Below are 335495 nucleotides of genomic sequence, written 5' to 3'. Positions count from 1 at the left end.
TCCCGCGGAGATGAAGCCGTCGATCTGCGAGAACTGCTTGTTCAGGTCGTAGTCGGCCGACAGCGCCGTGACCTTGGCATTGGGGTTGTACTGCTTGGCCTTGGCCTCCGCACCCTTGGCGAGCGAGACGAAGAAGGGATTGCCCATCGAGCCGAGCGTGATGCCCACGTTCTTGAACTCCTTCTGCTGGGCGTGCGCCACGGGCAGGGTGAGGGCAGCGGCAATGGCGGCGAGGGTGAAGAGTTGCTTGGTGCGCATGAGAGAGTCTCCGGGTGGTGGGGTTGACGAGCAGGGTGAGTCAGGTTCTTGCCGAGTCTTTGCGGCGATAGCGGTCGAGTGCCACGGCGCCGATGATCACCAGGCCCTTGACGATGTACTGCCAGATGTCGGAGACACCCATCAGGATCAGGCCATTGGTGAGCACCGCGATGATCAGCGCGCCGATCAGCGTGCCGAGGATCGATCCGGTGCCGCCGACGAAGCTGGTTCCGCCCAGGATCACGGCCGCGATGGCGTCGAGTTCATAGGAGGCGCCGAGCTGCAATCCGTTCGCCGCATAGAGCCGTGCCGATGCCATCACGCCGCCGAGCCCTGAGAGCAGCCCCGAGGTGCAGTACACGAACAGCAGCACCGCCCACACCTTGATGCCCGCGAGCCGCGCGGCCTCCGGGTTGCCGCCGACCGAGTAGATGTTCAGGCCGAGCACCGTGCGCCGCAGGATGAACCACGACAGCGCGATCACCGCGAAAGCGATGATCACGAGCCAAGGCACACCCAGGACGTCGCCGTTGCCGATGAAGGCGAAGGGCAGTTGCGGGTTGAACACCGTCGTGTCGTTGCCGATCAGCCGCGCGATGCCTCGCACCGCAGTGAGCGAACCGAGCGTGACGATGAAGGGAGGCAGCTTGACGAAGGCGATCAGGATGCCGTTGATCAGCCCGAACAGCAGTCCGCATGCCAGCCCGCCGGCGATGCCGAGCATGCCGAACTGGGGAAAGTTCGACACCAGCATCGCCACGACGGCCGAGGCGGCGAGGATGGAGCCGACCGACAGGTCGATGCCCCCCGTGAGGATGACGAAAGTCATCCCGGCCGCGAGCACGATGTTGATCGAGGCCTGCTGCGTCATGATCGAGAGGTTCTGCAGGCTGAAGAAGTTCTCGCTCGCGAAGCTGAAGCCGATGCATAGCAGGATGAGCACCGGCAACATGCCGAGTGCGCGAATGATTTCCTTGCCCGTTGCGCCGCGCAGCGCGGAGGGCAGGGCGGGGTTCTCCGTCGTCGGGATGGCGGGCGATGCTTGCTTGTTCATTGCATGTCTCCTGGGGGCGTCTCAGTGAAGCGTCGGTGTGTGGGTGGGAACTGCGCCCGTGGCGAGCGCGACGATGTTTTCCTCGGTGATGGCCTGTCCGCTGCCGCCGCCGACCTCGCCGGCGAGATGGCCTTCGCGCATCACGATCACGCGGTTGCAGATGCCGATCAGAGAGTCATGCATTGGCAATCTCCAGGTTGGCGGGGTGAGGACGACCACGCAGCACGTCGGCGCGTGGCGAGAAGTTGAAGAACATGGGCAGGCTCGCCGCGCCGATGGCGCCGGCGTCCGCGCGGAAAGTGCCGCGCAAGATGCGAGGGGTCTGGCGCGACTCGGGGGCGATCAGCCGCAAGCCGGCGTCGACGCGTTTCATCAATTCGCTGACGATGCCGTTGTCGATGTCGCAGTCGATCACCACCGCGGGCAGGTCGAGCACGGCGAGCGATGCGCGGATCGAGGGCACCAGCGCATCCACGCAGTCGTCGAGCCACTCGCGCACTTCGGCGCTGCTGGACTGCACGCAGGTTTCCAGGTCCGCATGGTCCCGCACCGCGATGCCGTGGTGCCGCAGATGGCGTGCGAGCGAATTGAGCGATGCGCGCGAGAGCAGGATGTCCCAGCGTCGGTCCGCCGCCGGCGCCGAAGCCAGCTTGCTGGGCGGCACCGGCATGAGGCCAAGGTCGGCCGCGTTGCCGCTGCTTCCACGAAGGCTCTCGCCGCCGATCACCGCGCCGGCGCCGAGCGCTGCGCCGATGAAGACATAGAGGAAGTCGCTTTCCTCGCGCCCGACGCCGAAGAACATCTCGGCGATCGCTGCCGCGTTGCCGTCGTTTTCCTTGAAGACAGGCTGTTCGACGGCTTGGGCGAGCAGGGCGCCGAAGTCCACTTCGTCCCATATGCGGAAGTCGGCCTTCAAGTCGAGTTCGCGCAGCCAGCTCCCGAGGTTGTAGGGTTGGGCCAGGCCGACACCCATGAAACGGCGGCGTTGCGCGGGGTCGAGCACCGTCAGCATCCGGCCGACGTCCTTGCGCACCAGCGCGAGCGCCTGATCGGGGTGGGGGAGCAGCAAGTCGTGCGCCTCGCGCGCCAGGATCTTGCCGCCCAGATCGATCAACACCGTCTCGATGCTCGTGCGGTCGAGGCGCACGCCGATGCCATAGGCACCTTCGGGGTTGATGCGGTACAGCCCGGCGGGCTGGCCGCGCTGGCCTTCCTGCCGCCGGCCCGCGGGCTCGATCAGCCTCGACTCCTCGAGGGACTGCACGATGCTGCCGACGGCCGTGTTCGTGAGTTGAGCCCAGCGCGCCAGGTCGGCCTTCGATGCCTCGCCCGCACGGCGCAGCCGCTGCAGCAGCGTGCGCTCGTTGTAGAGGCGCAGGTTGACCGAATTCGTGCCACGCCCGGGACCGGCTGATTTCACTGAGTGTCTCCTTGCCACCCCGGCAATACCGGTGTGCCATTAATTAATTCAAGTTGAATAAATGGTAGAAGCGAGGCGGTGAGAGGCCTTGGGGGTTAACCCGGAAAAATGCAAGAAAGTATGTATCTGGGCCTGCCACGTCCTCCGAGCGGCGGCTCCGCGTCATCACGGTATCGGTGCTCACTTCGTGATGCACCGAAGGGCTACCGCCAGTGACGCGCGGCGCGCATACTGTCGCGCGACCAGGCTGCGGCCGAGCGGTCACGTCGAAAATTCTGGAGGAGCCCGCCATGCTCGAATCTCTGCGAACCGACCCCACTTTCCACCCCTCGCCGCGCCTCGCGATGGAAGCCGAGCCCGAGCGCATTGCGTACACCGCACTGCTCTCGCCGGACGCGTCCCGTCCCGATGCCTTGGCGGTCGTGGATGTCGATCCTTCCTCCAAGACCTACGGCACGGTGCTGCATCGCCTCGACATGCCGAATCGGGGTGACGAGTTCCATCACTTCGGCTGGAACGCCTGCAGCTCGGCGCTGTCGCCGATGTCAGGCCACGCCTTCCTGAAGCGGCGCTACCTGATCATCCCGGGCATACGCTCGTCGCGGGTCTATGTCGTCGACACGCAGCCCGATCCGACGCGCCCGACGATCGTGCGCGTGATCGAGCCCGAGGAGGTCGTTCGCAAGACGGGCTACTCGCGTCCGCATACGGTGCATTGCGGGCCGGAGGGTCTCTACATCAGCACGCTCGGTGGTGCCGGCGCGGATGGCACGGAGGGGCCGCCCGGCGTGTTCCTGATGGATTGCGAGAGCTTCGAGATCCTTGGCAAGTGGGAAATCGAACGCGGCCCGCAGAAGCTCCACTACGACTTCTGGTGGAACCTGCCGCGCGACTACATGGTGTCGAGCGAATGGGGCCTGCCTCCGCAGTTCGAGAACGGCATCGTGGCCGAAGACCTGTTGGGCAATCGCTATGGTCACCAGCTCCATTTCTGGGACTTGCGCGCTCGTCGACACGTGCAGGCCATCGACCTGGGCGCCAACCATCAGATGGCGCTGGAGATTCGTCCTGCGCATGATCCGACGCGCGAATACGGCTTCGTCGGCGTGGTGGTCGACACCACCAACCTCGAAGGCTCGATCTGGACCTGGTGGCGCGAGGGCGGCAAGTTCCACGCGAAGAAGACGGCGGTCATTCCGCCAGAGCCCGCCGATGCATCGCTGCTGCCGGACCTCCTCAAGGGATTCGGTGCCGTGCCGCCTCTGATCAGCGACATCGATCTCTCACTGGACGATCGGTTCCTCTACGTGGCGTGCTGGGGTACCGGCGAGTTGCGCCAGTACGACGTGACCGACCCGATGAATCCGCGCCTGGCAGGCAGTGTCCGCATCGGCGGCATCGCCAAGCACACCGCGCATCCGAATGGCTCGGCCTTTGGCGGCGGGCCGCAAATGACCGAGATCAGCCGGGACGGCAAGCGCGTCTATTTCACCAACTCGCTCTACAGCCGCTGGGACGCGCAGTTCTATCCCGAAGGCATACCGGGGCGGCAAGTGATGTGCAATGTCGGCAAGGACGGCGGCATGGAACTGGACAAGCGTTTCATGGTCGATTTCGGGCCGGACTACGGCGCGCACCAGATCCGCCTGCAGGGCGGCGACTGCTCGACCGATTCGTTCTGCTATCCGTCGGCCTGAGGCGGCCGAGCCGATGCCGGGTCCATCGTGAACGCGGCGGCAACGGCGTCCCTCTGGGCCGGCGTGGTGGCGATCGGGGTCTACCACGGCCTGAACCCCGCCATGGGTTGGCCGCTCGCGGTGGCCAATGGCTTGGGCGAGAAGCGCAATACCGCGGTGTTCGCCACCTGGGTCCCCTTGGGCATCGGCCATCTGCTGGCGATGACGCTCGTGCTGGTGCCCTTCGCGATGCTCACGTGGATGCTGCAGTGGGGCCAGGAGATCCGCATCGGCGTTGGTGCCCTGGTGATGCTGTTCGGCGTGTCGCGGCTGGTGTTGCCGCATCGTCATCGCTGGTCCGGACGCATCCGGCCGACGCAACTGGCGCTATGGTCCTTCCTCATGGCGACGGCGCACGGCGCCGCGCTGATGCTGCTGCCAATTCTCCTCGGGCTGTGCGAGCCGCTTCCTGCAGGCAGGACGGAGGCTGCAGCGTCCTTCAGCAGCCTCGACCATGAATCCATGATGTCGCTGATGCGTTCAAGCGTGGGGACGGCAATCACGGTTTCGCTGGTCCACAGCATCGCGATGATCGTCTCGGGGCTGGGGATCGCCTGGGTGGTCTATCGCTACCTCGGCCTGCGTGCGCTCCGCACGGCATGGCTCGATTTCGATGCGGTCTGGGCAGTGGCGCTGATTGCCTCGGGCGCTGCTGCGGTGGTGACTGCCGTCTGGGCCTGACCGGCGCTGGCCCCCCGGATGCCGCCAGGATCCCGCAGGCCTGGGACAAACCCTGACTGTGTGCGAACAGTGAACAGTCGCGATCGATGATCGATCGGCGGATGATGCCGCCGCGTTGTGCAGATGACGGCGGCGCCTCACAGTCGCGTCCTCAGTCCAAGGTATCGCCAATCGACTGAACCCTGCCCCGATTGCTTGCAGACCCATTCGAAACCCACCCTATCGGAGAGACAAATGAGCACCGCCACGGATCATGAGCCGCAAGGCCGACACCAGTCGAAGAAGGCAGCCGCCAGCGGCTGGATCGGCTCCGCGCTGGAGTACTACGACTTCTTCATCTACGCCACCGCGGCGTCGCTGATCTTCCCGCAGATCTTCTTTCCCTCAGGCAACCCGAAGATCGCCATCATCGCGTCGCTGGCCACTTATGGTGTCGGCTACATCGCGCGACCCATCGGTGCATTCGTGCTCGGCCACTGGGGGGACACCCGCGGCCGCAAGCACGTGCTGATCGTGTGCATGTTCCTGATGGGCTTCTCGACCATCGCGGTCGGCCTGCTACCGACCTACAGCCAGGTCGGCCTGCTCGCTCCGGCCTTGCTGGTCGCGCTGCGCCTGATCCAGGGCTTTGCCGTGGCCGGCGAGATCTCCGGTGCGAGCTCGATGATCCTCGAGCATGCGCCTTTCGGCCGCCGCGGCTTCTTCGCCAGCTTCAGCCTGCAGGGCGTGCAGGCCGGCCAGATCCTGGCCGCCGCAGTGTTCCTGCCGCTGGCGCACTACATGCCCCAGGAGGCGTTCCTCTCATGGGGCTGGCGCATTCCTTTCCTGCTGAGCTTCGTAGTGATCATCGCGGGCTACATCATTCGCCGCGAAGTGGATGAGACGCCTGCGTTCGCCGAGGAAGTACGCCAGGGCGAAGTGCAGAAGGCGCCGATCGTCGAGGCACTGACGAACAACTGGCGCGACATGCTCCGCGTGATTTGCGCTGCTTTGATGAACGTGATTCCCGTCGTCGCGACCGTCTTCGGCGCTGCGTACGCCGTGCAGCCCGCCTACGGGATCGGCTTCGAGAAGGACATCTACCTCTGGATCCCGGTGCTTGGCAATATCCTCGCCGTGCTCGTCATTCCCTACGTTGGCAACCTGTCCGACAAGATCGGCCGCAAGCCGCCCATCATCATCGGCGCGCTCGGTTCGGGGCTGCTGTCCTTCGGCTATCTCTATGCGATCAGCATCCACAACGTGCCGATGGCGATCGTCATGTCGCTGCTCATGTGGGGCATCGTGTACCAGGGCTACAACGCCGTGTTCCCGAGCTTCTATCCGGAACTGTTCCCGACGCGTTCGCGCTGCTCGGCCATGGCCATCTCGCAGAACCTCGGCACTGCCGTCACGGCCCTGTTGCCCGCGCTCTTCGTCGCCGTGGCGCCTCCCGGCGCGACCAACATCCCGCTCATGATCGGCGCGCTCACCTTCGGTATCACCATCATCTCCGCCCTGGCCGTGCTGAGCGCACGCGAAACCTATCGCATCCACATGAAGGACCTCGGCAACCCGAACGCGGTGCCGGTGCCCAAGCAGGAGTACGAGCGCTTGCGCGAGCAGACCCTCGCCGATGCGAGGATGGTGAAGGCAGTCGCGTAAGTTCAAGCACTCCAACAGCCGCCGCGCTCCAGTGCAAAGCTGCTGTGCCAAAGTCCAGGATCCCCGCGGAACCGGCTCGGCCGGGCCACGGGGGATGTCTCCGGCAGGAGGGCGGCGACCCCGCGAAGTGGGCAAGCCTGGGGGCGAGCTAGATCAGATTCCTCATGGCCTGCGCGGTTTCGCGCAACACGGGCAAGACGCGGGCAACCGCGTCTTCGCTGCTTTCATGACCCATTGGCATGGTCACATTGAGCGCACCCACCAGGTCGCCATGCCGGTCGCGCAGGGGTACCGCGATACCGCGGGAGTTCAAGTCCAACTGCTGCTCCGACAGCGCCCAGCCTTGAGCCTGGATGCGGGCAAGTTCCAGTTTCATGCGCTCCTTGCTCGAAATGGTGTGCGACGTGAAGACGGCCAGTTCGCGCGCGGCGAGCCATGCCGTTCGCTCTTCGTCGCTGCGCATTGCGAGCATCAGCATGCCGGCCGCCGTCACCTGCGCCGGAACGCGCGCTCCCAGGACGTAGCCGGTGCTCATGCTTCGATTCGGCCCGTTGCGTGCGATGTAGACCACCTCGTCGCCGTCCATCACGCTGAGGTAGGCGATCTCGTGCGTGCCGGCCGCCACGCGCTGCAGGAAGGGCTGCACGATGCGCGGCAGGCGCGCCGATTCCAGGTACGACTGTCCCAGGCGGAGCACGCGCGGAGTGAGCCAGAAGAGCTTGCCGTCGCTCGCCACATAGCCCATGTGCTGCAAGGTGAGCAGATAACGGCGCGCGGCGGTGCGCGTCATTCCCGTGCGCTGGCCTGCCTCGCTGGCGGTCATGCGGGGGTGCGCGTCATCGAAAGCTTCGATGATCGATACGCCGCGTTCCAGGCCTGCGATCCAGTCGCGCTTGTCGAGGCCGGGTGGGACAGGGGACAGGTCTGTGCTCATGAAGGTGATTGGGGAGAAACCCTGAAATCGTCCGATTGTCGAACCAATGAGTTCGATGATCGCATTTTTTACGCCTCTCGGGGCGATGGCTAGACTCGCCAGCTACTACATTAGCTGCGCTTCTTCCGGAATCGCGCGATAGTCGAACAAAACTTCAAGCGAGGCACGATCCATGTTCCCTCCCATCGTCGGCAGCACTGCTCTCTATCTGCTCCCTGGTGATCCAGTGAAGAATGTGCGCCTGCCGCGCATGTTCAACGCCGTGTTCGAGCGCTTCGGCATCGACGCAGTGATGGCGCCGGTGCAGGTGCCGCGCCGTGATCTGGCGGTGTTCGTCAAGGCAGCCTTTCTCGCGAAGAACGTGCACGGCATGGCGATCGCGCCGCCGCACAAGCCCCTTCTGGTCGACCTGCTCGACGGCTGCGGCCTCTTCGGCCGTGTGGCGGGCTCGGTCAACGTGGTGCGCCGCATCGACAACGGCGAACTCGAGGGCGACCTGTTCGACGGCGAGGGCTTGCTCGGCGCGCTGGACCGCTACAACATTCCCTTCCGCGGCAAGCGCGTGCTCATCCTCGGCGCCGGAGTCAGCGCGGCGGCCATCGGCGTCGCGCTGGCCGAAGGCGGCACTGTCAACGGTGCCGACCACATCGCCTTCTACGACACGGCGGCCGGCAAGGCGGCAGGTGTCGCGGCCAAGCTCGACTCCTTCTTCGATGCGAACACGGTGGCCGTTGACAGCAACGACCCGGCGGGCTTCGACCTGGTCGTCAATGCGACGTCGCTGGGCCTGTCGCCCGACGACGTGCTGCCCGTCGACGTGGCCCGCATGGAGCCGCACGCCGCGCTGTTCGACATCCTGCTGCGCAACCAGCCCACGCCACTGGTACGCGCCGCGCGCGAGCGAGGGCTCAACGCGCAGGCCGGGTTCGAGATGCTGATCCAGCAGATGCCGCACTACCTCGATTTCTTCGGCCACAAGGACGCGGCGAATGGCGTGCGCCACGATGCGAACTTCCTGCGCGAACTCATCTATCCGGCCGCGATGGCCGATGAAATCCACCATCCGTTGCGATACCACTCGGCCAGCGTGGCCTGACGCATCCCTGCAACACTGCCCTTCACGACAAAGAACACCCCTCATGGCCATCGCCCTCGACCGCTTCGGCTTCAACACCGTCACCATGGGCGGAGAACTCGGCCACAAGCTGGAGTGCATGAAGGCGGCCGGCTTCGCCGGTGTCGAGTTGTGGGCGCGGGACCTGATCAATCACCCGACCGGCGTCGAGAAGGCCGCGCAGCTGGTGAAGCAGAGCGGCCTGAAGGTCACCGACTTCCAGCCGCTGCGCGACTTCGAATGTGCGCCCGACGCCATGCGACCGCACCGGCTCGAAATGGCGCGCGAACAATTGCGGCAGATGGCGCTGGTCGGCACCGACATGCTGCTGTGCTGCTCGACCACGTCGCCGCTCGCCATCGACGATCCCGACCGTGCAGCCGAAGACCTGCGCACGCTGGCCACCCTGGCCACGCCGCTCGGCATCCGCATCTGCTACGAGGCGCTCTCGTGGGGCCGCCACACCAACCGCTGGCACCAGGCCTGGGACATCGTGCGCCGGTGCGACCGCGAGAACGTCGGTCTCAACCTCGACTTCTTCCACATGTCGGTGCACGGCGACGACACGGCCGAGACGCTCTCGCAACTGGCCGACGTGCCGGTGGAAAAGATCTTCCTGGTGCAACTGGCCGACTACTTCTTCGAATACAGTGACCGCCAGGCGGACATGATCGAACTCGCGCGCCACCAGCGCCTGTTTCCGGGCGAAGGCCTGCACGATGTGCGCGACATGGTGCAACTGCTCGAGGACAAGGGTTATCGCGGCTATTACACCTTCGAGGTGTTCAATGACGACTACGTGAACTCCGATCCCGTGGTCATCGGCCAGCGTGCCATGAAGAGCGCGCGCTGGATCAGCGAATCGCATGTGGCCGGCGGTGTGCTGGCGTGCGCCAACCAAGGAAGCTCATGATCTCCGGCAAAACCACCCTCATCGCCCACCTGGGCTACCCCACCGAGAGCTTCAAGGCTCCCATGATCTACAACCCCTGGTTCGACAAGCAGGGCATCGACGCAGTCGTCATGCCAATGGGCGTCAAGGCCGAGGATTACCCCGAGGTGCTGGCCTCGGTGTTCCGCCTCACCAACATCCGGGGCGCGCTGGTGACGATGCCGCACAAGATCACGACGATGTCGCTGGTCAACGAGGTCACGCCCACCGCGACGATCGCCGGCGCCTGCAACGCGATCCTCAAGCGGCCCGACGGCACGCTGCTGGGCGACCAGTTCGACGGCGCGGGCTTCGTGCGCGGCGTGCTGCGCAAGGGGCGCGTGCTTGAAGGCGCGCGCGTGCTGGTCTCGGGCAGCGGCGGCGTGGGCTCGGCCATCGCGGCATCCCTGGCTGCGGCCGGCGTCGCCGAGATGGCGCTTTTCGACGCCAATACCGCTTCGTCCGAAGCGCTCGCGGGGCGGCTGCGCACGCACTACCCCAAGCTCAAGGTCACCACCGGCTCCAGCGATCCGGCCGGCTACGACGTGATCGTGAACGCCACGCCGCTCGGCATGAAGGAGGACGATCCGCTGCCCTTCGACGTCGGCCGCATCGCGCCGTCCACCTTCGTGGGCGAAGTCGTGATGAAGAGCGAGTACACGCCGCTCCTGCGCGCCGCGCGCGACAAGGGCTGCATGGTGCAGGTCGGCACCGACATGCTGTTCGAGATGATCCCGGCCTATCTTGAATTCTTCGGCTATGGCACTGCCACGCCGGAAGAGTTGCGGGCCGTGGCAACGCTCGCCTACTGACGATCATCCCCATGAGTATTTTCGAAGGCTTCCTCTCCACGTCCGAAACGCTGGCCGCGTTCAGCGACCGCAATTTCGTCGACGCCATGCTGCGTTTCGAGGCCGCGCTCGCGCGTGCGCAGGCGCAGGTCGGCCTGATTCCCGAATCTGCCGCGCATTCCATCGTCGGAAGCTGCAAGGTCGAGCTGTTCGATGTCGCCAAGATCGTGCGGGAGAGCGGCCGGGCGGGCAGTGTCGCGATTCCGCTGGTCAAGGGCCTGAAGGAAGCGGTGGGCCTGTTCAACGCCGAGGCGGTGCGATTCGTGCATTTCGGCAGCACCAGTCAGGACGTGATTGATACGGCGATGGCCCTCGTCACGCGCGAGGCTGTCGCGCTGGTCGAGGCGGATCTTTCCAAGGCCGCGCAGGCGCTGCTGCAGCACGCGCAGCGGTACGCCACCACGCCGATCCTGGCTCGCACGCTGATGCAGCCTGCGTCGGTGACCAGCTTCGGATTCAAGTGCACGGGCTGGGCGGCACCGCTCGTGCGCAGCAAGGTGCGGCTCGCCGAGGCAGCCAGGCGTGCCCTCAATGTGCAGCTCGGCGGTGCCGTCGGCACGCTTTCGCAAATGAAAGGGCAGGGGCCCGAGGTTCGTCGCCACATGGCTCAGGCGCTGGGCCTGGGAGACCCCGGCGCGACCTGGCACACGCAGCGCGACGAATGGATCGCGCTCGGCTGTGAACTGGGTCTCATGGTCGGCAGCCTCGGAAAGATCGCGAAGGACATCGCGCTGATGGGCCAGTACGAAGTCGGCGAACTGGCCGAGCCCAGCGAGCCGGGGCGTGGCGGCTCGTCGGCGATGCCTCACAAGCGCAATCCGGTGGCGTCCATGGTCGCGCTGGCCGCTGCGCAGCGCGCGCCCCAGCGCGTGGCGGCATTGCTGGCCGCGATGCCGCAGGAGCATGAGCGCGCGCTCGGCGCCTGGCAGGCCGAGCTGGCCGAGTGGCCGCAACTTCTGATGTCCGCGCACGGCAGCGTGCGCGCGCTGGCGGCAGCGTTGCCGGGCCTGCAGGTGGACGCTGTACGGATGCGTTCCAATATCGACCGCCTGCGCGCCGAACTGCCGCGCGATGCCGCGGACGAATGGTTCGATCCGGCATTGGCCGAGCCGGCCGGGGCGATCGCGCTGGCTCAGGCATTGACTCTGCAGGCTCAACTCAACACACCGGATTCCGCACGATGACTTCCCCCGAAACCCCGCCCAACGCCTCCCCGGATACGTACGAAAGCGGCCTCGTCAACCGCCGCCGAGTGCTCGGAGATGCCTGGGTCGACCGATCCCTCGCCAACCGCAACGCCTTCAACAGCGAGTTCCAGGAACTCATCACGCGCCATGCGTGGAACGACATCTGGGGCCGACCCGCGCTTGGCGACAAGACGCGCCGCTTCATGGTGCTGTCGATGATGCTCGGCATCCACGCATACGAGGAGTTCGCGATGCACGTGCGCGCCGCGCTCGACGGTCCGCCGGAATCGCGCCTCACGCCCGACGACATCAAGGAAGTGATCATGATGGCCGCGATCTACTGCGGCGTGCCGGTCGCCAACCATGCGTTCGGCATCGCGACAGGCATCCTGCGCGAGAAGGGCCTGCTCGCGGACGCACCGAAGTGACCGGGGCTGCCGCGCGCAGCGGCGCCTCCTTCGCTTTGCTGCTGCCGCTGCTGCTCGCCGCACAGCCGGTGGCGACCGACAGCTACCTCCCGGCGCTGCCGGCCATTGCCCGGGACCTGGGGTCCGCCAGCGCCAGCCTCACGGTCTTCGTGCTCGCGTTCGGAATTGGGCAATTGCCCTGTGGTCCGCTGTCGGACCGCTTCGGACGCCGCCCCGTGCTCCTGACCGGTCTTGCCTGCTACGCGCTGGCCGCGCTGGGCTGTGCGCTGGCGACGGGCATCCCCATGCTGGTGACTTGCCGCGCCTTGCAGGGCTTCTCGATGGCCGCGATCCTGGTCTGCGCGAGGGCTGCGGTTCGTGATCTCTACCCGGCGCACGAGGGGCCGCACGTCATGGCTCGCGGCCTGACCGGGCTCGGCGTGGTGGCGCTCGTCGCTCCGGTGCTGGGCGCCTATGCCGTGCACGCCACGGACTGGCGCTGGGTGCTCGGCGGCATGGCCGTGTATGCCCTCGTGCTTTGGGCGTTGTGCTTTCGAGGGTTCAGCGAAACGCGGATCAAGGCCTCCGATCCGTCGGCGTCGAAGGGCAGCGTTCGCGAGGTGTTTGCCACCCAGAGTTTTCGCGCCTGGGCCTCAGTCTCCGCGGTGACTTACGGCGGCCTGTTCTGCTTCCTGCTGTTCTCTCCGATGGTCTACATCAGCTATCTTGGGCTCTCGCCGGGCTGGTACGGCTGGATTCCGGCGGGCGGATCGCTGGTCTACATTTTCAGCACCACGCTGTGCCGGCGCCTCCTTACCCGCCACGGCGCGGTCCGCACGGTGCAGATGGGCTCGGTGGTGAGCCTCTCAGGCCCGCTGGTGCAGGCGGTGGGCTGCTGGCTGCTGCCGATGTCGGCCTGGCCGCTGCTGCTGGGGCATGCGATCTACTGCATCGGCCACGGCATTCACCAGCCTTGCGGGCAAGCCGGCGCCGTGGGCGACCTGCCGCATCTCGCGGGGCGTGCCGTTTCATGGTCGGGCTTTGCGATGATGGCGGTTGCGTTCGTCGTCGGGCAGATCGCAGCGATCTTCGTCAATCCACAATTCAGCAACGGCGCCTGGCCCATGGTGGTGCCGATGGCGCTGGCCGGTGTCACGCTGGTGCTGATCGCTTATTTCTGGCTGCCGCACCTGCCACTCTCCCATCCACGAAAGGAAACACCATGATCCGTTTGAACGTTGTGCGCGAGGGCAATGGCCCGATCGTCGTGCTGAGCCACGCGCTGGGCTGCGACCTCCACATGTGGGACGGTGTCGCCGCCTTGCTGGCGCGCGCGCACACGGTGCTGCGCTACGACCACCGCAACCACGGCGCATCCGAAACGATCGCCGGCCCGCTGACGCTGCAGATGCTGGCCGATGATGCGGCCGAACTGATCGATCGCGAGGCGCAGGGCGAGCCGGTGCATTTCGTCGGCCTGTCGATGGGCGGCATGACCGCGCAGGCGCTGGCGCCCAAGCATCCGAAGCTGCTCAAGAGCGTGGTGATCGCCAATTCGTCGGCGCACTATCCCGACGCCGCGCCGTGGCGCACGCGCGTGGAGACGGTGCAGGCGCAAGGCGTGGCGGCGATCGCTCAGGGCGCCGTGGCGCGCTGGCTCACGCCGGAATACGTCGCCACCCCGGAAGGCGCCGCCGCCGCACGCTCGCTGCACGACACCCTGGTGAGCACCGATGCGGCCGGCTACATCGCAAGCTGCGACGCCGTGGCCGCGATCGATTTCCGCGAGAGCAACCGCCGCATCGCCGTTCCCACGCTGGTGATCGCCGGCACCCGCGACGAGGCCACGCCCCCCTCGATGTCAGAGACGATGGTGGCGGCCATTCCGGGCTCGCGTCTTGTCACCATCGAAGCCGCCCACCTGAGCGCGGTCGAACGGCCGGTCGAGTTCACTCAACTGCTCGTGGATTTCTGGCGCAGCCTGTGAGGCATCGCAGCCAGGCCGCTCAGCTGCCGCGATAGGTCGAGCAGCTCCACGGCGTGCACAGCATCGGCACGTGGTAGTGCTGTTGCGTGTCGAAGATCGCGAAGCGCACCGGCACCGTGTCGAGGAAGGGCGTGTCGTTTCCGGCGCCCGGCTGTCGCCGGAAGTAGTCACCGACGTGAAACAGCAGTTCGTACTGCCCCGTGCGGGCTGCGTCGGGCGCCAGCACCGGCTGGTCGGTGCGGCCGTCGGCGTTGGTGGTGATGCGCTTGATGAGCTTCCAGCTGTCGCCGTCGCGTACCGAGAAGTCAATGCGCATGCCTGCGCCGGGACGCCCGGTGCCGCTGTTGAGTACGTGGGTGGAAATACCGGCCATGTTTGTTGTCTCCTTGTGCGGGTCATGAGCCGCGGTAGTACGAGTAGCCCCACGGCGTGAACAGGATCGCGAGGTGGATGCGCTCATCCGGATTGGCGATCAGGAAGCGCACGGGCACCTGGGCGAGGAAATTCGGCGTCGGCAGCACCGTGCCGCGCGCCGCGAAATAGTCTTCGACCTGGAGCAGCAGTTCGTAGCGGCCCGGCTGGTAGCTTTGGTCGACCAGCAGCGGCTCGTCGGTGCGACCGCCGCGGTTGGTCTCGAAGCGGCGCAACACGCGGTAGTCGGTGCCGTCATGCATCGAGAGCTGCACCTTCATTCCAGCGCCGGGCGATCCGTGGTGGGTGTCGATTGCATGCATGGTGAGGCGCGGGCTCAGATTGAGCTGCGAGACCGGCGCCGTCGTCAGGCCGGCCGGCGCGTTCTGCGCGACTGCCGTGCCGGCGGCCAGGCTGCCGAGGGCGAGCCCTGCGGGCAGGAAGGCGCGGCGGGTGAGGGTGGGGGAGGCCATGCTGTCTTGTCTCCTGTCTCTGCTTGTTCTCGGCGGCTACATCACGGGCGACGCGAGCAGCCGCCCAAGCCGCAGCCGCGTGATGATGGCGATCTGCTCCAGTGCGGCTTCGAGTTCGGTGTCGGTGTCGCGGGCAGTGCGGGCGCGTAGCGCCTCGAAGATCTGGGCCCGGGTGTTGGCGAGCACGGCGATCACGAAGGGAAATCCGTGCTTCGCGGCGTAGGCCGCGTTGAGTCCGCGCAGCGTCTGCAACTGATCCCGGCTGAGGGCATTGAGGCCGGCCTGTTCGGTGGTCGAATGGCCGGTCATGGTGCCTGCCTGGGCTTCCTTGCCCGCCAGCTCCGGGTGCATGCGCAGGAAGTCGATGCGCACCTCGCGGGACGTTGCGCGGACCACGTCCATCATGGTCCGGTGCAGGTGGTCGATGCTCGCGAACGGGCGCTCGGCCCAGGCGCCGGTCGCCACCCATGGCGAGTGCTCGAATACGCCGCCCAGTGCAGCGACGAAGCGCACGCGGTCGAGTTGGTTGATGCCCGCCAGCGTCAAGTCCGGCGATTCGAAAGCGAGTACCGCGCTCATGCAGCCACCGCCTTCTTCACGAAGCGCGGGACGAACGCGATGATGAGAATCGCGGCGCAGATCTCGACTGCAGCCACGATGTAGAGGCCCGGCGAGAGCAGGCCGGTCGAGGCTTTGATCGCGCCCAGCATCGACGGTGCGCCGAAGCCGGCGAGATTGGCGATGGAGTTGATCAGCGCCACGCCGCCCGCCGCGGCGGCCCCGGCGAGGAAGCGGCCCGGCAACTGCCAGAAGACTGGAATCGCGCTCATGGTGCCGACGATGGCGAGGGTCTGTGCTGCCAGCGCGAGCATCGGGCTCTGCTTCATGAAGAGGGCCGTGAGAGCGAGGCCGACCGCGCCGAGCGCTGCCGCGAAGGCGCAGTGCAGGCGGCTTTCCTGGTGGCGGTCGGAATGCAGGCCGTTGTAGATCATGCCGGCCGCGCCGCAGAGGTAGGAGAAGGCCATGATCCAGCCCACGGTGGCGGGGTTGGTGAAGCCCACTTCCTTGACCACCGACGGGCCGAAGAAGGTCAGCGAGGAGTTGGCCGCGATGATGCAGAAGAAGATCAGAATGAGCAGCCACATGCGGCCATCCTTCAGCGATGCGATGAGGCTCTCTTCACGATGGCCGAGCGCCTTGCCGTCGCGCGCCAGATCCTCGTGCACCAGGCGGCGCTGTTCGGCCGTGAGCCACTTTGCCTGCTCGGGGCGATCGGTCAGGTAGAACCAGGTCACGAAGCCGGCGATGACGGAGGGCACGCCTTCGATGAGGAACACCCACTGCCAGCCCGACCAGCCGTTCAGGCCGTGCAGGTTGTTCATGATGCTGCCGGCCAGCGGCCCGCCGAGAACGCCCGCGATGGCCGACGCCGACATGAAGATGCCGAAGGCCTTGGCGCGCCGCTCGCTCGGGTACCAGTAGGTCAGGTACAAGATGATGCCGGGATAGAAGCCGGCCTCGAACACGCCCATGAGGAAGCGCAGGAAATAGAACATCGCCGGCGTCTTCACGAACATCGTCGCTACACAGACGATGCCCCAGCCGATGGTGATGCGCATGATGGTCTTGCGTGCGCCGATCTTCTGCAGCAGCAGATTCGACGGCACTTCGAAGAAGAAGTAGCCGAGGAAGAAGATGCCGGCGCCCAGGCCGTAGACCGCTTCGCTCCAGCCCAGTTCGTCGAGCATGGTGAGCTTGACGAAGCCGACGTTGACGCGGTCGATCCACGCCAGCACCCAGAGCGCGAAGATGAAGGGAATGATGCGCCAGGTGATGCGGCTGTATGCCGCGTCGAGCGCGCTGGGCGGCGCCGTGGGCGCTGCGTGTTGCGGGACTTCCAGGGTGGTCATGAACAAACTCCTTGGCGGATCAATGAGGACATCGAATGGGGTCTGCGGATTGGGCCAGCCGACACCCCGACCTGTCGATACCGCGGCGGCATGCGAATCGCTATAGACTGCATCGGACATATCGATAGACGAGGGTCCCAACAGCCATGCAACGCGGCGTCGATCTGCTCGACGGTCACCTGCTGCGGGTGCTTGCCACGGTCGTGGAGGAGCGCAGCGTGTCGCGGGCCGCTGCGCGGCTGCACCAGACGCAGCCGGCCGTGAGCGGCTCGCTCAAGCGCCTGCGTGAGATCTTCGGGGACGCACTGCTGGTGCGCGACGGCACTGCGATGGTGCCGACCGCCCGCGCCGCGGGCCTGGCCAGCCAGGCGCGGCGGGCGCTGGGCGAACTGGAGGCGCTGCTGGTCGAGCCCGATGAGTTCGTCGCCGCGGACGCAGAGCAGCGCTTCCGGATCGCCTCGCCCGACTACATCTCGCCCTCATGGATCGCCCGGTTGGCGCAGCACGTCAGCATCGAGGCGCCGCACTGCCGCATCGAGCTTCGTGCGCTGGGCCCTACCTTCGACTTCGAACGCGCGCTGGGGGACGACGAACTCGACCTCGTCATCGGCAACTGGCCCGCGCCGCCCGAGCACCTGCACATCTCGCTGCTGCTCGAGGATGATCTGGTTTGCCTGATGGCGCGCGAACATCCTTTGGCACAGGGCGCCTCGCAGATCAGCGAGGCCGACTACCTGGCTGCGGGTCATGTCGTACCGGTGCCCTATGCCATGGCGCAGCGCGGCGTGGTCGAGACCTACCTGGGCGAGCGCCGCCTGGGGCGCGATGCGCGGGTGCAGGTACCGTATTTCGGCCTTGCGCCATCGATCGCGGCCAGCACGCAATTGATCTTCACCACCGCGCGCCATTTCGCCGAATACCACGCGCGCTTGTTGCCGCTGGCGCTGTTGAAGGCGCCGGAGGGGTTTCCGCGCATGCGCTTCTACCAGCTCTGGCACGACCGGGTGCACCATTCGCCGGCGCATCGCTGGTTGAGAGGCCTCGTGGCGCAGTTCGGGCGCGAACTGGTGGCGCGCGAAGACGCAAAGCCAGTGGGGTGATCGGCGCCCGGGTCGTTGAAAGTGGCGCGGGCGGCCTCATCATCCGTGCCATGCCTACCCAACTCCACATCGATTTCGTCTCCGACATCTCTTGCCCATGGTGCGCCGTCGGCCTGGGCGCGCTTGAAGCCGCCCTCCAGAACGTCGCTCCGGACGTGACCGCCGAATTGCGCTTTCAACCCTTCGAACTGAACCCGCAGATGCCCCGTGAAGGGCAGGATGCTTTCGAGCACTTGAACCAGAAGTACGGCACCTCGCGAGAGCAGCAGGCGCAGGCGCGCGAAGCGATCCGCGCGCGTGGCGCGGCCGTCGGCTTCGAGTTCAGGCGGGAAGGGCGTGCCCGCGTCTACAACACGTTCGATGCGCATCGCCTCTTGCACTGGGCCGAACTGGAAGACGCGGCGAAGCAGGTCGCGTTGAAGAAGGCGCTGCTCAAGGCCTGCCACACCGACGGCGAGAACCCGTCGGACCCGGAGGTGCTGGTGCGCCTCGCGACTGAATCCGGCCTCGATGCGCAAAGGGCACGGGCCATCCTCGAAAGCGACGAATTCGCGGCCGCGACCCGTGAACGCGAGCGGCTCTACACCGATGCCGGCATCCATTCCGTGCCGGCCATCATCATCAACAACCAACACCTGATTTCGGGCGGCCAGCCGGTGGAAATCTTTGAGCGCGCCTTGCGGCAGATTGCCGGTGCTGCGCCATCTGGTGTGGCCGTGGCTTGATTTCGTAGACGCAACGCGTCGGGGTTGGGGCCGGCAGGAAAAACTCAACCCTTCCCCAGCATCTCGATCAATCGAGCAAGCGCCACCGAAGGCGTCCCCTGCCACACCAGGTGCGTCCGATTGGCACGCATGCGCTCCGGCAACGCATGCTGGCAAACATCCGCGGTAGCACGCAACGCCTTGAGGACCGACACGGGCACGATCGCGAAACCGGTGCCTGCGGCAACGCAAGCGATCATGGCCTGGTAGGAAGAGAATTCCAGCGATCGCGATGGCGCCACGCCACCCTTGCCCAGCCATTGTTCAAGCAGCCTTCGATAAGAGCACCCTTGGGCGAAGGCGATGAGCGTCGCGTTCGTCAGATCGCCCGGCTTGGTGACAGAAGCAATGCTGCGCGCCGTGATCAGCACCAGTTCTTCTTCGAACACGGCCATCGTTTCGAGGCCGGATGCGGTGAAGGGCTCCGACACAAAGGCCGCTTCGATTTCGAACGCGCTCACCCGCTTCAACAGCGCACCGGTCGTGCCCGTCACCAACTCGACGATCACCCCCGGATAGAGCTTGTGAAAGCGCGACAGCACCGGTGCCAAGCGGCTGCCCGCCGTGCTTTCGAGCGAACCGAGCCGGAACGTGCCGAGCGGGAGATCGCTACGCAATTCACTTTCGGCTTCGTCCGCCAAACGCAGCAGGCGGTCAGCGTAGGGCAGCAACTTGTGCCCGGCCGGCGCCAGCGCCAGCGTCCGGCCTTGCCGATGGAATAGCTTCTGGCCCAGTCGCTCCTCCAACTGCTGGATGCGGGTCGTGACGTTCGACTGCACGCGGTTGAGCTTGTCCGCCGCGCGGATCACTCCCCCCTCCGCCACGACGGTGCGGAAAATCTCGAGGGAATCCAGATCAATGGTTCTCATAAAGCGAATGATTGTTCTGAATAATTCATTTGTGGCGCATCCGCATTTTGCGTCTAATGACTGCCCATGTCGAACCCTTCCATCGCCATAGCGCGTCCTTCCTTCTTCGCCGTTTGCGCAGCGGGCTTGCTGGCCCTGGCCATCGCGATGGGTATCGGGCGTTTTGCCTTCACGCCGATGCTGCCGCTGATGATCCGTGCCGGCAGTGCCGACGTCGCTGCTGGAGGTTGGCTGGCAGCGGCCAACTACGCGGGCTATCTGCTGGGTGCGATCACGGCGGCGCGCATTCGGCTCACGCCGCAGCGCATCGGGCTGGTGTCGCTTCTGGCCATCGTGGTTTCGACCACGGCAATGGGCTGGACCGGATCAGTGGCCATCTGGTTGGTGCTGCGCTTCGTGGCGGGCGTGGCGAGTGCCTGGGCGCTCGTGAGCACGAGCGTCTGGTGCCTGGCTTGGCTGGCGCGCCTGGGGCGACCGGCCGGTGCCGGCATCCTGTATGCCGGTGTCGGGGTCGGCATCGCGCTGGCCGGGCTGTATTGCTGGCGTGCCGGTGCGGCCGGCGTGCAGCCCGACAAGCTGTGGTTGCAACTCGGCGCGCTGGCGTTGCTCGGCCTGGTCGTTGTCGCGGCGCTGATGCCGCGGGACGCGGGCGCGTCCCAGGCAGCCGGCCGCGAAACCGCGACGACGACCCGCCAGGCGTCGTCCGGTGGCGCACCGTGGAGCCTGGTGCTCTGCTACGGCGTGCTCGGCTTCGGCTACATCTTGCCTGCGACCTTTCTCCCCGTGCTGGCCCGTGCGGTGGTCGACGATCCTTCCGTCTTCGGCGCCGCCTGGCCCGTGTTCGGCGCAGCGGCAGCGGCATCCACGCTGGTTGCCGGCGCGGTGCTGGGGCATGTCTCCCGGCGCCGGGTGCTGGCGGGAAGCCATGTGCTGATGGCGCTCGGCTGCCTGTTGCCGGTGCTCCATTTGTCCGCCTCGACCGTGCTCGCTGCGGCTCTGCTGGTCGGCGGAACCTTCATGGTCGCGACCATGGCAGGCATGCAGGAGGCCAAGGCGACTGCCATCGGAGACCCGACGCGAGCGCTCGGTCGCATGACCGCCGCCTTTGCCATCGGCCAGATGGCCGGGCCCGTGCTGTCCTCCGCATTGAGCGGGACTGCGCAGGGCTTCGGCGGTCTCTTTGCCGCCCTGGTCATCGGTGCAGTGGCGCTGTTGGGCAGTGCCGCGTGGCTGGCCCGCGAGCCGTCCCGAAGCTGAATCAACGAAAGGAATCCCATCATGTTTCAACAAGGTCATACCGCCCCGTGGTCCGAGCGCCTGCCGATGCCCGCCGCCGAGGCGATGTCGGACGCGCAGCGCGCCGCGGCGCAAGCGCTGATCGACGGGCCGCGCAAGGCGGTCTTCGGTCCGTTCATTCCACTGCTGCAGAGCCCGGTGCTGATGGAGCGCATCGGCAGCCTCGGCGAGTACCTGCGCTTCGACAGCAAGCTCGACGCACGCGTGCGTGAACTCGTCACCTGCGCGGTCGCGCGCCATGTCGGCAATCAATTCGAATGGGTGCTGCATGCGGCGGCAGCGGTTAAGGCCGGCGTCAGCGCCGAGGCGATCGAAGCCCTGCGGCTCGGACGCCGCGCTGCACCGCTGGTCGACGACGAGCAGCTCGCGCTCGACTTCGCGCTCGAACTCCTGCAGCACCACGGCGTGAGCGAGCCGACCTACGCCGCCGCCGTGGCGCGCCTTGGAGCGAGCACCGTGGTCGAGCTCAGCGCGCTCGTCGGTTACTTCACGATGGTCTGCTGGGTCATGAACGTGGCGCACACGCCGGTGCAAGGGGCAGAGGGGCAGCGCGGGCTCGAAGCGTTCCCGCTGTAGCACGCCGCCCGGATGGGGCGGCAGGTCAGGTAGAGGTCCGTTGGCGCAGGCAGAATGGCGCGCCGCGGACAGGGTCCGTGAACCGACCCTTTGCTTCCGCCGATGCTCGACAAACGCTTCTTCCCCCGCCTGGCCGTCGCGTCCGGCGGCAATCGTTGGGACTGGGCCTTGTTGCCGCTGGTGCTGGCGACGCTGTTCGCGCTCGCCTATGGCGGCGCGCAGATGGCACGGCCGTACGAACTCGGCCAACCGATGCCGATCAGCCTCGACCCGTGGATGCTGCCGTACTACCTCCTGCGCACCACCCTTCGAATGTTTCTGGCGCTGGGTGCCTCATTGGTGTTCAGCTGCATTTTCGCAGTGCTGGCGACACGCTACCGGGCGGCCGAGAAGGTGCTGGTGCCGATGCTCGACGTGCTGCAGTCGATCCCGATCCTGGGCTTCCTGTCGATCACCGTCACGGGCTTCATCGCCTTGTTTCCGGGCAACTCGCTCGGCGTCGAGTGCGCGGCGATCTTCGCCATCTTCACTTCGCAGGCGTGGAACATGGCGTTCAGCCTGTATCAATCCCTGCGCACCGTGCCCTCGGAGTTGCGTGAGGCGGCGTCGGTGTTCCAGCTTTCGGCTTGGCATCGATTCTGGCGGCTGGAGTTGCCCTTCGCGATGCCGGGCCTGCTGTGGAACATGATGATGTCGATGTCCGGCGGCTGGTTCTTCGTGGTTGCTTCCGAAGCGATCTCGGTGTCCAACCAGAACATCAAATTGCCTGGTGTCGGCTCGTACATCGCGACGGCCATCGAGGCGCGCGACCTCGGTGCGATTGGCTGGGCCATCGGCGGGATGCTCATCGGCATCACGCTCTATGACCAGTTGTTCTTCAGGCCTCTGATCGCCTGGGCCGACAAGTTCCGCTTCGAAGAGGGCAGCAGCGAAGATGCCCCACGCTCGTGGCTGCTCACCTGGTTGCGCCGCACCGATCGACTCAAGCGCTTCGTGGTCGGCGCGGCCAGGCTGCTCGAGCGATCACTGGTGCTGTTTCGCCGCGATCACGACGGCACCTCGATCAAGGCGCGACCGCGCCAGTCCAACCCGGCGGTGGCGCGCGTGTGGGATGCGGTCCTGGCGGCGTCCGTGTTTCTCGCCGTTGCATGGCTGGCGCGATTCATCCACACGGAAGTCGGCTGGGGGGAGGTCGGCCACGTCTTCGTCCTGGGCCTCTACACGATGCTGCGCGTGCTGGTGCTGATCGCACTTGCCGCCCTGGTCTGGGTGCCGGTCGGCGTATGGATCGGAATGAATCCGCGCTGGGCCGGGAGACTGCAAGGCGTGGCGCAGTTCATGGCGGCTTTCCCTGCGAACCTGATGTTCCCGGTGGCGGTGTTGTTCATCGTGCGCTGGCGTCTCGATCCGAACATCTGGCTGGCGCCACTCATGGTGCTGGGCACGCAGTGGTATCTGCTCTTCAACGTGATTGCCGGCGCATCCAGCGTACCGACCGAGCTGCGCCTTGCCGCGCGGAATCTCGGCCTCGCCGGTTGGCTGCGTTGGCGGCGCTACCTGCTGCCGGCCGTGTTCCCGAGCTTTGTCACGGGTGCGATCACGGCCAGCGGCGGTTCGTGGAACGCGAGCATCGTCGCCGAATACGTGACCTGGGGCGACACGACGCTGCAGGCCGCGGGGCTGGGCAGCTACATCGCACACATGACGGCCATCGGCGACTTCCCGCGTATTGCGCTGGGTATCGGCGTGATGTGCGTGTTCGTGATGGCCATGAACCAATTCGTCTGGCGCCGGCTCTATGAGCTGGCCGAGAACAGGATGCATTTCTGATGAACGCGCGAAGGAGCGCCATGGCCGAAGCCATCGTTGAACTCAAGGGCGTGGGCAAGTCCTTCCGCTCCGCCGACGGCACCGCGCGCTCGGTTCTGGAAGGCGTGGACTTCCGCCTTGCCGAAGGCGAGATCGTGGCACTGCTCGGGCCGTCGGGCTCCGGCAAGTCGACGCTGCTGCGCATCCTTGCAGGGTTGATCAGCGCCGACGCCGGGAGCGTGGGATATCGCGGCCAGCCTCTCTATGGGCCGGTGCGCGGCATTGCGATGGTCTTCCAGTCCTTTGCGCTTTTCCCGTGGCTCACGGTCCAGCAGAACGTCGAGCTCGGTCTGGAAGCGCGTGGCGTTGCCCCGCCCGAGCGTGCGCGACGTGCCGGTGCCGCCATCGAGCTCATCGGCCTCGCGGGCTTCGAAGGCGCCTTGCCGCGCGAGCTGTCGGGCGGCATGCGGCAGCGCGTGGGCATCGCGCGTGCGCTGGTGGTCGAGCCGGAAGTGCTGCTGATGGACGAAGCCTTCTCGGCGCTCGACGTGCTGACCGGCGAGCGGTTGCGTGACGACATCCTCCAGCTGTGGGGCGGCGGGGCGATGCCGACGAAGGCGATGCTCATCGTCTCGCACAACATCGAGGAAGCGGTGCTCATGGCGGATCGCGTGTTGATCTTCGCTGCCGACCCAGGCCGCGTGCGTGCCGAACTGCCGATCCGCTTGCCGCGTCCGCGGGACGTCGACAGCCTGGAGGTGAGGGCGTTGATCGACGAAGCCTACGCACTCATGACCGCCGGCGCAGCGGCGACCGGCCGCACGCCGGAGGAGCCGGTGCGCATGCACCTCGGTGACCGTCTGCCGGACGCCGACATCGGCCGCATGGAAGCCCTGCTGGAGATGCTGGTCGACGACGGACGGGAAGGCCGCGCGGACTTGCCCCAGCTCGCGGAAGAGGCCGAGCTGACCGACCACGATCTGTTGCCGCTGGCGCAGGCGCTTGCGCTGCTGGGCCTTGCGCAACTGGTGGATGCCGACTTGCATCTCACCGAACTGGGTCGTCACTATGTTGCGGGCGCGCATACCCTGCGCCAGCAGTTGCTCGGCCAGCAGTTGCTGGCGCGCGTGCCGCTCGCCGCGCACATGCGCCACAGCCTGGAACAGGCGCCGGCGGGCGAACTGCCTCAGGAGCCCTTCCTGGAGCTCCTGAAGGAAAGCCTGGACGAACCGACGGCCGAGCGGGTGCTGCGCACGGCGATCGAGTGGGGCCGCTACGGCGAAGTGTTCGAGTACGACCTGCGCACTGGCCTCATTCATTTGCCGGCGGGCGACGACGAGAGCCAGGAGCCACGGGGCCACGAGTAACTGCGCCGGTACCGGCATCCAACTCAAGCACAGCGTCGGCCAAGGCCTCGATACCCTGCTCCGTCAGGTCGTTTGCCTCGATGCGCGAGCGATCGGACCAGGCCATGAAGTGACGCGCCTGCGAGCGGGCGTAGTGCGGGTCGTAGTGCTGCGTCATCAGTTCGGCGAACAGCGGCCTCAGTTCTCGCGCGCGTGCCCAGGCTTGCCAACGCTGCACCGTTTCCTTGCCCTGCAGTTCCTTGAGCAATCCCAGCTGCGTGGCGAGCGCCTCGCCGTCGTCGCCCAGGTAGGCATAGTCGCGCAGCAGGTAGTCCAGTCGCGCTTGCGGGGTTGCAACGATCTCGATGCAGGGGCTGGCACGCATTCGCGTGACCAGCGACACGGGCAGTGCGATGCGGCCGATGCGGGGGCTTTCACCCTCGACGTACAAGGGCTGGCGCAGATCGACGGCTTCGAGCACCTGAGTGATGCGCGTCTCGAAGTGCTTCTGCGACGGCTGGGACACGCCCGGCAGTGCACCGAGCAGCGAGCCCTTGTGCTTCGCGCAGTCTTCCAGATCGAGCACCTGCGCGCCTCGCAGGGCCAGCGCCTGAAGCACCCGGGTCTTCGCACTGCCCGTTGCACCGCAGAGGATGCGCAAGGGCAACCGGGGGCACAGCGCCTCCAGCCGTTCGATCACATGATGGCGAAAGCTCTTGTAGCCGCCGGCCAGTTGCTGGGCGTCCCAACCGACCAGCCGCAGCCAGGTGACCATCGAGCCGCTGCGCAAGCCGCCGCGCCAGCAATAGACGAGCGGCTTCCAGTCGGCGGGCTGATCGGCAAACCGCTCGCGCAAGTGCCTGGCGAGATTGGCAGCCACCATGGCGCCGCCGACGCGTCTGGCCTCGAATGCACCGCGCTGCTTGTAGAGCGTGCCGACGATTCGACGCTCCTCGTCGTCGAGCACCGGGCAATTGATGGCGCCGGGGATGTGGTCCAGCGCGAACTCGGAAGGCGAGCGTGCGTCGATCAGGGTGTCGAAGGCGTGCAGGTCGGACGCCCGGATTGGATTGCGTTGCATGATCGCTTCAGGAGCGCGTCGGGGCGCTCGTGGCTGGCACAATGCCGATCGACTCTCTCAGCTTTGATGTCTTCATCATGGAACCGATTGCTCTCACACGGTTTTCACACGGCGGCGGGTGCGGCTGCAAGATCGCCCCGGGCCTTCTGGCGGAGATTCTGGCACGCGCCCCTCAAGGCATCCTGCCACCCGAGTTGCTGGTCGGCATCGAGACCAGCGACGATGCCGCGGTCTACCGCCTCAACGACACGCAGGCCCTGGTCGCGACCACCGATTTCTTCACGCCGATCGTGGACGACCCCTACGACTTCGGCCGCATTGCCGCGACCAATGCGCTATCGGACATCTACGCGATGGGCGGCACGCCGATCATGGCGCTGGCGCTCGTCGGCATGCCCATCGACAAGCTGCCACCGGAGGTCATCGGCCGCGTGCTGGAAGGCGGCGCGAGCATCTGCCGCGAAGCTGGCATACCGATCGCGGGCGGCCACAGCATCGATGTGCTCGAGCCGATCTACGGCCTCGTGGGCTTAGGCCTGGTCCACCCCGACCGCGTGCGCCGCAACGCAGATGCGCTGCCGGGTGACGTCCTCGTGCTCGGCAAGCCGCTGGGTGTGGGCATCCTGTCGGCGGCGCTCAAGAAGGGATTGCTCGACGAAGCCGGCTACGCGCAGATGCTGCGCCATACGACGCAGCTCAATCGCGTGGGCATCCAACTCGCCGCGCTCGACGGCGTGCATGCGATGACCGATGTCACGGGCTTCGGGCTCGCGGGTCACCTGCTTGAAATGTGCCGGGGTGCGAAGCTGCGTGCGCGCGTGCGACTCGGCGCATTGCCGACGATCGATGCCGCGGTCATGTTCGCCAAGGACGGTATCGTGACAGGTGCCTCCGGACGCAACTGGAATGGCTACGGCTCGCAGGTCGACTGGCCTTCGCATGCGCAGGCGTGGCAGCGCGCACTGGTCGCCGACCCACAGACCAGCGGTGGACTGCTCGTCAGTTGCCACGCCGATGCCGTGAATGCCGTGCTTGCGGCCTTCGGTGCTGCCGGCTTCGAGCAGGCAGCGCGCATCGGGACCCTTCACGCGCTGGACACCCGGGCGCCACCGGGCATCGAGTTCGACACCTAGGGCCCGAGCGCGCTGTCCGAATGGGAGGAAACGGTGATGAAACCTTGCATCCGTGCCTTGATGACCAGCGTCGTGATGACCTTGCCATCCCTGCCCACCTTCGCTGACCAGGCGCAGTCGCAGGATCTATCCGACAAGGGCTACTGGGAACTCCTGGTGGGTCCCTTTGCAGTGCACTGGAGCCGCGACGAAGCGCACAAGAACGTCTTTCTCCTGGGGCTGGAGCGCGGCCAGCCCGACGGCACGCTGTGGGGCGTCGCGGCCTTCCAGAATTCGTTCGGCCAGGCTTGCGCCTATGCGTACTACGGTTACCGATGGGACGATGTGTTCGGGTATGCGGGCGTCTACGCCAAGATTTCCGGCGGCATCCTCTATGGATACAAGGAGCCGTACGAAGACAAGATACCGGTCAACCACAACGGTTGGGGCCTCGCGATCATTCCCGCGGTCGGCTATCGCATTACGCCCAAGGATGCAGTGGAGGTCGGCATGCTCGGCACGGCCGGTCTCATGTTCATGTACAGCCGGCGGTTCTGACGACTGGCGCCTGAGGACGAAAATCTTTGAGGCTCGGCCAAAGAGGCCCGTTCATGCCTCTATAATTCGAAGCTCGAAAAATGCGGGAATAGCTCAGTTGGTAGAGCGCAACCTTGCCAAGGTTGAGGTCGAGAGTTCGAGACTCTTTTCCCGCTCCAGTTTCGCCCTTGCGGATCCATCGCCGTCACAGGGCATCCGTACCGGCAACTCTTCAGCCGGTACGTAGCGCGGGTTCCTCGCGCAGATCTTCAGGGCGACTCATCTCCAGTCAAACGCCCATGGACATCGTCGTCAACGAAGAACTCAAAGCCTATATCGACCCGCTCACCGCGGAGGAAGACGAGGCGCTCGAACGCAGCATCCTGGCCGAAGGCTGCCGCGACGCGCTCGTGCTGTGGGGCGACGTGCTCGTCGATGGCCACAACCGTTATCGCATCTGCCAGAAGCATGGGCTGCCCTTTCAGACTGTGCAGCACACTCGCTTCCATTCGATGGAGGACGTGCACCTGTGGATGATCGACCAGCACCTGGGTCGCCGCAGCATCTCCGACTTTCAGCGCGGGGTGCTGGCATTGCGCAAGCGAGAGATCGTGGCCGAACGTCGCTCTCGCACCGCCGCTGCGCCAGGCCCGGCAACGGTTGCCGACGCACCTGCAGATGGCCCGACTGCGCAAGCCGTTGGCGACCTGCCTGCGGGCCCTCCGCTCAACAGCCGCGAGGCCATCGCCAAGGCCGCACGCCTGAGCAGCAGCCAAGTCGTGATGATCGAGAAAATCAGGAAGCAGGCGGCGCCCGAACTGGTCGCTGCGGTCAAGTCCGGAACGATCTCGCTCAATGCGGCGGCGGCCGTGGCGACCCTGCCTGCAGAGGAGCAGATCGCTGCAGCCAATGCCGGAAAGGATGAACTGAAGCAGGCCGCCAAGCGAGTTCGCGAAGCGAAGCGAAAACCTCGTGACGAGCGCGATGATCGCGATGGATCGGCTGTGTCGGAATCATCCGAAGAGGCCGCGGCGCCTGATGAGCTGCAGGCACTGCGTCGACGCGTGGCCGAACTGACGGCGGAGAACGATGCACTGCGCAGGCAGCTTGCAGAGCTGCAGTTGCAGTAGGGGGATCAGCGCAGCGGCGCGCCTCGAATCGTGTCCGCAGACTTCTTGAGCTGGTCGGCCATGTCGCGGTGAATGCGCGAGGTGCCGCGTTGGTGGAGCACGTCGATCACCCAGCCGCCTGCGACCAGCAATGCCAGTGCAACCATGGTGAAAATCTCAGAATCCATGACGATCTCCCGGACCTTTGACACCTTGCACTTTGATGCGCTCGACTCTGTTTGGGAATCGGCCAAATAGCATGTGTTGCTATCCGCGCCGGCCGTGAAATTGTTCCTTTTTTCGGGTTGTCGGCAGGCTCATGCCGAGAAGCGCATCACCCCATCGTCCACCGCGCCGAACCGCAAGGTCATCAGGTCGGCGAGGTAGTTCTGGTTCAGTTTCCAAGGCTTCTTCAGGCCCTGCTTCGGCAACTGGTCCATCGCGCGCTGGAAGTAGCCCGAAGAAAAATCGACCCAGGGCTGGAGCGACATCGACCCGTCGTCCGCCCGCGGCACGCATTGGCGCACGCCGGCTTGTTGCATGTGGTTGAGCAAGCGGCAGACGAAGAGGCTGGCGAGGTCGGCCTTCAGGGTCCATGAAGCGTTCGTGTAGCCGAAGACCGATGCGAAGTTCGGCACGCCACTGAACATGATGCCCTTGTAGTTGACGAGTTCGGAGGACTGGAGGAGGCGGCCGTCGACGCCGAGTTCCATGCCGCCGATCAGCTTCAGCTTCAGGCCGGTGGCGGTGACCACGAGGTCCGCAGGCAACTCCGCGCCGCTCGCGAGCTTCAGGCCGCCTTCGGTGAAGGACTCGATCCGGTCGGTCACCACGCTCACGCGCTTTTCGCGGATGGCCTTGAAAAGGTCGCCATCGGGCACGAAGCACAGGCGTTGTTCCCAAGGGTTGTACTTGGGAGTGAAATGGGTATCGACGTCGAAATCCGGCCCGACTTGCCGTCGGACCAGCTTGAGCATGGTGTCTCGCGCGAATTTGGGCTTGCGACGGCAGAGCGCGAAGACGCCCATGGCCAGCATCAGATTCCGCCAGCGGGTGATGCCATGGGCGGACGAAGGACCCATGTGGCGCAGCAGCCAGCCGGCCATGCGGTCGACGGACGGCACCGTGAGCACGTAACTGGGCGAGCGTTGCAGCATCGTCACGTGCGCTGCATGCTTGGCCAGTTCCGGCACCAGCGTGACCGCCGTCGCACCGCTGCCGATCACGACAACGCGCTTTCCGGTGTAGTCGATGTCTTCGGTCCATTGCTGCGGATGGACGATGCGACCGGCAAATTGCTCGCGGCCCGGAAAGGCTGGGGTGTAGCCCTCGGTGTAGTCGTAGTAGCCGCTGCATGCCAGCAGGAAGTTGCAGCGGATGGATGCGGCCTCGCCGGAGTCGCGCTCGAAGTCGACGGTCCATTGCGCCTCGTCGGACGACCACATGGCGCGCCGAACGCGATGCCCGAAGCGGATCAGTCTTTCGATGCCTTGTTCGCGCGCGGTGTCACGCAGGTACTGGAGGATGGAGGGGCCGTCGGCAATGGACTTCGTCCCCGTCCACGGCCGGAACGAGTAGCCCAGCGTGTACATGTCCGAGTCGGAGCGGATTCCGGGATAGCGGAAAAGATCCCAGGTGCCGCCCAGCGACTGGCGCGCTTCCAGGATCGCTACGCTCCGACCGGGGCAAAGCCGCTGCAAATGGGATGCGGCGCCGATGCCGGAGAGGCCCGCCCCCACGATCAGGACATCGACGAATTCATCAGCCATCGTTTCGGGATCTCCTCACGCACGCGCCGACGCTCTGACGCGGCGCGCAATCCTTGATTCTGGCTGGAGTGTCGCGGGGTGCTCCTCCCCCGGAATGAGGATGCGCAGGCGGGTTCGCGCAGGCACCTCGGGCGATTCAGCCTTTGGCTTGTCCTTCCAGCCGTCGATTGGCGTCCAGCGCGTAGACGACGGGCTTCTCATCCGCGCTCTTGTGCGAAGCCGCCGCGCCTTCGCCCAAGGGAAGGTGCGACGATCCGTAGACCTCGCGCTCGAGCCGCTTGGCGCGTTCGGCGTACATGCGGGCAAGAGCACCATGGTGCTCTGCGGCCGCCTGGTGCTCGATGCGCGCCAGATGGGCCTCTTCGAGCAGCGTCATGACGCGTCGCAAATGGCCGTTTCGATTGGGTTGGAAAAAACTGAACATCAGATCCTCCATCGGGGTCGCCGCTGATAGATCTGTGTTTTAACTTCAATCGAGGCGCAGTGCTTGTAAGGCAGCGCCTACCTTAGGAATAGACCGCACGGCCGATCACCCTGGGCAGCGCAACGCAGTAGATTGCCGAGTTGCCGCGATCGTGGCTCGAGCGCGACGAATCGCGGGGTCTACATTTCATCGATCGACGTGCTCCGGGTCTCACCCTGGGCCGCCAGGGAGTAGCGTTCGCGCGTCTTCACATAGAAGCTCGCGCCGAAGCGCCCGACCGGAAAGTAGTGTTGCAGCCGGACGCGCCAGGTTTCGGTGTCGATCAGCTCGTCCCGTGCATGCATCCAGCGCACCTGCCCAATGAAAATCTGCCGGCTTTCGGTTTCGAGCGTCTCCCACAGGGTGCATTCGAATGCGACGGGTGCTTCGGCGATGCGGGGCGGCTTGACCGCGCTGCTGGGCAAGGCTGTGAAACCGACGATGTCGAGTTCGCTCACGTGCGGTGGGTGGCGGTCGCCGCAGCGGTGCATCTGCTCGGCAATGTCCTCGTCTGCCAGGTGCACGACGAATTCGCCGGTCCGCACGATATTGGCCGCCGTATCCTTGAGTACGCCGTCCTGCAGGCGGTTGACGCTGATCATCACGATCGGTGGCTCCTCGCCGAGCATGTTGAACATGCTGAAGGGCGCGGCGTTGACGATGCCGTCGGGGCCGAGGGTGGTGACGAGCGCGATCGGACGAGGCACGATCAGGCTGGCCATGAGCTTGTAGCGCTGGTGCTCGGTCAGGGCGGCGAAGTCGATGTTCATAGGGGTTCCAGGGCGGTCACAGGGCGTTACGGCAGGAAGCGCCGCGTGGTTTCAAATGGATCGGGCGCATCCGCCCGCAGATGAAAAGGACGATTCCACCATGCCCGAACGGGACTCAGCAGAATTCAGGCCAGCACGCGAATCTTCGGTGTGGACCCTGGTGATTGTCGTCGTGGTGATCCTCGCGGCCGCATTCGCGTGGTGGCGCTGGTCGCTGCAGAAGGAGGCGCCGCCGCAGGAGCCGCCCGCCGCGACCGCGCCCCAGCCCACACCCCCCGACGCGCCGCCCGCGCCCGTGGCGCAGGGTCCGCAGAACCCGGTCGATGCCCTGGCCGAGCCCGACCCCGCATTGCCCGCTCTGAACGATGCCGACGGCCGTGTCACCGCTGCGCTCAATGAATTGCTCGGCAGGAAGTCTGTCGTTTCCTTCCTCCAGGTCGATGGCTTCGTGCGGCGTGTGGTCGCGACCGTCGACAACCTGCCGCGCGCGCAAGCGACCTCGCGCATGTGGCCGACGCATCCCGCACCGCAGCGCTTCACCGTGCAGGGCAACGGCGAGGTGAAGACGATCAGCGCGGACAACGGCAGCCGCTACACCCCCTTGGTGCTTTTTGCGGAGTCGGTCGACAGCGCCCGCGCGGTGGCGCTTTACGCAAAGCTGTATCCCCTGTTCCAGCAGGCGTACGAGGAGCTCGGCTACCCGGGGCGCTACTTCAACGACCGCCTGGTGGCGGTCATCGACCATTTGCTGCAGGCGCCCGTTCCTGCGGGGCCGGTGCAAGTGAAGCTCACGGAGGTCAAGGGCGAGATGCAGTCGGAACGCCCTTGGGTGCGCTACGAATTCGTCGATCCGGAGCTCGAATCGCTGTCGGCCGGCCAGAAGATCCTGGTGCGCATGGGGCCGGTCAACGAGCGGAGGATGAAGGCGAAGCTGGCCGAGTTGCGCCGCCAGATCGCGACTGGCGCAATGGCGAAGAAATAGCGCGAACCTCGCTCAATCGACGCCCGGCCCGGCCGCGCTGCCCGCGCATGCAAGGGCGCGCATCAGGAGCAGCTTGCGCTCTCGCGCGTTGCGCGTGAGTTCGGCGGCGCGCTTGAATTCCAAGTAGGCCTCGCTCTTGCGGCCCAGCTTGGCGAGCAGGTCGCCGCGTACGCTGGGCAGCAGGTGATAGCCCTGCAATAGCGGTTCCGAGCGCAGCGCATCGACGAGTTCGAGGCCCACCGCGGGCCCGAAGGCCATCGAAAGCGCGACCGCGCGATTCAGTTCCACGATGGGCGAGGGCGCGAGTTGCGCGAGTGCTTCATAGAGTGCGGCGATCCGCTGCCAGTCGGTGTCCGCTCCGGTGCGAGCGCGCGCGTGGCATGCGGCGATCGCGGCCTGCAGGGCATAGGGCCCCAGCGCGCCGCCGAGCTTTTCAGCGCGCTCCAGCGCGGTGAGGCCGCGCCGGATCAGGATCTGGTTCCAGCGTCCGCGGTTCTGCTCGAGCAACAGGATCGGGTCGCCGTTGGCATCCACACGTGCCGCGGCGCGCGAAGCCTGGATCTCCATCAGCGCGACCAAGCCATGGACTTCCGGCTCGCCAGGCATGAGTTCTGCCAGGATACGACCGAGCCGCAACGCTTCCTCGCACAGTGCGGGCCGCATCCAGTCATGGCCGGCGGTGGCCGAATAACCTTCGTTGAAGACCAGGTAGATAACTTCCAGCACCGACGCGAGACGCGCGGCCAGTTCGTTCGCGCGCGGCGCCTCGAAGGGTACGCGTGCAGCCGCCAGTGTTCGCTTGGCGCGCACGATGCGCTGCGCGATCGTCGGTTCGGGCACGAGGAAGGAGCGCGCGATCTCGTCGGTGGTCAGGCCTCCGAGCAGGCGCAAGGTCAGCGCGACCCGGCCGTCGGGCGAAAGCACCGGATGGCAGGCCGTGAACACCAGGCGAAGGATGTCGTCGCCCACTTCGTCGTCGAGCGCGGCGTCCACCGCTTCGGAGAAGTCTGCCGCGGCCATGGCGTGCTGGGCATCCAGTTCACGGCCGACCTCTTCTGCCTTGCTGGCGTGCAGCGTTCTCTTGCGAAGCAGGTCGACCGCGCGGTGCTTCGCGGCGGTAGTGAGCCAGGCGCCGGGGTTGCCAGGAATGCCCTCGCGCGGCCATCGTTCGAGCGCGGCGACCAGGGCGTCCTGCGCGAGTTCTTCCGCAACGCCGACGTCGCGCACCATTCGCGCCACCGCACCGATGATCCTGGCGGATTCGATGCGCCAGACAGCATTGATGGTGCGGTGCGTGTCGCCTGCCGTCACGACAATCCCCCGACAGGCGGCGGCAGGGCCTCAGTCCCGCGCGAGGACGCGGCCGGTCCAGGCCGCCGCAGCAGGGGCTTGCGCGCGTTGGAGGGTGGTTTCCATGTCGGTTCCTCAGCCCGATGCATTGGTGTCGCGCGCCGTCGCGCTGCCGCGCAGGAGCTCTTCCTGCTTGCGGATCTCGGGTGTGAACTCGGCGCCGAAATCCTCGGCCTCGTAGATCTGCCGGAGTTCGAGCTCGACGTTGCCGTCGCCGTCGATAGCGGGCCAGCGCTTGACCCATTCGAGCGCCTCTTCCCGGGACTTGACCTGGATCAGGGTGATACCGGCGATCAGCTCCTTCGCCTCGGCGAAGGGGCCGTCGATCACCGACGGCTTGCCGTCCCTGAACCGGATGCGCGCACCCTTCGCGCTGGGCTGCAGGCCCATGCCGTCGAACATCACGCCCGCCTTGATCATTTCTTCGTTGTACTTGAGCATGTCGGTCACGAGTTGCTCGGTGGGCATCATGCCGGCCTCGGTGTCCTTGTCGGCCTTGCGAATGATCATGAATCTCATCATGCCTCCTTCGTCTATTCGGTCAGGCCTTCCTGGCGGCAATTTCGGCCGCCAGCCGCTTTTCCTGCTCCCGGAGTTCCGGCGTGAGTTCGGCGCCGAAGTCCTCCATCTCGAAGACCTGGCGCAACTCGACCTCTTCGCCGTCGTCGAAAGGCGCGCGCTTGAGCCATTCGATGGCTTCTTCCTTCGAGCGCACCTGCCAGAGCCAGAAGCCAGCGACCAGTTCCTTGGTCTCGCTGAAAGGCCCGTCGATCACCGTCCGCTGCTTGCCTGAAAAGCGAATCCGCGCGCCCTTCGAACTGGCCTGCAGGCCTTCGCCCGCCAGCATGACGCCGGCCTTGACCAGCTCTTCGTTGTACTTGCCCATTGCGGTCAGCATGGCCTCGCTGGGCATGACGCCGGCCTCGGAGTCCTTGCTGGCCTTGACTATCACCATGAATCGCATGTCGTTGCTCCTTCGGTTGGGAGCCCGGAATCCGGTCTGCGGGACCGGGCCATTCCCGGGGCTCTACTTCAACGTCGAAGCAGGCCTGGCGAAATCGACAGGGTCGGCGCCGTCGTTGTAAAAAAATGTTAACGAACCTCAACCCTTCGCGTACTCGCCCACTGGCACGCAACTGCAGAACAGGTTGCGGTCGCCGTAGACGTTGTCGACGCGACCGATCGGCGGCCAGTACTTCGCCTGCTTGAGCGTGGCGAGCGGAAAGGCGCCGAGCTCGCGCGAGTAGGGCCGGGTCCACTCGCTGCCGAGCAGGCTGGCCGCGGTGTGGGGTGCGTTCTTGAGCGGGTTGTCGTCCTTCGGCCAGACGCCTTCCTCGATCCGGCGGATCTCGCCACGGATCGCGATCATGGCGTCGATGAAGCGGTCGAGTTCGGCCAGCGGCTCGCTCTCGGTCGGCTCGACCATCAGTGTGCCGGGGACCGGGAAGCTCAGCGTCGGTGCATGGAAGCCGTAGTCGATCAGCCGCTTGGCGACGTCCTCGGCGGTCACGCCGCTGGCGTCCTTGAGGGGGCGCAGGTCGAGGATGCATTCGTGCGCGACGTGGCCATTCGGGCTTGCGTACAGCGTGGGGTAGTGCTCCTTCAGCCGGGCGCTGATGTAGTTGGCGCTGAGGATGGCGATCTCGGTCGCGGCCTTCAGGCCCGTCGCTCCCATCATCCGGCAATACATCCAGCTGATCGGGAGCACGGCCGCGTTGCCTAGAGGTGCCGCCGACACGGCACCCACGCCGTGGGATGCGATGCCGCCGGTCGCATGTCCGGGCAGGTAGGGAACGAGGTCCTCGACGACGCACACCGGCCCCACACCCGGGCCGCCGCCGCCGTGCGGGATGCAGAAGGTCTTGTGCAGATTCAGGTGGCTCACGTCGCCGCCGAATTCGCCCGGTGCGGCCACGCCGACCAGCGCATTCATGTTGGCGCCGTCCACGTACACGCGGCCGCCGTAGGCGTGCACGATCTCGCAGAGTTCCTTCACGCGGGTCTCGAATACGCCATGCGTGCTGGGGTAGGTGATCATCACCGCCGCGAGCTTGTCGCCGTGCGTTCCGCAGGCGCGCTTGAGGTCGTCGATGTCGACGTTGCCGTCGGCATCGCAGGCCGTCACCACCACCTGCATGCCCACCATCTGCGCGCTGGCCGGATTGGTGCCATGCGCCGAGGACGGAATCAGGCACACATTGCGATGGCCCTCGCCCTTGGCCTCGTGGAAGGCCTTGATCGCCAGCAGGCCCGCGTACTCGCCCTGCGAGCCGGCGTTGGGTTGCAGGCTGATGCCGGCATAGCCCGTCGCCTCGCAGAGCCAGGCGCGCAACTGCTTGTCGAGCTGGGCATAGCCTTGCAGTTGCTCGGCCGGCGCGAAGGGATGGATGTTCGCGAACTCGGGCCAGGTGATCGGGATCATCTCGCTCGTCGCGTTCAGCTTCATCGTGCAGCTGCCGAGCGGGATCATGCTGCGATCGAGCGCCAGGTCCTTGTCGCTCAGGCTGCGGATGTAGCGCAGCATCGCGGTTTCGCTCTTGTGGGTGTTGAACACCGGGTGCGTGAGGAAATCGCTGGTGCGGCGCAGGTCCTCGGGAATGCGAGGCGTGATGCGGTGGGTCAGATCCTCGAAGCGCGGCATCGGCTTGCCCGCGGGCACGAACAAGGCCCAGAGCGTCTCGATGTCGGCACGCGTCGTGGTCTCGTCGAGCGAGACACCCAGGTGGTTCTGAACGCCTTGGCGCAGGTTGAAGCTGGCGGCCTCGGCGCGTTCCAGGATCTTCGCCGTGTCGTCGCCGGTCTTGACGGTGATGGAGTCGAAGGCGGTGGCGTTGACCAGCTCGCGGCCCATCTGCTCCAGGCCTTGCGCCAGCACCGCCGTGAGGCCGGCGACACGCTGCGCAATGCGGCGCAGCCCCTGCGGCCCGTGATAGACCGCATACATGCTTGCCACCACCGCCGGCAGCACCTGTGCCGTACAGATGTTGGACGTGGCCTTCTCGCGGCGGATGTGCTGCTCGCGCGTCTGCAGCGCCAGGCGGTAGGCGGGTGCGCCCTGCGTGTCAACGCTCACGCCGACGATGCGTCCAGGCAGCGAGCGCTTGTATTCGTCACGGCATGCCAGGTAGGCGGCGTGCGGCCCGCCGTTGCACATCGGCATGCCGAAGCGCTGCGTGGTGCCGCAGACGATGTCCGCGTCCCATTCCCCCGGAGGCGCCAGCAGCGTGAGCGCCAGCAGGTCGGCCGCCACGCAGAAGGCGGCGCCGAACTGATGGGCGTGGCCGGCGAGGGGGCGCAGGTCGTGCACATGCCCGGTCGTGGCCGGGTACTGTGCCAGCACGCCGAAGAACTCGCTGCTTGCCATCAGGTGCGGCAGGGTTTCGGACACGGTGCTGACCTTGACTTCGATGCCCAGCGGTGCGGCGCGCGTCTTGATCACCTCGATGGTCTGTGGGTGGCAATCACCCGACACCAGGAAGACGTTGCTTTTGCTCTTGACGCCGCGCTTGGCCAGCGTCATTGCCTCGGCGGCGGCCGTGGCCTCGTCGAGCATCGACGCATTGGCGATCGCCATGCCCGTGAGATCGCAGACCATGGTCTGGAAGTTCACCAGGGCCTCCATGCGCCCCTGAGAAATCTCGGCCTGGTAGGGCGTGTAGGCCGTGTACCAGGCGGGGTTCTCGAGCACGTTGCGCAGAATCACACCCGGCGTGAGCGTGCCGTAGTAGCCCTGGCCGATGAAGCTGCGCGCCACCTTGTTCTTTGCTGCGATGGCCTTCAGCTCGGCCAGCGCGTCTGCCTCCGTGGTCGGCGCAGGGAGACGCATCGGCCGGCTGCGGCGGATGGCTGGCGGCACGATGCCGTCGATCAGCTCGGCGCGCGTCGTCGAGCCGATGGCGGACAGCATGCGCGTCTCGTCTTCCGTTTCGATGCCGATGTGGCGCGCGATGAATTCGTCGGCGTTCTCGAGTTGGCCGAGCGTGGGGAGAGTGGGCAGGACGGGCGTCGACATGGAGGTCAGGTCTGGAGAAAGGAAAGGAAAGGATCACGACCGCCGCCGGGCCGCCCCAAGACGGGCCGTGCCACTCCCTCGGGGGGTGGCGAAGTACGCGAAGCGACAAGCCGGGGGGCGGACATCATTCGGAAGAGAACTTCTCGTAGGCTGTCTCGTCGAGCAGTGCTTCGAGTTGGGTCGCATCGCTGATGCGGACCTTGAAGAACCAGCCCGCATCCATCGGCGCGCTGTTGGCAAGCGAAGGATCGGCGCGCAACGCCTCGTTGACTTCGGTGATTTCCCCCGAGACCGGCATGAACACATCGGCCGCGGCCTTGACCGACTCGACCACACCCGCGACCTCGCCCTGGTTGAAAGTCTTGCCGACTTCAGGCAGGTCGACGAACACCACGTCGCCCAGCGCGTCCTGGGCATGCACCGTGATACCGACGGTCACGAGCGTGGCGTCTGAGTGCTGCTGAACCCACTCGTGGTCCTTGGTGTATTTGATGGTCATGGAAAACTCCTGGAAAAAGAAACGTTGAACAGTGCAGCCGATTCGGGGAATTCGGGGAATACCGCGGAACCGGCTTTGCCGGGCCGCAGGTATTGCCCCCTGCAAGGGGGTGTGCGGCCACACGAAGTGGGCAAGCCTGGGGGTGTGCTCATGTCCTCAACCCCGGTAGTAGCGGGCGGGCACGAAAGGCATGGTGCTCACTTCCATCGGGACGGGCTTGCCGCGCACGATGGCCTGGATGCGCGTGCCCGGTTCACCGTAGGCCAGCGCGACGTAGCCCATGGCGACCGGCCGGTCGACCGTGGGGCCGAGCAATCCGCTGGTGACGTGGCCGATGGCATGGCCTTCGAAGGATTCAAGGAGCGTGCCATCGCGCACGGGCACCCGTTCCAGTGCCACAAGGCCGACGCGCTTGCGCTTCAGCGTGTCGTGGTCGAGGTGGCCCGCGGTGCCGCTGGCCGCCGTGAGTTGCGCCAGGATCCGGGCCGCGCCGGGAAATCCGCCTTCGCGTTCGCCGCCGGTGCGCCGCACCTTCTGCATCGCCCAGCCGAGCGACGCCTCGACTGGCGTGGTGGTTTCGTCGATGTCGTTGCCGTAGAGGCAGAGCCCGGCTTCGAGCCGCAGCGAATTGCGCGCGCCCAGGCCGATGGGCTTGACCTCCGGCTGGGCGAGAAGCAGGCGGGCCAGCGCCTCGGCGTCTTTGGTGGCGACCGAGATCTCGAAGCCGTCCTCGCCCGTGTAGCCGCTGCGCGTGACAAGGGCCGGCAGGCCGCCGATCTGCACGACGCCACCCGTCATGAAGACGAAGCGCTCGACGCCTGGCGAGAGGCGCGCGAGCGTCGCCGCCGCTTGCGGCCCCTGGAGCGCCAGCAGCGCATGGTCGGGCATGGGCAGGACCTGGCAACGCTGGCCGATCTTCGCCGTGATGTGAGCGATGTCCGCCTGCTTGCAGGCGCCGTTCACGATCACGAAGATCGAATCGTGGCCTTCGTTGAAGAACATCAAGTCGTCGAGGATGCCTCCCTCGTCGTTGAGCAGCAGGCCGTAGCGCTGCTTGCCCGGCGCCAGGCCGATCACGTCGACGGGCATGAGGGTCTCGAAAGCCGCCGCCGCATCCGGGCCGACCAGCCGCAATTGACCCATATGGGAAATGTCGAACAGGCCCGCGGCTTCGCGCGTGTGCTTGTGCTCGGCCATCAGGCCGGCGGGGTACTGCACCGGCATCGAGTAGCCCGCGAAGGGAACCATGCGGGCGCCCAACTCCACATGCAGGGCGTGAAGCGGGGTCTTCAGAAGATCGTCGGTCGATGTGGAGGCCAAGGCACTCTCCAAAGGGGCAGTCCAGATCCATGACCAAAGCCATGGGCCACCCCTGCTGTCCGCTTTACCTGAGAGATTCACCCCACGATCGGGGTTTGCTCCTTCGGTGGACGGCCTTCCGACGTGGTAACGGCCGTCTCTCTCCAGCAAGGAAACGCCCGTGAAGGGCGCCTCGTCAGTCCTTTTGCCTGAGCGTTCGGGCCCTTGTTTCGAGGGGACCTGCGCCTTCGGCGGCCCCGCTGCTGCGGAGCTCTCTCCTGACCGGGCGAGTGTAAGGGATTGGCGGATCGCCGGCCGGCGAATTCAGTGCACGAGCGGTGCCGGCAGCAACTTGTCGATGCGCTCGCGGATCGAATCGGCACGCTCCGCGCCTGCGGACTTGGCGATCTCGTCGAGCATGGCGCCGGCCACGGCCAGCATGCCGTCCCGGTCGCGGGATTCGCGCAGCTTCTCTCGGAACTGCTCGGCCAGGATCGGGTTGCGCCGCACGAACATGCGTTCGCAGAGGTCAAAAAGAAACATGCGCGTGGTGGCGAGGGAGCGCTTGCCGTCGAAGGCGTCGGCAGCGGCCGGCGCGATCTCGGCAGGACCCGGCGCGGCGTCGACGGGCGGCTGGCGCTGCTGCGTGTGGGCGTCCAGCAGGTAACCCTGCCGCACCAGGTGCAGTGCCACCTTCCCGGCTTCGTCGCGGCTGCTGAAGAGTTGGCCGAAATCGGTCACCGAGCGCCGGCCGTCGGCCATCAGCAGCAGGGCGCGTTCGCGTTGGCCCAGCGTGCGGCGGCCGGGCTGGAGTTCGTGGCGCGCCTTGTCGGTCTTGATGAGGAACATGGAAGATGCTGCGGCGTTCTTGGGCGAGCGCCGCAGCATCGCGGATCAGCGTGACACTTTCGTGAAAAGCGCTGGCGCTACTTGAAGCCCCACAGGCGCGGCAGCCACGTGCTGATCGCCGGCATGAAGGTGAGCAACAGCAGCACCGCGCCATGCGCCCACAGGAAGGGCGCCAACTCGCGCACCAGTTGCGACATCGGCACACGCGACACGTTGCAGGTCACGAAGAGCAGGCCACCCACCGGCGGCGTGATCATGCCGAGCGTGAGGTTGTAGATCACGATCATCGCGAAGTGGATGGGGTCGATGCCCAGCTTGACCGCCACCGGCGCGAGGATCGGCGCCAGCACCATCACGCCCGGAAGCGGCTCGATGAAGATGCCGAAGAGCAGCAGGAAGACGTTCACGATGATGAGGAACATCCACGGCGACAGGTTCATCCCCGCCAGCCATTCAGCCAGCGTCTGAGGCACGTTCTCGATGGTCAGGATCCACGCGAACGAGGCCGACAGGCCGATGATGATGAGCACCGAGGCCGACAGCAGGGCGGAGCGGGAGAGGATGTCGGGCAGCGCCTTCCACTCGAGCGTGCGGTAGACGAACTTGCCGCACACCAGCGCATAGAACACCGCGACCACCGATGCCTCGGTCGGCGTGAACCAGCCAGCGCGCATGCCCCCAAGGATGACCACCGGCAGCAGGATCGCCGGGATCGCCTTCCACGTCGTCAGCAGCACTTCGCGCCAGGGCGGCATGCCGCCGTCGCCCTTGTAATTGCGCTTCTTCGAGACGTAGAAGTTGACCACGCACATCGCCACCGCGATCAACAGGCCCGGAATGAGGCCCGCCACGAACAGGCTGCCGACCGACACGTTGTCGTCCTGCAGCGCGTAGATGATCATGATGATCGAAGGCGGGATGATCGGCCCGACAATGGCGGTCGAGGCGGTGAGCGCGGCGGCATACGAGCGGTCGTAGCCGGCCTTGTCCATCATCTTGATGAGCATGGAACCCGGCCCGGCCGCGTCGGCCAGTGCCGAACCCGAGATGCCCGAGAAGAAGGTCAGCGACACCACGTTGGTGTAGCCCAGCCCACCGCGCCGGTGGCCGACGAACTGCCCTGCAAAGCGCAGCAGCACCTCGGTCAGCGAGCCGCCGCTCATGAGCTCTGCTGCAAGGATGAAGAAGGGCACCGCCATCAGCGGGAAGCTGTCGATGCCGGTGAAGGTCTCCTTCAGCAGCACCATCAGCGGATAGGACTCGGCGAGGATCAGCGTGGCGGCGGTGGCAAGGCCCAGCGCGAATGCGACCGGCACGCCGATCGCGAGAAACACGCACACCGAAAAGATGAGGACGAGGCTGGCGTTCATAGCGAAGCGCTCGCAGCCGCATCGAAATGCGCGTCGGAAGCAAACTCGCGCCGCAGCACGTAGCCGCGCACGATCAGCAGCCAGTGCACGATCAGAAGCAGCCCGCCGAACATCATGGCGCTGTAGATATAGGCAAAGGGAATCTGCGTGACAGCGGTCAGCTGGAACATCGTGCGTTCCATGTAGAGCCAGCCATACCAGACCATGAAGCCGAAGAAGGCGAAGAGCAGCGCAGCGACCATCGCGCGCATCGCGATGGCGGCCTTGGGCGGCAGCGCGTCCTGCAGGTTCTCGACCGCGATGTGCCCGCCGTAGCGCAGCACCGGGCCCGCCCCGAGGAAGGTGAGCCAGATCATCATGTGGCGCGAGACCTCTTCGGCCCATTCGAGCGAGTTGCTCGTCAGGTAGCGCATCGCCACGTTGATGAAGATGATGACCGACATCGAGGCGAGCAGAAGAATCAGTACCCACCGATTCGCGGCCAGGAAGTAGTGTTCGAAGGTTTTCACGACGACTGTTGTTGTGGGATCTGTGCAAAGAGAACCGCCCGGTGCCATGGCTGGCTCACCGGGCGGCGGTGCCGGAGGCGGCGCGTGGCCGCGCTTACTGGACGTCCGAGATCTTCTTGATGTTGTCGGCGCCGAATTCCTTGGCGTAGCCGGCGTAGGCAGGCTTGAGCGCGTCGCGGAAGGCGGCGCCGTCGACCTTGCGGATCACCTTCATGCCGTCCTTCTCGAGTTGGGCGATGCCGTTGTTCTCGTCTTCGTTCACCTTCTTGCGCTGGGCGGCGCCGGCCTTCCGGGCGGCTTCGACGAACACTTTCTTGTCGGCATCCGACAGCTTGTTCCAGACCCGGGGCGACAGCAGCAGCAGCGCCGGCGAGTAGACGTGGGCCGTCAGCGAGAGGTGGTTCTGCACTTGCGCGAACTTGGCGGACAGGATCACGGGGATCGGGTTCTCCTGGCCGTCCACGGTGCCTTGCTGGAGGGCGCCGAACAGCTCGGGGAAAGCCATCGGCGTCGGCAGGATGCCGAAGGTACGGTAGCCATCCATGTGCACCTTGTTTTCCATCGTGCGCATCTTCAGGCCGGCGGCGTCGGAGGGCTTGACGATGTCGCGCTTGCTGTTCGTCATGTGCCGGAAGCCGTTCTCGGTCCAGGCGAGCGCGATGATGCCCTTGCTCGGGAACTTGGCGAGGATGTCCTGGCCGATCGGGCCATCCATCACCTTGCGCGCGTGGTCGTAGTCGCGGAAGAGGAAGGGGATGTCGACGATCTTGACTTCAGGAACGAAGTTGCCGACCGGGCCCGTGGACGTGTTGACCAGGTCCTGCGTGCCGAGCTGCACCGCCTCGATCTGCTCACGCTCGCCGCCGAGCGCGGAGTTGGGGAAATGCTGGCACTTGTAGCGGCCTTGCGTACCCTTCTCGACCTCGTCGCAGAACACAGTGGAGCCGACGCCATAGTGCGATTCCTTCGTCGTGGCGTAGCCGATCTTGAGCGTGGTGGTCTGTGCGAAGGCGCTGGCGCCGAGGGCGAGCGAAAGGCAGGCGGCGAGGGTGCCGAGTTTCATGTTGTCTCCGGGGAGGTTGCGGGAAGGATGCGCAACCGACTATGCCTGAAGACGGAGCTTGACCTCGTCGGGATTTTCACGGACGTATTCGCGTACCACTTCTTCGAAGCTCGCATCCGACTCCAGGCCCAGCGCGCGGGCGCGCACCGTTTCGAAGCGCCCCGGCCAGCTCTTCACGATGCGGCGGATCATCGGATCGGGCGTGCGGTCGAGCAGTTCCGTGGCGGCGGTGCCGGCGACGCGGCCGAGCGCCGCGGCCATTTCCCCGACGGTGGTGGACAGCGAGGGCAGATTGAGCGCAGTGCGCGGCCCCCATTGCGCATCGCTCGCTTCGGCGGCGCGGATCAGCCCTTCGATGGTGCGTGTTGGCGACGAGATCGCAACCGGCGTTTCGTCCGCGACCGGGCAGGCGGCGCGAACGCCCGCGAGCGGCTCGCGGATCATGCCGCTGAAGAAGCCCGACGCTGCGCCGTTGGGTCGGCCCGGGCGCACGCTCACCGTCATGAGCCGCACGCTGCGGCCATTGATGAAGCCCTTGCGTGTGTAGTCGGCCACGAGTTGCTCTGCGATGAACTTCTGGATGCCGTAGCTGGTCTGCGGGGTGGGCAGCGTGTTGTCGGTGATCACTTCGGGCAACGGTTGCTCGGGCGAGTTGCCGAACACGGCCAGCGAACTCGAGAACACGAGTGTCGGCACCGTACCGAGCTTTCGGCAGGCTTCGAGCAGCGCGTTGGTGGCGGCGAAGTTGCTACGCATGCCAAGGTCGAAGTCGGCCTCGCATTCGCCACTGACCGCGGCGGCGAGGTGGAAGACCAGTGAGGTCTTCGGGAGCACGACCCGCGCGGGTTCGTTGGCGAGCCGCTCGTTGAGATCTCCCACGACGGCGCTCACGCGCGGGTCCTGCGCGAGATCGCTCGGTGGCGGCACGCGGTCGACGAGGGTGATGGTGTCGATCAATGCTGGCGCTTCGCCCGCCAGGGAGAGTTGTTGACGCGCAAGGAGGGTGCGGGCGAGCCGCGCGCCGACGAAGCCGGCACCGCCGGTAATCACGATGTTCATGTGCAAGGTGTCCTTGTGTCCCCGGAAGAGGCGAGTCTATGTTCGTCCACTGCGCACCAAACTCCAGAAGACCACCCGGTTGAAACCGACGGGATTCTCGACGGGCGCGCCGTGTCCCGCGCCCGCGATCACTTCCTGTTGCGAATGGGGCAATGCCAGCGCCAACTCGTGCATCACTGTTCGATGCAGATCGCTGGCCCGATCGCCGTTCAAGAGGAGGATGGGCATCTTCAGCGCCGCCACTTCCGAGCGCGGCAGGTCAGGAAACGGCTCCGCCGACCGTGTGAGCGCTTTCATCGTGCCCACGTTGCGCGTCACGGCATGCATCCGTTCGGGCGGCAACCTGTCGAACAGAGGCTCGCCGCAGATACCGTCGACCAGCAGGCGCAACGCCGCGCGGTCGTCACCTCGTTCGAAGGCCAGGGTGGCGGGGCGCCAGACATCCGCCTCGAATGCCTCGAACAGCGCTCGCCCCTCGGGCGTGCGACATGCCCATGGATGCAAAGGCGGTTCGTTCAAGGTCAGGCTCAGCACCTGGTCGGGATGCTGAAGCGCGAACATCAGTGCAATCAATGCGCCGAAGGACGTTCCGACCAGATGCGCAGGTTCGCAGCCCAAGTGCGCTTGAAGTGCCCCGAGGTCGTCCACGTCGGTCTGCGGTGTGTAGCCTGCAGGCGCGGAGGGGCTTCTGCTCGGGCTGCTGAATCGCCGGCTGTAGGCGATCACGCGAAATCGTGCCGCAAAGGCTTGCATCTGCGGCGCCCACGAATGGCAATCGCCCAAACCGCCGTGCAACAGGATGAGCGGCGATCCGCGTCCGTGCTCTGTGTAGTGCAGCTCTGCCCCATCCGCCAGCGACAGGCGCGTGGGCAGCTCGCATCGATTCATCGTTGGCTCCTCCGAAGCCGCGCGTTGGCGCGGCAGCGACTGATGAGCCTAGTCCGGCTGGTTCGTCGTCGCAATCGGGTGATGCCAGTCTTCACCCCCGACGCCGGCGCATGACGAACTCGATGGTTTCGAACAGTGCCTCGCTCATGAGGGCCAGCACGGCGGCCGGGACGGCGCCGGCGACCAGCAATTCGCGGTCGTTGAGGGCGAGCCCGGTCACGATGCGTTCGCCGAAGCCGCCGGCGCCGATGAAGGCCGCGATGGTCGCGGTGCCGATGGCGATGGTCGTTGCAGTTCGCACACCGGCCAGCAGGGTGGGCAGTGCCAGCGGGAGCGTCACCACCCGCAGGCTTTGCGCGCCGGTCATGCCGAGCGCGGTGCCCGCCTGTCGCAAGCCTGCGGGAACCTCGGCCAGTCCGGTGACCGTGTTGCGCATGATCGGCAGCAGCGAGTAAAGCGTGAGCGCGACCAGCGCAGGCAGCGTGCCGATCGCGCCGATGAGCGAGATCAACACCGCGAGCATCGCCAGCGAGGGAATGGTCTGCAACAGGCCCGTCAGGCCGAGCACCAGCGCGCGCATCCGCAGATGCGGAAACACCAGGATCCCGAGCGGCACCGCGACGAGGATCGCAAGCCCGACGGACACCGCGACGAGCATCAGGTGCTGCCGCGCCAGCCGGCCCAGGTCGGGGCCGAGGAGCTTGGCGACGAAACCGCGCGATGCCGAATCCGAGGAGCCGGCCGAGCCCGCCTGCACGCCGGGCTGGCCTTTTTGCGCCAGGAAGTCGCGGGCGATCACGTCGAAGGCCACACCCTGCAACTCGGCGCGCGCGTTCATGGCGATCATGGCGCGCTCGTCGATGCGGCCCTCGAGCTTCTGCAGCGCCGCCCATGCCTTCGGCCAGCGCGTGGGTACGTCGAGCCGGTACAGCACCACGGCGTCGTAGCGCGGGAAGTAGGCGCGGTCATCCTGGAGCACGCGGAGGCCGAGATGGTCGATCTTGGCGTCGGTGGTGTAGATGTCGATCACGTCGATCTGCTTCGCCGCGATGGCGTCGTAGGCAAGGCCGTGGTCCAGCCCGGTCGGCGACTGCCTGAATCGGTAGCGCGCGGCGAGACCCTGCCAGCCATCGGCACGGCCGATGAACTCGTTCGACAGGCCCAGCTTCAGTTCGGGGTGGCTCGCCAGGTCGCTCAGGTTGCTTACGCCGAGACGATCCGCATCGGCTGCGCGCATCGCCAGTGCATAGCCATCGTTGAATCCCAGTGGGACCGCGACGCCCAGCCCGAGCGGCGCAAGGGCCGCGTTCATGGCTTCTCGCGTCATCGACTGGGATCCCTTGAGGATCTCCAGCGCGATCGTGCCGGTGTACTCGGCATAGAGATCGATGCCGCCGGAGCGCAGGGCTTCGTAGACGATCGCGGTGTTGCCCAGGCCTTGGCGGATCACCGGCGGCGTCGCCGTCTGCGGCGAAGCCGTCTGCGCCATGACCTCCGCCAGGATGTAGGACTCCGTGAAGCGTTTGGACCCGATGCGCAGGCCCTGTTCCTGTGCGTGCGATGCGTGCCAGAACGCGGCGGCGCAGAGGAGTCCCAGGCAGGTCAGGGCGATGAGCCACGGTCGGCGCAACGAAAGCATCGATCCAGTGTATCGGCGCGGGCGAGGGGCGGGCAGGCTCGTTCTCCTACAGCCGATCGTGCGGCAGGCTGATGCTGCAGCGCACTATGTGAACGCAAAGTGAACGCGTGCTGATCAACTATGTCCGACGCGGTGAAGGGAAGCCCTTGTTGCTCGTACATGGACTTGGCAGCAACTGGCGCTCGTGGCACACCGTCCTGAACCCGCTGGCTGCCGAGCGCGCCGTGGTGGCGATCGACCTTCCGGGCTTCGGCAAGAGCCCGCCGCTGGCGGGAGAGGTGTCCTTGCGGACCCTGTCCAACGCGGTCGCGCAATTCCTGCGGGAACACGACCTTCTCGGGACAGATGCGGTCGGCAGTTCCCTGGGCGCCAGACTGGTCCTCGAGTTGGCACGGCGGGGCGGCGTCCTGGGCTCGGTCGTCTCACTGGGGCCGGGCGGCTTCTGGGGCGGCTGGGAGCGATACCTCTACCAAAGTTCGATCTGCTTCTCACGAAGGGTGGTGCGGAGCCTGCAATTTGCAATGCCTGCCATCACCGGACACGAATGGTCACGAAAACTGTTGCTGGCGCAGTTCTCCGCACAGGCGGCGCGGCTATCGCCATCGCTGGTGCTGGAGGAGATGCGCAGCTACGCTTCGGCGGAATCCTTCAGCCTGATCCTTCGCGATCTGGTACGCGGCCCGCCTCAGGAAGGGCTGGCCATTGGCAGGATGGCCAAACCGCTGGTGATCGGCTGGGGGCGACTCGACCGCGTGTGTCTTCCGCGGCAGGCGGTGCGCGCGCAGCAGCTTTTTCCGGATGCACGCCTGCACTGGTTCGAGCGCTGCGGCCACTTCCCGCACTGGGATGCGCCGGAGGAAACTGCACGCCTGATCCTGGAGACCACCGCCGACTGACCTCCTTCACGAAAGACGCAATGGCATCCGAGAAGAAAGAATCCCACCCCCTCCCCGATGTGCACGGCGCACGTGAACTGCCTTCGGTCATCGTCGATGGCTACAGCCTTCAGTTGCGCGACAAGGATGGCTTCATCGGCGACCAGGCCAGCCAGACCGCGTTCAGGACGCTGCTGGAGCGCTGGCGCCAGAAACGCCGCCGCAAGGGCAAGGATCCGCTTGGCGGCCGCCATTCCAAGGACCTCAGCAAGGCGGCGCTGGACGAGGCGCTTGGGGCCAAGGAGGCGTCCGAAGCAGGCGACGTGGTGCACGCAGCGATCGAGGAGTTCGCCGAGGAACTCGCCTGGGTCATCGAACGCTTCATGCGGCAGCCGTCCTGGAAGGGCGTCGAACGCATCGTGATCGGCGGCGGCTTTCCGGAAAGCGATGTCGGCGAACGTGCCATCCTGCAGGCCGCGGCGATCCTCCAGGACATGAAGGTATCGGTGGAGCTCGCCCGCATTTGCCACGAGACCGACGATGCCGGACTGTTGGGCTGGGTGCACCTGGTGCCGCCGCCGCTGCTCGCACACCACGACGCCATCCTCGCGCTCGACATCGGCGGCACCAACGTGCGCTGTGGCATCGTCAAGATGCGGATGAAGCGCGCCAAGGACATGTCCAAAGCGAAGGTGCTGCGCCGCGAAAAGTGGAGGCACAAGGACGACAAACCCAACCGCAAGGCGCTGATCGACCGCCTGGCCGAGATGCTCGAAGCGCAGATCCGCTATTGCAAGAAGAAGGGCATCCGGCTCGCGCCGTACATAGGCATCGCGTGTCCGGGGCTGATCGCCAAGGACGGCTCGATTTCGCGCGGCGCGCAGAACCTGCCTGGCCACTGGGAAAGCGACAACTTTCACCTGCCCAGTGAGCTGTGCAAGCGGATTCCGACCATCCACGGCGCACCCACCATGGCGTTGATGCACAACGACGCGGTCGTGCAAGGCTTGAGCGAGCTGCCTTTCATGCAGGACGTGACGCGCTGGGCCATCCTGACCATCGGCACGGGGTTGGGGAATGCGAGCTACACCAACAAGCAGGTGGAAGCCGGATGAACAAGGTCCTGATCCTGGGGGGAACGGGCTTCGTGGGACGCAGCCTGTGTGCGCTGATCGCCGGCTCGGACAGCGCAACCGAGATCACGGTACCCAGCCGCCGGCCGGTGCAGGCAAGGCAATGGGGGTTGCCGCCGTCCGCGAGGATCGTGGGTGCAGACGTCCACGACGCGGCACAACTCGCCGGCCTGGTCGATGGCCAGGACGCCGTGGTCAATCTCATTGCGATCCTGCACGGGAGCGACGCCGATTTCGTCCGAACGCACGTCGCCTTGCCCCGAACGCTGGTCGGTGCCTGCCGTTCGAAAGGCGTCCGGCGGATCGTGCATGTCAGCGCGCTCGGTGTCGACAGCGCACAGCCGAGCTGCTATTTGCGGTCCAAGGCAGAAGGCGAGGCGGTGTTGCAGGGCGCGGATCTCGATGTGACCCTCCTTCGCCCGTCCGTGATCTACGGCCGGCACGATCGCTTCATGAATTTGTTCGCGCGCCTGTCGAGGTTCGCCCCAGTGCTTCCATTGGCCTCCGCGGATGCCCGTTTCCAGCCCGTGTGGGTCGAAGATGTCGCCCGCGCGATCCTTGTCTGCCTCGAGCGACCGGGAACTGCAGGCCAGATCTTCGAATGCACGGGGCCGGAGATCTTCACGCTGAGGGAGCTTGTCAAGCTTGCGGGTCGGTGGTCGGGCCATGAGCGATCCGTGATTGCGCTCCCACCTGCTCTCGGAATGCTGCAGGCGGCCGTGATGGAGCGCATGCCGGGCGAGACGCTGATGTCGGGCGACAACCTGCAGTCCATGAAGACGCCGAACGTGGCCAGCGGCACGCTTCCGTCGCTGGAGGATCTGGGCATTCGCGCTGCCGCGCTCGACACGGTCGCTCCGAAATACCTCGGTGCCGGCCACGCTCAGAGCTGAAACGCAATCGTGAGCAGCAGCCCTTCGGCGACATCGCGCACCAGCCCCGGTCGGCGCGCGCGATAGGTTTCGCCGGCTGAGGCGGCCGTCTCGATCCACTGGGCGAGCCACTCGACTTCGCCTTGGCCGTAGAACACCACGGCTGCTTCGTGATTCAGCAGCAGGCTGCGCATGTCGAGGTTGATCGAGCCGCAGAGGGCCAGGTTGTCGTCCACCACCACCGCTTTCGCGTGGGCCATGAATGGCAGCATGCGAAAGATGACGCCGGCGCGTGCGAGGTCGCGCATGGCGCGGGCACGGACGAAGTCGGCCAGCCGGTGGTTCGACTGCGCGGGCATCGCGATCGTGACCTGCACTCCGCGCCGTGCGGCGAGCCGCAATGCATCGCGCAGGCCGTCGCCGGGCACGAAGTAGGGGGTGATCGCCAGCAGGCGGTGCTCGGCGCGGAAGCATGCGTCGATCAGCAGCGCATGCGCGGTGTCCTCGGTCTGGTCAGGGCCGCTGGGCAGGAACTGGGCGAGGCCGTCGCCGGAAGGCCTGTCTTCGGCCGAGATCGCGCGCGGCTTGCGTTTGCGCACCGACGACCAGTCGTGGTCGAACTGCCGGGCCGCGGCGGCCGCCACGCTACCCCGGAGGTCGAAGGACAAATCGTGCCAGGGCACGGGATGGTCGTCGTTGCCGGTGAAGTATTCGCCCGCCAGATTGCGGCCGCCGGACCAGAGCCAGCCGTCGTCCGCGATCGTCAGTTTGCGGTGGTTGCGAAGGTTGCGCGGGCCGGTGCGTCGCAGGCTGAAGATGGGGCGGAACACTGCCACTTCGGCCCCGGCTTCGCGCAGCGAATCGAAATGCGAGCGCGGCAGCGAGAGGGCGCCAAAGCCGTCGAGCAGCACCCGCACCTTGACGCCTTCGCGCGCGCGGCGCGACAAGCGGTTGATGACCTCATGCCCGAGCGCGTCGTCGCCGATGATGAAGGTGCACACGTCGATGCGGCGGCGTGCGCCCTCGATCACCTCGAAGAGCGCGTCGCGCGCGCCGCCGCCGTCTGAATGAAAGCGCGGCGAGCAACGGCCGGGCGAAGCAAGGCCGAAGCTCTCGATCAGGTCTGCCGCCCAGTGCCCCGCGGGCGAGGATCTCGGCGGGCGGGGCGAGCCGGTCGGCCGCAGCTTTCGCTGGCCGAACATCAAGTACATCGGGAGGATGACGTACGGCACGAGCACGAGGCCCATGACCCACGCGATGGCCGTGGTGGGCGCGCGCTGCTCGCGCCGTGCGCGCGTGCTCAACACGTAGACCAGCAGCGCGAAGGTGACGACCAGCAAATGCTGCGACGGCGATGGCAGCCAGTCGAGCAGGTCGTCGAGCCGGTTCACGTGCGGAGGTGCTGCTGCAGGAAGGCAGGCACCGGTCGGCCCTCCGAGGCAAGGAAACCCATCATCGCGCCGACCACTTCGCGCACGGCATCCCGTGCGCCGATGCGATCTCGCCATGCCACCAGCCGCGGGGTGGCCTCGGTCATGCCTGCGCCCTTGCGGTCGGCGAACACGTGCGCCATATAGAAGGCGATGTCGGCGTAGGAATAGGAGCCCGCGAGGTAGTCCCGATCGCTCAGCAGGCGATCCAGGTCTTCATGAAAGCGGGCGCAGGCACCGCAGGCAGCAAGCGCCGCCGGGTTTTGCATGTCGTGCTGGAGCCCGAAGAGCTTCACGACCTGGGGGAAGTAGACCTCGTCCGACTTGAGCTCCAGCTGCCGGGCACGCGCCCGCGCCGCGGCGCCCGCGGGCCAGAGCGGGGGAGTGGGCGCGCGGTCTTCGAGGTATTCGAAGATCTGCGTCGAGTCGAACAGCTCGACTTCACCGTCGATCAGCACCGGCACCTGCCGCTTCGGGTTGACCCGCAGCACCTCGGGGTGCCTGGGCTCGTAGTTGTCGTCGCGGTCGAAGGGCACCATGACGCATTCGGACGCGAGCCCTTTTTCGAGCAATGCGATCTGCGCCTTGGCGCCGAACATGCTGAGGGGACCGGTGAAGAGCTTCATGCCCGGAGCCTACTTCAACGCAGGGCGAATACAAACCGTCCAACGAAGCAGGCGCCTTCGCGCGGGTCCTTTCCCGCAGGTCCCTTCACGGAACACCGCGGAACCGGCTTTGCCGGGCCGCCGGTGTTGCCCCCGGCAGGGGGGTGGCGAAGCGACACGAAGTGCGCGAAGCCTGGGGGCGAGCTTCAGCTCCCCCAGACTTCCTGTGCGACTTCCACCACGAGGCGCAGCTTGGCGCGCTGTGCTTCGACGGCGATGTTGTTGCCGTGCACCGTGCTGGAGAATCCGCACTGCGGAGACAGCGCGAGTTGATCGAGCGACACGTACTTGGCGGCGGCTTCGATGCGGCTCTTGAGTTCGTCCTTGTCTTCCATCTCCCCGAACTTGGTGGTCACCAGGCCCAGCACCACCGTCTTGCCCTTGGGCAGGAAACGCAGGGGGCGGAAGTCGCCGGAGCGGGCATCGTCGTACTCGAGGAAGTAGGCGTCGAGGTCCATCTCCTTGAGCAACGCCTCGGCCACCGGCTCATAGTTGCCGGCCGCGGCGTGGGTGCTCTTGAAGTTGCCGCGGCACAGGTGCATCGCGAGCGTCATGCCGGCGGGCTTCTGCGCCACCACCTTGTTGATGAAGGCGGCGTAGCGGTGCGGCAGCTCGTTGGGGTCGTCGCCACGCTGGCGGGCGGCTTCGCGCATCCTCTCGTCGCAGAGGTAGGCGAGGTTGGTGTCATCCATCTGGACGTAGGTGCACCCGGCTTCTGCCAGCGAGCGAAGCTCGTCCCCGTAGGCCTTGGCGACGTCGTCGTAGAAGGTCGGGTCGAGCTCGGGGTACGCCTCCTTGCTGATGCCCGCGCGGCCGCCGCGGAAGTGCAGCATCGTGGGCGAGGGGATGGTGACCTTGGGCGTATTGCCTGCCGACACCTGGCTCTTGAGGTACTGGAAATCGGCGAGCTGGATGTTCTTCGCGTGGCGCACCTTGTCGATCACGCGCATGACGGGCGGCGCCAGCTCTTCGGTGCCGTCGGGCTTGCGGATGGTGACCGGGATGTCGGTCTTCACGCCCCCGAGCTGCTCGAGGAAGTCGATGTGGAAGTAGGTGCGGCGGAATTCGCCGTCGGTGATGCTCTTCAGCCCCACGTCTTCCTGGAACTTGACGATCTCGGTGATGGCCGTGTCTTCGACCTTGCGAAGCTGCTCGGGCGTGATCTCGCCCTTGGACTGTTGCTCGCGGGCTTCGAGCAGGTACTTGGGACGCAAAAAGCTGCCGACGTGGTCGTAGCGGGCAGGCAGGGCGGCGTGCTGGGACATGGGATGGCTCCGTCGAATCTGGAAAAGAACGGTCGATCGTATCCGTTCAGGATGCCCCTGAAGTGGATACAGAGAAGCTGGTGTTTACCCTGAATATAGGCAGAAAGACTGGATTTTATGGAGTTTATGTATACATTGCGTATCCATGAATGCTTCCACGAGCCCCTTTCCGCTGAACGCCTGGTACGCGGCCGCGTACGACGTCGAAGTCAAGCACGCACTCCTGGCGCGCACGATCTGCAACCAGAAACTGGTGCTCTACCGACGTACGGATGGAGAGGTTGCGGCACTGGAAGACGCCTGCTGGCACCGCCTGATGCCCTTGTCGCTCGGTCGGCTGGAAGGCGATGAACTCGTCTGTGGCTACCACGGCCTCGTCTACAACAGCCAGGGCCGCTGCACTTTCATGCCGAGCCAGGAGACGCTGAACCCTTCGGCCTGCGTGCGCTCCTACCCGGTGGTCGAGAAGCACCGCTTCGTCTGGGTGTGGCCAGGCGATCCTGCCAAGGCCGACCCGGCGCTGGTGCCCGACATGCACTGGAACGACGACCCCGAATGGGCCGGCGATGGAAAGATGATCCGCGTGGCCTGCGACTATCGGCTGGTTGTCGACAATCTGATGGACCTGACGCACGAGACCTTCGTGCACGGTTCGTCGATCGGCAACCGTGCCGTGGCCGAGGCGCCCTTCGTCGCGACGCACGGCGACCGCTCGGCCACCGTCACGCGCTGGATGGAAGACATCGATCCACCGCCGTTCTGGGCTGCGCAGATCCACCACGCGCATGGCTATCGGGGCAAGGTCGATCGCTGGCAGATCATCCGCTTCGAGGGGCCAGGCACGGTCAACATCGACGTCGGCGTGGCGGAGGCGGGCAGCGGCGCGGTGCCACGGAACGGTTCGGCGGGCGATCGCAGCAAGGGCGTCAACGGCTTCGTGCTCAACACGATCACGCCGGAAACCGACAAGACCTGCCTCTATTTCTGGGCCTTCGCGCGCAACTACTGCATTGGCGAGCAGCGCCTCACCCACGAGTTGCGCGAGGGCGTTGCCGGCATCTTCCGCGAGGACGAGGTGGTACTCGAAGCTCAGCAGCGCGCCATCGACGAGCGACCCGACTACAGCTTCTACAACCTCAACATCGACGCGGGCGCGATGTGGGCTCGTCGGCTCATCGATCAGATGGTTGCGCGTGAGAGGCCGCGCTCGCCGACCATCCCGATCCAGCCCGCCGCCGTGACGGAGCGGACGTGAGCGCCGCCCGGCCGCGCAAAGGCGCTCGCATCGGCGTGCGAAGCACGGAGGTTGGTCGATGAGCACGGTCACGACGCCTACCGCGAGCGAGCCCGTCGAGTCGGGGGGCTCCCAGTCGGTCAAGGCTCAACTTCGGCTGCGCGAGATGGTGCTGGCCGGCGAGCTGCCCGGCGGCGCGCGCATTGCCGAGGTCGCGATCTCCGAGTTGCTGGGCGTCTCCCGAACGCCGGTTCGCAGCGCGCTCATGCGGCTCGAGCAGGAAGGGCTGCTCGAAGCCTTGCCCAATGGCGGCTATGCCGTTCGCACCTTTTCCGAACGCGATGTGGCCGATGCGATCGAACTGCGCGGCACGCTCGAAGGCCTGTCGGCCCGGCTCGCGGCCGAGCGGGGCGCGCCGCCGGTGGTGCTGCGCGAGGCGCGCGCATGTCTCAAGCGCATCGATGAACTGCTGCGCGACCCTGCGCTCGACGATGCGGCGTTCTCGCGCTACGTCGCCTTCAACGAAGAGTTCCACCGGCTGCTGTCCGAAATGGCAGGGAGCCCGCTGATCGCGCAGCAGTTGGAACGCGTGATCAACCTGCCGTTCGCGTCGCCCTCGGGCTTCGTCGTCGTGCAGGCCAACTCGCCTGCTGCGCGCGACATGCTCCTCATTGCGCAGGACCAGCACGGACAGGTGCTCGACGCGATCGAGAACCGTGAAGGCTCGCGCGCCGAGGCGCTGATGCGCGAGCACAGCCGCATCGCACAGCGCAATCTGCGCGAGGCGCTGCATGGTGCGCCGAACCACCCCTTGCCCGGCGTGCAACTCATTCGCCGCCGGGCCTGAAGACACCCCAAGATGAAAAGCGATATCCACTGGATGCCTGCGCGCATCACGGCCTGCCGCGACCTCACTGCAACGGTGCGCGAGTTCGAGATCACGCCCGAGTCGGGCATTGCCGCCGGCCACGAACCCGGCGCCCACCTCCAGGTCCAGGTGCTGGTCGGCGAGCCAGGTTCCGGGCGCATGCAGACCCGCTCGTACTCAGTGGTGGGCGCCCCTGACGGGCGTGCCTGGCGCATCGCCGTGAAGCGGCTGGACGACGGCCGCGGCGGATCGCTCGCGATGTGGCGCCTGGCACCCGGCGACCGCCTGCTGGTGAGCGAGCCGCAGAGCCACTTCGGCCTTGATCTCACCGCGCCGGGCTATCTGCTGGTGGCGGGCGGGATCGGCATCACGCCGCTGGTCTACATGGCGCAGCGGCTGGCGGACCTGGCGCAGCGCCGTGGCGTAGGCGTGCGCATGCTTTACGGCGCTCGCAGCGAAGAGGAACTCGCGTATCTGGCGGTCCTCCAGGAAGCGCTGGGCCAGTCCGCGAAGACCAGCGTCCAGGCCTTTGCCGGGAGCGCGCCCATCGACTTCGCCTCGGAGATCGCGAATCTGCCGCCCGCGGGACAGCTTTACACCTGTGGACCGGTGCCGATGCTCGAAGCCGTCAAGCGCGCGTGGGCGGCGGCGAACCGGCCGCAGGCGGACCTCCGCTTCGAGACCTTCGGCAGCAGCGGCCGTCTCGCGGCGCAGGCCTTCGAAGTGCGTATCCCGCGTCATGACCTGGCGATCACCGTCCCCGCCGGCAGCACGCTGCTCGAAGCGCTCGAAGGCGCCGGTGTGCAGACGCTCTGGGACTGCCGCCGCGGCGAGTGTGGGCTGTGTGCCATGGACGTCCTGGCCGTCGACGGCGAGATCGATCACCGCGACGTCTTCCTGAGCGAGCACGAGAAGCAGTCGTGCCACAAGATCTGCGCCTGCGTCTCGCGCGCGGTCGGCACCCTCACCCTCGATTCGGCGTGGCGACCCGAAAGTCCATGAGCTGTTGCAAGCATTGCGCGATGATCGCGCAGCGAATTTGCTGATCGCGCAGAAATCCTCTGCGCGATCGGGACGCTAGGTGTTTGCCGACGTCCAGGCTCGCTTGCATCTGGTCACAATATCCCCCGTTCCAGCATCCATCCAAGAAGGAGAGCTTTATGCTTCGTCGCCATCTCGTCCAGGCTGCCAGCCTGACCGCCATTGCGCTGGCCATTCCCCTGGCTCACGCCGCCGACACGTTCAAGATCGGCCTGATCCTGCCAATGACCGGTCAGCAGGCTTCCACCGGACGCCAGATCGAAGCGGCGGCACGCCTCTACATGGCGCAGAACGGCGACACCGTTGCAGGCAAGAAGATTGAGCTGATCGTCAAGGACGACACCGCACTGCCCGACGTCACCAAGCGCCTGGCGCAAGAACTCGTGGTCAACGACAAGGTCAATGTGCTCGCCGGCTTCGGCGTGACGCCGGCTGCGCTGGCGGCCGCACCGATCGCCACGCAGTCGAAGACGCCGCTGGTCGTGATGGCCGCAGCCACTTCGAGCATCACGCAGGCCTCGCCGTACATCGTCCGCTCCAGCTTCACGTTGCCACAGGTGTCGGTCGCGATGGGCGACTGGGCGCCGAAGAACGGCATCAAGTCGGTCGTGACGCTGGTCAGCGACTACGGCCCCGGCAACGATGCGGAAAAGTTCTTCAAGGAGCGCTTCGAACTCAACGGCGGCAAGGTCATCGAGTCGCTGCGCGTGCCGCTGCGCAATCCGGACTTCGCACCTTTCCTGCAGAAGGTGCGAGACGCCAAGCCTGATGCGTTGTTCGTCTTCGTGCCCTCCGGCGCGGGCGCTGCGGTGATGAAGCAGTTCCTGGAGCGCGGCATGGACAAGGCCGGCATCAAGATGATCGCCACCGGCGATGTGACGGATGACGACCAGCTCAACGACATGGGCGACGGCGCGCTCGGCGTGGTGACTTCGCACCACTACTCGGCAGCGCATCCGTCGGCGGCGAACAAGAAGTTCGTGGAAGCCTTCCAGAAGGCCAACAAGGGCATGCGCCCGAACTTCATGGCCGTCGGCGGATACGACGGCATGCGCGTGATCTACGAAGCCCTCAAGGCCACCAAGGGCCAGGGCGGCGGCGACGCTTTGCTTGCGGCGATGAAGGGCCAAGTCTTCGAAAGCCCGCGCGGTGAGGTGCTGATCGATGCGCAGACGCGCGACATCACGCAGGACGTGTACCTCCGAAAGGTCGAGAAGAAGGACGGCCAGCTCTACAACGTCGAGTTCGACGTCATCAAGGCCGTGAAAGACCCGGGCAAGGCAAAGCCCTGACCCAATAGCTGACGAAACCTCTGCACCCATGTACCCGCCCTGCGCCCGTCGGGGAACACCGCGGAACCGGCTTCGCCGGGCCGCTGGTGTTGCCCCCGGCAGGCGGTGGGCGCCCGACACGAAGTGCGGGCAACCTGGGCGCGAGCCAGAACTATGTTGACGATCCTTTTTGACGGCATTGCCTACGGCATGCTGCTGTTCGTGCTGGCGGTGGGGCTGGCCGTGACGCTGGGGCTGATGAATTTCATCAACCTCGCGCATGGCGCGTTCGCGATGGCGGGCGGCTACCTGACGGTGTTCGCGATGCAGAAGCTCGGCGTGCCGTTCCTCGTCTGCCTGCCGCTCGCGTTCATCCTGGTCGGTCTGCTGGGGGCGCTGCTCGAACGCACCTTGTACCGGCCGATGTACGGCAAGCCCCATCTGGACCAGGTGCTGTTCTCGATCGGGCTGGCGTTCATGGCGGTGGCCGGCGTCGACTACTTCGTCGGATCGTCGCAGCAGAACATCCATTTGCCTGAATGGCTGCGCGGGCGCACCGAGATCGGCGACGGTGCGTTCCTGCTGGGCATGGGGCACTACCGGATCTTCATCATCGTGCTGTGCGCCCTGCTGACGGTGGTGCTGCAACTCATTCTGTCGAAGACGCGTTTCGGCAGCCGGCTGCGCGCGGCGGTCGACGATCCGCGCGTGGCGGCGGGGCTGGGCATCAACGTGAACGTTGTGTTCCTGCTGACCTTCGCGGTCGGCTCGGGACTCGCGGGCCTGGGCGGCGCGCTGGGCGCCGAAATCCTGGGGCTCGATCCGACCTTCCCGCTGAAGTACATGATCTATTTCCTCATCGTGGTGTCCGTTGGAGGCACCTCGTCGATCACCGGGCCGCTCCTGGCCGCGCTGCTGCTCGGCATCGCCGACGTGGCTGGCAAATACTTCATTCCGAAGATGGGCGCGTTCACGGTGTACTTGCTGATGATCCTGATCCTGATGTGGCGGCCGCAAGGGCTGTTCACGCGCAAGGGAGGGAAGTGATGGACTTTCAGCAACCTTTGCTGCGCAAGGCGCGCTGGCGTCCGTGGGAGTTCGGCGTCTGGGCGGTGGCTTTCGTGCTGCCGCTCCTGATGCCGTCGCACGCCTTGATGATCAACGAGATCGCGATCGTCGCGCTGTTCGCGATGTCGCTCGACCTCATCCTCGGCTACACGGGCATCGTCTCCCTCGGGCATGCGGCCTTCTTCGGTTTCGGCGCCTACACGGCGGCGCTCTTCGCGAAGCTGGTGATGCCGGACCCGACGGTCGGCCTCGTGGTGGCCATCGTGCTGTGTGCCGTGCTGGGCGCGATTGCGAGCGTCACGATCCTGCGCGGCACGGACCTGACACGGCTCATGGTCACGCTCGGGACGGCGCTGCTGCTGCTTGAACTGGCGAACAAGATCGATTGGCTCACCGGCGGCGCGGATGGCCTGCAAGGTGTGGTGATGGGGCCGGTGCTCGGTCTCTTCGACTTCGACCTGTACGGGCGCACGGCGGCCTGGTATTCGCTCTCCGTGGTGCTGCTGCTGTTCCTGCTGATGCGGCGACTGGTGCACTCGCCTTTCGGCGCGACGCTCAAGGCAGTGCGTGACAACCGCCTGCGCGCGATGGCGATCGGCATTCCGGTCGTGTCGAGGCTGGCCGTGATCTACACGGTGGCCGCTGCGATCGCCGGCGCGGCGGGCGCGCTGCTCGCGCAGACCACCGGTTTTGCATCGCTCGATGTGCTGGCATTCGACCGTTCGGCCGACGTGCTGCTGATGCTGGTCATCGGCGGGGTGGGTTGGCTCTATGGCGGCATTGCGGGCGCCATCGTGTTCAAGCTGCTGCAGGACACGCTCTCGACCGTCACTCCGCAATACTGGATGTTCTGGATCGGCCTGATCCTGGTGCTGCTGGTACTGGTCGGGCGCGATCGGCTGCTTCGACCCTGGACCTGGTTCGGCCAGCGTGGGAGCGCCAAGCCGTGAGCGATACCGTGAACGACATCGTCCTGTCGGCGGCCGGCCTCGTGATGCGCTTCGGCGGCATCGCGGCCACCAACAACGTCTCGCTGAACCTGCGGCGCGGCGCGCGCCATGCGCTGATTGGTCCGAACGGCGCCGGCAAGACCACGCTGATCAATCTGTTGACGGGCGTGCTCACACCCTCCGAAGGCCGCATCGTGCTCGAAGGCGAGGACATCACCCGCCTCGCGCCACATCGGCGGGTGTCGCGCGGCATGGTCCGTACCTTCCAGATCAATCAGCTCTTCGATTCGATGACGCCGCTGGAAACCCTGACGCTGGTCGTCTCGCAGCACACGGGCCTGGGCGGGCAGTGGTGGAAGCCGCTCGGTTCGTCCAGGCAGGTCGCCGAGCGCGCGGGGCAGTTGCTCGAACAGTTCCGGCTCGCGGACGTCGCGCAACAGCAGACACGGCAGCTCGCCTACGGCAAGCGCCGCCTGCTGGAGATCGCCATCGCGCTGGCCTGCGAGCCGCGCGTGCTGCTGCTCGACGAACCCGTCGCAGGCGTGCCGGCCGGCGAGCGCGAGGAGTTGCTGGAGACCGTCGCCGCACTGCCGGCCGACGTGTCCGTGCTCCTGATCGAACACGACATGGACCTGGTGTTCAGCTTTGCCGACCGCATGACCGTGCTGGTCAACGGCACGCTGCTGACCGAGGGCGACCCCGACACGATCGCCAACGACCCGAAAGTGAGAGAGGTCTACCTGGGCCATGGAGCCGCGCATGCCTGAACTGTTGCGCATCGAACACCTGAGTGCCGGCTATGGCGAGGCTGTGGTTCTGCACGACATCTCGCTCGCGCTCGGGCAGGGTCAGACCCTGGCGCTGCTGGGCCGTAACGGCACCGGCAAGACGACCCTCATCAACACGCTGGCCGGCGCGACGCGCCAGCACGGCGGCACCATCACGCTGGGTGGCTTGGCGCTGCACAGGCTGTCGCCGCACCAGCGCGCCGCGGCGGGCATCGGCTGGGTGCCGCAGGAGCGCAATATCTTCAAGTCGCTCACCGTGCACGAGAACCTCACGGCGGTGGAACGCCCCGGCAAATGGAATCCGCAGAGGGTCTACGAGATGTTCCCGCGACTTGCGGAGCGCAAGGGCAACCTGGGCACGCAGTTGTCGGGCGGGGAACAGCAGATGCTGGCCGTCGGGCGCGCGTTGGTGGTGAATCCGACCCTGCTGCTGCTGGACGAGCCGCTCGAAGGCCTGGCGCCGATCATCGTCGAAGAACTGCTGCGCGCCATCCGGCGCATCACTCGTGACGAAGGGCTCGCTGCCATCGTCGTCGAGCAGCACCCGCAAGCGATCCTCGCGATCTCGGACGAAGCCGTCGTGCTGGACCACGGCACCGTCGTGCATGCCGACCGGGCGGCGAAGCTGGGCGCGCAGCCGGAAGTGCTGGAGCGTCTGCTGGGCGTCAAGCGCTGAGGCTACCCCCAGGACTTGTTCACGCCTAAACTGGCCCGCTGGCCTGAAAGGAGTGAAGACCATGGCGTCCATTCGACAGGAAATCCGGGTGGCGGCAAGCGCCGAGCACATCTGGGATGCTGTTCGCGATGTCGGCGAGATCCACCACCGGCTGGTGCCCGGCTTCGTGACCGACTGCAAGCTCGAAGGCGACGCGCGCATCGTCACCTTTGCCAACGGCCTGGTGGCGCGCGAGGTCATCGTCGATGTCGACGATGAGGCGCGGCGCGTGGCGTGGTCTGCGACCGGCGAGCGGCTAGCGCATCACAACGCGTCGCTGCAGGTGTTTGCCGAAGACGCTGGCCACAGCCAACTCGTCTGGATCGCCGATCTGCTGCCCAACCATATGAAGCAGCCCATCAGCGCCATGATCGAGCAGGGCATGCTCGCGATGAAGAAGACCCTGGAAAAATAGGCCACGGGCGCTGGGAGTCCGGAGATTCCGTGCAACCGGCTTGGCCGGTCAGCAGCATTGCCCCCTCGAGGGGGTGGGCGCCCACGAAGTGGGCAGCCTGGGATGCTTCAATACCCGACTGTGAAGCGCTGACGCGGGTGCTTCGGCGCTTCGATCTCGTCGGCCAGCGCGATTGCATAGTCCTCCATCGAGATCCAGCTCTTGCCGTTCGCGTCGCTGAGCAGGCTGTCGCCGCCGACCCGGAACTTGCCGGTGCGCTCGCCGGGTACGAAGAGGGCGGAAGGCGAGAGGAAGGTCCAGTCGAGTTCTTTCTCGGCGCGCAGCGCCTTGAGCATCTCGCGACCGGCCTGCGCTTCCGGCTTGTAGGCTTCGGGGAATTCGGGCGTGTCGAGCAGGGCCTTGCCCGGCGCGATTTCGAGACTCCCGGCACCGCCGACGATCAGCAGTCGCGGCACTCCGGCCTGCTTGGCAGCCGTGACAAGGGTGTCGGCGTTCGCTCCACCAGCGAAGCGGGTCGCGCTGATCACGGCGTCGTGGCCGCGAAGTACCGGAGCCAATGCGTCGACGGACGTCGAGTCGGCGGTTTCCAGCGTCAGGCCGGGGCGCGATTCGGCGCCTTCGATCTTGCGTGCGATGCCCGTGATGGTGTGGCCGCGCTGCAGCAGTTCATTGGCGATGCGGGATCCGGCGCGGCCGGTGATACCGAGGATGGCGATCTTGCTCATGGAGTTTTCCTTGCGATGAGTGTGTGAATGAAGCGCGCCGCGCTGCGAGGCGAGATTCGATGTCGTCAGGTCGGTGATCGTATGTTTCTTGATCCGATCGAAAAACACCGTAGCATGCAAATGTTTGTTGCTTGAATCGATCGAATATGGACCGTATCACCGCCGCCGAAGTGTTCGTCTGTATCGCTGAGCGTGCGAGCATGACGAGCGCCGCCGAAGCCCTCGATATGTCGCGCGCCATGGTCACGCGCTACCTCGCGCAGATGGAGCAATGGGCCGGGGCGAGGCTGCTGCACCGAACGACGCGGCGCCTGAGCCTGACCGAGGCGGGCGAGGAGACGCTGGCCCGGTGTCGACGCATGCTCGAAGTGGCCGGGGACATGGCCGTGACGATCGGTGGCGAAGCGGATGTGCCGCGCGGCCTGCTGCGCGTGGCTTGCGCGCAGTCGCTCGCGCAGGACGTACTGGCCCCGGCAGTTGCGGAATACCTCCGGCGCCACCCGCTGGCGGCGATCGACCTGCATATCGACTCGCGGCCCGTGAACCTCGTCGAGGAGCGGATCGACCTCGCCATCCGCATCACGAACGACCTCGACCCGAACCTGATCGCGCGGCCGCTGGGCCATTGCGCGTCGGTTGTCTGCGCTTCGCCGGCCTACCTGCAGGCCCACGGCACGCCGCGGAGCGTGCACGACCTCGCGACGCACAACTGCCTGACCTATTCGTACTTCGGCAAGAGCCTGTGGCAGTTCGACCGGGAGGGCGAGCGCATTGCGGTCCCAGTCAGCGGCACTCTCAGCGCCAACGAATCGCAGGTGTTGCTGGCAGCCGCCATCGAGGGCGCTGGCATCGCGATGCAGCCGGCCTATTCGGCGGGCGCGCCGATCGCGGACGGTCGCCTTGTGGCGCTGTTGCCCGGGGTCGTGCCGCTGGGACTGGGCGTGTACGGGCTCTACGGCTCGCGGAGGCAGATGCCGGCGTCCCTGCGCGTGCTGCTCGACTTCCTGGTGGAGCGATTTGCCGATGCGCGGCACTGGCCGGACGGCGTTGCCGCAGCGAAGGGCCTCAAGTCTCCGGCTCGGCCGCGCGATAGAGCGCGCGCACGAAATCGGACTGCGTGATCATTCCCGTGAGCCGCCGCTCGCCATCGATGATGGGGATGTGGTGGTGCCCGCCCTCGGAAAAGAGCGGCACCAGGTCGACCATGGGCCGGTCTTCGCTGGCCACCCGCACCTGGCGCGTCATGATCTGGCCGACGACCTCGGGCTTGCTCGACATCACGGTGCGCGTCGCGCGGATGAAGTCGCGCAGCCGGCCGCCCAGGCCCTCGTGATGCTGCAGGTCGATGTGCCGGAAGAAGTCGGCCTGGGTGACGATGCCGACCACGCGCCGGGTTCGATCGGTCACAGGCAGCGCCTTGATGCGCCGGTCGTGCATGAGGGCCCAGGCTTCCTGCAGCGGCGTACCGAATTCGACCGTCACCGGATCGCCCGACATGATGTCGACGCACCGCACCGTGCCCAGTCGGCGGTGCCATGACTCCATCTCGGTCTGCCGGATCAGCGACTCCAGGTCGTCGCGGCTGATGTCGAGCACCTGGTTGTAGCGCGCCAGCACTGCATCGATATCGGCCGAACTGAATCGTGCGTCTCCTGCGGGCTGGCGCTGCGCGATCTGGACGTGCGGGTAGCGCCGGCCCGTGAGGCTGTTGTAGAGCACCCCGGCGATCACCAGCAGAAGTGAATCGGTCAGCACCGGGGAGATGGCGAAGGGGAACTCCCGGGCGTGCGTCAGCACGGTCAGCAACGCCACCGCGCCCCCTGGCGGGTGCAGGCAACGCAGGGAAAACATGAGCCCGATGGCCAACGCGGTCGCAACCGCGCCGAGCCACCACGCATCAGGTAGCCACCGGGCGCATGCCACCCCGACCAGGGCAGCGAGCGTATTGCCGCCGATCACTGGCCAGGGTTGCGCCAGCGGGCTCGCCGGCAGCGCGAACACCAGGACCGCGCTGGCGCCCAGCGGCGCGATCAGCCAGTTGCCGCTGACCGATGGGCCCGCCAGGAGCTCGCAGATCAATGCCGTGAAAAGCAGGCCCACGGCGGCACCGGCAACAGCGCGCAGGCGTTCCCGGCCGTCGACGACGGTGGGGCCGGGAATCCAGGCGCGCGCGAAGGTCGTGAGAGTGTCGAACCGCATCGTCGTCAGGCCGCTTCGCCGGCGACCAGGCGCCCGATCTCGGGCCAGCGCCCGTGGAGCCAGACCCAGGCGACCAGGCCGATGCTCAGCATCAGGATGGAGGTGGCCGCCAGCGCCAGCGTCGAATGCATCACCAGCGGCGCGATCACGCCGGCGACGACGCCGTTGGCCGTCGAGCCGATCACCGCCTGCAGCGACGAGGCCATGCCGCGACGCTCGGGATGCAGGTCGAGCACGAGCAAGGTCACCACCGGCACCATCAGCGCCCAGCCGAAGGCGAACACGGCCAGCGGCCACAGCGCCCACGCGGCGTGAGGCGTGAAGAGGGCGTTAGCTACCACGTTGACGAGCGAGGTCGCCAGCATGATCACGAAGCCGTCTCGAATCTGCCGCTTCGGCGCGACCTTGCCAGCCATGCGCCCGCTCGCCCAGGCGCCGGCCATGATGCCGCCGATGGTCAGCAGGAAGAACCAGAAGAACTGAGTCGGCGCCAGCGCGAGGTGCTCACCCAGAAAGGCGGGCGCGGCCAGCACGTAGAGGAACATTCCGTTGAAGGGCACGCCGCTCGCCAGTGCGAGCAGCAGAAAGCGCGGGTCGGAGCACAGGTCCCAGTAACCGCGCATCAGGTGCCGCACCTCGAAGGGTTGGCGCTGGTCGCGGTGCAGCGTCTCGGGCAGAAGCTTGTAGTTGGCCGCGAACAGCACCACACCCACCGCCACGAGAAACCAGAAGATGCTGTGCCAGCCCAGATGCACGAAGAGAAAGCCGCCCACGATCGGTGCGATCGCAGGTGCAATGCCGAAGTAGATCGTGACCTGGCTCATCACCTTCTGCGCCTCGGCCGGCGGGAACATGTCGCGGATCACGGCACGAGAGACCACGATGCCGGCGCCGGTCGACAGGCCTTGCAGCGCGCGGAAGAGCACGAGTTGCCCGATGGTCTGCGACAGCGCGCAGCCCAGGGAGGCGATGGTGAAAACCGCGAGGCCCCACAGCACGACGGGCCTGCGGCCGAAGCTGTCCGACAGTGCGCCGTGGAACAGGTTCATGAAGGCAAACCCGAACAGGTAGGCCGAGAGCGTCTGCTGCATCTCGACCGGCGTGGCGCCGATCGACTGCGCGATTCCGGAAAACGCCGGGATATAGGTGTCGATGGAGAAGGGCCCGAGCATGCCCAGCACCGCCAGCAGCACGGCCAGCGCCCAGCGCGGGGCCAGCCAGAGTTTGTCGGCATCCGGGTTCATGCAGCTTCTCCTGTCTCCAATAAAAAGAGCGCCTCTCGGGCGCCCTTTGTGTTTTTTCCCCTTGCGGGAAACACCGCGGATCCGGCTTCGCCGGTCCGCAGATGTTGCCCCCTGCAAGGGGGTGCCCGAGCCACACGAAGTGGGCGAGGCTGGGGTGTGCTTACAGTGTATCGATGAAGCTGCGCAGCTTGTCAGACCGGCTCGGGTGCTTCAGCTTGCGCAGCGCCTTCGCTTCGATCTGGCGGATGCGCTCACGCGTCACGTCGAACTGCTTGCCGACTTCTTCCAGCGTGTGGTCGGTCGACATCTCGATACCGAAGCGCATGCGCAGCACCTTGGCTTCGCGCGGCGTGAGGCTGTCGAGGATGTCCTTGACCACGTCGCGCAGGCCGGCCTGCATCGCGGCCTCGATCGGGGCCGTGTTGCTGCTGTCCTCGATGAAGTCGCCCAGGTGCGAATCGTCGTCGTCGCCGATGGGGGTTTCCATCGAGATCGGCTCCTTCGCGATCTTCATGATCTTGCGGATCTTGTCTTCCGGGATCTCCATCTTCGCGGCCAGGATGCCGGCGTCGGGCTCGAAACCGAACTCCTGCAGATGCTGGCGGCTGATGCGGTTCATCTTGTTGATGGTCTCGATCATGTGCACCGGGATGCGGATGGTGCGCGCCTGGTCGGCGATCGAGCGGGTGATCGCCTGGCGGATCCACCACGTCGCGTAGGTCGAGAACTTGTAGCCGCGGCGGTATTCGAACTTGTCGACCGCCTTCATCAGGCCGATGTTGCCTTCCTGGATCAGGTCGAGGAACTGCAGGCCGCGGTTGGTGTACTTCTTGGCGATGGAGATCACGAGGCGCAGGTTGGCCTCGATCATTTCCTTCTTGGCGTCACGCGAAGACGATTCGCCTTCGTTCATGCGCTTGTTGATGTCCTTGAGCTCGGCGAGCGGCACCACCACGCGCGACTGGATGTCGGCAAGGCGCTGCTGCAGTTCCTGCACCGGCGGAATGTTGCGGGCGAGCACGGCGCTCCAGGGCTTGCCGGCGGCGGCCTGCTTCTCGACCCACTTGAGGTTGAGCAGGTTGGACGCGACGCGGTTGCCGTTCTTGTCGTAGCCGCTGAAGTCGCGGATGAACTCTTCCTGCGGGAAGCCGCACTTGTCCACGATGATGCGGCGCAGCTCGCGCTCCTTCTTGCGGACGTCGTCGACCTGCGTGCGCACCAGGTCGCACAGCTTCTCGATCGTGCGGGCCGTGAAGCGGATGGTCATCAGCTCTTCGGAAAGGGAGTGCTGGGCCTTCTGGTAGCCCGGCGTGCCGTAGCCTTCCTTGTCGTAGATCTTGTGGACCTTCTCGAACATCACGGCGATGCGGTCGAAGCGCTCGAGCGCGTCGCGCTTGAGTTCCTCGAGCTTCTTGGTCAGCGCCTTGGAGCCGCCCTTGCCGTCGTCGTCGTCTTCCTCGTCGAATTCGTCGAAGTCTTCCTCGGCCACGTAGTCGTCGGCCTCGTTCGGGTTCGAGAAGCCGTCGACGATGGTCGAGATCACGACCTTGCCTTCACGGATTTCCTGGCCGAGGCGCAGGATCTCGGCGATGGTGGCCGGCGAAGCCGAGATGGCTTCCATCATGGCCATCAGGCCGCCTTCGATGCGTTTGGCGATTTCGATTTCGCCTTCGCGCGTCAGCAACTCGACCGTGCCCATTTCGCGCATGTACATGCGCACGGGGTCGGTGGTGCGGCCGAATTCGCTGTCCACCGTGGAGAGTGCGGCTTCCGCTTCTTCCTCGGCTTCCTCGACCGTGGTGGCGGTCGGGGCGGTGTTGTTCAGCAGCAGAGTTTCCGCGTCCGGGGTCTGCTCGTAGACGGCCACGCCCATGTCGTTGAGCATGGTGACCACGACTTCCATGGTCTCGGCATCGACCAGCTTGTCGGGCAAGTGATCGGAAATTTCGCCGTGCGTCAGGTAGCCGCGGGTCTTGCCCAGCGTGATCAGGGTCTTCAGGCGCGAGCGGCGCTTTGCCAGGTCTTCTTCGGAGAGGACGGTCTCGTCCAGGCCGAATTCCTTCATCAAGGCGCGTTCCTTCGCCTTGCTGATCTTCATGCGCAGCGGCTTGACCTTTTCCTCGGTCGTCGTCGCGGCCGGTTCATCACCGACCAGTTCGTCTTCGATGTCCGACAGGTCGACGTCGCTCGAAGCGGCCTCGTTGCCGGCCTTGGGTTTGCGGCCGCGCTTGGCGCCTCCGGCTGCGGCGGGCGCACCGGCTGCTTTGGGAGGACGGCCTACCTTCTTGGCGGCGGGTTTCAGGGTTTCGTCGGCGGTGGTCGATTTCGTGGGCACGGTTTTCACTTTCGTTGCGGCGGACGCCTTGGACGCGGCGGCACCCGTCTTGGTTGCCGGCAGGGCGGCGACCTTGGACGGTTTCTTGACTGCAGCAGGCTTCTTGGCAGCGGACACGGCAGGCTTCTTTGAACTGGGCATACGACCTCAATACAACAAGATGGACCAAGCGGAATCACACGCGCCACAAACCCGGCGCAGGCAGGAGCACAAACACTGAGGCCAAGAGGACACAAGTCCTCGAAGAGCCGTCAAAAGGCAAGATGTCGGGCGAACATTTGGTGTGCAGTCCTTGCGGTGTATTGACCCGTTTCCCTTTGGGAAGTGCATTGCGCATGGGGTCGGCCCGGAGGTGCTGCTGTCGCTCTTGCCTGTTTTCGCGTCTAGCGAAGCCTTACATTATAGCGCGCTGCGTATTTTTCAAGCAGGGTTTGAGCTGGGATTGAGGCGATTACGCAACTCCAGGCGCCGAGCTTCGAGTGCCTTGTAGCGCTCCAGGGCGCGCGGATCGCTCCCCACGGCCGCGATCGCCTCGCTCTGCTGGACCTTGAGCAGGTCGTCCAGCATGTAGTCGAGCAGGTTGCGCAGTTCCCGGGCCGAGTCCGCCGCCTGATCGCCTTCGGCGTCGCCGATGGGGCCGCCGTCGGGTCCTGTCATCACGCGCAGGGCCAGCGCCTCGAAGGGCATGCCCCGCAGGCCTTCGCGCAGGGCAGCCCAGGGTTGCACCCCGTGCTCGTGCGATTGGCTGTCGAGCCAGGCGAAGAACTGGCCGTGTTCGCCGGGCAGGTCGCACAGCAGGGCGTGCAGTTCGTGGGAGAGGCGTTCCCATTCCGCCATGTTCGACAGGATCAGCCTCACAGCCACGTCGGGGCGGCTGGTCGGCAGCTTCCGGCCACCGGGTGGCGGGAGCGGAGGGGAAGGTTTGCGCCAGGACTTGAAACGCCGCTTCTCGGACGAAGACGAAGAGGAAGGGCGAGGAAATTCGTCGACCCATTCGACCCGCTCGCTCCGGTCATTCCAGTCGTTCCAGTCACTCTCGGAGCGCGATGGGGCCGAAGGAGGAGGCGCCGGGGCGCGGGGCGCGGCCGGGGCCCATAGCTCGCCCAGTTCCTGGCTGCTCAGCTGGACCAGGGTGGCGATTTCGCTCAGGAGCTGCCGCTTGAGCGCGCCCTCCGGCAGGGCGCTCCACAGCGGGCGAGCGTTGCTGGCCATGTGGGCGCGGCCTTCCGCGGCGCCGAGGTCGCAGCCGTCGCGGGCCGCCTCGATCATGAAGCGGCTGAGCGGCGTCGCCTCGTTGACGAAGCGCGCGAACGCGTCGGCTCCGAATTCGCGGATGAAGCTGTCCGGGTCGTGCTCGGACGGCAGGAACAGGAACTTGATGCTTCGTACGTCGGTGGCATAGGGCAGGGCGCCGTCGAGCGCCTTGCGCGCGGCGCGCCGGCCGGCGGCGTCGCCGTCGAAGCTGAAGACGACGGATTCGGTGAAGCGGAACAGCTTCTGGACGTGCTCCGGCGTGCAGGCGGTGCCCAGCGTCGCAACGGCGTTCGGGAAGCCCAGCTGCGCCAGCGCCACCACGTCCATGTAGCCCTCGGTCACCAGGGCATAGCCGCGATCGCGAAAGGCGGCTCGCGCCTCGTAGAGTCCGTAGAGTTCGCGCCCCTTGCTGAAGACCGGGGTCTCGGGCGAGTTGAGGTACTTGGGTTTCTCATCCCCCAGCACCCGTCCGCCGAAGCCGATGCACTCGCCCTTGACGTTGCGAATCGGAAACATCACCCGGTCCCGGAAGCGGTCGTAGCGCTTGCCGTCCCCGTTGTCGTCGGCCTCGCCGACGATCACCAGCCCGCTTTCCGCCAGCAGGGGATCGTCGTAGTCGGGAAACACGCTTGCCAGCGCGCGCCAGCCCGCAGGAGCGTAGCCAATGCCGAACTGGCGGGCAATTTCACCCGAGACGCCACGTCGCTTCAGGTAGCCGATGGCGCCCTGCGACTGGCGAAGGTGCTTCCGGTAGGCCTCGCCGGCCTTTTCCAGAACCTCGGAAAGCGTGGCCTGCTTCTGGCGCTGGCCGGCCGCGCGGGCGCGTTCCTCGGGCGAGGCGTCGTCCTCGGGCACCTGCATGCCGTACTGGCCGGCCAGGTCGTGCACGGCCTCGACAAAGCCCATGCCGGCGTGCTCCATCAGGAAGCCGATCGCATTCCCATGCACGCCGCAGCCGAAGCAGTGATAGAACTGCTTGGTCGGGCTGACCGAGAACGAGGGTGACTTCTCCCCATGGAATGGGCACAGGCCCATGAAATTGGCGCCCGCTTTCTTGAGCTGAACGTAGCGGCCGACGATTTCCACCACGTCGGCACGTGCGATCAGTTCCTGGATGAATGAAGCGGGGATGGTCATGGAGGCGGAGAGCGGCAGATGATACGCAAGCCATCAACACACCGCCGGCCGGCGGCATACTCGCCTTCCCGAAACGGACGCATGATTCGCCGAAACATCACACACGCAGTGCCTCTTCTGCGCCATCCGCTGAGATTCATGTGGGAGGCGCTCAAGGGCTTCAGGGCCAATCAGGGCCTGCTGCTCGCCGGCGCGGTCGCCTATTACGCGCTGCTGTCGATCGTGCCGCTGCTGATCGTGAGCGTGATCGCGCTCTCGCGCTTCATCGAGCAGGCGGCGCTCCTGCGCGCGGTTGGCCGCTATCTGGAATGGCTGCTGCCGGGGCAGTCGCGGGCGATCATCGCCGAGCTTTCGAACTTCCTCACCCATGCGGACGTGCTGGGCCCGGTGCTGCTGGTCACGATGATCTTCTTCAGCTCGCTCGCCTTCACGGTTCTCGAAAGCGCGATGGCGGTGATCTTTCACCACCGCAAGGCGGATCACTCGCGCCATTTCCTGATTTCCGTGGTGATGCCGTACATCTACATCCTGTGCCTGTGCATCGGCCTGTTGCTGGTCACGCTGGTGTCGGGTGCGCTACAGGTGATCGGGGAGGAAAGCATCGACCTCCTCGGCCGCAGTTGGTCGCTGTCCGGTGTATCGGGCGTCCTGCTGTACCTGCTCGGACTGGCCGGCGAGATCTTCATGCTGACCTCGCTCTATTTGGTGATGCCCGTCGGGCGGCTCCGCCTGCGCCATGCGCTGCTGGGAGGGGTGACCGCGGCGCTGCTGTGGGAAGTCACGCGCCGGGTGCTGGTGCTCTACTTTGCGACGCTGTCGCAGGTCAACGTGGTCTACGGGTCGCTGACGACTGCCATCGTCGTGCTGCTCAGCCTGGAGATCGCCGCCACGCTCGTGCTGTTCGGTGCCCAGGTGATCGCCCAGTACGAGCGCCTGGAGCGAACCGGCAGCGTGACCCCGCTGGACGACACCGAGGGGGCCCTCGGAAGCGTCAGCGTGGCGCCAGCCGAATCGCGCCGTCGAGTCGGATCACCTCGCCGTTGAGCATGTCGTTCTCGATGATGTGCCTTGCCAGCTTGGCGTAGTCCTCCGGCGTGCCGAGGCGCGACGGAAAAGGCACGCTCGCGGCCAGCGCATCCTGCACCTCCTGGGGCATGCCGAACAGCATCGGCGTGCCGAAGATGCCCGGCGCGATCGTCATGTTTCGAATGCCGCTACGCGCCAGGTCGCGTGCGATCGGCAGCGTCATCCCGACGACGCCACCCTTCGAGGCGCTGTACGCGGCCTGCCCGATCTGGCCGTCATAGGCCGCCACCGAAGCGGTCGAGATCAGCACCCCGCGCTCCCCGGTCGCCTCGGGCTCGTTCTTGCTCATCGCGTCTGCCGCGAGACGAATCATGTTGAAGCTGCCAATCAGATTCACGGTGACCGTCTTGCTGAACGCCGCCAGCGCATGCGGCCCCGTCTTCCCGACCGTCTTCTCGGCCGGCGCGATGCCTGCGCAATTGACCAGCCCCACCAACTTCCCCAGTTTCAGCGCTGCGGCCACGGCAGCTTGACCATCCGCCTCCTGGCTCACGTCGCACTTGACGAAAACGCCGCCAATCTCCTTGGCGACTGCCTCGCCCTTGTCGGCCTGCATGTCGGCAACGACCACCTTGCCGCCATTCGCCGCGAGCATCCGCGCCGTCCCCTCACCGAGCCCTGAAGCGCCGCCGGTGACGATGAAAACCTTGCCGTCGATCTGCATGAATAGTCTCCTGAACGATGTAAACACCGGATTATTCCCGGCATCCGTCCACCGGCCGGCGAAGCCAGGCCAGTTCGCGGAACACTGCTGCTCCGGCTCCGCCAGTCCGCCCGTGTTGTCCCCGGTCAGGGACCCGGCGAAGTGACACGAACGAAGTGAGCGCAGCCTGGGCGGGAGCCCAAAAAAAAGGCCCAGTCTGAAAGACTGGGCCCCTGGAATTGGATCCCGAAGGACCCAAGGAGACAATCATCGCCCGCTGAATGCGGGCTTGAAGTTGGATCAGCGCTTGCGCGTGGCGGTTTGAGCGGTGCTCTTGGCAGCGTTCACAGCCGTGGTCGACACAGCCTGGAAGTTGGCTTCGGCGACGTCGGAAGCTTGCTTGACGGCCTTTTGCACCGATTCGAAAGCGTTGTTGGCGGCAGCCACTGCGCTCTTCATCACGGCAACGGCGGTTTCCGAACCGGCGGGTGCGTTCTTGGCGGCGCTGTCGACCAGGCCGACGAAGGCTTGCTGGGCTTCAGCGGCCTTGACTTCGAAAGCCTTGGTGAATTCGGCACCGGTGCCTTGGGCGATGTCATACAGGTGACGGCTGTAGGCAGCGGTCTTTTCGGCCAGGGGCTGGTACAGGCTGGCTTGCAGCGCGAGCAGTTCTTGTGCGTCCTTGACGCTCAGCAGGGCTTGCGTCGTGCCGGCGGCTTCGGTCAGTGCGGCCTTGGAGGCGGTCACGTTCAGTTCGACGAGCTTTTCAACGCCTTCGAAAGCCTTGGTCGTCAGGCCGAACAGGGTTTCGAGGTTGGCTTTTTGAGCAGAAATCAGTTGGTCGGCGGTCAGGGCCATGAGGGAACTCCAGTTGAAAGAAAGGGGGATTCACATTGAGCTGCCCCTGAACTTTTGTTGCGGTGCAGCATGGCCTCAAGTATAGGCAGCTTCATTTTCAAAACAAGAATTTTCTGGTGCAGTGCAGCAATTTAGAACGTGCTTTCTAAATGGGCCCTGACAATGTTTCCGATGCGTGCGTTTTATTCCGGCCAATTCGTTCTGCCTCTCCCGACGGGTCATCGTTTCCCCACGGGACGCTACGTCTTGCTCCGCGATCAGCTCGAACGGCACTTGCCTCAAGTCCATATGTTCGAGGCCCCGCGGGCCAGCGATGGCGAATTGGCGCTGGCGCATACCCCGCAATGGATCGCGTGCATCAGCGACGGCAGCGTGAGCCCCGAGGCCATGCGCGAGATCGGCTTTCCATGGAGCGAGGCAATGGTCGAGCGCTCGCGCCGGTCCACGGGCGCCACCATTGCTGCCTGCCGCACGGCACTGATGGAAGGCGTATCGGCCAACATGGCCGGCGGCACCCACCACGCCAGCGCCGGGAAGGGAGGCGGCTTCTGCGTCTTCAATGACGCCGCGGTCGCCGCCAGGTTGATGCAGGCCGAACAGGGCCGGCGAGGGCGCACTCCCCTGGGCGTCGCCGTGATCGACCTGGACGTACACCAGGGCAATGGCACCGCCAGCATCTTCCGCAACGATCCCAGCGTGTTCACGCTGTCGATGCACGGCCAGAAGAACTTCCCGTTCCGCAAGGAAGCCAGTGACCTTGACGTCGAGTTGCCCGACGGCTGCGGCGACGACGACTACCTGGCCGCTCTCGAACAAGCGCTCGACGAATTGGACCGGCGGTTCACCCCTGGCCTGGTGATCTATCTCGCGGGCGCCGACCCCTTCGAGCGCGATCGTCTGGGCCGCCTCAAACTGAGCTTCGACGGGCTGGAAGCACGTGACCGGCGCGTTTTTGATTTCGCTTGGCAAAGGCGCATTCCCTTGGCCTTCGCCATGGCCGGTGGCTATGCGAGCGACATTGCCGAGACGGTGCAGGTCCAATTGGGCACCTTCAAGGTCGCCGTCGAATACTGGCGGCGCTGGCAAAATGCCGCGCCATGAGCGCCCGACCATCCCCCGAACTCCGCAGCAGCTACCGCGCCTTTCGCAGCATTCCCACGCGCTGGGCGGACAACGACATGTACGGGCATGTCAACAACGTCGTCTACTACGGTTGGTTCGACACCGCGGTGAACGCGCTGCTGATCGAGCGCGGCGCGTTGGACATCCATCACGGCACGACGATCGGTTTCGTCGTGGAGACACAGTGCAACTACTTCGCGCCTCTGGCGTTCCCGCAGACCGTGGAGGCGGGCATCCGGGTGGCGCATGCCGGCAGTTCCAGCGTGCGCTATGAGATCGCCCTGTTTGCCGAGGGCGCCGAGACGGCTGCGGCGCAAGGTCATTTCGTCCATGTCTATGTCGACAGGGCGACGCAGCGGCCGGTGAAATTGCCGGCCGCTCTGCAGGCCGTGGTCGACGACCTGGGTGGCCGGCGCGCATGAAAAAGGCGCCCGAAGGCGCCGTTGGCAATGGCTGGCCGGCCCCGGGGGCCGACGGGACCCATCAGCCCTTGGTCTTCATCGCCTTGATTTCGGCCTTGCCCTTGGCTTCGTCGGCCTTGGCTTGCTTCTCGCAGGCGTTCTTGGCATCGCCCTTCAGGTCGTCGCACTTTTCCTTGGCGACCTCGTAGGCGGCCTTCACCTGTTCTTCCTTCACGTTGCGAGCGTGGCTTTCGCTGGGCTTGTATTGCTGTTCGAGTTCGGCCTTGGCAACGTTTTCCTTGCCCTTGGCTTCCTTGTCGCAGACGTCCTTGGCGTTGTCCTTCAACGTGTCGCACTTCGCCTTGTCGACCTTGTAGTCGGCCTCGATCTTTTCCTTGGCGACCTTGTACTCGTCACTGGTCATCGCACTGGCCTGGCCCGCGATCAGGCAGGTGGACGCGATGGCGATCATGAGCAGATGTTTTTTCATGGCTTTTCCCTCTGGAGTTATGAAATCGGTTGTTCGGGTGGATGAATCGTTTCGACGTCGGATCAAACGCGTTCCATCCAGATGGCGGCAGGCGTGCGGCCGTCGCGGGTTTCCCAGTCGGCGACCTGCTTCTCCGCTTCGTCGCGGCTGATGCCGTGGCGTTCCTGGATGCGGCCGAGAAGCTGGTCGCGCTTGCCGGCGATGACGTCGAAGTCGTCGTCGGTGAGCTTGCCCCATTGCTCCTTGATCTTGCCCTTGAACTGTTTCCAGTTGCCTTCGACGGTGTCCTTGTTCATGACGTATCTCCTTCAGATCAGGTTTCGTCGCCGGCCTGAACTTGTGCTGGCCGGCGTGGACACACTGTCGCGTCAAGGCATTGGCCACACGGTAGGACGCCCAGGGAACGGGTCGTAGGCACATGCCGACGCAGCCCGTGATAATCGAACGCACATCGAACCCGGAGACAGCGTCCCGCACCATGATCATTCACAGCCTGCTCGATACCGACCTCTACAAGTTCACGATGATGCAGGTGGTGCTGCATCACTTTCCGGGCGCGCGCGTCGAGTACCGCTTCAAGTGCCGCAATCCCGGTATCGACCTGGCGCAGTTTGCCGGCCAGATCCGCGAAGAGGTGCGCCATCTCTGCTCGTTGCAATTCAAGGACCCGGAGCTGAGCTACCTGCGCACGATGCGTTTCATCAAGAGCGACTTCGTCGATTTCCTCGGCCTGTTCCGCCTCAACGAGAAGTACATCAACATCATCCCGAAAGCCTCCGGCGAACTCGAGATCCGCATCGAGGGGCCGTGGCTGCACACCATCCTGTTCGAGATCCCGGTGCTGGCGATCGTCAACGAGGTCTACTTTCGCAACACCCAGCCGAATCCGGATCTCGCCGAAGGCCGCCGACGGCTTGACACCAAGATCGTGCAGTTGCAGGACGGGGGTCTCGCCGACCTCAAGATCGCCGACTACGGCACGCGCCGCCGCTTCTCCAAGGACTGGCACGAAGAGGTGCTGCGCACGCTCGCCACGCGCCTTGGCGCGGTGGCCGCGCCCAACCAGCCGAATGTGTCGGGAAAGCTGCCGCAATTCGCGGGCACCAGCAACGTGCTGTATGCCATGAAGCTCGGATTGATCCCGCTGGGCACCATGGCACACGAGTACCTCCAGGCCTGCCAGGCGCTGGGCCCGCGGCTGCGCGACAGCCAGATCTTCGGCTTCGAGTCATGGGCGAGGGAATACCGAGGCGACCTCGGCATCGCCCTGTCGGACGTCTACGGCATGACGGCCTTCCTGCGCGACTTCGACCTGTACTTCTGCAAGCTGTTCGACGGAGCGCGCCATGACAGTGGCGACCCTTTCCAGTGGGGCGAGCGGATGCTGGCCCATTACATTGCGAACCGGGTCGATCCCAGGACCAAGACGCTGATCTTCAGCGACAGTCTCACCGTGCCCCGCACCATCGAGCTCTACCAGCAGTTCCGCGGACGCTGCCAGCTGGCGTTCGGCATCGGAACCAACCTCACGAACGACCTGGGTTACGAGCCGCTGCAGATCGTGATCAAGATGATCCGCTGCAATGACCAGCCGGTAGCCAAGCTGTCGGACACACCCTCCAAGAACATGTGTGAAGACGAAAGGTATCTGGCCTACCTGCGCCAGGTGTTCGAGATCGCCCAGCCTGTCGCATGACGGTCGGGCTTTCGATGAGCAAGACCGCGCGCGCGCTGGCGGCCGGCGCGTTGGCGATGGCGGCGCCGGAGATGTCCGTGGCGGCCGATATCGACGGGAGCCGCCTTTCGCCCCTGTGGGGCGTGCCATTTGCAGGCCTCCTGCTGTCGATCGCGCTGATGCCGCTGCTCGCGCCGTCCTTCTGGCACCACCATTTCGGCAAGGTTGCCGCCGCCTGGGCGCTGGCCTTCCTGCTGCCCTTTGGGGTGATCCACGGCGTCCCGCTGGCGGGCGCCCAGCTCGTGCATGCGCTGGTGGCGGAATTCATTCCTTTCATCGTTCTGCTGGGGGCTCTCTTCGCGGTGGCTGGGGGCATCCATATTCGCGGCAACCTGCGCGGGTCGCCCAGGCTCAACACCGCGCTCCTGGCGATCGGCGCCGTGCTCGCGAGCCTCATGGGGACGACGGGCGCGTCGATGCTGCTCATCCGGCCGCTGATCCGGGCGAACGACAACCGCAAGCACAAGGTGCACGTGGTCGTGTTCTTCATCTTCATCGTGTCCAACGTCGGCGGGTCGCTCACGCCGCTGGGCGATCCGCCGCTCTTTCTGGGCTTCCTGAAAGGCGTCGAGTTCTTCTGGACTGCGAAGCACATCCTGCCCGAGACCCTGTTCATCGTCGGCGTGCTGCTGGCCCTTTTCTACGCGCTCGATGCCTTCTACTATCGCAACGAGGGCGTGCAGCGCTTCGATCCGACGCCCGATACCGGCACGATCGGCTTCGATGGCGCCGTCAACTTCTGGCTGCTGGGCGGCATCCTGTTCTTCGTGCTGATGAGCGGCATCTGGCATTCGCCGGTGAGCTTCGACATCCACGGCACCAGGGTCGGCTTGCCTGGCATCGTGCGCGACGTGGCGCTGGTCGTGATCACGCTCGTCTCGCTCAGGATCACATCGCCCAAGGTCCACGAAGCCAACCAGTTCGGCTGGGCGCCGATGGAGGAGGTTGCCAAGCTGTTTGCGGGCATCTTCCTGACCATCGTTCCGGTGATCGCCATGCTCAAGGCGGGCGAGCAGGGGCCGTTCGGCGTCGTCGTCTCGGCGGTGACGCGCCCCGACGGCCAGCCCGATCCGGCCATGTACTTCTGGGCCACCGGAATCCTGAGCTCCTTCCTTGACAATGCACCGACCTACCTGGTGTTCTTCAATACCGCCGGCGGCGACCCGAAGGCGTTGATGACCACCTACGCGACGACGCTGGCGGCAATTTCGGCCGGCGCCGTGTTCATGGGCGCGAACACCTACATCGGCAACGCGCCCAACCTGATGGTCAAGGCCATCGCTGAAAGCCGCGGCGTGCGCATGCCGAGCTTCTTCGGCTTCATGCTGTGGTCGGGCGTCATCCTGATGCCGCTGTTCATCATTGCCACTTTCATCTTCTTCCGCTGATCATGAGCAAACCCAAAATCCTCGTTGCCCGTTCGATCTTTCCCGAGACCATAGCCCGTCTTGAAGAACATTTCGAAGTCGAATCCAACCCGAACGACGAAAGCTGGAGCAAAGCCAGGCTGATCGAAAAACTCCAGGGCAGGCAGGGCGTCTTCACCACCGGCAGCGAGCGCATCGACGCCGAACTGCTCGATGCCTGCCCCGACCTGAAGATCTGCGCCAACATGGCCGTGGGCTACAACAACTTCGACATCGACGCGATGACGGCGCACGGCGTGCTCGGCACCAATGCGCCGGACGTGCTGACCGAAACCACAGCCGACTTCGGTTTTGCGTTGCTGATGGCGACGGCGCGGCGCATCGCCGAGAGCGAACATTTCCTGCGCGCAGGCAAGTGGGAAAAGTGGAGCTACGACATGTTCTCGGGCTCGGACATCCACGGGTCCACGCTCGGCATCATCGGCATGGGCCGCATCGGGCAGGGCATCGCGAAGCGGGGCGCACACGGGTTCGGCATGAAAGTGATCTATCACAACCGTTCCCGGCTCGATGCGGCGCTCGAAGCCGAATGCAAGGCCAGCTACGCCGGCAAGGACGAGTTGCTGAAGACCGCCGATCACGTCGTGCTCGTGGTGCCCTATACGCCGGCGTCCCATCACACCATCGGCGCGGCGGAACTGGCGCTGATGAAGCCGACCGCCACGCTCGTCAACATCGCACGCGGCGGCATCGTCGACGACGCGGCGCTCGCGGCGGCGCTGCGCGACAAGCGCATCGCAGCGGCGGGCCTCGACGTGTTCGAAGGCGAACCGAAGGTGCATCCGGACCTGCTCACCGTGCCCAACGTCGTGCTCACGCCCCACATTGCGAGCGCCACGGTGCCCACTCGCCGCGCCATGGCCGACCTGGCGGTCGACAACCTCGTCGGCTACCTCGTGAGCAACAAGCCGGTCACGCCCCTCAATCCCGCAGTGCTTGCGGCCAAGTAAGAAGACAACGACCCCCGTGATCGAAACCTGGATCCTGCTGGCCCTCGCGGCCCTGAATTTCATCCTCATCCTGTGGTTGCTGCTGCGCAAGCAGCCCGCGCCCGACCATTCGGCGCTGGTGGCGACACTGGGCGCCGGCAACGAGCGCATCGAGCGCGAACTGCGCCACGAGATCGGCGAGTCCTCGCGCGGCGCCCGGCAGGAAACCGCGCAGGCCTTTGCCAGCTTCCAGCAGGCGCTGGTGCAGCAGGGTGCGGAGGCCACGCGGACGCAGAACGCGCAGATCGACGCCTTTGCGCAGCAGCTCACGCTGCTGCAGAAGACGCTGGGCGACACGCTCAACACCCAACTCCAGGGGCTGAGCGAATCCAACGCGCGCCGGCTCGCCGAAGTGCGCGCCACGATGGAAACCCAGCTCGCACAGCTCCAGCAGAACAACAGCGCCAAGCTGGACGAGATGCGCAAGACGGTCGACGAGAAGCTTCAGAGCACGCTCGAAGCCCGGCTGGGCGAAAGCTTCAAGCAGGTGGCGGACCGGCTGGAGCAGGTGCACAAGGGCCTGGGCGAGATGCAGACGCTCGCCGTCGGCGTGGGCAGCCTGCAGCGCGTGCTGACCAACGTGAAGACCCGCGGCGTCTTCGGCGAAGTGCAACTCGAGGCGCTGCTTGAACAGGTGCTGACGACCGACCAGTACGCCAAGCAGGTCGAGACCAAGCCTCGCAGCGGCCAGCGCGTCGACTTCGCGATCCGTTTCCCGGGACGGGGTGGCGACGGGGCGCCGGTCTGGTTGCCCATCGACGCCAAGTTTCCGCGCGATGACTACGAGCGTCTGCTCGACGCGCACGAGCGTGCCGATCCCGGCGCTGCCGAAACTGCCGCCAAGGCCTTGGAAACGCGCATTCGCACCGAAGCCAAGTCGATCTCCGAAAACTACCTGGCCGCGCCGCACACCACGGATTTCGCGATCCTCTTCCTGCCGGTCGAAAGCCTCTATGCCGAAGTGCTGCGCCGCCCCGGCCTGATGGATGCGATCCAGCGTCAGCATCGCGTGACTCTCGCCGGGCCGACGACGTTGCTGGCGATGCTCAACAGCCTGCACATGGGCTTTCGCACGCTGGCGTTGGAGCAACAGGCTTCCGAAGTGTGGAAGGTGCTGGGTGCGGTCAAGACGGAGTTCGAGCGCTACGGCGAATGGGTTTCGCGCATCAAGGAACAGGTGGCGAAGGCTTCCGACACCCTCGACAAGGCTGACACGCGCGCCAAGCAGATGCGGCTCGCGTTGCGCAAGGTGGAGGCGCTGCCCGAGGCGCAATCCCAGGCGCTGTTGCCGTCCGCCGACGGCGAGGACGATCTCCAGACGTGAATGCCGGCCTGCTTCGCCTGATCCTCGCGCAGGTCTGCCTGCATGCGGCGATGACGGGCACCCGGCTGGCGGCCCCGCTGCTGGCGCTGCGAGAGGGTTACAGCGCGGCTGCCGTCGGGGTCCTGCTGGCCCTGTTCGCGCTGACGCAGGTGTTCCTGGCGCTGCCTGCCGGGCGCTTCGCGGATCGGCATGGTTTGCGGCGGCCGTTGACCATCGCCGTCGTTTCAGCCTCAGCCGGGGCCGCCATGGCCGCGGTGCTGCCCGTATTTCCAGTGCTCTGCCTCGCGGCGTTGCTGACGGGCGGCGCCACCGGCATCGCTGTGATCGCGTTGCAGCGTCACGTCGGCCGCGCGGCGAGCAATCCGACCCAGCTCAAGCAGGTGTTCAGCTGGCTTGCGATCGCGCCGGCCGCCGCCAACTTCGTCGGGCCGTTTGTCACGGGCTTGCTGATTGACCACGCCGGTCCCACGCCGGGCGATTTGCTTGGCTATCGGGTGGCATTCGCCTTGCTCGCGCTGCTGCCGGTCGCCTGCTGGATGCTCGCGCGCGGAACGGCCGAACTCCCCCCGGTGCGCCTGCCGCCAGGAGCGCCCAAGCCGCGCGCCTGGGATCTGCTGAGTCAGCCCATGTTCCGGCGTCTCCTGTTCGTGAACTGGTTGCAATCCGCGTCATGGGACGTGCACACCTTCGTATTGCCGATCCTGGGCCACGAGCGCGGGCTGAGCGCTTCGATGATCGGCTCGATCCTTGGCGCCTTCGCGGTGGCGGCGGCCGGCATTCGCGTCGTTTTGCCGCTGGTGGCGTCCCGCTTCAGCGAACGCGGCGTGATCACCGCGTCGAACGTGGTTACGGCCCTGGTCTTCGCGGCCTATCCGTTCATGACTTCGGCGCTGGGCATGGGCGCCTGCTCTGTGGTGCTCGGCGTGGCGCTCGGCGCGGTGCAGCCCATGGTGATGAGCATGCTGCACCAGATCACGCCGCACGCGCGGCACGGCGAAGCGCTCGGCCTGCGCGTGATGACGCTCAACGCCTCCAGTGTCGCCATGCCCATGCTCTTCGGCGCAGCCGGGGCCCTGATCGGAGTCGCAGGCGTGTTCTGGATCGTAGGTGGTGTCGTGGCGCTGGGCACCCGCTCGGTCTGGGGCCTCCAGGCCCCTGCCGCCGCCTCCCACGAGTAGGGCTCGCGAAGCCCGAGCCTGAGGGCAAGCTAGAGCTTGTAAAAGGTCTTGATGTAGTCCCAGGCGTCCTGCGGCGCGTCCACGTACTCGATCAGCTTCACGTCGTTGGGCGAGATGACGCCTTCCTCGGCCAGGAACTCGAAGTTGATGAGCTGCTTCCAGTAGTCCGAGCCGAACAGTACGATTGGCACGGGCTTGGCCTTGCGGGTCTGGACCAGCGTGATGACCTCGAACAGCTCGTCCAGGGTGCCGAAGCCGCCCGGAAAGGCCACCAGCGCCTTCGCCCGCATCATGAAATGCATCTTGCGGATCGCGAAATAGTGGAACTTGAAGCTCAGCGCCGGCGTGACGTAGGGGTTGGCTTCTTCTTCCATCGGCAGCGCGATCGCCAGGCCCACCGACAGGCCGCCGCCTTCATAGGCGCCGCGGTTGGCCGCCTGCATGATGCCAGGGCCGCCGCCGGTGCACACGAAGAGCTTGTCCTGAGGCTCCTTGTCGTTGCTGTATTGCGCGACGAGCTTGCCGAAGGCACGCGCCTTCTCGTAATAGTGGGAGCTGCGCGCGAGCTTGCGCCAGCGGTCGGCTGCGATGGTGTCGCCCGATGCCTCGGCCTGGGCGATCAATGCGCCCGATTCCTCTTCGCTTCGAAATCGCGCGCTGCCGAAAACCACCACCGTGTTCTCGATGCCGTGGGCGCGCATCTCGAGGTCGGGCTTCATGAGTTCGAGTTGCATCCGCAGTCCGCGCGTTTCGCGGCGCAGCAGGAATTCCGGGTCGGCGAAAGCCAGGCGGGAGGGATCCGTATGCAGCGGAAGTCCCTTGTCCGCATGGGCCTGCAGTGTGGCCCAGGCGTCGGCGAGGCGTTTGTCGTGGAGGTCGTGTGTGCTGTTGGGCATGGTCTTGCGAGGAAAGCGAAGCTGAATTGTGCGCCTTGCAGATTTCGGGCCCGTTCGGTCGGAGCGCACGCAAAAAAGGCTCCCGAGGGAGCCTTTTTCGAGGTGAGCGGGCGCTTAGACGCGTTTGCGGTATTCGCCGGTGCGGGTGTCGATTTCGATGCGGTCGCCTTGCGCAACGAAGAGCGGCACGCCAATTTCGAAACCGGTGGAAATCTTGGCCGGCTTCATGACCTTGCCCGAGGTGTCGCCCTTGACGGCCGGCTCGGTCCAGGTGATTTCGCGCTCGACGCTGGTCGGCAGTTCGACCGAGATGGCCTTGCCGTCGTAGAACACGACTTCGACCGGCATGCCGTCTTCGAGGTAGTTGAGCGAGTCGCCCATGTTCTCGGCTTCGACCTCATACTGGTTGTATTCGGTGTCCATGCAGACGTACATTGGGTCGGCGAAGTAGGAATAGGTGCATTCCTTCTTGTCGAGCACGATCTGCTCCATCTTGTCGTCGGCCTTGAAGACCACTTCGGTGTTGAAGTTGGCAATCAGGCTCTTGAGCTTCATGCGCACGGTGGCGGAATTGCGGCCGCCACGGCTGTATTCGGTCTTGAGGACGACCATGGGGTCCTTGCCGTGCATGATCACGTTGCCAGCGCGGATTTCTTGAGCGATTTTCATAAACAGAGTCTCTGGATGTTGGCCGCTCGGTGCGTCGTCGGGCCCTGTGGCCCTCTGACGCATTCACCGCGGCGGGTTCAGCGGATGCTGCGGCAATCGGGACAGGCCCCGGCCGGAAATCCGCAAAGCCCGCAATTTTAGCTTTTTTGGACGACGCAACGTCGAAGGCGCGTCAAAAGGTCGTCCTGTCCGAGCAGGCATGCACGTGCCGCGAGCGCGGTCGAACCCCAGGATTCGAGCGTCGCCGGGGTCAGATCCGGCAGTGCGTTCCGTGCCATGCCGTTCCAGAGGTGGTGGAAGCTGCGCAAGGAGGGCGGGGCAGTCAACCAGTCCAGCAAGGCTTCCAGCTTGGTGTGGTGAGCGTCGTCATCCTGAGGGTAGATCTGCCAGATGAACGGGGCGCCGGCCCAGATCGCCCGAACCAGGGAATCTTCGCCGCGGACGAAATTCAGATCGCAAGCCCACAGGAGGTGATCGAACTCCGCTTGCTGCAGATAGGGCAGCCACGAGATCGAAAGCGCGCCGCGCTGTGCGGGGCCGGGTGGCAAGGCGGCAGTGGCGCGTCCCGCGGTGACCAGCAGCCGCGTCGGTTGGCCGGCGCGTTCGAACTGGGCGAGCAGGGCTTCGAGCGCCGGCGGTTCGTAGCAAAACAGCGAAACGAGCAGCTCGCCTTGCCAGGGGATGCCGTGTCGCGAGAGCCAGGAGCCCCGATCGAAGCGCTCGCGCCGCGCCATCAGGTCGGGCTCGCGCAAGAGGCCGCCTGTCGCGGTGGTGAATCCTGGGTAGAAGAAGTGCTTGGTCAGCCCGGCGCCCGGTTCCCTGAAAACCGGGGAGGGCAGGCCGTGCAGGCGCTCGACATAGGGCTCGGCCGACAGGTACTCCAGGTTGATCCACCGGTGACTGGACCCGCTTCTGGGCGCCTGCTGCGCGAACACTGCGACGATTTCGGGCGCGGGATCGCAGCCGAAGGCCTCGACCAGCACGTCGGGCGAAGGCGCGTTCGCGGCCTGGATCGCCGCCGTGTCTTTTGTCCAGGCGATGACGGAAACCCCTTTGCACCCCCCGGGCGCCATCCAGGCCAGCGCGGAGGGATCGTCGATCCACAAGCGCACCGTCTCGCCGTGGCCTGCAAGCGCGGCGGCCAGCCGCCAGCAGACGCCGGCATCGCCATGGTTGTCTATGACCTTGCAGAAAATGTCCCAGCGCATCGCGGGATACTCTACAGCCCTCTCATGGAGACACCGGAGACAACTTCCATGTCACAACACTCCGCCGACATCCTCTGGCAACGCGATGGCCAGGACTTCGTCGGCAATCGCTACAGCCGCCGCCACACGATCCGCTTCGACGGCGGAGCGGAATGGTCCGGCTCGTCCTCGCCGCATGTCGTGCCGCTGCCGATGTCGGACGCCACGGCCGTGGACCCGGAAGAACTCTTTGTCGCCTCGCTGTCGAGCTGTCACATGCTGTGGTTCCTTTCGATCGCGGCGTCACGCGGTTTTTGCGTGGAGCGCTACGCCGACAGCGCGAGCGGGCGGATGGGGCGCAACGCTGCCGGCAAGACGGCGATGACCGTCGTCACGCTGCGGCCGCAGGTGCAGTTCTCGGGCGAGCGCCTGCCAACGCGCGAGCAGATCGAAGCCATGCATCACGCGGCACACGAAGAGTGCTTCATCGCCAATTCGGTCCGCGCGGACGTCCGCTGCGAACCGGTGATGGAAGACGGGGCCCCGCGGTAAGGTCAATGGCTGACACGCATTCCGATCAATTGCTCAGCGAAGTGGCGGCATTGCCGCAACTGCCGGGCGTCTATCGCTATTTCGACGCGGCAGGCGCGGTGCTGTACGTGGGCAAGGCGCGCAATCTCAAGAGGCGCGTGGCGAACTACTTCCAGAAGAACCACGCCGGCACGCGCATCGGCCACATGATCTCCAAGATCGCCCGCATGGAGACCACGGTGGTGCGCTCCGAGGCCGAGGCGCTGCTGCTCGAGAACAACCTGATCAAGACGCTCAAGCCGCGCTACAACATCCTGTTTCGCGACGACAAGAGCTACCCGTACCTCAAGATCGCCTCGCACGCCTTCCCCCGGCTGGCGTACTACCGCGGATCGGTCGATCGCAAGCACCGTTATTTCGGGCCATATCCCAGCGCGTGGGCGGTCAAGGAATCGATCCAGTTGCTGCAGAAGGTGTTCAAGCTCCGCACCTGCGAAGACACTGTCTACGGAAATCGCACGCGGCCCTGCCTGCTCTACCAGATCAAGCGCTGCAGCGGCCCCTGCGTGGGCTACATCGCACCGGAGGACTACGCGCAGGACGTGGCCAATGCGGAGGCCTTCCTCATGGGTGACACGCAAGCTGTCCTCACGCAGCTCGAGGCGCGGATGATGTCCCACGCCGAGAAGCTGGAGTTCGAGCAGGCGGCCGAACTGCGCAACCAGATGTCGGCGCTGTCGCGCGTGCTGCACCAGCAGTCGGTCGAGATCGCATCCGACAAGGACGTGGACATCCTCGCCGTCAAGGTCCAGGGCGGCAAGGCCTGCGTGAACCTCGCGATGGTGCGCGGCGGGCGGCACCTGGGCGACCGCGCCTACTTCCCGGTGCATGTGGAAGATGCCACCCAGATCCAGCACGGTGAACGGGACATCGAGGGCGACGACGAACCGCCTGCGTCCGACGCGGTCGAGGTGCAGGTGCTCGAGGCGTTCATTGCGCAGCACTACATCGACGTGCCCGTGCCGGCGACGCTGGTGCTGAGCGAACTGGTGGGCCGCGAACTGATCGAGGCGATCTCGCAGCAGGCGGGCACGCGGGTGACGGCCGTATTCCAGCCGCGCGAGCAGCGTCGTCACTGGCTTGAAATGGCGTGCAAGAACGCATCGCTCCAGCTCGCGCGCCTGCTCGCCGAGGAGGGCTCCCAGCAGGCACGCACGCGCGCGCTGGTCGATTCGCTCGAACTGGCGCCGGACGATCTCGACAATTTCCGCGTCGAGTGTTTCGACATCTCGCACACGGCGGGCGAAGCGACCCAGGCTTCGTGCGTCGTGTTCGAGCATCACGCCATGCAGAACCGCGAATACCGGCGCTACAACATCGAAGGCATCACGCCGGGCGACGACTACGCCGCGATGCGGCAGGTGCTGCATCGCCGCTATGGCAAGTTGGCCGAGGCCATGGCGGCGGAAACCGATGCGCCCCCGGCCGGCGATGCCGCAGGCGCGGGGACCGATGCGCGGCCTGGCACGCGTACCGCGCGCATGCCGGACCTGGTGTTGGTCGATGGCGGCAAGGGGCAGGTGTCGATGGCGCGCGAAGTGTTCAGCGAGCTGGGGCTCCCCCTGTCGTTGATCGTCGGCGTGGAAAAGGGTGAAGGGCGCAAGGTCGGCCTGGAGGAACTCGTGTTCGCCGACGGACGCGAGAAGGTATACCTCGGCCGCGATTCGGCAGCATTGATGCTGGTCGCGCAGATTCGCGACGAGGCGCACCGATTCGCGATCACCGGCATGCGCGCCAAGCGGGCAAAGATCCGCGTCGGGGGCAGCCAACTCGAAGATATTCCGGGGATCGGACCGAAGCGCCGCGCGCGCCTGTTGCAGCGATTCGGCGGAATTCGGGGTGTCGCGGCGGCCAGCGTCGAAGACATTGCGTCAGTCGAGGGCATTGCTTTCGACCTCGCCGAAGAAATCTACCGCGCGTTGCACTAGGGTGAGATCGGCAGGCCCCGGGTCGGGCCATATACTCGTTCGAATGTTCTGGACCCTGCCTACGATCATGACCTGGACGCGCATCGTCGCGATTCCCTTGATCGTGGGTGTGTTCTACCTGCCGCTGTCGGAACCGATGCGCAATCTCATCGCGACGGTGATGTTCATCGTCTTCGCGGCGACCGACTGGCTCGATGGCTTCCTGGCACGCCGGCTCAACCAGACTTCGGCGTTCGGCGCCTTCCTCGATCCGGTTGCCGACAAGTTCCTCGTGTGCGCTTCGCTGCTCGTGCTGGTTCACCTCAATCGTGCCGACGTGTTCGTGGCGCTGATCATCATCGGCCGCGAGATCGCGATCTCCGCGTTGCGCGAATGGATGGCGCAGATCGGCGCCGGAAAGAGCGTCGCGGTCCACATGGTCGGCAAGGTCAAGACCGTGGTGCAGATGGTGGCCATCCCCTTCCTGCTCTTCAACGGCGTGCTTTTCGGCGTGATCGACACTGGCGCTTGGGGACATTGGCTGATCTGGATCTCCGCGGTTCTCACCGTGTGGTCGATGGTCTATTACCTCCAGAAGGCCATACCCGAGATTCGGGCCCGGGCGAAATGACGGACACGGCCCGCTCTGCGGGCTGGCTGCGCGCGATGCCGGCGGTCTTCGTGCTGATCTGGAGCACCGGCTTCATCGTGGCGCGGTTTGGCATGCCCTACGCACCGCCGCTCAAGTTCCTCGCGGTTCGCTATGCACTCTCTGTGGTCTGCTTCCTCGTCTGGGTCAGGGTGGCGCGCGTCGCCTGGCCGCGAGACCGGGTGCAGTGGGGCCACCTCGCCGTCACCGGCGTGCTGATGCAGGCGGGCTACCTGGGGGGTGTCTGGGCGGCCGTCAGGGCCGGAATGTGGTCCGGGCTCATTGCGTTGCTGGTCGGAATCCAGCCCGTCTTGACCGCCGTCTGGATGTCGATGAGCGGCGGCACGATCACGCGTCGTCAATGGGCCGGGTTGTTCCTCGGATTCCTGGGGCTGGTGATGGTCGTGTCACGCAAGCTTGGGCAGGGTGGGGAAGTCAGTGGGCTGAGCATGGGGCTGGCATTGATGGCGCTCCTGTCGATCACCGCCGGTACGCTGTACCAGAAGCGCTTTGTCGCCCCTTGCGACGTGCGCAGCGCGAACGCGGTCCAGCTTGCGGCGGCGCTGCTGGTCACCTTGCCCTTCGCTGCGCTGGAGAGCGACGGCATCCAGTGGAACCTGGCGTCGGGTGGCGCGATGGCCTGGTCCGTCCTGGCCCTCTCGCTGGGAGGCAGCTCGCTTCTCTACATACTGATCCAGCGCGGTACCGCCACGGCCGTCACGAGCCTGCTCTATCTCGTGCCGCCGTGCACCGCGGTGATGGCGTGGTTGCTATTTGCGGAGCCGATCACCGTGGTAACGCTGGCAGGCATCGCAACGACGGCCATCGGCGTGAGCCTGGTGGTCCGCGGCGAGCGCTGAGCCTGCTCAGCGCGGCCGCGCGTGGTCGACCCTCCACGGCTCGCCGCGAAAGCGCTCCACCAGGAAGTCGATGAGCACCCGTACGCGTCGAGGCGTCTTGGGTCGCCATGGCGCGACCCATTGAATATCCGCGTCCGGCATCGCGAACTGCGGCAGTACGCGCACCAGTTCGCCTGTTGCGAGGAGGGGTGCGATGTCCCAGAGGCTGCGCAGCATGATGCCGCGCCCGGCCAGGCACCAATCGCGCACCATCTCGCCCGAATTGCTCGACAGCGGACCACGCACATGGACGCGAACCGTCGTGCCGTCCTTGACGTGACGCAGCGTCCAAAGCGCGAATTCGCGCTCGCTGGCTTCACTGTTCTCGCGCGCCACGAGGCAGTCGTGCGCCGCGAGCGCGGCAGCGTCGGTGGGGACCCCATGTTGCTCGAGATAGGCGGGCGCGGCCGCCAGCACGCGCTGGTTGCGGGCAATACGGCGTGTAACCCAGTCGCCCGCTCGGCGATGTTCCGGCTGCCACAACCAGACCGCGCCGTCGTGCCCCTCAGCGCCCAGGTCCGGCAGTTTCTCAGCCAGCGTGAGCTGGATCTGCAGCCCGGGATGTTGCTCGTTGAACACCGCGAGCGCCGGCCCGAGCCAGTGCCTGCCGAAGCCGAAGGTGGCGACGAGCCGGATCGTTCCGCTCAGTTCGCTCTGGCGTTCGCCGAGTTCGTTCTCGAGCGCGGCGAAGCCGTCGAGCAGGGCCTTGGCATGCAGGCACACTGCCTCACCCTCCACCGTGGCGCTGAGTCTGCGCGTGGTTCGGTCGAACAGCCGCTGGCCCAGTCGCGCCTCCAGCGCGCCGAGCCGCTTGGTCACGACGGAGGGCACGACGTTCAGCGCGAGCGCGGCGCCGGCAAGGCTGCCGCGCGCGCGGATCGCCATCACGAGTTCCAGATCGCTGCGTTCCATTCTTGCCGTTTCGGAAAGTATCAATTGGCTTATTGTTGCTTGATGGCGAGAGGTGCGCAACGCACAATTCATCGCATGTTGGCTTCGTTCTCCACCTTCGATCTGTCCCGCGACGGGGTTCGGCTGCACGGCCGTGTTGGGGGCAGCGGCGCGCCTCTGCTGCTGCTCCATGGACATCCGCAGACGCATGTCATCTGGCATCGCATCGCGCCTGTGCTGGCCGAGCACTTCACCTTGGTCATGCTCGATCTGCGCGGCTACGGAGATTCCGGCCGTCCGGTGGCCGATGCGGCCCATTCGCGCTACAGCAAGCGCGAGATGGCGCTTGACGCGCTGGCCGCCATGCGGCATCACGGCTTCGAGCGCTTCGGCGTGCTGGCGCATGACCGGGGTGCGCGCGTGGCCCATCGGCTTGCGGCAGACCATCCGGGGACGGTGGAGCGCCTCATGCTGCTCGACATCGCTCCGACGCTCGGGATGTACGAGGAAACGTCCGAAGCTTTTGCGAAGGCCTATTGGCACTGGTTCTTCCTGATCCAGCCGCCGCCGTTGCCCGAAGCGCTCATCGAATCGGATCCGGTGCGCTATGTGCGCAGCGTCATGGGCAGCCGCCACGCGGGTCTTGCGCCCTTTGCGCGGGAAGCGCTCGCCGAGTACGAACGCTGCGCGTCGATCGACGGCACTGCGAAAGCCATCTGCGAGGACTATCGGGCCTCGGCGACCATCGACCTGGAACACGATCGCGCCGACATCGCAGCTGGGCGCAAGCTCACGCAGCCGCTGCGCGTGCTGTGGGGCGAGCACGGTGCCGTCGGACGCTGCTTCGATGTGTTGGCGCTGTGGCGCGAGCGCGCCGACGACGTGTCGGGCGAAGCCCTGTCCTGCGGCCACTACATTCCCGAAGAAGCGCCCCGAGATTTGCTGGCGCAGGCGCTTCCCTTTTTCAACGCGACCCACAAGGATTGAGACATGAGCACCCAACGAATTGCAGTCATCGCCGGCGACGGCATCGGCAAGGAAACGATGCCCGAGGGCCTGCGGGTGCTCGATGCCGCAGCGCGCAAGTTCGGTATCGACCTGAAATTCGACCATTTCGACTTTTCGAGCTGGGACTACTACGAGAAGCACGGCAAGATGCTGCCCGACAACTGGAAGGATCAGATCGGTGGGCATGACGCCATCTATTTCGGCGCGGTCGGCTGGCCCGAGAAGATCGCGGACCACGTCTCGCTCTGGGGCTCGTTGCTGCTCTTTCGCCGCGAGTTCGACCAGTACGTCAACCTGCGCCCCGCGCGGCTGATGCCGGGCATCGTGGCGCCCGTGGTTCGCCGCGACGGCACGCCGCGGCAGCCGGGCGAGATCGACATGTACATCGTGCGCGAGAACACCGAGGGCGAATACTCGAGCATCGGCGGCCGCATGTACGAAGGCACCTCGCGCGAGATCGTCGTCCAGGAGACCGTGATGTCGCGCGTCGGCGTCGACCGCGTGCTGAAATTCGCGTTCGACCTGGCGCAGTCGCGCCCGAAGAAGCATCTCACCAGTGCCACCAAGTCCAATGGCATCTCGATCACCATGCCCTACTGGGACGAGCGTGTGGCTGCGATGGCGCAAAGCTACCCGGACATCAAGCTCGACAAGTTCCACATCGATATCCTGACCGCGCATTTCGTACAGCGCCCGGACTTCTTCGATGTGGTGGTGGCGAGCAACCTCTTCGGCGACATCCTGTCGGACCTGGGGCCTGCCTGCACCGGCACGATCGGTATCGCGCCCAGTGCCAACCTGAACCCCGAGCGGACCATGCCATCGCTGTTCGAGCCCGTGCACGGTTCCGCGCCGGACATCGCCGGCAAGGGCATTGCCAACCCGATCGGCCAGATCTGGTGCGGCGCGATGATGCTGGAGTTTCTCGGCCACAAGTCCGCGCACGACGCGATCCTGTCGACGATCGAGAAGGTTCTGGCGCCAGGAAGCGGCGCGCCGCGCACGCCCGACATCGGCGGAACCGCAAGCACGAGTGACCTCGGCAAGGCCATCGCCGAGGCACTTTGAAAAAGACTTGTCAAAACGCCACTAAAATCGCGCTCCTCGCTGGGTTCTAGCGGGGAGTGTCGTATTGACACCCTGTAGACCAGTGGTTGTAATCCTTGTCGGCAGCGCGCTGCCGGCGCGTCAGAACTGCCACCCTTTTTCCTGCACTTCGCCCCCGTGGCCATCGTCACGGGGCTGGCATCGCTTCTGACGACTGATCAACAATTTTCCTGCAAGGGGCCCTTGTGAACAAAACCGAACTCATTGAGCACATCGCAAAGAACGCCGATATTTCCAAAGCTGCTGCCACCCGCGCACTCGAATCCACCATCGGCGCCATTCGTACCACGCTCAAGAAGGGCGGCTCCGTTTCGCTCGTCGGTTTCGGGACATTTGCAGTAGGCAAGCGCGCCGCCCGGACCGGCCGTAATCCACGTACCGGCGACGCGATTAAAATCAAGGCCGCCAAGATTCCGAAGTTCCGTCCCGGCAAGGCGCTGAAAGACGCGCTGAACTGAGACACTGTTTTCAGGTGGGGTGCTTAGCTCAGCTGGTAGAGCGGCGCCCTTACAAGGCGTAGGTCGGGGGTTCGAACCCCTCAGCACCCACCACCCGAAGCAAAGGCGAACAGTGTGTTCGCCTTTTTTGTTGCCGTCCCGCAATTCGTCACAGAGAGTGCCCCAGCATGTTTGATTCCTTCCGCAAGTACAACAAGATCATCATGGTGTTCTTGTTCTTGCTGATCATTCCTTCGTTCGTGCTCTTCGGCGTCGATCGGTATCAGGGAGATGGCCAAGGCGAAAAAGTGGCGCGAGTTGCTGGCCATGACATCACCCGCCCCGAATGGGATGCGCAGCACCGCAACGAGGTCGACCGGATCCGCCGGCAGGCGCCCAACATCGAGCCGGCCCTGCTCGACTCCGATGCGGCGCGTTACGCCACCCTGGAGCGCATGGTGCGTGATCGCGTCCTCGCAGCAGCGGCGTCCAAGTCGAACATGACCGTGTCCGAGGAGCGGCTCGCACGGCTGTTTGCCGCGGACCCCGGCCTCGCGTCGTTCCGCACGGCCGATGGCAAATTCGACCGCGAGAGCTTCATGCGCGCAACGGGCCGCACGCCGGAGCAGTACGAAGCCTCGGTCCGCGCGGACCTGGCGACGCAACAGGTGTCTCTGGGCGTTTCGGGCACGACCTTCGCGACCGCCGCGCAAGCCGCCGCGGCGCTGAACGCCTTCTACGCTCGCCGCGAAATTCAGGTGGCACTGTTCAAGCCTGCCGACTTCGCGTCGAAGGTCAGCGTCAGCGATGCTGATCTCCAGGCTTTCTACAAGGACCACACGGCGCAGTTCCAGGTGCCCGAACAGGCCAGCGTCGAATACCTGGTCCTGGACCTCGAAGCCGCGAAGAAGAACATTTCGGTCAGCGAAGCTGATCTGCGGAGCTACTACGACCAGAACAGCGCGCGCTTCGGCAGCAAGGAAGAACGTCGTGCAAGTCACATCCTGATTGCCGCGCCGGCAAGCGCACCGGCCGCCGACCGCGAGAAGGCGCGCGCCAAGGCCGAGCAATTGCTGGCCGATCTCAGGAAGGCGCCCAACACTTTTGCCGATGTGGCACGCAAGAATTCGCAGGACCCCGGCTCGGCGGAGAAGGGCGGTGATCTCGATTTCGTGACGCGCGGCGCGATGGTCAAGCCTTTCGAGGATGTGATGTTCGCGCTCAAGAAGGGCGAGATCAGCAACGTCGTCGAGACCGAGTTCGGCTATCACATCGTCCAGCTCAACGACATCAAGCCCGCCGTGGTGCCAACCTTCGACAAAGTGCGCGCCACCATCGAGAACGAAGTGCGCAGCCAGCAGGCCACGCAGGAGTTCGCGAAGGCCGCCGAGATCTTTACCGACATCGTCTACCAACAGCCCGACAGCCTGAAGCCGGCCGCGGAGAAGCTGAAGCTGACGATCCAGACGGCCAGCAACATCGGGCGCACGCCAGCGCCGGGTGCTGCCGGCGCGTTGGCCAGCCGCAATTTCCTGAACGCGCTTTTTGCTCCCGATACGCTTGAGCGCAAGCACAACACCGAAGCCATCGAGATCGGGCCCAACCAGCTCGCATCGGGCCGCGTCACGCAGCACAGCCCGGCGCGCGCGCTGCCGTTCGAAGAGGTCAAGGACAAGGTTCGCACCCAACTCATTGCCGAACGTGCGGCCGCCCTTGCCAAGGCCGAGGGCGAAGCCAAGCTGGCCGCCTGGCAGGCCGATCCCGCGGGAGCAACTTTCGGTGCGCCTGTGACAGTTTCGCGGCTGGAAACGCAGTCGCAGCCGCCGACAGTCATCGAGGCCGCTTTGCGGGCCAATACCAGCAAGCTGCCGGCGCTCGTCGGAACGGATCTTGGCGCGCAGGGCTTTGCGGTCGTGCGGGTCATCAAGGCCGTGCCCCGCACGCCGCCCGCTGCGGAGCTGGCGAAACAGGAGAACGAGCAGTTCGCGCAGGCGGTGGGCTCGGCGGAGAACGCCGCCTACTATGACCTGCTGAAGAGCCGCTTCAAGGCTGAAATTTCGGTTCCAAGGCCCCAGGATTCGACGCCGGGCGTCGAACGCTAGTTTTTTCACGCTACAATCGCAGGCTGCGGTGGCTGTAGCTCAGCTGGTAGAGTCCCAGATTGTGATTCTGGTCGTCGTGGGTTCGAGTCCCATCAGCCACCCCAAACTTCAATAGAAAAAGCGCCGACCCAATGGTCGGCGCTTTTTTTTGTGCGTTCTGTACTTGCGGTAATTGACTTTTGAATTAAAATTTTCGCTTTCTAATTCGAGGATTAGCACCGATGGCCTCATCCCTTGCCGACATCAATTCCCAGATCAAGAAGCACGACGAGCAGATTGCGCAATTGCGCAAGCAAGCCGAAGAGCTGAGAAATCAGGAGCGCTCTGGAGTGATCGAGGAGCTGCGCAAGAAGATCGCTGAATACGGTTTGACCGCAGCCGATCTCAAACTCACGGCACGCGTTGGCAAGCGCAGCGCAGGGGTTGCTGCGACCAAAACCGCTGCAAAGTATCGCAGCCCCACCGGCGAGACCTGGTCTGGCGGCCGTGGCCGCAAGCCGCGCTGGATCACTGAGGCACTTGCAGCCGGTAAATCGCTGTCGGACTTCGAGATCAAGTAAGGCCTTCGTCTCGGTCAAGGTAAAAAGCCCGCTCATGCGGGCTTTTTTTATGGGCTTCGTGAGAGTGCTCAGTTGACCAGGACAAGCTTGCCCTTGACCCCGCGCGAGCCCATGTGGGCGTAGGCGGCCTTGAGTTCCGCCATGGGCATGGCGCGATCGATCACGGGCTTGATCTTGCCCTGGCCGTACCACTTCGCCAATTCGGCCATCATCTGCGCGTTGGCCTTGGGCTCGCGCTTCGCAAAATCGCCCCAGAACACGCCGACCAGCGATGCGCCTTTGAGCAGCATCAAATTCAACGGCAGCGAAGGAATGGGGCCTGCGGCGAAACCCACGACCAGATAGCGGCCACGCCAGCCAATGGAACGGAACGCCGGTTCGGCAAATTCGCCGCCGACCGGGTCGTAAATGACGTCGGGTCCCTTGCCGTCCGTTGCCGCTTTGACTGCATCGCGAAAACCATTGGGAAGCGCATGCGTCGTGTAGTTGATCGTGATGTCCGCGCCGATGGATTTGCACAGCTCGCATTTTTCGTCGGTCGACGCGGCTGCGATGACCTTGGCTCCCGCGGCTTTTGCAATCTGAATCGCCGCGGTCCCGACACCACCGGCCGCGCCGAGCACCAGCACCGTATCGCCGGCCTTCAATTGCGCTCGGTCCATCAATGCGTGCCAGGACGTCGCATAAATCATGATGAACGCGGCGGCGTCGACATAGCCAAAGCCTTCTGGAAGCGGCATGCAAAGCGCCGCAGGCGCGAGCGTATGCGTTCCGAAGCCGCCCGTGCCGGACAGGCATGCAACGTTCTGCCCGACCTTGAGATGCGTGACGCCTTCGCCAACGGCGGTGATAACGCCGGCATATTCGGAGCCCGGCACGAAAGGCAATGGCGGTTTGATCTGGTATTTGTTCTGCACGATCAGCAGATCGGGAAAATTCAGGCTCGCCGCCTTGATCTCGACCAGCACCTGTCCGGCGCCGGGGGTCGGCGTTGGCAGTTCTTTCCACGTGAGCGCGTCGACGCCGGTGGGGTTTTCGCAAAGCCATGCGTGCATGCTCGTGTCTCCTATCTATGAGTCTGGGGGCAATGAATGCGGGCCATGATAGGTGGGGTGCGCCGCACGTGTTGTCCCAGCCGTGACGCACCCGCCGCCTACAATCGCGCGCACTGATAGACGCCATGAAGATACTTATTTCGAACGACGACGGTTTCCAGGCTCCGGGCATCGTCGCGCTGCACGACGCGCTGAAGGACATAGCCGAGGTCGAGGTGGTCGCTCCGGAGCACAACAACAGCGCCAAGTCGAACGCGCTCACGCTGGCCGCGCCGCTCTACGTGCACACCGCCCACAACGGGTTCCGCTACGTCACCGGAACGCCGGCTGATTGCGTTCACATCGCGCTGAAGGGCTTGCTCGACTACCGGCCCGACCTCGTCGTGTCCGGCATCAACAACGGCGCCAACATGGGCGACGACACGATCTATTCAGGCACTGTCGGGGCCGCGATGGAGGCCTACCTGTTCGGCATACCGGCGATCGCCTTCTCCCAGATCGAAAAGGGCTGGGCCCACATCGACGCGGCGGCCCGTGCGGCGCGGCGACTGGTCGAGCAGATCGAGCGGGAACAGATGCTCGGCGGCAGTGCATTCCTGCTGAACGTCAATGTGCCGAACCTTCCCTTCGATGAATTGAAGTCCGTTCAGGTGTGCCGGTTGGGGCGCCGCCATGCCGCCGAGAAAGTCATCACGCAGGACAGCCCTCGGGGCGAAACGATGTACTGGATTGCCGGTGCGGGCGGAGCGAAAGACAGCGGCGAGGGCACCGACTTCCACGCGACCGCTGGCGGCCACGTTGCGCTGACTCCGTTGCAGATCGACCTGACCGATCACGCCAACCTGGGGCAATGGCGCGACACGGTGGCTCGCCTCGGCGAGCGCGCCTGACATGGCAAGCCAACGCCCGGGATTTCCCGTGCGGCTGACGCCTACGGCTTCTGCGGCGACGCGTGGGCGTCTGCCCGCGGTCCCCGCCAAGCCGACGGTCCACAGCACTCCGTCGATGGCGTCGGATGCGGTGCGTGCGCGAATGGTCCAGCGTCTGGCCGCGCAAGGCATTGCCGATGCGCGCGTACTGCGCGCGATGGGCACGGTCGAGCGTCACCTGTTCGTCGACAGCGCGCTCGTCAACCAGGCGTATGAAGACACCAGCCTGCCGATCGGACTGGGCCAGACCATCTCCAAGCCCAATGTGGTCGCCCGCATGATCGAACTGCTGCTCGGAGCGCCCGCATTGGCGGGCAAGCCCGGCGATCGCTTGGGGCGCGTGCTCGAGATCGGTACGGGCTGCGGCTATCAGGCCGCGGTTCTCAGCCACGTTGCGGCAGAGGTCTACAGCATCGAGCGCTTGAGAGGGTTGCATGAGCGCGCGCGTTCGAACCTTCGCCCCTTCAGATTGGCGACGGTTCACCTGCTGCTTGGTGACGGCATGATCGGCTATGCGAAGGGGGCGCCCTATGCCGGAATCATCGCCGCGGCGGGCGGCGAGGCCGTGCCGGAAGCGTGGATCGCGCAACTCGCGGTGGGCGGAAGAATCGTCGCGCCGACGCAGTCGGCAATGGGCGGACAAGCCTTGGTTGTCATTGATAAAACCGCACGCGGCGTCGAGCGTCGCATTCTTGAGGCGGTTCACTTTGTCCCCCTAAAATCGGGAATTGCTTGAAGGAAGAACACATGCAGGGTATTGGCAATCGGGGCTGGCTTGCCGGCGTGACGCTGGTGGTTTCGCTCGTGATTGCGGGTTGTGGTGCACCGCGTGGCCCGGTGCCGGTCGAGGATCGCGGCACCATGACTCGTACGCCGGCTGCACCCACCAACGGAACCGCTGTTCCCGGGGTGCCGCCGATCACCGTCGATGCCAACGGCAAGCCGCTGGCTGGCATCGAGAACTACGGCAAGCCAGGTTACTACGCGGTGCGTCCGGGCGACACGATCCGTCGCATCGGCACGGAAACCGGTCAGAGCTGGCAGAACATTGCGCGCTGGAACAATCTCGACAATCCTGACCTCATCGAAGTGGGCCAGGTGCTGCGCGTGATTCCGCCCGTTGGCGGAACTGCAACGGCCACGGCATCGACTGCGCCCGCGACCACCGACGCGTCCGGTGTCACCACTCGACCGGTGACGCAACCGATCGTCGCACCCGCCACTGCCGCCACAGCGGCTACGGCTGCGGCTGCAACTGCTGCATCTCCTGGTGCGGCGCCGAGCGCTGCAACCAAGCCGACTCCGCCGGTTACCGCTTCGCCGACGCCTCCGGCTGCCTCGGCATCGGGAGATGAAGACGTGGGCTGGATCTGGCCCGCCCAGGGCTCGTTGATCGCGGGCTTTGACGAAGCCAAGAACAAGGGACTCGACATCAGCGGCAAGGCGGGTGACTCAGTCCTCGCGGCTGCCGATGGTCGCGTCGTCTACGCAGGCGCGGGACTTCGCGGCTATGGCAACCTCATCATCCTGAAGCACAACAACACCTACCTGACCGCATACGCGCACAACCGTACGCTGTTGGTCAAGGAAGACCAGTCGGTGCAGAAGGGGCAGAAGATTGCCGAGATGGGCAACAGCGATGCAGACCGCGTCAAGCTGCACTTCGAAATTCGCCGTCAGGGCAAGCCGGTCGATCCGGCGCGGTACCTGCCAGCGCGCTAGCGTCATGGCCGCCTCTCGCCTTCATCGCACCCCGGTCGTGCGACGAGTGGCGGGCAACGGCGGCACTTCGGACATCGAGGCGCCGCGCGCTCCGGAGCCTTCCATCCCGCTGCGCGGTGCCATGGACCGCGTTGCGGGCGAGGGCCTGATAGAGAATCCCCGTGAAGCCCTGTCGACCGATCTCGGCGGCGATGGCGCTGACGGCGGTGATTCGTTGACGATCTACCTGCGCGAGATCCGGCGCACGCAGTTGTTCACGCCTGAAGAAGAATACCGAACCGCCTGCGCCGCGCGCGGCGGTGACTTCGCAGCGCGGCAATCGATGATCGAGCACAACCTGCGGCTGGTCGTCAACATTGCCAAGTCCTACCTCGGGCGCGGCGTGCCGATGGCGGACCTGATCGAAGAAGGCAACCTCGGTCTCATGCATGCGATCAACAAGTTCGAACCGGAGCGGGGCTTCCGTTTCTCGACCTATGCGACCTGGTGGATCCGGCAATCGATCGAACGCGCGGCGATGATGCAGGCGCGCGCCATCCGCTTGCCGGTGCATGTGGTGCGCGAGTTGCAGCAGGTGATGCGTGCACGTCGCGCATTGGAAGGCGACCCCGAATTCATCGCCCGTCGGCCAGACGGTGTGCGCGTCGAAGATGTCGCGGCGCTGCTCGGCCGCGAAGTGCAGGAAGTGGCGGACCTGATGGCGCTTGCCGAAGCGCCGCGTTCACTCGACGCCGGCGGTGAGCGCGGCGACGAAAGCTTCACCTTGGCAGATACCGTGGCGTCGGATGACGAAGGCGCCGACCCAACGGGCGTCACACAGACCCACGAAGTCGAGAAGCTGCTCGATCAATGGATCCTGGTTTTGACCGAGCGTGAACGCGAAGTGCTCGAAGGCCGCTATGGCCTGCATGACCGCGACCCGGAGACGCTGGAAGTCTTGAGCGTTCGGCTCGGATTGACCCGCGAGCGTGTCCGGCAGATCCAGAACGAGGCGCTGGCCAAGATGCGCCGCCAACTGGCGCGCGCAGGCGTGCAGCGCGACGCGCTCCTGTAGTCGCAGGGATCGCGCTTCGTGCGGCCTGAGACAATCCGGGCATGACGGAAACGAAAGAAAAGAAGGAAGCGCAGCGCCCCCGCGACGAATGGCTGCAGGTGGAGTCGCTCGATCTCGACGCGCAGGGCGTGGCGCACAAGGCCGACGGCATGGTGGTGTTCATCGAAGGTGCATTGCCTTTCGAAGAGGTCCAGTTCAACGTGCATCGGAAGAAGAACAACTGGGAGCAGGGTACGTTGACGGCGATCGCACGAGAGTCGTCGCAGCGCGTGCGACCGGGGTGCCCTCACTTCGGGCTGCATGCCGGTGCCTGCGGCGGCTGCAAGATGCAGCACCTCGACGCGGCTGCACAGGTCGCGGTGAAGCAGCGCTCGCTCGAGGACAACCTCTGGCACCTCGGCAAGGTGCGGCCCGAGAACGTGCTGCGGCCGCTCGAAGGACCCGCCTGGCACTATCGCTATCGTGCGCGGCTTTCCGTGCGCCACGTGGTGAAGAAGGGCACGGTCCTCATCGGCTTTCATGAACGCAAGAGCCGCTATCTGGCGGACATGAAGGTGTGCCCCGTCCTGCCGGCGCAGGTCAGCGACATGCTCATGCCTTTGCGCGAACTGATCGGCTCGATGGACGCGCGCGAGACCTGTCCCCAGATCGAACTGGCCTGCGGCGATTCGCCCGATGGCACGGGACGCTTGGGCGTTATTGCCCTGGTGCTGAGGCACCTGGAGCCGCTGTCCGATGCCGACGTGGCTCGGCTCAAGGCTTTCGCATCAAGGAACGAAGGGGTCCAGTGGTGGTTGCAGGCCAAGGGGCCGGAGACCGTCAAGTTGCTGGAGGAGGGTGGAGAGCCGCTGGCTTACGGGCTCCCCGAGTTCGGCGTGACGATGCCCTTCAAACCGACCGATTTCACGCAGGTCAACCCGCACATCAATCGCGTGCTGGTCGGCCGCGCGTTGCGGCTGCTCGATGTGCAGTCCGATGAGCGGGTGATCGACTGGTTCTGCGGACTGGGCAACTTCACGTTGCCATTGGCGAGCCGGGCGCGCGAGGTGTTGGGCATCGAAGGCAGCGATACGCTGGTGGCGCGCGCCACGGACAACTACGAGCGCAATCGTCCCGCGGTGCCGGGGCGGCGCGCGCTCGCCACGACGAGCTTCGTTGCGCGCAATCTGTTCGAGATGACGCCGGCGATGCTCGTGGCGGACGGCGCTGCGGAGAAATGGCTGGTCGATCCGCCTCGCGAAGGCGCGTTTGCGCTGGCCAAGGCGCTCGCCGACCTCCACCAGCAGGTCGAACTGCACCGTGGTGGCTGGGCTCCGCCCAGGCGGATCGTCTATGTGAGCTGCAACCCCTCGACGCTGGCGCGCGATGCGGGCCTGCTGGTTCATCAGGCGGGCTACCGATGCACCTTCGCGGGGGTGGTCAACATGTTCCCCCACACCGCGCACGTGGAGTCGATCGCCGTGTTCGATCTGGCATGAAAAAAGGGCCCCAAGAGGCCCTTTCTCGCCGAGGTGAAGAACTCTCTCAGTCGCGCTCGCCGCCGAAGATGCCGAGCAAGGCCAGGAGGCTCTGGAAGACGTTGAACAGATCGAGGTACAGCGCCAGCGTTGCGCTGATGTAGTTGGTTTCGCCACCGTCCATGATCTGCTTCAGGTCGTACAGCATGAAGGCCGAGAAGATGCCGATCGCGGCGACCGAGATCGCCATCATGCCGGCGCTCGAACCCACGAAGACGTTGATGATGGCACCGACCATCAAGACCATCGCACCGACGAAAAGCCACTTGCCCATGCCGGAGAGGTCGCGCTTGATCACCGTGGCCAACGACGCCATCACGAAGAACACGCCGGCCGTGCCGCCAAAGGCGGTCATGATCAGTTCCGAGCCGTTCTTGAAGCCCAGCACCATCGCGATCAGTCGCGACAGCATCAGGCCCATGAAGAAGGTGAAGGCCAGCAGCACGGGCACGCCCGCCGCGGAATTCTTGGTCTTCTCGATCGCGAACATGAAGCCGAACGCACCGCCCAGGAACACGATGAGTCCGAGCCCGCCGCCGAGAGACCGGGTGATGCCCGTGGCGACGCCAAACCACGCGCCGAGCACGGTGGGCAGCAGGCTCAGGGCGAGCAGCCAGTAGGTATTGCGCAGGACGCGCTGACGGTCTGCCTGCGGCAGCGTCTGGCCGTAGCCGACGGAAGTGTCGAGGGTGTTGACGCGGTCGTTCATTGCTGAAACTCCAGGGGTTTGCTGCAAAACTGCAGTTGGGGCGCATTCTAGGACCCTGCAAGGGCCAGCGTTCAGAAAGACCTGAGTTCGGATATTCCTACCGCCAACAAGGGCTCTTCCGGGGCCAACGCTATGCTCGAGGGTTACGCAACTTTCCTTGAAGACCATGAAGACCAAGTCATTTCTCGAACTCGCCGATGTCAAGGCCATCGCCGCGGCAGCCGAAGCCGAGGCCCTCAAGAACAACTGGGCCGTCACCATCGCCATCGCCGACGACGCGGGCAACTTGTTGTGGCTGCAGCGCCTGGATGGCGCCGCCGCGCTGTCGTCCCACATCGCACCTGCCAAGGCCCATACGGCTGCGATGGGGCGCCGCGAGAGCAAGACTTACGAAGACATGATCAATGGCGGTCGCACTTCGTTCCTGACGGCGCCCGGCGTGATGGGCTTGCTCGAAGGCGGAGTGCCGATCGTCAAGGACGGCCATGTGATCGGCGCGGTGGGCGTCAGCGGCGTCAAGTCGAACGAGGACGCCCAGATCGCCAAGGCGGGCATCGCGGCCATCGGTCTCTGAGCGCTCTCCTCTAAAAAGCAGAACGCCGACTGCGAGGTCGGCGTTTTTCATGGCGGTCCAAGGTGGGAAAAAAAGCTTGGCTAGTCGGCGAACCGTTGGCTAGCAAAAAACGACCCTTTGGAGATGAATCTCCTCGAGTCGCCCCACGATGAAACTTGCGCGAGGGGCGGGCTGAACCTTATTTGGTCAGGATCAGCTTGCCGAGTTTGGTGGCTTGCAACCGATAGAGGGAACCGTTGTGCAGGATGCCGACTGTCTTGCTGCCCTTCAGGAGTTCAGCGCTTTCGAGCAGCGGTGCCGGCCGGGCAGGCTCGCTGGAAACGCGTCCGCCGCCTGAATGATCAAGCGAGGGATGGCTCAAGACGGTGAAGGCGCTGGGCGTGGCTTGCATTGGAAATCCCCTTATCGAAGCGATGAGCAAATGATAATGATTCTCAATAAAAAGTCAATCGCCGCCATCGATTTTTTTGCCTTGCGAGGCTGCTTTACTTGGGATCGGGTTCAGTGATGAAGCCGATCTTGCGCACGCCGGCTTCACGTGCAGCCGACATGGCTTGCGCGACGCGCTCATAGCGGACCGCCTTGTCGCCGCGGATGTGCAGTTCGGGCTGCGGCTCCTTCGCAGCTTCTGTTGCCAGCCGCGATTTGAGGTCTGCGTCCTCGATCTTCTGCTCGTTCCAGTAGTAGCTGCCATCGGCGGCCACCGTGAACAGGATGTTCTGCGGCTTGGTCTGCTCCGGCTCGCTGCTGGCGCGGGGAAGGTCGATGTTCACCGCGTGCTTCATCACGGGCACCGTGATGATGAAGATGATGAGCAGCACCAGCATGACGTCGACCAGCGGCGTCATGTTGATCTCGTTCATCACCTCATCAGGTTCGTCCTGGGTACCGAAAGCCATGGCGCTCAGCCTTTCTTCAGCGGAACGACGGTGGCCTCGACCCCGCCGCTTTGAACGCGTGCACCGGTCACGAAGTAGGCGTGCAGATCGTGCGCAAAACTGTTGAGCTTGGTCAGCACGAACTTGTTGCCGCGCACGAGGGCGTTGTAGCCAAGCACGGCGGGAATGGCGACCGCGAGGCCCAGCGCCGTCATGATCAGTGCCTCGCCGATCGGGCCGGCGACCTTGTCAATGGTTGCCTGACCGGCCGTGCCGATGCTCATCAGCGCGTGATAGATGCCCCACACGGTGCCGAACAGTCCGATGAACGGCGCGGTCGATCCGACGGAGGCCAGGATGGCGAGACCGGTTTGCAGCCGCGCCGTGAACTCGTCGATCCCGTTGCGCAACGCACGCGTGATCCAGTCGCTGACGTCGAGCGCGTCATGCAGATGGGCCTTGGTGTTGCGATGGTGGGCGGCCGCTTCACGACCTTCGAGTGCGAGTGCTCGGAAAGGGTTGCTGTCGTCCTTGCCCAGCTTGTTGAGTGCCGTGGCGAAATCTTCGCTATGCCAGAAGTCTTGCGAATGGGACGCCTGACGCTTGTACTTGATGACGTCGATCGCCTTGATCAGGATCACGATCCATGATGCAAGCGACATGCCGATCAAGAGCAGCGCGACGGCCTTGGTGACGAAGTCGCCCTGATGCCACACGTTCATCAGGCCAAATTGGGAATCCATACGAAGCTACTCCAGAAAAATTAATTGAGAACCCAGTTGATCGGCACGTTGAACTCCATCGGTTCAACGACCCCATTGCGTTTGCCCGGTACGTAGCGCCAGCTCTTCACGGCGGCGAGTGCGGCCTCGTCCAGCCGTTCGTAGCCGCTCGACGTTCGAATGCTCGCCTGCTTGGGAAGGCCGTCGACGCCGATCAGTACGCGCACGATCGTCTTGCCTTGCTCGCCGAGGCGCTTGCTCATGGCCGGGTAGACCGGCTTCGGGTTCTGCAGATAGTCGGCATTGCTGGACGGCAACTGCACCGAAGGTGGTGCCGGCGCAGCGGGCGGGGGGGCCGGCGGCTCGGGCGGCGCCGGCGGTGCAATGGGCGCCGGCGGGGGCGGCGGTTCGATGCTGCCGGTCGGCGCGTTCGGCGCTGGTGTCGGCTTCGGTTCGCGAATCGCCTGCGGCCGCGGCGGAGGCGGTGTCTTGGTTATCTGCCGCTTGGGTTCGGGTGGCGGCGGAGGAGGGGGGGGCGGCGGCTCGACCGGCTTGGGCGGCTCCACGAACTCGCTCAGGATCGCGACCGGTATGACGACCTCGGCGGCGCGGCGCAGCAGCCCGCTTTGCAGCGCCCAGAGCGCGGCGACGTGAAAGAGCACCACGCTGCCTGCGATGACGGCATTGCGAGAGAGGCCAAGGGCCGTTGGAGGGGGCGGAGAAAAGCGGCTAGACACAATCAACCATTCGAGTTCGGGCACCGTCAAAGGTGCCCTGGTGCAGCAGAACCGCTAACGCCAATTACTACTTGCGGAAAATCCACCAGACCGAGCTGGCGACGAAGATCAGGCTGCCGCCGAGGGCCGCGAAGAGTTCCATGCGTTGCTTTCCTTGATGGAATTGGCAAGCTGGATCGCCACCGGCCCCGTTTCGCGATGGAGCGCGGCGACCGGATGCGAGATGCTGCACTGCGCGACCACTTCGCGCGCGCAACCTTCGCACTGGCCGCACTGGGTGGCCACGCCGAGTTCAAACTGCACTTCGTCGAAAGTCATGCCGGCCCGCACGTGGCGTGCGATTTCTCGGTCGGAGACTCGGCGACATACGCAAACGATCATGGCGGTGAGAGCGACTGTTGGCTGGCTGTTTGAAGAGGACTCGATTATAAATACGAATTCTTCGCATTTGCAATAACTATCGTGTCCGCAGGGTCGGTCGAAAACCGGCCCCTCAGATTTCAGACCACATGCGCAGCAGGTTGTGGTACTGGCCGGTGAGGGCAATGGATTCCTCGCATTCCCCGAGGCGGGCGCGGAGTTTCTGGATCACCTGGTCCATTTCGAAGAGCATGGCGCGCTGGCGCTCGTCGCGCACCATGCTTTGCAGCCAGAAAAACGAGCAGACACGCGCTCCGGCGGTGACCGGGTGGACGCGGTGCAAGCTGCTGGACGGGTACAGGATCAGATCACCCGCCGGCAGCTTGACTTCGTGCGTGCCATAGGTGTCGACCACTTCGAGCTCTCCGCCCTCGTATTCCTCCGGGTCGCACAGGAACAGCGTGCACGACAGGTCGGTACGCAATTGCTCGCCGCTGCCTGGTACCGAGCGTACCGAGCCGTCGACGTGCAGGCCGTAGTGCTCGCCGCCCTCATAGCGATTGAACAACGGCGGCACGAAGCGCAGGGGCAGGGCCGCAGCGAAGAACAGGGCATGACGGGCCAAGGCGCCCAGAATCGTCCTGCCCAGCTCGCGGCCGACCGGGGATTGCTCGGGCAACTGGCGGTTGCGCTTGACACGCGCTCCCTGGTCGCCAACCGTCTCGCGGCCATCCACCCAGTCGGTGGCGTCCAGGCTGGCGCGAATCTCGCGGACCTGTTCCGCGCTGAGAACTTCGGGCACATGCAGCATCATCTTGCGGATTCCTCAAGGAAAAATCACCGGCCATGGGGCCGTGGTCGAGTGTCGCACCGCGGGTAGGCGACAGTGGACCGCGGTGGCGACTTCGTGAGTCAGTAAACGTCGCGGCAATACCTTCCGCTGGACAAGAGCTCGCCCATGGCGGTGTCCCCGACGATCTGGCGCAGCGCCGCATCGACACCGCCTGCCATGCCTTGCAGGCTGCCGCACACATAGATTGCAGCATCGCGCTCCATCCAGGCACGCACCTCCTCGTGGAGTTGCAGCACCCGATGCTGCACGTAGAGCCGCTCGGGCTGATCGCGCGAGAACACCATGTCGACGCGCTGAAGAACCCCGCTGCGCTGCCAGGCTTCGATTTCATCGCGGCAGAGGAAGTCGTGCTGCGCGTTGCGCTCGCCGAACACAAGCCAGTTGTCGTGCTGACCCATGGCCGCACGGGCGCGCAGATGGCTCCGGAGACCGGCCAGGCCGGTGCCGTTGCCGATCAGGAGCAGGGGCCGGCGCGCGTTCTCGCCGAGGCGAAAACTGCGGTGCGTGCGCAGGCGCAACTGGATCGTGTCGCCCAGGCTCAGCGACGAGGTCAGCAACCCGGAGGCCGCCCCGAGGGTGCCGTCCTGATGTTGCTCCTGGCGCACCAGGAACTGCAGTTCGCCATCGGCCGCGATGGAGGCGATCGAGTAGTCGCGTGGCCGACCCGGATCGCTCGCGAGCGCCAGTTGCGCGATGTCGCCGGATTGCCACTCGGGTGCCGGTGCGGCCGTCGGGGCGAATGCCAGCAAATAGACGGGGGCGCCCGCGCTGCCGCCGTTCAGCAGGCGGCGCGAGGCGAGGCGCCAGGATGTTTCGCGCGTCTCCGGTGCCTCGGCCGTGGAGTTGTTGGCGGGTCTGCCGCCGAATTGCGCCTGCCATGCAGCCAGTGTGGTTGGGTCTGCGTTGTCGACCTCTATGCGCTCGAATGCGCGCGTCGCGCCGGCTGCATGCAGCCAATCGTCGAGTTGGCGCCCGAAGCGGCAGAAATTGGCGTATTGCCGGTCGCCGAGCGCCAGCACCGCATAGCGCAGCGATGACAGCTCCGCCTTGACACCCATCACCCGCTCTGCGAATACGCTGGCACCGTCAGGCGCGTCGCCTTCGCCGTACGTGCTGGCGATGAACAATGCCCTCGGCGCGCTGCGAAGCATGGACGTGTCGACATCGTTGAGCGACAGCACGCGGGCGGGCGTGCCGGCCTCGTGCAGCCAGCGGCCGGTCTGCCAGGCCAGGGCCTCGGCCTGACCGGTCTGGCTGGCAAAAAGTACCAAGGTGGCGGCGCTGGGCTGGTTGCCGGCCAACGTCGCTGCCTGACGCGCGGTGGCGTCGCGCAGTTGCTGCTGGCGCCAGTAGATGGCTGCGCACAGCGAGATGTAGGCGAGCGCGATGAGGCTCGCGGCCAACGCTCGCAGTGTGGGCTCGGTCATGGTGCAGATCGGGGCCAGCGGTCGCTGGCGAATCGCTGCGGCCCGTCGACGCCGCGGCAGACGAACAGCGCGGCAATTCCGTGCCGCTGGGCGAAGTCGAGGCCCTCTTGCGGACCGAGCACAGTCAGTGCCGTCGCCAGCGCGTCGGCCTGCATGCAGGCCTGGTGCAGCACCGTCACCGAGGACAGGTCAGGACTGCTCGGTTCGCCCGTACGTGGATCGAGCGTGTGCGACCAGCGCCGGCCCTGGTGCTCGCGCACATGCCAGCGGTCGCCGGAGGTCGCGATCGCCATGTCTTGGAGTGGCATCCGAAGGGCAGCCCCCGATGACGCCTCGACCAGCACCTGCCAGGGTTGACCGCCCGGCCGCCGCCCTGCGGCACGCAATTCACCACCCACTTCGAGCAGGAAGTCGGACAGCCCGAGGGCCCGCAGTCCGGCGGCGCCGTGGTCGACCGCGAAGCCCTTGGCGATGCCCGACAGGTCGAGCGAGACGCCGCCGGGCTGCACGAGGCTCCGCGTGGCAACGTCGAACGCCAGGCGCTGCCAGCCTGATTGGGCGCGGGCTTGCGCCAGTGCGGTCGGGGAGGGTGGGGCGATGGTTGAGGCGCCGGCGTGCGCGCCGAATCCCCACAGTGCCACCAACGGGCCGATACTCGGGTCGATCGCGCCACCGCTGGCCGCCGCCCAGTCGAGAGCGCAGGCCAGCACTTCGGCGAATTCCGGTTCGAGCACGTGCCGAGTGCCGGCCTCGGAACGGTTGAAGCGGCTGATGTCGGATTCGGGCTCCCACGTGCTCATCTGCGCGACCACGCGGTCGAGCGCGCCTTGTACGCTGTCGCGCACTTCATCGAGCCCGATCATGCGCGGGTTGTCGACGCGGAGCGACCAGGTCGTACCCATGCTGCGGCCCGCGAGGGACTGCAGCGTCGGAGGATCGGCTCGGCGCGGCTGCGGCGTGTTGGCGTAGCCGCCAGCGCGCCAGGTCGCGAACGAGGGGCGTTGCGCGGCCGGATGGTGGCTGGGACTCAGGGCATCACTTCCAGGGTGGCGGCGTAGCTCAGGCGTCGTTCCTTGGCTTTCGGCACCGAGGTCTTCTGGTCCGTCGTGTTGACGTCGAGCCAGTACATGCCCGCTTCCGGCCAAGTCACGCTGAACTGGCCCTTGGCATCGGTCTTGATCTTGAGTTCGTCGAGCTTGTCGCGGTAGCGCGTGTTGCCCAGCGTGACCGTGACTTCCAGATCCTTGGTCGGCTGGCCGTCCAGCTGCAGCGTGAAGCTCGACTTCTCCCCCTTGACGAGGTCAGTCGGGTTGGCCGAGATCAGTTCGAGACCCTTGCCAGTCGGGCGCAGCGCACTGGGCTTGCCGACGGTGATGAAGGTTTCGTTGCGACCTGCTGATTGGGTGATCTCGACCTCTTGCGCATCGGGCGGAATCTGGCTCGCGATGTTCTCGGCGGTCCCGCGCGCACGCTTGGCCTGGCCGGTCGCCTTGTCCTTCCAGCGCGCGAAGATGCCGTCATTGACGAGTGCCACTCGGTAGGTGCCGGGCTGCGTGAGGTTCAGGTCGAACACGCTGCGCAGCTTGCCCTTGAACATGTTCTCAGGCTTGACCGTGCTGCCGTCGGGCGCGGTGACGGCCAGGCTGTCCAGGTTCAGCGGGTTGTGATTGAAGAAGAAAAGGTCGTTCGACACCGCCGCGTCGATCGTGACCCAATCGGCCTTCGACAGCACGGTGCTCGAAGGCATCAGCCAGGCGTTGTGGGCCTGGACCGCGGCGGTGCCGGCGCAGAGGGCCAGCCCGAGAGCAAAGGTGCGAAGAGAGAGCTTCATGATGAGGTTCCTGTGAGAGGGAAGGAAGAAGAACTCAGGGCTTGAGCTCGAGCGAGATTGCGCCGAGTTCGCTGTTGCCCGCGGCTTGCGATTGCTCGGCCTTCGTCGGTGGCCACTGGAAAGGAATGCTCACGATCTCGCGGCCGCCGACCTCGCGCGCGGCCTCCACGTACAGCTTGTAGGCCCCCGGCACCAGCTTCGGCAGCGCCACCGAGCCTTCGGAAAACGCGATCTGGTGCTTGCCGGCGGGGCGGGTGGCGCTGCTTACGCCGTCGACCGGCATATCCAGTTCGCGGCCGGTACGCCGCCACCACTGGCGCATGTCCTTGAGCCACTTGGTGCCTTCGCCTTCGGCATTGCCGCCCTTGTTCTTGACGTCGTACCAGACCGCCAGCGTACTGGCCACCGACTTGTCGGGCCGCTCGATCCAGGCGGCCACGTAGGGACGGTGGTACTCGGACACATTGAGCCGCGGCACTTCGATGTTGACCGTGAGCCCCGCAGCGAAGGCTGGCGCGCCGAACAGCGCGGCGAGTGCGAGGGAATAGCGAACTTGCACGAAAACCTCTTTCCTGGATCAGTGGATGAACAGCAGCGCGAGCAGCACCGGGACCACCAGGCCCATCCCGACCATCGGCCAGGTGAAAGGCCGGTTGCCGGCGTGCATCTTGAGAATGAAAAGTCCGGTGATCGAGAACACCAGCGTGGCCGCGGCGAAGATGTCGATGAACCAGCTCCAGGCCGCGCCGCTGTTGCGGCCCTTGTGCAGGTCATTGAAGTAGGACAGCCATCCCCGGTCCGTGCGCTCGTACTCGGCCTCGCCGTCAGCCAGGTTGACCCGCAGCCAGGCATCGCCGCCAGGACGTGGCAGGGAGAGGTAGATCTCGTCGTCAGACCATTCGGCCTCGCGTCCCGCAGTGTCGACCGACCACTGCTTCCGGATCCACTGCTGCAGGTCGGCAGGCAGCTCTGCCTTGCCCTTGTGCGCCTTGGCCTCGGGCAGGTGCTTCAGCAGTGCTGCGCGCAGGACATCGTCGACCGTGGCGGTCCGGCTCGTCACCTTGGGCTTGGCTTCGATGCTGGCCGCGTGGTTGAGCGTGAAGCCCGTGATGCCAAACAGCAGCAGGCCGATCAGGCAGAGCGCTGAACTCACCCAATGCCATTCGTGCAAGGTTTTGAGCCAGTAGGCGCGTCGGCGGTTGTCGGTGGAAGCGGCGTTCATCGAAGGCGACGATTCTAGCCTTACAGATGCGAATGAATGTTATTTGCGTGATGGAGGGCGCATGGACGGAGAGGGGGCGAGGGCGCTTGAACACCGCGTCGCCGCGACGTCGAACGCTCCGAAATCCATAGCGGTGAAGTTTCGTAAAGGCAAAAAAAAGCGGGGCCGAGCCCCGCTTGGATGTGGCGCGCTACGCGTCTATTCGATCTCGCCCATCTGCGACTGCAGGTAGTTCTGCAGGCCGACCCTGCCGATCAGGTCGATCTGCGTCTCGAGGAAGTCGATGTGCTCCTCGGTGTCGTCGAGGATTCCCTGGAGCAGGTCACGCGAGACGTAGTCGCGTACCGATTCGCAGTGAGCGATGCCGGCCTTGATGGTGGCTTGCGCGCCAGTCTCGGCCTTCAGGTCGCATTCGAGTATCTCCGGCACGTCCTCTCCGACGTTGAGCTTGGCCAGATCCTGGAGGTTGGGCAGGCCATCCAGCATGAAGATGCGGTCCATGAGCTTGTCGGCATGCTTCATTTCGCCGATCGACTCGTCATATTCCTTTTTCGCGAGCTTGTCCAAACCCCAGTGCTTGAGCATCCGGTAGTGGAGGAAGTATTGGTTGATGGCAGTGAGCTCGTTCTTGAGCTGCGCCTGCAAATGATCGATGACTTGTGGGTCGCCCTTCATGGTTTTTCCTTGTTCTTAAATGGTCGATTGTGAGAGCCACTCGTGCGGCGTTGCAAGTAAACCCATGCTTTCGCGCTCTGCATGCGTGTGAGGGTGATAGGCGTTCGCATTCATAGGGGTGGGCAATGCATTTAATAGTTCGCGACTATTAAAAAGCGTTAATTGGTAGTTATACTAATGACTCGCTTTTTTCATCAGCCACCTAGGAATCCAACACATGTCCCTGATCAATACCGAAATCATCCCGTTCAAGGCCACCGCTTATCACAATGGCAAGTTCGTGCCTGTCAGCAACGAGAGCTTCAAGGGCAAGTGGTCTGTCGTCGTGTTCTACCCGGCTGACTTCACTTTCGTGTGCCCGACCGAACTCGGCGACCTTGCCGACCACTACGCAGAATTCCAGAAGCTGGGTGTCGAGGTGTATGGCGTGTCGACCGACACCCACTTCACGCACAAGGCATGGCACGACACCTCGGACACCATCGGCAAGGTCAAGTACCCGCTGATCGGCGACCCGAGCCAACAACTGGCACGCGCGTTCCAGGTCCTGATCGAAGAAGGTGAAGATGCAGGCCTCGCTTACCGCGGCACCTTCGTGATCGACCCCGAAGGCAAGATCAAGACCATCGAAGTGCACGACAACGGCATCGGCCGCGATGCCGCCGAACTGCTCCGCCGCGTGAAGGCTGCCCAGTACGTGGCTGCGCACCCGGGCGAAGTCTGCCCCGCCAAGTGGACCGAAGGCGCTGAAACGCTGAAGCCTTCGTTCGACCTGGTCGGCAAGATCTAAGCCGCCTCGTTCGCGCCACAGCCCGGGCGCCGTGAGCTCCCGGGCTTTTTTATTTCCATCGCATTCAAGAAGAGAGTTCACCATGCTCGACGCTGGCACCAAGACACAACTCAAAAGCTATCTCGACCGCATCACGCAGCCGATCGAGATCGTCGCGTCGCTCGACGACAGCAAGGCGTCGGGCGAGTTGCAGGCGCTGCTGAAGGATGTGGCCGAAACGTCGACGCTGGTCAAAGTCACCGAGAGCCGCGGCGACAACCATCGCAAGCCGTCGTTTTCGATCAATCGCCCGAGCGAAAACCATGGCCCGCGCTTCGCGGGCCTGCCGATGGGTCACGAGTTCACCTCGCTGGTGCTGGCGCTCTTGCAGGTCGGTGGCTACCCGCCCAAGGTCGACGAGGCGGTGCTGCAGCAGATCCGCTCGCTCGATGGCGATTTCGAGTTCGAGATCTACATCTCCCTGACCTGCCACAACTGCCCGGACGTCGTCCAGGCGCTGAACCTGATGGCGGTGCAGAACCCGCGCATCAAGACGACCATGATCGATGGTTCGCTGTTCCAGGACGAAATCAAGGAACGCCAGATCATGGCCGTGCCCACCGTGTTTCTGAACGGAACCGAGTTCGGCCAAGGCCGCATGAGCCTGGAGGAAATCCTCGCGAAGATCGATACCAGCGGAGTCGAGCGTGAGGCCAGGAAGATCGCCGGCAAGGATCCGTTCGACGTGCTCATCGTGGGCGGCGGACCTGCGGGTGCGGCGGCTGCCGTGTATGCCGCGCGCAAGGGCATCCGCACCGGCGTCGCATCGGAGCGCTTCGGCGGCCAGGTGCTCGACACCTTGGGCATCGAGAACTTCATCTCGATCAAGGAAACCGAAGGACCCAAGTTCGCGCTTGCGCTCGAGGAGCATGTGCGCGACTACGAGGTCGACATCATGAATCTGCAACGCGCCGCCGCGCTCGTGCCGGGCAAGGAGTTCATCGAGATCAAGCTGGAAAGCGGCGCCTCGCTGAAGAGCCGTTCGGTGGTGATCTCCACTGGCGCACGCTGGCGCAACATCAACGTGCCCGGCGAGCACGAGTACAAGAACAAGGGCGTGGCCTATTGCCCGCATTGCGATGGTCCGCTGTTCAAGGGCAAGCGCGTGGCGGTCATCGGCGGCGGCAACTCCGGCGTGGAGGCCGCGATCGATCTGGCAGGCATCGTGGGCCACGTGACCCTGATCGAGTACGACACGCAACTGCGCGCGGACGCCGTGCTGCAGCGCAAGCTGCACAGCTTGTCGAACGTCAAGGTCATCACCAATGCGCAGACAACGGAGATCACCGGGGACAAGCAGAAGGTCAACGGCCTGGTCTACAAGGACCGCGCAAGCGGCGAGAGCCAGACGGTTCCGCTCGAAGGCGTGTTCGTGCAGATCGGCCTGGTGCCCAACACCGACTGGCTCAAGGGCACGGTCGAGTTGTCGAAGCACGGCGAGATCATGGTCGATGCGAAGGGGCAGACCTCGGTGCCCGGCGTGTTCGCGGCTGGCGACGCGACGACGGCGCCGTTCAAGCAGATCATCATCGCGGCCGGCGACGGCGCGAAGGCCGCGCTGAGCGCCTTCGATCATCTGATCCGCACCTCGGCGCCGGCGGAAGAGACCGCCTGATTGTTGATCGCCCCCAACCCTTGCGGACCGGCGGAGCCGGTTCTACGGGGGGGGGGTGGGGGTCTGCGGTCTGCCAGTCCTTGAATTTTGTTGGCCTTGATCATCGAGGCGCTGGCCCAGCGTCGCGCACTGATGCCGCACGAGAGCGCGGTGGCCTTCGACTTCACCGCGCAGGAAATCGTCGCGCTGGGCCGTTTTCCGCATCGATGGACGCCGAGCCGCAACGAAGACGCGATCATCGAAGCCGCCATGGCGCTGACCGACGTGTCGGCGCTAGCGCCGCGCGTGCTCAACACCCTGTCGGGTGGCGAGAAGTCGCGCGTGCAGATGGCGCGCGCACAGGCGCAACTGTGGGAGGCCAGGCCCGATGGCAGCGCCCGTCGGCTCCTGCTGGACGAGCCGACCGCCGCGCTCGACCTGGCGCACCGACACGCCGCGATGCGTCTGTTGCGAGACTGGGCAGGGCAGGGCGTTGGCGTGATCGCGGTGCTGCACGACCTCAACCTGGCGCGCCGTTACGCCGACGACGTGGTGGTGCTGTGCGGCGGCGGAGCAGTCCACCAGGGCTCGTCGGCGCAGGTCCTGCAGCCAGCATTGATCGAGCGCGTCTGATCCATGCCCTGCCAGCCCGTGACAGCAGCCGACGGCACAACCCAATACCTCTTCGCATAGTCGAGCCACCAGTGCGGCGCAGTCAGGCCCTTTCGCAAAACACCGCGGAACCGCTTCGCCGGCCCGCCGGTGTTGCCCCCGGCACGGGGAAGCGGCTACACGCAGTGAGCAAGCCTGGGGGCGAGCTCAGAAACACCGCGGAACCGGCTTCGCCGGGCCGCCGGTGTTGCCCCCGGCAGGGGGTGGGCGGCTACACGCAGTGAGCAAGCCTGGGGGCGAGCTCAATACGTCAGCCTTTCGGGCCGAAGCTCCTGCAGGATCGTCGTCGCAATCTCCTCGATCGACTTGGTCGTCGTCGACAGCCAGCGGATGCCGGCGCGACGCATCATCGCCTCGGCTTCGCTGACCTCGTGGCGGCAGTTTTCGAGGCTCGCGTAGCGCGAGTCCGGCCGCCGTTCGTTACGGATTTCGCTCAGGCGCTCCGGCTGGATCGTGAGTCCGAAGATCTTCTTGCGATGCGGCATCAGCGCCGGCGGCAGTTGGCGGCGGTCGAAATCCTCGGGAATCAACGGATAGTTCGCCGCCTTCAGGCCGTGTTGCATCGCGAGGTACAGCGAGGTCGGCGTCTTCCCGCTGCGGCTCACGCCGACCAGGATCACGTCCGCGCCATCGAGATCGCGATTGCTCTGGCCATCGTCGTGCGCCAGGCTGAAATCGATGGCCTGGATCCGGGCGTTGTATTCCTTGCTCTTGCTGACATCGCTGAAACGGCCGATGCGATGGTTGGACTTCATCGCCAGCTCGATTTCCAGCGGTCGCACGAAAGTGCCGAACATGTCCAGCAGCATGCCCTTGCAGCCGGTTTCGATCACCTCCAGGACTTCCATGTTCGCCAGCGTCGTGAAGACGATAGGGCGCAGCCCCTCGATTTCTGCCGTGTGATTGATCCGTCGGACCGCCTGGTGGGCCTTGTCGACCGTGTCGGTGAAAGGCAGCCGTACGTGGCGGGGCTTCATTTCGAATTGGGCGAGAACGGCGTTACCGAAGGTTTCGGCGGTGATACCCGTTCCGTCGGAGACGAAGAAAACAGTGCGCGTGTGCATGATGTGGCGGCCTTGTCCTGCGGCACGCCGAACCGGGGCGCGCCTACAATTCGGCCCATTATCGGGAATGCCATCCGCCATATCCCGCCCCAATCTTTCCATGCACCTCCCGCCAACGCCCAGAACAAGAAGAATGATCGCGTTGCGCCGCCTGCATGAAGCATCGGTTTCAACTTCTGGAGCTTTCCCATGTCTGCACTCTTCGAAGCGACCGCCCTGGTCGTACCGTTCGAAAACCTGAGGATGACCGACGTCGAGTCGGTCGGCGGCAAGAACGCCAGCCTCGGCGAGATGATTTCCCAGTTGCCCGAGGGCGTACGCGTTCCCACGGGATTCGCGACCACGGCCCACGCGTTCCGGCAGTTCCTCGCCCATGACGGTCTGGCCGACAAGATCAGCGCCAGGCTCGCGAAGCTCGACACGGAGGACGTTCGAGCCCTCGCAGCCGCTGGCGCCGAGATTCGCGCGATGGTCGAGGCGCAGCCCTTCCCGGACGATCTCCAAAAGGCGATCCAGCGCGCCTTTGCAACGCTTTCGGCAGGCAATCCCCAGGCCAGCTTTGCGGTTCGTTCTTCGGCCACTGCGGAGGACTTGCCGGACGCATCCTTCGCAGGGCAGCAGGAAACCTTCCTCAACGTCGTCGGTATCGACGACGTGCTGCACAAGATGAAAGAGGTGTTCGCCTCGCTCTATAACGACCGCGCCATCAGCTACCGCGTCCACAAGGGCTTCGCGCACGACGTGGTGGCTCTGTCGGCCGGCGTCCAGCGCATGGTGCGCAGTGACCTCGGCGCAGCCGGCGTGATGTTCACCATCGACACCGAGTCGGGTTTCGAGGACGTGGTTTTCATCACGTCGAGCTACGGCCTGGGCGAAACGGTGGTCCAGGGCGCGGTGAACCCCGACGAGTTCTACGTGCACAAGCCGACGCTCAAGGCCGGCAAGCGCGCCGTGATCCGCCGCAATCTCGGCTCCAAGCTGATCCAGATGGAGTTCGCGACGGCCGAGGAAAAGGCTGCGAGCGGCAAGCTCGTCAAGACCACCGACGTTCCGACCGAACACCGCAACCGCTATTCGCTGAGCGACGCCGATGTCGAGCAGCTTGCCAAGTACGCGCTCGTGATCGAGGAGCACTACGGCCGTCCGATGGACATCGAATGGGGCAAGGACGGCACCGACGGTCAGCTCTACATCCTGCAGGCGCGCCCCGAAACGGTGAAGAGCCAGCAGCAGGGCAAGGCCGAGCAGCGCTACAAGCTGCTCGGCAAGGGCGCAGTGCTGGCAGAGGGCCGTGCGATCGGGCAGAAGATCGGGACCGGACCCGTGCGCCTCGTCCACAGCATCAGCGAAATGGACAAGGTGCAGGCAGGCGACGTGCTTGTGACCGACATGACCGACCCGAACTGGGAGCCGGTAATGAAGCGCGCAGCAGCCATCGTCACCAACCGCGGCGGGCGCACCTGCCACGCGGCGATCATCGCCCGCGAGCTGGGCATTCCGGCGGTCGTGGGCTGCGGGGATGCGACGGATCTGCTCAAGGACGGCACGCTCGTGACCGTGAGCTGCGCCGAAGGCGACACCGGCTTCATCTACGACGGCTTGCTCGAGACGGAAGTGACGGAAGTCACGCGAGGCGAGATGCCCGAGATCGACCTCAAGGTCATGATGAACGTGGGCAACCCCCAGCTCGCCTTCGACTTTGCCCAGCTACCGAACCACGGCGTGGGTCTCGCGCGCCTGGAGTTCATCATCAACAACAACATCGGCGTCCACCCGAAGGCGATCCTCGACTACCCCAATGTCGACGCGGACCTGAAGAAGGCAGTGGAGTCGGTTGCGCGCGGCCACGCGTCCCCGAGAGCGTTCTATGTCGACAAGGTGGCCGAGGGCATCGCGACGATCGGTGCGGCCTTCTGGCCCAAGGCGGTGATCGTGCGCCTGTCCGACTTCAAGTCGAATGAGTACCGCAAGCTGATCGGCGGCAGCCGCTACGAGCCCGAGGAAGAAAACCCGATGCTCGGCTTCCGCGGTGCGGCGCGCTACCTCAGCAAGGATTTCGGCGAGGCGTTTGCCATGGAGTGCGAAGCGCTCAAGCGCGTACGCAACGAGATGGGCCTGACCAACGTGCAGATCATGGTGCCTTTCGTGCGCACGCTGGGGCAAGCCGAGCGCGTGACGAGCCTGCTCGGCGAGCACGGCCTGAAGCGCGGCGAAAACGAGCTCAAGCTGATCATGATGTGCGAGGTGCCGAGCAACGCGATCCTGCCCGAGGAGTTCCTGAAGTACTTCGACGGCTTCTCGATCGGCTCCAACGACCTGACCCAGCTCACGCTGGGACTGGACCGCGATTCCGGCCTTGAACTGCTCGCCGCGGATTTCGACGAGCGCGATCCGGCCGTCAAGGCGCTTCTTGCGCGCGTGATCAAGGCCTGCAAGGAGCAAGGCAAATACGTGGGCATTTGCGGGCAGGGTCCCAGCGATCATCCGGACTTCGCACTCTGGCTGGCCGAGCAGGGCATCGAATCAATCTCCCTCAATCCGGACAGCGTGATCGACACCTGGCAGCAGCTCGCGAAGCGATGATGCGAGGGGCGCGGCGGAGCCTTGTCACCGCCGCGCAACGACTTTGTTCACGCCCGAGGCCGTAATCCCCGTGTCAGCTTGGTGTATTTGCAACCAAATGAATCTTTGGTGTCAAACTCGCCAACTACAGGGGGACGCAACCTCGAGAGCGTGCACATTGGTCGCACGCCAGCCTCGAAGGCGCTCTGGACGTCCGCGTCGAGGAACACATGATTCTTGTCAAGACAGAAGCAGGGCATCTGGCCCTCAAGGAGCGATCCGTGCGGTTGACGCCGCGGCAACGCTCGGCATTCATCCTGTTCGACGGAAAACGCTCGGTACACGACGTGCTTGAAGCCGGCATGGGCATTGCGCGCGAGGACATCGAGCAGATGGTCGAGCTTGGTTTGCTCGGGCAAGTGGGCGGATCGGCCGACGCAGCCAACGCGGCGGCGGTCGCAAGGCCGCCCGCGCCGGACACGCCCGTGAATGCGCCGTCAACGGCGCCTACGCCGCCACAACCCGTTTCCCAGCCATTGAATTCAGGGCGTCCGAGCCAGCAGCGCTACAAGGACGCCTACCCGCTAGCCACGCAACTGACCGGGGGCCTCGGATTGCGGGGCTTCAGGCTCAATCTGTCGGTCGAAGGAACCTCGACATACGAGGAACTCGTCGAACTCCTCCCCAAGATTCGGGCTGCGGTTGGTCCGGAGAAGGTGGCCGCCCTGGAACTCGCCCTGCTCGGCTGATCCGCAGCGCGCGAACATTCGCCTTCTGCCTGCTATAATTTCCGGCTTTGCCTTGCCACACCGCGCCGACGCTGCGGGTGGCTTATCCCTTCCACGGAAGATCCACAAGGAGTGCCATGCGTCACTACGAAATCATTTTGCTGATCCACCCGGATCAGAGCGAGCAAGTTCCGGCCATGCTGGAGCGCTACAAGGGCCTGATCACGGCCGGCGGCGGCAAGGTCCACCGTGTCGAAGACTGGGGTCGCCGTCAACTGGCTTACCAGATCAACAAGCTCAACAAGGCGCACTACCTGTGCGTGAACATCGAGGCTGAACAAGCCGTGATGGCCGAGCTCGAGCATGCCTTCAAGTTCAACGACGCCGTTCTGCGCCACCTCACCGTGGTCAAGAAGAAGGCTGACACCGGTCCTTCGTCGATGATGAAGACGGTCGAGCGCGAAGAGGCCCGCAAGGCTCAGCAGGCCGAATACGCCGCCAACAACAACTGATGGTGTGAGTGCTGCCGCAGCCAATCAGCTCGTGCTGACTGCCTGCGTCGCCGAACTCGGAGCCCTGCGTTTCACACCTGCCGGATTGCCCGCCGTCGACCTGAGACTCGAACACGAGTCGACAGTCTCCGAGGCGGGACAGCCCAGGCAGATCAAGGCGGCCGTCAAGGCCGTGGCGTTCGGCGCAGTGGCCGAGCGACTCGCAAGGCAGGCGTTGGGAAGTCTCTGGCGTTTCCAGGGATTCCTTGCCACCCCGGGCAACGGCAAGCATCCGGTTCTGCACATCCAGGATTTTCAGCAAGATTAATTTTCGACAAGAGGTCCCCCAATGGCCACGTTCAAGAAATTCAACAAAGACAAGCGCCCGAAGCGCAATACCCAGTCGCTGCTGTTCAAGCGCAAGCGCTTCTGCCGCTTCACCGTCGCCGGCGTCGAAGAAATCGACTACAAGGACATCGACACCCTGCGCGATTTCATCAGCGAAAACGGCAAGATCATTCCCGCACGCCTGACCGGCACGCGCGCGATCTATCAGCGCCAGCTCAACACCGCGATCAAGCGTGCACGCTTCCTCGCGATGGTGCCGTACAGCGACCAACACCGCGTCTAAGGAGCCAGACACCATGCAAGTCATTCTTCTGGACAAAGTCGTCAACCTCGGCGTGCTCGGCGAGATCGTCAAGGTCAAAGACGGCTACGCACGCAATTTCCTGATTCCGTCGGGTCGCGCACGCCGCGCCACCGAAGCCAACAAGGCCGAATTCGAAGCCAAGCGCGTCGAACTCGAAAAGGCTGCGGCCGCCAAGCTGGCCGAATCGCAAGCCCAGGGCGAAAAGCTCGGCGGCACGACCGTCAAGCTGACGCAGAAGGCCGGCGTCGATGGCCGTCTGTTCGGCTCGGTTACCAACCACGACATCGCCGAAGAGCTGAACAAGCAAGGCTACAAGGTTGCGAAGTCTCAGGTGCGCATGCCCAACGGCCCGATCAAGGTCGTCGGCGACAGCACCGTCAGCGTTGCACTGCACACCGACGTGGTGGTTGAAATCACCGTGACGGTGTACGGCGAAAGCGCCTGATCACCCAGCGCGCTTCGTGCGCGTCAGAAAAGCCGCCTTCGGGCGGCTTTTGTTTTTTTGGCCAGCCGGTTGTCCCGCGTGATGCACCGGAAGATCACCGTTTATTCACAGCCTTGTCCACGTGACGTCGCACGTCGCGCGGCTTAGCATGCAAGGTTGCAAGGAGCTTCATGTCCGCCGTCTTTTCCTACGCCGATAACGACCCGTCCGCTGATCGCCAGATCGCGCAGTTGCGCATCCCCCCACATTCGATCGAAGCCGAATCGAGCGTTCTCGGCGGTCTTCTGCTCGACAACGGTGCCTGGGACCGCATGGGCGATGTGGTGGTGGACAGCGATTTCTATCGCCACGAACACAAGCTGATCTATGCGGCTATCGGCACGCTGGTCAACGCCAGCAAGCCCGCGGACGTGATCACGGTGTACGAGCAATTGCAGAACCTCGGCAAAGCCGAGGAGATCGGCGGCCTCGCCTATCTGAACTCGCTGGCGCAGTACGTGCCGAGCGCGAGCAATATCCGGCGCTACGCGGAAATCGTGCGCGAACGTTCGATCCTGCGCAAGCTCGTGAGTGCGAGCGACGAGATCGCCACCAATGCCTTCAATACGCAGGGCAAGGCGGTCGACAAGATCCTCGACGAGGCAGAGCAGAAGATCTTCAACATCGGTGAAGAAGGCACCCGGATGAAGCAGGGCTTCCAGGGCATGGATTCCCTGGTGGTGGAATTGCTGGACCGGGTGACGGAGATGGCGGAGAACCCCAACGACATCACCGGGGTGCGCACGGGCTTCTACGAATTCGACAAGATGACTTCGGGCCTGCAGCCGGGCGACATGATCGTGCTGGCTGCGCGTCCGTCGATGGGAAAGACCTCGCTGGCGATCAATATCGCCGAGCACGTCGCCCTCAACGAAGGTTTGCCGGTCGCCGTGTTCTCGATGGAAATGGGTGCGTCGCAACTTGCGGTGCGTATCGTGGGCTCGATCGGGCGCATCGACCAGGGGCATCTGCGGACCGGCAAGCTGACCGACGAGGAATGGCCGCGCCTGACCGAGGCGATCGAGAAGTTGCGCAACGTGTCGCTGCACATCGACGAGACGCCCGGCCTCACCACGAGCGAGCTGCGTGCGAATTCCCGACGTTTGGCCCGGCAGTACGGGAAACTCGGCCTGATCGTGGTCGACTATCTCCAGCTGATGAGCACGTCGTCCAGCATGAACGACGAGAACCGCGCCACGGCCGTGGGCGAAATCTCTCGCGGATTGAAGATGCTCGCCAAGGAACTCAAGTGCCCGGTGATCGCGCTGTCGCAGCTCAGCCGTGGAGTGGAAAGCCGCACCGACAAGCGCCCCATGATGAGCGACTTGCGCGAATCCGGCGCCATCGAGCAGGATGCCGACATCATCATGTTCATCTACCGCGACGACTACTACGACAAGAACAGCAAGGAACCGGGCGTGGCTGAAGTGATCATCAGCAAGCATCGCAATGGCCCGACGGGCACGGTCAAGCTGGCGTTTCTCAAGCCGCTCACCAAGTTCGAGAATCTCGCTGGTGGCGGCTCCGATTTCTGACCTATGACTTCTGCGGAGAATCGTATTGCCGCGATTCTTCCTGCAAGCGCCGAAGCAGCTCGGCCAGCGTCTTGCCGGGTTCGTCCCGGAAGCGCTCGGGCAGGACTTCGATCTGGTCGACGCGGTCGATCCTGAAGCCGCGAAAGTCCTGCCGCAGTTCGCACCACGCGGAAAAGGTCCAGACCTTTCCCCAATAGAAGCAGCCGAGCGGCCGGACGACGCGCCGGCTCTGGGCGCCGTTGACGTCGCGATAGTCCATGCGCAGCTTCTGGCGTGATTGCACGGCTTCGCGCAAGGTCTGCAGGCGGGCGCGCGTTCCGTCGTCGAGCGCGTAGGCCGGAGCGTAGAGCGCCAGGCTCTCCGCCGAAACCCGAGCCGCTGGCGACAGCACCGACAGGATCTTGCACAGCGCAGTCTCGATGTCCCGCGCCATCGCGGGATCGACCCAGCTTTGCGCCATGCGCGCCGACGCCACCAACGCCGCCGCCTCATCCTGCGTGAACATCAGTGGCGGTACGTCAAAGCCCGCGCCGATTCGATAGCCCACGCCGGCCTCGCCCTCGATGGGCACGCCCTGGCGCTGGAGGTCCGCCACGTCGCGGTACACCGTTCGATCCGATACCTCCAGGCGCTGCGCCAGGAAAGTGGCGGTCGTGAGCCGCCTCCCGCGAATGAGCTGGACGATCTGGAACAAGCGGTCTGCGCGGCGCATGAGGGGAGATTAGCGCCCAATGAGCTTCTTCTCGAAGTCCTCGACGAAAAAGCGCCGTCCGCGTTGGACCACGGTGTGCCCTTCGGATTCGAGCCGTTGCATGAGTTCATCGAGGCCGCCTGGGTACTTGAGGTTGAGCTCGCCATCGGCCTTCAGGGTGCGCCAGTAAGGCGTGATGTTCGAGTGGCCGGCCTGCCGATCTTCGGCGGCGGCTTGGGCTGCCATGCTCGCGAAGATGGCCGTGGTCACCGTGCAGCCGATCGTGGTGCCGTGCTGTCGGGCCAGTTGCTGTCCGATGCCGAAGACCGTGACCAGCCGTCCCTCCGGCACGCGCTTCATGGCTTCGTCGACTTCGCGAGGGGAGGGCGTCACGATCGTTCCCGGACCGTGGCGCTGCCGCATGCGCTCCGGAATCTGCTTGATCTCGGGCAGCCTCGGATAGCCAGCGAGCCTCTCTCGCCAGCTTTTGGCATTCTTCGCGATAGCCGAACCCATGTCAGTCCAATTCGACTCCGATGTGGATGGCGACCTGCTCCGGACCGCTGTAGGCCTCGAAGTCGCTCCGGTAGCGGCGCTTGATGTCGGGGCGCGCCTCGAAATACTGCCAGATCGCCTTCCACACGGCGAGCACCATCTGCGGCATTTCGCCTTGCCCGGTGAAGACCAGGTAGTCGCCGCCCTCGATCCTGATGGCCGACGGCCCGTCCGATACCGCGACGCCGGTCGTGATATCGAATGCGCCGTGCGCGTCTGCCTCGTAGGCGGAGTACACACCAAAGAGCCGCATGTCGTTGATCCTATGCGGCGTTTTTTCATAGACGCGCTCGTCGAAAAAGCGATCCCACAGCGCCCCGATCTGTGCAGCATCCGGATCGCTCTCGTGGCGCTGGGTCGTCCGCGCGGTGACGCCGGAGACGTTGAAGGCATCGAGGCGTCGAAGCTGGGGCTGTGATTCAGTTTGCATGTTTCGCTCCATTTGAAATCAGAGGGCGAGGGCCTGGGAATCGGCATTCATCGCGCCAGCGATCAGGCGGATGTCGTGCTCGTTGACTTCGAACAAGCCGAATCGGAACTTGTAGCCCCACCGCTTGGGGTCCTCGACGAAGTCGAATCGGTCGATCAGGGGAAGGATCGGCGCCTCGGTCGCGACCGCATAGCGCACATCGCGGCGCCATGGGACAAAGCCATTGCCCATGTCCGCTTCGTAAGGCTCGTCGCCGTGCACGACGCCGATCGAGACGAAGCTTTGGAGTTTGTCCCGCCCGCCCAGTGCAGTGGCGGGTGCGTAGTAAGCCACGCGGTCGCCCTCGGCAATCCGCTTCAAGGGTGCGGGCTTGCCGTGGCCGACCTGCATGAAGCCACCCTCCGGGTTGTCACGCCCACGACGGGCATGTTCGGCGCTGGCGACTGCGATCCAATTTCTGCGGTTCATGCCCGCATGCTGCGCGAGGCCTACTGACAACGTCCTGTCAGCAGCCTGCGGCTGATCCCGAAATGGCGCGGCAAAGCGCAGCGAACGTCCGTTCGTGAGCTGCCGCGGAAAAACCTCGCGGGGAGGCTAAAGCACTTCGCTGGCGAAGTCCGCCAGGCGTGAGCGTTCGCCGCGCGCCAGCGTGATGTGACCGCTGTGCGGCCAACCCTTGAACTTGTCGACCGCGAAAGTGAGGCCGGAAGAGCCTTCCGTCAGGTAGGGCGTATCGATCTGTGCCAGGTTGCCCATGCAGATGATCTTGGTGCCCGGACCTGCGCGGGTGACCAGCGTCTTCATTTGCTTGGGCGTCAGGTTCTGCGCTTCGTCGATGATCACGTACTTGTTAAGGAAGGTACGCCCGCGCATGAAGTTCATGCTCTTGATCTTGATCTTGCTGCGGATCAGCTCGTTGGTCGCCGCGCGCCCCCATTCGCCTGCGCCGCCGCTGTCGCCCTTGGCGAGGAACTCGAGGTTGTCGTCGAGAGCGCCCATCCACGGGCCCATTTTTTCCTCTTCCGTGCCGGGCAGGAACCCGATGTCCTCACCCACGCTCACGGTGGCGCGGGTCATGATGATTTCGGTGTAGCGACGGTCGTCGAGCACCTGCGTCAGGCCGGAAGCCAGCGCCATCAGCGTCTTGCCGGTGCCGGCGGTCCCAGTCAAGGTGACGAAGTCGACATCCGGATCCATGAGCAGGTTCATCGCAAAGTTCTGCTCCCGGTTGCGGGTGTTCACACCCCACACGGCATTCTTCACCGAGCCGTAGTCCTTCAGCGTCTTGAGAACGGCCGTCTTGTCGCGGATTTCGGTCACGCGTGCATACATGCTCGGCTCGCCGGGTGCCTCGAAATAGACGAATTGATTGATGTAGAGGTTGGGCACGATCGGACCGCTGATCCGGTAGAAGGTGCTGCTGCCGCTCTGCCAGCTTTCGACCGTCTTGCTCTGGCGCGTCCAGAAGTCGGCGGGCAGGGCGAGCGAGCCAGAGTAGAGGAGGTCGCCATCCTCGAGCGTCTTGTCGTTCTGGTAGTCGTCGGCGGCCAGGCCCAGTGCGCGCGCCTTGACGCGCATGTTGATGTCTTTCGACACCAGCACCACTTCCTGCTTCGCGCGGCCGGGCGCGTCCGTCGCGTAGAGATCTCGCAGGGCCTGGACGACGCCCAGGATCTGGTTGTCGGCCTTGCCTTGCGGCAGGCTGGTGGGCAGCGTGTAGTCCAGCGGCGCAGTCTGGAAGAACAACTTGCCGCCGGCCTCGCGATGACCGGTGGTATCGAGCTTCAGCCCCTTGCCGATGTCGGCGCCTTGGGCCGCTGCGAGTGCATCGAGCGTTCGGCTGGTCTGGCGGCCGTTTCGCGCGACTTCCGTCGTGCCCTTTTTGTGGCCATCGAGTTCTTCCAGCACGATCATCGGCAGGAAGATGTCGTGCTCCTCGAAGCGGAACAGGCACATCGGGTCGTGCAGCAGCACGTTCGTGTCAAGGACGAAAAGCTTGGCCGGGCCGTTGGATTTGCTGCGTTTGGCGCGCGGCTGGCTTTGCGGCGCTGCTGCCGGAGCGCTCACGCGGGCCTCGCGACGGACGGGCGGCGCCTCGGGCACCGCTGGCGCCGGTGCTTTTGCCTTCGGCGCAACCGGCGCCTCGACAGCGCCGCCGGCTTCCGCGGCATGGCGGTCGAACAATTCGAGCGGTCGGGTCCCGTTCGACCCGGCGTCTTCGGTTCTGCGATCAGACGAGCGTCGGCCGCTTCTTCCGTGCGAAGAACGGGCGGGCGCGTCGTGCGCGTCCGGCGAAAGCAATGCGGCGCGTTTCGTGGGGGCGGGAGGCAAGGGCATGGATCGGTTCGCTCGCAAAAAGAAAGGGGCCAGAAAGCGAAAAAGCCGCCTGAAGACCAGGGCGGCTTTGTTCGGTGGATGCGGTCGTGGAGCTCAACGGCATTGGGCCATTATGCACATCAGGTGTGTCGCATCCGGTGTTCGTTGCGCGTCACCAACGGGATTGCGCAAAACCTCACACACTTCACAGTTCAAGCGGCTTTCTTGAGCGCCTTGACTGCCTTCAGCACGTCGTCCACATGGCCGGGCACCTTCAGGCCGCGCCATTCAGCCTTCAGCACGCCATCGGCGCCGATCAGGAAGGTGCTGCGCTCGATGCCCTTGACCTTCTTGCCGTACATGATCTTGTTCTTGACCACGCCGAACATGTGGCACATCTTTTCTTCGGTGTCGGCGATCAGTTCGAAGGGGAGTTCGAGCTTGGCCTTGAATTCATCGTGCGACTTCATGTTGTCGCGAGAAACGCCGAAGACGGTGGCGCCAGCCTTTTCGAAGTCCTTGTAGCGGTCTCGAAACTGCATCGCTTCCGTGGTGCAACCTGGCGTGTTGTCCTTGGGGTAGAAGTACATGACCAGCACGTGGCCAAGATGCGAGGTGTTCGAAACCTTGAGACCGCCGGTGGCATTGGCGTCGAATTCGGGAATGGGTTTGTTGACAACGATCGCCATGAAACTTGTTTTCTCCGTTTGATTCCATGCCCGATCCGGTCGGGTTCATGAAGGATTGGTCGTTGCTAACTGAGGGCGGGCCGCCGGTTTGCAACCCGCGATTTTACCCCGAAATGACTCTTACTGCCCAGCAACCGGGCTCTCGATGAGAAGCGCGGCCACCACGTGACGGCCTTCGCTCGCGAGGATGTTGTAGGTGCGGCACGCCGCGGGCGTGTCCATCGTCTCGACACCGGTGCGTTGCGCCATCAAAAGCTGAAGCCAGGCCGGTTGCGGAAAACGGATGCGCGCGCCGCTGCCGAAGATGATCAGTTCGGCCCCCAGCGAGGCGAGTCGCGCGAAATGCTCGGCGCCGATGTCGTCGAAGCGGGAGCAATTCCACTCGAAGCGCTCGCCGCGCGAGCCGACCACCACGCTCGATTCGACCCGTTCGTTGTTGATGGCCACCCAGCCGGGGCCGTGTGCAGTGAGTGTCTGGACGTCGGATTTGTCGGGCTGGAGCTTCATCTGGAGGGGGTGGGAACTGTGGTCAAATTATAGGTTTTCCCCCTGCGCAGACCCCCTTGGAGGGACTTTGAAACCGCTCAAGAAATCGGCCAAGCTGGCCAACGTGCTCTACGACATCCGCGGCCCGATCATGGACGCCGCGAAGCAGATGGAGGAAGAGGGCCAGAAGATCATCAAGCTCAACATCGGCAATCTCGCCGTGTTCGGCTTCGATGCACCGGAAGAGGTCCAGCAGGACATGATCCGCAACTTGCCGGCGTCGGCGGGCTATTCGGACAGCAAGGGCATCTTCGCGGCACGGAAGGCGGTGATGCACGAGACCCAGAAGCAGGGCATCGCGGGTGTCACGCTCGACGACATCTACCTCGGCAACGGCGCCAGCGAACTGATCGCGATGGCCACGAACGCGCTGCTCAACGACGGCGACGAACTGCTGCTGCCAGCACCCGACTACCCGCTGTGGACGGCGGTGGCGAGCCTCTCCGGCGGCAGGCCGGTGCACTACCTGTGCGACGAGGACAACGGATGGATGCCGAACCTCGACGACATTCGCTCCAAGATCTCTCCCCGCACCAAGGGCATCGTCGTCATCAATCCCAACAACCCGACGGGCGCGCTGTATTCGGACGAACTGCTGAAGGGCATCGTTGCGATCGCACGCGAGCACGGACTGGTGATCTTCGCCGACGAGGTCTATGACAAGGTGCTGTACGACGGCGTCAGGCACACCGCGATCGCCAGCCTCTCGAAGGACGTGCTCACGCTCACCTTCAACTCGCTGTCGAAGAGCTACCGCTCGTGCGGCTATCGCGCCGGCTGGCTCGTCGTGTCGGGCGACAAGAAGATGGCGCGGGACTACATCGAGGGTCTGAACATGCTCTCGAACATGCGCCTGTGCGCCAACGTGCCGGGCCAGTGGGCGATCCAGACCGCGCTGGGCGGCTACCAGAGCATCAATGACCTTGTGGGGCCTGGCGGTCGCCTGCGCAGGCAGCGTGACCTGGCCTACGAACTCATCACCGCGATTCCGGGCGTGAGCTGCGTCAAGCCCAGTGCAGCGCTCTACATGTTCCCGAAGCTCGACCCCAAGGTCTACCCCATCGACGACGACCGTCAGTTCTTCCTCGAATTGCTCAAGGAGACGAAGGTGATGCTGGTGCAGGGCACCGGCTTCAACTGGGCGACGCCGGACCACTTCCGCATCGTGTTCCTTCCCCATGAAGAAGACCTGCGCGAGGCGGTTGCGCGCATCGCCGGCTTCCTCGAACGCTACCGAAACCGTATCGCCTGAGCCCGCGTGGCCTTCAGGATCCATTGCTCTAGAAGACGAATCCCATGAAACCCATCCAAGTTGGCCTGCTCGGCATCGGCACGGTCGGTAGCGGCACTTTCAAGGTGCTCCAGCGCAACCAGGAAGAAATCAAGCGCCGCGCGGGCCGCGGCATCGAGATCACGATGGTCGCCGACCTCGATACGGCGCGCGCGAGGGAAGTGGTCGGCGACGGCGTCCAGGTCGTCGACGACGCACGCGCCGTCATCGCCAATCCGGACATCGACATCGTGGTCGAACTGATCGGCGGCTATGGCATCGCCAAGCAACTGGTGCTCGAGGCTATTGCGGCCGGCAAGCACGTGGTCACCGCCAACAAGGCGCTGCTTGCGGTGCATGGCACCGAAATCTTCGCGGCCGCGCATGCCAAAGGCGTGATGGTGGCGTTCGAGGCCGCAGTCGCAGGTGGCATCCCGATCATCAAGGCGCTGCGCGAAGGCCTCACGGCCAACAGCATCCAGTGGATCGCGGGCATCATCAACGGCACCACCAACTTCATCCTGTCGGAGATGCGGGACAAGGGCCTGGATTTCGACACCGTGCTGAAAGAAGCGCAACGCCTGGGCTACGCCGAAGCCGACCCGACCTTCGACATCGAAGGCGTCGACGCCGCGCACAAGGTCACGCTGATGAGCGCCATCGCATTCGGCATCCCGGTGCAGTTCGACAAGGCGCATGTCGAGGGCATCACCAAGCTCGCGGCGCAGGACATCAAGTATGCCGAGCAACTCGGCTACCGCATCAAGCTGCTGGGCGTGACCAAGCGCAAGGCGCAGGGTATCGAGCTGCGCGTGCATCCCTCGCTGGTCCCGTCCAAGCGGTTGCTCGCGAATGTCGAAGGCGCGATGAACGCAGTGGTGGTCAATGGCGATGCCGTTGGCACCACGCTGTACTACGGCAAGGGCGCCGGAAGCGAGCCGACCGCCAGCGCGGTGATCGCCGACCTGGTCGATATCGCCCGCCTGCACACCGCCGATGCGGCGCACCGCGTTCCGCACCTGGCCTTCCATCCCGACGCCATGAGCGACCTGAAGGTCCTGCCGATGGCCGAGGTGGTGACCAGCTATTACCTGCGCCTGCGCGTGGCCGACGAGGCCGGGGTGCTGGCCAAGGTGACGGGCCTGCTCGCCAGCGCCGGCATCAGCATCGATGCAGTGCTGCAGCGCGAAGCCGACGAAGTGGGCGGCGAAGGCTCGACGCAGACCGACCTGATCATCCTCACGCACGACACGCGCGAAGGCACGCTGGACGACGCGCTCGCCCAACTGCAGGCTTTGCCCACGGTGCTGGCGCCGATCGTGCGTCTTCGCAAGGAAGAGCTGTCCTGATGCGCTACCTTTCCACGCGCGGCCACCCGGACCGCCGCCGCTTCTGCGAGATCCTGCTGGAAGGCCTTGCGCCCGACGGCGGCCTGTACCTGCCCGTGCAATACCCCCAGATCGACGCGGCCACGCTGGCGAAGTGGCGCGGGCTTTCCTACGCCGAGTTGGCGTTCGAGATCCTCTCGCTCTACATCGACGACATCCCGCCTGCCGACCTGAAGGCAATCTGCGCCAAGACGTACACCGCCGAGGTGTTCGGCACTTCCGAGATCGTGCCGCTGCGCGAGCTGGAAGATGGTGTCTATCTTCAAGCGCTGTCCAACGGCCCGACGCTCGCTTTCAAGGACATGGCGATGCAGTTGCTCGGCAACCTGTTCGAGTACGAACTGGCCCGCCGTGGCGAAGAACTCAACATCCTCGGCGCGACCAGCGGCGACACCGGCAGCGCCGCCGAGTACGCGATGCGCGGCAAAAAGGGCGTGCGCGTCTTCATGACCTCGCCGGACGGACGCATGAGCCCGTTCCAGCAGGCGCAGATGTTCAGCCTGCAGGACGCGAATATCCACAACATCGCGATCGCCGGTGTGTTCGACGATTGCCAGGACATCGTGAAGGCGGTGTCGAACGACCTGACCTTCAAGCGCAAGTACAAGATCGGCACGGTCAACTCGATCAACTGGGCGCGCCTGCTGGCGCAGGTCGTCTACTACTTCGCCGGCTACTTTCAAGCCACCGGCAGCGACGACAAGCAGGTGAGCTTCACCGTGCCTTCCGGCAATTTCGGCAACGTCTGCGCCGGCCATGTGGCGCGCATGATGGGCCTGCCGATTCGCACGCTGGTGGTCGCCACCAACGAGAACGACGTGCTCGATGAGTTCTTTCGCACTGGCGTCTACCGGGTGCGCTCCTCGGCCGACACGCACGAGACGTCGAGCCCGTCAATGGACATTTCCAAGGCGAGCAATTTCGAACGCTTCGTGTTCGACCTGGTCGGCCGCGACGCCGCGAAGGCGCGTGGACTGTTCGAGGATGAACTCGGCCGCGAGGGCCGATTCGACCTGAGCAAGGATCCGGTCTTCGTGCAGGCTGCGACGCACTTCGGCTTCGCCAGCAGCAGCAGCACGCATGCCGACCGGCTCGCCACCATCCGGGATACCGACAAGCGTTTTGCGACCTTGATCGATACCCACACCGCCGACGGCCTGAAGGCCGCACGCGAGCATCTGGTGTCGGGCGTGCCCATGATCGTCCTGGAAACCGCGCTGCCCATCAAGTTCGCCGAGACGATCGTCGAGGCGCTGGGCCACGAGCCGGAACGTCCCGCGCGCTTCGAGGGCATCGAAGCGCTCCCCAAGCGCGTCGTCAAGCTGCCGGCCGATGCCGAAGCGGTCAAGGCCTACATTGCGCAGCACTGCGACTGATACGGTAGGCGGCGCATGAAAGTCATCGGCTTCGCCGGTTACTCGGGTGCGGGAAAGACGACGCTGGTCGAGCGGCTGATTCCCGCGCTCAAGCTTCACGGGCTGCGCGTCTCGGTGGTCAAGCACGCGCACCACAAGTTCGACATCGACCATCCCGGCAAGGACACCTACCGCCACCGCGAGGCAGGCGCCTTCGAAGTGGTGGTCGCATCGGACAAACGGCTCGCGCTGATCCGCGAGTTCGAGCGGCCGACGCACCTCGACGTGCACCAACTCGTCGCCGAACTCGATGCCGGCGTCGACTGGGTCCTGGTCGAGGGCTTCAAGCACAGCGATTTGCGCAAGATCGAGATCTGGCGTGCGGCCGCGGAAGGCGAGGCGCCCCGACCTGCGCGCTATGTCGACGACAAATTCATCGATGCCATCGCAACAGACGAACCGCGCAGCCTGCCGTTGCCGACCGACCTGCCGATCTTTGACCTCGACGACGTCGATGGCATCGTCGCCTGGCTGCTGCTGAATGCCGAACGTTTCGACTACAAGGTGAAGCACCATGGCTAGCACTTCCCCGCGTCCTCCCCTGATGGCTCTCGATGAGGCGTTGTCTCGATTGCTCGCCGCCGCAACGCCGAAGGTTGGCGTCGAAAGCGTATCCACTTTCGAGGCGGACGGCCGCGTGCTGGCCCAGGACGTCGTGTCGGTGCTCACCGTGCCGCCGCGCGACAACAGCTCGATGGATGGCTATGCAGTCCGGGTCGCCGATTGTGGCGCGCCGGGCGCGGTGCTCCGGGTGACGCAGCGCATCCCGGCCGGCACCGTGGGCACGCCGCTCGCAGCCGGCACTGCAGCCCGCATCTTTACCGGCGCGCAAATCCCCGAAGGCGCCGATGCGGTCGTGATGCAGGAAGACACGAGCGCACTGCCCGAGGAAGGCAACCTGGGCAGCGTGCGCATCGACATCGCGCCCGCCATGGGCCAGTGGATTCGCCGTGCCGGCGAAGACGTTGCCGCTGGCGACATCGTGCTGTCGACGGGCGAGCGTCTCACTCCCGCCGGGTTGGGCCTGGCTGCCAGTGTCGGCCTGGCCCAGCTTCAGGTTTCGAAGCGGCCTCGCGTTGCACTGCTGTCGACCGGCGACGAGCTCGTGATGCCCGGCGAAGTGGCGCCGGAGGCGATGAAGCCGGGCTCGATCTACAACTCCAACCGCTTCTTCATGCGCGCATTGCTCCAGCGGCTCGGATGCGAGGTCAACGATCTCGGCATCGTGCCGGACCGGCGCGACGCCACGATCGAGGCATTGCGCGCCGCCTCCCTGAGCAACGACCTGATCATCACCACGGGCGGAGTTTCGGTCGGCGAGGAAGACCACATCAAGGCTGCCGTCGAGCACCTGGGGCAACTCGATTTGTGGTCTCTGTCGATGAAGCCGGGCAAGCCCTTTGCCTACGGCCGGATCGGCGACGCGCATCTCACCGGCCTGCCCGGGAACCCCGTGTCGAGCTTCCTGACCTTCCTGCTGCTCGTGCGACCGTTCCTGCTCACTTTGCAGGGCGCAGCGCGCGTGGCGCCGCAAGCGATACCGATGCGCGCCGATTTCGACTGGCCGCGCGCCGATCGCCGTCGCGAGTTCCTGCGCGCACGGCGCAATGCGGCGGGCGGGCTCGATGTGTTCGCCAACCAAAGCTCCGGCGTGTTGACGTCCACGGTCTGGGGCGATGGTGTGATCGACACGCCCGCCGGCCAGCCGTTCAAGGCCGGCGACACCGTGCAGTTCATTCCTTTTGCCTTGCTGCTGGCCTGAGCATGAAGATCAACGTCCGCTACTTTGCCTCGGTGCGCGAAGCCCTCGGGACGGGCGGTGAAGCGGTGGAAACCGCCGCCGCCGACCTCGGCGCACTGCGCGATGAATTGATCGCACGTGGCGAACCGCACGCCAGCGTGCTGGCGCGCGGCCGGGCCGTGCGCATGGCGCTCGACCAGGTGATGAGCAGCGAAGGCGCCGTGCTGCGCGATGGCAGCGAGGTCGCCTTCTTTCCGCCCGTCACGGGCGGCTGAGCCCGGCCTGGATTCGCAGCAAGCGCTCGCGGAGCTCATCTGAGGCGCGCGTCATCGGCGCTCGCAATTCGTCCTGCATCAAGCCGTCATTGGCAAGAACGGCCTTCAGTGGACCGGGGTTGGCGTCGCCAAAAAGCGCTTCGATCAGAGGCAGCAAGGGTTGCCACTGCGCACGGGCCTCCCCCAGCCTGCCTTCCTGAAGCAACCGCAGGATGGTCACGAATCGCTCGGTCTGCAGGTGCGCACTGGCCGCGATGGCGCCGGCGCCGCCTTCGGCCACCGTGCTGAACATCTGCGCGTCTTCGCCTGCCAGCACCTGGAGTCGACCGTCTGTGATCAGCGCTCGGGTCTTGGCCATGTCGCCGCCGCAGTCCTTGATGGCGCGGATGCGCGGGTGGCCTGCGAGCGCGAGCAGTGTTTCGCGCGCCATGGAACTGCCGGTGCGGTAGGGAATGTCGTAGATCAGCAGCGGCACTGCGCTGGCGTCGGCGATCTCGCGGAACCAATCGACGAGCCCCGCCTGCGACGGCCGAATGTAGCTGGGTGCGGGCACGAGCAGCGCGGCCAACTCGTGATTGCCCAGCACGCGCACCCACTCGAGCGTCTTGCCGAGGTGATAGCCCGAGATGCCCAGGATGCGCGGCAACGACGGCGCGGCCCTGGCGACGGTATCGAGCACCGCCAATTGCTCGTCGCTGTCGAGCGCGGCTGCTTCGCCCGTCGAACCGCAGGCGACGAAGCCTGTGATGCCGGTAGGCGCGAGTCGCTCGACCAGCCGGGCGAGGGCAGGATGGTCGACCGCTCCGTCACGAAAGGGCGTCACGAGCGGAATCCAGAGGCCCGAGAAGTCGGGGGAGGGGGAGTGTGTGTCTTGCACGCGGATTTCCTTTCAGGAATCGACCGATGGAAGTACCACCGTCGCATGCGCGCGCAACCAGCTTCGACCCGGGCCTTGCAGTTCCGTCGCTCATCCGACGACGGAACCGAAGCTCCGGTCAGACGAGCTTGGGTTTTTTGGCCTTGCCCAGCAGGCGCGGGCAGGCCGATTCTTCGCGAGAAGAAAGTGGGCGTTGCAGGGCACTGGCAGGCATCGGCGCAGTCTATCGCAGTGCCACAATCCCGGAATGACTGGTGCACGCGTTTCGATCCAAACTGAAGACTTCGACCTGCAGGAAGAGGTCGCCGCGTTGCGCGCTGGCGACGCGCGCGTGGGTGCGGTCTGCAGTTTCATCGGCACGGTGCGTGACCGCAACGACGGAAGCGCGATCGCCTCGATGGAACTAGAGCACTACCCCGGCATGACCGAGAAGGCGATCGAGGCCATGATCGACGAAGCGCATCGCCGCTTCGACATCCTCGGCGCCCGCGTGATCCATCGTGTGGGGCTGTTGCAGCCCCTGGACCAGATCATGATGGTGGCCGTCGTATCGGCGCATCGCGGCGAGAGCTTCCAGGCCTGCGAATTCCTGATGGACTACCTGAAGACCCAGGCGCCGTTCTGGAAGAAGGAACAGACGCCCGAGGGTGCGCGCTGGGTCGACGCCCGCGTCGACGACGACACGGCACTGGCTCGCTGGGGCATCACCACCGGCAACGCCTGAACCGCTCCTATTGGGGCTGGAAGCCGCTGGCCTTGATGATCTGTTCCCAGGTCTGGGTGTAGCTGCGCACGCGGCCGGCGAATTGGCCCTGTGGCATGAAGCCGACAGACAAGCCCATCGCCACCAGGCGCTCGCGCACATCGGGCATGGCAAGCACCTTCGACAGCGCCTCACCGAAGCGATCGATCACCGGCTGCGGCGTGCCTACCGGCGCGAAGATGCCGTAGTAGGGAAGGTCTTCCAGTCCCGACAAACCCAGTTCGGCAAAGGTAGGCACCTGCGGCAGCACGGCCTGGCGCTTGGCGCCGATCACGGCGACAACGCGAATCTTGCCGGCCTTCTGGTTTTCGATGAAGTCGGGAACGGAGCCGATGCCCGCGCTGATCTGGTTGCCCAGCATGTCCGCCATCATCGGCGCGCTGCCGCGGTAAGGGGCGGCCTGCAGATCGAGCTTGTACTTGGTGCCGATCAACTTGACCAGGAACTCGGGGATCGAGGCCGGCGCGGGCACGCCGATGGTGTCCTTGCCGCCGCGCTGGTTCCTGACCCACGCCACGTACTCGTTGACCGACTTGGCTGGCGTTCCGCCTGACACGGCGAGCGCGTTGGCAAAGGTCGCGAAGCCGGCGACGGGCACGAAATCGCGCGCCGGATCGAAGCCCGGATTCTTCACCACCAGCGGCAGGATGGAGATCGAGTGGTCATGCGTCAGGAACAGCGTGTGGCCGTCGGCCGGCGAGGCCTTGAGCGCCTGGGCGGCGATCTGGCCGCCCGCGCCTGCGCGATTCTCGACCACGACGGGGGTGCCCAGCTGGTCCTTGAGCTTCTCGGCCAGCGTGCGGGCGATGACGTCGGTGCCCCCGCCGGCCGGGAACCCGACCAATAGCCGGATCGGCGCGCCGGCGGGCTGCGCGAGCGCCATTCCCCCGGCGGCCAGCAGGCCTGCCGCGAAAACACCGCGCATCAGGCGCGTCACGCCACCCCATGTTGACTTGAGCATCTATCGACTCCAATGATTGCTTGTGGAAAAAAGTCCGGGCGGTCTTGATATCGCCTCGGAACGGCCCTATTTTGAATGCAGGAATCAAGCCATGCGTCAAGACAAACTCACCACCAAATTCCAGGAAGCCCTCGCCGACGCCCAGTCGCTCGCCTTGGGCAATGACAACGCTTACATCGAACCCGTCCACCTCCTGGTCGCCATGCTGCGCCAGGACGACGGTCCGCGGGCGCTGCTGGAGCGTGCCGGTGCCAATGTGCCCGGCCTGCTGCAAGCTGCCGAAGCGGCCATCAAGAAGCTGCCGCAGGTGCACGGCCATGACCAGGTGCAGGTCGGCCCTGAACTCGGCAAGCTGCTGCAGGCAACCGAGAAGGAATCCATCAAGCGCAATGATCAGTTCATTGCCAGCGAACTGTTCCTGCTCGCGCTGGCGGACAGCAAGGCCGACATTGGCAACCTGGCGCGCAGCAATGGCGTCACGCGCAAGTCGCTCGAAGCCGCGATCGATGCGGTTCGCGGCGGCCAGGGCGTGAACAGTGCCGATGCCGAAGGCCAGCGCGAAGCCCTCAAGAAATACTGCCTCGACCTCACCGAGCGTGCGCGCCTGGGCAAGCTCGACCCTGTGATCGGCCGTGACGAGGAAATCCGCCGCGCCATCCAGGTGCTGCAACGCCGTACCAAGAACAACCCCGTGCTCATCGGCGAACCCGGCGTCGGCAAGACCGCGATCGTCGAAGGCCTCGCGCAGCGCATCGTCGCGGGCGAAGTGCCCGAATCACTCAAGGGCAAGCGGGTGCTGTCGCTCGACATGGCGGCGCTGCTCGCTGGTGCCAAGTACCGCGGCGAGTTCGAAGAGCGCCTGAAGACCGTGCTCAACGAACTCGCGAAGGACGAAGGCCAGACCATCGTCTTCATTGACGAGTTGCACACCATGGTCGGTGCCGGCAAGGCCGAGGGCGCGATGGACGCGGGCAACATGCTCAAGCCGGCGCTGGCGCGCGGCGAACTGCATTGCGTCGGCGCGACCACGCTCGACGAGTACCGCAAGTACATCGAGAAGGACGCCGCGCTGGAGCGCCGCTTCCAGAAGATCCTCGTCGGCGAGCCGAGCGTGGAGGCGACCATCGCCATCCTCCGCGGACTTCAGGAGAAGTACGAGGTCCACCATGGCGTGGACATCACCGACCCGGCGATCGTCGCCGCAGCCGAGCTGTCCGACCGCTATATCACCGACCGCTTCCTGCCCGACAAGGCGATCGACCTGATCGACGAGGCCGCGGCCAAGATCAAGATCGAGATGGACTCCAAGCCCGAGGTCATGGACCGCCTGGACCGTCGCCTGATCCAGCTGCAGATCGAGCGCGAAGCCGTGCGCCGCGAAAAGGACGAATCCTCGCAGAAGCGCTTTGCGCTCATCGAGGAAGAGATCGCCAGGCTGCAGAAGGAAATCGCAGACCTCGACGAGATCTGGCAAGCCGAGAAGGCGCAGGCCCAGGGCAGCGCGCAGATCCGCGAGGAGATCGACAAGATCAAGTTCCAGATCGCGGAGTTCACTACCAAGGGCGATTTCAACAAAGTGGCCGAGCTGCAGTACGGCAAGCTGCCGGGCCTCGAGAAGCGCCTGAAGGAAGCGCAGGAGACTGAAGCCAACAAGGGCAGGTCCAGCGCACCCACCTTGCTGCGCACGCAGGTCGGCGCCGAGGAGATCGCCGAGGTTGTGGCGCGCGCCACCGGCATCCCGGTCTCGAAGCTGATGCAGGGCGAGCGCGACAAGTTGCTCATGATGGAAGAGAAGCTGCACGAGCGCGTGGTTGGCCAGGATGAGGCCATCGGCGCAGTTGCGAACGCGATTCGCCGCTCGCGCTCGGGCCTGTCGGACCCGAATCGCCCGACCGGCTCGTTCCTGTTCCTCGGCCCCACGGGCGTGGGCAAGACCGAGCTGTGCAAGGCGCTCGCGGGCTTCCTGTTCGACAGCGAGGATCACTTGATCCGCGTCGACATGAGCGAGTTCATGGAAAAGCATTCCGTCGCACGCCTGATCGGTGCGCCGCCCGGTTACGTGGGCTACGAGGAGGGCGGCTACCTCACCGAAGCCGTTCGCCGCAAGCCCTACAGCGTGCTGCTGCTCGACGAGGTCGAAAAGGCGCATCCGGATGTCTTCAACGTGCTGCTGCAAGTGCTCGACGACGGCCGCCTGACCGATGGACAGGGCCGTACCGTGAACTTCAAGAACACGGTGATCGTCATGACCAGCAACATCGGCTCGCCGATCATCCAGTCGATGGTCGGCAGGCCGAGCGAAGAGATCAAGGACGCAGTCTGGGATGAGTTGAAGAACTACTTCAGGCCCGAGTTCCTGAACCGCATCGACGAGACCGTCGTGTTCCACGCGCTGGACGCGAAGAACATCGAGGCCATCGCGGCGATCCAGCTCAAGGTGCTGCAGGAGCGACTGGCGAAGATGGACTTGGGTCTCGATGTGTCGCAGGCGGCGCTGGCGGAGATCGCCAAGGTCGGCTTCGATCCGGTGTTCGGTGCGCGGCCGCTCAAGCGAGCGATCCAACAGCGCATCGAGAACCCGTTGTCGAAGCTGCTGCTTGATGGAAGCTTCGGCCCGAAGGACACGATCGTCGTGACCACCGACCCGATCCAGGCGCCCGGGCAGTTCGCGTTCCGCAGGGCCGGGGAACAAAGCGCCGAGGCCGTGGCCTAAACCCGATGCTGAACTTCTTTCTGCGCCTGGTCCTTTTCTTCCTCGGTCTCATCGTGGCGGCCAGCCTGACCGTTGCCGTGCTCCTGCTGGCAATGGTCTGGGGGCTGCGCTACGGATGGGCGCGCCTCACGGGGCAGCCCGTGAAGCCGTGGGTCATGCGCTTCGACCCGCGAGGCGGCTTCGATCGCTTTCGGGCTGCGGGGCGCCCCGCCGAGCCGACGGCCGCAGATGTCGTGGCCGCCCGCGCACGGGGCCAGGAGGCCGACAGCCCGGTACGCTTGCGCGATCCGGGCCAGGTCACCGATGTTCAGGCCCGTCCGGTATCGCGCGACGACTGATCTCTTCCTCAAGCCCTGTAGAGGGCTTCGATGTCGGCCGCATAGGCGGCGTAGATGCTGGCCCGTCGCACCTTCATGGTCGCGGTCACCTCGCCATCGTCATGGTCGAGTTCCTTGCCCAGCAGATGGAATCGCCGCACCTGGGACACCTGGGCCAGCTGGGCGTTTCCGCGCAGGATCTCAGCGTCGATGAGTTCGCGCACGCGCGGTTGCTCCACCAGCGAGCGGAAATGGGTGAACGGGATGCGCTGCGCTTCCGCCCATTTGCCCACTGTCTCGTAGTCGATCTGGACCAGCGCGCTGACGAACTTTCGGCCGTCCGCCACCACGATGCACTCCTTGATGAAAGGACTGCCCTTCATGGTGTTCTCGATCTCCGAGGGTGTGAGGTTCTTGCCGCCGGCCGTGATCATGATGTCCTTGAGCCGGTCGACGATGCGCAGGTGGCCGTGCTCCTCACGCACGACATCGCCTGTGTGCAGCCAGCCGTCACGGATGGAAGCCGCCGTGGCTTCCGCGTTCTTGTAGTAGCCCTCGAACACCATGTCGCCCTGCACCAGCAGTTCGCCGTGGTCGCCGATGCGGTGCGACGCGCCTTCGATCGGCGGACCGACGGTGCCGACCGTGACATCGTCTCGATCATGGCCGGTGATCATGCCGGTCGATTCGGTCAGGCCATAGACTTCCACCAGAGGAACTCCCAGCGTGCGGAAGAAGCGCACGATGTCGGGCGGGATCGGTGCCGCGCCGGTCAGCGCGACCTTGGCGCGGCGCAGGCCGATGAAGTTCTGCAAAGCGCGCAGCACGGTCCAGTAGGAGAGGGCGAAGCGCGCACGCTCGCCGATGGTCCATTCCCTTCGCGGCTTCTCTGCCAGAGTGGCGCAAGCTGCCATTGCGCGTTGGTACAAGGCTTTCTGCAGCCTGCCGGCTTCCTGCATCTTGATGGTGATGCCGGCATGCAGCTTTTCCCAGATGCGAGGCACGCCGAGGAACATGGTGGGAGCCACCTCGCGCAGGTCTTCCTGCACAGTCCGGATCGACTCGCCGAAGTTGACCTGCGAGCCGAGGTATAGCGGCACGAAGGTCGAGAGCATCTGCTCGGCCACATGGCACAGCGGCAGGTACGAGAGATGGGTGGCGTCGCTGTCCAGGCCGAGGCGCTCGATGATGCCGGGCACGATGCCGCGGATGTTTCGATAGGAGATCATTGCGCCCTTGGGCTTGCCGGTGGAGCCCGAGGTGTAGATCATCAGCCCGGTGTCGGCCAGAGTCTGCGCCTGCAGTGCGGCGTCGATCTGCGCGTCGCCGCCCCGGCTCGCTGCTTCCGCACCGGCCCGCTCGACGTCGGCGAAGCGCACGACGCGGTCGTGCAAGGAGATGTCGAGGCTGCGCAGGCCTTTCGTTTCCATGACGATGATCTTCAGCAGGCGTGGCAACCGATCCAGCGCTTCGATGATCTTGTCGGTCTGTTCCTGGTCCTCGCAGACGATCACTTCGATGTCCGCGTGGGCCACCACGTACGCGATCTCGTTGCTCGGGCTGGTCGGATAGACGCCGACCGTCACCGCACCGACCAGCCCCGCGCCCATCTGCGCCAGCACCCACTCGATGCGGTTCTCGGAAATGATGCCGAGGTGGCCGCCCGCGGGCAGTCCCAATGCGCGGAGGCCGAGCCCGAAGTGACTCGCGCGTCGGTAGTAGTCCGCCCAGCTCACCGGATGCCAGATGCCGAAGTCCTTCTGCCGGATCGCGATGACGTCGGGCCGCGTACGCGCCTGCTCGCGCAGCATCTGCGGCAGGGTCGAGGCGGGTAGCACACTGCTCATGACAACCAGCGCTTGCGGCGCTTGTAGTGCTTGAGACCGCGGAAGCTGCGCGCCTCGCCACCGCCGCCCACGCCGAGGTAGAACTCGCGCACGTCGGGGTCGGCCGCGAGCCGCTCGGCGCTGCCGTTGATCACGACCTTTCCGTTCTCCATGATGTAGCCGCTGTGCGCGACGGCCAGCGCGACGCTTGCGTTCTGCTCCACCAACAGCATCGAGACGCCGCGCTCGGCATTGATTCTCGCGATGATGGTGAAGATGTCCTCCACCAGCTTGGGCGAGAGGCCGAGCGAGGGCTCGTCGAGCAGGATCAACTCGGGCTCGGCTACCAGGGCGCGGCCGATCGCGAGCATCTGCTGCTCCCCTCCCGAGAGGTAACCGGCCAAGCCCTTGCGCCGCTCATGCAGGCGAGGGAAGTAGGCATAGACGCTGTCGAAGCTGCGCGGCGGCGCGCCGCGGCCGGTGCGCGCATAGGTGGCGGCAACGAGGTTTTCCTCGACCGTGAGGTCCTCGAAGACGCGGCGGCCCTCCATCACATGGCTCAGGCCGCGTCGCACCAGCTGCTGTGGCGCTATCCGGTCGGTCGACACGCCGTTGAACACGATGCGGCCAGCCTGCAACTCGCCATCCTCCAGCGCGAGCAGGCCCGACACGGCCTTGAGCGTCGTCGACTTGCCAGCGCCGTTGCTTCCCAGCAGCGCCACGATCTGCCCACGCGGCACGGCCAACGACAAACCGCGCAGCACCTGCACGACCTTGTTGTAGACCACCTCGATGTTGTTGACCTCCAGCACCAGGTCCTTGGCCGCCGCGTTGCTCATCGATGCGTCAATCCAGCTTGATCCAGTCCGATGAGGGCACCATCTTCTGTGCCTTCATGTCGGCGGTGTAGACGCGCCCGACCGGGATCGAGTTGCCCTTGATGGTGATCGGCACCCCGATCAGGCCGCCCGTGTCGAAGTCCTTGATGGTGTTGAGCGCCGCCTTCAGGTTCTTGCCGTCCAGCGGCTTGCCCGCATCGAGCGTTCGCTTGGCTGCTTCGGTGAACAGCATCGCCGTCAGGAAGCCCTGCGTGTATGCGGTGCTCTGGTACTCGGGGCGCATCTGCCGGATCTTGTCGAGCATTGGCGACTTGGCGGAGGTGTCGTAGTAGTAGCGGTAGGGCATCACCCCCATGAAACCGTCGCCTGCCTCCCCCATCTTCATGACGGTCGAACTGTCCATGGTCCAGAAGGTGCCCATCCACTTGCTGGTCATTCCCATCTGCTTGCCCTGCTGTACGAACTCCGGAATCGGCGCGAGCACGTAGCCGTGAAAGATCGTGTAGTCGGGATTGGCGCGGCGCAGCTTGATGACCTCCGTCGACACATCGACGCTGCCGGGCGGCGTCATGAGCTTGACCGCCACCGTAAGGCCCAGCTTCTTGGCTGCCGCTTCGCTGGCTTCGATCGGATCGCGACCGAATTCGGAGTCGGAATAGACGAAGGCTACCTTGGCACCCGGCTTTTCCTTTGCGATGTGCTTCAGCAGGATGCCGAACATCTCGGTGTAGTCGGGGCCGACCAGGAACTGGTTCGGGTACTTTGCCGGGTCGTTGAGTTCGGTCGCAAAGGATGCACCCGCCATCAGGATCTGTCCGCTGCGGTCAAGCTCGGGGTTGATGGTCTTCGAGAAGCCTGTGGAGTCGCCGTAGTAGAGGTTGACCTTGTTCTGGCTCGTGATCTTCTTGAATGCGGCCACGGATGCGTCGACCTTGTAGCCGGTGTCCTCCGGCACGTAGCGCAGCTTGCGGCCCTTGATGCCGCCGGCGTCGTTGACGATCTTCACGTAGTCGGCAATGCCGGCATTGATGCCGATGCCGGCGAATGCGAAGACCCCCGTCATGGGGATCGATCCGCCGATCACGATGTCCTCGCCGGCCTGGGCATGGACGGACAGCGGCGCGGCAAGCGCGGCGCCGGCGGCCAATACCAGGCTGCGACGGCGCAGAGAGGGGGATGACTTCTTCTGTGCATTCATGGATGTCTCCGGTTGTGAATGTGACTGGCGGGATTCATGACCTGAAAGGCCAGAGGTGGAAGAAGCGACGCATGCGCCGCCACACTTCCGCGAGGCCATGCGGCTCGAACACGAGGAAGCCGACGATCAACAGGCCGAAGACCAGGGTTCGAACGGGCGAGAGGAACACCGTCATTTCCGTGCCGCCCGGCAACAGGTCGAACACCAGCTTGAGCAGCTCCGGCACCATCGTCATGAAAAGCGCGCCGAGGATGCCGCCGAGAATCGTGCCCATGCCGCCGACGATGATTGCGGCCAGGAAGAAGATCGACATCAGCAGCGGAAAGCTCTCAGGCGTGACGACGCGGAAGAAGTAAGCCCAGAGCCCACCTGCCACGCCCGCGTAGAAGGACGAGAGACCGAAAGACAGAAGCTTGTAGCGAAGCAGGGGAATGCCGAGAACCTCGGCCGAGATGTCGCGGTCGCGAATCGCGATGAAGGCGCGGCCGATGCGCGTGCGGAACAGGTTGGCTGCCCCCAGCACCATCGACAAGGTGACCGGCACGATCACCCAGTACAGCCGGAAGGAAGTGTCGAGCGCGAGCCCGAACAGCTGCGCGGGCGGCAGCGAAAGGCCGGAGGTGCCGCCCGTGAGCTTGAGGTTGGCGAACAGGAAGTGCGCGATGAACGAGGCCGCGATCGTCGCGATCGCGAGGTACAGGCCCTTCACGCGCAGCGAGGGAATGCCGACCACCAGGCCACCGAGCATCGCCACGACGCCGCCCGCGATCAGGTTGAGTAGAAAGGGCGTGCCCAGCCGCGTCTGCATGATGGCGACGGTGTAAGCGCCCAGGCCCATGAATGCGGCCTGGCCGAGGCTGACCAGCCCGGTGTAGCCGGTGAGGATGTTGAGCCCGGTGGCGCTCGCCACGTTGATCGCGACCAGGCAGGCCAGGTACAGCCAGTAGTCGCTGGCCATGAAGGGGAAAAGCAGGAGCAGTGCGGCACCGATGCCGAGCCATGCCTTTTGCGTGCGCGAATCGAACAGCGCGGCGTCGGCGATGTAGCTCTGCTTCAGTGTGCCGATGCGCATCAGAGTCTCTCGATCTCGTGGGTGCCGAAGAGCCCGTAGGGCCGGATCATCAGCACGCCGACCAGCACGACGAAGGTCGCGAGCAGCCTGTATTCGCCGCCGAGGTAGGAGCCCGCCAGCGCCTCGATCAGCCCGATGAAGACGCCGCCGACCAGTGCGCCGAGCACACTGTCGAGACCGCCCACGATCACCACCACCAGCACCGACAGGCCGAACACGCCCATCGACGACGAGATGCCGCCGATCGAGCCGACGATGATGCCGGCGACCGCCGCGATCATGGCCGACGCCACCCACGCCAGCGAGAACACGCGCGGCACGTTGATGCCCATCGAGTAGGCGGCCGCCTGGTCGGAGGCGGTGGCCCGCAGCGCGACCCCGCCGCGCCAGAATCGGAACACCAGCAGCACGAGCACGATCAGCACCAGGGCCACCAGCGAGCCGTACGCCACCTTGGGCGCGAGGAAGGCATCTCCGATCATCACCGGCGTCTTCGGAAGGAATTCGGGCAGGCGGCGCTGGTCGGCGGTCCAGATGATCTCGACCAGCCCGACGAGGATCGATGCAAGCCCGACGGTCACCATGAAGACCGAGATCGGCGGCTCGCCGAGCAGCGGCCGGATCATGGTGCGTTCGACCACCGCGCCGAGCAGGCCGGTGCCCAGAACCGCGCCGAGCACCGCCAGCCAGATCGGCAGCGAGAAACTCGCCGCGAAGGCGAAGAACAGGTAGGCGCCGATCATCAGCATCTCACCGATCGCGATGTTGACGACGCGTGTTGCCTTGTAGACCAGCACGAAAGCGAGCGCGGCGAGTGCGTACAAGCCGCCGCTAGCCACGCCGTTGAGCGCGATCTCGAAGAGGTAGGCCCAATCCATCAGGCAGCCTCCGCGGCGGCCCCGCCGCGCAACTTCTGGCGCAGCGCACCGACATCGCCTGCGCCGAGGTAGGCGCGAATCACTTCGGGGTCCGCCTGCACATGCGCCGGCGCGCCCTGGGCAATCACCTGGCCGAAGTTGAGCACCACGACGTGATCGGACAGGTCCATCACCATGCCCATGTCGTGCTCGACCATCAGTACCGTCACGCCCCATTCGTCGCGAACGTCGAGGATGAAGCGCGCCATGTCCTCGGTCTCTTCGCGGTTCATGCCGGCCACCGGCTCGTCGAGCATCAGCACGCGCGGCTGCATCGCGAGGGCGCGGGCCATCTCGACGCGCTTCTGCAGGCCGTAGGGCAGGGCGGAGACGGGCGCGTGGCGGATGTGGTCGATCTCCAGGAAATCGATGATGCGTTCCTCGACGTCGCGGCGCAACTCTGCCTCTTCGCGTCGTGCGCGCCCTAGATAGAGCAGGGCGTCGAACACGTTCGACTCGAGGTGCGCATGACGTCCGAGCTTGATGTTGTCGAGCACCGTCATGCCGCGGAACAGTGCGATGTTCTGGAAACTCCGCGCCAGGCCCAGGCGGGCTCGCTTCGGCGCGGGCAGGGTGGTGATGTCACGCCCTTCGAACAGCACGCGCCCGGTCGCGGGACGATAGAAACCGGAGATGGTGTTGAACAGCGATGTCTTGCCTGCACCATTGGGGCCGATCACCGCAGTGATGGAGCCCGGCTCGACCTCGAAGCCCACGCCGCTCAGCGCACGCACGCCGCCGAAGGCGAGCGTGAGGGCATCGACCTGTAGCACTGGGCCGGATGGCACGGCGACGTCGGAACTCGGCGAAGCGTCAGGCATGGGGGCGGGTGCGTTTCGGAAAGAAGGGCCGCGGATCGATCAGGGTTTGCATGGGCTGAATGGAGCCTACCGGTGCGTAGAATTTCTACTCACCGGTAATGTCCGATGCGCCACCTGCTGGAAGCATCGGGACTTTCCCGGGCACCCGATCCATGGCCACCAGAACACCCCGAAAAGCCGCCGGCATATCGCCCTGGAAGCCGGCCGGCGCACGCGCGCAACAGCGCGAGGCCAAGCGCAACGCCGTGCTGCAGACGGCCGCACAGCTCTTCAACGAGCGCGGCTTCCATGCCACCTCGCTGGACGACATCGCCGAACGGCTGCACGTCACCAAGCCGACGCTCTACTACTATGTGAAGAGCAAGGACGACATCCTGCTCGAATGTGTTCGCACCGCGCTCGGCATGATGAAGGAGGGCATCGACGAGGTCCGGCGCGCCGGCGGCAGTGCGATCGACCAGCTCGTGGAATGCATGCGGATCTATTCACGCATCGTCACCATGGACTTCGGCATGTGCGTCATCCGCATCGGCGAGGACCCGCTGCCGGCGCCGCGGCGCAAGGAACTGAGGCGCCTCAAGGCCGGCATCGACCTGGAGTTCCGGCGTCTCATCGCTGACGGCATCGCCGAGGGCTCGCTCGCGCCGTGCGATCCGAAGATGGCTGCTTTCGTGCTCGCCGGTGCCTTGAGCTGGATCGGTCGATGGTATCGCCCCGATGGCGACATGACGCCCGAGCAGATTGCCGACGAGAGCATCGCGCTGCTGATGGCGGGCGTGCGCCAGCGGCCGACGCCGGCGAAGAAGGCGGCGACACGCAAGTCAAAATAGCGGATGACTTCGCCGCGCCCACCTGTGCTGATCGATCCGTTGGAGGTCGAGTTCAGCGCGATCCGCGCGCAGGGCGCGGGCGGACAGAACGTCAACAAGGTTTCCAGCGCAGTGCATCTGCGCTACGACATTCCGGCCAGCTCGCTCCCTGACGATGTCAAGGAGCGCCTGCTCGCCTTGCGCGACAGCCGCATCACGCAGGAAGGCGTGCTCGTACTGAAGGCGCAAAAGCACCGCAGCCAGGACATGAATCGCGGCGATGCGCTCGCGCGCCTGCAGGAATTGGTTGACAGCGTTGCCGCACCGCCGCGCGTGCGCCGCGCCACCAAGCCGAGCTACGGCGCGCGGCAGCGCCGGCTCGAGGGCAAGAGCCAGCGCTCGGCCATCAAGAGCCTGCGTGGGCCGGTGAAGGATTGACGTTCTCGCGCGGGCCCGCCGCGCCGCACGCATTGGAGAGTGCCGCCAACGCCTCGGCGTCGGTCCGGTAGCTGAAGAGCATCGGGCCGGGCGCCAGCAATCCGGCGCGGTCGAGCACCTGCTGCGCGGGCAGCTTGAGGCCCGAGATGTGAAAGCGAACGCCCTGCGATTCGAGCAGGCGGCGAATGCTGCCGAAGACTTCGGCGCCCGTGATGTCGACGCGGTTGATCGGCTGCGCGAAGAGGCACACGTCGGTCAGGCCCGGCCGCTGCGCCAGCGCGACGGTGACGGCGCGCTCCAACGTGCTGCCGGATGCGAAGTCGAGTTCCGCGTCCATGCGCAGCGCGTAGAGGTCGGGCGCAAGCGGTGGCAGATGCCACAGGTGACGGTCGCGCAGGCTGCCGTCGGGGTGCAGGCCGACTTCGATGATTCGCGGATGCAGGTGGCGGTACATGTAGTGCGCCAGCGCCGCGAGCAGGCCGCCCAGCACCCCCCAATAGATGGAAGGTGCAGTGGCGATGGTCAGTGCAAAGGTGCCGAGTGCGATGGCCGTCTCGATGCGGGAGATGCGCCACAGGGCGACGAAAGCCGATGGCCGCAGCAGGCCGATGGTCGCCGTGGCCACGATCGACGCAAGCACCGCCTGCGGCACGTGATAGAGCAGCGGCATGGCCCAGAGCAATGCCGCCGCGACCACGGCGACGCTGAAGAGCGTCGCCCACTGTGTCTTGGCGCCCGCATAAAGCGTGATCGCCGAGCGCGAGAACGACGAGCTGGTCGGGAACGAGCCCGTGAGGCCCGAAGCGATCTTGCCCAGCCCCTGGCCGATCAGATCCTGGTTCTCGTTCCACAGCTTGCCGGCGCGCGCGTTGTCCACCTTGGCGCTCGATGCTGTTTCCAGAAAGCTCACGAGCGTGATCAGGAAGGCCGGCAGCAATAGCGTGCCCAATTCGTTCAGTGTGATCCCGCCGGGCCAGTAGAACGAGGGCAGTCCGGAGGGCAGCTTGCCGATCACCGCGCCGCCCTTCAGCGCATAGCCGATCGCAGCGCTCGCAGCCGCAGCGACCGCGACGAGCGCCATGGTCGTCGGGAAGCGCGGCATCATCCTCTTGCCAAGCCACAGCATGGCCATGCCGCCCAGGCCGAACGCGATCGCGATGTAGTCGGGCGGCGGCCCGTGCAACACCTGGGCGAACGAGCGTCCCGTGAAACCCAGCAACGCCGGCAGTTGCGACAGCGTGATCAACACCGCCGCGCCTTGCGTAAAGCCCATCAGCACCGGCGAATTGACCATGCGCAGCAACCAGCCGAAGCGCGCTGCGCCCAGCACCACTTGCATCACTCCCGACAGCAGGGTGAGCCAGACGGCGAAGGCAACCCATTCGCTGCTGCCCGGAATGGCCAGCGGCGCGAGCGAAGCGCCGACCAGGAGGCTCGTCAACGCGGTGGGCCCGACCGACAGCCGCGCCGAGGAGCTGAAGAGCAGTGCGACCAGCGCCGGCAGCAGCGCAGCGTACACGCCGGTCACCAATGGCATTCCGGCCAGCGCCGCGTAGGCCACGCCTTGCGGGATGACCATCAGCGCCACCGTGAGGCCGGCCGCGGCCTCGTTGACGAGCAGGGCCCGGTCGGGGCGCGGCCAGGAAAGGAAGGGGAACCAGCGCTCGAGCTGGTGGCGATTCAAGGCCATGGCCTTGGCGCGCGAAAGGGTGGGAAATGCACCCGGCGATGATACGGAAGCGCCTTGCGCCGCGGCAGGTCAGGACCGTCGCTTGTGCTGGAAAGCCGTCGGCGATTGCCCTGTCGCCGCCTTGAACATGGCGCAGAAAGCGCTGTCGGTTGCATAGCCGCTGGCCGACGCGACCTGGCTGACCGCCATGCCGCGCGCCAGCAGGGGCAGTGCATGCGCGAGCACGGCCTGTTGGCGCCACTGTTGCCAGCTCATGCCGAGTTGGTCGCGAAACAGGCGTGCCACGGTACGCTCGCTGGCGCCGATGGCCTCGGCCCGTTCGGCCAGCGTGGCGCGGTTGGCCGGATTGCGCAGCAACGCCTCGCACAGCTGGCGCAGCCGCTTGTCGGAAGGCAGCGGCACGTCGATGCGGATTTGGGTCGCACGTTCGAGTTCGTCGACCAGGAGCGGTGCGATCCAGCGTTCGCGCTGCGCGGCGTGAGGATCGGCCGGCGGCATGCCGTCCGGCGTCGTGTCGAGCGCCAGCATCAGCGCCCGCAGCAGGGGGCTGATTTCCAGCACCTCGCACTTCTCCCATGTCGGCCCGAGCCAGCTATGGAGATACACGGTCCGCAGTTCGGCATCCTCGATCAGCGTGACGCTGTGCGCCATGTCGGCCGGTACCCACAGGGCCCGCGACGGCGGCACGATGTAGCTGCCGTCCTCCGTGCTGAGGCGGATCACGCCACGCGTCGAGAAAGTCAGCTGGGGCCACGGATGTTTATGCAGGTCGACCAGCGTGTCGGCCTTGAGAAAGTGCTCCTTGGCGCGCAGCGGGCGCAGCGCGTTCGGCTCGTACAGATGAGGCGTGAGGGGTCCCACGCTCGTCGTGACTTCGGAGTGGGGGAGGATGGAGCGCCTGGTGCCCGTGTCGACGGGGGCCAAAGGCGGGGCGGCAGTAGACGGCATGATTTCGACAAATGTTGTCTCTGTATCGCCATTCTGCCGCGACACGCTGGCTTAGGATCGATGTCCATCCAGTTTGTTGTTGCAATCCATGTCTTCCTCCAACGCGACCACCGCCACGACCAGCTTGGGCTCCGATGCCAGGTTGATTGGCCTCGTCGGCCTGGCGCACGCCGTCAGCCATTTCGCCCAGCTCGTGCTTCCGCCGTTGTTTCCGTGGCTCAAGGACGCGTTCAATGTGAGCTACACCGAACTCGGTGCGGTGCTCACCGTGTTCTTCGTCGTGTCGTGCATCGTGCAGGCGGCCTCGGGTTTCATCGTCGACAAGCTGGGCCCGCGGCCCGTGCTGTTCGTCGGGCTCGGGATGCTCGGTCTTGCGGCCTTCGGCTACGCGATGGCGCAGAGCTACTGGATGCTGCTTGGCTGTGCCGTCGTGGCGGGCGTGGGCAACGGCGTGTTCCATCCCGTCGACTACACGCTGTTCAATCGCAAGGTCGCACCGACGCGGCTCGGGCATGCCTACAGCGTGCACGGCATCACAGGCAGCCTCGGCTGGGCGCTGGCTCCGGCCTTCGTGGTGCCGTTGGCAATGGCCTTCTCGTGGCGCGTGGCGCTGGCCTCTGCGGGCGTGGTGGCCGTGGTCGTGCTGCTCATCCTCTGGGCCAACCGCAGCGTGCTGTCGCTGGATGTGAAGGCGGTCCACAAGGCGACCGGCGCCGACGTGGCCACGGGCAGCGAGTTCGCGTTCCTGAAGATCCCTGCAGTCTGGATGTGCTTCGGCTTTTTCTTCTTCTACGCCATGGCGCTGAGTGTCGTGCAGACTTTCGCGCCCGCTGCCGCGGGTCGTTTGCACGCGGTGCCGGTGACGCTGATCGCCATCTGTCTGACCGTCTACATGGTCGCCAGTGCGGCGGGCATGGTGGTCGGCGGTTTCCTGGCGTCCGACCCGTCGCGCTGCGAGCGCGTCGTCGGCGCGGGATTCGGCGTGGCGGCAGCCATCGCGCTCGTGCTCGCGCTGGCTGACTTCGCGCCCTTCCTGGTCCCGGTCATGTTCGGTGCGATGGGTTTTGCGACCGGCATCGCGGGGCCGTCGCGCGACCTGCTGGTCAAGCGCTCGACGCCCGCGAATGCCTCGGGGCGTGTCTATGGCGTGGTCTATGCGGGCCTGGACATCGGGCAGGCCATTGCGCCGCTGATCTTCGGGCGGCTGATGGACCATGGCCTGTACGGGAGCGTGATCGTCGGCCTGGCCGTGGTGCAAGGCGTGCTGATTGCCAGTGCGTTCAATGTGAGGCGTGTCCGTCGCGAAGCGCTGGTGCCAGCGTCCGCCTGAAGCGCTTTCGGTTTTGTCTCTCTATCTGATCGTCGCGCTGGGCGCGGTGGTGGCCGGCTTCGTGCAGGGCCTGTCGGGCTTTGCGTTTTCCATGGTCTCGATGTCGATCTGGGCCTGGACGGTGGACCCCAAGCTCGCGGCCGTGCTGGCGACCTTCGGCGGGCTCACCGGGCAAGTCATCGCGGCTGTGACGACGCGGCGCGGTTTCGACAGGGCGCTGCTGCTGCCTTTCATCCTCGGCGGGCTGGCCGGCCTCCCGGTCGGCGTCTGGCTGCTGCCACGACTCGACGTGCCTCTGTTCAAGGCCTGTCTCGGCGGCTTGCTGGTGATCTGGTGCCCTGCGATGCTGATGGCGCGCAACCTGCCGCGGATCACGCTGGGTGGGCGATTGACCGACGCAGTTGTGGGCCTGCTTGGCGGCGTGTGCGGCGGACTGGGTGGCTTCACCGGTGCGATTCCGACCCTCTGGTGCACGCTGCGCAATCTGGACAAGGACGTGCAGCGTGCCGTGATCCAGAATTTCAATCTATCGATGCTGGCCGTCGCGTTCGCGCTGTACCTGGGCGCAGGCATGGTGAGCGTCGCGATGGTGCCTCTGCTTGGCATCGTCGCGCTGGCCGTGCTGGTGCCCGTGCTGGTCGGCGCAAGACTCTATGCCGGCCTCAGCGAGGCGGCTTTCCGGCAGATCGTGCTCGGGCTGCTCACCTTGTCCGGCGTGGCGCTTCTGGTGTCTTCGCTGCCCGTGCTGTTGGCTCGCACGGGTTGAGGCCCGGCGAAATGCGCTAGGGCTTCGGAAGAATCTCGAGCACCTGCTCGGCAGGCCGGCACAAGCGCGTGCCGATCGGCGTGGCGACGATCGGGCGGTTCATGAGAATCGGGTGCTCGACGATGAACTCCAGCAACTGGTCATCGGTCCACTTCGGGTCGCCGAGACCGAGCTCGTCGTAGGGCGTTCCCTTCTGGCGCAGGATGTCGCGCACCGGGACATCCATCGCCTTCACAAGTTCGCGCAATTGCGCCTTGGTGGGCGGCGTCTTGAGGTACTGGACCACTTCGGGCTCGAAGCCGTTGTCGCGGATCAAGGCCAGCGTGTTGCGCGAGGTGCCGCACGCAGGGTTGTGAAAGATGGTGATCGAGGGAGATTTGGATTGCATCGCGCCATTCTCTTCGTTGCTCAAGTCGCAGACTCAGTGCCTTCCCAACCTGGTGTGAACGGGAAGCGCGCAGCCCAGAAGTCCCCCAGGCGCGGCTCCGCGTCTACCCGGCGAACCATGTCGGCCAGGCGCGGGGCGTCCCGGTAGAAACGCATGCGCCGTGGCGTCCACCGCGACACCACCGTCACGTAGAGATCGAGGACGCTGACCCTGTCGCCCAGCAGATAGGGCGAGCCTTGCGGCACCCCGGCATCCATCAGGCGCCAGCATTCGGAAATGCGCTCGGCGGTGCGTGCGAGGACGACGGCTTCGGCCTTTGCATCGGCGGCGAGCCGCGACGGCACGTCCCGGAGCCAATACATCGAATAGATCGCGGCAGAAACGTAGGCCATCCACCGCAGGTACTGCGCGCGCAGGGGATGGTCGACCCCGGGGGCGAGGCAAGCCTCCGGATGACAGTCGCCGAGCCAGACCAGGATCGCCGCGCTCTCGGTCATCACCTCGCCCGAGGGAAGCACCAGCACGGGTGCCTGCCGCATCGGGTTCACGGGCAAGAGCTTGTCGCGCTCCGCTTCGCTCTTCCACGGCGCTATGTCGACGGTGTCAACCGGTGCGCCGATCAGCGTGAGTGCAGCATGCACGGGTGTCGCGCCCGATCCGGGCGCACCGTAGAGGGTGTAGGGCTTGGCGCTGGCGTCCATCGCCAAAAGCCTACTCCGCTCTACACGGAACTCAAGCGGCGATCAGCGCCTCCACGCGCCGAAGTCCTTCGATGGTCTTGACGCAGGCTTCGGCCGCCTCGGTGCCCTTGACCGCGAAATGGGCGTGAAAATACTTGCGGTGCTCCACGTGCTCGTGGAAGTGGTGCGGCGTGAGCACGGCCGAGAGGATCGGCACGTTGGTCTCGAGCTGTACCGTCATCAGCGAATTCACCACCGTGCTGGCGACGAATTCATGGCGGTAGATGCCGCCGTCGACCACCAGCGCGCAGCCGACGATGGCGGCGTAGCGGCCCGAGGTGGCGAGCCGCTTGGCATGCAACGGGATCTCGAATGCGCCGGGCACGTCGAACACGTCGATGGTGTCGAGCGGCACGCCCTGCCGCTTCATCTCGGCGAGGAAGGCGTCGCGCGCCTGGTGGACGATGTCCGAATGCCATTGCGCCTGAACGAAGGCGATGCGCTGGCCGCGCGGCGCGTCCGATGCAGGAATGGCGGAAAGGGGAAGGTCGTTGATCTGACTCATGGTGTGCCTTTTGAAGGATTTCCTGAATCAGGGCGCACGAACCCGAGGCCGGGCATGCGCACGAACACGCCCGCCCGGCAACGGGATCGCGCTCTCTTTCATCCGGACTATGACCGTCGGCCCCGGGATCTCACCAGGTCTGCTGACCCTCCGGCGCATGGCGCGCCGCAGGCGCTCGCGGGCTCGTGCGGCTCTCGCCGCCATCACCGCCGGTGGGGAGTTGCACCCCGCCCTGAGAACGCTTGCTCCGGCCGCGGCCGGAACGTCGCAGATTCTATGCAACACGTGCCGCTGGCGCTGTCACGCAAGCGGCAAGTCCCTGGCAGTCGGGCGGGGATCGAGCCGGCCGGACAGGAACAGCGTCATGCGCTGCATCTCATCGTCGAGTGCCGCACGGAATGCGGGGCCGCTCGGCTTCTTGCCGGCAAAGCCGAGGACCGGCTGCAGTTGCCCCTGGTGGATCGACACATTCGCCCATCCGATGACGCGGTCGTGCAGCATCAGCGGCAAGGCGTAGTACCCGAATCGCCGTTTCGGCGCCGGTGTGTAGGCCTCGAACTTGTATGTCCAGTTCCACAGGAGTTCGAAGCGCCGGCGATCCCATACCACGGGGTCGAAGGGCGCCAGCAGGCGAAGCGCATCGTCGGGCGCGTGACGTCGCGACGCGGGGTTTTCGTCGGCGGGCCAATGCCATGTGGTGCCGTCGATGCGGCAACTGGCGAGTTCTTCGCGAGCGAGACGCAGCGCCGCCTGTGTTTGCGCGGCCAGATGCGGTGCGCCGTAGCCCAGCAGTCGCACCAGATAGGTCAGGCTTGCGGACGGCAGGGGAGCGTACTTGCCCACCACCAAGGCTACCAACGCGGCAGCGCGTTGCGCGCGGCCGTCAGGGCTGTCGTCAGCGACGGGATGCGTCACCGCTTCGTAGATCCGCGTACCGCCCTCACGCCGCTTCACGCGCAGCATGCCACGGTAGTGCAATCCATCGAGCAATTGGGTACTTGCGTTGCTCGAGCCACCCCAGTAGTTGTTCACCCGTCCATGCGCGAAATGCTGCTCCACCTGCCTCGGATGCACGAGACCGTGCTCGCGCACGTAGGCCAGTACGTCGGCCGCCTTTCGCCGGGTCTCCGCGTCCCAGGCTCGGGAGGCTTCGCGCGGATGCATCAGTGCCAGATGCTCGCGAGGCAGGAAGCCGTAGTTGACCAGGCAGTCCTCCTCAACCGCCAGCCGGGCGTAGCGGCTCTCCAGATCGCCGGCGCGGTAGTCCTTGACGCGATGACGCAGTGTCAAGTCCTGAGCGCGCGCCGGGGAGCGTATGGGGTCCGCCTGCACGAAGCCCAGGCGCCGAATCGCGCCCATCAGGGTGGCGGGCGGAAACAAGGTGCGTGCCACCGCATAGCGGCGCAACGCGTCGATCGTAGGCTCGTGCATTCGCCGGATTGCAGCACAGCGTCGCGGCAGCCGCCTTCGGTACTTCCGCAGACCTCGATCGCCAACGGGTTGGTTGCAGAAAAAAGCCCCCGGTGGCCGTCGGCCAGCCGGAGGCTTCGTCATCCCGCCAGCGCAGGACGGGGCTCAGTGCACTGTCAAGCTGCTTTGCACGAGCAGCGTCACGTCGGCCAGAAGGTCGTTCTGATAGACGGCGAATTCGCCTTCGGTCCGCACCAAGGTCCACTCGTCGGTGAGGGTCACCGAGTCGTTCGCGTCGCCAGTGACCTGCAACGACTGGGTCGACGACATGCCCGAAACCACGTCGCCCGACAGCGTGAGCTTCGTGGTGGCGCCGTCGGCGATGTCGACCTTTTCGAAGTTGCGCAGCGCCCCCGTTGCGAGTGCCGTCAGGTCGAGTTCGGCCACGCCGCTGAACACCAGGGTGTCGATGCCGCCTGCGCCGTCGATGATCTGATCGGGCTCGGGCAGGGCGTTGAAGTCAATTCGGGTGCCGGCGTTGTGCCAGAGATGGTAGGTCCTCGTGAGCTCATCGCCGTTGGATTCGCGCACGACCGCCGTCAAGACCAGCTCAGACGTGGGTTCCGCGCCGAACTCCGAAACGAACGTCACCGCGCGAGGGTTGTCCAGCACATCCTGGCTGAAGTACCAGCGTCCGGTGGCCGGATCCTGCGTGCCGTCCGCAGGCGCGAGCTTGAGGCCTTGAGGCAGTTCGATCGACAGCGACAGCGTCTCGGAACCGTCCCTGTCGGCCGGGCGCGCGTCCACGAAAACCGTCGACAAGCCTACGCGCGCCAGGTTCAAGTCCGGTACGTCGACCACCGGTGCAATGGTGACGGTGGCGAGGCCTTCCGCGCGGCCACCCTTGCCATCCTCCACGACGTACTTCACCGTCTCGGTGCCGGACCAGTTCGGGTCGGGCGTGTACGTGACCGTGCCGTCAGGGTTGACATTCAATGTGCCGTGGGGCATGCCGCCATCCACAGTCACGGATGCCAGAGTCAGTGGATCTCCGTCCGGATCGGTGGCAGTCGCAAGCAGGTTGAGGATCAACGCCTCGTCTTCCGTGCCGGTGAATTCTTGCTCCACGATGGATGGGGAGCGGTTGTCGACTTCGACCACAAGTGTTTTCTTGAGTTCGCTGTCACCATCGCGCACGGTGGCGATCAGTTCCAGCGTGGGTGGAACGACTGCGGCTCCTTCCGTGACGAAGGTCACTTGGCCACGGTCCAGCGCGGCCTGGCTGAAGGTCCAGAGCTTGGTGTCGGGATCCAGGGTGCCATCCGCTGGAGCAAGGCTGACACCCGGAGGCAGTCCGATCGTTACCGAAAGCGTCTCGGAACCATCCGTGTCGGTCAGGGCCGCGTTCAGGAAAAGCGTCTCCAAGGTCGGGAAGCTTGCGCTCAGCGTGGGCTCGTCGGCTACGGGGGCAATGGTGATGGTCGCGGTGCCCTTGACGACGCCGCCCTTGCCATCATCCACCGCGTAGGTAATGGTCTCGGTGCCTGACCAGTTCGAGTTGGGCGTGTACGTGACGGTGCCGTCGGCATCGATTACCGCAGTGCCGTTCTTCGCACCGTCCACGGAGGTCACCTTCATCGTGTCTCCGTCGGGATCGGTGGCGTTCGTGAGCAGGTTCAGATTCAACGCCTGGTCTTCCGTGCCCTCGAACTTCAGTTGCCCAGCCAGTACGGGGTCCTTGTTGATGATCTGGATCTCGAGCCTTTCCCAGTCGATGACCTTGAGGTCCATCGAGCTGAACTGGAACGATTTGCAGCCCTCGCCCGACGCCAGTGCGGCCTGAAAGCGCTTCAGATCCGCCTGTACGTCGGAGCGCGCCAGTTCGGCTTGGGTGAATTGCAGCACCAGCGTGTCGCAGCCGGCGCCGCCGCACATGAAATTCCGGGCGCCCACGGCTTCGCCGAACTTCACGATGCCCCTGTCGTCGCCGGCGCCCGCGTGCAGCGTGTTGTTGCCGGAACCGATCAATACGGTGTCGCACGCAGCGCCGAGATCGATGCAGTCGTTGCCTGCGCCGGCGTCGATGTAATTGGAGTCCCGTGCGGTTCCGTAGGCAGTGATCGTGTCATTGCCGCTGCCGGTATAGATCTGATTGGAACCACCGCCCGCTTTCACACGGTTGTTGCCGTCGCCGGCGTGGATGGTGTCGTTCCCTGCCCCCGTCGTGATGACGTCGTTTCCGGCGCCCATCGAGATGTTTTCGTTAGCCATGTTTCTGCTCCCTGATTTGACTCGGCTCAATGAATAGGCAGTTCGGCCTTGTACGGCGAATTGCAAATCATCGAGACCGGACGAAGAGGGGGATTGCCCAAGGGCGTTTTCCCCGTTTCCATGAACGCAAGATTGCATTCGACGCGAGAACGAATTTCTCGCGCCGTTGCATGGTATGGAATTGGCCCGCGCGGATTGCTTTTTATGCTGGCAGAAACAACTTGTAAGCGAGTGGAAAAATCCGGCCCGCTGGCGCGCTCGGTTCAGACCGCGCTGCGATGCCGCTCGATGCAGGTGTCCAGCGTTTCCGCGCCCGAGCGCTTCCACCAATCGAGCACGGAAAAGATCTCGACCTCGCTGAATCCCTCGAAACCCGCAGACTCGACCCAGCCGCGGATCTTCTTCAGTTCGACGACGCCGTCGCCCATCATCCCTCGGTCGGACAGCAGGTCGCGCGTGGGCGTGAGCCAGTCGCACACGTGGTAGGCGAGCAGGCGTTCCTTGCCGGCGCGGGCGATCTGCTGTTCCAGTTTCGGATCCCACCACACGTGATAGACGTCGAGCGCGACGCCGAGAACGCCGGAGCGCGCCGGGTCGAGCTCGTCGCACAGGTCGAGCGCGTGCTCCAGCGTATTGACGCAGGCGCGGTCCGCGGCCTGCATCGGGTGCAGGGGTTCGATGGCGAGCGGCATGCCGACCTTGCGCGCGTGGTCGAGCGAGGCCGCGATGCCGTCGCGCACCTCACCGCGTGCACGGCCGATGTCCTTGTAGAGCGCCTTGCCTTCCAGCGCACCCGGCAAGGCGCCGACGACGAGCACGAGGCAGGGCGCGCCGAGCGTCTTCGCCTCGTCGATGGCACGGCGGTTGTCGTCCAGCGCCGCTTTCAGCCCAGCCGCATCGGTTGCAGGAAAGAAGCCGCCGCGGCAGTAGCCCGACAGCCCGATCCCGTGCGCCTTGAGCTGCTTCGCGATCTTGTCGAGCCCGACGGCCGCGACCTGATCACGCCATGGGCTGATGGCGCGGATGCCGCGTTCGGCGCACTGGTCGATGATGCGATCGAGTGGCACCTCCGCGCCGAGTTGCTTGCGGATCGTCGCGGTGTTGATCGACAGCCAGTCGTGGTTCCGTGAGAAGTCGCGCATGGTCAGTGCCCGCCCGGCCGCCGGGAGGGGGATAGGGGCCCCCTTGGGGGGCAGTGGGCGAAGTGAACGTGGTGGGGGCTCATTGATCAACCTCCGACGCCGTGGAGCGCGAGCAGTGTCTTCATGCGCTTGACCGCGAGCTCGGGTTGCTCCAGCAGGTTGGCCGCATCGGCCAGCCGGAACAGCTCTGCCAAGTGCTGCAGCGAGCGCGTGCTCTGCTGGCCGCCGACCATCGTGAAGTGGCTCTGGTGGCCGTTGAGCCAGGCCATGAAGACCACGCCCGTCTTGTAGAAGCGCGTCGGCGCCTCGAAGATGTGGCGCGATAGCGGCACCGTCGGGCCGAGGATGGCGTGGAACTGCTCGATGTGGCCTTGCGCCAGTTCGCCCAGGGCGGCACTCGCCGCCGGCGCGATCGCATCGAAAATTCCCAGCAGCGCATCGCTCTTGCCGTGCGTCGGCTCGCTGCCATGGCCGTCGCCGGCGATCAGTTCGGCATAGTTGAAGTCATCGCCGGTGTACATGCGAACGCCGTCCGGGAGACGACGGCGCATTGCGATCTCCTTGTCCTTGTCGAGCAGCGAGATCTTGATGCCGTCGACCTTGTCCGGATGCGCCGCGATGATGCCGAGCGCCGTATCCATGGCGCGGTCGATGTCGGCCGTGCCCCAGTAGCCGGCCAGCGCCGGGTCGAACATGTCACCAAGCCAGTGCAGCACCACAGGCTGTTTCGCCTGGCTCAGGATGCGGTCGTACACGCGCTCGTAGTCGGCAGGACTCTTCGCGACGCGGGCGAGCGCACGGCTCGCCATCACGATCAGCTTGCCACCGAGCGCTTCGATCGCCTCCATCTGCTCTTCGTAGCCGCGGATCACGTCGTCGACGCTCTTGACGCCGTCGAGATTCAGGTGGTCCGTGCCGCAACCGGAGGCGACCAGTGCACCGGGCATGTCCTTCGCGGCGTCGAGCGAGCGCCGGATGAGTTCGAGCGAGGTTGACCAGTCCAGGCCCATGCCGCGCTGGGCAGTGTCCATGGCCTCGGCAACACCGAGACCCAGCGACCAGAGGTGGCGGCGATAGCCGATCGTGGCGTCCCAGTCGACCGCGCACTGCAGCCAGGGATCGATGGCCGCCAGCGGATCGGCGACGACGTGCGCGGCCGAGTAGGCGACGCGATTGAACTTGACGCCCGCAGCCGGCTTCACAGGTGTGGTGCCGCGCAGCGGGTAGGGCGCGAGCGCGCCGCTCGCTGTGGGGAGGGTGAGTGCGATGGCCATGGGACGACTCAGATCTTCAGTTGCGGCACGTCGACCCAGCGACGGTCCTTCCAGCTCTCGAGCGCGGTCTCGACCAGTTGCACGCCCTTGGCGCCTTCAGGCAAGGTCCACTTGTACGGTGCGTTCTCGACCACGTGCCGGATGAAGTGCTCCCATTGAATCTTGAAGCCGTTGTCGTAGACCTGCGAATCCGGAATCTCCTGCCACTGGTCGAAGAAGTTCATGGTCTGCTTCTCGTCCGGATTCCAGACCGGCCGCGGCGTGGCGACGCGAGATTGCGCCCGGCACGACGACAGGCCCGCCACGGCGGAGCCGTCGGTGCCGTCCACATGGAAGGTGACGAGGTCGTCACGGCGCACCCGGGTGACCCAACTCATGTTGATCTGCGCAATGACCGGCTCGCCGTTGTGGCCTTTGAGTTCGCAGGTGGCGTAGGCCGCGTCGTCGGCCGTGGCCTCGTAGGGCTTGCCTTCCTCGTCCCAGCGCTTGGGGATATGCGTCGCGCCGATGCAGGACACCGACTGCACTTCGCCGAAGAGGTTGTCCAGCACATAGCGCCAGTGGCACATCATGTCCAGGATCATGCCGCCGCCGTCTTCCTTGCGATAGTTCCACGAGGGCCGCTGGATCGGCTGCAGGTCGCCTTCGAACACCCAGTAGCCGAACTCCAGGCGCACCGAGAGCATGCGGCCGAAGAAGCCCGCGCGGCGCAGCATGTCGAGTTTGCGCAAGCCTGGCAGGAAGAGCTTGTCCTGCACCGCGCCGTGCTTGAGGCCCGAACCTTCCGCGAGACGGGCGATCTCGACGGCTTCGTTGAGGTTGGTCGCGATCGGCTTTTCGCAGTAGACGTGCTTGCCGGCGCGGATGGCCTTGGCCAGAAGGGTGGGGCGCATTTGCGTGGTGCCGGCGTCGAAGAAGATCGTGTCGTCCTTGTTCTCCAGCGCGAGGTCGAGGTCGGTGCCCCAGCGAGTGATGCCATGGGCCTTGGCCAGCGCCTCGATCTTCTCGGCATTGCGGCCGATGAGGATCGGGTCGGGCATGACCTTGTCTCCGTTCGAGAGCGTCACGCCGCCTTGTGCGCGAATCGCGACGATGGAGCGGATCAGGTGTTGGTTCATGCCCATGCGTCCGGTGACGCCGTGCATGATGATTCCGAGTCGTTGTTGTGCCATGGGGTTCTCCGCTGTAGGTCCGGTGGTGTTCAGTTGACTGGCGAGAGACCGGCGGCCTTCACCAGGGTGGCATTGCTTGCGATTTCGTCCTTGATGTAGGCGTCGAACTGCTCGGGCTTGAGCGTCCAGGCGTCCGCGCCGAGCTTCAGGAAGCGTTCCTTGACTTCGGGGCTGGCCAGTGCCTTCGCAACCTCGTCGTGCAGCCGGTTGACGACGTCGCGCGGCGTCTTGGCCGGCGCCATCATCCCGATCCAGAAGTTGAACTCGGAGCCGGGCACGCCCGCCTCGGCGGTGGTCGGCACGTCGGGCAGGGCAGCCGCGCGCTGCGGCGAGCCGACGGCCAGGGCGAGCAGGTGGCCTTCCTTGATCTGGCCGATGACCGGGGCAATGGGCGAGAAGTAGTAGTCGACACGCCCAGAGAGCACTTCGGTCACCGCATCGGCCGATCCTTTGAACGGAATGTTGGTCGCATCGATCTTCGCGGCCAGCTTGAACTTCTCTGCGTTGAGATGGGTGGCGCTGCCCTGGCCGGCGGACGCGAAGTTGACCGCGCCGGGCTTGGCCTTGGCGGCGGCGACCAGTTCCTTCAGCGTCTTGATGTTCTTGGCCGGCGAGATCACCAGCGCATTCGGCAGCGTTGAAATCGGTGTGACGCCGGCGAAGTCGCTCACGGTGTCGAAGGGCAGTTTCGCGAAGGTCGACGGGCTCACCGTGTGCGACGACGAGTGGATCATGATCGTGTAGCCATCGGGCGCAGCGGTCGCCACGGCCTGCTGGCCGATGGTGCCGCTGGCCCCGCCGCGGTTGTCGATCACCAGCGTCTGGCCCATGCTCGCGCCCATCTTGTCGGCTATGGCGCGCGCAATGATGTCGGTGGTGCTTCCAGCTGCGAACGGGACGATCACGCGGATCGGCTTGTTGGGGTAGCCGTTCTGCGCGGCTGCGCCGAACGAGGCGGTGAGGGCGAGGCTGGCCAGGAGGGCGGCGCGTCGAGTGGTTTGCATGGATGTCTCTCTTTTTGAGTTGAAGGAAAGCGGGGCGGCTACACCAGGGCCGGTGCGTGCGAGAGAGGCTGCAGGCTGTCGAAGTCGGGGTCAGCGCAGTGCGCGAAGCCAGGCCGCCCGAGCGAGGCGATGGCCAAGCGACCATCGCGAATGGACAGGCGCGGCCGGCCCGCGCTTGTTTCGTAGAGGTCGCTGTGCACCGCCGCAAAGCCGGCCTGCTCGGCGGATGGCGCATCGCCGAACCCGTCGACATAGTGATGGCCGTTGCGCTCGCAGTGCGAGAGGCCGAGCAGCGATGCGAGCGCCAGGTCCTGCTGTACTGCGAGCCCGGCCTGGCAGGTCAGGTCCTCGGCGGACATGAAGAAACGGCTGCCATTGGTGCCGCCGGAGAGATTCCAATGATCGCAGCGCGCGCGGTTGATGACGGCCTTGTAGAGGCCCTTGCAGGCCTTGCTCGATACGCCCCGCCAGCCGTGCAGGCGGCCGATGGCGAATGCTTCGAGCGTGCCGTCCGCCTCATCGAGCAGCAGCGGCGCGGGTGCATCCAGCGCGGTGAGCGATGAATCCATGCTCGCATCGCGCGGCAGGGGTTGTTCGAGATAGAGCAGCGCTTCGGGCCGTGCGGCCAGCCGGGGAAGCGAGCGCAAGCCATCGCACAGCGCGCGCAGCGCATGCGAATTGGCGTATTGCTCGTTTCCGTCGAGCGTGAACTGATGGCCGGGCGCCACCGCGTCAAGCGTTGCGAGCACCGCATCGACCCGCGCGAGGTCGGCTTCAGGATGGCCGCCGAGTTTGACCTTGAAGAAGCGGTGGCCATAGCGGCGCACGACGGCCGGCAGGCTGGCGGGCAACCCTGCGGCGTCCGCGACATCACCTTCGAGTACATCGAGCATGCCCACCGTGTGGCGTGCGTACAGGTGGGAGGAAGGCGTGAGCGTGGCGAGCCAGGCGTTCCAGTCCCATCCGGCCAGGTCGTTGGCCAACGGCGTGTCGCCGATGCCGACCAGATTGCGCTGGAATGCCGCGTGGACGGGGATCTGCATCGCGCGGCACAGTGCATCCAATACCGCACGGTCCAGCACCGCCTGTCCAAAGGCGGTGGAGAGTGCGGTCATTCCCAGCGATGCACCGTGCGCCATCAACGCCTCGTAGTGACGTGCAAACAATGCAAAGGCCGGCAGCGGCGCACCAGTCCTGTATGCGTCCGCCACGGCTTCCAATGCCTGCTGGAGATGGCGCACGTTGTCGGCCTGGCTGAAGCCGTCGCGCTTGTCGAACCAGCGCGGCACCATCAGTTCCGCCGCCCAGCCCTCGGCGGCGCCGTGCGTCCCGCAATCGACGGTTGCATGCACGAACACCTGCGGACAGCGCGTGAGCGTGACGGCGCCGAACTTGAACGGCAAGCGCAGCGTCATCGGCCGTACGCCGAATTCGACGGCCAGCACTCGCACGGGGGGCGCGGAGGATGAGGTCACGGGCACAGCGGGAGCCTCAGTGCGCGTCGAGGTTGCCCTGCGCGAAAAAATGCGCGCGCAGGGTGCGGGCATAGAAGGAGAAACGCTCTGTGCCCATCACGTCGAGCGGCCGGGGGCGCGGCAGGTCGATGTCGTAGACGGCGGCGATCGAACCGGGGCGCTCGGTCATGACGATCACGCGGTCCGAGAGGAAGATTGCCTCCGGGATGCTGTGGGTGATGAGCAGCACGGTCTTCTTCGATGCCGACCAGATGCGCTGCAGTTCGAGGTTCATCTTCTCGCGTGTCATCGCGTCGAGCGCGCCGAAGGGCTCGTCCATCAGCAGCACCGAGGGGTCGTGCAAGAGGGCGCGGCAGATCGATGCACGCTGCTGCATGCCGCCGGAGAGCTGCCATGGGTACTTGTTTTCGAAGCCCGTGAGGCCCGCCATCTTCATCAGCTCGCGAGCGCGTTCGCGCGCCGCGGCCTTGGGCAGATGGCGAATCTCGGCCTGCAGCAGGATGTTGTCTTCCACGCTTCGCCACGCCAGCAGCACCGCGCTCTGGAACACGATGCCCACGTCCTTCTGGGGCCCCTTGATCGGCTGGCCGGCCAGGTTCAGCGTGCCGCCGGTGATGGGCAGCAGACCGGCGACCATCTTCAGCAGCGTGCTCTTGCCGCAACCCGAGGGGCCGACCACAGAGACGAACTCGCCTTCGCGAATCGAAAAATCCAGGGGCTTCAGCGATTCGACCGGGCCATCCTTGCTTTGGTAGGTCTTCGAGACGCCGCGCGCTTCGATCAGTTTTTCATGGGCCATGGAAAGCGTGGAAGGTGAAGCGCGCGGCTGCAGGCTCAGTTGGCTGGAAGGAAGTCGAGGGTCACGTAGTCTTCGGGCTTGCCGCGCGTGGCCGCGTCCATGCCGCCGTACTGCACGAGCAGATCCAGCGAATCGTTGACGTTCTTCATCGCCACGCGGAACGGACGCTGGTTGGCCGTGTCCTTTGTGTGATAGAGGGCCACGCTCTGCTTCATGCCGACGATGAGCGTGTCGCGCACACCGGCCTTGGGGTTGGCCTTCAGCATCGCGTCGACGGCCGCGGCGGGGTCTTTCTCGGCGGCTTCTGCGGCGCGCGTGGAGGCGCGCATGAAGCGCTTCACGAGGTCGGGGTTCTCGGTCAGCAGGTTCTTGTTGGTGATGATCCCGGAGCTGATCTGGTTGACGCCGGAGTCGGCAAACCGGATCGGCGTGACGGACTTGCCGGTGGCGTCCTGCAGCTTGATCGCCTGGTCCATCACGTAGCCAAGCAGCAGGTCGGCCTGGCCGTTGGTTACGGCGTTCAGCTTGGTCTGGGCATCGCCCGATACGATCTTCACCTGGTCGGCCTGGATGTTGTTGGCCTTCAGGAACAGCGGCCACATCTGCGACATCGAGTCGCCGGGCGTCGTCGCCACCGTCTTGCCGATGATGTCCTTCGGCGTCTTGATGTTCTTCTCGGTGAAGCCCATCACGGACATCGGGCTGACCTGGAACAGGACGCCCGTCGATTTCAGCGGCGCGCCCTTGGCGGCGGCCTTGATCATGGTCGTGACGTCGATGTAGCCGAAGGTGGCCGACTTGGCGGCGACGGCCTGCGCCGTAACGGCGGAGCCCCGGCCTTCCTGGATGTCGAGGTCGATGCCTTCTTCCGCGTAGTAGCCGCGTTCCTTGCCGAGGAAGAAGGGCGCATGCTCGCTGTAGAGATACCAGTTGAGCATCAGCGTGACCTTGTCCTGCGGCTTGTTCTGCGCGTGCGCGGGCGTCATGGCGAGCGTCAGTGCCGTAGCGGCTGCCGCCAGCAGCGAAGGAAGCAGTTTCTTCATGGTTGTCTCCTGGTTGGAAGTTGTTGCGACGGGACTCACTGGGCGTGGCGCTGCGAGGCGTGCCACGGAATCATCAGCCGCTCGACCAGGTCGACGGCCACGAAGAGGATCACGCCGATGCTGGAGAGCACCACCAGGGCGGCAAACATCAGAGGGAGGTCGAAATTGCCGTTGGCCACTTGCAGCACGTAGCCGATGCCCGAGTTGGAGCCGACGAATTCGCCGACCACCGCGCCGACGACGGCCAGGGTGACCGACACCTTGAGGCCGCTGAAGATCGCGGGCATGGCCTGCGGCAGGCTGATCTTGAAGAAAGTCTGCAGGCGGCTCGCGCCCATGGACCGTGCGAGGTCCAGCATGTCGGGCTCGACCGACTTGAAACCCATCACGGTCGACACCACCACCGGGAAGAACCCGAGCAGGAAGGCCGAGATCACCTTCGGGAAGATGCCGAAGCCGAACCACACCACGAAGAGCGGCGCGATCGCGACCTTCGGAATGCTCTGCGAGAACACGAGGAGCGGATAGACGAAGGACTCCACCACGCGCGAGTACGCGATCACCATCGCCATCGGGATGCCGATGACGATCGTGAGGCCGAAGCCGCCAAGGGTGGCGAGCGTGGTCTTCCAGCTTTCGGACAGGAGGCGGGGCCACTCTGCGATCAGTTGATGCACGACCTGCAGGGGCGGCGGAATGAGATAGGCCGGGATCCTGAAGAGCCGGATCGCGATGTCCCACAGCACCAGCAGCATCAGGATGAGCAGGAAGGGCCGCAATGCAGGCGACAGCAGGACGTTGCGAAGCATCGACTGGACTTTGTTGAACCGTGAGCCGGCGGCTTGGGCGGCGGCGCCGCGCTTTCAATTCACCGGAAAGTGAATTAACGATTCTAGGAACTCCACCGGGTCCGTCAACGGGCGGGTCCTTAGGAGATACCCGTATCAGCGCAGCACGTAGCCGAGCACCAGGTCGGTCATGTGCGACAGGCGCTGCGCCATGGCCTTGGGTGCGCGCAGGTTGCGGCCGAAGACGGCTGACAGTGTGTCGTTGTTCGACAAATAGAAGTAGCAGAGCGAGGCGATCGAGATGTAGAGCTGCACCGGGTCCACGCCGGCGCGAAAGAGGTCGAGACGCTTGCCGCGCTCCAGCACGTTGTCGAGCAGCTGGACCAGCGGTGAGTTCATCTCCTGGATCCGCTCGGAGCGCTTGAGGTGAGCGGCGCGATGCAGGTTCTCGCTATTGAGGAGCGTGATGAATTCCGGGTGCTCGAGGTAGTAGTGCCAGGTGAAGGAGATCAGCCGGCGAATGGCCTCGACCGGTTCGACCTCATCCAAATGCAGGCGTTGCTCGGCTTGGCGGATGTCGGCGTAGGTGCCCTCGAGCACGGCAAGGAAGAGATCGTCCTTGCTGCCGAAATAGTAGTAGATCAAGCGCTTGTTCAAGCCCGCGCGCTCGGCAATGCTGTCCATGCGGGCACCGGCCAGGCCGCGCTGCGCGAATTCGTCGCGAGCCGAGGCGAGGATCGCGAGTTGCGAGCGGTCGGCATCGCGCGATCGCGGCTCGGCGGGCGCCGTGGGTTGGGCTTTCATGGGGGCGAATTTAACCAATTGGGGAATTAAGGCAAGCGGCCGTGAGGCGCGCGGATAATCCGCGCAACCCCAATTGCAGCAGAGAGGCGCAACGCACATGAGCACATCACAACCCGCAGGCCACTTGATCGTCGAATGCCTGGTCGAACAAGGTGTCGAACTGGCCTTCGGGGTGCCGGGGGAAAGTTTCCTCGCGGTGCTCGACGGCTTTCACGCCTACGGCGAGCGCATCCGTTTCGTCGTCAATCGCCAGGAGGGCGGCGCGGCGTTCATGGCCGAGGCGCACGGCAAGCTGACGGGTCGGCCCGGTGTCTGCTTCGTCACGCGCGGGCCCGGCGCGACCAACGCATCGATCGGCGTGCACAACGCCTTCCAGGATTCGACGCCGATGGTGTTGTTCGTCGGGGACGTCGGCAGCGACTTCCGCGATCGCGAGGCTTTCCAGGAAGTCGACTATGGCAGCTTCTTCGGCCCGAGCACCAAGGGATTTGCCAAGCGGGTCGAGCGCATCGATGACGCGAACCGGATTCCCGAATACATCGCTCGCGCATTCGCGACGGCGATGAACGGCCGCCCGGGTCCGGTCGTCGTGGTGCTGCCCGAGGACATGCTGCGCGCCACGACCACGGCGCGGCCGCTGCGCCGCGTAGAGGCGGTGGAGCCGTGGAGCGATCCCGGCGCGCTGCGCACCTTGCGTGAACTGCTGCTGAAGTCGCAGCGCCCTCTGGTCATCGCGGGCGGCGGTGGATGGACGCCGCAGGCTGCGCAAGCCCTGCAGCGTTTTGCGGAGAACTGGAAACTGCCGGTCGCGAATGCCTTTCGCTTTCAGGACACCTTCGACAACCACCATCCGCTCTACGCTGGCGATGTCGGCATCGCGATCAATCCGAAGCTGGCCGAGCGCGTCAGGCAAAGCGACCTGATCCTCGCGATCGGCCCGCGTCTCGGCGAGATGACGACCAGCGGCTACACGCTGCTCGAGGCGCCGAGGCCGAAGCAGGCCCTCGTGCACATCCATGCGAGCGCGGAAGAACTCAACCGCGTCTACCAGGCGGACCTTGCCATCAACGCCGGCATGAGTTCGGCGGCGCGCAGTCTCGAAGTGCTGAGTGCACCGACCGAGCTGCCGTGGGAAGCCTGGAGCGCGGCGGCCCATGCCGACTATCTCGCCAACCTGGAGCCACAGGCGCTGGCCGGGCTCCCGCCGGAGAGCCCGCGAGGCGCGGTCGATATGGTCGAAGTCGTCGGGTTGCTGCAGAAGCACCTGCCGGCGGACGCGGCCATCACCAATGGTGCGGGCAATTTTGCGAGTTGGGTGCATCGCTACTTCCGGTATCACGGCCTGGCGAAAGGACACAAGACGCAACTCGCGCCCACCAGCGGCGCGATGGGCTATGGCGTACCTGCAGGCATCGCGGCCAACATCGCGACGGGTCGCATCGCCTTCACCATTGCCGGCGATGGCGACTTCCTGATGAACGGGCAGGAACTGGCGACGGCTTCGCAGCATGGCGGCAAGAGCATCATCGTGCTGCTCAACAACGGCATGTTCGGCACGATCCGCATGCACCAGGAGCGGGAGTACCCGACCAAGGTGAGCGGCACCGCCTTGCGGAATCCGGACTTCTGCGCCTTGGCCCAGGCCTACGGCTACGCCGCCGAGCGCGTGACCGAGACCGCCCAGTTCGAGGCCGCGCTGCTGCGCGCGCTGGCGGCCGAAACGGGCACCCTGATCGAGATTCCGCTGGATCCCGAGGTGATCACCACGCGCGGCACGCTCAGCACGATCACCAAGGCGGCACAAGCCCGGGGCTGAGCCTCGCCCGTCGTGGGCAAAAAAAAGCCGGCAGCAGCCGGCTTTTTCGATTCGAGCGCGCGAGGCGCCCAAGGGCTCACTTGACGTGCTTGCCGATCAGCGAGGCCAGTTCGAACATCGACACTTGCGGCTTGCCGAAGATTTCCTTCAGCTTGGCGTCGGCGTTGATGTTGCGCTTGTTGGCCTTGTCTTGCAGGTTGTTCTTCTTGATGTAGTCCCACAGCTTGCTCACGACAGCGGTGCGCGGCAGAGGCGTCGAGCCGACCACGGCGGCGAGCGCCGGGCTGGGGGTCAGTGCCTTCATGAACGCAGCGTTGGGAGTGCGCTTCTTTGCGGGAGCCGCCTTCTTCGCAGCAGCCTTCTTAGCCGGAGCGGCCTTCTTGGCGGGTGCTGCCTTCTTTGCAGGAGCTGCCTTCTTTGCCGGTGCTGCAGCCTTCTTGGCCGGAGCGGCTTTCTTTGCGGGAGCTTTCTTGGCCGGAGCCTTCTTTGCAGTTGCCATGGTTGATTTCCTTTTTTGGTTGGACACTTTCACCAATGAAAAGCAGTGTCTCCATCGGCATTGCGGATGCTAAAGGAGAAGAAACGCGTTTCCAAGGGAAAAAGCGGTTTTTTCATTGGGAGTTGTTGTTTTTTCAGAGGGGAGAAGAGGCTCGTTTTCCCTAGGGAGTGCGCTTCGATGGCATCAGGCTCTGCGCGAGGGCCACGTCGCAAGCACCACGCCGACCAGCGCGAGCGCGAATGCAAGCACTTGCGGGGTCGACAGGCGCTCGTCCAGAACGAGCACGCCGACGGCCGCGGCGCTCACCGGCAGCATCACCGTGAAGACGCCGGCCTGCGAAGCGGGCACGCCCTTCAGGCCGGTCATCCAGAGCCAGACGGTCCAGATGCTCGCTGCCAGTGCGTAGACCACGAGCAGGCTCCAGAGGCCGAAGGACACCGCACCGAAGTCGAAGTGCAGCGCGAACCAGATGCCGAAGGGCGTCGACAGCACGAAGCCCCACAGGTTGATGAGCGACGAGATGCGCTTCGGTCCGAGCCGTCCCGTGAGCGACTTGCCAATGACCGCGTACGAGGCCTCGCAGACCACGGCGCAGAAGACCAGCAGGTTGCCGAGCCACGGCATTTGCCCCGACGTTGCATTGCCTGCGTGCGCAGTGGCTTGTCCTGGTGCGAGCGCAAGGAGTCCGATGCCCAGCGCGGCGCACGCGATCGCCAAGCCGACACGCGGTGTGATCCGTTCGCGCAGGAACATCCAACTGCCGATGGCCACGACGGCGGGGATCGACGCCATGATCACGCCGGCCGACACCGCGCTCGTCAGGCTCACGCCGAAGAGCATGCAGATCGAGAACATGAAGTTGCCGAGAAAGGACTCCAGGAAGACCAGTCCGCGTGTGCGCGAGGTCATCAAGGGCTCGTCTGCTGGCCGTCGAAGCCAGTGCGGCATCGCCAGTGCCGCGATGCCGAAGCGCAGCCAGGCAAGCAGCAGAACGGGAAACGCCGCGACCAGTGGCTTGGAAAGAGCGACGTAGCTGCCGACGAGCGACATGCTCAGGGCGAGGCAACCGTAGGCCACCAGGCGGCCCGGTGCGGGGTGTGCGGTGTTCAATAGACTGGGAGCGTTGAGAGGACTGTTTCGATGATGCCCCAATACGCCGCCACGTCTCGCTATGTGTTTGTTTACGGCACGCTGCGCCGCGGCGGCCGCAACGACATCGCTCGGTTCCATCCGAAGCCGGAGCACGTGGCCGACGCGCGCATCGCCGGCACTCTGTACGATCTGGGCGCCTACCCCGGAGCGGTGCTGGGCGGACCTAGCGAGGTGTTCGGCGAGATCTACCGCATTGCGCCTGAGCTCGAGAAGCAGCTCGATGAGTTGGAAGAGGTCAAGCCGGACGACTCGGGCGAGTACATCAAGCGGGAAGTGCTGGTCGAATCGGACGCAGGCGGCGAACGGCTGGCTTGCCTTGTCTATGAAATCCACCCTGATCGCGTCCGTGGTCGCAGCGTCATCTCGGGCGGCGACTGGCTGGGCGCGCGTTGACGATCGGCCGGCCGCGATTTTCACGCACGAAAAGGCTATTGCGCATTACGAAATTCGCGAGTGCTGCGCCGCAATATTTTTTCTCAATACAAGAAAATTTATTTCGCATTGAGAAAAAGTGTTGTAACCCGTTGATTTTGCTCAAGCAAAAATATGTCTTCTATAAGACATAAGAGTCGCGACGCTGCCTTACAGTTACTCCCACGACGCGACAGCGCCCACCTTTCAATCAACCCTCGGAGTGACCATGCCCCAGACCATCACAGAACAACTGAGCCGCGAACAACAGATTGCCGCCCTCGAAAAGGAATGGGCGACCAATCCTCGCTGGAAGGGCATCAAGCGCGGCTACAGCGCGGCCGACGTCGTGCGCCTGCGCGGCTCCTTCCCGATCGAGCACACGCTCGCCCGTCGCGGTGCCGAGAAGCTCTGGGACCTCGTGAACAACGAGCCCTACGTCAACTGCCTCGGCGCCCTGACCGGCGGCCAAGCCATGCAGCAGGTCAAGGCCGGCGTCAAGGCGATCTACCTGTCGGGCTGGCAAGTTGCCGCCGACAACAACAGCTACGCCTCGATGTACCCCGACCAGTCGCTGTACCCGGTCGACTCCGTGCCGACCGTGGTCGAGCGCATCAACAATACCTTCCGCCGCGCGGACGAGATCCAGTGGTCCAAGGGCACGAACCCTGGCGACGAGGGCTACGTCGACTACTTCGCTCCGATCGTGGCCGACGCTGAAGCAGGCTTCGGCGGTGTGCTCAACGGCTTCGAGTTGATGAAGGCCATGATCCGCGCCGGCGCCGGCGGCGTGCACTTCGAAGACCAACTCGCCTCGGTCAAGAAGTGCGGCCACATGGGTGGCAAGGTGCTGGTCCCGACCACCGAAGCGGTGCAGAAGCTGATTGCCGCCCGCATGGCTGCCGACGTCTGCGGCACGCCGACGCTCGTCATCGCTCGCACCGATGCCGAAGCTGCCGACCTGCTGACCAGCGACTACGACGAGAACGACAAGCCCTTCCTGACCGGCGAACGCACGGCCGAAGGCTTCTACAAGACCAAGAAGGGCATCGACCAGGCCATCTCGCGCGCCATCGCCTACGCCCACTACGCCGACCTGGTGTGGTGCGAGACCGGCACGCCCGACCTGGAATTCGCCCGCAAGTTCGCCGAGGCCGTACACAAGGTTCACCCCGGCAAGATGCTGGCTTACAACTGCTCGCCGTCCTTCAACTGGAAGAAGAACCTTGATGACGCAACCATCGCCAAGTTCCAGCGCGAGCTGGGCGCGATGGGCTACAAGTACCAGTTCATCACGCTGGCCGGCATCCATTCGATGTGGTTCAACATGTTCGACCTGGCCCAGGACTACGTGGCCCGCGGCATGTCGGCATACGTCGAGAAGGTCCAGGAGCCCGAATTCGCTGCGCGCGATCGCGGCTACACCTTCGTGTCGCACCAGCAGGAAGTCGGCACCGGCTACTTCGACGAAGTGACCACCGTGATCCAGGGGGGCAAGTCGAGCGTGACGGCCCTCACCGGCTCGACGGAAGAAGAGCAGTTCCACTGATTTCCGCATGCCGGCTTGCCGGCATGAGAGATCAAAGAGCGCCCGCGAGGGCGCTTTTTTTCTTGTTGCCGCTCCGATCAGGTGCTCGCTCGCAAATCGCGCACGCTGCGGCCGATGCGCTGGCGCAGTAGTGAGCGCAGCGTGACGCCATCTGCATAGCCGACCAGTTCGGCGATCTGCTCGAGGCTCCTGTCGCTGGTCTTGAGCATGTGGACAGCCCGCTCGACCCTCAGATCCTGAAAGTACGACAACGGACTCTTGCCCAGGACTTGGTGCATGCGCCGCGCCAGGGTGCGCTTGCTCGTGCCTGCTGCCGCGGCGGCCTCGTCCAGCGAGAAACCATCTGTGAGCCGACCGCGTGCCCAACGTTCGAAGCGCTCGACGGTCGGGTCGGAATGGCTCAGATGGTCCGTGATCACGTAGGCGGACTGCGAAGGCCTCGAATCGACGATCAGGTATTTCGCCACGAGGGCAGCGAGTTCCGGACTGGCCTGGCGCACCAGGAGCAGGGCCATGTCGATATGGCTCAACGCGGCTCCGGCCGTGACGAAGGCTCCTGAACTGACCAGCATGCGCGACTCGTCAAGCCGTACCTCCGGGTAGCGCTGGCGAAAAAGAGAGGCCAGCCACCAGGTGGTGGTCGCTTTCTGGTCGTCGAGCAGGGCGGATTCGGCGAGCACGAAGGTGCCTATGCAGGCCGCCGCGACCCTGCCTCCCCGGCTCGCGTGCTGTCGCAGAGCTTGGGCGGCATCCGCCACGTCGCGTCTTTTCAGTGCGGTCTGCAACGCATCCGGCATCTTGTCTCCGATGGCGGGCACGACCATCCAGTCCGCTGCGCCGCCTTCATCGGCCGAGACGACGGGAACCCGAAGCCCCTGGGAGGTATGCACCTTCCTCCGCATGCCGACGACGGATACGTCGAACCGGGCCACGTCGAGATCCAGCATGCCGGCCAGTTCGTTGGCCGTGCTGAACACGTCCTGCACGGTGGCAAGACCGGTGTCGAATACGCCATCGAGCGCGAGGATGCTGACCTTCATGGCAATAACGATAACAAAGATGTCAAAAATGCCAATAGGTCGATTCGAGAGCGGGGCATAGAGTCAGTTCTGGTCAGCGCAATTTCGCGCACCGTGTTCACCGGAGACTCTCATGATCAAGTACGCATTGTTCGCTCGCCTCGAAGCCAGGCCGGGCAAGGAAGCCGAAGTCCAGCAGTTCCTCAAAGCGGGCCTTGAGATGGCGCGCGACGAAAAAACCACGCCAATCTGGTTCGCCCTGCGCCTGTCGCCCAGCACCTTCGGAATCTTCGATGCGTTCGAGGATGAAGCGGGCCGCCAGGCCCATCTCACCGGCCCGATCGCGCAGGCCCTCATGGCGAAGGCGCCGGACCTGTTTGCCAAGCCGCCGGCCATCGAGCCGATTGAGGTGTTGGGCCTCAAGAACGCTGCGCCCGCGTCCTGAGCCGCAGCGGATAGAATCGCCAGTTCCGACTCAGCAGCAACAAGGGCGAGAAAGGCACTTTGGTTATGACACCGCGAACTACGCCGCAAGGATTCAGCGGTCTTTTCCCCGAAGGAAAAGGCCGGTAGGCCGCGCACGCTGGAATCTTCAGCACACGAACCAAAGCAAAGCGCGGCAACAGACCGCGCTTTTTTGTTTTCTCGTCGAGGTTTTTTCATGATCCAGATCACTCTTCCCGACAACTCGCGCCGCGAGTTTCCCGGCCCGGTTTCGGTGGCCGATGTCGCCAAGTCCATCGGCCCTGGCCTGGCGAAGATGACCGTCGCCGGCAAGGTCGATGGCCGGCTGGTCGATGCCGGCGACGTGATAGACCACGACGCGAAGCTGCAGATCATCACGCCGAAGGATGACGAGGGGCTGGAGATCATTCGCCATTCCACCGCCCACCTGGTGGGGCATGCGGTGAAGCAGCTCTACCCGACGGCCAAGATGGTGATCGGCCCCGTGATCGACGAGGGCTTCTATTACGACATCTCGTACGAGCGCCCCTTCACGCCAGAGGACATGGCGGCCATCGAGGCGCGCATGCGCGAACTGATCGCGCAGGACTACGACGTGATCAAGAAGATGACGCCGCGCGACGAAGTCATCAGCGTGTTCAAGTCCCGCGGCGAGGACTACAAGCTGCGCCTCGTGGAGGACATGCCCGACGAGAAGGCCATGGGCCTGTACTACCACCAGGAGTACGTGGACATGTGCCGCGGGCCGCACGTGCCCAACACGCGTTTCCTCAAGGTTTTCAAACTCACGAAGCTGGCCGGCGCCTACTGGCGCGGTGACGCCAAGAACGAGCAACTGCAGCGCATCTACGGCACGGCGTGGGCCGACAAGAAACAACTGGACGACTACATCCGCCGCATCGAGGAGGCCGAGAAGCGCGATCACCGACGGCTTGGCAAGGAACTCGACCTGTTCCACATCGACGAGGCCGCACCGGGCGTGGTGTTCTGGCATCCCAAGGGCTGGGCGATCTGGCAGCAGGTCGAGCAGTACATGCGCCGCGTCTATCGCGACACGGGCTACCAGGAGGTCAAGGGTCCGCAGATCCTGGACAAGAGCCTGTGGGAGAAGACAGGCCACTGGCAGAACTACCGCGAAAACATGTTCACGACGGAGTCGGAGAAGCGCGAATACGCCCTCAAGCCGATGAACTGTCCCGGCCACGTGCTGATCTTCAAGTCGGATCTGCGCAGCTACCGCGACCTGCCCCTGCGCTATGGCGAGTTCGGGCAGTGCCACCGCAACGAGCCCAGTGGCGCGTTGCACGGCATCATGCGCGTGCGCGGCTTTACGCAGGATGACGGCCACGTCTTCTGTACCGAGGACCAGATCCTCGAGGAATGCGTCGCGTACACGGCGCAACTGCAAAAGGTCTACGCCGACTTCGGCTTCACGGACATCCTCTACAAGGTGGCCACGCGGCCGGACAACCGGGTCGGGTCCGACGAATTGTGGGACAAGGCCGAATTCGCGGTCATGGAAGCGCTGCGCCGTTCCGGCGTGGACTTCGTCATTTCGCCGGGCGAGGGCGCCTTCTACGGCCCGAAGATCGAGTACACGCTGAAGGACGCGATCGGCCGCCAGTGGCAGTGCGGCACGATGCAGGTCGACTTCAACACGGCCGAACGCCTCGGCGGCGAGTACGTGACGGAAACGAGCGGGCGGTCCTACCCGGTCATGCTCCACCGCGCGATCGTCGGCAGCCTCGAGCGATTCATCGGCATGCTGATCGAGCACCATGCAGGTGCGCTGCCCGCGTGGCTCGCGCCCGTGCAGGTGGTGGTGCTGAATATCAGCGAAGGCCAGGCCGACTACGCGGCCCAGGTTGCCAAAACGCTGCAGAATCAAGGGCTTAGAGTCTCGCTCGATCTGCACAACGAAAAGATTACGTATAAAATACGGAAGCATTCGTTGCAAAAGCTTCCCTACATCCTGGTTGTAGGTGACAAGGAGAGGGAAGCCGGTGCCGTCGCAGTGCGCGCCCGAGGCAATCTTGACCTCGGTTCCATGTCGGTGGAGGCGTTCTCTCAAAAGGTCGCCCACGACATCCAACACAAGCTTTGAATTTGAACAAGTTCAAAGGCCGATTTGTCGATCAGGCTGCTTGTGGGCGTGGACTCTACGGTGTTAGCTACAGTTTTTGTAGCAAATTGTTTGAAGGATCCTGACCATCGCTACTGCATTTCGCGACCGCCGCCACCGCGAGGAACGCCAACACCGCCTGAACCGGGAAATCATGGCCCCGGAAGTCCGCCTGATCGGGCCCGATAACGAGCCTTTGGGTGTAGTGAGTCTTGCCGAGGCCTTGCGTCTGGCTGGTGAACAAGACGTGGATCTGGTGGAAGTTGTCGCGGCGGCCAATCCGCCGGTCTGCCGCCTGATCGAGTACGGCAAGTTCAAGTACCACGAGCAGAAGAAGGCGGCCGAAGCGAAATCGAAGCAGAAGGTCATCGAAGTCAAGGAAATCAAGTTCCGCCCGGGCACCGACGACGGTGACTACAACATCAAGATGCGCAACATCCGGCGTTTCTTGGAAGAGGGCGACAAGTGCAAGATCACGCTCCGCTTCCGCGGTCGCGAAATCACGCACCAGGAACTGGGTCTGGCCTTGCTGCAGCGTATTCGCGACGAGCTTGGCGACCTGATCATCGTCGAGCAGTTCCCGAAGCTGGAAGGCCGCCAGATGATCATGATGATCGCTCCAGGCCGCAAGAAGGCGGGCGGAGCTGCAAAGCCGGCGGCAGAAGCCTCGGCAGCGCCGGCGGCAGCGTAAGTCGTCGAGAGTTTTGAAGGGATTTCGCTCCTGCGCGCACTTCATGGTGCACGCAAGGGCGGGATAAAGAAGTGTCTCGGGGCCAACAAGTCCGTGGAGCATCCGCGGCGCCTCACGAGCACAAACTAAAGGAGCATTCACATGCCCAAAATGAAGACCAAGAGCAGCGCGAAAAAGCGTTTCCGCGTTCGTCCCGGTGGCACCGTCAAGCGCGGTCAAGCCTTCAAGCGTCACATCCTGACGAAGAAGACCACCAAGAACAAGCGTCACCTGCGTGGTGCAACGGCAGTGCACGAGACCAACATGGTTTCGATGGCTGCCATGTTGCCCGGTAGCGGCATCTAACCCAGACGAACAAGGAGTACACACATGCCTCGCGTCAAACGTGGTGTAACGGCTCGCGCCCGCCACAAGAAGGTTCTCGCACTCGCCAAGGGTTTCCGCGGTCGTCGCGGCAATGTCTTCCGCATCGCCAAGCAGGCGGTGATGAAGGCAGGCCAATACGCCTACCGTGACCGCCGTACCAAGAAGCGCGTGTTCCGCCAACTGTGGATTGCGCGTATCAACGCCGCCTCGCGTGAACTGGGCCTGACCTACAGCCAGTTCGCCAACGGCATCCGCAAGGCCGGTATCGAAATCGACCGCAAGGTCCTCGCCGATATCGCCGTGCACGACAAGGCCGCTTTTGCCGGCATCGTGGAGCAGGTCAAGGCCAAGCTGGCTGCTTGATTCTGCACAGCAGGTTGCCGTCCTCCGGATGGTTGCCTGCGCCCACGGCACAAGGGCTGGCGCTTGAAAGGGCTCCAGCCCTTTTTTCATCCCGGCGGCAGCCCGCTTTCCTTTTCACCTCGAAGAATTTCCCCATGAACGAGTTGGACTCCCTGGTCGACACCGCACGCGCAGCCTTTGCCGCAGCCTCGGCGCCGGCCGACCTCGAGAACGCCAAGGCTCAGTTTCTCGGCAAGGCTGGTCGCATCACGGAACTGATGAAGGGCATGGCCGCGCTGAGTGTCGAAGAGAAGAAGTCTCGCGGCGCTGCCATCAACGTTGCCAAGCAGGCCATCGAAGCCGCGCTCACCGAGCGCCGGCAGCAACTCGCCGACGACGAACTCGCGGTTCAATTGCGGGCCGAAGCGCTCGACGTCACGCTCCCTGGCCGCCAGCGCGTGCCGGGCGGATTGCACCCGGTGAGCCGCACGATGGAGCGCATCGAGGCGATCTTCTCGAGCATGGGCTTCGATGTGGCCGATGGTCCCGAGATTGAGACCGATTGGCACAGCTTCACCTCGCTCAACAATCCGCCGAATCATCCTGCGCGGTCGATGCAGGACACCTTCTATGTCGACATCGACGGCGAAGACGGCATTCCCTACAACCTGCGTCCACACACCAGCCCGATGCAGGTGCGCTATGCGCATCAGCACATCAAGAAATACGCCGCGCAGTTTGAAGCCGCGGCGGCAGACCCCACCGGCACGGTCAAGGCGCCCGAGATCCGCGTGATCGCGCCCGGCCGCACCTACCGCGTCGACAGCGACGCGACGCATTCGCCGATGTTCCATCAGTGCGAAGGCCTGTGGCTCGGCGAGAACGTGAGCTTCAAGGACCTGAAGGTCGTCTTCACCGACTTCTGCCGGACCTTCTTCGAGAGCGATGACCTGGTGCTGCGTTTCCGTCCCAGCTTCTTCCCGTTTACCGAACCCAGCGCCGAAATCGACATCCAGTTCCAGAGCGGCCCATTGGCCGGCCGCTGGCTCGAAGTTGCGGGCTCCGGGCAGGTGCACCCGAACGTGGTGCGCAACATGGGCCTGGACCCTGAACGCTACATCGGCTTCGCCTTCGGCATGGGGCCAGATCGGCTCACCATGCTGCGTTACGGCGTGAACGACCTGCGCCTGTTCTTCGACGGCGACCTGCGTTTCCTGAGCCAATTCCAGTAAATAGAACGAGAACGACGAGATGCAATTTCCCGAGTCCTGGTTGCGCGAATTCTGCGATCCGCAGCTCAGTAGCGCCGAACTGGCCGAAACGCTCACGATGGGCGGTTTCGAGGTCGAAGAGCGTCGGCCAGTCGCGCCGCCTTTCGCCAAGGTGGTGGTCGGCGAGATCAAGGAGGCCCAGCAGCACCCCAACGCCGATCGCCTGCGCGTGTGCCAGGTCGATGCGGGGCAGGGCGCCCTGCTGAACATTGTGTGCGGCGCGCCCAACGCGCGTGTCGGCATCAAGGTTCCGGTCGCGCTGGTCGGCGCCGAACTGCCGCCGGGCGAAGACGGCAAGCCATTCTTGATCAAGCTTGGCAAGCTTCGCGGCGTCGAAAGCCAGGGCATGCTGTGCTCGGCGCGGGAGCTCAAGCTCAGCGAGGACCACGGCGGCTTGCTCGAACTCGCGGCTGATGCGCCGATTGGCACCGACATTCGCGAGGTGCTCAAGCTCGACGATTCCTTGCTGACGCTCAAGCTCACGCCCAATCTGGCACATGGACTGAGCGTCTACGGCATCGCGCGCGAGCTGGCCGCGCTGACAGGCGCACCGCTCAAGACGCCTGCGAACAGGCCTGTGGAAGCCATCCTGAAAGACAAGCTGCCCGTCAAGGTTGAAGCGCCCGAGCTGTGCGGCCGCTTTTCGGGTCGCGTCGTGCGCGGTGTCGACACCAAGGTCGCGACACCTGCATGGATGGTCGATCGCCTCGCCCGTTGCGGGCAGCGCAGCGTGTCCCCGCTGGTCGACATCTCGAACTACGTGATGTTCGAATACGGACAGCCGTCGCACATCTTCGATCTCGACAAGATCCATGGCGGACTTGCGGTGCGCTGGGGCAGGCCGGGCGAGCAACTGAAGCTGCTCAACGGCAACACGGTCACGGTCGACGAGAAGGTCGGCGTGATCGCCGACGATCGCGAAGTCGAATCGCTCGCCGGCATCATGGGTGGCGACGCGACGGCGGTGTCCGACGACACGCGCAACATCTATGTCGAGGCCGCCTTCTGGTGGCCCGAGAGCATCCAGGGGCGTTCGCGCCGCTTCGATTTCTCGACCGACGCCGGGCACCGTTTCGAGCGTGGCGTCGACCCGAGCCGTACTGTGGCGATCATCGAGCGCATCACCCAGTTGGTCATCGACATCTGCGGCGGAGAGGCGGGGGCCATCGATGACCAGATGCTGCGACTGCCGGAAGCCAGGCCCGTCACCTTGCGCGTCGCACGCGCGGCGCGTGTGATCGGCATGCCGCTCACGCAGGACCAGTGTGCCGACGCGTTGCGCCGTCTTGCTCTGCCGGTCGTGGAGGGCGACGGGATGCTGATCGTGACGCCGCCGCCGCATCGCTTCGATCTGCTGATCGAAGAGGACCTCATCGAAGAGGTCGCAAGGCTCATTGGCTACAACAACCTGCCGACCACCCCGCCGCTGGCGCCGATCACCGCGCGCGTGCGGCCCGAGGCACAGCGCGGCAACGCTGCGGTGCGCCACCGCCTCGCTGCGTTGGGCTACCAGGAAACGATCAACTTCAGCTTCGTCGAAGCCCATTGGGAACAGGATCTTGCCGGCAACGCGAATCCGATCAAGCTGCTGAACCCGATCGCGAGCCAGATGAGCGTGATGCGTTCGTCGCTGATCGGCTCGCTGCTGCAGGTGCTTAAGTTCAACCTGGACCGCAAGGCGCCGCGCGCCCGCGTGTTCGAGCTCGGCCGTGTCTTTTTTCGCGACGACTCGGTCGTCACCACCGACAGCACGGTCAAGGGCATCCACCAGCCCATGCGCGTGGCCGGGCTGGCCTCGGGCGACGCGGACGAGGCACGCTGGGAAGGCAAGGCGCAGCGCACCGATTTCTTCGACATCAAGGGCGATGTCGAGGCGTTACTGGCGCCGCGCATGGCAACTTTCGAGCCCGTGGAGCACCCGGCATTGCATCCGGGGCGCGCCGCGCGCGTGCTGCTCGATGGTCGCGTTGTCGGTGTCGTTGGCGAACTTCATCCGCGCTGGCGCCAGAAGTGGGACTTCGCCCATGCGCCGGTGCTGTTCGAGCTCGAGGTTGATGCCGTCACCGCCCGGCCGGTGCCGGTTGCGCAGCCGGTTCCCAAGCATCAGGCGGTCGAACGCGACATTGCGGTGGTGGTTGGCGAAGCTGTCACGCACGACGCACTCATGCAGGCCATCCGGGCCGCTTCGGACGCGAGCTTGCTGCGCGAAATCGGGCTGTTCGACATCTACAGGCCGACAGTCGGCCGCGATGGGGCAGTGACGGCAGGTGGCCTCGCGCAAGGCGAAAAAAGCATGGCCGTGCGCCTCAGCTTCAACAGCGACGCCGCGACGCTGACCGACGAGCAGGTCGAAGCAGCCGTGCGCGCGATCGTCGAACAGCTTGGTACGCGGCTCGGCGCGCGTATGCGGGCATGAACGCCATGGAATTCACGCTCGAAGCCCTCGAAACGCCGGCGCTCACCAAGGCGCATCTGGCCGATTTGCTGTTCGAGCAGATCGGCCTGAACAAGCGCGAGTCCAAGGACATGGTCGAGGCCTTCTTCGACCTGATCGCCAACAGCCTGATCGAGGGCACGGATGTGAAGATCTCCGGCTTCGGCAACTTCCAGATCCGCGTCAAGGCCCCTCGTCCGGGGCGCAATCCCCGGACCGGCGAGGCCATCCCGATCGGCGAGCGCCGCGTGGCGACTTTCCACGCGAGCGCCAAGCTCAAGGAACAAATCCACGGAAGCATCGCGGAAGAGGCCCCGCAAGAGGTCGAATGGAGCCTTGGCTCCGAATAAGTGCTTGGTGCTGCAGGCGAGGGTGGAGTAACCTCTGAGGTTTCGCTTGCACTGTATTGATTTCAATGGAGAAAACCCTCCCGCCGATCCCTGTCAAACGCTACTTCACGATCGGTGAGGTCGGGGAGCTGTGCGGTGTCAAGCCGCACGTGTTGCGCTACTGGGAGCAGGAGTTCACGCAACTTCGCCCCATGAAGCGACGCGGCAACCGGCGCTACTACCAGCACCACGAGGTGCTCATGATCCGCCGCATCCGCGACCTGCTGTATGACCAGGGGTTCACCATCAGTGGCGCGCGCAACAAGCTGCAGGAGTTGGTTCAGTCCGAACGCGATCGCCGCAAGGCAGGCGATGTGCCGCTCGAAGGGCTGGAGGCCATCGAGATCGACCAGGAAGAGTTCGATGCCGCGCTTCAGGATGACATGGAAACACCGCCACAGCAGGCGGTCCGGGCCGTCGATCTGTCGCAATTGCTCCACCTCCGGCGCGAACTGAAAGAAATTCGTGAGCTGCTCACCACAACTCACTGAGTTCCCGCGGCTATAATCGAGGGCTTCGGTGTGTGGCGCAGCCTGGTAGCGCACTTGCATGGGGTGCAAGGGGTCGAAGGTTCGAATCCTTTCACACCGACCAAAATCATTAGATGGATCAACGGCTTACGCTCACAAGGCGTAGGCCGTTTTTCTTTGGGTTTGAGAAATCGGCGCCACGGTAGCCCCGCCGTCGGACTTCAAGAATGTCTTCGCGTGCCGATAAGAAGAGGCGTGAGCCTTCTCGTCACTGATTCGTGTAGCGCGTAGGTATTCGCAAGTCCCTCTAGTTCACTCTGCTTGCGTCGATGCCTATCATCGGCGTCGAACACCATGATGCGCAGCACGTCCCCATCCCTCGCCGGCGATTGCTGCCGCATCGTTTGAAGAGTCCGATATGCCGACTCTCCTCATGATGACCTCGACCGGCGAGACGCGGCAGGTCCTGCTGCAGCCCCACGACAACAAGATCGGCCGTGGCCCGACCAACGACGTCATCGTGGACTCGAGCCAGGCAAGCCGGGACCACGCGGTCATCGATGTCGAGCAGGCATTCGTGACGATCACGGATCTAGGCAGCCGCAACGGGACTTTCGTCAATGACGTCCGCATCGAGAGCCAGGTGCTGGTCCATGGTGATTCCATCCGCCTCGGCTCGTACGAGATGCGGTTCATTGCAACCGATCAGGAATTCACCCAGGTCGAAGCCTTGCGTATGCTGACCATGCACGGGCTGCTGGTGAATCTCGACCAGGGCAGGGCGTCTGCGGACGCACCCACGGCGCCGGACGTGCCGCGCAGCCAGCGCGGGCCGCTGTAAGCCTCGCGTTCATTGACACGCCCGCAAGGCAGGGCGAAACTGCAGTCATCCTTCCTCCAGCCCCCACGCGTTGAAAGCACGATCCCGCATCGGGTCGTGAACGCATTGGCTTTGCCGGATCGTCGCTGAAGCGACCTAGGGTCGACGAACGTTTTCTCTGTCACGCAATGGAGCTTTACGATGACCTCTCAAAGACAAGTCCTGATCGCCGCATGCGCGGCCCTCGTGCTCGGATCGAGTGCCGGAATGGCCGGCGCGGAGACACCGGCCCACAAGAGGGTGGAACTCGAAGACGCGCGAGGCGGTTCGACCGTGGTGTCGGTGGTTGGGGAGGTCACGGCGATCGATCTCGCCAATCGCATCGTCTCGATCAAGGGACCCAAGGGCAACATCGGTGAGATGAGGGTCGATCCGGCCGTCAAGAACCTGGAACAGGTCAAGGTCGGCGATCGCGTTCGACTCAGCTACAGGGTCGGCGTCGCACTCGCATTGATGAAGGGCGGGGACGGCATCCGCGAGAGGGTGGAGACCGACTCGGCCGCGGTCGCCGCACGTGGCGCGAAGCCGGGCGGCATGGTCATGAAGAGAACCACCATCGTCGCCAACGTCGAGAGCGTCGATGCCAAGCGAGGCGTTGCCACGCTCAGGGGGCCGAGCGGCAATTTCGTGGATGTGAAGGTACGCGATCCGAAGATCTTGCAGGACGTGAAGGCCGGGGATCAGGTCGTCGCGAACGTCACTGAAAGTGTGGCGCTGCGCGTCCAGCCTGCGCCGGCGAAATGACGGCTTGAGCCGCAGGCCTGCGCACGTGCTCGATCAGGGCATCCGCTGCGCGGCCGGGACCATCGATGTCGGCGTAGTGCTGTCGTGCGCGCGCCGCTGCGGTCGCGTACTCAGGGCGTGAGACGATTTCACGCACGGCTTGCGCAACCTTCGCTTCGTTCAGCCGCCGTGGACCGATGGCGATCGCCATGCCTTGACGTATCGCCAGGGCCACGTTGAGTTCCTGTTCCGGATGCAGTGGAAATCCGACGAAGGGTGTGCCGCTGACCATCGCCGTCTGGACGCTGCCCTGTCCGCCCATGATCAGCGCAACGGCCACGCGGGGCATCACGAGATGGCTCGGCAGGATGCCTTCCACCAGGACGTCCGAGCTCTCCAGATCGCGCAACTCGTGGATCGTTGCGCCGACGAGCGCCCGCAGGCCCGCATCCCGGACGCCCGCCACGACGCGGCGATAGAACGCCGGCGTGCTTGATGACAGCGCGACATAGGCAGTGGGCTGCGTGTCGTCGAGGAACGCCTCCACGCGCGCGGGAAGCGGCAGGTCGAGGCGCGCGTAGATCGGCCCGACGTAGCGCAAGCGCGTGGCAGGCCGATAGGCCCCGCTGCCATTGGGCCTCCAGCCGGTCATGTCCGCGTCGGAAATGCCGAGCACCTGCGGAACGTCAGTGACCAGGGTCAGGTCGCCGAGCATCAGCGCCGCGAGGCTGGGTACGGGTTCGACACCGTATTCGGCCGCCATCTCGTTCAGGAAAGCGACCGGCGCCCGCATGCGAGGAGGGCCGAGGTTGGCCATGAATTTCTGCATCGAACCAGGCAGCCAATCGAGCGGCGGAACGGCTGACTGCGACGGAACAGGCGCAAGACCGTGCTCGAACACGGGCGGCACGTACGAACCGCCGTGCGAAGCGGCCAGCGGAATGCCGACGATGCGTGAAGACAGGTAGGCCGTCAGCGTGAACCCGATCACGACCATCCCGGCCGCGTGCGCGCGCAGGAATTCGACCTCGCTGCGCACGCCGGCGCGGATCTCCTCGGCAGGCTGGAGCCGGGTGCCTGGTCTTCCGAGCGCGACGACGCCAGCGAGGTATTCCTCGCATCGCCGGTCGTCCATGACGGGTTCCAGCAAGGTGTAGGGCATGCCTGCGTCTTCGAGGACGCGTGCGTACGGGCCGCCGTGCGTGGCGATCACCACGGGCTCGCCACGCGCCATCAGCGCGCGGGCGATCGCCAGCATGCGCGATGTTTCGGAGAGAAAGCCGCAGTGGGGGAACAGGGCGATCATGGTGCCTCCGTCGCTCGGGCGGTCGTCGCTCGATCGCCTTAAAGGTAATATATTACTTATGGACTCGCGTCGTCAAATTCTCTGTCTTGGCCTGGAGGGCAAGAGGGGTGCTGCGCAGGCTGAACGGGTGATGCTTTTCCGTCTCCTCGTCGCCAACGGCATGGAACTGCGCACTCGCATGGATCGACAGCTTTCAGACAGCGGCCTCACGACCCAGCAGGCGATGTTGCTGCAGGTGCTGCAAGGGCAACCGGAAGAACCCACGCTCAAGCAACTGGCCACGACGCTGGCGATGAGCCACCAGAACCTCAAGCAGATTGCCAGCGCCCTGGAGCGCAAGGGCTTTCTTGAAATCGTCCCTGACGAGCGCGACGGTCGCGTGCGCCGGTTGCGCCTGACGCAGCAGCATCATCAGTTCTGGAAGCGCCGCAACCAGGACGATCATGCGGAGGTCGCGCAATGGACGGCCGCCTTGTCGCTGGCGGAAGTGCGTGTGCTCGTCCGGGGACTGGACAAGCTCCACCAGGCGTTGATGCGATCCCGCAGCGAGCCATAGGTGCAACGGGCCGCTACGATGGGCAGGCGATTTTCGGTCCTGTCCAACCCAAGGATGCTCTTATGGCTGACGCGAAGTTTGATTCCGATTCGCTTCCGGGCGTCGTTTCGACAGCCGCTTCAGATCTGTCGAGCTTGCGGCCCAGCCTCGTCGAGAACGCCCTGACGGAGGCGCTGCCTTTGCCCGACATCATGTTCGGCGGCGCGGTACTTGTGGCGGTGATCATGTTCCATGCCTTCTGGATCCGCATCATCACCAGTTCCTATCTCAAGCGATCGAAATCGCTGAAGTCGCGCGCTTCGTTGTGGCGTGCCGACCTGCTGTTCATCGTGACGATCATGATGCTGCTCGCGCTGCACCTGGCCGAGGTGGTGGTCTGGTCGGCGGCCCTGATGTTTGGAGACATCGTCGAGAACTGGTCGGCGGCCGCGTACTTCGCGGCCAACTGCTACACCGCGCTGGGTGAGCCGTTTTCGTTGCCTCGGGAATGGCGCATCGTGCCGCCGATCATCGGGATGTCGGGCATCTTCGCCTTCGCCTGGACGGCCAGCGTGCTCGTCAATTTCGTCTCTCGCTACAACGACCTGCGCGAGGTCATGATCGGACATCGAGAGGCCGCGCCCGAATCATGAAGCGCAGGCTCAGCCCGTCCTGCACTTGCATAGCGCCGCCGAGAATCGAGAAGGGCACGATGCCGAAGTCGGACTGCTTGAACTCCAGCGTTCCCGCAACGCTCATCTCGCCCTGCATGGTTTCCACTTGCGCCGGCACTTCGAAGCGACGGCTGACCCCATGCAGCGTGATGGCGACGTCGAGCCGAGAACCGGTCGGCGTCTTCTCCATCGTGCTGACGTGAATGAGCGCGAAAGGAAAGCGCTGCGCCTCGAGCACCTTGTCGAGCATGTTCGAACGCGTGCCGGCGATGTCCGATTCGGTGGGTTGCGTATCCAGCCTGCTTTCAGCGCGGAGCACCGGCTCGTCGACCGACAGCCCGGCCAAGGTGACGTACAGATCGGCGGTGCCGTCGTCCGGCGAGACATAGCCCCGGACGCCACGGCTCGCAACGACGTGATCGTGTCCCAGGTGCGCCAGCGATCCTCCGCGACGCACCAGGATGGAAACGAGGGATCGCTCGGGCTCCACGCGATAGACCGGCTTGCCCTGCGCCGCTGCCTCTTCGTAGCGCTTGCCGGGAAATCCCGCTGGCGCGCCTTGGGTCGCGGGCGTCGGCATCGGCGCTGTCGCCCGCATGGGCGGCGCGCATGCCGCGATCGACATCACGAGTGCTATGGCATAGCCAGATCGCAGCATTCACGAGGCCTTGCGCAGTCGCACGCGGAATTTCACCGCGACTTCGGGCCCGATCACATCCGTGGCAGTCCACTCGCCGGTGCCGATACCGAACGGCATCCGCTTGAGGGTGAACTCGCCCTGCATGGTCGCGCCGTCGGGCACTTCACTCCATCTGAATGGCACCTCTACCGACTGCTGCACCCCCTTCAAGGTGAGCACACCGCGGGCGACGTAGCTGCCGGCCTGCCCAGTGCTCGGCCGGATCTCGGTCGAGTGGAACTCCGCCTGCTGGTGGCGAGCAAAGTCGAACCATTCGGCGCCCGCAATGGCCTTGTTGATATCTGCACTGGCCATGTCTGCGCTCGCGACCCGGATCGTGACGTCCAGGCGTCCACCGGCAGGCTTCGCCGGGTCGAAGTCCAACCGCGTGTCGAACTCCTTGAAGACACCTGGAGCCGGTGTCTTCTCGAAGGTGGCGGCGAAATCGAGCCGGCTGTTCGCGGGATCCATCCTCCATTCGGCAGCGCCGGCGAACTGCGGCGCGGCACAGGCCAGCAGCGCAAACACACACGCGAGATTTTTCATGAGCCGGTTCTCCTTGCTCGCAGCATGCGGATCAGCACGCTATTGCGTTTGACAAAGTGATGTCGCAGCGCCGCACCGATGTGAAGCATCAGCAATCCGGCGAGAGCCACGCCAAGCGCGAAGTGCACCAGCGCCGCGATGTCTGCCGTGTGCTTGTCGGGTGCCATCAACGCCGGCAGCGGCACCTGCCAGAAAATGCGGAACGGAATCCCGGCCGCCGAATTGATGACCCAGCCAGTGAGCGGCATCGCGATCATCAGGACGTAGAGCAAGGCGTGGCTCCATCGCGCCGCGATGCGCTCCCAAGCTGGCGTGTCTGGCGGAAGCGCAGGCGTCGGCTTTGTCAGCCGGTTCAGCAGTCGGATGAGAACAAGAGCGAGGATCAGGATGCCGACGGACTTGTGCCAGACGAAGAGATTGATCTTTGTCGGCGACAGCCGCCAGCCGACCGCCAGCCAGCCTAGCGCGAACTGGGTGAATATCAGCGTCGCGACTACCCAATGAAGGAATCTGATCGACGCACTCCACGCGGCATCGGATTCCGCTCCGCCGGGTGGGGTGGGTGTCAGATTGGGTCGCATCGCGCCAAGTGTCGCAGCTTGGCAGCGCCATTCAACTACCTCGGCACGCTGCCTGCGCAGCGGAAGCAGGACCGCAGGCCCGCCCGTCAGGTGCAGGCGAGTTCGGCGAGCGGTATGGCTTGGCTGAAATCGCCGATAGCCAGCGTGACAGCGCTGCGAGGCGACGCACTGTAACGTTCCAGCGCCTTCGGCTCAATCACATCGAAATGGGCTTCGCACGCGTCGAGCAGGCTGATTTCGTCGTTGCTCGCGCCGAAGAGGGTGCGCAGTGCATCGTCGGCGATGTGGGCCATGATGCGAGGTCCGTCGAAGCCGTCGGGATAGATCGCGAACCGCACAGTCTCCGTCTCGAGACAATGGATCGCTTCGCAGTTCATGGTGAGCTCCTTTTTTCTTGGCTCATGGATTTCACGCTTTCGCGATCGCTTTGGTGCGGGTCATACTCGCAATGCGCAGACAGAAGACGCCTACAGAAAGTCATCTACGCATGAGTGACCCCTTCGATCTGCAACGGTTCGTGGACGCCCAGGCTGGCGTGATCGACAGCGCCCTGGCGGAGTTGCGCGCGGGCAGGAAGCGCAGCCATTGGATGTGGTTCGTCTTCCCTCAACTGCAGGGACTGGGGCGCAGTGAGATGGCGCGGCGCTACGCCATCGATTCGCTCGACGAGGCGCACGCCTACCTCGCGCATCAGGTGTTGGGGCAGAGGTTGCGCGAGTGCAGCGAACAGGTCCTTGCGGTGGACGGTCGCACGGTGCACGAGATCTTCGGCGCGCCGGACGATCAGAAATTCTGGTCGTCCATGACGCTGTTCGCGGTGGCGGACCCGACGGCGGCGATCTTTCGGTCGTGCCTGGACAAGTATTTCGCAGGCCGGTCCGATCCGCTGACCTTGTCCTTGATCGGCTAGTTCAACTGTCCGTTGAGATAGGGTTCCGGGTCGACGGGAACGCCTTGCTTGCGGATCTCGAAATGCAGCTTGACGCGTTCGGCGTCGCTGTTGCCCATTTCGGCAATCTTCTGGCCCTGCCGCACCACGTCCTTTTCTTTCACGAGGATGGTTTGCGCATGCGCGTAGGCGGTCAGGAAGGTGTCGTTGTGCTTGACGATGACCATGTTGCCGTAACCGCGCAGTTCGCCACCGACATAGACGACGCGACCGTCGGCCGACGCGACGATCGGGTCGCCCAGGTTGCCGGCGATGTCCAGACCTTTGTTTCGGCTGCCGTCGAAGGTCGAGAGCGTGCGGCCGTTCGCAGGGCGAATGAAGGTCGCTTGCGGTTTCGGTGCGGGGGGTGTCGCCGGCGGCGGCGTGAGCTGCCCCGCGGGCGGCAAGGGATAGAAAGGCTGAGTCGGCCCTTGTGCTTGCTGACGCGGCGGGGTGGTGCAGGCGGCGAGGACGACAGCGGCAAATACCGTGACACCGGCGCGTAGAAGGAAGTTCTGGTCTTGCATGGGTCTTTTTGAAACGAATTCGGCAAAAAGGGTTCCCGCGGTCTCGCAACCGGGCCGTATTTTTAGCACGGCGCCGTGCGTACAGGCGTCATCATCTTCTGCAGCGACGGCTGGCGCGCGAGCACCGCGCTGCGGGCGCCGGCGTCCACGATCTTGCCGGCTTCCATCAGCACGACGGTATCGAATCGATCGAGCAGGCTCAGCCGATGAATCGAAGCAATCACGCAGGCGTCCGGAAATGCCGCGCCGATGCGTTCGAGCACACGCCCCTCGGTGGCGGCATCCAGCGCGCTCGTGGGTTCGTCGAGCAGGAGCAGCGAACTGCCCTGGGCGGCGAGCACGCCGCGCGCCAGGCACAGCCGCTGTCGCTGTCCGCCCGAGAGGTTGAACCCGCGCTCGGACAGCGGCGTGTCCAGTTCCCCATGCGTTGCCTTCAGCACTTCGTCGAAAGTGCTGACGTGCATGGCGGCGCGGAGCTGCTCGTCCTCGAAGGGCTGGCCGAAACTGAGGTTCTCGCGGACGCTCGCTTCGAAGACTTCGGTTTCCTGGGGTATCAGTGTTGCGATTGCGCGCAGCCGTGACCAGGGTTGCGCCTGGCCATCGATGGCCACTGTGCCGCCATGTGGCGCATAGAGGCCTGCCAGCACACGCAACAAAGTGCTCTTGCCCCCGCCGCTGGGGCCGACCAATGCGATGCGCTCGCCCCGTCGCAGCGTGAGCGACACCTCGTGCAAGCCACTGCGTGCGGTCACGCCGGGAGGCTGTGTGCCGCGGGGGTCGTATTTCCACACCAGGCCTTCGACCTGGGCGGTGCTCCAGCGGGCATCGCGATCGATGTGCTCGTCCTCAAGGTTGGCCGCGCGCGCCGGTGCCTGCCAGATTGGCGCCGCGCTGCCGTAGTCCGTGTGCATGCGCGCGAAGAACTGAAAGTTGGCCGCCATCGACGACACCACGCTCGCGGCCTGCTGGGCGTACTGGTAGATCATGAAGACGGAGCCCAGCAGCACCGCCTGCCCTGGCGCACGCGATTGCCAGACGTAGACCACGACCAGTCCCCAGGTCAGCACCAGCCCCATCAGGTCGACGGCGAACCATTTGCCCTCGTTCAGCACGACGGTGCGCTTGAGCGGCTCCGAGATCGCTTCCATGCGCCGCCCCAGCAGCCCTCTCGAGGCGCGCGACAGACGCAGGCCGATCACCGTCGAGGCATTGCCCAGGAAGTCGAGCAGCGCCGCGACATAGCGCCGGTCGGCATCGTTTTCGGCGCGCGCGAGGCGCATCAGCGCGCGATCGAAGCGCACGATGATGATCGCGATCACGACATAGCCGATGATGGCTATTGCACCGCTGGCACGTGACAGGAGCGTCAATGCCACCAGGGGCCCGATGAAGTTGACGATGTTCGTCAGATAGATGAACTGGTTCTGCGCGAAGTCCGACAGCGCGCGGCTCGCTTGATGCACCCGGTGCTGCAGCTCGCCGGAGTGGTGGCCGTCGTGCCAGACCAGCGGCGCGGCCGCGATGCGGGCATAGAGCGCATCGGCCAGCCTCTCGCGGACGCGCAGACCCACGTTGCGCTCGAGGATGCGGCCCGGCCCGTGAATCACCCAGGAAAAGACGTAGATGCCCGCAAGTGCCGCGATCCATTTTCCGGAGCTCTCGACGTCGCTGGTCTGCAGTGCATTGATGGCTTGCGCCGCGAGCCACGGCATGGTGAGGCGCAAGAGCTGCGACCCGGTCAGCAGCGCGGTCGCGGAGAGCATTTGCGGCCGTGCGCCCTCGGCGTAGTGCCAGAGCGCCACGTAGAGCTCACGGACCGCGTTGCCGGGTGTGCTGCTGCTCATACCTGGCCGCCTGCTCTATTTCTGCGGAATCGGCGTCGCGCGATCGATGGGAACCGCTGTCACGCTGTTCTTGGGAGAGCCGTCGATGAGGAGGTCGGAGTAGGTCAGATAGACCAGCGTATTGCGCTTCGCGTCGACCATGCGCACGACGCGCAGCCGCTTGAAGAGGATCGAGAGGCGTTCGCTGTAGACCTCCTCGCGCTTCGGCAAGGGCTGCGTCACGCTGACCGGTCCGACCTGCCGGCAGGCGATCGAGGCCTCGGCCTTGTCCTCGGCCAGGCCGAGCGCGCCCGAGACGCCGCCCGTCTTCGCGCGCGAGACATAGCAGGTGACGCCGTTGACCTTGGGATCGTCATAGGCCTCGACCACGATCTTGTGGTCGGGTCCGATGAACTTGAAGGCCGTGTCCACTTCGCCGACCGGTTCGGCGCGCGCGAGCGCCGCGGTTGCCCCGAAGACGAGGAGCGCCGGGAGCAACGGAAAGGGGCGGAGGCACTTCATGCAATATCCACCGTGTGAACGCGGTCGAAGCTGCCACGACGACGGTCCTCGAAATAGCGCTGCAACGCTTCCTTGACCGTGCGGAACGCGATCTCTTCCCAGGGAATCTCCCCCTCGGTGAAGAGCCGGGCCTCGATGGTTTCATGGCCCGGATCGAACTTGTCGCTGAGCAGTCGCGCCCGATAGAACAGGTGCACCTGCCCCACGCGCACCACGCTCATCACTGCGAAGAGGCCCTCCATTTCGTACTCGGCGCCGGCTTCTTCGTCGGTCTCGCGCGCCGCGCCTTGCTCGGTCGTCTCGTTGAGTTCCATGAAGCCGGCCGGCAAGGTCCACTTGCCCCAGCGGGGCTCGATGTTTCTCTTGCACAGCAGCACGCGATCCCCGAGCACGGGAATGGTGCCGACCACGTTCAGCGGATTCTCGTAGTGGATCGTGTTGCAGGCCGGGCAGACTGCGCGTTCCTTGGTGTCGCCATCATCCGGAAGGCGATAGACGACCGCGGTGCCGCAGTTCTTGCAATGCTTGATCGGGACGCGCAAAAACATGAGGTGTTCAGATGACCTTGACGGTGAGCGTCGGCAGGCCGGTGATCTCGCCGACCAGCGTGTCGCCGGCCACCACCGCGGCGACGCCCTCGGGGGTGCCGGTGAAGATCAGGTCGCCCGGCTGCAATTCCCAAGCCGCCGACAGGTGCTCGATCGTCTCGCCGATGTTCCAGATCAGCTTGCTCACGTTACTGCGCTGGCGGTCTGTGCCTCCAACCTGCACGGAGATCTCGGCCTTCTCGACATCGCCGGCCTGCGCCACCGGGACGATCGGGCCGATCGGCGCACTTTGCTCGAAGCTCTTGCCGATATCCCAGGGGCGGCCTTGCTTCTTCATGTCGTTCTGCAGGTCGCGGCGCGTCATGTCCAGACCGACGGCGTAGCCGTAGATGTGCTTGTGCGCGTCGGCAGCCAGGATGTTCTTGCCGCCCGTTCCGATGGCCGCCACGAGTTCGATCTCGTGATGCAGGTTCTTGGTGAGGGTCGGGTAGGCCATGGTGCCTGTCGTGCCGGCATCCACCACCACCACGGCATCGGCCGGCTTCATGAAGAAGAAGGGCGGCTCGCGGCCGGTGAAGCCCATTTCCTTGGCGTGTTCCTCGTAGTTCCGGCCCACGCAATAGATGCGGTGCACCGGAAAACGCGTGGTTTGGCCGACCACGGGAATCGACACGACAGGGTGGGGGGTGAAAACGTACTCGGAAGCCATGGGAAAACCGTCCTTTTCAGCGAAAACGGCAGTGTGCCAGAGGGCAGGGCCGGACGCCCCGGGGAATGGCCTCAGCCGCCGTGCGAGGCTATGCTTGCCGGATGATGAAGCTGCACAACTATTTCCGATCCTCCGCCTCCTTCCGCGTGCGCATCGCGCTCAATCTCAAGGGGCTCGACTACGAATACGTCCCCGTGCACATCGCGCGCGGCGACCACAAGACCGGCCCGTTCGCCGCCATTTCGCCCGACAAGCTGGTGCCCCTGCTGGAGGACGATGGCGAGCGCCTCACGCAGTCGATGGCGATCATCGAGTACCTCGACGAGCTCTACCCCGAGCCGGCTCTCTTGCCGCACGACCCGGTGGGCCGCGCGCACGTGCGCGCGCTGTCGGAATCCATTGCCTGCGAGATCCATCCGTTGAACAACCTTCGCGTGCTCAAGTACCTGGTGCGCGAACTCAAGCTCGACGACGACGCCAAGAACACCTGGTACCGCCACTGGGTGCGCGAAGGCATGCTGTCCTTCGAGCGCCAGCTCGCGCAATACCCCGAGGGCACCTACTGCTATGGCGACACGCCGACCATGGCCGACTGCTGCCTGGTCCCGCAGGTCTTCAACGGCCAGCGCTTCGATTGCGACTTCAGCGGCCTGCCGCGCACCATGGCGGCGTTCGAGGCCTGCATGCAGCTCGACGCCTTCCAGCGGGCGCAGCCCTCGCGCTGTCCTGACGCCGAAGCGTGATCAACCCGGACTGGCTCCTCCCCGACTGGCCGACGCCGCCCGGCGTCCACGCGCTGTGCACCACGCGAGCGGGTGGGGTGTCGGCCCGCAACTACCAGGGCCTGAACCTTGGTGACCACGTCGGCGACGAGCCTGACCATGTTCGCGCCAATCGGTCCCTGCTGCGCGAGGCTATTGGCGTTCGCCCGGTCTTTCTCAAGCAGGTGCATGGCACGCTGGTGGCGCCGCTGGACCCGTCGAGCGCCGACGGCGCCGCGGCAGACGCCTGCACGTCTGTCGAAAGTGGCGTCGCCTGTACGATCATGGTTGCCGACTGCCTGCCCGTGCTGTTCACCAATGAAACGGGCAGCCGCGTCGCTGCCGCGCATGCCGGATGGCGAGGGCTTGTCTCGGGCGTTCTGGAGCGGACGCTCGAATCCTTCGACGCCGAGGGCGGCGCCCGCCGAACCTTGGCCTGGCTCGGCCCCTGCATCGGACCGGACGCCTTCGAAGTCGGCGACGAAGTTCGGGCCGCGTTCGAGGCCTCTGCGCCGGAGGCTCGCGACTGTTTCAAACCCGCCGGCTCACCGGGCAAGTGGATGGCCGATTTGCCGGGCCTGGCACGCCAGCGCCTGCGCGCGGCGGGATTGATGCGGCTTCACGGCAACGACAGCAGCGAAGCGTGGTGCACCGTGCACAACCCGTTACGTTTTTTCTCGCACCGGCGCGACCGGGTCAGCGGGCGCTTTGCCGCCTGCATCTGGCGCGACTGAATGCACGGCGGCGGCTCGAATGGCGGCGTCGCGTTCGGCTGCCTCGCGCTCCTTGATGGCGCGGCGACGGGCCGGTGTTGCCATCAGGTAAACCACCAGTGCCACCGGCGCCAAGCCGTAGAGTAGAAAGGTGAAGACCGCACCCAGCACCGTGCCGTTGGTGTTGGTGGCCTCTGCGACCGCCATCATCAGGGCAACATAAAGCCAGGCAATCACGACGAGGTGCATAGACGATGTTTTCAGGAAGGTATCGGGAGCCGCGCTGGTGGGGCTTCCGTGAATGCAGCATACTCAAATCCCGTATTGACGAGGCGAGGCACCAGGAGACACCATGAAACAAGAACACGCCACGGCGGCCGATACCTTCGCGCCGTTCCAGGAGGCGCTCACGCAGGGATGGAGCAAGGCGCTCGAATCATTCCAGTCGCTGGGCAAGGGCAACAGACACGACAAGTCCTGGGAAATGCCCAAGTTCTCGCTCTCCACCGAGAAATTGCAGGAGCTGCAGCAGCAGTACCTCAGCGAGGCCACCGAACTCTGGCGCCAGGACGTGGCCCACAGGGCGATCGGCGACAAGCGCTTCGCTGGCGACGCCTGGAGCAACAACCCCGTATCGTCCTTCGCGGCGGCCGTCTATCTGCTCAATGCCCGCACGCTGCTGGGCATGGCGGAGGCGGTCGAGGCCGACGAGAAGACACGCTCCCGCCTTCGCTTTGCCGTCGAGCAGTGGATGGCGGCGTCTTCGCCCAGCAATTACCTGGCCTTCAATGCCGAAGCCCAGAAGAAGGCGCTCGAGACACAGGGCGAAAGCATCGCCAAGGGCATCCAGAACCTGCTTCACGATGTGCAGCAAGGCCACCTGAGCATGACCGACGAGAGCGCCTTCGAGGTGGGACGCAACGTCGGGACTACCGAAGGCGCCGTGGTCTTCGAGAACGATCTCTTCCAACTGCTCGAATACAAGCCGCTCACCGCCAAGGTCTACGAGCGTCCGCTGCTGCTGGTGCCGCCGTGCATCAACAAGTTCTACATCCTCGACCTGCAACCCGAGAACTCGCTGATCCGGTACGCGGTGGAGCAGGGGCACCGCGTCTTCGTGGTGAGTTGGCGCAATCCGGATTCGTCCATGGCCCAGTACACCTGGGACCAGTACATCGAGGATGCAGCGATCAAGGCGATCCACGTCACGCAGGAAATCTCCGGCCAGAACACGAAGGGCGGCAAGATCGACACGCTCGGCTTCTGCGTCGGCGGCACCATCCTGACCACTGCTCTGGCCGTTCTGGCGGCACGAGGCGAGCAACCCGCTTCTTCGGTGACCCTGCTGACCACCTTGCTCGACTTCACCGACACCGGCGTGCTCGACATCTTCATCGACGAAGCCTTCGTGCAGTTCCGCGAGATGCAGATGGGCAAGGGCGGCTTGCTGAAGGGCGGCGAACTCGCGTCGACCTTCAGCTTCCTGCGCCCCAATGATCTTGTCTGGAACTACGTGGTCGGCAACTACCTGAAGGGCGAGACGCCGCCGCCCTTCGACCTGCTGTACTGGAACAGCGACGCGACGAACCTGCCCGGTCCGATGTACTGCTGGTATCTGCGCAACACGTACCATGAAAACAAGCTCGCCGAGCCCGGCGCGCTGACGGTCGCCGGCGAACAGGTAGACCTCCGCAAGATCGAGGCACCGGTCTATATCTACGGCTCGCGCGAAGACCACATCGTGCCCATCGGCGGCGCCTACGCATCGACGCAACTCCTGACCGGCAAGAAGCGCTTCGTGATGGGCGCATCCGGCCACATCGCCGGTGTGATCAATCCGCCCGTCAAGAAAAAGCGCAGCCACTGGATTCGCGACGACGGCAAGCTGCCGAAGACGCAGGAGGAGTGGCTTGACGGGGCGACCGAGCACCCGGGAAGCTGGTGGACCGACTGGTCCAATTGGCTCAAGATGCACGCAGGCAAGCAGATTGCTGCGCCCAAGACCTACGGCAAAGGCAGCGCCTACAAGGCGAGCGAGCCCGCGCCGGGACGTTTCGTCAAGGCGCGAGCCTGACCCTTTTTCCCTGTCATTTCAATCCACGCATCGGAGAGCACACCATGGAAGACATCGTCATCGTTTCAGCCGCACGCACCGCCGTGGGCAAGTTCGGCGGATCACTGGCCAATATCCCGGCAACCGAGTTGGGCGCCATCGTGATCAAGGAGGTGCTCGAGCGCGCCAAGGTCGGCAACGACCAGATCGGCGAAGTCATCATGGGCCAGGTGCTGACCGCGGGCAGCGGACAGAACCCGGCACGGCAGGCACTGCTGAAGAGCGGCATCGTCAACTCGACTCCGGCGCTCACGATCAATGCCGTGTGCGGCTCGGGCCTGAAGGCCGTCATGCTGGCCGCGCAGGCCGTGGCAACGGGCGACAGCGAGATCGTGGTTGCCGGCGGCCAGGAGAGCATGAGCCTCGCGCCGCACGTGCTGCCGAACTCGCGCAACGGCCAGCGCATGGGCGACTGGAAGCTGATCGACTCGATGATCGTCGACGGCCTGTGGGACGTCTACAACCAATACCACATGGGCATCACCGCCGAGAATGTGGCGAAGAAGTACGACATCAGCCGTGCTTCTCAGGATGAACTGGCGCTGGGCAGCCAGACCAAGGCCGCTGCTGCGCAAGACGCCGGCAAGTTCAAGGACGAGATCGTCGCGGTCAACATTCCGCAGAAGAAGGGCGATCCGGTCGTCTTCGACAAGGACGAGTTCATCAATCGCAAGACCAACGCCGAAGGCCTGGCCGGCTTGCGTCCGGCCTTCGACAAGGCCGGTGGCGTGACGGCGGGCAATGCCTCGGGCCTGAACGACGGTGCCGCCGCCGTGCTGGTGATGACCGCCAAGAAAGCGGCTGCCCTGGGGCTCAAGCCGCTCGGCCGCATCGCCAGCTACGCGAGCACCGGCCTCGACCCGGCCTTCATGGGCATGGGCCCGGTGCCGGCTTCGCAGAAGGCTCTGCAGCGCGCGGGCTGGAAGCCGCAGGATCTCGACGTTCTCGAAATCAATGAAGCCTTTGCCGCACAGGCCTGTGCCGTGAATCGCGAGATGGGCTGGGACGTGAACAAGGTCAATGTGAACGGCGGCGCCATCGCGATCGGCCATCCGATCGGCGCGTCCGGCTGCCGGATCCTGGTGACGCTGCTGCACGAGATGCAGCGGCAGAACGCCAAGAAGGGCATTGCCTCGCTGTGCATCGGCGGCGGTATGGGCGTGGCGCTGACGATCGAACGTTGAGCGCAATTGCTGTCACGCGAAAGCCGCGTCCCCGGACGCGGCTTTTTAGTTTCCGGATCGAACTTGAAACCCTGATGGAGACGCGATGAACGACAACGACCTCACCCTGTTCCAGCAAATCCGCGACGAACTCTTCGTGGCGGCCGTCGGCGACGTACTCGACACGATGGGCTACCAGCACCAGTTTCTTCCGCCGGGCATCGCGCCCCTGGAGAAGTCGATGCGCATCGTCGGCCGCGCCATGCCGGTGCTCGAAGCCGACGTGATCAACGACGGCAATCGATCGGCCGGCCCGTTGTCGGGCAAGCCGTTCGGGTTGATGCTGGAGGCGCTGGACGACCTGAAGCCCGGCGAAATCTACATCGCCACCGGCGCCTCGCTGCGCTATGCACTCTGGGGTGGCCTGATGTCGACGCGGGCCCGACATCTCAAGGCGGCTGGCGCGATCCTGGACGGCTACGTGCGCGACGCCGACGAGATCGAGCGCCTCGCATTCAATGTCTTCTGCCGCGGCACCTACGCGCAGGATCAGGGTGTTCGCGGGCAGGTGATCGACTATCGCTGCACGATCGAGATCGAGGGCGTCCGCATCGCGCCGGGCGATCTGCTTTTCGGCGATCGGGAGGGCGTGCTCGTGATCCCGCGAGCGGTCGAGGCCGAGGCGGTGGCGAAGGCATTGGACAAGGTGCGCACCGAGAACAAGGTGGCCGACGCGATCCGTGGCGGCATGAGCGCCTGCCAGGCGCTGGAGACCTTCGGCGTGATGTAGTTCCTGCGGCTTAGGGAAATCAGAAGGCCACCTTCTGTAAACGCTGATTGCGCCTCCGCTGGCCTGCGGCGACCATGAGCGTTCCCTATCGGCCAACAAGGAGACATCTTGAGAATGAAATCGACATGGAAGGCGATCGCCTGGGCATCCCTGGGCGCAAGCCTCCTGGGCATGCAGGCCAACGCCACCGCGCAGGGCGCATGGCCCGAGAAGCCCGTCACGCTGGTGGTGCCTTATTCGGCAGGTGGTCCCACGGACGTGGTGGCGCGCATGCTGGCGATCCCCATGGGCAAGTCACTCGGGCAGACCGTGATCGTCGAGAACACGGTGGGCGCTGGCGGCACGATTGCGCCGGCACGAGTCGCCAAGGCGCCGCCCAACGGCTACACCATCCTGATCCACCACATGGGCATGGCGACCGCGCCGGCGCTCTACAAGAAGCTGTCGTACGACCCGCTCAAGGACTTCGAATACGTCGGACAGGTGCTGGACGTGCCGATGACCCTGCTGTCGCGAAAGGACTTTCCGGCCAGCACCTTCCCGGAGCTGCTCAGCTACGTGAAGGCCAACAAGGACAAGGTGTCGCTCGCCAACGCCGGCGTGGGTGCGGTTTCGCAGCTCTGCGGCCTGTTGTTCATGAGCCAGATCGGCGTCGATCTCACGACCGTGCCCTACAAGGGCGCGGGCCCGGCGCTCAACGACCTCATGGGTGGTCAGGTCGACCTGCTATGCGACCAGACCACGCAGACCGCGCCGGTCATCAAGGAAGGCAACCGCGTCAAGGTCTTCGGCGTGACCACGCCGAAGCGCCTGTCGAGCATGCCGAACACTCCGACGCTCGACGAGCAGGGGCTCAAGGGCTTCGACGTGCGGGTGTGGCATGGGGTCTATGCGCCGAAGGGCACCCCGGCTGCGGTGATCGAGAAGATCAATGTGGCGTTGCGTGCGGCGCTGCAGGACGATGTGGTCAAGCAGCGTCTGGCTGATCTGAGTTCCGAGATCGTGCCCATGGACAAGGTCACGCCCGAAGCGCTGCGCACTCATCTGACGTCCGAGATTGCCAAGTGGGGCAAGGTGATCCGCGCGGCCGGCATCCAAGGCGAGTAAGGGCTCGCCCCCAGGCTTGCTCACCTTGTGCAGCCGCCACCCCCTGCCGGGGAAACACCCGCGGCCCGGCAAAGCCGGTTTCGTGGTGTTTCCGGAAGGGCGGTGGCGATCAATCGCCGAGTTCGACAAGCACGGGTTGGTGGTCGGACGCACGGGTTTGCGGGTCGACTTCGACCTTTCGCACCCTCGGCGCCAGGGCATTGCTCACGAAAACGAAGTCGCAGGCGATCGGGTCGGGGCCGTACTTGCGGTCGAAGAGGCGGAAGGTGGGGTCGTGGGGGCGGTCGGGATGGGCGAGGGGCCAGGCGTCCTGCAGGCGCTTGTCGGGAGTGCCTCCGACGGGGAGCGCCGGGTCGGTAAAGGGCTGCTGGATTTCGTCGAAGGCCGGGTCGGACGTCGCCATGTTGAAGTCGCCGCAGAGGATGGCCTGGGGCGTGTGCAGCTTGGGTTGGAAGGGCGATCCGCGGAGTTCGGGGACCGGGGGCGTCGCGGCTTGCTCGCACGCCTCGACGTGCAGGGCGCGCACAGCCCGGGCCTGGGCCAGGCGCTGGGTGGACGAGTAGTACTCCAGGTGCGTGGTCATCACGCGCAGCGAGCCCAACTCGGGGCTTGTCAGCGTGACGACGGTGCACATGCGCGGCATGCTGCTTACGCTCGGGTCGGCGGGCCAGGGCAGCAGGTGATGCTGGACGCGCGACACGGGAAGCCGCGTGGCGATCAGGTTGCCGAAGCGTTGGCGGCGACCGTCGGCGTCGAATTCATCCACGGCTGCGCCGAAGAAGAGCTGGAATCCGGGCAACAGCGCTTGCAGTTCGGCCGGCTGGTCGCCCGGACGTCCCGGCATCGCGTCGAATCCGGCAGCGATCTCCTGCAGGCACAACACGTCGAAATCGGCCATGGCGCGGGCGCCCTCGACGATGCGTTCGGCGCTGACGACTCCGTCGAGGCCGCAGCACCATTGGGTGTTCCAGGTCACGAGTTTCATTTGATGCCGGCCCTCATGAAGCTCTGCACGAACTGACGCTGAAAGAGAAGGAACGCGATCAGCAGCGGCGCCGAGGTCATCAGGGTCGCGGCGGTGATCACCGACCAGTCGACGCCCTGGTCGACCGACGAGAACACCTGCAGCCCGACCGTCAGCGGCCGCGCGTTGACGCTGTTGGTGATGATCAGCGGCCAGAGGAAATTGTTCCAGTGAAAGCTGACCGACACCAGCGCGAAGGCAGTGTAGACGGGCTTCGCGAGCGGCACGTAGACGCGCCACAGCGTCTGCATGGCGCTCGCGCCTTCGACGCGGGCGGCCTCGTCAAGCTCCCTGGGGATGCCCATGAAGGTCTGTCGCAGCAGGAAGATCGCGAAGGCAGAAGCGAAGTAGGGCAGTCCGATCGCGACCAGGGTGTCGACCAGGCCGAGCCGGGCCATGGTCTTGTAGTTCTCGACCAGCAGGATGTCCGGCATGATCATGAGCTGTACCAGCACGAGGGCGAAGGCGATGCCGCGGCCCTTGAATTCATAGCGCGCAAAGGCGTAGGCCGCAAGCGTACCAAGCACGAGTTGCACGACGAGGACCATCCCGACGAGCAGGGTGGTGTTGAGGAAGTAGCGCGCGAAGGGCGCGGCCTCCCAGGCGCGCTTGAAGTTGTCCAGCGTCAGCGGCGCGGCCAGCGCGAAGCGCGTCGAATACTCGGCCGGATGAAACGCCGTCCAGACCGCATAGGCCAGCGGCAGGATCCACAGCAGCGCCAGCGCCCATGCGGCCAACATATCGAGCCAGGTGGGATCGTTGAAGGCCAGCCGTTGTGCTGGAACGGCAGCGTTCATTTGTAGTGCACTTTCTTGTCGAGCACGAAGAACTGGAAGAGCGCGATGCCAGCGAGGACGACCACCAGCACCACCGTGATCGCCGATGCATAGGCCGTGTCCCAGAAGCTGAATCCGACCTCGTAGAGGTGGTAGAGCAGCAGGATCGAAGCGTTGTCGGGCCCGCCGCGCGTCAGCACGAACAGGTGGTCGACCATGCGGAAGGCATTGATGAAGGCGTTGACCAGCACGAAGAGCGTGGTCGGCATCAGCAGCGGCCACTGCACGCGCCGGAAGAAGTACCACCGGGATGCACCCTCGATCGCCGCGGCCTCGCGCAGGCTTGGATTGAGCGTCTGCAGCGCGGCCAGGTAGAAGATCATGAAGAAGCCGGCTTCCTTCCATATGGCGACGAGCGTGATGGCGCCCAGCGCGGTGGAAGGGCTGCCCAGCCAGTTGTGCGAAGGCAGGCCGAGCGCGCCGGTGATCTGCTCGAGCAGCCCGTATTGAGGCGTGTAGAAGAAGAGCCAGATGTTCGCCACCGCGATCATCGGCAGCACCGTCGGCGTGAAGTAGGCCATGCGCAGGAAAGCTCGCCCCGCGATGCGCTCGTTGACCCACAGCGCCATGACGAGCGCCAGCGCGATCGACAGTGGAATGGTCGCGCCAGCGAACCAGAGGTTGTTGCGCACGGCCTTCCAGAACACCGGGTCGCTGGTCATCACCGCGTAGTTCTCGAGTCCGACCCACACGCCTGGGCGCTTGCCCTTGGGCGTGGAGAAGAAGCTGTCGACCAGCGTCGAGACCGCGGGCCAGTGCGTGAACGCGACCAGCAGCGCCAGCGCAGGCAGCAGCATCAGCCACGCGTGCACCGCGTTGCGCGACGCGGTGCTCCCTGCGGCAATGCCGTGACTGCGCATGGTCTGGCCGGTCCCTACTTGAACGTGCGCAGGATGCGGTCCGCCTCGCGTTGCGCGTCCTGCATGGCTTGCGCGGGCGTCTTGCTGCCGGTCAGCGCGGCCTGAAGGCCGTCGTTCAGCGCCTTGGTCACGCGCTGGTTGTCGTGCGTGGAAAACTCGGCGACCGACACCGGCAACTGGTCGCGCGCGACGAGCGCGGCGGGAAAGTCGCGACCGTACTTCCGCAGCGTGTCGGTCTCGTAGGCGGCCGGCGAGACGGCCACGTAGCCGGTGTCCATGCTCCACTGCGCGGCGCGCTCGGGCTGGGTGACCCACTTGGCGAACTTGAAGGCGGCTTCCTGCTGGGCCGGCGTCGACTTCTTGAAGATGTAGAAGTTGCCGCCGCCGGTCGGCGAGCCCTTGCGCTTGTTGCCGGGGATCATGCCGACGCCAAAGTCGAACTTCGCGTTCGCCTTGATGTTGGTCAGGTTGCCGGTGGTGGTGTAGATGATCGCGGCCTTTTTCTCGAAGAAGTCCTTGGGCGTGGTGCCCCACTCGACCACGCCCGGCGGGTGGATGCCGGCCTTGCCGAGGTCGACCCAGTATTGCAGCGCCTCGATCACCTTCGGATCGTCGAACCGGACGGCGGTGCCGGCCTCGTTCGCGAGGATGGTGTCATTGGGCGTGGTCAGCGTCTGGAACAACCAGTAGGGGAAGCCGCTCGACGGAATCTGCACGCCCCACTGCGTGACCTTGCCACTCGCATCCTTCCTGGTCAGCTTGGTGGCGGCGTCCTTGAGTTCGGCCCAGGTCGTCGGCGGCTTGTTGGGATCGAGACCGGCTTCCTTGAACAACTCCTTGTTCCAGTACATGACGACGGTCGAGCGCTGGAACGGAATTCCCCAGGTCTTGCCGCCGGTCTGGCTGTTCATCATGAAGGCCTTGTAGAAACCGTTCAGCCAGGCCTTGTCCTCGGCTGTCTTCACGAAGTCGTCGAAGGGAACGATCGCGTCTTCGTCGATCAGCGTGAACATGTCGGTCGACAGCAGCACGGAGGTGACCGGCGGCGTCCCCGACTTGTGCGCGGTCAGCGCCTTGACGATGGTTTCCTGGTAGGTGCCCGCATAGATCGGGGTGACCTTGACGTTGGGGTTCTCTTTCATGAAACCGGCTGCGAATCCGTCGATGGTCTTCGCGATCGGGCCGCCGACTGCCACCGGGTAATAGAACTGCAGTTCCACCGGCGTCTGTGCGTGCAGCACTGTCGCGGCGCCGGCGAAGAGGCCGCCGGCGGCCATCAGTTGGACGGCGAGCGTCCGGATGAAAGTCTTGCGTTGCATGGTCTTTTTTTTCCTTTGGGGTGAAGAATCAATCGATCCGTTGTCCGCCGGCGTCGAAGCCGTGCGAGTCCTCGGGCGCCCAGCGCAGGCCGACGCGGTCGCCCGGCTCGGCGCGGTGCTGGCCGGCAGTGCGCACCAGCAGCGTCTGCGATCCGATGCCGCAGCGCAGCACCAGGTCGGCGCCGAGGTATTCCACGCTCTGCACGGTCGCGGGGATGCCTTGCGGATCGAGCGCGATCGCCTCGGGTCGCACGCCGAGCATGGCGGCTTGCACGCCGGTCGCGATGTCGCTGGCGGCGATGCGCCCGTGGTCGTCGAGTGCGACAAGGTTCATCGGCGGCGTGCCGATGAAGCGTCCCGCGAAAGTGGTGGCGGGCCGCGCATAGAGATCGCGCGGCATGCCGGCCTGTTCGACCCGCCCCTGGTTCAGCAGGATGACCTGGTCTGCCATGCTCATCGCCTCGGCCTGGTCGTGCGTGACGTAGACCACGGTGAGCCCGAGTTGGCGCTGGAGATCGCGCAATTCACGCCGCATGTCCTGCCGCAATTGCGCGTCCAGGTTGGACAGTGGTTCATCCATGAGACAAACCTTGGCTTGCGCGACCAAGGCGCGGCCGAGAGCGACTCTTTGCTGCTGGCCGCCGGAGAGCTGCGACGGCTTGCGGTCCAGCAGTGCCCCCAGTCCCAGCAGGGCTGCGGCATCGCTCAGCCGCTTGGCCGATTCGGCCGCTGGCGTCTTGCGCACGGACAGGCCGAAGGTGATGTTGTCGGCCACGCTCAAGTGCGGAAAGAGCGCGTAGTTCTGGAACACCATGGCAATGCCGCGCTGGGCAGGCGGCAAGGTCGTCACGTCGCGCCCGTCGATCAGCACTTTTCCGCTGCTTGCGGTCTCCAGACCTGCAACGATGCGCAACGTCGTCGACTTGCCGCAACCGGAAGGGCCGAGTAAAACGCAGAAGGATCCAGGTTCGATGCGGAGGTTGACCGCGTGCAAGGCAGTACTTTCGCCCCAGGACTTGGCGATATCGATCAACGCAATGGAGGACATCAATCCAGTATATGGAGCGCTTGTGACACCCGGTTGCAAAGAAGGGTCAGTGTTTTCCTGATCGGGTGTTGGTGAGAAACTTCGCTACAGTGAACAGCGCCTGTTAGGGCTTGCACACACCAAGGAACACATATGAGCAAGAAAGTCGCATACGTCACCGGGGGCATGGGGGGCATCGGAACGGCCATTTGCCAACGCCTTCACAAGGACGGGTTCACCGTCATCGCTGGTTGCGGCCCCACGCGGGATCACGCCAAATGGCTGGCGGAACAGAAAGCGGAAGGCTTCGAGTTCCACGCGTCGGTCGGCAATGTGGGCGACTGGGAATCCACCGTCGAGGCTTTCACCAAGGCCAAGGCGGAGCACGGCAGCATCGACGTGCTGGTCAACAACGCGGGCATCACACGGGACCGCATGTTCCTCAAGATGACGCCGGAGGACTGGAGCTCGGTGATCGAAACCAACCTCAACAGCATGTTCAACGTCACCAAGCAGGTGGTGGGCGACATGGTGGAAAAGGGCTGGGGCCGCATCATCAACATCAGTTCGGTCAATGGCGCCAAGGGACAGGCCGGCCAAACCAACTACTCGGCCGCCAAGGCCGGGATGCACGGCTTCACCATGGCGCTGGCGCAGGAACTCGCCAACAAGGGCGTGACGGTGAACACCGTGAGCCCGGGCTACATCGGCACCGACATGGTCAAGGCGATCCGCCAGGAAGTGCTCGACAAGATCGTCGCCACCATTCCCGTCAAGCGCCTGGGCGAACCGAGCGAGATCGCATCGATCATCGCGTGGCTCGCGACCGATGAAGGCGGCTACTCCACGGGGGCCGACTTCTCGGTCAACGGCGGGCTGCACATGCACTGAGGGCCCGCTGCGCAGCACCACAGAAAAGACCCGCCCTCGCGGGTCTTTTTTTGTTTTCAAGGAGTGTTTCCATGACCTCAGCCGCAGCAGCAGTGCCCGCAGCACCCGGAAAGAAGCCCGCGATCTACAAGTCGCTTTATGTGCAGGTGATCACCGCGGTGGTCATCGGGGTGCTGCTCGGGCACTTCTTTCCCTCGGTCGGCGAGACGATGAAGCCGCTGGGCGATGCCTTCATCAAGCTGATCAAGATGATGATCGCGCCGATCATCTTCTGCACGGTCGTGGTCGGCATCGCGGGCATGGAGGACATGAAGAAGGTCGGCAAGACCGGGGGCCTGGCGCTGCTGTACTTCGAGGTCGTGAGCAGCATCGCGCTGGTGGTCGGGCTGGTGCTGGTCAACCTGCTGCAGCCCGGGGCGGGCATGAACGTCGACCCGGCGTCGCTCGACACGCGGGCGCTGGCGGCCTACACCGGCCCGGGCAAGATGGAAGGCACGGTCGACTTCCTGATGCACATCATTCCGAACACGGTGGTCGACGCCTTCGCCAAGGGCGAGATCCTGCAGGTGCTTCTGATCGCGGTGCTCTTCGGCTTTGCTCTGCACCGCTTCGGCGGCCGCGGCACGCTGGTGTTCGACATGATCGAGAAAGGCTCTCACGTGCTTTTCGTGATCATCGGCTACATCATGAAGCTGGCGCCCATCGGCGCCTTCGGCGCGATGGCCTTCACGATCGGTAAGTACGGCGTCGGCTCCCTGTTCCAGCTCGGCAAGCTGATGGGCACCTTCTACCTGACGTGCCTGCTCTTCATCTTCGTGGTGCTGGGGGGCATCGCGCGGTTCCACGGGTTCAGCATCTGGAAGTTCATCAAGTACATCAAGGAGGAACTGCTGATCGTGCTGGGCACCTCCTCTTCCGAGTCGGTGCTGCCGCGCATGATGGAGAAGATGGAGAACCTCGGCGCGCGGAAGACGGTCGTGGGCCTGGTGATTCCGACGGGCTATTCCTTCAATCTCGACGGCACCTCGATCTATCTCACGATGGCGGCGGTGTTCATCGCGCAGGCCACCAACACGCCCATGACCCTCATGCAGGAACTCACGCTGCTGGCGGTGCTGCTGCTGACATCGAAGGGCGCGGCTGGCGTCACCGGCAGCGGCTTCATCGTGCTGGCGGCGACGTTGTCGGCGGTCGGGCACGTGCCGGTGGCGGGTCTGGCGCTGATCCTCGGCATCGACCGCTTCATGTCCGAGGCACGGGCGCTGACCAACCTGATCGGCAACGGTGTCGCAACCATCGTCGTTGCCAAGTGGACGGACGAGCTCGACGTCGAAAGACTGCAGGCCGGGCTGAACAACGAGACATGGATCGAGGCGCAGGAGCCCGAGGAACTGATCAACGCCCGTACGGAAAAGATGGCATCCTGACCCTGCGACGGGCGTCGTTCTTGCAGAATGCAAGACGATGCCCCATAGCGTTTCACTGATTAACACCATCGCGGCTGGCCTCGGCCTCGCGCTCGTCCTCGGCTTTCTTGCGGCGCGATTGCGATTGCCGGCGCTTGTGGGCTATCTGCTGGCCGGCGTGATCATCGGCCCCTTCACCCCCGGCTTCGTCGCGGATGCGGGCATTGCCGCGCAGCTCGCGGAAATCGGCGTGATGCTGCTCATGTTCGGCGTCGGGCTGCACTTCTCGCTCGACGATCTGCTCGCGGTGCGAAAGATCGCGCTGCCCGGGGCCCTGGTTCAGATCGCCGTCGCCACGCTGCTCGGCGGCGCGCTCGCCACGTGGTGGGGCTGGAGCCCGGGCGGGGCGCTGGTGTTCGGGCTGGCCTTGTCGGTGGCAAGCACGGTGGTGCTGCTGCGCGCGCTCGAAAGCCTGGGCATCCTGGAGTCGTTCACCGGCCGTATCGCGGTCGGCTGGCTGGTCGTGGAAGACCTCGCGATGGTGCTCGTGCTGGTGCTGCTGCCGCCCTTGGGTGCGGCGCTGGGCGGCACCGAGAGTGCAGGTGACGGTGCGCCCCTCTGGCAGACCCTGGGGCTCACTCTGCTGCAGGTCGGCGGCTTCGTCGCGTTGATGCTGGTGGTGGGGCGTCGCGTGTTCCCCTGGATTCTCTGGCAGGTCACTCGCACGGGCTCGCGCGAGCTGTTCACCTTGTGCGTGGTGGCTGCGGCGGTGAGCATCGCGTTCGCGTCGGCGGCGCTCTTCGGCGTGTCCTTCGCGCTGGGCGCTTTCTTTGCCGGGATGGTCATGCGCGAGTCCGAGTTCAGTCACCGGGCGGCGCAGGAATCGCTGCCGCTGCGCGACGCTTTCGCCGTGCTGTTCTTCGTCTCGGTCGGCATGCTGTTCGACCCGTCGGTGCTGATCGAGCGCCCGCTGCAGGTGCTGGCCGTGGTGCTGGTGATCGTCGTCGGTAAGTCCGTGGCGGCCTGTGCGCTCGTGCTGCTGTTTCGCTATCCGCTCGGCACCGCGCTCACGGTGAGCGCGAGCCTGGCGCAAATCGGCGAGTTCTCTTTCATCCTGGCCGCGCTGGGTGCCGGGCTGGGTCTGCTGCCGCCCGAGGGCCAGAGCCTGTTGCTGGCCGGGGCGCTCATCTCCATCGCCAGCAACCCGCTGTGGTTCAGCCTCATCGAGCCGCTGCAGAAATGGCTGCACGCCCATTCGTCCTTCGCGCGCGGGCTGGAAGCCCGGGACGATCCGCTGGCCGAACTTCCGATGAGCACCGAGGCGAAGTACCTGTCACGGCAGGTGGTGCTGGTCGGCTACGGCCGCGTCGGGCGACGGATCGCCGCCGCGCTCAAGGCGCACGACATTCCTTTCGTGGTGGCCGAGCAGAACCGCGAGCTCGTGGAGAAGCTGCGCAGTGAAGGCATGGCGGCGGTCTGGGGCGATGCGGCGGACCCCGCGGTGCTCATCCAGGCACACGTTGCCCGCGCGCGCGTGCTCGTGGTCGCCACGGCCGATGCCATGAACGTGCGCCAGATGATCGAGACGGCGCGCACGCTCAATCCGTCGATCGAGACCGTCATCCGCAGCCACAACGAGGACGAGGCCCGCCTGCTCACCCAGGAAGCGGCAGCGACGGTGTTTCTCGGCGAGCACGAACTGGCCCAGGCCATGGCTCGTGCGGTGCTGTTGCGCGCAGCCAGCGTCTGACGGAGTTTGATCAGAGGTCTTCGATCACCAGCGTCCGATATCGCTGCGCGATCGAATAGGGCACCTTGCGCACGTGCACCATCAGGCGCTCCGCCGTCGCCTCGTCCTTGGTCCTGACCATCAGGGCCGTATGGCCCTCCCGGGCAAGCTCGGTGTAGGCGCGGACCGTCGCGGCATCGGTCCCGGCAGAGGGCAGGGGACTGTCCGATTCGTGGATGGTGGGCGTGATCTGTTCGAGCAGGATATGCGGCGGGATCAGGTAGACCTCGTCGCCGCTGAAGCCGTCGTCGATCAACAGGTGTCCGACACGGTTGGCATCCTGCGCGTCCGGAAACATCACCACGGAATGGCCTGTGGGATAGAAGGCGCCGCCGAGGGTCGCGGTCATGTGCTTGTCTAGCGTGAAGTGCTTCATGTCTCCTCCTCGCGGTGGATTGGACGATATGGCTAGCTTAGGCCTGGCACCGACGCAGCGCTAGGGGAAGCTGGTTGGCGCGATCGAAATTGCCCGAAAGGGGGGCTTGCGGAATTTCCGGATTTGCGTATTTAATTACGACTGGTCACATTTGTGACGATTCGTGAAATTGTCGCTAGGCGTTATCCGCAGGGGTGAATAGGATCGTTTTGTCTTATCACTATCCATGGCTCCCCCCGCTAACTCCATGTCGCAATTGCGAAATATCGCGCTCACCGTCCAGGAACTCGAAGAGGGCGAGTTCTATTGGGTATTGATGGAAGCCACCGACTACGACATGGAGGATGCGCTTCCCTACCTGCCGATCGAAGCGGCGAGCGATCCTCATCGCACCTACGCCAATGCCTTGGTCGCGGGTGTTGCGGCGATCCGGAAGATGTTTGGCAAGGACGGTCCGCGCACGACTGAGATGCGCGGACCTTGATTCTGGGGAAACCATGCGGAAATTAGGAGCGGCCATTGCCGCGGGCACCGTGGCGTTGGTTGTCGCAGGCTGGTTCTATCGGCCTTCCACGTCGGGCGAGTGGGCCGCGTGGGTCCAGACCCTGGGCGTGCTGGCGGCCATCCTGTGGGCGGTCCGGCTGCAGATGGCGAGTTCGAAGCAAAGCCTGCTGCAGGCCGGGCAGGTCGCCGCCATGTTCGCGAACAACATGCACTGGGTTTTCCGCGAACTGAACGACGCCTGCGGCAAGCGGAGCTGGGACGACTACACGGTGCACCGGCGCATCCTCCACGAGGTTCTTGCGCAGGGGCGCGAAGTGACGCTGCAGTTGCTCGATGGGCGGTCGCTGGCCATGGTGAGCAGCCTTCGCACCATCGCGGTGGAGGCACTCGAAATGACCGAAGGGCATGGGGAGGACGGCAACTGGGGTCGCCTGCACAACTACTTCGATCGCCGGCTGCCCAGCATTTCTGCCTGGATGTCGGCCACGGGCAATCCACCCGAGAGCAGCGGCCCGACCGACTACGCAGGTCTGCGCACGTCCTTCGGGTAGATCAACCCCAGACCTGGGTCTGGCGCAAGGCGGCGTACAGCGCAATGAAGCGTTCATGGCGCGCTGCGTACATGGCTGTATGCGCCGGGTTCGGCTCGAAGCGCTGCCGCACCTCCGGCTGCCGACAGACATCCGCTTCCGACCCTCCATCTGCCAGCCAGGCAAGCCGCGCCGCGCCCATCGCGCCTCCCGCCTCGCCGCCTTCGCACACCGCGAGCGGCGTTTCGAGGATGTCGGCCAGCAACTGCGCCCACCACGAACTGCGCGCGCCGCCGCCTACGAGAACCAGGTCGCCGCTTGGCTTGACGAGCGTGTCCAGCCCGTCGCGAAGCCCGAAGCTCACGCCTTCCACCACGGTATACGCGACCTCGGGCGGTCCATGCGCGTGCGTCAGTCCGAAGAGCACGCCTTGCGCATTCGCATCGTTGTGCGGCGACCGTTCGCCCGAAAGATAGGGAAGGAACAGCGGGGACTGGCGGCGCGCTTCGGCGTCCAACGTCGCCGCGGCGGCCAGCAACGAGGCCTCGTTGCCGAGGCCGAAGCTGCGCGCGGCCCAACTCACCGAACTCGACGCCGATAGCATCACCGACATCTGGTGCCAGCGTCCCGGCAGCGCGTGGCAGAAAGCGTGCACCGCGCGGCCGGGATCGGGCGCGAAGCGATCACCGCAGACAAAAATCACCCCCGAAGTGCCGAGAGAGACGAAGCCTTGACCGGCCCTCACGAGGCCCATCCCGACGGCGCTCGCCGCGTTGTCGCCGCCGCCGCCCGCGATCGGTATGTCGGCTCGCAGGCCCCACCGGGCCGCCAGTTCCGGCTTCAGCCTGCCGGCCACGGCGCTGCCTTCGACGAGTCCGGGCATCTGCTGGCGACGGAGCCCGCAGGCCGCGAGCAGTTCGTCCGACCAGTCCCGCGCGCCCACGTCGAGCCACAGGGTGCCCGAGGCGTCCGACATGTCGCTCGCAAGCGTGCCACTCAGCCTGTAGCGCAGCCAGTCCTTCGGCAACAGCACGCAGGCCGTTCGCGCGAACAGATCGGGCTCGTTCTCCTGCATCCACAACAGCTTGGGCGCGGTGAAGCCCGGCATGGCGAGGTTGCCGGCGATCGCCCTGAGCCGTGGCACGCGCGCCTCGAGGGCCTCGCATTGCGCGGCGCTTCGGCCGTCGTTCCAGAGGATGGCGGGGCGCAACACCTCGCCGGCCGCGTCGATGGCCACGGCACCATGCATCTGCCCCGAGAGCCCGATGGCCCGGACGGCCGACAACGCGTGCGCACTGCTTCGATGGAGCGCCGCCATGACGGTTTCGAGTGCTTCCCACCATTGCGCGGGCGCCTGCTCCGACCACAACGGCGCGGGCCGGCTGACGGAAAGCGCGGCGCGGGCCAGCGCGACGATCCGATGGTCCTTGTCCAGCAGCAGCGCCTTCAGCTCTGAAGTGCCGAGATCGAGTCCGAGATACACGGCGGTCCTTCAGGCGAGGCTGCCGAAGCGGCTGTCGCTCTGGCGCCGGAACTCCGTCGGCGTCATGCCCTTGATCTCGAGAAAGCGCCGGTTGAAATTCGCGACGTTGTTGAAGCCGACCTGATAGCAGATGTCGGTCACGTAGTGGTCCGTCTGCATCAGGAGATGGCAGGCGCTGTTGATCCGCACGCGGTTCACGAAGTCGGTGAAGCTGTTGCCGGTCGAGCGCTTGAAGAAGCGGCTGAAGCGGCTTTCGCTCATGCCGAGCTCGGCGGCGATGTCCGCCATCACGATCGGTTCGGCGAGGTTGGCCGTGATGCGGTTGACGATGACGTTGATCTGGTCGACCTCGGCGTCGCCTTCCACGCCCTGCATCTGCACGTTGGAGAGCAGGCGGTAGTCGGTGCACTGGGCAAGGTCGGCCAGGTATTCGAGGAAGCGTGCGAGCCGCTGCAGGCCGTGCGCGGCCTTCACGGCATTCCAGTGCGTCATGGCGCGATCCGCGAAGCCGAAGAACTCGATGCCGTGACGCGAGCGTTCGAGCAACTGGAGCGCTTCGCGCAGTTCGGGAATCTCTGCCGCTGCGCGCTCGATGGGATCGTGCCGGAACTGGATCACGCGGTCGCGGCCGGCCGCGCCGCCTTCGGGTGCGTCGAGCGAGATCCAGTTGTGCGGCAGTCGCGGTCCGCACAGAACCAGATGGCCGGGTTGAAAGGGGCCGATCCAGTCGCCGACGAAAGCCTTGCCCGAGGTCTCGGTGATGAGATGCAGCTCGTACTCCTCGTGGAAGTGCCAGCGCACCAGCGGGCTCGGAAAGCCGTGTGCCAGGCAGCGCACGAGGCCCGTTTCCTCGGGCGCCTCATAGCCGAGCGAAGGAGAGCGCGTGATGTCGCGTTCGAGCTCGGGCTCGCGGTGCCGGGGCAGATGTCTTTGGCGTAACGATGTCATGAAAGGATCCTTCTCATGCACCTTCAGCTCATGACATTACCACCGTCGACATTGAGTGTTTGCGCCGTGATGTATCGCGCTGCGTCGCTCGCCAGGAACACGACGGCGCCGGCGATGTCGCCGGGGGTGCCCATTCGGCCAAGGGGGACTTCGAGACCCACCCGGCGCTTCTTCTCGCCCGGTGCGAGGTGCACGTATCTGGCAAACAGCGAATCGACGTGATCCCACATCGGTGTATCGACCACGCCTGGAGAAATGGCGTTCACTCGAATGCCGCGCGGCGCCATGGCGAGCGCGGCGCTCTGGGTGTAGCTGATGACCGCCGCCTTGGTCGCGCAATAGTGCGACACCAGCGCTTCGCCGCGACGGCCGGCCTGCGAGGCCATGTTGATGACCGAGCCGTCCTGCACACCGGCATCCACCATGTGCTGCAGCACGCGCTGCATGACGAAGAACATGCCCTTCACGTTGACGGCGAACAGGCGGTCGTACGAAGCCTCGCTGCTTTCCAGCAGCGGCGCCATGTCGAAGAGGGCGGCGTTGTTGACCAGCGTGTGGATGGCGCCGTGCGATGCTTGCGCGGCGAAGAGCATGCCGCCGACCGAGGGCATGCTGGTGACGTCTGCCGCCACGTAGGCCAATGCATTCGGGTGCCTGCGCCGCAGGGCCTGCACGCCGTCGGACGGATCCTCCGACAGGTCAGCCAGCGTGCAGCGAGCGCCTTCTGCCAGACAGGCTTCAGCAATGGCGAGCCCGATGCCTCCGCCTGCACCGGTGATCAGGACGTGCCGTTCTGCGAGACGGCCTGTCATTTGCCGCTCCGCTGGATGAATGCCTGAACGCGCGCGTCCGCCTTGCGGATCGCTTCGACGAGTCGCGCGTCACCGGCCGTGCCGCCCCACAAGGTCCGGTCCGCGCTCATCGCAGCGACGGGGTCGGCTGCGTCGCAGATGGCATGCGCTGCGGATTCGTCCATGCCCTGGTCGTGGTAGACATAGGGTAGCGCCCCCCTGTGCCAGCGCTGCAGGAAGGCCAGGAACAGGGCCGGCAACATCGCCACGCTGTCGATGCTTTCGCCGCGCGCCAGCCGTTCGCGGACGGTGGGCGCGATGAAGCCCGGGATCTTCGAGAAGCCATCCATCGCCACCCGCTGGTTGGTATCGCGAATCGCGGGGTTGCCGAAGCGTTCGAGCACGACGTCGCGGTAGGCGGGCAGGTCGACCGGGCTGGGTCGCTCGGGTGAGTTCAGGCAGGGAATGACGTCATCCGTCACATAGTCGAAGGCCATGCGGTGGATCGATGCCATGTGCGTCCCTTCGTGGATGTATTGCAGGCCCACCAGCGTGCCAGCCCACGCGATGCAACTGTGGCTCGCGTTGAGGATGCGGATCTTCGCTTCCTCGTAGGGCGAGACCGAATCCACCAGTTGAACTCCGACGCGGCCCCAGTCCGGCCGCCCGTTGACGAAATCGTCCTCGATCACCCACTGGATGAAGCTCTCGCCGGTCACCGGCGCGGCGTCGTCCCAGCCCGTGGCCTCGAACACGCGCTGGCGCAGTTCGGGTGGCGGTCTGGGCGTGATGCGGTCGACCATGGCGTTGGGGCTGGTCGTCTGCGCGCGCACCCAGTCGAGCAGCCCGGATGGCCCGGCGCGCTCGATGAACTCCAGCAGTCCCTTTCGGAAGCGGTCACCGTTGTGGCGCAGGTTGTCGCAGTTCAGCAATGTGACGGGACCGGCATTCGCCGCGCGGCGCGCGCCCAGGATCGCGCAGACCGCGCCGTAGATCGTGCTCCCGGCATGACCCGTTCGCGCCCGGTCGAGGTCGTTCGCGAGATCGGCGACGCTGAAATCGAGGCGATCGTTCGAATCGAGGTAGTAGCCGGCCTCCGTCACCGTGAACGAGATCACCCGGGTGTGCGGGTCGGCGCCCTGGGCGACGACTTCGGTCAGCTTCTCGTCGTAGGGGAGCACTTCGCGGATGGCTTCGATGCGTTGGTAACGGTAGGCGCCGGCGGGCGAAACCGTCTCCAGCGTGTAGCGTCCGCCCTGTGCCCGCAGTGCGTTTTCGACGTCGGCCATGTTGGGCCGCAGGTTGGCGCCGACCAGCGACCAGCGCTGGTCGCCGGTATCGATCAGCGCTTGCAAGTACACCGCCTGGTGCGCGCGATGGAAGGAGCCCAGTCCGAGGTGCAGCACCACGAAGCCGGAAGAAGTGGAATCGGCCATGGCAGTGTCAGGCGGCGACGGTGCGGCCTTCGCGGTTGAAGAAGTGGAGCACCGAAGGGTCGAGCTCGACGTACACGGCGTCGCCCGCCTGCAGGTCCGTGCGATCGTTCTGGCGCGCGACCAGCGCCACGCCGCCGACGTCGATGTGGATCAGGGTGTCGGCGCCCAATGCCTCGATCAGCTCGACGCGGGCGGGCGCGCCGGTCCCTTGTCCGTGGTGCACGCGCAGGCCCTCCGGCCGGACGCCGAGGAAACCGTCGGTCGGCAGCCTGCCGCCCGTCAGCGCCGAGAAGCTCGGTATCGCCTTCGCCTCGACCATGTTCATCGATGGCATCCCGATGAACTGCGCGACAAACTGGTTGGCCGGTCGGTCGTACAGCTCCATCGGCGTGCCGACCTGCTCGATCAGCCCGTCGCGCAGCACGACGACGCGGTCGGCGAGCGTCATGGCCTCGACCTGGTCATGAGTCACGTAGATGCTGGTCGCGCCGAGTGCGCGGTGCAGCTTGTGGATCTCCACGCGCGTATTGCCGCGCAGCGCCGCATCGAGGTTCGAGAGAGGTTCGTCGAAGAGGAACACCTTGGGGGCCCGCACGATCGCTCGACCGATCGCGACGCGCTGCCGCTGGCCGCCGGAGAGTTCCTTCGGCGTCCGGCTCAGATACTGCGTGAGGTTCAGCGTCTTCGCGGCGTGGTCGACCTTGGTCTTGATCACCTCCTTCGACACCTTCGCCAGCTTGAGCGCAAAGGACATGTTGTCGTACACGCTCATGTGCGGGTACAGCGCATAGCTCTGGAACACCATTGCAAGGTCGCGCTTGCCCGAGGGCGTGTGCGTGATGTCCTTGCCGTCGAGCGAGAGCTTGCCGCTGGTGATCGGCTCGAGGCCGGCGATCAGCCGCAGCAGCGTCGACTTGCCGCAGCCCGAGGGACCGACGAACACGATGAACTCGCCCTTGTCGATCTCCAGGTTTACGCCTTTGATGACATGCGTGTCGCCGAAGCTTTTCTGGATGTTGTCGAGTTGGAGATAGGCCATGGAATGTCCCCTGTCTTGCGTGTTCGATTACTTGACGGCGCCGAAGGTGAGGCCCTGCACCAGTTGCTTCTGGCTGAACCATCCGAACACCACGATGGGCGCGATGGCCATGAGCGAGGCGGCGGAAAGCTTGGCCCAGAACAGGCCCTCGGGGCTGGAGTACGAGGCGATCAGCGTCGCGAGCGTGCCGGCCTTGGCGGAACTGAGGTTGAGTGCCCAGAAGGCTTCGTTCCAGCTCAGCACCAGGCACAGCAGGCCGGTGGAGGCGAGCCCGCCGACGGACAGTGGCAGCACCACGTGACGGAACTCGGTCCACAGGCTGGCGCCGTCCATGCGCGCTGCTTCGAGGATCTCGGGCGGGATGTCCTTGTAGCTCGTGTAGAGCATCCACACCATGATCGGCAGGTTGGACAGCGTGAAGACGACGGTCAGCGCCGTGCGCGTATCGAGCAGGCCCGCGGTCTGCGCGATGACGTAGATCGGCACCAGCGCGCCGACAGCCGGCATCATCTTGGTCGAGAGCATCCACATCAGGATGTCGCGCGTGCGCTTCGTGCGGAAGAAGGCCATCGAGTACGCGGCCGGCGCGGCGATGAGCAGGCCGATGACGGTCGAGCCCACGCTCGTGATCAGCGAGTTCTTCGCGAAGAGCAGGTAATCGCTGCGTCGCTGCACTTCCGTGAAGTTCTCCAGCGTCGGCTCGAAGATGAAGAGTGGTGGCACGTGGATGGCCTGCAGCTCGGTCTTGAACGAGGTCAGCACGAGCCAGCCCAGCGGAAAGAAGAGCAGCAGCGACGCGACCCATGCGCCCACGGTGCGCAGGCCCAGGGAGAGGATGTTTTCGGTTTGCATGCCGGTGCCCTCAGTCGAGGTTCTTGCCGATGATCCGGATCAGGAAGGCGGCCACGATGTTGGCCAGCACCACGGCGAAGAGCGCGCCCGCCGAAGCCACGCCGACGTCGAAATTCATCAGCGACTGCTTGAAGATCAGGTAGGTGAGGTTGGTGCTCTCGTTGCCCGGTCCGCCATTGGTCGTCACCGCAATCTCCGCGAACACGGAGAGCAGGAAGATCATCTCGATCATGATCACCACCGCCATCGGACGGCCCAGGTGGGGCAGGGTGAGGTAGCCGAAGCGTTGGAAGGCGGTGGCGCCGTCCATGCGTGCGGCCTCCATCTGCTCGCGATCGAGCGATTGCAGCGAGGTGATGAAGATCAGGCAGGCGAAGGGCAGCCACTGCCAGGCCACCATGATGATCACCGAGAACAACGGCACGTCCGTCAGCCAATCGACCGGCTCCGCGCCGAAGCTGCGCCAGATGTCGGCGAGGATGCCGTAGATGGGGTTCATCATCATGTGCTTCCACAGCAGCGCGTTGACCGTCGGCATGACGAAGAAGGGCGAGATGAGCAGCACGCGCACGATTCCGCGTCCGGGGAAGGGCTCGTTGACCAGCAGGGCCAGCAGCACGCCCAGTACCACGGTGATGATGATGACGCTGCCGATCAGCACCAGCGTGTTCCACACGGCGGGCCAGAAGTCCGGGTCCGTGACGAAGTAGTGGAAGTTCTCCAGCCCGTTGAACGTACGTTCGCCAGGCTGCATGAGGTTGTAGTTGACGAACGAAAAGTAGAGCGTCATCGCCAGCGGCACGAGCATCCACAGGAGGAGCGTGACCACGGCCGGCGCCATCAGCGCGCGAGGCAACAAGCGGTTCATAGATGGTTCCCCATGCTTGGTCAGGAGCTGCCGCGGATCCGGCCGTGCCGGTCCGCCGGCAGCGCCCCCCTCGGGGGGCGGGCGAAGCAACACGCAGTGCGCGCTGCCTGGGCTACTTGTAATAGCCACCCTTCTTCATCTCGCGTTCGGCGGCAGTCTGGGAAGTCTTCAAGGCCTGGTCGACCGTGACCTTCCCCGAGAGGGCCGCGCTCATCTGCTGTCCCACTGCCACGCCGATGGCCTGGAATTCGGGGATGGCCGCGTACTGCACGCCGACGTAGGGCGACTTGGGCAAAGTGCTGTCGTTCGCGTTCGCAGTGTCGATGGCCTTCTTCTCGGCTTCGGCGAAGCGCGCCGCCTTCATGAACTCCGGCGATGCGTAGGTGGACTTGCGTGTGCCGGTCGGCACCGTGCCCCAGCCGTGCTCCTTGGCGACGAGCTTGACGTAGTCTTTAGAGGTCGCCCACTTGACGAAGGTCTGCGCCGCATCGACCTTCTGCGAACTCGCCGGGATCGCCAATGCCCACGCCCGCCCACAGCCAGTTCGCGCCCTTGGGCGTGACGGCCACCGGCGCCTGCGCGAAGGCCACCTTGTCAGCCACCTTCGACTGCTTGGGATCGCTCACGAAGGAAGCCGCGATGGTCGCGTCGACCCACATGCCGCACTTGCCTTCGTTGAAGAGCGCGAGGTTCTCGTTGAAGCTGTTGGCCGAGGCGCCGGGCGGACCGTATGCCTTCATCAGGTCGACGTAGAAGTTGATCGCGTCATGCCAGGGCTTGCTGTCGATCTGCGGCTTCCAGCTCATGTCGAACCACTGGCCGCCGTTGGTATTGACCATGGTCGTGAGTAGCGCCATGTTGTCGCCCCAGCCGGGCTTTCCGCGCAGGCACATTCCGTAGATGCCGGCCTTCGGATCGTGGATCTTGCCGGCCAACTCCTTCACCTGCGTCCAGGTCGGCTGGTCGGGCATCTTGAAGCCCACCTTGTCCGCAAGGTCCTTGCGGTACATGAGCATCGAACTCTCGCCGTAGAAGGGCGAGGCATACAGCTTCCCGTCGGCCGAGAGCCCGTTGCGCATCGCGGGCAGCAAGTCGTCGACGTCGAAGGCGGCGTCGGTCGCGATCGGCAGCAGCCATCCCTTCTTGGCCCAGATCGGCGTCTCGTACATGCCGATGGTCATTACATCGAACTGGCCGCCCTTGGTCGCGATGTCCGTCGTCACGCGCTGGCGCAGCGTGCCTTCCTCGAGCGTCACCCACTTGAGCTTGATGTCGGGATTCGCCTGTTCGAAGAACTTGGTGAGCTTCTGCATTTCGATCATGTGGCCGTTGTTCACGGTGGCGATGACCAGTTCGGTCGCGGCGTGCGCGAGGCCGGTGCCTGCGATCGCGAGCACCAGGCCCGCCTTCAGAAAACGCTTCATGAGTTGTCTCCTTGTGGTCAGCGACAGGCGGTCGCCGTGGGCCGGATTCTGGAGACTCCTGATTGCGGGTTTGGTACTGGTTTCGCCATTTCCAATACTTCAATGCACTGGTTGATCGGTGACTTCCCTAGTTTCGGAAAGCAGGGATGTGGGGGAAGGCGACTCCAATCAGGGTTTACGCAGGTAGGCAGCAAGTCCAAAAAATCTACAATATGGACATTCATCCACAATATGGACAAATCGCAAAATGCCCCTCGATGACTCCGACCCCAACCCGAAGACCCCCTACCAGTACCCGAACCCGCCCGACGCGCTGCCGGAGATCGTGGTGCCTCATGCGATCCCGACGGACGAACGGCTGTGGGTGCCGCAGGCGGAGAACGTGTGGTTTCGCCCGCTGTGCCTGAACGCCAGCCAGGGCTACTGGATGAACCTGCTGCGCGTGCGCAAGTCCGGCGTGCTCAGCCGCCACCGTCATCCGCAGGCGGTGCACGGGTTCGTGCTGAAGGGGCGCTGGCGCTATCTCGAGCACGACTGGGAAGCCACCGAAGGCAGCTATGTGTTCGAACCGCCGGGTGAAACCCACACGCTGTACGTGCCGGAGGATGTGGAGGAAATGATCACGTACTTCCAGGTGAACGGTGTCATGTACTACACCGACCCTTGGGGAAAGGGCATGGGCTACGAGGACGTGTTCACCAAGATCGACATGTGCCGCAAGCACTTCGAGGCGGTGGGCCTGGGCGACGACTTCACCAAGCAGTTCATTCGATGAGCGGGAACTACGGCCGTGCAAGCTACGACTTCGCCAGCGCCGTGGCGGTCGTCACGGGCGGGGCGAGCGGCATCGGCGCCGAGGTCGTCACGCACCTGCGGCGTTGCGGCGCGCGTGTCGCCGTCTGGGACATGGCGGAGCTCGCCGACGATGATGCGTGGCAGGTCGATGTGACCGCCCTCGAGAGCGTCGAGCGCGCCGCGCAGGAAGTCGTGAGGCGATTCGGACGCATCGACTTCGTCGTCAACAGCGCGGGCTTCGCGGGGCCGACGATGCCGGTCGATGCCTACGACCCGCTGATGTGGCGGCGCATCGTCGACGTCAATCTCGTCGGCACCTTCAACGTCTGCCGGGCCGTGGTGCCGCATCTGCGCGCAGCGGGGGCAGGGCGCATCGTCAACATCGCATCGCTGGCCGGCAAGGAGGGCACGCCCGACGCCTCGGCCTACAGCGCGGCCAAGGCGGGCGTGCTCGCGTTGACCAAGTCGCTCGGCAAGGAACTCGCGACGACCGGGATCCTCGTCAATGCCATCGCACCGGCCGCAGTGCGCACGCCGATCCTGGCGCAGATGTCGCCCGCGCACGTACGGACCATGATCGACAAGAGCCCCATGCAGCGTCTCGGGGAAAGCGTCGAAGTGGCCGAGATGGTGGCGTGGCTCTGCTCGGGCTCATGCACCTTCAACACCGCATCTGTCTTTGATCTTTCAGGCGGACGCGCAACCTACTGATTCGCGGCGTCGCGCCCCTGTGTGCAACGTCATCCCTTTTTCCAACACCACCAGAGACATCCCATGATTCGATTCGCTCAAAATCTGCGCCGCCTCGCGGTCCTGTCCATGCTGCCCGCCGCTGCACTGCTCACTGCCGGCCAGGCCTCGGCGCAGGCGCGCGACTTTCCCAGCAAGCCGATCGAATTGGTCGTGCCTTTCCAGCCGGGCGGCGGCACCGATGCGCTGGCGCGCGCCTTCGCCGATGCCACGCGCAAGCACATGCCTCAAAGCATGATCATCGTGAACAAGCCGGGCGCGAGCGGCGCCATCGGCTGGCAGGACGTGATCAACGCCAAGCCGGACGGCTATCGCCTCGCGGTCGTCACGGTCGAGCTGACCACGCTGCCGCACATGGGCCTCGCGAAGTTCACCTACGATGACCTCACGCCCATCGCGCGTCTCAATGCCGACCAGGCCGCGATCACCGTGCGCGCCGATGCACCATGGAACACCATCGAGGAGTTCCTTGCAGCAGCCAAGAAGGACAGCGGCAAGCTCAGCATGGGCAACGCCGGCAACGGATCGATCTGGCACCTGGCAGCGGCCGCCCTCGAAGACAAGACCAGCGTGAAGTTCAACCACACGCCGTTCCAGGGTGCGGGCCCGGCGGTGCTCGCCTTGCTCGGTGGCCACATCGATGCCGTGGCTGTCAGCCCGGCCGAGGTCACGACCTATGTGCAGGCCGGCAAGCTGAAGACGCTGGCCGTGATGGCCGACCAGCGCGTGAAGGGCTTCGACAAGGTGCCGACGCTGAAGGAGCGCGGCATCGACCTGACCATCGGCACCTGGCGCGGCATTGCGGCGCCGAAGAACACGCCGCCGGAAGTCGTCGCGTACCTGAAAGACCTGAGCAAGAAGGCCTCGGACGAAGCCGCTTTCCGCGAAGTACTGGAGAAGCAGAACCTGGGCTTCGCCTACGCGGACGACGTCGCCTTCAAGGCCGTCATGGCCAAGGACAGTGCCTACTTCAAGTCGCTGATGGGCAAGCTCGACATCAAGAACTGATCATTCGCGACATGACTTATCAGGCAGAACTTTTCAAGGGAAAGCGGGCGCTGGTGGCGGGGGCCACGCAGGGCATCGGTGCGGTCATCGCCAACCACCTTGCCGCGCTCGGCGCTGAAGTGACGGCCCTCGGACTGGGTGCCGGCGACGGCACGCTGGACGCGGCGGTCGAGGTCCGGCAGGCCGACGTGACGTCGGTCGACAGCCTCGAGGCGGCACTGTCCGGCATCGAACGGCTCGACATCGTCTTCAACTGCGCGGGCATCATCCAGCGCGGCGCAGAGCACGACCTGGAGGTCTTCCAGAAAGTGCTGAACGTGAACCTCACGGGCACCATGCGCGTTTGCACGATGACACGCGAGCGGCTGAAGGCGAGCCGGGGCTGCATCGTCAATACCGCATCGATGCTCAGCTTCTTCGGCGGCGGGCTGGTGCCCGGCTACGCGGCCAGCAAGGGCGGTGTGGCGCAGCTCACCAAGTCGCTCGCCATCAGCTACGCGGCGGACGGCATCCGGGTCAATGCAGTGGCGCCGGGCTGGATCGCCACGCCGTTGACCAAGCCGCTGCAGGACGACCCTTCGCGCGCCGGCCCGATCCTGGCACGTACGCCGCTTGGGCGCTGGGGCACGCCGGACGACGTGGCGCGCGCGGCGATGTTCCTGTGCACGCCCGCGGCATCGTTCATGACGGGCGTGATCCTGCCGGTGGATGGTGGCTACATGGTGGCCTGAGGACGATGGTGCAAGACGAGCGGCGTGAATCGCACGAGGATAATGACCGGGCCGCTTCGCTCCTTCCCTCACTCGCTGGTCTCAGCGTTCGTTCCATGCCTGCTCCCCGGTCTTCTCCCATCACCCCAACGCCCGTCGAGGAGTCCGTCCAGGCGAAGGTCGCCGGCACCGCGGCGTTCTCGAAATTCATGCGCGTGCTGCAATTGGTGGCGGATGCCGACGAGCCACTGAATGTCGGCGCGCTGATGCGCGCGAGCGGTTATCCGCGCCCGACGGTGCATCGCATCGTTGCGGCGCTGATCGCCGAGCGCCTGCTGGTCGAGAACCAGAGCAGCGCGACCGTGGCGCTCGGCCCACGCCTGATCCAGCTCGCGAGCCGCAGTTGGGGCCGGTCGGAATTGCGCCTGGCCGCCGTCGACGAACTCAAGCGGCTGCGCGACCTGACCGGCGAAACCGTGCACCTCGCCGTGCCCAACGGCACGAGCATGGTCTACATCGAGAAGCTCGAAAGCCCGAGCGCCGTGCGCATGGCCTCGCGAATCGGCACGAGCGTCTCGTTGCACTCGACGGCAGTGGGCAAGGCCTATCTGGCCGCTCTCGATGACAAGACCTGCAAGGGCCTGGTCAAGGGCCTGCCCATGCCTCGGTACACCGACAAGACGATGGTCGAGCCCGCGGCGCTGCGCGCCCAGATCGAACAAACGCGCGAGCGGGGCTGGTCGGTGGACAACGAGGAGAACGAGGCGGGCATCTTCTGCTTCGGCGCCGCGATCCGCGGAGCGGGCGGCGAGCCCGTGGCGGCCATCAGCGTCAGCACCTTGATGTTTCGCCAGAAGGAAGACCCGGAGCAGGCCTACGTGGCGCCGCTGCTCGAAGCATGCCGGGTGATCTCGGAGCGAATCGTGCAGACGCCATCGCTTTCGTCCGGCGACGTTCTGTAGAGCATCGCTCGAATCTCACGCCATTGCACGGGCCGCGCTGCCTGGAACTGGGGGCGATGGCAGCAAGCGTTCAGGCAGCTTGCAGCGATGTCCCGCGTTCGCCGAGGCGGCTGCTCAACGCCGCCAGCGCCAGTGCGCCGAGCGTGATGGCGGCACCGGCCCACGGCAGGTCGGCGAGCGGGGCGCCCGCAGCCAGCATGCCGCTGCCAATCCACGCGCCGGTCGCATTGCCGAGGTTGAACGCGCCCTGGTTCAGCGTCGATGCCAGGTTGGGCGCGGCATCGGCGTGCTGCACGATGAGCGTCTGCAGCAGGGGCACGAGCGCGAAGGAAAGGGTGGTCCACAGCAGCATCAGCACGACGGTGGCGGCCTTCACCGGCAGCACGAAATGCATGAGCGCCAGGACCAGCGCGTTGAGCCCGAGCACCAGCAGCATCGACGGCACCAGGCGCCGGTCGCCGAGGCGCCCGCCGACCGTGCTGCCAATGGTCAGGCCCACGCCCAGCAGGAGCAGGATGGGCGCGACCGCTGCGTCCGAGAAGCCGCTCACCTGCGTGAGCAGCGGCGCGATGTAGGTGAACACGCAGAACAGGCTTGCCGACGTCAGCGCGCTGGTTGCCAGCGCCAGCAGCACCCGGCGATCCGCCAGTACGGTGAATTCGCGCAGGATGTTCCCTTTCTGCATCTCGATGTGCCGCGGCAGCAGCACCACCAGCGACGCGACCGCTGCCAGCGCGATCACCACGATGGATGCAAAGGTCATGCGCCAGCCGTAGTGCTCGCCGACGATGCGGCCGAGCGGCACGCCGAGCACATTGGCCAGCGTGAGGCCGGTGAACATGAGCGCAATCGCCTGCGAGCGCCTGTTGGGTGCCACCAGTCCCGCGGCGACGACCGAGCCGATGCCGAAGAAGGTGCCGTGCGCGAGTGCGGTGATCACACGGGCCGCCATCAGCAAACCGTAGTTGGGCGCCAATGCGCACAGCAGGTTGCCGAGCACGAAAAGCGAGGCCAGGGCGATCAGCGTGGCCTTGCGCGGCAGCCGCGCCGTTGCCACGGCGAACACCGGTGCGCCGACCACCACGCCCATGGCGTAGCCGGTGACCAGCAATCCTGCCTGGGAGAGTGTGACGCCGAGGTCGAGCGCCATGTCAGGCAGCAGCCCCATCACGACGAATTCGCTGGTGCCGATGGCGAACGCGGCGGCCGCGAGGGCCAACAAGGCGACAGGCATGCGCGCCGGCGCTGGGAGTGGCGAATCGTTCGAGGTGGTCATTGGAATATTAGGGTTAACCCTATTATCCCGGACGTCTCGTCTCAAGCGGCTGGCAAAAGGGAATTTCGGCGGAACTCCGTCGCATAAAACAACAGTGCGACGACTGCAAAAGCGCCGCCGAGGAGGCACAAGCCACCCCAGCCGTGGAACGCATAGATCGCCGCGGCAAGGCCGGAAGCCAGGGCCGCACACATGAAGATGAAGGTCAGGAACAGCCCGTTCAGCCGGCCGCGCAGCTCGGGCGCCAGGACATAAAGGCTACGGAGGCTGAGCACGTTGCACAACTGGACCGCGCCGTCGAGCAGGATGCCGGCGGCGACCAGGCCCGCCAGCGAACGGAAATGGACTGCCACGGCGCCCAGCCCGAAGGACAGCAAGGCGGCGACGATCGCCATGCCGGTTGCCGGCCGCGTGAGCCCGCGGTCCGCCAGGCGGCCGGCCCATGGTGCCGCCAGCGCCCCGGCTGCACCGGCCAGCGCAAACAGCGCGATCCCGCCCTGGCCCAGCCCGAATTCATGGGCCAGTGCGAGTGGCACCGCAGTCCAGAACGCCTGGAAGCCCGCGAACATCATCCCCTGGTAGAAGGCGCGGCGACGCAGCAGCGGCGTGCGCCACACGATGCCGGGCAGCGACGCCATGGTGCGCGCATAGCCGGTCGACGCATGCGGCCGGCGCCGCGGCAACGCGCGCCACAGCACCACGGCCAGCGTCGCCATCAAGGCCGCGGAAATGGCGAACACGGCGCGCCATCCGAAGGCCGCCGCGATCAGGCTCGAAAACGGCCGGGCCAGCATGATCCCGGCCAACAGCCCTGCCATGATGTTGCCCACGACCTTGCCGCGCGTCGCTTCCGGCACGAGGTGCGACGCCAGGGGCACCAGCACCTGGGCCGCCACCGCACAAGTCCCGACGACGAACGAAGCCGCGAGGAAGGTCGCCGCCGAATTCGACAGCGCGATGCCGACGAGGCCGATGACCGCACCCGCCATCAGGCAGGTGATCAGCCGCCGGTTTTCCACCACGTCGGCCAGCGGCACCAGCATCAGCAGGCCAGCGCCGTAGCCGAGTTGGGTCAGCGTCATGATCAGTCCGGCCAGGCCTGCATGCAACTGGAGCGTGACGGCGATCGGCCCGATCAGTGGCTGTGCGAAGTAGATGTTGGCGACGCAGAGCCCGCACGCGATGGCGAACAGGATGGTCAACGCGGCGGACAGCCCGGCAGGCGCTACGCCGGGCGTCCCGCTGGGAGCGGAGTCTTGGGGATGGGGCACGGAGAAGTCTCGCAAGGGGCTCCAGGGCTTGCCCTGGATGGAGGGCCGGGACCTTAGCATGTCTCTCACGAACGTGCCGGAGCCGCTCCGAGGCTTGGTGCGCCGCCCTGCAAGTGCCTTGGTGGAAAATGCCTTGCTCCCCCGAAAGACCAAGCGCTTATTCAATGCTGACAACGAACCACGGCGACAGGGTGCTTTCCGTCGCACCCATGATGGACTGGACGGATCGCCACTGCCGGTATTTCCATCGCCTTCTCACGCGGCGCACGCTGCTCTACACCGAGATGGTGACGACTGGCGCGCTCATCCACGGGGACGTGCCCCGTCATCTGCGATTCCATGGCGAGGAGCATCCCGTTGCGCTCCAACTCGGCGGCAGCGAGCCCGTCGATCTGGCGCATTGCGCGAAGCTGGGCGAGGAGTGGGGCTACGACGAGATCAACATCAACTGCGGCTGCCCGAGCGAGCGCGTACAACGCGGTGCCTTCGGCGCCTGTCTGATGAACGAGCCGCAGCTCGTGGCCGACTGCGTCAAGGCGATGGTCGATGTGGTGAATGTGCCCGTCACGGTCAAGCATCGCATCGGCATCGACAAGATCGAGAGCTATGAGTTCGTGCGCGACTTCGTCGGCAAGGTGAGCGAAGCGGGCTGCGGCACATTCATCGTGCACGCGCGCAACGCCTGGCTCAAGGGCCTGTCCCCCAAGCAAAACCGAGAAGTGCCGCCGCTGCGTTACGAGCTGGTGCATCGGCTCAAGCATGACTTCCCGGCGCTGCGCTTCTCCATCAACGGCGGCTTCAGCGACAACGCGCAGATGCATGCGCACCTGCGCCTGCTCGACGGCGTGATGGTCGGCCGCGAGGCCTATCACAACCCCTGGTGGCTGTCCGAATGGGATGCCGTCTTCTACGGCGATGCCCCCTCGACGCTGACGCGGGAAGAGGTCGAGCGCCAGATGTGCGACTACATGGCGCGCGAGGCGGCCGAGCACGGCACGCCATGGTCGAACATCGCACGTCACATGCTGGGCCTGCGCAATGGCCTCCCCGGTGCCCGCCGCTGGCGCCAGGTCTGGAGCGACCACCGCCTCAAGTCCCGCCCCCCGCACGAGGTCATGGCGATCGCACACGAGCCGGCAGAGCAGGCTGCCTGAGGCGACAGCAAGCCAGCCAGTTCCAGAAATACCGCAATATCGGCTTCGCGGGCCGCAGGTATTGCCCCTGGCAGGGTTGAGCGGCCACCCGAAGAGGGCAAGCCGTGGCAAGCCGTGGGGGCGAGCCTAGTTCGCTGCTTCCAGGCCGTTGCTGAAGTGCTGCTGCATGCGCGCCATCGCCTCGGCCGCATCGCGCGACTTGATCGCGGCCATGACGGCCCGATGCTCTTTCAGCGACTCGCCGATGCGGCCAGACTTGAGCAGCGAGTTGTGGCGATTGAGCTTCATCACCTTGCGCAGGTCGGCCACCATCTGGTCCCGCCAGCGGTTGTTCGCAATGGCGAGCAGCCGCATGTGGAAGCGCTCGTTGATCGCGAAGAAATGCACCCGATTCACGTGACCTGGCGCGGCCGCGGCCTCGAGCTCGGCATGGAGGGCATCGAGCTCGGCCAGCTCGGCTTCCGACGCATGTTCGGCAACCACGCCAGCGGCGTCGCTCTCCAGCAGGCTCAGCAGGTGGTAGACGTCCGCCAGATCCTTCTCTGACACCTCGGTCACGTAAGCGCCGCGCCGCACCTTCATCGTGACCAGGCCTTCGGCCGCAAGCACCTTCAGCGCCTCGCGCAAGGGTGTGCGGCTGATGCCGTACTCGTCGGCCAGCTTGAGTTCGTCGATCCAGCTCCCGGGTTCAAGCTCGCGGCTGAAGATGCGCTGGCGCAGCAGTTCGGCCACTTCTTCATAGAGGGCGCGCGGTGTAAGGGTGACAGCAGACATGGGTGGAATGTACCGCAAGTTCGATCTTTGAATTAATAATTACAGATCGGTTAGACTAGCGATCGAATTTGAACTGTGCCGCTCCTGCGCGGACACTCCGACACACTCGCACGACTTGCAAAGCGGCGCTCATGAGCAAATCCGACATTACTTTCTCCACCGCCAGCCTCGAAGCCTGGACCAAGGCCGCCGCCAAATCGGCCCCCGCCGGGGATCTCAAGGCACTGAACTGGATCACCCCCGACGGCATCACCGTCAAGCCGCTCTATACCGCGGCCGACCTCCAGGGCCTGAAGTACACCGACACGCTGCCGGGCTTCGAGCCCTACCTGCGCGGCCCGCAAGCCACGATGTACTCGGTGCGTCCGTGGACCATCCGCCAATACGCGGGCTTCTCGACGGCGGAAGAATCCAATGCCTTCTATCGCAAGGCGCTTGCGGCGGGGGGGCAGGGCGTCAGCGTGGCCTTCGACCTCGCGACCCATCGCGGCTACGACAGCGACCACCCGCGCGTGACCGGCGACGTCGGCAAGGCGGGCGTCGCGATCGATTCGGTCGAGGACATGAAGATCCTGTTCGATCAGATCCCGCTGGACAAGGTGAGCGTCTCGATGACGATGAACGGCGCGGTGCTGCCGGTGCTGGCAGGCTACGTGGTCGCGGCCGAGGAGCAGGGCGTCGCGCAGGACCAGCTGAGCGGGACCATCCAGAACGACATCCTCAAGGAGTTCATGGTCCGCAACACCTACATCTTCCCGCCCCAGCCGTCGATGCGGATCATCGGCGACATCATCGAGTACACGGCGCAGAAGATGCCGAAGTTCAACTCGATCTCGATCAGCGGCTATCACATGCAGGAGGCCGGCGCCAACCAGGCGCTCGAACTGGCCTTCACGCTGGCCGACGGCAAGGAATACGTAAAGACCGCGCTTGCCAAGGGGCTCGACGTCGACGTCTTCGCGGGCCGGCTGAGCTTCTTCTGGGCGATCGGCATGAACTTCTACCTCGAAGTCGCCAAGATGCGCGCCGCGCGCCTGCTGTGGTGCCGGATCATGAAGGAGTTCGACCCGAAGAACCCCAAGAGCCTCATGCTGCGCACACACTGCCAGACCTCGGGCTGGTCGCTGACGGAGCAGGACCCGTACAACAACGTCGTGCGCACCACCATCGAGGCCATGGCCGCGGTGTTCGGCGGCACGCAGAGCCTGCACACCAATGCACTCGACGAGGCCATCGCGCTGCCGACCGAGTTCAGCGCCCGCATCGCGCGCAATACGCAGCTCATCATCCAGGAGGAGACGCACATCACCAACGTGATCGACCCCTGGGCCGGCAGCTACATGATGGAGAAGCTCACGCAGGACATGGCCGATGCGGCCTGGGCCATCATCGAGGAGGTCGAGGCCATGGGTGGCATGACAAAGGCTGTCGACAGCGGCTGGGCCAAGCTCAAGATCGAGGCCGCCGCCGCCGACAAGCAGGCCCGGATCGACTCGGGCAGGGACGTGATCGTGGGCGTCAACAAGTACAAGCTCAAGGAAGAGGAAACGCACGACATCCTGCAGATCGACAACGTCAAGGTGCGCGACGGCCAGATCGCCAAGCTCAGGGCGATTCGCGAGAAGCGCGACAGCGCTGCCGTGCAGGCCGCCCTCGATGCGCTTACTGCCGCTGCGGAGAGCGGCGAGGGCAATCTGCTCGAGCTGAGCATTCAGGGCGTGCGCCTGCGCGCCACCGTCGGCGAGATCAGCGACGCACTTGAAAAAGTCTACGGCCGTCACCGCGCCGACACGCAGAAAGTGACCGGCGTCTACGCCGCCGCCTACGACTCCGCGGAAGGCTGGGAAGCGCTGCAGCACGAAATCGCCGCCTTCGCCGAAGAGCAGGGTCGGCGCCCGCGCGTGATGATTTCCAAGCTGGGGCAGGACGGCCACGATCGCGGCGCGAAAGTTGTTGCGACGGCATTCGCCGACCTGGGCTTCGACGTCGACATGGGGCCCCTGTTCCAGACGCCCGAGGAATGCGCGCGCCAGGCGATCGAGAACGACGTGCACGCCGTGGGCGTCAGCACGCTTGCCGCCGGACACAAGACGCTGGTGCCTGCCATCATCGAGGAGCTCAGGAAGCAGGGCGCCGACGACATCATCGTGTTCGTGGGCGGAGTGATTCCGCGCCAGGACTACGACTTCCTGTACGAGGCTGGCGTGAAGGGCATCTACGGCCCGGGCACTCCGATCCCGGCCAGCGCCAAGGACGTGCTGGAACAGATTCGCGCGGCAGTAGCGGCTTGAACATGCCGGTTAGAACACCGGTCACCGCTGAAGCGCTGGCGACCTCGGATGGTGCTGTGCAACGCCGCGCGATTGCAAAGGCGATCACGCTGCTCGAATCCACCCGCGACGACCACCGTGCGCTGGCCGACGAGCTCCTCACAGGACTGCTGCCGCACACGGGGAAGTCATTCCGGCTGGGGATTTCGGGCGTACCCGGCGTCGGCAAGTCGACCTTCATCGAGGCGCTGGGGCTGTTCCTGATCGAGCGCGGCCACCGCGTGGCGGTGCTCACCGTCGACCCTTCATCCACCGTCTCGGGCGGCTCGATCCTCGGCGACAAGACCCGCATGGAGAAGCTCTCGGTGCACGAGCGCGCCTATATCCGGCCGAGCCCGTCGTCGGGCACGCTGGGGGGCGTCGCCGAGAAGACGCGAGAGGCGATGCTGGTGTGCGAAGCGGCTGGCTATGACATCGTGATCGTCGAGACCGTCGGGGTGGGCCAGAGCGAGACTGCGGTTTCTGGCATGACCGACATGTTCGTGCTGCTCCAGCTACCGAACGCCGGCGACGACCTGCAGGCCATCAAGAAGGGCGTGATGGAACTGGCCGATCTCGTCGTCATCAACAAGGCCGACATCGACAAGGATGCCGCGACCCGCGCGCAAGCGCAGATCACCTCTGCGCTGCGCCTCTTCGGGCACCACGGCAACCCGGCGCACGCGCAGGTGATGCATGCGGCGCACGCCGCGCCGGGTTCGCCGGAATCGGAAGTGCGCTTCTGGCTGCCCAAGGTGATTCAGCTCAGCGCATTGGCAGGCACCGGCATCGATGCCTTCTGGGATGCTGTGCTGCAGTTCAAGGCGCTGCAGTCCGCGAACGGCAAACTCGCCACGCGCCGCGAAAAGCAGGCGCTCTCATGGATGTGGGAGCGCATCGACGCCGGCCTGAAGCAGGCGTTCCGCCATCACCCGCAGGTGCGAGAGCTGTTGCCCCAAGCGATCGCCCAGGTCGCGGCCGGCGCGCTGCCTGCATCGACCGCCGCGCGCAATCTGCTCGCCGCCCAGGCGGGACGGGCGTAGCCTGTCGCCTGTCACCCCCAAAAGATCAACTCTCCCGACGGAACGTCATGAAAGAAATCCTCGAACAACTTGAAAAACGCCGCGAACAGGCGAGGCTTGGTGGCGGCCAGAAGCGCATCGACGCGCAGCATGCCAAGGGCAAGCTGACGGCGCGCGAACGCATCGAACTGCTGCTCGACGACAACACCTTCGAAGAATGGGACATGTTCGTCGAACATCGATCGAGCGATTTCGGCATGGCCGACAACAAGATCCCGGGCGATGGCGTGGTCACCGGCTACGGGATGATCAACGGCCGCCTGGTCTTCATCTTCAGCCAGGACTTCACCGTCTTCGGCGGCGCGCTCAGCGAGGCCCATGCCGAGAAGATCTGCAAGGTGATGGACCAGGCCATGAAGGTCGGCGCGCCGGTCATCGGCCTCAACGATTCGGGCGGCGCCCGCATCCAGGAGGGCGTGGCATCGCTCGGTGGCTATGCCGACGTGTTCCAGCGCAACGTGATGGCCTCGGGCGTGGTGCCGCAGATCAGCATGATCATGGGACCCTGCGCGGGCGGCGCGGTGTATTCGCCCGCCATGACCGACTTCATCTTCATGGTGCGCGACAGCTCGTACATGTTCGTCACCGGCCCCGAAGTCGTGAAGACAGTGACGCACGAGGACGTGACCGCCGAGGAACTGGGCGGCGCGCTGACGCACACCACCAAGAGCGGCGTGGCCGATATGGCCTTCGAGAACGACGTCGAGGCGCTGATGATGCTGCGCCGGCTCTACAACTACCTGCCGCTCAACAACCGCGAGAAGCCTCCTGTGCGCCCCAGCGGCGATCCGGCGGACCGCGCCGACCTCTCGCTCGACACGCTCGTGCCCGACAACCCGAACAAGCCCTACGACATGAAGGAGCTGATCGTGAAGGTGGTCGACGACGGCGACTTCTTCGAACTGCAGCCCGACTACGCGAAGAACATCGTGATCGGCTTCGCACGCATGGAAGGTCAGAGCGTCGGCATCGTGGCGAACCAGCCGCTGGTGCTCGCCGGCTGCCTGGATATCAAGTCGTCGATCAAGGCGGCGCGTTTCGTGCGCTTCTGCGATGCGTTCAACATTCCGGTCGTGACCTTCGTCGACGTTCCCGGATTCATGCCCGGCACCAGCCAGGAGTACGGCGGCATCATCAAGCACGGCGCCAAGCTGCTCTATGCCTATGCCGAATGCACGGTGCCGAAGATCACGGTCATCACGCGCAAGGCCTACGGCGGCGCGTACGACGTGATGGCCTCGAAGCACCTGCGCGGCGACGTCAACCTCGCCTGGCCGCGCGCCGAGATCGCGGTGATGGGCGCCAAGGGCGCGGTGGAGATCATCTTCCGTGAGGACAAGAATGATCCGGAGAAACTCGCGGCGCGCGAGGCCGAGTACAAGGCGCGCTTTGCGAACCCCTATGTGGCCGGAACGCGTGGCTATATCGACGATGTGATCCTGCCGAGCGAGACCCGCAAGCGCATCTGCCGCAGTCTGGTGATGCTGCGCGAGAAGAAGCTCGAGAACCCGTGGCGCAAACACGGCAACATCCCGCTCTGAGCACGGAAAGAAGAACATGTTCAAGAAAATCCTGATCGCCAACCGCGGCGAAATCGCCTGCCGCGTCATCAAGACCGCCAAGAAGATGGGCATCCTCACGGTCGCCGTCTATTCCGATGCCGACAAGGACGCGCGCCATGTCGAACTCGCCGACGAGGCGGTGCATATCGGCGCCTCGCCGAGCCGCGAGAGCTACCTGCAGGCGGACCGCATCATCGCGGCCTGCAAGCAGACAGGCGCCGAGGCGGTGCACCCCGGCTACGGCTTCTTGTCGGAGAACGAGGCGTTCGCCAGGAAGGTCGAAGAAGAGGGCATCATCTTCATCGGCCCCAAGCACTACTCAATTGCCGCAATGGGCGACAAGATCGCCTCGAAGAAGCTCGCGAACGAGGCCAAGGTCAACACCATTCCGGGCTGGAACGACGCCATCGAGACAGCCGAGCGGGCGGTCGAGATCGCCAGGGACGTCGGCTACCCCGTGATGATCAAGGCATCGGCCGGCGGGGGCGGCAAGGGCCTGCGTGTGGCCTACAACGACAAGGACGCCTTCGACGGCTTCACCTCCTGCCGCAACGAGGCGCGAAACAGCTTCGGCGACGACCGGGTATTCATCGAGAAGTTCGTCGAGGAGCCGCGTCACATCGAGATTCAGGTGCTCGGCGATGCGCACGGCAACGTGATCTACCTGAACGAGCGTGAGTGCTCGATCCAGCGCCGGCACCAGAAGGTGATCGAGGAAGCGCCGTCTCCCTTCATCAGCGAGGGCACGCGCAGGGCCATGGGCGAGCAGGCCGTGGCGCTCGCGAAGGCCGTGAAGTACCAGAGCGCCGGCACGGTGGAGTTCGTCGTCGGCAAGGACCAGAGCTTCTACTTCCTCGAGATGAACACGCGGCTGCAGGTAGAGCATCCGGTGACCGAGGCCATCACGGGGCTCGACCTGGTCGAACTGATGATCCGGGTCGCGGCGGGCGAGAAGCTGCCATTGGCGCAGCAGGACGTGAAACGCGACGGATGGGCCATCGAGTGCCGGATCAACGCCGAAGACCCGTTCCGCAACTTCCTGCCTTCGACCGGCCGACTGGTGCGCTTCCAGCCGCCGAAGGAGACCATGTTCTCGGCGGATACCAAGCATCTCTACGGTGTCCGGGTGGACACGGGCGTGTACGACGGCGGCGAGATTCCGATGTTCTATGACTCGATGATCGCCAAGCTGATCGTCCACGGGCGTGATCGCGCGCACGCCATTGCCTTGATGCGCGAGGCCCTCAATGGCTTCGTGATTCGCGGCATCAGCAGCAACATCCCGTTCCAGGCCGCGCTGCTTGCGCATCCGAAGTTCGTGAGCGGCGAGTTCAATACGGGCTTCATCGCCGAACACTATGGCAAGGGCTTCCACGCGGAAGACGTCCCGCACGACGATCCCGATTTCCTTGTTGCGCTGGCCGCCTTCATGCATCGCCGGTATCGCGCGCGCGCATCGGGTATCAGCGGGCAGCTTGAAGGACACGGCGTCAAGGTGGGTGAGCAGTTCGTCGTGGTCGTGATGGATGACAAGGGCGAGCACGCGCACAAGCCGGTGTCGGTCACTGATTTCCATGGACAGTCAGGCTCCAGCGCCGTGGCCGTGGGCGACCGCAACTACAAGATCGACAGCAAGGCGTCGCTCGGCAGCGTCCGGGTGGAAGGCAACGTCAACGGGCGCGCGTTCGTCGCGCAGGTGGAACGGGGCGCGGGCAAGAACCCGCTGTCACTGCGCGTGTCGCACAACGGTACGCAGATCGAGGGGCTGGTGCTGTCGCCTCTTGGCGCGCGGCTGCTGAAGCTGATGCCCTACAAGGCGCCGCCGGACCTGAGCAAGTTCCTGATGTCGCCCATGCCGGGCCTCCTCGTAGAGGTGTCCGTGAAGCCGGGTCAGCAGGTGCAAGCCGGCGAGAAGCTGGCGGTGATCGAGGCGATGAAGATGGAGAACGTGTTGTTCGCGACGCAGGATGGCGTGGTCGCCAGCATCGATGCGGCCAAGGGCGAGTCGCTGTCCGTTGACCAGGTGATCATGGAGTTTGCATGAGCCGCCCATTCAAGGTGCTGGGCATCCAGCAGATCGCGATCGGCGGCCCGGACAAGGGCCGGCTGCAGAAACTCTGGGTCGAGATGCTGGGGCTTGAGGTCACCGGCACGTTCAAGAGCGAGCGTGAAAACGTCGACGAGGACATCTGCGCGATCGGCAGCGGGCCGTTCAAGGTCGAAGTCGATCTGATGCAGCCGCTGGACCCCGAGAAGAAGCCCGCGGTTCACGCCACGCCGTTGAATCATGTCGGCCTTTGGATCGACGATCTCCCGAAGGCGGTCGAATGGCTTGCCGCGCAGGGAGTGCGCTTTGCGCCCGGCGGGATCCGTCAAGGGGCCGCAGGCTTCGACATCTGCTTTCTGCACCCGAAGGCCAACGAGGAGTTCCCGATCGCGGGCGAGGGCGTGCTGATCGAACTGGTACAGGCGCCGCCGGAAGTGATCAAGGCCTTTTCGGCGCTCGCGGCGGGCTAGGGCAGCGACAGGCGCCGTTTGCCGCCCCGGTGACGCCGGCTATTTGATTCCTGTCCTGGCCGCGCTGGCGGCACGTGCACGGGCTAGCGCGGCCTCGACGATGGCGCGCTTGCGGTCTGTCGGGGGCGGCGTTTCCGATGGACTCTCCGGTGCCTTGACGGGCCCTTCGGTTTTCTTGCGCCGCCGGTCGTGCGCTTCATAGCGGCTTCGTGCATGGTCCGCCTGCGCTTGCGACCAGGCGTGCCATCCGCTTCGGCCGGGCGTCGCCACTTCGAGCGAAATGCAGTCGACGGGACAGACCGGGATGCAGAGTTCACACCCCGTGCAATGCGCCTCGATCACGGTGTGCATGCGCTTGTGGATCCCCAGGATCGCGTCGGTCGGGCATGCATCGAGGCACAAGGTGCAGCCGATGCACCAGGCTTCGTCGATCACCGCCATGGCCCGCGGCCCTTCGACGCCGAACTGGGCATCGATCGGCTGGACCGGCTTGCCGGTGATGCGTGAAAGTCGTGCCACCCCTTCGGCGCCGCCCGGCGGGCATTGAAGGATGCTCGCCTCGCCGGCTGCGATTGCTTGTGCGTAACCCGCGCAATCCGGATAGCCGCAGCGTGTGCACTGCGTTTGCGGCAGCGCCTCCAGGAGGCGCGCGGCCAGCGTGTTCACGATCTCATGGGGACTTGCGTGCGGTCGAACGCGACTGGCGCGCCGGCGCCGTCTTCCGCGCAGCGGCAGCACGCTTCTTCGGCGCTGCGGATGGCCTGATGGTGTCTTCCGCCGTCAGCACGGTCGATTTGTCGGCGCGCTTCTGCGGTTTGTCGTGCGCTTCGATGAAGGCCTTCACTTCAGGGTAGACCTGTTCGCGCCAACGGCGCCCGCTGAAGATGCCGTAATGGCCTGCGCCCTTCACCTCGTAGTGGCGCTGTTCATCCGCAGAGACGCCGGTGCACAGTTCGTGCGCAGCGCGGGTCTGGCCGGAGCCGGAAATGTCGTCGAGCTCGCCTTCGACGGTCAGCAGGCCGGTGGAGCGAATGTCCTGCGGACGCACGGGCTCGCGCACGCCCTCGGGGCTCTTGACTTCCCAGGTGCCGTTCACCAAGTCGAAATCCTGGAACACGGTGCGGATCGTGTCGAGGTAGTAGTCCGCGTCCATGTCGAGCACGGCGTTGTACTCGTCGTAGAAGGTGCGGTGCGCCTCCGCGCTTGCGTCGTCGCCCTTGATCAGGTTCTTGAAGTAGTCGTAATGGCTGCTCGCGTGGCGGTCCGGGTTCATCGCGACGAAGCCGGTGTGCTGCAGGAAGCCGGGATACACGCGGCGACCTGCACCCGGGAACCCGTCAGGCACCCGGTAGATCACGTTGTTCTCGAACCACTCGAAGCTCTTGTTCATCGCCAGGTTGTTGACGGCGGTCGGCGACTTGCGCGCGTCGATGGGGCCACCCATCATGGTCATCGACAGCGGCGTCTTCTCGCCGCGGCTGGCCATCAGGGACACGGCCGCCAGTACGGGGACGGTGGGCTGGCAGACGCTGATCACGTGGCAGTTGCCGTATTCGGCCTGCAGGTAGCGAATGAAGTCTTCGACGTAGTTGATGTAGTCGTCGAGGTGAAATTCGCCCTCGGACAGCGGCACCAGGCGCGCATTGACCCAGTCGGTGATGTAGACCTTGTGCCCTTGCAGCATCGTGCGCACGGTGTCGCGCAGCAGCGTCGCGTAGTGGCCTGAAAGCGGCGCCACGATCAGGACGACGGGCTGGCTCTTCAGCTTATGGAGAATGTGCGGCTCGTCCGTGAAGCGCTTGAAGCGGCGCAACTGGCAGAAGGGCTTCTCGATCTCGACGCTTTCGTGGATCACGACGTCGTGGCCGTCCACCTTGACCGTCTTGATGCCGAATTCCGGTTTTTCGTAGTCCTTGCCCAGTCGGTAGAGCAGGTCGTACCCGGCGGCCATGCGCTGGGCGATCGGTGTCTGCCCGAAGACGGCGCCTTGGCCGTAAAGCTTGGAGGCGGCCTGCGCGAAGTCTGCAAACGGCTCCATGAGGGAGCGCTGTGCTTCGTAAAGTTGGTAGAGCATCGGAGGGGCCAGATAGTTATTGCAATGCAATATATCAGTAGCTCGGTGCTCGAAATAGGGGAACCGCCCCACGAAACTGACGCGGCCGCGACATTCGTGAGTTCTCCACGAAACCGCCCGAAAGCGGCGACGCGGTTGCCCGCGCCGCCGTCATGGTTTAGAGCACTTTGGCGATGCTCTGGCAGACGTAGTCGATGTTCTTACTGTTGAGCGCCGCCACGCACATGCGGCCGGTATCGGTGCCGTAGACGCCGAATTCCTCGCGCAGGCGCACCATCTGGTCCTTGGTCAGGCCCGAGTAGCTGAACATGCCGATCTGGGTGGTGATGAAGCTCATGTCCTGCTTCACGCCGGCCGACTTGAGGCCGTCGACAAGCTTCTGGCGCATGGCCTTGATGCGCACGCGCATCTCGGCGAGTTCCTTTTCCCAGACGGCACGGCGCGCCGGGTCGTTGAGCACCGCGGCCACCACCGCACCGCCGTGAATCGGCGGGTTGCTGTAGTTGGTACGGATGGCGATCTTGAGCTGCGACAGCACGCGCGCCGCTTCTTCCTTGCTTTCGCACAGGACAGAGAGGGCACCCACGCGTTCGCCGTACAAGCTGAAGCTCTTGGAAAACGAGGTCGACACGAAGAAGGTCAGGCCGGCTTCGACGAACTTGCCGATCACCGCGCCGTCCTCGGCGATGCCATGGCCGAATCCCTGGTAGGCCATGTCGAGGAAGGGGGTCAGGTTGCCGGCCTTGACGGTTGCGATGACCTGATCCCACTGGGCAGCGGTGATGTCGTAACCCGTCGGGTTGTGGCAACAGGCATGCAGCACGACGATGGTGCCGGCTGGTGCCGCCTTGAGCGCGCCGAGCATGCCTTCGAAGTCGATGCCGCGCTTGGCCGCGTCGTAATACGGGTAGCTTTCGACTTCAAAACCGGCGTTGGTGAACAGCGCGCGGTGGTTTTCCCAGCTCGGATCGCTGATCAGCACCGTGGCGGACGGGTTGAGCTTCTTCAGGAAGTCCGCGCCGACCTTGAGGCCGCCCGTGCCGCCGATGGCCTGGATGGTCGCGACGCGGCCGGAATTCACAGGCTCGCTGTCGGCGCCGAAGACAAGGCCCTTCACCGCGTTGTCGTAGGCGGCGATGCCGTCGATGGGCAGGTAGCCGCGTGCGCTGGGCGCCTTCATCATGTCGGCTTCCGCGGCCTGCACGCACGAGAGCAGGGGCAGCTTGCCGTTGTCGTCGTAGTACACGCCCACGCCGAGGTTGACCTTATTCGGATTGCTATCGGCGGCATATTGCTCGTTGAGTCCCAGGATCGGGTCGCGTGGCGCCATCTCGACGGCGGTGAACATTGACATTGGAAAAGTCCTTTGGGGGTGATCGGTTCGCGTGGACGCCGGACCTGCGTTACGCTGCCCGGTTCGCTTGAATTTTACCGGCCGCGCCATCACCTCCCAGAGTCACGCCATGCCAGAAACCTCCGAAGTCATTCCAGAGCGGCAACACGCCGACCCCGTGGGCCCCGCAAAGCAGGGCGAGTTCATCACGTTTCCGGGGTCGCCGTTCGAGCTGTTCCAGCCCTATCCGCCCGCCGGCGATCAACCGGCGGCGATCGCCGGGCTGGTCGAGGGGGTACAGGACGGCGAAGTGTTCCAGACGCTGCTGGGCGTCACCGGTTCGGGCAAGACCTTCACCATGGCCAACGTGATCGCGCGTCTCGGCCGGCCGGCGATCGTGTTCGCTCCCAACAAGACCCTGGCGGCGCAGCTCTACAGCGAGTTCCGCGAGTTCTTCCCCAAGAACGCGGTCGAGTATTTCGTCAGCTATTACGACTATTACCAGCCCGAGGCCTACGTGCCCCAACGCGACCTGTTCATCGAGAAGGACAGTTCGATCAATGAGCACATCGAGCAGATGCGCCTGTCGGCCACCAAGAGCGTGCTGGAGCGGCGTGATACGGTGATCGTGGCGACCGTGAGCGCGATCTACGGCATCGGCACGCCGGAGGACTACACGCAGATGCGCTTCATCATGCGGGTGGGCGACAAGATCGGCCAGCGCGACGTCATCGGGCGCTTGATCCGCATGCAGTACACGCGCAACGAACAGGACTTCTCGCGCGGCACCTTTCGCGTGCGCGGTGACACGATCGACGTGTTTCCGGCCGAGCACAGCGAGCTGGCGATCCGCATCGAACTCTTTGACGACGAGATCGAGACGCTGCAGTTGTTCGATCCGCTCACGGGGCGCATTCGGCAGAAGATCCCCCGTTTCACGGTCTATCCCTCCAGCCACTACGTCACACCGCGCGACAAGGTGCTTAGCGCGGTCGAAACCATCAAGCTCGAGCTCGACGAGCGGCTCAAGTTCTTTGTCGGGGAAGGCAAGCTGGTCGAGGCGCAGCGCATCGAGCAGCGCACCCGCTTCGACCTCGAGATGCTTGCCGAAATCGGCCACTGCAAGGGCATCGAGAACTACACGCGCCACCTGTCGGGCGCAGCGCCGGGCGAGCCGCCGGCCACGCTGACCGACTACCTGCCGAAGGACGCGCTGATGTTCCTCGACGAGAGCCACCAGATGATCGGCCAGCTCGGCGGCATGTACAACGGCGACCGCGCGCGCAAGACCACGTTGGTCGAGTACGGCTTCCGCCTGCCGTCGGCGCTCGACAACCGGCCGCTGAAGTTCGAGGAGTTCGAGACGCGCATGCGCCAGTGCATCTTCGTCTCGGCCACGCCGGCACAGTACGAGAAAGACAACGCCGGCAACGTGGTGGAACAACTCGTGCGGCCGACCGGCCTGATCGACCCCGAGGTCGAGGTTCGGCCCGCCACCCATCAGGTCGACGATGTCCTGCAGGAGATACGGCTTCGGGTCGACAAGAACGAGCGCGTGCTGATCACCACGCTCACCAAGCGCATGGCCGAGCAGCTGACGGACTACCTGGGCGACAACGGTGTCAGGGTGCGCTATCTGCACAGCGACGTCGATACCGTGGAGCGCGTCGAGATCCTGCGCGATCTGCGGCTTGGCACCTTCGACGTGCTGGTCGGCATCAACCTGCTGCGCGAGGGGCTGGACATTCCCGAGGTTTCGCTGGTGGCGATCCTCGACGCCGACAAGGAAGGTTTCCTGCGTGCCGAGCGCTCGCTCATCCAGACCATCGGCCGGGCGGCGCGAAATCTGAACGGCAAGGCCATCCTTTACGCCGATCGCATGACGGACTCGATGAAGAAGGCCATCGACGAGACCGAGCGCCGCCGCGCAAGGCAGGTTGCTCACAACGAGGCCCACGGCATCACGCCGCGCAGCATCGTGAAACAGGTTCGCGACCTGATCGACGGCGTCTACAGCGAGAAGTCGGGCAAGGAGGCCGCCAAGCGCGACCTCGAACGCGCCAAGGTCGAGGACATGTCCGAAAAGGACATTGCCCGAGAAATCAAGCGGCTCGAGAAGACCATGCTCGAGCACGCGCGCAACCTCGAGTTCGAGAAAGCGGCCCGTGTGCGCGACCAGCTTGCGTCTTTGCGCGAACAGGCTTTCGGCGGGCCCGGCCACGACAACGTCGTCATCCCGCCCGCCTGACGCGACCGCCCAAGTGGCTGCCGGGCTGCAATCGGGTTTACCCCAGCAGGCCGGAGGGCCTTCTGTTATACTTGAGCGAAATACTCAACAACAAAGAAACTTCGCGATGAAGGGCCGACTCCTAATAACTGGTTCACCAGTAAGGCCGGAGTCGGGCAGGGCGGAGACGACGTCACCGAGGCCCCGCGCCGAGGTGTCATTTCAACGGTAAGCACACAAGGAGCTTGCGATGCGTCTCACTACCAAAGGCCGCTTTGCGGTTACAGCCATGATCGACCTGGCACTGCGCCAGAACACCGGTCCGGTCACGCTGGCCGCAATCAGCCAGCGGCAGCAGATTTCGTTGTCGTATCTCGAGCAGTTGTTTGGCAAGCTGCGTCGCCATGAACTGGTCGAGTCGACCCGCGGCCCCGGCGGCGGCTATTCGCTGGGCCGCAAGGCTGCGGATATCACCGTGGCAGACATCATTGTTTCCGTCGATGAGCCCATCGACGCCACCCAGTGCGGCGGCAAGGAAAACTGCCTCGGCGAAGCGGGCCGTTGCATGACCCACGAGCTTTGGGCCTCGCTCAACCAGCGCATGGTGGAGTTTCTCGATTCCGTCACACTGCAGAAGCTGGTCGACGACCAGATCGCCAAGGGCGTGCAGATCGAGAACAAGCCGGCCGTGAAGCGTGCGATCTCCAGCCAGCCGGTGGTCAAGCCGATCCGCGTCAATGCGCCGAATTCCGTTTTTGCGCTGGGCAACGCCTTCGCCAAATCGTGATCCAGCGGCGCCTTCGGGCGCCAATCGAACTGCTTCGAAAAAGATAAACCCCACGCCAGCCTGAGCCAGCCATGGACGTCACTCCTCATTTCCCGATCTACCTCGATTACGGCGCGACAACGCCCGTTGATCCGCGCGTCGTCGACGCGATGATTCCCTGGTTGCGCGAGCATTTCGGCAACCCGGCGTCGCGCAGCCATGCGTGGGGGTGGGAAGCGGAAGAGGCCGTGGAAAAGGCTCGCGTCGACGTGGCCGAACTGATCGGTGCCGATCCGCGCGAAATCGTCTGGACGTCCGGTGCCACCGAATCCAACAACCTCGCTCTCAAGGGCGCGGCCCACTTTTACAAGGGCAAGGGCAAGCACCTGATCACCGTGAAGACCGAGCACAAGGCGGTGCTCGACACCATGCGTGAACTCGAACGCCAAGGTTTCGAAGTGACCTACCTGGACGTCCGGGAGGACGGGTTGCTCGATCTGGAGGCGTTCAAGGGCGCCATTCGCCCGGACACCATCCTGGCGAGCGTGATGTTCGTGAACAACGAAATCGGCGTGATCCAGGATGTCGTCGCGTTGGGCACGATCTGCCGTGAAAAGGGCGTGATTTTCCATGTCGACGCTGCCCAGGCCACCGGCAAGGTCGACATCGACGTCAAGAACCTGCCGATCGACCTGATGAGCCTGGCTTCGCACAAGACCTATGGCCCCAAGGGCATCGGTGCGTTGTACGTTCGCCGCAAGCCCCGTGTCCGGCTGGAGGCCCAGATGCACGGCGGTGGTCACGAGCGCGGCATGCGCTCGGGCACTCTGCCCACGCACCAGATCGTCGGCATGGGCGAGGCCTTCCGTCTCGCCAAGCTCGAAATGAAGGAAGACATCGCCAAGGCCCACGCCCTGCAGCAGCGTCTTCTCAACGGTTTGAAGGATGTGGAGCAGGTCTTCATCAACGGAGATCTCGAGCGCCGTGTTCCGCACAACCTGAACATGAGCTTCAACTACGTCGAGGGCGAGTCCCTGATCATGGGCATCAAGGGCCTGGCCGTTTCCAGCGGCTCCGCGTGCACCTCGGCCAGCCTCGAGCCCAGCTACGTGCTGCGCGCCTTGGGCCGCAGCGACGAGCTTGCGCACAGCAGCCTGCGCATGACGATCGGCCGATTCACGACCGAGGAAGAAATCGACTATGCGATTTCCACCATCAAGCACAACGTCGCCAAGCTCCGTGAACTGAGCCCGCTGTGGGAGATGTTCAAGGACGGCATCGATATCAGCACGATCCAGTGGTCGGCTCACTAAAGCTCAAAGAGGTACCCCATGGCTTACTCATCCAAGGTCATTGACCACTACGAAAATCCCCGCAACGTCGGCTCGTTCGAAAAGGGCGACGACTCGGTGGGCACCGGCATGGTCGGCGCTCCGGCCTGCGGCGACGTCATGAAGCTGCAGATCAAGGTCAACCCGGAAACAGGCGTGATCGAAGACGCGCGCTTCAAGACCTACGGTTGCGGCTCGGCGATCGCCTCGTCCTCGCTCGTGACCGAATGGGTCAAGGGCAAGACGCTCGACGAGGCGGCTGCGCTCAAGAACGCGCAGATCGCCGAAGAGCTCGCGCTGCCGCCCGTCAAGATCCATTGTTCGATCCTTGCGGAAGACGCGATCAAGGCGGCCGTCAGCGACTACAAGGCCAAGCATGGCGCGGGCGCCACGACGACGGAAGCCGTTCACTGACATGGCTGTGACCCTGACCGAATCGGCCGCGCGCCACGTCACACGCTACCTCGGCAAACGAGGCAAGGGCGTGGGCGTGCGGCTGGGCGTCAAGACCACGGGCTGCTCGGGCCTGGCCTACAAGCTCGAGTACGTGGACGAATTCGCGCCCGAAGACGTGGTGTTCGAGGATCATGGCGTGAAGGTCCTGGTCGACCCGAAGAGCCTGGCCTATATCGACGGCACGCAGTTGGACTTCGTTCGCGAGGGCCTCAACGAGGGCTTCAAGTTCAACAATCCGAACGAACGCGACCGTTGCGGCTGCGGCGAAAGCTTTCGCATCTGATCCCCGCCGGCCTTGCGCCCGAGCCGCCACCATGTCATGTGCTGGCGGCTTTTTAACGCCATGAATCTGAACGACACCGACTTCGAACTTTTCGCCGTCCCGGCGACTTTCGCGCAGGATCGCGCTGCGCTGGACGCACGCTGGAAGGAATTGCAGCGAGAGGCCCATCCCGACCGTTTTGCCGCACAGGGTGCCGCGGCGCAGCGAGTGGCCATGCAGTGGTCGGTGCGCATCAACGAGGCGTACCAGCGGCTCAAGAACCCGATCAGGCGCGCCACATACCTGTGCGAGTTGAACGGCTCCCCCATCAACGCGGAGCACAACACCGCGATGCCGTCGGATTTTCTGATGCAGCAGATGGCATGGCGGGAAGAGCTGGACGAGGCGAGCGACGTCGACGCGCTCGACAAGCTTCGGGCCGAAGTGGAAGCCGGTCGGGCCCGGGCGCTGTCGTCGCTGGATTGGCTCATCGATGAAAAAGGCGACTACCCCGCGGCAGCGCGTCAGGTGAGAGCCCTCATGTTCATAGAGCGCTTTGCCGAAGATATCGAAACCAAGTCCGATCAGTGGGGACAATAGCGCCATGGCATTGCTTCAGATTTCAGAACCCGGCCAGGCGCCCGATCCGCACCAACGCCGCATCGCCGTCGGCATCGACCTCGGCACGACCCACTCGCTGGTGGCCGCGGTGCGCAACGGTGTCGCGGAATGCCTTCCCGATGCGGAAGGCCGCGTGGTGCTGCCTTCAGCGGTGCGCTATCTCGACAAGGAGCGGCGCCAGATCGGATTCGACGCGCTGGCCGCGCGTGCCGCCGATCCAGCCAATGTGATCACCTCCGTCAAGCGCCTGATGGGGCGGGGCATCCGAGACATCGCCAATCGCGACGCGATGGCCTATCACCTGAGCGGCGATGACGGCGAAGTCAAGGTGCAGACCGTGGCGGGCGAGAAGTCGCCGATCGAAGTGAGCGCCGAGATCCTCGCGACCTTGCGATACCGCGCCGAAGACACCTTCGACGACGAACTCTACGGCGCCGTGATCACGGTGCCCGCCTACTTCGACGAAGGCCAGCGCCAAGCCACGAAGGATTCTGCTCAGCTCGCCGGCCTCAACGTGCTGCGGCTGATCAGCGAACCGACGGCGGCGGCGATCGCGTACGGGCTGGACAACGCAAGCGAAGGCGTCTACGCCGTCTATGACCTTGGCGGTGGCACCTTCGACATCTCGATCCTCCGACTCACCCAGGGCGTCTTCGAAGTCATCGCCACGGGCGGCGACTCGGCGCTCGGCGGCGACGACTATGACCACGCGTTGGCCGAGTTCGCTCTCTCGCAGACCGGCCGCAAGGCGCAAGGCGATGCCGACAGGGCCGCACTGCTGGTGGCGGCGCGGGCCGCCAAGGAGGCGTTGTCTTCCGCCGAGTCGGCCGAGTTCGTTGCAAGGCTGGTGGCGGGGGAACTCCGTTTCGAGGTCCGGCGCGCTCAATTCGATGCCGCCACGGCGAGCCTCACGGCACGCACGATCACGGCGGTACGCAAGGCGTTGCGCGATGCACGCCTTCAGCCCGCGGATTTGCAGGGCATCGTGCTGGTCGGCGGCGCCACGCGCATGCCGCAGATTCGCCACGCCGTCGGTGATTTCTTCGGGCGCGATCCGCTGACCAATCTCAATCCCGATGAAGTCGTCGCGCTCGGCGCGGCGATCCAGGCCAATCAGTTGGCCGGCAACGGCGGCGCCGATGACCTGCTGCTGCTCGACGTGATTCCGCTCTCCCTCGGTATCGAGACGATGGGTGGCTTGGTCGAGCGCATCGTGCCGCGCAATCAGACCATTCCGACGGCGATGGCCCAGGACTTCACGACATACAAGGACGGCCAGACCGCCCTGGCCCTGCACGTGGTGCAGGGCGAGCGTGACCTCGTCGCGGATTGCCGCAGCCTGGCGCGATTCGAGCTGCGCGGCATTCCGCCGATGGCCGCCGGCGCTGCGCGGATCCGCGTCACCTTTACCGTCGATGCCGACGGCCTCCTCAGCGTGGGCGCCAAGGAGCAGGGCAGCGGCGTGGAAGCGAGTGTCACGGTCAAGCCGTCCTACGGCCTTTCCGATGACCAGATCGCGGCCATGCTTCAGGAGAGCTTCTCGACCGCCCAGCAGGACATGCAGGCGCGTGCGCTGGTCGAGGCGCGCGTGGACGCCGATCGCATGTTGCTGGCCACGCAAAGCGCGCTCGACGCCGATGGCTCGCTCTTGACGCCTGAAGAGCGCGGCGCGATCGGGGCGTTGATGGAAGGGCTGCGCAGTGCGCGATCCGCCAGCGACGCTGCCGTGGTCGAAGCCGCGACGAAGGCGCTGGCGGACGGCACGGAGGCTTTCGCTGCCCAGCGCATGAACGCCGGCATTGCGCGTGCGCTCGCCGGCCGACAGATCGAATCCCTGTAGAACCCTCCATGCCCACGATCAAGATTCTTCCCCACCCAGAGTACTGTCCGCAAGGCGCAGAGATCAGCGCGCCTGCCGGCACCTCTATCTGCGAGGCCATGCTCGAGAACCACATCAACATCGAGCACGCATGCGAGATGAGCTGTGCCTGCACCACCTGCCACGTCATCGTGCGGCAGGGCCTCAGCTCGCTCAATGAAGCCGAAGAGGGCGAGGAGGACCTGCTGGACCGCGCCTGGGGCCTCGAGCCGCAGTCGCGCCTGAGCTGCCAGGCCATCCTGGCGCAGACGGACCTGACCGTCGAGATTCCCAAATACTCGATCAATCACGCGAAAGAAAATCACTGATGACCCGGCAGATCGTTCTCGACACCGAAACCACAGGCCTCTCGGCGGAGAACGGCGACCGCATCATCGAACTGGGATGCGTGGAGCTATACAACCGGAAACTCACCGGAAACGACCTGCACATCTACTTCAACCCCGAGCGCGAAAGTCATGAGGACGCGCTCAAGGTGCACGGCCTGACGACGGATTTCCTGCGAGACAAGCCCAAGTTCGCGACGCTCGGCAACGACATCGTCGAGTACCTGCGTGACGCCGAACTGATCATTCACAACGCGGCCTTCGACGTCGGCTTCCTCAACAAGGAATTCGAGCTCGCCGGCCTGCCGCCGCTGCGGAGTTTCGTTGGCGAGGTGACGGACACGCTCGCGATGGCGAAGACGGTGTACCCCGGCAAGAGGAACTCGCTGGATGCGCTGTGCGACCGCTTCGGCGTCGACCGCTCGAACCGCACCTTTCACGGCGCGAAGCTCGACGCGCAACTGCTGGCCGACGTCTACATCAATCTGACGCGCGGACAGGACGCACTCCTGATCGACGTGGCGACGAACGAGCCGACGCAAGGCATCGTCATCACGGTGGACCTGAGCACGTTCCAGTTGCCGGTGCTCGTCGCGACCGAGCACGAACTTTCGGCGCACGAGGAAGTGCTGGCGCAACTCGACAAGTCGAGCAACGGTAGGACGCTTTTTCGCCAGATCGCTGAAAAAGCTGTGGCATAATCGCAGGCTTCGCACCATACGGCGCGAAGAATTCCAAAAGGCGCATGTCACCTGCATGTGCGCCGCGGGCGGTTAGCTCAGGGGTAGAGCACAGCATTCACACTGCTGGGGTCGGAGGTTCGAAGCCTCCACCGCCCACCAAATTCCCCTTCGTCAAGTTGTTGCGTCGAACTGCATCGACGTGACGCGCGGTCGCGTCCGATGCATTGCGGATCGCTTTCCGTGAAGGATCGTGGGATTCCCCGGTGGCAAGGGAGTACTCATGCACGCAGCGCTGCCATCAGGCCATCTGGCGCGTCGTCCCGACGGAAACAACATCTTGCAGCAACTGCTCTCGACGAAGAGCCGATGAACACCCGGATACTGGATGCGGGCCGCTTCTCGGCGCTTCCCTCGGAATGGCTCGGCCCGGAGGGTCGATCGATCGGTAGCGTCCCTTGTGCCACTGGTTGCAGGTGCGTCAAGGTTCGCGGCAATGCACCGTGCCTGTGTGCCCGATGGTTGCCGTCGCACTGCGGCCTGATGCGGGAGGCGATCGTCCGGGTGAGCGAGGCCGAGCACTGCTCGGCGGCACCCGGTCCCATTGCCTTGCGCGTCACGCCACGGCGCCTGTCGAATTGATGTCGGATGGCATCGGCGTGACTCGGCATCGGAAATGGCATTCAGTTCACGCGTCGAATTGAAGGGCTTTCACTGTCGTGGATCGCGCGCCTATCGAATCACTGGATCAAGAGAAAGTTCGCCGTAAATGATTCGGCATAGCTTCACTCACACGCGCACTGCTGAACGGAGCGACTTCGCAGACATGCTCTATCGCTACGCAGTCTTGTCGTACTCCCACAACGGATTCTCCAAACACGAGGGTTGACTCTGCATGGTTACTGGATGAGTCGGCATGACTGTCCACGCCCAAGAGAACCCCCCCTGATGCAATAGCGACAACTTCCCGCAAGGAGGTTGGCCCGGGGTCCAGTGGGAGCACAAAAGTGCCAGTCACGGTGAGCCCTTCGAACCGGAGCCCTATGTTTAACTTGGAGAAACCTGCAATGAAAAAATCTCTGGTTGCCTTGGCTGCTCTGGCTGTCGCCGGCGCCGCCTCGGCTCAGTCGTCTGTCACGCTGTTTGGTGTGGTTGACGGCGCCGTCAGTGGCTACTCGAACAAGTCGGAAGAGCTTACCGGTCAAAGCGCCACTCTCAGCCAGACTGCCCTCAACAATTCGGGCTACAACGCCAGTCGTCTGGGCTTCCGTGGTGCGGAAGACCTCGGTGGTGGTCTGGCGGCCAGCTTCTGGCTCGAAGCTGGCCTGAACAATGACGAGGGCACTGGCACTGCGACCGGTGGTGGACTCCAGTTCAACCGTCGTTCGACGATCAGCCTGTCGGGCGCATTTGGTGAGTTGCGTGCCGGTCGCGACTACACCCCGACCTACTGGAACGACACCGTGTTCGATCCATTCGGCACCAATGGCGTGGGCACCAACCTGATCTCGACTGCCAGCAAGAGCGGCGACTGGGCCAATGACAACTACACTCGCGCGAGCAACTCGATCGGCTACTTCCTGCCGCCGAACCTGGGTGGCTTTTACGGTCAGGTCATGTACGTGTTCAACGAGAAGCACAAGTACGCTCCGGCCGCGTTCACGCCGAACGAGCCGCGGTACCAACGTACGGGTCGCTACATCGGCGGCCGCATCGGCTATGCGACTGGCCCCGTCGATGTCGCACTGGCCTACGGTGAAAGCACGATTGCCTCTGACTTCAGTGCAGGCTTGAACACCACGCTCAACACGTGGAACCTTGGCGCTTCGTACGACTTGAATGTGGTGAAGCTCTTTGGCGAGTACTCCGACAACAAGGTCAAGTCGAACTCGAGCAATCCGGCGTTTGACCTCAACTTGCCGGAGCCCGGTTTCCGGGGCGGATTGCTCGGCGTGAGCGTCCCCGTCGGTCCAGGTCTGATTCGCGCTTCCTACTCGGCAGTCAGGTATCGGAACACGGTTGATTCAGGCTACGAGCCAAAGGCCGACAAGCTCGCTATCGGCTATGTGCACAACCTCTCCAAGCGCACTGCCTTGTATACGACGGTGGCTCGCGTGAATAACAAGAACGGAGCTGAGCTTGCGGTGGGTGGCCCGGGCTTCATCACCGGTATTGGCAACATTCCATTGACTGCCAAGACCTCTACCGGCTACGACATCGGCATGCGTCACTCGTTCTAATCGGATATCTGGCGGCATTCAACGCCGCTAGATAGTTCCAGCAGGCTGGCCGGCGAAAGTCTGCCGGCCTTTTTTCGCGTTAGTCGCGAGTAGATTGTTTGGGCGAACTCACGGGCTAGCCCAGGGAGAGTATAAAAATGACGACCAACAGTGTCCTGTCGACTCAAACTGCAGAGAAGATGCTGGATCTCAATGATCTCCGCGTTTTCTCGTACGTCGCGTCATTCGCCAGCTTTTCATTGGCAGCTGATGCATTGAACATTCACAAATCGAGTGTGAGTCGAAGTGTTGCGCGACTAGAAACGATGCTCGAAGCGCCCTTGCTACAGCGGACGACGCGAAAGGTTCGCCTCACTCGGCGCGGCAATGCACTGAAAGAGCGCTGTTCCGAAATCCTTTCGCGTATCAACGAGACGATTGGGTATGTAGGCGGTATCGATGTGGAGCCACGGGGGCGTCTCACAGTCTGCATCGGCACGGAGATCGCACTGGCGAATCGGCTCCAGAGCCATTCGTTGCCGCAGTTCCTGGCGCACCATCGCAACGTGCAGGTGGCGATTCGCTACGTGAGCAGCAGGTCCGACATGCGGGCGGAGGACGTGGACATTGCTGTTTACACGGGTTCGCTGGCCCCGCAGCCGGTGAACATCCAATTGGGCGCGATCAAGCGCCATGTGTGCGCGGCACCTGAATATCTTCAGCGGCGAGGCATGCCAGCCGATGCCTTGGATCTGGCGAACCATGACATCATCGTGAGCGATGGCGAGGATGTTGCTGGCTTCGCGCTCGGCAGTGCCGTCGAGTCGTCGCTCTTGTCTGAGATGCGTCCGCGCCTGAGCGCCAACGACCCGTCGGCGGTGCACGAACTGGTGGTTGCCGGTGTCGGAATCGGCTGTCTCCTGGGGCATCTCTGTGCTGACGACATCAAGGCCGGACGCTTGATCGAACTGCTTCCGGAGCTTGCGGTCGCGCCGCTCGCCGTCAAGGTTGCTTTTCCCAGCAAGCGATCGGCTTCGCCGGCGGTCAGGAAGTTCGTGGAACTGCTGAAGTCTTCACTTGCCAACGACGTCCGGTTTCAACACTAGCGAATGAGAGCCCGCCTGTGCAGCGGGCTTCCTGAAATGGAGACCGCGCTGCCGACGCATGGGTCCCCGCCACCGTCAGTGCATGCCGCTTTGCAGGTCCTGTCGCATCTTGCTTGGAGCCATCCGGTACCAGACCTTGAACTTGCGACTGAAGCTTGTCGGGTCCGAGTACCCAAGCTGCGATGCGATGGATTCCATCGACAAGTCGGTGTGCTGTAAATACCAGGCTGCATGCGCCTTGCGCAGTTCATCCTTGATGTCGGAGTAGCTGATGTCCGCTGCCGCGAGCCGCCGAACCAGCGTTCGTGGCGAGATACCCAGGTCCGAGGCCAGAGCGCTGGTATCCGGATTGCTCGTCAGTCTCTCGAAGAGTGCGCGCCGGACGCGTTGCACGAAGTCGCCATGCCCGAGTTCGGACTCCATCTTCTGGCACGCCTGCGAAGCGTCCGCAAACGCCTTGGCATCGGCGGAGGCCGAAGGCGCGCGGAGTAGTTCTGCCGGCAGTTCGAAGGTCAGGTATTCCTGGTCGAACGCCACGCTCCGCACGTAACGCAGACAAGGCACGTCGTTGTCCGCGGGACGGGCGTATGGCAATCCCACCGTGAGTTCGTCGACAGGCCGTCCCACGATGGCCTCCAGCAGGCGCACGTGCGCGCCAAGAATCGACTGCATGACGAACACGTGCGTCTCGCCAAGAGGCAGTAGTGGCTTGACCTTGAGGGTGCTCCATCGAGGGCCGTTTTCTACCTGGAACTCCAGGCTTCCGAAAATCAACTTGGCGTGGCGGGTCATGACCTGGAGGCCCTGGTCCAAGCTGTTGCTGGTCACAGCCGCTATTCCGACGGGGCTGTGGTACGGCTGGAGCATGGATCCCGCCATCAAACCCAGTGCCGGCTCCCCACTGCAGTGAATGGCATGGGCAACAAATCGGCGAAAGACAGCGAAGTCCACCATCTGCCGATCCTCATGGAGATCCTGCCAAGCCAAGCCTGCGTTCGCAAGCACGGTCGAGGGGCGTACGCCACGGCTGTTCAAGCAGTCCAGAATTCTTCGAACGTAGACCGGATGGGCGAACGGGATGGAGATCTCGTCCTTGGGGTTCATGGCTCAGTAATTCGGTTTGACGTGATTCACCCATTGCTGGGACGGGCCTTCGCAAAGGTTGCGAACCGGACCACGCGATGTCGTCTATCGAGGGAGAGCAGCCGGACCAGGGGCGATGGGTAGAGGCTGAAGGAAATGGCGCTCTCGCATGCCGCGATCGAGTGGAACGGCTGTCTTGGTCGAAGCGTTTTCGAATCTTCGACTCTACAGTTCCCCTCGGGAATGGGAGTCTTCAAATCACTGCGAAAACTCACTGAAACTTGTCCGAAACTGAGTCGCCTGGGGCAGGAAGCTTTCGCTGAGGGCAGGGGGATTTCGGTTCAGTGGTCGATTCTTCGTGCGATCTACCGGCAGATTCTCCCGAGAGCCAAGACGATTCGCCGTCTTGCGATTCCATTCGAAGAACGTGTCGGCCCACGCCGACGCAAAATGCTTCCGTGCGCCGTCCACCCGTTTCTCCTGGGCGCATATAACGGCGCAGGAAGGAGCACCCCATGGCCACCAGTCCTGATCTACCGACGCCGATCACGTCCGATCCTCCGGACCTGCCGGAACTCCCTGTGGAGCCCGACAAGGGGCCCGCAACACCTCCGGGAAGCCCGACAGACCCGGAAAGCCCCTTCACGGTGCAGCCGGAATGATCGAGCACGGGCGTCCACCATCCCGCTAAGCTCGCGGGATGGACGAATTTGATTGCGCTGTCATCGGCGCCGGAGTGGTCGGGCTCGCCGTCGCGCGAGCGCTCGCATTGCAGGGGCGCGAGGTCATCGTGCTGGAGGCCGAAGGCGCAATTGGTACCGGCACGAGTTCTCGCAACAGCGAGGTGATCCACGCCGGCATCTACTATCCCCAGGGCTCGCTGAAGGCGCGGCTGTGCGTCGAGGGCAAGCATCTCCTCTATGAATACGCGGGTGAGCGTGGCGTGCCTCATCGGCGCTGCGGCAAGCTCATCGTCGCCACGGCCGAGGCGCAGGTGGCGCAGCTGGACGGCATCATGGCCAAGGCGCGCGGCAACGGCGTGGATGACATGGCGATGTTGACGCGCGAGCAGGCGCGGGCGATGGAACCCCAGCTCGAGTGCCATGCCGCACTGCATTCGCCGGGCACCGGCATCGTCGACAGCCACGCGCTCATGTTGAGCCTGCAAGGCGATCTCGAGAACGCCGGTGGCCTCGTGGCGCTGAAGTCCAAAGTCGAGCGCGCCGAATGCGGCGCTGGCGCGACCGTCCTGTTGACGCAGGATGGGACCGCGCTTCGATGCAACATGGTCGTGAATTCCGCCGGCCTGGCGGCACCTGCGCTGGCCCGCCGGTTTCAGGGCTTGCCCGCTGATGCGGTACCGCCGGCCTTCTTCGCCAAGGGCAACTATTTCACCTTGGCCGGTCGGGCACCTTTCAGCCGCCTCATCTATCCAGTGCCGGAGGCCGCAGGCCTCGGTGTGCATCTGACGCTCGATCTCGGGGGGCAGGCGAAATTCGGTCCGGACGTGCAATGGGTGGCGTCGCCCGACGATCTGGTCGTGGATCCGGCGCGCGGCGACGGGTTCTACGCCGAGGTGCGCAGGTACTGGCCCGCATTGCCCGATGGCGCGCTCATTTCGGGCTACGCAGGCATTCGCCCCAAGATTTCCGGGCCGGGCGACGCAGCGGCCGACTTCAGGATCGAAGGGCCTTCCACACACGGCGTGCCGGGGCTGGTCAACCTGTTCGGGATCGAGTCACCGGGGTTGACCAGCAGCCTTGCCATTGGCCGCCATGTGGCCGAACTGCTGTCGTAGATGTGCGAGGGCATGTACCATGGAACGGCACGCCGCTGTCGGCGTGAAGTCGCCGGCGCGGTGCCGGCGCGACGAGGAGGACCTTTTTCAATGACTGCATCCACCAATCTCGAAGCAGCGGCGAACGCCGTGGCTGAAGATATCGCGAGCGACGTCCGCGGCGTGCTCGCCAGCAAGGATCTCGATTCCGTGCCCCACATCAAGGCACTGCGTCAGCGCATCGACAGCAAGCTGGCGATCGCGCGTGAACTCGCGGCGGAGAAGAGCCGCGTTGCCGCGAAGAAGGCCCGCGAAGCAGCCAATACGGCCAACGCCTACGCTCACGATGAGCCGTGGCAGATCGCCGGCGCCGCGCTGGCGGTGGGCGTGTTGGTGGGCCTGCTGCTTGGCCGCCGCTGAGCGCCGCGCATCCGGCGCCTGCGGAGGCGGCCGATGAGGCTGTCGGCTCTCTTCGGGTTCAAGGGTTACCTACGCCGGCTACGCATCCTGGCGGGTGAAGGTGCACTGGCTGCCGAAGACCGGGCACAGCTTCTGCGGTTCGCGTGGCAGGACGAGAAAAAGCGTCTCCAAAGAATCCTGGGACTGGTGATCGCGGTCATCGGGCTCACGACGATTGCCATCGCGTTGCTGTCCGTGGCGGTCGTCGTGCACTTCTGGGATACGCCGCACCGCATCACTGCGGCCTGGCTGGTGGCCGCGGTTTGGGTTGGACTCTGGCTGGCGGCGGTGATCGCGCTGATGTCCACGCTGGGCAAGTCTTCGGAGGCCTTCGATCCGGCGCGCGAGGCGTTCGAGCGCGACCTGGCATGGGTCCAGGAGAGTCTCGGTCGTCACCCCAGCGACGAGGCGACACGCCAACGGCGACCCGCCACCCGCGAAGAACTGCTCGCGCGCATCGAACGCCAGCGCGAACGCGTCGCGACGCTCCAGGATGCTGCCGCCGGAGCCGGAGAGCCGGCGCCGCCGCCCCGAGCGGACGAATCGGCGAGCGCCACGGCCATGCGTCTGGCGCGCGAGCATCCCATCGCGACCGGCGTGGCGGCTGCAACCGTCGTAGCCGTCGTGGGGCCGCGTCGCCTCGTTCGCTGGGCGGCCGTGATCGTCCCGGTGATCTGGCGGATGCGCTGATCGCGGGTTCAGGCGCGGCGCTTGCGCAGTGCCTGTGCCGACTCGCGCACCAGCGCCGGCCCGCGATAGATCAGTCCCGTGTAGATCTGCACGAGGTCGGCACCGGCTTCGATCTTGGCTTGTGCATCCGAAGCGCTCAGGACGCCGCCCACGCCGATGATCGGATACCTGGAGCCCAGTTCGGTCCGCAACTGGGTGATCACGCGGTTGCTCGCTTCCATGACCGGCGCACCCGAAAGGCCACCGGTTTCATTGGCATGCGGCAGTCCTGCCACGGCGTCCCGTGCGAGCGTGGTGTTGGTGGCGATCACGCCGTCCATCCCATGGCGCCGAAGCGTGGCCGCGATCACCTTGACCTGCGCCTCCTCGAGGTCCGGTGCGATCTTCACGAAGAGTGGGACACGCTTGCCTTGCCGTGCGGCCAACGCCTCGCGCTTGTCCGCGACGGCGCCCAGCAGCGCGTCGAGCGCCTCGTCGCCCTGGAGTGAGCGCAGGTTGGCCGTGTTGGGGCTCGAGATGTTGATGGCCACGTAGTCGGCGTGGGGGTAGACACCGTCCAGGCAGATCAGGTAGTCGTCCACCGCGTGCTCGATCGGGGTGGCCGCGTTCTTGCCGATGTTGAGGCCGAGAAGCATCGGCGCCTTGGCTGTGCCACGGCGAAAACGCGCGCGCTGGACGTTCGCGATGAATGCTTCGAGCCCGTCGTTGTTGAAGCCGAGCCGGTTGATCAGCGCATCGCGTTGCGGCAGACGGAACATGCGCGGTTTCGGATTGCCCGGCTGAGGCTTGGGTGTGACGGTCCCTACCTCCACGAAACCGAAGCCCATCGCGGCAAAGGCATCGATGCAGCGGGCGTTCTTGTCGAGGCCCGCCGCGAGTCCGATGCGGTTCGGAAACTGCAACCCGGCGACGGTGATCCGGTCGTCCACGCGCGGCGCCGCATAGGCGCAGGCCAGGGGCGTGTTCTGCGTGCGCGCCAGCGCGTCGAGCGTCAACTCATGGGCATGCTCGGGGTCGAAACCAAAGAGGAAGGGTCGGGCAAGCCCGTAAAGCGAAGAGGGCAACAGCAGGGGCATCGGATAATTCTCGACTTCAATCAGCCAAGGATTCTCCCCGATGACCTCACCCGCCCCCGCTTCCGCCTTGACCCAGGACGAACTCAAGGCCCAAGTCGGCCGTGCCGCGCTGGATTACGTGGTGAAGGGCGACATCGTCGGCGTCGGCACGGGCTCGACGGTCAACAAGTTCATCGACGCCCTTGCGACGATCAAAGGGGATATCCGGGGCGCGGTGTCGAGTTCGGTGGCGTCGACCGAGCGCCTGCGCGCCTTGGGCATTCCGGTGTTCGACTGCAACGAGGTCGAGGAACTCGCCGTCTATATCGACGGTGCGGACGAGATCGACGGTCGCGGCTACATGATCAAGGGCGGAGGCGCCGCGCTCACGCGGGAGAAGATCGTCGCCGCCCAGTCCAAGCGCTTCGTGTGCATCGCCGATGCATCCAAGCTGGTGAACACGCTGGGCGCCTTCCCGCTGCCGGTCGAAGTCATCCCGATGGCGGCGCAGCGCCTGATTCGCCAGTTCACGCGGCTGGGCGGCCTGGCGCAGGTCCGCAAGAAGGACGGCGTGCCGCTCGTCACCGACAACGGCCAGCACATCATCGACGTGACCGGCCTCAGGATCCCCGATCCGCTCGGCTTCGAGAGCGAGGTGAATCAGTGGCCGGGCGTGGTGACGGTGGGGGTCTTCGCGCACCAGCGCGCCAGCGTGTGCCTGCTGGGCACATCGACGGGCGTTAGGACGATGCGCTTCAACTGAGCGCGGGCCTGCACCGGCGTCAGAACTTGATGCCGGCGGGGTTGCTCGGCGTCGGCCCGTTGGCCGCGGCAGGTGCCGGTGCGGGCCGTGCTGCCGGTGCGGGCGTCGCTTCGGCAGGCTGCGCCGCAGGTTGCAGGGCGACCAAGGGTTGCGCTGGTGAATTACGGTAGCCCGCCGGCAACTGTGCCGCCTTGGGATAGCCCGCCGCATCAAGGTATTGCGACCATTCGGCATCCGAAAAGCCCTTGAGCTGCTGCGTGCCGATCGTAAGCACGGGCAGGGAATTCTGGCTGCTCAGGCGTTGCAGGGCGCTGATGTCCTCATTGGTTCTGACGGTGCGCTCCTCGAAGGGCACGCCGCGCGTGATCAGCAGCGAACGGCCCGCGCCACATGGGCCGCATTCGTCCCCCGTGTAGAGCGTGACCGGATAGCGCTGCACGACTTGCCGCAATTCGTAAGGCAGCCCCGAATTCGTGCCGACCGTGCTACCGGAGCGAGGCGCCGCAGGCTGCGCGTTGGCCGCCGGGGGCTGGTCGGAAAAGGTGACCTTGCCGTTCTTGTCGACATTGCGGTAGACCGCCTGCGCGAGGGTGGCGCAGGAAACCACCAGCAAGGTAAGCCCTGAGAGGGCGGCGTTGAGCTTCATCGATGACTACTCCCGAAATCGGATGTAACGAAGTATCTCAGGGTCTGCCGGCAACGCCGTCGATTCTCAAGCGGCCTGGGTCTCTGCCATCCCCTGGTGTCGCAACAACGCATCGAGTTGGGGTTCGCGGCCTCGGAAAGCCTTGAAGGATTCCATTGCGGTTCGGCTGCCGCCTGCCTCAAGGATGGCCTGGCGGTACTTTCGCCCGGTCTCGATGCTCGGCTCGCCATTGGCGCCGGCGGTTTCCTCGAAGGCGGCGTAGGCGTCGGCGCTCAGGACCTCTGCCCATTTGTAGCTGTAGTAGCCGGCCGCATAGCCGCCCGAGAAGATGTGGCTGAAAGTGTTGGGCGTACGGCTGAACGGTGGCGCAGGCATTACCGCGACCTCGCTGCGCACCTTGCCGAGCAGCGCCAGCACATCACCCGGCTTGGCCGTGGCGGCGTCGTATTCGGTGTGCAGGAGCATGTCGAACAGCGAGAACTCGATCTGGCGCAGCGTCTGCAGGCCGCTCTGGAAGTTCTTGGCCGCCGTCATCTTGTCGAAGAGGGCGCGCGGCAGGGGATTGCCGGTGTCGACGTGCGAGGTCATGTGGGCCAGAACGTCCCACTCCCAGCAGAAGTTCTCCATGAACTGGCTCGGCAGTTCGACCGCATCCCACTCCACCCCGCTGATGCCCGACACGTCGCGCTCGTTGATCTGCGTGAGCATGTGATGCAGACCGTGGCCGAACTCGTGGAAGAGCGTGGTCACGTCGTCGTGCGTGAGCAGAGGCGGCTTGCCGTCGACGCCTTCGGCGAAGTTGCACACCAGTTGCGCGACCGGCGTCTGCAGAGTGCCGGTATCCGGGCGCAGCCAGCGGGCCCGCACGTCGTCCATCCAGGCACCGCCGCGCTTGGCGGCGCGGGCCGATGGGTCGAGGTAGAACTGGCCGACCTTCTCCCCGGCGCGTTCGATGCGGTAGAACTCGACGCTTGGATGCCACACGGGCGCGCTGTCCCGGCGGATCGACACTTCGAACAGCGTCTCGACGATCTTGAAGAGGCCCGCCATGACCTTCGGCGCCGTGAAGTACTGCTTGACCTCCTGTTCGCTGAAGGCGTAGCGGGCTTCCTTGAGCTTCTCGCCGATATAGCTCCAGTCCCAGGGCTGCGGATCGAGGATGCCGAGTTGCTCGTCCGCGAAGGCGCGCAGGTCGGCGAGGTCGCGTTCGCCATAGGGCTTGGCCTTGGTGGCCAGATCGCGCAGGAACTTGATGACCTGGTCGCCCGATTCGGCCATCTTGGGCACGATCGAGAGTTCGCCAAAATTGGGATAGCCCAGCAGCTTCGCTTCTTCCTGCCGCAACGCGAGGATCTCGCGGATCAGGTCGGTGTTGTCAAAGGCCGGATCGCCGAACTCGCTGGCGCGCGTCACGTAGGCGCGGTAAAGCCTCTCGCGCAGCGCGCTGCTCTTGGCGAACTGCATGACCGGCAGGTACGAGGGCATCTTCAGCGTGAGCTTGTAACCGTCCTTGCCTTCGGCTTCAGCGGCCGCACGGGCTGCGCTGATGACGTCTTCGGGCAAGCCTTCGAGTTCATCGGCCTGTGCGTACCAGGCAAAGGCGTCCGTCGCGTCGAGTGCGTTTTCGCTGAACTTCTGGCTCAGTTCCGCCTGGCGCTCCTGGATTTCCGCGAAACGCGACTTGGCGGCGCCTTGCAACTCCGCGCCACCGAGCACGAAGTTGCGAACCGCATTGCGGTGGGCCTGGCGCTGCTCGGTGTTGAGCGTGGCGGGATCGATGGCCTTGTACTTGGCATAGAGCCGCTCGTCGGACCCGAGCCGCGTCCAGAAGGCCGTGACGCGCGGCATCGCCTCGTTGTAGGCGGCGCGCAATTCAGGCGTGTCGGCGACGGCATTGAGATGGCCCACGGCACCCCACGCCCGGCTGAAGCGCTCCGAGGCCACGTCGAGCACCTTGGAGATGGCCATCCAGTCAGCCGGAAACTCCGGCGCCGTCACGGTCTGCAGCGCGATCTCGGCGTCGGCGAGCAAGGTGTCGACTGCGGGCGCGACATGCTCGGGCGTGATGCGGTCAAACAGCGGGAGGTCGGTGAAGTCGAGGAGCGGATTGGTCATATGAAATGTTTCCAGGGCGAGCATCGCGAAGCTCCTCGAGGGGGAGGCGGCTACACGAAGTAAGCAAGCAGCGGGGTGATTCCTAGTTTGCGGCGTGTTCGGCCGCTTCAAGGGTATTGGCGAGCAGCATGGCACGGGTCATCGGGCCGACGCCGCCGGGGACGGGGGTGATCCAGCCCGCGACTTCCTTCACGCCGTCGAAGTCCACGTCGCCGGCGAGCTTGCCGTCGTCCTTGCGGTTCATGCCGACGTCGATGACCACGGCGCCGGGCTTCACCATATCCGCGGTCAGGATGTTTCGCTTGCCGACCGCGGCGACGACCACGTCGGCCTGGCGGGTCAGGGCGGCGAGATCCTTCGTCGCGCTGTGGCAGATGGTCACGGTGGCGTTCTTCGCCAGCAGCATCATGGCCATCGGCTTGCCGACGATGTTGCTCCGGCCGATCACCACCGCATGCTTGCCGCGCAGGTCGTAGCCGATCCAATCGAGCATCTTCATGCAGCCGTGCGGCGTGCAGGGCCAGAAGCCCGGTTGCCCGACCATCAACGCGCCTGCGCTGGCGACATGGAAGCCGTCCACGTCCTTGGCCGGTGAAATCGCCTCGATGACCCGGTGGCTGTCCATGTGCGGTGGGAGCGGAAGCTGTACCAGGATGCCGTGAACCTTGGGGTCCTCGTTCAGGGCGTGAATGCGCGCCAGCAGATCGGCCTCGGTCATGGAGGCGGGGTAGCGCTCGAGATTGGCGGTCAGACCGGTCTCGCCGCTGTCGTTGACCTTGTGCTTGACGTAGACCTGGCTGGCAGGATCGTCGCCGACCAGGACGATCGCGAGCGTCGGCTCGATTCCCAGGGCCTTGAGTGCGTCAATGCGGCCCGACACTTCGGCGCGGATTTTTCGGGACAGCGCATTGCCGTCGATCAGTTGGGCGGTCATCGGTCTTTTGGATTTCCAAGTAAAAACGCCCGCTTGCGCAGGCGTGGAAGGCTGGTGGTGTCTTGTCGCTCGAACGGCAGCTAGGCCTTGGCCGGGGCTGCCTGCCCGAGCGCGATCTTGAGCAGGTCAGCCACCGTGTTGGCGTTGAGCTTCTCCATGATGTTGGCGCGGTGCGCCTCCACGGTCTTGATGCTGATGCCGAGGTCGTCGGCGATCTGCTTGTTCAGTCGCCCGGCCACGATGCGTTCGAGCACCTGTGCCTCGCGGCCGGTGAGCTTCGACAGCAGCGCGTCGCGGCTGGCGGACTGCTGGTGCTGCGCAAAAGCGCCGCGCGCGTGCTCGAGCATGCGTTCGACCAGCGCCACGAGGGCCTCGTCGTTGAAGGGCTTCTGGATGAAATCCATGGCACCCTTCTTCATGCTGTCGACGGCCATCGGCACGTCGCCGTGCCCGGTGATCACGACGATCGGCAGGGGCGATCGGCGCTCGATCAGGCGGTCCTGCAACTCGATGCCCGACATGCCGCCCATGCGGATGTCGACGATCAGGCAGGCGACTTCGCGCGGGTCATAGCGGGAGAGAAACGACTCGGCGGAGTCGAAGCAGCGGACCCGGTAGTCCTTGCCTTCGAGCAGCCATTGCAGCGAATCGCGAACCGCTTCGTCGTCGTCGACGACATAGACGGTGCCCTTCTTCGGAATCAAACTCATGCAGGTACTTTCGCCTCGTTGCTTGCTACGGAATCGATAGCGTCTAACACCGGTAACCAGAAGGAAAAACGGCATCCGACCACATCCGGCCCATTGTAGATGTTCTCCGCCTGCATCCGGCCGCGATGCGACTCGACGATGGTGCGGCAGAGATTGAGCCCGATGCCCATGCCTTCGGGCTTGGTGGAGAAGAAGGCTTCGTACAGCCGGTCCATCACCTCGGGGGCCAAGCCCATGCCGGTGTCCTGCACCGAGAACTCGACGGCGTTGTGCCCGTCGATGATCTTTGGCAGCACGCGCAGTTCCACGCTGCGCCGCGCCAGCGGCCGGTTCGCCAGGTCGATGGATTCGGCGGCGTTCTTCAGCAGGTTGACCATCACCTGCTCGATCAGGATGGGGTCGACGCGCAGGATCGGCAGGCGCGCCGCCACATAGTGGTTGAGGCGCACGTTGCGTCGCCGCAACTCGATTCCGGCCAGTTCGACCGCCTCGCTCACCATGGTCGAGACCTCGGCCGGTGTGCGGTTCGGCTCGCTGCGCTTCACGAAAGAGCGGATGCGCTGGATGATCTGGCCCGCGCGTTGCGCCTGCTTCGACGTCTTGTCGAGCGCCGCGAGCAGGGCGTCGGAATCGATCTGCTGGCCCTTGATGCGCGACATCATCCCGTTGCAGTAGTTGGTGATGGCGGTGAGCGGCTGGTTGAGTTCGTGCGCGACACTGGACGCCATCTCGCCCATGGTGATCAGCCGGCTGGCGGCCTGCGCCCGATCCGCTTGTGCCGCAGACAGGTCTTCGGCGTCGCGTCGTGGTGTGATGTCGGTCGCGATGACCAACTGCGCGAGCCGGCCGTCCACCCAGGTGAGGTAGCGCGAACGCACTTCGAGCCACTTGCCGAGTTCGGGAACGAAGATCTCGTTGTTGGCCGGCTGCGCCGCGGTCAACTGGTCGACCGGCAGGCCGGCGAACGGGTCGACGTCGTCGAGGGCATCGTCGTGCGCATGCGAAGCGGGCACGCCGGCCTGCGCCACCATGCCCAGGTGCCCCACGGTGTTGGAGCCGAACCAGAGGCGGTAGAGCTTGTTGGCGAACAGCAGCTCTTCGCTGCCCAGCGGTGCGACCGACACCGAGGCATCCAGTGCCTCGAGCACGGTGGTGAAGCGCTCGTACGAGGCCGACAGTTGCTCGCGGATCCGCGTCGGCTCCGTGATGTCGGTCATCGAGGTCATCCAGCCGGTCTGATGCCCGCGGGCGTCGATCAGCGGCGACACATAGAGACGTGCGTTGAACACGCTGCCGTTCTTGCGCTTCACCCGTACCTGGAAACCTCCCGGCAAGGCGCGGCCGTGGAGTTCTTCCTCGAGCCGCTCGTTCATGACCTCTCGGTCGGATTCGAGCCAGTACGGGAAGGGCGGCGTCTGGCCGACGAGTTCGTTTTCGCTCCACCCCGTCATCGCGCAGAAGGCGGCGTTCACGTAGGTGATGCGGCCTTCCAGGTCGAGCACCCGCATGCCGGTGAGCATCGAGTTTTCCATTGCGCGACGGAAATTGGTTTCGGCCACCAGCGCCTGTTGTGCCTGCAGTCGGCGCCGCGTGTGGCGCCAGGTGCCAATCAGCATCCAGCTCGTCAGCACGCTGAGCGCGCCGACCAACCAGAAAAGCCCATTGCCGACGACGCCCTGCGAGGTGCGATATGCCTGCGCCCGCAACACCAGGGCGTTGCCGACTGGCGAGACCGGCACTTCGTATTCGTTGGTCCGCACCGTCCAGGGCAGCAGCCGCGTGCCGGCCCCGCGCGGGCTCGCGACGGTATTGCCGGCGAGGAGACCGCCTTTCGCGTCGAGCAGCGAAACGGCGTAGCGCGCCGAGACTTCCGCGGGCATGCCGTAGCGCAAGAGCCCGTCGATGGAGAACTCTCCCAGCAGCATCCCCGCGAACAGGCCCTGGTCGAACAGGGGAATATGGAGTTGCAGCATGGGTTGCGGCTCACCGCCGGCGAGGGGTTGCGAGAACACCGGTTGCCGCAGTTCGCGCGCGAGGGCGTAGTTGCTCTCCGTATCGCCGGGCCGAAGCACGTCGCCGATCGCGTGCTGCTGGGCCGGGTGGACGCTGGGTGCCGCGTATCCCGCCTTGAAGCGACGGCGATCGTCGATCCAACTGACTGCCTGCAGTTCGGGGAACTGGCTCACCAGCGACTCGGCGCGGCTGGTGAACTCAGTGGCGTCGATCTCGCGATTGGACGCATCGCGCGCCAGACGCATGAGCTGCTCCTGCCGCTCCAGAAGCCGAAGCCGCACGCGCTGCTGCGCATATTCCACATCGCGCTTCACCGACTCCTGGACGCGCTCCATTTCCTCCGCACGCAGGTACCAGAACGCCGAGACGATGGCCGCGAGAAACAGCAGCACGGCAGCCAAAGGCGCAAGCATCGCGACAGCGTCCTGCAGCATGGGCGTCTGGCGGCGCCACCAGCGGCGCCACCATGACAGGGGCGACCCATGCACCGCGTTGCGGGCGACGGCGATCGGGGAGGAAAGGGGCATCGGGCAAGTTTAGGTGAAGGCTCTTGCATGGGCACGGCCGCGCTGACGCCGTCTCGTCATGCTTTTCAGAGGTAATTTCACAATAAGAAATCACTACGCACTATTTGAAATTTCGATATTTCTGTGAGAAACTCCGCGCGCTGCCGGTTACGGCACTAAATTACAGCCCACCCCCCTCAAAAGGAGACAAGCATGTCGGCAAATCCCGAGAGCCAGTTCGGCTCGGCCGCGAATGACCCTGACTCGCAGGAGACGCGTGAGTGGATGGACGCTCTTTCAGCGGTCATCGAAACCGAGGGGCGCGAGCGAGCGCACTTCCTGCTCGAACAGTTGCTCGAGCACGCTCGGCAGAACAGCATCGACAAGCCGTTCTCGGCCAACACCGCCTACGTAAACACCATCGAGGCTGACCAGGAAGAACGCTCCCCCGGCAACCTCGAGATCGAAGAACGCTTGCGTTCCTACATGCGCTGGAACGCGATGGCGATGGTCGTGAAGGCCAACCGCCACCACCCGCCCGAAGGCGGCGACCTGGGCGGCCACATCGGTTCCTTCGCATCGCTGGCCAGCATGTTCGGCGCGGGCTTCAACCACTTCTGGCACGCCGAAAGCGAAAACCACGGTGGCGATTGCCTCTACATCCAGGGCCACGTTTCGCCCGGCATCTACGCCCGCGCCTACCTGGAAGGGCGCCTGACCGAAGAGCAACTGCTCAACTTCCGCCAGGAAGTCGACGGCAAGGGGCTGTCGAGCTATCCGCACCCCAAGCTGATGCCCGAGTTCTGGCAGTTCCCGACTGTCTCGATGGGCCTCGGCCCCCTGATGGCGATCTATCAGGCCCGATTCCTCAAGTACCTGCATGCGCGCGGCATCGCCAACACCGAGAACCGGAAAGTCTGGGTCTTCTGCGGCGACGGCGAAATGGACGAGGTGGAGTCGCTCGGCGCCATCAGCCTCGCGGCGCGCGAGAACCTCGACAACCTGATCTTCGTCATCAATTGCAACCTGCAGCGCCTCGACGGCCCGGTGCGCGGCAACGGCAAGATCATCCAGGAGCTGGAAGGTGAATTCCGCGGCTCGGGCTGGAACGTCATCAAGCTGATCTGGGGCAGCAACTGGGATCCGCTGCTGGCGCGCGACAAGGAAGGCGCGCTGCGCAAGATCATGATGGAGACGAACGACGGCGACTACCAGTCGTTCAAGGCCAACGACGGCGCCTACGTGCGCAAGCAGTTCTTCGGCCGCGATCCGCGCACGCTGGAGATGGTCGCCAAGATGAGCGACGACGAAATCTGGAACCTGCGCCGGGGCGGCCATGATTCGCAGAAGGTCTACGCGGCCTTCCATTCGGCGGTGCAACACAAGGGCCAGCCCACCGTGCTGCTGATCAAGACTGTCAAGGGCTTCGGCATGGGCAAGATCGGTGAAGGCAAGAACACCGTCCACCAGACCAAGAAGCTGGGCGAAGAGGACATCAAGGCCTTCCGCGACCGCTTCAACATCCCGATCCCGGACAGCCAACTCGCCGACCTGCCTTTCTACAAGCCGGCCGACGACACGCCAGAGATGAAGTACCTGCACGAGCGCCGCAAGGCCCTCGGCGGCTACTTGCCGCATCGCCGCGTGAAGGCCGACGAGAGCTTCACCGTGCCATCGCTCGAAACCTTCAAGGCCGTGCTGGAGCCGACTGCCGAAGGGCGCGAGATCTCGACCACGCAAGCCTATGTGCGCTTTCTGACGCAGTTGCTGCGCGACCAGGCGCTGGGCCCGCGCGTGGTGCCGATCCTGGTCGACGAGGCGCGCACCTTCGGCATGGAAGGCCTCTTCCGCCAGGTCGGCATCTACAACCCCGCGGGTCAGCAGTACACGCCGGTCGACAAGGACCAGGTCATGTACTACAAGGAAGACAAGTCCGGCCAGATCCTGCAGGAAGGCATCAACGAGGCCGGCGGCATGTCGAGCTGGATTGCCGCGGCCACGTCGTACAGCACGAACAACCGGATCATGGTGCCGTTCTACGTGTACTACTCGATGTTCGGATTCCAGCGCATTGGCGACCTGGCCTGGGCGGCCGGCGACATGCAGGCCCGCGGCTTCCTGCTGGGCGGTACCTCGGGGCGCACCACGCTGAACGGCGAAGGCCTGCAGCACGAGGACGGCCACAGCCACATCCTGGCGAACACCATCCCGAACTGCGTGAGCTACGACCCGACCTTCGCGCACGAAGTCGGCGTCATCCTGCACCATGGCCTGAAGCGCATGGTGGAGAAGCAGGACAACGTGTACTACTACCTGACGCTGCTCAACGAGAACTACCCGATGCCCGGCCTCCAGCCCGGCACCGAGGAGCAGATCATCAAGGGCATGTACCTGTGCAAGCAGGGTCCGGCCCTCAAGGCCAAGGCACCCACCGTGCAGTTGCTGGGCAGCGGAACCATCCTGCGCGAAAGCATCGCCGCGCAGGAACTGCTGGAGAAGGACTGGGGCGTGAGCGCCTCGGTCTGGAGCTGCCCGAGCTTCAACGAACTGACCCGCGACGGCCAGGAGGCGGAACGCTGGAACCTGCTGCATCCGACGGACGAGCCTCGCGTCTCCTTCGTAGCGAAACAGCTCGGCGCGTCGACGGGTCCGGTGGTGGCTTCGACTGACTACATGAAGGCCTACGCCGAGCAGATTCGTCCCTTCATCCCGAAGGGCCGCAATTACAAGGTGCTTGGCACCGACGGCTTCGGCCGCAGCGACTTCCGCAACAAGCTACGGGAGCATTTCGAGATCAACCGTCACTACATCGTCGTCGCGGCGCTCAAGGCGCTGGCCGAGGATGGCACCCTGCCTGCGCAGAAGGTGGCTGACGCGATCAAGAAGTACGGCATCAACGCTGACAAGATCAACCCGCTCTACGCATAAAACAATCAACTGCGCCTCAAGGGCGGGAGACACGATATGGCAACAGTGGAAATCAAGGTGCCGGACATCGGCGACTTCGACGAAGTCGCGGTGATCGAAGTTCTGGTGAAGGTGGGCGACACGGTGAAGGCCGAGCAGTCGCTGATCACGGTGGAGTCGGACAAGGCCTCGATGGAGATTCCGTCGAGCCAGGCCGGCGTCGTGAAGGAACTCAAGGTCGAGGTCGGCAGCAAGGTCAAGGAAGGTTCGGTCGTGCTGGTGCTGGAGGGTGAGGGCGCGGCCGCCGCAGCAGCACCGGCGGCGGCTCCGGCCCCCGCAGCGGCGGCGCCCGCAGCGGCACCTGCGCCGGCGGCCGCAGCTGCCGCACCCGCCGCAGCTGCCGGCCCGATCGAAGTCAAGGTGCCGGACATCGGAGACTTCAAGGACGTCGCGGTGATCGAGGTGCTCGTGAAACCCGGCGACACGATCAAGCAGGAGCAGTCGCTGATCACCGTCGAGTCGGACAAGGCATCGATGGAGATCCCGTCGTCCGCTGCCGGCGTGCTCAAGGAACTCAAGGTCAAGGTCGGTGACACGGTCAACATCGGAGATTTGATCGCGGTGATCGAAGGGGTCGGCGGCGGCGCCGCGGCACCCGCCGCTGCGCCGGCACCGGCTCAGGCCGCCGCGGCTCCCGCATCGGCTAGCGCCGCTGCGCCCGCCCAGGCCTCCGCACCGGCTGCGGCGGTGCCCGCGCACGACCCGACGGTTGCCCCCTCGGGCAAGCTGCCGCATGCGTCGCCTTCGGTGCGCAAGTTCGCTCGTGATCTCGGCGTGCCGCTCGAGGAAGTGAAGGGCAGCGGCCCCAAGGGCCGCATCACGCAGGAAGACGTCCAGAACTTCACCAAGGCCGTGATGAGCGGCGCGGCCAGCACCAAGGCTTCGGGCGCCAAGGCACCCGCAGGCGGTGGCGGCGGCGAGGCGCTGGGGCTTTTGCCATGGCCGAAGGTCGACTTCACGAAGTTCGGTACGGTCGAGCGCAAGGACCTCTCGCGCATCAAGAAGATCAGCGGTGCGAACCTGCATCGCAACTGGGTGATGATCCCGCACGTCACGAACAACGACGAAGCGGACATCACCGAGCTCGAAGCCTTCCGCGTGTCCACCAACAAGGAGAACGAGAAGTCGGGCATCAAGGTCACGATGCTGGCTTTCGTGATCAAGGCGGTGGTCTCGGCGCTCAAGAAGTTCCCCGAGTTCAACACCAGCCTGGACGGCGACCAGCTCGTCTACAAGCAGTACTTCCACATCGGCTTCGCGGCCGACACGCCCAATGGGCTCGTGGTCCCGGTCCTGAAGGATGCCGACAAGAAGGGCGTGCTCCAGATCAGCCAGGAAATGGGAGAGCTCGCCAAGAAGGCGCGCGACGGCAAGCTGGGATCGGCGGACATGCAGGGCGGCTGCTTCTCGATCAGTTCGCTCGGCGGCATCGGCGGCACGCACTTCACGCCGATCATCAACGCGCCCGAGGTGGCGATCCTGGGTCTGTCCAAGGGTGCGACGAAGCCCGTGTGGGACGGCAAGGCCTTCCAGCCGCGCCTGATGCTGCCGCTGTCGCTGTCATACGACCATCGTGTGATCGACGGCGCGTCCGCGGCCCGGTTCAATGCCTACCTGGGTCAGGTCCTCGCCGACTTCCGCCGCGTTCTTCTATGACAACCGTCGTGGCCGTCCGAAAAGGCGGCCAAGTCGTGATGGCAGCTGATTCCCTGGTGACGTTCGGCGACACGCGCTTGTCGCATCGTGCCGAGAACAACCAGAAGCTGTTCATGGTCAACGACGCAGCGGGCCAGAGCATCTTTGCCGTAGCCGGCGCGGCGGCGCACTTCCTGGTGCTGCAGCACGCGCTGGCGGCGCAGCCGGCCGAGGCCCTGCGCTTCGGCAGCAAGGACGAGATCTTTCGCACTTTCACGCTGCTGCATCCGGTGCTGAAGGACTCGTTCTTCCTGCAGACCAAGGAAGACGAGCATGAGCCCTACGAGTCGAGCCAGTTCACGATGCTGCTGGCCAACGCGAGCGGCATCTATGGCATCTACAGCTACCGCGAAGTCTTCGAGTTCAAGCAGTTCTGGAGCATCGGCTCCGGCCGCAGCTTTGCCCTCGGCGCGATGCATGCGGCGTACGACAAGGCACGCTCGGCGCGCGACGTGGCCGAAGCCGGCGTGGCCGCGGCCTGCGAATTCGATCGAAACTCGGCCGGACCGGTCGACGTTCTCACACTCAAACTGAAGGTGTCCAAATGAGCGAAGTACAAGTCAAAGTGCCGGACATCGGCGATTTCGATGAAGTCGCGGTGATCGAGGTCCTGGTGAAGCCCGGCGACACGGTGAAGGCGGAGCAGTCGCTGATCACGGTGGAATCGGACAAGGCATCGATGGAGATTCCTTCATCGCATGCGGGCGTGGTCAAGTCGGTGGCCGTGAAGGTCGGCGACAAGGTCAGCGAAGGTTCAGTGGTGCTGACGCTGGATGCAGCCGAAGGCACCGCCGCTGCACCAGCCCCGGCGCCGGCCGCTGCTCCATCTGCCGCACCGGCACCCCAACAAGCCTCGGCGCCGGCTGCACCGGCACCGGTGCCCGCCGTGGCGTCGACCTACTCGGGGTCAGTAGACGTCGAATGCGATTTGCTCGTGCTCGGCGCCGGCCCTGGCGGCTACTCCGCCGCCTTCCGCGCGGCCGACCTGGGGCTCAACGTCGTGCTCGTCGAGCGCTACGCGACGCTGGGCGGCGTCTGCCTCAACGTCGGGTGCATTCCCTCGAAGGCGCTGCTGCACGTCGCGGCGGTGATCGACGAGGTCAAGCACTTCGCCGACCTCGGGGTCAGCTACGGCGAGCCGCAAGTGGACCGTGCCAAGCTGCTCGGCCGCAAGAACAAGGTGGTCGGCAAGCTGACGGGGGGGCTGGCCGCCATGGCGAAGATGCGCAAGGTGACGACGGTCCGCGGCGTCGGCGAGTTCGTCGATCCGTACCACGTCAAGGTGCAGGAGACCACCGGCGACGGCAAGGATGTGACGGGCAAGGCGCAGACCGTCAAGTTCCGCCACTGCGTGATCGCGGCCGGTTCGCAGGCGGTGCATCTGCCCTTCATGCCGAAGGATGATCCTCGCGTGGTCGATTCCACCGGCGCGCTGGAACTCGGCGTCGACCCGAAGCGCATGCTGATTCTCGGCGGCGGCATCATCGGGCTCGAAATGGGCTCGGTGTATTCGACGCTGGGCGCGAGGCTGGACGTGGTCGAGATGCTCGACGGACTGATGCAGGGGGCGGACCGCGACCTCGTCAAGGTCTGGCAGAAGCTCAACGCGCCGCGCTTCGACAACATCATGCTGAAGACCAAGACCGTCGGCGCCGAAGCCACGAAGGAAGGCATCCGCGTGACCTTCGAAGGCGAGCAGGCGCCCAAGGAACCCCAGGTCTACGACCTGGTGCTGCAGGCGGTTGGCCGCAGCCCCAACGGCAAGAAGATCGGCGCCGAGAAGGCGGGTGTGAACGTGAGCGATCGCGGCTTCATTCCCGTCGACATCCAGATGCGCACCAATGTGCCGCACATCTTCGCGGTCGGCGACATCGTCGGCCAGCCGATGCTGGAGCACAAGGCCGTGCACGAGGCGCACGTGGCCGCCGAGGTGATTGCCGGCGAGCAGAAGGGCGACAAGGAACTCGCCAGCGCGGCCTTCAATGCCCGCGTGATTCCAAGCGTGGCCTACACCGACCCGGAAGTGGCATGGGTCGGCCTCACGGAGGACCAGGCCAAGGCCGAGGGCGTGAAGATCCACAAGGGCCTGTTCCCGTGGACGGCTTCGGGCCGCGCCATTGCGAACGGCCGCGACGAGGGCTTCACCAAGCTCCTGTTCGACGAGGCCACGCATCGCATCGTCGGCGGCGGCATTGTCGGCACGCACGCGGGCGACATGATCGGTGAGATCGCGCTCGCCATCGAGATGGGGGCCGACGCCATCGACATCGGCAAGACGATCCATCCGCACCCGACCTTGGGCGAGAGCATCGGCCTCGCGGCGGAAGCGGCCCACGGCAGCTGCACGGACTTGCCGCCAGTCAAGAAGCGCTGAGGCCAAGAACGAAAAAAATCCCGCCGGCGGCGGGATTTTTCAATGGGTCGGCCGAATCAGTCGCCGGAGGTCTTGAGGAGGTCGTCCTGGGTCGAGACCACGCGGCGTGCGCCGCTGAAGCGACGCTGCCAGTAGCTGCCGCTCATGTCTTCCACGCGCACTTGAGCGCCGGGCTTGGGGGAGTGGATGAACTTGCCTTCGCCGACGTAGATGCCGACGTGGCTGAACGCGCGGCGCATGGTATTGAAGAACACGAGATCGCCGGGCTTCAGATCGTTGCGGTCGATCTTCTGCGTGGCGGCGGCTTGTTCCTCGGCCCGTCGGGGGAGCAGGTGGCCGATCGTCTGGTCGTACATCGCGCGGACGAAGCCACTGCAGTCGAAGCCGGTCTCGGCAGTGTTGCCCCCGCGGCGGTACGGAACGCCCAGGAAGCCGATCGCCGTGACAACGAGGTTGGAGGTACGGTCCACCACGGTCTGCCGGACTTGCTGGAGTTGGCCCTTCAGGCCCTTTTCGACAACCAGCATCTCGCCATGGTCGTCGGCCCGATCGAGTTGCGGCGCGGCATGGGCGGCGGTCGCAAGCAGGAGGGCGGCGGTGAGCATCAAAAATCGCATGGCGCGTAGGATATGGACGACACAAAGATGTGTCAACTTCAAGCGAGTTCGGGATTTTGCACGTAACTGCTTGTCATTGCTGGATTTTTCTCATCTTCTCATAATCAAAAATGTAAAGGTTTCGATTATTGGCAATAAGTTCTTTCGTTCATGTAATGCAAAAGTCTTTGAATTTCGGTTGAATGACCAAACGATTGCAAATCCTGGGCCATTGAAGGAAACGAATGACACTGTCTGTAACTACTCGCCGACGTTTGCTGTGTCTGGCGCTTGCAGGCGCCGGAATCGCAACGGCGGCGCCGCGGCCGGAGGTCGTTGCTTCCGGCCTTGAAAACCCGTGGGGCGTCAGCTTTCTTCCGGGCGGCCGCTTCCTGGTGACTGAAAAGGCCGGTCGGATGCGAGTCGTCGAGGCCGATGGCAAGGTGGGGGCGCCCGTGGCCGGCCTGCCCGCCGTTGCCGCGAGCGGTCAGGGCGGTTTGCTGGACGTGATGGCAGATCCTGCCTTCGAGGCCAATCGCACCTTCTATTTCTGCTACTCCGAACCCGATGCGGTCGGGATGGGCAACGGCACTGCGTTGGCGCGTGCCCGATTGTCGGCAGATGGCAGCCGCGTCGAAGGCCTGAAGGTGATTTTCAGCCAGAGGCCGAAGGTGGCGAGCCGCAACCATTTCGGCTGCCGCATCGTCGAGGCCAATGACGGCACTCTGTTCCTCACGCTGGGCGACCGCTTCAGCCGCAAGGAGGATGCCCAGAAACTCGACAACCACCTCGGCAAGATCGTGCGGATCGGCAAGGATGGCTCGGTCCCGCAGGACAACCCCTTCGTCGGCAAGGAAGGTGCGCTGCCCGAAATCTGGAGCTACGGGCATCGCAACGGCCAGGGCGCCACGCTGGCGCCGGACGGCAAGCTATGGATGCACGAGCACGGCCCGCAAGGTGGTGACGAGATCAACATCCCGCAGGCTGGTCACAACTATGGCTGGCCAGTCATCACCTACGGTGAGAACTACGGTGGCGGCAAGATCGGCGATGGCATCACGCAAAAGGAAGGCATGGAGCAGCCTCTGCACTACTGGGTGCCTTCGATCGCGCCGTCGGGGATGGTCTTCCTGACGAGCGATCGCTACGGTGCTGGTTGGAAGGGCAACCTGTTCGTGGGGTCGCTCAAGTTCGGCTATCTCGACCGGATCGAGCTCAAGGACGGCAAGGTCGTGGCTGAGCACAAGCTGCTGGAAGACGGCCGTGCGCGCATCCGCGACGTGAAGCAGGGGCCGGACGGTCTGCTGTATGTGCTGACGGACGAGTCCAACGGCAAGCTGCTTCGTCTCTTGCCTGAATGAAGATCTCCCGGGGGCTCGCTCACTTCGTGTAGCCGCCCGGCCTCGACCTGAGGGCAACCCCGACTGACGGCGAAGCGTCCGGGCGTTTCACGTCCGGACCCTCCTTTGCGGCCGGCGTCTTATCGGTGGTACGGTCTGCCCTCATCTCTCTCTTTGTTTTTCGCGAAAGACGCTTTCCCATGCTGCTCGATGCATCGCAATCCCAATTGGTTCTGGTCGACTATCAGGCACGCCTGATCCCCTCGATCTTCGAGGCCGACACCGTGGCGAAGAACGCGGTGCGCCTCGGCAAGATCGCCAAATTGATGCAGGTGCCGATCTGGGGCACTGAGGAAAACCCTTCGAAGCTGGGCGAGAACCTGCCCGACATCCGCGCCCTGTGCCAGCGCACGCTCGCCAAGATGCATTTCAGCGCTGCGGAAGAAGGCCTGGGCGAATGGCTGCGCGCGCCGGCCAAGGCGCCTCAGGGCAATGCCCGCAGTCTCCCCAAGCACCTGCAGAAGCCGGCAGCGGCCGAAGAGCGAAACTCGATCGTCATCGCCGGGTGCGAGACACACGTGTGCCTGATGCAGACCGCGCTCGACCTGCTCGAGGATGAGTTCGAAGTCTGGGTCGTCACCGATGCCTGCAGCTCGCGCACCGAGCGCAACCGGGATGCGGCCTTCGACCGGCTGGCCGGCGCCGGTGCGGAACTCGTGACCACCGAGATGGTGGGTTTCGAATGGCTGCGCACGGCGGAGCATGCGCGCTTCGCCGAAGTGCTGTCCTTGATCAAGTAGCCGCTGCGGTGCGTGAGAAGAGGCCCGTCGGCCTATTTCTGCAGCCGGCGGTAGGCGCTGAAGTGACGAATCGCCTCGCGCCGATGACCCAGGTGGTCATGCAACCGGGCGGCGTTGAAATGCGCATCGCCGACCGTTGAATCGATCCGAAGGCATCGCTCGTAACTCTCGAGAGCTTCAGGGAGGCGTCCCAGGTCTTCCAGTGCCACCGCGCGATTGAAATGCAGCAGCGCCACATCCGGTCGATGGCTCAATGCAACGTCATAAAGGGCCGCGGCCTCGGCCTGACGCCCTGACTCGCACAAGATCGCGCCCAGGTTCAGATACGCATCTGAATAGTCCGGTGCGACGCCAAGCGCCTTTCGGTACGCCGCCTCGGCGGCCTGCAGGTCCCGCGTTTCGAGTTCTTCACCCTGCGCGAACCACGCGTCGGCGGATGTTTGCGTCGATGGCGGCGGGTTCGCATCGTCGCTCGGCACATGCTCGACGAACGCCACCGACCCACGCGCGGCCGCGACCTCGAAGTCCATCAACAACTGGCCCGACTCCGCTTCCCACTGGCTGTCGCGCTCGCGCACGGCGATGGTGCTGCCCACGGCAGTGATCCGCAAGCCGGTCAGCGGCAACTCCGCCGGCAGCGTGGCCTTCAGCCGCTGCAGCGCGCGCAGGATCTTGCGCGTCGGGATGTCGGCGGCCTGCAACTCGTGTGCGGTCCGCAGCAGGACCACATCGCGGAACGAAAACCGGTACTCATTACGCGGTCCGCGCGCCGGCTGGACGAAACCGTTCGCGATCAACCCTGAAATCGCGCTCCGGGAAATACCGAGCATCTCCTGAAGGCTGCGCAGGGTGTGGGGTGCCTGCACCTGGACGTCGGTCACTTCCTCAGGCGCGTGGCCGCCGGGGCCGCGGTCGTCGTCTTGGCGGCAGCGCGCTTCACGCCCTTGCGCTCCTTGGAAGCGAGCGGGGTCACGACTTCATCGGCCGGCGCACGCGGCGTCGTCGGACGCTTCGCGCCGCCGGCACCCGCGCGCGCCAGGCTGGCACGCAGCATTTCGGTGAGGTCGATGATCTGGCCGCTGCCCTGCGCTGTTTCCCGCTCTTCCACCGCAACCACCTGCTTTCCGGTGATCTTCGCGTCAATGGCTTCCAGGATTCGCTTCTTCTCCTCGTCGACGAACTGCGTGGGGTCGTAGCTGTCCTGGGAAATCTGGTCGATGAGTTGCAGCGCGAGTTGCACTTCGGCATCCGACGGCTTGATTTCCTCGATGTCCAGGTCCTTCAGCGAACGGACCTCGTCGGCATAGAGCAACTGCTGCAGTACCAGGCCGTCCTCTGCGGCGCGGACCTGCACGACGTACTGCTTGCCTTTCCAGGCCCACTTCGCGAGCGCACACCGGCCGCTCTTGCGCATGGCGGCGCGCAGCAGGGTGTAGGGCTTGGCGCCGCGCTTGTCGGGTGCGATGAAGTACGCCTTGTCATAGAAGATCGGGTCGACGGCCTTTTCCGGGATGAAGGCGACGATGTCGATCGTATGGGTCGCGCTTTCCTCGACGGCCTTCAGCTCGTCGGGGGTGAAGAGAACGTAGCGGTCCTTCTCGAATTCGTAGCCCTTGACCATTTCGGTGCGGGGCACGACGACCGATGGATCCTTCTCCGACACGTACTGTTGCTTCACGCGCGAGCCGTCCTTGGTCAGGAGATTGAATTTGACGGTTCCAGAACTTTCGGTCGCGGAGTACAGCTTGACCGGGATCGAGACCAATCCGAAGCTGAGCGACAACGAGGCGATCGAACGTGCAGCCATGAAACCTCCAAGGAGGCAATGGGCACCTCCCGGGCGGAGAATGCCACTTTCCTGAACGAACGGCCAGAGGGGCGGCATGGCCCGTTGGCCGCGTGCCGGTTGCTCAAGCTCTCCAGAGCGACACCAGCTGATCCAGTCTGGGCAGGCCTTTTTCGGGCACCGACGAGGCCACGAGGGGCCTGAAAGTGAATTCCGTGGGCGGACTGTCGCCGTCCGGCCGGTCGGGCAACGGCGCCCGTACGATCTTCAGGCCGTCGGCATGTGCCTCCGTCCAGAACACCTGTTTCCAAGGTGTGCCGCTCGGAAACGCGGCAGCCCAGTCGGTGTTCGCCTTGACCCAGACCCCGCACACCGTGCCCAGCCGCCCCCTCCACGCCGGCGGGCAGACGAAGACGCCGGCGTCGCCCGGCCGCAACTTCAGCAGGCGAGACGGATAGGCGTACAACGACTTCCAGTCCATGCTTTCTCGTTCATCACTCACATCACGCCCTTCTTGATGGCATTGGCGGATGTCATGTCTGCGATACCTGAGGATTCGGGTTGGGTAGGAAGTCGAGCCCGACGCGCGACAGCACTTCGCGCAGGCGGCCTAGCGTCTTCGGGCCGATGGCGACCTCCTTCAGCAACTCCTGCTCGCTGATGGCGGAGAGATCCTCGATGCAGAAGATGCTGAGTTCCTTGAGCGCATCCCGCGCGCTGGCGCGCACGGAGAGCTCGTCGATGGGCGTCTCCGGGCTCAACTGGATCGGAATGTTGAATCGCTGTGCGCCCCTGGGGCGCCAGTTGAAGGAATGGAAGGCGAAGGTCGAGCTCTCGGGAATCAGGCGTTCGCGCAGTGCCTCGGCGTGCTGGCGCTTGGCTTCGTGAATGGCGCTCCGGAGGGCCCCCAGGCAGGGGAGCAACTCATCGTCGGGCAATTGCGCGAGGTCATCGACGGTTTGGATCATGCAAGACATACCTGGAACTCAATCAAATTCGTGCGCCGTCGGACGTGGCTGCACGCCACTTCTTGAACGCGGGAAAAAGGGAGGTGGGGCTCGAGGTGCGGGACACCTCAGGGGCAATCAACGTGAAGCTCCGGCCTTCGCCGCCGTCTGATGCCGATCGGAAAAGCACTTGCCCGGTGAAACCGAAGTACGACGTGTCGCGAAACCTTGAACGGGAACTCCGAAATCCGCATGCCTGCTTGCTCTTGCTTGCCGATTCGACGGCGACGCCCTAAGTATTGAGAGTCCGTCGCAGGAAGTCCATGCTGTGCCCGAATGGGCGCTATGCGCGTAGTGAATGTCCGTTGTTCACATGGAGTTCGAGGCTTTGCATCACTTGGTCGCGAAACCAGATGTGAGCCGCGTGGCGGTGCGTGCGGTCGTGCCAGGAAATATAGACGTCGAAGGCTGGCACCACCACCGGCAATGCCAGTTCGGCCAGGCCGAAGCGATCACGGAAGCGAGAGGCCAGCGAAAGGGGCAGGAGCGCCACCATGTCCGATTTCTCCAGCAGGTGAGGTGCCGTGAGGTAGTTTGGCGTGACGTACCGGCGCTGCCGCTGCAGCCCCTGCGCGGCCAGCGCCTGATCGACTGATTCCCCGAAACAGTTCACCGTATTCGGCATGATGACCACGTGTTCGAGGCCGGCGAATTCCGTTGGCGTGAGCGTCTTGCCGATGGCCCAGTGGCCGGAGCGTGCCGCGCACACGATGCGATCGCGAAAAAGCAGGCGGTGCCGGAGCTCGCGCAAGCTGGGCGGCAGGATGCCGACGCAGAAGTCGACATCGCCAGCTTCGAGCACCTTGTTGAACTGCGACGGATGCACCGGGTGCCGCACCGAAATCGAAATACCCGGAAACCCCGTGCCGAGATGCTGCACCAGGTGGTCGACGAAAAGGCACTCCAGATAGTCGGTGGCGACCATGCGGAACAGGTAGCGCGTGACCTGAGGATCGAAAGCCACTGCATTGCCGAGCAACTCGCCCATCTCCTGCAGGATGCGCTCGGCGAATTCGCGCAACTGGAGCGCCTTGGCAGTGGGGATCAGGCCGTTGCCGCCCTTCACGAGGATCGGGTCACCGGTGACGTTGCGCAATTGGCCCATGGCACGGCTCATTGCGGGCTGGCTGATCGACATCGCCTCAGCGGCCCGCGAGACGTGCGAGTGATCGACGAGCGCCACCAGGCACTTCAGCAAATAGAAGTTCAGCTCCCCGTTGTCGTTTCTTTCTTGGTGCATGGGCAGGTCGCGTTGAACACGGAAGCCTGAGGATACGGGCGGTTGCCTAGCCAAAGGTGAATACGTAGGCCTGTGCACCCGCATCGAGAAACTCGATCTCAAATATGCGATCTTTCGTACTCACTGTCTGGCGGATCAACTGATAGAGCCGTTGTGCGTCGATCGTTCCGTTCCCTTGCGAATCGATGTCGGACCCGTGGTCCGCCAGCGGCGGCTTGCCGTCCACCAGGACCCTGAAGCGCACGGGTTTCCCCTCCGCCGATGGGCCCAGCACCAGGTGCAGATCCCGCGCATGAAAGCGGTAGGCGAGGCGGCCATGGGCGCGGTTCGATATTGCGCGCTCACGCTCCACGGTCCAGTCGCCGTCGAGCGCCCATTGGTCCGTTCGCAATGAGACCGGGCGTTGGTAGGAATTGGTGCGATCGCTGGCGATGCCTCCTGGGGAGGCGAAGTTGCGTGTGCGCTCGTGGCCGAGGTAGGTCTCTTGCGACAGCGCAGGCGAGGGGTCCGGTGCGGCGTGGACGCCCGAGGCCGTTGGCGAAACCAGCGCCGATGGAATGTTGGTCTGCCCCGCCTCCGCGAGAAGTTGCTGGATGACCTGTTCCGATGCTTCGTACTGGTTCTCTCCGAACTGGTGATGGCGGATGCGCCCCTGCGCATCGACGAAGTAGAACGCGGGCCAGTATTGGTTGTCGAAGGCGCGCCAGATGGCGAAGTCGCTGTCGACCGCGACAGGAAAGCCGATGCCAAGATCCTTGACCGCCCGGTGAACGTTGGACGAGCGCTTCTCGAACGCGAATTCGGGCGAATGAACGCCAACCACCACCAGCCCTGCATCCTTGTACTTCTCGGCCCATGCGCGGAGGTAGGGCAAGGTCCGCAGGCAATTGATGCACGAGTAAGTCCAGAAGTCGACCAGCACCACCTTGCCGCGAAGGCTCTCAGGGGTCAGCGGCTCCGAGTTGATCCATTCGGTCGCGCCGGTGAACGCAGGTAGAACGCCTTCCCTCGGCAATGTTCGCGGAGGCGCCGGTTCGCGGCCCGCTGCCGTCAGCGTCAAACCTGCGTCTTCGAATGCGGCGCGGGCGTCGGTTTGAGGGGGCTGCGGCGTCCGATGTCCCGTGCGATCCAGCAGTGCCTGCTCCAGCGTCGACGTGGTCCCGACCGACAGGCGGCTGAGCGCGCCGGTGTCCAGGCCGAGTGCAATCGCGCCGACACCGACCAGCACCAAAGCTCCGGCCGCACGCCGGACCCATTCGCCGGCATGGAGCGAGCGCTTCATCGCAGCCAGCATGCGCCCACCCAGGAGCAGCGCCGCTGCCAGTGAAGTGCACGCGCCGGCGGCATAGGCGAGCAGCAACAGCGACGTGCCGACGCTCGCGCCATTGAGAGCCGCTGCCGTAAGGATGAGGCCAAGGATCGGCCCCGCGCAAGGTGCCCAGAGCAGGCCTGTCCCCATGCCCAGCAAGATCGACGACCCAACGGAGATGCGGGCTCCCGCGCCGTCCGGCTGCGGCTCCGCCAACCGGATGCCCAGAGCCACCAGCGGTCTCGTCAACCGGTCGGCAATGCCCGGGAACATCAACGTGATGCCGAACAATGCCAGCATTGCCATCGCCACGTACCGCCCGTACTCGTTGAGCGCAACCACCCAGCCACCGCCGACTGCAGCCAGTGTGGCGATGGCGGCGAAAGCTACCGCCATGCCCAGCAGCATCGGCAGGCCGTGCGAGCGGAACGGGCGATCGGCACGCGCAAAGACGAAAGGCAGCACCGGCAGGATGCAGGGGCTCAGGATGGTGAGCACGCCGCCCACGTAGGCAATGATCAGGATGAGCATGATGTCGAGAGGTGGTGGCGCGCTGCGATCAGTGCGCGATGGGTTGAGCCGTGGTCATGGTGAGCCGAGCCTCGAGGCCACCTTCGGCACGGTTGTGCAGCTTCAGTTCCGCGCCCATTGCCACCGCAAGCTGCTGTGCGATGGCAAGGCCCAGGCCCGTACCGCCGGTGCTGCGGTTGCGCGAGCCTTCCAGGCGGTAGAAAGGCTTGAGTACGGCCTCCAACTGATCGGATGGAATGCCCGGCCCGTTGTCGACGACGGCGACCACCCACCGATCCGCTTCGACGCGCACGCGGACGCGCACATCGCTTCCGAACTTCAGCGCGTTGTCGATGAGATTCACGAGGATCCGCCGCAGGGCATTCGGGCGCGTCACGATCGGCGCGTCGATCCGTCCCTCCAGCAGCACCGGCTGGCCGGAGTCCCCGTAGTCGGCCACCATGCTTTCGAGCAGCGCATCGGCATCGATGCGGCAGGGCGGTTCCGTGGCGCCGTGCAGCGTGCGCGCATAGGTGACGCCTTCCCGCACCAGCGTGTTCATGGCATCGAGATCCTGCCGGAACTTGACCTGGTCCTTTTCGTTGTCCATCAGGTCGGTGCGCAACCGCATCCGCGTGATGGGCGTCTGCAGGTCGTGCGAAATGGCCGAGAGGATCTCCACGCGCTCGGCCAAGTAGCCGGCGATCCGCCGCTGCATGGCGTTGAAAGCGCGAGCCGCATGCGCGACTTCGGTCGGCCCTTCTTCGTCCAGTTCGTGCGCCTTCAGGTCGGGGCCGAGTTCATCCGCCGCTGCGGCGAGCCGGGCGAGAGGCCGCGTGACCAGGCGCACGGCGAACCAGGCGCAGATGGCGAGCACCGCCAACTGGACCCAGAGCACCCACATGACCCAGTCGGACACGGGGATGCCGACTCGCCGCGCACGCACGATCACCGAGCTTCCGTCCGCAAGCCGCACCTGGATCTGCAGACCATCTTGCACCTCGGCCGCCTGCGCCACCTTGACGACCTCGAACGGACGCAGCGCAGTCACGATGGCCTCGCCGAACTCTCGTGCGACGGGCGACTCGGGCGGCGGCCCCTCCACGCTGCCACCCAGCATGAACCGGTAGTTGCGCCGCTCCAGACGGTCGAGCCAACCGGCGCGTTCTTCGGCAGGCAAGCGATTCAGGATCGCGATCGAACTTGCGATGTCGCGCTCGATGCCGCTCATCATCAGCTCGCGAAGCGCGATGCCGCGCTCGTATCGGATCGATGCGAAGGTGAGCGCCTGCGCAATCGCCAGCCCCACCACGATGATCAGCGTCACGCGTGCGAAGAGGGAGCGGGGGACCAGCCGGCGCCAGCCCGCGATGGGGCGCGAGGACACTTGGTGGCTTTGGGGAAGAGGCATGGGTGGGTTTATAGGCCCCGAACCACCCTCCAGCCCCCTCGTGTGTATTCCAGTGTGTCTGCCCGGGGACGGTGACGTACACAGGTACACAGCCATGCAACAAGTGCCGATCGCGGACGCGCGGCACCTGGCGCAGTTCAATCGACGCCGACAGCGCCCAGCGCGAGTCGAACCAGGTCCACCTGCCGCACGCAGCCTGTCTTCTCCATCAGGTGGGCAATGTGCTTGCGCACGGTGTGGATCGACACCGCGGTCGCTGCGGCAATCTCCTCCGCGGTGGCGCCGTGCACCAGTTCCGCCAGCACCTCTCCTTCGGCCGCCGTGATGTCCAGCGCCGCGCACAGCACATCCAGCACGATCTCGGCCCGGGCGCGCGGCGGGCTCACGCGCGCGAGCAGCAAGGGATGGCGGTCGTAGCGCAACCGGCCGTCCGCACGCGCAAGGTCCATGATGCAGCCGCCCGTCCGGCTTCCCGGCAGAGCGACCCGCAGGGGTCCGGACGCCAGGGACGCGCGCCTGAGGGACGCTTCCAGGTGCTTGCGCAGCTTGGGAGACGAGTGCCACAGCCGGCCGGCGCGCACCCCTACCGAAGACATCCGATCGAGCCGGGCGCGCGCCGCTTCGCAAGCATGGATCACCCGGCCCTCCGCATCGACGAGAAAGGTCGCTTCATCGAAGGAGCTGTCGATGAGGTCGATGGTGGTCAGGACCCGATCGGCCGCCGCCTTGCGATCGGCCATGGCCGAGAGCAGGGCGGTGGTCAGCTCCCCGACCGGTCCAGTCGAAAGGAAATCGTCGCAACCCTCGGTCTTGCTCGCGCGATGAAAGCTGATCGCGGCACTCTGAGCGCCTGCCTCGATCTGGAAGGACAGCATGTGCCGCATCCGGTGCTTGAGCATGAAATCGTTGTAGTACTCGCTCTGACTCCGGACTTCGGGCGTCAGGCACCACTCGCTGTCGAACCAGGTGCCGGCATTCCAGGGCAGGGTGGGGTTCAGGAGAATGTCCTTCGCGTGGAAGTGGGCGAAGTATTCGCGCTCGGCCACCGAGTCGACATCGAGCGTCAGGCCATCGACGAGGCGTGTGCCCTCGACCACCAGAAAGGACGCGGTGTCGCTGCCGACGACGTCGCGTGCACTCTGGAGGATGTCCAGCCAGGGCGGCGCCGGATCCGACAGGTGGCGGATGGCCTCCAAGGCACGACGCAGAGCGACCGCCTTGCCGCCCCTTTCGCTGGCTTCTGGCATCGGACCCCTCCTACCCGGTATTTGTAAAAAGTAGTTCCAATGTATTACGTGGTATATGCAGGTGCTACTAAGGGAAGACGCGTAGGGCGAAGGCATCTCTCCCCATTCGGGGGGAGGAATGCAGAGCCCGCGCTATCGCGCGAGGTTGAGGTCCATGCTCTGCTGGAGCCGAACCAAACTCTCCTCGCCGACCCGGATGAGGCCGCTGCGCGGCTGGTCCATGTCGATGATGATCGTGAAGACCATCGCAATCAGCAGCGCGAAAAGCGCCGTGGATATGTGGCGTCGCCGGCTTGTCAGGCCATAGCCGTAGGCGATGAAGCTCAGGGCACCCAGAGCGACCGCGACCAGGAGACCGATCACGATCTGCGGCACATGGTTGTCCAGCGCGGCGTGGCGTTTCTCGTTGGTGTTGAACATCTCGTTCAACGACTGGATGACCAGCACTCTCTCCGGCGAGGCCTGGCCGACCGTCGGGGATGTGCCTGCCAGCGCCCAGAGCTGGGACTCGATGTCCGTCGTGGCGGCGCTGGTCGTTTCGAGTTGCGTCCGATCGACGCCGGCCCGCATGAAGTCGACGCGCGCCGCGACATAGCGCTTGAGCAGGTCCGACACCTGCTCCCGCTGCGATGGCGGCAGCAACTGGGCCCGCAGATAGGTTGTGCGGATGGCATTGACCTCTTCCTGGATCAGCGTCTTGCGCGCGTCGAAGCGCGAGGCAGCCATCGCGAAATTGAAGCCGAGCAGCAATGCCAGAAGTCCGAGCAAGGCGGCTTGCAGGGCGCTGATATGCGATCTGGAGGCGTCGTCACTCCGGTGAACATGGCGACGACCGAGTTGGAACGCGATCTCCAGGGCCGCAAAGAAGGTAACCAAAACAATGATGAACAGTACGGTCTCGTCCAGTCCAGCCAGCATGGCGTCTCCTTCGAAGAGCCGCCCATTCTGCTGATGCGGATGAAACCGCGCAAATCCGGAAGGCCCACTACATTGCGAAGCAGCGCCTGCGCCGGAACCCCATTGCCATGCAAACAAGACCTGCAGACCATGTCCTCATCGTCGACGACGACCGTGAGATCCGCGAACTCCTGACCACCTACCTGGTCAAGAACGGCCTGCGCGTGGCCGCCGTGCCCACCGGGCGTCACATGCGCGCGGCATTGGAAGAGTCAGGCCCTTTCGACCTGATCATCCTCGACCTCATGCTGCCCGGCGAGGACGGGCTGACGCTGTGCCGCGACTTGCGCGCAGGCAAGCACAAGGCCATCCCCATCCTGATGCTGACGGCGCGCAGCGAAGAAGCCGATCGCATCCTCGGCCTCGAAATGGGCGCCGACGATTACCTGGCGAAGCCCTTTTCCGCCCGCGAATTGCTCGCGCGAATTCGCGCCGTCATGCGCCGCACCCGCATGCTGCCGCCCAACATGCATGCGACCGAGACCGCCCGGACCCTGGCCTTCGGCAGCTGGCGGGTCGATACCGTTGCGCGGCACCTGATCGACGACAGCGGCACGATGGTCGCGCTGAGCGGCGCGGAGTACCGGCTTCTGCGCATCTTCCTGGACCATCCGCAGAAGGTCCTGAGCCGCGACCAGTTGCTGAGCCTGACGCAGGGCCGCGAGGCGGAACTCTTCGAGCGCTCCATCGACCTGCTCGTCAGCAGGCTGCGACAGCGGCTGGGCGACGACGCGCGCGAGCCGCGCTACATCAAGACCGTGCGGAGCGAGGGCTACGTGTTCGCGTCGGCGGTCGAGGCCAGCGATTGAGGCTGGGCCAGGAGTGACTGGATCTTCTTCTCCGTCTCGGCGTAGCGGCCCTCGCCGAAGTGCGAGTACACGACGCGCCCTTGCTTGTCGATCAGGTAGACCGCAGGCCAGTACTGGTTCCTGAACGCCCTCCAGGTTGCGTAGCTGTTGTCCTGGGCCACGGCGTGCTCGATCTGCAATCGCTTGATGGCCTCCTGCACGTTCCTGGTCGACTTCTCGTAGGCGAACTCCGGTGTGTGCACGCCCACGACGACCAGGCCCTGGTCCTTGTACTTCGCGTGCCAGTCCTTCACGTACGGCAGGTGGTTCAGGCAATTGATGCAGGTGTAGGTCCAGAAGTCGACGAGAACGACCTTGCCGCGCAAGGCGTCCAGCTTCAGCGGCTGCGAGTTGAGCCACGTGTCGATGCCCTGGAATTCGGGCGCGGCCCGCTGCTCGGCGACGGGCGTATCGCCGCCGTTCGGAGGCGCTGCGAAGGTCAAGGCTGCAAGCGAGGTCGCGAGGGCCGTGCCGAAGAGAAGAGCGCTGACTCGGATGTTCATGGGGATTCCTTCCAGGGAGCGAGTGGCCGGGTGTCGAACGGACGGATCTTCCGCCGCGACACGGCTCGTGCGCGCGCTTCGCGTACGGCTGTGTATCCGGCCCATGGCGCCGACACACTACGTTTCATTGACGGAAAGACGCTGCGGCCGTACGCACCATCTTCGAACCCGGCTGCCCCCTTCAGGCCGCAGGCTACGGAACGCTCAGCAGCCCGGCGACCTTCTTCGGGATCTCCTTGATAAGGTTCAGTGCGTCCTGGTTGCACGCCTTCAATTGATCTTCGGCATCCGGCGCTTTCTCCATCGCGGCCTTGAGCGCCGCATAGGTGTTGGCGCCCATGTCGATGGCCCGGCCGACGAGCGGCGTGACCTTTTCATAGAGGGAGAAGTCCAGCGCGGCGAGGGTCATTTGCGCACCGACCAGGTCGGACACTTCCGCGTGAAACTCGACCTCGAAAGACGCGAGTGTCTCGTGGCTGGCCTTGCCCGCGGTGATCACCTTGAACGACACCCACATCATCGAGTGCGCGGTCGAAGCCAGTGTCTTCGCCAGGTCGGCCACGGCATTGCGCGTGTCCGAACGGGCCTTGTCTTCGCGCGCGCGGGACCACTTCTCGGTCTCGAGCTTCGATTGGCGCCAGCCGGCGAACGCGAATCCGACGATGCCGGCGAGGGCGCCCACGCCTGCGCCTATAACTGCGGCCAAGCCTTGGTCAAGTGCCATGTCTGGAAATCTCCTGTCCGGATACGTGCTTCGGATCGGTTATCGGCACGACTGCCGAAAACTTGAGCCACGACGACAGGTGCAGGGGCCGGCGGTGGCGGCATGGGCCGGCATCTGACATCATCGCGGCCCGCCGACCATCACGCCGCAGGAGACCCCCATGACTCGCACCGTCCAAGAGAAGCGTGCCGCCTTCCGGGCGCTTCACACCCAAGACTGCTTCGTGTTGCCCAATCCGTGGGATGTTGGAAGTGCCAGGATGCTCCAGGGCATGGGATTCAAGGCCCTCGCATCCACCAGCTCCGGCTATGCCTGGTCGCAGGGCCTTCCTGACGGCGGGGCTTCTCGCGAGGCTGTGCTGGCCCACTTGCGCACCCTCGTCGATGCCACCGATCTGCCTGTGAACGCCGATTTCGAAAGCGGCTACGCGGAGAACGCGGAAGGCGTCGCTGTCAGCGTCCGCATGGCGATCGAAACGGGCGTGGCCGGCCTGTCGATCGAGGATGCGACAGGCAACGCCAGCGACCCGGTGCGCAGCATTGGCGAAGCCGTCGCCAGGCTCCGCGCTGCCCGCGCGGCGATCGACGAAGCCGGCGGCGACACCTTGCTGGTCGGGCGTGCCGAGAACTTCCTGTACGGTCGCACCGACCTCGACGACACCATTGCCCGGCTCAAGGCCTACGCCGAAGCCGGGGCGGACTGCCTCTATGCGCCGGGCATTCGCACGCGGGAGCAGATCACCGCCGTGGTGGCCGCGGTTGCGCCGAAGCCGGTCAATCTGCTGATCGGCTCGGCCAGCGAATTCACCCTGCAGGATGTCGCGGCGATGGGCGTCCGGCGGATCAGCGTCGGCGGCGCGCTGGCACGTTCCGCATGGGGCGGCTTCATGCGCGCCGCGCGCGAGATCGCGGAGAACGGCCGTTTCGGATTCGCCGAAGCGGCGCGGGGCGACGAATTGAATTCGTTCTTCCGCCGCACCGACTGAGCGCTGCCGCGGAGCTCACTCCAGCGCAGACGCGGGCCCGAAGAACTCGTAGCGAACCTGCCGGTCCGGCACACCGAGCGTCCGCAGCGCCGTCTTCACCTGCTGCATGAACGGCTTCGGGCCGAGGAAGTACGCATCGACATCGCGCGTCGCGGTCGGCAGCCATTGGGCGAGCTTCTGGGCATCGAGCCGGCCGACCGCGTGCGGTGCGTCGGCGGCGCCCGGCGCTTCGGGCGCCTCGTCGTAGCAGTAGAAGCGCTCGAGCTGGGGATGCTTCTGCGCCAGCGCGTCGATGGCATGGCGGAAGGCATGGACGCCGCGGGTGCGCGCGCAATGGATGAAGTGCACGACGCGCGAGGTCTTCAGGGCGGCTTCGAGCATTGCCAGCGTCGGCGTGATGCCCACGCCACCGCTGATCAGCACGAGCGGCCGGTCGCTCTCGGCGAGCGTGAACGCGCCCGAGGGCGGGAACAATTCGATCTTGCTGCCTACTCGCACGTGATCGTGCAGGTGATTCGAAGCGAGTCCGCCTTGCTCCCGCTTCACGCTGATGCGGTAGGTCTGGCCGTTCGGTGCGGCCGAGAGCGAATAGTTGCGGCGTATGTCCTGGCCGTCGAAGAGCAAGCGCAGGCTGATGTACTGGCCCGGCTGGAAGTCGACCACGGGCTTGCCGTCGACTGGCGCGAAATAGAAGGAAGTGATCTCGTCGCTTTCGGCTTCCTTGCGCACCACCTTGAAGTCCCGCCCGCCGCGCCAACCGCCCGGCGCTGCGGCCTTGCTGTCGTAGGCCTGCTTCTCGGCGCCGATCAGGAGGTCGGCGAGTTGCCCGTAGGCCGCGGCCCAGGCCTCGATGACTTCGTCCGTCGCGATCTGCGGGCCCAGTACCTCGCGGATCGCGCGCAGCAGGCAGGCGCCGACGATCGGATAGTGCTCGGGCTGCACTTGCAGGGCGACGTGCTTGTTGACGATCTGGCCCGCCAGCTCGCCCAGCGCTTCGAGCCGGTCGATGTTGCGCGCGTACATGAGCACGCCGTTCGCCAGCGCCCGGGGCTGATCGCCACTCGCCTGGTTGGCCTGGTTGAAGAGGGGGCGGACTTCGGGGTGCTCGCCCAGGAGGATGGAATAGAAGTGCGTCGTGAGTGCCTCACCGCCCGTTTCGAGCAGGGGCACGGTTGCGGTGATGATGGCCTTTTGGGAGACGGACAGCATGAAGAGAGCCTTTCGAAAGTAGAGGGGTGATTGCTTGTTCATTGCAATCGCCGTTCCAGCCTGTCCCGCCTTGTGAATCAAAGACTTGGTGGGCGATGATGTCTTGCTGACACGCCTAGGATGGCGTCATGTCGACTCAAATCGTGTCAATATGACAACACACCCATTGCTCCAGGCCATCATTCCGCTGGTGGCAGATATCGCGCGCGAGTTGCCCAGCACCGAACGCTATCGCCGATTGCTGGAGGCCTTGCGGGTGCTGCTCCCTTGCGATGCCGCGGCACTGCTGCGCCTCGAAGACGGCTCGCTGCTGCCGCTGGCCGTGGATGGCCTGAGCAGCGACACGCTGGGCCGCCGGTTCCGTGTCGAAGAGCATCCGCGCTTCGCGGCCTTGCTCGAGGCGGACGGGCCCTTGCGATTCCCGGCCGATAGCGCCCTGCCTGATCCCTATGACGGATTGGTCGAGGGTGTGAAGGGGCATCTGCCCGTGCATGACTGCGTGGGCTGCGTCGTACGCGTCGATGAAAAGCCGTGGGGCCTACTGACGCTCGACGACCTGGCCCCGGAACGCTTCTCCCGCATCGACCTGAAGGTGTTGCAGTCTTTCGGCAGCCTGGCCGCTGCGACGGTCAGCGTCGCGGGCCACATCGAGCAACTCAAGTCGAGAGTTCGCGACGAAAGCCTTCGCGCCGAGGGCTATCGGCTGGCAGCGGCGCCGCGCGCACGCGCACTCATCGGCCGCAGCCCGGCAATGCGGCAACTCCAGAAGGAAATCGACCTCGTCGGCGGAAGCGAACTGTCGGTGCTGATCCAAGGGGAGACCGGCGTCGGCAAGGAACTGGTCGCCGAGGCGCTGCATGCGGGCTCCTCGCGCGCCGCGCGTCCCCTGATCAGCCTGAACTGCGCCGCATTGCCCGAGACGCTGGTTGAGAGCGAGTTGTTCGGCCACGTGAAAGGTGCGTTCACCGGCGCCGTGGGCGAACGTCCGGGCAAGTTCGAGCTGGCCGACGGCGGAACGCTCTTTCTGGACGAGGTCGGCGAACTCTCGCTGCCGGTGCAGGCCAAGCTGTTGCGCGTGCTGCAGAGCGGCCAGTTGCAAAGGCTCGGGTCGGACCGCGAGCATCGGGTCGATGTCCGGCTCATTGCCGCAAGCAACCGCAACCTGGCCGACGAGGTGCGGGCAGGGCGCTTGCGTGCGGACTTCTATCACCGGCTGAGCGTCTACCCGTTGCAGGTGCCGCCCTTGCGTGAGCGCGGCCGCGACGTGCTTCTGCTCAGCGGCTTCTTCCTCGAAGAGAACCGTTCCCGTCTCGGCCTCGGTGGCCTGCGCCTGGACGCCGGCGCGCAGGCCGCGTTGCTTGCCTATGACTGGCCGGGCAACGTGCGAGAACTGGAACATCTGCTCGGCCGGAGCGTGCTGAAGGCGCTCGGCCGCCATCCGCGGCGACCGCGCATCCTGAGCCTGACGGCAGTCGACCTCGATCTGCCGGGGGCGCGTCTGGCGATCGAGCCCGCGGGCACGAGCGCAACAGCAGACGGGCCGCCATCCCCGTCGCGCATGCGCGACGGCGAGGGTCTTCGCGATGCCGTGGCGAGGCTCGAGCGCGAACTCGTGGCGTCCGCACTGGCGCAGAACGACTACAGCTGGGCCGCCGCCGGCCGCGCGCTCCGCATGGACCGCGGCAACCTCGCCCGCCTCGCGAAGCGGATCGGCCTGCCAGGCGACAAGCGGGCGCTGCGCGCGATGCGCGCGCCCTGAACCCTAGTTCTCGCCGTAGGTGGCGGCGCCTTCCGCCGCAATCGCCCGCGCGCCCGCACGGACCGTGGCGCGATCTGCAATGAAGGTGCGCGGCTGCACGCCGGTACCGCCGTTGCTGATCTGCACGGGTGTGCGCGCCTGTTCGCGGACCTCGGCGCGCGACAGAGTCGACTGGAAAGGTTGCGGAGGCAGGGGGTTCTGCTCGCCCTGGAAGGCCTGTGCCCCGAAGGCCGCGAGGCTGCCGAAGCACAGCGAGATGATCGAACGTCGTTGCAGCAGGGAATCCATGAGTCGCTCCTGAGAAGGTGGATGGGCTGCACCTTCTACGGATCGGCGGGCGGGCTGGTTCACCCCGCCTCGAGGCAACTCAAAAATCGGAAGACCGGACGATGATCGGTTCACGGTGCGTGGCGTCATAGCGCGACCACGCGGCCACGTTGATCGCCACGTAGTTCTCTTCGTACGCGCTTACCGCGCGACTGGCGCCGTCCGAGGCGTGCACGTAGGCACCGAAATGGGACGCGAGCGCGTCATCGGTGATGAGGGCTTGAATCTCGCGGCCTTGTGCGGGCAGGGCAAAGGCCACGCCATTGCCCACCCAATGCGCGCCGCGCGAGCCGCCGATCCGATGGCCGCTTGCATCGACGCCCATGGCGGGTTCGAGCGGCGCCCGCTCGGTTTCCACGGCTTCCACGACGGGTTCGGGCGGTGGATCTTCGAGGATTTCGGCCGAAGCAAGGTCCCTGTCGAGATACATCATTTCGAAGTTGCTGATCTGGATGATGTCCCGGTCCAGTAACGGTCGCACCGACACGTCGTCGCCGTTGACCAGCGTGCCGTTGGTGCTATGCAGGTCGTGGAGGGTGACGAAATGCCCGTGCCGCGTGAGGACGACATGGGCCTTGCTGACGGTAGCGCTCGCGAGCACGAGGTGGTTGCTTGCGCTGCGACCGATCCTGAGCTCCCCTTCGAGAAGTCGCACGTTGCGCAGTGCAACACCGTTTTTCGTCACGATCAGAGTCGGCATCGTTCGAGTCCCCCCTTGTGGCTTGATGGTAAGACGGCATAGGCGCTGCCGATCCCGACCGTCACATGGCGAGAGCACTGAGACGAACTGATACAGCAGCGATCGCGGAAGACGGGGCAGATCGTAAAGACGACCCTGTTTCCGTTCACACTGGCACCGGGCGCGCGGACAGCCGCGCGCCAGGATCAGAAGGAGACAAGCATGATCGAAGGACAACAGGATTTCTCTCGCCGCGCTGTGCTGGGCGCCTCGCTGGCAGCCGTCGCGATGGGGGCGCTGCCCCTTGTCGCGCGCGCGCAGTCCGGCACGATCCGGTTCATCCTGCCCAATGCCACGGGCTCGGGCGTGGACGCGATCACGCGGGCGGCACAGCCCGCATTGTCGAAGGCGCTCAACGCGTCGGTGGTGGTGGACAACCAGCCCGGGGCCGGTGGCGTGGTGGGCCTTCAGGCACTGGCGCGTTCGGCGCCCGACGGCAACACGCTGTCGGTCGTGTCGAACAACGTGGTGATCTTTCCGAGCGTGCTCAAGTCGCTGCCATTCGACATGCCGGGCGACTTCACGCCGATCGCGATCGTGGGTGCGACGCCCATGGTGCTGGTGGTCAACCCGAAGGTGCCGGCGCACAACAGCAAGGAACTGATCGCGGTGCTGAAGAGCAAGCCGGGGGCGCTGAATTTCGCATCCGGTGGCAACGGCACGATCCTGCACTTGGCGACCGAACTGTTTCTCGAGCAAGCCGGCGTGACTGCCAAGCACATTCCCTACAAGGGCGTCGGCCCGATGGTGACCGACCTGATCGGCGGACAGGTCGAGTTCGGCACGGCTGCCCTGCCGAGCGTTCAGGCGCACATCAAGAGCGGCGCGCTGCGGGCGATCGGTGTCCTCACGGCGCAGCGCGTGCCGGCCGCGCCGGAGATCCCGACCTTTGTCGAGCAAGGGCTGCCGAACTTCGTGGTGGATGCGTGGTTCGCCGTCATCGGCCCGAAGGGCCTGAGTGCGGCCAACGTCAAGAAGGTCCATGACGCGGTGGTCACCGCATTCGATGACCCGGCCGTCAAGGAATCGATGGCCAAGCAAGGCAACACGATTGCCGTCAGCACGCCGGAACAGGCGCAGGCAGCGTTCAAGAGCGAACTGGCGAAGTACGCGGCGCTCGTCAAGAAGGCGGGCATCGAGCCGCAGTAGCGTCAGCCCGCTCGCCTAGAGGCCCATCAACTCGGAGATTCTCTGGGTCACGGTCTTCTTGGGCGGCTTCGGTCCCAACGCGCCCATGCGGTGGTCCGCCAGTGCGTCGAGCGCATCGGCGACCCTGGCGCATCGCTCGTCCACGTCCTCGCCGCGGCGCCACCTGCTGGCCACCATGCGGATCTCCTCCAGGCTCATCGGAGGAAGAGGCGCCTCGCTGGCGAGCGGCCTGCGCGCTTCATTCACGGGGACGCGCACCCTGCGCGGTCCGAAGAGCCCGGTGGATGACGGCGCAGGACGGCCGGAGAAGTGGAACTGTTCCATGCGCGGCATTCTGTCGAGTCGAGCTGCGGAGGGCCAATATCGCGGAGGTTGTAGGTTCACTGCGGAATAGAGGCAGCGGGCCTGCTGACGCGGGGAGGCGGGGGGTACGATGCCTGCAATGAGTTTGAGTCCAGCCCGCATTTCCAGTCCCCGTGGCCCGCGCATCTATCTGGCGGGCCCGGATGTCTTTTTTCCCGGTCAGGAGGACATCTTCCTGACCCTGAAGGCGCAGTGCGCGCAGTTGGGCATGGAGGGGCTCGCGCCGACAGACACTGACTTGTCGCCAGCGACTCACCCCCAGCCCGATGACCTGGCGCAAGCCATCTATCAAGGCAACGTCGAAATGATCCGCCAGTCGGACGGCGTGATCGCCAACCTGATGAGCTTCCGCGGCCAGGAGCCCGATTCGGGCACGGTGTTCGAAGTGGGCTTCGCCATCGCGCTCGGGAAGCCCGTGGTCGGCTACGGCGTCCCGGAGGGCAGCTACGCCGACCGGGTCGGTGCGGCGATCGCGTGCAGCGCGGATGCGGTGGGGGAGGTCCGGGAGGTCGAAACCGGCGCGATGGTCGAAGGCCTCGGCCAGCCGCTCAACCTCATGCTGGCGCGGTCGGTCCGGCTCGCGCCGACAGCGCAAGTCGCGCTCGAATGGCTGGCGACCGAACTGGGTGCGCAAACAAAGAGGCCCAGCGGGGTTTAGTCGCTGGGCCCTGGGCTTCCGCTTCGTGCTGCATTTGCCTGCGAGAGGCTGCGTCTGCCTACGTGAGAGGCGCACAGGAAACCCAACGATCAGACTCTAAGCATTTGCCTCGTGCGCGTCTCCATCCATCGGTGGCTTGGCGCGATTCCCCAGGTTTCAAGTGCCACAAAAGGTTTCGACGCGGCCGCCTGGGACCGAGCAATGTCAGAACTTGAAGCCCACGCCTACGTAGGGCCCGCCCAGGCTCGCCTTGGTCACCGGCGCGTCGTCGCGGTCGAAACTGAAGTAGCGGTAGCCGAACTTCACCGTCGTCTTCTCGGAGAAGCGGTAGCTCGCGCCGGCGAGCGCCTGCCAGCTCAGGTCGGAGCCGCCGGCGCCGACATCGGCGTAGGCCAGTAGCGACCACTTCCCGTCGATCGGATACAGCACGCGCGCGCCGACGACGCCGTCCCACCAGCCCTGGCTCCTCTCATGGTGGGGGCCGATGGGCGCGAAGATGCTGGTGAGGCTCGCTTCCGTCTTCGTGTAGAGGTAGCGGGCGCCGCCCACCACGTCGACCAGCGCCGGCCCTTCCATGACACGGTAGAAGCCCACCATCGTCCAGATCTGCTGCTCGTAATCGATGTCGAGGTTCGTCAACGGGGCGAAGAAAGGGGTCTTGCTGGTCCCCAGCTTCACGTACTGGACATCCATCAGCCCGCCCCACCGTCCCTTGCGCGCCTCGATGGCGCCCATGGCGCCGAAGTCGAGCGCGGAGGCGAGGTCCGAGAAGGGCACATGGAGCCGCTGCGTCCCGATGAAGCGGGTATCGACATCCGCGCGGACGGCTGTCGCCCAGAAATACGGGGTCACCTCGAAGTCCCAGGCGGGCCCCAGATCCGAGGATTGGGCCCAAGCCGGCAAGGCGACGATGGTGCATGCAAGACCGCAGAACCTGGCGATAGTGGACATTTTCGTTTCCCTCGTTGCGACTGCAGACAGGCACGCCGATCCTAGGAGCGACCGCGATCCACGGCAATCGAGGCGACTTCATGTGCTGCCACGTGACGGCGTACGTGGGTGTAAGTGGAACCACGTACGCCCACATAGGTGGAGTTGTGCCTCATCGCCCGGAATGGGCGGGCTGCCTGTTTTCGAGGCACCGCGTTGGAAGCCAAGTCTGGAGTCGATCCCTTGCGTTGTGCAGGCGGTTGTCCACAAGTCTGTCCACGGGGCGCGGGGACAAGAACACCGATCTCCCGCTGCAGCGTCGCCGGGCGCAACCGGGCATCCAAATTGCATACCAAGGCAGCAAGATGACTTTTCCGATCCGCCTCATGTCTCATTGCTCGATCGGCGGAATTTATGTTGACATCGGTGTAAACACTCTGATTGACACGCGACTTGTCACGGACCATCTACCTCCGCAGCGCGCTCCATACGGCCAGGCCGGTGGCGCGCATATTGCAGAAGGCACGCCATGACAGCCAGTTCGACGCGCACGCCCAGCAAGTCCACCCAAATCACTCGAATCGACCGTGACAGCGACAGCACGGTGCAGTCGCTCACGCGCGCCATGCAGTTGCTCGAACTCCTTGCCGAGGATGACGAAGGCTATCGCCTGGTCGACATCGCGGCGCACAGCGGGCTGTCGTCCTCCACGGCGCACCGTCTCCTCACGACGCTGGAACAGCGGCAGTTCGTCCAGTTCGATCGCGAAACCAGCCTCTGGTATGTCGGCGTGCGGTGCTTTTCGGTCGGTGCCGCGTTCGCGCGACGTCGCCGCATCGCGCACCTCGCGCTGCCGGTGATGCGCAGGCTGCGCGACAGCACCGGCGAGAGCATCAATCTAGGCATCGCCGATCTCGGCGACATCGTCTTCGTGACGCAAGTCGAAAGCCGCGAAACGATGCGCGCGATCGGCAAGCCCGGCTTTCGTGCACCGCTGCACGGCACCGCGATGGGGCAGTCGATCCTGGCGGCCATGGCGGAGGAAGACGTGCTGCAGTACCTGCGCACCTATGGCCTTCCGAAGCTCACCAACAACACGATCGCACGTGCATCGCGACTGCACGAAACGCTCGGCGAAGTTCGCCGTGCGGGCCATGCGATCGACGACGAGCAGAACGCGGTGGGCCTGCGGTGCATAGCCGCGGCGATCCGCGACGAGCATGGCCAGCCCTTCGGCGCGATCTCGCTCGTGGGGCCGACGCAACGCATCAGGAGCGCCGACTTCGCGCAACTCGGCGCGGTGGTGCGCGCCGCTGCCGACGAGATCACCGCCGCTTACGGCGGCCGCGTGCGCTGAGGCGTTCTTCCACGGGCGGATAGCGCCAAGTGCTTGATTCGTAAGCACTTTCCGCGACTGTCCCGCGCAGCGGAATAGTCCGCAACCCGCGGCACTTGCAGGCTCCAATGACCTGCACTTCAACCGCATCTCCTGGCAAACATAACCATGAAAACATTGCTCCCACAGCATGGCGTGAGCCGAGCGCTGACGCGGGTTTGCGACTGGACCGTGATCGCCTGCGGCTGGTGGCTGATCGCGCTGTCGGTCATGACCTGCGTCGAGATGCTCGGCCGCAAGGTGTTCTCGTTCAGCCTGCAAGGCATCGACGAGATCGGCTCGTACACCTACGGCATCGTCGGTGCTTTCGGCTTCGCCTACACGCTCATCACGCGCAGCCACACGCGAGTGGACTTCCTGCTGTCGCGCTTCTCGGTCAGGACGCGCGCGACATTGAACATGCTGGCCATGGTGAGCCTGGCGGCGCTCGCAGTGCTTTGCCTCTGGCGCGGCTGCAACGTGGTGGTCGAGAGCATCGAGCTGCGAAGCACGGCCGCCACGCCGCTGGCCACGCCGATGTGGATTCCCCAATCGATCTGGCTCGGCGGCTACCTGATGTTCGCGCTGGTCGCGGCCTGGGCCGCGCTGGATGCGCTGCGCCTGTTCTTCGGCGGCCGCACGCAGGAGCTCAACGAGCGCTTCGGTCCGCAGACGATCGAGGAAGAGATCGAGGCCGAAACCGAAGTCCAGCTCAAGACGCCGGCGGCGACGTCGCCCACGACCCCCATGCCCGCCACCGGAGCCGCATCATGATCGGACCCTTCGAAATCCTCGTCGGTCTGGCGATCATGCTGGGCCTGATGTTCATCGGCTTCCACGTCGCGACGACGATGCTGGTGGTCGGCCTGCTCGGCGCCATGATGCATTTCGGCATGCCGGCCATCAACGCCGTGGGCGAGCAGTTGTGGGCGGCGGGCGAGGACTACCTGCTGCTGTCCATCCCGCTGTACATCCTGCTCGGCGAGATCCTGATGCGCGGTGGCGCGACCGACAAGATGTACCAGTCGCTCGGCCAGTGGCTCAATCGCATGCCGGGTGGGCTTCTGCACACGAACATCGGTGCATCGGCCCTGTTCTCTGCCGTGTCGGGATCGTCGGTGGCGACTGCGGCAACGATCTCGACGGTGGCGTTGCCGGCCTTCAAGAACCGCAAGTACGACCAGCGCATGGTGCTCGGCACGATCGCGGCCGGCGCCAGCCTGGGCAACCTGATTCCGCCGGGCGTGGCTTTCATCATCTACGGCTCGATGACGAACACCTCGGCGGCGCGGCTGTACATGGCCGGCATCCTGCCTGGCGCGATCATGACGGTGCTGTTCCTCCTCACCATCCTGGCGATCTGCGTCTGGCGGCCTTCGGTCGCCGGCGCGCGCGAGGGCAGCACGGCATTGATGGAGAAGCTGCGCCACTCCGTGCACCTGCTGGGCCCCTTGGCCGTGTTCGCGGTGGTGATGGGCGGCATCTACACCGGCTGGGCCACCGTCACTGAAAGCGCCGCGCTGGGCGTGATCGTCTGCTTGCCCATCGCCGCGGGCTACGGCAAGTTGAACATCCCCATGCTGCACGAGTGCTTCCGCTCGACCATGCGGCTCACCGCGATGACCGCGTTGATCCTGGTGGCAGCGCTTTACCTGAACTTCGTGCTGTCGATGCTCGGCGTGCCGCAGGCCCTGGCCAGCCTCATCAAGTCGGCCGATGTGTCGCCGGTCATGCTGCTGTGGATGCTCGCAGTGCTGTATCTCGTGCTCGGCATCGCGCTCGAGACGATGCCGATGCTGGTCGGCACGCTGCCGGTGGTGTTCCCCATCATCCAGGCCGCGGGCATCGACCCGGTCTTCTTCGGCGTGTTCATGGTGCTGATGTGCGAGATCTCGCTGATCAGCCCACCCATCGGCATGACGCTCTACGTGATCCAGGGCGTGCGCGGCGAGGGTTCCATCAACGACGTGTTCCAGGGCACCTTGCCCTTCTTCGCCGCAATGATCGTGATGACCGCGATCCTGATCCACAACCCCTCCATCGCCACCTATCTGCCCAACCTGATGTTCGGCAAGTGAGGGCGTGCTTTTTCCGGCTTTCTTTTGAAGGAGTCAGGCATGAAACTGAAGTTCGTTCTCCCGCTGCTTGCAGCGACCCTCTCGCTGGCCTTGCCGGCTCTTGCGGACAACGCCAGGCTGCGCGTTGCGGGCAACCTGGTTGCCACCGGCCTCATCCAGCAGAACAAGGAGCAGCCCTTCTTCGAGAACTTCGCGAAGAACACCGGCCTTCCCATCGATGCCGACTACAAGCCCATGGACGTGCTGGGTGTCAAGGATGCGGATGGCCTGCGCGTGTTGAAGTCGGGCCTATTCGACGTGGTCACGCTGCGCCTGGCCCAGGTGTCGCGCGACGAGCCGTTCTTCCTCGGGCCCGACATCGTGGGCCTGTCGACCGACTACGAAGTGGCGCGCAAGGTCGTCGATGCATACCGGGACGCCTTCGACAAGCGTCTGCAGGAGCGCCATGGAGGCAAGCTGCTCGGCATCTATCCCTTCGGGCCGCAGGTCGTGTTCTGCAAGGTGCAGATCAACGGCCTGGCGGACCTGAAGGGGCGCAAGGTACGCGTGTACGACCAGTCGCTCGCCAAGTTCATCGAGAAGCTCGGCGGCATTCCGGTGACGATTCCCTTCGGCGAGACGCAGCAGGCGCTGGAGCGCGGTGTGACCGATTGCGCCATCACTGGCCCCAGTTCGGCCAACTCCGCGGGCTGGCCCGAAGTGACGACGCATTTCATGCCGATCGGCTTCCAGATCGCGTTGAATGCCTATGCGATCAACCTGTCGAAATGGAATGCGATGACGCCCGACCAGCAGGCGAAGTTGACGGCTGCGTTCAGGAAGTTCGAGACCGAGGTGTGGGGCTACTCGAAGGAGCTGTTCGACGATGCGTCGCGCTGCAACGTCGGCAAGGAACCCTGCAAGACAGTCAAGAAGTTCGCGATGAAGGACGTCCCCGTCAAGGCGGCCGACGAGCAGATGATTCGCGACGCGCTGACGACCGTGTCCTTCCCGACGTGGAGCGAGTTGTGCGACAAGTCCTATGACAAGTGCTCGGCAACATGGAAGCAGGTTGTCGGCCCGGTGGTCGGCCTCAAGTAGCACGAGATGCAAGCGCTCTGGCAACTCACCGCGACGGAACTCGCCGCAGGTTTTCGCAACGCCGCGTTCACGCCGAGCGACGCGCTGCGCGCGTGCCTGGCGCGTAGCGAAGCCGTCAACCCCCGGCTGAACGCGCTGGTCGCGCTCGACGCGGAAGGCGCCGCGCATGCTGCGGAGCAGAGCAGTCTGCGGTGGCGAGAAGGGCGTGCGCTCGGTGCGCTTGACGGCGTGCCGGTCACGATCAAGGACAACCTGCAGGTGCGCGGCCTGCCGACCCGATGGGGCAGTCGTGCGCTGGCCGGCTTCGTGGCCGGGCGCGACGAGTCCCCGGTGGCGAAACTGCGCGATGCCGGCGCGGTGATCTTCGGCAAGACCAACGTGCCCGAGTTCACGATGCAGGGCTACACCGGCAACCCGGTGTTCGGCGCCACCGGCAATCCGTGGAATCCGGCGCTCACGCCGGGCGGCTCGTCGGGAGGGGCAGTGGCACTGGTGGCCGCGGGCGGATGCCCGATTGCGCTGGGCACCGATGGTGGTGGTTCGATCCGCAGGCCTGCATCGCACACCAATCTGGTCGGCTTCAAGCCTTCGCGCGGACGCGTGCCGCGCGGCGACGGGCTGCCGCCCATCTTTCTCGACTTCGAAGTGGCTGGGCCGATTGCGCGCAGCGTGGCCGACGTGGCGGCGGTCATGCGTGTGATCGGGCGTGGGCCGGTGGAGGAGGGGAGTGCGCCGCGCGCGCGCATCCTTTTCATCCCGCGCTTCGGCGATCACCCGGTCGATCCGCAGATCGCGGCGCTGACCGAGACGGCCTCGCGCAAGCTGGTCGAGATGGGGCACGAGGTCACGACGGCAAAGGACTTCGACATGGCCGAGGCAGTCAATGAACGCTGGTCGCTGCTTGCGCAGGTGGGGCTGGCGTGGCTCGTCGCGCATCCGCAGGAGTTGTCGGGCCGGCCCTTCGATCCGGCGCTTTTCGGCCCCGTGATGCAAGCCAATGCCGAAACCGGCCGGACGGCATCCGCGGCGGACTTGTTCGACCTGCTGTTCGAGGCGGAGCGACTGCGCATCCGGCTGTCGCCCCTGTTCGACCGTTACGACTTCCTGTTGACGCCGGCGGCGGCCGCGCTTCCATGGCCGGCCAACGAAACGCACCCGTCGCGCATCGCGGGACGCGAGGTGGGCCCGCGGGGCCATGCGGTGTTCGCGGGTTTCGCCAACGCCGTGGGCCTGCCTGCCATCGCCGTGCCCTGCGGTTTCGCAGGCGGAATGCCGGTCGGCATGCAACTGGTTGCGCGTGAAGGCGCGGACGACGCGCTGCTCGCGCTGGCCCGCTCGATCGAGCAAGCCCATCCATGGCAGCGCTTTCCCGAGCCCTGACGGCTTCGGCCCCGGTGGCGGCCGGGGATATGCCCCAGGCTGCTGCGTTGGCCTTGAGTCGCGCCCGGCGCGACGGACGGCGCGTCCCATCGGCGCTGCTCCATGTGCGCAGCCGCGACGAGGCCTACGCGATCCAGGATGCGACGCTTGCTGCGATCGGGCCGATTGGCGGGTGGAAGGTCGGCGCCACCGCCCCATCGCGGGAGCCGATCTGCGCACCGCTGCCGGCTGCAGGGCTGGTGTCCGGCGGGTCGGCGCTCCAAGGCACGGCGTGGCACCTGCGCGGCACCGAAGCGGAAGTCGCATTCCGGCTCGGGTCCGACCTGCCGCCACGCCCATCGCCTTACACGCGCGACGAGGTGGCCCTGGCGATCGCATCCGTCCTGCCGGTGATCGAGGTGGCCGAATCCCGCCTGGCCGATTGGCTCGATGCGGACCCGGCGGCGCTCCTCGCCGATCTGCTGTGCCATGGCGGGCTGGTGCTTGGCGAGGCCGCGCCTTTCAATGCCGCCTGGTTCGATCTGCAAAGAACCGAAGTCGTGATGCGCTTCGGTGATCAGGTTGTCGCGCACACCATCGGCGAGAACACGCACCCCGATGTCGGCGGACTGCTGGCGTGGCTGGCCAACCATTGCGTGGCGCGCGGTGCGAGCCTCCAGGCCGGCCAGATCATCACGACCGGCTCGTGCACCGGAATGCTGTTCGCCTCGCAAGGGACGCCGGTGCACGTGAAGGTCTCGGGTCTTGCCCCTCTGAGCGTGTTCTTCTGAGCATCTGGAAGCCGGTCCACGGGAAAATCGATGGGGCTGCTGAAGTCATTCTTGCCTTGCGGCAGTGGGGTCTTAGGTGTTTTCACTAACGTCGACGTTATTGTCAACATAGTTGTTGACATGAATTTCGACAGAATCTAAATTCGCCCTGACAGTCTCGGTGGGATGCTGGCCAGCCCAGCCCGCTCCGAGACTGACAAGTTCGCCGACACGCCGGGTCCGTCCCTGCGGTTGGCGCCCGGTGCCACCGCAAGGAGACCAATCGATGCAAACCACCATGACGGCCGGCGCGACAGCGACCGCCGCAGCGCCCGATACCACGCTCCAGCCGACCAAGGTCCGCTGGAAGATCTTCCTGATGATGTTGTTCCTCATCTCGATCAATTACATCGACCGGGCGTCGCTGTCCGTGGCCATGCCGCTGATCGCGAAGGAGTTCGACATCGGGCCGGCCGTGCAGGGCCTCCTGCTCAGCTCCTTCTTCTGGACCTATGCGCTCATGCAGATTCCGGGCGGCATGCTGGCCGACCGTTTCGGCCCGCGCGTGGTCATTGCGGGCGCGACGCTGGGCTGGGGCTTCTTCCAGGCCATCGCGGCGTTCTGCACCGGCTGGATCCCGTTGCTGCTGACGCGCCTGGGTCTGGGTGCGGCGGAAGCGCCGATCTATCCGGCCGGCGGCAAGCTCAACGGCATCTGGATGACACAGAACGAACGCGGCCGCGGCGCGACCCTGCTCGACGGCGGCGCGCCGCTCGGCGCCGCGCTGGGCGCGATCCTGATCTCCGGGCTCATCGCCTTGCTCGGTTCGTGGCGCATGGCCTTTGTCATCGCCGGTGTGGGCACCGTGATCGCCGGCCTGTTTGCCTGGAGCTACATCCGCAACCATCCGCGCGAGCATCCCGGCGTGAACGAGGCCGAGGCGAAATATATCGAAGCCAGCCACGCGGAGGACGCCGCCAGCGAACCGCAAGGGTCCAGCGGCCGCCTGCTCGACTTCCTGCGCTTCCGTTCGGTCTGGGGCATGTTCTTCGGCTGGATGTGCTTCAACGCGCTCTTCTACGGCCTGCTCACCTGGATGCCCAACTACCTCTCCAAGGTGCATGGCTTCGACATCAAGCAGATGGGCGGCGCGGTGTTCTGCATGTTCTTCGCCGGCTTTGTCGGCGAGATGTTCGGCGGCTGGCTGGCCGACAAGTGGAAGGCCGCGGGAGCGTCGACCTCGAAGGTGCTGCGCACGCTGTTCGGCGTTTCGTCGGTCATCGCGACGATCGCGATCTACATGGTGTCGCAGATCACGAGCCCCGTCGCCGTGGTCGTGCTCCTGTCGATCACGCTGTTCTTCCTGCGCTGGTGCGGCCTCTTCTGGTGCGTGCCGTCGATCCTCGGCCGTAGGGTGCATGTCGGCTTTCTTGGCGGCACGATGAACCTGGGCGGTAATGTCGCGGGCATCGGCGTGCCGATCGTGGTCGGCCTGATCGTGCAGGCCACCGGTTCCTACTTCATGGCCCTGATGCTCTTCGCCGCGGCAGGCGCAGGCTTGTTCATCTGCTCCACGCTGTTGATCGACTACAGCAAGAAGCTGCCCGTCTAGTCCACTTTCCAGGTTTCGCGAAATGTCCCAGCCCCACCGCATCGGCGTGTTGACGCCATCCTCCAACACGGCGCTCGAGCCGCTGACCAGCGCGATGGTCGCCGGCGTGCCGGGCGTCTCCGCGCACTTCTCGCGGTTTCGGGTGACCGAGATCTCGATGGGTGACAAGTCGCAGAACCAGTTCGACGAGCGCACCATCCTCGACGCCGCACGTCTGCTGGCCGATGCGAAAGTCGACGTGATCTGCTGGAGCGGCACTTCCGCGAGCTGGCTGGGCTTCGAGCGCGACCGCGCGCTGTGCGCCCGTATCACCGAAGCCACCGGCATTCCGGCGACCACGTCGGTGCTGGCGCTCAATGAGCTGCTCGCCGCGCAGGGCGCTCGCACGCTGGGCCTGGTATCGCCCTACATAGAGGACGTGCAGCGCCGCATCGTCGCCAACTATGCGGCGCTCGACGTGGAGTGCGTCGCGGAACGCCACCTCGACCTGACGGTGAACTTCTCGTTCGCCGAAGTCGCCGCCGATACCTTGCGCACGATGATCCGCGAGGTTGCGCAGGAGAAGCCCGATGCGATCACGGTGATGTGCACGAACCTCCATGGCGCCCCGCTGGTCGACGAGATGGAGCGCGAGCTCGGCATCCCGATCTACGACTCGGTGGCGACCGTGGTCTGGAAGGCGCTGAAGATCACCGGTGCCGACCCGCGCAAGGTCCAGGGCTGGGGAGGGCTGTTCGCATGAGCACGAGTGCCTTCGACCTTGTCGTGCGCAATGCGCGCGTGGCCACGGCGAGCGATACCTTCGATGCCGACATCGGCATCACCGGCGGCCGGATCGTGCAACTGGGCATGGGCCTGCCCCCGGGTCGTCGCGAGATCGACGCCGCCGGCGCCTTCGTCACGCCGGGCGGCGTCGATGCCCACTGTCACCTCGACCAGCCCATGGAGGCGCCCGTGCGCATGGCGGACGACTTCGATACGGGCACGCGGGCGGCCGCGTGCGGCGGCACGACCACGGTGATCCCCTTTGCCGCGCAGCAGAAGGGCCAGTCGCTGCGCGCCGCGGTGCGCGACTATCACGAGCGCGCCGAAGGACGCGCCCACGTGGACCATGCCTTCCACCTGATCGTCAGCGACCCCACCGAGGAGGTGCTGAAGCATGAGTTGCCCCAACTGATCGCCGAGGGCTACACGTCGTTCAAGATCTACATGACCTACGACGACCTCAAGCTCAACGATGGCCAGATCCTGGACGTGCTCGACGTCGCGCGCAGCCATGATGCGATGGCAATGATCCATGCCGAGAACGCCGACTGCATCGAGTGGCTGACCCGGCGGCTGGAAGCCAGCGGGCGCACGGCGCCGCGCTTTCACGCGCATTCGCGGCCGATGCTGGTCGAGCGCGAGGCAACGCATCGCGCCATTGCGCTCTCGGAACTGGTCGACGTGCCGATCATGATCGTGCACGTGTCGGGCAAGGAGGCCGTCGAGCAGATTCGCTGGGCGCGCTCGCATGGCTTGCACGTGTTTGCGGAGACCTGTCCGCAGTACCTGTTCCTGACGGCGGAGGACCTTGGCATCGACGACAGCTACGGTGGCGCTCGCTGCGTGTGCAGCCCGCCGCCACGCAACAAGGACAACCAGCAAGTCATCTGGAACGGACTGGCCGACGGCCTTTTCACGATCTTCTCGTCCGACCATGCGCCGTTTCGCTACGACGCGCCCGAAGGCAAGAAGCCCGGTGGCAAGGAGGTTGAGTTCCGCCACATCCCGAACGGGATTCCCGGTATCGAGACGCGCCTGCCGTTGCTGTTCTCGCACGGCGTGCTCGACGGGCGCATCACGATCAACCGCTTTGTCGAACTCACGTCGACCAACCCTGCCAAGGCCTATGGATTGCATCCGCGCAAGGGGACCATCGCCATCGGCGCTGACGCCGATCTGGTGGTCTGGGGAGCGACTCCGCGGCAGGTGCGCAACGCCGACCTGCACCACGCCGTGGACTACACGCCCTACGAGGGCATCGATGTGAAGGCATGGCCGGCATTGACGATCGCTCGCGGCGAAGTCGTATGGGACGGCCAGACATTCCATCCGCGCGCCGGCCGCGGAGAATTCCTGCGTCGCGGCCGGCCCACGCTGCTGCCCGCAGCGAGACAGCGAGGCACGCCATGAAGATCCTGCTGATCAATCCCAACACGTCCCAGAGTGTTTCCGACCTCATCGAGGCCGAGGCCCGCCGCGCCGCCGCGCCGGGCACGCAGGTGAGCGTGCTCACGGCGCCGTTCGGCGTCGCGTACATCGAGACGCGGTTCGAGTCGCTCATCGGCGCGTACGCGACCGCAACGCTTGCAGCCGAGCATTGCGACGAGCACGACGCCATCGTGGTGGCGGCTTTCGGCGATCCTGGCATCGATGGGCTGCGCGAAGTGCTGGACATCCCTGTGGTCGGACTCACGGAAGCGGCGCTGATGAGCGCCTGCCTGCTCGGCAAGCGTTTCTCCATCGTGGCGATCTCGCACCGCATCACCGCCTGGTATCGCGAATGCGTCGCGGCCAACGGGCTGAGCGACCGGTTGGCCAGCATCCGCAACCTGGACAATCCGCTGAAGGACATAGGTCGCGTGCAGGAGGATCACACCACCCGCCTGGAAGCGCTGTGCCTGTCGGCCGTCCGGGACGACGGTGCGGATGTCATCATCATTGCCGGCGCTCCACTGGCGGGATTGGCGCGATCCATCCGGGACCGCATCCCCGTGCCCGTGGTCGATGGCGTGTCGAGCGCCGTGTGCCATGCGCAGACGCTGGTGTCGCTTGGAACGCTGCCGGCCCGGCAGGGCAGCTTTGCGCCGCCGCCGGTCAAGCCGAACCACGGCCTGCCCGAGGGCATCGCACGGCTGCTCGCGCGCGACCGCATGCAGAGGTGAAGCGCCGTCGCTAAGATCGAAGCGCATGCCAAAGAAACTAAGTTCCCCCCAGGAAGCGATCGGCACGGGCCGCGAGCAGAGCGTCGATGCCATCGCCGAGAAGATCTCCACAGCGATCCTCGAACACCGGCTGGCGCCGGGGACCAAGCTCGGCGAAGACCGCCTTGCCACCATCTTCGGCACCAGCCGTGCCAAGGTGCGCGAGGTGCTGGCCCGCCTGGCCCACGAACAGATCGTCGAACTGGTTCCGCAGCGCGGGGCGCACGTCGCCAAGCCGACCATCGAGCAGGCGCGCGACGTCTTCGAGGCGCGCCGCCTGATCGAGCCCGGCGTGCTGCGCAGGCTGATCGGCACGATCGATGATTTCAAGATGCAGCGTTTGCGCCGGCATCTCGAACTCGAGGCCGATGCGCGTCAGCGCAGCGATGCGCGCGCCGTGGTGCGCCTCTCCGGCGAGTTCCATTTGCTGCTGGCCGAGCTGGCCGGCAATTCGGCGCTGGCGCGAACCATGCGCGAGCTCTCGACGCTGACCTGCCTGATCATCTCGCTGTACGACGCGCCCACGGCGACCAGCTGCCGTGCGGACGAGCATGAAGAGATCGTCGACGCGATCAAGCGGGGCGACGCCAAGCGGGCCGAGACGCTCATGCTTCATCACCTGGATCACATCCAGGAAAGCCTCAAGCTCGACGCGGGAAGCGACGAGGCTGATCTCGAGAGCATTCTCGGAGACTAGGGGAAGCAGGGCGGAGCCTGGTGGCGCCTCCCAGGTAGATTCCAGCACGCCGGCTGCCCTGACTCGCCGCTAAGATGGCCGCCCATCGTGTGCAGGCCTCAGGACGAAAGGACTCCCGAAGATGAATGCTGAAGACCCCGCTCGAAAGGGCCAAAGGCGTTCCGCCTTCGGGAGTTCGCGCTCTCGCCGGGCTCGGGCACGAAAAAGTCTGGCGATCTTCTTCGCTACCGTGGTCGTCGTCGCGGTGGGCATCGGGGCGGCCCTGTACTACGAGGCGTCGTCCGAGCGGCCGACGGCGCCCGCCGCAGCGCCGGCCATCAAGTCATCGGAGCGAACGGCTGCGCTCCCGCCGCTCAACCTGCCCGCCGACGACGGCCCCCATGGGTCGGCGATGGAATGGTGGTACTACAACGGCATCCTCGGTACGCAGACGGGCGAGCGCTACGCGTTTCACATGGTCGTCTTCGTGGCCAACGGGCTGGTCAAGCACACCGTCATGCACGCGGCCTTGGCCGACCTTCAATCGGGCAAGCGCTTCGTCAGCCAGACCCGCACCGCCGGGATTCCCTCGACCAAGATCGCCAACGGCTACGACTTCCGGCAGGAGAAATGGCAGGCCACCGCATCGCCGTCGTCCCATGTGCTGCGCGCGTCCTTCGACAGCGCTTCCATCGCGCTGGACCTGGGTGCGACAGGCATGGCCGTCGCGCATGCCGCTCCAGGCTCCGAGACGCCGGGCATCCTGGATTTCGGCAAGAGCGGCATCAGCTACTACTACTCGCGCCCGCGCCTCCCCACGCAAGGCAGCATCGCCGTCGGGGGGAAGACGCTGCAGGTGAATGGAGACATCTGGTTCGACCACCAATGGGGCGAATTCGACGTGCTCACGCTGGGCTGGAACTGGTTCGCGCTGCACCTCGCGGACGGCTCGGACCTGATGCTCTACGAGCTGTTCGACATGGACCGCCGGCGCGTCATGACCGCCGGTACGCTCTCGAACGCCAAGGGGGCCGTACCGCTCAAGCCAGGCGAAGTCGAACTCGTGCCCGGCAACACCTGGACAAGCCCGAAGACGGGCATCCCCTATGTTGTCGAATGGAAGATCAGGCTTCCTTCGGGCGTCCTGAACATCAAGCCCTTCCTGGCCGACAGCGAATTCGACTCCAGCGCGACGAGCGGAAATGTCTATTGGGAGGGCGCGGTGAAAGCGACCGGCAGCATGGAGGGACAGGGCTTTCTGGAGCTGAGCGGCTATGACCGCTTGAGTGGTGTGCGGCAGGCGAAGAGCAAGTGAAAACAAAAGTTCCCAATTTTATGTTTCCGGTGCGAAACTGTAGGACCTTGCATCACCCGGAAACTGAAGAATGGCCAGCGGAGTGCCTGCTCCCGAGCACGCCTTCTTGCGAGGCGAGCGCCGCCTGACTGTCCCCGAATACGTCGGGCTGGTGGCTTCATGCCAAGCGGCCTTTGACTCGGCGATGAGCGAGTTGCCCCCGTCGATCCAGGTCGATCTCTGGAACGCCTTTCACCCGGACACATTCCTGCCTTCCAGCGGCAAACGAACGCTGTGGGTGCTCCGGCGCGGTGTGCTGGACGACCTGGCGCCCACCGTCGAGAGCGTCCTGTCCCGGACCTGGCAGCCCGAGCCGACGGAGAACGAGCAGCTGGTATTTCGTGCGGTCCTGGAGGCGCTCGCGACCGGCCGGGAGCGCTTGAGCGAGATCGTGGAGTTCTGCAACGAGATCTACGTCTGGCCTTCGGTCCTGGGCGTGGCCGACTACCTGACGGGGAACCTCGTCGCGGCGGTCCGCATGGCGGCCCTGGATGTCACGAGCGACCGCGAGCCGCGGCAGGAGCGCTTGCCCAGTTGGGCGCTCGTCGGAACGCTGCTCGAAGCCCTTCGCGCCACGCCGAAGCGCTCGGAAGCGGTCCTGCTGCCGTTCACTGCCGCGCTGGCTACCGTGCTCGGACCGAAGAAAGGGCGACTCACGGGCGAACACTCGCGTTTGCTGATCCAGCTCTACTTCAAGACAGGTGCGGGCCGGCGCGGCTCGGCGCGGGAGTCCGCGCTTCACAGCTTTCGGGAGGCCGGTCCACGGAGCACGCCAGCAGGTGAGGACGACGACAAAGTCCGCAAACTGCTTCGAGGACTGCGCGCACTCCAGCTCATCCAGTTGGGCGAAGAGGAGCAGGAGGTTCGCTGGACCGTGATCACCTTGCGCCATCTGCCGCCGGGTCACGCCGCGAGCCAGCTGACCTCGTCGCTTTTCAAGTGAGCTCCGCGCGACCGCTTCGCGCCGCGCTTGCGCGAAAGTCAAGCGGAGTCTGGTAGTACGTGGCAGCACCTACGGCTGGCATGGGCGAACACGGCCTTCGAGCACGTGCGCGCCACGATTTCTGGCGCGCTGATGGAGCGCTAGTCTCCCGAAGCGGCGACACGGACGTGTGGCCGGCACTCGACACCGCAGCAGGAAGTCTCCCTGTGTACTGACGGCGAACCTTCGCTCGTGTCCGGTGCCACGGCAGCCGGTCGCCCTGCGTCGCAACCCCATCCGGGCAGCCGCCGCGATTCGCGCACCGGCGCAAGACCGGTCGAACAGACAGGAGACGACGATGCCCGCACTTTCGGCGATTGACTTGGCCATGTTCCTGCTCGAAACGCCTGCCCGGCCGTTCAACATCGGTCCGCTGGTGCTGTTGCAGCCGCCGGAGGGCTTCAAGGGCAACTTCGCCGACAAGTTGCACGCCAAATTGCTGAAGCGGCCGCCCGGCCCGCCCTTCAACTACCGTTTCAAGCAGTCCTTGACCCGCCTGCCCTCGGTCGAGCCGATGACCGACCCCGACATCCGCGGGCACGTGCACCGGATGACGCTCGAGAACGCGACGATGGACGCGCTGCTGAAAGAAGTCTGCGCGCTGCACGAGACGCAACTCGACCGATCCGGGCTGCTCTGGCAGTTCCATGTCATCGACGGGCTCGCCGACGGCCGCGTGGCACTGTACGGCAAGGCGCACCACGGCATCATCGACGGACGCACTTTCGTCAAGGCGGTCACGCTGTGGCTGTCCGACGATCCGAAGGACAAGGTCGTGCGCGCCCTGTGGGACGGCGTGCCGCGATCGAGCAGCGCCGGCAGGGAACGGGCCGACATGGTCCAGCAACTCATGAGCGCGGGGAGCCAGGTCACGGGCGCCTTGCTCTCGGCGGCAAGTCTTTACGGCATGCTGGCCCAGCAAGGATTGCGAGCGTTGAGCCTGGGCAAGGACCTGCCCCTGCCTTACCTCAAGGTGTCCGCGGCCTTCGACGGCGCGCTGTCGCCGAAGCGCAGCTATGCGTACTGCACGCTGCCGCTGACCGAGATGAAGAGCCTGGGCAAGGCACGCGGCGCCACGGTCAACGATCTGCTGCTGACTGCGCTCGACATGGCCATGCAGCAATACCTGCGCAAGCGCGGCGGCGCGCACAAGGAGCCGCTGGTGGCCGACATGCCGGTGGCGCTGGCCGAGGACGCCAAGGGCGGGAACCAGATCGCGGTGCTGCAGTTTCCGCTGGGCAAGGCCGGCGCGTCGGTGGCCGAGCGCCTGGCGGCGATTCGCGCCGAGACCGGTCAACTGAAGGAGTCGCTGAAGACACTCAGCAGCGACACGGTGATGCTCTACACCACCCTCGTGCATGCGGTGCCGCTGCTGATGGAAATGGTTGCGGCCCAGGCGGCTCCGCGCTTGTCGAATCTGATGGTGTCGAACCCCTTCGGCCTGGCCGGCCAGCCGTACCTGATGGGAGCCGCGGTCGAGTTGATCCTGCCCGTATCGGTGGTGGCCGCCGGGCACAAGCTCAACGTGACGGCGGTCTCTCTGGGCGAGCGGCTGCAGCTGGGCTTCCTGGCCATGCCCGAGGCGGTGCCGCACATCGAGGAGCTGGCGCGCCTCACCGAACAGGCCTATGAGGAATTGAGGGCCGTGCTGGGCGAGGGTGTGCCGGCCGCCGAACCCGCTCTTGCCCCCGCACCGCGGAAGACATCCGCCGGAGCGTCGCGCAAGGCGCAGCGCAAGCCCGTGGTGCAGGCCCCTGCGGCGCGGAAGCGGGCCACGCCGGCCAAGCGCAACTCGCGCCCGGCATCGGCCTGATCGCGCTCACCTCCAACGACCCCACCAACCCCAGGAGAAGGATCAATGAAAAACCCATTCGTCGCGACGTACGTCGGCGTCGCTCTGGTGGCCGGCTCCGCCGCTTTTGCTCAGCAGGCGCCCACGGCGGCGGCTCCGGTTTCCAAGCCCGCCACCGCCGCCACGGAGCGCGCCAACGAAGCAGTTCGCAAGGCGATGGCGATGGCCGACAAGCAGGACTTCGAGGATGCCACGCGAGGCAAGCTGGCCGAGCTGAAGGACCCGCTGGTCAAGGCTCCGGACGGGCGGCTCGTGTGGAACACCCAGCGATACGATTTCGTCAAGGGCGACGCTCCCGCGACGGTCAATCCCAGCCTGTGGCGCGAGCAGAAGCTCAACACCGCGCAGGGCCTGTTCAAGGTGGCCGACGGCATCTACCAGATTCGCGGCTACGACATGGCCAACATGACGCTGGTCGAAGGCGCCAGCGGCTGGATCGTCATCGACACGCTGTTCACCGAGGAGATGGCCCGCGCCGGCCTGAAGCTGGCCATGGAGCACCTGCGCAGCACCAAGCCGGTAGTGGCGGTGATCTACACCCACAGCCATGTCGATCATTTCGGCGGCGTGCGCGGCGTGCTCGACGAGGCGGACGTGCGCTCGGGCAAGGTCAAGGTCATCGCGCCCGAGGGATTCATGGACAACGCGGTGGCCGAGAACGTGCTCGCCGGCAATGCCATGTCGCGCCGCGCCAACTACATGTACGGCATCACGCTGCCGGCCAACGACAAGGGCTCGGTAGGCACCGGCCTGGGGCTGGCGCTGAGCAACGGCGCGCCGGGGCTGGTGCCGCCGACGCACCTCATCAGGAAGACAGGCGAGGAGATGACGGTCGACGGCGTGCGCTTCCAGTTCCAGATGGCACAGGATTCGGAAGCGCCGTCGGAATTCATGATCTATCTCCCCGACAAGAAGGCGCTGTGCCTGTCGGAAGTGGCCAACAAGCTGATGCACAACGTCTACACGATCCGTGGTGCGAAGGTGCGCGATGCGTTGTCGTGGAGCAAGTACGTCAATGAGACGCTCGACCTGTACCCCGATGCCGAGGTCGCGTTCGCGAGCCACCACTGGCCGACCTGGGGCAGCGCCAACGTGCGCCAATACCTGGCGAATCAGCGCGACACCTACCGCTTCCTTCACGATCGGGCGCTGCACCTTGCCAACAAGGGGCAGGTGATGGATGAGATCGGCAACGAACCTTTCTTCCCGAAGGAACTGGCCAAGGACGCCAGCTCGCACGGCTACTACGGCACGCTCAGCCACAACTTGCGCGGCGTCTACAACTTCTACCTCGGCTACTACGATGCCAACCCGGCCACGCTGCATCGCCTGCCGCCGGCGGACGCCGCCAAGCGTTACGTGGCGGCGATGGGAGGCGAAGCCGCGGTCGTCGCCAATGGCAAGAAGGCCTTCGACGAAGGTGACTATCGCTGGGTCGCCGAGATGGTGAACCACGTGGTCTTCGCCAACCCGAACAATGCGGAGGCACGCGCGCTGCAGGCCGATGCGCTCGAACAGCTCGGCTACCAGGCCGAGTCGGCCACCTGGCGCAATGCCTACCTCATGGGTGCGATGGAGTTGCGCGCCGGCCCCCGAACATCCGGAGCCAGTTCGAGCGGGCCGGACACGGTGCGCGGCATGACCAACGAGTTGCTGTTCGACTACATCGCGCTGCGCCTGGACCACCAGAAGACCGACGGCCTGAAGTCCGCGATCAGCATGGTGTTCAGCGACACGAACGAAGTCTGGGCGCTGGAGCTGTCGAACTCGGTGCTCAACAACACCAAGGGTCGCGTGCTGAAGAACCCCGACGTCACGTTGACGCTGACTCGGCCCGCCTTCCTCGCCATGTTGCTGCAAGGCAAGAAGGTGCCTGAACTGGTGCAGGCCGGTCTGCTCAAGGTCGAAGGAGACCCGAAGGGCTTCGCTGCCGTGGTGTCGAACATCGTCGAGTTCGATCCGATCTTCAACATCGTCACCCCCTGACCCCCCAAGTCTTCCATCCAGGAGCAAGACATGACCGAAAGACTCTGGCACGCCAGCTATGGCGACATTCCGAAGGAAATCAACGCCGACGCCTATCGGTCGGTCACCGAGATGCTGGAGCAGGCGATGAAACGCTTCGCTGACAAGCCGGCGTTCCGCTGCGCGGGACAGACACTCACCTATGGACAGCTGGACACGCTGTCACGCAACTTCGCGGCGTACCTGCAAGCCAGGCTGGGCGTTCGGCGCGGCGACCGCATCGCCGTGATGGCGCCGAACCTGCTCGCGTTCCCGATCGCCTTCCTGGGCATCATCCGCGCCGGAGCGGCGCAGGTGAACGTCAACCCGCTCTATACGCCGCGCGAGCTCGAACACCAGCTCAATGATGCCGGGGTAGAGACGATCATCGTCTACAGCGGCGTATCGGGCACGGTGGCCGAAGTGATGGGGCGGACACGGCTGAAGACCGTGCTCACCACCGGCGTGGGCGACGGCAGCGGCGTGCAGATTCCGAGCCCTGCCGTGGACGCGCGACTGGGTTCGGCCACCTCGCTGGCCCAGGCACTCGAAGAAGGGGCCGACCTGCCGTTCGAGTCGGTGGAGCTCAACGGCGACGACCTGCTGTTCCTGCAGTACACGGGCGGTACCACGGGCTTGTCGAAGGGCGCATCGCTGTCGCACCGCAACCTGATCGCCAATACCGAGCAGTTCAAGGCCTTCATGCCTGACAACCTGCGCCCGGGCGCGGAGGTCGTCGTCACGGCGATCCCGCTGTATCACATCTTCGCGTTGATGGTGAACTTCATCACCTACTTCTCGGTCGGCGCCGACAACTGGCTCGTGCCCAACCCACGCGACTTCGACAGCTTCCTCGACACGATGAAGAAGGCGCGCCCCACCGTGTTCATGGGGGTGAACACGCTCTATGCGGGCCTGTGCGCGCACCCGAAGAGCAAGGAGATCGACTGGTCCAACCTGCGCCTGGCGGGCGGGGGCGGCGCGGCGGTGATCGGCGCGGTGTCGGACAAATGGCTCGCGCTCACCGGCACCTTCATCCGCGAGGGTTTCGGCCTTTCGGAGACGAGTCCGATCGTGAGCTTCAATCCGGCCTCGGTGCAAGCCTTTACCGGCACGACGGGGCTTCCGCTGCCGTCGACCGACGTCAAGCTGCTCGACGAGGAGAACCGCGAGGTCGGCATCGGCGAGCCGGGCGAGATCTGCGTCCGTGGCCCGCAGGTGATGAGCGGCTACTGGCAGAAGCCCGAGACCCAGGCGACCACGTTCACCGCCGACGGCTATTTCCGGACCGGCGACGTCGGCGTGTTCGACGCCAAGGGCTTCCTCAGGATCGTCGATCGCAAGAAGGACATGATCATCGTCTCCGGCTTCAACGTCTTTCCGAACGAGATCGAGGCAGTGGCCACGGGCTGCCCCGGCGTCGTCGAATGCGCCTGCATCGGCGTGCCCGACGAGAAGACGGGCGAGGCGGTCAAGCTGTTCATCGTCAAGGCCGCGGACACGACGCTGAGTGAAGATGACGTGGCGGCGTTCTGTCGCAACGAACTCACCGCCTACAAGGTGCCGCGCATCGTCCGCTTCGTCGATGCGCTGCCGAAATCGGCCGTCGGCAAGATCCTGCGCCGCGAACTGCGCAACGTGGCATGACGAACTTCGACTATGACTGGCTGATCATCGGATCGGGCTTCGGCGGCAGCGTGTCGGGGCTTCGCCTGTCCGAGAAGGGCTACAAGGTGGCGGTGCTCGAATGCGGCCGGCGCTATCGCGACGAGGACTACGCGGCCACGACCTGGAACCTGCGCGATTTCCTGTGGGCGCCCGCGCTCGGCCTGCGCGGCATCCTGCGCCTGACGCCGTTCAAGGACGTGTTCATTGCGAGCGGTGCGGCGGTCGGGGGCGGCAGCGTGGTCTATGCCTGCACCCTGTACCGCGGCGCACCGGAGTTCTTCGTCAATCCCCAGTGGGCTGGGCTGGACGACTGGGCCGCCACGCTCCGACCGCACTACGACACCGCCGAACACATGCTCGGTGTCAATACCGTGCCTTTCGAAAGCGACGGGCAGAAGCTGCTGATGGACGTGGCCCGGCACTTCGGCGTGGAGCAGACGTTCAGGCGCACACCCGTGGGCATCTTCTTCGGAGAGCCGGGCGAGACAGTGCCCGACCCGTACTTCGGCGGCAAGGGGCCGGCACGAACCGGCTGCACGCGCTGCGGCGCCTGCATGGTGGGTTGCCGCATCGGTGCCAAGAACACGCTGGTGAAGAACTACCTGTGGTTCGCCGAGAAGGCGGGCGCGCAGATCCTGCCGGAACATGAAGTCGTCGATATTCGGCCGCTCGGCGCGCCCGACGGCAGTGACGGCTACCGCGTCACCACGCAGCGGCCCGGTGCGTGGTTCAACAAGCAGCGGCGCAGCTTCGACGCGCGCGGCGTGGTCGTGTCCGCAGGTGCGCTGGGCACCAACCGATTACTCGCCAGGTGCAAGCACGGCGGCTCGCTGCCCGCGATCAGCGACCGGCTGGGCGAACTGGTGCGCACCAACAGCGAATCGATACTCGCCGTGACCTTGCCTGACGAGAAGCTCCATCCGAGCAGGGACGTGGCCATCAGCGCCAGCATCCACCCGCGCCCGGACACACACATCGAATTCGTCACCTATGGTGCGAAGGGCGACTTCATGTCGACCCAGTTCACCATGATCACCGGCGAGGGCACGCGCGTGACCCGTCCACTGCGGCTGCTCGGCAGCATCGCGCGCCACCCGCTGCGCTTTGCCAAGGTGCTGTGGCCCTTTGGCTGGGGGCGTCGCACCGTCATCTTCCTGGTCATGCAGAGCCTTGACAACGCCATTGCGTTTCGCGCCAGGCGAGGGTGGTGGGGTGGTATCGGCCTGAGCACCGAGCAGGACAAGGAAAAGCCCAACCCGACTTTCATCCCGGTGGCCAACGAGGCCGCGGAATGGCTGGCGCAGCAGACGGGCGGCATCGCCCAGAGCATGGTGCTCGAAGCCTTGGCCAACGTCCCGTCGACGGCGCACATCCTTGGTGGCGCGGTCATCGGCAAGGACGCTGGCAGCGGCGTCGTCGATCGGCACAACTGCGTCTTCGGCTACCGCAATCTTCTTGTCTGCGACGGTGCCGCCATGCCGGCGAACCCCGGCGTCAACCCGTCGCTGACGATCGCGGCCATTGCCGAGAACGCGATGAGCCACATCCCCGAAGCACAGTCGCAGCACCCATGATCCCCATGTCGGCCATCAACGCGGCGCTGCGCTTCGGTGTCAAGCGCCTGTGGAGCAGGGGCGTCACCATCGGCCAGTTGCGCAAGAAGGCCTGGCTCGCCGATGCCGGGCTCAAGCTCGTGGGCGACAAGATCGACGTCGTCGGTGTCGACGCCCGCGGCGTGCCGTCGGAATGGATCGGCGAGGAGGGCGCGGCGCAGCGTGGGGTGCTGCTCTACCTCCACGGCGGGGCCTTCAGCCTCCACCTGCCCAACAGCTATCGGCAAATGGCATCGCAGTTGGCGCTGAAGACAGGGCTGCGTGTGCTGCTGCCGGCGTATCGGCTTGCGCCGGAGCACCGTTTCCCGGCGGGGCTCGACGATTGCGTTGCGGTCTACGGTTGGCTGGTCGGGCAGGGGATTTCGCCTCGCCGCATGGCCATCGCCGGCGATTCGGCCGGCGGAAATCTCGCCTTGGCCTTGCTGATGCGCTTGCGTGATGAAGGCGCGCCGCTGCCCACTTGCGCAGCGATGATGTCGCCCGTCACCGACCTCACGGGCGGCAGCCCCTCGGTGCAGGTCAACGAAGGCAGCGATGTTCTTTTCAACCGGCATGCGCTCACGCTGGTGCTGTCTACCTACCTCGACGGCGCATCCGCGGACGATCCCGCCGTGTCGCCCCTGTTCGGAGACTGGGCCGGGCTGCCACCGCTGCTGTTCCATGTCTCGGGCAGCGAGATGCTGCTCGACGATTCGCTGCGCGCCGCGGAGCGTGCGCGCGCCTGCGGCATCGATGCCCGGGTCAAGGTCTGGCCGGGCATGCCGCACGTCTTTCAACTGATCAGGATGCTGCCGCAGTCGAAGCAGTCGCTCGACGAGATCGGCAGCTTCATCGCAGAGTACTGCGGCCCGGAGCCGCAGTCTGCGACGACCGCGACCGCGCAGTCGATCGCGGCGCCCTCCGAGGAGTGAACCATGGACACCATCGTTCAGCGCATGCAAGACACCTTCGAGCAGCAACGCGTGGCGTTCCTGGCGAAACCGTATCCCAGCCTTTCCGAGCGCAAAGCCAATTTGAAGGCGCTGAAGAGCCTGCTCCAGCGCTATCAGGATCGCATCGCCGCGGCGGTGAGCGCCGATTTCGGCGGGCGTTCACCGGCCGAGACGAAGCTGATCGAGGTGCTCGGCCCGATCCTGGAGATCAACCACGCGCTGCACCGCCTGCGTCGATGGATGGCGCCGCAGCGTCGCGCGACCGAACTGCTGTTCCTGACCAACAGCGCGCTGGTCAACTACCAGCCCAAGGGCGTGGTCGGCGTGATCACGCCGTGGAACTTTCCGCTGTACCTGTCGCTGGGGCCGCTGGTTGCCGCGCTGGCAGCAGGCAACCGCGTGATGATCAAGATGTCGGAACTGTCCCCCCGCACCACTGAACTGCTGGCCCAGATGCTTGCCGAGCGCTTCGCAGTGGACGAGGTCGCGGTCTTCGGCGGCGAGGTTGCCGAGGCGCAGGTGTTTTCGCACCTGGCCTTCAACCACCTGGTGTTCACCGGGTCGCCGGCGGTGGGCCATCACATCATGCGCGCGGCGGCGCAACACCTCACGCCAGTCACACTGGAACTGGGCGGCAAGTCGCCGTCGCTCGTGGCGAGCGACGACGCGCTGGAGACGGCCGCCGAACGCGTCGCCCACGGCAAAGCCTTCAGCAGCGGCCAAGTCTGCCTTGCGCCCGACTACGCACTGGTGCCGCGCCCCCGGGTCGACGCCTTTGCCGGCGCGGTGGAACGGTCCTTCCGGCGCTTGTACCCCACGGTGCAGGGCAATCACGACTACACCAGCATGGCTTGCGAGCCGCATGCGCAACGCATCCGCGATCTGCTGGCCGATGCCGCCGCGAAGGGCGGGAAGGTCATCGCCTGTGGCGACGACGGGCCGGGGCGGCGCATTCCGCTGCATGTCGTTACCGGCGTGCGGGATGACATGCGCATCGCCAACGAGGAACTGTTCGGGCCGATCCTCCCGGTGGTGGGCTACGACACGCTGGACCAGGCCATCGAATACATCGCAGCCAGGCCGCGGCCATTGGCGCTCTATGTATTCGGATGCAAGGGCGCGGAACTGGAGCGCCTGACGAACTTGACGCATTCCGGCGGCCTGTGCGTCGACGACTGGGGGTGGCACGCCTTCAACCACGACTTGCCTTTCGGGGGCACCGGCAACTCGGGAATGGGCACCTACCATGGCGAGGAAGGCTTTCGCGAGTTGTCGCATGCGAAAGGAACCTTCAAGCGCGCGCCCTGGTTTCCGATGGGCCTGTTCTATCCGCCCTATGGCAATGCGGTACAGCGCCTGGTGTTCAAGTTCTACCTGGGCCATCCCGACCCCTCGCTGGCGGATGCCTCGCTCGGCCAGCGTGCGACGCACCTTCCGTTGCGATGAAGTGCTGCCGCGGTTCTGTCAGCTTGCAGAAAGCACAGTCTCCATAATTATGAATTCAGTTTCGGCAAGCGCCGGAAGTGCATCTGCAAGACAAGGAGACAAGCCCATGAGCCGCTACGCAGAGTTCTACCGTCGGTCCGTCGACGAACCCGAAGGCTTCTGGTCCGAACAGGCCAGGCTCATCGACTGGAAGACACCGCCGCAGCTGATCCTGGACGCCAGCCGGCCGCCTTTCGCACGCTGGTTCGTGGGCGGCACGACCAACCTCTGCCACAACGCGGTCGATCGCCACCTGGCCAGCCGGGGCGAGCAGCGCGCCTTGATCTTCGTGTCGACCGAGACCGGCGTCGAGAAAAGCTACAGCTTCAAGGAACTCCACGCCGAAGTGCAGCGCGTCGCGGCCAGCCTGATGGAACTGGGCGTCGGCAAAGGCGATCGCGTCCTGATCTACATGCCGATGATTCCCGAGGCGGCATTCGCCATGCTCGCGTGCGCGCGCATCGGGGCCATTCACTGCGTGGTGTTCGGCGGATTCGCGAGCGGCTCGCTGGCCTCGCGCATCGAGGACGCCACGCCGAAGGTCATCGTGAGCGCGGATGCCGGATCGCGCGGCAACAAGATCCTGGCGTACAAACCCTTGCTCGACGAGGCGATCCGCCTGTCCTCGCACAAGCCCGATGCGGTGCTGCTGTTCGATCGCGAGCTGGCGCCGATGGAACTGAGCGAGGGCCGCGACCACCTCGCGAGTGTGCTGCTCGAAAAGCATCGCGATGCCGAAGTGCCGTGCACCTGGCTGGATGCGACGGACATCAGCTACACCATCTATACGAGCGGCACGACCGGCAAGCCCAAGGGCGTGCAGCGCGACACCGGCGGCTACGCCGTCGCACTCGCCGCCAGCATGCAGCACATCTTCGATGGCCGAGCCGGCGAAACCTATTTCTCGACCAGCGACATCGGGTGGGTGGTCGGCCACAGCTACATCGTCTACGGCCCGCTCATCGCGGGCATGGCGACCATCATGTACGAGGGCCTGCCTACGCAAGGCATCGACCAGCAGCCCGACGGCGGCATCTGGTGGCGCCTGGTCGAGAAGTACAAGGTGACGGTCATGTTCAGTGCGCCGACCGCGGTGCGCGTGCTCAAGAAGCAGGACCCTGCGCTGCTCAAGAAGTACGACCTCTCGAGCCTGCGTGCGCTCTTCCTGGCCGGCGAACCGCTGGACGAGCCGACGGGGCGCTGGATCAGCGAAGGCCTGGGCGTGCCGATCATCGACAACTACTGGCAGACCGAGTCGGGCTGGCCGATCCTGACGGTCGCGAATGGCGTGGAGCGCACGCCGAGCAAGTTCGGCAGCCCGGGCGTCCCGATGTACGGCTTCAAGGTCAAGATCCTCCACGAGTCGACCGGCGAGGAGCTTGCGGGGCCCGACGAGAAGGGCGTCGTCGTCATCGAGGGCCCGACGCCGCCGGGTTTCATGCAGACGGTCTGGAGGGACGACGAGCGCTTCGTGAACACCTACTGGAAGAGCGTTCCGGGCAAGCTGGTGTATTCGACCTTCGACTGGGGCATCCGCGACGCGGACGGCTACTTCTACATCCTCGGCCGCACCGACGACGTGATCAACGTGGCCGGCCATCGACTGGGCACGCGCGAGATCGAGGAGAGCATCTCCGGCCACGCGAACGTGGCCGAAGTCGCCGTGGTCGGTGTCGCCGATGCGCTCAAGGGCCAGGTGGCCTTGGCGTTCGTGGTCGCCAAGGACGGGGCGGCCGTCGCCGACGAGCAAGCGGCCCTTCAACTGGAAGGGGAAATCATGAAGCGTGTTTCCGACGACCTCGGCGCGCTGGCCCGGCCCGCGCGTGTGCGCTTCGTGACCGCCTTGCCCAAGACCCGGAGCGGCAAGCTCCTGCGCCGCGCCATCCAGGCTGTGTGCGAGCAACGCGATCCCGGCGACCTGACGACCATCGACGACCCGTCCACCCTCCAGCAAATCAAGAATCTGTTCTGACTCGGGCACTGCCCGGAACCGGTGACGCCGGTCCGCACGCATCGCCCCCTTGCAGAGGGGGCGGGCGGCCACACATAGCGGGTAAGGCTGGGGGGTACAATCCGCCCCGTACTCAGGCCCTTCCCCAGCCACAGTCGCATCCGCCAATCGGTTCAGCCGTGTCGCGGAAGGTTTCTAACCAACTAGTGCTTCCTCCAGGGAAGCGAAGGTCAGCGGAATATGAGCGATTCCTCGTCGACGTCTTCGTCCGTCTACAGCGCCTATCAAGGCAATACCTATCTCTTCGGCGGCAATGCGCCTTATGTCGAGGAGATGTACGAAAACTACCTCTCCAATCCGGGCAGCGTGCCCGACAACTGGCGCTCCTACTTCGACGCGCTCCAGAACGTCCCCGCGACGGACGGAACCAACGCCAAGGACGTGCCGCACCTGCCGGTTGTCAACGCCTTTGCGGAGCGCGCGAAGCAGGGCACCACGAAGGTGGTCGTGGCGAGCGGCGCCGATTCCGAACTCGGCCGCAAGCGCACCGCTGTCCAGCAACTGATCGCCGCCTACCGCAACGTCGGCGCCCGCTGGGCCGACCTCGACCCGCTCAAGCGCACCGAGCGTCCCGCGATTCCCGAACTCGAGCCCTCGTTCTACGGCTTCGCCGATGCCGACCTCGAAACGGTGTTCAACACGAGCAACACCTTCTTCGGCAAGGAAACGATGTCGCTGCGCGACCTGCTCAACGCGCTGCGCGAAACGTACTGCGGCACCATCGGCGCCGAGTACATGTACATGACCGACCAGGCGCAGAAGCGCTGGTGGCAGCAACGGCTCGAAAGCGCCCGCACCAATCCGCAGCTCAGCGCCGAGCAGAAGAAGCGTGTCCTCGAACGCCTGACCGCCGCCGAAGGCCTCGAGCGCTTCCTGCACACCAAGTATGTCGGCCAGAAGCGCTTCTCGCTCGAAGGCGGCGAAAGCTTCATCGTCGCGATGGACGAGGTGATCAGGCAGGCCGGCATCAAGGGCGTGCAGGAAATCGTGATCGGCATGGCCCACCGCGGCCGCCTGAACGTGCTGGTCAATTCGCTCGGCAAGATGCCGGCGGACCTCTTCGCGGAGTTCGACCACACGGCGCCCGAAGACCTGCCCAGCGGCGACGTCAAGTACCACCAGGGCTTCAGCTCGGACGTGTCGACCCCTGGCGGCCCGGTGCACCTGAGCCTGGCATTCAACCCCTCGCACCTTGAAATCGTGAACCCGGTGGTCGAAGGCTCCGTGCGCGCCCGCATGGACCGCCGCGCCGACCCGCTCGGCAAGCAGGTGCTGCCGGTCATCGTGCACGGCGACGCTGCCTTCGCAGGGCAGGGCGTCGTGATGGAGACGCTGGCGCTGGCGGAAACGCGCGGCTATTCCACCGGCGGCACGGTCCACATCGTGATCAACAACCAGATCGGCTTCACCACCAGCGACCCGCGCGACAGCCGCTCGACGCTGTATTGCACCGACATCGTCAAGATGATCGAGGCGCCCGTGGTGCATGTGAACGGCGACGACCCCGAGGCCGTGGTGCTCGCGACCCAGCTCGCCCTCGAATTCCGCATGGAGTTCCAGAAGGACGTGGTGGTCGACATCATCTGTTTCCGCAAGCTCGGCCACAACGAGCAGGACACCCCGGCGCTCACGCAGCCGCTGATGTACAAGAAGATCGCGCAACACCCCGGCACGCGCAAGCTCTACGCCGACAAGCTCGCCGCGCAGGGCCTGGGCGCCACGCTCGGCGACGACATGGTCAAGGCGCAGCGTGCGGCCTTCGACGCCGGCAAGAACACCTCGGACCCGGTGCTGACCAACTTCAAGAGCAAGTACGCGGTCGACTGGAACCCCTTCCTGAACAAGAAGTGGACCGATGCCGGCGACACCGCGATCCCCACCGCCGAGTGGAAGCGCCTGGCTGAGCGCATCACCACGGCACCGAGCAACTTCACGGTGCATCCGCTGGTCAAGAAGGTGCTGGACGATCGTGCCGCGATGGGCCGCGGCGACGTCAACGTCGACTGGGGCATGGGCGAGCACATGGCTTTCGCCTCGCTCGTGGCCAGCGGCTACCCGGTGCGCCTGTCGGGCGAGGACAGCGGCCGCGGTACCTTCACGCACCGCCACGCCGTGCTGCACGACCAGAACCGCGAGAAGTTCGACGAGGGCATCTATGTGCCGCTGCAGAACGTCGCGGACAACCAGGCGCCTTTCGTCGTGATCGACTCGATCCTGTCCGAAGAAGCCGTGCTCGCCTTTGAATACGGCTACGCCTCCAACGATCCGAACACGCTCGTGATCTGGGAAGCGCAGTTCGGCGACTTCGTCAACGGCGCGCAGGTCGTGATCGACCAGTTCATCGCCTCGGGCGAGGTCAAGTGGGGCCGCGTCAACGGCATCACGCTGATGCTGCCGCACGGCTACGAAGGCCAGGGTCCCGAGCACAGCTCGGCGCGCCTCGAACGCTTCATGCAGTTGTCGGCCGACACCAACATCCAGGTGGTTCAGCCGACGACGGCGAGCCAGATCTTCCATGTGCTGCGCCGCCAGATGGTGCGCAACCTGCGCAAGCCGCTGGTGATCATGACGCCGAAGTCGCTGCTGCGAAACAAGGATGCGACTTCGCCGCTGTCCGAGTTCACCAAGGGCAGCTTCCAGACGGTCATTCCGGACAACAAGGATCTCAAGGCCGAGAAGGTCAAGCGCGTCATCGCCTGCTCCGGCAAGGTCTACTACGACCTGGCGAAGAAGCGCGAGGAAAAGGACAGCGACGACGTGGCGATCATCCGCGTCGAACAGCTCTATCCCTTCCCGCACAAGGCCTTCGGCGCGGAACTGAAGAAGTACCCCAATCTCGTCGACGTGGTGTGGTGCCAGGACGAACCGCAGAACCAGGGCGCCTGGTTCTTCGTGCAGCACTACATCCACGAGAACATGCAGGAAGGCCAGAAGCTCGGCTACTCCGGCCGTGCCGCCTCGGCATCGCCCGCGGTCGGCTACTCGCACCTGCACCAGGAACAGCAGAAGGCGCTGGTCGACGGCGCGTTCGGCAAGCTCAAAGGCTTCGTGCTGACCAAGTAAGAAGAACTCACATTCACCTGCATAAGAAACACGAAGCGGAGCACATCCAACATGTCCATCGTTGAAGTCAAAGTCCCCCAGTTGTCCGAGTCCGTGGCCGAAGCCACCATGCTCCAATGGAAGAAGAAGCCCGGCGAAGCCGTCGCCATCGATGAAATCCTGATCGAGATCGAAACCGACAAGGTCGTGCTCGAAGTGCCGGCGCCGGCCGCCGGCGTGCTGGCCGAGATCGTGGCCGGCGACGGTGCGACCGTCGTGGCCGACCAACTCATCGCGAAGATCGACACCGAAGGCAAGGCGGGCGCGGCCGCGCCCGCCGCCGCACCGGCTGCAGCACCCGCTGCTGCTCAGGCGGCGGCCCCTGCGGCGGCTGCCACCGGCGGCTCGAAGTCCGACGTGGCCATGCCCGCCGCGGCCAAGCTGCTGGCCGACAACAAGTTGAGCACCGGCGATGTCGCCGGCACCGGCAAGGACGGCCGCGTGACCAAGGGCGACGTGCTTGGCGCCGTCGCATCCGGTGCGACCGCCAAGGTCGCGGCGCCCGTGCCCGTGCCGACGGGAGCGCCGAAGGCCGCGTTGCCGCAAGTCGCTTCGCCAGCCGGTTCGCCCGACCTCGGCGACCGTCCGGAAGAGCGCGTGCCGATGAGCCGCCTGCGCGCGCGCATCGCCGAGCGCCTGCTGCAATCGCAATCCACCAACGCGATCCTGACCACCTTCAACGAGGTGAACATGGCGCCGGTGATGGAAATGCGCAAGCGCTTCCAGGAGAAGTTCGAGAAGGAGCACGGCGTCAAGATCGGTTTCATGAGCTTCTTCGTGAAGGCTGCAGTGCACGCGCTCAAGAAGTACCCGGTGCTCAACGCGTCTGTGGACGGCAACGACGTCGTCTACCACGGCTACTTCGACATCGGCATCGCGGTCGGTTCGCCGCGTGGCCTGGTGGTGCCGATCCTGCGCAATGCCGACCAGATGAGCTTTGCGGACATCGAGAAGAAGATCGCCGAGTACGGCGCCAAGGCGCGCGACGGCAAGCTGGGCATCGAGGAGATGACCGGCGGCACCTTCTCGATCTCCAACGGCGGCGTGTTCGGTTCGATGCTGTCGACGCCGATCATCAACCCGCCGCAGTCGGCCATCCTGGGTGTGCACGCGACCAAGGACCGCGCGGTGGTGGAGAACGGCCAGATCGTCGTTCGCCCGATGAACTATCTCGCGATGAGCTACGACCACCGCATCATCGACGGCCGCGAAGCCGTCCTGGGCCTGGTGGCCATGAAGGAAGCGCTGGAAGATCCTGCGCGCCTCCTGTTTGATATCTGAGCTCGCCCCCAGGCTGCGCGCACTTCGTGTCGCTTCGCCTACCCCCTGCCGGGGGCAACACCGGCGGACCGGCCGAGCCGGTTCCGCGGTGTTTCGCGAACGGACCTCAGTGACGTCGCACCTGAAAAATTGAAACGGAACATCCCATGAGCAAACAATTCGACGTCATCGTCATCGGCGGCGGTCCTGGCGGCTATGTCGCGGCCATCCGCGCGGCGCAACTCGGCTTCAACGTCGCCTGCATCGACGAGTGGAAGAACGCCAAGGGCGGCCCGGCGCTGGGCGGCACCTGCACCAACATCGGCTGCATCCCTTCGAAGGCGCTGCTGCAATCGTCCGAGCACTACGAACACGCGGCGCACAGCTTTGCCGACCACGGCATCAAGATCGAGGGCCTGGGCCTCGACGTCCAGAAGATGCTGGCGCGCAAGGACACCGTCGTGAAGCAGAACAACGACGGCATCGTCTACCTTTTCAAGAAGAACAAGGTTGCGTTCTTCCACGGCCGCGGCTCATTCGTGAAGGCCGCTGACGGCGGCTACGAGATCAAGGTGGCCGGTGCCGCTGAGGAAAGCATCACCGGCAAGCAGATCATCATCGCGACCGGCTCGAACGCGCGCGCCTTGCCGGGCGCTCCGTTCGACGAAGAGAACATCCTCTCGAACGACGGCGCCTTGCGCATCGGCGGCGTGCCCAAGAAGCTCGCATTGATCGGCTCCGGCGTGATCGGCCTCGAAATGGGCTCGGTGTGGCGCCGCCTCGGTTCCGAGGTGACGGTGCTCGAAGCACTCCCGACCTTCCTCGGCGCGGTGGACGAGCAGATCGCCAAGGAAGCGAAGAAGGCCTTCGACAAGCAGGGCCTGAAGATCGAACTCGGCGTCACGGTCGGCGAGGTCAAGTCGGGCAAGAAGGGCGTCAGCATCGCCTACACCGATGCCAAGGGCGGCGCACAGTCGCTCGACGTCGACAAGCTGATCGTCTCGATCGGGCGCGTGCCGAACACCATCGGCCTGAACGCCGACGCGGTGGGGCTGCAACTCGACGAGCGCGGCGCGATCGTGGTCGACGACGAATGCAAGACCAGCCTGCCAAACGTGTGGGCGATCGGCGACGTGGTGCGCGGACCGATGCTCGCGCACAAGGCCGAGGAAGAAGGCGTGGCGGTGGCGGAGCGTATCGCGGGCCAGCACGGGCATGTCAACTTCAACACCGTTCCCTGGGTCATCTACACCTCGCCCGAGATCGCGTGGGTCGGCCAGACCGAACAGCAACTCAAGGCGAGCGGCCGTGCCTACAAGGCCGGCAGCTTCCCGTTCCTGGCGAACGGGCGAGCCCGTGCTCTGGGCGACACGACGGGCATGGTCAAGTTCGTGGCCGACGCGGTCACGGACGAAATCCTCGGTGTGCACATGGTCGGACCGATGGTCAGCGAGCTGATCTCCGAAGCCGTGGTGGCGATGGAATTCAAGGCCAGCGCCGAAGACATCGCACGCATCTGCCACGCCCATCCGTCGCTGTCGGAGGCGACCAAGGAAGCTGCCTTGGCCGTCGACAAGCGCACCCTGAATTTTTGACCATCCCCTTTGCTTGCTCACTCCGTGTAGCCGCCTCCCCCTTCAGGGGGCAACACCAGCGGACCGGCCATGCCGGCTCGCGGTGTTTCTCGAACGGGCGGCGCTTCGCTCGCCTCGAGGACGCGTGCACCATCTTCAACTAATGCACCGATATGTCCGTCAAGGCTGCTTACGAGGCTGAGCTGAAGGCGCGCGGGTTCCAGAGCGATCCCGCGCAGTTGCGCGCCGTGGAGGCGCTGGACCGTTGCGCGAGCGAATGGGCCGATTTCAAGGCCCAGCGTTCCAACGCCTTCAAGAAGCTGATCAACCGGCCCGACATACCTCGCGGCGTCTACATGTATGGCGGCGTCGGGCGAGGCAAGAGCTTCCTGATGGACTGCTTCTACAACGCAGTCCCGCTGCGGCGCAAGACACGTCTGCACTTCCACGAATTCATGCGCGAGGTGCACCGCGAACTGGCCGACCTGCAAGGCACGGTCAATCCGCTGGACGAACTCGGGCGACGCATCGCCAAGCGGTATCGGCTGATTTGCTTCGACGAATTTCATGTCGCGGACATCACCGACGCGATGATCCTGCACCGGCTGCTGGTGGCGCTCTTCGAGAACGGCGTTGGCTTCGTCACGACGTCGAACTTCAAGCCGGACGATCTGTATCCGGGGGGGCTCCACCGCGACCGCATCCTTCCCGCGATCGCGCTCTTGAACGAGCGGCTCGAAGTGATCAGTGTCGACAACGGCACCGACTACCGTCGCCGCACGCTGGAACAGGTGCGGCTCTATCTCACCCCCAATGGCGCTGCTGCGGACAAGGAAATGCGCAAGGCCTTCGAGCGCCTGGCCGAAAGCGCGGACGAGAACCCAGTCCTGCACATCGAGTCGCGCGAAATCCATGCGCGGCGCAAGGCCGGGGGCGTGGTCTGGTTCGATTTCAAGACGCTGTGCGGCGGGCCTCGCTCGCAGAACGACTACCTGGAGATCGCGACGCAGTTCCACACCGTGCTGCTGTCCGACGTGCCCTACATGCCTGTGCGCATGGCGTCGGAAGCACGCCGTTTCACATGGCTGGTCGACGTGTTCTACGATCGACGCGTGAAACTGATCATGTCTGCCGAAGTTCCGCCCGAGGCGTTGTACACCGAGGGGCCTTTGGCTCACGAGTTTCCGCGAACCGTGTCCCGGCTCAACGAGATGCAGTCCGCCGAATTCCTCGCGCTCGAACGCCGTGTCGTCGATACCCGCCTTACATGAAGAACATCGTTTTTGCCTTGCTGACCGGACTGGCCGCGCTGCCTCTTTGGGCGCAGTCCGACGCCACGACCGGCGGCACGAATTTCGAAGTCGAACGGGCTCGCCTGGCGCAGGAGCGGAAAGACGTCGACTCCCGCTTTGCGACCGAGCAGGCGGCTTGCTACAAGAAGTTCGCGGTCGAAGACTGCCTGCAGGACAGCCGCCGCCGTCGCCGCACGGCCACCGACAACATCAAGCGCCAGGAGGCGTCGATGAATGACTTCGAGCGCAAGCGGCGGGCAGCCGCAGAGCTCGACAAGCTCGAACAGCAGAAGGCGGACCAGCGCGCGCAGGATGCTCAGGCGAAACGGGACGATGCGATGAAGTCGCAACAGGACCGAGAGCAGCGCGCGGCCGACCACGCGGCCAGCCGTGCGCAAACGGCATCCGAAGCAGCTCAGCGCCAGCGCCAGTTCGATGACAAGCAGCGCGCCCATGCCGAAGAACAGGCCAAGGCCGCCCAGCGGCGTGCCGAGGCGCCCGCAGCGCGCGCGGAATATGAGCAAAGGCTGAAGAAAGCGGAAGAGCATCGCGCGGAGCTCGAGAAGCGCAATGCCGCGAGAACCAAGCCTCGCTCGGCGCCTCTGCCGACGCCTGGCGAGCCGTCTGCGCCGGCACCCGCAAGTCCGGCAGCTCCGGCAACCCCCTGACGGGATTGCGCTTCAGTCCGCGGGCAGCGGTTCGAGCTTCACGACGACGATCGAGATGTTGTCGCCGGTCCCGTGCGCGCGTCGTCGCGCTTCCGCGACGAGCAATTCGACGGCTGCGCGCGGCGATTGCTCCGCCAGCAACCCGCCCATCTCCTCGGGCTTGAAGTAGTGCCATAGACCGTCGCTGCAGGCCATCAGCACGTCGCCTGTCTGCAGGCGAGGGACGAAGTGGATGTCGACGGGTGGCGGCGTCGACTTCATGCCAAGGCAGCCCAGCAGGATGTTGCTCTGGGGGTGCAGATTGGCTTCCTCGTCGTTGATTTCGCCGCGATCGACCAGCACCTGCACGTAGGAGTGATCCTTGGTGCGCTTGACGAGGCTGCCGTTGTGGAAGTGATAGATCCGCGAGTCGCCGGCGTGAATCCAGGCGCAGTCGCCCTCGGGGTTCATGAGGAAGGCGGCCAGCGTGCTGTGCGGTTCCTGCTCGCTGGAGACCGCCGTGAGCTTGATTACGGTGTGGGCGTCTTCCAGCAGGTGCCGGAGCATGGCCACGGCCTCATCGCGACCCGGCTTGTAGCGCGAGAAAAGCTGGCGTGCCGTCATCAGGACCTGGTCGGACGCCTTGCGACCGCCACTGCGCCCGCCCATGCCGTCGGCGACGACGCCAAGCACGCACCCCGGCGCGCGAGGGTGGGACATGATCAGGACCTGGTCCTGCTGGTAGGGGCGGTCTCCCTTGTGGAGACCGGTCGCAGCGGCGAGTCGAAAGCCTCGGGTCATGTGGGCGCAGATGCGCCGATGGCGCGGTCTTTCATGAGTGTCGTGAAAGGTAGACGAAGACGTATTATCGAGTGAACAACAAGCTGCGGCCGAAGCAGCGTTGCGTCGAATTTCACACTGCCCCCGTTGGACTCCAATCTTCACTCCATTTCTCGCCAGCTGATCGAGCTCCGGATCCAGCATGCGGACCTCGACGCCACGATCGACCGGCTGGGCGACGTCGTCCCGGTCGATGAACTGCTTCTGCGGCGGCTGAAAAAGCGGCGCCTCGGACTGCGCGACGAGATCGCACGCCTCGAACGCCTGCTCGACCCGCAAGAGCCCGCCTGATGTCCATCGAACAAGAGGTGCGCGAGGCCTTCGCGCAGGACGGTGTGCTTTCCCATGCCGCCGAGCAGTTCCGCGAACGCGAAGGCCAGACGCAGATGGCCCTGGCAGTCGCGCGCACCATCGACCAGGGCGGCGTGCTCGTGGTCGAGGCCGGGACCGGCGTCGGAAAGACCTTTTCCTACCTCGTGCCGGCCCTGCTGAGCGGGGAGCGCGTGCTGTTGTCGACCGCGACCAAGACGCTGCAGGACCAGCTCTTCGGCCGCGACCTGCCCCGGCTGGTCACTGCACTGGGATTGCCCGTGCGGACCGCATTGCTCAAGGGGCGGGCCAGCTACGTATGCCTGCACCGCCTCGATCAGGCGCGGCACGACGCCTCTCTGCCCGAACGGGGCACGCTGCGCACGCTTGCGAAGATCGAGCAATGGTCCAAGGCGACGCGCACGGGCGATCTGGCCGAGTTGCCCGGATTGGACGAGCGCTCGCCGCTCATCCCCCTGGTGACCTCCACGCGCGAGAACTGCCTTGGAGCGCAGTGCCCGCAGTTCAAGCCATGCCACGTCAACCTCGCGCGACGCGAAGCGATGGCAGCGGACGTGGTGGTCATCAATCACCACCTGTTCTTCGCCGACCTTGCGGTGCGCGAATCCGGCATGGCAGAGCTGCTGCCGACCGTGCGGGTCGTGGTATTCGACGAAGCGCATCAACTCAACGAGACCGGTGTGCAGTTCCTCGGCGTCCAGCTTGGCAGCGGACAAGCCTTGGACTTTGCCCGCGACCTGCTGGCAGCGGGACTGCAGCATGCGCGGGGCCTGGTGGACTGGCAGCAACTGGTGGCAGGGGTCGAGCGCGGTGCACGCGAACTGAGGTTGTCGGTGGGCAAGCAATACCCAGGCGCAAAGTTGCGCTGGGCCGGTGCGTCACCGGAAGGCGTCGCACCGGATGCCTGGCAGGTCGCGCTCGATGAACTGCAGCAGGCTTTCGCGGAAGCCGCGAGGGGGCTCGACACCGTGAGTGAGCTGTCGCCCGATTTCGTTCGCCTTCATGATCGTGCGCAGCAGCTGTCGGATCGTGCAAGGCGCTTTGCCGAGGCCTGTCCCACCGGATCGGTGCGCTGGGTGGACGTGGGCACGCAGCTGAGATTGATCGAGTCGCCACTCGACATCGCCGAGGCGGTGCGGACACGGGTCCTCAAGTCCGACGCTGACAACGAGGAAGAGGAGGGGCGGGCTTGGGTCTTCACGTCGGCCACCCTCGGGGACGATCCCCGGCTGCGTTGGTTCACGGAGCCCTGTGGCCTCGACGATGCCGAGGTGTTGCGTGTACAGAGTCCGTTCGACTACGCACGCCAGGCGGCGCTCTACGTACCGCGCGTGTTCCCCAAGCCCAACGACCCGGCGCACAGCCAGCGGGTGGCACAGCTCGCCGCCCGCGGTGCCGGTGTCCTCGGTGGCCGCACGCTCGTCCTCACGACGACGCTGCGCGCGCTGCGGACGATCGGTGATGCCATGCGGCAGGAATTCGATCGCCTGGAACCCGTTCAGCGCCCGGAAGTGCTGGTACAGGGCGAATTGCCCAAGCGCGTCCTGATGGATCGCTTTCGCGAGGGCGCAGTCGAAGGGCGTGCCGGCTGTGTCCTGGTCGCATCCGCCTCATTCTGGGAGGGCTTCGATGCGCCCGGAGATGCATTGCAATTGGTCGTGATCGACAAGCTGCCCTTTCCGCCGCCCAACGATCCGTTGGTGGAAGCGCGCTCCCAGCGCCTCGAATCGCAGGGGCGCAGTTCCTTCAGCGACTATTCGTTGCCCGAGGCCGCCGTGGCGCTCAAGCAGGGCGCTGGCCGGCTGATCCGGCGGGAGAGCGACATGGGCGTGCTGGTGATCTGCGACACGCGCCTCGTCGCCATGGGCTACGGCCGCCGCCTGCTCGCCGCATTGCCGCCCATGCGCAGGATCGAGACTGAAACAGAGTTCGATGCCGCTGTCGCCGAACTGGGTGAAGGCGCGCGGTCATCAGACGAGGAGTAGGCGGCCGCCATCGGGCCGCCCCAAGGCAAAGTGAAGTGAAAAGCGGGGGAGTGCCTGCTACCAGAGCTTCCACCAAGGATCGTCCTTGGCCCGGAAGCCGCGCGTCAGATACTCGCTCTTCGGGTAGTTGGTGGTCAGCACACGCTGGGTGTCGTCGCGCAGGTCGTTGAGGCCCAGCTTGTCGTAGGACATGTACATGATGTAGAGCGCCTCTTCGAGCGCCGGAACTTCGCGGTAGTCCGCCAGGGCCTGCTGCGCACGGTTGATGGCAGCCAGGTAGGCGCCACGGTTGTAGTAGTAGCGGGCCACGTGAACTTCGTACTGCGCCAACGAGTTGACGATGTAGTTCATCCGCTGGCGGGCATCGGGGGTGTAGCGCGATTCGGGGAAGCGGGTCACCAGTTCCTTGAACGCCTCGAAGGATTCCTTCGCGGCCTTCTGGTCACGCTCCGACAGGTCCTGGCGCGTCATGAACGCGAACATGCCGAGGTCGTCGTTGAAATTGATCACGCCCTTGAGATAGAGCGCGTAGTCGATCGCCGGACTGGCCGGGTGCAGCTTCATGAAGCGATCGAGCGTCGCGACGGCCGGAACCTTGTCGCCTGCCTTGAACTGGGCATAGGCCTTGTCGAGTTGCGCCTGTTGCGCGAGCGGCGTGCCGGCGGCGCGGCCTTCCAGCTTTTCGTACAGCGGCACGGCCTTGTCGAAGGCGCCAGAGTCCACTTCGTCCTTGGCTTCCGAGTAGATGCGGTTGGGACTCCAGTTCGCGGTCTTGTCGGTCGGGGTCGAGCAGCCAGCCACCAGCCATGCTGCCGCGCAAAGGGCCAGCCAGCCGGGGACAACCGATAATTTGGCGCGAAACATCAGATAAGGCTTTCGTGAAACAGTTGCCCTCAATTATATCGGCCGACCCCTCGGGCAATACCCCGGAGGCGGCTGACCACGACGAGGGTGCGGAGCTGTCCGATGCCAGCGAAATTCGCACCTTCCTGATCGGCGAAGCCCAACACGGCCAGCGCTTGGACCGGGCGCTCGCCGCATTGGTGCCCGAGTTCTCGCGCAGTTACCTTCAGCAACTCATCGATGCCGGCACCGTCGAACTGCAGGGAAGGGTGGTCACCAAGACCTCGGCCACGGTTCACGCTGGCCAAGCCGGGCGCATCGAGCTTCGGCCGACGCCGCAGAGCCAGGCATTCCGGCCGGAGACGATGGCAATCAACGTGCTGCACGAAGACGAACATCTGCGCGTCATCGACAAGCCGGTGGGCCTGGTCGTGCATCCAGCACCGGGCAACTGGAGCGGAACCTTGCTGAACGGGCTGCTTGCGCTCGACCCGCGGGCGGCGCTGCTGCCGCGCGCCGGCATCGTGCATCGGCTCGACCGCGACACCAGCGGCCTGATGGTCGTGGCACGAAGCCGTGCAGCGATGGACGCGCTCGTGGCACTGATCGCGGCGCGCGAAGTCAAGCGCCAGTACCTCGCGCTCGCCCACCGCACCTGGCAAGGCGCCATCGCGCGGCATGTGGACACGGCGATCGGCCGCGATCCACGCAATCGCCTGCGCATGGCGGTGGTCGATCTGGAGCGCCATTCCGGCAAGCCGGCGCGCACGCTGGTCGAGGCGCTCGACACCAACGACCTGGGCTGCGCAGTCCGCTGCACGCTGGAAACGGGGCGGACCCATCAGATTCGGGTGCACATGGCGTCGATCGGCCACCCTCTGGTCGGCGATGCCCTCTACGGAGGCGCCAACGCGGCCGGCCTCACGCGTCAGGCGCTGCACGCTTTCAGGCTCGGATTCGCGCATCCGATCACTGGGCAGCCGATGGCGTTCCAGTCGCCGCCGCCGGCCGATCTCGCTCAGGGTTTTTCCGAGTGGGGGCTGGATTACAATCGCGCCTGACGGTCCCGAGGGCCGCGCCGGCCATCCGATGCCGGCCTCGCGTTGCATTCGCCGCGTGCCTGCAGCGCCCTCCTTTCATCCATCTGATCAAGCGTCCCCGAGACGCCTTTTCCGGGATAACGCGAACCATGAATACGGCGGATGCCAAGCGCATTCTCGAAACCGCGTTGATCTGTTCGACCCAGCCTTTGCCGGTGCGCGAACTGCGCGTGCTGTTCGACGACGAACTGGGCGCGGACACGATCAAGTCGCTGTTGCTCGAATTGCAGGAAGACTGGTCGCAGCGCGGCCTGGAGCTCGTGAGCGTGGGGTCCGGCTGGCGTTTCCAGAGCCGTCCCGAGCTTCGCGACCATCTGGACCGCCTGCACCCCGAGAAGCCGCCGCGCTACACGCGCGCAGCCCTTGAAACGCTGGCGATCATTGCCTATCGGCAACCGGTCACGCGGGGCGACATGGAGGACATCCGTGGAGTCACCATCAATTCGCTGATCCTCAAGCAGCTCGAAGACCGCAACTGGGTGGAGGTCATTGGCCACCGCGAAACGGTCGGCCGCCCGGCGCTGTACGCGACCACCCGCCAGTTTCTCGACGATCTGGGCCTGGCTTCGCTCGACCAGTTGCCGGTGATCGAATCGCCGTCGCAGCAGGGCGCCTTGATCGACGCGCTCGATCGTGCCGCAGGCGCGGACCAGCCGGCGCTGCCGATCGAAGACATCGCGGCCGAACCCGAGGCGGTGCCTGCCGAAGCCGGCGCCGTGGCCGATGAAGCCGCCGAGCCCGACAACGCTGTCGAAGCCGTCGAGACCGTCGTGGTCATAGCCGAAAGCACTGGAGCCGAAGTGGCGATCGACCCTGAAAACGACTCGCCGGCTGCAACTGATATCCCATCCTCCTCTCCCGTCGACGCAGATGCGGACGCACCGTCCGATGAGGCCGACACTACCGCTGTCCCTTCCGGAACCCGACCATGAGCCCCAAAGATCCCGATGACGCAGCCACGCTGCCGGCCGAAGCCCTCCCCGAGGAGCGCGTCGCGGATGCGGCGGCGCAGCCTGAAGACGGCGCCGCCGCTCCCGTAGCCGAAGATGCGTCCGACGCGCCGCGCAAGCGTCGTCCGCGTCGGCGCAAGCCCGCCGCGACCGACGTGTCGGCCGAGGCGCCGGCAGATGACACGGTCGAGTCCCCCGAGCCTCAGGCGCCAGCCGCCGAAGACCGACCTGCGCCAGTACCGGACAGAGCCTCGGAGGTGGGTGCCTCCGAGGTCGACGAGGACGAAGAGGAAGAAGAGCCGGACGAAGAGGAAGACGACCTCGACCGTGCGCGCCGCGCCGCCGAGCGCGAACAGCGCAACGCCCCCCCGCCCGAGCCGATCCGATTTGCCGACGTCATCTCGGGCCAGTTCGACGCCGACGAGGAAAGCCCCGAAGTCCCGCCGCTCAAGCGAGTGCTGTTGCCCGAGGCCGATTCGCCCAAGTTGCACAAGGTGCTGGCGCAAGCGGGCCTGGGTTCGCGCCTCGAGATGGAGCAGCTCATCCTGCAGGGCCGGATCTCTGTCAACAACGAGCCGGCCCATATCGGACAGCGCATCCAGTACGGCGACCAGGTCAAGATCAACGGCAAGCCGATTCGCTACCGCATCGCGCCGCCGCCGGCGCGCGTCATCGCGTACCACAAGCCGGTTGGCGAAGTGGTCACGCACGACGACCCACAGAACCGTCCGACCGTGTTCCGCAAGCTGCCGCGCCTGCAGCAGGGCAAGTGGCAGTCCGTCGGCCGCCTCGACCTGAACACCGAGGGTCTGTTGCTCTTCACGAGTTCCGGCGAACTGGCCAACCAGCTGATGCACCCCCGTTTTGGACTGGAGCGCGAATACGCAGTCCGGGTGCTCGGCGCCCTCAGCAGCGAGGAAAAGCAACGCCTGCTCGAAGGCGTCCGGCTCGACGACGGGATGGCGCATTTCGGCACCATCGAAGAGGGCGGCGGCGAAGGTTCCAACTGCTGGTACCGCGTCACCATCTCCGAAGGCCGCAACCGCGAAGTTCGCCGGCTCTTCGAGTCGGTGGGGCACGCGGTCAGCCGGCTGATTCGCATTCGCTACGGCGCGATGGTGTTGCCGCGTGGTCTCAAGCGCGGCGCATGGATGGAGCTCGACGAGCGTGACATCCGGGCGCTGTTCCAGGCGGCGGGCGGTTCCGGCGAACGGCAGGCCCGGCCCGGCGCAGGCCCGAGAGGCCAGGGCCAGAACCAGGACGGCGGCGGACGCAACAACCGCAACCGCAAGCGACGCGGAAACCGAAACGGCGCTGGCGGCGGCGCGCAAGGCGATGAGCGCGAAGCGCCGATCCCGAATCCGCTGGCCCACGGTCCGGGTGCCCGGACCGACCGCGGCATGGGCGGCGGCAAGGGGCCGCCGCAGGGGCGCCGGAACAATCGCGGCGACCGCCAAGGCCAAGGCCAGGGTGGCCAGCAGGGCCGCAACCGGCAAGGCGAAGATCGTCCGCCGAGCGGCGCCAACCAACCGGACCCGATGAAGACGTCGCTCGGCTATATCGGTGCCGACAGCTTCTCGCGCCAGCGCAAGGAACAGCGCCAGGGCCCGCGTCGCGGCGGATCCCCCGGTGGCGGCAACTTTGGCGGACAAGGCGGCGGCCGCCGCCGAGGTCGCTGAAAGTCCGCGCGAACTGCGGTCTTTCGCTCGCTTCTTGCGGGTTGGCCCTGTCGCGCCGGTTAAAATCAAAGGCTTTGTCAAAGGCTGCGACAGCAGAGTTGCGCCAGTGACAAAACCCCATCCAGATTCAAGCTCTCAAGAAAGCACTTCCATGGCCATCGAACGCACCCTCTCCATCATCAAGCCCGACGCAGTGGCGAAGAATGTCATCGGCAAGATCGTCTCCCGCTTCGAGGCTGCCGGCCTCAAGATCGTGGCGGCCAAGCTGGTGCACCTGTCGCGCAGCGAAGCCGAGCAGTTCTACGCCGTCCACAAGGAGCGCCCCTTCTTCAAGGACCTGGTCGAGTTCATGATTTCCGGTCCGGTGTTCGTGCAAGTGCTCGAAGGTGAAGACGCCATCGCCAAGAACCGCGACCTGATGGGCGCGACCGACCCCAAGAAGGCAGCCGCCGGCACCATCCGCGCCGACTTCGCCGACAGCATCGATGCCAACGCAGTGCATGGTTCGGATGCTCCTGAAACCGCGAAGAACGAAGTCGCCTTCTTCTTTGCCGGCCTCAACGTCTACGCACGCTGAGGTTTAGCCCGCCTGACGCAATGACCACGGCCAACCTGCTCGACTTCGATCTGGAAGGACTGGCCGCGTTCTGCGAACGGCTGGGCGAAAAGCGTTTCCGCGCGACGCAACTCTTCCGCTGGATTCACCAGCGGGGGGCAAGCGATTTCGCGCACATGACCGATCTGGCGAAGTCGCTGCGCGAGAAGCTCGCCACCACGGCGCGTGTCGAGGCGCTGCGCGTGATCACGCAGCACGAATCCGCCGACGGCACCATCAAGTGGCTGTTCGACGTCGGCGACGGCAACGCGGTCGAGGCCGTGTTCATTCCCGAAGACGATCGCGGTACGCTGTGCGTGTCGTCCCAGGCCGGCTGCGCCGTCGGCTGCCGTTTCTGCTCGACGGGGCACCAGGGCTTCAGCCGCAATCTCACGACCGGCGAGATCGTCGCCCAGTTGTGGTTTGCCGAGCATTTCCTGCGCAAGCACCTGAAGCGCTACGAGCGGATCATTTCCAACGTCGTGATGATGGGCATGGGCGAGCCCCTGCAGAATTACTCGGCACTCGTGCCGGCGCTGCGCACCATGCTCGACGACAACGCCTACGGGCTGTCTCGCCGGCGGGTGACGGTGTCGACTTCCGGCGTGGTCCCGATGATCGACCGGCTCGGCGGCGACTGCCCGGTCGCGCTGGCGGTCTCGCTGCACGCGCCGAACGACGCGTTGCGCGACGACCTGGTGCCTCTCAATCGGAAGTACCCGATCGCCGAGCTGCTGGAAGCCTGCAAGCGCTACCTCGCGCATGCGCCTCGCGACTTCATCACTTTCGAGTACTGCATGCTGGATGGCGTCAACGACCAGCCGGAGCATGCGCGACAACTGGTGGACCTGGTTCGCTCGCAGGGCGTCTCCTGCAAGTTCAACCTGATCCCCTTCAATCCATTTCCCGCGTCCGGCCTGTTGCGTTCGCCGCAACCCCGGGTGTTGTCCTTCGCCAAGGTGTTGAGCGAAGCAGGCATCGTCACCACGGTTCGAAAGACGCGTGGCGATGACATCGACGCCGCGTGCGGCCAATTGGCGGGCGACGTCAAGGACCGCACCCACGCAGCCGAGCGCATGGCCCAGCGGCGAACCGTCGTTTTGCATCCGGCCCGCAAGAAGGCCGCCACATCCACCCCCGAGGAGCAATGATCCGATGAGCAAGGCCTTTCCGACTGCGCAAACGCTGGTGATGCAGGCGCTCTGTGGCGTGGCGGCCGTGTTCCTGCTGGCCTCCTGCGCCACGAAGGATGGTGCTTCGCCGAGCAACGCTCCCAACGCCGCTGCCATCGTGACGGACTCGGACGAAACGAACGCCCGCAAGCGCGCCAAGTTGCGGATCGAATTGGCGATCGGCTACTTCCAGCAGGGCCAGACGACGGTCGCGCTGGACGAGATCAAGCTGGCCCTTGCTGCGGATCCGACCTTTGCCGACGCCTACAACCTGCGCGGCCTCGTCTACATGCGCCTCGACGATGCACCCGCCGCCGAGGACAGCTTTCGCCGCGCGATCGCCTTGAACCCGCGCGAGCCGAATGTTCTCCACAACTACGGGTGGCTCCTGTGCCAGCAGAACCGCTATGCCGACGCGCAGCAGCAGTTCACCGCCGCGCTCTCGGTGTCCAGCTACACCGATCGCGCCAAGACGCTCATGACCCAAGGGGTCTGCCAGTTGAGGGCAGGGCAGCGCGTGGAAGCCGAGCGCAGTCTCACGCAGGCCTACGAGATCGATGCGGCCAACCCGGTGGTCGGCTACAACCTGGCGTCCGTC

At 65.1% G+C, this 335495-nt stretch carries 326 protein-coding genes, 5 tRNA genes, 3 pseudogenes and 3 riboswitches (1 of these 337 running past the window's edge); of the genes and pseudogenes, 184 read left to right on the top strand and 150 right to left on the bottom strand.

Going from position 1 to position 335495, the window contains the following annotated elements:
* The 4 genes and pseudogenes from QTH97_RS13700 to QTH97_RS13685 form a co-directional block, all read right to left on the bottom strand.
* Window positions 1-258: pseudogene (locus QTH97_RS13700) on the bottom strand (ABC transporter); the annotation flags it as partial.
* Between the two features lie 40 nt (window positions 259-298).
* A complete protein-coding gene (locus QTH97_RS13695) occupies window positions 299-1312 on the bottom strand; it encodes an ABC transporter permease subunit (protein WP_286568709.1) in 1014 nt (337 codons plus the stop codon).
* 21 nt (window positions 1313-1333) lie between these two features.
* Window positions 1334-1495, bottom strand: coding sequence for a hypothetical protein (locus tag QTH97_RS13690; RefSeq protein ID WP_286568739.1), 162 nt, complete (start codon window positions 1493-1495; stop codon window positions 1334-1336).
* Window positions 1488-2732, bottom strand: a complete 1245-nt coding sequence (locus tag QTH97_RS13685; protein ID WP_286568708.1) for an ROK family protein — start codon at window positions 2730-2732, stop codon at window positions 1488-1490. The genes QTH97_RS13690 and QTH97_RS13685 overlap by 8 nt, the downstream gene beginning before the upstream one ends.
* A gap of 290 nt (window positions 2733-3022) precedes the next feature.
* Between QTH97_RS13685 and QTH97_RS13680 the strand changes: the two genes are divergently transcribed.
* From QTH97_RS13680 to QTH97_RS13670, 3 genes are all read left to right on the top strand, one after another.
* Entirely contained in the window at window positions 3023-4429 is a 1407-nt protein-coding gene (locus tag QTH97_RS13680; RefSeq protein WP_286568706.1) for a selenium-binding protein SBP56-related protein, read from the top strand.
* Window positions 4430-4456: 27 nt separating this feature from the next.
* The gene (locus QTH97_RS13675; RefSeq protein ID WP_286568705.1) at window positions 4457-5149 is read left to right on the top strand and encodes a hypothetical protein; all 693 of its coding nucleotides are present in this window, start codon (window positions 4457-4459) and stop codon (window positions 5147-5149) included.
* A 234-nt stretch (window positions 5150-5383) separates the two neighbouring features.
* Entirely contained in the window at window positions 5384-6793 is a 1410-nt protein-coding gene (locus QTH97_RS13670) for an MFS transporter (protein WP_286568704.1), read from the top strand.
* A gap of 148 nt (window positions 6794-6941) precedes the next feature.
* Here QTH97_RS13670 and QTH97_RS13665 read toward each other — a convergent pair whose 3' ends face one another.
* Window positions 6942-7727, bottom strand: coding sequence for an IclR family transcriptional regulator domain-containing protein (locus QTH97_RS13665; protein WP_286568703.1), 786 nt, complete (start codon window positions 7725-7727; stop codon window positions 6942-6944).
* Window positions 7728-7899: 172 nt separating this feature from the next.
* Here QTH97_RS13665 and QTH97_RS13660 point away from each other — a divergent pair, with 172 nt between their 5' ends.
* The 7 genes from QTH97_RS13660 to QTH97_RS13630 are packed head-to-tail and all read left to right on the top strand — an operon-like array spanning window position 7900 to window position 14204.
* Complete coding sequence (locus QTH97_RS13660) at window positions 7900-8823, top strand: shikimate dehydrogenase family protein (RefSeq protein WP_286568702.1); 924 nt, start codon at window positions 7900-7902, stop codon at window positions 8821-8823.
* Between the two features lie 43 nt (window positions 8824-8866).
* Complete coding sequence (locus QTH97_RS13655) at window positions 8867-9754, top strand: sugar phosphate isomerase/epimerase family protein (RefSeq protein ID WP_286568701.1); 888 nt, start codon at window positions 8867-8869, stop codon at window positions 9752-9754.
* The gene (locus tag QTH97_RS13650) at window positions 9751-10584 is read left to right on the top strand and encodes a shikimate dehydrogenase family protein (protein WP_286568700.1); all 834 of its coding nucleotides are present in this window, start codon (window positions 9751-9753) and stop codon (window positions 10582-10584) included. Before QTH97_RS13655 ends, QTH97_RS13650 begins: the two co-directional genes overlap by 4 nt.
* An 11-nt stretch (window positions 10585-10595) precedes the next feature.
* Window positions 10596-11807, top strand: coding sequence for a 3-carboxy-cis,cis-muconate cycloisomerase (pcaB, locus tag QTH97_RS13645; RefSeq protein WP_286568699.1), 1212 nt, complete (start codon window positions 10596-10598; stop codon window positions 11805-11807).
* Window positions 11804-12238 (top strand): carboxymuconolactone decarboxylase family protein, encoded by a 435-nt coding sequence (locus QTH97_RS13640; RefSeq protein WP_286568698.1) that lies wholly within the window; start codon window positions 11804-11806, stop codon window positions 12236-12238. Before pcaB ends, QTH97_RS13640 begins: the two co-directional genes overlap by 4 nt.
* Window positions 12235-13443 carry a multidrug effflux MFS transporter gene (locus QTH97_RS13635; protein ID WP_286568697.1) on the top strand — a complete coding sequence of 403 codons (1209 nt, stop codon included), beginning with the start codon at window positions 12235-12237 and terminating at the stop codon, window positions 13441-13443. Before QTH97_RS13640 ends, QTH97_RS13635 begins: the two co-directional genes overlap by 4 nt.
* Window positions 13440-14204 carry an alpha/beta fold hydrolase gene (locus tag QTH97_RS13630; protein WP_286568696.1) on the top strand — a complete coding sequence of 255 codons (765 nt, stop codon included), beginning with the start codon at window positions 13440-13442 and terminating at the stop codon, window positions 14202-14204. The genes QTH97_RS13635 and QTH97_RS13630 overlap by 4 nt, the downstream gene beginning before the upstream one ends.
* 19 nt (window positions 14205-14223) lie before the next feature.
* Here QTH97_RS13630 and uraH (QTH97_RS13625) read toward each other — a convergent pair whose 3' ends face one another.
* The 4 genes from uraH (QTH97_RS13625) to QTH97_RS13610 are packed head-to-tail and all read right to left on the bottom strand — an operon-like array spanning window position 14224 to window position 16998.
* Window positions 14224-14577: a hydroxyisourate hydrolase gene (gene uraH / locus QTH97_RS13625; protein WP_286568695.1), complete on the bottom strand. Its 354-nt coding sequence runs from the start codon at window positions 14575-14577 to the stop codon at window positions 14224-14226.
* Between the two features lie 22 nt (window positions 14578-14599).
* Window positions 14600-15088 (bottom strand): hydroxyisourate hydrolase, encoded by a 489-nt coding sequence (gene uraH / locus QTH97_RS13620; protein WP_286568694.1) that lies wholly within the window; start codon window positions 15086-15088, stop codon window positions 14600-14602.
* Window positions 15089-15124: 36 nt separating this feature from the next.
* Window positions 15125-15667: a 2-oxo-4-hydroxy-4-carboxy-5-ureidoimidazoline decarboxylase gene (uraD, locus tag QTH97_RS13615; protein ID WP_286568693.1), complete on the bottom strand. Its 543-nt coding sequence runs from the start codon at window positions 15665-15667 to the stop codon at window positions 15125-15127.
* Window positions 15664-16998, bottom strand: coding sequence for an MFS transporter (locus tag QTH97_RS13610; RefSeq protein ID WP_286568692.1), 1335 nt, complete (start codon window positions 16996-16998; stop codon window positions 15664-15666). Before QTH97_RS13610 ends, uraD begins: the two co-directional genes overlap by 4 nt.
* Window positions 16999-17144: 146 nt before the next feature.
* On the opposite strand from QTH97_RS13610, the gene QTH97_RS13605 reads away from it, so the two are divergent.
* Both QTH97_RS13605 and QTH97_RS13600 read left to right on the top strand, forming a co-directional pair.
* Entirely contained in the window at window positions 17145-18098 is a 954-nt protein-coding gene (locus QTH97_RS13605; RefSeq protein WP_286568691.1) for a LysR family transcriptional regulator, read from the top strand.
* Between the two features lie 50 nt (window positions 18099-18148).
* The gene (locus QTH97_RS13600) at window positions 18149-18823 is read left to right on the top strand and encodes a DsbA family oxidoreductase (protein WP_286568690.1); all 675 of its coding nucleotides are present in this window, start codon (window positions 18149-18151) and stop codon (window positions 18821-18823) included.
* A gap of 44 nt (window positions 18824-18867) precedes the next feature.
* Here QTH97_RS13600 and QTH97_RS13595 read toward each other — a convergent pair whose 3' ends face one another.
* A complete protein-coding gene (locus tag QTH97_RS13595) occupies window positions 18868-19731 on the bottom strand; it encodes a LysR family transcriptional regulator (protein WP_286568689.1) in 864 nt (287 codons plus the stop codon).
* Window positions 19732-19797: 66 nt separating this feature from the next.
* Between QTH97_RS13595 and QTH97_RS13590 the strand changes: the two genes are divergently transcribed.
* The 4 genes from QTH97_RS13590 to QTH97_RS13575 all read left to right on the top strand — a co-directional run bounded on the left by QTH97_RS13590 (window position 19798) and on the right by QTH97_RS13575 (window position 24779).
* Window positions 19798-20988, top strand: a complete 1191-nt coding sequence (locus tag QTH97_RS13590) for a YbfB/YjiJ family MFS transporter (protein WP_286568688.1) — start codon at window positions 19798-19800, stop codon at window positions 20986-20988.
* 21 nt (window positions 20989-21009) lie between these two features.
* On the top strand, window positions 21010-21603 hold the full coding sequence (locus QTH97_RS13585; RefSeq protein ID WP_286568687.1) for a carboxymuconolactone decarboxylase family protein: 594 nt from the start codon (window positions 21010-21012) through the stop codon (window positions 21601-21603).
* Window positions 21604-21705: 102 nt separating this feature from the next.
* Complete coding sequence (locus tag QTH97_RS13580) at window positions 21706-23433, top strand: ABC transporter permease (RefSeq protein ID WP_286568685.1); 1728 nt, start codon at window positions 21706-21708, stop codon at window positions 23431-23433.
* Window positions 23434-23453: 20 nt separating this feature from the next.
* Window positions 23454-24779 (top strand): ABC transporter ATP-binding protein, encoded by a 1326-nt coding sequence (locus QTH97_RS13575; protein ID WP_286568737.1) that lies wholly within the window; start codon window positions 23454-23456, stop codon window positions 24777-24779.
* Here QTH97_RS13575 and mnmH read toward each other — a convergent pair.
* Complete coding sequence (gene mnmH / locus QTH97_RS13570; RefSeq protein ID WP_286568684.1) at window positions 24724-25839, bottom strand: tRNA 2-selenouridine(34) synthase MnmH; 1116 nt, start codon at window positions 25837-25839, stop codon at window positions 24724-24726. The genes QTH97_RS13575 and mnmH overlap by 56 nt on opposite strands.
* Before the next feature lie 77 nt (window positions 25840-25916).
* Here mnmH and selD point away from each other — a divergent pair, with 77 nt between their 5' ends.
* From selD to QTH97_RS13550, 4 genes are all read left to right on the top strand, one after another.
* A complete protein-coding gene (selD, locus tag QTH97_RS13565; RefSeq protein ID WP_286568683.1) occupies window positions 25917-26972 on the top strand; it encodes a selenide, water dikinase SelD in 1056 nt (351 codons plus the stop codon).
* Between the two features lie 36 nt (window positions 26973-27008).
* Window positions 27009-27509, top strand: a complete 501-nt coding sequence (locus QTH97_RS13560; protein WP_286568682.1) for an ABC transporter ATP-binding protein — start codon at window positions 27009-27011, stop codon at window positions 27507-27509.
* A gap of 82 nt (window positions 27510-27591) precedes the next feature.
* A tRNA-Gly gene (locus QTH97_RS13555) sits at window positions 27592-27667 on the top strand.
* 120 nt (window positions 27668-27787) lie between these two features.
* Window positions 27788-28618 (top strand): plasmid replication/partition related protein, encoded by an 831-nt coding sequence (locus QTH97_RS13550; protein WP_286568681.1) that lies wholly within the window; start codon window positions 27788-27790, stop codon window positions 28616-28618.
* 5 nt (window positions 28619-28623) lie between these two features.
* Here the strand turns inward: QTH97_RS13550 and QTH97_RS13545 are convergent, their stop codons facing one another.
* From QTH97_RS13545 to QTH97_RS13530, 4 genes are all read right to left on the bottom strand, one after another.
* Window positions 28624-28785, bottom strand: a complete 162-nt coding sequence (locus QTH97_RS13545; protein ID WP_286568680.1) for a hypothetical protein — start codon at window positions 28783-28785, stop codon at window positions 28624-28626.
* Window positions 28786-28914: 129 nt separating this feature from the next.
* On the bottom strand, window positions 28915-30366 hold the full coding sequence (locus QTH97_RS13540) for a flavin-containing monooxygenase (RefSeq protein ID WP_286568679.1): 1452 nt from the start codon (window positions 30364-30366) through the stop codon (window positions 28915-28917).
* 136 nt (window positions 30367-30502) lie between these two features.
* Complete coding sequence (locus tag QTH97_RS13535) at window positions 30503-30790, bottom strand: hypothetical protein (protein WP_286568678.1); 288 nt, start codon at window positions 30788-30790, stop codon at window positions 30503-30505.
* Between the two features lie 179 nt (window positions 30791-30969).
* Entirely contained in the window at window positions 30970-31599 is a 630-nt protein-coding gene (locus QTH97_RS13530; RefSeq protein WP_286568677.1) for a flavin reductase family protein, read from the bottom strand.
* Window positions 31600-31699: 100 nt separating this feature from the next.
* Between QTH97_RS13530 and QTH97_RS13525 the strand changes: the two genes are divergently transcribed.
* Window positions 31700-32581, top strand: coding sequence for a DUF3014 domain-containing protein (locus tag QTH97_RS13525; RefSeq protein WP_286568676.1), 882 nt, complete (start codon window positions 31700-31702; stop codon window positions 32579-32581).
* Window positions 32582-32593: 12 nt separating this feature from the next.
* Here the strand turns inward: QTH97_RS13525 and QTH97_RS13520 are convergent, their stop codons facing one another.
* The 13 genes from QTH97_RS13520 to QTH97_RS13460 form a co-directional block, all read right to left on the bottom strand.
* Window positions 32594-33892 carry an RNA polymerase sigma factor gene (locus QTH97_RS13520; RefSeq protein ID WP_286568675.1) on the bottom strand — a complete coding sequence of 433 codons (1299 nt, stop codon included), beginning with the start codon at window positions 33890-33892 and terminating at the stop codon, window positions 32594-32596.
* Between the two features lie 114 nt (window positions 33893-34006).
* A complete protein-coding gene (locus tag QTH97_RS13515; RefSeq protein WP_286568735.1) occupies window positions 34007-34450 on the bottom strand; it encodes a YciI family protein in 444 nt (147 codons plus the stop codon).
* A gap of 22 nt (window positions 34451-34472) precedes the next feature.
* Window positions 34473-34895 (bottom strand): YciI family protein, encoded by a 423-nt coding sequence (locus QTH97_RS13510; RefSeq protein WP_286568674.1) that lies wholly within the window; start codon window positions 34893-34895, stop codon window positions 34473-34475.
* Window positions 34896-35033: 138 nt separating this feature from the next.
* Window positions 35034-37943, bottom strand: a complete 2910-nt coding sequence (gene gcvP / locus QTH97_RS13505; RefSeq protein WP_286568673.1) for an aminomethyl-transferring glycine dehydrogenase — start codon at window positions 37941-37943, stop codon at window positions 35034-35036.
* 124 nt (window positions 37944-38067) lie between these two features.
* A complete protein-coding gene (gene gcvH, locus QTH97_RS13500; RefSeq protein ID WP_286568672.1) occupies window positions 38068-38442 on the bottom strand; it encodes a glycine cleavage system protein GcvH in 375 nt (124 codons plus the stop codon).
* Between the two features lie 156 nt (window positions 38443-38598).
* Window positions 38599-39762 (bottom strand): glycine cleavage system aminomethyltransferase GcvT, encoded by a 1164-nt coding sequence (gcvT, locus tag QTH97_RS13495; RefSeq protein WP_286568671.1) that lies wholly within the window; start codon window positions 39760-39762, stop codon window positions 38599-38601.
* Between the two features lie 45 nt (window positions 39763-39807).
* A riboswitch (glycine riboswitch) is annotated at window positions 39808-39919 on the bottom strand.
* 9 nt (window positions 39920-39928) lie between these two features.
* A riboswitch (glycine riboswitch) is annotated at window positions 39929-40032 on the bottom strand.
* Between the two features lie 33 nt (window positions 40033-40065).
* Window positions 40066-40590 carry a hypothetical protein gene (locus QTH97_RS13490; protein WP_286568670.1) on the bottom strand — a complete coding sequence of 175 codons (525 nt, stop codon included), beginning with the start codon at window positions 40588-40590 and terminating at the stop codon, window positions 40066-40068.
* A 77-nt stretch (window positions 40591-40667) separates the two neighbouring features.
* The gene (locus tag QTH97_RS13485) at window positions 40668-41960 is read right to left on the bottom strand and encodes a TRAP transporter large permease (RefSeq protein WP_286568669.1); all 1293 of its coding nucleotides are present in this window, start codon (window positions 41958-41960) and stop codon (window positions 40668-40670) included.
* Window positions 41957-42469, bottom strand: a complete 513-nt coding sequence (locus QTH97_RS13480) for a TRAP transporter small permease (protein WP_286568668.1) — start codon at window positions 42467-42469, stop codon at window positions 41957-41959. Before QTH97_RS13480 ends, QTH97_RS13485 begins: the two co-directional genes overlap by 4 nt.
* A 94-nt stretch (window positions 42470-42563) precedes the next feature.
* Window positions 42564-43532, bottom strand: coding sequence for a TRAP transporter substrate-binding protein (locus QTH97_RS13475; RefSeq protein ID WP_286568666.1), 969 nt, complete (start codon window positions 43530-43532; stop codon window positions 42564-42566).
* Between the two features lie 39 nt (window positions 43533-43571).
* A complete protein-coding gene (gene denD, locus QTH97_RS13470; protein ID WP_286568665.1) occupies window positions 43572-44591 on the bottom strand; it encodes a D-erythronate dehydrogenase in 1020 nt (339 codons plus the stop codon).
* A gap of 36 nt (window positions 44592-44627) precedes the next feature.
* Complete coding sequence (locus tag QTH97_RS13465) at window positions 44628-45479, bottom strand: alpha/beta fold hydrolase (RefSeq protein WP_286568663.1); 852 nt, start codon at window positions 45477-45479, stop codon at window positions 44628-44630.
* Window positions 45480-45570: 91 nt separating this feature from the next.
* Window positions 45571-47118, bottom strand: coding sequence for an ABC transporter permease/substrate-binding protein (locus QTH97_RS13460; protein ID WP_286568662.1), 1548 nt, complete (start codon window positions 47116-47118; stop codon window positions 45571-45573).
* Between the two features lie 146 nt (window positions 47119-47264).
* On the opposite strand from QTH97_RS13460, the gene QTH97_RS13455 reads away from it, so the two are divergent.
* From QTH97_RS13455 to QTH97_RS13445, 3 genes are read left to right on the top strand one after another with little or no spacing between them, the layout of a single operon-like run.
* Window positions 47265-48014 carry an alpha/beta fold hydrolase gene (locus QTH97_RS13455; RefSeq protein ID WP_286568660.1) on the top strand — a complete coding sequence of 250 codons (750 nt, stop codon included), beginning with the start codon at window positions 47265-47267 and terminating at the stop codon, window positions 48012-48014.
* A gap of 20 nt (window positions 48015-48034) precedes the next feature.
* A complete protein-coding gene (locus QTH97_RS13450; protein ID WP_286568659.1) occupies window positions 48035-49108 on the top strand; it encodes an ROK family protein in 1074 nt (357 codons plus the stop codon).
* Window positions 49105-50019, top strand: coding sequence for a complex I NDUFA9 subunit family protein (locus QTH97_RS13445; RefSeq protein ID WP_286568658.1), 915 nt, complete (start codon window positions 49105-49107; stop codon window positions 50017-50019). Before QTH97_RS13450 ends, QTH97_RS13445 begins: the two co-directional genes overlap by 4 nt.
* Here QTH97_RS13445 and QTH97_RS13440 read toward each other — a convergent pair.
* The 3 genes from QTH97_RS13440 to QTH97_RS13430 form a co-directional block, all read right to left on the bottom strand.
* Window positions 50010-51389 (bottom strand): phospholipase D-like domain-containing protein, encoded by a 1380-nt coding sequence (locus QTH97_RS13440; protein WP_286568657.1) that lies wholly within the window; start codon window positions 51387-51389, stop codon window positions 50010-50012. The two genes, QTH97_RS13445 and QTH97_RS13440, sit on opposite strands and share 10 nt — an antisense overlap.
* A complete protein-coding gene (locus QTH97_RS13435; RefSeq protein ID WP_286568656.1) occupies window positions 51386-52054 on the bottom strand; it encodes a glutathione S-transferase family protein in 669 nt (222 codons plus the stop codon). The genes QTH97_RS13440 and QTH97_RS13435 overlap by 4 nt, the downstream gene beginning before the upstream one ends.
* A gap of 185 nt (window positions 52055-52239) precedes the next feature.
* Window positions 52240-53358 (bottom strand): 5-methyltetrahydropteroyltriglutamate--homocysteine S-methyltransferase, encoded by a 1119-nt coding sequence (locus QTH97_RS13430; protein ID WP_286568655.1) that lies wholly within the window; start codon window positions 53356-53358, stop codon window positions 52240-52242.
* A gap of 145 nt (window positions 53359-53503) precedes the next feature.
* Between QTH97_RS13430 and QTH97_RS13425 the strand changes: the two genes are divergently transcribed.
* The 9 genes from QTH97_RS13425 to QTH97_RS13385 all read left to right on the top strand — a co-directional run bounded on the left by QTH97_RS13425 (window position 53504) and on the right by QTH97_RS13385 (window position 61708).
* On the top strand, window positions 53504-54613 hold the full coding sequence (locus QTH97_RS13425; RefSeq protein WP_286568654.1) for an aromatic ring-hydroxylating dioxygenase subunit alpha: 1110 nt from the start codon (window positions 53504-53506) through the stop codon (window positions 54611-54613).
* A gap of 58 nt (window positions 54614-54671) precedes the next feature.
* Complete coding sequence (locus QTH97_RS13420; protein ID WP_286568652.1) at window positions 54672-55439, top strand: GntR family transcriptional regulator; 768 nt, start codon at window positions 54672-54674, stop codon at window positions 55437-55439.
* Window positions 55440-55451: 12 nt separating this feature from the next.
* Window positions 55452-56462, top strand: a complete 1011-nt coding sequence (locus QTH97_RS13415) for a PDR/VanB family oxidoreductase (RefSeq protein WP_286568650.1) — start codon at window positions 55452-55454, stop codon at window positions 56460-56462.
* Window positions 56463-56620: 158 nt separating this feature from the next.
* Window positions 56621-57793, top strand: coding sequence for an ABC transporter substrate-binding protein (locus QTH97_RS13410; protein ID WP_286568649.1), 1173 nt, complete (start codon window positions 56621-56623; stop codon window positions 57791-57793).
* A gap of 153 nt (window positions 57794-57946) precedes the next feature.
* On the top strand, window positions 57947-58819 hold the full coding sequence (locus tag QTH97_RS13405; protein ID WP_286568648.1) for a branched-chain amino acid ABC transporter permease: 873 nt from the start codon (window positions 57947-57949) through the stop codon (window positions 58817-58819).
* A complete protein-coding gene (locus QTH97_RS13400) occupies window positions 58819-59790 on the top strand; it encodes a branched-chain amino acid ABC transporter permease (protein ID WP_286568647.1) in 972 nt (323 codons plus the stop codon). Before QTH97_RS13405 ends, QTH97_RS13400 begins: the two co-directional genes overlap by 1 nt.
* Before the next feature lie 8 nt (window positions 59791-59798).
* Window positions 59799-60557, top strand: a complete 759-nt coding sequence (locus QTH97_RS13395) for an ABC transporter ATP-binding protein (RefSeq protein WP_286568734.1) — start codon at window positions 59799-59801, stop codon at window positions 60555-60557.
* Window positions 60550-61254: an ABC transporter ATP-binding protein gene (locus QTH97_RS13390; RefSeq protein WP_286568646.1), complete on the top strand. Its 705-nt coding sequence runs from the start codon at window positions 60550-60552 to the stop codon at window positions 61252-61254. Before QTH97_RS13395 ends, QTH97_RS13390 begins: the two co-directional genes overlap by 8 nt.
* A gap of 61 nt (window positions 61255-61315) precedes the next feature.
* A complete protein-coding gene (locus QTH97_RS13385; RefSeq protein WP_286568645.1) occupies window positions 61316-61708 on the top strand; it encodes an SRPBCC family protein in 393 nt (130 codons plus the stop codon).
* Between the two features lie 107 nt (window positions 61709-61815).
* Here the strand turns inward: QTH97_RS13385 and QTH97_RS13380 are convergent, their stop codons facing one another.
* On the bottom strand, window positions 61816-62433 hold the full coding sequence (locus QTH97_RS13380) for an NAD(P)-dependent oxidoreductase (protein WP_286568643.1): 618 nt from the start codon (window positions 62431-62433) through the stop codon (window positions 61816-61818).
* Between the two features lie 146 nt (window positions 62434-62579).
* On the opposite strand from QTH97_RS13380, the gene QTH97_RS13375 reads away from it, so the two are divergent.
* Window positions 62580-63554 carry a LysR family transcriptional regulator gene (locus tag QTH97_RS13375; protein ID WP_286568642.1) on the top strand — a complete coding sequence of 325 codons (975 nt, stop codon included), beginning with the start codon at window positions 62580-62582 and terminating at the stop codon, window positions 63552-63554.
* On the opposite strand, the gene QTH97_RS13370 is transcribed toward QTH97_RS13375, so the two are convergent.
* From QTH97_RS13370 to dnaG, 4 genes are all read right to left on the bottom strand, one after another.
* Entirely contained in the window at window positions 63499-64632 is a 1134-nt protein-coding gene (locus QTH97_RS13370; RefSeq protein WP_286568641.1) for an HPP family protein, read from the bottom strand. The two genes, QTH97_RS13375 and QTH97_RS13370, sit on opposite strands and share 56 nt — an antisense overlap.
* Window positions 64633-64637: 5 nt before the next feature.
* Window positions 64638-65876 (bottom strand): multidrug effflux MFS transporter, encoded by a 1239-nt coding sequence (locus QTH97_RS13365; protein WP_286568640.1) that lies wholly within the window; start codon window positions 65874-65876, stop codon window positions 64638-64640.
* Between the two features lie 160 nt (window positions 65877-66036).
* Entirely contained in the window at window positions 66037-68352 is a 2316-nt protein-coding gene (gene rpoD, locus QTH97_RS13360; RefSeq protein WP_286568639.1) for an RNA polymerase sigma factor RpoD, read from the bottom strand.
* A 279-nt stretch (window positions 68353-68631) separates the two neighbouring features.
* Window positions 68632-70602 (bottom strand): DNA primase, encoded by a 1971-nt coding sequence (gene dnaG, locus QTH97_RS13355; RefSeq protein WP_286568638.1) that lies wholly within the window; start codon window positions 70600-70602, stop codon window positions 68632-68634.
* Window positions 70603-70683: 81 nt separating this feature from the next.
* Between dnaG and QTH97_RS13350 the strand changes: the two genes are divergently transcribed.
* Window positions 70684-71646: a YihY/virulence factor BrkB family protein gene (locus QTH97_RS13350; RefSeq protein ID WP_286568637.1), complete on the top strand. Its 963-nt coding sequence runs from the start codon at window positions 70684-70686 to the stop codon at window positions 71644-71646.
* Here the strand turns inward: QTH97_RS13350 and QTH97_RS13345 are convergent.
* Window positions 71594-72352, bottom strand: coding sequence for a 3-hydroxyacyl-CoA dehydrogenase (locus tag QTH97_RS13345; protein ID WP_286568733.1), 759 nt, complete (start codon window positions 72350-72352; stop codon window positions 71594-71596). The two genes, QTH97_RS13350 and QTH97_RS13345, sit on opposite strands and share 53 nt — an antisense overlap.
* Window positions 72353-72631: 279 nt before the next feature.
* Window positions 72632-73189, bottom strand: coding sequence for a phasin family protein (locus QTH97_RS13340; RefSeq protein ID WP_286568636.1), 558 nt, complete (start codon window positions 73187-73189; stop codon window positions 72632-72634).
* A gap of 171 nt (window positions 73190-73360) precedes the next feature.
* Between QTH97_RS13340 and QTH97_RS13335 the strand changes: the two genes are divergently transcribed.
* Window positions 73361-74290: a histone deacetylase family protein gene (locus QTH97_RS13335; RefSeq protein WP_444813431.1), complete on the top strand. Its 930-nt coding sequence runs from the start codon at window positions 73361-73363 to the stop codon at window positions 74288-74290.
* Window positions 74287-74733, top strand: a complete 447-nt coding sequence (locus QTH97_RS13330; protein WP_286568634.1) for an acyl-CoA thioesterase — start codon at window positions 74287-74289, stop codon at window positions 74731-74733. Before QTH97_RS13335 ends, QTH97_RS13330 begins: the two co-directional genes overlap by 4 nt.
* Window positions 74734-74794: 61 nt before the next feature.
* On the opposite strand, the gene QTH97_RS13325 is transcribed toward QTH97_RS13330, so the two are convergent.
* Window positions 74795-75202, bottom strand: a complete 408-nt coding sequence (locus QTH97_RS13325; RefSeq protein ID WP_286568633.1) for a hypothetical protein — start codon at window positions 75200-75202, stop codon at window positions 74795-74797.
* A gap of 62 nt (window positions 75203-75264) precedes the next feature.
* Entirely contained in the window at window positions 75265-75498 is a 234-nt protein-coding gene (locus tag QTH97_RS13320) for a CsbD family protein (RefSeq protein ID WP_286568631.1), read from the bottom strand.
* Window positions 75499-75680: 182 nt separating this feature from the next.
* Between QTH97_RS13320 and pncB the strand changes: the two genes are divergently transcribed.
* The 5 genes from pncB to QTH97_RS13295 are packed head-to-tail and all read left to right on the top strand — an operon-like array spanning window position 75681 to window position 81855.
* Window positions 75681-76898 carry a nicotinate phosphoribosyltransferase gene (gene pncB / locus QTH97_RS13315; protein WP_286568630.1) on the top strand — a complete coding sequence of 406 codons (1218 nt, stop codon included), beginning with the start codon at window positions 75681-75683 and terminating at the stop codon, window positions 76896-76898.
* Window positions 76899-76912: 14 nt separating this feature from the next.
* Complete coding sequence (locus tag QTH97_RS13310) at window positions 76913-78325, top strand: sodium:proton antiporter (RefSeq protein ID WP_286568629.1); 1413 nt, start codon at window positions 76913-76915, stop codon at window positions 78323-78325.
* Window positions 78326-78327: 2 nt separating this feature from the next.
* Entirely contained in the window at window positions 78328-79314 is a 987-nt protein-coding gene (locus QTH97_RS13305) for a 2-hydroxyacid dehydrogenase (RefSeq protein WP_286568627.1), read from the top strand.
* Window positions 79315-79333: 19 nt separating this feature from the next.
* Window positions 79334-80677 (top strand): DNA recombination protein RmuC, encoded by a 1344-nt coding sequence (locus QTH97_RS13300; RefSeq protein WP_286568732.1) that lies wholly within the window; start codon window positions 79334-79336, stop codon window positions 80675-80677.
* Window positions 80674-81855, top strand: a complete 1182-nt coding sequence (locus tag QTH97_RS13295; RefSeq protein ID WP_286568625.1) for an MFS transporter — start codon at window positions 80674-80676, stop codon at window positions 81853-81855. The genes QTH97_RS13300 and QTH97_RS13295 overlap by 4 nt, the downstream gene beginning before the upstream one ends.
* Window positions 81856-81884: 29 nt before the next feature.
* On the opposite strand, the gene QTH97_RS13290 is transcribed toward QTH97_RS13295, so the two are convergent.
* The 3 genes from QTH97_RS13290 to earP all read right to left on the bottom strand — a co-directional run bounded on the left by QTH97_RS13290 (window position 81885) and on the right by earP (window position 84628).
* Window positions 81885-82751, bottom strand: a complete 867-nt coding sequence (locus QTH97_RS13290; protein WP_286568624.1) for an LOG family protein — start codon at window positions 82749-82751, stop codon at window positions 81885-81887.
* Between the two features lie 114 nt (window positions 82752-82865).
* Complete coding sequence (gene efp / locus QTH97_RS13285) at window positions 82866-83420, bottom strand: elongation factor P (RefSeq protein WP_286568623.1); 555 nt, start codon at window positions 83418-83420, stop codon at window positions 82866-82868.
* 137 nt (window positions 83421-83557) lie between these two features.
* Window positions 83558-84628 (bottom strand): elongation factor P maturation arginine rhamnosyltransferase EarP, encoded by a 1071-nt coding sequence (gene earP, locus QTH97_RS13280; RefSeq protein WP_286568622.1) that lies wholly within the window; start codon window positions 84626-84628, stop codon window positions 83558-83560.
* Window positions 84629-84676: 48 nt separating this feature from the next.
* Here earP and QTH97_RS13275 point away from each other — a divergent pair, with 48 nt between their 5' ends.
* Genes QTH97_RS13275 through QTH97_RS13260 form a run of 4 tightly spaced genes read left to right on the top strand, consistent with a single transcriptional unit; the run spans window position 84677 to window position 88614 of the window.
* Window positions 84677-85159, top strand: coding sequence for an OsmC family protein (locus QTH97_RS13275; protein WP_286568621.1), 483 nt, complete (start codon window positions 84677-84679; stop codon window positions 85157-85159).
* 5 nt (window positions 85160-85164) lie between these two features.
* Window positions 85165-87126 (top strand): excinuclease ABC subunit UvrC, encoded by a 1962-nt coding sequence (gene uvrC / locus QTH97_RS13270; RefSeq protein WP_286568620.1) that lies wholly within the window; start codon window positions 85165-85167, stop codon window positions 87124-87126.
* Between the two features lie 43 nt (window positions 87127-87169).
* The gene (gene pgsA, locus QTH97_RS13265) at window positions 87170-87736 is read left to right on the top strand and encodes a CDP-diacylglycerol--glycerol-3-phosphate 3-phosphatidyltransferase (protein WP_286568619.1); all 567 of its coding nucleotides are present in this window, start codon (window positions 87170-87172) and stop codon (window positions 87734-87736) included.
* Window positions 87733-88614 (top strand): DMT family transporter, encoded by an 882-nt coding sequence (locus QTH97_RS13260; protein ID WP_286568618.1) that lies wholly within the window; start codon window positions 87733-87735, stop codon window positions 88612-88614. The genes pgsA and QTH97_RS13260 overlap by 4 nt, the downstream gene beginning before the upstream one ends.
* A gap of 6 nt (window positions 88615-88620) precedes the next feature.
* Here QTH97_RS13260 and QTH97_RS13255 read toward each other — a convergent pair whose 3' ends face one another.
* Window positions 88621-89565, bottom strand: coding sequence for a LysR substrate-binding domain-containing protein (locus QTH97_RS13255; protein ID WP_286568617.1), 945 nt, complete (start codon window positions 89563-89565; stop codon window positions 88621-88623).
* Between the two features lie 75 nt (window positions 89566-89640).
* On the opposite strand from QTH97_RS13255, the gene QTH97_RS13250 reads away from it, so the two are divergent.
* From QTH97_RS13250 to QTH97_RS13220, 7 genes are all read left to right on the top strand, one after another.
* Window positions 89641-90531 (top strand): alpha/beta fold hydrolase, encoded by an 891-nt coding sequence (locus QTH97_RS13250; protein ID WP_286568616.1) that lies wholly within the window; start codon window positions 89641-89643, stop codon window positions 90529-90531.
* Window positions 90532-90534: 3 nt separating this feature from the next.
* Window positions 90535-91620, top strand: coding sequence for a tartrate dehydrogenase (locus tag QTH97_RS13245; RefSeq protein WP_286568615.1), 1086 nt, complete (start codon window positions 90535-90537; stop codon window positions 91618-91620).
* Window positions 91621-91844: 224 nt separating this feature from the next.
* Window positions 91845-92117, top strand: a complete 273-nt coding sequence (locus QTH97_RS13240; RefSeq protein ID WP_007830705.1) for an HU family DNA-binding protein — start codon at window positions 91845-91847, stop codon at window positions 92115-92117.
* 17 nt (window positions 92118-92134) lie between these two features.
* Window positions 92135-92210, top strand: a tRNA-Val gene (locus tag QTH97_RS13235).
* Between the two features lie 74 nt (window positions 92211-92284).
* Window positions 92285-94198: a SurA N-terminal domain-containing protein gene (locus QTH97_RS13230; RefSeq protein WP_286568614.1), complete on the top strand. Its 1914-nt coding sequence runs from the start codon at window positions 92285-92287 to the stop codon at window positions 94196-94198.
* A gap of 28 nt (window positions 94199-94226) precedes the next feature.
* A tRNA-His gene (locus QTH97_RS13225) sits at window positions 94227-94302 on the top strand.
* A gap of 117 nt (window positions 94303-94419) precedes the next feature.
* Window positions 94420-94758 (top strand): H-NS histone family protein, encoded by a 339-nt coding sequence (locus QTH97_RS13220; RefSeq protein WP_286568613.1) that lies wholly within the window; start codon window positions 94420-94422, stop codon window positions 94756-94758.
* 68 nt (window positions 94759-94826) lie between these two features.
* On the opposite strand, the gene QTH97_RS13215 is transcribed toward QTH97_RS13220, so the two are convergent.
* Window positions 94827-95813: an NADPH:quinone oxidoreductase family protein gene (locus QTH97_RS13215; protein ID WP_286568612.1), complete on the bottom strand. Its 987-nt coding sequence runs from the start codon at window positions 95811-95813 to the stop codon at window positions 94827-94829.
* 125 nt (window positions 95814-95938) lie between these two features.
* Here QTH97_RS13215 and surE point away from each other — a divergent pair, with 125 nt between their 5' ends.
* Genes surE through rlmD form a run of 5 tightly spaced genes read left to right on the top strand, consistent with a single transcriptional unit; the run spans window position 95939 to window position 100996 of the window.
* Window positions 95939-96703 (top strand): 5'/3'-nucleotidase SurE, encoded by a 765-nt coding sequence (surE, locus tag QTH97_RS13210; protein WP_286568611.1) that lies wholly within the window; start codon window positions 95939-95941, stop codon window positions 96701-96703.
* 1 nt (window position 96704) lies between these two features.
* Window positions 96705-97478 carry a protein-L-isoaspartate(D-aspartate) O-methyltransferase gene (locus tag QTH97_RS13205; protein WP_286568610.1) on the top strand — a complete coding sequence of 258 codons (774 nt, stop codon included), beginning with the start codon at window positions 96705-96707 and terminating at the stop codon, window positions 97476-97478.
* Between the two features lie 11 nt (window positions 97479-97489).
* Window positions 97490-98464, top strand: a complete 975-nt coding sequence (locus QTH97_RS13200) for a peptidoglycan DD-metalloendopeptidase family protein (protein ID WP_286568609.1) — start codon at window positions 97490-97492, stop codon at window positions 98462-98464.
* Window positions 98465-98468: 4 nt separating this feature from the next.
* Window positions 98469-99518, top strand: a complete 1050-nt coding sequence (locus tag QTH97_RS13195) for a sigma-70 family RNA polymerase sigma factor (protein ID WP_286568608.1) — start codon at window positions 98469-98471, stop codon at window positions 99516-99518.
* 41 nt (window positions 99519-99559) lie between these two features.
* A complete protein-coding gene (rlmD, locus tag QTH97_RS13190; RefSeq protein WP_286568607.1) occupies window positions 99560-100996 on the top strand; it encodes a 23S rRNA (uracil(1939)-C(5))-methyltransferase RlmD in 1437 nt (478 codons plus the stop codon).
* Window positions 100997-101042: 46 nt separating this feature from the next.
* Here rlmD and QTH97_RS13185 read toward each other — a convergent pair whose 3' ends face one another.
* Window positions 101043-101744, bottom strand: a complete 702-nt coding sequence (locus QTH97_RS13185) for a Bax inhibitor-1/YccA family protein (protein WP_286568606.1) — start codon at window positions 101742-101744, stop codon at window positions 101043-101045.
* Between the two features lie 166 nt (window positions 101745-101910).
* On the opposite strand from QTH97_RS13185, the gene QTH97_RS13180 reads away from it, so the two are divergent.
* Window positions 101911-102318 carry a GlcG/HbpS family heme-binding protein gene (locus QTH97_RS13180; protein ID WP_286568605.1) on the top strand — a complete coding sequence of 136 codons (408 nt, stop codon included), beginning with the start codon at window positions 101911-101913 and terminating at the stop codon, window positions 102316-102318.
* A 178-nt stretch (window positions 102319-102496) separates the two neighbouring features.
* Here the strand turns inward: QTH97_RS13180 and hemP are convergent, their stop codons facing one another.
* The 12 genes from hemP to bfr all read right to left on the bottom strand — a co-directional run bounded on the left by hemP (window position 102497) and on the right by bfr (window position 111023).
* Window positions 102497-102709 (bottom strand): hemin uptake protein HemP, encoded by a 213-nt coding sequence (gene hemP, locus QTH97_RS13175; RefSeq protein ID WP_286568604.1) that lies wholly within the window; start codon window positions 102707-102709, stop codon window positions 102497-102499.
* Window positions 102710-102803: 94 nt separating this feature from the next.
* Entirely contained in the window at window positions 102804-103217 is a 414-nt protein-coding gene (locus tag QTH97_RS13170) for an ExbD/TolR family protein (protein ID WP_286568603.1), read from the bottom strand.
* A 5-nt stretch (window positions 103218-103222) separates the two neighbouring features.
* On the bottom strand, window positions 103223-103939 hold the full coding sequence (locus QTH97_RS13165) for a MotA/TolQ/ExbB proton channel family protein (protein ID WP_286568601.1): 717 nt from the start codon (window positions 103937-103939) through the stop codon (window positions 103223-103225).
* Window positions 103940-103959: 20 nt separating this feature from the next.
* Window positions 103960-104658: an energy transducer TonB gene (locus QTH97_RS13160; RefSeq protein ID WP_444813434.1), complete on the bottom strand. Its 699-nt coding sequence runs from the start codon at window positions 104656-104658 to the stop codon at window positions 103960-103962.
* Window positions 104659-104763: 105 nt separating this feature from the next.
* Window positions 104764-105036 (bottom strand): (2Fe-2S)-binding protein, encoded by a 273-nt coding sequence (locus tag QTH97_RS13155; protein ID WP_286568598.1) that lies wholly within the window; start codon window positions 105034-105036, stop codon window positions 104764-104766.
* A gap of 112 nt (window positions 105037-105148) precedes the next feature.
* On the bottom strand, window positions 105149-105829 hold the full coding sequence (locus QTH97_RS13150; RefSeq protein ID WP_286568597.1) for a Fe2+-dependent dioxygenase: 681 nt from the start codon (window positions 105827-105829) through the stop codon (window positions 105149-105151).
* 98 nt (window positions 105830-105927) lie between these two features.
* Window positions 105928-107295: a sulfite reductase subunit alpha gene (locus QTH97_RS13145; RefSeq protein ID WP_286568596.1), complete on the bottom strand. Its 1368-nt coding sequence runs from the start codon at window positions 107293-107295 to the stop codon at window positions 105928-105930.
* Window positions 107292-108197 (bottom strand): FAD:protein FMN transferase, encoded by a 906-nt coding sequence (locus tag QTH97_RS13140; protein WP_286568595.1) that lies wholly within the window; start codon window positions 108195-108197, stop codon window positions 107292-107294. Before QTH97_RS13140 ends, QTH97_RS13145 begins: the two co-directional genes overlap by 4 nt.
* A 125-nt stretch (window positions 108198-108322) precedes the next feature.
* The gene (locus tag QTH97_RS13135) at window positions 108323-109126 is read right to left on the bottom strand and encodes a DUF4198 domain-containing protein (RefSeq protein ID WP_286568594.1); all 804 of its coding nucleotides are present in this window, start codon (window positions 109124-109126) and stop codon (window positions 108323-108325) included.
* Between the two features lie 34 nt (window positions 109127-109160).
* Window positions 109161-109685: a DUF2271 domain-containing protein gene (locus QTH97_RS13130; RefSeq protein ID WP_286568593.1), complete on the bottom strand. Its 525-nt coding sequence runs from the start codon at window positions 109683-109685 to the stop codon at window positions 109161-109163.
* Between the two features lie 18 nt (window positions 109686-109703).
* Complete coding sequence (locus tag QTH97_RS13125; protein ID WP_286568591.1) at window positions 109704-110348, bottom strand: PepSY-associated TM helix domain-containing protein; 645 nt, start codon at window positions 110346-110348, stop codon at window positions 109704-109706.
* 198 nt (window positions 110349-110546) lie between these two features.
* Window positions 110547-111023: a bacterioferritin gene (bfr, locus tag QTH97_RS13120; protein WP_286568590.1), complete on the bottom strand. Its 477-nt coding sequence runs from the start codon at window positions 111021-111023 to the stop codon at window positions 110547-110549.
* A 217-nt stretch (window positions 111024-111240) separates the two neighbouring features.
* Between bfr and ahpC the strand changes: the two genes are divergently transcribed.
* From ahpC to QTH97_RS13105, 3 genes are all read left to right on the top strand, one after another.
* Window positions 111241-111813, top strand: coding sequence for an alkyl hydroperoxide reductase subunit C (ahpC, locus tag QTH97_RS13115; protein WP_286568589.1), 573 nt, complete (start codon window positions 111241-111243; stop codon window positions 111811-111813).
* Between the two features lie 82 nt (window positions 111814-111895).
* A complete protein-coding gene (gene ahpF, locus QTH97_RS13110; RefSeq protein ID WP_286568731.1) occupies window positions 111896-113467 on the top strand; it encodes an alkyl hydroperoxide reductase subunit F in 1572 nt (523 codons plus the stop codon).
* Between the two features lie 90 nt (window positions 113468-113557).
* Window positions 113558-114079, top strand: coding sequence for an ATP-binding cassette domain-containing protein (locus tag QTH97_RS13105; RefSeq protein WP_353655629.1), 522 nt, complete (start codon window positions 113558-113560; stop codon window positions 114077-114079).
* 281 nt (window positions 114080-114360) lie between these two features.
* On the opposite strand, the gene ppsR is transcribed toward QTH97_RS13105, so the two are convergent.
* On the bottom strand, window positions 114361-115182 hold the full coding sequence (ppsR, locus tag QTH97_RS13100) for a posphoenolpyruvate synthetase regulatory kinase/phosphorylase PpsR (RefSeq protein ID WP_286568730.1): 822 nt from the start codon (window positions 115180-115182) through the stop codon (window positions 114361-114363).
* A 189-nt stretch (window positions 115183-115371) separates the two neighbouring features.
* On the opposite strand from ppsR, the gene ppsA reads away from it, so the two are divergent.
* The 7 genes from ppsA (at window position 115372) to dnaB (ending at window position 121634) form a co-directional block, all read left to right on the top strand.
* Window positions 115372-117765 carry a phosphoenolpyruvate synthase gene (gene ppsA, locus QTH97_RS13095; RefSeq protein WP_286568587.1) on the top strand — a complete coding sequence of 798 codons (2394 nt, stop codon included), beginning with the start codon at window positions 115372-115374 and terminating at the stop codon, window positions 117763-117765.
* A 209-nt stretch (window positions 117766-117974) separates the two neighbouring features.
* A complete protein-coding gene (locus tag QTH97_RS13090) occupies window positions 117975-118493 on the top strand; it encodes a hypothetical protein (protein ID WP_286568586.1) in 519 nt (172 codons plus the stop codon).
* Window positions 118494-118609: 116 nt separating this feature from the next.
* On the top strand, window positions 118610-118984 hold the full coding sequence (gene rpsF, locus QTH97_RS13085) for a 30S ribosomal protein S6 (protein WP_028253450.1): 375 nt from the start codon (window positions 118610-118612) through the stop codon (window positions 118982-118984).
* Window positions 118985-118988: 4 nt separating this feature from the next.
* Window positions 118989-119291: a primosomal replication protein N gene (gene priB, locus QTH97_RS13080; RefSeq protein ID WP_286568585.1), complete on the top strand. Its 303-nt coding sequence runs from the start codon at window positions 118989-118991 to the stop codon at window positions 119289-119291.
* 21 nt (window positions 119292-119312) lie between these two features.
* Entirely contained in the window at window positions 119313-119594 is a 282-nt protein-coding gene (gene rpsR, locus QTH97_RS13075; protein WP_007830781.1) for a 30S ribosomal protein S18, read from the top strand.
* Window positions 119595-119607: 13 nt separating this feature from the next.
* A complete protein-coding gene (gene rplI / locus QTH97_RS13070) occupies window positions 119608-120060 on the top strand; it encodes a 50S ribosomal protein L9 (RefSeq protein WP_286568584.1) in 453 nt (150 codons plus the stop codon).
* A 170-nt stretch (window positions 120061-120230) separates the two neighbouring features.
* Entirely contained in the window at window positions 120231-121634 is a 1404-nt protein-coding gene (gene dnaB / locus QTH97_RS13065) for a replicative DNA helicase (RefSeq protein ID WP_286568583.1), read from the top strand.
* A 1-nt stretch (window position 121635) separates the two neighbouring features.
* On the opposite strand, the gene QTH97_RS13060 is transcribed toward dnaB, so the two are convergent.
* From QTH97_RS13060 to QTH97_RS13030, 7 genes are all read right to left on the bottom strand, one after another.
* On the bottom strand, window positions 121636-122346 hold the full coding sequence (locus QTH97_RS13060) for a helix-turn-helix transcriptional regulator (RefSeq protein ID WP_286568582.1): 711 nt from the start codon (window positions 122344-122346) through the stop codon (window positions 121636-121638).
* A gap of 9 nt (window positions 122347-122355) precedes the next feature.
* Complete coding sequence (locus tag QTH97_RS13055) at window positions 122356-122841, bottom strand: MGMT family protein (protein ID WP_286568581.1); 486 nt, start codon at window positions 122839-122841, stop codon at window positions 122356-122358.
* 1 nt (window position 122842) lies between these two features.
* Window positions 122843-123310 carry a GyrI-like domain-containing protein gene (locus QTH97_RS13050; protein WP_286568580.1) on the bottom strand — a complete coding sequence of 156 codons (468 nt, stop codon included), beginning with the start codon at window positions 123308-123310 and terminating at the stop codon, window positions 122843-122845.
* A gap of 18 nt (window positions 123311-123328) precedes the next feature.
* Window positions 123329-123778, bottom strand: a complete 450-nt coding sequence (locus QTH97_RS13045; protein WP_286568579.1) for an EVE domain-containing protein — start codon at window positions 123776-123778, stop codon at window positions 123329-123331.
* A 126-nt stretch (window positions 123779-123904) separates the two neighbouring features.
* Window positions 123905-125647, bottom strand: coding sequence for a PhoH family protein (locus QTH97_RS13040; RefSeq protein ID WP_286568578.1), 1743 nt, complete (start codon window positions 125645-125647; stop codon window positions 123905-123907).
* Between the two features lie 191 nt (window positions 125648-125838).
* Window positions 125839-126315, bottom strand: a complete 477-nt coding sequence (locus QTH97_RS13035) for a peroxiredoxin (protein WP_021006537.1) — start codon at window positions 126313-126315, stop codon at window positions 125839-125841.
* A 120-nt stretch (window positions 126316-126435) separates the two neighbouring features.
* Window positions 126436-126822, bottom strand: coding sequence for an Mth938-like domain-containing protein (locus tag QTH97_RS13030; RefSeq protein ID WP_286568576.1), 387 nt, complete (start codon window positions 126820-126822; stop codon window positions 126436-126438).
* A 67-nt stretch (window positions 126823-126889) separates the two neighbouring features.
* Between QTH97_RS13030 and QTH97_RS13025 the strand changes: the two genes are divergently transcribed.
* From QTH97_RS13025 to QTH97_RS13000, 6 genes are read left to right on the top strand one after another with little or no spacing between them, the layout of a single operon-like run.
* A complete protein-coding gene (locus tag QTH97_RS13025; RefSeq protein WP_286568575.1) occupies window positions 126890-128113 on the top strand; it encodes a pyridoxal phosphate-dependent aminotransferase in 1224 nt (407 codons plus the stop codon).
* A gap of 44 nt (window positions 128114-128157) precedes the next feature.
* Window positions 128158-129480: a homoserine dehydrogenase gene (locus tag QTH97_RS13020; RefSeq protein WP_286568574.1), complete on the top strand. Its 1323-nt coding sequence runs from the start codon at window positions 128158-128160 to the stop codon at window positions 129478-129480.
* Window positions 129480-130895: a threonine synthase gene (thrC, locus tag QTH97_RS13015; protein WP_286568572.1), complete on the top strand. Its 1416-nt coding sequence runs from the start codon at window positions 129480-129482 to the stop codon at window positions 130893-130895. Before QTH97_RS13020 ends, thrC begins: the two co-directional genes overlap by 1 nt.
* Before the next feature lie 15 nt (window positions 130896-130910).
* A complete protein-coding gene (gene mobB, locus QTH97_RS13010) occupies window positions 130911-131456 on the top strand; it encodes a molybdopterin-guanine dinucleotide biosynthesis protein B (RefSeq protein WP_286568571.1) in 546 nt (181 codons plus the stop codon).
* Entirely contained in the window at window positions 131449-132696 is a 1248-nt protein-coding gene (locus QTH97_RS13005; protein WP_286568569.1) for a molybdopterin molybdotransferase MoeA, read from the top strand. The genes mobB and QTH97_RS13005 overlap by 8 nt, the downstream gene beginning before the upstream one ends.
* A gap of 2 nt (window positions 132697-132698) precedes the next feature.
* Window positions 132699-132950, top strand: a complete 252-nt coding sequence (locus QTH97_RS13000) for a MoaD/ThiS family protein (RefSeq protein ID WP_286568568.1) — start codon at window positions 132699-132701, stop codon at window positions 132948-132950.
* On the opposite strand, the gene dapA is transcribed toward QTH97_RS13000, so the two are convergent.
* A complete protein-coding gene (gene dapA, locus QTH97_RS12995) occupies window positions 132937-133833 on the bottom strand; it encodes a 4-hydroxy-tetrahydrodipicolinate synthase (RefSeq protein WP_444813433.1) in 897 nt (298 codons plus the stop codon). The two genes, QTH97_RS13000 and dapA, sit on opposite strands and share 14 nt — an antisense overlap.
* Before the next feature lie 241 nt (window positions 133834-134074).
* Here dapA and QTH97_RS12990 point away from each other — a divergent pair, with 241 nt between their 5' ends.
* Complete coding sequence (locus QTH97_RS12990) at window positions 134075-134551, top strand: molybdenum cofactor biosynthesis protein MoaE (RefSeq protein ID WP_286568565.1); 477 nt, start codon at window positions 134075-134077, stop codon at window positions 134549-134551.
* Between the two features lie 7 nt (window positions 134552-134558).
* Here the strand turns inward: QTH97_RS12990 and QTH97_RS12985 are convergent, their stop codons facing one another.
* A complete protein-coding gene (locus tag QTH97_RS12985; protein WP_444813430.1) occupies window positions 134559-135551 on the bottom strand; it encodes a Bug family tripartite tricarboxylate transporter substrate binding protein in 993 nt (330 codons plus the stop codon).
* A 91-nt stretch (window positions 135552-135642) separates the two neighbouring features.
* On the opposite strand from QTH97_RS12985, the gene clpB reads away from it, so the two are divergent.
* Together clpB and QTH97_RS12975 are read left to right on the top strand one after the other, a co-directional pair.
* Window positions 135643-138264, top strand: a complete 2622-nt coding sequence (gene clpB, locus QTH97_RS12980; protein WP_286568564.1) for an ATP-dependent chaperone ClpB — start codon at window positions 135643-135645, stop codon at window positions 138262-138264.
* 5 nt (window positions 138265-138269) lie between these two features.
* The gene (locus QTH97_RS12975) at window positions 138270-138602 is read left to right on the top strand and encodes a hypothetical protein (protein ID WP_286568563.1); all 333 of its coding nucleotides are present in this window, start codon (window positions 138270-138272) and stop codon (window positions 138600-138602) included.
* An 8-nt stretch (window positions 138603-138610) separates the two neighbouring features.
* Here QTH97_RS12975 and QTH97_RS12970 read toward each other — a convergent pair whose 3' ends face one another.
* Genes QTH97_RS12970 through QTH97_RS12945 form a run of 6 tightly spaced genes read right to left on the bottom strand, consistent with a single transcriptional unit; the run spans window position 138611 to window position 145254 of the window.
* Window positions 138611-140428: an AMP-dependent synthetase/ligase gene (locus QTH97_RS12970; protein ID WP_286568562.1), complete on the bottom strand. Its 1818-nt coding sequence runs from the start codon at window positions 140426-140428 to the stop codon at window positions 138611-138613.
* Window positions 140425-141246 (bottom strand): ABC transporter ATP-binding protein, encoded by an 822-nt coding sequence (locus tag QTH97_RS12965; RefSeq protein WP_286568561.1) that lies wholly within the window; start codon window positions 141244-141246, stop codon window positions 140425-140427. The genes QTH97_RS12970 and QTH97_RS12965 overlap by 4 nt, the downstream gene beginning before the upstream one ends.
* Window positions 141247-141253: 7 nt before the next feature.
* Window positions 141254-142444, bottom strand: coding sequence for an ABC transporter substrate-binding protein (locus tag QTH97_RS12960; protein ID WP_286568560.1), 1191 nt, complete (start codon window positions 142442-142444; stop codon window positions 141254-141256).
* Between the two features lie 34 nt (window positions 142445-142478).
* Window positions 142479-143516 carry a branched-chain amino acid ABC transporter permease gene (locus QTH97_RS12955; protein WP_286568558.1) on the bottom strand — a complete coding sequence of 346 codons (1038 nt, stop codon included), beginning with the start codon at window positions 143514-143516 and terminating at the stop codon, window positions 142479-142481.
* Window positions 143516-144394 (bottom strand): branched-chain amino acid ABC transporter permease, encoded by an 879-nt coding sequence (locus tag QTH97_RS12950; protein ID WP_286568556.1) that lies wholly within the window; start codon window positions 144392-144394, stop codon window positions 143516-143518. Before QTH97_RS12950 ends, QTH97_RS12955 begins: the two co-directional genes overlap by 1 nt.
* Window positions 144394-145254: an ABC transporter ATP-binding protein gene (locus QTH97_RS12945; RefSeq protein ID WP_286568554.1), complete on the bottom strand. Its 861-nt coding sequence runs from the start codon at window positions 145252-145254 to the stop codon at window positions 144394-144396. Before QTH97_RS12945 ends, QTH97_RS12950 begins: the two co-directional genes overlap by 1 nt.
* A gap of 152 nt (window positions 145255-145406) precedes the next feature.
* Here QTH97_RS12945 and QTH97_RS12940 point away from each other — a divergent pair, with 152 nt between their 5' ends.
* On the top strand, window positions 145407-146084 hold the full coding sequence (locus tag QTH97_RS12940) for a TetR/AcrR family transcriptional regulator (protein ID WP_286568553.1): 678 nt from the start codon (window positions 145407-145409) through the stop codon (window positions 146082-146084).
* Between the two features lie 3 nt (window positions 146085-146087).
* Window positions 146088-146501 (top strand): alternative ribosome rescue aminoacyl-tRNA hydrolase ArfB, encoded by a 414-nt coding sequence (arfB, locus tag QTH97_RS12935; protein WP_286568552.1) that lies wholly within the window; start codon window positions 146088-146090, stop codon window positions 146499-146501.
* Here the strand turns inward: arfB and QTH97_RS12930 are convergent.
* Window positions 146470-148191 (bottom strand): SulP family inorganic anion transporter, encoded by a 1722-nt coding sequence (locus tag QTH97_RS12930; protein WP_286568550.1) that lies wholly within the window; start codon window positions 148189-148191, stop codon window positions 146470-146472. The genes arfB and QTH97_RS12930 overlap by 32 nt on opposite strands.
* 69 nt (window positions 148192-148260) lie before the next feature.
* Window positions 148261-149052, bottom strand: a complete 792-nt coding sequence (locus tag QTH97_RS12925; protein ID WP_444813429.1) for an AraC family transcriptional regulator — start codon at window positions 149050-149052, stop codon at window positions 148261-148263.
* Between the two features lie 175 nt (window positions 149053-149227).
* Here QTH97_RS12925 and QTH97_RS12920 point away from each other — a divergent pair, with 175 nt between their 5' ends.
* Window positions 149228-150469: an MFS transporter gene (locus QTH97_RS12920; protein ID WP_286568546.1), complete on the top strand. Its 1242-nt coding sequence runs from the start codon at window positions 149228-149230 to the stop codon at window positions 150467-150469.
* A gap of 13 nt (window positions 150470-150482) precedes the next feature.
* Window positions 150483-151235, top strand: coding sequence for a sulfite exporter TauE/SafE family protein (locus QTH97_RS12915; RefSeq protein ID WP_286568545.1), 753 nt, complete (start codon window positions 150483-150485; stop codon window positions 151233-151235).
* Between the two features lie 19 nt (window positions 151236-151254).
* Here the strand turns inward: QTH97_RS12915 and arsC are convergent.
* From arsC to QTH97_RS12845, 14 genes and pseudogenes are all read right to left on the bottom strand, one after another.
* Window positions 151255-151623 (bottom strand): annotated as a pseudogene (arsC, locus tag QTH97_RS12910) (arsenate reductase (glutaredoxin)); the annotation flags it as partial.
* Between the two features lie 20 nt (window positions 151624-151643).
* A complete protein-coding gene (locus tag QTH97_RS12905) occupies window positions 151644-152324 on the bottom strand; it encodes a glutathione S-transferase family protein (RefSeq protein ID WP_286568544.1) in 681 nt (226 codons plus the stop codon).
* 31 nt (window positions 152325-152355) lie between these two features.
* Complete coding sequence (locus QTH97_RS12900) at window positions 152356-152868, bottom strand: 6,7-dimethyl-8-ribityllumazine synthase (protein WP_286568543.1); 513 nt, start codon at window positions 152866-152868, stop codon at window positions 152356-152358.
* An 86-nt stretch (window positions 152869-152954) separates the two neighbouring features.
* Window positions 152955-153112, bottom strand: a riboswitch (FMN riboswitch).
* Between the two features lie 56 nt (window positions 153113-153168).
* Window positions 153169-154299, bottom strand: a complete 1131-nt coding sequence (locus QTH97_RS12895; RefSeq protein ID WP_286568542.1) for a DNA glycosylase AlkZ-like family protein — start codon at window positions 154297-154299, stop codon at window positions 153169-153171.
* 144 nt (window positions 154300-154443) lie between these two features.
* On the bottom strand, window positions 154444-156876 hold the full coding sequence (locus tag QTH97_RS12890) for a tandem-95 repeat protein (RefSeq protein ID WP_286568728.1): 2433 nt from the start codon (window positions 156874-156876) through the stop codon (window positions 154444-154446).
* On the bottom strand, window positions 156813-157691 hold the full coding sequence (locus QTH97_RS12885; RefSeq protein WP_286568541.1) for a sugar phosphate isomerase/epimerase family protein: 879 nt from the start codon (window positions 157689-157691) through the stop codon (window positions 156813-156815). The genes QTH97_RS12890 and QTH97_RS12885 overlap by 64 nt, the downstream gene beginning before the upstream one ends.
* An 86-nt stretch (window positions 157692-157777) precedes the next feature.
* A complete protein-coding gene (locus tag QTH97_RS12880) occupies window positions 157778-158965 on the bottom strand; it encodes a dihydrodipicolinate synthase family protein (RefSeq protein ID WP_286568540.1) in 1188 nt (395 codons plus the stop codon).
* A gap of 8 nt (window positions 158966-158973) precedes the next feature.
* Complete coding sequence (locus QTH97_RS12875) at window positions 158974-160137, bottom strand: Gfo/Idh/MocA family protein (RefSeq protein WP_286568539.1); 1164 nt, start codon at window positions 160135-160137, stop codon at window positions 158974-158976.
* A gap of 29 nt (window positions 160138-160166) precedes the next feature.
* Window positions 160167-161141, bottom strand: a complete 975-nt coding sequence (locus QTH97_RS12870) for a tripartite tricarboxylate transporter substrate binding protein (protein ID WP_286568538.1) — start codon at window positions 161139-161141, stop codon at window positions 160167-160169.
* A gap of 38 nt (window positions 161142-161179) precedes the next feature.
* Window positions 161180-162616: an enolase C-terminal domain-like protein gene (locus QTH97_RS12865; protein ID WP_286568537.1), complete on the bottom strand. Its 1437-nt coding sequence runs from the start codon at window positions 162614-162616 to the stop codon at window positions 161180-161182.
* 16 nt (window positions 162617-162632) lie between these two features.
* Window positions 162633-163415: an ABC transporter ATP-binding protein gene (locus tag QTH97_RS12860; RefSeq protein WP_286568536.1), complete on the bottom strand. Its 783-nt coding sequence runs from the start codon at window positions 163413-163415 to the stop codon at window positions 162633-162635.
* Window positions 163416-163450: 35 nt separating this feature from the next.
* Window positions 163451-164458, bottom strand: a complete 1008-nt coding sequence (locus tag QTH97_RS12855) for an ABC transporter substrate-binding protein (RefSeq protein WP_286568535.1) — start codon at window positions 164456-164458, stop codon at window positions 163451-163453.
* Between the two features lie 35 nt (window positions 164459-164493).
* Window positions 164494-165267, bottom strand: coding sequence for an ABC transporter permease (locus QTH97_RS12850; protein WP_286568534.1), 774 nt, complete (start codon window positions 165265-165267; stop codon window positions 164494-164496).
* Window positions 165268-165402: 135 nt separating this feature from the next.
* Window positions 165403-166050, bottom strand: coding sequence for a TetR/AcrR family transcriptional regulator (locus QTH97_RS12845; RefSeq protein WP_286568533.1), 648 nt, complete (start codon window positions 166048-166050; stop codon window positions 165403-165405).
* A 97-nt stretch (window positions 166051-166147) separates the two neighbouring features.
* On the opposite strand from QTH97_RS12845, the gene QTH97_RS12840 reads away from it, so the two are divergent.
* Window positions 166148-167866, top strand: a complete 1719-nt coding sequence (locus QTH97_RS12840) for a thiamine pyrophosphate-binding protein (protein WP_286568532.1) — start codon at window positions 166148-166150, stop codon at window positions 167864-167866.
* A gap of 76 nt (window positions 167867-167942) precedes the next feature.
* Here QTH97_RS12840 and QTH97_RS12835 read toward each other — a convergent pair whose 3' ends face one another.
* Window positions 167943-168365 (bottom strand): SWIB/MDM2 domain-containing protein, encoded by a 423-nt coding sequence (locus QTH97_RS12835; RefSeq protein WP_286568531.1) that lies wholly within the window; start codon window positions 168363-168365, stop codon window positions 167943-167945.
* Here QTH97_RS12835 and QTH97_RS12830 point away from each other — a divergent pair.
* The gene (locus QTH97_RS12830) at window positions 168254-168529 is read left to right on the top strand and encodes a hypothetical protein (protein WP_286568738.1); all 276 of its coding nucleotides are present in this window, start codon (window positions 168254-168256) and stop codon (window positions 168527-168529) included. The two genes, QTH97_RS12835 and QTH97_RS12830, sit on opposite strands and share 112 nt — an antisense overlap.
* Window positions 168530-168548: 19 nt before the next feature.
* Here QTH97_RS12830 and QTH97_RS12825 read toward each other — a convergent pair whose 3' ends face one another.
* Window positions 168549-169475 carry a DMT family transporter gene (locus QTH97_RS12825; RefSeq protein WP_286568529.1) on the bottom strand — a complete coding sequence of 309 codons (927 nt, stop codon included), beginning with the start codon at window positions 169473-169475 and terminating at the stop codon, window positions 168549-168551.
* 33 nt (window positions 169476-169508) lie between these two features.
* Between QTH97_RS12825 and QTH97_RS12820 the strand changes: the two genes are divergently transcribed.
* Both QTH97_RS12820 and aceA read left to right on the top strand, forming a co-directional pair.
* Complete coding sequence (locus tag QTH97_RS12820) at window positions 169509-169910, top strand: gamma-glutamylcyclotransferase family protein (protein WP_286568727.1); 402 nt, start codon at window positions 169509-169511, stop codon at window positions 169908-169910.
* A gap of 247 nt (window positions 169911-170157) precedes the next feature.
* Window positions 170158-171477, top strand: coding sequence for an isocitrate lyase (gene aceA, locus QTH97_RS12815; RefSeq protein WP_286568527.1), 1320 nt, complete (start codon window positions 170158-170160; stop codon window positions 171475-171477).
* Between the two features lie 77 nt (window positions 171478-171554).
* Here the strand turns inward: aceA and QTH97_RS12810 are convergent, their stop codons facing one another.
* Window positions 171555-172517: a GlxA family transcriptional regulator gene (locus QTH97_RS12810; RefSeq protein WP_286568526.1), complete on the bottom strand. Its 963-nt coding sequence runs from the start codon at window positions 172515-172517 to the stop codon at window positions 171555-171557.
* Between the two features lie 112 nt (window positions 172518-172629).
* Here QTH97_RS12810 and QTH97_RS12805 point away from each other — a divergent pair, with 112 nt between their 5' ends.
* The 12 genes from QTH97_RS12805 to QTH97_RS12750 all read left to right on the top strand — a co-directional run bounded on the left by QTH97_RS12805 (window position 172630) and on the right by QTH97_RS12750 (window position 182670).
* Window positions 172630-172941 (top strand): putative quinol monooxygenase, encoded by a 312-nt coding sequence (locus QTH97_RS12805; RefSeq protein ID WP_286568525.1) that lies wholly within the window; start codon window positions 172630-172632, stop codon window positions 172939-172941.
* 216 nt (window positions 172942-173157) lie between these two features.
* Window positions 173158-175065: a threonine--tRNA ligase gene (thrS, locus tag QTH97_RS12800; protein WP_286568524.1), complete on the top strand. Its 1908-nt coding sequence runs from the start codon at window positions 173158-173160 to the stop codon at window positions 175063-175065.
* Between the two features lie 97 nt (window positions 175066-175162).
* Window positions 175163-175774, top strand: coding sequence for a translation initiation factor IF-3 (gene infC, locus QTH97_RS12795; RefSeq protein ID WP_286568726.1), 612 nt, complete (start codon window positions 175163-175165; stop codon window positions 175772-175774).
* Window positions 175775-175915: 141 nt separating this feature from the next.
* The gene (gene rpmI, locus QTH97_RS12790; RefSeq protein WP_028253491.1) at window positions 175916-176119 is read left to right on the top strand and encodes a 50S ribosomal protein L35; all 204 of its coding nucleotides are present in this window, start codon (window positions 175916-175918) and stop codon (window positions 176117-176119) included.
* 24 nt (window positions 176120-176143) lie between these two features.
* On the top strand, window positions 176144-176503 hold the full coding sequence (gene rplT, locus QTH97_RS12785; protein ID WP_028253492.1) for a 50S ribosomal protein L20: 360 nt from the start codon (window positions 176144-176146) through the stop codon (window positions 176501-176503).
* A 134-nt stretch (window positions 176504-176637) separates the two neighbouring features.
* Window positions 176638-177714 (top strand): phenylalanine--tRNA ligase subunit alpha, encoded by a 1077-nt coding sequence (gene pheS / locus QTH97_RS12780; protein ID WP_286568523.1) that lies wholly within the window; start codon window positions 176638-176640, stop codon window positions 177712-177714.
* Between the two features lie 19 nt (window positions 177715-177733).
* Complete coding sequence (pheT, locus tag QTH97_RS12775; protein WP_286568522.1) at window positions 177734-180169, top strand: phenylalanine--tRNA ligase subunit beta; 2436 nt, start codon at window positions 177734-177736, stop codon at window positions 180167-180169.
* Window positions 180166-180537 (top strand): integration host factor subunit alpha, encoded by a 372-nt coding sequence (locus QTH97_RS12770; RefSeq protein WP_286568521.1) that lies wholly within the window; start codon window positions 180166-180168, stop codon window positions 180535-180537. The genes pheT and QTH97_RS12770 overlap by 4 nt, the downstream gene beginning before the upstream one ends.
* A 65-nt stretch (window positions 180538-180602) precedes the next feature.
* Entirely contained in the window at window positions 180603-181067 is a 465-nt protein-coding gene (locus tag QTH97_RS12765; protein WP_286568520.1) for a MerR family transcriptional regulator, read from the top strand.
* A 26-nt stretch (window positions 181068-181093) separates the two neighbouring features.
* A tRNA-Pro gene (locus QTH97_RS12760) sits at window positions 181094-181170 on the top strand.
* A 294-nt stretch (window positions 181171-181464) separates the two neighbouring features.
* A complete protein-coding gene (locus tag QTH97_RS12755; protein WP_286568519.1) occupies window positions 181465-181887 on the top strand; it encodes an FHA domain-containing protein in 423 nt (140 codons plus the stop codon).
* A gap of 180 nt (window positions 181888-182067) precedes the next feature.
* Window positions 182068-182670, top strand: coding sequence for a hypothetical protein (locus QTH97_RS12750; protein WP_286568518.1), 603 nt, complete (start codon window positions 182068-182070; stop codon window positions 182668-182670).
* On the opposite strand, the gene QTH97_RS12745 is transcribed toward QTH97_RS12750, so the two are convergent.
* The gene (locus tag QTH97_RS12745) at window positions 182624-183955 is read right to left on the bottom strand and encodes a glycosyltransferase (protein WP_286568517.1); all 1332 of its coding nucleotides are present in this window, start codon (window positions 183953-183955) and stop codon (window positions 182624-182626) included. The two genes, QTH97_RS12750 and QTH97_RS12745, sit on opposite strands and share 47 nt — an antisense overlap.
* Here QTH97_RS12745 and QTH97_RS12740 point away from each other — a divergent pair.
* Both QTH97_RS12740 and QTH97_RS12735 read left to right on the top strand, forming a co-directional pair.
* Window positions 183954-184511 (top strand): MarR family winged helix-turn-helix transcriptional regulator, encoded by a 558-nt coding sequence (locus QTH97_RS12740; protein WP_286568516.1) that lies wholly within the window; start codon window positions 183954-183956, stop codon window positions 184509-184511. The genes QTH97_RS12745 and QTH97_RS12740 overlap by 2 nt on opposite strands.
* Complete coding sequence (locus tag QTH97_RS12735) at window positions 184415-185143, top strand: hypothetical protein (RefSeq protein WP_286568515.1); 729 nt, start codon at window positions 184415-184417, stop codon at window positions 185141-185143. Before QTH97_RS12740 ends, QTH97_RS12735 begins: the two co-directional genes overlap by 97 nt.
* Here QTH97_RS12735 and QTH97_RS12730 read toward each other — a convergent pair.
* From QTH97_RS12730 to QTH97_RS12715, 4 genes are all read right to left on the bottom strand, one after another.
* Window positions 185106-185822 (bottom strand): YceI family protein, encoded by a 717-nt coding sequence (locus QTH97_RS12730; RefSeq protein ID WP_286568514.1) that lies wholly within the window; start codon window positions 185820-185822, stop codon window positions 185106-185108. The two genes, QTH97_RS12735 and QTH97_RS12730, sit on opposite strands and share 38 nt — an antisense overlap.
* A complete protein-coding gene (locus QTH97_RS12725) occupies window positions 185823-186389 on the bottom strand; it encodes a YceI family protein (RefSeq protein ID WP_286568513.1) in 567 nt (188 codons plus the stop codon).
* A complete protein-coding gene (locus tag QTH97_RS12720) occupies window positions 186386-186970 on the bottom strand; it encodes a cytochrome b (protein WP_286568511.1) in 585 nt (194 codons plus the stop codon). Before QTH97_RS12720 ends, QTH97_RS12725 begins: the two co-directional genes overlap by 4 nt.
* An 86-nt stretch (window positions 186971-187056) precedes the next feature.
* A complete protein-coding gene (locus QTH97_RS12715) occupies window positions 187057-187347 on the bottom strand; it encodes a hypothetical protein (protein WP_286568510.1) in 291 nt (96 codons plus the stop codon).
* A 110-nt stretch (window positions 187348-187457) separates the two neighbouring features.
* On the opposite strand from QTH97_RS12715, the gene QTH97_RS12710 reads away from it, so the two are divergent.
* Entirely contained in the window at window positions 187458-187880 is a 423-nt protein-coding gene (locus QTH97_RS12710) for a DUF1810 domain-containing protein (protein ID WP_286568509.1), read from the top strand.
* On the opposite strand, the gene QTH97_RS12705 is transcribed toward QTH97_RS12710, so the two are convergent.
* The 5 genes from QTH97_RS12705 to QTH97_RS12685 all read right to left on the bottom strand — a co-directional run bounded on the left by QTH97_RS12705 (window position 187877) and on the right by QTH97_RS12685 (window position 192027).
* Complete coding sequence (locus QTH97_RS12705; RefSeq protein WP_444813428.1) at window positions 187877-188425, bottom strand: murein hydrolase activator EnvC family protein; 549 nt, start codon at window positions 188423-188425, stop codon at window positions 187877-187879. The genes QTH97_RS12710 and QTH97_RS12705 overlap by 4 nt on opposite strands.
* A 62-nt stretch (window positions 188426-188487) precedes the next feature.
* Window positions 188488-190269, bottom strand: coding sequence for an ABC transporter ATP-binding protein (locus QTH97_RS12700; protein ID WP_286568508.1), 1782 nt, complete (start codon window positions 190267-190269; stop codon window positions 188488-188490).
* A gap of 15 nt (window positions 190270-190284) precedes the next feature.
* Window positions 190285-190770, bottom strand: a complete 486-nt coding sequence (locus QTH97_RS12695) for a CreA family protein (RefSeq protein ID WP_286568507.1) — start codon at window positions 190768-190770, stop codon at window positions 190285-190287.
* Entirely contained in the window at window positions 190767-191318 is a 552-nt protein-coding gene (locus QTH97_RS12690; RefSeq protein ID WP_286568505.1) for an NUDIX hydrolase, read from the bottom strand. The genes QTH97_RS12695 and QTH97_RS12690 overlap by 4 nt, the downstream gene beginning before the upstream one ends.
* A 7-nt stretch (window positions 191319-191325) precedes the next feature.
* The gene (locus QTH97_RS12685; protein WP_286568504.1) at window positions 191326-192027 is read right to left on the bottom strand and encodes a fumarylacetoacetate hydrolase family protein; all 702 of its coding nucleotides are present in this window, start codon (window positions 192025-192027) and stop codon (window positions 191326-191328) included.
* Between the two features lie 104 nt (window positions 192028-192131).
* On the opposite strand from QTH97_RS12685, the gene maiA reads away from it, so the two are divergent.
* Both maiA and pgeF read left to right on the top strand, forming a co-directional pair.
* Window positions 192132-192770, top strand: coding sequence for a maleylacetoacetate isomerase (gene maiA, locus QTH97_RS12680; RefSeq protein WP_286568725.1), 639 nt, complete (start codon window positions 192132-192134; stop codon window positions 192768-192770).
* On the top strand, window positions 192770-193522 hold the full coding sequence (gene pgeF, locus QTH97_RS12675; protein ID WP_286568724.1) for a peptidoglycan editing factor PgeF: 753 nt from the start codon (window positions 192770-192772) through the stop codon (window positions 193520-193522). The genes maiA and pgeF overlap by 1 nt, the downstream gene beginning before the upstream one ends.
* Here the strand turns inward: pgeF and QTH97_RS12670 are convergent.
* A complete protein-coding gene (locus tag QTH97_RS12670) occupies window positions 193454-193750 on the bottom strand; it encodes a hypothetical protein (protein WP_286568502.1) in 297 nt (98 codons plus the stop codon). The two genes, pgeF and QTH97_RS12670, sit on opposite strands and share 69 nt — an antisense overlap.
* 103 nt (window positions 193751-193853) lie before the next feature.
* Between QTH97_RS12670 and phaC the strand changes: the two genes are divergently transcribed.
* The 4 genes from phaC to QTH97_RS12650 all read left to right on the top strand — a co-directional run bounded on the left by phaC (window position 193854) and on the right by QTH97_RS12650 (window position 198674).
* Window positions 193854-195575 (top strand): class I poly(R)-hydroxyalkanoic acid synthase, encoded by a 1722-nt coding sequence (phaC, locus tag QTH97_RS12665; protein WP_286568501.1) that lies wholly within the window; start codon window positions 193854-193856, stop codon window positions 195573-195575.
* A gap of 44 nt (window positions 195576-195619) precedes the next feature.
* Window positions 195620-196798: an acetyl-CoA C-acetyltransferase gene (locus QTH97_RS12660; protein ID WP_286568500.1), complete on the top strand. Its 1179-nt coding sequence runs from the start codon at window positions 195620-195622 to the stop codon at window positions 196796-196798.
* Window positions 196799-196883: 85 nt separating this feature from the next.
* The gene (locus QTH97_RS12655; RefSeq protein WP_286568499.1) at window positions 196884-197567 is read left to right on the top strand and encodes an RraA family protein; all 684 of its coding nucleotides are present in this window, start codon (window positions 196884-196886) and stop codon (window positions 197565-197567) included.
* Between the two features lie 114 nt (window positions 197568-197681).
* Window positions 197682-198674 (top strand): tripartite tricarboxylate transporter substrate-binding protein, encoded by a 993-nt coding sequence (locus QTH97_RS12650; RefSeq protein WP_444813427.1) that lies wholly within the window; start codon window positions 197682-197684, stop codon window positions 198672-198674.
* Between the two features lie 109 nt (window positions 198675-198783).
* Here QTH97_RS12650 and QTH97_RS12645 read toward each other — a convergent pair whose 3' ends face one another.
* From QTH97_RS12645 to QTH97_RS12625, 5 genes are read right to left on the bottom strand one after another with little or no spacing between them, the layout of a single operon-like run.
* Window positions 198784-199659 carry an endonuclease/exonuclease/phosphatase family protein gene (locus QTH97_RS12645; RefSeq protein ID WP_286568498.1) on the bottom strand — a complete coding sequence of 292 codons (876 nt, stop codon included), beginning with the start codon at window positions 199657-199659 and terminating at the stop codon, window positions 198784-198786.
* Window positions 199656-200495 carry a carbohydrate ABC transporter permease gene (locus QTH97_RS12640; protein WP_286568497.1) on the bottom strand — a complete coding sequence of 280 codons (840 nt, stop codon included), beginning with the start codon at window positions 200493-200495 and terminating at the stop codon, window positions 199656-199658. The genes QTH97_RS12645 and QTH97_RS12640 overlap by 4 nt, the downstream gene beginning before the upstream one ends.
* Window positions 200492-201394 (bottom strand): carbohydrate ABC transporter permease, encoded by a 903-nt coding sequence (locus QTH97_RS12635; protein ID WP_286568496.1) that lies wholly within the window; start codon window positions 201392-201394, stop codon window positions 200492-200494. Before QTH97_RS12635 ends, QTH97_RS12640 begins: the two co-directional genes overlap by 4 nt.
* A gap of 14 nt (window positions 201395-201408) precedes the next feature.
* Window positions 201409-202713: an ABC transporter substrate-binding protein gene (locus QTH97_RS12630; protein WP_286568495.1), complete on the bottom strand. Its 1305-nt coding sequence runs from the start codon at window positions 202711-202713 to the stop codon at window positions 201409-201411.
* Between the two features lie 28 nt (window positions 202714-202741).
* Entirely contained in the window at window positions 202742-203761 is a 1020-nt protein-coding gene (locus QTH97_RS12625; protein WP_286568494.1) for an ABC transporter ATP-binding protein, read from the bottom strand.
* Between the two features lie 132 nt (window positions 203762-203893).
* Here QTH97_RS12625 and phbB point away from each other — a divergent pair, with 132 nt between their 5' ends.
* The 3 genes from phbB to QTH97_RS12610 all read left to right on the top strand — a co-directional run bounded on the left by phbB (window position 203894) and on the right by QTH97_RS12610 (window position 207787).
* Complete coding sequence (phbB, locus tag QTH97_RS12620; protein ID WP_286568493.1) at window positions 203894-204631, top strand: acetoacetyl-CoA reductase; 738 nt, start codon at window positions 203894-203896, stop codon at window positions 204629-204631.
* Between the two features lie 71 nt (window positions 204632-204702).
* The gene (locus tag QTH97_RS12615) at window positions 204703-206058 is read left to right on the top strand and encodes a dicarboxylate/amino acid:cation symporter (protein WP_286568492.1); all 1356 of its coding nucleotides are present in this window, start codon (window positions 204703-204705) and stop codon (window positions 206056-206058) included.
* A gap of 37 nt (window positions 206059-206095) precedes the next feature.
* The gene (locus tag QTH97_RS12610) at window positions 206096-207787 is read left to right on the top strand and encodes a cation:proton antiporter domain-containing protein (RefSeq protein ID WP_286568491.1); all 1692 of its coding nucleotides are present in this window, start codon (window positions 206096-206098) and stop codon (window positions 207785-207787) included.
* Window positions 207788-207797: 10 nt separating this feature from the next.
* On the opposite strand, the gene QTH97_RS12605 is transcribed toward QTH97_RS12610, so the two are convergent.
* Window positions 207798-208202 (bottom strand): hypothetical protein, encoded by a 405-nt coding sequence (locus QTH97_RS12605; RefSeq protein ID WP_286568490.1) that lies wholly within the window; start codon window positions 208200-208202, stop codon window positions 207798-207800.
* 247 nt (window positions 208203-208449) lie between these two features.
* Here QTH97_RS12605 and QTH97_RS12600 point away from each other — a divergent pair, with 247 nt between their 5' ends.
* Complete coding sequence (locus QTH97_RS12600) at window positions 208450-208686, top strand: hypothetical protein (protein ID WP_286568489.1); 237 nt, start codon at window positions 208450-208452, stop codon at window positions 208684-208686.
* Between the two features lie 13 nt (window positions 208687-208699).
* Window positions 208700-209257, top strand: coding sequence for a hypothetical protein (locus QTH97_RS12595; protein ID WP_286568488.1), 558 nt, complete (start codon window positions 208700-208702; stop codon window positions 209255-209257).
* 1 nt (window position 209258) lies between these two features.
* Here QTH97_RS12595 and xylB read toward each other — a convergent pair whose 3' ends face one another.
* From xylB to QTH97_RS12555, 8 genes and pseudogenes are all read right to left on the bottom strand, one after another.
* Window positions 209259-210719: a xylulokinase gene (gene xylB / locus QTH97_RS12590; protein ID WP_286568486.1), complete on the bottom strand. Its 1461-nt coding sequence runs from the start codon at window positions 210717-210719 to the stop codon at window positions 209259-209261.
* A 9-nt stretch (window positions 210720-210728) separates the two neighbouring features.
* On the bottom strand, window positions 210729-211667 hold the full coding sequence (locus tag QTH97_RS12585; protein WP_286568484.1) for an AraC family transcriptional regulator: 939 nt from the start codon (window positions 211665-211667) through the stop codon (window positions 210729-210731).
* A 23-nt stretch (window positions 211668-211690) separates the two neighbouring features.
* Window positions 211691-212479, bottom strand: a complete 789-nt coding sequence (locus tag QTH97_RS12580; protein WP_286568483.1) for an L-iditol 2-dehydrogenase — start codon at window positions 212477-212479, stop codon at window positions 211691-211693.
* Window positions 212476-213894: a D-arabinitol 4-dehydrogenase gene (gene dalD / locus QTH97_RS12575; protein WP_286568482.1), complete on the bottom strand. Its 1419-nt coding sequence runs from the start codon at window positions 213892-213894 to the stop codon at window positions 212476-212478. The genes QTH97_RS12580 and dalD overlap by 4 nt, the downstream gene beginning before the upstream one ends.
* 7 nt (window positions 213895-213901) lie before the next feature.
* Window positions 213902-214933, bottom strand: a complete 1032-nt coding sequence (locus QTH97_RS12570; protein WP_286568480.1) for an ABC transporter ATP-binding protein — start codon at window positions 214931-214933, stop codon at window positions 213902-213904.
* Between the two features lie 27 nt (window positions 214934-214960).
* Window positions 214961-215785: a carbohydrate ABC transporter permease gene (locus tag QTH97_RS12565; RefSeq protein WP_286568479.1), complete on the bottom strand. Its 825-nt coding sequence runs from the start codon at window positions 215783-215785 to the stop codon at window positions 214961-214963.
* A 10-nt stretch (window positions 215786-215795) separates the two neighbouring features.
* Complete coding sequence (locus QTH97_RS12560; protein ID WP_286568478.1) at window positions 215796-216653, bottom strand: carbohydrate ABC transporter permease; 858 nt, start codon at window positions 216651-216653, stop codon at window positions 215796-215798.
* A 112-nt stretch (window positions 216654-216765) separates the two neighbouring features.
* A pseudogene (locus QTH97_RS12555) lies at window positions 216766-218077 on the bottom strand (ABC transporter substrate-binding protein).
* Window positions 218078-218324: 247 nt separating this feature from the next.
* Here QTH97_RS12555 and QTH97_RS12550 point away from each other — a divergent pair.
* From QTH97_RS12550 to QTH97_RS12530, 5 genes are all read left to right on the top strand, one after another.
* Entirely contained in the window at window positions 218325-218852 is a 528-nt protein-coding gene (locus tag QTH97_RS12550; RefSeq protein ID WP_286568477.1) for a 2,4'-dihydroxyacetophenone dioxygenase family protein, read from the top strand.
* Window positions 218849-219583: an SDR family NAD(P)-dependent oxidoreductase gene (locus QTH97_RS12545; RefSeq protein ID WP_286568476.1), complete on the top strand. Its 735-nt coding sequence runs from the start codon at window positions 218849-218851 to the stop codon at window positions 219581-219583. The genes QTH97_RS12550 and QTH97_RS12545 overlap by 4 nt, the downstream gene beginning before the upstream one ends.
* A 63-nt stretch (window positions 219584-219646) precedes the next feature.
* Complete coding sequence (locus QTH97_RS12540; RefSeq protein ID WP_444813426.1) at window positions 219647-220630, top strand: Bug family tripartite tricarboxylate transporter substrate binding protein; 984 nt, start codon at window positions 219647-219649, stop codon at window positions 220628-220630.
* A gap of 11 nt (window positions 220631-220641) precedes the next feature.
* Window positions 220642-221361: an SDR family NAD(P)-dependent oxidoreductase gene (locus tag QTH97_RS12535; RefSeq protein WP_286568475.1), complete on the top strand. Its 720-nt coding sequence runs from the start codon at window positions 220642-220644 to the stop codon at window positions 221359-221361.
* Between the two features lie 95 nt (window positions 221362-221456).
* Window positions 221457-222302, top strand: coding sequence for an IclR family transcriptional regulator (locus QTH97_RS12530; protein WP_286568720.1), 846 nt, complete (start codon window positions 221457-221459; stop codon window positions 222300-222302).
* Window positions 222303-222372: 70 nt separating this feature from the next.
* Here the strand turns inward: QTH97_RS12530 and QTH97_RS12525 are convergent, their stop codons facing one another.
* Both QTH97_RS12525 and QTH97_RS12520 read right to left on the bottom strand, forming a co-directional pair.
* On the bottom strand, window positions 222373-223536 hold the full coding sequence (locus QTH97_RS12525) for an MFS transporter (RefSeq protein WP_286568719.1): 1164 nt from the start codon (window positions 223534-223536) through the stop codon (window positions 222373-222375).
* Between the two features lie 83 nt (window positions 223537-223619).
* Complete coding sequence (locus tag QTH97_RS12520; RefSeq protein WP_286568474.1) at window positions 223620-224849, bottom strand: MFS transporter; 1230 nt, start codon at window positions 224847-224849, stop codon at window positions 223620-223622.
* A gap of 164 nt (window positions 224850-225013) precedes the next feature.
* Here QTH97_RS12520 and dusA point away from each other — a divergent pair, with 164 nt between their 5' ends.
* The gene (gene dusA, locus QTH97_RS12515) at window positions 225014-226003 is read left to right on the top strand and encodes a tRNA dihydrouridine(20/20a) synthase DusA (RefSeq protein WP_286568473.1); all 990 of its coding nucleotides are present in this window, start codon (window positions 225014-225016) and stop codon (window positions 226001-226003) included.
* Between the two features lie 126 nt (window positions 226004-226129).
* Here the strand turns inward: dusA and QTH97_RS12510 are convergent, their stop codons facing one another.
* Window positions 226130-226777, bottom strand: a complete 648-nt coding sequence (locus tag QTH97_RS12510) for a GntR family transcriptional regulator (protein WP_286568472.1) — start codon at window positions 226775-226777, stop codon at window positions 226130-226132.
* 131 nt (window positions 226778-226908) lie between these two features.
* On the opposite strand from QTH97_RS12510, the gene scpA reads away from it, so the two are divergent.
* The 5 genes from scpA to QTH97_RS12485 are packed head-to-tail and all read left to right on the top strand — an operon-like array spanning window position 226909 to window position 234247.
* The gene (gene scpA, locus QTH97_RS12505) at window positions 226909-229068 is read left to right on the top strand and encodes a methylmalonyl-CoA mutase (protein ID WP_286568470.1); all 2160 of its coding nucleotides are present in this window, start codon (window positions 226909-226911) and stop codon (window positions 229066-229068) included.
* A 2-nt stretch (window positions 229069-229070) separates the two neighbouring features.
* Window positions 229071-230129: a methylmalonyl Co-A mutase-associated GTPase MeaB gene (gene meaB / locus QTH97_RS12500; RefSeq protein WP_286568469.1), complete on the top strand. Its 1059-nt coding sequence runs from the start codon at window positions 229071-229073 to the stop codon at window positions 230127-230129.
* A 47-nt stretch (window positions 230130-230176) separates the two neighbouring features.
* The gene (locus tag QTH97_RS12495) at window positions 230177-231709 is read left to right on the top strand and encodes an acyl-CoA carboxylase subunit beta (protein WP_286568468.1); all 1533 of its coding nucleotides are present in this window, start codon (window positions 230177-230179) and stop codon (window positions 231707-231709) included.
* 16 nt (window positions 231710-231725) lie between these two features.
* Window positions 231726-233774: an acetyl-CoA carboxylase biotin carboxylase subunit gene (locus tag QTH97_RS12490; RefSeq protein WP_286568467.1), complete on the top strand. Its 2049-nt coding sequence runs from the start codon at window positions 231726-231728 to the stop codon at window positions 233772-233774.
* Window positions 233771-234247 (top strand): VOC family protein, encoded by a 477-nt coding sequence (locus tag QTH97_RS12485; RefSeq protein ID WP_286568466.1) that lies wholly within the window; start codon window positions 233771-233773, stop codon window positions 234245-234247. The genes QTH97_RS12490 and QTH97_RS12485 overlap by 4 nt, the downstream gene beginning before the upstream one ends.
* 39 nt (window positions 234248-234286) lie before the next feature.
* On the opposite strand, the gene QTH97_RS12480 is transcribed toward QTH97_RS12485, so the two are convergent.
* From QTH97_RS12480 to QTH97_RS12470, 3 genes are all read right to left on the bottom strand, one after another.
* Window positions 234287-234913 (bottom strand): RnfABCDGE type electron transport complex subunit B, encoded by a 627-nt coding sequence (locus QTH97_RS12480; protein WP_286568465.1) that lies wholly within the window; start codon window positions 234911-234913, stop codon window positions 234287-234289.
* A gap of 4 nt (window positions 234914-234917) precedes the next feature.
* Window positions 234918-236321, bottom strand: a complete 1404-nt coding sequence (locus QTH97_RS12475) for a polyhydroxyalkanoate depolymerase (protein WP_286568464.1) — start codon at window positions 236319-236321, stop codon at window positions 234918-234920.
* 157 nt (window positions 236322-236478) lie between these two features.
* On the bottom strand, window positions 236479-237675 hold the full coding sequence (locus QTH97_RS12470) for an amino acid aminotransferase (RefSeq protein WP_286568463.1): 1197 nt from the start codon (window positions 237673-237675) through the stop codon (window positions 236479-236481).
* 109 nt (window positions 237676-237784) lie between these two features.
* Here QTH97_RS12470 and uvrB point away from each other — a divergent pair, with 109 nt between their 5' ends.
* The 12 genes from uvrB to QTH97_RS12410 all read left to right on the top strand — a co-directional run bounded on the left by uvrB (window position 237785) and on the right by QTH97_RS12410 (window position 249527).
* Complete coding sequence (gene uvrB / locus QTH97_RS12465) at window positions 237785-239902, top strand: excinuclease ABC subunit UvrB (protein ID WP_286568462.1); 2118 nt, start codon at window positions 237785-237787, stop codon at window positions 239900-239902.
* Between the two features lie 229 nt (window positions 239903-240131).
* Complete coding sequence (iscR, locus tag QTH97_RS12460; protein WP_028253560.1) at window positions 240132-240668, top strand: Fe-S cluster assembly transcriptional regulator IscR; 537 nt, start codon at window positions 240132-240134, stop codon at window positions 240666-240668.
* Between the two features lie 71 nt (window positions 240669-240739).
* Window positions 240740-241960 (top strand): IscS subfamily cysteine desulfurase, encoded by a 1221-nt coding sequence (locus QTH97_RS12455; protein WP_286568461.1) that lies wholly within the window; start codon window positions 240740-240742, stop codon window positions 241958-241960.
* Window positions 241961-241978: 18 nt separating this feature from the next.
* Window positions 241979-242392, top strand: a complete 414-nt coding sequence (gene iscU, locus QTH97_RS12450) for a Fe-S cluster assembly scaffold IscU (RefSeq protein ID WP_286568460.1) — start codon at window positions 241979-241981, stop codon at window positions 242390-242392.
* 1 nt (window position 242393) lies between these two features.
* Window positions 242394-242717 carry an iron-sulfur cluster assembly protein IscA gene (iscA, locus tag QTH97_RS12445; RefSeq protein ID WP_286368289.1) on the top strand — a complete coding sequence of 108 codons (324 nt, stop codon included), beginning with the start codon at window positions 242394-242396 and terminating at the stop codon, window positions 242715-242717.
* 60 nt (window positions 242718-242777) lie between these two features.
* The gene (gene hscB, locus QTH97_RS12440) at window positions 242778-243296 is read left to right on the top strand and encodes a Fe-S protein assembly co-chaperone HscB (RefSeq protein ID WP_286568717.1); all 519 of its coding nucleotides are present in this window, start codon (window positions 242778-242780) and stop codon (window positions 243294-243296) included.
* 4 nt (window positions 243297-243300) lie between these two features.
* Entirely contained in the window at window positions 243301-245157 is a 1857-nt protein-coding gene (gene hscA / locus QTH97_RS12435) for a Fe-S protein assembly chaperone HscA (protein ID WP_286568458.1), read from the top strand.
* 8 nt (window positions 245158-245165) lie between these two features.
* The gene (fdx, locus tag QTH97_RS12430; protein WP_286568456.1) at window positions 245166-245504 is read left to right on the top strand and encodes an ISC system 2Fe-2S type ferredoxin; all 339 of its coding nucleotides are present in this window, start codon (window positions 245166-245168) and stop codon (window positions 245502-245504) included.
* Window positions 245504-246223 carry a DNA polymerase III subunit epsilon gene (dnaQ, locus tag QTH97_RS12425; protein WP_286568455.1) on the top strand — a complete coding sequence of 240 codons (720 nt, stop codon included), beginning with the start codon at window positions 245504-245506 and terminating at the stop codon, window positions 246221-246223. Before fdx ends, dnaQ begins: the two co-directional genes overlap by 1 nt.
* A gap of 66 nt (window positions 246224-246289) precedes the next feature.
* Window positions 246290-246364 (top strand) — tRNA-Val (locus QTH97_RS12420).
* 905 nt (window positions 246365-247269) lie between these two features.
* The gene (locus QTH97_RS12415) at window positions 247270-248442 is read left to right on the top strand and encodes a porin (RefSeq protein WP_286568453.1); all 1173 of its coding nucleotides are present in this window, start codon (window positions 247270-247272) and stop codon (window positions 248440-248442) included.
* Between the two features lie 137 nt (window positions 248443-248579).
* Window positions 248580-249527, top strand: a complete 948-nt coding sequence (locus QTH97_RS12410) for a LysR family transcriptional regulator (RefSeq protein ID WP_286568452.1) — start codon at window positions 248580-248582, stop codon at window positions 249525-249527.
* Window positions 249528-249602: 75 nt separating this feature from the next.
* Here QTH97_RS12410 and QTH97_RS12405 read toward each other — a convergent pair whose 3' ends face one another.
* Window positions 249603-250631: an AraC family transcriptional regulator gene (locus QTH97_RS12405; protein ID WP_286568450.1), complete on the bottom strand. Its 1029-nt coding sequence runs from the start codon at window positions 250629-250631 to the stop codon at window positions 249603-249605.
* A gap of 494 nt (window positions 250632-251125) precedes the next feature.
* Here QTH97_RS12405 and QTH97_RS12400 point away from each other — a divergent pair, with 494 nt between their 5' ends.
* The 4 genes from QTH97_RS12400 (at window position 251126) to QTH97_RS12385 (ending at window position 253536) form a co-directional block, all read left to right on the top strand.
* Window positions 251126-251272 carry a stereocilin gene (locus QTH97_RS12400; protein ID WP_286568449.1) on the top strand — a complete coding sequence of 49 codons (147 nt, stop codon included), beginning with the start codon at window positions 251126-251128 and terminating at the stop codon, window positions 251270-251272.
* A 38-nt stretch (window positions 251273-251310) separates the two neighbouring features.
* Window positions 251311-252408: an NAD(P)/FAD-dependent oxidoreductase gene (locus QTH97_RS12395; protein WP_286568448.1), complete on the top strand. Its 1098-nt coding sequence runs from the start codon at window positions 251311-251313 to the stop codon at window positions 252406-252408.
* Between the two features lie 90 nt (window positions 252409-252498).
* A complete protein-coding gene (locus QTH97_RS12390; RefSeq protein WP_028253573.1) occupies window positions 252499-252807 on the top strand; it encodes a glycine zipper domain-containing protein in 309 nt (102 codons plus the stop codon).
* A 33-nt stretch (window positions 252808-252840) separates the two neighbouring features.
* Window positions 252841-253536: a phage holin family protein gene (locus QTH97_RS12385; protein ID WP_286568447.1), complete on the top strand. Its 696-nt coding sequence runs from the start codon at window positions 252841-252843 to the stop codon at window positions 253534-253536.
* 8 nt (window positions 253537-253544) lie between these two features.
* On the opposite strand, the gene QTH97_RS12380 is transcribed toward QTH97_RS12385, so the two are convergent.
* Window positions 253545-254612, bottom strand: coding sequence for a quinone-dependent dihydroorotate dehydrogenase (locus QTH97_RS12380; RefSeq protein WP_286568446.1), 1068 nt, complete (start codon window positions 254610-254612; stop codon window positions 253545-253547).
* A gap of 40 nt (window positions 254613-254652) precedes the next feature.
* Between QTH97_RS12380 and rpiA the strand changes: the two genes are divergently transcribed.
* Window positions 254653-255354, top strand: a complete 702-nt coding sequence (gene rpiA / locus QTH97_RS12375) for a ribose-5-phosphate isomerase RpiA (protein WP_286568445.1) — start codon at window positions 254653-254655, stop codon at window positions 255352-255354.
* Between the two features lie 19 nt (window positions 255355-255373).
* Here the strand turns inward: rpiA and QTH97_RS12370 are convergent, their stop codons facing one another.
* The 5 genes from QTH97_RS12370 to QTH97_RS12350 form a co-directional block, all read right to left on the bottom strand.
* Entirely contained in the window at window positions 255374-256000 is a 627-nt protein-coding gene (locus tag QTH97_RS12370) for a DUF4124 domain-containing protein (RefSeq protein ID WP_286568444.1), read from the bottom strand.
* A gap of 66 nt (window positions 256001-256066) precedes the next feature.
* On the bottom strand, window positions 256067-258115 hold the full coding sequence (locus QTH97_RS12365; protein WP_286568443.1) for a M3 family metallopeptidase: 2049 nt from the start codon (window positions 258113-258115) through the stop codon (window positions 256067-256069).
* Between the two features lie 82 nt (window positions 258116-258197).
* Window positions 258198-259049 (bottom strand): bifunctional methylenetetrahydrofolate dehydrogenase/methenyltetrahydrofolate cyclohydrolase FolD, encoded by an 852-nt coding sequence (folD, locus tag QTH97_RS12360; protein WP_286568442.1) that lies wholly within the window; start codon window positions 259047-259049, stop codon window positions 258198-258200.
* Between the two features lie 80 nt (window positions 259050-259129).
* A complete protein-coding gene (locus QTH97_RS12355) occupies window positions 259130-259759 on the bottom strand; it encodes a response regulator transcription factor (RefSeq protein WP_028253580.1) in 630 nt (209 codons plus the stop codon).
* Complete coding sequence (locus QTH97_RS12350) at window positions 259756-262299, bottom strand: PAS domain-containing sensor histidine kinase (protein WP_286568441.1); 2544 nt, start codon at window positions 262297-262299, stop codon at window positions 259756-259758. Before QTH97_RS12350 ends, QTH97_RS12355 begins: the two co-directional genes overlap by 4 nt.
* Window positions 262300-262491: 192 nt before the next feature.
* Here QTH97_RS12350 and aceE point away from each other — a divergent pair, with 192 nt between their 5' ends.
* From aceE to lpdA (QTH97_RS12330), 4 genes are read left to right on the top strand one after another with little or no spacing between them, the layout of a single operon-like run.
* Entirely contained in the window at window positions 262492-265206 is a 2715-nt protein-coding gene (gene aceE, locus QTH97_RS12345; RefSeq protein ID WP_286568440.1) for a pyruvate dehydrogenase (acetyl-transferring), homodimeric type, read from the top strand.
* 36 nt (window positions 265207-265242) lie between these two features.
* Complete coding sequence (aceF, locus tag QTH97_RS12340; RefSeq protein ID WP_286568439.1) at window positions 265243-266901, top strand: dihydrolipoyllysine-residue acetyltransferase; 1659 nt, start codon at window positions 265243-265245, stop codon at window positions 266899-266901.
* The gene (locus tag QTH97_RS12335) at window positions 266898-267488 is read left to right on the top strand and encodes an Ntn hydrolase family protein (RefSeq protein WP_286568438.1); all 591 of its coding nucleotides are present in this window, start codon (window positions 266898-266900) and stop codon (window positions 267486-267488) included. The genes aceF and QTH97_RS12335 overlap by 4 nt, the downstream gene beginning before the upstream one ends.
* Window positions 267485-269314: a dihydrolipoyl dehydrogenase gene (lpdA, locus tag QTH97_RS12330; RefSeq protein WP_286568437.1), complete on the top strand. Its 1830-nt coding sequence runs from the start codon at window positions 267485-267487 to the stop codon at window positions 269312-269314. Before QTH97_RS12335 ends, lpdA (QTH97_RS12330) begins: the two co-directional genes overlap by 4 nt.
* A gap of 56 nt (window positions 269315-269370) precedes the next feature.
* Here lpdA (QTH97_RS12330) and QTH97_RS12325 read toward each other — a convergent pair whose 3' ends face one another.
* Complete coding sequence (locus QTH97_RS12325; RefSeq protein WP_286568436.1) at window positions 269371-269931, bottom strand: C40 family peptidase; 561 nt, start codon at window positions 269929-269931, stop codon at window positions 269371-269373.
* Between the two features lie 224 nt (window positions 269932-270155).
* Between QTH97_RS12325 and QTH97_RS12320 the strand changes: the two genes are divergently transcribed.
* The gene (locus QTH97_RS12320; protein WP_286568435.1) at window positions 270156-271271 is read left to right on the top strand and encodes a PQQ-dependent sugar dehydrogenase; all 1116 of its coding nucleotides are present in this window, start codon (window positions 270156-270158) and stop codon (window positions 271269-271271) included.
* A gap of 179 nt (window positions 271272-271450) precedes the next feature.
* The gene (locus tag QTH97_RS12315) at window positions 271451-272050 is read left to right on the top strand and encodes an isochorismatase family protein (protein ID WP_286568434.1); all 600 of its coding nucleotides are present in this window, start codon (window positions 271451-271453) and stop codon (window positions 272048-272050) included.
* A gap of 32 nt (window positions 272051-272082) precedes the next feature.
* On the opposite strand, the gene QTH97_RS12310 is transcribed toward QTH97_RS12315, so the two are convergent.
* The 9 genes from QTH97_RS12310 to QTH97_RS12270 all read right to left on the bottom strand — a co-directional run bounded on the left by QTH97_RS12310 (window position 272083) and on the right by QTH97_RS12270 (window position 281478).
* Window positions 272083-272931, bottom strand: a complete 849-nt coding sequence (locus QTH97_RS12310; RefSeq protein WP_353655628.1) for a tetratricopeptide repeat protein — start codon at window positions 272929-272931, stop codon at window positions 272083-272085.
* A complete protein-coding gene (gene ku / locus QTH97_RS12305) occupies window positions 272928-273857 on the bottom strand; it encodes a non-homologous end joining protein Ku (RefSeq protein ID WP_286568433.1) in 930 nt (309 codons plus the stop codon). Before ku ends, QTH97_RS12310 begins: the two co-directional genes overlap by 4 nt.
* Window positions 273858-273960: 103 nt before the next feature.
* Window positions 273961-274317: a hypothetical protein gene (locus QTH97_RS12300; protein ID WP_286568432.1), complete on the bottom strand. Its 357-nt coding sequence runs from the start codon at window positions 274315-274317 to the stop codon at window positions 273961-273963.
* Window positions 274318-274369: 52 nt separating this feature from the next.
* The gene (locus QTH97_RS12295; RefSeq protein ID WP_286568431.1) at window positions 274370-274804 is read right to left on the bottom strand and encodes a helix-hairpin-helix domain-containing protein; all 435 of its coding nucleotides are present in this window, start codon (window positions 274802-274804) and stop codon (window positions 274370-274372) included.
* Between the two features lie 322 nt (window positions 274805-275126).
* Window positions 275127-276083 (bottom strand): LysR family transcriptional regulator, encoded by a 957-nt coding sequence (locus QTH97_RS12290; protein ID WP_286568430.1) that lies wholly within the window; start codon window positions 276081-276083, stop codon window positions 275127-275129.
* 46 nt (window positions 276084-276129) lie between these two features.
* Complete coding sequence (locus QTH97_RS12285) at window positions 276130-277923, bottom strand: cytochrome c biogenesis protein DipZ (RefSeq protein ID WP_286568429.1); 1794 nt, start codon at window positions 277921-277923, stop codon at window positions 276130-276132.
* 28 nt (window positions 277924-277951) lie between these two features.
* Window positions 277952-279313, bottom strand: coding sequence for a sensor histidine kinase (locus QTH97_RS12280; RefSeq protein ID WP_286568428.1), 1362 nt, complete (start codon window positions 279311-279313; stop codon window positions 277952-277954).
* A gap of 137 nt (window positions 279314-279450) precedes the next feature.
* Window positions 279451-280560, bottom strand: coding sequence for a helix-turn-helix transcriptional regulator (locus QTH97_RS12275; RefSeq protein WP_286568427.1), 1110 nt, complete (start codon window positions 280558-280560; stop codon window positions 279451-279453).
* Window positions 280561-280692: 132 nt separating this feature from the next.
* Window positions 280693-281478 (bottom strand): bestrophin-like domain, encoded by a 786-nt coding sequence (locus QTH97_RS12270; RefSeq protein ID WP_286568426.1) that lies wholly within the window; start codon window positions 281476-281478, stop codon window positions 280693-280695.
* Window positions 281479-281585: 107 nt separating this feature from the next.
* On the opposite strand from QTH97_RS12270, the gene QTH97_RS12265 reads away from it, so the two are divergent.
* Entirely contained in the window at window positions 281586-282326 is a 741-nt protein-coding gene (locus QTH97_RS12265) for a response regulator (protein ID WP_286568425.1), read from the top strand.
* Here QTH97_RS12265 and QTH97_RS12260 read toward each other — a convergent pair.
* On the bottom strand, window positions 282290-282868 hold the full coding sequence (locus QTH97_RS12260; RefSeq protein ID WP_286568424.1) for a thioredoxin family protein: 579 nt from the start codon (window positions 282866-282868) through the stop codon (window positions 282290-282292). The genes QTH97_RS12265 and QTH97_RS12260 overlap by 37 nt on opposite strands.
* 193 nt (window positions 282869-283061) lie before the next feature.
* Window positions 283062-283592 carry a hypothetical protein gene (locus QTH97_RS12255; RefSeq protein WP_286568423.1) on the bottom strand — a complete coding sequence of 177 codons (531 nt, stop codon included), beginning with the start codon at window positions 283590-283592 and terminating at the stop codon, window positions 283062-283064.
* 160 nt (window positions 283593-283752) lie between these two features.
* Here QTH97_RS12255 and QTH97_RS12250 point away from each other — a divergent pair, with 160 nt between their 5' ends.
* On the top strand, window positions 283753-284577 hold the full coding sequence (locus QTH97_RS12250; protein ID WP_286568422.1) for an isocitrate lyase/PEP mutase family protein: 825 nt from the start codon (window positions 283753-283755) through the stop codon (window positions 284575-284577).
* Window positions 284578-284592: 15 nt separating this feature from the next.
* Here QTH97_RS12250 and hmpA read toward each other — a convergent pair whose 3' ends face one another.
* Window positions 284593-285786, bottom strand: a complete 1194-nt coding sequence (gene hmpA / locus QTH97_RS12245) for an NO-inducible flavohemoprotein (protein ID WP_286568714.1) — start codon at window positions 285784-285786, stop codon at window positions 284593-284595.
* Window positions 285787-285937: 151 nt separating this feature from the next.
* Between hmpA and norR the strand changes: the two genes are divergently transcribed.
* Window positions 285938-287545, top strand: a complete 1608-nt coding sequence (norR, locus tag QTH97_RS12240; protein WP_286568421.1) for a nitric oxide reductase transcriptional regulator NorR — start codon at window positions 285938-285940, stop codon at window positions 287543-287545.
* Between the two features lie 3 nt (window positions 287546-287548).
* Here the strand turns inward: norR and QTH97_RS12235 are convergent, their stop codons facing one another.
* Window positions 287549-287833, bottom strand: a complete 285-nt coding sequence (locus QTH97_RS12235; RefSeq protein WP_286568420.1) for a DUF4148 domain-containing protein — start codon at window positions 287831-287833, stop codon at window positions 287549-287551.
* Window positions 287834-287912: 79 nt separating this feature from the next.
* On the bottom strand, window positions 287913-288788 hold the full coding sequence (locus QTH97_RS12230; protein WP_286568419.1) for an FHA domain-containing protein: 876 nt from the start codon (window positions 288786-288788) through the stop codon (window positions 287913-287915).
* Between QTH97_RS12230 and QTH97_RS12225 the strand changes: the two genes are divergently transcribed.
* Window positions 288774-289760: a Bug family tripartite tricarboxylate transporter substrate binding protein gene (locus tag QTH97_RS12225; protein WP_286568418.1), complete on the top strand. Its 987-nt coding sequence runs from the start codon at window positions 288774-288776 to the stop codon at window positions 289758-289760. The two genes, QTH97_RS12230 and QTH97_RS12225, sit on opposite strands and share 15 nt — an antisense overlap.
* 15 nt (window positions 289761-289775) lie before the next feature.
* On the opposite strand, the gene QTH97_RS12220 is transcribed toward QTH97_RS12225, so the two are convergent.
* On the bottom strand, window positions 289776-290084 hold the full coding sequence (locus QTH97_RS12220) for a hypothetical protein (RefSeq protein ID WP_286568417.1): 309 nt from the start codon (window positions 290082-290084) through the stop codon (window positions 289776-289778).
* Window positions 290085-290202: 118 nt separating this feature from the next.
* Here QTH97_RS12220 and QTH97_RS12215 point away from each other — a divergent pair, with 118 nt between their 5' ends.
* Window positions 290203-290781 (top strand): nucleoside 2-deoxyribosyltransferase, encoded by a 579-nt coding sequence (locus tag QTH97_RS12215; protein ID WP_286568416.1) that lies wholly within the window; start codon window positions 290203-290205, stop codon window positions 290779-290781.
* A 204-nt stretch (window positions 290782-290985) separates the two neighbouring features.
* On the opposite strand, the gene QTH97_RS12210 is transcribed toward QTH97_RS12215, so the two are convergent.
* Window positions 290986-291732, bottom strand: a complete 747-nt coding sequence (locus QTH97_RS12210) for a YfaZ family protein (RefSeq protein ID WP_286568415.1) — start codon at window positions 291730-291732, stop codon at window positions 290986-290988.
* Between the two features lie 508 nt (window positions 291733-292240).
* Between QTH97_RS12210 and QTH97_RS12205 the strand changes: the two genes are divergently transcribed.
* The 25 genes from QTH97_RS12205 to QTH97_RS12085 all read left to right on the top strand — a co-directional run bounded on the left by QTH97_RS12205 (window position 292241) and on the right by QTH97_RS12085 (window position 325424).
* Window positions 292241-293068 carry an IclR family transcriptional regulator gene (locus tag QTH97_RS12205; protein ID WP_286568414.1) on the top strand — a complete coding sequence of 276 codons (828 nt, stop codon included), beginning with the start codon at window positions 292241-292243 and terminating at the stop codon, window positions 293066-293068.
* Between the two features lie 147 nt (window positions 293069-293215).
* A complete protein-coding gene (locus tag QTH97_RS12200) occupies window positions 293216-293860 on the top strand; it encodes a TRAP transporter small permease subunit (protein ID WP_286568413.1) in 645 nt (214 codons plus the stop codon).
* Entirely contained in the window at window positions 293857-295164 is a 1308-nt protein-coding gene (locus QTH97_RS12195) for a TRAP transporter large permease (RefSeq protein WP_286568412.1), read from the top strand. Before QTH97_RS12200 ends, QTH97_RS12195 begins: the two co-directional genes overlap by 4 nt.
* A gap of 39 nt (window positions 295165-295203) precedes the next feature.
* Window positions 295204-296244: a TRAP transporter substrate-binding protein gene (locus QTH97_RS12190; protein WP_286568411.1), complete on the top strand. Its 1041-nt coding sequence runs from the start codon at window positions 295204-295206 to the stop codon at window positions 296242-296244.
* Between the two features lie 6 nt (window positions 296245-296250).
* Window positions 296251-297624 carry an amidase gene (locus tag QTH97_RS12185; RefSeq protein WP_286568410.1) on the top strand — a complete coding sequence of 458 codons (1374 nt, stop codon included), beginning with the start codon at window positions 296251-296253 and terminating at the stop codon, window positions 297622-297624.
* On the top strand, window positions 297600-298394 hold the full coding sequence (locus tag QTH97_RS12180) for a 2-keto-4-pentenoate hydratase (protein ID WP_286568409.1): 795 nt from the start codon (window positions 297600-297602) through the stop codon (window positions 298392-298394). The genes QTH97_RS12185 and QTH97_RS12180 overlap by 25 nt, the downstream gene beginning before the upstream one ends.
* A gap of 265 nt (window positions 298395-298659) precedes the next feature.
* Entirely contained in the window at window positions 298660-299985 is a 1326-nt protein-coding gene (locus QTH97_RS12175) for an MFS transporter (protein ID WP_444813425.1), read from the top strand.
* A gap of 22 nt (window positions 299986-300007) precedes the next feature.
* Complete coding sequence (locus tag QTH97_RS12170) at window positions 300008-300727, top strand: maleate cis-trans isomerase family protein (RefSeq protein ID WP_286568408.1); 720 nt, start codon at window positions 300008-300010, stop codon at window positions 300725-300727.
* Window positions 300724-302160, top strand: coding sequence for a dihydropyrimidinase (gene hydA / locus QTH97_RS12165; protein ID WP_286568407.1), 1437 nt, complete (start codon window positions 300724-300726; stop codon window positions 302158-302160). The genes QTH97_RS12170 and hydA overlap by 4 nt, the downstream gene beginning before the upstream one ends.
* Window positions 302157-302912, top strand: coding sequence for an aspartate/glutamate racemase family protein (locus tag QTH97_RS12160; RefSeq protein ID WP_286568406.1), 756 nt, complete (start codon window positions 302157-302159; stop codon window positions 302910-302912). The genes hydA and QTH97_RS12160 overlap by 4 nt, the downstream gene beginning before the upstream one ends.
* A 25-nt stretch (window positions 302913-302937) precedes the next feature.
* Window positions 302938-303648 carry a GntR family transcriptional regulator gene (locus QTH97_RS12155; RefSeq protein ID WP_286568405.1) on the top strand — a complete coding sequence of 237 codons (711 nt, stop codon included), beginning with the start codon at window positions 302938-302940 and terminating at the stop codon, window positions 303646-303648.
* Window positions 303649-303877: 229 nt separating this feature from the next.
* Window positions 303878-304942 (top strand): lipocalin-like domain-containing protein, encoded by a 1065-nt coding sequence (locus QTH97_RS12150; RefSeq protein ID WP_286568404.1) that lies wholly within the window; start codon window positions 303878-303880, stop codon window positions 304940-304942.
* Between the two features lie 184 nt (window positions 304943-305126).
* Window positions 305127-305924: a hypothetical protein gene (locus tag QTH97_RS12145; protein ID WP_286568403.1), complete on the top strand. Its 798-nt coding sequence runs from the start codon at window positions 305127-305129 to the stop codon at window positions 305922-305924.
* Window positions 305925-306261: 337 nt separating this feature from the next.
* Window positions 306262-307776, top strand: coding sequence for a wax ester/triacylglycerol synthase domain-containing protein (locus tag QTH97_RS12140; RefSeq protein WP_286568402.1), 1515 nt, complete (start codon window positions 306262-306264; stop codon window positions 307774-307776).
* Window positions 307777-307821: 45 nt separating this feature from the next.
* Window positions 307822-309801, top strand: a complete 1980-nt coding sequence (locus QTH97_RS12135) for an alkyl/aryl-sulfatase (RefSeq protein ID WP_286568401.1) — start codon at window positions 307822-307824, stop codon at window positions 309799-309801.
* A gap of 30 nt (window positions 309802-309831) precedes the next feature.
* Entirely contained in the window at window positions 309832-311466 is a 1635-nt protein-coding gene (locus QTH97_RS12130; RefSeq protein WP_286568400.1) for an AMP-binding protein, read from the top strand.
* Window positions 311463-313061, top strand: a complete 1599-nt coding sequence (locus QTH97_RS12125) for a GMC oxidoreductase (RefSeq protein WP_286568399.1) — start codon at window positions 311463-311465, stop codon at window positions 313059-313061. Before QTH97_RS12130 ends, QTH97_RS12125 begins: the two co-directional genes overlap by 4 nt.
* On the top strand, window positions 313058-314011 hold the full coding sequence (locus QTH97_RS12120) for an alpha/beta hydrolase (protein ID WP_286568398.1): 954 nt from the start codon (window positions 313058-313060) through the stop codon (window positions 314009-314011). Before QTH97_RS12125 ends, QTH97_RS12120 begins: the two co-directional genes overlap by 4 nt.
* 3 nt (window positions 314012-314014) lie before the next feature.
* Window positions 314015-315478, top strand: coding sequence for a coniferyl aldehyde dehydrogenase (locus QTH97_RS12115; RefSeq protein ID WP_286568397.1), 1464 nt, complete (start codon window positions 314015-314017; stop codon window positions 315476-315478).
* 49 nt (window positions 315479-315527) lie between these two features.
* A complete protein-coding gene (locus tag QTH97_RS12110) occupies window positions 315528-317489 on the top strand; it encodes a propionate--CoA ligase (protein WP_286568396.1) in 1962 nt (653 codons plus the stop codon).
* Window positions 317490-317708: 219 nt separating this feature from the next.
* Window positions 317709-320591, top strand: coding sequence for a 2-oxoglutarate dehydrogenase E1 component (locus QTH97_RS12105; RefSeq protein WP_286568395.1), 2883 nt, complete (start codon window positions 317709-317711; stop codon window positions 320589-320591).
* Window positions 320592-320642: 51 nt separating this feature from the next.
* Complete coding sequence (gene odhB, locus QTH97_RS12100; protein WP_286568394.1) at window positions 320643-321911, top strand: 2-oxoglutarate dehydrogenase complex dihydrolipoyllysine-residue succinyltransferase; 1269 nt, start codon at window positions 320643-320645, stop codon at window positions 321909-321911.
* Window positions 321912-322057: 146 nt separating this feature from the next.
* Window positions 322058-323485 carry a dihydrolipoyl dehydrogenase gene (gene lpdA, locus QTH97_RS12095; protein WP_286568393.1) on the top strand — a complete coding sequence of 476 codons (1428 nt, stop codon included), beginning with the start codon at window positions 322058-322060 and terminating at the stop codon, window positions 323483-323485.
* Between the two features lie 152 nt (window positions 323486-323637).
* Complete coding sequence (gene zapE / locus QTH97_RS12090; protein WP_286568392.1) at window positions 323638-324735, top strand: cell division protein ZapE; 1098 nt, start codon at window positions 323638-323640, stop codon at window positions 324733-324735.
* Window positions 324732-325424 (top strand): hypothetical protein, encoded by a 693-nt coding sequence (locus tag QTH97_RS12085; protein WP_286568391.1) that lies wholly within the window; start codon window positions 324732-324734, stop codon window positions 325422-325424. Before zapE ends, QTH97_RS12085 begins: the two co-directional genes overlap by 4 nt.
* A 12-nt stretch (window positions 325425-325436) precedes the next feature.
* Here QTH97_RS12085 and QTH97_RS12080 read toward each other — a convergent pair whose 3' ends face one another.
* Window positions 325437-326204 (bottom strand): PP2C family protein-serine/threonine phosphatase, encoded by a 768-nt coding sequence (locus QTH97_RS12080; protein ID WP_286568390.1) that lies wholly within the window; start codon window positions 326202-326204, stop codon window positions 325437-325439.
* Between the two features lie 126 nt (window positions 326205-326330).
* Here QTH97_RS12080 and QTH97_RS12075 point away from each other — a divergent pair, with 126 nt between their 5' ends.
* On the top strand, window positions 326331-326534 hold the full coding sequence (locus QTH97_RS12075) for a DUF465 domain-containing protein (RefSeq protein WP_286568389.1): 204 nt from the start codon (window positions 326331-326333) through the stop codon (window positions 326532-326534).
* Window positions 326534-328558 (top strand): DNA repair helicase YoaA, encoded by a 2025-nt coding sequence (yoaA, locus tag QTH97_RS12070; RefSeq protein ID WP_286568388.1) that lies wholly within the window; start codon window positions 326534-326536, stop codon window positions 328556-328558. Before QTH97_RS12075 ends, yoaA begins: the two co-directional genes overlap by 1 nt.
* A gap of 57 nt (window positions 328559-328615) precedes the next feature.
* Here the strand turns inward: yoaA and QTH97_RS12065 are convergent, their stop codons facing one another.
* The gene (locus QTH97_RS12065) at window positions 328616-329422 is read right to left on the bottom strand and encodes an outer membrane protein assembly factor BamD (RefSeq protein ID WP_286568387.1); all 807 of its coding nucleotides are present in this window, start codon (window positions 329420-329422) and stop codon (window positions 328616-328618) included.
* On the opposite strand from QTH97_RS12065, the gene QTH97_RS12060 reads away from it, so the two are divergent.
* The 6 genes from QTH97_RS12060 to pilW form a co-directional block, all read left to right on the top strand.
* Window positions 329365-330462: an RluA family pseudouridine synthase gene (locus QTH97_RS12060; RefSeq protein ID WP_286568386.1), complete on the top strand. Its 1098-nt coding sequence runs from the start codon at window positions 329365-329367 to the stop codon at window positions 330460-330462. The genes QTH97_RS12065 and QTH97_RS12060 overlap by 58 nt on opposite strands.
* A 128-nt stretch (window positions 330463-330590) precedes the next feature.
* A complete protein-coding gene (gene scpB, locus QTH97_RS12055) occupies window positions 330591-331433 on the top strand; it encodes an SMC-Scp complex subunit ScpB (protein ID WP_286568385.1) in 843 nt (280 codons plus the stop codon).
* A complete protein-coding gene (locus tag QTH97_RS12050; RefSeq protein WP_286568384.1) occupies window positions 331430-333130 on the top strand; it encodes a pseudouridine synthase in 1701 nt (566 codons plus the stop codon). Before scpB ends, QTH97_RS12050 begins: the two co-directional genes overlap by 4 nt.
* A 151-nt stretch (window positions 333131-333281) precedes the next feature.
* The gene (gene ndk, locus QTH97_RS12045; RefSeq protein WP_286568383.1) at window positions 333282-333707 is read left to right on the top strand and encodes a nucleoside-diphosphate kinase; all 426 of its coding nucleotides are present in this window, start codon (window positions 333282-333284) and stop codon (window positions 333705-333707) included.
* A gap of 20 nt (window positions 333708-333727) precedes the next feature.
* Complete coding sequence (gene rlmN / locus QTH97_RS12040) at window positions 333728-334876, top strand: dual-specificity RNA methyltransferase RlmN (RefSeq protein ID WP_286568382.1); 1149 nt, start codon at window positions 333728-333730, stop codon at window positions 334874-334876.
* 4 nt (window positions 334877-334880) lie between these two features.
* Window positions 334881-335495, top strand: partial view of a type IV pilus biogenesis/stability protein PilW gene (gene pilW / locus QTH97_RS12035; protein WP_286568381.1) — the 5' portion only. 216 nt of this gene lie beyond the right edge of the window; 615 of the gene's 831 nt are visible here — the first part of the coding sequence; the start codon lies at window positions 334881-334883; its stop codon lies beyond the right edge, outside the window.

This window comes from Variovorax gracilis, assembly GCF_030317115.1.
Lineage (GTDB): Bacteria > Pseudomonadota > Gammaproteobacteria > Burkholderiales > Burkholderiaceae_C > Variovorax > Variovorax gracilis.
The sequence above is the reverse complement of the archived record's forward strand: the minus strand, read 5'-3'. Positions and strand labels throughout refer to the sequence as shown.

Excerpts from the sequence above, each read along its gene's own strand:
- QTH97_RS13695 (WP_286568709.1), bottom strand. The coding sequence starts at position 1,312 with ATGAACAAGCAAGCATCGCCCGCCATCCCGACGACGGAGAACCCCGCC.
- QTH97_RS13690 (WP_286568739.1), bottom strand. The coding sequence starts at position 1,495 with ATGCATGACTCTCTGATCGGCATCTGCAACCGCGTGATCGTGATGCGC.
- QTH97_RS13680 (WP_286568706.1), top strand. The coding sequence starts at position 3,023 with ATGCTCGAATCTCTGCGAACCGACCCCACTTTCCACCCCTCGCCGCGC.
- QTH97_RS13670 (WP_286568704.1), top strand. The coding sequence starts at position 5,384 with ATGAGCACCGCCACGGATCATGAGCCGCAAGGCCGACACCAGTCGAAG.
- QTH97_RS13665 (WP_286568703.1), bottom strand. The coding sequence starts at position 7,727 with ATGAGCACAGACCTGTCCCCTGTCCCACCCGGCCTCGACAAGCGCGAC.
- QTH97_RS13660 (WP_286568702.1), top strand. The coding sequence starts at position 7,900 with ATGTTCCCTCCCATCGTCGGCAGCACTGCTCTCTATCTGCTCCCTGGT.
- QTH97_RS13655 (WP_286568701.1), top strand. The coding sequence starts at position 8,867 with ATGGCCATCGCCCTCGACCGCTTCGGCTTCAACACCGTCACCATGGGC.
- QTH97_RS13650 (WP_286568700.1), top strand. The coding sequence starts at position 9,751 with ATGATCTCCGGCAAAACCACCCTCATCGCCCACCTGGGCTACCCCACC.
- pcaB (WP_286568699.1), top strand. The coding sequence starts at position 10,596 with ATGAGTATTTTCGAAGGCTTCCTCTCCACGTCCGAAACGCTGGCCGCG.
- QTH97_RS13640 (WP_286568698.1), top strand. The coding sequence starts at position 11,804 with ATGACTTCCCCCGAAACCCCGCCCAACGCCTCCCCGGATACGTACGAA.
- QTH97_RS13630 (WP_286568696.1), top strand. The coding sequence starts at position 13,440 with ATGATCCGTTTGAACGTTGTGCGCGAGGGCAATGGCCCGATCGTCGTG.
- uraH (WP_286568695.1), bottom strand. The coding sequence starts at position 14,577 with ATGGCCGGTATTTCCACCCACGTACTCAACAGCGGCACCGGGCGTCCC.
- uraH (WP_286568694.1), bottom strand. The coding sequence starts at position 15,088 with ATGGCCTCCCCCACCCTCACCCGCCGCGCCTTCCTGCCCGCAGGGCTC.
- uraD (WP_286568693.1), bottom strand. The coding sequence starts at position 15,667 with ATGAGCGCGGTACTCGCTTTCGAATCGCCGGACTTGACGCTGGCGGGC.
- QTH97_RS13610 (WP_286568692.1), bottom strand. The coding sequence starts at position 16,998 with ATGACCACCCTGGAAGTCCCGCAACACGCAGCGCCCACGGCGCCGCCC.
- QTH97_RS13605 (WP_286568691.1), top strand. The coding sequence starts at position 17,145 with ATGCAACGCGGCGTCGATCTGCTCGACGGTCACCTGCTGCGGGTGCTT.
- QTH97_RS13600 (WP_286568690.1), top strand. The coding sequence starts at position 18,149 with ATGCCTACCCAACTCCACATCGATTTCGTCTCCGACATCTCTTGCCCA.
- QTH97_RS13595 (WP_286568689.1), bottom strand. The coding sequence starts at position 19,731 with ATGAGAACCATTGATCTGGATTCCCTCGAGATTTTCCGCACCGTCGTG.
- QTH97_RS13590 (WP_286568688.1), top strand. The coding sequence starts at position 19,798 with ATGTCGAACCCTTCCATCGCCATAGCGCGTCCTTCCTTCTTCGCCGTT.
- QTH97_RS13585 (WP_286568687.1), top strand. The coding sequence starts at position 21,010 with ATGTTTCAACAAGGTCATACCGCCCCGTGGTCCGAGCGCCTGCCGATG.
- QTH97_RS13580 (WP_286568685.1), top strand. The coding sequence starts at position 21,706 with ATGCTCGACAAACGCTTCTTCCCCCGCCTGGCCGTCGCGTCCGGCGGC.
- QTH97_RS13575 (WP_286568737.1), top strand. The coding sequence starts at position 23,454 with ATGGCCGAAGCCATCGTTGAACTCAAGGGCGTGGGCAAGTCCTTCCGC.
- mnmH (WP_286568684.1), bottom strand. The coding sequence starts at position 25,839 with ATGCAACGCAATCCAATCCGGGCGTCCGACCTGCACGCCTTCGACACC.
- selD (WP_286568683.1), top strand. The coding sequence starts at position 25,917 with ATGGAACCGATTGCTCTCACACGGTTTTCACACGGCGGCGGGTGCGGC.
- QTH97_RS13560 (WP_286568682.1), top strand. The coding sequence starts at position 27,009 with ATGAAACCTTGCATCCGTGCCTTGATGACCAGCGTCGTGATGACCTTG.
- QTH97_RS13550 (WP_286568681.1), top strand. The coding sequence starts at position 27,788 with ATGGACATCGTCGTCAACGAAGAACTCAAAGCCTATATCGACCCGCTC.
- QTH97_RS13545 (WP_286568680.1), bottom strand. The coding sequence starts at position 28,785 with ATGGATTCTGAGATTTTCACCATGGTTGCACTGGCATTGCTGGTCGCA.
- QTH97_RS13540 (WP_286568679.1), bottom strand. The coding sequence starts at position 30,366 with ATGGCTGATGAATTCGTCGATGTCCTGATCGTGGGGGCGGGCCTCTCC.
- QTH97_RS13535 (WP_286568678.1), bottom strand. The coding sequence starts at position 30,790 with ATGTTCAGTTTTTTCCAACCCAATCGAAACGGCCATTTGCGACGCGTC.
- QTH97_RS13530 (WP_286568677.1), bottom strand. The coding sequence starts at position 31,599 with ATGAACATCGACTTCGCCGCCCTGACCGAGCACCAGCGCTACAAGCTC.
- QTH97_RS13525 (WP_286568676.1), top strand. The coding sequence starts at position 31,700 with ATGCCCGAACGGGACTCAGCAGAATTCAGGCCAGCACGCGAATCTTCG.
- QTH97_RS13515 (WP_286568735.1), bottom strand. The coding sequence starts at position 34,450 with ATGAGATTCATGATCATTCGCAAGGCCGACAAGGACACCGAGGCCGGC.
- QTH97_RS13510 (WP_286568674.1), bottom strand. The coding sequence starts at position 34,895 with ATGCGATTCATGGTGATAGTCAAGGCCAGCAAGGACTCCGAGGCCGGC.
- gcvP (WP_286568673.1), bottom strand. The coding sequence starts at position 37,943 with ATGTCGACGCCCGTCCTGCCCACTCTCCCCACGCTCGGCCAACTCGAG.
- gcvH (WP_286568672.1), bottom strand. The coding sequence starts at position 38,442 with ATGACCATCAAATACACCAAGGACCACGAGTGGGTTCAGCAGCACTCA.
- QTH97_RS13490 (WP_286568670.1), bottom strand. The coding sequence starts at position 40,590 with ATGTTCCTCATCAAGACCGACAAGGCGCGCCACGAACTCCAGCCCGGC.
- QTH97_RS13485 (WP_286568669.1), bottom strand. The coding sequence starts at position 41,960 with ATGAACGCCAGCCTCGTCCTCATCTTTTCGGTGTGCGTGTTTCTCGCG.
- QTH97_RS13475 (WP_286568666.1), bottom strand. The coding sequence starts at position 43,532 with ATGAAACTCGGCACCCTCGCCGCCTGCCTTTCGCTCGCCCTCGGCGCC.
- denD (WP_286568665.1), bottom strand. The coding sequence starts at position 44,591 with ATGAACATCGTGATTACCGGCGGTGCCGGCTTCGTCGGCGCGCGGCTC.
- QTH97_RS13465 (WP_286568663.1), bottom strand. The coding sequence starts at position 45,479 with ATGAATCGATGCGAGCTGCCCACGCGCCTGTCGCTGGCGGATGGGGCA.
- QTH97_RS13460 (WP_286568662.1), bottom strand. The coding sequence starts at position 47,118 with ATGCTTTCGTTGCGCCGACCGTGGCTCATCGCCCTGACCTGCCTGGGA.
- QTH97_RS13450 (WP_286568659.1), top strand. The coding sequence starts at position 48,035 with ATGGCATCCGAGAAGAAAGAATCCCACCCCCTCCCCGATGTGCACGGC.
- QTH97_RS13445 (WP_286568658.1), top strand. The coding sequence starts at position 49,105 with ATGAACAAGGTCCTGATCCTGGGGGGAACGGGCTTCGTGGGACGCAGC.
- QTH97_RS13435 (WP_286568656.1), bottom strand. The coding sequence starts at position 52,054 with ATGAAGCTCTTCACCGGTCCCCTCAGCATGTTCGGCGCCAAGGCGCAG.
- QTH97_RS13430 (WP_286568655.1), bottom strand. The coding sequence starts at position 53,358 with ATGTCCCAGCACGCCGCCCTGCCTGCCCGCTACGACCACGTCGGCAGC.
- QTH97_RS13425 (WP_286568654.1), top strand. The coding sequence starts at position 53,504 with ATGAATGCTTCCACGAGCCCCTTTCCGCTGAACGCCTGGTACGCGGCC.
- QTH97_RS13420 (WP_286568652.1), top strand. The coding sequence starts at position 54,672 with ATGAGCACGGTCACGACGCCTACCGCGAGCGAGCCCGTCGAGTCGGGG.
- QTH97_RS13415 (WP_286568650.1), top strand. The coding sequence starts at position 55,452 with ATGAAAAGCGATATCCACTGGATGCCTGCGCGCATCACGGCCTGCCGC.
- QTH97_RS13410 (WP_286568649.1), top strand. The coding sequence starts at position 56,621 with ATGCTTCGTCGCCATCTCGTCCAGGCTGCCAGCCTGACCGCCATTGCG.
- QTH97_RS13405 (WP_286568648.1), top strand. The coding sequence starts at position 57,947 with ATGTTGACGATCCTTTTTGACGGCATTGCCTACGGCATGCTGCTGTTC.
- QTH97_RS13400 (WP_286568647.1), top strand. The coding sequence starts at position 58,819 with ATGGACTTTCAGCAACCTTTGCTGCGCAAGGCGCGCTGGCGTCCGTGG.
- QTH97_RS13390 (WP_286568646.1), top strand. The coding sequence starts at position 60,550 with ATGCCTGAACTGTTGCGCATCGAACACCTGAGTGCCGGCTATGGCGAG.
- QTH97_RS13385 (WP_286568645.1), top strand. The coding sequence starts at position 61,316 with ATGGCGTCCATTCGACAGGAAATCCGGGTGGCGGCAAGCGCCGAGCAC.
- QTH97_RS13380 (WP_286568643.1), bottom strand. The coding sequence starts at position 62,433 with ATGAGCAAGATCGCCATCCTCGGTATCACCGGCCGCGCCGGATCCCGC.
- QTH97_RS13375 (WP_286568642.1), top strand. The coding sequence starts at position 62,580 with ATGGACCGTATCACCGCCGCCGAAGTGTTCGTCTGTATCGCTGAGCGT.
- QTH97_RS13370 (WP_286568641.1), bottom strand. The coding sequence starts at position 64,632 with ATGCGGTTCGACACTCTCACGACCTTCGCGCGCGCCTGGATTCCCGGC.
- QTH97_RS13365 (WP_286568640.1), bottom strand. The coding sequence starts at position 65,876 with ATGAACCCGGATGCCGACAAACTCTGGCTGGCCCCGCGCTGGGCGCTG.
- rpoD (WP_286568639.1), bottom strand. The coding sequence starts at position 68,352 with ATGCCCAGTTCAAAGAAGCCTGCCGTGTCCGCTGCCAAGAAGCCTGCT.
- dnaG (WP_286568638.1), bottom strand. The coding sequence starts at position 70,602 with ATGACCATCCCCGCTTCATTCATCCAGGAACTGATCGCACGTGCCGAC.
- QTH97_RS13350 (WP_286568637.1), top strand. The coding sequence starts at position 70,684 with ATGATTCGCCGAAACATCACACACGCAGTGCCTCTTCTGCGCCATCCG.
- QTH97_RS13345 (WP_286568733.1), bottom strand. The coding sequence starts at position 72,352 with ATGCAGATCGACGGCAAGGTTTTCATCGTCACCGGCGGCGCTTCAGGG.
- QTH97_RS13340 (WP_286568636.1), bottom strand. The coding sequence starts at position 73,189 with ATGGCCCTGACCGCCGACCAACTGATTTCTGCTCAAAAAGCCAACCTC.
- QTH97_RS13335 (WP_444813431.1), top strand. The coding sequence starts at position 73,361 with ATGCGTGCGTTTTATTCCGGCCAATTCGTTCTGCCTCTCCCGACGGGT.
- QTH97_RS13330 (WP_286568634.1), top strand. The coding sequence starts at position 74,287 with ATGAGCGCCCGACCATCCCCCGAACTCCGCAGCAGCTACCGCGCCTTT.
- QTH97_RS13325 (WP_286568633.1), bottom strand. The coding sequence starts at position 75,202 with ATGAAAAAACATCTGCTCATGATCGCCATCGCGTCCACCTGCCTGATC.
- QTH97_RS13320 (WP_286568631.1), bottom strand. The coding sequence starts at position 75,498 with ATGAACAAGGACACCGTCGAAGGCAACTGGAAACAGTTCAAGGGCAAG.
- pncB (WP_286568630.1), top strand. The coding sequence starts at position 75,681 with ATGATCATTCACAGCCTGCTCGATACCGACCTCTACAAGTTCACGATG.
- QTH97_RS13310 (WP_286568629.1), top strand. The coding sequence starts at position 76,913 with ATGAGCAAGACCGCGCGCGCGCTGGCGGCCGGCGCGTTGGCGATGGCG.
- QTH97_RS13305 (WP_286568627.1), top strand. The coding sequence starts at position 78,328 with ATGAGCAAACCCAAAATCCTCGTTGCCCGTTCGATCTTTCCCGAGACC.
- QTH97_RS13290 (WP_286568624.1), bottom strand. The coding sequence starts at position 82,751 with ATGCCCAACAGCACACACGACCTCCACGACAAACGCCTCGCCGACGCC.
- efp (WP_286568623.1), bottom strand. The coding sequence starts at position 83,420 with ATGAAAATCGCTCAAGAAATCCGCGCTGGCAACGTGATCATGCACGGC.
- earP (WP_286568622.1), bottom strand. The coding sequence starts at position 84,628 with ATGCGCTGGGACATTTTCTGCAAGGTCATAGACAACCATGGCGATGCC.
- QTH97_RS13275 (WP_286568621.1), top strand. The coding sequence starts at position 84,677 with ATGTCACAACACTCCGCCGACATCCTCTGGCAACGCGATGGCCAGGAC.
- uvrC (WP_286568620.1), top strand. The coding sequence starts at position 85,165 with ATGGCTGACACGCATTCCGATCAATTGCTCAGCGAAGTGGCGGCATTG.
- pgsA (WP_286568619.1), top strand. The coding sequence starts at position 87,170 with ATGTTCTGGACCCTGCCTACGATCATGACCTGGACGCGCATCGTCGCG.
- QTH97_RS13260 (WP_286568618.1), top strand. The coding sequence starts at position 87,733 with ATGACGGACACGGCCCGCTCTGCGGGCTGGCTGCGCGCGATGCCGGCG.
- QTH97_RS13255 (WP_286568617.1), bottom strand. The coding sequence starts at position 89,565 with ATGGAACGCAGCGATCTGGAACTCGTGATGGCGATCCGCGCGCGCGGC.
- QTH97_RS13250 (WP_286568616.1), top strand. The coding sequence starts at position 89,641 with ATGTTGGCTTCGTTCTCCACCTTCGATCTGTCCCGCGACGGGGTTCGG.
- QTH97_RS13245 (WP_286568615.1), top strand. The coding sequence starts at position 90,535 with ATGAGCACCCAACGAATTGCAGTCATCGCCGGCGACGGCATCGGCAAG.
- QTH97_RS13230 (WP_286568614.1), top strand. The coding sequence starts at position 92,285 with ATGTTTGATTCCTTCCGCAAGTACAACAAGATCATCATGGTGTTCTTG.
- QTH97_RS13220 (WP_286568613.1), top strand. The coding sequence starts at position 94,420 with ATGGCCTCATCCCTTGCCGACATCAATTCCCAGATCAAGAAGCACGAC.
- QTH97_RS13215 (WP_286568612.1), bottom strand. The coding sequence starts at position 95,813 with ATGCACGCATGGCTTTGCGAAAACCCCACCGGCGTCGACGCGCTCACG.
- surE (WP_286568611.1), top strand. The coding sequence starts at position 95,939 with ATGAAGATACTTATTTCGAACGACGACGGTTTCCAGGCTCCGGGCATC.
- QTH97_RS13205 (WP_286568610.1), top strand. The coding sequence starts at position 96,705 with ATGGCAAGCCAACGCCCGGGATTTCCCGTGCGGCTGACGCCTACGGCT.
- QTH97_RS13200 (WP_286568609.1), top strand. The coding sequence starts at position 97,490 with ATGCAGGGTATTGGCAATCGGGGCTGGCTTGCCGGCGTGACGCTGGTG.
- QTH97_RS13195 (WP_286568608.1), top strand. The coding sequence starts at position 98,469 with ATGGCCGCCTCTCGCCTTCATCGCACCCCGGTCGTGCGACGAGTGGCG.
- rlmD (WP_286568607.1), top strand. The coding sequence starts at position 99,560 with ATGACGGAAACGAAAGAAAAGAAGGAAGCGCAGCGCCCCCGCGACGAA.
- QTH97_RS13185 (WP_286568606.1), bottom strand. The coding sequence starts at position 101,744 with ATGAACGACCGCGTCAACACCCTCGACACTTCCGTCGGCTACGGCCAG.
- QTH97_RS13180 (WP_286568605.1), top strand. The coding sequence starts at position 101,911 with ATGAAGACCAAGTCATTTCTCGAACTCGCCGATGTCAAGGCCATCGCC.
- hemP (WP_286568604.1), bottom strand. The coding sequence starts at position 102,709 with ATGCAAGCCACGCCCAGCGCCTTCACCGTCTTGAGCCATCCCTCGCTT.
- QTH97_RS13170 (WP_286568603.1), bottom strand. The coding sequence starts at position 103,217 with ATGGCTTTCGGTACCCAGGACGAACCTGATGAGGTGATGAACGAGATC.
- QTH97_RS13165 (WP_286568601.1), bottom strand. The coding sequence starts at position 103,939 with ATGGATTCCCAATTTGGCCTGATGAACGTGTGGCATCAGGGCGACTTC.
- QTH97_RS13155 (WP_286568598.1), bottom strand. The coding sequence starts at position 105,036 with ATGATCGTTTGCGTATGTCGCCGAGTCTCCGACCGAGAAATCGCACGC.
- QTH97_RS13150 (WP_286568597.1), bottom strand. The coding sequence starts at position 105,829 with ATGATGCTGCATGTGCCCGAAGTTCTCAGCGCGGAACAGGTCCGCGAG.
- QTH97_RS13145 (WP_286568596.1), bottom strand. The coding sequence starts at position 107,295 with ATGACCGAGCCCACACTGCGAGCGTTGGCCGCGAGCCTCATCGCGCTC.
- QTH97_RS13140 (WP_286568595.1), bottom strand. The coding sequence starts at position 108,197 with ATGGGTACGACCTGGTCGCTCCGCGTCGACAACCCGCGCATGATCGGG.
- QTH97_RS13135 (WP_286568594.1), bottom strand. The coding sequence starts at position 109,126 with ATGAAGCTCTCTCTTCGCACCTTTGCTCTCGGGCTGGCCCTCTGCGCC.
- QTH97_RS13125 (WP_286568591.1), bottom strand. The coding sequence starts at position 110,348 with ATGAACGCCGCTTCCACCGACAACCGCCGACGCGCCTACTGGCTCAAA.
- bfr (WP_286568590.1), bottom strand. The coding sequence starts at position 111,023 with ATGAAGGGCGACCCACAAGTCATCGATCATTTGCAGGCGCAGCTCAAG.
- ahpC (WP_286568589.1), top strand. The coding sequence starts at position 111,241 with ATGTCCCTGATCAATACCGAAATCATCCCGTTCAAGGCCACCGCTTAT.
- ahpF (WP_286568731.1), top strand. The coding sequence starts at position 111,896 with ATGCTCGACGCTGGCACCAAGACACAACTCAAAAGCTATCTCGACCGC.
- ppsR (WP_286568730.1), bottom strand. The coding sequence starts at position 115,182 with ATGCACACGCGCACTGTTTTCTTCGTCTCCGACGGAACGGGTATCACC.
- ppsA (WP_286568587.1), top strand. The coding sequence starts at position 115,372 with ATGTCTGCACTCTTCGAAGCGACCGCCCTGGTCGTACCGTTCGAAAAC.
- QTH97_RS13090 (WP_286568586.1), top strand. The coding sequence starts at position 117,975 with ATGATTCTTGTCAAGACAGAAGCAGGGCATCTGGCCCTCAAGGAGCGA.
- rpsF (WP_028253450.1), top strand. The coding sequence starts at position 118,610 with ATGCGTCACTACGAAATCATTTTGCTGATCCACCCGGATCAGAGCGAG.
- rpsR (WP_007830781.1), top strand. The coding sequence starts at position 119,313 with ATGGCCACGTTCAAGAAATTCAACAAAGACAAGCGCCCGAAGCGCAAT.
- rplI (WP_286568584.1), top strand. The coding sequence starts at position 119,608 with ATGCAAGTCATTCTTCTGGACAAAGTCGTCAACCTCGGCGTGCTCGGC.
- dnaB (WP_286568583.1), top strand. The coding sequence starts at position 120,231 with ATGTCCGCCGTCTTTTCCTACGCCGATAACGACCCGTCCGCTGATCGC.
- QTH97_RS13060 (WP_286568582.1), bottom strand. The coding sequence starts at position 122,346 with ATGCGCCGCGCAGACCGCTTGTTCCAGATCGTCCAGCTCATTCGCGGG.
- QTH97_RS13055 (WP_286568581.1), bottom strand. The coding sequence starts at position 122,841 with ATGGGTTCGGCTATCGCGAAGAATGCCAAAAGCTGGCGAGAGAGGCTC.
- QTH97_RS13050 (WP_286568580.1), bottom strand. The coding sequence starts at position 123,310 with ATGCAAACTGAATCACAGCCCCAGCTTCGACGCCTCGATGCCTTCAAC.
- QTH97_RS13045 (WP_286568579.1), bottom strand. The coding sequence starts at position 123,778 with ATGAACCGCAGAAATTGGATCGCAGTCGCCAGCGCCGAACATGCCCGT.
- QTH97_RS13040 (WP_286568578.1), bottom strand. The coding sequence starts at position 125,647 with ATGCCCTTGCCTCCCGCCCCCACGAAACGCGCCGCATTGCTTTCGCCG.
- QTH97_RS13035 (WP_021006537.1), bottom strand. The coding sequence starts at position 126,315 with ATGGCGATCGTTGTCAACAAACCCATTCCCGAATTCGACGCCAATGCC.
- QTH97_RS13030 (WP_286568576.1), bottom strand. The coding sequence starts at position 126,822 with ATGAAGCTCCAGCCCGACAAATCCGACGTCCAGACACTCACTGCACAC.
- QTH97_RS13020 (WP_286568574.1), top strand. The coding sequence starts at position 128,158 with ATGAAACCCATCCAAGTTGGCCTGCTCGGCATCGGCACGGTCGGTAGC.
- thrC (WP_286568572.1), top strand. The coding sequence starts at position 129,480 with ATGCGCTACCTTTCCACGCGCGGCCACCCGGACCGCCGCCGCTTCTGC.
- mobB (WP_286568571.1), top strand. The coding sequence starts at position 130,911 with ATGAAAGTCATCGGCTTCGCCGGTTACTCGGGTGCGGGAAAGACGACG.
- QTH97_RS13005 (WP_286568569.1), top strand. The coding sequence starts at position 131,449 with ATGGCTAGCACTTCCCCGCGTCCTCCCCTGATGGCTCTCGATGAGGCG.
- QTH97_RS13000 (WP_286568568.1), top strand. The coding sequence starts at position 132,699 with ATGAAGATCAACGTCCGCTACTTTGCCTCGGTGCGCGAAGCCCTCGGG.
- QTH97_RS12990 (WP_286568565.1), top strand. The coding sequence starts at position 134,075 with ATGACTGGTGCACGCGTTTCGATCCAAACTGAAGACTTCGACCTGCAG.
- QTH97_RS12985 (WP_444813430.1), bottom strand. The coding sequence starts at position 135,551 with ATGCTCAAGTCAACATGGGGTGGCGTGACGCGCCTGATGCGCGGTGTT.
- clpB (WP_286568564.1), top strand. The coding sequence starts at position 135,643 with ATGCGTCAAGACAAACTCACCACCAAATTCCAGGAAGCCCTCGCCGAC.
- QTH97_RS12975 (WP_286568563.1), top strand. The coding sequence starts at position 138,270 with ATGCTGAACTTCTTTCTGCGCCTGGTCCTTTTCTTCCTCGGTCTCATC.
- QTH97_RS12970 (WP_286568562.1), bottom strand. The coding sequence starts at position 140,428 with ATGAGCAGTGTGCTACCCGCCTCGACCCTGCCGCAGATGCTGCGCGAG.
- QTH97_RS12965 (WP_286568561.1), bottom strand. The coding sequence starts at position 141,246 with ATGAGCAACGCGGCGGCCAAGGACCTGGTGCTGGAGGTCAACAACATC.
- QTH97_RS12960 (WP_286568560.1), bottom strand. The coding sequence starts at position 142,444 with ATGAATGCACAGAAGAAGTCATCCCCCTCTCTGCGCCGTCGCAGCCTG.
- QTH97_RS12955 (WP_286568558.1), bottom strand. The coding sequence starts at position 143,516 with ATGCGCATCGGCACACTGAAGCAGAGCTACATCGCCGACGCCGCGCTG.
- QTH97_RS12950 (WP_286568556.1), bottom strand. The coding sequence starts at position 144,394 with ATGGATTGGGCCTACCTCTTCGAGATCGCGCTCAACGGCGTGGCTAGC.
- QTH97_RS12945 (WP_286568554.1), bottom strand. The coding sequence starts at position 145,254 with ATGCCTGACGCTTCGCCGAGTTCCGACGTCGCCGTGCCATCCGGCCCA.
- QTH97_RS12940 (WP_286568553.1), top strand. The coding sequence starts at position 145,407 with ATGGCCACCAGAACACCCCGAAAAGCCGCCGGCATATCGCCCTGGAAG.
- arfB (WP_286568552.1), top strand. The coding sequence starts at position 146,088 with ATGACTTCGCCGCGCCCACCTGTGCTGATCGATCCGTTGGAGGTCGAG.
- QTH97_RS12930 (WP_286568550.1), bottom strand. The coding sequence starts at position 148,191 with ATGGCCTTGAATCGCCACCAGCTCGAGCGCTGGTTCCCCTTCCTTTCC.
- QTH97_RS12920 (WP_286568546.1), top strand. The coding sequence starts at position 149,228 with ATGTCTTCCTCCAACGCGACCACCGCCACGACCAGCTTGGGCTCCGAT.
- QTH97_RS12905 (WP_286568544.1), bottom strand. The coding sequence starts at position 152,324 with ATGGACGCCAGCGCCAAGCCCTACACCCTCTACGGTGCGCCCGGATCG.
- QTH97_RS12900 (WP_286568543.1), bottom strand. The coding sequence starts at position 152,868 with ATGAGTCAGATCAACGACCTTCCCCTTTCCGCCATTCCTGCATCGGAC.
- QTH97_RS12895 (WP_286568542.1), bottom strand. The coding sequence starts at position 154,299 with ATGCACGAGCCTACGATCGACGCGTTGCGCCGCTATGCGGTGGCACGC.
- QTH97_RS12885 (WP_286568541.1), bottom strand. The coding sequence starts at position 157,691 with ATGCGCGACTTCTCACGGAACCACGACTGGCTGTCGATCAACACCGCG.
- QTH97_RS12880 (WP_286568540.1), bottom strand. The coding sequence starts at position 158,965 with ATGGCCATCGCACTCACCCTCCCCACAGCGAGCGGCGCGCTCGCGCCC.
- QTH97_RS12875 (WP_286568539.1), bottom strand. The coding sequence starts at position 160,137 with ATGGCACAACAACGACTCGGAATCATCATGCACGGCGTCACCGGACGC.
- QTH97_RS12870 (WP_286568538.1), bottom strand. The coding sequence starts at position 161,141 with ATGCAAACCACTCGACGCGCCGCCCTCCTGGCCAGCCTCGCCCTCACC.
- QTH97_RS12860 (WP_286568536.1), bottom strand. The coding sequence starts at position 163,415 with ATGGCCCATGAAAAACTGATCGAAGCGCGCGGCGTCTCGAAGACCTAC.
- QTH97_RS12855 (WP_286568535.1), bottom strand. The coding sequence starts at position 164,458 with ATGAAGAAACTGCTTCCTTCGCTGCTGGCGGCAGCCGCTACGGCACTG.
- QTH97_RS12850 (WP_286568534.1), bottom strand. The coding sequence starts at position 165,267 with ATGCTTCGCAACGTCCTGCTGTCGCCTGCATTGCGGCCCTTCCTGCTC.
- QTH97_RS12845 (WP_286568533.1), bottom strand. The coding sequence starts at position 166,050 with ATGAAAGCCCAACCCACGGCGCCCGCCGAGCCGCGATCGCGCGATGCC.
- QTH97_RS12840 (WP_286568532.1), top strand. The coding sequence starts at position 166,148 with ATGAGCACATCACAACCCGCAGGCCACTTGATCGTCGAATGCCTGGTC.
- QTH97_RS12835 (WP_286568531.1), bottom strand. The coding sequence starts at position 168,365 with ATGGCAACTGCAAAGAAGGCTCCGGCCAAGAAAGCTCCCGCAAAGAAA.
- QTH97_RS12820 (WP_286568727.1), top strand. The coding sequence starts at position 169,509 with ATGCCCCAATACGCCGCCACGTCTCGCTATGTGTTTGTTTACGGCACG.
- aceA (WP_286568527.1), top strand. The coding sequence starts at position 170,158 with ATGCCCCAGACCATCACAGAACAACTGAGCCGCGAACAACAGATTGCC.
- QTH97_RS12810 (WP_286568526.1), bottom strand. The coding sequence starts at position 172,517 with ATGAAGGTCAGCATCCTCGCGCTCGATGGCGTATTCGACACCGGTCTT.
- QTH97_RS12805 (WP_286568525.1), top strand. The coding sequence starts at position 172,630 with ATGATCAAGTACGCATTGTTCGCTCGCCTCGAAGCCAGGCCGGGCAAG.
- thrS (WP_286568524.1), top strand. The coding sequence starts at position 173,158 with ATGATCCAGATCACTCTTCCCGACAACTCGCGCCGCGAGTTTCCCGGC.
- rpmI (WP_028253491.1), top strand. The coding sequence starts at position 175,916 with ATGCCCAAAATGAAGACCAAGAGCAGCGCGAAAAAGCGTTTCCGCGTT.
- rplT (WP_028253492.1), top strand. The coding sequence starts at position 176,144 with ATGCCTCGCGTCAAACGTGGTGTAACGGCTCGCGCCCGCCACAAGAAG.
- pheS (WP_286568523.1), top strand. The coding sequence starts at position 176,638 with ATGAACGAGTTGGACTCCCTGGTCGACACCGCACGCGCAGCCTTTGCC.
- pheT (WP_286568522.1), top strand. The coding sequence starts at position 177,734 with ATGCAATTTCCCGAGTCCTGGTTGCGCGAATTCTGCGATCCGCAGCTC.
- QTH97_RS12770 (WP_286568521.1), top strand. The coding sequence starts at position 180,166 with ATGAACGCCATGGAATTCACGCTCGAAGCCCTCGAAACGCCGGCGCTC.
- QTH97_RS12765 (WP_286568520.1), top strand. The coding sequence starts at position 180,603 with ATGGAGAAAACCCTCCCGCCGATCCCTGTCAAACGCTACTTCACGATC.
- QTH97_RS12755 (WP_286568519.1), top strand. The coding sequence starts at position 181,465 with ATGCCGACTCTCCTCATGATGACCTCGACCGGCGAGACGCGGCAGGTC.
- QTH97_RS12750 (WP_286568518.1), top strand. The coding sequence starts at position 182,068 with ATGACCTCTCAAAGACAAGTCCTGATCGCCGCATGCGCGGCCCTCGTG.
- QTH97_RS12740 (WP_286568516.1), top strand. The coding sequence starts at position 183,954 with ATGGTGCCTCCGTCGCTCGGGCGGTCGTCGCTCGATCGCCTTAAAGGT.
- QTH97_RS12745 (WP_286568517.1), bottom strand. The coding sequence starts at position 183,955 with ATGATCGCCCTGTTCCCCCACTGCGGCTTTCTCTCCGAAACATCGCGC.
- QTH97_RS12735 (WP_286568515.1), top strand. The coding sequence starts at position 184,415 with ATGGACGGCCGCCTTGTCGCTGGCGGAAGTGCGTGTGCTCGTCCGGGG.
- QTH97_RS12730 (WP_286568514.1), bottom strand. The coding sequence starts at position 185,822 with ATGCTGCGATCTGGCTATGCCATAGCACTCGTGATGTCGATCGCGGCA.
- QTH97_RS12725 (WP_286568513.1), bottom strand. The coding sequence starts at position 186,389 with ATGAAAAATCTCGCGTGTGTGTTTGCGCTGCTGGCCTGTGCCGCGCCG.
- QTH97_RS12720 (WP_286568511.1), bottom strand. The coding sequence starts at position 186,970 with ATGCGACCCAATCTGACACCCACCCCACCCGGCGGAGCGGAATCCGAT.
- QTH97_RS12715 (WP_286568510.1), bottom strand. The coding sequence starts at position 187,347 with ATGAACTGCGAAGCGATCCATTGTCTCGAGACGGAGACTGTGCGGTTC.
- QTH97_RS12710 (WP_286568509.1), top strand. The coding sequence starts at position 187,458 with ATGAGTGACCCCTTCGATCTGCAACGGTTCGTGGACGCCCAGGCTGGC.
- QTH97_RS12705 (WP_444813428.1), bottom strand. The coding sequence starts at position 188,425 with ATGCAAGACCAGAACTTCCTTCTACGCGCCGGTGTCACGGTATTTGCC.
- QTH97_RS12700 (WP_286568508.1), bottom strand. The coding sequence starts at position 190,269 with ATGAGCAGCAGCACACCCGGCAACGCGGTCCGTGAGCTCTACGTGGCG.
- QTH97_RS12695 (WP_286568507.1), bottom strand. The coding sequence starts at position 190,770 with ATGAAGTGCCTCCGCCCCTTTCCGTTGCTCCCGGCGCTCCTCGTCTTC.
- QTH97_RS12690 (WP_286568505.1), bottom strand. The coding sequence starts at position 191,318 with ATGTTTTTGCGCGTCCCGATCAAGCATTGCAAGAACTGCGGCACCGCG.
- QTH97_RS12685 (WP_286568504.1), bottom strand. The coding sequence starts at position 192,027 with ATGGCTTCCGAGTACGTTTTCACCCCCCACCCTGTCGTGTCGATTCCC.
- maiA (WP_286568725.1), top strand. The coding sequence starts at position 192,132 with ATGAAGCTGCACAACTATTTCCGATCCTCCGCCTCCTTCCGCGTGCGC.
- QTH97_RS12670 (WP_286568502.1), bottom strand. The coding sequence starts at position 193,750 with ATGCACCTCGTCGTGATTGCCTGGCTTTATGTTGCCCTGATGATGGCG.
- phaC (WP_286568501.1), top strand. The coding sequence starts at position 193,854 with ATGAAACAAGAACACGCCACGGCGGCCGATACCTTCGCGCCGTTCCAG.
- QTH97_RS12660 (WP_286568500.1), top strand. The coding sequence starts at position 195,620 with ATGGAAGACATCGTCATCGTTTCAGCCGCACGCACCGCCGTGGGCAAG.
- QTH97_RS12655 (WP_286568499.1), top strand. The coding sequence starts at position 196,884 with ATGAACGACAACGACCTCACCCTGTTCCAGCAAATCCGCGACGAACTC.
- QTH97_RS12650 (WP_444813427.1), top strand. The coding sequence starts at position 197,682 with ATGAAATCGACATGGAAGGCGATCGCCTGGGCATCCCTGGGCGCAAGC.
- QTH97_RS12645 (WP_286568498.1), bottom strand. The coding sequence starts at position 199,659 with ATGAAACTCGTGACCTGGAACACCCAATGGTGCTGCGGCCTCGACGGA.
- QTH97_RS12640 (WP_286568497.1), bottom strand. The coding sequence starts at position 200,495 with ATGAACGCTGCCGTTCCAGCACAACGGCTGGCCTTCAACGATCCCACC.
- QTH97_RS12635 (WP_286568496.1), bottom strand. The coding sequence starts at position 201,394 with ATGCGCAGTCACGGCATTGCCGCAGGGAGCACCGCGTCGCGCAACGCG.
- QTH97_RS12630 (WP_286568495.1), bottom strand. The coding sequence starts at position 202,713 with ATGCAACGCAAGACTTTCATCCGGACGCTCGCCGTCCAACTGATGGCC.
- QTH97_RS12625 (WP_286568494.1), bottom strand. The coding sequence starts at position 203,761 with ATGTCCTCCATTGCGTTGATCGATATCGCCAAGTCCTGGGGCGAAAGT.
- phbB (WP_286568493.1), top strand. The coding sequence starts at position 203,894 with ATGAGCAAGAAAGTCGCATACGTCACCGGGGGCATGGGGGGCATCGGA.
- QTH97_RS12615 (WP_286568492.1), top strand. The coding sequence starts at position 204,703 with ATGACCTCAGCCGCAGCAGCAGTGCCCGCAGCACCCGGAAAGAAGCCC.
- QTH97_RS12610 (WP_286568491.1), top strand. The coding sequence starts at position 206,096 with ATGCCCCATAGCGTTTCACTGATTAACACCATCGCGGCTGGCCTCGGC.
- QTH97_RS12605 (WP_286568490.1), bottom strand. The coding sequence starts at position 208,202 with ATGAAGCACTTCACGCTAGACAAGCACATGACCGCGACCCTCGGCGGC.
- QTH97_RS12600 (WP_286568489.1), top strand. The coding sequence starts at position 208,450 with ATGTCGCAATTGCGAAATATCGCGCTCACCGTCCAGGAACTCGAAGAG.
- QTH97_RS12595 (WP_286568488.1), top strand. The coding sequence starts at position 208,700 with ATGCGGAAATTAGGAGCGGCCATTGCCGCGGGCACCGTGGCGTTGGTT.
- QTH97_RS12585 (WP_286568484.1), bottom strand. The coding sequence starts at position 211,667 with ATGACATCGTTACGCCAAAGACATCTGCCCCGGCACCGCGAGCCCGAG.
- QTH97_RS12580 (WP_286568483.1), bottom strand. The coding sequence starts at position 212,479 with ATGACAGGCCGTCTCGCAGAACGGCACGTCCTGATCACCGGTGCAGGC.
- dalD (WP_286568482.1), bottom strand. The coding sequence starts at position 213,894 with ATGGCCGATTCCACTTCTTCCGGCTTCGTGGTGCTGCACCTCGGACTG.
- QTH97_RS12570 (WP_286568480.1), bottom strand. The coding sequence starts at position 214,933 with ATGGCCTATCTCCAACTCGACAACATCCAGAAAAGCTTCGGCGACACG.
- QTH97_RS12565 (WP_286568479.1), bottom strand. The coding sequence starts at position 215,785 with ATGCAAACCGAAAACATCCTCTCCCTGGGCCTGCGCACCGTGGGCGCA.
- QTH97_RS12560 (WP_286568478.1), bottom strand. The coding sequence starts at position 216,653 with ATGAACCGCTTGTTGCCTCGCGCGCTGATGGCGCCGGCCGTGGTCACG.
- QTH97_RS12550 (WP_286568477.1), top strand. The coding sequence starts at position 218,325 with ATGCCCCTCGATGACTCCGACCCCAACCCGAAGACCCCCTACCAGTAC.
- QTH97_RS12545 (WP_286568476.1), top strand. The coding sequence starts at position 218,849 with ATGAGCGGGAACTACGGCCGTGCAAGCTACGACTTCGCCAGCGCCGTG.
- QTH97_RS12540 (WP_444813426.1), top strand. The coding sequence starts at position 219,647 with ATGATTCGATTCGCTCAAAATCTGCGCCGCCTCGCGGTCCTGTCCATG.
- QTH97_RS12535 (WP_286568475.1), top strand. The coding sequence starts at position 220,642 with ATGACTTATCAGGCAGAACTTTTCAAGGGAAAGCGGGCGCTGGTGGCG.
- QTH97_RS12530 (WP_286568720.1), top strand. The coding sequence starts at position 221,457 with ATGCCTGCTCCCCGGTCTTCTCCCATCACCCCAACGCCCGTCGAGGAG.
- QTH97_RS12525 (WP_286568719.1), bottom strand. The coding sequence starts at position 223,536 with ATGCCTGTCGCCTTGTTGGCCCTCGCGGCCGCCGCGTTCGCCATCGGC.
- dusA (WP_286568473.1), top strand. The coding sequence starts at position 225,014 with ATGCTGACAACGAACCACGGCGACAGGGTGCTTTCCGTCGCACCCATG.
- QTH97_RS12510 (WP_286568472.1), bottom strand. The coding sequence starts at position 226,777 with ATGTCTGCTGTCACCCTTACACCGCGCGCCCTCTATGAAGAAGTGGCC.
- scpA (WP_286568470.1), top strand. The coding sequence starts at position 226,909 with ATGAGCAAATCCGACATTACTTTCTCCACCGCCAGCCTCGAAGCCTGG.
- meaB (WP_286568469.1), top strand. The coding sequence starts at position 229,071 with ATGCCGGTTAGAACACCGGTCACCGCTGAAGCGCTGGCGACCTCGGAT.
- QTH97_RS12495 (WP_286568468.1), top strand. The coding sequence starts at position 230,177 with ATGAAAGAAATCCTCGAACAACTTGAAAAACGCCGCGAACAGGCGAGG.
- QTH97_RS12490 (WP_286568467.1), top strand. The coding sequence starts at position 231,726 with ATGTTCAAGAAAATCCTGATCGCCAACCGCGGCGAAATCGCCTGCCGC.
- QTH97_RS12485 (WP_286568466.1), top strand. The coding sequence starts at position 233,771 with ATGAGCCGCCCATTCAAGGTGCTGGGCATCCAGCAGATCGCGATCGGC.
- QTH97_RS12475 (WP_286568464.1), bottom strand. The coding sequence starts at position 236,321 with ATGCTCTACCAACTTTACGAAGCACAGCGCTCCCTCATGGAGCCGTTT.
- QTH97_RS12470 (WP_286568463.1), bottom strand. The coding sequence starts at position 237,675 with ATGTCAATGTTCACCGCCGTCGAGATGGCGCCACGCGACCCGATCCTG.
- uvrB (WP_286568462.1), top strand. The coding sequence starts at position 237,785 with ATGCCAGAAACCTCCGAAGTCATTCCAGAGCGGCAACACGCCGACCCC.
- iscR (WP_028253560.1), top strand. The coding sequence starts at position 240,132 with ATGCGTCTCACTACCAAAGGCCGCTTTGCGGTTACAGCCATGATCGAC.
- QTH97_RS12455 (WP_286568461.1), top strand. The coding sequence starts at position 240,740 with ATGGACGTCACTCCTCATTTCCCGATCTACCTCGATTACGGCGCGACA.
- iscU (WP_286568460.1), top strand. The coding sequence starts at position 241,979 with ATGGCTTACTCATCCAAGGTCATTGACCACTACGAAAATCCCCGCAAC.
- iscA (WP_286368289.1), top strand. The coding sequence starts at position 242,394 with ATGGCTGTGACCCTGACCGAATCGGCCGCGCGCCACGTCACACGCTAC.
- hscB (WP_286568717.1), top strand. The coding sequence starts at position 242,778 with ATGAATCTGAACGACACCGACTTCGAACTTTTCGCCGTCCCGGCGACT.
- hscA (WP_286568458.1), top strand. The coding sequence starts at position 243,301 with ATGGCATTGCTTCAGATTTCAGAACCCGGCCAGGCGCCCGATCCGCAC.
- fdx (WP_286568456.1), top strand. The coding sequence starts at position 245,166 with ATGCCCACGATCAAGATTCTTCCCCACCCAGAGTACTGTCCGCAAGGC.
- dnaQ (WP_286568455.1), top strand. The coding sequence starts at position 245,504 with ATGACCCGGCAGATCGTTCTCGACACCGAAACCACAGGCCTCTCGGCG.
- QTH97_RS12415 (WP_286568453.1), top strand. The coding sequence starts at position 247,270 with ATGAAAAAATCTCTGGTTGCCTTGGCTGCTCTGGCTGTCGCCGGCGCC.
- QTH97_RS12410 (WP_286568452.1), top strand. The coding sequence starts at position 248,580 with ATGACGACCAACAGTGTCCTGTCGACTCAAACTGCAGAGAAGATGCTG.
- QTH97_RS12405 (WP_286568450.1), bottom strand. The coding sequence starts at position 250,631 with ATGAACCCCAAGGACGAGATCTCCATCCCGTTCGCCCATCCGGTCTAC.
- QTH97_RS12400 (WP_286568449.1), top strand. The coding sequence starts at position 251,126 with ATGGCCACCAGTCCTGATCTACCGACGCCGATCACGTCCGATCCTCCG.
- QTH97_RS12395 (WP_286568448.1), top strand. The coding sequence starts at position 251,311 with ATGGACGAATTTGATTGCGCTGTCATCGGCGCCGGAGTGGTCGGGCTC.
- QTH97_RS12390 (WP_028253573.1), top strand. The coding sequence starts at position 252,499 with ATGACTGCATCCACCAATCTCGAAGCAGCGGCGAACGCCGTGGCTGAA.
- QTH97_RS12385 (WP_286568447.1), top strand. The coding sequence starts at position 252,841 with ATGAGGCTGTCGGCTCTCTTCGGGTTCAAGGGTTACCTACGCCGGCTA.
- QTH97_RS12380 (WP_286568446.1), bottom strand. The coding sequence starts at position 254,612 with ATGCCCCTGCTGTTGCCCTCTTCGCTTTACGGGCTTGCCCGACCCTTC.
- rpiA (WP_286568445.1), top strand. The coding sequence starts at position 254,653 with ATGACCTCACCCGCCCCCGCTTCCGCCTTGACCCAGGACGAACTCAAG.
- QTH97_RS12370 (WP_286568444.1), bottom strand. The coding sequence starts at position 256,000 with ATGAAGCTCAACGCCGCCCTCTCAGGGCTTACCTTGCTGGTGGTTTCC.
- QTH97_RS12365 (WP_286568443.1), bottom strand. The coding sequence starts at position 258,115 with ATGACCAATCCGCTCCTCGACTTCACCGACCTCCCGCTGTTTGACCGC.
- folD (WP_286568442.1), bottom strand. The coding sequence starts at position 259,049 with ATGACCGCCCAACTGATCGACGGCAATGCGCTGTCCCGAAAAATCCGC.
- QTH97_RS12355 (WP_028253580.1), bottom strand. The coding sequence starts at position 259,759 with ATGAGTTTGATTCCGAAGAAGGGCACCGTCTATGTCGTCGACGACGAC.
- QTH97_RS12350 (WP_286568441.1), bottom strand. The coding sequence starts at position 262,299 with ATGCCCCTTTCCTCCCCGATCGCCGTCGCCCGCAACGCGGTGCATGGG.
- aceE (WP_286568440.1), top strand. The coding sequence starts at position 262,492 with ATGTCGGCAAATCCCGAGAGCCAGTTCGGCTCGGCCGCGAATGACCCT.
- aceF (WP_286568439.1), top strand. The coding sequence starts at position 265,243 with ATGGCAACAGTGGAAATCAAGGTGCCGGACATCGGCGACTTCGACGAA.
- QTH97_RS12335 (WP_286568438.1), top strand. The coding sequence starts at position 266,898 with ATGACAACCGTCGTGGCCGTCCGAAAAGGCGGCCAAGTCGTGATGGCA.
- lpdA (WP_286568437.1), top strand. The coding sequence starts at position 267,485 with ATGAGCGAAGTACAAGTCAAAGTGCCGGACATCGGCGATTTCGATGAA.
- QTH97_RS12325 (WP_286568436.1), bottom strand. The coding sequence starts at position 269,931 with ATGCGATTTTTGATGCTCACCGCCGCCCTCCTGCTTGCGACCGCCGCC.
- QTH97_RS12320 (WP_286568435.1), top strand. The coding sequence starts at position 270,156 with ATGACACTGTCTGTAACTACTCGCCGACGTTTGCTGTGTCTGGCGCTT.
- QTH97_RS12315 (WP_286568434.1), top strand. The coding sequence starts at position 271,451 with ATGCTGCTCGATGCATCGCAATCCCAATTGGTTCTGGTCGACTATCAG.
- ku (WP_286568433.1), bottom strand. The coding sequence starts at position 273,857 with ATGGCTGCACGTTCGATCGCCTCGTTGTCGCTCAGCTTCGGATTGGTC.
- QTH97_RS12300 (WP_286568432.1), bottom strand. The coding sequence starts at position 274,317 with ATGGACTGGAAGTCGTTGTACGCCTATCCGTCTCGCCTGCTGAAGTTG.
- QTH97_RS12295 (WP_286568431.1), bottom strand. The coding sequence starts at position 274,804 with ATGATCCAAACCGTCGATGACCTCGCGCAATTGCCCGACGATGAGTTG.
- QTH97_RS12290 (WP_286568430.1), bottom strand. The coding sequence starts at position 276,083 with ATGCACCAAGAAAGAAACGACAACGGGGAGCTGAACTTCTATTTGCTG.
- QTH97_RS12285 (WP_286568429.1), bottom strand. The coding sequence starts at position 277,923 with ATGCTCATCCTGATCATTGCCTACGTGGGCGGCGTGCTCACCATCCTG.
- QTH97_RS12280 (WP_286568428.1), bottom strand. The coding sequence starts at position 279,313 with ATGCCTCTTCCCCAAAGCCACCAAGTGTCCTCGCGCCCCATCGCGGGC.
- QTH97_RS12275 (WP_286568427.1), bottom strand. The coding sequence starts at position 280,560 with ATGCCAGAAGCCAGCGAAAGGGGCGGCAAGGCGGTCGCTCTGCGTCGT.
- QTH97_RS12270 (WP_286568426.1), bottom strand. The coding sequence starts at position 281,478 with ATGCTGGCTGGACTGGACGAGACCGTACTGTTCATCATTGTTTTGGTT.
- QTH97_RS12265 (WP_286568425.1), top strand. The coding sequence starts at position 281,586 with ATGCAAACAAGACCTGCAGACCATGTCCTCATCGTCGACGACGACCGT.
- QTH97_RS12260 (WP_286568424.1), bottom strand. The coding sequence starts at position 282,868 with ATGAACATCCGAGTCAGCGCTCTTCTCTTCGGCACGGCCCTCGCGACC.
- QTH97_RS12255 (WP_286568423.1), bottom strand. The coding sequence starts at position 283,592 with ATGGCACTTGACCAAGGCTTGGCCGCAGTTATAGGCGCAGGCGTGGGC.
- QTH97_RS12250 (WP_286568422.1), top strand. The coding sequence starts at position 283,753 with ATGACTCGCACCGTCCAAGAGAAGCGTGCCGCCTTCCGGGCGCTTCAC.
- hmpA (WP_286568714.1), bottom strand. The coding sequence starts at position 285,786 with ATGCTGTCCGTCTCCCAAAAGGCCATCATCACCGCAACCGTGCCCCTG.
- norR (WP_286568421.1), top strand. The coding sequence starts at position 285,938 with ATGACAACACACCCATTGCTCCAGGCCATCATTCCGCTGGTGGCAGAT.
- QTH97_RS12235 (WP_286568420.1), bottom strand. The coding sequence starts at position 287,833 with ATGGATTCCCTGCTGCAACGACGTTCGATCATCTCGCTGTGCTTCGGC.
- QTH97_RS12225 (WP_286568418.1), top strand. The coding sequence starts at position 288,774 with ATGATCGAAGGACAACAGGATTTCTCTCGCCGCGCTGTGCTGGGCGCC.
- QTH97_RS12220 (WP_286568417.1), bottom strand. The coding sequence starts at position 290,084 with ATGGAACAGTTCCACTTCTCCGGCCGTCCTGCGCCGTCATCCACCGGG.
- QTH97_RS12215 (WP_286568416.1), top strand. The coding sequence starts at position 290,203 with ATGAGTTTGAGTCCAGCCCGCATTTCCAGTCCCCGTGGCCCGCGCATC.
- QTH97_RS12210 (WP_286568415.1), bottom strand. The coding sequence starts at position 291,732 with ATGTCCACTATCGCCAGGTTCTGCGGTCTTGCATGCACCATCGTCGCC.
- QTH97_RS12205 (WP_286568414.1), top strand. The coding sequence starts at position 292,241 with ATGACAGCCAGTTCGACGCGCACGCCCAGCAAGTCCACCCAAATCACT.
- QTH97_RS12200 (WP_286568413.1), top strand. The coding sequence starts at position 293,216 with ATGAAAACATTGCTCCCACAGCATGGCGTGAGCCGAGCGCTGACGCGG.
- QTH97_RS12195 (WP_286568412.1), top strand. The coding sequence starts at position 293,857 with ATGATCGGACCCTTCGAAATCCTCGTCGGTCTGGCGATCATGCTGGGC.
- QTH97_RS12190 (WP_286568411.1), top strand. The coding sequence starts at position 295,204 with ATGAAACTGAAGTTCGTTCTCCCGCTGCTTGCAGCGACCCTCTCGCTG.
- QTH97_RS12185 (WP_286568410.1), top strand. The coding sequence starts at position 296,251 with ATGCAAGCGCTCTGGCAACTCACCGCGACGGAACTCGCCGCAGGTTTT.
- QTH97_RS12180 (WP_286568409.1), top strand. The coding sequence starts at position 297,600 with ATGGCAGCGCTTTCCCGAGCCCTGACGGCTTCGGCCCCGGTGGCGGCC.
- QTH97_RS12175 (WP_444813425.1), top strand. The coding sequence starts at position 298,660 with ATGCAAACCACCATGACGGCCGGCGCGACAGCGACCGCCGCAGCGCCC.
- QTH97_RS12170 (WP_286568408.1), top strand. The coding sequence starts at position 300,008 with ATGTCCCAGCCCCACCGCATCGGCGTGTTGACGCCATCCTCCAACACG.
- hydA (WP_286568407.1), top strand. The coding sequence starts at position 300,724 with ATGAGCACGAGTGCCTTCGACCTTGTCGTGCGCAATGCGCGCGTGGCC.
- QTH97_RS12160 (WP_286568406.1), top strand. The coding sequence starts at position 302,157 with ATGAAGATCCTGCTGATCAATCCCAACACGTCCCAGAGTGTTTCCGAC.
- QTH97_RS12155 (WP_286568405.1), top strand. The coding sequence starts at position 302,938 with ATGCCAAAGAAACTAAGTTCCCCCCAGGAAGCGATCGGCACGGGCCGC.
- QTH97_RS12145 (WP_286568403.1), top strand. The coding sequence starts at position 305,127 with ATGAGCGAGTTGCCCCCGTCGATCCAGGTCGATCTCTGGAACGCCTTT.
- QTH97_RS12140 (WP_286568402.1), top strand. The coding sequence starts at position 306,262 with ATGCCCGCACTTTCGGCGATTGACTTGGCCATGTTCCTGCTCGAAACG.
- QTH97_RS12135 (WP_286568401.1), top strand. The coding sequence starts at position 307,822 with ATGAAAAACCCATTCGTCGCGACGTACGTCGGCGTCGCTCTGGTGGCC.
- QTH97_RS12130 (WP_286568400.1), top strand. The coding sequence starts at position 309,832 with ATGACCGAAAGACTCTGGCACGCCAGCTATGGCGACATTCCGAAGGAA.
- QTH97_RS12125 (WP_286568399.1), top strand. The coding sequence starts at position 311,463 with ATGACGAACTTCGACTATGACTGGCTGATCATCGGATCGGGCTTCGGC.
- QTH97_RS12120 (WP_286568398.1), top strand. The coding sequence starts at position 313,058 with ATGATCCCCATGTCGGCCATCAACGCGGCGCTGCGCTTCGGTGTCAAG.
- QTH97_RS12115 (WP_286568397.1), top strand. The coding sequence starts at position 314,015 with ATGGACACCATCGTTCAGCGCATGCAAGACACCTTCGAGCAGCAACGC.
- QTH97_RS12110 (WP_286568396.1), top strand. The coding sequence starts at position 315,528 with ATGAATTCAGTTTCGGCAAGCGCCGGAAGTGCATCTGCAAGACAAGGA.
- QTH97_RS12105 (WP_286568395.1), top strand. The coding sequence starts at position 317,709 with ATGAGCGATTCCTCGTCGACGTCTTCGTCCGTCTACAGCGCCTATCAA.
- odhB (WP_286568394.1), top strand. The coding sequence starts at position 320,643 with ATGTCCATCGTTGAAGTCAAAGTCCCCCAGTTGTCCGAGTCCGTGGCC.
- lpdA (WP_286568393.1), top strand. The coding sequence starts at position 322,058 with ATGAGCAAACAATTCGACGTCATCGTCATCGGCGGCGGTCCTGGCGGC.
- zapE (WP_286568392.1), top strand. The coding sequence starts at position 323,638 with ATGTCCGTCAAGGCTGCTTACGAGGCTGAGCTGAAGGCGCGCGGGTTC.
- QTH97_RS12085 (WP_286568391.1), top strand. The coding sequence starts at position 324,732 with ATGAAGAACATCGTTTTTGCCTTGCTGACCGGACTGGCCGCGCTGCCT.
- QTH97_RS12080 (WP_286568390.1), bottom strand. The coding sequence starts at position 326,204 with ATGACCCGAGGCTTTCGACTCGCCGCTGCGACCGGTCTCCACAAGGGA.
- yoaA (WP_286568388.1), top strand. The coding sequence starts at position 326,534 with ATGTCCATCGAACAAGAGGTGCGCGAGGCCTTCGCGCAGGACGGTGTG.
- QTH97_RS12060 (WP_286568386.1), top strand. The coding sequence starts at position 329,365 with ATGCTGCCGCGCAAAGGGCCAGCCAGCCGGGGACAACCGATAATTTGG.
- QTH97_RS12065 (WP_286568387.1), bottom strand. The coding sequence starts at position 329,422 with ATGTTTCGCGCCAAATTATCGGTTGTCCCCGGCTGGCTGGCCCTTTGC.
- scpB (WP_286568385.1), top strand. The coding sequence starts at position 330,591 with ATGAATACGGCGGATGCCAAGCGCATTCTCGAAACCGCGTTGATCTGT.
- QTH97_RS12050 (WP_286568384.1), top strand. The coding sequence starts at position 331,430 with ATGAGCCCCAAAGATCCCGATGACGCAGCCACGCTGCCGGCCGAAGCC.
- ndk (WP_286568383.1), top strand. The coding sequence starts at position 333,282 with ATGGCCATCGAACGCACCCTCTCCATCATCAAGCCCGACGCAGTGGCG.
- rlmN (WP_286568382.1), top strand. The coding sequence starts at position 333,728 with ATGACCACGGCCAACCTGCTCGACTTCGATCTGGAAGGACTGGCCGCG.